This window comes from Amycolatopsis nalaikhensis (assembly GCF_030264295.1).
In the GTDB taxonomy this organism is placed as follows: domain Bacteria; phylum Actinomycetota; class Actinomycetes; order Mycobacteriales; family Pseudonocardiaceae; genus Amycolatopsis; species Amycolatopsis nalaikhensis.
Genome location: NZ_CP127173.1, coordinates 2949146 through 3396347, shown reverse-complemented (window position 1 = coordinate 3396347; position 447202 = coordinate 2949146). Strand labels below are relative to the sequence as shown.

Genomic DNA, 447202 nt, shown 5'->3' with positions numbered 1-447202 from the left:
TTCATTACGAGTGAATCGCTCTGGCCGACTGAGCTAAGGCGGCATGTCTCCGGCTCGCGCTGGCGACGATAGCAAGTGTAGCGGAGGCTGTGCGCGTCACTTTCCGGGGGGACCGTCGTTAGGGCCCTATGACGTCGGTCTCACTCCCCGGTCGACCTGTCTGGAGGCTCTGGCACATGCGGCGAAGACTGCCCCGTTCGGTGGCCCTGCCGGCGGCCGCGGCGTTGTTGCTGTTCAGCGCGACGCCCGCGAACGCCGACCCCACCTATCCGACGACGCCGATCCCGCAGCCGGCGCATCCGGGGCAGGCGCCGATCTCCGCGCCGACCGGGCCGCAGCCGCTGGGGCAGGCCGTCGGGGACGCGGGGACCGCGCTCGGCATCATCCGGCTGCTGCCCAACGCCGTGCCGACGAGCACCATCCTCCCCGGGTTCGGGCAGACGCTGCCGAAGCAGTCGGCGCTCGAGGCCGGGATGGGCTTGTCGAGCGCGTCGGCGAACTCCGACGCCTACCTGAGCTACGAGAAGGCGATCGCGCAGGCGTCGCCGTTCGGGCTGTCCGTCGGCGGGAACGCGCCGCAGACGCCCGGCAGCGTCGTGCAGACCGCGTTGCCGGACAACCCGCAGCCGATCAGCGGTGGCCTCAACGCGCCGTCGAACCCGCTGCTCAACGTGGGCCTGCTCAACGGGAGCGCGCACGCGCGGTGGAGCGAGACGCTCGGCCCGTGCGTCGACACCATCGCCGACGCCAGCACGTCGGTGGCGAGCCTGTCGCTGCTGAACGTCATCCCGTCGATGCCGAACCTCGGGCTGGACGCGCTCAAGCCGAAGCTCGACCCCGGCTCGCTCGCGAAGGGCTTCGACCTGACGAAGGGCCTGCAGAGCCTCGGCGGCCTGCTGCAGGGCGGCGGCCAGACCGCGGCGAACGGCACGGGCTCGCTGCTGAGCCTGCCGAACACGCTGTCGTCGCGCTCGCAGGTGAAGCTCGTCGACATCCCGGGCTCGAAGAACAAGGCCGTGCAGTCGACGTCGACCCTGCAGGCCGCGGACATCGAGATCCTCAAGGGCACGCCTCTGGCGCTCAGCGTCAAGGTGGTCAGCCAGCCGACGCTGAAGGTGACCTCCACCGGTGACGCGAAGACGTCCAAAGTGGACTACACGGCGCCGGTGCTGAGCATCCAGGCGGCCGGGAAGACGCTGTACACGCTGGATGCCGCGCACCCGACGAAGGACATCCCGATCGGGCTGCCGCTGGCCGGGCTGAGCGACCAGTTCGGGCAGGTCGACGACATCCCGGTGGTCGGCGGGCTGGTTTCGACGCTCACCAAGGGCGTCCAGCAGGTCGGCAACACCACCGGCACCGTGCTCGACCTCGGCGTGCTGCGGTTGAGCATCGCCGGGCTGGACCAGAAGTCGGCGAACATGACCACGCCGTTCAAGGGCTTCCAGCTGGGCGCGTCGGCGCGGATGTTCGACCTGCAGCTGCTGCCGACGACCAAGCTCAAGAGCCTGCTGCCGGACGACCAAGCGAAGAACCTGCCGTCGTCGCTGGCCCAGCTGTCGCTCGGCGAGCAGGTCGCGCGGGCTTACGCGCCGACCGGCGGCGTGGTCTGCGGGACCGCGTCGACGCCGCCCGCGGGTGGCCAGGCGCCCAAGGGCCCGACGAAGAACCTCGCCTACACCGGCGGTGCGTACGACACCGTGCCGCTGTTCTGGACGGGCACCGCGATGCTGCTGCTGGGCGTCGTGATGGTCGCCGCGATGCCGGGCACGCGACGGCGTCCGCTGGCCGTGGCCGTCGAGGAGAAGCCGTTCAAGCCCTCGCCGCGTCCGCGCGACTGACCCGAGGGGTGTGAAGGGGCCCGCCAGGTGCGCCTGGCGGGCCCTTTCGTGTTCAGCCCTGGCGAAGCGTCGTGACCATCGCTTCGACGGCGATGCGCGGCTTCACGTTCAGGTCGATCGCCTCGCGGCATTCGAGGACGGCTTCGAGACGGCGCAGCGTCGACTCCGGCGTCCACGACGACGCCGCTTCGCGGATCTGGTCGGCGTGGTCGGGGTGGTTGAGCGTCGCGCCGGAGCGGGTCGTCGTCACCAGGACGTCGCGGTAGAAGCCCGCGAGGTCGACCAGCGCGAGGTCGAGCGTGTCGCGCTGGGTGCGCGTCGCGCGGGACTTCTGCTTCTTCTCCAGCTGCTTGACCGCGGCTTCGGCGGCCCGCTTGGCGCCCGCGACGCCCTTGCCGACGCCGTCGCCGCCCATCGCCGTGCGCAGCTCGTTGCGCTCGTCTTCGTCGCGGGCCTTGCTCGCCTCGCCCGCGTCCGCCTCGGCCGCGCTGATCAGCTGGTCGGCGCAGGTGAAGACGTCGCTCATCCGGCGGAGGCCGAGCGGGATCCGCAGCACGGTCGCGCGTCGCTGCCGCGCGGCCTCGTCGGTGGCGAGGCGGCGCGCGCGGCCGACGTGGCCGCCGCACACCGAAGCGGCCCACTGCGCGCGCTCCGGGTCGACGTGGTCCCGGCGCACCAGCACGTCCGCGATCGCCTCCGGCGGCGGCGTCCGCAGCGTCACCAGGCGGCAGCGCGAGCGGATCGTCACCGAGACGTCTTCGGGGTGGTCCGACGGCGCGCAGAGCAGGAACACCGTGCGGTCCGGCGGTTCCTCGACGGCCTTCAGCAGCGCGTTCGACGCGCCTTCGGTGAGCCGGTCCGCGTCTTCGATGATCACGACCTGCCAGTTGCCGGTCGTCGGGCGGCGCGCGGCCGCCTGGACCAGCGCGCGCATCTCGGCGACCGAGATCGACAGGCCTTCCGGCACCACGAGCCGGACGTCGGCGTGCGTGCCCGCCATCGTCGTGTGGCAGCCGGGACAGGCGTCGCAGCCCGTGCCGGTGCTGCACTGCAGGGCCGCGGCGAACGTCCGCGCGGCCACCGAACGGCCGGAGCCGGGCGGGCCGGTCAGCAACCAGGCGTGCGTCATCGCGCCCGGCGGGGCGGGCTCGCCGGCGATGATCTTCGCGGCGGCCGAAGCGGCCGCGCTCAGCGTTTCGACCGCGGGCTCCTGGCCGACCAGCTGGTTCCAGACCCCGATGCGTTCGGTCGTCGTCACTTCGCCTCCACGCGAGGCTCTTCCGGGGTTTCGACGGGCAGGGTGTCCAGCGGCAGGGTGACCGGCTTCTCGGTCGTCGGCGCCAGCGCGGCCAGCCGCCCGACGAAGACGGCGCGCAGCGCGGTGCGGATGCGCTCGGCGACCTCGGCGTCGGTGCCGTCGGCGTCGATCACGACGTAGCGCTCCGGGTCGGCCTCGGCCATCTCGGTGAGCAGGTGCTGGACGCGCCACTGGTCGTTCAGCGCGGCCGACTTGTCGCGCGGGGCGCCGTTCGGGGCGGAGTCCAGCAGGACGGTCAGGTCCGGGCGCAGCCGTCCGGTCGCCCAGTCGGCGAGGCCTTCGAGCTCGTCGCTGTCGAGCCCGGCGACGGCCGACAGGTGCGCCAGCGGCGAGTCGACGAAGCGCTCCATCACCACGACCGAACCGGCGTCGAGCGCCGGCTGGACGTGCCGCTCGACGATGTCGGCCCGCACCGCGGCGGCGGCCAGCGCCTGGGCCCGCGCCCCGGTGAGCGAGGCGCCGGAGACCAGGGCGGTGAGCCGCTGGTCGTCGAGCGCCGGATCCGCGGCGAGGACGACCGGCCGGGTGCCGCCGCGCATCCAGTCGGCGAGGTTGACGGCCTGGATCGCGGTGTTGATCGCGGTGGTGCCCTCGACGGCGATGAGGTAGCCGTTGACGCGCCGCGGCGTGCGGCGCAGCGCGTTGCGCAGGTCGGACAGGATCGGCTCGGTGCGCTTGTCGTCCATCTGCCGGTACGCGAAGAGCCCGGCGACCAGCGCGATCGCGGCGCCGCCGAGCATCACCGGGCGCGTGCCGTCGATGCGGAGTTCGTTGCCCCACACCGTGACGTTGCGCTGGTGCACCAGCCCGACCAGCAGCGGCACGGTGACCGTGGTGCCGAACAGCACGAGCTTCATCATCAGCTGGTAGATCGCGTTGATCCGGCCGCGGATGGCGTCTTCGACGCGGGAGCCGATGATCGTGACGCCGGTGAGGAACGCCGTCCCGGCCCAGATACCGACGAAGAACACGCCGACCAGCGCGATCGTCAGGTGCGGCGACAAGGCCACCACCAGCAGCGAGAGCGCGGCAGCGATGATCGAGATGCCGAACAGCCGGTCGTGCGCGAGCCGCCTGGCGAGCTTCGGCGCGGTGGCCATGCCGGTCGCGAGCCCGAGGAACACGGCGAGGACCAGCAGGTTGAACGCCGAGTCACCGGCCAGCAGGCTCGAGGAGTACGGCTTGGCCGAGCCGATCACGGCACCACCGGCGGCGAACGCGCCGAACGCGCCCACCAGCAGGCCGCGCACGAGCGGCGTGCTGCGGATGAAGCGGAAGCCGTCGGCGATCATCTGGCCGACGCCGAACTTCTCTTCGTCGGCCGCCTTGACCTTCTGCTCCGGCAGCGCGTGGACGTTGCGCAGGGAGAGTTCCGGGATCCGGGTGGCGATGAGGATCGCGCTGGCCAGGTAGAGCAGGCCGGTGATCATGACGACGAGCTTCGCGATGCTGAGGCTCGCGTCGTCGTTGGGGAAGAAGTGGAACGTGGTGTTGACGCCGGTGATGATCGCGTTCGCGCCGGCCGCGGTGATGACGGCGAGGCCGTAGGTCATCACCATGCCGAGCTGGTTGGCCGTCTCGACCTGGTCGGGACGGCGGAGCAGGTTGGGGACCGCCGCCTCTTTCGAGGGGATCCACATGCTCGACGCGCAGCCGACGAGGAAGTTCCCGGCGAGCAGCCACCAGGGCGCGCTGACGATCGCGATGGACAGCAGGAAGCCGCACCGCAGCAGGTCGGCGATCACCATGACCTTGCGGCGGTCGAACCGGTCCGCGAGCAGCCCGCCGATCGGGGCGAACAACAGCCCCGGCGCGAGCCCGGTCAAGACGACGCCGACGAACGCGAAGTTCTGCGCGAAGTAGTTGTCGGTCAGCTTCGTGGCCAGGCCGGTGAGGGCGAGGATGTTCAGCCAGTCGGCCACGCTGCACAGGTACGTGACGCCCCAGAGCCGCCGGAAGGGTTTGATCGCCAGCACCCGCCGGACCCGGTTGATCGTGGACGCCTCGGCGCCCGACGACGCACCCGGGCCGGCCCCGGGTACCGATCGCACGGCCTCGCTGATACGCCCACCCCACTAGTCACGGCGATGCCGGACGCCCTCGTGAGGTCGCCCGACCGTGACGCCAGGGTAGCCCGATCGGCCCTTGCCCCGGCGTCCCGGTGGGGTGGTGAGCAGCGCGGGGACGCTAGTCGAACAGCCCGGTCACGCTGCTGACCAGGCTCGACACCATCTCGATGGCGACGAACCCGAACACGATCAGCAAAGCCACGGCGAGCAGGACACCCGCCATGCTCGACGACGGCCGGTTGAACGCCGGCATGGACATCGACGGCATCTTCGGCAGCCGCCGCCGCTTGACGGGAACGACTTCGAGGTCGTCGTCGAAGTCGTCTTCGGCGGCCGGGTCCGGCCGCGCGGCCCGCTGCAGGAGCGGCGGCCGGCTCGGCCAGGTGCGCTGCCGGCTCCGCTGCCGCGGGAGCACCCCGAGCGGCGGAGCGACTTCTTCGCCGACGGTGCTGGTCGTACCGGCCGGCGGGATGGCCGCGGGGGTCTTGGCCTCCTCCTCCCGGAGGGTTTCCTCGACCATCCGCCGCACGACCTCTTCATCGGGCTGCACCGGCCCGGCGACGGGGATGGCGTCGGGCTCGTGGCCGTTCGGGGCCGCGGTGCGTGGCTCGGGGTTCGCGGTGACCAGCCCCGAGACCGGGTCCGCGAACGTCTCGCCAGGTGCTTCGGACAGAGTGCCGTCGCGCTGAGTGAGCTCGGGGGCATTGAAGAAGGGAGCCTCACCGTTCGCGCTCATGGTGACCACCTCACTACTGAATGTCCTCGCCTTTCCAGGGTAGCGACGATGGCGGATAACGCATCCGCCCAATGGCTCTGTCTGCAGTGGAGGGTCGGTCACGCAGCGCGAGCCCGTACCCGAACCCCCTGCAGTGTCCAGCCCGCCGGTGGCCCGGTCGACCGCCGTTGGTGACGGATCGTAGTGAGTCCAGTCACAGGGCCGCCGAGCGGGCGTGGCCAGTCCGCGGCCAAGTGGCCAGTGTGGCGGGGGCCGCTCGGGGTGGCTTCGCGGATGACTGGAGGCTCTCGGCGGGCTGGCGTCGGCGGCCGCGGCTACGGGCGGTGCTGGACCGCGATGCTCGCGGGCAGCGTGCCTGGCCGAGGGCGCGGCGGATCGCGCGCCGACCACACGGCCGCCCGCGCCGAGCCTCGCCAGCGGATTCCCTCGTGCGTCTGCTCAGGGCATCTCCTCCTGTCCGAGGTCGATCATCTTCCGGCACCAGTCGCGGAGCATTCCGCGGCTGAAGGGGCTCATCACCAGCTGGCGCCGCCCGTCGCCGCGGTCCAGGGCCGCCAGTGCGAACCGGCCCAGGTCCGTGTCCACCAAGACGAAGCCGTGGTCCGGGAACTCCGCGCACAAGCCTCCGAACGCCAGCATGTCCAGCACCGCCGTTCCCGACCTCGGCCGGGCCAGCAGTTCCCTCATCGCTCCCACGTCGTCGTCCTGGCCGTCGTGGACCAGGCCGTCCTCGTCCACCGTCAGCCAGATCGCCCGGGGTGACGCTCCGAACGGGGCCTCCGGCAGCTCCGCCACCAGCATCTCCGGCAGCTCCTCGAAGTCGGCCAGGTGGATCGCCGTGCGGCCCGGCAGGGAGCCCATCATGAACGCGCGCTCGCCGTCGGCGTAGCAGCGGATGTCCGCCGTCTCCGGGCCTTCGTCGAACACGCCGCACAGTGCCGCCCGCACCGAGCCGCGCAGCATCAGCGAGACCACCTCGAAGCCGATCTCGTTCAGCTCGCCGTCTTCGCCGAACGGCGTGCCCTCGATCCAGGCCGCCCACGCCGTGTGCCGCTCGACCTCGGCGACCAGGTCCGCCGGGTCGTCGGAGACCGGGCCGTGGACCAGGATGTCGTGGTCGCTGACGTCCGGGTTGTACAGCCGGTCGACCGGCTCGCGGTCCGGCATCGCCGCGAGCACCGGCCGGGCCGCCAGCTCCAGCAGCTCCCGGGCCGCCGTGCGCTCAGGCATCGCGCCCCCTCTCGCTCGACGCCTCCTCCTCAGCACCCGGGCCGGCCGCCTGCCGCGGCTCCGGGACGCCGTTGGTCAGCTCGGCGGCTTCGAGGATCGCGTCGCGCACCGTCAGGTCTCTCGGCGCGGCCGCCACCACCCGGTCCACCCCCTCCCCCTCCGTCGTCCGCACCGGCGCGTGCTCAGGCATGGCTCTGCACCGCCTCGACGATCCACTGCTCGGCCGTGCTCCGTGACGCCGGACCCCACGTGACCGTCCAGCGCCCGGTCCGGCCGACCGCCGCGCTGAACTGGTAGCGGCCCAGGTCGTTGTCCACCAGCCCGAACGCGCCGTGCGGGTACTCGGCCAAAATCGCGTCGCGCACCGCGAGGTCGACCAGCACCGTGCCCAGCCGGGGCCGCGCCGCGCACTCCCGGATCTGCTCGACCGCCTCCTCGCACCGGCGCGGGATCAGGCCACCCTCGTCGGTCTCGATGCGCAACTGCCGGCCCGGGCCCGGCGGCCGGTCCGGCAAGCCGTCGAACACCCAGCCCGGCAGCTCGCTGAGGAAGCCCGACCGCAGCCGCGCGCGGTTGCCGAGCTTGTGCAGCACCGTGGTGTAGTCCTCGTCACCGAAGAACCGCACCTCCCACGGCTCCCGGCGCGCGGGGAAGACGCCGGTGACCACGCCGCGGATGAAGCCGCCGCGCAAGGCCCGGTACAGCCCGACGGCCTCGGCCGTGACCTCGCCGCCGGGCGCGAGGCCGATCGCGGCCATCCCGGCGACGAACCGGGTGTACTGCTCCACCTCGTCGGCGAGGCTGCGCGGTGGCTCGTCCGGCCGCGTGAACCGGGGTTCGGTGTCCGCCAGCACCGGGGGAATCTCGAACTCGGGGTCGTAGAACTCCATCACCGAGGGCCGCTCCGGCACCTCGGCCGAGAGCGGGGCGATGACCTCGTCGATAACGTCGAAGACGGCGACTGAGTTGCTCACCCTTAGATTGAACACCCTGGCACCGACAATTTCTCGCACATGTGTTCGAGTGGGTGAGGTTGTTCGGTGAACGGTCGGCGAGTGGCTCAGGCATGCTCCGGCACCCGCCCCTCGGCGAAGTCCGCGAGCCGCTCCACGGTGCCGGGCAGCCACCACAACCGGCGGTGGCCGCCCTCGCGTCTCAGCACCGCAAGGTGACGCCCGCGGTCGTCGTCGACGAACGCCGCCAGCTCCCACGGCCGCCGCCCGCCGCGGGCCAGGTCGACCTGCGTCGTGCCGACGCGGGGTCTTCGCAGCACCTCGAGCAGGTCGAGCACGAGGCACTCCTGGTCCGGCTCGAGCACGCCGCGCTCGTCGGCGTCGAGGTACAGCCCACCCGGCGCCGGCGGCCGGGGAGGCAGCCGCGTGAACGCCAGGGCCAGCAGCTCCGCCGTCGAGCCGGACGACGGCCCGGACAGGCGCAGCCCCTCCCCGGCGACGCCGAACTTCTCCCCGTCGTCGAAGAACGCCGACGTCCACGGCGACTCGAACAGCGCGAAAGCCACGCCGCAGACGACGTCCGCGCCGCGATCCAGCGTGTCGGCGAGGTCGAGCGCGTTCGGGCTGCCCGCGGCCGCCTTGCGGAGCGGGCCGAGGATCTTCCTGGTCACCGTGTGCACGGTGCGTGGTGTCGTGGTCACGCGTCCATGGAACCCGGGACCACCGACAATTTCCCGAACATCCGTTCGAGGTGTCACCCGAAAGTGTGACCGGGCAGCGCGAAGGCCCCGGGCGCACCGGGGGCCTTCGCGAGGGGCTTACTTCGTCTTCGTCGCGGTGGAGCGCTTCGTCGCGGTGGACTTCGCCGCCGTCGCCTTCTTGCTCGTGCCCGCCTTGACCGTCTTCGCCGTGGTCGACGTGGGCTTGCGCGCCGGGGCCTTCCGCTTCGGCGCCGGACCCTTCGCGCGCTTCTCGGCCAGCAGCTCGGCCGCGCGCTCGGCGGTCAGCGTCTCGATGTCGTCGCTCTTCCGCAGCGTCGCGTTGTACTCGCCGTCGGTCACGTACGGGCCGAACCGGCCGTCCTTGACCACCATCGGCTTGCCCGACACCGGGTCGTCGCCCAGCTCCTTGAGCGGCGGGCGAGCCGTCGCCGAGCGGCCGCGCTGCTTCGGCTCCGAGTAGATCTTCAGCGCTTCCTCGAGCGTGATCGAGAACAGCTGGTCCTCGGTCGTGAGCGACCGCGAGTCCGTGCCCTTCTTCAGGTACGGCCCGTAGCGCCCGTTCTGCGCGGTGATCTCGTCGCCGGACTCCGGGTCCTTGCCGACCACGCGCGGCAGCGAGAGCAGCTTCAGCGCGTCGTCCAGCGTGATGGTCTCGATGTCCATCGACTTGAACAGCGAGCCCGTGCGCGGCTTCGGCGCCTTCGCCTTGGCTGCCTTCTTCTGCGCGGCCGTGGCGTCCTCGGGGATCTCGATCTCCGGCAGCACCTCGGTCACATACGGCCCGAAGCGGCCTTCCTTCGCGACGATCTCGTGCCCGCTCACCGGGTCGGTGCCCAGCGTGCGGCCCTCCTGCGGGGTCGCGAACAGCTTCTCCGCGATCTCCTGCGTGAGCTCGTCCGGCGGCAGGTCCTCGGGCAGGTTCGCGCGCTGCGAGTTCCCGTCGACCTCCCGCTCGAGGTACGGCCCGTAACGGCCGACGCGAACCACGACCGTGTGCCCATCGGCGTCGCTGAACAGCGGGATCGAGTTGATCTCGCGCGCGTCGATGTCCTCGACGCTGCCCTCGACCAGCTTCTTCAGCCCACCCAGCCGGCCGATCGAGCCGTCGACGCCCATGTCGCCGCCGAAGTAGAACTTCGACAGCCACTGCGCGCGCTGCTCGTCACCCGCCGCGATGCGGTCGAGCTCGTCCTCCATGCCGGCGGTGAAGTCGTAGTCGACGAGCCGCTCGAAGTGCCGTTCCATCAGGCCGATCACGGCGAACGCGACCCACGACGGGACGAGCGCGGAGCCCTTCTTCCAGACGTAGCCGCGATCCTGGATGGTCTTGATGATCGACGCGTACGTCGACGGGCGGCCGATGCCCAGCTCTTCCAGCTTGCTGACCAGGCTCGGCTCCGAGTAACGCGCCGGCGGCGAGGTGGTGTGGCCGTCCGGGTTCAGCTCGGACGCGGTGAGCGCCTGGTCCTTCTCGAGCACCGGCAGGCGGCTCTGCTTGTCGTCGGCTTCGCCACCGGTCTCGGTGTCGACCGCCTCGACGTACGCCTTGAGGAAGCCCGCGAAGGTGATCGTGCGGCCCGAAGCGGCGAAGGTGCACTCCTCGCCCGAAGTCGCGTTGCCGACGATGCGCACGGACATCGTGGTGCCCTTGGCGTCCGCCATCTGCGACGCGATCGTACGCTGCCAGATCATCTCGTAGAGCCGGAACTCGTCGGTGTCCAGCTCACCCGCGACCTGCCCCGGCGTGCGGAAGACCTCGCCCGAGGGCCGGATCGCCTCGTGGGCCTCCTGCGCGTTCTTGACCTTGCGCGTGTACTGGCGCGGCGACGGCGAGACGTACTCCTTGCCGTACAGCTGCGTGGCCTGGCTGCGCGCGGCCGAGATCGCCGACTCCGACAGCGTCGTGGAGTCGGTACGCATATAAGTGATGTAGCCGTTCTCGTACAGCTTCTGCGCGATCCGCATCGTCCGCTCGGAGGTGAACCGCATCTTGCGGCCGGCCTCCTGCTGCAGCGTCGACGTCATGAAGGGCGCGTACGGCTTGCGCGTGTACGGCTTCTCTTCGACGCTCGCGACCTTGAAGTCACGCTGCTTCAGCGCCTCGGCCAGGCGTCGCGCGTCGGCCTCGGCGAGCACCCGGACCTCGTTGTTGGACGCCTTGAGCTGCCCGTCCGAACCGAAGTCGCGGCCGGTGGCCAGGCGCGCGCCGTCGACGGCGACCAGGCGCGCCGGGAAGTTCCGCGGCGACGCCTCTTCACCGGCGTCCATGGTCGCCGAGATGTCCCAGTACGACGCCGACGTGAAGCGCATCCGCTCGCGCTCCCGCTCGACGACGATCCGGGTCGCCACCGACTGCACGCGGCCCGCCGAGAGCTTCGGCATGACCTTCTTCCACAGCACCGGCGAGACCTCGTAGCCGTAGAGGCGGTCGAGGATGCGGCGGGTCTCCTGCGCGTCGACGAGGTCGGCGTCCAGCTCACGGGTCGAGTCGGCGGCCGCGCGGATGGCCTGCTCGGTGACCTCGTGGAAGACCATCCGGCGGACCGGGACCTTCGGCTTCAGCGTCTCGAGCAGGTGCCACGCGATGGCCTCGCCCTCGCGGTCGGGGTCCGTGGCGAGGTAGAGCTCGTCGACGTCCTTCAGCAGGCCCTTGAGCTCGGTGACCTTGGACTTCTTGTCCGGGGTGACCACGTAGAGGGCCTTGAAGCCGTTGTCGACGTCGACGCCGAGCCGGGCCCACGCCTCGCCCTTGTACTGGGCGGGCACGTCGGCGGCGCCACGCGGCAGGTCGCGGATGTGCCCGACGGAGGACTCGACGACGTAGCCGCCGCCCAGGTAGGGGGCGATCTTGCGGGCCTTCGTCGGCGACTCGACGATGACGAGCCGCCGGTGCCCGGCGCCGTTGTCCGCCGAAGCGCCGTTCTTCTTGGTCCGTGCTCCTGCCACGCTGTCCTGCTCTCCGCTCATCTCGTCCCGCCGCCGCGGGACTGCACCACGTCCCCACCCAGGGCCCGCGTTCTCGACCTGCCAGTGTGCACGCTCTCCCGGGCCGGACGGCGCGGAGGTGTCCCAACACGCCGCCGGTCCCGTGTCCAGCGCATCGCCGCTGACCTCGACGATGTTTCCCCAAGGTACCCGCCACGTGATTTCGGCCACGTCCCGCGCAGCCTAGCGCGTGACCGTCCGGATACCCTCCGTTCGACGGTGGTGGCCGCGGGGATGTGACCGCTTCACTGGTTTCCCCGTCCAGCCGAAAGGATCCGCCATGACCCGACGCCTCCTCGGCGCCCTGCTCACCGCCGCGACCGCCACAGTATTACTGGGGACCACCCCGGCGAGCGCGGCCGCGGCGAACTTCGCCGGCACGGTGGCCCTCTCCAACTGCTCGGGTTCGGTGGTCAAGCCGGCCGCGACGCCGGACACCGCACCCGCGCTCGTCATGTCCAACGGCCACTGCCTGGAGACCGGGTTCCCGGCGCCGGGTCAGGTCATCACCAACCGGAAGCTCCAGCCGCACCTTCACGCTGCTCAACGCGAGTGGCGGGAACGCGGGCACGCTGCGTGCGAAGAAGATCGTCTACGGGACGATGACCGACACCGACGTGTCGCTCTACCAGCTCACCACCACCTACGCGCAGATCAAGTCGACCTACGGGATCTCGCCGCTCGAGCTGTCGAACGCCCACCCGACGGCGGGTGCGGCGATCGACGTCGTCTCCGGGTACTGGAAGCGCATCTACTCCTGCAGCATCGACGGCTTCGTGTACCGGCTGAAGGAGGGCAGCTGGACCTGGAAGGACTCGATCCGCTACACCTCCGCCTGCCAGACCATCGGCGGCACGTCCGGTTCGCCGATCGTCTCCGGCGGCAAGGTCGTCGGCGTCAACAACACCGGCAACGAGGACGGCGGGCGCTGCACGGACAACAACCCGTGCGAGGTCGACCAGGCCGGCAACGTCACCGTGCGCGAGGGCATCAACTACGGCCAGGAGACCTACGGCATCCCGGCCTGCCTCACCGCGGCCAACGAAATCGCGCTCACTCAGGCCGGCTGCACGCTGCCCCGGCCCTGACGCGGCACTCGCACCCGGTCAGGCCGTGCTCGGCGCGGCCTCCGGGTGCGAGACCGGCCGCGGCTCCGCACCCGGCCACGCCGCCTCGGCGCCCGGCGGCGGCTCTCCGATCAGCTCCAGCAGCGCCTCCAACCGGCGTTTCCCGGTGACCTTGACGGCCGGGACCTCGGCCTTCGGGCCGGTCAGCTTCGCCGTGACGCCCAACGGCGTCAGCGCCTCGACCAGCCGCTCGTGCATGTTCGGCGCCAGCGGGTCGACCCCCAGCAGGTAGCCCTGCGTGCCGGGACGCCCGCCCGCGAGCGCCCACATCCGCAGCATCGCGCCGCTCAGCCGGAACCCGTCCGGCACCTCCTTGCCCGAGTCGTCCTCGGCCGGGCCCGCACAGCCCGTACGCAGCCACCGCAGCGCCAGCGGGAGCAGGTCGACCCGGAACGACGTCCGCACCTGCGGGTGGCCGCACTCGGCCTTCGCGACCTGGGCGTCCGCGCCCCGGCAGCGGAACTCGCGCGCCAGGACGTGCGCCCGCCACGGCTCGTCGACGACCACCGACAGCCGGGCGGCGGTGCGCCCGAACCCGGTGATCTGGCCGTGGCAGCACAGGAGCCCGGCCAGGTCGCCCAGGCCGGGGCCGCTGGCCTCGGCGGAGAAGAGCGAGATCGTCCGATCCACCGCGCCATGGTAGAACACAAGTTCGATTCGCGGCAGGCCTCGAGACGATCGATCAGCCGGGTGGTTGATCCAGCTGGCGGCAGGCCGGAGCTCGCTGCTCCGCCGCCGCCAGGGCCGGGATGTCCTTGACGCCCTTGAGGTAGTCGAGCGCGTCGATGCGGTCCAGCGTGGCCCTGGCCTCGCCGAGGGCCTCCTTGGTCGCCGCCGCGTCGCCGCGGGCGGCGTCGATCCGCTGGCGCGCGTTCTCCGCCTGGCTGCGGATCTCGGAGAACTGCCCGATGACGTCCTTGCGGCCGCCGTCCGCGGACGGCACCGGCGGGGCGCCGAGCGCCTCCAGCCCGGCGAGGCTCTGGTCGAGCCCGCCGACCACCGACGAAAGCAGGTCACTGGACGTCCGGGACGCCTTCTGCGGCGTGCTCGGATCGACGACGGGCAACGCCGCCAGCGCGCGGACCAGGTGCGTCACCGCGCCGCAGTAGCCGTCCGCCCATCTCGCCGCGGGATCGGCCTGCGGCACCACGGTCGTCACCGACAGACCCTGGTCCCCTGCCGGCGCCTGCGAGGCGGCTTGCTGCCCGCAGCCGGCGAGGCCGATCGTGATCGTCGTGGTTAGGGCGGCGAAGACGGTTGACCGCGGCCGCACCTGAACACCTCCTGCTCGACGACGTCCCGGAAGGCCCCGACGGTACCGACTCGGTGAAGCTTCGCAAGTCGCCGTGCCTGTATGAGATGACCCGACACGCCCCGGGCCCGGCACGCGACGCTGCGTGCCGGGCCCGGAAACGAGTGCTGCCGGTGTCAGGCCTTGACTTCGGCCGGGGTGTCGGAGATGACCGTCCCCCGCCGCTTGGACACCACGATCGCCGCCACGATCACCGCGACCGCGACCAGCGAGATGATGATGCGGACCGCGGGGTTCTCGTCGGGACCGATCGAGAACTGCACGACGGCGGGCGCGATCAGCACGGAAACCAGGTTCATCACCTTGATCAGCGGGTTGATCGCCGGGCCGGCGGTGTCCTTGAACGGGTCACCGACGGTGTCACCGATGACGGTGGCCTCGTGCGCGGGCGAGCCCTTGCCGCCGTGGTTGCCGTCCTCGACCAGCTTCTTCGCGTTGTCCCACGCGCCACCGGAGTTGGCGAGGAAGATCGCCATCAGGGTGCCGCAGGCGATCGCGCCGGCCAGGTAGCCGGCGAGCGCGCCGGTGCCGAGGCCGAAGCCGACCGCGATCGGGGCGAAGACCGCCAGCAGACCCGGCGTCGTCAGCTCACGCAGCGAGTCGCGCGTGACGATGTCGACGACCTTGCCGTACTCGGGGCGGGTGGTGCCCTCCATGATCCCCGGGATGTCGCGGAACTGGCGGCGCACCTCGAAGACGACCGCGCCGGCGGCCCGCGAAACCGCGTTCACGGCGAGACCGGAGAAGAGGAACACCACGGCCGCGCCGACGATCACGCCGACCAGCGTGTTCGGGCTGACGACCGCGTTGATGAACGACTTCGCGGCGCCCGCACCGGTCGCGATGCCGTTGCCCATGCCGGCCAGCGTCTTCTGGATCGCGTCCGAGTAGGACCCGAACAGCGCCGTGGCCGCGAGGACCGCCGTCGCGATCGCGATGCCCTTGGTGATCGCCTTGGTGGTGTTGCCGACCGCGTCGAGCTCGGTGAGGATCTGCGCGGCCTTCTCGTCGACGTCACCGGACATCTCGGCGATGCCCTGCGCGTTGTCCGAAACCGGGCCGAAGGTGTCCATCGCGACGATGACGCCGACGGTGGTCAGCAGGCCGGTGCCTGCCAGCGCCACGGCGAACAGCGCGACGCCGCCGCCCAGCAGGTAGGCGCCGAACACGGCCGCGCCGATGACGAGCGCGGTGTACACAGCGGACTCGAAACCGACCGAGATGCCGGACAGGATGACCGTCGCCGGACCGGTTTCCGAGGTGCGGCCGACGTCCTTGACCGGCTTGTACTCGGTGCCGGTGTAGTAGCCGGTCAGCTTCAGGATGATCGCCGCGAGCACGATGCCGATGATCACCGCGACGGTCGCGATGACCGCCGGGTTGCCCGAACCCTCGAAGCCCGCGCCGAAGTCGGAGAAGCTGCTCGGCAGGTAGACGAACGCCGCGATCGCCGACAGGACGGCGGAGATGACCGCGGAGATGTAGAAGGAGCGGTTGATCGTGACCAGACCGCCCTCACCAGCGCGCGCCTTGGTGATGTAGACACCGATGACGGCGGTGATGACACCGATGGCCGGGACGATCAGCGGGAAGATCAGGCCGTGCACGCCGAAGGCGGTGCTGCCCAGGATCAGGGCGGCGACCAGCATGACGGCGTAGGACTCGAAGAGGTCCGCGGCCATACCCGCGCAGTCACCGACGTTGTCGCCCACGTTGTCCGCAATCGTCGCGGCGTTGCGCGGGTCGTCCTCCGGGATGCCCTGCTCGACCTTGCCGACCAGGTCCGCGCCGACGTCGGCGGCCTTGGTGAAGATACCGCCGCCGACACGCATGAACATGGCGATCAAGGCGGCGCCGAAGCCGAAACCCTCCAGCACCTTGGGCGCCTGGCCGGTGTAGACGAGCACGACGACCGCGGCACCGAAGAGACCGAGGCCGACGGTGATCATGCCGACCACGCCACCGGTGCGGAACGCGACGCGCATCGCCTTCTCGCGGCCGCCCTCCTCACGCGACGCCGCCGCGACGCGCAGGTTCGCCTGCGTCGCCAGCCACATGCCGAGGTAGCCGATCGCGAACGAGAAACCCGCACCGACCAGGAAGAAGATCGAACGGCCGATCTTCTCGTTCCAGTCGTCGGCGGGAAGGATGAAGAGCAGGAGGAACACGATCACGCCGAAGATGGCGAGGGTGTTCCGCTGCCGCTTGAGGTACGCGGCCGCGCCTTCCTGCACCGCCTTGGCGATGTCCTGCATCTTGGCGGTGCCCTGGCCTGCGGCCAGCACCTCCTTGAGCAGGACGTAGCCGATGACGAGTGCGGCAAGCGCGACCACGGCGACTACACCGACAATCGTGTAGCCACCTCCGGAGAGCGCGATATTTCCGCCGCCCTCCGCGAGGAACTGCCGTGACATTCGTCCTCCATGAGACGTCGCCGTGCGCCAGCGTCGACGGCAAGCCGAGGGTTCGACACGGCCGACGCTGGCATGGACCCTGTACCGAGCGACACGCTAGCCGGGCAGCAATGCACGTCTCACATGACGCTCACCACAGAGGGTGTGGATTGCGGGAGTGTATTGGTATCGCAACCAGCGTCTTCACGCCGTCCCGGTCACGGCACATTCCGTTACCTTGTGAGCCTCCTCACTTGATCGATCACTCTGTCCGGGATCCGTTGGCGCAGTTGGGGATGCGGAAACTGTCGGACCCCTGTGCCAAGCTCGGCTGGTGGACGACTCACGTGGGCGGCGGCTGCTGGGGCGGGTGACCGCCGGCATCCCGGCGCGCGAGAACCCGGTCACGCACGTCGCGGACCTGCCGGGCCGCGCCGCGCGTCACGCACCGTGGCCGCCGTGGGTGGATCCGGCGGTTGTCGCTGCGCTGCGTGACTGCGGCGTCTCGGCGCCATGGGCGCACCAAGCAGAGGCGGCCACGCACGCGTACGAGGGTCGTCACGTCGTGATTTCGACCGGAACGGCCTCGGGCAAGTCGCTCGCCTACCAGCTGCCGGTGCTGTCGCGGCTGGCCGCGGGCGAGAAGGCGAACGCGCTGTACCTCTCGCCGACCAAGGCGCTCGGCGCGGACCAGCTGCGGTCGGTGTCCTCTTTGGACGTCCCGGGCGTGCGGGCGGCGTCGTTCGACGGGGACACGCCGATGGCGGAGCGCGACTGGGTCCGCGCGCACGCCAACTGGGTGTTCACGAACCCGGACATGCTGCACCGCGGGATCCTTTCGCAGCACGGCCGGTGGGCGGCGTTCTTCCGGCGGCTCAGCTGCGTGGTCGTCGACGAATGCCACAGCTACCGGGGCGTCTTCGGTTCGCACGTCGCGTTGCTGCTTCGGCGGCTTCGGCGCGTGGCTGAGCATTACGGCGCTTCGCCGGTCTTCGTGCTCGCCTCGGCGACGACGGCTTCGCCTGCTTCGTTCGCTTCGCGGCTGACCGGCGTTCCATGCGTCGCCGTGACCGAGGACGCGTCGCCGCGCGGCGCCCGGACGGTCGTGCTGTGGGAGCCGCCGCTGCTCGACGAACTCACCGGGGAGAACGGCGCGCCGGTCCGGCGTTCGGCCGGCGCGGAGACGTCGCGGATCCTCGCCGACCTCGTCGTCGAAGGGGCGCGGTCGCTGGCGTTCATCCGGTCGCGGCGGGGTGCGGAGCTGGCCGCGCTGGGAGCGCGTCGCATTTTGTCCGAAGTGGACCCCGCGCTGACGGAAACCGTTGCGGCGTATAGGTCTGGTTATCTTCCGGAAGAGCGGCGCGCGTTGGAGGCGGCGTTGTTGTCGGGACGCCTGCTGGGTGTCGCGACGACGAACGCTTTGGAACTGGGCGTCGACATCGCGGGCCTGGACGCGGTGGTGCTGGCCGGGTACCCGGGCACGCTCGCGTCGTTCTGGCAGCAGGCCGGGCGGGCGGGGCGTTCGGGTGACTCGGCGCTGGTGGTGTTCGTCGCGCGGGACGACCCGCTCGACACGTACCTGGTGCACCACCCGGCGGCGTTGCTCGACCGGCCGGTCGAGACGGCGGTGCTCGACCCGGCGAACCCGTACGTGCTGGCGCCGCAGCTCGCGTGCGCCGTCGCCGAGCTGCCGCTGACCCTCCCGGAGCTGGAAGTGTTCGGCGGCGCGGCGGCCCAGGAGGTGCTGACCGAGCTGGCGGAGCAGAAGCTGCTGCGGCGCCGGTCGAGCGGCTGGTACTGGATATCGCGGGACCGGCCGCACGCCGAGGTCGGGATCCGCGGCACCGGCGGCGAGCAGATCGCGGTGGTCGAGTCGGACTCCGGTCGGATGCTCGGGACGGTCGATCCGGGCTCGGCCTGCTTCGCCGTGCACCCGGGGGCGGTGTACCTGCACCAGGGGTCGTCGTACGTCGTCGACGAGCTGGACTTGGAGACCGGGCTGGCGCTGGTGCACGCGGAGAACCCGGACTGGACGACGACGCCGCGCGAGATCGTCGACATCTCGGTGCTGGGCACCCACGAGAAGCAGGAGTGCGGCGGGGTGAGCGTCTGCCTCGGCGAGGTGGCGGTGACGTCGCAGGTGGTCGGCTACCTGCGACGACGGCCGTCGGGTGAGGTGCTCGACCACACGCCACTCGACCTGCCGGAACAGAGCCTGCGCACGCGCGCGGTCTGGTACACGATCTCGGGCGAGCTGCTCGAGCGTGCGCCGTCCGATGGCGAGGCGGGGACCGGGGGCCATCGGGTGGGGACCGAATCTGCGGGGCCGGTGGGGACCGGGGAGGAGACCCTGGCGAGCGGTCGGGGGCCCGCTCACGAGGGTGGCAGGACACCGGGGGGTGCCGGATTGGTTCCGGCACGGGTCCCCGGTGCCCTGCATGCCGCCGAGCACGCGGCGATCGGCCTGCTACCGCTGTTCGCTACGTGCGACCGGTGGGACATCGGCGGGGTGAGTACCGCGTGGCACGAAGACACCGGGGAGGCGACGGTGTTCGTGCATGACGGCCATCCCGGGGGTGCGGGATTCGCCGAACGCGGTTATGCCGCGATTGTCCCGTGGCTGGCCGCAACGCGGGAGGCGATCGTCTCCTGCGAGTGCCCGACGGGATGCCCGTCCTGCGTTCAGTCGCCGAAGTGCGGGAACGGCAACGAACCGCTGGACAAGGCGGGGGCGGTGGCCGTTCTGGAAACCGTGCTCGGGGCGTTGCGTCAACACGGGAGCTAGAACGGCCACGTGGTGGTCGATGGAGTTGTGTCGTGCTCCGCCTCGGCCGGGCTGGGACCGGCCGGTGCGGTGGTATCAGGCGACCTCGGCCAGCTGAGCGGCTTCGGCACCGGCCAGCGCGCGGACCAGGACGTCGTGCACCTCGGCGGCGTCCGGCAGCTGCCAGCCGCAGACCTCGGGCTTCACGCGCCAGTGGACGACACCGTGCTGGAACGGCGACGGCGGCAGCGGGATGTAGCTGTCCTTGCCGTGCCACTGGATGGAGGCCTGGCCGGCCAGCTCGGCGGGCACGCGCTCGGCGACGGTGGTGAGGAAGAGCCAGCGGCCGTTCGGCAGCGCGATGATCGGGGCGGGGTGGCCGAGGGTGCGCAGCAGGCGGCAGGCGCGCTTGCCGAGCTGGTCGTCGACCTCGATGGCGTCGAGGACGGTGCCGGTGGCGACGAGCAGGCTGTGGGTGCGGTCGGAGAACCAGGTGGCGACCTCGTGGGCGTGGGTGCCGATCTGCTCGCGCCAGTGGTCACTGGCCGGGATCGGACGGCGCCAGGTGAGATCGTCGCCCTCGGTGAGCGGAGCGGGGTTGACGCCCGGGAGCACCGGCCAGCCACGCCAGGCGAGTCCGATCGCCTCCGCCCGCAGTTCGATGCGGAAGGCGCCGCGCCAGCTGTCCGGCCAATTCGCGTCCAACATTGTCTTTCCTGCCTTAGAGGTTCCGGTTCTCCGCGACCCGCTGGACCCTGCGTGGTGTCGCACATCTCACTTAACGGCAAGTTGCACATTGCCCGGAACCCCCACGCGACAACCGGTGGTTACGGGGCGATGAACGCCGGGTAGTAGGTACGGCCCGACTGATCCCCCGGGCGCGGATCAACGGCGAACGGCGACCGCACACGGACCGTTCGTCGCGCCGAAATCCCAGGACACCGGTGCCGCGGACGGCGTTCACCGAGGGCCGGAAGACGACGTTCGGCCCGGGTGAGCAGGGGATTCGACCGCTCGGCGTGCATCAGCGACCGCTGCCCGTGGTCATCGGCCGCTCGTCGCCGGGTCCGGCGGATCAGCCGGTCATCGCGGCATACCGACCGGTCGGCGTCGGGCGCGTGGCCGCTGGGCGGGCGCCGGTGAGCGGGTCACGCGGGTCCGGCTGGTTGGCGGTGGTTGAGACCAGTGGGCCGGGCCTCGCGGGCACCGGCGACCGGGGTGGCGGGTCGCCGAGGCACCAGGCGGCGGGGCGCCGGGGCTGGCGCGCTGGGCAACGCGCCGGGCGGCCGGAGCGCCGAGCCCGCCGGAGCGCCCGGCCACCGGGGCGCCGGAGCGCTGGGGCGCTGGGCGGCCTGCAGTGAGCCGCCGCCACCGGGTTCCGTACCGAAGTTGTGGGCACGCTGGCGCCGTGGGCCGTCGCGTCTCGCTACCCCTCTGGGGTGGCTGGGCCCGCGCGGGCGCGGGCGGCCGGGCCTGGGATGTTGGCGAAGCCCACGTCCGGTGCCTGGACCTCCACCAAGGCGTCGAGGTGCTGCCAGCGGCACGTCAGGAGCCGCACTCGCATCTCGTCGGCTATCCAGCGTGCCCGGTCGCACGCCTGCGCCGGGCCTTCCGCCGCGTGGGAAGCCGCCGCCAGGGCGCTCAAGTCCGCTGCCGCTTCTGCTCGGTGGCGGGCTGTCACCGTCGCTGCCAGCCAGCACGCCAGGGCTGCTACTCCCATCAACGCCGCCGTTGCCATTGCCGTCCAGATCGTCGCCGCTCCGCTGTCCCCTCTCGGGTCAACCTGGCGCATCCCGCGCCTCCGATCCCGGCTCAGCTACTGCGTAGGCCGTGGCGTCCAGGTGGATCGACGGCAGAAAGCCAGTCGGGGTGGCCGTCACCCTCGCCCTTATCTCGTCGCCCGTCTGCTGGACCTCCAGGTTCGCGCCCTTCGGGGCTATCGCGTGCACCGCCGCTGCGGCCTCGTTCGGCTGGCCTCTTGCCAACAGGCGGGCCGCTTCGCGGGCTGCGTCCGTGCAGCGGAGCTGGCTCGTCAGGACCGTGAGGCCCGCCAAGAGCAGGGCCGTCACCAACGTCAGTCCGGCCAGGCCGAGTGCTGCCTCGACCGTCACCGAACCCCCGTCTCTTCGGCTCATGACGGCACCGTCAAGGCCTTCATGACCAGGTTCGTCAGCCACGAGACGACCGAGTCCCCCGTCAGCAGCGTGTAGAGGACCGCGGCGAATGCCGCGACGGCGACCGTGACGATCGCGTACTCGACCGTCGTCGAGCCCTCGTCGTCGGACGTCGGTCGCTCGGGGAACGTGTGCATGGGATCTCCTTCGATATAGGTGTCAGAACAGGGGGCCCAGGCGTCCGGCCAGGCCGAGGACGACCGGCATCACGCCCAAGGAGAAGAACGCGGGCAGGAAACACAGCCCGACCGGCAGCGCCAGGGACACGCCTGCCCGCTCGGCTCGTTCCTCCGTCTCGGCTGCCAGCTCGTCGCGGAACCGTCCGGCCAGGTCGCCCGCCGCCGTGGCGAAGGCTGCTCCCGACCGGGATGTTCGGATCGCCGTCGCGGCCAGCTCGTCGAGGCCTGGGACGGCCGCCACCCGTGCCCAGGCCTCTCCCGGGCGGGCGCCCAGTGCGAGCAGGCCTGCCGTCGAGCGCAACGCCTCGTCTGCTTCGGCCGGGGCCGTCGTGGCTACCGCGTCGAGCGCCGTCGGGACGGGGAGGCCTGCGCGGAGGCAGGCCGCGAGGAGGTCGAGCGTTCCCGCGAGCCGCAGCCTTGCCACGATGGCCACCTTCGGGACGCGGGGGCGGCGGCTGCGGCGGATCGCCCACCACGCTGCCGCCGTCACGATCGCACCCGACGCCACTCCGGCCAGGCCGCCGATCAGCACGGCCGTCGAGGCGCCGCCGAGGATCGCCGCGATGTAGGGCACCGCGCCGGACCATCGACGCGCCGGGGTGGGCTTCGGCGTGTCCGCCAAGAAGGCGAAGCGCCGTGCCGCCGTCGCGTCGCCGGGCCAAATCGCCAGAGCGGCCGCAAGGAGCAGGAGAGCTGTCGCGGTCATCGGACCCGGACCTTCCCCATCAGGCCTCGGCACCACGCCGTTCCGGCCCAGAGCAGGGCGCTCCCCGTGATCAGCAGCAACTGGCCCGGCGTGCTCTTTGTCAGTACGGCAAGGGGGTCCGCGCCCATCGCTTGGCCGATCAGCACGCAGAGCACCGGTAATGCGGTCAGCACCGCCGCGCTGGCTCGGGGGCCGGCCAGTTTCGCGCGCATCCGGCGGGCGAACGTCAGGCCTGCTTCGGCGTCGCGGCGGGCCGCGTCGAGGACGTCGGCCATCGGCAAGCCGTAGCGCCTGGCCAACGTCCAGGCTTCCGCGAGCTTCTGGGAGGGCTGGGGCGTGCAACTCGCCGTCTAGACGGGCTGCCGTCGCCAGCGCGTGGAGGTCGTCGGCTATCGCCGGGACCACCGCCGCGGCCGCCTCCGCCGCCGTCACCGGGTGGGCGCCCGAGCGGAAGCTCGGCCACCATCGTCCGGAGGGCCGTCGCCGTGTGGGTGGTCTTGGTGAGGTCGCCGGTGGCGCGGCGGTGGGCTCGCCACTCCTGGTGCCAAGCCAGCGTGAGGACTCCGGCAGCGATCGCGCCGCCCGGCCCCGCGAGCACGGCCGCCAGTCCGGCGGGGAGCAGCCAGCGGACCCTGCTCCACACGTCGGGAAGCCGGAACGTCGTGGCTGGCTCGACCGCGGCCTGGAGGCGGTCCGGCCCGTCCGGCCAGCACGCCAAGGCCGCGCCGACGCACAGCGGGACCCACGCCGTGATCATCTTCGGCTCCGGGTCAGCATGCGATCGCTCCCGTCGTGGCGAACAGGTGGCGGTCGACCGTCCAGCGGCCCGCTCGCCACACCGGCACTACCCTGGCCCGGCCGTGTTCCGCGCGGAGGACACCGACTTCGGCGAGACGACGCTGGCCGTCGCGTTCTCGCCGCATGTGGAGGACTACGCGGATCGCGGCGACGAGCTGGCTGTGCACGGCTTCGCGGGTCAAGCCGCCGAGTGCGGCCAACGCTTCGATGCGGGCGGGCACCTCGGCCGGGGAGTTGGCGTGGACCGTGCACGCTCCGCCGTCGTGGCCCGTGTTCAACGCCGTGAGCAGCGCTCCCACCTCGGCGCCGCGGACCTCGCCGACCACCAGGCGGTCGGGACGCATGCGCAGCGCCTGGCGCACCAGCTCCGGCAGGCCGACCGCGCCCGCACCCTCCACATTGGGCGGACGGGCCACCAGGCTGACGAACTGCGGGTGCTCCGGGCGCAGCTCGCCGGCGTCCTCGACGCAGACGATCCGCTCCGCCGGGTCGACCGCGCCGAGCAGTGCGGCCAGGAGCGTCGTCTTGCCCGCGCCCGTGCCGCCGGTGACGAGGAACGCCATGCGCTTCGTGACGACCGACTGCAGCAGCTTCGCGCCGGTGGCGTCGAACGCGCCGAGTTCGCGCAACGTCGTGAGGTCGTGCGTCGCCGGGCGGAGGACGCGGAGGGACAGGCACGTGCCGCTCGCCGCGATCGGCGGGAGGACGGCGTGGAAGCGGATCCGGCCGACGGGTCCGGCTCCGGGGAGCCAGCCGTCCACATAGGGCTGGGCGTCGTCGAGGCGTCGGCCAGCCGCGAGGGCGAGCCGCTGCGCCAGGCGGCGGACGGCTTCCTCGTCGGTGAACTCGACGTCCGTGCGGGTGAGGCCTTCGGGGCCGTCCGTCCAGACTTCCTTCGGTCCGGTGACGAGGACGTCCGTTGTCGCCGGGTCGTCGAGCAGCGGGGCCAGCGGGCCTGCTCCGACGAACTCGTCGCGGGCTTGCCGGGCCGCGTCGAGGACTGCGTCGTGGCCCAGGGCTCCGCCTGCTTCGGCGCGGACCGCGGTTGCCACGGCGACCGGGTCGGCTTGGCGGCGGTCGCCCGCCAGGCGGTTGCGGACCCGGTCCACGAAGTCCGTCGTCATGACTTCACCGCCCGTCTCGACGTGGTGGCTCGGGTTACCCGGGTGCCCGCCACGGCGGGCAGGACGTTCTCGGCGCCTGACGGGATGTGGCCGGGGCGAACTAAGTCCGCCGAGACCAGGCCCGCTCGGCGACGGTCGCCCGCCCCTCTCGGCCTGGTGCCTCGGGTTACCCGGGTGCCCGCCGCGGCGGGCAGGAAGTTGGGGCCAGTGGTCGCCGGGGCGGCTGGGCGTTGCTCTTCGCTCGGGGAGGCCAGCGCTGCCAGGAAGTTCTGTGCGCTTGCCGGGCCTCGGGCCGCCAATGTCAGGACCGTGGGGAACAGCAAGTCGGACACTCTCACCGGGGCTCCTCCTCTGCGCAGCTCGTTCATCGGGCCGCCGCCTTTGCCTCGCGGCGGGCTACCGCCAGTACCTCTGCCGCCGCCGTTGCCAATGGACCTGCGGGCTTTGCCGGGAACTCGCCTCTCTCCACCGCCGCCGGGAGGCCTCTCTCCGCGGGCATCGTCGTCAGCAACGGTGGGCCCAGCAGCCCTGCTGTCTGGGTGGGGGATGCTCCTGTCAGCGATCGTCCACACGCGACTACCCCGATGCGGGCCGTCAGCTCCGACAGCGCGCGCAGCACCTGCTTCGCCGCCATGCAGGCTCGGAACTCCACCGGGACCAGGAGCACCACCAAGTCGGCCACCGTCACCGCTTCCGCGGCCGCCGGTCCCAGCGTTCGGGGGAGGTCGCACACCACCGTGCGGCCCGCTCTGCGGCCCGCCGAAACCACCGCTGACAGAGACTCGGCTGAGGGGCCTTGGCCCTCCGAGCCGCACGCCAGCACCGGCAAGCTGCCGCCCCGATGTCTTCTCCTCGGCAGCGCCGCCGCCAGGGACGGGACCGAGATGCGGCCGCTCAGCTGGACCTCCGACCAGCGGGGGCCCGGGATCTTTTCCAACCCCAGCAACAAGTCCAGGCCACCGCCGAGCGGGTCGCAGTCCACCAGCAGCGCGCCGCCCGGGTCTCGGTCGGCCGCCAACGCCAGCGTCGCCGCGAAGACCGACGCTCCCGCTCCGCCGCGGCCGCCGACCACCGCGAGCACCAGGCCCGCCTCCTCCGCCGGGGTCTCGACCACGTCGGCGAACGCGCCCGCCAGCTCCGTCTCCTCCTCCGGCAACGAGATCACGCGCTCGACGCCGCCGCGGAACGCGTGCTCCCACGTCCTCGGCCCCGGGCTGCCCTTGCAGACCAGCACGATCCCGGCGCGCCGGGGCAGCACCGGTGGCAGCCGGGCGGCTTCTTCGTCCAGGACCACCAAGGGCGCCCGGGCCCAGTGCCCTCGGGCCGCCGTCAGGTCCGGTGCCCGGTCGACCTCGCAGCCCGCCACCGCCGCCACGCGCAGTATCTCGTCGAGCACCGTCTCGTCGGCCGCGACCACGAGCGGTCGTTCTCCCGTCATGCTTCCTCCCCCGTCGCCGGTGCGGGCCTCGGGTGGCCCGGGTTCCACCGTCGCGGGCGGTGGCCGGGTGGCACAACGGGGCGGGCGGGCGGCTGTGGACAAGCGGGGTGTTGTGGACAACCGCGGTCCTGGCTGTGGCTCGCCGGTGGGTTCTGTCGGTGAGCTGTGGCAGGATCTCGCCCGCCCGCGACGCACTTGCGGCGGGAATCAGCGCGAAAGAACCGCATCCGATGAATCCGGCGCGATTCCCGGAAAGGCCGAGAAAGGCCGGGAAAGCATTCCGGGTTAACGGACGGCAAAACGAGTTGGCCGACAGGAACCCAACGGGCGCAAGGGAAATCGCGAAGGTTAGGAGGAGGTAAGAGGGCGGCCCCCGCCAGGGGGGAGGGACGGGGGCCGCCGTGGGTTCAGCCCCGGGGGGTCGGACTGAACCGGCCCGGTTGGACACCGGGCTCCCTCACTGTAACTCCGGGGTGCGCAGGTTCGCGCGCCGGGCGATGCACACAGTTCGATAACGGCATGGCGCGCCGGAAGTGCCTTGTTGTCATGGATTTTCCGCCCGCCGCGACGCGCGCGTGGTGGATCAACGGGACGCGCGTCGATCAAGCTCCTATCCTGGTCACGTGGCCGAACCGAGCAGCGCGCCGTCGCGCGTCCGGAAGCCGGGCCCGGAGCACGCGGTGGCCGCGTTCTTCGACCTGGACAAGACGATCATCGCTTCGTCGAGCGCGCTGGCGTTCAGCAAGCCCTTGCTCCGGGAGGGGCTGATCAACCGTCGCGCCGCGTTGCGAAGCGCTTACGCGCAGCTGGTGTTCTCGCTCGCCGGCGCCGACGAGAACAAGACCGAGCGGCTGCGCGCCGAGGTTTCCGCCCTGTGCGCCGGCTGGGACGTCGCCCAGGTTTCGGCGATCGTCCGCGAAACCCTGCACGACGTCGTCGACCCGCTCGTGTACGTGGAGGCGGCCGAGCTGATCACCCGCCACCGCCAGGACGGCCACGACGTCATCGTGCTCTCGGCGACCGGCGAGGAGGTCGTCGCGCCGGTCGCGGAGATGCTCGGCGCGACCCGCAGCGTCGCCACGCGGATGCAGATCGTCGACGGGCGCTACTCCGGCCAAGTCGACTTCTACTGCTACGGCGCCAACAAAGCCGTCGCCGCGAAGCAGCTCGCCGCGACCCACGGCTACGACCTCGCCGAGTGCTTCGCCTACACGGACTCGAGCACGGACATCCCGCTCCTCGAGGTCGTCGGGCACCCGCACGCGGTCAACCCGGACAAGCTCCTGCGGCGGGAGGCACTCGACCGGGGCTGGCCGATCCTCGCGTTCGACCGGCCCATGTCACTGCGCAGCCGCATCCCGACGCGCTCGGCGGGGATGGTGGCCCTCGGCGTCGGCGCGGTGGCCGCCGGCGCGACCTGGTACGGCCTCAGCCGTCGCCGTCGGTCCCGATAGCCGCGAACCCGCCACCCACACGGCCGTACGATCGCCGGTTTGCTTGGCCCAGCCCCGAATTGTCCGTCGCGCAGGGTGCCGATGTCACCCGATCCAGCCTCTGTACCGGTGCACCCATCCGCGCACTTGAAGTGACCGGGCTCACGGCGTAGAAAGTAGGTGCGGACGTTCGGTCGGCCAGGGAGCAGGTAGAAGAGAAGCCTGTTCCACCCCGGCAAACCTCCGTGCGCGGACTCCGGGTACCCACGCGCAGCGCGCCGCGGGAGGCTCGTCGTCTAGGGACTGCGTAGTGGGACGCCACACGCCGAGTCCATGTAGGTACGACCAGAGTTGCACGCTTGGTCGCCCGAGAAGTTCGCGCTTGCAGGCGGCGCCCGTTGGCCCTTCGGGGTCACGGGCGCCGCCTCGTCTATGCGGAAAGTCCGGCGATGCACAGCCCACTCGCCGACGTGGTCCGCAATCCCGCATCTTGCGAACGGCGACTTTCCTACCGATCCGGGTACGAACGGCCCGTTGGTGCGGTCGGTCGATGGACATCGCCGGATTCGGTGAGTAGCTTCCCGATACTGGCGCCTCCGAGTGGACTTCTCACGTCCGCCGGGCGCCCGCAACTTTCTGGGAGGCTGGTCGTGACGACCCGAAATCGGAGGTTCCATGCGCTCGCCCTGCCCGTCGCGGGGGTGCTCGCCCTCACCGGTGTGGGTGTCGCGACGGCGGCGAGCGCACCGGCGGTGAGCGCGGACGCGCGGGCGGAGGCCGCGGCGACGCAGGCACTGCGCGGGCTCACGCTCGAAGAAAAGGTCGGGCAGCTGTTCGTCACGTGGGTGAACGGCAAGTCGGCCGACGAGGTGAACCCGAAGAACCAGGCGGACTTCGGCGTCGACACCGCGGCCGAGGTGGTCCGGAAGTACCACCTGGGCGGCGTCATCTACTTCAACAACGCCACGCGTGACAACTTCGACGACCCCGTGCAGGTCGCGAAACTGTCGAACGGCCTGCAGAAGGCCGCGATCACCAGCGGGGCGCACATCCCGCTGCAGATCGCCGCCGACCAGGAAGGCGGCACGGTGACGCGGATGGGCGCGCCGGCCACCGAGTTCCCGAACGCCATGGCCATCTCGGCCGGCCGGGACACGAACCGCGCGACGCAGGCCGCGACGATCCTCGGCCAGGAGCTGCGGGCCGTCGGCATCAACCAGGACTTCGCGCCCGATTCGGACGTCAACTCCAACCCGGTCAACCCGGTCATCGGCGTCCGTTCGTTCTCCGGGCAGCCCGGCCTGGCCAGCGACTACGTCACCGCGGAGATCAAGGGCTTCCAGCAGTCCGTGGCCGCGACCTCGAAGCACTTCCCCGGCCACGGCGCCGCGCCGACCGACAGCCACACCGGCCTGCCGCGGATCGACAGCACCGAGGACCAGTGGCGGGCCACCGACGTGCCGCCGTTCAAGGCGGCGATCGCGGCGGGCATCGACTCGATCATGACCGCGCACATCCAGTTCCCCAGCCTCGACCCGTCGCTCGAACCCGCGACGCTGTCGAAGCCGATCGTCACCGGGAAGCTGCGCAACGAACTCGGCTACAACGGCGTGATCGTCACCGACTCCCTCGAGATGCAGGGCGTGCGCGAGATGCACAGCGACGCCGAGATCCCCGTCCTCGCCCTGAAGGCGGGCGTCGACCAGCTGCTCATGCCGGTGCACCTCGACGTCGCCATCAACTCGGTGCTCGCCGCGGTGAAGTCCGGTGAGATCCCGATGCGGCAGATCGACCAGAGCGTGCTCCGCGTCCTCAAGCTGAAGTTCAAGCGGGGCATCCTCTTCTCGCCGTTCGTGGACACGAACAAGGTCATGAAGACGGTTGGCACGCCGTCGCACCTCGCCACCGCGCAGGACATCGCCGACCGCGGCATCACGGCCATCGCGAACGACGCCGGTCTCCTGCCGCTGAAGCAGAAGCCCGCGACGACGCTCGTCACCGGCTGGGGCGTCTCGACGACGGCGACGCTCGCCGAGAAACTGACCGCCCACGGCACGCAGGCGACCGCGTACCAGACCGGGCAGGCCCCGACGGACGCCCAGATCGCCCAGGCCGTCGCCGACGCGAAGAACGTCGACCTGGTCGTCGTGCTGACCAACAACATCGGCGGCTTCCCGCTGCAGACCAAGCTCCTGGACGCCTTGCAGGCCACGGGGAAGCCGGTCGTCGCGGTCGCCGCGCAGATCCCGTACGACGCCGGGTACCCGAGCGCCGTCAAGACGTGGCTGGCGACCTACGGCTACATCGGGCCGACCCTGGAGGCGCTCGCCAAGGTCATCCTCGGCGAGACGAAGCCGGTCGGGAAGCTGCCGGTCGACATCCCGGCGGGCACCGACGTGCACACCGTGAAGTATCCGTTCGGCCACGGGCTCACGTGGTGAACCTCAACCGGCGCCACTTCCTCGGCGCGAGCGCGCTCGCGGTCCCGGCGCTGACGGGCGGCTCAGCCGTGGCCGGAGCGCAGCCGGAACAGCCGGGAGTGGCCACGCAAAGCGGGAACCGGGTCCTCACCGGCGCGGAGCAGCTGGCCGCGCAGGGCTGGCGGCCGCTCAAGGGCCGCAAGCTCGGCGTGTTGTCCAACCCGACGGGTGTGCTGCTGAACGGCGACCACATCGTCGACTCGATGGTCGCGGCCGGCGTCAAGCCGGTCGCGGCCTTCGGGCCCGAGCACGGCTTCCGCGGCAGCGCACAGGCAGGCGGTTCCGAAGGCGACTATACGGACCCGCGCACCGGCGTCCCGGTGTACGACGCGTACGGCGTCGACGCGACGAAGCTCGCTTCGCTGTTCACGAAGGCGGGCGTCGACACGGTCGTCTTCGACATCGCCGACGTCGGCGCGCGCTTCTACACCTACATCTGGTCCCTCTACACCGCGATGGTCGCGGCGGCGAAGGTCAACGCCGCGTTCGTCGTGCTCGACCGCCCGAACCCGATCGGCGGCCGCCTGGCGGGCCCGGTCCTGGACCCGAAGTTCGCCTCCGGGATCGGGCGGAAGCCGATCGCGCAGCAGCACGGCATGACCGTCGGCGAACTCGCGCGCTTCTTCGCCGCGGAGTTCCTGCTCGGTGACGGCGTCGAACTCAAGAACCTCGAAGTCGTTCAAGTACGCGGCTGGCAGCGCGACACGCTCTTCGCGCGGACCGGCCTGAACTGGGTGCTGCCCAGCCCGAACATGCCGACGCCGGACACGGCGCTCGTCTACCCGGGCACCGGCATGTTCGAGGGCACGGTGTTCTCCGAAGGCCGCGGCACGACCAGGCCGTTCGAGATCATCGGCGCGCCCGGGCTCGACTGGCGCTGGCGCGAGAAGCTCGAAGACCTGCGGCTGCCCGGCGCGAAGTTCCGCGAGATCTACTTCGTGCCGACGTTCAGCAAGTTCGTCAACCAGACCTGCGGGGGCGTGCAGGTGAGCGTCGACGACCCGCGCGCCTTCGACGCCATCCGGACCGCGGTCGCCATGCTCGTCACGGCCAAGGCCCTGCACCCGGACGTCTTCGCCTGGCGTCCCGACAACTACATCGACAAGCTCTCCGGCTCCGACCGCCTGCGGACCATGGTCGACGCCGGGGCGGGCGTCGACGAGGTCACCGGGGCCTGGCGGGCCGAGCTCGCCGAGTTCGACCGGAGACGTCGCCACTACCTGCTCTACCGCTGAGGGGGAACTCGTGCGTGCTAGGAAGGTCATCGCCGCGGCCACCGGAGTGCTGGTCGCCCTGATGTTGACTGTGTTGAATTCGGGGGCCAGCGCCATCACCGGACGCCACGACGACGCCGGTCGCTTCGACCGGCCGCAGCACGGGTTCGCCCCGGCGTGGACGACGCTGCGCGCGGGGGCTCCGCAGGAGGTGAACCTCGATCCGGCGCCGATCAAGGCGGCGGAGGACTTCCTGGCGAGCTGGACGAAGCCGGACGCCTCCGGGCACCCGCACTTCTCCGGCGCGGTCGGCCTGCTGGCGCACGACGGCGTGGTCGTCGACCGGTACGCCGTCGGCGGCGCGCTGCGGTACGCCGACGCCGCCGGCACCGAACTGCCCGCGGACCAGCAGGTCCCGATGAAGAACGACACCATCTTCGACATGGCGTCGATCTCGAAGCTGTTCACGTCGATCGCCGTGCTGCAGCTGGTCGAACGCGGGCAGCTGACCATCGACACCCCGGTCAGCCGCTTCTTCCCCGAGTTCGCGACCGGCGACAAAGCCGCCATCACGGTCAAGATGCTGCTCACGCACGTCTCCGGGTTCGACGCCGACCCGATCCCGTCGCTGTGGGCGGGCTACCCGGACATCCCGTCGCGCCGCCAGGCCGTGCTCGACAGCCCGCTGAAGAACAAGCCGGGCACGACGTACCTCTACTCCGACATCAACCTGCTCACGCTCGGCTTCATCGTCGAGAAGCTGACCGGGCAGCCGCTCGACAAGGTCGTGCACGACCGCATCACCGCGCCGCTGGGCATGGTCGACACCGGCTACAACCCGCCCGCGTCGAAGCTGGCCCGGATCGCCGCGACGGAGTTCGAGGCGAACCCGCCGCGCGGGATGGTGCGCGGCAGCGTGCACGACGAGAACGCGTGGTCGCTCGGCGGCGTCGCCGGGCACGCCGGGGTCTTCAGCACCGCGGGCGACATGGCGATCCTCGCCCAGACGATCCTCAACGGCGGCACCTACGGCGGGCACCGGATCCTCGGCGGCGACACCGTGCGCCAGATGCTGACGAACTACAACCAGCAGTTCCCGGACGACTCGCACGGTCTCGGCTTCGAGCTCGACCAGCCCTGGTACATGGGCGCGCTGGCGTCGCCGGTCACCGCCGGGCACACCGGTTACACCGGGACGACGCTGGTCATCGACCCCGAGTCGCGTTCCTTCGCGATCCTGCTCACCAACCGCGTGCACCCGACCCGGAACTGGGGTTCGATCAACACCGCGCGGCAGGTGTGGGCGACGTCGCTGGCCAGGGCGATGGCGGTGGAACCGGCAGTTGGAAAAGACGCTTGGACGAGCACGCTGGGTAATGCCGGCGTGGCCACGCTGAGTACTCGCGCATTTACTACGCAAAGTGATCAAGCGCGGGTTTCCTTTTCCGCCTTCGTGGACACCGAAGGACCGACTGATCCATTGCAGCTGCAGGCCACGACCGACGGCGTGAACTGGCAACCGATCACCTTGGCGGTTTCCGGTCCGGGTGCACCCTCCGGAGATGTGACGTCGCTCTCCGGACACGGCCACCGTGCCTGGTGGAAGGTCACCGCCACGCTGCCCCAGGGCGCGTCGGTGAGCCTGCGGTGGCGTTACAGCACCGACCCGAACTACACGGGACGCGGAGTTTCGGTCGACGGTGTGAAAGTCACCGAGCGCGGCCGATCACTCCTCGACGGTGAACGGAATCCCGATGCGTTCGTCGCAGAGGGTTGGCAATTGAGCAGCCGGTGACGAGAGTGTTGCTCACCGTCGACCATTAGCCGGAGTTAACCGTCCTCTTGCCGCTTGCACCGCGACACTAAGTTGCCAAGTCGTTAGCTTGACCTCGTTAACAAGGTCGACCCTGTTGGCGACTTTCTGGTCAACGATTAATCGCAAATCTAGATCCGCAGACACGGACGGGTTGCGATCGTACCGAAGGGTGTGGGTAGCCTTGTCGCAAATGCCAACGGTTAGTAACTTTCCGACGGTGAGTGATACCGAATCCGTAGTCGGCACGGCACCGTCCGAGCCCGTATCGGTCCAGACGGCCGTGCGCGACGCCGACGCCAGCCCGCTGGTGCGGATCCGGTCCCTGCTCCCCGGCCTGGCCCGCGCCGAGCAGCGCGTGGCGAAGGTGGTGCTGGAAGACCCGGCCGCGGTGGCCAGACGCAGCATCACCGAGGTGGCGCTGGCCGCCAACACGAGCGAGACCACCGTGACGCGGTTCTGCAAGGCCGTCGGCGTCGGCGGGTACCCGCAGCTGCGCATCGCGCTGGCCGCGGACACCGCGCGCACCGAGGCCCGCACCACGCGCAACCTCGGTGGCGAGATCGGCCCGGAGGACGACCTGGCCGCCGTCATCGGCAAGGTCAGCTTCGCCGACGCCCGCGCGGTCGAGGAGACGGCCGACCAGCTCGACGTCGCCACGCTGGAGCGCGTCATCGAGATCGTGGCGAGCGCCGGCCGCGTCGACGTCTACGGCGTGGGCGCGAGCGCGTTCGTCGCCGCCGACCTGCAGCAGAAGCTGCACCGCATCGGCCGCGTGTGCTTCGCGTGGTCGGACACGCACATCATGCTCACCTCGGCCGCGGTGCTGAGCCCCGGTGACGTCGCGATCGGCGTCTCGCACACCGGCGCGACCACCGACACCGTCGAGGCGCTGCGGGTGGCCCGCGAGCACGGCGCGATCACCGTCGCCGTGACGAACTTCCCCCGCTCCCCGATCACCGAGGTCGCCGACCACGTTTTGACGACGGCGGCGCGGGAAACCACTTTCCGTTCGGGTGCCACCGCGAGCCGCATCGCGCAGCTCACCGTCATCGACTGCCTGTTCATCGGCGTCGCGCAGCAGCACATGGACGCGTCGGTCAGCGCTCTGGACGCCACCAGGGACGCGGTCGGCTCGCACCGCTTGGGGGTCAGGCCGGACGGTCGTCGCCGTCCGCGGGAAACCGGCAAGTAATGACCGGAGAAAAAGTGAGGCGCATGATGACCGTCCCCGTGCAGGCGGTGCACGTCGATTCGCCGACCGAGACCCGCAATCCCCGCACCACGGACATCGACCTGATGTCCACCGCGGGGATCCTGGGCGCGATCAACGCCGAGGACCGGACGGTCCCCGGTGCCGTCGCCGCGGTCCTGCCGCAGGTGGCGCGCGCGGTGGACTACGCGGTGGACGCCCTGCGGTCCGGTGGCCGGGTGCACTACGTCGGCGCGGGCACGTCCGGCCGGCTGGCCACCTTGGACGCGGCCGAGCTGGTGCCGACGTTCAACGTGCCGGCGGACTGGTTCATCGCGCATCACGCCGGCGGCGAGAAGGCCTTGCGCAGTGCCGTCGAAAACGCGGAGGACGACGACGGGGCCGGCGCGGCCGAGATGGCCGCGATGGTCCAGCCGGGTGACTTCGTGCTCGGGCTGACGGCGTCGGGCAGGACGCCGTACGTCTTGGGCGCGCTCGCCGCCGCATCGCGCCAGGGCGCCCGCACCGGCCTGGTGTCGGGCAACCCGAAGGCCGCCAAGCCCGCCGGCGTCGACGTGCTCATCGCCGTCGACACCGGCCCGGAGGCGATCGCCGGCTCGACGCGGATGAAGGCGGGCACGGCGCAGAAGATGATCCTGACGTCGTTCTCCACGGCGACGATGATCAAGCTGGGCCGGACCTACTCGAACCTGATGGTCAGCATGCGGGCCACCAACGCGAAGCTGCGCGGCCGGACCATCCGGATCCTGCAGGAAGCCACCGGCATGACGATGGCGGACTGCTCGGACGCGCTCACCGAGGCCGGGGGCGACCTCAAGGTGGCGCTGGTGCACCTGCTTTCCGGAGTCGACGTCAAGACGGCGGCGAAGGCGCTGCACGCGTCGGGTGGGCACGTCCGCAAGGCACTCGACGTCGTGCGGGCGCGGGCGAGCTGACTTCCCTTCATCTGTTCACCTGCCTAACCTCTCAGATGAGAGGGAAGGCGGGTGGGCATGAAGGGCTCCAGCGCGCGGCTTTCGCGTCGCGAGTGGGTGTCGGTCGGCGGGATGGCGGGGGTCATCCTGCTGCTCAACGTCGTGGGCTGGGTGGTGCTGGCGGCCTTCGTCGCACCCCACCACTACGCGCTGGGCACGTCCGGCGTGTTCGGGATCGGCCTCGGCGTCACGGCGTTCACGCTCGGCATGCGGCACGCCTTCGACGCCGACCACATCGCGGCGATCGACAACACGACCCGCAAGCTGATGGCCGACGGCCAGCGCCCGCTCTCGGTCGGCTTCTGGTTCTCCCTCGGGCACTCGACGATCGTCTTCGCGCTGTGCCTGCTGCTGTCGCTGGGCGTCCGCGCGCTGGCCGGGCAGGTCGAGGACGACTCCTCGGCGTTGCACGACGCGACCGGCCTCATCGGGACGTCGGTGTCCGGCGTTTTCCTGTACGTGATCGGGATCCTGAACCTCGTGGTGCTCGTCGGCATCCTGCGGGTGTTCAAGCGGATGCGCCACGGCGAGTTCGACGAAGCCGCGCTGGAGCACCAGCTGGACAACCGCGGCGTGCTGAACCGGCTGCTGCGCGGCGCGACGAAGGCCGTGCGCAAGCCGTGGCACATCTACCCGGTCGGCGTGTTGTTCGGGCTGGGTTTCGACACCGCCACCGAAATCGGGCTGCTGGTGCTGGCCGCGGGCGCGGCGACGTTCGCGCTGCCCTGGTACGCGATCCTGGTGCTGCCGATCCTGTTCGCCGCCGGGATGAGCCTGTTCGACACCGTGGACGGCTGCTTCATGAACTTCGCCTACGGCTGGGCGTTCGCGAAGCCGGTGCGCAAGATCTTCTACAACATCACGGTGACCGCGCTGTCGGTCGCGGTGGCGCTGCTGATCGGGACCGTCGAGCTGGTGTCGATCCTCGCCGAGAAGCTGGACATCACGTCGGGGCCGCTCGCCGCGATCGCGTCGGTGGACCTGGACTACGTCGGGTTCGGGATCGTGGGGTTGTTCGTGCTGACGTGGGTCGTCGCGCTCGCGGTGTGGCGGTTCGGGCGGATCGAAGAGAAGTGGTCGGCGAAGCTGTCCGCTTAGGACACCGCGTCCGCCGTCAGCGAATCCGGCCGGCGGGGCGGGGATCCCGTGCTTGGCTGCCGGGGTGGAGATCCTGGTTCTGGGCGGAACGGCGTGGGTGGGGCGGGAGCTGTCCCGGCAGGCGGTCGACCGCGGTCACCGGGTGACCTGCCTCGCCCGGGGTGAGAGCGGAGAGGTCGCGGCCGGAGCGACGCTGGTCGCCGCCGACCGGCGTGATCCGTCGGCGTACGAGCCCGTGCTCGGCCGGGCGTGGGACGCGGTCGTCGAGGTGTCGTGGCAGCCGGGCTTCGTTCGTGGCGCGCTCGACGCGCTGGGCCGCAGGGCCGGGCACTGGGTGTACGTCTCGTCCGGCAACGTCTACGCCTCCCACGCCTCGCCGGGGGCGGACGAGTCCGCGGCCCTGCTCGCCCCGACCGACCGGAGCGAGGCCGGCCGCGAGCTGTACGGCGAGGCGAAGGTCGCCTGCGAGCAGGCGTCGGCGGCCGTGGCGGGCGACCGGCTCCTCATCGCGCGAGCCGGGCTCATCGGCGGCCCCGGCGATCACAGCGGGCGCTCCGGGTACTGGGTCGCCCGCGCCGCACACGATCCGCGAGGGCCGATGCTGGTCCCCGCCACGCCGGCCGCACCCACCCAGGTGATCGACGTCCGGGACCTCGCCTCCTGGCTGCTCGACGCAGCCGAGACCGGGACCACCGGCACGTACAACGCGGTCGGCCCGGTCGTCCCGTTCGGAGAGTGGATCGAGCTGTCCCGCGCCGCCGGCGGGCACACCGGCCCGGTGGTCGCCGCCGAATCGGCGTGGCTGCTCGCCCACGGCGTGGCGGAGTACATGGGGCCGGAATCGCTGCCCCTGTGGCTGGCCGAGCCGGGCTGGGAAGGGTGGTCGGCACGCGACGGTTCCGCGGCGCGCGCCGCGGGGCTGCGGCACCGGCCCCGCGCGGAACTGCTCGCCGACACACTGCGCTGGGAGCGCGAGCAGGGCCTGGACCGGGAACGGCGTGCGGGCCTCAGCGCGCGGCGTGAGCGCGAACTGCTCGCGGCCCTCGCCGCCTAGGAAGCGGCGTCCGAAATGCTCTTCGCTTCGCGCGCCCCTGCTTCGAACGCTTCGCAGCAGAAGAGCAGCCACGCCCGGACGCCCTCCGGCGTTCCGCCCGCGAAGCCTTCGGCGGCCTCGAGGTAACGAGGCACCCGGCGGAAGAACGCGACTTCGGGGACGCTCAAGGCCTTCGGGTCGAGGCCCGTCGCGACCATCGTCAGCCGCGCCGCCGCCCGCGCGACGACGCCGTCCGCGCTGCCGAACGGCTTGAGCGCCAACAGTTCCCCGTGCACCACCGCGGTCAGGACCGGGCCCGGCACCGACGTCGCGCCGGTCACCAGCTGGGCCAGCATTTCGAGCCGGCCGCCGCCGGAATGCGGGCGCCCCAAGGCATCCAGGTCGTCGACGAGGTCCGCCGCGGCCAGGACGTGCAAGCGCGCCAACGCCTGCAGCGGTGCCCGGCGCCACGTCGGCAGCAGCGACTCCAGCGTCTCCGCGACGCGCAGCGCGCCCGCGAGGACCGGGTCGGCGACCGCGCCGTCAGCGGGCAGCTCGGGGTTCGCGCCCTCGATGCCCGCCGACGCGCGCGCCGCGCGGACCGACGCCTCGGCCGCCGTCGCCGCGCCGCCGCGGAGGTTGGCCGGGAGGCGGTGCACCTTGAACACGGCGTCCTGCGCGGACTTCGCCGCCGCCGCGACGCCTTCGAGGTCGAGGAGGGGCTTCAGCGGGTCAGGCATCGAGCACCTGGCCTTCGCGGGCGACCACGGGCGGCAGCACCGACCACGGGAAGTTGATCCACTTGTCGGTGTGCCGCCAGACGTACTCGCACTTGACCGTCGAGTGCGGCTTTTCGTAGATGACCGCCGAGCGCACCTCGGCGACGTGGTCGAGGCAGAAGTCGCGGACCAGCTTGAGCGTCGCGCCGGTGTCGGCGACGTCGTCGGCGATCAGCACCTTCTTGCTCGTCAGGTCGACGACGTTGGGCACCGGCGGCAGCATCACCGGCAGGTCGAGGCGCTGGTCGACGCCGGTGTAGAACTCGACGTTCATCACGTGCAGGTTCTTCACGTCGAGCGCGTAGCCGAGCGCGCCGGCGACGAACAGGCCGCCGCGGGCGATGGACAGGACGAGGTCCGGCGCGAAGCCGTCGTCGGCGATGGTGTGAGCCAGTTCACGGCTCGCCGTGCCGAACAGCTCCCAGCTCAGCTCTTCCCGCTCTTCGGCCATCGATCTCGCCCTTCGTCGTGGTCCGACGAGCATAGGCAACGCCGAAGTGGTCTCTGGAAACGCTCGGAAATTGGCTATCAGAGGCAGCCAATACGGCGTTTACGGTGATCACGTGAGCGACTGGAACGCGAGACCGACCCTGTCCGGCGAGCAGGTCCGCCTGGAGCCCTTGACGCCCGAGCACGCCAAGGGCCTGTTCGAGGCGGGTTCCGACCCGGGCGTCTGGGCGTGGCTGAGCATCCGGCAGCCGGGGGATCTTCCCGCGGCCGAGCGGATGGTGGCCGAGGCCCTCGCGGACCCCGACCGGCGGCCGTTCGCGCAGATCGACGTCGCCTCCGGGCGGGTCGCCGGGACGACGTCGTACTACCAGGTCGTCGAGAAGCACCGGATCCTCTCCATCGGGCACACGTGGATCGGCGCGGACTGGCAGCGCACCGGGCTGAACACCGAGTCGAAGCTGCTCCTCCTCCGGCACGCGTTCGAAACCCTTGGCGCGCAACGGGTCGCGTGGGAGACCGACATCCGCAACCTCCGCTCGCAACGCGCCATCGAACGCCTTGGCGCGCTTCGCGAAGGCGTCCTGCGGGCGCACCGGATCCGCCCGGACGGCTCGTCGCGCGACACGGTCACGTACTCGATGCTGGCGCCGGAGTGGCCGGCCGCGAAGGCTCGGCTGAACGAACGCTTAGTCAGCGGATCTCGCCTGCCTCGGTGAAACGGCGGGGCAACGTGGGTGCAACCTTTTACAAGGCGGACTAACGTCGCTAGCGTGCCGCTAGCCGTCGTTTCGGCGCACTACAGGAGGCCTTGCAACCATGACCGAGCAGTCCCCAGCCCTGGACAACCTGCTCACCGAGAGCCGCACCTTCCCGCCCAGCGACGAGTTCGCTGCTCAGGCGAACGCGAAGGCCGATCTCTACGCCGAAGCGGACGCCGATCGCGAAGCGTTCTGGGCGAAGCAGGCGGAGCGGCTGACGTGGGACACGAAGTGGACCACGGTACTGGACTGGACCAATGCGCCGTTCGCGAAGTGGTTCGTCGGCGGCAAGCTGAACGTCGCGTACAACTGCGTCGACCGGCACGTCGAGTCCGGCCACGGCGACCAGGTCGCGATCCACTGGGTCGGCGAGCCGGGTGACACCCGGGACATCACCTACGCCGAGCTGAAGACCGAGGTTTCCAAGGCCGCCAACGCACTCGCCTCGCTCGGCGTCACCGCCGGCGACGTCGTGGCGATCCAGCTGCAGATGGTCCCCGAGGCCATCTTCGCGATGCTGGCGTGCGCGCGGATCGGCGCGCTGCACAGCGTCGTCTTCGGCGGCTTCTCGCCGACGGCGCTGCGGGCCCGCGTCGACGACGCCGCCGCGAAGATCGTGATCACCTCCGACGGCCAGTTCCGCCGCGGCAAGGCCGCGCCGATGAAGGCCAATGTCGACGAAGCGCTCGAAGGCGCCGAGACCGTCGAAAAGGTCATCGTCGTGAAGCGCACGGGCGACAAGCTCGAGGGCGAGGTGCCGTGGACCGACTCGCGCGACCTCTGGTGGCACGAGCTCGTCGACGGACAGTCCGAAGAGCACACTCCCGAGGCGTTCGACAGCGAGCACCCGCTGTTCATCCTCTACACGTCCGGGACGACCGGGAAGCCGAAGGGCATCCTGCACACCTCGGGCGGTTTCCTGACGCAGACCGCGTACACGCACCACAACGTCTTCGACCACAAGGCCGGCGAGGACGTCTACTGGTGCACCGCGGACATCGGCTGGATCACCGGCCACAGCTACATCGTCTACGGCCCGCTCGCCAACCGCGTCACGCAGGTCGTCTACGAAGGCACGCCGAACACCCCCCACGAGGGCCGGCACTGGGAGATCATCCAGAAGTACAAGGTCTCCATCTACTACACCGCGCCGACGCTGATCCGCACCTTCATGAAGTGGGGCGCGGAAATCCCCGAGAAGTACGACCTGTCGACGCTGCGCGTGCTGGGTTCGGTCGGCGAGCCGATCAACCCCGAGGCGTGGATCTGGTACCGCGAGAACATCGGCGCGAACAAGACCCCGATCGTCGACACGTGGTGGCAGACCGAAACCGGCGCGATCATGATCTCGCCGCTGCCGGGCGTCACCGCGGCCAAGCCGGGTTCGGCGCAGAAGGCCCTGCCGGGCATCTCCGCGAAGGTCGTCGACGACCAGGGCAACGAGGTCGGCCCGGGCGGCGGCGGGTACCTGGTGCTCGACAAGCCGTGGCCGTCGATGCTGCGCGGTGTCTGGGGCGACGAGGAGCGCTTCAAGGAGACGTACTGGTCGCGGTTCAGCGAGCAGGGCTTCTACTTCGCCGGCGACGGCGCGAAGTACGACAACGACGGTGACGTCTGGCTGCTGGGCCGCGTCGACGACGTGATGAACGTGTCCGGCCACCGCATCTCGACGACCGAGGTCGAGTCGGCCCTGGTGTCGCACCCGACGGTGGCCGAGGCCGCGGTCGTCGGCGCGACCGACCCGACGACCGGCCAGGGCATCGTCGCGTTCGTCATCCTGCGCGGCAACGCCGCCGACGGTGGCGAAGCGGCCATCCAGGAGCTGCGCAACCACGTCGCCAAGGAGATCGGGCCGATCGCGAAGCCGCGGCAGATCATGGTCGTGCCGGAGCTGCCGAAGACGCGCTCGGGCAAGATCATGCGCCGCCTGCTGCGCGACGTCGCGGAGAACCGCCAGGTCGGCGACGTCACCACGCTGGCCGACTCGTCCGTGATGGACCTGATCTCGTCGGGCCTGAAGTCGGGCAAGTCCGAGGAGTGAGCTAGCGTTCTCTTCGTCAGGGCCCTTCCGGCTGCGCGCCGGGAGGGCCTTGTCATGACACCCCGAGTGGCGCGGCTCGAACGCATGTTCTACGCTGTGCCGCGAACCACACCCCCTTCCCCGGGCAAGGAGACGACACGACGATGACCGTGGATGTCCTGACGCACGACGAGGAAACGGCTTCGGCTCCGGCTTCCGCTCCGGAGGTTCCCGCCGCCGAGGCGCCCGTCACCGAGTCCGCGTCCCCCTCTTCGGAAGGCTCGCCCGAGCCGGCCGCCGAGGAAGAGGCCCCCAAGCCGAAGCGCGGCCGCCCCAAGGGCGCGACGGCGTCGACGGCGAAGAAGACCCGCACGGTCGAGCTGATCCTCACGGTCACCGGCACCGCCGACGGCGAGTGGCAGGCCGAGCTGAAGAACGGTTCGAAGTGGGTCGCGAAGGGCCTGGAGATCCCCGCCGCCGCGGTCTCGCGCGCGGCGAAGGAGCTGCACAGCGACCTGTCCGGCCCGATCGACGAGGTGATCAACCAGGCCCGCGACGCGCAGGCCGCGAAGGTCGCCGCGCTGGAGGCCGAGCTCGAGAAGGCCAAGCAGGCCCTCGCCGAGCTGGACGTCTGAGCTTCACCGCTGGGAAACGCCCGGGTCCGCACTGGCGGGGCCGGGCGTTTCCGCTTTCCGCGCCACCCGCTCGATTTCCGCCCGCCGGTCGATCGCGGCTTGACGGGCGGACGCGGTCATCTCGACGGAGCCGTCCAGCTGTTCGCGCAGGATGTCGGCGTGCCCGGCGTGCCGGCTGGTCTCCGTGAGCACGTGAACCAGGATGTTGAACAGCATGACGTCCGGCCGCGGCCACCACGGCACGTGACCGGGCGCGTCGACGGCGAGCGCGTCGATGGTCGCGTCGGAGTGCGCCCAGGCGCGCCGGTAGCGGCCGATGATCTCCTCGCGCGTCTCGTGCTCGGTCGCCCACATGTCGGTACCGCGCAGCGAGAGGTCGTCCCACCGCGGACCCGGCTCGGGCGACGGCCTGCCGAAGACCTCACCGAAGTACCGGGCCTCCGTGACGGACAGGTGCTTGACCAGGCCGAGCAGGTTGGTCCCGGTCGCGGTCAGCGGCCGCCGGACGTCGTACTCGGACAACCCGTCGAGCTTCCCGAGCAGCGCCTCGCGGATCTCCCGGAGGTCGCTGTGGAGGTACGCCTTCGCGAATTCATCGATCACGAAGACGAGCATGCCCGAATTCGGGCGATCGGCGGGCGCGCTGAAGGGGACGTTCATCGCATCTGATGCGGTGAAGGGGACTTTCCTGCCGTGTGATGAGAGCAACGGACCCTTCAGCCTGCCCGGCCCGAGCTCAGGCGATCGGCGGGCGGCCGGGCAACGGCGACTTGAACTCGACCCACATCGAGTCCGTCAGCGCCTCCACGTGGTGCGCCACGCCCCGCGGGTGCAGCACCGAGTCCCCCGGCTCCAGGTCCGCCTCGACGCCGTCCACGGCACCGCGCAGCTTGCCCGACAGGACGTACACGATCGAGTCGTGGTCGTGCGCGTGCGTCGGCGAAGCCACCCCCGCCGGGTAGTGGATCAGGTACGCCAAGCCGCTCGACGCGGTCTCCAGCAGCCGGAACCGGCCTTCGCCGCCGCGCAGCGGGAGACCCTCCACCGTGTTCAGCGGCTGCCACACCTGCTCGTCCATACCGCCCATGATGACGCAAAACCCTTCAGTCCACACAGGACCGGCTTAGGTTAGGCATGTGTTAATTAGGCCGACCTGACCGGAATACGCGCTCTCGCCACGATTCCGCTTCCGTGTTTCACTTGTCGGGTGACCGAAACCATCGACGACGACGCCGCGGGCCACGCCCACGAACCGCACCAGGGCCTCGGCGGGAAGCTGAACTGGCTGCGCGCGGGCGTTCTCGGGGCCAACGACGGCATCGTGTCCGTCGCCGGCATCGTCGTCGGCGTCGCCGGGGCCACCACCGAAAGCACCACGATCCTCACCGCCGGAATCGCCGGGCTCGTCGCCGGTGCCTTTTCCATGGCCGGTGGGGAATACGTCTCGGTCAGCACCCAGCGCGACACCGAACAGGCCTTGCTCCGGCTGGAAAAGCAGGAGCTGAAGACCATGCCGGAGGCCGAGGAACGCGAGCTGGCCGAGATCTACGAACAAAAGGGCCTTTCGCCCGAACTGGCCGGCCGCGTCGCCCGCGAACTGACCGAAAAGGACGCCCTGCAGGCGCACGCGGAAGCCGAGCTCGGCATCGACCCGGACAACCTGACCAGCCCGTGGCAGGCGGCGTGGGCGTCGTTGGTCGCGTTCTCGATCGGCGCCCTGCTGCCGATGCTCTCCATCGCCTGGGTCGGCGTCTCCCTGCGCGTGTGGGCGTGCGCCGCCGCGGTCGTCGTCGGCCTCACGCTGACCGGGTGGATCAGCGCGAGGCTCGGCGACGCGAAGGTGGGGCGCGCGATCCTGCGCAACGTCGGGGTCGGCGCTCTCACCATGCTCGTGACCTACTTCGTCGGGGTCATCTTCGGCGTCACCGTGGGCTAGTGGACGCCCTTCATCAGCTTGCGGATGAACGGGATGCCCAGGAACAGCAGGACGCCGATGCCGATGGCGACCAGGCCGACCGTGCTGAAGTACGGCGCTTCGTCGTCCACCGAGTAGTACTCGGCGAGCTTGCCGGACATCGCGGTGCCCAGCGAGATCGACAGGAAGTTCAGCGCCACCATCTGCGTCCGGAACGCCTCGGGGGCCAGCTTCGTCGACAGCGACAGCCCGACCGGTGACAGGCACAGCTCGGCGATCGTGAAGACGAACAGGATGCCGACCATCGCGAGCAACGGGCTCGCGTTCTTGCCACTGCCCACCATCGGCAGGAACAGCAGGAAGGCGGCGCCCATCAGCACCGTGCCGAGCACGAACTTCATCGGCGTCGACGGCTGGCGCTCGCCGAGCTTCGTCCACAGCGCCGCGAGGATCGGCGCGAACACGATGATGAACACCGGGTTGATCGAGTTGACCCAGGACACCGGCATCTCCCAGCCGAACAGGTCCCGGTTCAGCCGCTGGTCGGTGTAGGCCGCGACGACGGTGAACTGCTGCTGGTAGAGCGAGAAGAACGCGGCGCTGGCGATGAACATCGGGATGAACGAGAACACCCGGCTGCGCTCGACGCCGGTGATCTTGCGGCTGGTCAGGATGACGAGGAAGTAGACCACCGAGATCACGCCGACCACCCACACGACGACGTCGGCGAGGTTGCCGGGGTTCACGACGCCGGTCAGCACCAGCGCCACGATCGCGGCGACCAGCACGACGGCGGCCGCGACGGCCAGCAGCCGCTGCGACGACGGCAGCGGGTTCGGCACCTCCTTGGCCTTCTCGCCGAGGTTCTTGCGGCCCAGCGTGTACTGGATCAGGCCGAGCGCCATGCCGATCGCGGCGAGGCCGAAGCCGAGGTGGAAGCCGACCTCGGTCTGCGCGAGCCCGGTCAGCAGCGGGCCGACGAACGCGCCGAGGTTGACGCCCATGTAGAAGATCGTGAAGCCCGCGTCGCGCCGCTCGTCGCCCTCGGCGTAGAGCGTGCCGACGATCGCCGTCGCGTTGGACTTCAGCCCGCCGCTGCCGACCGCGACGCAGACCAGGCCGACGCCGATGCCGGCCAGGCCGGGCAGGAGCGCGAGGCTGATGTGGCCGATCATGATCAGCACGGCGCTGAAGAAGAGCGTCCGTTCCGAGCCGAGCAGCCGGTCCGCGACCCACGCGCCGATGACGGCCGAGAGGTACACGAGGCCGCCGTACGCGCCGACGATGCCGAGCGCCGACTCCTGAGCCAGGCCCAGGCCGCCCTGCTCGACCTTGTAGTAGAGGTAGATCGGCAGGATGCCGAGCATCCCGTAGAAGGAGAAGCGCTCCCACATCTCGACGCCGAAGAGGTTCGCCAGTCCTCGTGGGTGCCCGAAGAACCTCGTGTCCTGCTGGACCTCGGTAGAGGTGCTCACAACTCTGTCTTCCTTTGTCTCGGGACTTCGTTGTCGCTTGGCATGCTATGAGCACATCGTGTGAACCCACCACCGGTACCCCTTGTGGCGGCCGCCATAACGGTCCGTGACAAACGGGAGCTAAAATTTTGTCAAAGGTGCGCCGGGAAGCCTGGTCGGCAACAGTGATCAGCGACCCCGAGGAGCTGCCGTGTTCTCCCGCCCCCTGTCCGAGTTCGCCCGCTACCTGCGCACCGAGACGACCGGCGGGCTCATCCTCCTCGCCGCCACCGCCGTCGCCCTGATCTGGGCGAACTCGCCGCTGAGCGAAAGCTACGACGCCCTGCGCGACTTCCGGCTCGGCCCGGAGTTCCTGCACCTGAACCTGACGATCGGCGACTGGGCGAAGGACGGCCTCCTCGCCCTCTTCTTCTTCGTCGCCGGGCTCGAGCTCAAGCGCGAGCTGGTCATCGGTGAGCTGTCGCGGTTCAAGCAGGCCGTGCTGCCGGTCGTCGCCGCGGTCGGCGGCATGGTCGTGCCCGCCGTCGTCGCGCTGGGCGTCGGCTGGGGAACGCCGGGCATCGAACGCGCGTGGGCGATCCCGGTCGCCACGGACATCGCGTTCGCGCTCGGCGTGCTGGCCCTGACCGCGTCGAACCTGCCGTCCAGCGCGCGGCTCTTCCTGCTGTCGCTGGCCGTGGTCGACGACCTCGGCGCGATCATCGTCATCGCCGTCGTCTTCATGACGGGCTTCGACCTGGTCGCGGTTGGGGTCGCCGTCGCGGCCCTCGCGCTGTACGCGTTCCTGCAGCACAAGCGGGTCCGGACGCCGTGGCTGTACGTACCGCTCGCGCTGGTCACCTGGGTGGCGGTGCACTCGGCGGGCATCCACGCGACGATCGCGGGCGTCGCGCTCGGCCTGCTCACCCGCGTCCGCCCGGACGAGGGCGAGGCCGAAGCCCCGGCGCTGCGGCTCGAGCACCGGCTCCAGCCGTGGTCGGCCGCCGTCGCCGTGCCGCTGTTCGCGTTGTTCGCGGCCGGGATCTCGGTCGGCGGCGACGCGCTCGGCGCCGTGTTCACCACCGCGTTGCCGCTGGCGGTGCTCGCCGGGTTGCTGGTCGGGAAGTTCGTCGGGATCTTCGGCGCCAGCCTGCTCGCCGTGAAGCTGCGCATCGCCGAGAAACCGCGCGGGATGGGGTGGCGCGACTTGGGCGCGTTGTCCGTGCTCGGCGGAGTCGGGTTCACGGTCAGCCTGCTGATCGCGGAGCTGGCGTTGCCGGGTGACGCGAGTGAGCTGGCGAAGGCGGCGGTGCTGATCGCGTCGGCGACGGCGTCCCTGCTGGCGGCGGCGTTGCTACTCCGCCGTAGCAAGGTGCACGCTCAAATCTCCGACACACTGTGACGCCGTCGCGCCCGGTTTCCGGACACATGGCACGATGACCCGGTGAGCAGCCCCAAACACGAACGCACCGGCCCCGACGGCGTGGGGGCCGTGCCTTACCTCCCGCTGTCCTCCGACACCGACGTCCACGGCGACCAGTCGATCGGCAGGCTCGTCGGCGACGCGACCCAGCACATCTCGACCCTGGTCAGGGCCGAGATGGAGCTCGCGAAGTCCGAGCTGGTCGGCGAGGTGAAGAAGGGCCTCAAGGGGGCCGTCTACTTCCTGATCGCGCTGACCGTCTTCCTGTACAGCACGTTCTTCCTGTTCTTCTTCGCCGCCGAGGGGCTGGCCCAGTGGCTGCGCTACCGGTGGATCGCGTTCGGCATCGTGTTCGTCCTGATGCTGCTCGTCGCGGGCGTGGCCGGGCTGCTCGGCTACCGCAAGGTGAAGAAGTTCCGGGCGCCGGAGCGCACCATCGCCAGCGTCAAGGAGACCGCCGCCGCGCTCAAGCCGCAGAAGACGGCCGACGCCGACCTGGCCACCACCCGCGACTGAGTTCGTTGCCCGCGTCCCCCGACCCGTCGACCGTCCGGCTCGACGGCCCGTGGGTCCACCGCGACGTCTCCGCGAACGGCATCCGGCTGCACGTCGCCGAGCTCGGCGAGGGGCCCGTCGTGGTGCTGCTGCACGGGTTCGCCGAGTTCTGGTGGACCTGGCACCACCAGCTGCGCGCCCTCGCCGAAGCCGGGTTCCGCGCGGTCGCCGTCGACCTGCGCGGCTACGGCGACTCGGACAAACCGCCGCGCGGCTACGACGCGTGGACGCTGGCCGGTGACGTCGGCGGGCTGATCAAGTCGCTCGGGGCCCGGCGCGCGCACCTCGCCGGGCACGCGTGGGGCGGCATGCTCGCCTGGACGGTCGCTTCGCTGCACCCCCGGCTGGTGTCCTCGGTGACGGCGATCGGCGCGGCCCACCCGCTCGCGCTGCGGTCGGGCGCGGCCCGCCCGTGGCGCGGCCAGGGCCGCGCGGCCGGGCACCTCTTCCGCTTCCAGGTGCCGATGGCGCCGGAGAAGTGGCTGGTGAAGGACGACGCCCAAGCCGTCGAAGACCTCTTCGGCGGCTGGGCGGGCGGGGCCTGGCGGTCCACTTCGGACTTCTCCGAGAGCCTCGCCGTGTTCCGCCGGGCCGTGCTCGTACCCGGCGTCGCGCACAGCGCCCTCGAGTACTACCGCTGGGCGTTCCGCGCCCAGTTCCGCGGCGAAGGCCGCCGGTTCACCGACGCCGTCGGCGGCCGGATCGCGGCGCCGACGCTGCAGCTGCACGGCGCCGAAGACACCTGCGTCCTGCCCGAGACGGCGTCGGCGTCGGTGCGCTGGGCGGGCCCGCACGCCGAGCCGGAGATCTGGCCGGGCGTCGGGCACTTCCCCCACCTGGAGGTCCCGGACCGCACGTCGGCGGCACTGGTGGACTTCCTCAATCGAGGCTGATCGCGAACTTCGCCCGCTCCAACGACTCTTCCGACGCCGGGCCGCCGGGGTTTTCGGTGGCCAGCGCCTGGTTGAGCTCGACGAAGGGCCGCATGCGCGTCTCGTAAGCCGCGAAGGCCTCTTCGTGCTCCGCGCGGCCGAGCTTCCTGAGCCAGGACGTACGCGCCCACCAACGCCAGGCTCGTCCCCTGCCCGGACAACGGCGAGGCGCAGTAACCGGCGTCGCCGACCAACGCGATCCGGCCGGTCGTCCAGCGGTCCATCCGGATCTGCGCCATGGCGTCGAAGTAGAACACCTCCGCCTCGGCCATCGCGTCGAGGAGCTTCGGCACCTCCCAGCCGACCCCGGCGAGCCGCTCGGCGACCAGCTTCTTCTGCTCCGGGACCGACAGCCGCGGCAACGGCTCCGAGCCGAAGCCGAGCGTCACGCGCAGCTCCGCGTTGTCCCGCACCGGATAAGCGACACCGCCGGTTTCCTCGTGCTGGAACCAGACCTGCCAGTCCGCGAGGCCGAGGAAGTTGGCCGTGGGGAAGATCGCGAGGTACTGGCCGAGGTGGCGGAGGTAGTCCTCCGCCGGCCCGAAGGCCAGCCGCCGGACGGCCGAGTGCAGCCCGTCCGCCCCGACGACCAGGTCGAACGTCCGGAACCCGCCGCGGGCGAACTCGACGCGCACGCCGTGCGGCTCCTCGGTCAGCGCGGTGATCGAGTCGTCGAAGACGTACTCGACGTCGGTGGCCTCGTGCAGGATCGCGACCAGGTCGTCGCGGAGTACCTCGAAGTCGGGGCTGTCGAGCCGGCCGCTGCTCAGGGCGAACTCCTCGGACCGGAACAGCTCGTGGCCGTCCCCGTCCACCATGGACATCCCGCGCATCCGGGTGCGCACCGCGCGCATCCGGTCGCCGAGGCCCATCCGGTCGACGACGTCGAGCGCGACCCCGCGCACGTCGATCGCCTGCCCGCCGCTGCGCGGGCCGGGCGCCCGGTCGACCACCGTCACGGCGAAGCCCGCGCGGGCCAGGTACCAGGCCAGGGTGCCGCCGGCGACACCGGCACCGGAGATCAGGACGTTTCGCATGGTTTCCTCCAGGGTCGTACGCTGATGTGCACCACACTGGAGTTCACACAGCTCAGACACCAACTCTGTACTAGTACAGATTGTCAGCTGTGCTAGGTCAGGGGGACAGCGTGAAGTACGTGGCCATCGCCGACGAGCTGCGCGGCCGGATCGCCCGTGGCGAGCTGCCGCCGGGCGCGCGCGTGCCCTCGACCCGGCGGCTCGCGACCGACCACGGCGTCGCCATGGCGACCGCGGCGAAGGCGCTGGCCCTGCTGAGCCAGGAAGGCCTCGTGCAGGCCGAGCCGCGGTCCGGCACGGTCGTCGCGGGCCGGGAGCGCCGCGCTTCCACCAGCCACCACGGCCTCACCCGCGAGCGGATCGTGCGCACCGCCATCGACGTCGCCGACGCGGAAGGCCTGGCCGCGTTGTCCATGCGCGGGGTCGCGGCCCGCCTCGGCGTCGCGGCCATGGCGCCCTACCGGTACGTCACCGGCAAGGACGAGCTGGTCATGCTGATGGCCGACGCGGCGTTCGGCGAACGCGGCTACCCGTCGACCCCGCGAGGCGACTGGCGGGAGCGGCTGACGCTCGGCGGCCGGACGCTCTGGTCGCTCTACAAGCGGCACCCCTGGCTCGCCCAGCTCGGCCCGCTCACCCGGCCGCTGGCCCTGCGCAACCTCGCCATGCACGGCGAGTGGGCCCTGGCGGCCCTGTCCGAACTGGACGTCGACGCGGCGACGCTGTGCGACCTGCACGTCCTGTTCTTCAGCTACGTCCAGGGCATCGCGATCCACCTCGAACGCGAGCAGAGCGCGCTGGCCTCGTCCGGGCTGTCCGAAGAGCAGTGGATCGACCGGCAGACCCCGGCGCTGGAGGCGATGACCGCGGGCCGTCCGGTGTTCGCGAAGATGCTCCGCGACCTCGGCGGCAACGGCTACGACCTCGTCCTCGACAACGTCTTCGAGTCGGGGATGCGGGCCCTGCTGGACGGCCTGGCGCTGCGGTACGGGCGTTAGGCGGCGCAGGACCCGGTGGACACGTTCGCCGACTGCGACGGTGCCGCGTCGACCTCGGCCCGCACCTGCTCGGCGGTGAGCGTGAAGCCGGTCTCCGGGTCCTCCACGGCCGCGCCGAACACGACGCCGATGACCTTGCCGTCCGGCGTCACCATCGGGCCACCCGAGTTACCGCTGCGGATCTCCGCGCGGACCGTGAAGACGTCCCGCTGCACGGTGTTCGCCTCGTAGATGTCCGGGCCGCGCAGGTTGATCCGGCCGCGCACGCGCGCCGGCGTCGCCCGGTACGGGCCGTCGAGGGGGTAGCCGAGCACGATCGCGCTGTCGCCCGCCCGCGCCGTCTCCGGCGCGAACTGCAGCGCCGGAGCCCGCAGCCGCGGCACGGCCAGCACCGCGATGTCGACCTCCGGGTCGAAGTAGACGACCCGCGCCGGGTAGTCGCCCTGCGTCGTCTCGATGCCGACGGTGTCGGTGCCTGCCACGACGTGCGCGTTCGTCATCACCCGCTGCGGCGCGATCACGAACCCGCTGCCTTCCAGCGAGCGCGAACACGAGCTGGCACTGCCGCGGATCTTGACGACGCTGCCGTGCAGTTCCTGGACGGTCGCGCTGCTCTGCAGGGCGGGGTCCGGCGGTGACGTGTCGGCCGTCGGGGCCTTCTGGAACGGGTCCATGATGGACGGGAAGCCCGAGGCGTCGAGCAGCTTGCGCAGCTGGCTCGGGAAGCCCTGGGCGGCCTCCGGCATGGCGTCGTTGACCTTGCCGAGCACCACCGAGCCGTTGATCGCCTTGGCCAGCCCCGGCACGCCGGACACGGCCGTCAGCGGCGTCGCGATCAGCCACGCGACCACGAACACGACCAGCGCCTGCACGACCGCGCCGAGCGTCTTGTCGATGCCGGAGAGCTTGTCCGGGTTGATCTTCTGCCGCAGCTTGCGGCCCACGTAGACGCCGATCGCCTCACCCAGCGCGACCAGGAACACGACGGTCGCGAAGGCGAAGGCGACCTTCCACACCGGGTCGTCGAAGAACGAGACCACGACCGGCGCCAGCTTGATGCCGGCGACCGCGCCGAGCACGACGCCGACCAGCGAAGGCAGCGCGATGATCACGCCCTGGAACGCGCCGGACACCGCGGCCAGCACAGCCAGCAGCAGCACCAGCACATCGACCCAGTTCACGTGTCACTCCTCGCTGTTCAGCCGTGCCCGGTAGGCGGCCAGCGCCTCGTCGAGGTCCCGGACGTCGTCCGAGTCCCACTCGCGCTCCCAGCCTCCCAGGCCGAGCAGAACCGACAGCAACCCGGCCGTGAACCCCCAGACGAACAGGCCGTCGACCTCGAAGGCGGGGCCCTTCCACGGCGCGCCCGCCTTCTGGACCGTGAACCGGTTCGCCGGGTCGGCGAGGTCGGCGAGCGCCACGCGCGCCACCGAAGCCGTCTCCGCGGGGTCGACCGCGTGCACCGGCGACGGGGTGTCCCAGTGCGCGAGCACCGGCGTCACGGCGAACTTCGACACCGGGACGAACAGCTCGGGCAGCACCGCGACCGGCCGGACGCCGGACGGGACGACCCCGGTCTCCTCCTCGGCCTCGCGCAGCGCGGTGCCGATCGGGCCGCCGTCGCCGTCTTCGGCCCCGCCGCCGGGGAAGGCGACCTGGCCGGCGTGCGAGCCCAGCGTGTCGGCGCGGCGCTGCAGGAGGACGTCGGGCTCGCCGTCGGACTCGCGCTCGCCGAAGAGGATCAGGACCGCGGCGGCCCGCGTGTAGGCGTCCTCGGGCGGGCTGAACCGGGTGAACGTGCGCGAATCGACCTCGGCGCTCACCTTGACCAGCGGCCGGAGCCACTCGGGCACCGACTCCGGCTCGACCAGTGGTCCGATCACGATGCTCCCTCGACTGCCGCGCGCACCTGGTCAGTGTTCCCGAAGACCCGGGGATTCGCGATGAACCGGATCTCACCCGCGGCGGTGACCAGGTAGGACGCCGGGAGCGACGAAGGCACCTTGAGCGCCGTCCGGACGGGCCCGCTCTGCCCGCCGCCGTCGTACACCGACGGCAGGTGCACGCCCAGCTGGGCGAGGAGGTTCAACCCGTCCTCCGCCGGGCTCTGCACCTGGACGCCGAGCACGCGCACGGCACCCGGCTGCTTCGCGTACTCCTGGAGCACGGGCAGCTCGGTCCGGCACGGCTCGCACCACGACGCCCACACGTTGACCAGCACCGGAGCCCCGGCGAGGGCCTTGCCGACGTCGACGCGCGCGCCGTCGCCGAGGCAGTCCGCCGTGACGCCTTCGAGCTGCTTCACCGGCGGCGCGGAGCCGGGCGCCGGACACGGCTGGAGCGCCGCCGCGGACCGGGCCGGAGCCAAGTCCTCCGACGGCTTCGCGGCCGTGTCGTCACCCCCGCGCGGGAGCAGCGCGACGATCAGCGCCACCGCCAGCACGGCGGCGGCCAGCGCCCACTTGGTGACGCTCGTCACCGGGGCGCCGCCAGCGCCAGGATGTGCTCCTTCTCCGCGCCCTTGACGAGCTTCGCGGCTTCCTCGAACCCGGTCGGGCCGGTGCCGAACGACGGGCAGTCCTTGGCCAGCGGGCAGGCGCCGCAGGCGGGCTTCTTCGCGTGGCAGACGCGCCGGCCGTGGAAGATCACCCGGTGCGAGAGCATCGTCCACTCCTTGCGGGGGATCAGCTCGCCGACCGCGAACTCGACCTTGACCGGGTCTTCTTCGGCGGTCCAGCCCCAGCGGCGGACCAGCCGCCCGAAGTGGGTGTCGACGGTGATGCCGGGGACGTCGAAGGCGTTGCCGAGCACGACGTTGGCCGTCTTGCGGCCGACACCGGGCAGGGTGACCAGGTCTTCGAGCTTGGCCGGCACCTCGCCGCCGAAGCGCTCGACCAGCGCCGCGCCCAGGCCCATGACGGAGTTCGCCTTGGCCCGGTAGAAGCCGGTGCTGCGGAGGTACTCCTCCAGCTCGGTGCGGTCGGCGCCCGCGTAGTCGGCGGCGGTCCGGTAGCGCTTGAACAGCGCGGGCGTGACGAGGTTCACCCGGACGTCGGTGGTCTGCGCGGACAGCACGACCGCGACCAGCAGTTCCAGCGGAGTGGTGAAGTCGAGCTCGCAGTGGGCGTCGGGATACACGTCGTCCAAGCAACGCTTCATCCGCCTGGCGCGTCTCACCAGAGCTAACCGGCTTTCACCAGCGCCCTCACGGGGGGCGTTCGTGGTGGCAGGTGGCACCCCGATAGCCTACGGGCGCCGTCGGACGAGCCGGTGGGTGCACCGGTGGACGTCACGACACGCCAGAGCGGACTCGGCGCAGTTCACGGCCGCCATGAGCGAGGATCTGGAGTAGATGCTTTTCATCGAGTGTTTCGGGGTCCGGTCATGACTGTCTGGTTCGTCATCCTGGTCCCCCTGGTGATCATGTTCTTCGCGCTGTTCATGGAGCGCGTCGAAAGCCGGCTCAAGCACGTCGCGGTGCAGGAGAACGAGGTCGAAGAGTTCCTCGAGCAGGCGCAACCCAACGAAGTCAGGGCGCTCTACGGGCACGGCATCGGCCGCGCGCTGGAGCTGTTCCGGCTGCGTAGGCTGGGCGGACGGGCAGCCAGGCTACGCGCGCGACGCGTGCGGAGTTAGGCTCCACGTTCGAACGAGATCGTTTCGACGGCGCGCGCGTCCGACGGGCGATCTCGGGAGTACGCCCTAGACTGACGCGCAAGTGATCGGCGTCACGCTCCTCCAGGCACGGGGGAGCGTGCACGTTTCTCGACGAGGAGGCACCCGAGGTGGACGAAACCCTGGCCCGTGCGGGCATTTTCCAGGGTGTGGAGCCGGCAGCGGCGGAGGCGCTGGCCCAGACCTTGGAATCCGTGGAGTTCCCCCGCGGCCATGTCATCTTCAACGAGGGCGAACCCGGCGACAAGCTGTACATCATCCAGTCCGGCAAGGTGAAGATCGGCCGCAAGTCCCCGGACGGCCGCGAGAACCTGCTGGGCATCTTCGGCCCGTCCGACATGTTCGGCGAGCTGTCCATCTTCGACCCCGGCCCCCGGACGTCGAGCGCGACCACGGTCACCGAGGTCCGCGCGGTCACCATGGACCGCCCGGCCCTGCGCCAGTGGATCTCGACCCGCCCGGAGATCGCCGAGCAGCTGCTGCGCGTGGTCGCGCGCCGCCTGCGCCGGACGAACAACATGGTCGCGGAACTGATCTTCACCGACGTCCCGGGCCGCGTGGCGCGGGCGCTGCTGCAGCTCGCGCAGCGCTTCGGCAGCCAGGAGGCGGGCCTGCTGCGGGTCACGCACGACCTGACGCAGGAAGAGATCGCCCAGTACGTCGGGGCGTCGCGCGAGACCGTCAACAAGGCGCTCGCCGACTTCGCCCACCGCGGCTGGCTGCGGCTCGAGGGCAAGAGCGTGCTGATCCTGGACCCGGAGCGCCTGGCCCGCCGCGCTCGCTGAGTTCTTTTACGTCGAAGGCCCCCTCACCCGGGTGAGGGGGCCTTCCGCGTTGGTGACCCAAAACAAAGAGCCGGGCGCCACCCCCGACGTGGCGCACCGGCTCTTCGTTTGTCGCGCGGACCATCCCCCGACGATCCGCGCTCCCCGCCCTCCGGACCAGGCCCCGACCCATATGCCGGAGGGAGCTGGGTTGTGTGCTGTTGTTCAACCATCACGGCCCATACCCACGAATTCAAGGCCATTCACTCTCAAGGACGCCGTGCGGGCGGTTTCGTTGCACGACTTCACGGAGAATATCGTGACTGTTACCGGATCGAGACATCGCATGATCCACTTCCCAGTCTGCCCGTGACGCACCTGACCGTCAAATAACTGGTACCGACGTACCACTCTGCGGCATACTGGTACGCGTGTCCCACTCCGAAGGTCGTACGACTCTGGCCGACTACCGCGGCGCTCTGACGACCCGCGCCGCCCGGCGGCCCGCCGTGGCGTCCGTGCTCGCCCGCCTGCCGATCGCGATGATCGGCATCTCGGCCCTGCTCTACGTCCAGCGCGAGACCGGTTCGTTCGCCGCCGCCGGGCTCGTCTCGGCGGGTTCACTCGTCGGGGTGTCGGTGGGCGCGGTGATCCAGGGCAGGCTGATCGACCGGTTCGGGCCGACACGCCCGCTGCTGGTCGTCGCCTTGCTGTCGGCGCTGTCGATGGCCGCCTTGGTCACGGCCATCGAGTCGCACGCGGCGACGGCGGTCCTGGTCGCCTTCGGCGCGGCCACCGGCCTGTCGGAACCGATGGTCGGCTCGGCGTCGCGGGCGTTGTGGACGCGGCTGCTGCCCCCGGGCGGCGCGCGGAACGCGGCGTTCTCGTACGAGGCCATCAGCATGGAGGTCTTCTTCATCCTCGGCCCCGGCGTGGCCGGGCTGCTGGTGATGGCGCCGTGGGCGGGGACCGGCCTGGTGCTGGGCGTCGCGCTGCAGTTCACCGGCGCGGTGCTGTTCGCGCTGAGCCCGGCGGTCCGGGCGTGGGGCCCGTCCACCGGCCCGCGCGGGACGCTGCTGGGCGCGCTGGCGAGCCCGGGCATGCGAACGCTGGCGCTGGCCGCGCTCGGCTTCGGCATGGTGATCGGGTTCGTCGAGGTCGCGGTGCCGGCGTCGGCGACCGCCGCGGGCGAGCCGTCGGTCGGCGGGCTGCTGCTGTCGGCGTGGTCGCTGAGCTCGGTGGCGTTCGGCGTGGCGTACAGCCTGCGGCCGTGGCCGCGTCGGCTGGGCCTGCGCCTGCCGGCGTTGCTCGGCGGGTTCGGGGCGCTGGTGGCGCTGCTGGCGTGGCCGTCTTCGCTGTGGGGGCTGGCACTGATGATGCTGCTGGCGGGCGCGTTGATCACCCCGCAGTCGACGGCCCACTCGGCGGCGATCGAGGTGGTGGCCCCTGCGGGGACGGCCGCGGAGGCGTTCGGCTGGGTGCTGACGGCGGTGACGCTGGGGCTGGCCGCGGGCCAGTCGGTCAGCGGGTACATCGTGGAGCACGCGGGCCCGGGCGCGGCGTTCCTGGCGGCGAGCGTCGCCGGGCTGGTGCTGGCGCTGGCGGTGTGGCTGCTGCGCGGAACGGTCCGCGTCCCCACGACGGCGACGGTCGAGGAGCCCGAGCTGGTCGGCGCGCGCTGATTTTTGTCGGTGGTGCCCGCTAGCTTGCGGGCATGGACGTCACCGCGCCTGCCCACCGCCTGTCGGCGGCTGTTTCGACCGCGTCACGCTTGCTACCCGCCCGCACGGGGCTGAGGCTGCGGGCGGACGCGGCGGGCTTGACGATCGCGGGCAGTGATTCGGACCTGGCGGTCCGCCTGACCTGCCCGGCGACGTCGCACACGGACGGCTCGGTCGTCGTCCCGGCGGCGCCGCTGGTCGAGACGCTCAAGGTCCTGGACGCGGAGCTGGTGCGCCTGGTGGTCGAGGGCAGCCGGTTGGCGTTGCGGCTGGACAACGCGCGGTTCGCGCTGCCACTCCTCCCGGAGACCTCCGCGGTCACGGATGCGTTGGCAAAGGTGTCCGAAGTGGACGGCGCGGCGTTCGCCTCGGCGTTGCGGATCGTCGCGGGAACGGCGGCGAAGGACGATCCGCTGCCGTTGTTCACGGGGGTCCGCGTGCAGTCCTCGGGCGCGGAACTGACGTTGACGGCCTCGGACCGCTACCGGATGGCGGTGGCCCGACTGCCGCTGCGCACCGCAGGTGACCTGGATGTGTTGGTGCCCGCGTCGTTGCTGACAGAGGCGGCGCGGGCGGCATCGGGCGTGGTGGGGTTGCACACGGGACCGGGCCGGTTCGGCGTGAGCTGGGCGGGAGGCCTGGTGGCGACGGCGGTGCTCGACGCGGGCTTCCTGTCGGAGGAGTCGATCCCGTCGGGCGCGGTGGACACGACGGTTTCCCTATCGGCGGACGCGTTGGCGGCGGCGGTCCGCCGGGTGGGCGTGTATGCGGAGGACCGCCGGGTGCTGACGCTGGAGGTCGGCGACGCACAGGTGAGGTTGGCGAGCGCGCGGCAGGACACGGGCGAGGCGGAGGAGACGCTGAAGGCCGACGTCAGTGGAGGGCGGACGTCGCCGTCGTTCCAGGCCCGGTACCTGCTCGACGCGCTGGGGGCGTTCGCCGGGGAGCGGGTGGTTTTGTCGATCCAGCCGGGCATGCGGGCGTGCGTGCTCCGGGCGGCGGAGGTTGGGGAGGTGGCGCTGACGTACTACCTGATGCCGATGCTGCCGAGGTAGCTCAGCCGATTCCGAGCAGTTCGGCGCCGAGCGGCCGAGGGCCCATTCCATGGTCGAGTTGCTCTTGCGCAGGAAGTCGATGGGCAGCTGGCCGAGGACGTAGAGTTCGGCTCGCCGATCGCCGCGTTCGAGGACGAGCCCGACCAGGTCGGCCACAAGTGGCTCGGGTCGTTCCCGAAGTGCGCTAACGATCGCGGCAGCGTGGATGAGGTCGTTGACGCGGGTGTGCCGCCGGACCAGCATTGCCCCGCGGATCAGGTCAACTGTCAGGCCCTCGGGGGCGACTCGCGCGTCGACAGATTCGCCATCGGCGCTCTCCAGGTGCGATTCCAGCCGTCCCACACGATCGTGCGGAGGGGGCTCAACGGGAAGCCGAGCCAGCGGAGCTGCCGGATAGCGGTGTGCGAGATGAACTCGGTTCGCGACACCCCAACGCGCGCTCGAGCAGCTGTCACGGCGGCCACAGCTCGTCGCCGATGGAGACCCAGTGCGATCGGCTCCGGGCCGCCTCGCGCTGCCGTGGTCAGCGTCCACTCGAGGCGGCTGAAGCGGACGCTATCCATCGTGAAGATCCACAGGTGCGTCAGCGCCGCGGCGAGCGCGAACAGTTGTGCGGGGACGTTCATCGGGGGCGCGTCAGCCGCCCGGGCGCGTCCGGGAGCAGCGCGCCGGTCTCGTCGAGTTCGGCGAGCAGGGCGGGGACGCCGGTGGTGAGCATCTTGGTCCGGACGGCGCCGAGCAGCTTGGCCATCGCGAATCCGCCGATGCCGGTGAATCCAGCGTGGTGATAGGTGAAGCGGGTTCCGTCGGCTGTGGGCTCCAGCCGGTAGCGGACGTGGCTGGGTGTCTCGCCCTCCGCGCCGATCCAGGTGTAGTGCAGCAGTTCCCGCTCGCGGACCTCCAGCACCTCGCAGTCGACGATGCCCCGCCAGCCGGGCATCGGCTTGGCGACGAACCGGAACTTGGTCCCGACCACCGGCTCGAACCCCTCGGCGCGGGCGCCTTTCCCGGTCGAGGTCCAGTACGGGATCAGGTCGGGGTCGGTCATAGCCTGCCAGACCTTCACGGGCGAGTGCGGGTAGTCGCGAACGATGTGGATCTCGGACATTGCCGGCTCCTAACTTCAGTTACTGTAAAATTACAGTAGCAGAATCTTTCTTGTGGCTGAAGTAGGATGCCGGCGTGACGACAACGGGGACCGGCCGGCCGGCCGCCGAGGGGTTGCGGGAGCGCAAGAAGCGGGCGATGCGCCGGCAGCTGTCCGACACGGCCGCGCGGATGTTCCTCGAACGCGGCTTCGACGCCGTCCGGGTAGCCGACGTCGGCGAAGCGTGTGGCGTGTCCGAGAAAACCGTCTTCAACTACTTCCCGAGCAAGGAAGCGCTGCTCCTGGACCGGCTCGAGGCCACGGCCGACGCGTTGCGCACCCAGCTGCCGAACCCGGCGCTGACCCCGGTCAGCGCGATGCTGACGATCCTGGACCACGAACTGGACGGCCTCGCCACGGCTCTCGCCGCCGACGCCGACGCCGACCGCGCGCTGGAGCGGTACCGGAAGTTCGGCGACCTGATCCGGAACACCCCGGCTCTGCGGGCATATCAGAGTGCCATCGCCGACCGGTTCGTCGACATCGCCGCCGAAGCGCTCGCCACCAGGACCGGGCTGCGCCCCGACGACCCTGAACCCCAGATCGCCGCGGCGACGCTCCTCGGCATGTGGCGGGTCCAGTTCCGCGCCCTCCGGACCCACGTGCACCCCGGCCGCCCCCTGCCGGACGCGATCGACGCCGTGAGCCGGGAGGTCCGCCGTGCCGCCCGCCTGGCCGAAGCAGGACTGGCCACATTCCCGACACACGCGAACCACGCTGACCACGACTGACCTGCCACTGGCCTCGAACGCCGCACCATATGCCGCCGTTCCCTCGGTGCGGACCGGGTCTGGAGCGCTGGCATCGCCGCTCGGCCCGTTTGTCGGATACGGCCATGCGGTGCGGAGCAGCGGCGACCAGCACCGCAGAGGCAAGGGGTTGTGTCGCTGGGCTTGCCCGGGCAGCCGAGGTCCTTCCCTCACCTGCTCACCGGTCTCGTTGCGGTATATGGCACGCCATACCGCGAATTTCGATGCGCGCTCGCTCTGCTGGGCTTCCTCCGGCTTTGCGAGTTGACGCGCCTCCGCCGCTACAGCCATACAGGTCATCGCAGATCCAGCGGGACGGTTGACCTCACCGCGGCCCGCACTCACGGCATCATCGACGCCCTGATCAGCCAAGAGAATATGACGTTCGCGGACGAGGCATCCCAAGGCGTCGGCGGCAGTATTCGGACCCGTACGAACGTCATGGCCACCGCCCGAAACTCTCCGCCTGGCAGAAGTAGGTCAACCGCGCCCATGCCCGGATCCGGGCCGTCGGCGAAAGCGCCAACGCCACCCTCAAACTTGGAGAGTCCTGACCAAGCTGCGCCGCAGCCCGCACCGAGCCACCCCGATCGTGCAAGCCATCCTCGTTCTCCATCACGTCGAGAATTCGATCCACCAAGGATGAAAGGCTCGTTGTCCGCCAGAGGAAACCGACCGAGGCGGACTCGGCGGCTCCGCCGGCGCCAACGCAGTGGCTGGCACTACGTGCTTGGTCGCCTTCGGCCAGACCGGAATCCGGCTACGCCCGTGCCGTCCGATCGCCGGAGGCGTCACGGTACTGCTTGGGCGAGGAGCCGACCACTCGCCGGAAGGCCGTGCTGAAAGCGCTCTCGGACTCGTAACCGGCGGCGACGGCGAGTTCTGAGATCGAGCAGGTGTTGCGGCGCAGTGCGTCGCGGGCCAGGGCCATACGCCACTGAATCAGGTACTCCCCAGGTGGGATGCCGACCTGTTCCTTGAAGGCGGCGGCGAACGCCGAGCGGGACATGCGGGCGATGCCGGCCAGTTCCTGCAGGCTCCAGCGGTGTGAGACGTCAGCGTGCAGGGCGCGCAGGGCCGCGCCGACGCCGTCGTCAGACAGGGCCCTCAGCCAGCCGACGGGATGGTCGGTCTGGTCGGCGTGCGCGCGCAACACGTGCACGAAGAGAATCTGCACGAGGTGGTCCAGCACCAGCACGCTGCCGACAGTGCGGTTCTTCGCCTCGGCGCTGAGCAACTGGGCTACCTGGGCGAGCTGCCCGTTGCGCCGATCGCCGGCCTTGACGTGCACGAGCCGTGGAAGCACGTCGATCAGCATCGCGGCGTTGGCCTCGTCGAACCAGAACCGCCCACCACACAGGCCGGAGTCCGCAGCCCCCTCGGCGCCGATGCGCACCTGACCCTTCGCCGCACTTTCCCACAGGACCTGCGCCGGTAGCGGTTCGACGGTGAGAGAGCTGGCCAGCCGGTACGCCGGAGAGTTGACCAGCAGAAACAGGTCACCCTCGCACAGTCGCACCGGTTCGCTGCCGTCCTCGAACACCAGCCAGCACTCACCCTGATCAACGCCTCCGATCGTCACGTACTCAAACGCCTCGAACCGAAGCGCCCACGGCCCGGCCGCCCTGAAGTCCGGATAGACCTCCGTGCGGGGACGCAGCAGGCCGAGGGCACCGGCGATCGGGTCGCTGGACCACTGCGGCACCCGACTGTTGGACGATACGTAAGAAATACTGGACTGCACGCCGGGTGCGTCCACCATCGTTCTCATGACCACGCATCAGACCGCGCTCGTCACGGGCGCCAACAAGGGCATCGGCTTCGAGACCGCCCGCCGGCTCGCCCAGCAGGGATTCACCGTCTGGCTCGGATGCCGTGACCACAGCCGAGGCGAAGCAGCGGCGAAGGAACTGGCCGACGACGGTGACGTCCGCTTCATCCGCCTCGACGTGACCGATACCGCCAGCATTCAGGCCGCCCAGGAGCACATCGCCGAGCAGAGCGGCGCCTTGGACGTCCTGATCAACAACGCCGGCATCGCCCTCGGAGATCAGGAGGGCCCGCCCAGCACCGTGGGATCCGAGACGATCAAGAAGACGCTGGACGTCAACTTCTACGGCACGCTGCACGTCACCCAGGCATTCCTGCCGCTCGTACGCAAGGCTGACGCCGGGCGCATCGTGAACCTCAGCAGCTCGATGGGCTCGCTCACCCTGCTCACCGCCCCCGAGCAGCCGCTGGCACCGTTCGGCATGGCCTACGCCTACGCCACGTCCAAGACCCTCGTAAACACCCTCACCGGCTGGTTCGCCACCGAGCTGAAAGACACACCAGTGAAGGTGAACTCGGTGTGCCCGGGGTTCAACGCCACCGACCTCAACGGCAACACGGGAACACAACACCCGGCCGAGGGCGCGAAGGTCGTCGTACACGCCGCCACGCTGCCCGCGGACGGCCCCAGCGGCAGCTTCTTCGACGCCGCCGGCCCGGTGCGCTGGTGACCTCAAGGTCGCGCGGCGCCCGCACATCCTGCCGGCGGAGTCAGCCCTGAACCTCCAAGACCCGGGAGGGTCGCGCGGTGGCGGTATCCCGTGCTGGCCGTGGACGCTGCCGGTGCAAGTCCAGCGGAGGTCAGTGCGTACCTCGCAGATCGAATCGCCGAGCGGGTAGAGGGGCAAGGGGCCGAAGCGGCCACGGCGTAGCCTGCCTGCGAGCCCGCCTCCACCGGCGGGCTCGCAGGTTCAGCACCCTCCCGCCCGTGAGGATTTCCCTGCCGCGCAAGGCTGTGAGTCGCCCGCGTGGCGTCTCGCGCTACACCCGTGCGGGCGCGTGGTTGCGGATCTCCCCAAAACGCGGAAGCTGATCGAGGAGCACGTCCCCAGGAGGCACGATGATCGTCGAAACCACCACCGGCCGCGTCCGCGGAGCAGAAGGCGCCTTCTGGGGAATCCCCTACGCCACCGCGGAACGCTTCGCCGAACCCCGGCCACCAAAGCCGTGGACCGAGGTCCGTGACGCGCTGACACCTGGCCCAGCCGCGCCGCAGCCGCCGTCACGCCTCGAACTCGCCCTCGGCCCCATGCCCCTGCCGCAGAGCGAAGACTGCCTGTCGCTCAACGTCTTCACCCCCTCGACCGACGGACGCCGTCCGGTGCTCGTGTGGGTGCACGGCGGCGGGTTCTCCAGCGGCTCCGGCGGCCAGGTCTGGTACACCGGCACGCGCCTGGCCCGCGAGGCCGACGCCGTCGTCGTCACGCTCAACTACCGCCTCGGCGTGCTCGGCTTCCTCAGCGCCGACGGCATCCCGCCCAACCTCGGCCTCGCCGACCAGCTCGCCGCCCTCGGCTGGGTGCGGGACAACGTCGCCGCCTTCGGTGGGGACCCCGATGATGTCACCCTCGGTGGGCAATCCGCCGGGGCTCAGTCGGCGCTCGCCCTCTGGTCGGCTCCGCGCGCTCGCGGCCTCGTCAAGCGGATCGCCCTGCAGAGCGCTCCACTCGGCATGCGGCCGTCCACACGGGACGCTGCCAACCGTAATGCCTTGCTGCTGCGGGAAGAACTCGGCGAGCATCTCCGCACCGCGCCCATCGCACGCCTCATCGAAGCCCAGCTCAGGGTCGCCGCCAAGACCGCGGTCCCTGGCTCGCTCGAACCGCCGTTCCAGCTCGTCGCCGACGGCGACCTCGTCGCGGCCGATCTCATCGAGGCCGCGCCGCCGGGGCCCGCCCTGATCAGCCGGACCCGCGAAGAACTACGCGCCTTCGTGCCCGACGCGCCACCGGAAGTCGTCGAGCAGGCGAACGGCTTCTTCTTCAGCGAAGAACTGACCAAGAAGCTCGACGCCTTCACCTACCGCTTCGACTGGCAGGCGCCGGGCAACCGGTTCGGCGCCTGCCACTGCATCGACATCCCGTTCCTCTTCGGCACCCACGACGTCTGGCCCGCGCCGATGCTCGAAGGCGCCCCGAAGGGCCTCGAGAACGAAACGGGACTGCGCGAGGCGTGGGCCGCCTTCCTGCACGGAGAGCCGGTCAGCCCGCCGAAGCTGCCTTGACCGCCGCTTCGACCTCCGCGAACGACGGGTTGACCATGGCCGTCGAGCCGACGATGACCGTCGGCACTGTCTCGTTGCCGTTCGCGACCTCGCGCACGCGGGCGGCGGCGGCCGGGTCCTCCCAAATGTTGATCTTGCGGATGTTGAAGCCGCTCTTCGACATCGGGCGGTCCAGCGCGGCGCAGAAGCCGCACCCCGGCCGCCAGTAGAACTCGACCTCGACGTTGCTCATCCCTGTTCCTCCGACCGCAAGTAGTCCAGCTGCGCCTGCACGCTCCACTCGGCGGGCGCCCAGAGTGCCCGGTCGACGTCGGCGTAAACCACCTCGACGACCTGGCGCGGTGTGGCGTCCGCACCGAGCTGCTTCAAGGCCGAACGCACCTGGTCGAGCCGCTGTTCCCGGTGCGAAAGGTACTCGCGGGCGGTCGCGGGGAGATCGGGCAGCTCTGGACCGTGCCCGGGCAGGCCGACCGTGCCCGCCGGCAGCTCGATCAGCTTCCGCAGCGAGCGCAGGTAGTCACCGAGGTCGTGCAGCACCGTCGTGCCGCGGCCGAGCACGGTGTCTCCCGTCAGCACCTGGCCGTCGAGCACCAGCGACACCGAGTCGTCGGTGTGCCCCGGCGTGTGCAGCACGCGGATGTTCAAGCCACCGGCGGAAATCACCTCGCCGTCCACAAAGGACGACGCGTCGACGCACAGCGCCGGGTCGAACGCCCGCACCGGTGCGCCGGCGCGCTCGGCGAACCACGGCGCGCCCTCGGCGTGGTCGGGGTGGTGGTGCGTGAGGAGGATCAGCTCGACCGAACCGACCCCGGCCAGCCGCTCGAGGTGCTCGAGGTCGCGGTAGCCCGGGTCGACGACCACCGCCGGTGCCGACGGCGTCGCCCGCAGCACCCAGCTGTTGGTGCCTTCGAGTGTCATCGTCGACGGGTTGTTCTCCAGCAGCACCGAAGCCGTCTCGGACACCTGGCGCAGCACGCCGTACGCCGGGGCGGTCATCGCTGCTCCAGCACGACGCGGACGTGGTCGTTCTCGCGGACCAGCGTCGGGGCGATCCGGACGATCTCGCGCGGCGCGTTCAGCACGTCGTCCGCGGTGGCGAACCCGGCCAGCTCGCTCAGCGTCAGCCAGGTCGGCGGCATCAGCATCCGGCGGCCTTCGCGCGCGTCGGCGATCGCGTCCTCGGGACGCTGCCAGCCGGAGCTCGACGCCTCCGACGTCGCGCCGTCGGCCTGCTGGCCTTCGGGCAGCTTCGCGACGTAGAAGCGGGTGTCGTAGCGGCGCGGCTCCTGCTCGGGCGTGATCCAGTGCGCCCACGGGCGCAGCAGGTCGGCCCGCAGCGTCAGGCCCGCGTCGGCGAGGAACGCGGCCAGCGACACCTCGCGCGTCTCCAGCGCCTGCCGGGCGGCCGCGTACGGCGCGACGTCGGTGAGCACGGCGTCCGCGCTGCCCGCGAGCAGCACCCCCGACTCCTCGAACGTCTCGCGCACCGCCGCGCACGTCAGCGCGCGGGCGAGGGCTTCGTCGCAGCCGAACCGCGAAGCCCACCAGGACGGGCTCGGCCCGGCCCACGCCACGGACGCGTCGGCGTCGCGCTGGTCGACCCCGCCACCGGGGAACACGGTCATCCCGCCCGCGAACGGCATGCCCTTGACCCGGTGCTGCAGGAAGATCTCGACGCCGTCGGCGCCGTCCCGGACCAGGATCACGGTGGCCGCGTCCTTCGGCGTCGCCGGCGGCCCGTCCGCGTTCGCGCGGGTGGCCACCCCCGCACCGACCGGGATGTCGAAGACGAACTCCTTTGGCTGCTCCACCCGGGCAACATACCTCCGGACCCCGACGTCCCGTCGCGCAGTTGTGGCATCCCAGACACAGCAAAAGCGGCACTTTCATGACGAAAGTGCCGCTTTGTGCTGCAAACCTCAGGGGGCGGTCCAGCCGCGCTGGTCGCCGCCGGAGCGGGAAGCGCCGTTGAGTCGCATCTTCGCCGCCTCGGCGCGCTCGCGCTCCGCCAGCTCGGCGTGCAGCTCGCGCAGCAGCGCCCGGTCGCGCTCGGACAGGCTCGGGTCGTCCAGGTCCAGCGCGGGCAGCTCGACGACCTCGTGCATCGACGGCTTGCCCGCGGCGATCTCGCGGCCCTTCTCCGGGTCCTCGGCCAGCGCCTGCCGCAGCTGCGCGACCTCGGCCGGGGTCAGGTCGGCGGTGCGCTCCGCCCGCGTCTCGGACCGCTCCGACCGCGACTGACGCGGCGGCTCCGGGGCGGGCGGCGACACGATCGGCACCACCGGGGCGACGGGCTCCGGCGGCGGCGCGGTCGTCGTCGTACTCGAGCGCATGCTGTGCCTGCTGCCCGACTCCGCGACCGGCTCCGGCGTCACCGGGGGCGCCGGCTTGGCGGGTTCCGGCCGGTACACCGACGTCGACGACGTCGTGCTCCCGGTCACCCAGGCCGGCGACGCGGCCGCCGAAGCGGCCTGGTGGTACTCGGAGTGCGCGACGCCGGGGCCGCTGACCTCGACGACCGAGTGGATCCCGGCCCGGCGCAGCGCCGTGTCGACGCGGAACGCGACGGCCGGCGGGTTGCCGTCCGGACCCAGCTCGACGAGCACCACGCGCTGCGGCAGCGCGCCCGGCACGCTGCCGGCCGGGGTGTTGCGCCACACCGCGTGCACCGAGCGGACGTCCGGCAGCACCTGCAGGGTCCGGTCGAGCGCCTCGGCGATGCCGAACTCCGGGGAGTTCTCGCCGCTGAACCGGTGCGTGTTGACCGGCTCGGTCTCGTCGACCAGCAGGTCGTTCGCCAGCGTCGCGTCCGACCGGCTCATCTCGAGGACCAGCGCGAGCTTCGCGCTGCTCGGCGGAGCTGACCGGGATCCGGCCCGCAATGAGCGTGCCGGTGGTCAGCTCGACCGCCTCGTCGATGTGGGCCCGGGCGATCAGCTCACGCGCCTCGGTGAGCGCGCTGTCGTCGATCCGGCCCGCCAGGGCCAGCAACAGGTTGTGCAGGCGCAGGGGCACCGAAAACCCGTCCATGGGCGGGCCGTCGTGGACCTCCACCATTGCCTTGCTCCCTCCCAGCTCGCTGGCGGGCGAGCGTTAAGCGGCTACTAGCCGGTTCCCCGCCACCGCGCCCACGCAGACCAGCTCCGAATCGGCCAGCGCGGCCCGGTGGTACCCCGGCAGGTCGAAACGCGGCGGGATGACTTCGACGCTGGGCTCTTCGTCGCCCAGAACCCGCAGCACCCGCTGCAGTTCGCCGGTCAACCTCGGCAGACCGGTCAGCGCGGTGATCAGCAGGACGCGCTTGGCCGTTCCCTGGCCGACCACACCGACGTGCCGCCAGCTCTGCCGCACTTCCCCCACATCCGGCCGTCCCCGCAACGTTGCGTGGATCAAAACGGACACGGAGTCGACCGAGTTAACCCATTCGGGCGCACTCGACGTGAATGTGTACCGGTTCTCGGTGACGTCGTCTACCCCCAGCGTCGAACTGACCTGGTGCCAGTCGGCGCCGTGCGGGATGAGACCGGCCACGAGCAGCCGGTACTCCGTCTGGTCGAGGTCGATCCTGTGCTTAAGCAAAGACCTCGGCAGGGTCCGGGCGAGGGTGCCCATCGCGCCCTCGCCGAGCCAGTCGCGGAACCGCCACAGCAGCTGGTCGGGCAGCCGCCCGGCCAGCCGGAGCAGCAGCTCGTGGGTGGACTGCTCGATGTCCGGGTCCATCACTGCACCTCCACGATCAGTTCGACCTCCACCGGCGACCCGATGGGCAGCTCCGCGACGCCGACGGCCGAGCGGGCGTGGATGCCCGCGTCGCCGAAGACCTCGCCGAACAGCTCGGACGCGCCGTTGACGACCGCGGGCTGACCGGTGAAGCCCTCCGCGGAAGCCACGAAGCCGACAACCTTGACGATCCGCGTGACGTTGTCAATGCCCACCAGCGCGTGCACGGCCGCGAGCGCGTTCAGCGCCGACGTGCGGGCGTGCCCCTTCGCCTCTTCGGGGCTGATCTCCGCGCCGACCTTGCCGGTCGCGGCGAGGACGCCGTCGACGAAGGGCAGCTGGCCGGAGGTGTAGACGTGCTTCCCGCTCTGGACCGCGGGCACGTAGGCGGCCAGCGGGGCCGCCACGCCGGGCAGCTCGATGCCGAGCTTCCTTCAGCCGTTCGCTCCAGCTCACGCGGATCAGCCCTTCGGACGCTTCAGGTACGCGACGTGCTGCTCGCCGCTCGGGTTCGGCAGCACGGTGACCAGCTCCCAGCCGTCCTCGCCCCACTGGTCGAGGATCTGCTTCGTCGCGTGGATCAGCAGAGGGACGGTGGCGTACTCCCACTTGGTGGCGCTCATGAACCGGGAGCGTAGCCAAGCGGGCAAGAGCGCCGGGGCCCGCCGCCGGGGAAAGTCCCGAGGTGGGGGTGACCCCGTTCGGGTGAACGCTTACCCACCTCCGGTCGATTGTGGTTCACTTCACACCTACTGGTGAGTAGATAGGACCCTCCCCATGCGGACAACGAAGTCCCTCGGCGCCGTCCTCCTGGCCGCGCTCCTCGCCCTGCTCGTCGCCCCGGCCGCGTCCGCGTCGGCCCTGCCGGTGCCGTGGACGCTGCTTGCCGCGCTGCCCGCGCAGGCGGCGAACCCCGGCGGGCCGCCGCCGGGTGCCGACGACTTCGGCTGCCGCCCGACCGCCGCCCACCCGGCACCGGTGGTGCTGGTGCACGGCCTGTCCGCCAACCAGACGGTGAACTGGCAGACCTACAGCCCGTTGCTGAAGAACCAGGGCTACTGTGTCTTTTCCCTCACCTACGGCGTTCCCGGCACGCCGCTGCCGGTCTACCAGCCGGGCGGGCTGTCCCCGATGGAGCAGAGCGCGCACGAGCTCGGGCTGTTCGTCGACCGGGTGCTCGCCGCGACCGGAGCGTCCAAGGTGGACATCCTCGGCCACTCCGAAGGCACGCTGATGCCCAGCTATTACGTCAAGTTCCTCGGCGGCGCGGCCAAAGTGGACAAGTACGTGAGCCTCACCCCGCTCTGGGACGGCACGACGCTCTTCGGCGTCTCGCACCTCTACGACCTCGCCAAGCTGATCGGCCTCGACCCGCTGGTGAACGGCGCCCTCGACCCGGCCTGCGGCTCGTGCCGCCAGTTCCTGCGCGGCTCGGACTTCCTGACGAAGCTGCACAGCGGCAACGGCGTCTTCCAGCCCGGCGTGAGCTACACCAACATCCTCACGCGCTACGACGAAGCCGTGACGCCGTACACGTCCGGGCTCGGCCCGGGCCCGGACGTGACGAACATCGTGCTGCAGGACAGCTGCCCGCTCGACCTCTCCGAGCACGCGGGACTGGCGGCCGACAAGAACGCGGCGGGCCACGTCCTCAACGCGCTCGACCCGGAGCACGCGCGGCCGGTGCCGTGCGTCCCGGCGACGGCACTCGGGAGCTGAATCCCGCTAGCGTGACGGGGTGGAAACCTGGCGGGTGATCGCGACGGCACTCCTGGCCGCGGCCGGGCTGCCGCTGGTGCTCGTCGTGATGGCCAAGGTGCGCGACCGGACGTCGAGCTTCCGGGCAGGTCGCGCTCGGCGGCGTGATCACGTTCACGCTGCTGGTCGTGCTGGGTGTGCTCGTGCTCACAGTGCTGCCCGGCCTCGTGAGCTGGTTGCTGGTCGCCGGCGTCGCGGCTGCGGTCAGCGTCATGCTGCTGGCCAGCTGAGCGCTGATTTAGGGTGAAGCTGTGACCACTCCCCATGCCGGCTGGACCGACGAGCTTGCCCGCGCCCGGCTGCACTTCGTCACCGGCAAGGGCGGGACCGGCAAGACGACGCTCGCCGCCGCGCTCGGGCTCGCGCTCGCCCGCGAAGGCCGTCGCGTGCTGCTCATCGAGGTCGAGGGCCGCCAGGGCATCGCCCAGCTCTTCGACACCGAGCCGCTGCCGTACGCCGAGCAGCGGATCGCCGCCGTGCCGGGTGGCGGGGAGCTGCGCGCGCTGCACGTCGACGTCGAAGCCGCGCTGCTCGAATACTTCGAGATGTTCTACAACCTGGGCTTCGCCGGCCGGACGCTGCGGCGGATGGGCGCGATCGAGTTCGCGACCACCCTCGCGCCGGGCCTGCGCGACGTCCTGCTCACCGGGAAGATCAAGGAGTGCGTCGGCCGCACCGAGTCCGACGGGCGGCACACCTACGACGCCGTCGTCGTCGACTCGCCGCCGACCGGCCGGGTCGTCAAGTTCCTCGACGTCACCAAGGCGCTCACCGACCTGGCGAAGACGGGCCCGATCCGCGGCCAGGCCGAGGGCGTCGTGCGGCTGCTGCACTCCGGCGAGACGGTGATCCACCTGGCCACGCTGCTGGAGGAGATGCCGGTCCGCGAGACCGTCGAGGCCGTGGCCGAGCTGGACGGCGCCGACCTGCGCCCGGGCGCGGTGCTGGTCAACCGGGTCCGGCCGCCGCGGCTGCCCGCCCGCTCGGTGACCGCGGCCGCGGACGGGCGCGTCGACGCCTCCCGCGTCCGGACCGGGCTCGCCTCCGCCGGGCTGAAGCTGCCGGACGACACCCTCGACGCGCTGGTCGAGGAGACCGTCGAGCACGCCGTGCGGGTCGCCGCCGAGCAGCGGGCGCGCGAGCAGCTCGCCGAGGCCGACCTGCCCACCCTGGAGCTGCCGGACCTGACCGACGGCGTCGACGTCGCGGCGCTCTACGACCTGGCCGAGGCCCTGACCGACCAGGGGGTGCGGTTGTGACCACCATCGACATCGACGCGCTGCTCGACGACCCGGAGAGCCGCGTGATCGTCTGCTGCGGCTCGGGCGGCGTCGGCAAGACGACGACCGCGGCGGCGCTGGCCCTGCGCGCGGCCGAACGCGGCCGCCAGACGGTCGTGCTCACCATCGACCCCGCTCGGCGGCTCGCCCAGGCACTGGGGCTGCGCGAGCTGGGCAACCACCCGAAGCAGGTGCAGGTCGAAGGGTTCGAGCCCAAGGGCGAGCTGTGGGCGATGATGCTCGACATGCGCCGCACGTTCGACGACATGGTGCGCGTGCACGCCGGCCCGGAACGCGCCGAGCAGCTGCTGCAGAACCCCTTCTACCAGACCATTTCCACGTCGTTCTCCGGCACGCAGGAATACATGGCGATGGAGAAGCTGGGCCAGCTGGCGGCGACCGCCGACTGGGACCTGATCATCGTCGACACCCCGCCGAGCCGGTCCGCGCTGGACTTCCTGGACGCGCCGACGCGGCTGTCGAGTGCGTTGGACGGCCGGATGATCCGCCTCCTGACGGGCCCGGCCAAGGCGGGCGGCTGGGGCCTGCGCAAGGTCGTCAACGCCGGGTTCTCGATGTTCGCGAAGGCCGTGTCGACGATCATCGGCGGCCAGCTGCTGACCGACGCGTCGGCGTTCATGCAGGCCTTCGACAGCATGTTCGGCGGCTTCCGCGAGCGCGCCCGCAAGACCGCCGAGCTGCTGCGCTCGTCGGGGACGTCGTTCCTGGTGGTGGCCGCGCCGGAGCCGGACGCGCTGCGCGAGGCGTCCTACTTCGTCGAGCGGCTCTCGGCCGAGTCGATGCCGCTGGCCGGGCTGATCGCGAACCGCACGCACCCGGTGCTCGCCAAGCTGTCGGGCGCCGAGGCGCTGGCCGCGGCCGAGTCACTGCAGAAGGGCGACACGAACGCGCCGCTGGCCGAGGCGGTGCTGCGGCTGCACGCGGACCGCGTCGACCTGGCCGCCCGCGAGGAGCGGCTGCTCGCGCGGTTCACCCGGGCCCACCCCGAGGTGGCACTGGCCCGGGTGCCCGCGCTGGCCGGCGACGTGCATGACCTGGAAGGCCTGCGCGACATCGGCGTGAAGCTCGCGGGCTGAGCTGCCCCGGCCGAGGCGGGCTGAAGGGTCCTTTCGTCGCATCTGATGCGTTGAAGGCGCCCTTCAGCTCATCAGATGCGATGAACGTCCCCTTCAGCCCGCCCGGCGGCGGCGTCCCGCAGGTGGCTGAGCGTCGTGGGCGGCGCGCCGGCAGGGCCGCGCCACCCACATCCGTTCAGCCGACCGAGACCCGCTCCTCGGCGTCGCGCTTGGCCGCCTCGAGCAGGTCCGCCCAGCTCACCACGTCGGGGCGGCGGCGCAGCAGCGCGCGCCGCTCCCGTTCGGTCATGCCTCCCCAGACGCCGAAGTTGATCCGGCCGTCGAGTGCTTCGGCGAGGCATTCGGTGCGGACCGGGCAGCCCATGCAGACCGCTTTGGCCCGGTTCTGCTCCGCACCCCGGACGAACAGGCCGTCCGGATCGGCGTCCCGGCAGGACGCGTTGATTCGCCAGCTCGACTGGTTGGTTTCCATACCCCCAGCTCCCTACCCTGGTGATCGACGCACCAGCGGGGAAAGGCACTGCGCTCCCTGCCCCCGCGAGCGTGTCTCCCTCTGCTCACGTCGGTTACCCGGGCACCTCCCCGGTGCCGGTGCCGCCGAACGGACCAGGCGAGCTCCCACCCGCGTTGATCCATCCGTCGGCTTTTCTTCGTGAGACGTTGACGGACTGTAGGGGCCCTCGGTTCCCCCCGTCGAGACCTAGAATGCCTTCCGTTACCAGATGTCACCGAAGGGGGTCGGTTTTGTCACTGAATTCACACCTTTGGAGACACGGCGTCACCGGGACCTGACCCGCCCCGGGTAGCCTGGCCCTCGTGCGAAAAGCGGATGGTTTGTTCAAGCTCATCGGCCTCTGTCTGCTCGCGGGGGTGCTCGTCGCCGGCATGCTCTTCCCGGTGGTGGGGGCCGCCGGCGTCATGTCCAACCAGGCCAGCGAGACGGTGGAGAAGACCTCGTCCGACCTCGCCGACATCCCGCCGCCGCTGGTCACCACGGTCACCGACAGCACCGGCAAGCCGATCGCGACCCTGTACGACCAGTACCGGCTCCCGATCAACGAGAACCAGATCAACGAAGCCATGAAGTGGGCGCTGGTCTCGGTCGAGGACAAGCGGTTCTACGAGCACCACGGCGTCGACTGGCAGGGCACGCTGCGCGCCGCCGTCAGCAACAGCACCGGCGCCGACACCCAGGGTGCCTCGACGCTGACCCAGCAGTACGTGAAGAACTACCTGATCAACGTCGTCTACCGGGGCGACCAGGTCGGTCAGAAGAAGGCCCAGGAGCAGTCGATCGCCCGCAAGCTCAAGGAAGCGCGGATCGCGATCCAGCTCGAGACCAAGCTGACCAAGCAGCAGATCCTCGCCGGCTACCTGAACATCGTCGAGTTCTCCCGCCAGATCTACGGGATCGGCGCCGCCGCGCACGCCTACTTCAACACCACGCCGGAGAAGCTCACCGTGCCGCAGGCCGCGCTGCTGGCCGGCCTGGTGAACAACCCGATCAACAACGACCCGTGGAAGCACGCCGACAAGGCCACCGCGCGCCGCAACCTGGTGCTCGACCGGATGGTGGAGAACAAGAAGCTGGCCAAGGCCGACGCCGAGCGCTTCAAGGGCGAGCCGCTGGGCGTCGTCCCGGACTTCCCGGCCAAGCCGCCCGCCAACTGCATCGGCGCGGGCCCGGAGGCCGGGTTCTTCTGCCAGTACGTCGAGGACTACCTGCTCAAGTCGGGGATGACCAAGGACCAGCTCTACACCGGCGGCTACACGATCAAGAGCACGCTGGACGAGCGCGCCAACCACGAGGCGAAGGTCTCGGCGGAGGCGCAGGTCAAGAAGACCCAGCCGTACGTGGCGAACACGTTGTCCCTGGTGAAACCGGGGAAGAACCGGCACGAAGTGGTCGCGCTGGCGTCGAACCGCGACTACGGCCAGGACCAGGACGCGGGCCAGACGACGTACGCGCTGCCCACGGGTGTCTACAACACCGGTGGCGCCGGGTCGACGTACAAGATCTTCACCTCGGCCGCGGCGATGGAAAAGGGCGTGGCCGGGATCTTCTCGCCGGTCCAGGTGCCGGACACCTACGTGTCGCACGTGTTCACCGGTGGCGGCAACAGCTGCCCGCCGACCGGGCCGCCGCTGCGCTCGCGCTGGTACTGCGTCGGCAACGCCGGTGACTACAGCCGGATCGCGCAGGGCGCGACCCTGCAGACCGCGCTCGCGACGTCGCCGAACACCGCGTTCGTCGAGCTCGAAGACCGGCTCGGCAGCACCGCGCCCGGCATCGACATGGCCAAGCGGCTCGGCATGCGCGACACGATGGCGAGCAACGCCGGTGGCGGCACGGTCGACCCGAAGGCCGAGTCGGAGAACAAGCGCCTGAGCCAGGCCGAGCTCTACGGCCCGCGCGGCAACAACCCCGGCTACGGCGCGTTCACCCTGGGCTTCTCCCCGCTGAGCGGCCTGGAGCTGGGCAACGTGGCGGCGACGATCCTGTCCGGCGGCGTCTGGTGCCCGCCGACGCCGATCGCCGCGGTGACCGACCGCAACGGCGCGCCGGTGCCGGTCAAGGAAGCCGCGTGCGAGCAGGCGGTGCCCGAGGCGTTGGCGAACACCCTCGCGGTCGGCATGAGCAAGGACGACCAGCCGGGCGGCACGTCGGCGGGCGCGGCGAGCGCGGTCGGCTGGAACCGGCCGATGATCGGCAAGACGGGCACGACGCAGGGCAACGTCTCGGCGACGTTCGTCGGCGGCACCCCGCAGCTCGCGGGCGCGGCGATGACGTTCAAGTTCGGCGGCGGCCAGGGCGGTATCTGCGACGCGGGCCCGGGCAACGTCCGGGTGTGCGGCAGCGGCAACATCTTCGGTGGCAAGGCACCGGCCCGCACGTGGTTCGGCGCGATGAAGAACATCATGGACGCGAGCCAGCCGGTGTTGCCGCTCCCGCAACCGGACCCGCAGTACATGGGCGGCGGTCCGCGCTGACCGTTCAGTTTCCGGGCAGATCCGAGAGGATCTCCATGTTCCACCAGTAGTACAGCTGGTCGAGCTTGTCGTTGTCGGTGACCTTCGTGGACAGCAGGACCCCGCCCACCAGCTTCTTCGCGTCCGTCCACACGAGCTGGGCCGGGTCGCCGAGGAAGCACGTCAGGTAGTCGCCGGGCACGGGCGCGGGGGTCTCGGCGCGGTAGTAGGTGCCCCAGATCTTCGGCACCTTGAGCGGGCGGCAAGCGCCTTGGGCGTCGTTGCGGGTGAGGCCCTGGCTCTTGACGATGTCCTGGAACCACTTGTCCATCGCCGCCGCGTCGGCGAAGCGCAGGAACCTCGCGCCCGTCGGGTGCGGGAACACCACGTTGCCCGCTTTCACGTCCCCGACGTTCGATTCCCCGCACTCGACCGCCGCGGCCGCCCCGGGCGGTACCTCGGCGTCCTCGCACGTGTATTGCTTGTAGACGGCGGGAAGCGCGGCGTAGAGCTTCTCGTCGTGTGCGGGCTTCGATTCCGAAGTGGACGGTGGCGCGGTCGTCTCCGGCGACGGCGACTGTGATGGCGACGGCGACGTGGTCGGCGGCGGCGTGACCGGGCCCGGCCCGGCCGACTGCGTCTTGTCCCGCGTCACCAGGTACGTGACCAGCAGCGCGACCACGACGACGCCCGCCAGCGCGGCGCACAGCGCGATCCACCGGTTCCGCTGCGACCGCGGTGGCGGCGACGCGGCGGGCGCGACCTTGCCGGACGGCCCCGTGTACGGCCGCGGCGGGCCGGCGTACGTCCCGGTCGGCGGACCGGCGTTCAGCATCGTCGGCACCGGCATCGGGCGCGGCGGCGTCATCGGCGGCGACAGCACCGGGCCCGGCAACGTCTTCTGCCACGTCGGGATCGGCGGCGCCGGCGCGGTGAGCGCCGCGCGGACGGCTTCGGCGAACGCGGCCGCCGTCAGGTAGCGGTCGGCCGGGTCCTTCGCCATCCCTCGGGCCACCACCGCGTCCAGCGCCGGTGGCAGGCCCGGCCGCACCTGCGACGGCGACGGCGGTGGCGCGGTCAGGTGCGCGCCCATCTGCGCCGCCGCTCCCTCGGCGAGGAAGGGGCGCCGCCCGGTGAGGCACTCGAAGAACACGCACGCCAGCGCGTAGACGTCGACGAGGCCGGTGATCGGGGCGTCGCCGAAGCGTTCCGGCGCCATGTAGTCGAGCGTGCCGATCACGTTGCCGGTGCCGGTGATCGACGTCCCCTCGGCGGTCATCGAGCGCGCGATGCCGAAGTCCACGAGGTACACGAAGTCGGCGCTCGTCACGAGCACGTTGGACGGCTTGACGTCCCGGTGCACCAGGCCGTCCGCGTGCGCCGCGTCGAGCGCGCCCGCCACTTGCTCGACGATCCCGGCCGCCCGCGCCGGGTCGAGGGGCCCGTCGGCCAGGAGTTCTTTCAGGTCACGGCCTTCGACGAGCCGCATGTCGAGGTACAGGCGGCCGTCGATCTCGCCGTAGGCGTGGATCGGGATCACGTGCGGCTCCCGCAGCCGCGCGACGATCTGCGACTCGCGGCGGAACCGCGCGCGGAACGCCTCGTCCGCGATGAACGGCTCGGACAACAGCTTCAGCGCGACGATCCGGTCGTGCGCGGTGTCGTAGGCGCGGTGGACCTCCCCCATGCCACCGCGGCCGAGCAGGCCTTCGATCCGGTACGGCCCGAACTGCTCCATCGTTCTCCCCAAGCCCCCCGGCTCGTTTCCCGTCAGTCGGGCCGACGCAGATGCTATGTCGCAGGTTCCCCGTAACGGCGGCGAAGTCATCCAACTGTTGAGCACGTATCCTGGACTTCGTGAGCACGCTCAGTAACACAAGCACGTCGGGGGCGACGGCGAAGCGCCTCGCCGCGGGGACGGTGGCGCTCGGCGTCGCGACCCTCGGTTACGCCGTCGGGATCGAACGCCGCCGCTGGACCCTCCGCACCGCCGAACTCCCGGTGCTGGCGCCCGGGTCGCGGCCGTTCACCATCCTGCACGTTTCGGACCTGCACATGCTGCCCGGCCACCACAGCAAGCAGCGCTGGGTCGCCGCGCTCGACGAGCTGAACCCGGACCTCGTCGTCAACACCGGCGACAACCTCTCGCACCGCACGGCCGTCCCCTCAGTGCTGCGCGCGCTGGGCCCGCTGCTCGACCGCCCCGGCGTGTTCGTCTTCGGCAGCAACGACTACTACGCGCCCAAGCCGAAGAACCCCGCGCGGTACCTGATGCCGAAGGGCAAGAAGAAGCGCATCCACGGCGTCCAGCTGCCGTGGCGCGACCTGCGCGCGGCGTTCGTCGAGCACGGCTGGACCGACCTGACGCACGTCCGGCGCACGATCGACGTCGCCGGGCAGCGGGTGTTCGCGGCCGGCGTCGACGACCCGCACCTGCGCCGCGACCGCTACCCGGACATCGCGGGCCCGGCGGACAGCGGCGCGGCGGTCCGCATCGGCGTCACGCACTCGCCGGAGCCGCGGGTCCTCGACACGTTCGCCACGGACGGTTACGACCTCGTCCTGGCGGGCCACACCCACGGCGGCCAGCTCCGGCTCCCGGGCTACGGCGCGATCGTCACCAACTGTGACCTGGATCGCAGCCGTGCCCGCGGTGCCTCGCGCTGGGGCGCCCACATGTGGCTGCACGTCTCGGCCGGATTGGGGACGTCGCCGTGGGCACCGGCTCGGTTCGCCTGCCCGCCCGAGGCGAGCCTGTTGACGCTGGTCCCGCGCGGATCGGGGTCGTCGGAGCCCCGTAAGTCGGCCCCCCGTAAAGCCCGCGACAGCGTCCGCTAGACTTCTCCACGACCCGTTAAGCAGTACCTCGGGGTGTGGCGCAGCTTGGTAGCGTGCCTCGTTCGGGTCGAGGAGGTCGTGGGTTCAAATCCCGCCACCCCGACGAGCAAGAGCCGGTGTCCTCGGACACCGGCTCTTCTGGTTTCAGCGGGTCGCCGTCACCTCGACCCAGCACTGGCTGAAGTCGCCGTCACCGCTTCTCGCCCACGTCCACGCCGAACGCGCCGCGCTCGCCAGCTGGTCGCGGTCCCGGCCCGGCTCCGCGATCGCCTCTTCCAGCCGCGTCTCCACGTACTTCGCCAGGTCGCGGTAGGTCATGTCCGAGCGGTAGCGGGCCCGCGCGACCACCTCCGTGAAGCCCGCCGCCGCGCAGAGCTCGGCCGTCTTGCCGCCCGCGAACGGGTCGCCGCCCGCGCGGCGGCGCAGCAGGTGGTGGCCTCTCAGCGCCGCGTCGACGTTCGCCGTCTTCGGGCGGAGGCGGGCCTTGCTCCAGTCCGAAGTGGACAGCGCCAGCTTGCCACCGGGTCTCAGCACCCGGCGCAGTTCGGCCAAGGCGTCCAGCGGACGGGACAAGTGCTCGAACAACGCGTGCGAAAACGCCACATCCACGCTGCCGGAGGCGAACGGCAGGTCGTACGCCGACGCCACCACGAAGTCCACTGTGGACCTTCCGGCGCGGCGGGCGGCCGCGCGCGCCTGCGCCAGCTGTCCCGCGTCGCGGTCGACGCCCGTCACCCGGGACTCCGCCGCCAGTCCCAGCGTGATCGAGCCGGGTCCGCAGCCGAGGTCGACCACCCACATCCCCGGCCCGAACAGGGACTGCGCGAACGTCGCGCGCTCCGCGGCCGTGCGCGCGGACAGCATGGAAACCACGTCTCGCCCGTAGCCCGGCGCGTAACCCTCCAGCACCCCGCACACAGTACGGCCAGAAGGTGGCAGGATCGAGGGGTGAGCACGCAGTCAGCGAACCAATATCCGCCCGCGGTGGTCCCGGACCGGCTGTTCGACGACGCCGAAGCCGAGAACCGCTGGCGCGCCCGCTTCCACGCCCCGCGCATCTCCACCCCCGAGTGGGCCCGCGACGCCCCCGACGCCAACGTCTACGTCTCGAACGCCAGCGGGGTCTGGGAGGTGTACGCCTGGAACCGCGCGACGGACGAGCACCGCCGCGTCACCGACCGGCCCAACGGCACCCTGCACGCGACGCCGTCGCCCGACGGCGAGTGGATCTGGTGGTTCGACGACACCGACGGCGACGAGTTCGGCTCGTGGGTGCGCGAGCCGTTCGCCGCGACCGAGGGCAGCAAGCCGGAGAAAGCCGTCCCGGACGTCCACGACGGCTACCCGGCCGGGCTGGAGATCGGCGCGAAGCTCGTCGCCGTCGGCATCTCGACCGACGACGGCAGCGAGCTGTTCGCCCGGATCGGCGGCGAGACGCACCGCTTCTACAGCCACCCGGACGACGCGGGCATCGCGTCGCTCTCCCGCGACGAGACCCTGATCGCGATCTCGCACTCCGAACACGGCGACTCGCGCCACCCCGCGCTGCGGGTGCTGGCGACCGACGGGTTCGGGACGGTCGCGGAGAAGTGGGACGGCGAGGGCAAGGGCCTGTCCGCGCTCGAGTTCTCCCCGCTGCCCGGCGATCAGCGCCTGCTGGTGCTGCACGAACGCCGGGGCCGCGAGGAGCTGCTCGTCTGGGACGTCCGCGCCGACACCGAAACGGAGATCGAGCTCGACCTGCCCGGCGAGGTCGTCGCGGGCTGGTACCCGGACGCGCGCGCCCTGCTCGTCGTCCACTTCCACGAAGGCCGCAGTTCGTTGTACCGCTACGACCTCGACACGGCCGAGTTGTCCTCAGTGGACACTCCGGCCGGGCGGATCGGCGGCGCGGGCGTCCGTCCGGACGGCACGGTCGAGTACTCGTGGTCCAGCGCCGCCGAGCCCGCCGCGGTCCGCGCGCGCACGGCCGACGGCGCCGACTCGGTGCTGCTCGAGCCGCCGGGTGAGCGGGCGCCGGGGTCGGAACCGGTGACCGACGCGTTCGTCGAAGGCGTCGGCGGGCGGATCCACGCGCTGGTCTCGCGGCCGTCGGGCGCGCCGGAGGGCCCGCTGCCGACGGTGTTCTCCCTGCACGGCGGCCCGCACGCCGCCGACGAGGACCGCTTCTCGGCGTACCGGGCGACCTGGCTCGACGCCGGGTTCGCGGTGGTCGAGGTCAACTACCGCGGCTCGACCGGCTACGGCTCGGCCTGGCGCGACGCGATCGAGGGCCGGCCGGGGCTGACCGAGCTGGAGGACGTCGCGTCGGTGCACGACTGGGCCGTCCAAAGTGGACTCAGTGACCCGGCGAAGTGCGTCGTGAACGGCGCGTCCTGGGGCGGCTACCTGTCCCTGCTCGCGCTCGGCACCCAGCCGACGCGCTGGGCGGCGGGCGTCGCGGGCGTGCCCGTGGCCGACTACATCGCGGCGTACGAGGACGAGATGGAGCAGCTGCGCTCGTTCGACCGCGCGCTCTTCGGCGGCTCGCCGGAGGAGGTGCCCGCGGTGTACCGCGAGTGCTCGCCGATCACGTACGTCGACGCGGTGACGGCGCCGGTGCTCGTGCTGGCCGGCGACAACGACCCGCGCTGCCCGATCCGCCAGATCGAGAACTACCTCGACCGGCTCGCCGGCCGCGACCTGCACCACGAGTTCTACCGCTACGACGCGGGCCACGGCTCGCTGGTGATCGCGGAGACGATCAAGCAGACGTCGATCGAGGTCCACTTCGCGCTGCGAGCCCTCGGCCTGCGCTGACGCACCCGCCGGGAGGCCGGACGGTCTCCCGGCGGCTCAGCGGTCGGAGTGCAGGACGCCGCCGGTGGCCCAGTGGTCGGCGCCGATCTCGACGAGCGTCACCTGGACGCCTTCGGGCTTGCCGCCGCAGGTGCGGATGAACGCGTCGGTCAGCTCCCGGACCAAAGCGCTCTTCTGGGCGGGGGTGCGCCCCGGGAACATGGCAACGCTGATCATCGGCATGCCGCGCAGCTTAGAGGCCGCGGCTCACCGACTGCAGCTTCGTGACGGCGGCGGCGTCGCCTTCGAAGTCGAGGTGGACGGCGTCGCGGCCGAAGACGAACAACAGCAGGTCCACCGGCTCCCCGACGATGGTCACCGGATCGGGCCCGGTCTTGACGGCGGCCTCCTGCCCGGTGTTCGTCCTGAGGGTGACGCCGACGGGCGCCTTGCGGAGGTTCAGCTTCGCGGCCTGCTTCGCCGACCGCCAGGCGGCGGCGTCCCGGGTGGGATCGGCGGGCCGCGGCGCCCAGCCGGGCTGCGCGCGCCGGACGTCTTCGTGGTGGACGAGGAACTCGGCGGTGTTGGTCAGCTCGTCGAGCGGGCCGATGGCGGTGGGCCAGAACTTCGCCGGGCCGTTCCGGACCTGCTGGACGAGACTCGCCCACGGCTTGGCGGCGTAGCGGTCCTGGACCTTCTGCGTGTACCCGGCGAGCGCGGGTACGAGGATCCCGGGCGCGGCGTCGGGCCGGTGTTCGCGCACGACGAGGTGCGCGGCGAGGTCCCGCGTGGTCCAGCCTTCGCAGAGAGTGGGCGCGTCGGGCCCGAGGTCTTCGAAGAGCGAGCTCAACGCCTGGCGTTCGTCAGCAGCGACACCCATGGAGCCGAGGTTACCCGCCGGTAGCGCAGGTGGCGACGGGAAGAGACGCCAAGCACGTAAGCGCCCCAATGTGGCCTTGGTTGCGTCAGACGCACCCAAGGCGGCCTTCGGTGCGTCTGACGCACCGAAGGCCACATTGGGGCGCTTGGGGCCGGGGTGGGAAGAGACGCCGGGCACGTGTCGTTGATCCAGACGTGAGCCGACTCTTCAGCCCGATCACCGTCCGCGGCCTCACCCTGCCGAACCGCGCCTGGGTGTCGCCGATGTGCCAGTACTCCGCCGTCGACGGCCTGCCCGGCGATTGGCACCTCGTGCACCTCGGCCAGTTCGCCACCGGTGGCGCCGGGCTCGTCATGACCGAAGCGACGGCCGTGACCCCCGAAGGCCGGATCAGCCCGCAGGACACCGGCATCTGGTCCGACGCCCACGCCGAGGCGTGGAAGAAGATCGTCGGCTTCGTGCACGGCCAGGGCACCGCCATCGGCATGCAGCTCGCCCACGCCGGGCGCAAAGGCTCGACGCGGCGGCCGTGGGAAGGCCCCGGCAGCGTGCCGCCCGAAGACGGCGGCTGGCAGAGCGTCGGCGCCGATGCCCAGCCCTTCGGCACCTACGCCCCGGCGCGGCCCCTCACCACCGACGAGGTCAGCGCCCTCCCCGCGGCCTTCGCGGACGCGGCGGAACGAGCGGTCGGCGTCGGCTTCGACGTCCTCGAACTGCACTTCGCGCACGGCTACCTCGTGCACCAGTTCCTCTCCCCGCTGTCGAACTCCCGCACCGACCGCTACGGCGGCGACTTCGAGGGCCGCACCCGGCTCGCGCTCGAGATCGCCGACGCGGTCCGGGCCCGCACGAACGTTCCCCTCTTCGCCCGCCTGAGCGCCACCGACTGGACCGAGGGCGGCTGGACCCTCGACGAGTCCGTCCGCCTGGCGAAGCTCCTCGCCGAGCGCGGCATCGACCTCATCGACACCTCGAGCGGCGGGAACACCCCCAACCCGGACATCCCGGTCGGCCCCGGCTACCAAGTCCCGTTCGCCGAGCGGATCCGCGCCGAAACCGGCCTCCCGACCGGCGCCGTCGGCATGATCACAGATCCGCACCAGGCCGAGGAGATCGTCGCGAACGACCAGGCCGACGTCGTGTTCCTCGCCCGCGCGCTGCTGCGGGACCCGCACTGGCCGCTGCGCGCGGCGAACGTCCTCGACGCCGACGTGCGCTGGCCCGACCAGTACGCCCGCGCCAAGTCCTGGCACTAGTGGTGGAACGCGGTCGCCTTTGCCGGGTCCTTCGGGCGGCCGCCCTCCTTCTCCAACTCCGGCAACACCCGCGCGAGGTCGGCCAGCAGCAGGTCCGCCAAGTCGTGCGTGAAGCCGTTGCGGACGACGATCCGCAGCACGGCCAGGTCCGTCCGGTTCTCCGGGAACGTGTACGCGGGCACCAGCCAGCCCCGCTCGCGCAGCCGCCGGGACACGTCGAAGACGTCGAAGCCCGCGTCCGCGCCTGTCGTGAACGCGAACACCGGCAGCTGGTCCCCGCGGGTCAGCAACGAGAAGGGCCCGAGCGCCTCGATACCGGACGAAAGGTGCGTCGCGACGTCTCGTGAAGCCTGGTGCACCGCGCGGAACCCTTCGCGGCCGAGACGCACGAACGTGTAGTACTGGGCCGCGACCTCCGCGCCCGGGCGGGAGAAGTTCAGCGCGAACGTCGGCATGTCGCCGCCCAGGTAGTTCACGTTGAACACCAGCTCGGACGGCAGCGCGGCCTGGTCTCGCCAGAGCACCCAGCCGACGCCCGGGTACACGAGCCCGTACTTGTGGCCCGACGTGTTGATCGACGCCACCCGCGGCAGCCGGAAGTCCCACTCCAGGTCCTCGTCGAGGAAGGGCGCGATCATGGCGCCCGACGCGCCGTCGACGTGCACCGGGATGTCCCAGCCGGAGCGCTCCTGCAGGGCGTCCAGCGCCGCCGCGATCTCCGCGACCGGCTCGTAGCTGCCGTCGAACGTCGAGCCGAGGATCGCGACCACGCCGATCGTGTTCTCGTCACAGCGCGCCACCGCCTCTTCGGGGCCGAGGTGGTACCGGTCGCCCTCCATCGGGACCAGCCGCGGCTCGACTTCCCAGTACTCGCAGAACTTTTCCCAGCAAACCTGGACGTTCGCGCCCATCACGAGGTTCGGCTTCCCGCTCCGGCCGAGGCGGGACCAGCGCCGCTTCAACGCCATCCCGGCGAGCATGCAGGCCTCCGACGACCCGGTCGTCGAGCAGCCCATGACGTCCGTGGGGTCCGGCGCGTGCCACAGGTCGGCGAGGATGTTCACGCAGCGGCGCTCGAGCTCAGCCGTCTGCGGGTACTCGTCCTTGTCGATCATGTTCTTGTCGACGCACTCGGCCATCAGCTCGCGCGCCTGCGGCTCCATCCACGTCGTGACGAACGTGGCGAGGTTGAGCCGCGCGTTGCCGTCGAGCATCAGCTCGTCGCGCACCAGCTGCAGGGCGGTGTCCGGCGGCAGCGGGTCGTCGCGCAGCTTGTCGTGCGGCATGACGAAGCTCGCCGCCAGCGCCGGGTTCGCCCCGGCGTACATCGGATTCGTGCCGCCGGCGCGGTCCGGGCGGTCGGCTTTCCCCTGATGCAAGACCATGCCACCGAACGTACTGAGCCCGGCAACGCGAAAGGGGCCGTCCCGTCCGGAACGACCCCTTTCGCGCGAAAAATCAAGCCTGCTGGGCCTGCCACATCCAGTGCGCCTCTTCGAGCGCGCGGGTGATCTCGATCAGCAGGTCCTGCGTCACGAGGTCGCTCTTGTCGGTCTCGTCGATGCGCTGGCGCAGCCGCTCGATGAGCGCGGCGAGGATGTCGACGATCGCGGCGACCGTGGACTCCACGGACTGCCAGTTGTCGGGGTACTCGGGCACGCCCGAGCTTCTCGACGACGGTCTTCGCCTTGCCGTTCGGCGAGATGCCGATGGCGTTGGCGCGCTCGGCGACCTCGTCGACGTACTGGCGCGCGGTGTTGACGAGCTCGTCGAGCTGCAGGTGCGCGCTGCGGAAGTTCGGGCCGACGACGTTCCAGTGCGCCTGCTTCGCGATGAGGGAGAGGTCGACCAGGTCGACCAGCGTCGCCTGCAGGGCGTTGCCGGTGATCTCCTTGTCGGCCTCGGACAGCGGGCTCTTGATCGGAGAGGTGCTCATCTCTGGTGTTCCTTTCCTCAGTGGCGGGGCGGTCAGACGGTGGCGGAGAGGGCGACCTCGATGTTGCCGCGGGTCGCGTTGGAGTACGGGCAGACCTGGTGGGCCTGCTCGACGAGCTGGTCGGCCTGGGCCTGCTCGAGGCCCGGCAGGGAGACGTTCAGCGCGACGCCGAGGCCGAACCCGACCTCCTGCTTGAGCACGCTGACCTCCGCGGTGACGGTCGAGCCGTTCAGCGGCACCTTGGCCTGGCGGGCGACCAGCTGCAGCGCGCTGTGGAAGCACGCGGAGTAGCCCGCGGCGAAGAGCTGTTCGGGGTTGGTCTTGTCCCCGCCGGGGCCGCCCATCTCCTTCGGGATGGCCAGCGACTCGTCGATGACGCCGTCGGACGAGGTCACCTCGCCGTTGCGGCCGTCACCGCGCGCCGTCGCCACCGCCGTGTAGATCGCCTGCCCCATGCTCTGCCTGCCTTCGGTTCCGGACGCTCCACAGCGAGCGTCTCACTGAGCACAACATTCCGCAGCCGCGGAACAGTGCCCCCACATGGCAGGCATCACTCCGAACGGTTACCCGGAGCGACTTCGGCGAAACTTCATGCGGTGCGCGTCACGGCGAATTCGGCCACCTGCCGCCCGATCAGGCGCAGGGTGCGAACGCTCTTCAGGTCGGACGCGCCGCCGGCGTCGTCGAACTTCGTCTCGGCGGAGTTGATCGAACCACCCAGTGGGGTGGCCCAGCCGCGCAGCGCGTGCGTGATCGTGCGGAGCTGTTCGAGCGTGGTGACCGCGGCCTGCCAGCCATAGGCGACGGCGGCGAGACCAACCGCGCGGCCGTCGAGGTAGGGACGGGGGTCGTCACGCAGGTCCTCGACGTAGTCCAGGGCGTTCTTGACCAGGCCGGACAGGGCACCGTGGTAGCCGGGCGAGACGACGATGAGCCCGTCAGCCTCCCGGACGGCTTCGACGAGCCGCTTCGCGCGTTCGTCGCGATCCGGCTCACCGGCGTCGTAGAAGGGCAGCACCAGCTCGGGCCCGGTGAGCATCCGCGTGCGGACACCGGCTTCAGCCGCGCCGGCGAGCGCGATCTGCAGCGCGCGCTCGGACTGCGAGCCCTCGCGCAGAGAGCCGCCGATCCCGAGCACGTTGACCGTCCTGGCTGAAGTCACGCCTTCCAGGCTAACCCCTCTAGTTAACTGGAGGACCAGACTCTGGGACCGAGGTCCTGGTCACAGCAGCCCTGCCCGGCGAACCGCGGCAGCTCACCTGAACGAGGCCGCGGTCTTCGTTCTCCCTGGTCCGGGTGGGAACGCTGGTAATCTGCGATTCGTCGGATACGCAGGGTGCCCGGGGTGGAGCACACTGCGAGGCTAGGGGAGAGCTGATGACGACAACGGCGGTGAGCGATGCCTGAGGGGCAGCCACCGGTGTACGACCCGGGGACACACCGGGCACCGCAACAGCCGGTGACACCGAGGACCGGGTCTGGAGTACGCCAGCGGCGGTAACGCCGAGCTGATCCGAGCCTCGGGCAACGCGTTGGCCGAAACCCTGGTGCAGCGGGCGAACTACTGCGACGCGATGGCCGACAAGTTCGTCGCCGCGCTGGGCAAGTACGCGACTGCCGATGAAACCCACGCCACCGAAGTCGGCAACACCACGAAAGGCATCCTCTAGTGCGCCGTGTCCTGCTCTTGGCCTGCGTCGGGTCTCTCGTTCTTTCGGCGTGTTCGCCGGAGACGTCGGGCACGGCTTCTCCCGTCAACACGCCCAGTTCGGCCGAGACATCCGGTACGAGCGCGGACGTACCCGGTCCGGGCGTTCCCGAGGTGGAGTCACCGATCGACACCGCACGGTTCGCCTCGGAACCGTGTTCCGCGTTGACCGATTCCCAGGTGACCGAAGTGTTCGGCGGACCTGTGACACCGAAACCGGACCTCAACGCACCTGCGGGTCCCACCTGCGGCTGGGATCCGGCCGACGGCTCGGGTGCCAGCGTCCACGTCATCTTTTCGCCGCCTGACGACAACCTCGGACTGACGGGTGTCTACCGCGCACGGGGAACGAACTACAAGCTGTTCGAGCCCCTCGCGCCGATCGACGGCTTCCCCGCCGTCGTCTACGGGACGTCGGACCTCCGTTCCCAGGGAGTCTGTTCCGTGGCCATCGGCACCAGCGATCACGCAACAGTCGACCTGACCGTGACCCAGACGCGCGCGAAGGTGGGTAAGGCAGATCCCTGCCAGGCTGCCCAAACCGTCGCAGCCAAAGTGATCAGTTCCCTCAAGGGAGGAAATTGACGGTTACCGACGGGCCCCTGGCCCACGAGCTGGACACCCTCCCCGCTGGACCTGTTACCTACTGACAAGTAACGTCCTGGGCGGCACCGACGCTCAGGAGGAACCATGGCGATCCCGCTCCCGATCCGTGTCCAGGCGGCCGCGTCCCAGCTGGCGTTCTGGCTGCCCACCCCGGTGCGGCGGCTGGCCGCGGGCCGTCCGGTGCGCATCGACGGCCAGGACCTCGCGCTCGACGCCCAGCTGCTGCTGCGGCTCCAGAAGATCGCGCGCGCCGAGCTCGTCCGCGGCTCGGTCGAACAGTCGCGCGCCCTGCTTGACCAGGGCAGGCACCTGGTCAGCGGCAAGCCGATCGAGCCCGTCTCGGTGCGGGAGATCGCCGTGCCGACACCCGATGGCGATCTCCCGGCGACGCTCTACACGCCCGTCGGGCTGCCCGAGAAGTCGCCGCTGCTGGTGTTCTTCCACGGCGGTGGCTGGGTGATCGGCACCCGCGCCAGCCACGACAACGCCGTCCGGTTCCTGGCCAAGCACGCTGGGGTGCGGGTGCTGTCCATCGAGTACCGGCTGGCGCCGGAGTTCCCGTTCCCGGCGGCCACCGAAGACGCGCTCGCGGCATTCGAGTACGCGGTCGCGAAAGCGAGCGACCTCGGCGCCGACCCGGCGCGGATCGCCGTCGGCGGGGACAGCGCGGGCGGCAACCTCGCCGCTGTGACCGCGCAGCAGGCCGTCCGGCGCGGTGGCCCGGCGCCGGCTTTCCAGCTGCTGATCTACCCGGCGACGGACTTCGCGAAGCGCTACCGCTCGCAGGACCTGTTCGCCGAAGACCTGTTCCTGACCGACGTGCACATGAAGTGGTTCGAGGGCCACTACGTGCCGGAGGGCACGGACCTCGAAGACCCGCGGCTCTCGCCGTTGCGCGCCGACGACCTGAGCGGCCTGCCGCCGGCACTGGTCGTCACGGCGGGCTTCGACCCGCTTCGCGACGAAGGCGAGGCGTACGCGCAGAAGCTCGCGGAGGCCGGGGTCGACGTGGCGCTGCGGCGGCACGACGACCTGATCCACGGGTTCATCAACTTCACCGGGGTCGGCACCCGGTTCCGCGAGGCGCTCGCCGAGATGGCGGGCGCGCTGCGGGTCGGTCTGTCCAAGAAGGACTGACAAACGAACCCGGAGCCCGGCGCGGAGAAATGTCCGCGAGCCGGGCTCCGGGCCCCCCTGTTTTCGATGGCCGGACTACGAACCTGGAACCGGCAGGGGTGGTACCGGCAGCGGCGGCACCGGCACGGCGCCGAGCAGGCCGCCCAGGATGCCGGTGACGGCGCCCAGCAGGGCCTTCAGCAGGTCGCTGACGATCTTCAGCGGGCCGGGCAGGTCCGGGATGGGCGGCAGCGGGAGCGGCGGCAGCTGCCGCGGCGTCGCCTTCGGGTCGGCCAGCAGCCGGGTCGACTCGTCGGCGCGGCCCTTGGCCAGGCCGGCGAGCTGCTGCGTGTCGGTCTGGATCGTGTAGCGCTTCCCCGCCGCGATGTCCGCGAGCACCGGGCTCAGCCGGTCCAGGTCGGCCCGCGTGGCGCCGACGTTGCCCGCGTAGGCCACCTTGGTCAGGTCGTCACGCATTTGCAGGACGTTGGCGGCGAGGGCCTGGGTGCTGGAGGAACCCTTGCCCCCGTCCGGGCTCGCCGACGCGATCCCCGCCATTCCGACCGCCAGCAGACTGCTCGCGGCTACCAGGGCGATGGATCGCCCGAACTTGCCTTTCATTCCTTACCTCCTGGCCTCGGGAGACCTGACGGGTTAAATCGATACCCGCCGTATCGGAGATAAGCCACCCGATCACCGGTTGGGGAAGTTTTCTAACCCTTACGTGCCGGATGCGGAGGCAGCGAACTTGCCCGCAATTGATTAACGTCGAAACCTTGCCCGTCCCCCTGAAGATCATCCTGACCGATCCGGATCATCACCGCAGGTAGCAGCCGTCCACTATGGAACGTCTTGGTCACTCACACAGGTGTAAACGGTGATCGTTTAGCTTCATCACTCCGTCGGACCGCGTGTCGCGACTGCTCCAGACGGGGCGTCCCCCACGCTCGCACCGCCACCCACAAGGTTCCGCCGTGGTGAACGCGGAAATGCGAAATCAATTCCGCGAAAAGCTCAGAGCGGCAGGCCGGCCTCGAGGTGCGCGACCGCCCGGTCGAGGACCACCAGGGTGTCGGCTTCGGGATCCGCCGCGGCGCCGAGGAAGGCGGCCATCACCACGCCGACCACCGCCCCGGCCCAGTTGCGGACCTCGAAGTCGTCCGCCGCCCGTCCGGTGCGCCGCGCGGCCAGGTCGGCCAGCACGTCGATGCCCTCGGCGAACTTGTCCATCACCGCGGTGCGCAGCTCCGGCTCCCGGAACACCAGCATCTGCCGCTGGCGTTCACGTTCCCACTCCTCGCCGGCGACCTGCTCGCGAATGGTGTCCACAGTGGCCCGCAGCGCGCCGATCGGGCTCAGCTCGGCGGGCTGCGCGAGCGCGGCCGCGATGAGCACCGGGTCGAACGGGTCGTAGAGGACCGTCGCCTCCTTCGTCGGGAAGTACCGGAAGAAGGTGCTGGGCGAGATCTCCGCCGCGGCCGCGATCTGGTCGACCGTCGTGGCGCTGTAGCCCTGCTCGTGGAACAGCCGCAACGCGTGCCGCTGGATCGCGGCCCGCGTCTTGGCCTTCTTCCGCTCCCGCAACCCGGCCGGCTCAGCTGGCGACGACGTCATGCGCCGATTCTCGCGGCTGCGTCCCACCGGCCGGTCGCCCGGGCAGGAACAGCAGCGCGAGCAGGGCCCCGGCCACGCCGAGCCCGGCGCAGACCAGCAGCGTCGCCGCCATGCCGTCGGTGAACGCCGTCCGCGCGGAGTCGGCGAGCGCGGGCAGGTGCAGCTTCGCCGCGACGGCGACGGCTGCCGAGGCACTGCCGCGCACCGCGTCGGCCACCGGCCCCGGCAGGTTCGCCGTGGCGACGCCGTCGCGGTAGACGCCGTTGAGCACGGTGCCCAGCACCGCGACGCCGATGGTGCCGCCGACCTGGCGCAGCACCTGGATCAACGCCGAGCCGGCGCCTGAGCGACCTTCGGTGAGCGCCCCCATGGCCATCGCCATCAGCGGCGGCAGGGTGCAGCCGGTGCCCAGGCCGATGACCGCCTCCCAGCCGATCGTGCCGCCGTAGCCGTCCGACGGCGTGGTCGTCGCGCCCCAGGCCAGCCCGGCCGCGAGCAGCACGAACCCGCCGGTGACGACCAGGCGCACGCCGATCGCGGCGACCAGCCGTTCGGCGATCTTCGCCGAGGCCAGCATCCCGCCGATCAGCGGCAGCAGCCGCACGCCGGTCTGCAGCGCGTCGGCGCCCTGCACGGCCTGGAACAGCTGCGGCAGCACGAACAACAGGCCCATCAGCGCGAAGGACGCCATCGTGGCGAGCACCGCGCCCCAGACGAACCGCGGCTCGCGGAACAACGCGAGGTCGGTCAGCGGCGCGGCCACCCGCGTCTGGGCCCAGCAGAACACCGCGAGCAGCGCGACGCCGAGCGCGATCAGGCCGTAGGTGACCGGGTCGGCCCAGCCGTGTTCGCCGGCGTTGACGAACCCGTAGGTCACCGCGACCAGCCCGGCCGCCGAGAGCGCGATGCCCGTGAAGTCGATCGCGCCGCGGCCCGAACCACGCGTCAGCGGGACCAGGAACAGCACCGCGAGCACGCCGACCGCGGTCAGCGGGACGTTGATCAGGAACACCGAACCCCACGCGAAATGGTCCAGCAGCCAGCCGCCGAGCAGCGGCCCGAGCGGAATGCCGACGAACGTCGCCATCACCCACGTCGTCAGCGCCTTCGCCCGCTCTTCCGGCGGGAACAGGACGTTGAGCAGCGAGAGCGAGAGCGGGATGAGGAACGCGGCGCCGACGCCGAGCCCGGCCCTGGCGGCGATCAGTTCGCCGGGCGATCCGGCGTAGGCGCACCACAGCGAGGCCAGCCCGAACACGGCGAGCGCGCCGAGCAGCAGCTTCTTCGGGCCGAACCGGTCGCCCAGCAGGCCCGCCGGCAGCAGGAGGGCGGCCAGCGCCAGCGTGTAGGCGTTGCCGAACCACTGCAGCTGCGTGGTCGTGGCGCCGAGGTCGACGGCGAGCGTCGGCACGGCGACGTTGAGGACGGTCAGGTCGAGACCGACGGTCAGCAGGCTCACCGCGAGCGCGCCGAGCGCCCACCACCTGCGCGGATAGAGCTGAGTCATGGCGACCCCCAATTGAGAGTGACTACCAAATGATAGTAGCTCTCAGAATTTTCCGGCGCCAGGGTGCCGGTGACGGGAAACAAGTTGCACGCGCGTACCACCTTGGGGTCTCATCGAGGACGTGCCTCTGCAGCCTTACCGCCGGGTGCTGTCCGTCCCCCGCGTCCCGTCGACGATGGCCATGATGTTCCTGGCCCGGCTGCCGATGACCATGAACGGCGTCCTCATGACGCTGTACATCGTCACCGGGCTCGGCCGCGGCTACGGGGCCGCCGGCCTGGTCGGCGCCGGTGTCACGCTCGGGATGGCCCTCGGCGCGCCCTTGCTCGGCCGCTGCTTCGACCGGTACGGGCTGCGCCCGGTCGTCGCCGTCTGCGGGATCGGCACCACGGCCTTCTGGGTCGCCTCACCGCACCTGCCCTTCGAGGCGCTCGCCGCGGTCGCCGTCCCGGCAGGGATGCTCTCGGTGCCGGCGGGCTCGCTGGCCCGGCAGGTCCTGGCCGCGCTGGTGCCGGTCGAGGAACGACGCGCGGCGTACTCGCTCGACACGATCTCGATCGAAGCGACGTTCATGATCGGCCCGGCGATCGGGATCGCGGCGATCACGACACTGTCGCCGACGTTCACGCTCACCGCGCTCGGCGTGCTGTTCGGCGGCACGGCGTTCCTGATCTGGCTGGTCGACCCGCCGATCCGCGAAGAGCGCGACCCGGCCGAGGACGTCGCCCGGCCGAAGCTGCGCACCTGGCTGACCTGGCAGCTGGTGGCCACGCTGCTGGTCGCCGGCGGCGCGTTGTTCGTGCTCGTCGGCACCGAACTGGCGACGCTGGCGGCCCTGCGCGCGAACGGCGACATCGGCGTGACCGGGCTGGTCATCGCGGTGATGTGCGCGGCGTCGATCCTCGGCGGCATCGTGCACGGCGCCGTGCGGCGGTCGCTGCCGCAGGGCGTGCTGATGCTGCTGCTCGCACTGCTGGTGGTGCCGGTCGGGCTGGCCGACCAGCCGTGGTGGCTGCTGATGCTGGTGCTGATCCCGACGAACCTGGTCTGCGCGCCGACGCTCGCGGCGACGACCGAGACAGTCAGCCGGATCGCGCCGCCGCGCGTCCGTGGCGAGGCGATGGGGCTGCAGGACGCGGCCACCCGGCTCGGGCTGGCGCTGGGCAGCCCGGTGGTCGGCTTCGCGATCGACCACTCGAGCCCGGCGTGGGGTTTCGTCGCGGCCGGGCTCGGCGGCCTGGTGATCGCGTCGGCGGGCTTGCTGCGCCGCCACGCCCCGGCACCGGCCGCGGAGCCGGTCCCGGCCATGGCCGAAAGCTGACAGGTCTGCCGCGGCCCGTCGTGAGTGTTTAGGGCGGTTAGAACCGCCCTAAACACTCACGAGCGGTCAGCCGCCGCAGGCCGCGCGCAGGGTGTCGAGCTTCTTGACGTTGCGCTGCACCCACTGGGCCACGACCCCGGCGTCCTGGATGCGTTCCTTCTGCACCTCGACGTAGGAGTCGGCCATGCCGAGCAGCGCGTTCTTCACGTCCTGGTCCTGTACGTTCCCGGCGAGCTCGCGCAGCCGCTTCTCCTTGTCCTCGGCGCGCGCCTTCAGCGTCGCCGGGTCGACCAGCGGGTTCAGGTCCGCGAGCCCGAGCGCCTCGGTGCACGCGGAGACCTTGTCCGCCGTCTTGCTGCCCTGGTCGACCGCGTTGCTCACCTGGTCGCAGCCGGCCAGCAGCAGCCCGGCCGCCGCCAGCAGCGCGGCCGTCGTTCCCCGCCTCGTCATGGCGCCAACGTACCGCCTCAGCCCTTGACGCAGACCACCTGCTTGAGGTGCGCCACGACCTCGACCAGGTCCGTCTGCGCGCGGATCACCGAATCGATGTCCTTGTACGCGGCCGGGATCTCGTCGACGACCCCCGAGTCCTTGCGGCACTCGACGCCCGCCGTCTGCGCCGCGAGGTCGTCGGCGGTGAACAGCTTCTTGGCCTTGCTGCGCGACATCCGCCGCCCGGCGCCGTGCGACGCGGACTGGAAGGAGGACGCGTTGCCGAGCCCGCGCACGATGTACGAACCGGTCCCCATGCTGCCCGGGATGATCCCGAGATCACCCGATCCGGCGCGGATCGCGCCCTTCCGGGTGACGAGCAGCTCGACGCCGTCGTAGGTCTCCTCCGCGACGTAGTTGTGGTGGCAGGAAATGGCGTCGTCGAAGGTGGTCTGCGGGACGACGTCCTTCAGCGCCTGCTTCACGAGCGCGACCATCGTGGCGCGGTTGCGCGCCGCGTAGTCCTGCGCCCAGAAGAGGTCACGCCGGTACGCCGCCATCTCGGGCGTCCCGGCGACGAAGACGGCGAGGTCCCGGTCCGGCAGGTCGGCGTTGTGCGGCAGCTTCCGCGCGACGGCCATGTGCCGCTCCGCGAGTTCCTTGCCGATGTTGCGCGAACCCGAGTGCAGCATCAGCCAGACCCGGCCGTCGGCCTGGTCGAGGCAGACCTCGATGAAGTGGTTCCCGCCGCCGAGGCTCCCGATCTGCCGCGCGGCCCGGTCGTGCAGCTCCTGGACACCGGGGTGCAGGTCGCTGAAGCCACGCCAGAAGGCGTCCCAGCCGCCGACGCCGTGCACCTTGGCGGGGTTCACGGGCGTCTTGTGCAGCCCGAAGCCCACGGGCACGGCGGATTCGATGCGCCGCCGCAGCTTCCCGAGGTCGTCGGGCAGGTCGCTCGCGGTGAGCGACGTCCGGACGGCGCTCATGCCGCACCCGATGTCGACCCCGACGGCGGCGGGCGAGACGGCGTCGCGCATCGCGATGACGCTGCCGACGGTGGCGCCCTTGCCGTAGTGGACATCGGGCATGACGGCGACGCCGTGCACCCACGGCAGGTTCGCGACGTTGTGCAGCTGCCGCATGGCCTGGTCCTCGACGGACGCGGGATCCGCCCACATCCGGATCGGAACACGGGCGCCGTCGACGGCGGTGTACATGATTTCCTCCCCTGAACTCGCTCGCGGGCTCAGGATCCCCTGGCGGGCCGGGCGCGACAACGGGTTTTCCGGGTCCGCGGGAGGGGTCCCGCGACACCTATGGTCCTCTTGACCGGTCGTCTCAGGTATCCGAAAGGCCGGTCCCGTCATGTCGTATCAGCCCATGCCCGTGTCCGGTGCGAACGCGGACCGGGAAGTCCGGCGCGGGATCCGCACCATGCGCCTGGCGATCGCCGCCCAGGCCGTGCTCTACCTGGTGATCGCGGGCCTCGTCTGGTACCTGGCCACGACAGTGGACGATCTCGGCGACATCGGCTGGCCGCTGGTGTTCGTGTCGGTGAACGCGGTGCTGATGGTGGTCCTCGTGGTGTGCGCCGTGCGGCTGGGCCGGCGCGAGCGCAAGGTCGTCTTCACGATCATGGGGCTCGAAACCGCGTTCGCGGCGATGCTGCTCATCGGGTTGATCGCGACGTTCTTCGAGGAGTCGAGCATCTCGTCGGGCGCACCCGCCGGGCTGGTCGCGTGGGGCTTGCTGATGCTGGCCGTGATGCGGCCCGTGCAGCAACCGGAGTTCCGGGCGGCGTTCGGCCTGCCACCGATGCGGACCCGGCCGAAGAAGAAGTGAAAACCGCCCCGGTCCCGCGCGTGGGGACCGGGGCGGTTTCGGCTCGGCTCAGAGCTGCTGCGCCACCAGCTCCGCGAGCTGCACGGTGTTGAGCGCGGCACCCTTGCGCAGGTTGTCGTTCGAGATGAACAGCGCCAGCCCGCGCCCGCCTTCGACGCCCTGGTCCACGCGGATGCGGCCGACGTAGCTCGGGTCGTTGCCCGCCGCCTGCAGCGGGGTCGGGACCTCCGACAGCTCGACGCCCGGCGCGTGCGTCAGCAGCTCCGTCGCGCGCTCGACCGTCAGGGCCCGCTCGAACTCCGCGTTCACCGAGATCGAGTGCCCCGAGAACACCGGCACGCGCACGCAGGTGCACGAAACGCCGAGGCCCGGGATGCTCAGGATCTTGCGGCTCTCGTTGCGGAACTTCTTCTCCTCGTCCGTCTCGAGCTCGCCGTCGTCCACAATGGACCCTGCCATCGGGAGGACGTTGAACGCGATCGGGCGGACGTACTTCTCCGGCTTGGGGAACTCGATCGCCGCGCCGTCGTGGGTCAGCAGCGACGCGTGCTCGGCGGCCGCCTTGACCTGGCCCGCCAGCTCGTCGACCCCGGCCAGCCCGCTCCCGGACACCGCCTGGTACGTCGACGCCACCAGCCGGACCAGCCCGGCCTCGTCGTGCAGCGGCTTCAGCACCGGCATCGCGGCCATGGTGGTGCAGTTGGGGTTCGCGATGATCCCCTTGCGCGCCTCCTTGATGGCCTCCGGGTTGACCTCGCTGACCACCAGCGGCACGTCCGGGTCCATCCGGAACGCCGAGGAGTTGTCGATCACCGTGACCCCGGCCGCGGCGAACCGCGGCGCCTGCGCCTTCGACGTCGAACCACCCGCCGAGAACAGCGCGATGTCCAAACCGGACGGATCCGCCGTCGCCGCGTCCTCGACCGTGATTTCGGTGTCGCGCCAAGGCAGCTTCGAGCCCGCCGAGCGCGCCGACGCGAAGTACCGCATCTCCGCGACCGGGAACTCGCGCTCCACCAGCAGCTTGCGCATCACCGCACCGACCTGGCCGGTCGCGCCGACCACCCCGATCCGCAGCCCGTCCGCCATCAGCGACCACTCCCCGCGTAGACGACGGCTTCTTCGTCGCCGCCGAGTTCGAACGCCTCGTGGATCGCGCGCACGGCGTCGTCGAGCTGCGCGTCCCGGATCAGCACCGAGATGCGGATCTCCGAGGTGTTGATGATTTCGATGTTGACGCCGGCCTGGGCCAGCGCTTCGCAGAACGTCGCCGTGACACCCGGGTGCGAGCGCATCCCGGCGCCGACCAGCGACACCTTGCCGACGTGGTCGTCGTAGAGCACCGACTCGAAGCCGATCTCCGCCTTGACCTTCTCCAGCTCCTTGACCGCCTTGGCGCCGTTGGCCTTCGACAGCGTGAACGTGATGTCCGTGCGGCCGGAGACGGTGCTGGACACGTTCTGCAGCACCATGTCGATGTCGATCTCGGCGTCGGCGATCACGCGGAAGATCCGGGCCGCGGCGCCGGCGTGGTCCGGCACCCCGGTGACCGTGATCTTGGCCTCGGAGCGGTCGTGCGCCACACCGGTGATCAGGGCTTGTTCCACGGGGATCTCCTCGATAGAACCGGTCACGGTGGTGCCCGGCTTGTCACTGTAGGAAGAGCGGACTCGGATCGGCACGCCGTAGCGGCGCGCGTACTCGACCGAACGCAGGTGCAGGATCTTCGACCCGCTCGCGGCCAGCTCCAGCATCTCCTCGTACGGGATGGTGTCGAGCTTGCGCGCGTCCGGCACGATCCGCGGGTCGGCGGAGTACACACCGTCCACATCGGAGTAGATCTCGCAGACGTCGGCGTTGAGCGCGGCGGCCAGCGCGACGGCGGTGGTGTCCGAGCCGCCGCGGCCCAGCGTGGTGATGTCCTTGGTGTCCTGCGCGACGCCCTGGAAGCCCGCCACGAGCGCGATGTAGCCCTGCTCGAGCGCCTCGGTGACGCGGCTCGGGGTGACGTCGATGATGCGCGCGTTGCCGTGCACCGACGTCGTGACGACGCCCGCCTGCGAACCGGTGAACGACCAGGCCTCGGCACCCTGGGCCGAGATCGCCATGGCGACCAGCGCGTTCGAGATGCGCTCACCGGCGGTGAGCAGCATGTCCATCTCCCGCTCCGGCGGCGCCGGGTTGACCTGCTGCGCCAGGTCGAGCAGCTCGTCGGTGGTGTCACCCATCGCCGAGCACACGACGACGACGTCGTTGCCGGCCTTCTTGGTGGCGACGATGCGTTCCGCGACGCGCTTGATCCGGTCGGCACTTTCCAGCGACGATCCGCCGTACTTCTGGACCACGAGGGCCACGCCCGAACCTCCTCGACGGGCCGGGCGGCTCCCTGGTGGGCACCGGAGAGCCCCCGCGTCCCATGTTTGTGAAGAGCCTACCGGGGCTTCAGCGGCCCGCCACCCTCTTGACGTGGGGCGGGGGTGTGCCGGGGGTCGTTCGGAAGTAAATCTTCCGTAACACCAACGAAATGCGCGAAGCCCTTCCTTCCGAGTGATGCAGCGCACGCCTGGGTATGGTCTTGATCGTGCGGAAACCAGCTGTGACGAGCGTCCCGATCGCGAACCTGATGGCCGAACGCTGGAGCCCGCGGGCGTACGACGAGTCGGCCGCGGTCACGCCGGAGCAGGTGAGAGCCCTGCTGGAGGCGGCCCGCTGGGCCCCGTCGTTCGGCAACACCCAGCCGGCGCGCTACCTGGTGGGCGTGCGCGGGACCCCGTCGTTCGACGCGATCTTGAGCGCCTTGAATTCGGGCAACCAGGCGTGGGCCCACCGGGCGAGCCTGCTGCTGATCGGCGTGATGGTGACGACGAACGAGAAGGGCGACGTGCCTTACGCGGAGTACGGGCTCGGGCTCGCTTCGGAGAACCTCGTGCTGCAGGCGGTGGAGCTGGGGCTGATCGCACACCAGATGGCAGGGTTTTCGCCGGACGCGGTGCGCTCGGCATTCTCGCTGCCGGACGACGCGGTGCCGAAGGTGGCCATCGCAGTCGGGTCGCCCGCGTCGCCGGAGGTGCTGGAGGAGGACTGGCGGATCGAGCGCGAGAAGTCGGAGCGGGTGCGGCTGCCGCTGGAGGAGTTCGCGTTCACCGGCCAGTGGGGCAAGGCGGCGCTCTAGCTCGGCAGGACCACGGCCCGGTCACGCACCCGAGCCAAGGCGGCGAAGGGCACCAACGTGCTGACGTCGTCCACGGCGGCGAGCCCACCCACGGTCGTCCGGATGTCGACGATGGCTTCGGCGGTGTCGGCGTCGAGCCCGCAAACCGACGCGATGTCGGCCGCCGGCGCGTTGTTGAGGTCGACGAGGCCGCCGTCGTCGTAGTTCCGCGGCAGGTCCGGGCGGCCGATCCGGAGATCGCGGGCGAGGAGCGGGTCGGTGGCGACGAGCTTCCGGGCTTCGGCACGGCGTTCCCGCGCGGCGAGCGCGGCGGCCAGGGCCGGGTCGGCTCCGCCGGGGCGTTCGGCCGGTGCCAGCCCGAGGACCTCGCGGCGCAGCTTGACCTGCTGGACGCAGGCGACCGCGACGACGACGAGGCCCAGGATGGTGGCGATCGAGGTCAGCACGTCTCCGGTCGTGCCGACTGCCTTGCCCGCGGCGTCCTTCGGGGCCAGCGAGAGCAGCACACCCATGACCGCCGCGGCCGCCCCGAACGCGGCGGCCCGCGCGTACAGGGACTTCCGCCCGAGGCGGACGGCGGCGTGCACGAACGGGACCCACGCGAAAAGCCCGACCGTGGCGATCGTGACGACGAAGTACCAGCGGCTTCCGACGCGGGCGACCGCGCTCGGCGTGGTCGCGGCAGGCTGTGAAACGGACATGGTCAGCACCCCTTCCGGCGTGCTGAAGTCGCCTGGCCGCGACGGTGCGTTACGCCCCCGCGCCGATCGTGCTCAGGAAGGGCCGCCCACCCGGCGGATGATCTTGGCGAGAATCCCCGACACGACGAGCCAGAAGATCGCCGCGATGCCGTAGTTCACCAGCACCCGCAGCTTCTCGTCACTGGGCGTGAACAGGTCACTGAAGCCCAGCGCCAGCGCGTCCGCCCAAGAACGGACGAACGACACGATGCCGTTGTCCGGGTTGGCCGAGCCCACCACGAAGATCACGTGGATCACCAGCAGCGCCGCGAAGACCAGTCCGACCCAGCGGACGATCGTCGCCAGCACCGAGGCCACGCGCCCCCGCGTCTGGCGCCAGTCGACGGCGGCCCGGCGGGAACGGGAGACCCGGGTCTCCGTCTCCTCCGACGACTCTGCGTGCTCAGCCATGTCCGCAGTTTCGCACGGGACTGGACCGATTGCTACCCGCTGGTAACACGATTGGCCGACCCGAAGTAACAGTTCAATCGCGGCCCGGCTTCCCTCACGCGGCGTTCCGTGGTTATGGTGGGGTCGTGGCGCGTGCTCTCCTGCTTCGCTGCCGCGACGGGGCCTGACCGGACCGGCTCCCCGTCGCGGGGCTTCGTGGTGCCGGTCGCACCCGTCGATCTGGAGACACCCCCAATCCCATGAGCAAGATCCGCAAGCCCTCTCGCCCGGCGCCCGCTGACCAGCCCGTTTGGAACACCCAGCGCGGCACGTCCATGCCGGTGCACCGCTACCGCCCGTGGTACGACCTGGTCGAGAACATCGACCTGCCCGACCGCACCTGGCCGACCAAGCGCATCGACCGCGCGCCGCTGTGGTGCGCCGTCGACCTGCGGGACGGCAACCAGGCCCTGATCGACCCGATGTCGCCCGCGCGCAAGCGGAAGTTCTTCGACCTGCTGGTCCGCATGGGCTACAAGGAGATCGAGGTCGGCTTCCCGGCGGCGTCGCAGACGGACTTCGACTTCGTCCGCGAGATCATCGACGAGGGCGCCATCCCGGACGACGTCAGCATCCAGGTGCTGACCCAGTGCCGTCCCGAGCTGATCGAGCGGACCTTCCAGGCCCTCGAAGGCGCGCCGCGCGCGATCGTCCACATCTACAACTCGACGTCGATCCTGCAGCGCCGCGTCGTCTTCCGCGAGGAGCGCGAGGGCATCAAGAAGATCGCGACGCAGGGCGCCGAAATGGTCGTCGACCTGGCCGCCAAGCAGCCCGACACGGACTTCCGGTTCCAGTACTCGCCGGAGTCCTACACCGGCACCGAGCTGTCGTACGCGCTCGAGGTCTGCAACGCCGTCACCGACATCTGGCAGCCGACGCCGGAGAAGCCGGTGATCCTGAACCTGCCGGCGACCGTCGAGATGGCGACGCCGAACGTCTACGCCGACTCGATCGAGTGGATGAGCCGCAACCTGGCCCGTCGCGACTCGGTGATCCTGTCGCTGCACCCGCACAACGACCGCGGCACCGGCATCGCCGCCGCCGAGCTGGGCTACCAGGCCGGGGCGGACCGGATCGAAGGCTGCCTGTTCGGCAACGGCGAGCGCACCGGCAACGTCGACCTGGTCGCGCTGGGCATGAACCTCTACAGCCAGGGCATCGACCCGCAGATCGACTTCTCCGACATGGACGAGATCAAGCGGACGGTCGAGTACTGCAACCAGCTGCCGGTACCCGAGCGCTCGCCGTGGGGCGGCGATCTGGTGTTCACGGCGTTCTCGGGCAGCCACCAGGACGCGATCAACAAGGGCCTCGACGCGCTGAAGGACGCCGCCGACAAGCAGGGCGTCCCGGTCGACGAGTACCCGTGGGAGGTCCCGTACCTGCCGATCGACCCGAAGGACGTCGGCCGCACGTACGAGGCCGTGATCCGGGTGAACTCGCAGTCGGGCAAGGGCGGCGTCGCCTACATCATGAAGGCCGAGCACCAGCTCGACCTGCCGCGGCGCCTGCAGATCGAGTTCTCGAAGGTCATCCAGCGCTACACCGACTCCGAGGGCGGCGAGGTCGACCCGACGACGATGTGGAACGCCTTCGCGGCCGAGTACCTGGAGCTGAAGACGCCGCTGGAGCTGGTCCGCCAGCACGTCCGCGACAACGGCGACGGCGAGTACGACATCACCGCGACGGTTCGCGTCGAAGGTGACGAGCACGAGGTCACCGGCAGCGGCAACGGCCCGATCGCGGCGTTCTTCGACGCGCTGTCGACGGTCGGGTTCGACCTGCGCCTGCTGGACTACAGCGAGCACACGCTCTCGCCGGGCGACGACGCGCGCGCGGCGTCGTACATCGAGTGCGCGATCTCGGACCGGGTGTTCTGGGGCATCGGCATCGACCCGTCGATCGTGACGGCGTCGCTGCGCGCCGTCGTCTCGGCGGTGAACCGCGCCAACCGGTGAAAGCCGAGCGGCTGGTCGCGCTGCTGTTCACGCTGCAACGGCGACGCAGCGCGACCGCCGCCGAGCTCGCGTCGGAACTGGGCGTCTCCGAGCGCACGATGCACCGCGACCTGGCGGCGCTGCGCGACGCGGGCGTTCCACTGTGGACGGAGCAGGGCCGCCACGGCGGCTTCCGCCTGGTCGACGGCTGGCGGGCGGGACTCGACGGCCTCACCGCGCGTGAGGCCGTCGCGCTGTTCGCGCTGGGGGTGCCCTCCGCGCTCGCGGGGCTCGGGTTGGACACCGCGGGCAGCGCGGCGCGGGCGAAGGTGTCCGCCGGGATGCCCGCCGAGCTGCGCGAACACGCGGCGCTGGTCGCCGGGCGGTTCCACCTCGATGCGCCGGGCTGGTTCGGCTCGGCTGACGAGCCGCCCGCGCTGGCCGCGGTCGCCCGCGCGGTGTGGGGACAGCGGCGGCTCTCGGTGACGTACCGGCGCCGGGACAAGGTGGCTTCGCGGGAGCTGGAGCCGCTGGGGCTCGTGCTCAAGGCGGGCGTTTGGTACCTGGTCGCGCGGGTGGTGCCCGACGACGCCTTACGGACGTATCGCGTGTCGCGGATCCTCTCGGTGGAGCAGCTCGACTCCGCGTTCTCGCGACCACCGGATTTCGACCTGGCGCAGTGGTGGCGGGAGTCGTCGGCGACGTTCGAGCAGGTCGCGCGGCCGCTGCGAGTGCGGGCCCGGCTCAACCGGACGGCGGTGCGCGAGCTGCGCCGCGTGTTCGGGGGCGAGCACCTGGCGGACACGGTGGTATCGCTGGGCCAGCCGGACTCCGACGGCTGGGCCGAGGCCGAACTCGCCCTGGAAGACGACGAGATCGGCCTCGGCCAGCTGGTGGCGCTCAGCCCGGGGGTGGAGGTGCTGGAGCCCCTTCGGTTGCGGGCGTCCTTGGCGCGCGTCGGCGCGGAGCTGGCCGCCCGCAATGCTCAGCGGTAGCCGGTGACGTCCGCCGGTTTGCCCGCGTCGGCCACCTCCACCATGTACCGCCACGCGTCCGGGCGACTGCCGTCCACGTCGTCGACCCCGTACTCCTTCGCCAGCTGCCCGCTGCTCACCGTCTGGCCGGACCACCGCGCCCGCTCCGGGTCCGAGGCCAGCGCCACCACCGTGCGCCCGCAGAACGTCGGCGTCTCCGAAATCGCGAAGTGCGGCACCCGCTCGCACGCGTCGCGCCAGTTGTCCTCCGTCACGCCGTAGATGTCCAGCATCATCTCCGACCGCAGGTACCCCGGCGTGAACGCCACCGCCGTGCAGGAATGCGCCGCCAGCTCGGCCGCCTCCCCGATCGCCAGCAAGTGCGCCGACGCCTTCGCGAGGTAGAACGGCAGCGAAGTCCCCTCGCGGTACTTCGCGTTGTACTCGGCCGTTCCGTCGGTCAGCTCGACCAGCAGCCCGCCCGGCCGCTTGATCAACGCCGGCAGGAGGAAGTGGCTGGTGATCAGGTGCGCGTCGATGCCGAGGCGGATCATGCGCAACCCCGCCTCCAGATCGTGCTCCCACACCGGCTTGCCCCAGCCGAGGTGCTTGTCGCCGCCCCACAGGCCGTCCACCAGGATGTCGAGCTGCCCGACCCGGGCGGCCAGCGCCGAAACCTCGGCCGGGACCAGGTGGTCGACGCGGATCGCCTCCGCCTGGCCACCCGCCTTCTCGATCAGCTCGGCCGTCTCCTCGATCGTCTCCGGACGGTCCACTTCGGACCGCCCGGCGCGCGTCGTGCGCCCGGTGACGTACACGAACGCGCCCGCTCGGCCCAGTTCGACCGCGATCGCCCGGCTCGCGCCGCGCGTGCCGCCCGCGACCAGGGCGACCTTTCCGTTGAGTGTGCTCATGGCGACCACGTTCGCGCCGAACCATGACAACTCCTGTCATGGTTCGGCGAGTCTGTGGGCCAGCTGTCGGGTTGCTGTGAGTCCCCGGTGATCGGGAGTGCGCCGGGCCCGGCGGGCGGTTAATGGAGGTGTGGACGCGACTACGGCGGGACTCCTGGTGCTGTTCGTCGTCTCGCTGGTGCCGCTGCTGCCCACCGAGGTGACGCTCCTCGGCATGGGCGTCGCGGCGGCGCAAGGCGGGACGTCGCTCGCGCCGGTGATCGCCGTGGCGAGCGCCGGCTGCCTGGCGTCCGACCAGGCGCTCTACGCCCTCGGCCGGTTCGGTGGCCGGGCGGCGCTGGACCGGCTGAGCCGGCGGAAGAAGATCGCCGCCGGCATCGGCTGGCTCGACGGGCGGCTGCAGCGCCACCCCCGGCCGGTGCTGGTGGTCGCCCGCTGGCTGCCCTCCGGCGGGACCGTCGGCGCCCTGCTCGCCGGCTCGCTCCGGTGGCCGATGGCGGAGTTCTTCACCGCCTCGGCCGTCGGCGTCACACTCTGGACGTCGTACGTGGCCTTCCTCGGCTACGCCGGCGGCCAGATCATCACCGAGCCCGGGATCAGCATGCTGCTCTCCCTCGGCGTGGCCCTGGTCCTGGGCTCGGTGATCACCTACGGCGTGAAGCGGTCCGCTAAAGCGATTTGACCGCCTCGAGGATCTGCGCAGGTTCGGTGCGGGTCGTGAAGTCCGGGTGGACGTCGACGAACCGGAGCACGCGGTCCCGGTCGACCACGACCACCGCCGGGTGGACCAGCTCCCAGGTGCCGTTGACCTGCTCGAGGTCCGTGCCGAGCGTCTGCATGGCTTCGCGCACCGGGCCGGAAACCGGGTAGCTCAGCCCGAGCCCGCGCGCGACGGTGCTGCCGGCGTCCGACAGCACCGGGAACGCCAGCCCTTCGATCGGCGAGCCGTCCGGTCGCTGCGGGCTGATCGCCGCGAGACGCGCCCCGAGCCCGGCCAGCTCGGGCAGGAGTTCCTGCTGGTAGGTGCGCAGGGTCAGGTTGCAGTACGGGCACCACTGACCGCGGTAGAACACGAGCACCGCGGGCCCGTCCGCGATCAGTTCGCCGAGGCTCACCGGCACGCCGTCGGCCCCGGGCAGCGTGAAGTCCTCGATCTTGTCGCCCGCTTCGGCGAACTTCGTCGTCGCGGCGCGACGTCGCTCCGCGTCCAGGATCTCGAAGATTTCCGGCGGCAGCGCGCCGCGGACCTGCTCGCCGACGTCGGACAGGCCTTGGTTAAGCGTCATGGATCCCCCTTGCAAGTTGTACTAATTGGTACAGTAAGACGAACTGTACTATCTGGTACATGGAGGCGCAAGCAGCGGCCACGACACCTCGTGGCAAGCGGACCCGCGACGCGATCGTCAACGCGGCCGCGGAGCTGATGTACGTCGACGGCGTCGCGGGCACGAGCCTCGACAAGGTGCTCGCCGCCAGCGGCGCCGGGAAATCGCAGATGTACCACTACTTCAAGAACAAGGACCAGCTGGTCGAAGCCGTCATCGACCGCTACCTCGAGCAGATCCTCGGCAACCAGCCCGCGATCTTCGAGCTGACCTCCTGGGCCGACTTCGAGACGTGGACCGAGCAGCTGCTGGACGTCCACCGCAAGGCGAGCGGGCCGATCGCCTGCCCGCTGGGCAACCTCGCCGGCGAAGTCGGCGACAACCCGAAGCTCGCGCCGCTGGTCGACCGCGCGTACCGGACGTGGGAGTCCCACCTGGTGCGCGGGCTGGAAACGTTGCGGGACAAGGGAGAGCTGGCCCCCGACGCCGACCCGGCGCGGCTGGCGCAGGCCGCGATGACGTCCGTCCAAGGTGGACTGCTCCTGGCCCACCTCCGCCACGACATCACGGCGCTCGAAGACGCCCTGCGCATCGCCTTGACCCACCTGCGCAGCCACCGGTCGTGAGTGTTTAGGGCGGTTCTAACCGCCCTAAACACTCACGAGGCGGCGGTGAGCTGGGCGACCTCCGCCTGCAGTTCCTCGATCACCTTCGCGACGGCGGGGCGCTGCAGCGCGCCCGTGCGGCAGACCGCCTCCACCAGCCGCGCCGCGCGGATCCCGGCGAGCGGACGGCCGACCAGCCCGCTGCCGCGGCGGGTGTCCATCGTGTAGCGCGGCAGCAGCGCGATGCCGTGCCCGGCGGCGACCAGCCGTTCGGTGATCCGGAAGTCGTTGATCCGCTGCACCACGACCGGCCGCACGCCGGTGCGGATGGTCAGCGAGCGCAGCACGTCGTCCACCGGGAAGCCGAAGTCGACGCTGATCCAGCGTTCGTCGGCCAGTTCGGCGAGCTCGACGCGGCGCCGGTTCGCGAGCCGGTGCCCGGTCGGCAGCGCGACGTCGAGCGGCTCCCGCAGCAGCGGCACGACGTCGAGCCGGTCCTGGTCGAACTCCGGCGCGTGCTCGTCGCGGTGCGCGACGACGACGTCGTAGTCCGCGACCAGCCCGGGGACCTCGGGTGGCGTCATGTCGACATCGCGGACGTCGACCTCCAGGCCGTCGTAACCGGCGACGCGGGTGAGCAGCCCCGGCAGCAGCATCAGGCCGGCGGACTGGAAGATCGCGACGCGCACCCGGCCGCGCGGCGCGCTGCGGTAGGTGTCGAGTTCGGACTCGGCGCGTTCGAGCGCGGCCAGCACCTCGTCGGCGCGGGCGACGAGCGCGCGGCCGGCGTCGGTCAGCCGCAGGCCGCGGCCGGCGGGCTCGGTGAGCGGCAGGCCGACCTCGCTCTGCAGCGCACGCAGCTGCTGCGAAACGGCGGACGGCGTGCAGTGCAGCGCCCGCGCGGCCGCGGTCACGCTCCCGCGGTCGGCGAACTCGCGCAACGTGCGCAGACGACCCAGATCCACGGCGCCAGCGTACGTGAAGCACGGCTACACAGTCCCTGCAAATATTCTCGCTGGTCCTTCACGGTCAGCGTTGTCAGAGTGGAGGCATGCCCGCTCGTGACCGTCTGCTCGCCGTGCTCGTCGCCGTCCTCTGGGGCCTGAACTTCCTCGCGATCCACGCCACGCTCGGCCAGTTCCCGCCGGTGTTCGCGGGCGCGCTGCGGTTCGCGGTGATCGCGGTGCCGACGGTGTTGTTCGTGCCGTGGCCGAAGGTGAAGGTGCGGCACCTGCTGGGCTACGGCCTCGGGTTCGGCACCGGGCAGTTCGCGTTCTTGTTCATCGCGATGGACACGGGCATGCCGACGGGGCTGGCATCGCTGGTGCTGCAGGCGTCGGCGCCGTTCACGGTGCTGCTCGGCGCGGTCTTCCTGCGCGAACGAGTCACGCCGCACCAGCTGGCGGGCATCGCGCTGGCCGTCGCCGGGATGGTGGCGATCGCGTGGCAGCAGTCCGGGCACGCGGCGCTGCTGCCGATGATCCTGACGTTGCTGGCCGCGCTGAGCTGGGCGTTCGGCAACCTGAGCTCTCGGCGGGCGGAACCGGACAACCCGCTGCACTTCACGCTGTGGATGTCGGTGGTGCCGCCGCTGCCGATGTTCGCGTTGTCGCTGGTCATGGAGGGCCCGGCGGCGCAGTGGCACTCCCTGACGACGTTGGGGACGTCGACCGGCCTGACGGCGCTGGCCGGGTTCGCGTACGTGGTGCTGATCGGCACGGTGGTGGGATCCGGGGTGTGGACGACGTTGATGCGCCGCAACCCGGCGAGCGTGGTGTCGCCGTTCTCGCTGCTGGTGCCGGTGGTCGGGCTGACGGCGTCGTTCCTGCTGCTGGGCGAGAGGCCGACGTGGCTGGAGATCACGGCGGCGGCGGTGGTGATCGGCGGAGTGCTGCTCGGCTCGCTCCGGCCCGCGCCCAAACCGGAGCTGGTCCCTGCCTAAGCCGTGGTCTCTTCCTGCTTTTCTTCGGTTTCGTGCTTCCGCCCGAGGCGCTTCTTCATGACGAAGAAGACGACAACGCCGATGACGATGGCGGCGACGAGCCCGAACTTGGAGAACCGGCCAAGCCACTCTTCGGCGACAACGCCGAGGTAGTAGACGGCGACGGTGGTGCCACCGGCCCAGACGATGCCCCCGGCGGCGTTCGCGAGCAGGAACTTCGGGTAGTGCATGCGCAGGGACCCGGCGAGCGGGCCGGCGAGGATGCGCAGGAAGGCGATGAACCGGCCGAGGAAGACGGCCCAGACACCGCGTTTGTCGAAGATCCGTTCGGCGTTGGCGAGGTGCGTCGGGCCGAAATGCTTCGGGAATTTCCGGCCGGCCCAGGCGAACAGGCGTTGCCCACCGGTCTTTCCGATCAGATAACCGATGCTGTCGCCGATGATGGCGCCGGCACTGGCGAGGACGCCGATCCAGAGCGGGTTGAGGGTGTCGTGCTGCGAGGCCAGCAAGGCGGCACTGACCAGCACGATCTCACCGGGGAGCGGGATGCCGAGGCTTTCGATCATGATGACGAGCCCGACGATCAGGTACACCGAAAGCGGCGGGATCGCCTCCAGCCATTGGTCGATGTGCACTGCCGCTACCCCCTGGTGTCCGGAATCCGCTTTCCGCAGGGTACCGGGGGCGGTACGCGCGGGGCGGCCTACTCAGGTATTGGCCCGGGTACGACTTTAGGCGGGGTCTGGGTCGGGGAATGGCATTTTCGCTCTCCGGTGCTCGGTGGGTGATCCACGCGATCGGGCGGAGGTTGTCCACGGGCGCGGGCTGGTTGTCCACAGGTTTCACCCCCATGTGGACAACTTCGGCTGCGGAGCCTGGATCAGGCAGATTCGTCGGTGCTCGGCGATAGGCTTGGCCTGGGGATGGCCCCCTTGGGAGGGCGGGCCTGGCTGGGCGGGCCTGGCTGGGCGGACCTGGCTGGGCGGACCTGGCTCGGCGAGCCCAGCTCGACAGGCCCAGCTCGGCAAGCCCCGCCCAGCAAGCCCAGCTCGGCAAGCCCCGCCCAGCAAGCCCGGCTTGGCGGAGCTGCGCACCTCGCTGTACTGAAGGGGACGTTCATCGCATCTGATGCGATGAACGTCCCCTTCAGCACACGCCAAGCGAGAGCCGCCCAGGCATGAGGTCAGAAGGCCTCCACGGGAGAAGGCAAGCCCGCAACCCCGATACGAAGCCAGAACACGGCCGACGGCGCCGGGTCAAGGCACGCTTTCCCGCCTTGACGCGGTGCCGTCGGCCGTAGTCACAATCCGGCTTCGGGGTTGCGAAGAGACTCAACCAAAATCAGACAAAGCCGCCGCGCGAGACTCCAAATACTCCCGCTCAGGAGCACTCAAAGTCCGCCGAGCAGCAGCCAGATAAGCGGCCCGAGCCCCCACCAAATCCCCTGCCAACTCGAGCAAGTGAGCCCGAACGGCATCAACCCGATGATGAGCAGCCAGAGCGGGATCCTCAGCAGCCGCATCCAACTCCGCCAACCCCACGGAAGCCCCACGAACCTGAGCAACAGCCACAACCCGGTTCAAGGTCACCATGGGCCCCGGAGCGACAACCCGCAGCAGGTCGTACAACGTAAGAATCTGAGCCCAGTCGGTCTCCGAAGCAGTAGCAGCTTCAGCATGAACAGCAGCGATAGCGGCCTGAAGCTGATAAGGCCCGACGGGATACCGAGCCAAGGCCTCAGTGATCAGCGAAACCCCCTCAGAGATCAACGAGGAGTCCCAAAGCGACCGATCCTGCAGAGCCAACGGCACCAAACCCCCAGAAGCAGAGACCCGAGCCGGGCGACGAGCCTCCGTAAGGAGCATCAAAGCCAGCAACCCCGCGACCTCGCCATCGTCAGGCCGCGAGACACGCAACTGCCGCACCAAGCGAATCGCTTCAGCCGTCAACTCGACCCGGTTCAGCGAGTCACCCGAACTGGCCGTATGCCCCTCGGTGAAGATCAAATAGAGCACCTGCAGCACAGAAGCCACCCGCGAGGGATCGGGAGGCACGAACCGCTCACCACGCAGGGACTTCTTCGCCCGGCTGATCCGCTGACCGATCGTCGACTCGGGAACGAGAAAAGCCCGGGCGATCTCCGCGGTCGTCAACCCACCGACCGCACGAAGGGTCAACGCCACCTGAGACGGCCCACTCAACGACGGATGGCAGCACAAAGCCAGCAAGGTCAGCGTGTCGTCAACACCGACCGGCACCGGATCCACCGGCTCAGCCAGCGCGACAGCCTCTTCACGACGCTGACGAGCGGTATCGCTCCGCCACTGCTCGATCCGACGACGGGAAGCGGTAGTGATCAGCCACCCCTTGGGATGAGCAGGCACCCCGGACGAGGGCCACTGCCGCGACGCCGCCAGCAGCGCCTCCTGCACCGCGTCCTCGCACGCGTCGAAGTCCCCGTAACGCCGCACGAGCGCCGCCAGGACCTGGGGCGCCAGCGCACGCAGCAGCTCCTCCGTCACAACCCCATCACCGGCCGGACCTCCACCACCCCGAACGACGCCTCCGGGATCCGGGCCGCGATCTCCACCGCGCGCTCGATGTCAGCGCACTCCAGCAGGTAGAACCCGGCCAGGAACTCCTTGGCCTCGGCGAACGGGCCATCCGTGGTCGAAACGGAATCCGACACCCGGACGCGCTTGGCCGCCTCCGGGAAAGCCAGCCGCTCCGACACGATGCGCTCGCCGGACGCGTCAAGGTCCGCGTTGAGCCGGCGGTAGTACTCCAGGCCCGCCGCTCGCTGTTCGTCGGTCATCCCCTCCCACGCGGCTCGTGATTCGGGGTTGCCGTAGATCAACACCACGTACTTCAAAAATCCTCCCCGGGGGATGTCGAAATCCGCGCGGCGGCACCTACGTCTCCGGTGAACAGGCACCCACCACCTCAGGAGGATGGCATGACCGAGCAGGACGACAAGCGGATTCGCGCACTGATTTCCGAGCGCGTCACGGCGATAACCGAACGTGACGCCGACGCGCTCGCCCGGCAATGCGTGCCGGACCTCCTCGCCTTCACCCTCGCCCCGCCGCTCGCGCACCACGGCGAAGACGTCGAGGCGCGCAAGGCCTGGTTCGCGAGCTTCGACGGCCCGATCGAGTACGAGGTCCGGGACCTCGAGGTCACCGTCGGCGGCGATGTCGCCTACAGCCACTCCCTCACCCGGCTGTCAACCACGCCGAAGGGGATGCCGCAGCCGTTCGAGCTGTGGTTCCGCTCCACCACGGGCTTCCGGAAGGTGGACGGCGAATGGCGGATCGCTCACGTGCACGACTCGACGCCGTTCTACATGGACGGCACCATGAGCGCCGCGCTGGACCTCAAGCCCTAGCGGCGTCACTTTCATAGTGAAAGTGACGGGGCGTCGCCACCCGCCACTTTCACTATGAAAGCTCCGGTCAGAGGATCTCGGCGGACGTGCCGATGTCCGGCGGGCCCAGGTCGGGGTTCAGCGCCCCGGTGAGCTCCACCAGCTCCGGCTCCACCTCGTGCGGCTGGATGCGCCCGTCGCGGATGTCCTCCGCGTAGTGGCACGCCACCCGGTGCCCGCCGCCGATTTCGCGCAGCTGCGGGCGGTCGGTGTCGCACAGGCTCGCCTGCCGCCACGGGCAGCGCGTGTGGAAGCGGCAGCCCGACGGCGGGTTCGCCGGCGAGGGCAGGTCACCGGCGAGCAGGATCTGCTCGCGGGTGTCCTCGACCTGCGGGTCCGGCACCGGGATGGCCGACAGCAGCGCCCGCGTGTACGGGTGCAGCGGCTCCCGGTACAGCGAGTCCGCGTCGGTCTCCTCGACCAGCGCACCGAGGTACATCACGCCGATGCGGTCGGAGATGTGCCGCACCACCGCGAGGTCGTGCGCGATCACCACGTACGTCAGGCCGAGCTGGTCCTGCAGGTCCTCCAGCAGGTTCACCACCTGGGCCTGCACCGAAACGTCCAATGCGGACACCGGCTCGTCGGCGACGATCAGGTCCGGCTCCACGGCCAGCGCCCGCGCGATGCCGATGCGCTGGCGCTGCCCGCCCGAGAACTCGTGCGGGTACTTCCGCAGCGCCGTCTCCGGCAGGCCGACCGCCGACAGCAGCTCGCGCAGCCGCCGCTGGGTGGCCTCCTTGTCCTTGTCGAGGCCGTGCGCGCGCATGCCCTCGAGCAGGATGGACTCCACCGACTGGCGGGGGTCCAAACTGGACAGCGGGTCCTGGAAGATCATCTGCATCCGGCGCCGGGCCTTCCGCAGCTCTTCGCCCTTGAGGTGCGCGACATCGGTGCCGTCGAACACCACGTTCCCCGACGTCGGCTCGTTGAGCCGCAGGATCGCCCGGCCCAGCGTCGACTTGCCGCAGCCGGATTCACCCACCAGGCCGTAGGTCTCGCCGCGGCGGATGGCCAGGTCGACGCCGTCGACCGCGAAGACGTGACCGATCGTCCGGTCGATCACGATGCCGCGCTTGATCGGGAAGTGCACCTTGAGGTCGGTGACCTCGAGCAGCACGTCACCAGCAGGACGGGTCATCGGGTTCCTCCTCCCGCGGCGACCGCGGGCCGCACGGGGTTGTGACAGCGCAGCAGGCCGCCCTGGTCGGGCACCAGCTGCGGCTGGACCTCGCGGCAGACCGGCAGCGCGTTCGGGCAGCGCGGCGCGAACGCGCACCCGTGGTCCCACGGGATGTTGTCGGCCACCGAACCCCGGATGGGGATCAGCTTCTCGCCGCGGCCCGCGTCCAGGCGCGGGATCGAGGCGAGCAGGCCGTGCGTGTACGGGTGCCGCGGCTCGGCGAACAGCTGGTGCCGCTGCGCCCGCTCGACGATCTTGCCGCCGTAGAGGACGTTGACCTCGTCGCACAGCCCGGCGACGACGCCGAGGTCGTGCGTGATCATGATCAGCGCGGTGCCGGTGTCCTGCACCAGTTCGCGCAGCAGCGCGAGGATCTGTGCCTGGATGGTGACGTCGAGCGCGGTCGTCGGCTCGTCGGCGATGAGCAGCCGCGGGCGGCACGCCAGCGCGATCGCGATCAGCGCGCGCTGCCGCATCCCGCCGGAAAGCTGGTGCGGGTACTCGGAAAGCCGGCGCGACGGGTCGGGGATGCCGACCTTGTCGAGCAGGTCCACCGCTTCCACCGACGCCGTCTTGCGCGACATCCCGCGGTGGCGTTCCAGCACCTCGGTGATCTGCAGCCCGATCGGGATGACCGGGTTCAGCGAGGACAGCGGGTCCTGGAACACCATGCCGAGGTCGCGGCCGCGGCGGTCGCGCATGTCCTTGTCGGACAGCTTGAGCAGGTCGGTGCCTTCGAAGCGCACCGAGCCGCTGACCTTGTTGCCGCGCCGGGCGAGCAGCCGCATGATCGCCAGCGACGTCACGGACTTGCCGCAGCCGGACTCGCCGACCAGGCCGACCGTCTGGCCCGGCTCGACGTCGAAGCTGACCCCGTCCACCGCGGTGAAGGGTTGCTCCCCCTTGCGCTGGAAGACGACCGAGAGGTCGCGGACTTCAAGGAGTGCCATGGGTTCTCACCGCCTGTTCTTCGGGTCGAGGGCTTCGCGGAGGGACTCGCCGAGCAGCGTGAACCCGAGGGCGACCACGATGATCGCGATGGCCGGGTAGTACGCGAGCTCCGGGCGGATGTCGAGGAACTGGCGCGCGGCCTTGCCGAGCATCAGCCCCCACTCCGCCCGTGACGGGTCCGGGTCGCCCAGACCGAGGAACGACAGCGCCGCGGCCTCCAGGATGGCGGTCGCCAGTGTCAGCGTCGCCTGCACGATGACCGGGCCGAGCGAGTTCGGCAGCATGTGCCGGAACACGATCGTCCCGCGCTTGACGCCCAGCGACGTCGCCGCGAGCACGTGGTCGGCGTCGCGCTGGGCCAGCATGGAACCGCGCAGCAGCCGCGCGAAGATCGGCACGCCGACCATCGACACGGCGAGGATGACCGTCCACTGGCTCGGCTTCGCGAACAGCGCCGCGATCGAGATGGCCAGCAGCAGCGACGGGAACGACAGCATGACGTCGACCAGTCGCATGAGGACGGTGTCGACCCAGCCGCCGAACGCGCCCGCGAGCCCGCCGATGAGCACGCCGATCAGCACGCCGATGAGCGTGGCGAGCACGCCGACCAGCAGCGTCTGCTGGGCCCCGACGATCAGCCGGGACAGGAAGTCGCGGCCGAAGTCGTCGACGCCGAGCGGGTAGCCGGGCATCGAGCCGGGGATGATGCCCCGGCCGAGCTGCACCTGGTCCTGCATCGAGCGGTCCAGCGGGTCCTTCGGCGCGAGCAGCGGGGCGAAGATCGCCAGGAGCAGGAACAGACCGGTGATGACGCCGCCGGTGATCGCGACCGGGCTCTTCAGCATCCGGCGGAACGCCTCGCCGCCGATGCTGCGCCCGCTCGCCGCGGCGAGCTTGTCGATCGGTTCCTTCTTCTTGTTGAGCAGAGTGTTCATCGCACACGCACCCTCGGGTCGATGATCCCGTACGAGATGTCGACCAGCATGTTCACCAGGACGTAGACCACGGCCCCGAACAGCAGCAGCGCCTGCAGCCGCGGGTAGTCACGCCGTTCGATGCCTTCGGCCAGGAGGAACCCGAGGCCGCGGAAGTTGAACACCCGCTCGGTCAGCACCGCGCCGCCGAGCAGCGCGCCGGTCTGCAGGCCGATGGTGGTGACCACCGGGAGCAGGCCGTTGCGGAGCACGTGCCGCCGCCGGACCACCGGCTGGGTGAGGCCCTTGGAGTTGGCCGTGCGGATGAAGTCCTCGTTGAGCACCTCGAGCACGGACGCGCGGGTGATCCGGGTGATCACCGCGAGCGGGATGGTGGCCAGGGCGAACGCGGGGAGGATCAGGTGCTTGACCGCGTCCCAGACGGCGTCCCACTCGCTGGTCATGATGCCGTCGAGGATGGCGAAGTTCGTGATGGCCGTGGCGTCCAGGCCGGACGACTGGCGGCCCTGCGACGGCAGCCCCAGCGGGGAGGCCAGCAGGTCCTGCATCATGTAGCCGAGGAAGAACACCGGCACCGCGACGCCGATCAGGCTGAGCACGATGACACCGTTGTCAACGGGCCCGCCGCGGTAGCGCGCCGAGAGATAGCCCGCCGGGATGCCGACGACGACCGCGATGATCATGGCCGAGAGGCCGAGCTCGATGGTCGCCGGCAGGAAGGTGACGATCTCGTGGCCGACCGGCTGGGTCGAGACGAGCGAGTTGCCGAAGTCGCCGGTGAAGGCGCGGCCGAGGAACTTGAAGTACTGCAGGATGATCGGCTGATCGAGCCCGAGTACGTGGTTGAGGTCGGCGATCTTCTCGGGCGTTGCCTTGTCACCCAGCAGCGCGGTGGCGGGACCGCCGGGCAGGGAACGCAACCATGCGAAGACCAGGATGGACAGGATGAAGAGCGTCGGGATCGCTTGTAGCAGCCGACGCACGAGAAAACGGAGCACGTGCAGTCCTTATGTGCCAGCCCGGGAACCAGGGACAGGGGGTGGATGCGGTAGCACCCACCCCCTGTCGTCTGAGCCAGATCAGTTCACGGTCACGGTGTTGAAGCGCTCGTCGGTGAGCGGGCTCGCCACCAGACCCTTGACCTTCGGGCCGACCACGATCGCCGGCGTCGGGTAAGCGATCGGGACCGCCGGGAGGAAGTCCATGATCTGCTTGTTCACTTCCTGGTACGCCTTGGCGTGCGCGTCACCGGCCGGCGACGCGTCCGCGGCGGCCAGCGCCGAGAACAGCTCGGGGTTGTTGAAGCCGAACTCCTTCTTCTCGCGGCCGAAGAACGTGCCGACGAAGTTGCCGGCGTCGTTGTAGTCACCGGTCCAGCCGAGCAGGTGCAGGTCCTGCTTGCCGAACTTCTGCACGTCGTCCTTGTAACCACCGTTCCACGGCTCGGCGTGCGGCTCGATCGTGACGCCGATCTTCTTCAGGTCCTCGGAGATCGCCGTGAACGTGTCCGCCGGGTTCGGCATGTACGGGCGGCTGACCTCGGTCGGGTAGTAGAACTTCAGCGTCAGGTTCTCCGCACCGGCGGCCTTGAGCAGCTGCTTGGCCTTCTCCGGGTCGTACGGGTACTTGGTGACGTCGTCGGTGTAGCCCGAGATGACCTTCGGGACGAACTCGGTCGCGACCTCGGAACCCTCGGCCAGCTTGCTCTTCACGAACTGCTCGCGGTTGATGCCGTAGGCCAGCGCCTTGCGGACGTTGGGGTCCTTCAGCTTCGGGTTGCCGGACTGGTTGATGCCCAGGTACAGCACGTTGAACGACGGGCGGATGAGCACCTGCTCGCCGTCGTTGCGCAGCAGGCCGTAGTCCGCCGGGTTCGGGTAGTCGTAGCCGTTGATGTCGCCGGCCTTGAGGGCCTGCTTGCGGGCGTTCTCGTCCGGGATGACCTTGAAGATCAGCTTGTCGAGCTTCGCCGGCGTCGGGCTGGTGTCGTTCTTGACCAGGGTGATCTCACCCTTGGCCTGGTCCCAGCTCTCGAACTTGAACGGACCGGTGCCGACCGGGTGCTTGTTCGCGTACTCGCTGTAGGTGAACGAGTCGCCGCTCTGGGTCACCGTGTTGCCGTTGTACTGCTTGATCGCGGCCGGGCTCTGGATCGCGAACGACGGCAGCGTGAAGGCGGCCGGGAACGCGCCCTTGGCCTTGTTCAGGTTGAGGACCGCGGTCGTCGGGTCCTTCGCCTCGCAGCTCTTGTAGACCGGCTGGCCGCCCGCGTCGCCCTCGTTCTTGGCGAAGCCTTCGAAGACGTCGCCGTAGTAGATCATCTGGCTCTGCGCCGCGGCGCCGGCCATGTTGTACCAGCGGTCGAAGTTGAAGCAGACCGCGGTGGCGTCCATCGGGGTGCCGTCGGAGAACTTGACGCCGGACTTCAGGGTGAACGTCCAGGTCTTGCCCTCGTTGCTCGACTCCCACTTGTCGGCGAGGGAGGGCTCGAGGTCGGCGGTGCCGGGCTTGTTCTGGATCAGCGTGTCGAAGATCTGCCGCGTGATCCGGAAGGTCTCGCCCTCGTCGTTGAACGCGGGGTCGAACAGCTTCGGGTTGCCGGCCGCGCCGAAGATCATCGTGCCCCCGGAACCACCCCCGGCGCCCTCGTCACGCTTGGATTCCGCACAGGCGGACAGCGAAACCGCGAGCGCGCCGGCGAGCCCGATCAGGGCCACGCGGCGTGTTCGGGTCAGCCGCAATTGCTGCATCTGGCACCCCTTGGGAGATGTTCGGGTTCTAAGTCACCGTCCGGTCGGTCAGGAACTCGACGGACGATCGGTGTGCCCGCCGACACTAGCGGGAACTCGGCCCGCACTTAAGCACGTGAGGTTACGATCGCGCTACGTGGGCGTCGATTTGACCGCAATGTGTCCGTAAATCACGACAGAATGTGACCGTTTGTGGGCTAACACTCCGCCCAGTGCCGGATCGCTAACTCAGATGGCGGTACCAACGTTAGCCCGGTCGTGGTGGGCGCGACGGATTCGCTTGATCGATCCGGAGCCACCCGGGCACACAGGGTGACCACGCGGTTCCCGACGAAAGTCGGTTCCCGGGACCTCAGCGGCCGGTGCCGGACGCGGGCGCGGCACCGGAGGAAACGACCCCCTGCTGGCCTTCGATCTCGTACACGGTCGCGCCCGGGTTGCGGAACACGACCTTGAACTCCGGGTTCGTGGACAGCGCACGGAGGCCGGGCCCGTTCTTCTGGTCCGGGGTCACCATGCCGTTGCCGACGAAGACGTACCGCACCTTGAGGTCGGTCAGCAGCTCCCGCACCCGCGGGAACCGGTCGATGTCGTCGAGGTAGACGCCGAGGTACCCGGCCGGGGTGTCCCCTTCGGCACCGTAGAAGGTCCATTCGACCGGCTGGACGCCGTCGAGCGCGTACATCCAGACCGAGCCGTCGGCCTTGCCGTTCATCACGCGCTCGCCCGGTTTGACGCGCGTAGCGAGCCAGCTGAAGGCCGCGCGCTCGGCGTCGCTCACGGTCGGCCCGCCGCCGTAGCCGTACTGCAGGCGCGCGGCGTTGCGCCCGACGTAGCCGCCGCGGCTCAGGCCGCCCACGAGCACCAGGAGCACCACGACGCCGACCGCGGTGAGCGTCGTCGCCGAGACGTTCGGCAGGCGGGCGCCCGCCTTGCGCGCGAACCAGCGGCACGCAGTGTCGGTGAACTCGCCGAACGCGACCGCGCCCGCCAGCGGGACGAGCGCGCCGATCCGGTAGTGGTCGTTGTAGAAGACGCCGGTGAGCGTGTGGATGAGCGGCGTCTCGAGCGACACGGTGGCCGCGAACAACCCGCCGAACACGACGTAGGCGGCGACCATCCACAGCATCCGCCGGTGCCGGACCAGGAAGATGACACCGATGAAGGCGGGCACGCCGATCCACCACAGCGGAAAGTCGGCCATCGGCGAGAAGGTGAGGGTCTCGCCGAGCCCGCCGCTCACCGTCGCCTCCGACGACCAGGACGCGCTCGTCACGCCCCCGGCGTTGTACAGCGAGGGCAACGCGAGCGGCAGTCCGCAGACCACCGCCAGCGCGATCGTCGCGCCGAGCGAGGGCGCCGACCGGCGCCAGTCGATCCGCTCGAACCGCACCAGCACGGCGAGCAGGATCAGCAGGAAGTAGACGACCACGACGAACGCGACGCTGGTGTGCAGCCCGATCAGGCCGGCGACGCCGACGCCGATCGCGACCGGGCCGGCGATCCCGCGCGGCTCCAGCAGCAGGCGGGCCAGCGCGAGCATCGCCGGGATCAGCGCGACCCCGGCGACGTACGGCCACAGCGGCCCGCGCCACAGCGAGTCGTACGGGAAGTTGGTGAACGAGGCCGACACCGCCGCGGCCGCGCCCACCGCGATCGGCGGCATCCGCCAGACGTGGCACATGGCGGCGACGCCGATGGGCACGCACAGGATCACCGTGAGCGCGGCCATGTTCAGTGTCGGCATCATCGCCAGGCCGGCCTTGTCGAAGACCAGGGCGAGCAGCGCGTGGTAGGTGTCCGGGTAGAAGTAGTCGGTCTGGTTCGGCAGGTTCGCGATCGTGCCGACCGTCGACGGCCGGGCGTCGCCGTGCTCGGCGATCCAGCGGACGAGGTTGCCGTGGAACGGCGCGTCCCAGCCCTGCTGGACCTGGTCGAGCCCGTGCGTGCCGCGCAGGAACGTGACGACGCCCACCAGGCTCCCGGCGAAGACGCCGGCGCCGATCAGCAGATGCGCGCGCAGGGAGCGGGCCGGCGCGGCGGCCGCGTCCGCCCAGTCCGGGTGCCGCCGGGCGGTGAACCGCCGGACGAGGAACGCGAGGCCGAAACCGGCCGCGGACAGCACGAGCGTCCACACCGCGACGTCGAGGGTGTTCCAGCGGATGCCGAGCCCGCCGAGCACCGGCACCCCGAGGCTGACGATGCCGAACGTCAGGATCGGCGCGGCCGCGGCGAGCAGCCAGCCGCGCAACCGGATCGCCGCCCCGAAGACGAGGCCGGGCAGCCAGAAGGCGAGCACGACCAGAAGAACGTTCATGGCTTCGCTGTCCAACCTCACCTGCGTACGACGCCCACCCTGCTGACGTGGGGTTACCCTACCGAGACGTCCGAGCGGACCCGACGTTGCCCGGACGGGGCCCGCCGAAGATCGACATCACACTCACGGCAGCCGGGTTCCGGCAGCTTCCGCCGTGCCGTCGACGGCGAACCAGCCCGCCTCGAACCGCTGCCAGCGGGCCAGATCCGCGCTCGCGGCCCGGCCGTCGCGGGCGATCGCCCTGGCGAGCCGTTCGGCCGCCGGACCGCCGTCGAGCCAGCAGAGGTGCGAAAGCAGCGGTCTCGCCGAAACCCGGCCGCTGGAGACGCCCTCCAGCACCAGGACGTCCGGCACGGCGACCTGGATCAGCTCGCCGGGCTGCGGAGACCCGGTGGACCAGTCCATTCGCCGGTAGCGGCCGTCGACGCCGCTCGCGAGCGGGGCCAGGACGCCGTCGACCAGCCGGGGCCACCACGCGACGGGGTCGTCCCACGTGGCGAAGGCGTCGGTGCTGACCAGCTCGGTGCGGTGCCCGCGGGCCCGCAGGCCGGCCACGACCTCGGCGGCCAGCGTGGACTTCCCCGCGCCCGACGGGCCGTCGATGGCCAGGACGCGGACACCGCCGAGCCGCGGGGGCGCGGCCAGCAAGGCGTCGTTCACCCGGTCACTTGCTGACGTGCTCGACCTCGGGAAGCCCTTTGACGTCGTCGGGCGCGGTCGTGCGCGCCTCCAGTTCGGCGATCCGGGCCGCCAGCTCGCGCTTGGCGTCCTCGAGCTCGCAGCGCAGCAGCGCCGTCTCCTCGACCGACGTGCGCACCTCTTCTTCCAGGTGCCCGACCTCGGTCGACAGGTGCAGTGAAACCAGGGCCAGCACGACGCCGGCGAGGAGGAAGACGAAGTTCGACGGCGTCTGGACACCGGTGAGCTTGGCCAGGAACTCGGCCGCCTGCGGCACCACCGCGAGGACGACGACGCCGACCGCGACGATCAGCCACACGCCCGCGTACTTCTCGCGCAGCTTCCGCCGCCGCATCATCTCGAGGACGACGAACAGCACGACACAGGCGACGACGATGCTGAGGACGCGCCAACCCTGCATTTCTGCTTCCCCTTACGCCGAGTCGGAGGAGTCGACCGCGGGCCGGCGGCGCACCAGCGCCAGCAGCAGCGCGAGCCCGGCCCGGCTCAGGTAGACGGCGGACTTGACGGGTGAATGACTGGGCGTGCCGCCCGCGCGCTCCCGCATGACGACCGGGATCTCCTTGATGGTCAGCTTGGCCCGGATGGCCATGACCAGGGACTCCACGGTGTCCCCGAGGTACTCCGCGGGGTAGTAGCCGGCGAACAGCTTGATCGCGCGCGGGCCCATCGCCTTGAAGCCCGACGTGACGTCGGTGAGCCGGGTCTTCGCCAGCCGCGAGAACACGACCGAAAGGGCGACCATGGCGTACTTGCGCGGGCCGCTCGCCTTGTAGGAGCCCTTGCCCGCGAACCGCGAGCCGATCACGATGTCGGCGTCGTCCAGGCCGCGCAGCAGCGCGTCGAGCTCGTCCGGGTCGTGCTGGCCGTCCGCGTCCACCTGCACCACGACGTCGTAGCCGCGGGCGGCGGCGTAGCGGAAGCCGGTGCGCATCGCGCCGCCGACACCCAGGTTCACCGCGAGGCGCGCGACCTCGGCGCCGGCCGCGCGGGCGAGCTTGGCGGTGTCGTCGACCGAGCCGTCGTCGACGACCAGCAGATCGCCGCTCGGCAAGGCCCGTTTCACCTGCTCGATGACCGAAGCCACGCTCGCGGACTCGTTCAGCGCGGGCATCACGATGAGCACGCGGCGGCTGGTCACGGAGGTGCTGGACACCCGATCACTCTAGCGTTTCCGGCCCCCGGCCCCCTGTCGAGGTGGTGGGTCACCCGCCGTGACCGGCCGCGGACCCCGACGGGGCGCCGCCCTCGATGAGGTAGACGGCGGCGTCGGCGTTGCGGAAGACCTGGCGGAAACCCGGCGTGTGGGCGAGACCGGCGAGGCCGAGGGAGTTGCGCAGGTTCGGCGTCGCGGTGCCGGAGCCGACGAAGACGTAACGGACGCCGAGCGCGGTGAGCGTTTCGCGGACCTTCGGGTACCGCTCGACGCCGTTGAGGAACAGGCTCAGGTACGACGCCTGCGTGCCGGGCTCGGCACCGTAGAACGTCCACTCGACCGGGCGGAGCCCCTCCAGCGCGTACATCCAGACCGAACCGTCCGCGCGGTCGTTCATCACGCGCTCGCCCGGCGCGGTGTGCTGCCCCAGCCAGTCGAGGGCGGCCCGCTCGGCGTCGCTCACCGCGGGGAAGCCGCGGTAACCGATGTTGACGCTCTTGGTGTTGCGGCCGAGGTACCCGCCACGGCTGGCCACGCCGACCACGAGCGCGAGCACGGCGAGCACCACGAGCGGGGCGACCCGCAGCTGCGGCCGCCACTTCCGCAGCCGCGCGGCGGTCCAGGTGGACGCGCTGAACGCGAACTGGCCGAACCCGACCGCGCCGATCATCGGGAGCAGCGCGGCGATCCGGTAGTAGTCGTTGTAGAAGGGCCCGCTCAGCAGGTTGACCAGGGGCGTGTCCAGCGACACGGTGGCCGCGTACAGCCCGCCGAACACGACGTAGGCGGCGACGACCCACACCATCCGCCGGTGCCGGACCAGCAGCACGACGCCGATCAGCGCGGGCACCCCGATCCACCACTGCGGGAAGCCGGTCATCGGCGAGAAGGTCACCGTCTGCCCGATGGCGCCGGTGACCGTCTCCGCGGTCGGCCACTGCGCGGACGTGACCCCGCCGGCGTTGTAGAGCGACGGCAGCACCTGCGGGAGACCGAGCAGGACGCCGAGCACCGCGGTCGCGGCGATCGACGGCCACGCGGCGCGCCAGTCGATCACCTCGAGCCGGAACGCCAGCGCGGCGAGCAGCAGCCCGAAGTAGATCAACGCCACGAAGACGACGCTGGTGTGCAGGCCGGCGAGCCCGGCGACGCCGAGGGCGATCGTCACCGGCGCGGTGATCCCGCGCGGGACCAGCAGCAGGCGGCCGAGCGCGAGCAGCGCGGGCAGCAGGGCCACGCCCGCCCCGTACGGCCACACGGGACCGTGCCACATCAGGTCGTACGGGAACGCGGTGAAGCAGGCCGCGGCCACCGCCGCGGCCGCGGTCCCGATCGCCGGCATGCCCCACGCCCGGCACAGCACGGCCACGCCGAGCGGGAACGCGAGGACCACCGCCAGCGAGGCGAGGTTCACGATCTCCACGACGTCGAGCCCGCCGTGGCCGACCAGCAGGGCGAGCAGGGCGTGGTAGGTGTCGGGGTAGAAGTAGTGGTGCTCGTCCGGCAGGTTCGCGATCGTCCCGACGGTGGCCGGGCGCGCGTCGCCGTGCTCGGCGATCCAGCGCACCAGGTTGGCGTGGAACGGCGCGTCGAAGTCCTGGTTGATGTTGCCGGGCGTGCGGATCCCGCGCAGCGTCGCGGCCGCCCCGACGGCCATGCCGGCCAGCACGCCCGCGCCGATCAGCAGGTGTTCGCCGAGGGGAGTCTTCGCGGTCGGCTCGGCGGCGGAGGCGTCCCGCCGGAACCGGCGCACCACCCGGCCGAGCCCGAAGGCGACGGCGGCGAGCGCCACGGTCCAGCCCGCGACCGACGCGACGTCCCAGCGGATACCGAGGCCGCCGAGCACCGGGATGCCGAGCGCGACGACGCCGAAGGTCAGCAGCGGCGCGGCGGCGGCGAGCGTCCAGCCGCGCAGGCCGGCGGCGACGCCGAACACCGCGCCCGGCACCCAGAACGCCAGCAACACCAGAGAGAAACCCATGCGCGGTATCCGTCCATCCCGGAGAGAGGGGTCAGCGTAGCGGTGGGCGGCGGACGTCAGTCCCGCGGAACCGCCGGCCGCCGCAACACGAACGCCAGCACGACCACCAGGCCCAGCGTGGGGCCGCCGGCCAGGCCGGCGACGGCCTTGAGGATCGGGTCACCCGGCACGATCAGCAGGGTCGCCGCCGTCGCGACGGCGACCACCGCCCAGGTGACGAGGACCTTGTTCGCTTCCTTGCGGGCCACCAGCACGGCCGTCATCAGCTGCAGGGCCGTGAGCAGCACCGCGCCCCACACCATCCAGGCCACCCACCAGCCCTTGGCGACGAAGTCCGAGCCGTAGAGCAGGGACACCAGCCAGGGCCCGATCAGCAGGCCGACCAGCGCGCCGACCACGCCGACCACCACGGTGCCGAGCGCGCCCGCCGCGAGCAGCTTCCGCAGCCGGTGCCTGCCGTCTTCGGTGCCGGACAGCCGGACCACCGTTGGCACGGCCAGCGCCTGCAGCGGGGACAGCAGCAGCAGCGGCACGCGCGACACCGTGAGCGTCGCGAACAGGACGCCGACGTCGGCCTCGGACCCGCCGGGGGCGAGCAGGCTCACCATCGCCGGGTAGCCGGTGATGACGCTGGCCGTCAGGCCCGCGCCGACCATGAGCACGAGGATCCGGGCGGTCACCGGGCCCCAGCCCTCGCCGTCGGCGTGCGGGTCGACCAGGCCGGCGACCGGCCGGACGAACAGCAGCCACGCGAACGAGCCGGTCGCGGCGGCGATCGCGAACGACGTCAGGCCGGTCAGCCCGGCCGCGGCGATGCCGAACAGCACGAGCACGCGGACCGCGGCCTCGGCGACGACCAGCCCCGAGTACGGCTTGATCCGCTGCTGCCCGACGAGCAGGCCGCGGGCGGCGAACTGGCAGGCGAACGAGACCGCGCCGCACAGCACGATGACGCCGAGCGCGGTGTGCCCGGCGTAGAGGCGGTCCGAAAGCACCGGCACGACCAGCGTCAACGCGGCGATGACGGCGACGGCCACCGCGCCGACGGTGAGCGAGCGCAGCGCGGGCTTGCCCGCCTTGCCGCCGTCGAGCGCGGCCACCGCCGACTGGCGGGACAGCTCCTGCTCCAGCGGCGACAACGCGCTGCCGAGGCCCATCAGGATGCCCCAGAACGAGAGGTAGACCTTGCTGTTCACCGGCCCGAGCCAGCGCGTCGCGACCAGCGTCAGCACGTAGCCGAGGGCGATCGCGACCAGCAGCGAGAGGCCGATCTTCCCGGCCGAGCGGCCGGTCTCCTTCGCCAGGCCGCGCCCGTCCGCCTCGGTCATCGGGGAGCTCATCGACCTCGCCTGCGGCCGGCCCGCAGCGCCATGACGAGCCCGCGGACCGCACCCGCGCCGAAGCCGGCGCCGAACACCGGGGCCAGCTTCGCGACGGCCTTCGCCTCCGCGTTCGTCGCGCCGAAGCGCGTCACGGCGGCCCCGGCCGCGGCCGACCCGGCGGCGGCGAGCAGCACGGCCGTCTTCGGGCGCTTGACCGCGACGCCCAGGCCGAGCAGGCCGACGCCGAACGCGGCGAACAAGCCGTTGCGGGCCGGACCCGGCGAACCGAGGTAGGAGTCCACGAACGTCGTCCCGCGGAAGTAGGACTGGGCGACGAACTTCTTGAAGCTGTCGCGCCCGTGGTAGGTCGCGGAAAACTCCGGCGCGAGGAAGATGCGGTGCCGTTCGGCGATCCAGCGGAGAACACCGGTGTCGTCACTGGCGAAGCGGACGTCGTCGAACAACGAAACGAAAGCGTCGGAAGCCGCTTCGAGAACGGCGCGTGGCGCGGAAAAGAATCCCGTGCCCTTCGGGAAGAGGTCGAACTCCTCGATGCCGAACGACATCAAGCGCGGGTTCGCGCAGTAGCGGCGCCACGGAATCTTCACCAGCCCGGCCATGAAACCGGCGTACGGGTTGTGCTCGGAAGCGACGTTGATGTGCCCGTTCCAGACCGTCCGCTCCGGGTGGTCGACGAGCTGGTCGCGCAGGAAGGTGAGCGAACCTCCGTCGACCTCCACGCGGCTGTCGAGCAGCAGGATCTGCTGGCCGGACGCCTTGGCGATGCCCGACCGCCGGGCCTCGAACCGGCCGCCGTTGGCCTGGCTGACGACGGTGATGCCGTGGCGTTCGCGCAGGTCGTCGAGCCGGGCGGGAGTGGCGTCGGTGCTGCCGTCGTCGACCACGACGACCTCGATCGGCCAGTTCGCCGTCTCGGCCGAGGCGAGCAGCGCGCCGACACTGCGTTCGATCCAGTCCTGCTCGTTGTAGACCGGGATCACGACGCTGAGCGAGGGGAGGAGCGGGTTCGCACTCACCGTGCCGAGGCTACCCGGCGGCCCAGGTGGCGGGTCGGCCAGTATCCTTACGCCACCGCACCCGACCAGAAATGGGCTTTCACGGTGATTTCCTTCATTCTCGGCACCACCGCGGAACTGATCAAGATCGCGCCGGTCTACCACGGGATCGCCGAGCGCGGGATGCGGCCCAAGATCTGGTTCACCGCCCAGCACGTCGACGAGGTCGCCGACGTCCTCGCCGACCTGAAGCTGCCGGAGCCCGACGTCTGGCTGGTGCCGCAGGAGAAGGCGCACAACCTCGAGTCCCCCGCGCAGGTGCCGGGCTGGGCCGCGCAGGTGCTGCGCACCGCGTGGAGCCGCCGCCACGAGCTGCGCGCCGCGCTCAACGAGGACGGCCGCCCGCCGTTGGTGCTGGTGCACGGCGACACGTTCACCACGCCGTACGGCTCGCTGATCGGGAAGCGGATCCTCAAGTCCCGCGTCGGGCACGTCGAGGCGGGCGCGCGGTCGGGCAGCATCCTGTCGCCGCTGCCCGAGGAGCTCAACCGCAAGATCGCGGCGAAGATCGTCGACATCCACTTCGCGCCGAGCGCGCGTGAGGTGAACAACCTCCGCAACGCCCGCGGCGTGGTCGTCGACACCGAGGCCAACACGGCGATCGACGCGATGCGCCTGGCCATCGGCCAGCCGCTGGACGTGCCGAACCTGCCGGAGAAGTTCGGCCTGGCCACGCTGCACCGCTTCGAGCTCGTGTCGCGCGCGGACAAGTACCGCGAGGTGCTGGAGATCCTGCGCGAGCAGAGCCGCCAGATGCCGATCCTGTACATGGCGGGCGCGCCCGAGCGCGAGAAGATCCGCTCGCTGGGCCTGGACAACCTGTTCGACGACAAGTTCATCGCGCAGCCGAAGATGCGGTACCTGAAGTTCCTGCCGCTGGTGGCGCGCGCCGAGTACGTCGTCACCGACTCGGGTGGTCTTTCGGCGGAGTGCTACTACCTCGGCCTGCCGTGCGCGGTGCACCGCGAGCGCACGGAGACGCCGCAGCACCTCGGCGAGACGGTGGTGCTGACCGAAATGCGCGGCGACAAGCTGCAGAACTTCCTCGACACGTACCAGAACCGGCGCGGTGAGTCCTGGATGGACAAGTACCACCCGTCCGAGATCGTCGTCGACACGCTGGCGCAGCTCGGCTACTGCTGAGGTTCTCGTTAGAGTGACCTTCGGGTCGCTCTTTTCCCGTGGGTCGGGCAACGTTCGGCCATGATCCACATCGGACTGGCGGCGCTGCTCGTCTTTTCACCGGTGATCGACCAGGACTCGGTCCGGTCGGCGGCGCTGGACGCGGGGTACCAAGCGGAGTACGTCGGCGCGGCGGGCCCGATCGCCCGCGCGATCCACGCGGCGTACGACATCCCGGCGTCGGTGACGGTGGCGCAGTCGATCCTGGAGTCGAACTGGGGCCGCAGCCAGCTGTCGGTGAAGGAGCTGAACTACTTCGGCTTCAAGTGCGTGACGCCGACGAGCCCGGGGCCGATCGCGGTGCGCTGCGCGCGCTACCCGACGACGGAGTGCGTCCCGTCGCCGTGCCACCCGGTGGACGCGTTCTTCCGGGTGTACGCGTCGATTCCCGACTCGTTCCGCGACTACGGGCGGCTGCTGACGACGTCGTCGAACTACGCGGCGGCGCTGCCGGTGCGCGACGACCCGGACGCGTTCATCCGGGCGGTGGCGCGGAAGTACGCCACCGACCCGGAGTACGCGAACAAGGTGATCAGGCTGATGGACCTGTACGACTTGAGGCGCTTCGACACCTAGAGCGCGCGGCGGCCCGAGAGCGCGCGGCCCAGCGTCAGCTCGTCGGCGAACTCCAGGTCACCGCCCATCGGCAGCCCCGACGCCAGCCGCGTCACGTTCAGGCCCGGGAAGTCGCGGAGCATGCGCACCAGGTACGTCGCCGTCGCTTCGCCCTCGGTGTTCGGGTCCGTCGCGATGATGATCTCGCGGATGTCGGCCTCGCCGATCCGCTTGAGCAGCTCGCGCATCCGCAGCTGCTCCGGGCCGATGCCCGACAGCGGGTCGAGCGCGCCGCCCAGCACGTGGTAGCGGCCCTTGAACTCGCGCGTGCGCTCGACCGCGAGGACGTCCTTCGGCTCCTCGACGACGCAGATGACCGTGAGGTCGCGGCGCTCGTCGCGGCAGATGCGGCACGTCGGCTGCTCGGAGACGTTGCCGCAGATCTCGCAGAACTGCACGCCTTCCTTGACCTTGCCGAGCACGTCCTGCAGCCGCGCGATGTCGGCCGGGTCGGTGGCCAGCAGGTGGAACGCGATGCGCTGGGCGCTCTTCGGCCCGACCCCGGGCAAGCGCCCGAGCTCGTCGATCAGGTCCTGGACGACACCTTCGTACAAGTTCGTCAGCCGCCGAAGCCGAGGCTGCCGAGGTCCGGCATGCCGCCACCACCGCCGAGGCCGTTGGCCAGGGGGCCGAGCTTCTGCTCGGTGAGCTTCTGCGCGTTCGCCGACGCGTCCCGCACGGCCGCGACGACCAGGTCGGACAGCGTCTCGACGTCGTCCGGGTCGACCACCTTCGGGTCGATCTTGAGGCTCTTGAGCTGGCTGTCACCGGAGACGGTCGCGGTGACCAGCCCGCCGCCGGCGGTGCCGGTGACCTCGGTGTTGGCGAGCTCTTCCTGGGCCTCGACGAGCTTCTGCTGCATCTGCTGCGCCTGCTGCATCAGCTGGGAAAGGTCGAAGCCGCCGCCGGGTTGCACCATGATCGCACTCGGTCCTCTCTGCACGCCTGTGTCATCCACCAGGGTAGTCGCGCCCCGCGCGGTGGCGGGCTGTGGCACCGTGGTCGCCGTGCGACGCGCGACTGCTCCCCTGCTCCTGGCCGGTGCCCTGCTGCTCACCGGGTGCTCCGGCGACGTCCCGGCCGCGCCGCCCCCGCCGCCGCCGTCGTCTTCGTCGTCGTCTTCCTCCTCTTCTTCCTCGGCTCCGGTGGCGACGCCGACGTCTGCGTCTTCGTCGCCTTCGCCGTCTGCTCCGCCGGTGGCGGCGAAGGTGGTGGTGCTGGATCCGGGGCACAACGGGGGCAACGCGGCGCACCCGGCGGAGATCAACCGGCTGGTGCCGTCGGGGCGCGGGCAGACGAAGCCGTGCAACACGACGGGCACCGCGACCAACGCGGGTTATCCCGAGCACGCGTTCACGTTCGACGTGGCCCGCCGGATCGGGGAAGCGTTGGCGGCCAAGGGGATCCGCGTCGTCTACACGCGACAGAACGACACGGGGGTGGGCCCGTGCGTGGACCGCCGAGCGGCGATCGGCAACGAGGCTGGCGCGAACGCGGTGGTGTCGATCCACGCGGACGGTTCGACCGCGGCGGGGGCGAACGGGTTCCACGTGGCGTACTCGTCGCCGCCGTTGAACGCGGCGCAGGGGGCGCCTTCGCTGCGGCTGGCGCAGACGCTGCGGGACACGATGCGCTCGGGTGGGTTCAGTGTTTCGAACTACATCGGCGGTGGCGGGCTTTCGGCGCGGTCGGACTTGGGCGGGTTGAACTTGTCGACCCGCCCGGCGGCGCTGGTCGAGTGCGGAAACATGAGGAATCCGGCGGAGGCGGCGCGGATGACGAGCGCGGAAGGGCGGCAGTCGTACGCATCCGCCATCGCCGCGGCCATCGAGGCTTATCTCGCTGGGTGAGTCGCTGGGCCGCCTCGGCCGACGAGGTCCGGCCGAGGTTGCCGCGGCCGATGGGATTGGCCGCGTGACTTCCCGCGGCAGTGCAGCGCTGGGCGGCCTACTCGGCCGCCGAGGGCCGGGATTGCCGCGGCCGACTAAGCCTGATTTCCCGCGGCAACGCAGAGCTGCGCGCCCAGCTGGGCCGCAGGTCGCCCGCCCCGCCGCCTCGATCGCCGGGCGCCGGTCCGAAGCGCGACCGGCCGCCCGGGCCCCTCGCGTCAGTCGAGGGGGCGGGCGCCGAGGTGGTCGGAGATCAGTTTGCGGGCCACCTCGTCCGGGTCCTGGTCCGGCGGGGGTGGGGGCGGCGGTGGGGCCGGGCTGGCGTCCTCGTTGTAGAGGTCTTCGTCGTCCTCGTCGGCCGGTTCCGGGGGCAGCGGGATGTCCGGCTCGGTCGTCGTGACCTTCGGCCGGGCCGGTGCCGGGGGCGGGGTTGCGGGCGCCTGCGCGGGCGCGGCCGCCGCCGCCGACTGGCGGGTGAACGACCTCTCCGGGGCCGGTGCCGCCTGCTGTTGGCGGGCCGCGGGTGCCGCCGCCGGGGCGTTTCCGTGGACGCAGCGGACCTGCCAGTCTCCGCCCAGGACGTCGGACAGTGCTCCCGCTATCTTGCGGGCGTTGTCCTGGTCCGACAGGCGGCGGGCCAGTGGCTCCGACTTGTGCGTCAGCGTGACCGCGTTGCCCTCGACGCTCGCGACCGCCGCCTGGGTCAGCATCGCCTCCAGGCTGCGGCCGCCCGTGAACTTGCGCAACGCCGTCATGAGCTGCGGCCAGACGTTCCGGATCGCCGCCGCGTCCATGCCGCCCGACGCCGCCGGTGCCGGAGCTTCCGGCGCCGCCGGAGCTGGAGTGCCGCCACCCGGCGTGCGCGGGGCTCCCCAACCGTCGTCGGCCGCCGCGCCAGAGCTGGCCGCCGGAGCAGGCGCACTCGCTGCCGCCGGGGCGGGTGAGCCCGGTGTCCGAGGAGTGCCCCAGCCGCTGTCACCGGACTGCGCCGGAGCACCTGCCGCCGGGGCGGGGGTGCCGCCGCCCGGCGTGCGTGGGGTTCCCCAGCCGCCGTCCGGGCCGGACTGCGCTGGAGCCGCCGCCGGGGCAGCCGCACTCGCCGCCGCCGGAGCAGCGCCCGCGCCAGCCGCCGGGGTGGGCTCCGGGCGGGCCGGGGGCTTGACCGGCTCCGGGACCGGCGCGGGACCCGCCGACCCCGCCCGCTGCGACGGCCGCGAAAACTCCTTCTCCGGTGCCGCCCGCACCGGGGGCTCCACTCCGCCCTCCGCCGGCGCGACCGGCGCCGTCGCGCGGCGCTCCAGCCTCTCGATGCGGGCCAGCAGCGCCTTCTCCGCCTCCGTCACCGATGGCAGCAACATCCGCGCGCACAACAACTCCAGCACCAGCCGCGGTGACGTCGCGCCGCGCATCTCCAGGAGTCCATTGTGGACGATGTCCGCGTAGCGCGAGAGCGTCGCCAAGCCGATCCGCTCCGCCTGCGCCACCATCCGGGCCAGCTCTTCCTCCGGCGCCGACACCAGCCCGCCCGCGGACTCCGGCACCGCGCGCAGCAGCACCAGGTCACGCAGGCGGTCGAGCAGGTCCGTCGCGAACCGGCGCGGGTCGTGGCCCGCCTCCGTCAGCTTCTCGACCGTGCCGAACACCGTTGCCGCGTCCTCCGTCGAGAGCGCGTCCACCATGTCGTCGATCAGCGCGACGTCCGTGACGCCCAGCAGCGCGACCGCCCGCGAGTACGAAACGCCCTCCGGCCCGGCGCCGGCCAGCAGCTGGTCGAGCACCGACTGCGTGTCGCGCGCCGAACCGCCGCCCGCGCGGATGACCAGCGGGTACACCGCCGGCTCGACCTCGACGCCCTCCGCCGCGACGTTGCGCTCCAGCAGGTCGCGCATCGACTTCGGCGGGATCAGGCGGAACGGGTAGTGGTGCGTGCGCGAGCGGATGGTGGTCAGCACCTTGTCCGGCTCGGTCGTGGCGAAGATGAAGATGACGTGTTCCGGCGGCTCTTCCACGATCTTCAGCAGGGCGTTGAAGCCCTGCGTGGTGACCATGTGCGCCTCGTCGATGATGAACACGCGGTAGCGCGACTCGGCCGGCGCGTAGAACGCCTTGTCGCGCAGCTCGCGGGCGTCGTCGACACCACCGTGGCTCGCCGCGTCCAGCTCCGTGACGTCGACGCTGCCGGGCCCCTCGGGCGCCAGCGCGCGGCACGAGTTGCACTTGCCGCACGGGTCGGGCGTCGGGCCTTCGGCGCAGTTCAGCGAGCGCGCCATGATGCGCGCGCTCGACGTCTTCCCGCAGCCGCGGGGGCCGGAGAAGAGGTAGGCGTGGTTGATCCGCCCCGCCGCCAACGCCGTGCGGAGGGGTTCGGTCACATGCTCCTGCCCGACGACCTCGGCGAAGGTTGCCGGACGGTACTTGCGGTACAGCGCGAGAGCCACGTCGCGAGAGTACCGGGCACCACCGACAACTAACCTTGGCCCTCGTGAGCCGAACACCGAGGCCCGGTCCTCGACCCGGCCGCTACCCGGTGCGGTTCGGGACGGCGGAGCTGCTCCGGGACGCCGACCGCGGCAACGCCTGGCTGGTGTCGGTCGACGGCGTCGCGCAGTCCTACGTCGACCTCGACGACCCCGCCAACCTGGAGTTCGACTACGTCCGGCGGTTCGGGGACGTGGTGGACCAGCTGCCGCCGGGGCCGGTGGACGCGCTGCACGTCGGCGGCGCGGCCTGCACGCTGCCGCGGTACGTGGCGGCGACACGGCCGGGGTCGCGGCAGCTCGTGTTCGACGCCGACGGCGAACTGGTGGAGTTGGTCCGCGCCCAGCTGGGGCTGCGGGTGCCGGGGCTGCGCGTCCGCGTGACGGACGGCCGGGCGGGCCTGGCGACGCGCCGCGAGGACTCGGCGGACCTGCTGGTGGTCGACGCGTTCGAGCGGGCGACGCTGGCGGGCGGCCTGGCGACGCTGGAGGCGACGCGCGCGACGGCGGGCATCCTCCGCGCGAACGGCGTCTACCTGGCGAACATCACGGACGGCTCGGGCCTCCCGTTCGCCCGCCGCTTCCTGGCGACGCTGCTGGCGGTGTTCCCGGAGGTCCTGCTGCTGGCGGACCCGGCGGTGCTGAAGGGCCGCCGCTTCGGCAACTTGGTGTTCGCGGCGTCGGCGGCCCCGCTCCCGACGGCGGAGATCGCCCGGCGCACGGCCTCGGCGGCGTTCCCGTCGAGGTGCGTGGACGGCGCGGAGCTGCGAAAACTGGCGGGCCGGGCGAAGCCGATCACCGACGAGGACGCACCACCCCCACCCCAACCCCCGAACGACGTGCTGGGCCTGTTCTAAAGCTGTCGTGAGTGTTTAGGGCGGTTCTAACCGCCCTAAACACTCACGACAGCCGCGGCAGACCTCGCAGGCCGCGCGTGAGGCACCGTGGGGGTCCGGGGGCTCGGCCCCCGGGCAAAACGACGAAGTGAAGGCCCGGCGAAGGGGCGAAGCCCCGAGAGCCGGAGCCGAAAAGAAGGGGACCCCGCGCACCCGCCAGAGCCTGCTTATCCTTGCTGCCTTCCGGCCCTGGGGAGGTTCACAGGGTGGACGCCGCGCGGGGTCCGTGGATCAGTGTACCCAAGGGCCCTCACGCCCCCGCGCCCGCCTGCGCCCGGGCCTTCTTGAACGTGTTGTGCAGCACCGCCAGCAGGGCGTCCCGCACCGAGAGCTTCTGCCGCGCGTCGAACGTGATCAGCGGGACGTCGTCGCTCACCGCCAGTGCCCAGCGCACGTCCTCCAGGTTGTGCCCCAGCGACCCGTCGAACATGTTCACCGCCACCACGAACGGCAGGCCCGCGTTCTCGAAGTAGTCCACCGCCGGGTAGCAGTCGTCCATGCGGCGCGTGTCCACGATCACCAGGGCGCCCAGTGCGCCGTGGACCAGGTCCTGCCACATGAACCCGAAGCGGTCCTGGCCGGGCGTGCCGAACAGGTACAGCTTGACCTCGTCGTCGATCGTGATGCAGCCGAAGTCGAGGGCCACCGTCGTCGTGGTCTTGGCCGGGACGTGGCCCGTGCGGTCCACCGACGCCGCCACCGACGTGATCGCCGCCTCCGTCGTCAGCGGCTTGATCTCCGAGATCGACGAGACCGCCGTCGTCTTGCCGACGCCGAAGCCGCCCGCGATGACGATCTTGACCGGGGCCAGCGGGCGGGCACCCGGTTCAGTGAATGGCTTCGAGTCCACGAATGACCCTTTCGATCATGCCGAGGTCGTGCGAGTTGTGGTTGCCGGGGCGCCGGACGACGACGTAGCCCAGCTCGGCGAGGTCGGCCACCAGCACCCGGGCGACGCCGATGTGCAGGCCGAGCATGGCGGCCACCTCGGCGACCGACATCGTGGTCCGGCACAGGGAAACGATTTCCTGGCGCTCGAACGTGAGCTGCGGGTGCGACGCCGCGCCCAGGCGGGACGTCATGACCTGCGCCTCGATCTCCAGGGTCTGGTCGACCGGCTGGGCGCGCCCCGAGGTCATCAGGTACGGCCGCAGCAGCGAAGGTTCCTCGGTCATCACGACCCCACGGTGTTCTTGAGCTCCTCGATCAGGCCGGGCGTCAGCACTTCGGTGGCGCGGTTGGCGAACATCGCCATCTCGTAGGCGATCGTGCCGAGGCTGGCCTGCTTGTTGGCGAGGACGCCGAGGGAGCAGCCGATGCTGATGGTGCAGACCAGCAGGTACCCGTGCTCCAGCTCGATGATCACCTTGTCCGGCGAGCCGAGCGGGTGGCTGTCGGAGACGCCGTGGGCGAGGCCGAGCATGGCGGAGGAGATCGCGGCGAGCCGGTCGGCGTTCGACCGCTCCAGCTCCGACGACATCGCGATCAGCAGACCGTCGGCCGAAACCGCGATGGCGGCGATCGCGCCCGCGGTGTGCTGCGCGAAGCGGCTCACCAGCCAGTTGAAGTTCTGGGCTTCGACACTGACGCCAGGTGCGGGGATGCTCATTTCCTGCTCTCTTCTCCTCGTTCCATCACACGACCGGCGACCACGCCTTGGGGCGGGCTGTCTGCCGTCACCACGTCCGCCTTGGCGAGGCCGGCGGCGAACGCGTCGAACGCCGCCCGCTCGGCCGCCGGGTCCCGCCGGGTGCGGTTCGCGGTGGCGCGGGCGGGCGGCCTGCCCGCGGACTGCTGACGCAGACCGGGGGCGAGCTGGGCACCGGGGACGCGGCGGACCAGGCCGTCCCGGGACGGCGGGGCGGCCGCGATCGGCGCGGTGGCCGGGGCGTGCGCGGTGAGGGACGGCCGGACGGCCGGCGCGGGCAGGTCCGATCCGCCGGGCACGCGCTGGGGCAGCGACGAGCCGTCGCCCGCCGGCGGCGGCACGGGTTCGGTCACGAGGGTGGGCGGCGGCTCAGCCGCCATCGCGCCGACTTCGGCGGCCTTCGCGAAGGCGCTCTGGAAGCCGTCCATCGCGTTCTTGGTCGCTTCCGGGTCGTGCCGCGGCTTGCCGTCGGCGACCGGCGCCGTGATCCCCGGGTCGGGCAGCTGGGCGCCGCGGACGCGACGGCGGAGGCCGCCGCGGGTCTCGGCCTCCGGTTCGGGGTCCGCGACCGGCGGCTTGACGTCGGGCTCGGCGTCCGGCCACACCGGTTCGAGCTGGCGGAACCAGCGGAAGCCGTTGGGGGTGCTCAGCAGCGCCGGGATCGCCGGCGCGGGCAGCTCGGCGGGCCGCAGTTCGTCCAAAGTGGACACCGAGGTGGCGGCGACGGCTTCCGCGGGCCGCGCCTGGGGCGGCACGACCGGCGGCGCGGCCTGGACCGGGATCACCGGTTCCTGCTTCGGCGGCAGCCCGGTGCGGTGGCTGAACAGCGACGGCGGGATGGTCAGCCGGGCGGTCACGCCGCCGGTGGTCGGTGTCGCGAGCAGCTCGACGCCGAGGTCGTGGCGCCGCGCGAGGCGGCCGACCACGAACAGGCCGAGCACGCTGGTCGGCGCGAGCTCCAGCCGTTCGCGCTCGACGAGCCGCTGGTTCTCCTCGGCCATCTTCTCGGCGGTCATGCCGATGCCGTGGTCGACGATGTTCACCAGGCACGAGCCGTCCGCGAGGAACATCGTGTCCACCTCGACCATCGAGCCCGGCGGCGAGAACGACGTCGCGTTCTCCAGCAGCTCGGCGAACACCAGCACCAGGTCGGCGCCGAGGGCCGAGGAGAGCAGGATGTCGCCGACGACGCCGAGCTTGACGCGCTGGTAGTCCTCGATCTCGGCCAGCGCCGACCGCAGTGCCGTGGCCAGCTCGATCGGGCCGGCGATGCGGGTTTCGTCGCGGGTGCCGGACACCACGAGCAGGTTGTCGGCGTTGCGGCGCAGGCGGGTGGAGAGGTGGTCGAGCCGGTACAGGCTGGCCAGCAGCCGGGTGTCCTGCTCGTTGCGCTCGACCTCGTCGATCAGCGCGAGCTGGCGGCCGACCAGGTTCTGCGTGCGCTTGGCGACGTTCGCGAACATCAAGCTGGTGTTGCGCCGGGTGAGCGCCTGCCGCTCGACCAGCTCGGCGGCGGTGGTCTGGACCCGGTTGAACGCCGCGGCCAGCTTGCCGAGCTCGTCGTCCGACACGACGTCGATGGTGGCCAGCCGCGGGACCTGCGCCTCGGCCTCTTCGGTGTCGGTCACGCGGACCAGCTCGGTGCCGGCCAGGTCGGCGACCGACGTCGCCGCGGTGGTCAGCCGGCGCAGCGGCCGGGCGATCGAGCGGGAGACCGCGACGGCGAGGAACGCGACCAGCAGGAACAGCAGCCCGGCGCCGACGCCGACCGTCCAGGCCAGCCGGGTGCCGGCGGCGGCCCGGTCGGAAGCCGCATCGGCGATCTCGCCGGTGACCCGCTCCTGGACCAGTTTGCGTTGCCCCGCCTGACTTTCCGACGCGGTGAGCACGTCCGCGACGTACTGGGTGGTGGCGACCGCGTCACGCGGGTTGTCGATCTGGGCCGCGAGGTCGTCGATCTTGCGGCCGGCTTCGCTCTGCTCGACGTTGACCACCAGCGCCGACTGCGCGCTGTCCGCCTGCTGGACGAACCGGTCGGTGAAGATCGGCGACTGCTGGGTCGCGTCGTCCAGGATGGACCGCCCGGCCTCCGGTGACACCGCCGTCACGATCAACGCCATGCCGCGCAACGAGTTCTCCTCGTTCGCGCGCAGCAGCGCTTCGAGCGCAGTCAGCTCCCGGGTGCCTTCGGCGTCACTGGTGAGCTGCGGGACGAGCCGCAGCGCGTCGATCACCGCGCCGATCACCGCGTGGTAGGTGCGGGCGACGCTGTCGAGCGCGACGCCGCGGCGTTCGGCGTTCTGCCGCAGCTCGGCGAGCGAACCGATCCGGGTCAGCGCCGAGGAAAGCTCGTCCGGGGCGTCGGCGCCGAGCGACGAGCGCACGCTCTCGACCGCCGAGTCGACCGTCTTCCGCTGCTGGAGCATCTGGTCGGCAGGCAGCGCCGGCGAAGCGACGTACGCGCCGGTCAGCAGCCGCTCGCGCTGCAGCTGCCAGACCAGGCCGCCGAGCTGCTGGGTGTGCCGGGCCACGGTCGCCGACTGCGACGCCGCCAGCGCGCTGCTCGCCTGGGTCAGCACGAACGGCACCGACACCAGCACCACCGCGGCCAGCGGCGGCAGGAGCAGCAGGTTCAGCTTGCCGCGGATGCCGAGCCGGGCGAGGATTCCCCCGCCCTCGGCCCGTTTCGCGGTCGCCCTGCCGTGCCTCATCCCGCCACCTTCCCGTCGTCCGTTCTCACTCGACCGCGGCAACCCGGCTCACGTGCCCGCGGTGCTGCTCCCGGACGAGGTCCTCGATCCGGGCGCGCAGCGCGAGGAACCGCGGTTCGCGCTTCACCGCCAGGTCCCGCTCGGCGGGCAGCTCCACCTCGACGTCGGCGGCGACGCGACCCGGGTCGGAAGCGAGCACCACGACCCGGCCGCCGAGGAACACCGCTTCCTCGACGTCGTGGGTGACCATCAGCACCGTGGTGCCGGTGTCGGCCCACACCTGGCGGATGAGCACCTGCATGTCCTCTTTGGTCTGGACGTCCAGCGCGCCGAAGGGTTCGTCCAGCAGCAGGACTTCCGGCTCGCACGCCAGCGCCCGCGCGATCGCGACGCGCTGCTTCTGGCCGCCGGAAAGCTGTTTCGGCAGCGACCGGCGCACGGCGTCGAGCCCGGTTTCGGCGAGGTACCAGTCGACGCGCCGGGCCCGCTCGGCCGCGTCGATCGGCAGCAGCTCGAGTCCGAACGCGACGTTCTTCTCGACGCTGCGCCACGGGTAGAGCGCGCCGGACTGGAAGACCAGCCCGCGGTCCGGGCCGGGCCCGGTGACGGGCACGCCGTCGAGCACGATCTCGCCTTCGGTCGGGCCGATCAGCCCGGCCACCAGCGACAACAGCGTCGACTTGCCGGAGCCGCTCGCGCCGACGACGCAGACGAACTCGCCGCGCAGCACCTCGAGGTCGACGCCGTCGAGCGCGCGCGTCACCTGGCCGCGCACGGTGTAGTCCTTGGCGACGTTCCGCAGTTCCAGCGTCATGCCGCCCACTTCCCGACCCGCGTGCGCAGCAGGCGCAGCAGGACGTCGATGACCAGCCCGGCGATCCCGATGACCACGAGCACGGCGAAGATCTTGTCCGTCTGCAGGAACCGCTGCGCCCGGACGATCCGGTAGCCGAGGCCGGCCGAGGAGTTGATCAGCTCGGCGACGACCACGAAGTTCCACGCGGCGGCGGCGTTGACCCGGATCGCGTCGATCATGCCGGGCAGCGAGTGCGGCAGCACGATCTTGCGCAGCACCTCGCCGCGGCGCGCGCCGAGCGTGTAGGAGACGTCGATGAGCGAGCCGGGCACGGCGCGGACGACGTCGGCGGTCATCAGCGTGTTGAAGAAGACGGTGCCGATGAAGAGGATGGCGATCTTCGACGGCTCGCCGAGGCCGAGCCAGATGATCAGCAGCGGGATGAACGCGCTCGCGGGCAGGTACCGCAGCAGGCCGATCAGCGGCTCGAAGAACGCCTGCCCCGCGGTGAACGCGCCCATCAGCACCCCGAGCGGGACCGAGACGAGCACGGCGAGGCCGAAGCCTTCGAGCACCCGCTGCGTCGTCGCCCAGAGGTCGTCGAACAGTTCACCGGTGCCCGCCATGTCGACCCCGGCCTTGAGCACGGCGGCCGGGGACGGCAGGAACGTCGAGTCGACGGCGCCGCTGAAGCTCAGCGCGACCCACGCGAGGAACGGGATCGCGAACGACAGCACCGCGAGCGTCCAGCGGGCCCCGCCGGAAATGGGCGTGCGCAAGGAAAACAGCGGCGACGCCGACGGTTTCAGCCCGGCGCGGCGCGGCAGCGGCGACCAGTCCGGCCGCCCGCCCGCGCGGCCGGACTCCTCCTGCCGCTCGGCGAGCCGCCGCTCGGCCTCGAGCTCCTCGGCGGCCCGCTCGTCGGCCGGGCTCGCCGCGGTCGCGCGCTGGGTCCGGCCGGTCACTGCGGCGCGGCCTTCACGAACTGGTCGTCGAACAGGCCGTCCAGCGACGGCCGCTGCTGGGCCAGGCCGGTGCCGACGATGAAGTCGATGATCTTGTTCGCCTGGAAGTCCAGGTGCTGCGCGGTGACACCCGGCGTGAACGCGTCGAGGTTCTGCTGGCGCGTGAAGATCGTGGTGCCGGCGTCGTAGGTCTTGTAGTCCGCGTCGGTGACGCCGCCGCGCTTGGCCATGATCTTCACGGCGGCGTCCTTGTTGTTCTTGATCCAGGTCAGCGTCTCGAACCAGGTGTTGACCAGCGCCTGGACGTCCTTCGGGTGCTCCTTGACCAGCTTCTGCGACGTGACGAGGTGGTCCGGGATCGCGCCGGGGAACTCCGCCGACGACGAGATCGCGCGGCTGCCCGGGCGCTCGAGGGCCTTGGTCGTGAACGGCGCGAACGCGCCCACCGCGTCGACCTGGCCGGCGACGAACGCGGCCGCGGCGGCGTCGGTCGGCAGGTTGACCAGTTCGATGTCCTTTTCGGTCAGCTTCGCCGCCTGCAGCGCGAGCAGCAGCAGGTAGTGGTCGACGGTGCCCTGCTCGACGGCGACCTTCTTGCCCTTGAGGTCGGCGACGGCGGTGATGCCCTCGCGGGCGATGATCTTGTCGTTGCCGGTGGAGTTGTCGTTCACCAGCACGATCGACAGCTTCGCGCCGCCGGAGGCCGAGGACAGCGTGTCGTTGAGCGTCTGGCTGTTGGCGTCGATGGCGCCGCTGGAGAGCGCGTTGATGCTGTCGGTGTAGTTGTCGAAGTACTTGAGGTCGACGTTCACGCCGTTCTTCGCGAACAAGCCCTGTTCCTGCGCCACCTGCCAGGGGAACCAGCCCGGCCACGCGCTGAACCCGAGGGTGATCTTGCCGCCGGTGCCTTCGGCGGTGCTGTCGCTGCAGCCGGAAAGCGCGGTGACGCCGGCGAGCGTCAGCAAGGTCAGGAGCACCGTCACGAGACGGGGGCGGGAACGGGAAATCACAACGAACTCCAGGATGCGGGGGAAGTGGAGTGGTGCCGTACCGAAGAGGGAATTGCGGTGCTCGGGGCTACGGGTCGTGACGAAGAGGGGGTGGATCGGGGCGAGCTGCGCCACCGCGCACGGTCATCGCTGCTCTCTTCCGGTTCCACCTGATCGGGTCATGGCAAGAGAGAACGCGGACAGGAAGTACCCACACCCAGTGAGAACCCAGCACTCAGCGCACCGGGTCGGCCACCCCTTGTCCCTCTCCCGGCGCAGAGCCTAGCGACTAGCACAAGATCACCACAACGCCCGACCAGTGCATCCGAACGAGTGACCCCTAACCGGGTCGACCAGCGCGGTCCGGGCTCTTCAAGATCAAGTTGACGATCGTTTCGTTCGGCCGACCGCCCAAGTTGATCCACAGCCCGTGCGTTCGGCCCGTGCAACTGCACGCCCGATAGTTCCTCGTCGTTACGCGGCGGCGAACCGCGCGGAGATCATCACCGGCGGCCGCGTCGCGGATCCGAACAGTCGTTCGCATTGTGCCGCTCACCGAGACGGAAATCGAACAGGTGTCCGCATCCCCGGATATCGCACCGCCCGCGAATGCGCCGAATGAATTCGCGATTGTTAACACGCTGGAAACAATTCACGCGGTTCAGGCGCATTTCGATCAATCGACAGATTTCGTCAAGTCGTAAACAGTCGTGCCCCCGACCGTGAGCGGGGCGAAGTTCTGTTCGACCCAGGTCTGGATCTCCCCCGAGGTCCCGCGGCCGCCGCCGAACCCGCCCCGGCCACCGGCGACGTAGTAGCGGACGTCGCCGTCCGCGACGTACTGCCGGAAGCGCTCCAGCGTCGGCGCCGGGTCGCTGCCGCTGAAGCCGCCGATCGCGAGCACCGGGCGTCCGCTCGCCAGCGCGAGCCCGGCCGACTCCATCGCACCGCTCTGCGCCGCGGCCCACTTCGTCGTGGTGTTCTTCAGCAGGTCGACGAGTGCCGCGTCGGTCCGGCCACCGCCGAAGCCGCCGCGCGCCCCGAAACCGCGTCCGCTCGCGGCGGCACTCGGACCGGACGACGGGGTGCCGCCGGAGTGCGCGGCCGCCGCCGTCGCCAGCGTGAACGACGTCGTCCCGAGCAGCGCGCCGCACAGGCCGACCACGGCCACGACCGGGCCGAGCCGCCGGAGCCGGTCGGCACCGAAGAGCAGACCCGCGACGGCGACGGCGCTGAGCACGAGCAGTGCGTAGCGGATCCACGGCTGCCACTCCGGAGTCCGCGCGAGGAGCACGAAGCTCCACACCGCCGTCACCGCGACCAGGACGGCCAGCACCACGCGGGCGGCGAAGTTCGCCCGGCCACGCCACAGCTCGCGCGCGGCGATCCCCAGCGTGGCGGCGGTTCCCGGCGCCAGCGCGACGGTGTAGTACGGGTGGATGATCCCGCTCATGTAGCTGAACACGAGCGCGGTGACGACCAGCCAGCCGCCCCAGAGCAGCAGCGCGGCCCGCGTCCGGTCGGTGCGCGGCGCGCGCCGGGTGAACCACAGCCCGGCGGCCAGTCCGATGATCGCGGCGGGCAGCAGCCACGACGCCTCGCCGCCGAACTCGGCGCTGAACAACCGCGTCAAGCCGGCCTCGCCGCCGAACCCGCCGCCGCGCGGCGCCTGCATCCCCGACGGCGGGGCGAACGTCGCGCCACCACCGCCCCCGCGGCCCTCGCCGAAGATCCGGCCGAGGCCGTTGTAGCCGAAAGCCAGTTCCAGCACGGTGTTGTCGGTCGAGCCGCTGATGTAGGGCCGATCGGCGGCCGGCCACAGCGCGACGACGACGATCCACCAACCGGCGGAGACGACCACCGCGCCCGCCGCGGCGAAGAGCTGCCCGATCCGGCGCCCGAGCGACGTCGGGGCCGCGACGGCGTACGCGAGCACGAAGGCGGGCAGCACGAGGAACGCCTGCAGCATCTTGTCGAGAAAGCCGAACCCGATGGCGACCCCGGCGAGCAGCAGCCACTTCGTGCTCGCGTGCTCCAGCGCACGCACGACGCAGTAGGCGCCCGCGACGAGCAGCAGCACGAGGAAGGCGTCGGGGTTGTCGTAGCGGAACATCAGCGCGGCGACCGGGGTGAGCGCGAGCCCGGCCCCGGCGAGCAGCCCGGCGCCCGGGCCGGAAAGCCGTCGCACGGCCAGGTAGAGCAGGCCCACGGAGGCGACGCCGGCGAGCGCGTTCGGCACGAGCAGGCTCCAGCTGGAGAAGCCGAAGATCCGCCCGGACAACCCCATGACCCACAGCGAGAACGGCGGCTTGTCGACGGTGACGACGTTGCCGGGATCGAGCGAACCGAAGAACAGCGCCTTCCAGCTCCAGGTGCCCGCCTGCGCGGCCATCGCGTAGAAGTCGTTGGCCCAGCCGGTTTTCGCCAGGTCCCACAGGTAGAGCAGCCCGGTCCCGAGCAGAAGCCCCGCGACGGACGGCTTGACCCAGCTCGGTTTCCGGGAAGCCTGGGGCGCGGGCTGGGCGTGTTCGGGCGCCGACAGGGTGGTCGTCATGGTGCCCACCGTGTCGGCACCGTTTGTGGTGAACTTGTGCCGAAGCTGTGCGTGCGCTGTGCATCAACCCCGGACGGGTGACGCCGCACTACCCGGTCGTGAGTGTTTAGGGCGGTTCTAACCGCCCTAAACACTCACGAGGGAGACGGGGCCTCGGGGAACGCGATCTCGAACTCCGTGCGGCCCGGGCGGCTCTGCACCCCGACGCGGCCGCCGTGCGCGCCCGCCACCGCGGCCACGATCGCCAGCCCGAGCCCGGTGCTCCCCGCCGCGCGGGAACGCGAGTTGTCCCCCCGCGCGAAGCGCTCGAAGATGTTCGGGAGGATCTCCGGCGGGATGCCCGGTCCGTCGTCGGCCACCCGCAGCCGGACCACTCCGTCCGATGTGGACAGTGTGGTCGTCACCGTGGTGCCCGACGGCGTGTGCGTGCGCGCGTTGGCCAGCACGTTGATCACCACCTGGTGCAACTGGCCCGCGTCGCCGAGGACGCCGATCGGCTCGCCCGGCACGTCCATCAGCCACTTGTGGTCCGGGCCCGCGACGTGCGCGTCCGCGACGGCGTCGGCCACCAGGCGGCACAGGTCCACCCACTCGTGCACCACCGGGCGCCCGGAATCGAGGCGCGCGAGCAGCAGCAGGTCCTCGACCAGCGTCGTCATCCGGCGCGACTCGGACTCGACGCGGCCCATCGCGAACGCGACGTCCGGTGGCACCTGCTCGCCGCTGCGCCGGGTCAGCTCGGCGTACCCGCGGATCGCGGCCAGCGGTGTCCGCAGCTCGTGGCTCGCGTCCGCGACGAACTGGCGGACGCGATTCTCGCTCGCGTGCCGCGCGGTGAGCGCGTTCGCGACGTGCTGCAGCATCCGGTTGAGCGCCGAACCGACCTTGCCGACCTCGGTGTTCGGGTCGGTGTCCGCCTCGGGAACCCGTTCGGACAGCGCGACTTCGCCGCGGTCCAGCGGCAGCTCGGAGACGCGCGTCGCGGTCGCGGCCAGCCGGTCGAGCGGCTGCATCGTGCGGCGGATCGTCGCCGCGCCGACCGCGCCCGCCACCAGGATCCCGGCGATCGCCACGCCACCGAGGATGAAGCCGAGCCGCCAGAGCGTCTCGTTGACGTCCTTCAGCGGCAGCCCGATGACCGTCTTCTCGCCGTTGGCCGACATCGTCGAGACGACGCGGTACTCGCCGAGCGTGCCGCCGAGGTCGATGCTGCGCTGCTTCCCGTCGGACGGCAGCGCCAGCAGGGCCAGCACCTGCTCCTTCGGGACGCCCTTGAACGGCGGCTTGCGCTTCGACGGCGCACCCACGCTGGAGTCGAGCACGCCGGCCGTGGCGGTCGAGCCGGACTGGACGACGGCGAGCGTGCCGTCGCCTTGGCCGAGCACGCGCAGCGCGTCCGGCGGCGGGGGCGTCTCGCCGTAGGTCCACGGTGGCGGCCGTTCCCCGCTGTGGGACGCGCGGGCGGCGGCCGCGGCGAGCCGGTCGTCCTGCTGGCGGATCAGGAACTCGCTGAGCGCGAACTCCGTCACCACGCCGACGACCACGCACACCAGCGCGAGCAGCGCGGCGAGCTGGACGATCAGCCGCCGCCGCAGCGACCACGGCCGCCGCGTCCGGGACCGCGCCGGGTCAGCCGGCCGGCTTGAGGACATACCCCGCGCCCCGCATGGTGTGGATCATCGGCTCGCGGTCGGCGTCGATCTTCTTGCGCAGGTAGGAGATGTAGAGGCTCGACGATGTTGGCCTGGCCGCCGAAGTCGTAGCTCCACACGCGGTCCAGGATCTGGGCCTTCGACAGCACGCGCTTGGGGTTGCGCATGAGGTAGCGCAGCAGCTCGAACTCGGTCGCGGTGAGCGGCACCAGGTCGCCGCCGCGGTGCACCTCGCGGCTGTCCTCGTCGAGGGTGAGGTCGCCGACCACCAGCGTCGAGCCGCTCGCGCCGCTCACCCCGCCCGCCCGGCGCAGCAGCGCGCGCAGGCGCAGCGCCACCTCTTCGAGGCTGAAGGGCTTGGTGACGTAGTCGTCGCCGCCCGCGGTGAGCCCGGCGATGCGGTCCTCGACCGCGTCCTTCGCCGTCAGGAACAGCACCGGCAGGTTCGGCGCCTCCGACCGCATCCGCCGCAGCACCTCGAGGCCGCTGAAGTCGGGGAGCATGACGTCGAGCACGACGGCGTCCGGGCGGAAGTCGCGCGCGATCCGGACGGCCTCCGTGCCGTCGCCGGCGCTGCGCACCTCCCAGCCCTCCATCCGCAGGGCCATCGACACGAGCTCGGCCAGCGTCGCCTCGTCGTCGACGACGAGGACCCGCACGGGGCTCCCGTCGGCGCGGCGCAGGTCGGCCTTGCCAGGGCCCGATGACGTGGCGTTCATGGCGGTCATAGTGCCATCTTCTCGGCGGCTCTTCAGTGCTCACTGTGACCTCGCTGTGCGTTTCCTGTGAAGGTCCTTCGCCCGGGTAAGGGAGCCACAGCGCGTGCTGACGCCCCGCACAGCTCAAACACAGCCACGGCCGCGAACCTGGCGGGGACCAGTGCGGGTACCACCGGAGGACACGATGACGACCGAGCCGACGCCGACCACGCCGCCCCAGGGCGACCCGGCCCCCGCCAACTGGGGTGACCCCGCCCCGGCGGCGCCGAAGAGGGGCTGGTCCGGCAAGAAGACGGCGATCGCGGCGGGCATCGCCGTGGTGATCGCGGCGGGCGGCGGCGCGGCGATCTGGGCGGGCACCAGCAGCGCCGACAACTCGGCGCAGGGCCCGGGCGGCTTCGGCGGCCCGGGCGGCGGCCAGTTCCGCGGCCAGGGCATGCCGGGCGGCGGGTTCGGCGGCGGAATGGCGGCGTTGCGCGAGGCCCTGCACGGCGACTTCGTCGTGGCCGACGGAAGCGGAAAGTACACGACCGAGCGTCTCCAGACGGGTGACGTGACCGAGCTGAGCGCGACGTCGGTGACGCTGACCAGCAAGGACGGCTACAAGCAGACGTACGCGATCACGTCGTCGACCCAGAAGACGGGCGACGTGAAGCAGGGCGACACGAACGTGACGGTGGTGGCAACGGTCGAGGGCCAGACGGCAACGGCGACGACGCTGGGCCAGGGCCTGGGGGCCGGGCAACGCCAGCCGGGCCAGCGCCGCAACGGCGACTACTCGGCCCGCCCCACGAACTGACGCCCGGCTCGGCTCGGCCCGGCCCAAGCGCCCCAATGTGGCGTTGGGTGCGTCCAGCGCACCGAACGCCACATTGGGCGCGTCCAACGCACCCAACGCCACATTGGGGCGCTCTGGACCGGGGAGGGCTGCTCGAACTCGGGGCGTCCCGATGCGCGTCCCCCTCCGCCGCATCGGGGCGTTCCCGTCCTCATCCTCCGCTCGTTAGGGCACAGTTGCGGTGTGCAGGACATCAGCGGGTCACTGAGGCGGCAGTCGCTGCTCGTCGCGCTCGTCTGCGTGGCCTGTGACGCCTCCCTCTTCGCCCTCCGCGGCCCGCTCGGTGAGGCGGGCTGGCGGGCCTGGGCCGTGCTGCTCGGCGGGATCGCCGTCAACGCCGCCCTCGCCGGCCCGGCCCGGTACTCCGGCTGGGTCGCCCTCGCCCACGCCGCGCTCTTCGCCGGCGCGCCGCTGCTGCTGTGCACCTGCCAGGGGTACGTCACCGGCAACAACGCCGGGATCCTCATCGCCGGGTACCGCGCTGGCGCCTGGCTGCGGCCGAAACCCGCCGTGCTCGCGCTCCTCGCCCTCCTCGCGGGAGTCACCGCGGGCTGCATCGAAGGCGGCGGGCGCACCGCGGCCGACTGGCGGCTCGTCGCCATCAACGTCGGCGTCTCCGCGCTCCTGCCGTGGCTCGTCGGCCGGTACACGACGGCCCGCCGCGCCTACATCGCCGACCTCGAGCGCGCCGCGGACGAACGCCGCCAGCACGAGGAAGAAGCCGTCCGGCGGGCCGTCACCGAGGAGCGCACGACGATCGCGCGCGACCTGCACGACGTCATCTCCCACCACGTCAGCGCGATCGGCGTGCACGCCGGTGCGGCCCGACTCGGCCTGCCCGACGGCGATTCGCCGGTGCGGAAGTCCCTCGGCGCGGTGGAGTCGGCGAGCCGCTCGGCGATGGCCGACCTGCGGCGGCTGCTCGACCTCCTGCACGCCGAGACCAACGCCGAACAGCCCGGTCTGGACAACCTCGACGAGCTCGTCGAGACCGTCCGCGCGGCCGGCCTGCCGACCCGGCTGACGCTGCACGGCGAGTCCCGCGAGCTGCCGGGCTCCCTCGACGTCGCGCTGTACCGGATCGCGCAGGAGGCCCTGACCAACGCGTTGCGCCACGGCGAAGGCCCGGTCGAGGTCGAGCTGAACCGCGGCCGCACCGAAGTCGTGCTCACCGTGACCAACGGCCTGCGCCCCGGCCACCCCCAGCGCGGCGAGCACGCGCACCGCGGCCTGGCGGGGATCCGCCAGCGCGTCACCCTGTTCGGCGGCCAGGTCTCCTACGGCGAGACCGGCGGGCACTGGCAGCTGCGCACGACCTTCCCGGTGGAGAGCACATGATCCGCGTCCTGCTGGCCGACGACCACGCGATGTTCCGCTCCGGGATGCGCGCGCTGCTGGACACCCAGCCCGACTTCACGTGCGTCGGCGAAGCGTCCGACGGCCGCGAAGCCGTCGCCGAGACCGCCCGCCTGCGCCCGGACGTCGCCGTCCTCGACGTCCGCATGCCCCGCCTCGACGGCCTCGCCGCGACCGAGGCGATCCTCGCCGCGCCGGGCAACGACACCCGCGTCATCGTGCTCACGACCTACGACGCCGACGAGTACGTCTACCGGGCCCTGCGCGCCGGCGCGAGCGGGTTCCTGCTGAAGAGCCTCGCGCCGGAGGAGCTGGTGGCGGCGATGCGGGTGGCGGCCCGCGGCGACGCGCTGATCGACCCGTCGGTGACGCGGCGGCTGGTCGCGAAGTTCGCGGCGGTGCTCGAACCGGCGGCCGCCGAACCCCCGGAGCTTCGCCCGGTTGACCTCCCGCGAACGCGAAGTCCTGCTGCTGCTCGCCAACGCCTGCAGCAACGCCGAGATCGCGCGCCAGCTGCACGTCGGCGAGGAGACCGTGAAGACGCACGTCTCGCGGGTGCTCGCGAAGCTCGGCCTGCCCGACCGCGTGCACGCCGTCGTCTACGCGTACAAGCACAAGCTCGTCCCGGACGACTGAGCTGCCTAAACTGGGCTGATGAGGCGGTGGATCACGCTCGCGGTCGGGGTCGTTCTCGTGCTCGTCGGCGCGGTGTGGGTGCTGCAGGGCATCGGCGTCATCACCGGCAGCTTCATGACGGGGCAGAAGCTGTGGTTCCTGATCGGGCTCGCCGCGTTCCTGGTCGGCGTGGTGCTGGTCGCGGCGAACGTGACGCGCCGCAAACCTACTTCGTGAAAATCTCGAAGATCGGGTAGCCCGGCGCGATCTCGCGCAGCTTCTCGTCGGACGCCTTCGCGTCGACGCCGTCGAAGAACACGCCGACCTCGAACTTCCAGCGCTTGAGGTAAGCGCGGAGGATGCCCGGCTTCTCGTCGTCGGCCAGCTCGCGGAAGGTGAACGTTTCGACGCGCTTCCCGACGCGAAGCGTGCCTTCGCCCGCGACGCGCAGGTTGCGCACCCACTGCGTCTCGCCGCGCGGGGCGACGAGGTAGCGGACGCCGTCGACGGTCAGCAGGTTGACCGGCACCGACCGCGGCTCCCCGCTCTTGCGCCCGACGACGGTCAGCACCCGGCTGCCCCAGACGCTCACGCCCAGCTTCGTCAGCTTCGCGACGATCTCGTTGAACAGGTTGGTGGCCTTCTTCGGCTCGATGTAGCGGGCGGCGGTCATGGTGTCCTCCGAAATTTGGGAGAGCAGTGCTCTCGGTTAAGAGCAGTGAACACCAGACTGCCGCTCTCTGTCAAGAGCACTGCTCTCCGTTTTGTGCACCGCTCTCGTCGTGGCACACTGATCGCCATGACCGCGACCCGGACCGCACGTGAACGAGCCCGCGCCGAACTGACCCAGGAGATCAAGGACGAGGCCCGCCGCCAGCTCGCCGAGGTCGGCGCGCACGGGCTCTCGCTGCGCGCGGTCGCGCGGGAACTGGGGATGGTGTCGTCCGCGCTGTACCGGTACTTCCCCAGCCGCGACAGCCTGCTCACCGAGCTGATCGTCGACGCTTACAACGCGATCGGCGAAGCGGCGGAGAAGGCGGACCCGGGTGAAGGCGAGCCCCGCGACCGGTGGCTGGCGATCTGGCAGGGGACGCGCGACTGGGCCCGCGCGCACCCCCACGAGTACGCGCTGATCTACGGCTCGCCCATCCCCGGGTACGCGGCCCCGCAGGACACCGTCGTGCCCGCCGCCCGCGTCGCGCTCGCCCTGGTGAAGGTCATGACGCACACCGAGCTGCGGGCGATCGACGGCGAGCTCGCCCCCGAACTGCGCGCTCAGGCCGAGTCGCTCACGAAGGTCCTCGGGGTCATGGCCGGTCCCGAGACCGTCGCGCGCCTGATCATGGCCTGGACCCAGCTGTTCGGCGCGATCAGCTTCGACCTGTTCGGCCAGTACGTCGGCAGCGTCGACCCGGCCGACGCCTTCTTCGCCCACTCGGCGAAGCGGATGGCGGAGTTCGTGGGCCTCTAGGCTGGGGCGAGAGTCCAACGGCGGAGAGGCGGCGCGACGTGACGGGGTGGGCCGGGAAGGTCGGCAGGATCCGGGTGATCGGGACCGGGGTGATGGGCCGCGGGATCGGCCAGCTCGCCGCGACCGCGGGGGTGACCGTCGAGCTGGCCGATGTGCGGCGCGAGGCCGTCACCGAGGCGATCGGGTTCGTCGGCGGCATGGTCGACAAGCTGGCCGCGAAGGGCAAGCTCGAAGACCCCCAGTCGGTCAAGGGCCGGCTCGTCGCGGTGGACGCGCCCGACGCGCCCGCGGACGGCGTCGACCTCGTCATCGAGGCCGTGCGGGAGGACCTCGAAACCAAGCGGGCGTTGTTCGCGGACCTCGAGCGCGTCTGTCCACAGGAGACGGTGTTCGCGACGAACACCAGCTCGCTGTCGGTCACCGAGATCGCCGCCGGGCTGGCCGACCCCGGCAGGCTCGTCGGGCTGCACTTCTTCAACCCCGTGCCGCTGATGCGCCTGGTCGAGGTGGTGCCGGGCGCGCGCACGCACGGCTGGCTGCCCGGCGAGGCGGTCGAGCTGGTCAAGAGCTGGGGGCACGAGCCGGTGCTGGCGAAGGACGCGCCGGGCTTCCTGGTCAACCACGCCGGGCGCGGCCTGAACACCGAGGCGCTGCAGATCCTCGCCGAGGCGCTGGCCGAGCCCGCCGACGTCGACCGCGTCGCGCGGGACGTGCTCGGGCTGAAGCTCGGCCCGTTCGAGCTGCTCGACCTGACCGGGCTCGACGTCTCCCACGCGGTGCTGGAGAGCATCTGGAGCGGCTTCCACGGCGACCCGCGGCTGCGGCCGTCGTGGCTGACGCGCCCACGCGTGGCCGCCGGGTTGTTCGGGCGCAAGAACGGCGAAGGGTTCTACCCGTACGTCGACGGGCAGAAGCAGCTCGCGGACGAGCCCGCCGCCCCGCCGAAGCCGACCAGCCCGGTGTTCACCGCGGACGAGCACCTCGCCCGCGTCCTGTCCGCGGCCGGGGTCCAGGTGGTGTCCGACGCGTACCCGGACGCGATCCTGCTCGTCCCGCTCTACGGCGAGTCCACAGTGGACGCGGCGACCCGGGCGGGGCTGCCGCTCGCGCGCGTCGCCGGCATCGATCCCCTCGGCGGCTACGAACGACGGCTGACGATGTCCGTCCACCCGGGACTCGACCCGGCGGTGGGCCGCGCGGCCTGGGGCGCGCTGGCGGCGACCGGCCACCCGGTGACGGTCGTCCGCGACGGCCCCGCCCCGATCGCCCAGCGGCTGCTGGCCTCGATCGTCAACACGGCGTGCTTCATCGCGGGCCAGCACCTGGCGACCCCGGCCGACATCGACACGGCGGTCCGCCTCGGCCTCGGCTACCCGCGCGGGCCGCTGACCTGGGGCGACCTCGTGGGCGGCGAGATCGTGCTGCGCATCCTGCGCGGTCTCGCGGCGGCCACCGGCGACCCGCGGTACCGGCCCAGCCCGTGGCTGGTCGAGCGCGTCGCCCTCGGCCTGCCCTTGGCGACGCCGGGGACGACGCCGTCGGACTTGCTGAGCTGACCACGAAAAGAAGCGGGCCGCCTCCGGAGTTCCGGAGACGGCCCGCTTTTTCAACGCGTGTTTCACCAAGGACGGTCGACAGCCCCGCCCGAGAGGGTGAACGTGATGTAGCCGCCCTGGAAGTCGCTGCGGTACACCCCGTTCGTCACGTACTCGTCCGTCGTCGGGTAGCGCAGGTACGAACGCTCCCAGCCGAGGGCCGCCCACCGCTTCCGGATCTCGCCCTTCACGGCGTGCGCACCGGTCGCCGGGGTGTAGTAGATCGAGTGGTTGAGGCTGAAGTGGTTGTAGCGGCCGACGCCGTCCGGCGTGGCGAGCTCGTCAGTGATCGGGTAGCCGAGACCACGCTCGTAGTCGAGGGCCGCCCACTTCTTGCGGATCTCGCCGAAGATCGCGTTCGCGCCGTACGCGCCCGTGTAGTAGATCGACCCGATGTTGCCGTTCTTGTTGAAGTGGTTGTATCGGCCGACGCCGTCGGGCGTGCCGAGCTCGTCGGTCGTCGGGTAGCCCAAGCCGCGCTCGTAGTCGCGCGCGGCCCACTTCTTGCGGATCTCACCGTAGATCGTGTGAGCGCCGTACGCGGCCGTGTAGTAGATCGAACCCACGTTGCCGCTGTTGTTGAAGTGGTTGTACTGCGCCAGGCCGTCCGGCGTCGCCGCCGTGTCCGACGTCGGCGGGCCGAAGCCGTTGCTGCCACCGATGGCGAGGTACTTGTCCAGCACCGGGCCGGTCACGTACTTCGTGCCGCCGACCGCGCTCCAGTACAGGCGGCCGTTCTGGTAGACGCGGTAGTGGACCGGGCCGTCGGTGACCTCGGTGCCGATCGGCGCGCCGAGCTTCGTCCGCAACGCCGGGTCGCCGTCGTAGCGCTGGTCGATCGGGGTGGCGTAGTTCGCCGTCAGCGTCATGTCGCTCGAGCCGACGGTGATGACCCACGTCGTGGCCGTCGGACCGCCCTGCCAGCCGGTGAACTTCGAGACGCCGTCGATGCCCAGCGGAGCGGCCTCGACGTCGAAGCTCGCGCCCTCGGTGACCAGCGCCGAGCTGACGCCGCCCTCGACCGGGATGCTCAGCGCCGCGGGCTGCGTGCTGAGCAGGGTGAGCCGGTGCTGGCGCGGCATCGCCGTGTACGTCTTGGACGTCGCGACGCCCGCGCTGTCGGTCACCGTCGCGGTGAACTCCATCCGGGAGTCCGGGTGCTCGGTGAACGGCTGCGCGAAGCTCGTCCCGGTGCCGCCGATGCCCGGGTGCGAGTGGCACGTGGCCTCACTCGGGCAGTGCCGGACCGCGGTGGTCCAGGTGATCGGCAGGGTGCCGTCCTCGGCGTCGGTCGCCGTGGCGCTCACCGCGACCTCCTGGTTCACCGCGAACGTCGCGGTGTCCCCCGGCGTGGTCAGGGTGAGCTGCGGGGTGTGGTTGCCGGGCGCGACCGCGATGTCGGTCGTGCCGGTGGCGCCCAGCGGGTCCCGGACCGTCAGCTTGGCGGTGAACGTCTCGGTGCCCGGCGCGTAGGCGTGGGTCACCTTCGGGCCGGCGTTGGCCGCCGTGGTGCCGTCGCCGAAGTCCCAGTCGTACTTCAGCGGGTCGTTGTCGTAGTCGACCGACGCGGAGCCGTCGAAGGAGACGGTCCGCGTGTCCGGGTCGGTCGTACTCGACGCGTTCGCCACCGGCGCGGTGTTGTTCGCCGAGTAGGTCAGGCGACGCAGGTTGCCGGTCAGGATGTCGGCGTAGACGATGTCGCCGTTGGGCGCCGCCGCGAACTTCGTCGGGCCGCCGATGTCGGTGAAGACCGGCGGGTTCTCCGGGGCCTGCGTGAGCTTGCCCTGGTCGTCGTAGCGCAGCGTCCAGATCTTGTGCGTCACGTAGTCGCCGAAGAAGTACGAGCCGCGGTAGGAAGCCGGGTAGCTCGATCCGTTGTAGACGATGCCGCCCGTGACGCTGTTGCCCTGCATGATGCCGCTGCCGTGCTGGTACTCGAAGATCGGCGGCTGGTTCTGCACGCCGCCGCAGCCGGCGAGCCCGGAGTAGCCCGGCGTCGGGTGGGTGCCTTCCCAGCAGGGCCAGCCCATGTTGCCGCCGCGCGGCACGACGCTGACCTCTTCCCAGGTGTTCCAGCCGACGTCGCCGGCGACCGGGAGGCCGAGGTTCGCGTCGACGCTGAACCGGAACGGGTTGCGGAACCCGCGCGCGAACACCTTGCTGGCGGTCGATCCCGGGTTGTTCGCGTCGTAGTAGGGGTTCCCCGGCACGCCCTTGCCGTCGGCGGTCAGGTGGAGGATCTTGCCGTACGGCTGGTTGATGTCCTGGGCGCGCAACGCGCCGGCGTCGACCTGGCGGAAGTCGGCGTTGTCGCCGATGGACATCCAGATCGTGCCGTCCGCGGCGGCGGTGATGCCGTTGATGCCGTGGACGTTGAAGAAGCCCGGCACCTCGAACAGCGACTGCTCACCGGTCAGGCCGGACGGCGCGCCCGTGGCGTCCACGGTCACCGTGAACCGCGACATCCGCATGACGAAGCCGCCGCTGGTGTTGATCGCGCGCGAGAGGTAGATGCTGTGCGACGTCGCGTAGTCCGGCGCGACGGCCAGCCCGACGAGACCGAGGTCCTCGTCGATGCGGACCGGCAGGGTCGCGATCGTCTTGCCCGTCCCGCTGACCGGCAACCAGCGGACGGCACCGCCCTTGCCGGTGGCGAGGATCGAGTTGTCCGGCAGGTACGCGAAGTCCGTGAGCTGGTACTGCCCCAGCCCGGTGCTGGTGTCCCGCAGGACGAACCCCGGCGGGAGCGCTGTCGCTGCCGTCGCCACCCCCGTGGACACGACGGGCAGCAGCGCACCGGTCAATACAGCCGCCACGAGGGCGTGGCGTAGTGCTCTGAGCTTTCCCAAGGCCATTTGGCCCCCCTTCCCAAGCGATCCCTTATCGCCTGAACAGGGGGGCCAGTTGCACTCGGCTGAGTGAATTTATCTTACTGTGACCTACGGTCCGTATTGGTTACGGCACAACCTGGACGACGTCACCGACGTGCAAAGTGTTGAAGAACTTCAGCGACGCGCCCGCCGACAGGTGGATGCAGCCGTGCGAGTACACGGACAGGCTCCCCGTGTGGAAGGCGTCGCCCGGGTAGAAGAACACCGAGTTCGGCATCTTGGCGTTGTCGAACTCCTTCGACAGGTGCATCTTCTCCTTCGACAGCACGTGGAACGTGCCGGTCGGCGTCGCGTAGCCCTTGCGGCCCGGCAGCATCGGCACCGGCCCGTAGACCACCTTGCCGCCCTGCAGCAGCCACGCCTTGTGCGCGGAGATGTCGACGCAGGCGGCGGTGCCCGAAGCCGCGGCGGCCGCCGCGCACGGGACGCCGGAGTCGGCCGGGGCGGGCTTCGGCTTGGGCTTCGGCTTGGCCGTGGTGCTGGTCGGCGCGGGCTTCGACGTCGTGGGCGTCGGCGTCGCGCTGGTCGTGGTGGGGGCGGCGGTGGTGCTCGAGGTCGTCGGCGTCCCCCCGCCGGTCCCCGCGGCGACGGCCCCGCCGCCGGCGTTCGGCCCGCTCGCGGCCCCGCCGCCGGAGCAGGCGACCAGCACGAACGCGGTGGCCAGCGCGGCCGCTCCCGCCAGAAGCCTCTTCACGATCCGATACCCCCAGTTGCTCGATCATCGCCTTTGGACACCGGTAAAGACGGTGGTCACCCGTTCGAGGTTCGTCGGCCAAGGTCACGATTTGGGCAGTTCGCCTCAACCCACGGGTTGATCCCGGGTTCCACCCGGGCCCGATCCGCGCGCCGACGAACCGGCGTCGCGATCCGCCGATGCTGGGAGCACCTTCGAAACCAAGGAGACTCCGCAATGCCCAGCGCCGCGAACGTCCTGCTCTACGTGGCCATCGCCGGCCTCGTCCTCTACCGGGTCGTCTACAAGCAGGTCCGCGGCACGCTGCTCACCCGCAAAGCGCTGGTCACGCTGCCGCTGATCCTGGTCGTCGTCGGGGTCTTCCTCGCCGCGCGAGCCGTCCCCGGCACGTCGCCGTCCGAACTCGGGCTGCTCGCGGTCGACCTGGTGGTGCTCGCCGGGCTCGGCGTCCTGCGCAGCACCACGACGACGCTGACCGAGCGCCACGGCACGACGTTCCAAAAGGGGTCGGCCGTCACGATCGGGCTGTGGGTGCTGACCGTCGCGGTCCGCGTCAGCCTGGTCGCGCTCGGTACCGTGCTCGGCATCGCGGGCCCGCTGACGTCGGCGTCGGTCGCCCTCGCCCTGGGCGTGAGCATCGCGGTGCAGAACGCGACGACGTACGTCCGGATCCAGCGCCGCGGGCTGCCGCTCGCCGAGCAGCGCCCGGCGGCGGTCAACCGCTGACGCGCCCCAGCATCCGCGCGTACATCCGGCCCGGGCTCGGCACCGACGGCGGCACCAGGAACCCCGGCAGCGGCGGCAGCGCGCCGACGAACGCGCCGAGCCGCTCGTACAACGCGGCCGCGGCGGGCGGCCGCGCTTCGGGGTCCTTCGCGAGCATTTCGGCCAGCAACGCGTTGAGCTGCTTCGGAATCCCCGGCACCGGCGGCGGCAGCTCCTTGACCTGCCGCTCGAACACCGCGTACGCCGTGGGCCCGTCGAAGAGCCGCCGCCCGGTGAGCATTTCGTGCAGCACGCACCCCAGCGCGTAGAGGTCGCTGCGGGGTTCGGCGCCGCCGCGCTGGATCTGCTCGGGCGCCATGTAGGACGGCGTCCCCAGCAGCTGCCCGGCGCGCGTGAACTGCGCGGCGTCGGCTTCGCGGAGTACGGCGAGCCCGAAGTCCATCACCTTCACGCCGCCGTCGGGGCCCAGCATCAGGTTGGACGGCTTGAGGTCGCGGTGGCACACGGCGAGCGCGTGCGCGGCGGTCAGCACCGCGCACGCCTGCGCCGCGATCGCCGCGGCCCACGGCACTGGCAACGGCCCGTGTTCGGCGAGCAGATCCGCCACGGTCACGCCGTCGACGAACTGCATGACCTGGAACAACCGGTCGTCGTGGGTGCCGTAGTCGTACAGCGTGGGGACGCCGGGGTGGTCGAGCGTCGCCAGAATCCGCGCCTCGCGGGCGAACCGGGCTTCGAGCTCTTCGTCGCGGCCCGGCAGCCTGAGCAGCTTGATCGCCACGCGGCGGCCCAGCCTGCGGTCGTGCCCGCCGTGCACCGCGCCCATCCCGCCGCGGCCGAGCGGCAGCTCGTCGAGCTCGTAGCGGTCGGCGATCAGCATCCGTTCCCCTAACGGCCCGGCCTGAGCCGTCCTTCGACAAGTCCAGCGAAGCCTAGCCTCACCAGCTCGCGGCCGGTTTCCGCCGTCTCGCGCAGGACGGCGTCGAACTCGGCCAGCTGCCGGAAGACCCGGCCGTACTCGCGCTGGACGGCGATCGGGACGCGCGGGATCCGCACGCGCCTGCCGTCGATCCGCGTCGACGCCGACGCGGCGGGCAGGTCGGCCGCGCGCAGGCAGCCGGCGAGGAAGTCCGCGTCCAGCCGCCGCGGGTCGACGCGGTAGACGCTCAGCCCGGCGCCGACCTGCTCCGGTTGTCCATTGTGGACATACGCGACGCCGGTCACCGACGCGACGACGTCGCCCTCCTCGGCGACCGGGTGCTCGGCGTCCGCGCGGGCGGCGTGCCGGACCTCGACGACCCCGGCCTTCACCAGCTCGCCGACGGTCGTGAACGCCGGTTCGGCGTCCGCGGCCGCCAACGGCGGCAGCTGCGGCGTCAATTCGGCGAAGCGGGTCAGCTCGGCTTGAAAGGCCCGGCCGAGGTCTTCGTCGCGGCCACGGTGCCGGGCCGGGGTCAGGTCGATGTCGTCGTCGAGCAGGTCGATGATCCGGACGCCGGATTCTGGGCGCTCACCGAAGTCCCGCCACATTTTGTCTACTGTGGACAGATCGTCGCCCGCCTCGCCGAGGAGCACGGTGGACGGCGGCCGCTCACCCGGCACCGGCCGGCGCAGCAGCCAGAGATCGGAACCGGGCAGCGTGACGACCGCGCGGACCGCGCCCGCGCGCAGCAGGTTGCCGCGGATGCGTTTGCCACTGCGACGTCCGGCCGCGGCGCCCGGCATCAGGATCGCCACCGTGCCACCGGGTTCGACGTGCGCGAGGCAGTGCTGCACCCAGGCGAGCTCGGGCTCGCCGCGCGGGGGCAGCCCGTACTCCCAGCGCGCGTCGCCGACCAGCTCGTCGTGGCCCCAAGCCCGTTCGTTGAACGGCGGATCGCACAACACGGCTTCGGCGGTCCGGCCCGTGAAAGCGTCTTCCCGCAGCGCGTCGACCGCGTAGACCTCCGCCTCGATGCCGCGCAACCGCAGGCGCAACGCGGCGATCGACGCCGTCATCGGGTCGCTGTCCTGGCCCAGCACCGTTTTCGCGCCGCTCGCCAGCGCGAGCGCGCCGAAGCCGCACGCGGGGTCGAGCATCGTCGTCACCGGCCCGGCGAGGCGGGCCATCAGCTCGGCGACCGGCTCCGGCGTCGTCGACAGCCGCCGCGAATGAGCCTCGAAGTACCTGCGGCACAACAGTTCGAACGATTCGACCGGCCCGGCCCGGTGCGTCATCTCGCTGAGCAGGGTGAGCAGCTCCGGGTCGTCGAGCTTGCTGTCGAAGGTGTCGAAGACACCGGCCTGGAAAGCGAAGAAGACGCCCGCGCGGCTCACGCGCTCGGCCAGATCGAGGTCGTCGCCGAGGGCGCGCAGCCGCTGCCAGGCGCGTTCACCGGCGGTCAGCTCGAACTTCTTGCCGCGGGCGCGGAACCAGCCGGCGACGGCGGAGAGTCCGAACAGCGGGCTCGACGCCGTGCCGCCGACCGGCGGCGGGAAGTCCGGGTAGCGGCGGCGCCAGTTGCTCACCGCGGCCCGGCCGACCCCGGCGAGCCGCGCGATGTCGGCCGCGCTGACCGTGGCGTCGTCGTCCATGCCCGGGACTCTATCGGACACTCGTCCATTCAGCCGAGACGCTTGTGAACTCAGTCAACCAATGCTTTCATGGGGACATGACACACGATCGGTACGTCCTGCGGTACGCCGCGGGGTCGGACGTCGGCAGGCGCCGCAAGGTCAACGAGGACTCGCTGTACGCGAGTTCCCGCCTGCTGGCCGTCGCCGACGGGATCGGCGGCCAGCCGCACGGCGAGGTCGCCAGCGCGACCGCGGTGGACGTGCTGCGCGAGCTCGACGTCGACCTGCGGCGGCTCGACCTCACGGGCGTCGACCTGGCCGCGACGCTGGCCGGCGTGGTCAAGTCGATCGACGAGCGGCTGGTGGAGGTCGCGACGCAGGAGCCGACGACGTCGGGGATGGGCACGACGCTGACGGCGTTGCTGTTCGACGGAGTCGAGTTCGCGGCGGCCCACATCGGCGACTCCCGCGGCTACCTCCTGCGCGACGGCGCGCTGCGCCGCCTGACCCGCGACCACACGTTGGTCCAGGCGTTGGTCGAAGACGGCCGCGTCGCGGCGGAGGACGCGGAGTCCCACCCGCGCCGGTCGTTGCTGATGAAAGCGTTGCAGACGGCGGGATCGGGCGACCCGGACATCTGGACGTTCACGCCGGAAGAAGGCGACCGCTACCTGCTGTGTTCGGACGGCCTGAGCGGCCCGGTCAACGAAGCCACCCTGCGCGACGTCCTGGCTGCGATCGAGGACCCGGCGGACGCGATCCCGGAGTTGATCCGCCTGGCCAACGAAGGCGGCGGCCCGGACAACATCACGTGCGTGGTGGCCGACGTCACGCGCTGACCCACCTGCACGTCTCGGCTGAGGCATCCGGTATCGTCTCCTGCGGAGGATTGGCCGAGCGGCCTAAGGCGCACGCTTGGAAAGCGTGTTGGGTTCACGCCCTCGCAGGTTCGAATCCTGTATCCTCCGCGCTTCTAGCAGGCGAAACGCCGGGCAGCCTTCACGGGCCGCCCGGCGTTTCGTCGTCTTAGTCTCAGTTCTAGTCTCATTCGCCCCTGGTTAGGCCACTTCCCCGGGCTCGTCGTCCGTGCCTGCCGCGTCGTCCGGCGGCGCCCAGAGCAGCCCGTCGACCCGACCGGCCACACCTCGGCGGATGCGGTCGGTCACGTGCTGGTACCTCGCGGCCATGGCCGTGCTGGACCACCCCATGATGGACATGACGGTCCGCTCGGGGACCTCCAGCAGCAGGAGCACCGTCGCGGCGGTGTGCCGGGCGTCGTGAAGCCGCCGCTCCCCCACTTTGGCGTCACGCAGCAGCTCCTTCCAGTGGTGGTAGTCGGTGTTCGGCACGAGCGGCTGCCCGGTTGGCTTGGTGAAGACGTAGCCGGTCTCCTCCCAGAGGTCGGCGGCCAGGGCGCGTTCGTGGGCCTGGGCCGCCTGGTGGCGCACGAGCAGGAGCGCGAGTTGCTTGGGCAGCCCGATGTACCGCTTACCGGCCCGAGACTTAGTCGGCGCGGTCTCCCGCCGTGCCGAAACGCGCTGCGGGCAGTAGCCCGCGAATTTGCGGCCGCACGGCGTCGAACAACCGTGCTTGTACTTCGGCCGGAGCCGGTTCCGTCGCACGCCGATTTCGGGCGCGTGGTGCTCGAAACACGTGGCGCAGAACCGGGACCCATGCGCCTTGCACGGCCGGTCCCAGCGGTCCCAGTTCACGTCTGCCCACTGGATTCCGAGGGCTTCCCCCTGCCGAAGACCCAGCGCCAGGGCAATAGCCCACCGCGCGCTGTTGCGTCGCCTGTTCGCCGTTTCGAGAATGCGCTGAATTTCGTCGACGTCGTACGGCTCGTACTCTTGTTCCTCGACCTTCGGGGCACGGGCCAGTTCCGCCGGGTTGTCGGTGATGATTTTGCGCTTCTTGGCTTCCTTGAGCGCGGTACGGATGGTGCGGTGAACCTGATGCACCCGCCCGGCGGCGGAGCCCTCCCGCATCATCTTGCGGTAGAGCTTTTCGAGGTGATCGGGCTCCAGCCGGTCACCGGTGTGAGACCGCTGGAGACGGTGTGCGCCGATCCCCGGAATGAGGTGAACCCGGCACGCCACCTCGTACGCGTCCCACGCATTCTCGGTGATCGTCGGCGGGGCCATGATCTCGTACAGCCAGTGAATGAGCCAGGTCTCGACGTTCCAGTTCTGCCCCGCTTTCCGAACGCGTCCTTCGTCACGTTCGTTCTCCCATTCCCGCACCTTGTTCCGGACCTTGGTTTCATCCTTGGACATGGTGTGGCGACGGTCCGGTTTCCCGTTGTCCTTACGGCCGACCGTCACGCGGCCGTGCCAGTGGCCGTCCGCTTCGCTGAAGTAGACGCTGCTCGCGCCGTTCGGGGCGCGCGTGCCCTCGGGACGCTTCTTCCTTGTCACTGACGTTCTCCCCTCAGGCGGCGGCTTCGCTGCTGTAGTCGGCGACCAGGCGGGCGGCGTAGTTGTCGACGGCGGCCACGTGGACGCGCCGGAGTCGGCCGATCCGGACGGATTCCAGCGCGCCGGACCGGACCAGGCTGTAGGCCGTCGTACGTCCGATGCGGAGCCGGTCGGCGGCTTCCTCGACCGTCAGCAGCACTCGAGGAGTTGGCTTCGGTGCTGACGCGGCGGGTTCGGTGTCACGGGTGGCGAGCCGTTCGGCGAGCTGCGCGAGACCGGCGGCGAGCTGAGCGATATCGGTGGCGGTGGTCATTGGTGGTGAGCCCTTCAGTGGCGTGCGTCAGGTGGCGTGGGCGCATGCGCATGGCGGTCTCCTCAGGTGAGCGCGGTCGATGTCGAGGGGGTAAGCCGTACCAGCCGTACCAGCCTCGTTTTGCCTGGTCAGGTGCGGTACGGCTTGGTGCGGCGGTACGGCTTGAGCCGTACCAAGGCGGTTGCGTTGGTACGGCCTGAGCCGTACCGGTCGCGGAAGCCGTACCGGCCCTGAGCTGCGGGAACGAGCCTGGTACGGCTGGTACGGCTACCCCGCCCGGCGGGTGTCAGGCCGACCGCGCCCGGCGGAGCGGGATGGCTCCCCCGGCGGCCTTTTCGCCGTCGCAATCGGCGGGCGCGTCGGAGCAGTAGCGCGCCCAGGAGTCCGTGAAGTCGGCGCGGCGGTAGCCCTTGGCCTGTCCGGCGCCCGGGAACCGCATGGTGTCCGACCGGATGCCGTACTCCTTGAGCAGGCTCCCGAGCTTCATGGCAGTGAGCCCGGTCGCGCCGTACTCGCGCCACGGCGACTCCTCCAGGGCTCGAAGGCGGTGCAGCAGCTCGGCAGTCGGCAGGGCGAGTTCGTCTCCGAAGACGGTGCGGCAGTCGGCGAGCAACCGCTGGCGGTCGGAGCCTTCGTTGTCATCGTCGGCGCTGGCGGTGAGGGCGAGCACGGCGGCGCGAGAGCGGTCACCCCAGGACCCTCCGGCGTGGTCGGCGACGACGACCAGCGGTTCCCAGGTGTCGGCGGCGCGGTCTTCCACGGGCATCTCCGGTTCGGCGGCTTCCAATGTGGACAGGTCGGCGCGGAGCCATGCGCACAGGTCGTCGGCGAGCGTCCGCAGAGCCGGACGGTCCCGGCGATGCCGGTACGGGGCCACGGTTTCGCCGGGCGCCCGACGACGCATCCGGGCGATGACGGCGCGGTCCTCGATCGTGTCGGGCATGGCACCGATTCCGGCGAGAGCGGCCATGGCGAACGTGGGGATGGACTCGACGCGCTGGTTGGTGGCGTCATAGCGCTTAGCTGGGCGATTACGCTGGTGCCCGGCGTTGAGCAGCCCGCGCAGGTCCTCGTTCCCGTCGGCCTTCGGCCCAAAGATGGTGTCCGCTTCGTCCACGAGCAGGGTGGGCGGGTCCTCGGAAACCGACCGGTACACGGCGGCCGGGCTGCTGTTGACCGTGATGAACGGGTTGTGGCACGTGGCCTCGACGATGTCGAGCAGCCGGGACTTCCCGCAGCGCTTTTCCGGCGCGCGGATCACCAGCCGGGGCGCGTGCGCCCACGCCGGTTGCGCGTGGCTGGCGGCGATCCACAACGCGATGGCGTCGGCGGTCTCCGGGTTGGGCAGGGCCACGTACCGAGTGAGCGCGCCCCTCAGTGCATCCAGGAGCGTCGCGCCGGGTCGGACGGCGTTGGGCATGGTGTCGTTGGTGCTCATGCGTTCTGGGCCTTTCTGGACGGTGGTGTCAGGCCGCGTCGGCAGTAGCGGTCCGAGCGCTGATCCAGTCCTCGACGCGCACCCACGAGCGGGCGGCCTGCGCGCGGATCTCCTGCGGGGTCAGTGCCGGGCGGGTGGCGACGGCGCGGCGGCGGGCGAGCTCGTCGTAGGTCGGCGCGGCGGCGATGGCCCGCCAGTCGGCGGCGGCCGACACCGCGCCCGAGGTCTCGCGGGCGGTGCGGCGGCGGTCCCACTCGACCCACTCGGCGAGCAAGTCCGCCACGTGCGGGCTGGTGTTGAGGTGCCGCCAGGCGGCGGCGTCGAGCACCAAGGCTCGGTACTCGGGGAACGGGATGGCGACGGCGGCGGGCGGTTCCGGGTCGGGCTGCGGGCTGGTGTGCGTGCTCAAGACGGGTCCTCACGTCGGTCACACAAGGTGACGAGTTCAGGGTGTCGTCGGCCAGGGCTAGAGCCTGCGGTTCTGGCAGCTAGCCCGAGATTCCCGACGTTTTCGCTGGTCGGAGCGAGGTGGTTCTAGTGGCCTAGAGTGCTGGTCACATAGGCCGTGGCGGTCTAGAGGAGGGGTCTAGGTCTAGGGGCGGCGGAGTCTAGGACGGCCACCGCCCCTAGCCCCGGGGTTCGGTTACGCTCCGTCGTTCTTAGCGGCGATGAGAGCGTCGCGGGCGTAGCCGTTGCGGTTGGCCCCCTTGCCCGTAGCCGGATCGGTGCTCCACACCTGCTTCGGCTTGACGCCGGTCGGCTTGAGCGCGGTGGCGAGGTTCTGCGCGGTCCAGCCGCCGTACTGGCTAGGGCGCAGGTCGGCCAGCCGGGTCACGATGGTGTCGGACCAGAGCTTGTCCTCACCGCGCTCGAACACCGACAGCGTGTCGGCCAGCGGGTCCAGGCGGGCAGCCTCGACATCGACGGACTCCCCGGCGGCGTAGCCGGTGATGTTGCCGATGGCCTCCCGGCGGGCGCGGGCTCCGGCGGCGATCTTCTTGGCGTCGGTGGCGTCCTTGTACACCGACCGCACGATCTTCGCATCGTCACCTTCGCCGACCAGGTAACCGATGCCCCGGTCGGAACGGGCGAACATCGTTGCCCGCACACCGTTCTTGTGCTGCCCGGTGCCCAACACCATGTCGTTCTCCGTGTGCCCCTGGACTTTCAGGCAGTACCGCAGGATGGCGTTGGCGGAGATGCCGGTGGGCAGGGACTTCGCGTCCGGGCGCTGCGTGGCCAGGATGAGGATGATCCCCAGGGCCGGGCCGCGCTTGGCCAGGTCCACGCAAATCTCCTCGAATTCCGCGCCGTGCTTGTCGTGCTCAAACCACACCTGGCACTCGTCCACCCCGACCACGATCGGCGCGAGCCGCAAGTCCTTGCGGGCAGCCAACTCCGGGGTGACCTTGTTGTCCGGGCAGACGGACTCCGGCAGCGCGCGGATCACCTTGGTGCGGCGACGCATCTCCTCGCGCAGCTCCCGCATCTCCACCAGCATCCGCTCGACGTCGTCCGGCTCGTCACCGACGCCGTAGGCGTGCGAGCACGGCGCGAGGGGCGAGAGGTCGCCGGTGCCCTTGAGGTCGTAGCTGTAGAGCACCGCACGCGGGTCCAGCGCGGCGATCATCATCAGCTCCCGCAGGGTGACGGTCTTGCCCATGCGGGGCACGGCACCGATGATCACGGACACGAACATCAGGGTCACGTCGACCCAACGGCCGCGCTGGTCAGTGCCGAACGGCTGGGGCTTGAAAAGGTCGACCGTCGCGCCGGGCTTGGCCAGCGGCCACGGCTTCTGCTTGGCCTTGGACATGTCGCGGTCACCGACCCACAACACTAACCGTCCTTCGTGGACTTTCGCGTCGCCTTCCGGCCACACACAGCCGATCTGGCGGCGCAGCGCCGACGACAGCTCCTGGCGCTTGGCGATGATGTCCCCAGCCGTGACACCCAACGGCAAGTCGATGTCGGCGCGCCAGCCGTCGCCGTCGCGGGCGATCGGGTTCGGGAACTCGATCCGCTTGCCCTTGGCGATGGCCTGGTTCAGCCCGCCGATCCCGAGCGAGCACAACGCGTCCTCGATCATCGCCGACGTGAGCTTGGGCGTCTTGACCGCGTCCACCGCGCGACCGGCTACCGGCTTGTCCTGCGGCGCGCCCCACCAGCCCACGGCGGTGAGCGTGGCCAGCAGCAGAGTCCAGTTCCACACCGGAGCCACGAACGTCCAGCACAGGTACACCGTCGCCAGCAGCACCACGATGGCGACCATGACCGGAGCGGAGCGGCGGCGCACGGTCTCGTTGCGTGCCTCGCGCAGCTTCATGTACGTGTCGGCGTCGTTGCGGTCGCGGGCGTTCATCCGCACTGGCTTGGACTCCGCGTCGTACATCCACCGCCCGACGCGGGCCGTCAGGCGACACAGTGCGCCCGGGGCGCGCAGCAGCGCTGTCGGCACGTACACCGGCACCCGCAGCGCGTGGAAGGCGAAGGTGTGGGCGGCGTAGCGGACCAGGAACCGCGCCCGCGAGCGGAACTCCTCCGCCGACGTGAGCCACTTGGCCACCAGCGGGCGGGCGGTCGCGTCGGAGACGGTCTCCCACCACGACGGCTTCACCGTGGCTGGGTCCACCGGCTTGAGCGGCGCGGCCTGCCCGCTGGCGTCGACGGCCTCGACGTCCGCGCTGTCCAACACGGTTCCGGCGTCGGCGAACCGGTCCTGCTCCGGGATCTCGTCGGCGGTGCGGGCGGTGTCCGGGCGGATCGGGACGACGTTCCCGGCCCGCGTGGTGGCGGTCTCGGTGGCCGCCGGGTCGGTGTTCACGGCGCCGTCGCCGGTGGCGTTCACGGGCGCGTCGGCCGGGGTGTTCTCGAACGGTTCGGGCGTGCTGTTCACGGTAGGGGGCCTTTCAGGGTCAGGTCCGTTCACGGACTCGGGGGTGTGGTCGGCAGCGGTGGACATCAGGCGGCCTCCCTCTCGTCGGTGGCGGCGGGCTGGTCGGCGGGCTCCGGCGCGACGGCCGGGCGAGCCGTGGTCTCGGCGGTCAGGTCGTCGGCGACGTTCTTGCTCGTGCCACGCGAGATCTCCGGGCAGACGGACCGGACCCAAGCCGGGGTGATCTCGGTTCCGGGAGCCCACGCGGCTCGGGCTTCGGCGAGGTAGTCCGCGCGCAGCTTCCGGGCGGGCTTGGCGGCGGCCTTGCGGGTGGCCGGGCGGCGGCGCGGCCGGGTCGGGTCCGAGGTCGCCGGCGGCTCGCCCGTGACGGGCTCGGTCGGAACGGGGGCGGCGGTGACGGGCTGGTTCCCGGCCGGGTCCGCCTGCCCGGTGAACGCGGTTCCGGCGGCGGCCATGACGGCTTCGGTGAGCTTGTCCCGCAGCACGGGCGCGGTCTCCGCCGCGAGGAACACCAGCACCGGCGGAACCGAGTGCAGCACCACCCCGGCCACGTCGAAGTGCGTCCAGGACTTCCAGGTGTTCATGACGTAGGTGGCTAAGAACGCGAACCACTTCGTCCGGTGTGCCCACCGGCCGGTGTCGACCTGGTACCGGGCGGTCACCTGTTCCGCCCGCAGCACCGCGACCAGGACCAACGAGACCATCGGGTCCAGCAGCCACCCGGCCAGCCACCCGAGCGACCAGGTAGCAGCCCCGGCGGCGGCGAAGCTCTGGACGTTGACCATCGTGAACGCCAGGCCCAGGAAGATCCCGAGCCAGATCACCGCGTCGATCTGCGTGCGGACCTTCTCCACCCGCAGCGCCACCACGTCGGGGTGGTTGGCCAGCCGCCGGACTTGCGCGGCGGTCGCGGCTTCCTGAGCGAGCTTGTCCGCGTCGGTCAGCGGCTGGTGCCGGGCGTCGGCGGGCGCGAGGTCGGTGCTGGTCATCGACGGCCTCCCCGGGTGGTGTGGACGATCTCGGTGATGGCCATCAGCCGCACGATCGTGGCGGCGGCCAGCAGCGCCGGGACGACCAGCGCGATCCACGTGGCGGTGGTGTTCTGGATCTTCACGATCACCAGCCACTGGACGAACGTGATGATCGCGGTAGCCATGACCAGGCGAATCGTGTTGCCGGTCATCCGGGTGATCTCGCGTACGCCCTTCTGGGCCTTCACGGCGGACTTGCGGCCAGAGCGCCACACGGCGAACACGCCGACCAGCGCGAGGCCACCGAGGACCATCACCACCTGCGTGTTCATCACGCCACCTCCGCAGCGTCGTCGTGAAGGGGGAACAGGTCGACTTGCCCCGGGGCCTGCCAGTCCCCGCCGTGCCACACCGCGTCGAGGGCGATGCCGTGCTCAGCGCGGATGACCGGTTCCTGCTCGGCCAGCCAGTCGCGGCGCTGCTTGGCGGTGGCCTTGCTCCAGGTCCGTCCGGTGTGGTCGGTGAACCGGCGCATCGCCAGCCGCTCAATCGCCCGCGGGGACAGCGTCTTGCCGCTCATGCCGCCTCACCCCCGGCCAGAGCGCGAAGTTCCCGCTCCCAGTCGATCCGGGATGCCTCGGTTCCGACCGGGACCATCGCGTCCGTGTCGTCCAGGAACCGTTCGAGGTCGGCGCGGGCGAACCGCAGCACCACCGACCCGGGGCCATCCGGGTTGACCAGCTCCACCAGGACCCCGGCGCCGTCGAACAGCACCGGGGAGACTCGCACGTCTCCGAGTCCGGCCCCACCGTCCAGGCCATCGGCGAGCAGGTCCCGGCTCAGCAGCCAGGACACGACCACGCCGTGGTCGGGGATGTCCAGCTGCACCGCGTACGGGTCCGACACCCGGTAGACCAGCGTCACCTGCGTGCGGCCGCCCCCGCCGGGACAGTGCGTGAGCCGGATGTCCATCGGGCGCTTGAGCACGGCCCGGGCGGTCATGCCGCACCGCCGGAGACCAGCTCGACCGACTCGCGGACCAGCGTGAGCGCGGCTTCGCGGACGTCCTGCGCGTCGTCCGTGAGGCAGGCGTCGTCCAGAGCGTCGGCCATGGCGAACAGCCATGTCACCCGGACGGCGACGTACTCCCGCTCCGAGCGGAAGTCCTTGACCGACGTAGGCCGCTGGGCCATCAGGTCGGTGATGTCCTTGTACTGTCCCGCGCCGGGCGCGGTGGTGGTGCCTACCATGGGAATCCTCTCCGAGTAGCTACCTGCGTGGTGGTGGGGAGTCCCGGCCTGGTCGGAGCGTTCTTGGCGGTTCGAGCCGCCCAGGCTGGGGTCAGAAGCAGCGGATACGGCGCGGCGGCCGTGCCCGGCGGTCATCGGCCGATGCCGTCGTGACGTTTGCTGTTGGCGTTCCAGCAGTTGTTGTTGAAGCAATTGCCGTTGGCATTGGTCGGCCACCCGCAACCCGGGCAAGGCGGGTTGCCCTTGCTGCACGGGCCGGGCGTGGTGGTCGCGGCGGGGACGGTCATCGGTTGCCTCCCTGGTCTTCGCGCTGCTTGTGCTGGATCTCTTCCTGCTGACGCTGTAGCTCGCTGTGCCACGCGCCGGAGTCGTTCTGCCCGCTCACGCCGCCTCCCCTCGGGTCACGGCAGCGATGTCCAGCCGAACCGGCAGCACCCGCAGCGCCGCGCGGTCGGCGCGTCGGCGGGTGCGGTGGGCGTGCTGCGTGTCGGTGAACGCGTGGCGGGTACGGACCTCGGCCACGGTCATCGCGCCGGTCAGCTCCTGCTCGACCTCGGCGAGCAGCGCGTCAATGGCCAACTCGTCGAGGCCGTCCGGGCTGTAGCCCTGACCAGCGGGAACGCCGTCAACGGCCGCTCGGACGACACGGTTGGTGATTCGTGCGGAGTTCATTGAAAGCCCTTCTGGTGGTCTGTCGTTGGCGACCACCAGAGACTCACATAGCTCTACTAGTTGAGTCAACCCAACTCTGCTAGCAGACCTAGATTTAGATCATGATTCACCTAGTTGGGCTAGCTGAGTACGCTATGCTCTCCGGCATGGATGAACTCGACCCGGACGACCCCCGCCCCCCGTTTCAGCAGGTCGCGGCCGTCTTGAAGGCGGCAATCCTCACTGGCGCGTACCAGCCGGGGGACCGGCTGCCCTCGTACACCGAGCTGGCGTCGCAGTACGGCGTCGCCGTCATGACCGCACAGAAGGCCGTCGGCGTTCTGCGCGATGAAGGTCTGGTGGTCTCGCGCCAGGGGAAGGGCTCGTTCGTCCGACAGCGCACCGAGCGGTCCGTAGGACTCCGGCCCCACGTCGAGGCCATCTTCGACAGCGGGGCGGTGGCCATCGACTTCGCCGGGTTCTCCGGGGAGACGCTCCATGGCGTGATCAGCGAGCCGCTGGACAAGGTCCGCTCCGGCCGCCTTCAAGCGAACAGCCTGCAGATCCGCATCTTGCTGCCCGACCTCTCCAAGCCTGTTGGCCTTCCGGCATTGGCGCCCGAGGGAGTCGATTCTCCGGACGTGCGAAAGCGTGCCGAGCGGATCGTTCAGCGGTCAACGCAAGGCATCGTGGAAACCGTTGAAGAACTAGCCGCTCTGGGCCTGGTCGAGTCAGCGACAGCGCAGGTTCGGACTTACCACTCTGCCCCCCTGTTCAAGCTATTTCTTCTAAATCAAACCGAGGCCTTTTTCGGGTTCTACCCGGTTCTCCAACACTCAGTCGCAATCGCCGGTCAACCCGTCGAGATTTTCGACCCGATGGGCAAAGACGCCATTCTTTTCCACTACGCGAAATCGGAAGACGCGGACTCCGTCGACACTCAGTACGTGGAGCAAGCACAGCGCTGGTTCGACAGCGTATGGAACTCGGTGGCAAAGGATGTGCAGTCCTAGTGCCAGAAGGAAAACTGCAGGAAATCCTGCACAGCGCCAGACTCATCCTCTTCGACTTCGACGGACCTATTTGCGACGTCTTTGCCCGGTTACCCGCAGCAGGCGTGGCCCGGCACCTTGAGCGCAATTTGGCTGACAAGGTAGGGACAGACGATCCCCTTCGAATTCTTCAAGAGGCAGTCAAGTACGGCGACGAGACCGTGCACGTCGTCGAAGACGAGTTAATCGCCGCCGAAGTAAAAGCGGTCGACCTATCCACGGCAACCCCTGGAGGCATTGAGGCGATGAGTGCCGCCATTAGCCGGGGAAAATCGGTCGGCATCCTCAGCAATAACTCAGCGGTGGCCGTGGCGCGGTTCCTAGAAAAGGTTGGAATCCTGTCGAGGGTCGCCCCGCTGATTGGCCGGGTCTACGGGCGGCCTGACCTCATGAAGCCCAACCCGCACACCTTCCGGGCGGCCTTGGATGCGGCAGGGGAGGATGCCTCCGGCACCGTCTTCGTCGGCGACTCGACGACGGACATCGAGGTTGCGCACACTGTCGGCGCACCTGTGGTGGGCTACGCGAACAAGCCGGGGAAGGTGGATGCGTTCGCCGCTGCTGGGGCGACGGTGATCGTTGAGGACATGCGCGACATCCGAGCAGCACTGACCGATCATTGGCGCTGAGGGGGCCGCTCGCCGGGCCCGGCTGCCACGTGGCCTGGGGTTGACCGGCCATAGCGCTCCGCGCGCTCTCAGGGCCGCTCACGGCTTGTGGCCTAGTCTCAGTTCTAGTCTCATTCGCCCCGGTCCGCCGGTGTACGCCGTAGGACGCGCAACGCTCTGACCTGCGGCTTACGACTGCCCGGACCCCCGCGTACGGCCGTGTGCAGACTTGGAAAGCGTGTTGGGTTCACGCCCTCGCAGGTTCGAATCCTGTATCCTCCGCGCTTCTAGCAGGCGAAACGCCGGGCCCACCGCCCGGCGTTTCGTCGTTCCGGCCGGAAAACCGGTGGCCCGACCCGAATCCCGGCCCTAACGTCCGCGGCGTGAGCTACGAGCACCCGCTGGCCTACCTGCTCGGCGTCGAAGGCCTCGCCCTCCTGCGCGCGTTCACCGGGGAGCACGACCGCGAATTCGTCGAAGCGCGGCTCGCCGAGGTCCGCCGCCTCCTCGACGACGACTCCCTCGCCCACGGCGTCGAAACCGACCGGCTGGACTCCGTGCCCGGCTACGACCTCTGGGCCGAGACCTACGACCGGCCCGGCAACGCCGCCTTCGCGCTCGATGAACCACTTCTCGAGGAGATCGTCGGCGGGCTGCCGCCGGGTGACGCGCTCGACGCCGCGTGCGGCACCGGCCGCTACGCCGGGAGCCTCGCCCGGCTCGGCCACCGGGTCGTCGGCGTCGACAGCTCGTCCGGGATGCTCGCGCGGGCCCGCGAACGGGTGCCCGGCGCCGAGTTCCGGCTCGGCGACCTGGCCCGGCTGCCGCTCGGCGACGCCGCCGTCGACCTCGTCGCCTGCGGGCTCGCCCTGACGCACGTCGCCGATCTGCGGCCGGTGTTCGCGGAGTTCGCGCGCGTCCTGCGCCCCGGCGGGCACGTCGTCGTCTGCGACGTCCACCCCGAGGCCGTCGCGCGCGGCTCGATCCCGCCGCTGCGCGGACCGGACGGGCGGCCCGGACGGCTGGTCTCGTACCGCCACCTCGTCGGCGACTACGTGCGGGCCGCGCTCGCCGCCGGGCTCACCGTGCTCCGCTGCGAAGAACCTTGCGCGCCGCCGAAGGATCCGGCGCCCGCCGCGACCGAGCCAGGGCCATGGGAGCTGTGGCCGTGGAGCCTCGCCGCCCTCGTGCCGGACGCCGCCCGGGCGGCCGCGCGGGGCGTGCCGGCGATGCTCGGCTGGCAGTTTCGCCTGGCCAAAATGTGAAATCGCTTCCATCGTGACGTTTTCCGCACATCGACAGGGAGTTACGAGCAGGGCTGAGCGCAGCCCGCTACTCCGACCGCGCTAGTCTCCACCCCAACCTCGCCCGCCCCTTCAAGAAAGGCCAGCAGTGGCACGAAAACCGCTCTGACCTGGGGTAGCGCTGGCCAGCGACGTCAGTGTGCGGTACTGGTGCCGGGACGACCCCCGCACAGACCGTGATCGGCCCGGCCCCGGACGTTCCCACGTCCGGGGCCTTGCTGATTCCGGACCCGCGATCACTCGGCAAAGTCAGATGATCACGCTGAGTCGCTGGATCTGTTTCAATGGAATCCGCAGCCGTACCACCACCTGATTTCAAGGAGTAGAGGCCCGATGGCCGGAGTCGAAGAGATCCGCGCTGGCATCGCACTCGCCAACGAAAAGGCGTCCGCAGGCATCGCCGCCCTTCAGCAAGCAGCGCAGTCTCTCGAAGAAGCTCAGCAGTCGCTCGCCCAGGCGACGCAGGGCAGCAGCCAGCACGAGGTGAGCCAGGCGCACGGCCTGCTCGCCCAGGCCCTGCACGACATCAGCGGGATGCAGAGCACCATCCAAGCCAGCATTTCCTCCGCCGACTCCTACTCGGCGCGTCTCTAGCCGGATGACGCTCTCCGAACTCCACCAGCTGCTCACCGCCGTCGTGGCCGGGCTCGCCGACGCGCGAGCCCACTCCGAGCGGGCCACAAGCCTGCTCGGGGAAGCCCGGCAAGCTCTCGTGGACGCCCAGGCCAAGGCCGATCCCTGGCTTCCTTCGCAGTACGCGCAGGCCGGCGAGGGGCTGGACCAGCTCCTCGACCGCCTGGGCACGGCCGAGGACTTGGTGAGCGGCTACCGGGCCCGCCTGTAATCCTTCCAGGGACACCTTTTTGGGGACGCCGATGGCCAACAAGTCAGCCGAGCAACGCAACCGCGTCGAAACCGCACTCGACCGGGTCCGCCATCAGATCGGGCTGGTGCTGGGCGCGGCGGCCGGGGCCCGGCAAGCCGCCGAGGCCGACCTGGCCAAACTCGAGCTGGAGCGCGACATCGTGCGCGTCGGCATGAACCACGCCAGCGCCGAGCAGCAGAACGAGTGGTCCCGCCACCCCGCCGCGCACGAGGTGTTCGGCGCGCTCGGCAGCGTCCGCAGCACGTTCTACACGGACTGGAGCCAAGGTCCGGCGACGCTGCGCGAGCTCGTCGCGCAGAACGCACCCGGCCCGGCCGGGCTGCCGCCGGGAGACTGGCTCGGCCGCGTCGGCCACAACCCCGGGATGACGTCGCCCGGGCTGTGGCGCGTCGGCACCGCCACGGCCGCCGGCAACGACCCCACCCGCACGTTCGACGTCGCGGTCCCGTTGCTCGACGAGTCGCACCTGGCGATCACGTCGGCGCCCAAGACGCGGCCGGTCATCGACGGCATCGTGCAGAACCTGCTGGTCCGCGTGCTTTCGACGTTCGAGCCGGGCGCCGTGCGCGTGCACCTGTGGGACATCGGGCAGCTGACCGCGATCCTGCCCGACCTCTACCCGCTCAGCCACACCAGCGCGCTGTCGCTGTACGACCCCGGCCGCCTCGAGGACCTCCTCGACGAGCTGGCCGGGCACATCCGCCGCATCCACGCCAGCTGCATGTCCGCCGGATACACGTCCCTGCGCGAAATGCGGGCGAAGACCGGGCAGCGGGGCGAGCCGTACCGCGTCGTCGTGCTGTACGGCAACGGGGAAACCCTCGAACCCGAACGCGCCCGCGACCTCAAGCGCGTCGCGAGCGGCGCGCTGGCCGCCGGGATCTGCCTGATCATGGTCGACGTGCCGACGGCGGTGAGCGCGCCGGTCGAGACGGTGAGCCTGCTCGACGAACGCCACGCGATCAGCAGCATGACCGGCACCGACCTGGTCGTCGACCTCGATCCGGCGATGCCGTCCGGGCAGGTGATCCGCGCCGTCGACAAGATCGCGAAGGCGCTGATCGCGAAGCAGGGCGGGCCGCGGTCGTTCGACGACCTGCTGCCGGCCGAGATCGGTCACGAAAGCTCCGCACGGGAACTGCGTGCGCCCGTCGGGTTCTTCGAGGGCGAGCCGGTCGAGGTCGTGATCGGCGACGCGAGCCCGCACGCGCTGATCGGCGGGCCGTCCGGATCGGGCAAGACGAACTTCCTGTACGCGCTGCTCGGCAGTCTGGCGGCGCGGTACACGCCGGACGAGCTGGCGCTGTACCTGCTGGACTTCAAGGAAGGCGTCTCGTTCGCCGGGCTCGCGCCGGGGCGCAAGGACGCGAGCTGGCTGCCGCACGCGCGGCTGGTCGGCGTCAACGTCAACACCGACCGCGAGTTCGGCCTGGCGCTGCTGCGGTTCCTGGCCGACGAGCTGCGCCGCCGATCCGCGGCCGCCAAGGAGCACGAGGTCACGAACCTGGCCGACCTGCGCGAAGCCGACCCCGGCGGGCACTGGCCGCGGATCGTCGCGGTGATCGACGAGTTCCAGTACCTGTTCGCGGGTCGCGACCAGGTGACGTCGACGGCGACGCAGCTGCTGGAAGACATCGCCCGACGCGGCCGGTCGCAAGGCATCCACATGGTGCTGGCCAGCCAGGACGTCGCCGGGATCGAGGCGTTCTGGGGCAAGCCGGCGGTGTTCGAGCAGTGCACGCTGCGGATCGCGATGCCGAAGGCGCGGCGCGTGCTGGCCGAGACGAACAACGCGGCGGTGTCGGCGCCGAAGTGGCACGCGGTGATCAACCACGACTCCGGCATCGCGCACGGCAACCAGCTGGCCCACATCCCGGACGCGAGCAGCAAGAACGTGTTCGTCCGGCTGCAGCACCGGCTGTGGGAGGAGTACGCGGGCCGCTTCCCGCGCCCGCGCTTGTTCGACGGTGCGCATTCGCCGATCCTGGAACAGTTCCCCGCGTTCCTCGATCTGAAGCCGAACTCGAAGCCGAGGGCGCTGCTGGGCCAGTCGATCGACGTGGACGAGGCAGCGTGCGGCGTGGACCTGTCGTGGGCCCCGGGCCGCAACATCGCGGTCCTCGGCTCGGCGACGGCCGAGGTACTGTCCATCATGGACTCCTCGGCGCGGTCCCTGGCCCGCCAGTACGACCCGGGCGAGGTCGAGTTCGTGCTGGGATGCGCGATCGAGGCGTGCGCACCGGCGGCGTTGGAGCTGGCGGACCGCCTGCGTCGCGAGGGCCACGAGGCGTCGCTGGTGGACGACCTGACGTCCACATTGGAGTCGATGACGAGCGCGATGTCCGGCGGCGCGAAGATCCTGCTGCTGTACGGGGTCGACGCGGCGCTGCCGACGTTGGAGGCGAAGGCGGTGGGCCAGCTGAAGAGCGGCTTGGACCACCTGCGCGTGGTGTTGAAGCAGGGCCCGGGCCACGGCATCCACACGATCGGCTGGTGGCGAAGCATCGCGAGGTTGAAGGACACGCTGGGCTTCGCGGGCACGGACGACATCGGCACGTGGGCGGCGCTCGACGTGCAGGGCAACGAGCTGGCGCCGTTCGCGGCGGGCCAGGTGGTGCACTGGTCGCCGCGGCCGGGCCGCGCGTTGTTCTTCGACCGGACGACCCACGGAGCACCCGAAGTGATCATCCCGTTCCAGCGTCCGGAGAACGACCGATGACCGACGACGGCGCCACCGCGGCGATGCGGTACAAGGAGATCATCGCCCTGTCCCGAGGCTCGGCGGAGAACTTGCGCGAGTGGGAGCTGGCGCGCGCCGAGGCGTTGGAGGCGGAGATCGAGGAGGCCAAGAACGCGATAGCGGCGGCGGCCGAGCGTGAAGAACGCGCGGCCGAGCGGGCAACGCGCTGGTGGAAGATGGCGCTGCACAACATCCAGGGCTTGAGCTGGCTCCCGCCGGGGGACGACCCTCGCCCGGTGCCCACCGCCCGGGCGGCTTATCTCGAGCGGTACCTCGAGGAGGTCAAGCCGAGCTACCAGGAGCTGGTCCAGGCGGTGCTGGGATTGGGCTGGCGTGCCAAGCGGGCGGCTGCGAAGCGGGAAGAGCCGCCTGCCTAAATGTCGAACACGGTGTCGTAGGGCTCTTCGTCGTCGGTGGGAGCTGGCCTGCGCTGGGGTTGTGGTTTCGGTGTTGGTTGTTGTGGGGTGAGCGGCCGCCCGGCGGACACGGCTTCACGGATCGCGGCCGTGATTGTGCGGCTGAGGGTGATGGCGTCGTATCGCATGGCTTCGGGGGCGAGGCGGACTTCGCTGACGACACCGCCTGGTCCGGCGATGACGGTGACGGACCGGTCCGGCGAGACCACCGTGGTGTGGTCGCTCCCGGCTATGCCCGCGAGGATGCGCTGGTTCTCGGCTTTGCGGTCTTCGATCTGCTTGAGCTGCCAGCGCATTTCCTCGATCAGCTGTGCGTTGTTCATGGTCTCCTCAGGTGTCGCATGAATCCATCAGTTCAGGTCGGCCACGGCCCCGGCCTACTCGCCACGTAGGCGAACTCGTACCGCAACGCCGCCGCGTTCGGGGTCATGGCGTAGCCCCGGGCGTGAGCCGTACTCGAAACCTCGGGAACGGGCAGCGGACAATCGGCGTACGGCACGTACACGATCGGGCGGCCGTCGAGCTGCCGCGCCAGTTGCTGAACGGCGTCACGCCGGTTCTTGTCGAGCCGGCGTTTGACGACGAGGACCACGGCGAGGACCACGAGGACGATCCCCCCGACGACGGCCAGTGTCCCGAAGTACTCGGCGTCAGTACCGTTGAATTTGGACCCGGCGAGGTTCAGATCGCCCATGGCACCGATCTCCCGGGCTGCTGCGGCGAGTAGACGAACTCGTAGTACTTGCCGACTTGGTGCACGACCAGGCTGTAGCCGCGGCTCTGCGCCACCTGCAGCAGATCTCGGTGATCCAGGCCGACCTCCATCATCCGGAGGTACACGCGGCTCCGGCCGTCGAGCTCCGCGACCAAGCGCGCGATCTGCTTCTCGCGCGGCTTTCTCGAACGCATCGCGCGGACGATGGTCAACGTCAGACCGCCGACGACCACCAAGCCCATCAGCACCAGGAACATCACCCGCGCCGGGTCGTCGCCCGAACCGGCAGCCACCGTGCTGATCACGACGTTTCCCCGCTGCGGAGGCTCCAAGCCACCTTCGCCGTCGCCTCGGCTACCGCGGGCCAGGCGTCCTCCGACTCCGCGACCACCGACAGGATCACCACGGACCGGCCGTCCGGCAGGGGGATCTGGTACTCCGCCTTGATCTGGGTCCGGACGTCCCGTTCGGGCAGGTGGAACTCGCCCCCGCTGATGGCGACGATCGCCGGGCCGATCGGGAGGCGGACCGGCTGCACCACGGCGCGCTTGTGGCGGCTCCGGTACTGCTCGGCCATCGCCGCCACCAGGGCGTCACGGCTGCCAGGCGCCGTCTCCGGCCACTGCACCACACCCAGCGTCAGGGTCGCGACGTCTCCCTTGCGCGTGCCCACCGCGAACTTGCCGAAGACCCGGATGCCGTTGGCCTGCATGGTCGGGACCAGGGCCATCAGGTAGCTGCCGAACTCCTCGACGGACTTCCCGGCCCCGGCGGCCAGGTTTTCGGCGATGGTCCAGGCGTGGCCGCGGTTCATCTTGTCGTCGGTGCCCACCGGCATCCCCGCGAACCCGGGCGGCAGGTCGATCTGCAGCGGCATCAGTTCCACACCTCGTCTTCCGCCCGCTCACGCCGACGCTCCGGCGCGTTGTCGGCCTGGACACCCGCCTCGGTGGCGTTGCCCAACGCGACCGCCGCCCACGGTGCTGGCCCGGTGAAGATCGAGCTGACGGCCGCCACTGCCTGACCTGGATCCTTGGGCACCCAGTAATTCAGGAAGTCGCCGATCGGCCCCTCGAATTCGGTGCCGATCATGCGGGCACCGGCGTCGGCCTGGAACTGGGCTCCGAACGCGCCGTACCCGATGCCCTTCATCGCGCCTCCGACACCTGGCGGGGCGAACGTGCCGACCAGCGAAGTCACCGCACCGACCCCGTCGAAGATCAGTGTCTCGGGAGCCACGTCGGCACCCGCCAGCGCAGCCGTGGCATGACCGGCCAACGCGCCCACTCCCATTCCGGTCGCCACAGCTCCGACCATTGCTCCCGCAGGCTCGGGAAGGAACTCCCCGATGAACCCGAGAGCATTGCCCATGTCACCCATCACGTCCGAGACCTTCGACAACAGCTCCGCGTGGTCCTGGACGAAGTTCCACGCCTGGTCGACCCCGTCGGCGATCGTGTTCGACAAGTCGACAAACGCTCCGCCGACCGCGTCCTCCAGCTTGTCCAGCAGGTCCGGCTCGTCCGGGGCCAGCTCCTTCGCCTTCCGCAGCGCTTCCGCGACCCGGCCCGCCGCCTCCCCGTGCTCCTGCTGCAGCTGCTTCGCCGCGTCCTGGATGTTCTGGCAGCCCTCGATCGCCGACTGGAGCTGCTGGCCCGCGTTGTCCAGCAGCCTCTGGGCTATCTGCAACGACTGCTGGTCCGGGAACGTCCGGTTCGCCAGCGCGAAGTCCGGGTTCGCTCGGGCCTGCTCCGCCGCCTTGGCCGCCGCTTCCGCTCGGGCTTCCAGGTCCGCTGCCCGTTTCTGCAGGTCACCCAGGTCCTGGGACCACCTCTCGAGCGCGTCCGCCGCCTGGCCCATCGACCTCGCCGCACCCTCCAGGTACTGCGGCAGCGGGCCGATGCGGCGGGCGAACGCCTCGCTCGCCTCGCCCTGCCAGATGCCCTGCTTGCGGACGATCCGGCGCAGCGAGTCGTCGGCCTCCGTGAGGTCGTTGCTCACCGCTCGGTACTTGCCCGCCAGGTCGGTGATGCCGTCGAGGTCGCCGGGCGCCGGGTCGAAGCCCAGCGCCGGGAAGTCGCGCGTGCTCATCGGTCGCGTCCGTCCAGGATGTCGGTGATGCCGCCGTCGGCTTGTTCGTTGATGCCCGGCATGCCGCCCGTGATGCCGCCACCGACCGGCCGGTCATCGCCCTCGGCCAGGTCGTTGATGCCCGGCATCCCGCCCGTGACGCCGCCGCCGACCGGCCCGTCACCCGGAGACCCACCGACCGGTCCCGGCCCGCCCGGAGGCCCATCCCCCAGCACCGCCGAGCCGAACTTCCCCAGCTCCCCACTGAACTGGGCCTCGATCCGCTCGTACTTCTGCTTCGCCTCCTTCAGCCGCTCCGTGATCCCCGAAGCCGCCTCGCCGAGACGCTTGATCCCGAACCCCCAGGCCTCCTCGAACTCGACGCCCGCCTTGCCCAGCTCGGCCGTCCCCAACGAGCCGAACGCCCCGCCTCCGCCCAGCTTCTTGTTCGCGTCCGCCATCCGGCTCGCCGCCGTGTCGAGGTCGCCGATGAGCTTGCCCAGCTCGTCGACCTTCACCGCGTATCCGTCCATCTCACCCTCCCCTGTCCAACCTAAGACGGCCGTCAACGCTCCGCGGTTTCATCGTCACCCGAAGGAGTCGGCACGAGAAAGGCCACCATCGGGTCATCCCGATGGTGGCCTCCCGAACCGCGCGAACTACCGCCCGAACACCTGCTCCAGGTAGTCGAACAGGTCGCCGAGCCCGTCCTGGATCGCGTTGCCGTAACTCGGCCGGAACCGGACCACCTGCGGGTCGTGGTCACTGGCCTGGTCGGCGAACTCCGCGTTGATGTGGACCACGTCGTAGTCCACCCCGCGCGGCGCCTGCGACGCCAGGATGTGGTCCAGCACCTGCGACTGCCCCTCGAACACGTAGCTGTACCGCTCGGCTTCCGGCACCGACGCGATCAGGTCCTTCAGCGCGCCACCCGCCGTCAGCGTCTGGACCGCCGGCGAGAACGGGTAGTCGTTCAGGTCGCCCGCCACCACGATGTTCGCGTGGCCGTCGGCCGCCAGCAGCGAGTCGACGAACCCGCGCAGCACCGTCGCCTGCTTCGCCCGCTGCACCTCCGAACTGCGCGTCGGCGGCTGGAAGCGGCCGTGCGTCGGCTGGTCGCCGCCCTTGGAGTTGAAGTGGTTGGCGATCACGAACACCGTGCGGCCCTTGAAGACGAACTCGCCGGCCAGCGGCTTGCGGCTGTCCTCCCACGCTTCGTTCTGCGGGTCCACGCGGCCGGGCGACGCCGTCAGGTGCGCCTTGCCGTGTTCGCGGACCACGTCGACCGCCGTCGTCGGCGTCCCGCCCGGACGGTCCACGAAGGACACTCGCGCCGGGTTGAACAGGAACGCCACGCGGATGTTCCCGCCCGGCTGGCCGCCGTCGGCGTCGTCGACCGGGTCGATCTCGCGCCACTCGTACCGCGGGCCGCCCTTCGCGACGATCGCGTCGGTGAACCGCTGCAACGTCTGGTCGGCCGCCACCACCGTGTCGTTGGTCGGCCCGTTGTTGTCCTGGATCTCTTCCAGGTTCACGATGTCCGGCGTCGCGAGGTGCGTGACGATCGCGTCGGCGAGGCGGTCGAACTTCGCCTGGGTGTCCACAGGGGACAGGTTCTCGACGTTGTACGTCGCCACGGCCAGCTCACCGGAACGCTGCTTGCGCGTGGACTCCGCCTGCAGCCCGTTGTCCTTTTCGGTGCCGAGCACGCTGGCGAACAGCGTGTAACCGCCGAAGTTGCTGTACTCCACCGGCCCGGACGTCGTCCCGGTCAGCACGTCACCGACGTTGAGCTTGGGGAACGGCCACTCGGCGAACGGGATCAGCGACGACACCTTCATGACACCGCTGTTGAGCTGGTCGTAGCCCAGGTAGACGCTGCCGCCGCGAACGGAGCGGTGCTGGTCCGGCTTCGACGTCACGTACAGCTCGTTGAACGAGTTCGACGGGCCGACCACGCGGGCGTCGCTGATCGAGACGATCTCGCTCTCGTGCGCCTCCCAGAAGTCGAGCGCGTACTTCGACGGCTCGAGGGCGAGCGGCTCGATGTTCCCGCCGGGCGACGGCGCGTACGTCGTCGGCACGGTGTCCGGGTTCAGCACCGTCGGCGCGGGCAGGGCGTTGCCGTGCGAGCCGACCGTCCACTGTGCACTCGCCAGCTCGGTGAGCGACTGGTAGTTCGACGTCGCGGGCGCGTCCGGGTAGAACTCGCGGACGGTGCCGGTCGCGGTGACCGCGTCCCCGACGGCGACGGCCGGGCTCGTCGAACCGGTGAAGACGAACAGGCCTTCGCTGGTGCGCGGGTCGCTGTCCGGGTTCGGGTCGGTGAGCCAGAAGCCGCGCGACGAACCGAACGTCCTGGTCGCGGTGACGACGCCGGTGACGTCGCCGACCTTCTGGTCCTTGAAGGGCGAAATGCGCGTGGTGCCCTGGATTTCGTGGATCTTCGCCGGGACGGGCGCCGGGCCCTGGTCGCCGCCGGTGCTCTCGCCCTTGCTGTTGGTCGGCGTCGGCTCGCCGGCGGTGAAGTCGGCGGCGTTGTCGTCGGTGTCGGCGAGGGCGGTGCCGCGCGCGACGGAGTTCGTGTTCGACGGCGCGGCGGTCGGGTTGCCTTCGCGCACGGTCGCCGTGCCGAAGCCGACGAGGTCCTTGATCCGCGCGTCGGCCGCGCAGTCCGCGGCGGTCTTGCAGGTCAGCGGGGAGGTGCCCGACACGAGGGCGACCGTGCCGGCGGTGGCCGACATCGCGATCGCGCCGGTCGCGTCCGGCGTCGGCAGCGCGACGGTGCCGCCCGAACCCTTGCCCTCGGCCACGAGGTAGCGCCCGCCGGGCGCGACGCTTCCGGCCAGCTGCGTCACCTGCCAGGTGCTGGACGCGCTCGGCGAGCCGGGCAGGTACTGGACGCTGAAGCCGTCGAGGCTCGTGGCCCCAGTACCGTGGTTGGCGAGCTCGACGAAGTCGTTGGTCAACGTGGCGCCGGAGTTGCCGCCACCGCCGTAGACCTCGGCGATGACCGCGTCGGCGCTCGGCGCCGCCAGCGCGGCCGGTGCGGCCACGCCACCGAGCACCAGGCCCGACGCGACGGCCGCCGTCAGCGCGGCCTTGGATCTGTGGGTCTTGGTCACCCTGAGTCCCCTTTGTGCTTGAACAGTCGTGGCATAGTCCCCCGAACAAGTGAGGAGGAGGAAGACAAAGATGCAACGATTCGTAACAACTACTTTCGTCGTCACCCAATCGGCAGAGCAGGTTTCGTGATCACGCTTGTCCTCGGCGGAGACGTCAACGTGCAAGGCCGCGCCACGCCTTCGGCCGCCTTCGCACCCCTGGAACCGCTGCTCAAGAGCGCGGACCTCCGGTTCGTGAACCTCGAAGGCGCGCTCGACGCGACCACGGCCGAAGCACTGACGTCGGCGGGCATCGACGTCGTTTCGTGCGCCAACGACCTCGTCGCGATGGCGAACCTGCCGGTCCTCGACCACGCCGGGATCGCGCACTGCGGCGCCGGCGCGAACCTCGACGCCGCGCACGCGCCCGCCGTTCTCGAACGTTCCGGGGAGAAGGTCGCTTTCCTCGCGTACACCTCACTTCGCCCGTTCGGTGGGCAGCCGGACTTCCCGGGCCTCGCGCAAGCGTTTGCGACCACGGCGTACCAGCCCGACCCGCGCGTCGCGGAGATCCCGGGCCGCCCGCCGCTGGTGCGCACGACGCCGGTGCCCGAACACCTCGACCGGCTCGTCGCCGACGTCAAGCGGGCGAAGGCGGCCCACGACCACGTCGTCGTCTCGATGCACTGGGGCCTGCCGGGCGCCGAACTCGCCGAGTACCAGGTCGCCTACGGGCGCGCCGCGATCGACGCCGGGGCCGACCTGGTCGCCGGGCACGGGCCGCACACGATCCAGGCCGTCGAGGTCTACCGCGGGCGCCCGATCCTCTACAGCCTCGGCAACCTCGTCTTCGACTGGCCGGCGATGCGCGGGCGGCACGTCGACGGGCTGCTGGCCGGGTGCATGTTCGGCGACGAACCGCGGCTCGAGCTGATCCCGGTGCGGCGGACCGCGGACAACGAGTGCGAGCCGCTCGCGGGCGACGACGCGGCCAAGGTGCTGCGGTACGTCGCCGACGTCTCGGCGCTGCGCTCGACGACGGTGTCCGTCCGGGACGGAATCGCCTCGGTGCACCTTGGTGCGTAACCGATCGCTCGCGGGTTGTGACAGTCCTCGGTGCGTTCGTCACCCGTCCGGCCCATCTGCCTTAAATGCTCCCTAAGGACCGGAACAACCCGCGTGAAGCGGCGGTACGGTCTGCGTGAGCCGCCGGAAAAGTGGCACAGACCACTCCCCGACAGCTCGCTGTCGGCACGGCACGTGGGGGAGGGAGAACGATCATGTGGGGGCTGATTGTTCTCAGCTGCGTGTTCGTGCTGGTGCTGGGGATAGCCGCGGTCGTGGACCTTCGGGACCACGACCGCGGCGAGCACCGGGTCTAGCGGACCGCCTGCCTCCCCTTGTAGCGGCCGAGGAGCGTGCGCGCGCCGGCGAGCGCGACGCGCCCGGCGCCCTTCGCGCCCGCGGCCAGGACCGTCGTCCAGTCGAAGTAGTCGCGCCAGAGGATGATCCGGCCGGCTTCGACCTCGAACGTGCCGCACACCCAGAACTCCGCTTCCCACGCGCCGCGGCGCAGCACGTCGGTGCGTTCGGTGAGCACGACGTTGCCGTCCGCGGCGATGTGGTGCGTCCGTGCCTCGAACCCGGAACCGAACCGGGCCAGCAGCCGCAGCTGCTTTTCGACCGCCGCGACGCCGCGAGCGGGCGGCAACGGCACGTTCTGGTACACGATGTCGCTCGCCGCGAACGTCAGCGCGCGGTCGATGTCGAGGTCTTCGAGGGCCTTGAGGAAACCGGTCACCACTGCTTGGGGTTCATCGGTCATGACCCCAGGCTAAGGCTCAGAACGGCCGGTCGCCCGCGATGGCGACGCGCTCCGCGATGCGCACGTGCGGGTGGTAGTCGTTGACCGCGTAGTGCTGCGTGGCGCGGTTGTCCCAGAACGCCACCGAGTTCGGCCGCCAGCTGAACCGCACCTGGAACTCCGGCGTGTGGGCCTGCAGGAACAGGTACCGCAGCAGCCGGTCGCTCTCGTCGCGGTCCATGCCGACGATGTGCGTGGTGAACGCCTGGTTGACGAACAGGGTGCGCCGCCCGGTCTCCGGGTGCGTCCGGACGACCGGGTGCTCGACCGGCGGGAACTCGTCCTGCCACCGCGCGAGCAGCCCGGGGTCGGAGAACCGGTCGAAGCCGGGGAGGTAGTCGTGCACCGCGGTGAGCCCGTCGATGCGGGCGCGGACGTCCTCGGGCAGGTTGTCGTAGGCGGCGGCCATGTCGGCCCACATGGTGTCGCCGCCGACCGGCGGCACCTCGATCAGCCGCAGCACCGAACCGAGCGCCGGGTTCGGCCGCCAGGTGACGTCGGTGTGCCAGATGTTCTCGTAGCCGGGCATGGCGGCGGTGCGCTCGAAGCGCGTGACGGCGTCGTCGTCGCCCTTCGGGATGAACGGGTTGGTCTCCAGCTCACCCCAGTTCGCGGCGAACGCGCGCTGCTGCGCCGACGTGATGTCCTGGTCGCGGAAGAAGAGCACCTTCCACTCGAGCAGGGCGCGGTTGAGGTCCGCGCGCAGCTCGGGCGTGAGCGGCTCGCCGAGGTCGACGCCGTCGATCTCGGCGCCGATCACCCGGCCCAGCGGGCGCAGGCTGAAGCGCTCGAAGTTCGCCGCCGGGTCGCGCAGGGCGCGCGGGCCTTCGACGATGCCGCCGTCGGGGGTGACGGACTCGCGCAGCCGGATCCGGGCAGGCAGGTCTACGGACATGGTTGTGCTCCAAGGGTTTTCGGGGGAATTCGGACGCCGGGCTCGCGCGTCAGGCAGGCGGCGAGCCCAGGCGGCCGCGGCGCAGCAGGAGCTCCACGGTGCCTTCCCCGATCGACCGCTTCGAGGCGCGGCCGGGCCACCGGACGATCAGGCGTTCCGAGGTGGCGGGCATGCGTTCATGGTCGCGGTCTTCCCGTCCTGCGGTCAAGACGTCCACTTGGTGGAACGTAGGCAACGCCGCTGGTCACCGCGATGCGGGCGGCGGAAGGGCATGAGGCAAGATCTTCCACGATCGGGTGAGCGCCCTTGACGACGGAGGTCCCCATGCCGGAAGGCAGAGGCTCGCGGATCGACAGCGGTACCTTGCGGACCGGGAGCTTCGCCACCCGGCACCCCGAGCGGCTGCGCGCCGCGGCCGACCTGCTCGACCAGGCCGCGGCGGCCGGCGACAAGGCGGCGGGCCGGTTCGCGGAAGCCCGCGTCGATTCGACACCGTTCGGCATCTCGCCGCAGGCGCGCGAGCTGGCGGCGCGCTGGGCCTCCGCGCTGGCGGCCCGCGAAACGGACGCGCGCGTCCTCGGCGACGCGACGTCGGACCTGGCGGGTCGCCTGCGCATGTCGGCCGGAACCCCGCGGAGCACCGGCTTCCGGGGACGGCTGGCGGTCGCGCCGTGACGACCGCCGCCGAGGTCTTCGAGCACCCGGCGCTGACGTCGGCCGCGGCCGCGCTGGTGACGTTGCGCTCGGCGGCGGGCCGCATCGGCGCCCCGGACCCGGTCGCGGCCCTGCGCCACCTCGACTGCGCACCGGCGTCGATCCGCGCGTCGGCGGCGACGGTCGACGCGGGGGCACTGGTGGTGACGGCGGCACAGGCGGAGTTCCGCGGCGGCGTCGAGCGCGCCGAAACCGGCGGCAGCGCCGAGACGTTCGGCACGTGGGCGGACACAGTGGACAGTCAGTACACGGAGGCGGCGCGCACGGCCGCCGAGACGGCCGCGCTGGGCGTCCGGATCGCCGCGCTGCTGGACGAAATGGCGATGTCGGCGGCCGCGGAGGTCACCGAGCTGGCCACCGCCGTCGAGCCGTCCGTGGCAGCGGTCCTGACCGGCGACCGCTCGGCCGAGGTGGTGAGCGCGGTCAGTTCCGCCTGCACGGCGGTGATCCGGACGGTCCAGGCGAAGATGGCGGTCTTGTCGGCGCTGGCGGCGGAACTGGAGCCGTTGACCGCACCGGCCGTCGACCTCAGCTGAAGCGCTCGCGGGCCCATTCTTCGAAGGGCCGCGCCGGATGGCCCGTGACGCGGGCGACGTCGAGCGAGACGGGTTCGGGGTCCTCGACGAGTGACGCCCAGTACGGCAGGGCCGCGGCCGCGAATTCCGCACCCAGCTGTTCCACGGCTTCACGGATCGGCTGCTCTTCCCACCGGACAGGCGTTCCCAGCGCGTGACCGATGAGTTCGGCCTGCCGCACCTGGGTGAGCGCCTCGGGTCCGGTGACGAGGTAGGTCTGCCCCGCGTGGTCTTCGGTGAAGGCCTTGACGGCCATCTCGGCGACGTCCTTCTCGTGCACGAGTGACCTCTTGGCCTGGCCGTACGGCGCCCGCACCGTGCCGGTTTCCGCCTGCTCGACCCAGCCGAGGGTGTTGGTGGCGAGACCGGTGACGCGCAGGAAGGTCCAGTCGCCGGTGACGTTCCGCACGGCCTTTTCGACGTGCCCCCAGCTGCTGCCGCCGTCCTCGGCGCCCATCGCCGAGAGGTAGACGATCTTTTTGTCCTTCATGGACTCCAGGGCGGTTTCGACACCATCGGCGGTGTAGAAGGGCCAGAGGAGGTAGACGGCGTCGACCCCTTCGGCGGCTGCGGCGGGGTCGGTGATGTCACCTTGGACGACTTCCACCCCGTGGGGTGCTTTGGCGGGGTCGCGGACGAGAACGCGCACAGCGGCGCCGGCGTCCTTCAGGCCATCGACGACGTGGCGGCCGGTGTTGCCGGTGGCTCCGGTGACGAGAACTTTCACGTGTGCTCCTTGATCGGCTGGTGCCGACCACGGTCACACTTCAAGTTCTCTTCAAGTCAAGGGCGGACCGTAGCGGCCGGAGCCGTTCGCGCGACTTCGAGGAAGTGACCGGCAAACTCCGACGGTGGCCGTCGCGCGCCAACCTGGCCCGCCTGGCTCTTGGCATCGGCCTCGCCCTGGCCAGCTGGGCCGTACGCCCGCTGTGGGGCTCGCTCTGGCGTGGGTTCGGCACCTGGTGGGCGGCCGTCTTGGGCGGGCTGTCGCTCGTCGTCGCCGCGCTGCTCTTCGCGCTCCGCGATCGCCGCGAGCCCGCCGAACACGCACCGCCGGCCGCACCGGAAACGCTGCGGACGCTCACCTCCCGATCGATCGTCCTCGGCGCGACAGCCCTGCTCGCGGTGGGTGCGATCGCGGCCACCTTGTTGCTCAGGACGTCATCGGGCCCCGGTGCCGCCGAACGGCTCGACGCGATCAAGACGGCAGCGACGCTGGTCGCCGGGGCCGGCGGCGCGGCCGCGCTGCTGCTCGCCGCACGACGGCAACGGTCGACGGAACTGACCCTGCTCCACCAGCAGTGGGTGTCCCGGCTCACCGAGCACGACGCGGCCGAACGACGGCTGACCGACCTGTACCTCAAAGCGGTCGAACAACTCGGCTCGCCCCACGCCGCCGTCCGCCACGGCGGGCTCTACGCCTTGGAACGGGTGGCTCAGGACAACCCGCACCAGCGCCAAACCGTCGTCAACGTCATCTGCGCGTACCTCCGGAGCAATCCGCACCCCTCCCAGGTGGGCGGTCTCCGGAACCGCAGCCTCGGGATCAAGGGTCCGGCCTCGGTCTACTCGATCGCTTCCGGTGACCGGCATCAGGAGCGCGAGGTCCGCTTGACCGCGCAGCGCATCATCGAAGCTCATCTCCGCGCCACTTCGGAGAAGTTCTGGCCGGACATCGACCTGGACCTCACGGGCGCCGCCTTGATCGGTTTCGACCTCGCACACTGCCGCCTCAAGACGGCTACGTTCACCAATGCCGAATTCTCCGAAGACGCGGACTTCAGCCAAGTCGTCTTCGACGGCAGGGTGTCCTTCGTCAAAGCGAAGTTCATCGGAGGGGCGAAGTTCAACCAGGCGGTTTTCTCCGATCAATCGAGGTTCGACGAGGTGCACTTTCACCAGTACGCGATGTTCACCGAAGCACGCTTCATCGGACGGACCTGGTTCATGCAGGCGACCTACCAAGCCTCGGCGTGGTTCGATGAGACGACGTTCGAGGGCGGCGCCAATTTCCGGAAGGGCCGATTCGCCGAACGCCTTTCACTGCGGGAGGCGACGTTCGCCGATGATGCGAACCTCGACGAATGCACGTTCACCGGGTCGGCATCGTTCACCGACACACGGTTCAGTGGAGCCACATTCTCGGATTCCACCTTCAAGGCGATTGCCACGTTCACCAACACATCATTCAGGAACTACGCCAGATTCGAAAACGCGAAGTTCCTGTCGTTGACCGACTTCTCGAAGATGACGTTCGCCGAGGCACCCGAGCTGGACGGAGCCGTCTTCGCGAGCCGGCGACCCTCGGAGCTGGCCGACTACCTGCCAGACGACCGGACCCCCGGCCAGCTGGGCTGACCGGGGGTCCGGACGAGAGAGCGGTGGCGGTGGGATTTGAACCCACGGACGGGATCAACCGTCACACGATTTCGAGTCGTGCTCCTTCGGCCGCTCGGACACGCCACCGCCGAGAACAATACCGGAGTGCCGTCCGGAGCCTCACCTGGGGTCGGCGGGGCGGGCCGGGCGCCGCCTGACCTGGGCATCTCGCACCAGACCGCGAGCCTTCGCGCGCAGGTCGTGCGCCACCTCGCGGACCTGTGCGCGGCGGCGCTGCGCGCGGCCCGACGCCTGGAGGCGCCGGTTGCCGGTGACCGAACCGAGCTTCTCGCGGGCGCCGCCCACCGTCTGCTGAACCTTGTCCTTCATCGTCATGGGTACCTCCCTTCGCGGGGTCGGGTACCCAGCGCGGGCGGGCCGAATCAGCGCCGCGTCGCGAAGTACGTCTCCAGCAGCGTCGCGCATTCCTTTTCCAGCACGCCGCCGTGGACTTCCGGGCGGTGGTTGAGACGGCGGTCACGCACGACGTCCCACAGCGACCCCACCGCGCCCGTCTTCGGTTCCCACGCCCCGAACACCAGTCGCGAGATCCTGGCCAGCACCAGCGCGCCCGCGCACATCGTGCACGGCTCCAGCGTCACCGCCAGCGTGCAGCCTTCGAGCCGCCAGCCGTCGCCCACGGCCCCGGCGGCCGCGCGCAGGGCCAGGATCTCCGCGTGCGCCGTCGGGTCGCCCAGCTCGACACGGGCGTTGCGCGCGGCGGCCAGTGGAGTGCCGTCGGGGCCGAACACGACCGCCCCGATCGGCACGTCCGCGCCGGGAGCCCGCGCGGCTTCCAGCGCGGCCTCCACGGCCTCGGTGTCGGACGGGCGTCTCAGAGCTCGTCCAGGAGCTTGGCGAACTCACTGCCGAACCCGCACCGCTGCGCGACCATCTGCAGCTGCTCGTCCGGGTAGAGGTCGACCTCGCCGACGATGACCTCCAGCTCCGGCCCGGGCAGCCCCAGATCGGCGAGGATCTCCAGGTCGCCCTCGGGCCAGACGGAGTCGTCCTCCTCGTCCGGCGGATCGACGCGCAGGACGTCGAGGACGTCCGCCGCGATGTCGTAGTCCAGCGCCGCCGCCGCGTCCGAAAGCAGCAACGACGGCCCCCGCGGGCTCGGCCGGACGATGACGAAGAACTCGTCGTCGACCGCCAGCAGCCCGAAGCTCGCGCCGGTGGAACGTAGTTTGCCCAGTTCAGTGATCGCCGCGTCCAGCTCGGTCAGCGCCCCCGGGTCGAGCGCACTGCACCGCCACCGACCGTCTTCCCGGACCACGGCTACCGCGAAGCCCGTGACCGGCTCATCCACCGCCATGCGCACACCGTATTCCGCTGCTCGGCCGAGCGCACGCACGGTGCGCCCGAAGCGCCGCATGAGGCACTATCGGGACCATGACCGGCCCCACTGACCTGCCCACCCTGCCCGGCACGCCGTTCGCCGGGCTCCTCGACGACGCGCGGGCGCTGCAAGGCCGCACCGTCGCGCTTCGACGTGCCGTGCACCGCCACCCGGAACAGGGCCTGCAGCTGCCGCGCACCCAGGCCGCGATCCGCGAAAGCCTCGCCGACCTGCCGCTGGAGATCACCGAAGGCAAGGCGACGACGTCGCTGACGGCCGTGCTGCGCGGCGCGCGCCCCGGCCCGGCCGTGCTGCTGCGCGGCGACATGGACGCGCTGCCGCTGACCGAGGAGACCGGGCTCGACTTCGCGTCCGAGGACCCGGAGTCGATGCACGCGTGCGGGCACGACACGCACGTCGCGATGCTGGCCTCGGCCGCGCGGCTGCTCGCGGCGCGCACCGACCAGCTGGCCGGATCGGTCGTGTTCATGTTCCAGCCGGGCGAAGAGGGCCACCACGGCGCCCGGTTCATGATCCACGAGGGCGTGCTCGAAGCCGCCGGGCCGCGCGTCGAGCGCGCGTTCGGCGTGCACATCCTGGCCAACGCGCGCAGTGGGCTGCTGCAGCTGCGGCCGGGCCCGCTGATGGCGTCGGCGGACTCGTTCCACGTGCGCGTCACCGGCAAGGGCGGCCACGGTTCCGCGCCGCAGCACACGATCGACCCGGTGCCGGCGGCCGCGGCGATGGTCGGGGCACTGCACACGATGATCACGCGCCGGGTCAGCGTGTTCGACCCCGCGGTGCTCTCGGTGACCCGCATCCAGGCCGGCACGACGTCGAACATCATCCCGGAGACCGCCGAGCTCGAGGGCACGATCCGGACGCTGTCCGAGCAGACGCGCGCGCTGGTCCGCGCCGAGCTGCCGAAGGTGTGCGAGCAGGTCGGCGCGGCCTACGGGTGCCGCGTGGTCGCCGACGTCGAGCCGGGCTACCCGGTGACGGTCAACGACGACCGGATCGCGGGCGAGGTGCTGCGCCTCGGCGCGGCCGTGCTGGGCGAGGACAACGTCGAGCTGCTCGCCGACCCGCTGATGGGCGCCGAGGACTTTTCCTACGTCCTGCAACGCGTTCCCGGCGCGTACGCGTTCCTCGGCGCGTGCCCGCCCGGCGTCGACCCCGCCGAGGCGGCGGCGAACCACTCCAACCGCGTCGTCTTCGACGAGGACGCGATGCCGACCGGCGTCGCGATGCTCGCGGCCTTCGCGCTGGACTTCCTGCGCTAAGGCCCCGTCCGCGACGGGCGGCCGTCCTCGAGGTGCCCGGTGAAGCGGCGGCGCCAGCCCGGCACCTCGAACACGACGTCGTACCAGCCGTTTTTCGTCGGCACGGGAAAGTCGCGCGCGCCGCCCGGCGGGATGGTGACGCCGTTCAGCGGGACGGGCGCCGGGCCGCGGTTGGTCACCGTGACTCGTAGCGCGTTCTCGAAGGTGACGATGGCGTCGAGCCCGGTGCCACCCGAGGCCTCGACGAGGAAGCCGTTCGGGCCGTGGATGGCGACGTCGTACGAGCCGCCGTACGGGACTTCGCCGGTCAGCTCGCTCTTCGGGCCGACGTCGAAGCGTTGCGACGTCCCGCCCGCGTGGTAGGCGTACACGGCCAGTTGCAGCGCCTGCGTGCCGTGGTTGGCGAGGTGCAGCCTCAGCACGCCCGGCTCGGCGGTCGCCCAGGCGATCGGCTGGTACGGCAGGGGTCGCGCCTTCGCCGTCCCCGGCTCCTGCACCAGCGCGCCCGGCCGCACGCCGGGCTTCGGCAGCCGCGCCTGCGTCCGGTCGGCTTCGGCGCGCAGGGCGTCGGCGTCCGGCAGGTCCGGGATCGACGTGTCGGGCGTCCGGAAGTCGAAACAGCTGGTCAGGTCGCCGCAGATCGCCCGGCGCCACGCCGAGATGTTCGGCTCGCGCACCCCGGTCCACGTCTCGAGGAAGCGCAGCACGGACGTGTGGTCGAAGACCTGCGAGTTCACCCAGCCGCCGCGGCTCCACGGCGAGACGACGGTCATCGGCACGCGCGGCCCCAGCCCGATCGGCGCCGGCGGCCCGGACGGCTCGCCCCGCTCCGGCCGGTTGCCGGGCAGGTACTCACCCGGCGTGCCGGGCGGCGGAGTCGGCGGGATGACGTGGTCGAAGAAGCCGTCGTTTTCGTCGTAGTTGATAAAGACGACGGTCGATTCCCACAGCTCCGGCTTGGCCCACAACGCTTTCAGCATCCGCTGGACGTACGCCGCGCCGTCGACGGGCCGGGCCGCGGGGTGCTCGCAGTAGCCGTACGGGGCGACGACCCACGACACCGCGGGCAGCGTCCCGGCCGCGCAGTCTTCGAGGAACTCGGCCAGCACGTGGTCGACGTCCTTGCCCTTGCCGGAATCGGGCTTGAGCCGCGTGCGCAGGTTCGCGCGCTCGGCCAGCCGTCGCGCCACCGGGTCTTTCGAGCGCAACGAGTCGTGGAACTTCCGGAACAGCCACAGTGGATTGTCGCCGTAGTCGCCGACGAAGTGCTCGGGGACGCCGCGCTCCTCGTCGTTGGCGTAGATCCGCCACGAGATCCCGGCGGCCTGCAGCCGTTCGGGGTAGGTCGTCCAGCGGAACGACGGCTCGTAGTCCGGGAAGTTCTGCGTGACGGGACCGCCGGCGAGCCCCTCGGGGTCGACGGTGCCGGTCCAGTGGAACAGCCGGTTCGGCTGCGTCGGGCCCTGCATCGAGCAGAAGTAGTGGTCGCACAGCGTGAACGCGCGCGCCAGCGCGTGCTGGAACGGGATGTCGTCGCGCGTGAAGTAGCCCATCGTCATGGGGCTCTTCGCGGCGACCCAGCCGTCGTACGCGCCGCCGTTCCACGCGCGGTGCGTGCTGTTCCAGTCGTGCGGCAGCTCGCCGAGGTCCTGACCGTCCACAACGGACGTGTCGATCCGGAACGGCAGCACGGGGCCAGCGCGGCCGCGCTGGCGGAAGACGTCCCGCAGGGCGGCTTTGTCGCCGAAGCCGCGCACGCCGGCCATGGTGCCGAAGTAGTGGTCGAAGGACCGGTTCTCCTGCATCAGCACCACGACGTGGCGGACGTCGTCGATCGTGCCCGTCCGCGGCGCCGGAGCGCACGCGGCGGGCAGCGCGCCGGCCACGGTGACCGCGGCCGCGCCGCCGAGCACCGTGCGCCGCCGGATCCGGCCCATGCCCACCTCCTCGGGTGAGCTTTCCCCACGTCGGCGGCCTCGCCAAGGTGTACCTTCGCCGCCGAGAGAGGTGGAGCCCATGCTCGGTTCAGCGGAACTGGTCGCCTTCGCACCTTCGACCGACCTGGAGCGCTCACGCGCCTTCTACACGGATGTCGCCGGGCTCGAGTTCATCGAGCAGACCCCCTTCGCGTGCGTGTTCCGGAGTGGCCGGACGATGCTGCGCGTCACCGCCGTGGCCGAGTTCACGCCGCAGCCGTTCACGGTGCTCGGCTGGGAGGTGGCCGACATCCGGGCAGCGGTGGCCGAGCTGCGTGGCCGTGGCGTGGAGTTCCTCACCTACGACACGCTGCCACAGGACACCGACAAAATCTGGGCCACGCCCGGTGCCCTGATCGCGTGGTTCCGCGACCCGGACGGCAACGTGCTCTCCCTGACCGAGTTCACTGGCAATTAAACAACAGTGTTGATTTAATGGGCGGCATGACCGAAGCCGAACGCCTCGCCCAGCTCGCCGAGCAGGAGGAACGCCTCCAGTTCACGAAGTTCGACAACGAGACGGCCCTGGCCCTCGGCCAGCAGCTGCTGGCGGCGGCCCGCGAGCGAGGACTGCCGGTGACGATCTCGGTCCGCCGCAACGGCCAGCGGCTCTTCCACGCGGCCCTGCCGGGAACGTCGCCGGACAACGACGCGTGGATCGAGCGCAAGAGCCGCGTGGTCGACCGCTACGGCCACAGTTCGTTCCTGGTGGGCACCCAGTTCCGAGCGAAGGGCGGCTCGTTCGAGGAGCATTCCCGCCTCGACCCGGACGAGTACGCCGCCCACGGCGGGGTGTTCCCGGTGATCGTCCGCGGAGTCGGCCCGATCGGCACGGTGGGCGTGTCGGGGCTGCCCCAGGCCGAGGACCACGCGTTCGTCGTCGAGCAGCTGGAGACGTTCCTCGGTTAGCCGGCGCGGAGGTTGCCGATCACGAACTCGGCTGTTTTGAGGACCCCGCCGCAGCGGTCCTTGTCCCAGTAGGTCGAGGTCGAGCCATTGCCGTGGAAGCTGAAGACGAGCATGTCGGCATCGGTCACGGCGACGGCGACGTCGCAGTTGTCCGGCCCGGGCATCTCGTGGAAGACCGCGGTGGGCAAGCCGTCGAGCGAGGTCTCGGTCCACGGGTCCAGCGCCCCGGACTCGCGTCGCGAGGTGTTCTTGAGGCCTTCGAGCGTTGTAGGTTCCGTCAGGGGCTTGAGGACGGAGACGAGCGGGGAGTTCCCGCCGTTCCACGCGCACCCCACGGAGGCCGTGGTCAAGGACTTGCGCGGCGTCACGGCATCCGGCGGATCGGCGACGACCGCGGCGACCTGATCCTTGGTGAGCAGCCCGCACGGATCGGCGTCGAACTTCGTGAGGTCGACCGGCTGCGGCACGGGCGTCAGAGGCAAGGCCGAGCCGGTCTGTGCGGGCGACGGCGGTTGGGACAGAACCCGTTTCGGTCCGGCGGCCCCGCAAGCGGTGATCGCCGACCCGCCGAGGATCGCCACGAGAAGCAACGGCAGAACACGCATTCGCATCAGTTCACTCCGGCCAAGCGGACGGATCGACCCGCCACTGTTTCTGGTTGTCGATTCCCGAACCGCCCTGGAGTTCCGGGATCTCCGGGAAGTCGGTGTCACTGCGGACGAGGGCGTTCGCCTTGCCCCAAAACTCGCCCATCTTCTTCTCCGAGTCCGCGAGCAGGTCAACGAAGTCCTTGACCAAAGTGCCGAAGGCCTCGACCACCGTGTCGATGACATCCTTGGCCGTGAAGATGTCCACGATCGGGATGACCGCGGTCAGCGCGGCGATAATGGCCTTGACGTCGATCTTGGCCAACTCGGCGGCACAGGTTCCCAGGAACTTGATCGCCGTTGCGTAAGTGTCGACCACGAGGTTTGTCATGTCGGTGAGGATCGACGACACCGCGCCGACAGCGGAGTTCTGCTTGTCGAGCGCCTCGCTCACCCTGGTCGTATACGCGCCGAATTGACTCGCGGCGCGTCCTGACCAGGTTCCGCTGACGACCTGGACGGCGTTGCCGATGTCGGCCTTGGCGTCCGCGAGGGTGCTGACCGCCGCGAACTGTTCGGCCAGCTTCTGCACGCTGAGCACGTTTCCCAGCAGTTTGGTGCGCATGTCGTCGAGCAGCCGCAGGATGTCGTCACGGTGGAAGATACCGGCGATCTGGCGGACTTTGGCATCGGCGTCCTCGGGGTAAGGAGCTGGCGCGTGCTGCGGCTGCGCCGCGGAAACGGTTGAAACCATCGTCAGTTCAATCCCTCTTCCTGCGCGCGCAGCCGCCGATAGTCCTCTTCGTCCTGTGTCTCGTAGTAGTCGGCTGCCTTGTCCAGGGCTTCGGCCAGCGCCGCCAGCCGTTCGGCGCCACGCTCGCTCTTCTCCTGCATGCTTTGGATCACCGCGTTGAAGACCTGGACGATGCCCGACCGCACCCCGAGCATGCCGACGTCTTCGTCGTGCAAGCTCATCGGCGCGAGGTCCCCCACGGCGAACTTGGTGACCTTCTCCTTCGCCGCGAAGACTTCATTCGTCGCCGCCCGGAGGGCTTGCGGGTAGACCTCGAAACCGGAGTCGCCGCCAAGGGGATTGAATCCACCGCTGGTCATCGGCTTCCCACCTCTCGCGCAGCCTCGTCGACCATGCGCTTCCGGCGGGTCGACGCTGCCGACTCGGCGTTGTTGATCGCACGCAGCACGTGTGCGGCCAGGCTGGCACCGGTCTGACCGGCGACCGCCTCGCGGGCGAGGTCCACCGAAACCAGGCCACCCGCACCATCCACGGTCACGGTGCCCAGGTCTGCTCCGATGCCCAGCACCAACGGCATCTGCCCACCTGCGGAGGCCGCCTGCTCGACGGCGGCGACCCGCGCGTCGATCTCCTTGGCCAGGTTGTAGAGCTCCTCTTCGCTGTTCACCAGCGACCTCCTCCCGATTCCGGCTCTTCGTCGGTCAGGAAATCGAACTCCTCGAAGCTCTCGTCGTCAGGCTCGGCTTGGCGCTGCACGGACTCACGCGCTTGCGGCGGCGGAGAAAGCGGCGCCGGTGGCAGTGGAGGCGCGGTCCCGGCCACCGGAGGTGGCGGTTGCAGACCGAACAGCGCGTTCAGCTCCGGCAGCGACGAGGCTCGCGCCGCGTTCCGGGCATTCCGGACGGCTTCGACGATGCCGAGGCCGAGCTTCTGCGCATTTGCCCCGTACAGGGCGCGGTCGTCGATCCGCAGGTCGACAAGCTTCCCCTGGCCGGTCACCACCGCGGTGACCAGCTGATCAGCCGACGTCGCGGTGTGCCGGGCGGCGGCCAGCCGCACGTCCAGCTCGCCGGCCTGCCGCTGCAGCTGCCGGAGATCGTGGTGCGGTGCGGTCATGACCGCCTCACGGCGTTGAGCATCGCCATTCCCCTCCTCCAAGCCCCGTCTCGATGACGGAACGTGCCCAGCCTGCACCTTACTGCGACCGGCCGACAAAACCACGGCAACCGGAAAAGAACTGGCCCGGATCACACTTCCTGCTACCGTCCGTTCAATGAAGCGCGCATTGACGACGACGCCGGAAGTTGTCCCGGCGCGCTGAACGATGTCTCCAGCCCGGGGCGGTTGCCCCGGGCTTCGTCTTGTGGTCACCCGCCTCGCCGTCCACGAGGAGTCCACAATGCACGATCACCGCAAGCTCGGCCGTGAGCTGGGCCTGTTCGACACCGATCCGCTGATCGGCGCCGGCCTGCCGTACTGGCTGCCCGACGGTGCCGCTGTCCGGCACAGCCTGGAGGAGTACGTCCGGCGCCTCGAACGGCGTTCGGGGTACCGGCACGTCAACTCGCCCGTGCTCGGCAAACGCGACCTGTACGAGATCTCCGGGCACTGGGCCCACTACCGCGACGACATGTACCCGCCCATGGACGTCGGCGGTGAGCAGCTCGTGCTGCGGCCCAGCCTGTGCCCGCACCACGCGCTGATCTACCGTTCGCGCGGCCGAAGCCACCGCGAGCTGCCGCTGCGGATCGCCGAGCTGGGCGGGATGTACCGCGCCGAGCTGTCCGGCGTGCTCGGCGGCCTGAGCCGGGTGCGCGCGATCCACCTCAACGACGCGCACATCTTCTGCACCCTCGACCAGGTCGAAGCCGAGGTGGCCGCGGCGCTGGCCATGATCCGCCAGGCGTATGACGCGCTCGGCATCAGCCCGGCGCGGTACCGCCTGTCCCTACCCGGCGACGGCGGGAAGTACGTCGCCGGGAATTGGGACCGCGCGGCGGACATCCTGCGTTCGGCGCTCGACGGGCTGCCGTACGACGCCGTCGAAGGAGAAGCCGCCTTCTACGGGCCCAAGATCGACGTCCAGATCGTCGACAGCGCGGGCCGCGAGTCGACCCTATCCACCGTCCAGGTCGACTTCCACCAGCCTGAGCAGTTCGACCTCGAGTACATCGGCCCGGACGCGGCGAAGCACCGGCCGGTCATGGTGCACCGCAGCATCATCGGCAGCGTCGAGCGGGCGGTCGCCCAGCTGGTCGAGGTCCACGGTGGCGCGTTCCCTGGCTGGCTGGCGCCGGTCCAGCTTCGGTTACTGCCCGTGTCCGAGGCGGAAGTGCCGTATGCGCGGGAGATCCTCAATCGGTGTGGAGACGTGCGTGCGGAGATCGTGGCGCAGGGCAGCCTCGGCGCTCGGATCCGGGACGGGCGTCTGGTGCCGTTCCAGGCCGTGATCGGGCGGGAGGAGGTGGCCGCGGGTCAGCTTTCCGTGCGGCTGCGCGACGGGAGCCGGGTCGATGCGCAACCGGCCGAAGACGCTCTGGCCTCGATCCGGGAGGCGGTCAGGGTTCCGTAGCCGCTGACGGCTGATCGAGGCGGGAGCTTCCTCGTGACCGCAGCGAAGCCGCAGTCCTGGCCAACCCGCGGGAGCCGGATTGTCGGCCAGGCTTGGGCCAGGCAGGCGATCAGGCCACCATGGCCGCGGTCAGAAGGCGAGAGCTGCTTCCTGGCTGCAGCCGAGTCCGGCAAGCCGCCGCAGCCCTGGCCGAGCCGCGGTCAGGCTGCCATTGCCTCGGCCAGCCAGTCGAAGGCAGGCGCCAGGCTTTCCGGGGCCGCCCAGCCGTTGATCACCCCCAATAGCTCCAGGTAGCGCTCGCGGCGCGGGTCGTTCACCACGTTGAGCCACTGCCGCAGCTCGGCGGGATCGCGGCCGAGCCCCTCGAGGATCGCCTTCGCCGCCGGGGACTTCGGGGTGATCCCGGCCGCGACGGCCGGGGTGACCGCGTCACGCACCTCCGCCGCCAGGTCGCGGCGCAACCCGGCCTCGTGGCCGTCCGCGAGGCGGCGCAGGTTCGTGCGGAACTCCGTGTCCCTCATCAGTGCCGCCAGCTCTATCCACGCCTCCTCCTGTTCGGGACTCGGGTTCTCGGGGAAGTCGGGGGTCAACGTGCGGATGATCCCCGCCAACTCGGGACGGTCACCTACGGCATCCGCAAGGAAGTCGCCGACCAGGCATTGTCGTTCCACTTCGGACAGCACCGCCCTCTTGTGCACGAGACTCCTCTCCTCGGGAGCCGGACCGCGGTTCGCCACGGCCTTCAGCACCGCGCTGCGCCGGCGCAGTACGCCGATCTGTGCCTCCACCGCCTCCGCGTGCTTCGCCGCGATCTCCGCGATCGTCGTCTCGCCGTCGATCACCCGGCGGATCGTGGCGAGGTCGATGCCGAGGTCGCGGAGGATGCGGATGACGTCGAGGCGGGCCAGCGCGGCGTCGTCGTAACGGCGCTGGCCCGCGGTGTTGCGCCCGGATGGCGGCACGAGGCCGCGATCCGAGTAGAACCGGACGGCCTTGACCGTCAACCCGGTCCGGTGGGCGAGCTCGCCGATCGAATAACGCATGAGCCCAGCGTGTCAGCTCCCCTCGGGGGAGGCGCAAGAGCTGCACATTCGCTCGATCGTGTCGATCACATGTTCGACACTTCGCGGTAAAGTCGATCACATGAGCGGACGAGCACCACCTCAGGTCTCTTCCCGGATCCGGGTCACGAGCTGGGTCGGGTTCACGAAACGCAACGCCACAAGAAGGAGCACGAGCATGGACCCCGTATAGATGGTCGCCATCGCGTCGACCGACTGGTTGGCCCGGATGCCCGCGGCGAACACCGAGTTGTAGAGCGCCACGACGAGGGTCGTCGAGTCCGGGCCCGCGGTGAGGAACGTCAGCTCGAACATGCCGACCGTGCGGACCAGCACCAGGATCGACGCGGCCAGGATCCCCGGCAGCAGCAATGGCCCCAGGATCCGGGTGAACACCGAGACCGTCCGCGCGCCGGACATGCGGGCCGCGGCCTCGATCTTCGGGTCGATCTGCTCGATGAACGGCGTCATGGTCAGCACGACGAACGGCACCGACGGCACGAGGTTCGCCAGGATGACGCCGGTGATCGTGCCGGCCAGGTGGAACTTGTAGAGCACGGTGGCCAGCGGGATGCCGTAGGTGATCGGAGGGATGAGGATCGGCAGGACGAACAGCAGCATCACCAGGCGCTTGCCGGGGAACGAACGGCGGGCCAGCGCGTAGGCGGCCGGGACGCCGACCGCCCCCGACACGGCGATCACCACCAGGGCGACGACCGCGGTCGTGAGGAGGACGTCCGAGAGGCCGAACTCGCGCCACGCGTCGGCGTACCAATGGGTGGTGAACCCGTCCGGGAGCCAGGTGCCGAACCACTGCGTGCCGAACGAGTCGACGACCACCGAGAGCACCACGCCGGCCAGGTTGACGAAGAAGAACGCGATGACGGACCAGACGACCCAACGTCCGGGACGCGCGACCCAACCGATCATCCCTTGCCTCCGGTCGCTCCGCGGTACAGCGTGCCGCGCCACGCCATGACCAGGCCGATCACGATCAGCATGACCACCGCCATGAGCATCGCGACGGCCGAGCCCATCGAGTAGTCGTACTCCTCGAACGCGGCGTGGTAGGCCGCGATCGAGATGACGCGGGTCTCGTTCGCGGGATCGCCGACGAGCTGCGCCGACGGGAACACCGAGAACGCCATGACGAACGACAGGCAGAAGGTGATCGCCAGGCCGGGCGCCAGCAGGGGCAGCGTGATGCGCCGGAAGCGCTGGACCGCGTTCGCGCCGAGCGTCGCGGCCGCCTTCTCCAGGGAGGGGTCGATGCCCGAAAGGTAGGACAACGTCAGCAGGAAGGAGAACGGGAAGCCAGTGATCACCAGGGACAACAGCACGCCCGTGTAGTTGTGGATCAGCGGGAGCGGTTGGTCGGTGACGCCGAGGACGGTGAGCACCTTGTTCAGCCAGCCCGCCGGCCCGCCGTACATGATCAGGCCCTGCGCCGTGAGCACGGTGCCGAGCGTGATCGGCACGACCAGGATCGTCGTCAGGAGGCGCTTGCCGCGCACCCGGCCGCGCATCACGTACGCGATCGGGATGCTGGCGAGGACGTTGATGAAGGTCGCGGGGAGCGCGATGGCGAGCGTCGTCCAGATGGTGTCGCGCAGGTACGGGTCGCCGAAGAACCGCGCGTAGTTCGCGAAGACGCCGCCCTTGCGCGGGGCGAACGACAACTGGAGGCCGTAGAGGAAGGGGTACAGGAACAGGCAAGCGATGACGAGCAGACCGGGCACCAGGAGCAGCAGGGTGCGGTCGATCCCGCGCTCGGCCAGGCGGTGACGCAACGCCGGACGAGCGGACGCCGCGGCGGTCATGATGCGGCCTCCGCGACGCGGGCGGCGGCGATCCACGCGGCAGCCGACACAAGCCCCGGGGCGCTCACGGCGCGAACACCAGGACCCGCTCGGCCGGGACGCCGATCTTCACGGTGTCGCCGGGGGCGAGGCGCTTGTCGGTCCGGAAGTACACCGGCACGCCACTCGCCAGCCGGGCCGAGACCGACAGCTCGCGGCCGTGGTACTCGACGATCTCGACCGTCACGTCGAGGGCGTTCTCCGCGCCGTCGCCGACCACGAAGTCCTCCGGGCGGATCGCCACCTTGGCCGAGCCCTCCGTGAGCGAGCCGCGGTTCGCTCCCGTCAGGCGGAGGCCGTCGCCTTGAACGGTGGCCGAGGAGGCCGCCGTGCCGGTGATCGTGACGTCGAGGAGGTTGCGGTAGCCCATGAACGACGCGACGTAGCTGTTCACCGGCTGGGCGTACACCTCCTCCGGGGTGCCGATCTGCTGGACCGCGCCGTCGCGCAGCACCACCAGGCGGTCGGCCAGCGAGAGGGCCTCCTCCTGGTCGTGGGTGACGTACACCGTCGTCAGGCCGAGCTTCTGGTGGAGGCGGCGGATCTCCATCCGCATCTCCAGTCGGAGCTTGGCGTCCAGGTTGGACAGCGGCTCGTCCATGAGGACCACCGACGGCTCCAGCACGACCGCGCGGGCGATCGCGACGCGCTGCTGCTGGCCGCCGGACAGCTGCGCGGGGAACTTCGCCGCGTGGTCGGTGAGCTGGACCAGGCGGAGGGCTTCGTCGACTCGTCGGCGAGCCTCGGCTCGGGCGACCTTGCGCATCCGGAGGCCGAATCCGACGTTCGCCCGGACGGACATGTGCGGGAACAGCGCGTAGTTCTGGAAGACCATCCCGAACCCGCGCTGCTCGGGCGGGCGGCCGTCGATGCGGGTGTCGTCGAGCCAGATGCTGCCGCCGGTCAGCGGGAGCAGGCCGGCCAGGCAGTTGAGCGCCGTCGACTTGCCGCAACCGGACGGGCCGAGCAGGGCCACGAACTCGCCGCGGGCGATGGCGAGGTCGAGGCCGCTCAGTGCGTTCGCGGTGCCGAAGCTGCGGGACACCGCGTCCAGGCGCAGCTGCTCGAACGTCACTTCTTGCCGACCTTCGAGCCGCCGACCAGCTGGTTCCACTTGTCGAACGCCTTCACCTGCTGCTCGGCGGGCAGGGACGTCTCCTTGGGGTACTGGGCGATCCACTGCTCGTACTCCGGGCGCCCGAACTGCTTGATCGTGTCCTGGCTCTTCTGCGGCGCCATCCGCAGGGTGACGTCCTTGACCGCCGGGCCGGGGTAGAAGTAGCCGTCGTCGTAGGCGATCGCCTGCTGGTCCGGTTTGAGCATCCACGCGACCAGCTGGAGGATCGCCGACTCCTGGTCGGGCGAGAGACCCTTCGGGATCAGGGCGTACTGGGCGTCGGTGACCCAGTGCATCGGCTGCATGATCGCCGTCTTCACCGTGTTGGGCACCGTGCCGAGCTTGCGCGGGTTGATGTCCCAGCCGGTCGTCGACATGATCATGTCCACCGACCCGGACGCGAGGTTCTTCATCGTCTCCGTGGTGCCGGAGGGGTAGTACTTCACGTACTTGCCCAGCTCCTGCAGGAACGTCCAGGTCTTGTCCCAGCCCTTGTCCGGGTCCTTCGGGTCCTTGTCGCCCAGCAGGTACGGCAGGCCCATCAGGAACGTCCGGCCTGGGCCGGAGTTGGCCGGCTGCGCATACTGGAACTTCTCCGGGTGCGCCTTGGCCCAGTCGAGCAGCTCCTGCGGGGACGCGGGCGCCGCCGGGACGGCCGCCGGGTTGAACTCCAGCAGCGGGCCGGACGGGTAGTAGACGACCTCGATGCCGTAGCCGTTCGCCAGCTCTTGCATCTTGGCCGCGGGCTCGAGGTAGTTCTGCATCAGGTTCGGGAAGCGGCTCGAGAAGTCCGGCAGGATCTTCGTGAGCGTGCCGTTCGCGATGCCCGCGGAAAGGCCGTCCGTTCCACTGAGGACCAGGTGCGTCTGGGCGACGCCGCCATCCTGCTCCGCCTTCAACTTGCCCGCCATGCTGGGGGCGGGCGCCGTCGAGTAGGTGACCTTCGCGAGCACTTCCGGGTGCGCGGCCTTGAAGTTCTCGATCATCTGCTTGGTGAGCTGCAGGTTGCCCGCGATGTCGAGGATGTTCAGCTCGACCGGCTTGCTCGGCTTGTCCGGCACGGCCTGGGGATCCGCCGCCTGACCGCCGTCGCCGCCGGGAGCGCCGGGGGCTCCACACGCGACCAAACCGGCGGCGAGGCTCGCCGCCAGCAACACTCGTCGGAATCGGAGGCCGGTGCGACGCTGCATGGCTGCTCCCTGGGTCCGTGATAATGTTGTATGTCGCATCGTATATCAGATCGGACATGCCAGTGACGTTCGAGCAGCAGCGGCGACGGCTTTCCGGTGTGGTGGCCATCCCGGTCACGCCGTTCGACGCCGAGGGTGCCGTCGACGGCCAGACGTACGCGAAGCTGGTCGACCGGCTGATCACCGGCGGCATCGAGGTCGTGACGCCGAACGGCAACACCGGCGAGTTCTACGCGCTGGACGCGGGTGAGGCGCGGCAGTGCCTCGAGGTGACCGTCGAAGCCGTAGCCGGGCGGGCCAGTGTGCTCGCCGGGATCGGGCACGACGTCGCTTCGGCGACGCGGGCCGCTGAGCACGCGCGGGACGCCGGGGCCGACATGATCATGCTCCACCAGCCCGTCCACCCGTACATCTCCGGCGACGGCTGGGTCGACTACCACGCCACGATCGCCGCCGCGGTGCCCGAACTCGGCGTCGTGCTCTACGTCCGCAACCCCGCGATCGCCGGCGAACAGCTGCGCGCGCTCGGCGACGCGGCGCCGAACGTCATCGGCGTGAAGTACGCGGTGCCGGACCCCGTGCGGTTCGGCTCGGTCGCGCGGGACGCGGGTTTCGACCGCTTCGTCTGGATCGCCGGGCTGGCGGAGCTCTCGGCGCCCGGCTACTTCGCCGTCGGGGCGACCGGCTTCACGTCCGGGCTGGTCAACGTCGACCCGGCGATCTCGCTGGAGATGTTCCGCGCACTGTCCACAGGGGACTACCCGGCGGCGATGGCCGTGTGGGAGCGGATCCGGCCGTTCGAAGAGCTCCGCGCCGCCAACGGGAACGCCAACAACGTCAGCGTGGTCAAGGACGCGCTCGGCCAGCTCGGCCTGTGCCGCCCGGACGTCCGGCCGCCGAGCCGGTTGCTGACGGCGGCCGAACGGGAGCGGCTCTTCGGGCTCCTCTCGTCGTGGGGCCTGTCCTAGAGCGTCATCGGCAGGCCGAACCTCTCGAAAACGGCCGGGACGAACGTGGTCACCTCGGCCACCCGGCCGTCGGCGATCAGCAGGGTGTTGAGGCCGAAGGCGTGGAACCGGCCGTCGTGACGCACGTACGTCGCGACGGCTGGACCGCCGTTCGCGCGCGTCGGCACCATGTGCAGCTCCATCGAGACGTCCCCGTGCAGGACCGGCGCCCAGCCTTCGAGGACCGTCGCGAGCCCGCCGTACCAGGTCGGCTCCGGGCCGGGGTGGCCGCCGGCGCCCGGCTGGTGGCTGCAGCGGACGTCTTCGCGCAGCACCGCGGCGATGGCGGTGTCGTCCGCCGCCGTGATCGCGTCGATGTAGCGCGAGACGACCGCGCGCTCTTCGCCGCTCGACTCGACGCGCCACTCCGTACGTCGCGAAGGCAACTGCTCCTTCAACTCGGTTCGCGCGCGCTGAAGCGAGCTGTTCACCGAAGCCGGGGTTGTCGACAACGCGGTCGCGGTCTCCTTCGCCGTCCAGCCGACGACGTCGCGAAGGATGAGCACCGCGCGTTGCCGCGGCGAGAGGTACTGGAGGGCCGCGAGGAACGTCAGCTCGACCGTCTCGCGGGCGATGGCCGCGTCGAGGAGGTCGTCCGGGCTGGGCTGCAGCCACGGGACGGCGGCCGCGGGGCGGGGCGCCAGGTGCGAGTCCACCGCGACCGGCAAGGCCGGCGTCGGCACAACCCGCGGCGTGCGGTCCAGGAAGTCGAGACACGCGTTGGTCGCGATCTTGTACAGCCAGGCGCGCACGCTCGCGCGGCCGGCGTACTGGTCGCGGCCGCGCCACGCGCGCAGGAACGTCTCCTGCACCAGGTCCTCGGCCTCGTCGAGGGACCCCAGGAACCGGTAGCAGTGCCCGCGCAGCTCCCGCCGGTGCCGCTCGGTCAGTTCGGCGAACTCGGTCTCGTCCATCGTGTCGGTAACCATGCCCGGTGTGACGGCGTCCGCCGCGGAAATTCAGCTCTCCGCAGGTCAACCGGGGTGTGGTCGAAGTTACTCACGCGTTAAGAACGGGTAAGCGAGCACCGCGAGGCCGTCAGGACCGCATTCACGGGGGACGCGCGGCGGGCGGGACGGCGGTGTGCTGGCCGGGTCCGATCCGCCGTGATGCCCGGAGGCACCCGTGACGCTCAGCGAGCTTCTTCCCAGCCTTGGCTGCGAAGCCGCCGATCACCTCGAGCCAGGAGTCTGGCCGCGAAGCACCCGACTCGGCGAAGACGGCGAACTGCTCTTCGCCGGCGCGCGCGTCAGCCACCTCGCCGCCCGCTTCGGGACGCCGTCGTACTTCATCGACGAGCAGCAGGTCCGCGACACCGCCCGCGAGTACCGCGAAGCGCTGCCGGACGTCGAAGTCGCGTACGCGAGCAAGGCGCTGTGTACGCGGTCTGTGCTGCGTTGGGTCGCCGAAGAGGGGTTGTCGCTCGACACGTGCTCCGCGGGCGAGATCGCCGTCGCGCGCGGAGTCGGCTTCCCTGCGGAGCGCATGTTGCTGCATGGCAACGCGAAGACGCCCGAAGACCTGAAGGCCGCGCTCGAGTACGGCGTCCGGCGGATCGTGGTCGACTCGCTCGACGAGATCGAGCAGCTCGGCGCGCTCGCCCACGGCGCGCAGCAGGTGATGATCCGCGTGACGCCGGGCGTCGCGGCCGGGGCGCACGCGGCCATCAGCACCGGCACCGAAGGCCAGAAGTTCGGCTTTTCGCTGCTCGACGGCATTCCGGACAACGTCGACGCCGCCGTGCGGGCCGTCCTCGGTCAGCCCGGGCTGCGGCTCGCAGGCCTGCACTGCCACATCGGCTCGCAGGTCTCCGGCGTGCACCGGTACGAGGCGGCCGCGCGGCGGATGGCCGAGGTGCTCGTCCGGATCCGCGACACCCACGGCGTCACGCTGCGGGAGCTCGACCTCGGCGGCGGGCACGCGGTGCCCTACGTCGGCGGCGAGCCCGCGTTCGACCTCGGCGGCTACTCGCGGCGGCTGCGGGTGGCGCTCGCCTACGAATGCTCCAGCCACGGCTTCCCGTTGCCCCGCTTGACGATCGAGCCGGGCCGGGCGATCGTCGGACCGGCCGGGATCACGGTGTACCGCGTGTGCGCGGTCAAGCGCGGCAGCCGCACGTTCGTCGCCGTCGACGGCGGCATGAGCGACAACGCGCGCCCGTCGCTCTACGGCGCGCGCTACACGACGCGCCTGGTCGGACGGCGGTCGACCGCGAAGCGCGTCCCGATGACGGTCGTCGGACGGCACTGCGAAGCCGGTGACGTCCTCGCCGACGGCCTCGGCCTGCCCGGTGACCTGCACGCCGGTGATCTGCTGGCCGTCCCGTGCACCGGCGCGTACCACCATTCGCTGGCCTCGAACTACAACCAGGTCGGGCGTCCGCCGCTGGTCGGGGTCAAGAACGGTGTCGCGACGCTGCTGGTGCGCCGAGAGACCGAGGAGGACCTCAACCGCCGCGACCTGGGCTGACGCCGTGAACCAGGGCCGGGCAAGTCCGATGTAGACGGTGTCACGAACGCCGGAGCGGGCCGGTCCGGCGCCACCGGACCACCCCGCCGGCTGGTTCAGGCCACCCGGTGCGCCGAGAGCTCCCCGAGGCGCCTCGGAATGCAGCGTGATTTTCCTCCCCCGCCACCGATTCCTCGGCAGATCGTGATCCGCACACCGGATCACGTGAAGCTGGCGCGGGGGTCTCGCTTTCTCGCCCACGCTCGATACGCTGCGCACTTGACAAATCACATGCCGAAACACAGGGAGGGACGGCATGGGTGACGAAACACGGGCGCGCGCGCTGGACAACACGGACAGAGCACTGATCGCTCTGCTCCAGCAGGACGGCCGCGCGTCGTTCACCGCGCTCGCCAAGGCGGTCGGGCTCTCGGAGGGAGCCGTCCGGCAGCGTGTCCAGCGGTTGCTGCGCGACGACCTGATGCAGATCGTCGCGGTGACCGACCCCGCCAACGTCGATCTGACGCGGCAGGCCATGGTGGGGATCAGCGTCGACGGCGCCGATCCCCGCGAGGTCGCGGACCGGCTGTCCGAACTGCCGAACGTGCACTACGTCGTGTTGTGCGCCGGGCGCTACGACCTGCTGGCCGAGCTGGTCTGCCGGGACGACGACCACATGCTCGAGGTCCTCGGCGAAGAGATCCGCAAGATCGACGGCGTCTCGGGTACGGAGCTGTTCGTGTACCTGAAGCTGGCCAAGCAGAACTACGCCTGGGCCGGCTCACGGCGTAGGGGATGACGGGCCGAGACCCCGCCCGCCACCCCCGCCCGGCTACAGGAACCGCCGATGCCCGGCCCGGACCGGCACCCCGGCCTCGGCCAGCCCGGACAGCTCCGGCGGCAGCGGTTCCCGGTGCAGCACCCCGAGCCGCTGCGTGGCGCGCGTGAGCGCGACGTACAACTCCGCCGCGCCACGCGGGCCCTCGGCCAGGATCCGCTCCGGCGCCACGACGAGCACGGCGTCGAACTCCAGGCCCTTGGCCGCCGACGGCGGGATCGCGCCCGGCACGTCCGCCGGGCCGATCACGGCGCTGGTGCCCTCGCGCCCGGCTTCGTCGCGGACGAACTCGGCGATGGCGTCTTGCAATTCGCCGTCCGCAACTCGTCTGGACCACGGCCGGACACCGCACGCGCGCACGGATTCCGGCCGCCGCGCGTCCGGCGCGAAGCGCGCGAGCAGGGCGCCGGCGACGAGCATGATCTCGGCCGGTGTCCGGTAGTTGACCGTCAGCTCCCGGTAGACCCACCGGTCGGCGACGTAGGGCGCCAGCACCGAACCCCACGACCGCGCCCCGGCCGCCGAGCGCCGCTGCGCCAGGTCGCCGACGATCGTGAACGACCGGCTGGGGCAGCGCCGCATCAGCACCCGCCAGTCCATTTCGGACAGTTCCTGCGCCTCGTCGACGACGACGTGGCCGTAGGTCCAGTCCCGGTCGGCGGCCGCGCGGTCGGCGAGGTCACGCGTGTCGCGCTCGGCGAACCGCCCGGCCAGGTCCTCGGCGTAGATGAGGTTTTCGGCCGCCAGCATGATGTCCTCGTCCATCTCCTCGCGGTCGAGCTTCATCACGTCCATGACCCCGGCCGCGTACTCGGCGTCCTCCGCCGCCCGCCGCCGCGCGGTGGCCCGTTCGGCGGAGTCGTCCCGGCCGAGCAGGCCGGCCAGCTCGTCGAGCAGCGGCACGTCGGACACGGTCCAGGCCGCGCCGTCCACGCGGAACAGCGCCGGGTCGGCGCCCGCGGCCTCCAGGCGCCTCGGCGACATGTACAGCGGCGCCAGCAGCGTTTCCGGGGTCAGCTCCGGCCACAGGCCGTCGAGCGCGGCGGCGAGCTCTTCGTGCTCGGCCAGCTCCTCGAGGACGTCGGCGCGCAGGTCGGCCCACGCACCGCGGTCCTCGGGGGTCAGCCAGCCTTCGCCGATCATCGCCACGGCGCGCTCGGCGATGATCGTCATGACGTGCTCGCGGAACACCGGGCGGGCCTCGTTGTGCGGCAACCCGCTCCGCCGCGCTTCGAGCCGGGCCTCGCCCGCGATCCCGGCGTCGAGGGCCACGGTGACGTCGGCCAGCTCGACCGGCACCGGCTCCTCCGGCACCTTCTGCCGGTCGGCGACCGCGGCCGCGAGGACGTCGAGGATCTTCAGCGACCCCTTGAGCTGCGCCACTTCGGGCGTGTCCTCGGCCGTGACGCGCAAGCCGGGCACGAGCCCGCCGGGCGTCAGGAAGACGACGTCCGACTCGCCGAGCGACGGCAGCACGCGGCCGATGTGCTCGAGGAACAGCGGGCTCGGCCCGACCACCAGCACGCCGCTGCGGGACATCCGTTCGCGCTGGGTGTAGAGCAGGTACGCGACCCGGTGCAGCGCCACGGCCGTCTTGCCGGTGCCGGGCCCGCCTTCGACCACCAGCACTCCCGCGTGGCCGAGCCGGATGATCTCGTCCTGCTCGGCCTGGATCGTCGCGACGATGTCGCGCATCCCCTCGCCGCGCGGCGCGTTGACGGCCGCGAGCAACGCCGCATCCCCGCGTTCGTCGTCGCCTGGACGGCCGAGCACCTCGTCCGTGAAATCGATGACGCGACGGCCCATCGTGTGGAACTGGCGACGGCGGCGCATGTTTTCCGGGGTCGCCGCCGTCGCCGTGTAGAACGGCCGCGCCGCCGGCGCCCGCCAATCCAGCAACAGGGGTTCGTAGTCGTCTTCGTCGTCGAAGAGACCGATCCGGCCGACGTATCCGCGTTCGCCGGAAAGGGCGTCCAGCCGGCCGAAGCAGAGCCCGTTGTCGGCCACGTTCAGCCGGACCGTTTCCCGGGCCCGGATCCGGACGTCGGCGTCGCGCTCCACCAGCGCGATGCCGGTTTCCCCGAGCGCGGCGCGATAGCGGGCCCCCGCCTGCGCGCGTTCGCGGTCGAGACGTGCGTACAGCTTCTCGATGTACGCACGCTCGGCCCGCAATTCCTCGTCGTACCCCTGGTTTGACAAGTTCCCCTCACAGCGGTTAGACTAATGGCAGGTTCGGCGAGTTCTCCTATTCATTTCGGAGCGCACGCCGATTTTTTATTGTCCACCCGCTGTCAAGCCCCTTCACCGAACGGGCGTGCGCAGCGGTACTGTTCGCGGCATGAGCGGACCGCGGGTCTTCCGGCTGATCCAGCCCGTCGACGACATCGAGACGGCGGTCGCGTTCTACGAGCACGTCCTCGGCCACCCCGGCGAACGGATCTCGGTCAACCGGCACTACTTCCCGTGCGGCGGGGTCGTGCTCGCCTGCGTCGAAGCCCCGCCCGAACACCGCGAGCCGCGACCGCGCAAGGACCCGCGGATCGTCTACCTCGCGGTCGAGGACGTCGAAGAAACGTTCCGGCGCGTGCGCGCCGCACAGCCGCGGTGGATCGACGACTCGATCGAGACGCAGTTCTGGGGCGAACGCTCCTTCTACGCCGACGACCCGTTCGGCAACCCGCTCTGCTTCGTCCAGGAGGACACGCTCTACTTGGGCGGGCCCGTCGGCTGAGTGCCGCCGTTGTTGTCCGGGTGCAGCCGGATCGGGATGAGGAACCAGAGGCTCCCGAAGATCGCCGCCGACAGCACGGCGATGACGACCATCGCGATCTCGCCGTAGACGACCTTCGCGATCAGCGCCACCGTGGACGTGATCGCGAGCGCCAGGCAGACCAGGCCGACGAGCACGATCCGGTTGCCGACGGTCAGGATCCGCTCCCGGCTGCCCGTGCGGAACAGGAGCCGGTGCCACGCCGCGGGCGCGGTCAGCAGGGCCGTCGCCGCCACGGCCAGCACCACGGCCGACAGGTGCAGCGACTTCTCGAAGCCGCTGGCGTCGTGGAAGCGGTCGGTGAACACGACCGACAGCAGGAAGCCGAAGAGGATCTGCACCCCGGCCTGCGCGACCCGCAGCTCCTGCAGCAGCTCGCCGACGTTGCGCGTCAGCTGCTCGTTGCGGGTTTCACCGGTGTGTTCGGGCACACGAAGACGGTACCCGCGCCCAGCCCTCGGGAAACCGCCGAACACTGTTCACTCGTTCGCGTGGTGGTCGTGGCGACCGCCTTCCGCGCTGGCTAGAGAAGGACCATGCGCCTTCTTCCCGCCTTCGCGCTCGCGGCCGCCTGCACCGCCTTCGCGCCCGGCATCGCCGCCGCGTCGTCCCCCGTCGACGTCGCCACCGCGCACGGCACGTTCACCGCGTATGCCCCCGGCGCACACGCGGTGACGTACCGCCCCGACCTCGTCCCGGACGGTGCCCGGGCGCGCGTGTTCAGCGTTTCGGCGCCGCACGCCGGCACGACGACGACCCTCGTCGTCACCGGCCTGCGCCCGGGACGGGCCTACGGTGCCCACGCGCACACCCAGCCGTGCGGCGCCACCGGGGACGCCGCCGGGCCGCACTTCCAGCACGCGCCGGACCCGGTGAAGCCGTCCGTCGATCCCGCGTACGCGAACCCCCGCAACGAGATCTGGCTGGACTTCACCACCGACCGGCTGGGCACCGGCGTCGGCCGGTCCACTGTGGACTGGACGTTCGGCGCGCGACGTCCCCGGTCCGTGGTGGTCCACGAAACCCACACGCACACCGATCCCGGTCACGCGGGCACGGCCGGTGCCCGGCTCGCCTGCCTGGACGTCGGGTTCTAGGTCGTCAGAACCCCCAGGAACGCTCGGGCACCACGCGGATGCGGACGGAGTACTCGGCGTCGAAACCCTCCGTCGTGAAGCCGATTCCCGGGTAGGCCGACGCGTACTTGTCGAGGTATCCGGGCGCTTCGGAGGCTTTCCCCTCTTCGACGACCGCTTTGCCGTTGACGACGAGGACGTCGCCGCCCGTTTCGTTGCTGTTGAGGTGGAAGCTGACCTCGGCGTTCGCCTCGATGTGGCGGAGCTTCGCGGTGCCGGGCTGGCTGAACACGAGGATGTCTTCGCCGTCGAGGACGAACCACACCGGCCGCGGTGCGGGCCGCCCCTTCGGCGTGACCGTGGTCAGCCAGCCGATCTTCTCGGCGGCGCGGTCGGCCAGTTTCGGTTGGGCCATCGTCGGTACCCCCTGGGTTTTCGGTCTGTGACCCAGGTAACCACAGGGGGCCGACAATTCTTCCCGCTCAGCTCGAGCGGGACGACACCCGCCGCGCGTACCGCGACCCCGCGGCCAGCAGCACCAGCCCCGCACCGAGGAACGCGCCGACCCGCGCGAGGCCGTCCAGCGCCGACAGGTCGAAGAGGACGAGCTTGAGCACGGCCGCGCCGACCAGGACCAGGCCGGTCACGCGGAGCCCGACCACCTCGATCCCGCGCAGCAGCAGCACGAGCGCCGCGATCGTCCAGGACACCGTGATCAGCGCGTGGCCGACGAGGAAACCGGTCCGGCCCGGGATGGCCAGCAGGGACCCGCTCAGCACCACGCCGGCGGCGCCGTACAGCGCGGAAACGCCGGCGAGCAGCCACACCGGCAGGTCGTCGGACGGCCCGCGGAAGACCGCCAGCCGCGCCGCCGCCCACGGCAGGGCGACCGACACCGCGAGGATCAGGGCGGCGACCGCGAGCGCGCCCACGAGTTCCGCGGTCGGCCGCGGGCGAGCGAGGATCAGCAGCGCGGGCGTGACGTCGAAGACCACGCCGAGCAACCCGCCGATGGCGGCGAACCCGAGCGCGGCGCCCAGCGCGAACCGGTTGCGGCCGGCCAGCGCGGCCACGACGAGCAGCAGCGCCTCGGCGAGCAGGACCCCGGAACGGGCGGCGCCGTCGAACTGGGTGACGGTCGCCTGCAGGATCGCCAGCAGCCCGGCGATCCCGGCCAGCTGCCCGGCGAGCCCGCGGCGCACGGCCCAGACGACGAGCAGGACGACCCCGGCCCCGGCCGCGATCGGCACGGCCTGCACCTTGGGCAGCAGGGCCGCGGCGAAGAGCGTCGGCAGGACGGCCGTCGCCAGCAGGGAGAGCGCGGCGGGGTCGGTTTCCCGGCGGCGCAGGACGATCAGGGCGAGGGCGACGCCGACGACCCCGGCACCCCCGGCCGCGGCGGTGTTCGCCCAGCTGCCCCCGGAGCCGAGCACGGCGGTGCTGACGACGGAGGCGAACAGCGGCGGGATCCCGGCGGCGAGCGACAAGGACGACCACTCGCGGCGCAGCCGGACCGGCGTCGTCGCGAGCTGGACCATCAGCAGGAAGGTGACCAGTTCCGGGGTGAACCCGCGGGTGATGATCGGCGCGCACACGACACAGCCGACGACGACGGCCGAGGCCAGCAGCGGCGAGTCCCACCGCACGGCCACCAGCAGCCCGCCGACGGCGACGGCCAGGCCCACGGCCAGCCCGGCGAGGACGGGCAGGAACTCGTAGAGCGTGGTGGCGGCGACGGCGTCGAGGTAAAGGGTGGCGATCCCGGTGGCGGCGAGGGCGAAGGCACCGGTGCGACCGGCGGGCTTGCGGTGCAGCCAGACACCGGTACCGGTCAGGGCCAGCCCGAAGGCGGCGCCGACGAGCACCCGCGGCAGCGGGCCGAGCCAGCCCCGCTGGACGGCGAGGACGAGGAGGAGGACGACGCCGAGGAGGGTCACGGCACCGCCGACCCACGCCAGGACCCGGCTGCCCGCGCCTTCCTTGCCGAGCCGCTCGCCGAGGGTCTCGCGCGGAGGTGGCGGGGCGTAGGGCTGCTGGGGCGGCTGCCAGGCGTAGTTCGGCCACGGCATGGGCTGGGGTTGCGGGTGGGGCCAGGCGTGCGGGTGGGGCGATTGCTGCGGCCCCACGTGAGGCTGCTGCTGCCCAGCGGAGTGCGGCTGGGGCCCAGGCTGGGGCGGCTGCTGCCCAGCGAGGTGCGGCCGCGGCCCAGCGGGCTGGGGCTGGGGCGGCGACTGCTGCGGTTGGGGCGCCTGCTGCTCCGGCTGCGTTGCCTGCTGCTTTGGCTGCGCCTCCGGTGCGGGTTGCGTCCGCGCTTCCGGTGCCTCTTGCGGCTTCGCTTCCGACGCCGTCGGCTGCTCAGTCCCGGCGGTCCGCAGTTCGGAGCCCACCAGGGCGAGACGACGCCCCAGGTCGTCGATCTCGCCGGCGAGCCGGAGGAGCACATCTGCTTCGGTGGTCATACCGGACAGGGTCGCCCACCCGTCCGACCTGCGGATCCGTAGCACTACTCAATCCACGGTCACGTCCTGGTCGCGGCGCGCACCTCATCCATGGTCGTCATGATCGAGACGGTCTCGTCCAGCGGCATCAGGGGGCTTTCGGTCGCGCCCTCGGCGAGCAGGCGCGCGACCTCGTCGGCCTGGTGGCGCAGGCCGCGGCCTTCGTCGACGTACTCGTGGCGGGTGCGCTCGCCGTCGCGTCGGATGAGCGTGAACGACGCCGGTGCGTAGAACGGCCCCTCGACCTCGATGCGGGCCTCCGTGCCGACGATCGCGGCCGTCGTCGGCGACACCGCGCTCAACGTGCAGCTCAGCACGGCCTGCGCCCCGCTCTTGTACCCGAACAGCATCGACATCTGGGCGTCGACACCCGTGAAGGCGGGCGTGGCCATGGCGGCGACGCGGTCGGGAGCGCCGAGGACCATCGACGCGAAGGACACGGGGTAGATCCCCAGGTCGAGCAGGGCGCCGCCGCCCAGTTCGGGGGCGAACAAGCGGAACGCGGGGTCCTCGGCGAACCACTGCCCGTGGTCGGCGCTGACCGTGACGACGTCGCCGAGGCTCGGCAGCAGCTCGCGAATGTGCCGGACGTGCGGCAGGAAGCGCGTCCACATCGCCTCCATCAGGAACAGCCCGCGGTCCCGGGCGAGTCCGACGAGGTCACGCGCTTCCGCGGCGTCCATCGTGAACGGCTTCTCGACCAGCACCGGCTTCCCCGCTTCGAGCGCGAGGCGCGCGTTGCCGTGGTGCATCGGGTGGGGCGTCGCCACGTAGACGATGTCGACGTTCGGGTCGTTCGCGAGGGCTTCGTAGCTCGAGTGGCGGGCCGGGATGCCGAGCCGTGCACCGAAGGCGTCGGCGCTCTCGGCTTTCCGCGATCCCACGGCGGTGACGACGCCGGAGCCGGTGAGCTTCAGGTCTTGCGCGAACGCGGAGGCGATGCCGCCCGTGCCCATGATTCCCCAGCGCAGGGGCGTTTCGGTCATGCGCCGAACCCTACGGCCGCCGTGTCGGCAAAAGCACGGTGGAACCGCGGCCCGCGAGCGGGCACGGTGGGACTTCCCCAGTCGATCGGAGGCTCGCCGTGCCCCGCCGCCGTGTTTCCGAACGCGCTACACCTGCCGGTGCCGGGCGGGTCTTCCTGCCGGTGATGCTGGTCGTCTTCGGCCTGGGCACGGCGGTGCTCCTCGTCGCCGGGGGCATGGTGATGGCGAGAGAGCTGAGCCACGGCGGGGAGCTGTCGCCGTGGTTCCTGCTCTCGGTGTTCGCCACGGCGATCCAGCTGGTCGCGGTCGTCGTGCTCGGCTTTCGCCGCCGCTGGGGTGCCCAGGTGCTGGCGGTGGCGTTCGTGGCGGGTGTCCTGCTGGACTTCACCGCGGAGTCCGGCGTGAGCGGCGTGGTGGTCCTCCTCAAGATCCTCGTGGCCGGGTTGCTCGCCGCCGCGGTGCTGGTCCGGTGGGACGACCTCGTCGCCTGACCCGCCCCTGGTCGACGTGATCGACACCACAAGCGACAATGGACGACGTGACCGCCACGCTGAGCAAGCCCGCCCTGAAGATCGGCCCCTACCAGGTCGATCCTCCCGTCGTGCTCGCCCCGATGGCCGGCATCACCAACGTCGCCTTCCGGCAGCTCTGCCAGGAGTACGGCGCCGGCATCTACGTGTGCGAAATGATCACCGCCCGCGCCGTCGTCGAACGGCACCCCGGGACCATGCACATGATGACCTTCGGGGCCAACGAAAAGCCGCGGTCCATGCAGCTCTACGGCGTCGACCCGAAGACCATGGCCGAAGCCGTGCGGATCATCGTCGGCGAAGGGCTCGCCGACCACGTCGACTCCAACTTCGGCTGCCCCGTCGCCAAGGTCACGCGCAAGGGCGGTGGGGCCGCGCTGCCGTTCAAGCGGAAGCTGTTCGAAGCCATCGTGCGCGAGTCCGCCAAGGCCGCGGGCGACGTACCGTTCACCGTGAAGTTCCGCGTCGGCATCGACGACGACCACCACACCTTCCTCGACGCCGGCCGCATCGCCGAGGCCGAGGGCGCCGCCGCCGTCAGCCTGCACGCCCGGACCGCCGCCCAGCGCTACTCCGGCCAGGCCGACTGGACCAAGATCGCCGCGCTCAAGGAAGCCGTCACCAGCATTCCCGTGCTCGGCAACGGCGACATCTTCACCGCCGACGACGCCCTGCGCATGGTCGCCGAGACCGGCTGCGACGGCGTCGTCGTCGGCCGCGGCTGCCTCGGGCGGCCGTGGCTCTTCGGTGAGCTCGAGGCCGCCTTCCAGGGACGCGAACTCCCGACGCCGCCCAACCTCGGCGAGGTCGCGCGCGTGCTGCGCCGCCACACCGAGCTACTCATCGAGCACGACGGCCACGACAAGGCCATGCGCGACATCCGCAAGCACATGGCCTGGTACCTGATGGGCTTCCCGGTCGGCTCCGAACTCCGCCGCGGCTTCGCCATGGTCAGCTCGATGGACCAGCTCGACGACCTCATCGCCCAGCTCGACCACGACGCCCCCTTCCCCGAGGCGGCCACCGGCCCCCGCGGTCGTCAAGGCTCGCCAGGCAAGGTCACCCTGCCGCACGGCTGGCTCGACGACCCCGACGACGACTGCGTCCCCGAGGCCGAGGACATGCACTCCGGCGGCTGAGCCGCCCAGAACTCGCGCAGCTGGAGCAGGCTGAGGCCGAACAGCAGCACCCCCAGCGGGACGTGCACGGTCTTCACGTGCGCGATGCCCAGCGCCACCTGCGCCGACGCGAGCACGAGGAAGCCCACCGCGTGGAAGATCGGCCGGGGTGAACCACCGCCCGGCCGCCACGCCAGCACCGCCGCCACGACGTGCACCAGCACCACGACGTACAGCGTGTACGCCGACGCGCTGTGCAGCGCCAGCCCGCTCGGCGTGGTCAGCAGCAGCCCGGCCGTGACCGGCGTGAGGAACACGGCCAAGGTCTGCAGGGCGATCGTGGCGCGCAGGAACGTGGTCATACCGAGTAGACGACGCAGCCGCGCGAAACGTGAGGTCGCCCGTGACACTTGTCAGGGCCGGGTCGTGGCGGATGACATCCGTGCGGGAACCGCCGGCGCGACAAGCTTTTCGCATGACGAACCCCAGTGCTTCCGTCCTCCGGACCCTCGGTGTCGAGATCGCCGTCCCGCTCGGCGTCTACTACGGACTCCACTCGCTCGGCGCGAGCGACTTCACCGCGCTCGCCCTCGCCGGCGTCTTCCCGCTCGCCCGGACCCTCTTCCAGTTCGCCAAGAACCGGACGCTGAACGGGCTCGCGCTCGTCGTCCTGGTCACGAACGTCGCCGGGATGCTGCTGACCTTCGTCTCCGGTGACGCCCGGATGATGATCGCGAAGGACTCGATCGGCAGCGGGATCACCGGCCTCGTCATCCTGATCTCGGCCTTCACCGCACAGCCGATCATGACCAAAGCCTTGCGCCCCTTCCTCACCCACGGCGACGCCGACCACGAAGCCGCTTGGGAACGACTTCGCGGCAACGCGCGCTTCGGGACCGTTATCCGGCGAAGCAGCTTCGTCTGGGGTGTCGGCTTCATGCTGGAGAGCGCCGCTCGCGTCGTGGGCGCGTTCACGCTGCCGGTCTCGACGATGGTCTGGCTGAGCACCGTCATCTTCGTCGGCTCGTTCGCGGTCATCATGCTGATCTCCGGCGCGTCGGCCAAGGAAGCGGGCGCGATGGTCGCCGCGGAAGCGCGCCGCCGGGAGCTCGTCGCCGCTTGACCTGCGGCAACACCGAGGTGTACAGGTGTGTACATGTACAGCAAGCGGCAGCAGCTCGTCGGCGACCTCACCGACCTGATCCGCTCCGGGCGCCTCGCCCACGGTGAGCGGCTCCCGGGCGAGAACCAGCTCGCCCTGCGGTACCAGGTCAGCCGCGGCACCGTCCGCAGCGCACTTTCCGAGCTCCAGCAGCTCGAACTCATCTCCACCCAGGCCGGCGTCGGCTCGTTCGTCACCTTCGACGGCGTCCAGCTCGACCAGCGGATCGGCTGGGCCCGCGCCCTCGCCGACGCCGGCGCGCCCGTCACCACCGAGCTCATCGGCATCGAGACCGTCGAAGACCGCGCCCTCGCCGAGGAGTTCGGCGACCGGACCTACGTCGCCGTGAAGCGGCTGCGGCGGGAGCACGACCGCGGGGTGTCGCTCGAAACCGCCACCGTGCCCGCCGTCGGGCCACTCGCCGACCTCCCCGAGACCGGCCTCCGCGACGGCTCCCTCACCAAGACCCTCGAAGCCGCCGGGCGGATCTCGGTAGGCGGCGACCAGTGGATCAGCACCGAACGGCTCGACGCCGGCGCCGCCGACTTCCTCGGCCGCAGCATCGGGGAGCTCTTCCTCCGCGCCGAGCGCACCTCGGTCGACGTCGAAGGACGGCTCGTCGAGCGCGTCGTCAGCCTGCTCGACCCGGATCGCTTCCAGTTCCACCTCACCTTCGGACACCGGTGACCGCGCGGGACCGGGCGCTCGGCGCGTTCACCGGGCTGGCCGTCGGCGACGCGCTCGGCATGCCGACGCAGTCGATGTCCCGCGCCGCGATCGCCGCCACCTACGGGCCGGTCACCGGCCTGCTCACCGCCGTCGCCGAGCAGCCGGTCGCGCCGTCGATGCCGGCCGGGTCGGTCACCGACGACACCGAACAAGCCGTCCTGCTGGCCCGGTTGCTCATCGACGGCCGCGGGACCGTCGACCCGCACGTCTTCGCCGACGCCCTGCTGATCTGGGAGGCGGACATGGCCCGTCGCGGCTCCGCGGACCTGCTCGGGCCGTCCACGAAACGCGCGCTTTCCCGGCTCCAGGACGGGGTCCCGGCCGAGGAAGCCGGGCGGACCGGGACCACGAACGGCGCCGCCATGCGCGTCACGCCGGTCGGCATCGCGACGCCGTCGGAGAACCTGCACCGCCTGGTCGACGCCGTCGCCGCGACCGCGCGCGTCACGCACAACACCAGCCTGGGCATCGCTTCGGCCGCCGCGGTCGCGGCCGCCGTGTCGGCCGGGGTCGACGGCGCGAGCCTCCCCGAAGCGCTCGACGCGGGCGAGCGCGCCGCCGTCGTCGGCGGGGAACGCGGGCACTGGGCCCCCGGCGGGGAGATCGCGGCGCGGATCCACTGGGCGCGCGGCTGGGTGCGGGGCATGGCGCCGGACGCCGTCGCCGACGCGGTCGCCCGGGTGATCGGCACATCGGTCGCCTCGCAGGAGTCCGTCGTGGCCGCGTTCGCGCTGGCCGAAGCCATGGGCGACGACCCGCCCGCGGCGTTGCGCGTGGCGGCCGGGCTCGGCGGCGACACCGACACGGTCGCCGCTATCTGCGGGGCGATGCTGGGCGCCGCGCACGGGGTCGGCGCCTTCCGCCCCGACGTCGTCGAGACCGTGTTGTCGGTGAACCGCCTCGAGTTCGGCCCATTGGTCGACGAGCTCCTCAAGCTGCGCCGCCGATGACCGGGCGGCTGGTGCACACCGGGCAGGTCGTCGTCGACCTGGTCCTGGCGGTACCGGCCCTGCCACCCCCGGGCGGCGACGTGCTCGCGTCGTCGACCAACCTGCTGCCCGGCGGCGGTTTCAACGTCATGGCGGCGGCCGCGCGGTCCGGCGCGCGCGTGCTCTACGCGGGCAGCCACGGCACCGGCGGCTTCGGTGACCTCGCCCGCGCCGCACTGGCCGCGGAAGGCGTCGAAGTGGCGCACGAACCGACATCCGAACTGGACACCGGCGTCGTCGTCGCGCTGGTCGACGCGACCGGCGAGCGCACCTTCGCGACCGGCACCGGCGCCGAGGGACGCCTCCGCACCCTGGACGACGTGCACCCCGCCGGTGACGACATCGTCTACGTCACCGGCTACAGCCTGCTGCACTCGGCGAACCGAGCGGCGCTTTTGACGTGGCTGCCCCGGTTGCCCGGCTCGACGGTCCTGTTCGACCCCGGCCCGCTCGTCGCCGAAATCGACGCGAACACCCTGCGCGCAATGCTGTCCACTGTGGACGTCCTGAGCTGCAACGCCCGCGAAGCCGCGGTGCTCGGCGACCTGCCGCCGGTGACCGTCGTCCGCGACGGCGCGAACGGCTGCCGGGTGCACGACCACGGCCGCGTCACCGAGGTCCCGGGCTTCCCGGTCGACGTCGTCGACACGAACGGCGCGGGCGACACGCATTGCGGCGTACTGGCCGCCGAGCTGCTGCGCGGCAGTACCCTCCTCGACGCCGCCGTGCGCGCGACCGCGGCGGCCGCGCTCTCGGTGACCCGCCGCGGGCCCGCGACCGCGCCGGTCCGGACGGAGATCGACAAGCTCGTGGAGGCCAGGAAATGAGCGCTGCCCGCAAGCTCGAAGTGGAGACCAACGGCCTCGACGTGATCGACGACGCCGAGCGCCGCGGCCGGCCGCGCCAGCTGTTCTGGCCGTGGTTCGGCGCGAACGTGTCGGTGCTGGGCCTGAGCTACGGCTCGTTCACGCTCGGTTTCGGCATTTCGTTCTGGCAGGCGCTGGTCGCCGGCGTCGTCGGCATCCTGTTCTCGTTCCTGCTCTGCGGGTTCATCGCGATCGCGGGCAAGCGCGGCTCGGCGCCGACGATGCTGCTGTCGCGCGCGGCTTTCGGCGTCCGCGGCAACCGGCTGCCGTCGGCGATTTCGTGGCTGCTGACGGTCGGCTGGGAAACGGTGCTCACCGCGCTCGCGACGCTGGCGACGTCGACGGTGTTCGAGCGCCTCGGCTGGGGCGGCGGGACGCCGACGAAGGTGGTCGCGCTGGTCGTGGTGGCCGCGCTGACCGTCGCCGCCGGGGTGCTCGGCTTCGACGCGATCATGAAGCTGCAGACGTGGATCACCTGGATCACCGGCGTGCTCACGGTCGTCTACGTGGTGCTCGTGGCCGGTGACGTGCACTGGGGCGCGGTCCGCGAGCTGCCGTCGGGCTCGGCGCAGCAGTGGGTGGGCGCGCTGGTGTTCCTGATGACGGGCTTCGGCCTGGGCTGGGTCAACGCGGCGGCGGACTACTCGCGCTACCTGCCGCGGTCGTCGTCGAGCCGGGGCGTGGTGGGCTGGACGACGTTCGGCGCGTCGGTGGCGCCGCTGGTGCTGCTGGTGTTCGGGCTGCTGCTGGCGGGCTCGTCGACGTCGCTGAACGAAGCGATCGCGAAGGACCCGATCGGCGCGTTGACGACGTTGCTGCCGCTGTGGTTCCTGGTGCCGTTCGCGGTGGTGGCGGTGCTCGGCCTGGTCGGCGGCGCGGTGCTGGACATCTATTCGTCGGGCTTGGCGCTGCTCTCGGCGGGTCTGCGGGTCCGGCGGCCGGTGGCGGCGTTGATCGACGGCGTGCTGATGATCCTGGGCACGGTGTACATCGTGTTCTTCGGCGGCGAGTTCCTCGGGCAGTTCCAGGGGTTCCTGGTGACGCTGGGCGTGCCGGTGGCGGCGTGGTGCGGGGTGATGCTCGCGGACGTCCTGCTGCGCCGCCGGAACTACGCGGAGCAGGAGCTGTTCGACCCGGCGGGCCGCTACGGCGACGTCCGGGTCGGCCCGATCGCGCTGGTCCTGGTGGCGACAGCGCTCGGCTGGGGCCTGGTGACGAACACGTCGGCGGAGTGGCTGAAGTGGCAGGGCTACCTGATGGCACCGTTTGGGTTGGGCGGCCGCGACGGCTCGTGGGCGTACGCGAACCTCGGCGTGCTGCTGGCGCTGGTGCTGGCGTTCGTGGTGACGCTCTTGACGCGGCGGCGGGTCCGCGCGCAGGAGGCGGCGTGAAGTCGATCCTGGCGGTCATCGACCTGCAGAACGTGTTCGCCGACCCGGCGAGCCCGTGGTTCACGCCGCGGTTCGCCGCGATCCTGCCGCAAGTGCGCCGATTGGTGACCGCGTTCGGCGACGACGTCGTCTTCACGCGGTTTGTGGCGCCTTCGCGGCCGGAAGGGGCTTGGCAGCGGTACTACGAGCAGTGGCCGTTCGCTCTTCAGCCGCCGGATTCGCCTCTGTACCAAGTGGTCGACGCCTTCTCGCCTTCGTCCACTGTGGACGCGACTACGTTCGGGAAGTGGACTCCTCGGATGGCGACCCGGGTTGGTGGCGCGGGGTTGGTGCTGGCCGGGGTTTCGACGGACTGCTGCGTGCTGTCGACCGCGTTGGCCGCGGCGGACGCGGGCGTCGAGGTGACGGTGGTGTCCAACGCCTGCGCTGGTGCCGCCGACGAGAGTCATGCGAAGGCGCTAGACCTCATGCGGCTGTACGGCCCGTTGGTGAAGGTGGCGACGACCGACGAGGTGCTGGGCTAACCTTGGCTCGATGAGGCTCGAAGCGTCGGCCATTGCCTTGACCACGGCAGTGGTGAAGGCGGCCGCGAAGATCTGGCTCGGCGACCGCCCGATCGCCGCCGACGCCTCGGCCAAGGCACTCGACCTGATGGAGAAGCAGCTCGCCGGCCTCAACGACCGCCGCAAACTGAAGCTGCTGTTCACCAACCTCGAGTCCCGCGTCGCTGACCGGCTGCTGCCGTTCATCGACGTGGAGTTTCGCGGGCTGCCGGAGCACGAGCGGGCGGCAGCCGTCGAGGCAGCCCATGAGACGTTCGAGCGCGCGGCCCTGACCGACGAGGACCTGTTCGCCACCGACCTCGACGCGGCCTACCTGTACCGCTACCTGCTCGGAACTGCCCCGCGAATTCCCCGAGAGTTTTTGCTGTCGACCGATGGCACCGAGTTCTACCAGCGTGTTCTCCGCGAATGCTGCGCCTACCTGGTGCAGGTCACGACGACTCTGCCTCGATTCCAGTCCGGTGCTCTGGTCGAAGTCCTCCGCCGCGAGACGGACATCCTCGAAACGGTCCGGAACGTGCTCGCCGCGCTGCCGGAACGCCGCCACCCGGACGACTTCGCGGCGGACTTCCGCCGCCAGGTCGTGACCGCGTTGGACCGGATGGCCCTGTTCGGCGCGGGCCTGACCGACGCAACCCGGCTGTACCCGCTGTCGGTCGCATACCTGAGCCTGAACGTCAGCTCCGAGGACAACTTCGCGACCGGCGACCGGATCGAGCAGGTCCTGCCGAGGACGTCGAGGATCCTGCTGCGAGGCGAGGCCGGCTCGGGAAAGACGACGCTGCTCCAATGGCTGGCGGTCCAGTGCGCGAGCCGGCAATTGAAGGACGTCGACGGGTGGACCGACCTCGAGCCGTTCTTGGTGCGGTTGCGGCGGTTCAGCCGGTCACCGCTGCCCACGCCCGAGCGATTCCTGGAAGAGGTCGGTCGGCACATCGCCGACGAGATGCCGAACGGCTGGGTACAGCAGCGCCTGCGCAGCGGCCGGGCCGTGCTGCTCGTCGACGGCCTCGATGAGCTCCCGGACGAGCGTCGCGGTGAGGTGCGCGATTGGCTGCGTGAACTTGTCGGCGCATTCCCGCAGGCTCGGTTCGTTGTCACTACACGCCCCTCGGCGGTGGTCTCCGACTGGCTGCGCAACGAGGATTTCACTGAGATCCGGCTCCAGCCGATGACACCCCGCGACGTCCGGACGTTCGTAACGCGCTGGCATGCGGCGTTGCCCGGTACGGCTCTAGAGGAGCAGCGCGACTCGTTGATCGAGGCCATCGGCGCGCGGAGGGCGTTGCGGCGACTGGCCGAGAATCCGTTGCTGTGCGCGCTGCTCTGCGCCCTGCACCACGAAGGCAGCGGGCGGCTGCCGGACAACCGCATGGAGCTGTACGAAGTCGCGCTGCGCATGCTGCTCGACAACCGCGACCTCGAACGGCGGATCGAGGCCACCGTCCGCCTTTCCCTGCCCGAGAAGCTCGTACTGCTTCGGAGCCTGGCGTACTGGCTGGTCCGCAACGACCACACGGATGTCCCGGCATCCGATGCCGAAGCCCGTGTGGCGGCCAAGCTTCGGTCGATGGGCCAGATCGACGTCACCCCGCACACGGTGTTCCGCCACTTGCTGGATCGCGGTGGCGTGCTGCGCGAACCGGTCCCCGGCCGCATCGACTTCGTGCACCGGACGTTCCAGGAGTACCTGGCGGCACAGGCAGCCGTCGAAGAGGACGACATCGGAATCCTGACGACGAACGCACACCTGGACCAGTGGCGTGAGGTGGTGGTGCTGGCCGCCGGCCATGCGCACCGCCTGCAGCGGGAACGTCTGCTGGACGGGATCCTCCAGTCGGACGCGGACGAGCACGAGCGGCTGAAGCTCGACTTGGTCGCGTTGGCCTGCTTGGAAACCTCGCCGGTGTTAAGCGAGCGGCTGCGGAACGAGATCGAAGATCGGGCGAGCGCCCTCATCCCGCCCACCACCTTCGACGAGGCGGAGGCGCTGGCCGCAAGTGGCGATTTCGTTCTGGATCTGCTGGCCGACTTCGAACCGGAGCCGCGGCAAGTGCCCCTCCTGGTCCGCACGGCGGCCTTGATCGGCGGCCCGGCCGCGCTCGACTTCCTCGCAAGGTACAGCGGGAGCCGGGACGTCAACACCACGCTGGAGCTGATCGCGGCGTGGGAACGGTTCGACCCCGCGGAGTACGTGGAACGAGTGCTCGCCGATTCCCCTCTGCTCGACGGTTTTCTGGCCGTGTACGACCCGGCGCTGCTGCCCGGCCTCGAGCACCTGCGCAGCCTCGTGCGGCTGCGCTGCGGGTTCGGCAGCGGGTACGGCCGGTTGGACTTCGTTCGCGACCTGCCCCGGCTCGAGGCGCTGGAGATCGACGATTCCGCAGGGTACGACCTACCTTCCCTCGCCGGCACCAGCCTGACTCGGCTGGTACTGGTCGGCCCGTCCAACCGGCAGTCGGTGGACCTCACTCCGCTCGCCGAGGTGCGCGGACTGACCTCGGTCGAAGCCCGGCTCGGCACCCACGGCTGGGCTGCGTTGTCCGAACTGCCGCACCTGCGGCAGCTCGAGTTGAGCTGGATCGACGATCCGTCCCGTCTGTCCGACCTCTCGCCGCTGACCGGACTGCGATCGGTGTGCCTCAACCACGTTGTCCGGTTCACCGACTTGACGCCGCTCGCCTTCCTGGACGATCCGCACACGGTGCGCCTGCACGACTGCAGAACGCTCGAAGACGTGACACTGCTCAGCCGCTGGGCAGACGGGTTGCGAAGCTTGCGACTGCTTGAATGCCCGTTCGTAGACCTCACCCCGATCGCCGGGCTGACCGGTCTGCAGACGCTCGACCTCACCGGCACCGAGCTGCCCGACCTGTCCCTGTTGAGCGGGCTGCGGCAACTGCGGGAATTGCGCGTGCGGAACCCGCAGGGCGAACCCGGTCTGTCTCCGTTGGCCGATCTTCCCCACCTCACCGCGCTGACGATCACGGGGCGGGGCCCGCTCGACCTGCGGCCGTTGGCCGACCGCTCGGGGTTGGAGATCCGGGTCGGCAAGCTCGTCCAGCTTGCCGGGGTGGAGCTGCTCGGACCAGACAGCACCGTCGTGACCATCCGGGACCGCTGACACCGGACGTTCAACCCTGCGAAGTAGATTCGGGCTCGTGATCGACCACATCAGCATCCCCACCGAGGCCGGTTCCTTCGACGCCATCGCCGCCGGGCCCGAAGACGGGCGGCCCGTGCTGCTGCTGCACGGCTTCCCCGAGGCCGCCGTCGAGTGGGAGCACCAGGTCGCCACCCTCGGGGTGCTCGGCTTCCGGGCCGTCGCGCCCGATCAGCGCGGCTACTCGCCCGATGTGCGGCCCGAACCGGCCACCGACTACTCGATCGATCACCTCGTCGGGGACGTCGCCGCGATCGCCGACCGGTTGGGGTGGCGGGAGTTCGACCTCGTCGGGCACGACTGGGGCGGCGCCGTCGCCTGGTGGACCGCCGACGCGCACCCCGAGCGGCTGCGGAGCCTCACCGTCGTCTCGACGCCGCACCCCGCCGCGCTCGCCGAGGCCATGAAGACCGACGAAGACCAGCACCTGCGCACCCGGTACATGACCGAGTGGCGGCAGACCCGCGTCACCGAGCGGCGGATGCTGGAGAACGGCGCCCGCGCGCTGCGGGACATGTTCGAGCGGCGCGTGTCGCCGTCCAAGGTCGACGACTACGTCCAGCGGCTGTCCGAGCCGGGCGCGCTCACCGCCGCCCTCAACTGGTACCGCGCCGGGCGGCCCGGCGGGAAGATCGGCAAGATCGCCGTGCCGACGCTGTACATCTGGAGCACCGAAGACGTCTCCTTCGGCTCGACCGCCGCGCTCGACACCGCGAACTGGGTCAGCGCGCCCTACCGCTTCGAAATGCTCGAAGACGTCTCGCACTGGGTGCCCGAAGAGGCGCCGGAAGCCGTCACGACGCTCCTCGTCGAGCACCTCAACGCGCGGTAACGGGCCGTCACCCCGGCGGGCGGAACGCCGGTAACCCACCCGCCTCGCGGTACGGCGCGCGACGGCTCGTCGTGTTCACTGGACTCGTGGATACCGCGACCGAACCCGAGACCGAGCAGGTCGTCTTCGTCACCGAAGACGGCGTGCCCACCGGCGAAACCGGCCCGAAGCTGGCCAGCCACCACGAGCACACCCGGTTGCACCTGGCGTTTTCCTGCTACGTCCTGCGGCGCGGCGACAACGCGCTGCTGATCACCCAGCGGGCGCTCGACAAGAAGGTCTGGCCGGGGGTCTGGACCAACAGCGTCTGCGGTCACCCCGCGCCCGGCGAGTCCCTCGAAGACGCCGTGCGCCGCCGGGCCGCCTACGAGCTCGGGCTGCCGTCGCTGTCCGGGCTGCACTGCGTGCTGCCGAAGTACCGGTACCGGACGCCGCCGTTCCAGGGGATCGTCGAGAACGAGTTCTGCCCGGTGTTCGCCGCGTGGGCCGACGCCGAGCCCGACCCCAACCCGGCCGAGGTCGGCGACTGGCGCTGGGTCCCGTGGGCCGACTACCGCCAGTTACTGGGCGACAAAACGGCTAATGTGAGTTACTGGGCCAAAGACCAGTACGCGCAGCTCAAGGACATCGAGCCGTTCTCCGGGCTCTGAGCGAACGACTCCGCAGAGTCACGTTCGTCGTCCCCTTGAGCGAAATTCGCTTTCGCGCGTACCCGACACCTCAAGCGCGGCCTCCTCTGCGACGACAACCAATGCGTGGTGGAGGTGGGCATGGTCGCCGAGGACGAAGGCGCGCTGCGCCGGAGCCCGCACCCACCGGACCTGCTCCGCCTGCACGAGGCGATCGCCGGCCTGTTCGCCACCCAAGGCGACTGGCGGCGCGCCTACCAGCACCTCCGCTCCGCGCTGGACATCGCCCGTGACGGCAGCCTGCGTGACGCGCTGACGTCGAGCTACAACCGCCGTTACCTCGACGAGCGGTTGTACGGACCGTTCACCGACGCCCCGCCGCGGGCGATCGCGCTGATCGATCTCGACCGCTTCAAGGGCGTCAACGACACATACGGTCACCTCGTCGGCGACCGCGTCCTCCGCCGGGTGGCGGACCTCCTCCAGGAGGAGCTCCCGCCGGACGCCTTCTGCGCGCGCTACGGCGGCGAAGAGTTCGTGCTGTGGCTGCCCGGCGTCGACGCGGGGCACGCGGTCCGGATCGTCGACGCGGCCCGGCGGCGGGTCGCCCGTCATCCCTGGTCAGAACTCCAGCCGGGACTGCGGGTGACGATCAGCGCCGGACTCGCCCACGAAGCGGCGGGACCGGGGACGCCGACGTCACCCGAGCGGCAGCTGCGGAGGGCGGACTCGCTGCTGTATGCGGCGAAACGGGCGGGCCGCAACAAAGTCGCCTATCGCGACCGGCAAAGCACGCGGTTAATGACCCACTCTGAGTAACGTAAACGCCGCATTACTCCGGATTGCCGAACGCGGTCTTCACCCGTTTGTCGACTCTGAGCCGCCGTTCGTCGACTCAAGGTGAAGAAAATTCCGGGAGGGTGTCGTCACGAACGGGGGGTATCCGTACGATAACGAAAACCTCCTGGGGAACGATCACCTCCTGCGGGGGAACACGGCCTAGTCGACATCGTGCGGAAGGAGACCGAGTGCCGGACGAGCACGACAGCCCGGGAACCGGTCGCCGCACCGGCAGACGCAGGTCGATGGAGGACCAGGGCGGGATCAGCGTTTCGGACGTCGTCGCCAAGACCACGGGGGTTCGCCCGGCCCCGCAGCCGCCGCACTCGCGAGCGGCGCGCCCGGAAGCCTCCGGTGACCCAGTACCCACGGATGCGACTCGTCAATCGCGCCCGCCCCGGCCGAGGCAACCGCGCCGTACGACGGCGGCCGCGCCGGTGCCGGAGGCGCCGCTGCAGCGTCGGCCGCCGGTGACGAATCCCGGGCCCCAGCAGACGTCGGCGGCGCCTCAGCCGCCGCGCCGCCCTCGGCGGGCGGCTCCCGAGGTGGAGGGGCGGCGGGCTGGGGGTCCGGCCGAGGCACCACGGCGGGGTGCGGATGCTCCTCGACGGGCTAGTGATTCGCGTCCGCAGGCTGATGCCTCTCGGCGAGCCGCGGGTGCCGAAGCCCAGCGGCCCCAAGCCGACGCCACTCGGCGAGCCGCGGGTTCCGGGCCGCAGGCTCTCGACGGGGCCGCGCCTCAGCGGCCCGTGGCTCCCGGTCGCCCTGGGCCTCGGCGTGCCGCCGAGGGAACTCCCGCGTCGCGCCGTGCCGAAGCAGCTCCCCCGCGCCAAGCACCTGATGGCCCGCCGCCGCGCCGCGCTGCCGCTGGGCCTGAAGGCGCCGCGAAGACTCCCGCTGGAGGCATCGCACCTCGCCGCGGTGGGGTTGGTGCCGAGTCGGCACCGCGTCGAGCCGACGGCGCCCCGCGTGCAACTCCGGACAGCCCCACGCCTCGCCGCGCCGCGAACGGCGCCGAAGCCGCACCTCAGCGCCCCGCCGCCGATGGCTCCGCACCCCGTCGGGCAGCCGCTCCCGAAGGCCCGACACCCAAACGTCCCGAGGCCGCCGCTGAGGCCGTGTCGCCGGATGCTCCCACCCAGCTGCGGCCCGCCGCCGGGTCCGTTCCTCCCCGGGCCGCTCTCGATCCGCTCACCATGACCGATGAAATGGAAGCGATCGACGAGGCCACCCAGTACCGGCGCAAGATCGACCACACCCTCGCCCGCTTCTCCGCCGCCCACGACGAGATGGAAGCCGAGGAAGCCAAGCGCCGCGAACGCCGTGAGCGCCTCTCGCCCGCCTCCATCCTCGAAAGCACCCGGACCGCCCTCCAGCGGGTCGTGACCCCGGCCCCCGCCGCCGAAGAGGATCCCGCGCAGGCCGCGCAGACCCGGCTCCAAGAAAAGAAGCAGCGGAAGATCGAGCGTTCGGTCCGGTTCGGGCGGATCGCCGCCGCCGTCGTCGCCGGGCTCGTTTTCCTCGGCATCGGGGGCGCCTGGGGTGCGCAGACCTACTTCGACGCCAAGTTCACGCAGGTCTCCGCCCTCGACGAGAACTCCGCCGACATCCAGGACGCCGACGCGCAGGCCAACGACGAGAACTTCCTCATGGTCGGCTCCGACACCCGCGACGGCGCGTCCGCCGAAGAAGGCGTCGGCACCGCCGACAGCACTCCCGGTGCGCGCTCCGACACCGTGATGGTCGCCCACATCCCGGCCGACCGGAAGCGGGTCGTCGTCACGTCCTTCCCGCGTGACCTCGAGATCGACCGGCCCGAGTGCCAGCGCTGGGACCCCGCGCAGAGCAAGACCACCGACGAGAAGGTCCCCGCGCAGAAGATCGCGAAGCTGAACACCGCCTACGCCGTCGGCGGACCGGCCTGCGTCACGAAGGTCATCCAGCAGATCACCGGCCTGCGGATCAACCACTTCGTCGGCATCGACTTCAACGGCTTCAAGGAGATGGTCGACGCCGTGCACGGCGTCACCATCCACAACGAGATCCCGATCGACGACTCGATCCTCGGGAAGGTCCTGCTCCAGACCGGCGACGTCACGATCTCCGGCGACCAGGCGCTGAACTTCGTGCGCGCCCGGCACGTCAAGAACGACCCGACGTCGGACTACGGCCGGATCAAGCGGCAGCAGGAGTTCATCGGCGCGCTGCTGAAGAAGGTCATGTCGTCGGACGTCGTGCTCGACCCCGGCAAGCTCAGCGACTTCATCACGGCGTTCGCGAAGGCCACCTTCGGCGACAACCTCGGCGTCAAGCAGATGATGACGCTGGCGCAGTCGATGAAGGGCCTGGACCCGTCGAAGATCACGTTCCTGACCGTGCCCACGACCGGGATGGCCAACAACCGCGGCAACGAGGTGCTCGTCCGCAGCAAGACGAAGGCCCTCTTCGACGCGCTGCGCAACAACACCCCGCTGCCCGACCCGAACGCGCCGGTGCCGGCGAGCGAGCAGGCCCCGCCGACCAGCACGTCGAAGTCGAAGACGAGCACTTCGAAGACGACCACGAGCAAGAAGAGCAGCACCACGGGCTGATCCGCGAGGATCGTTAGACCGGGTTCACGTCCGGTTCACCCGGCGATGCGGTGTTTGGTCACGGATGGCCGTAGGGTTGGACCATGCGTGAGGCTTACCATGTCGAACTCGAACAGCTCGCCGACCACCTGGCGGCGATGTCCGTCCAGGTCGCCGACGCCATGGAGCGCGCCACGCGGGCGCTGCTGGAGGTCGATCTCAGTCTCGCCGAGCAGGTGATCAGCGACGACGCGAAGGTCGACGACGCCCGCGCCCAGTGCGAGGAACAGGCGTACGCCCTGCTGGCTCTGCAGGCGCCCGTGGCGACCGACTTGCGCACCGTGCTGGCGGCGATCCATGCCGCGGAGAGCTTGGAGCGGATGGGCGACCTCGCCCTGCACGTCGCCAAGGCCGCGCGGCGCCGCCACCCGGAGCCGGTGCTGCCCGAGGCGGTGCGGCCGTACTTCGCCGAGATGGGCGAGGTCGCGGTCAAGCTGGCCCGCTCGACCGAGCAGGTCATCAAGTCGAAGGACGTCGAGGCGGCGAAGACGCTCGAATCCGACGACGACCAGGTGGACGACATCCACCGCCACCTGTTCACGGTCCTGATGGACCGCGAGTGGCCGCACGGCGTCGCCGCGGCGGTCGACGTGACGCTGCTGGGCCGGTTCTACGAGCGCTACGCCGACCACGCCGTGTCGGTGGCGAAGCGGATGATCTTCGTGGTCACCGGGAAGATGCCGGGCTACGGCTCCGACGACGACATCTGATCCACCGCAACGAAAAGGCCCCCGGTCGCGACCGGGGGCCTTTCTCGTTCATCCACATAGGACAAAAGGAGAAGGCCTTTCCCGCCGACCCCGAGCGGCGGCGGGAAAGGCCTTCTCCGGCAACGACAACTCAGCCGAAACGGCCGGAAATGTAATCCTCGGTGGCCTTCTCGTCCGGGTTGGAGAAGATCTTCTCCGTGTCGTTGAGCTCCACCAGCCGGCCCGGCTGGCCCACCCCCGCGAGGTTGAAGAACGCCGTCTGGTCCGAAACCCGCGCCGCCTGCTGCATGTTGTGCGTGACGATGACGATCGTGTAGTCCTTCTTCAGCTCCCCGATCAGGTCCTCGATCGCCAGCGTCGAAATCGGGTCCAGTGCCGAGCACGGCTCGTCCATCAGCAGCACGTCCGGCTGGACCGCGATCGCTCGCGCGATGCACAGCCGCTGCTGCTGACCGCCCGACAGGCCGCCGCCCGGCTTGTTGAGGCGGTCTTTGACCTCGTTCCACAGGTTCGCGCCGCGCAGGGCCCGCTCGGCGATTTCGTCGAGCGTCTTCTTGTTCTTCGTGCCGCCCAGTTTCAGGCCCGCCACCACGTTGTCGCGAATGGACATCGTCGGGAACGGGTTGGGGCGCTGGAACACCATGCCGATCGTGCGGCGGACCTGGACCGGGTCGACCGCCGACGCGTAGATGTCCTCGCCGTCCAGGAGCACCTGGCCGTCGACGCGGGCGCCGGGGATCACTTCGTGCATGCGGTTGAGCGTGCGCAGCACCGTCGACTTGCCACAGCCCGACGGGCCGATGAACGCGGTGACGTTGCGCGGCGGCACCGACAGGGTGACGCCGTCCACGGCGTGGAACTTGCCGTAGTAGATGTCCACGTCCTTGACGTCGATTCGCTTGGCCATCAGGAACAGCTCACTTCTTCTTCGGGGCGACGAGGCGCGCGAACACGGTGGCGAGGAGGTTGATCAGCGCGATGATGAGCACCAGGGTCAGGGCCGCGCCCCAGATCCGGTCGAAGCCGACCGAGCCCGGGTCCATCGGGTTGCTGACGCGTTCGTTGTTCATCAGCAGCGGCAGGGCCGCCTGCTCGCCGTGGAAGATGTCCCAGTTCGTGTAGGCCGAGTAGCCGACCAGGACCAGCAGCGGCGCCGTTTCGCCCATCACGCGGGCCAGCGCCATCATGACGCCGCCGACGATGCCGGACATCGCCGTCGGGAGCACGATCTTCATGATCGTCTTCCACTTCGGCACGCCCAGCGCGTACGACGCCTCGCGCAGGTCGTCCGGGACGATCCGCAGCATCTCCTCCGACGAGCGGACGACCACCGGGATCATCAGCAGCACCAGCGCCAGCGAGACGGCGAAACCGCTGCGTGGCAGGCCGAGCGTGGTGATCCACAGCGCGTAGATGAACAGGGCGGCCACGATGGACGGGACACCGGACAGGATGTCCACCATGAACGTGGTCGCCTTCGCGAGCCGGCCGTTGCGGCCGTACTCGACGAGGTAGATCGCGACGAGCATGCCGATCGGCACCGCGATGACCGCGCAGACCAGGCCCTGCAGCAGTGTGCCGACGATGGCGTGCAGCACGCCGCCGCCGACCTCGTCGGACAGGACGTCGCCGAAGTCCTGGCCCCACCAGTTGCTGTACGGGATGCGCTTGATGCCGTAGGCGACCACCGTGTAGAGCACCCACACCAGCGGGACGACGGCGATCAGGAACGACAGCCAGACGAGCGTGGTCGCGAACCCGTTCTTGACCTTGCGGGCCAGGCTGACCTGCTGGAACGCCGGGGTCGCGGCGGGGGCTTCGAGCGAGGTGGTGGACATGCTCAGTCCCCCTTCTTGCCGATGATGGACCGCGCGAAGAAGTTCACGACGAAGGTGAGCACGAACAGCACCAGGCCGGCCGCGATGTACGCGCCGGCCGAGACCTCGTTGTTGAACTCGCTGTAGTTCGCGGCGATCTTCGAGGCGAAGGTGGCGCCGCCGTCGAAGAGGCTCCAGTCGAAGTTCTTGCCCTGCGGGATCAGCAGGATGACGGCGAGCGCGATCGTCTCGCCGAGTGCGCGGCCGAGGCCGAGCATCGACGCGCCGACGTAGCCCGCCTTGCCGAACGGCAGCACCGTGGTGCGGATGACTTCCCAGCGCGTGGCGCCGAGGGCGAGCGCGCCCTCGATGTGCGGCGTCGGCGTCCGCTCGAAGACCTCGCGCGAAAGCGAGGTGATGATCGGCAGGATCATCACGGCCAGCACGATGCCGGCGGTGAAGATGGTGCCGCGCACGCTGGGTGCGACGTTGCCGGGCGCGAGGATCGGGAACCACGAGAACGTCTCGTTGATCCACTGCGCGAACGGCTCGATCGCCGGCGCGAACACGAGGATGCCCCAGAGGCCGAAGATGATCGAGGGCACCGCGGCGAGCAGGTCGATGACGTAGGCGAACGGCCGCGCCAGGCGCGACGGCGCGTACTGCGTCAGGAACAGCGCGATGCCGAGCGACACCGGCATCGCGATGACCAGCGCCACGACCGACGTCGCCACCGTGACCTCGAGCAGGTCGAGGATGCCGAACGACATGTTGGCCGGGTCGCTGGTCGACCAGCCGTGGTTGGTCAGGAAGTTGACCTTGTCGGCCTTCAGCGCCGGGATCGCCTGGATGAGCAGGAAGAGCCCGATCAGGCCGATCAGGGCGACGACGAAGATCCCGGCCCCGGTGGTCAGGTTCTGGAAGATGCGGTCACCGGGCCGCACCTTCTTCGGCTTGTCACTCGCGGGCGGCTCGCTCGCCGCCGGCGGGGCGGGTTGCTCCGAAATCGGGACCTCCGGGGGCTTCGTGGCGGACGACGAACGCCCACCGGGGTCGCCGGTGGGCGTTCGCGTCGAGGATGACTCGCTCATCAGGACTTCTGACCAGCCTCTATCACTCGGATGTCAGTCGCAACGCCGGGTCAGGAGATGGCCTTGACGGCGGTCAGGACCTTGCTCTGCAGCGACTGCGGGATCGGCACGTAGCCCTTGGACGACAGCGGCTGCTGCCCGTCGGTGGCGGCCACCGTCAGGAACGCCTTCACGGCCTTCGCGACGTCGGCGTTCGCGTACTTCGAGCAGACGATCTCGTAGGTCGTCAGCAGCAGCGGGTAGGCACCCGGGGTGTTGCTGGCGTAGATCGCGTTCAGGTCGAGCGCGAGGTCGTTCGAGCCGTCCTTGAGGAACTTGGCCGCGTCGAGGGACTTCGCCACGTTCGCCGCGTTCAGCTCGACGCCGCCGGAGCCGCTGTCGATCAGCGCCGGGGTCAGGCCGTCCTTGGCGAACGCGCCCTCGACGTAGGTGATGCCGCCGTCGGAGGCCTTCACCGCGGTCGCGACGCCGTTGGAGCCCTGCGCACCGTTGCCGACGCCGCCGTTGAACTTCTTGCCGGCACCCTTGGTCCAGTCGGCCTTCGCCGCGGCGCCCAGGTACTTCTGGAAGTTGTCGGTGGTGCCCGACTCGTCGGCGCGGGAGACGACCTGGATCGGCTTGTCCGGCAGGTTCAGGCTCTCGTTGCCCTTGACCGCCTTGATGGCCGGGTCGTTCCACTTGGTGATGCCACCGCTGAAGATCTTGGCGACGACCGACGGGGTCAGCGTCAGCTTGTCCACACCGGACAGCTTGTAGGCGACGGCCACCGGGCCGACGACCATCGGGATGTTCCAGGCGTCGCTCGCGCAGCGCTTGTTGGCGGCTTCGAGGTCCGCGCCGGTGACCGGCGAGTCCGAGCCGCCGAAGTCGATCTGGTTGGCGTTGAACTGCTTGACGCCCGCGCCCGAGCCGCTCGGGTTGTAGTTGACCTGCTGGCCCGAGCACTTCTTGCCGTACTGCTGCGTGAAGATGTCGATGGCGTTCTTCTGCGCCGACGAACCTTCCGCGGAGAGCGGGCTCTTGCCACCGCACTCCACGTCGGCGGTGCCGGTCGCAGCGGGCGCCGAAGCCGTGTTCGAGCTGCTGCTGTTGGTCGCCGCGGGGTCGGTCCCACAGGCGGCGAGCACGAGGGCGGCGCTCGCGACGATGCCCACCGCGCTCAGGGGCCGCATGATCTTCACTGCTGTTTCCTCCATCAGGAGCTTGACCGGGTCGTCACGGCTGTGCAGCCGCGCCGGATCCGGACATTAGGCAGCGACAGTGGACGGGCGGCCGTCTCCAGGTGAACGAAAAGTGAACAAGGCTCCGGATGTGAGCAGTGCTACTAGCCCGACAGGGTGCCGTGTCCGGCCTGTGACCTGCGCGTTCGCACACAGTGACGACCCGCTCGCGGGGCGTCCACCGTGGTCACCGACCGTACTGGACGTCGGTTTCGTGACGCGTGAACCCGAGCTTCGTGTAGACGGCGAGCGCGGGCGCGTTGTCGCCCTCGACGTACAGGATGATCTGCCGCAGCCCGAGGCCCGCGAGGTACCGCAGCCCGGCGAGCGTCAGCGCCCGGCCGAGCCCGCCGCCCTGCGCGGCCGGGTCGACGCCGACGACGTACACCTCGCCGACGCGCTCGCCGCCGAACCGGCCCGGCGTCGGCTCGTGCACCTTGGTCCAGTGGAAGCCGATGACCTCGCCGTTCTCCTCCGCGAGGAAGAACCCGTCGGCGTCGAACCACGCCCGCCGCTCGTCGGCGCGGACGTCGTCAGCCGTCATCGCCCCCTGCTCGGGGTGCCAGTCGAACGCGCGCGCGTTGACCCGGACGACGGCGTCCTCGTCCTGTCCGGGCACGAAGGTGCGCAGCGAGACGCCGTCGCGCAGGATCGGCTCCGGCCAGTCCGCGCCCTCGACGTCGACGTGCAGGATCAGCAGCTCGCGCTTGCGCTCCAGCCCGGCCTTGAGGGCCAGCTTGCGCGCCGCGGGGTGGTCGCCGTGGGCCCAGAGGCGGAACCCGACGGCCGCGCGCTCGTCGAGCGCCTGAAGCAGCTTCGCGCCGTAGCCGCGGTTGCGGTGGGCGGGATGCACGAACAGCTCGGCGACCTGGTGGCCGAAGGAGTCGCCGGTCGTGTCGAGGTGGGCGTAGCCGACGACCTCGCCCTCGACGCAGGCGACGAGGTGCTCACCGCCGTCGAACTCGCCCGGCAGCGGCCCGCCGGGCTCGACCTCGGGCCGCCCGTCGGCCTCGCGGACGGCCAGCAGCAGCCCGCGGACGTCCTCGAGCTGCTTCTCGTCCAGTTCCTGACGCCACTCCCCGTCTCCGCTCACCCTGCGACCGTACCCGCGCCAGGAGCAACGCGACGGTTTCCGCCGCGTCCTGGGAGGTGTGACGGCGTCAGTGCGTGAGTTCGGGAGCCTCGACCGGGCCCTCGGCCTGCGCGGGCACGCCCGGCCGGGCGCCGCCCTTCGCGGGCCGCTCGAACTTGTAGCCGACGTTGCGGACCGTGCCGATCATCTGCTCGTGCTCCGGGCCGAGCTTGGCGCGCAGCCGCCGGACGTGCACGTCGACCGTGCGGGTGCCGCCGAAGAAGTCGTAGCCCCAGACCTCCTGCAGCAGCTGGGCGCGGGTGAACACCCGGCCGGCGTGCTGCGCGAGGTACTTGAGCAGCTCGAACTCCTTGTAGGTGAGCTCGAGCGTGCGACGCCGCAGGCGCGCGGTGTAGGTCGCCTCGTCGATCACCAGCTCGCCGACCCGCAGCTCGGCGTCGACCTGCGCGGAGCCGCCGTCGCGGGTGGTGACCAGCCGCAGCCGGGCGTCGACCTCGGCCGGGCCCGCGGTGGGCAGCAGGATGTCGTCGGTGCGCCACTCGGCGCTGACCGCCACCAGGCCGCCCTCGCCGACGACCGCGATGATCGGGGTGGACGCCTCGTCTTCACCGGTGCCCTTGAGGAGCCGGCAGAGGCTCTTCGCCGAGGCCAGGTCGCTGCGGGCGTCGAGGAGGATGACGTCGCGGTGGCCCGCGTCGAGCAGGGCGGTCACTTCCGGAGCGCGGACGCGTACGGTGTGCGGCAGCAGGTCCAGCGCGGGGAGCACCGAAGTGGCGTCGGCTTCCGCAGTCAGTACCAGAAGGTCCAGGCTCATCAGCCGCACCGCCTTCACAAGTCGTCGCCTCACGGGTGGCGTTTGCCGGTGCTAAGTGAGAATAGCGGCTGAACGGCCGGGCACCTAACCCTTGCTGGATCGATCACACCTGGAGAAACCCCCGGTGTCCCCGACGAACAGGAGTACGGACGCGATGGTGAGCAGGCCCGTGACCCGGGACGACCGACCCGCACCGAGGCCGGACGCGCGGCGCCGCGGCCGCCGCGCACGGCGCTGGGTGATCGCCCTGGTGGTGCTGGTGCTGCTGCTGGTCGGCGCCGACTTCGGGGCCGCCGCGTTCGCCGAGCACATGATCTCGCAGAAGGCGCGGACGCAGCTGCAGCTGACCGACGACCCGTCGGTCACGATCCACGGCTTCCCGTTCCTCACGCAGGCGCTCGGCGGTGACTACAGTCACATCAGCGTGTCGGCCGCCGGCGTGCCGGTCGGCGACAAGCTGCAGGACGTCGCGCTGAACGCCGAGCTCGAGCACGTGACGGCGCCGCTGTCCGACCTCACCAACGGCAACACGAAGGCGATCACCATCGGCGAGCTGACCGGGTCGGTCACGATCAAGGCCGCCGACCTCGCCCGCGTCGCGCCGCTGGACAAGATCAAGGACCTGCGGATCGAGCCGTCGAGCACGGACTACGTCGAAAACGGTGACGCCGGCCAGAGCGAGCCGACGCCGACCACCACGACCACCGAGGGCCAGCCCGAGCAGGACGAGTCGAGCACGGGTGTCCGCATTTCGGGACACGTTCAGTTCGCGGGCAAGGATCTGGAAATCTTCTGCTTCGCGATGATCGAGGCCGACGCGAAGGGCGGGACGATCAACTTCGTCCCCAAGCGGCTCCAGTTCGGGAATGACCAGGAGACCACGGTCGTTCCCCAGGCAGTGCAGAACGCGCTGATGCCGAACTTCAAGGCGTCGATCAACACGAAGGACCTCCCGCTGTCGGTCACCCCGACCGGCGTGCGGGTGCAGAGCGGATCGGTGACGATCAAGGGCGAAGCGACCAATGTGTCCTTCGCGGAGCTGAGCAAGTAGGGAGCGGCCGTGACCGGGGTGTGGGTGCTCGTGGCGACATTGGTCGCGGCCGCGGCCGTCGGCCTGCTGCTGCGGGCCCGCAACGGCCGCGTGCGGGACGCGAAACCCGCCCGTGAGCTGCCCGCCCCGGTCACCGCCGCGCTCGACCCGGCGTCCGCGGTGACGCTGGTCCAGATCTCCACCACCTTCTGCGCGCCCTGCCGGCACGCGAAGGCCGTGCTCGGGCCGCTGGCCGAGCGGACCGACGGCCTGCACCACGTCGAGCTCGACGTCACGAACCAGCCGGAGGTCGCGCAGTCGCTGTCCGTGCTGCGGACGCCGACCACGATCGCGCTGACCCCGGACGGTCGCGAGCTGCTGCGCGTCGGCGGCGTCCCGAAGGGCCCGGAACTGCTCGACGCGCTCCGGCCGCATCTCACGACGCGGACCCCTTGACCAGGGCGTCGTCCCAGAAATCGGGAATCGTCCCACGGTGTGAACGTGGTTCCCACTCTCAGAGAGCACTGGGTACCCTCGCACCCGTGACCGGGCTGACCACCTTCTTGACGCAGCGACGCGCAGTCGACCTCTGCCGCGTCCGCAGCAGCCTGTGTCGCGGCCGGTCCGACCGGCGCTGAACCTTCGATCCGGTCCCCGCCAGCCCTGATGCCGCTGACGCGTGCCGTTCGCACGCACCCCCTCTGCCCAGCTGGAGGATCCATGTCCGCCGGACCGGCCGTCGACCCGCGAGGCCCGCGGTTCGCCGCCATCCTGACCACGATCGTGCTCGCGGTCGTCCTGGTCACCCAGTGGTGGCCGCTGCTGGCGGCCCAGACCGTCGTGTTCGCCATCGGCGCGTTCATCGGGCTCAAGCCGGCGCCGTACTCGATCGTCTACCGCGCGCTCGTGGCCCCGCGCCTCGGCCCGACGTCCGAGCGCGAGGACGCGGCGCCGCTGCGGTTCGCCCAGGCCGTCGGGTTCGTGTTCGCGCTGGTCGGGACGATCGGCTTCGCACTCGACGTCACCACCCTCGGCATCGTCGCGACGGCGTTCGCGTTGTTCGCGGCCTTCCTCAACGCGGCCTTCAACTTCTGCTTGGGCTGCGAAATGTACTTGCTCATCAAACGCTTCACGCCCGCCCGCGCGTCGTCCTGAAGTTCAACCCCAGAAAGAGAGTCCGTTTCCATGAGCCGTGAAGACGTCCTGGTCACCACCCAGTGGGCCGAGGAGAACCTGGACACCCCCGGCGTCGTGTTCGCCGAGGTCGACGAGGACACCACCGCCTACGACGCCGGCCACATCCGGGGCGCGGTGAAGTTCGACTGGCGCAACGACCTGCAGGACGGGGTGCGCCGCGACTTCGTCTCCAAGGAGGGCTTCGAGAAGCTCCTGTCGGAGAAGGGGATTTCGAACGACGACCTGGTGATCCTGTACGGCGGCAACAACAACTGGTTCGCCGCGTACGCGTACTGGTACTTCAAGCTGTACGGCCACGAGAAGGTCAAGCTGCTCGACGGCGGCCGCAAGAAGTGGGAGCTCGACGGCCGCGAGCTGAACTCCGACGAGGTCAAGCGCGACCGCACGGACTACAAGGCCCAGGACCAGGACCTCTCGCTGCGCGCGTTCCGCGACGAGGTCGTCCAGTCGATCGGCGCGAAGAACTTCGTCGACGTCCGCTCCCCGGACGAGTTCTCCGGCAAGCTGCTCGCCCCGGCGCACCTGCCGCAGGAGCAGTCCCAGGTTCCCGGTCACATCCCCGGCGCGCTGAACGTGCCGTGGGCGAAGGTCGCCAACGAGGACGGCACCTTCAAGACCGAGGAAGAGATCAAGGAGCTCTACAAGGACGAGGGCATCGACGAGGGCAAGGGCACCATCGCCTACTGCCGCATCGGCGAGCGCTCCTCGATCGCCTGGTTCGCGCTGCACGAGCTGCTGGGCTACGAGGACGTGAAGAACTACGACGGTTCGTGGACGGAATACGGCTCGCTCGTCGGCGTGCCGGTCGAGTTGGGAGCTAAGTGATGGCGGTTGACGACAGCTGCGGCGCACCGGTCCAGGAGGCCACGCCCGCGGACTTCGACACGCGCGGCCAGGTCGTGCTGGCGGGCAAGGTGACCGGCGCGGACGGGCCGGTCGGCGGCGCGTTCGTCCGGCTCCTGGACGGCGGCGGCGACTTCACCGGCGAGGTCGTCTCGTCGGCGGACGGCGACTTCCGCTTCTACGCGGCACCGGGCGACTGGACGGTGCGCGCGCTGCACCGCACCGGCAACGGCGAGGCGTCCGTCACCGCCGAGGGCCCGGGCCTGCACCAGCTGGCCATCTCCGTCGGCTGAGTCCCCGTTTCACCCGCGAAGGCCTTCCTGCTCCGGCAGGGAGGCCTTCGCGGCGTTCAAGACGCGCTCGGTGTGGTCCCGCAGGGACGGGCAGGTTTCGATCGGGTGGTCGCGCGGACAGCGCAGGAAGTGGTTGAGGAACGTTTCCGCGGCCACGAGCTTCCGGCGCCGCTCGGCCAGTTCGGCGATCCGGTCACGCACGGCCGCGCGCCAGTCGCCGTGCGCGGGCCCGCGCAGGACGGCGGCGATCTCGTCGAGGCTGAGCAAGCCGGTGTCCCGCAGCATCTTCGCCGCGGCCAGCCGGTGCAGCTCGTCCGGACCGTAGAGCCGCTTGCCACCCTTGCGCTCGGCGGGCCGCACGATCCCGCGCTCGTCCCAGTACCGCAACGCCGACACGGCAACACCCACGGCCGCGGCCGCCTCACCGATGGAAAGCATGCGGGCAGTTGACCTCAAGCCGGGTTGAGGTCGCAAGCTGTCGAGGTGACCCTTACTTCCTCCCGGACCCGCGCCGGCCTGCTGGCCGCGGTGTTCCTGGGCAGCTTCATGGCCCTGCTCGACGTCAGCGTGGTCAGCGTCGCCCTGCCGACCATGCAGCGGACGCTCGGCGCAAGCTTCAGCGGCCTGCAGTGGATCGTCGACGGCTACACCGTCGCGCTCACCGCCGTGATCCTCACCGGCGGGACGCTCGGCGACCGCTACGGCCGCAAGCGCGGTTACCTGACCGGGCTGACGGTCTTCACGATCGCCTCCGTCGGCTGCGCGCTGGCGCCGACGCTCGAGTGGCTGGTCGCGGCCCGGGTCGTCCAGGGCTTCGCCGCCTCGGCCGTGATCCCCGGCGCTGTGGCGCTGCTCGCGCACGCGTACCCGGAGCCCGGCGCGCGGGCGAAGGTGATGGGCCTGTGGGGGACGGTCGCGGGCTGCGCGCTGGTGCTCGGCCCGCTGCTCGGCGGCCCGCTGACCGACGCGTTCGGCTGGCCCGCGATCTTCCTGGTCAACGTCCCGATCGGGCTCGTCGCCGTGCTCACCGGCCGCCGCGGGATCACCGAGTCGCGCGACCCCGCGCACGGTGCACTGGACCTCACCGGGCAGGTGCTCGGCGCGCTGTGGATCGGCCTGCTCACCTTCGCCGTGATCGAAGCGGGCCGGACCGGGTTCGACACGCTCACCGTGACCACCGGTGTGCTCGGGTTCGCCGCGCTGGCCGCGTTCATCGTGGTCGAGCTGCGGGTGCCGCACCCGATGCTGCCGGTGCGGCTGTTCGCCGGGACCCGGTTCTCGGTCGCCATCTTCGCCGCTTGGAGCCTCGGGTTCGCCGCCTACCCAGCCGTTTTCCTGATCGGCGTCTACCTGCAACAGGCCCGCGGCGCGACGGCGACCGAGGCGGGCGTCCAGATGCTGCCGTACGTGCTGGCGAACGTCGTCGCCGCCTTCGCGGCCGGACGGCTCTCCGCGCGCTTCGGCGCGCACCGGCTGCTGCCCGTGAGCTACTTCGTCGCGTCGGTCGGCTCCTTCGCGTTCCTCGTGTTGGAGGCGGACAGCCCGTACTGGGTGGTCGCGGTGGCCTTCGCGGTCGCCGGCGCCGGAGTCGGGCTGTCCATCACGCCGTCGAACATCGTCGGCCTCGCCGGGCTGCCGGGCCACCGCAGCGGCATCGCGTCGGCCACGGTCAACGCCGCACGCCAGACCGGCACCGCGCTGGGCGTCGCCGCGCTGGGCGCCCTGCTCGCCCGCGGCTCGACGCTGCCCGCCGGGCTGCACCTGGCCATGGGCGTGGCCGGGATCGTCCTGCTGGCGGTGACCGTGCTCACCGCGGCGACCCTGGGCGGGGCCGGACGCCGGACGGCGGACTAAGCTGCCACGCGTGGAAGCCTTGTTTACGACCCTCCTGGTGCTGGCGGGCGTCGCGATCACCTGGTTCGCCGTCTACGTCGTCTACCGGCTGTACGCGGACCAGCGCTGACCCATGACCGCCAGCGGCGACGAAGCCATCGCGGCAGCGGAGAAGCGCGCCGAAAGCACGCGTGCGCGCAACCTCCCGCTGTGGGACGACCTGCCCATCCCCAACGACACCGCGAACCTGCGTGAGGGGCCGAACCTCAACGACGCCTGCCTCGCGCTGCTGCCGCTCGTCGGTGTCTGGCGCGGTGAAGGCGAGGTCGACTACCCGACCATCGACGGCCCGCGCAAGTTCGCGCAGCAGCTGACGATCTCGCACGACGGCCGGCCGTTCCTCGTCCACGAGTCGCGGTCCTGGCTGCTCGACGACGAAGGCAACGTCATCCGCCCCGCCGCCCGCGAGTCCGGGTTCTGGCGGCCGCAGGAGGACGACACGATCGAGCTGCTGCTCACGCACAACACCGGCATTGTCGAGCTGTACTACGGCAAGCCGCGCAACCAGACGTCCTGGGAAGCTCGGCACCGACGCGGTGATCCGCACGGCCACGGCGAAGGACGTCACCGCGGCCCAGCGGCTGTACGGCCTGGTCGAAGGCTCCCTCGGCTACGTCGAGGAACGCGCGATGATGGGCCAGGAAATGCAGCCGCACACCTCCGCGCTGCTGCGCCGCGTCGTCGGCTGACGCCGTGCGCTGGCGGCGCTGCGGGGAGGACGCCGCCCTGCTGGACTGCGACTCGCTCGAGCAGATGCGGGCGGCGCACGCGACCGTCCGCGCGGCCCGCCCCGCCGAGGTCATCGAACTCGTCCCCGGCGCGCGCAGCCTGCTGGTCGTCGGCGGGGTCGCGGCCGTGCGGGCCCTGCTCGACGACGCCGATCTGACCCACCCGCCCGCCGGGGAGCCGCGGGAAGTCACCCTCGACGTCCGCTACGACGGCGAGGACCTCGCCCTCATCGCCGACGACGCCGGCATGTCCACCGACGCCGTCGTCGAGCTGCACACCGAGGCCGTCTACACGGTCGCGTTCACCGGGTTCGCGCCCGGTTTCGGCTACCTGACCGGGCTTCCGTCACCGTTGCGGCAGCCGCGGCTCGAGTCCCCGCGCACCCGCGTCCCGGCCGGGTCGGTCGGTCTCGCGGGCGAGTTCACCGGCGTCTACCCGCGCGAATCCCCGGGTGGCTGGCGGCTGCTCGGGCACACTTCGGCGACGCTGTTCGACCCGCACGCCGACCCGCCCGCGCTGTTCGCGCCCGGCGACCGCGTCCGGTTCCGGAGCGTCCGGTGAGGGCGCTGGAAGTGCTGGACCCGGGCCGGTACGCGCTGGTCGAAGACCTCGGCCGCCCCGGGTACGCCCATCTCGGCGTCGCCCCTTCGGGTGCTTTGGACGCTGCTTCGCTGCGCCTGGCGAACCGCCTGGTCGGCAACGCCGAAACCTGTGCTGGCGTCGAAGCTCTGCTGGGTGGCCTTTCGGTGCGGCTCACGGCGTCGGCGACCGTCGCGGTGAGCGGCCCGGCAGTCGACGTCCGGGTTAACGACCGCGCGTACGGCTCCCACACCCCGGTGCCGGTCCGCGCCGGGCAAACGCTCACCATCGGCACCCCGGCCGCCGGATTGCGCTGCTACCTGGCCGTTTCCGGGGGGATCGCCGTCGAGCCCGTGCTCGGCAGCCGGTCGCGGGACGTCCTGTCCGGGATCGGCCCGTCGCCGCTGGAAGCCGGAACGGTGCTCCCGCTCGGCGAGCCGGGGATCCCGGCGGGCGCGGACGTCGTCGTCCCGGCCGCGGCGCCGGGTGAGCTGGTCGTGCCGGTGACGCTGGGCCCGCGCGACGACTGGTTCGACGACCCGGCTCGCGGGCTTTCGGCCTGGTGGACGGTGACCGCGGAGTCCAACCGCGTCGGCCTGCGCCTCGACGGGACGCCGCTGCGCCGGTCCACCGAAGGCGAGCTGCCGAGCGAAGGCGTCGTCACCGGCGCGATCCAGGTGCCGCCGAGTGGGCTGCCGGTGGTGTTCCTCGCCGACCACCCGACCACCGGCGGCTACCCGGTGGCGGCCGTCGTCCGGGCGAGCGCCCTGAGCGCCCTCGCCCAAGCCCGGCCGGGCACGCGGGTGCGGTTCCGCCCGTCCTGACGCGGAAGCGGCACTTTCACGTGAAAGTGCCGCCTCGGGACCGCCACGCGGGTGAGACCCAGGTCACCCGTGCACCCGTCCGGGTAGGTGCTGGAACCATGTCGCGCCGTCACCCGTCCTGATAGGCGTGGAACAGGTGACGATCAGCGGTGGCACGGGTTTCCTGGACGTGAACACGCGGGTGCGGGCGGAGCTGCCCCAGTCGCTGCGGATCGCCCTCGCCACCGGGCAGCTGCGCCGGCCGCTGGCCACCACGCTCGGGCCGGTGCTCGACCTGCTCGTCGACGGCGACTACCGGGTCAGCGGCCCGGAACGGCTGCCGGACGACCAGGAGCTCACCCCCACCGACACCTGGCCGCCCGCCGACGAAGCCCGCGTCGGCTACTACCGGACCGCCATCCGCACCGGGCACCGGCCGGTCGCCGTGGTGCTGGCCGACGGCGACCGCGAGCTGATCATCGACGGCCACCACAAGATCGCCGCCTACCGCGCGGAAGAGGTCGCGCCCGCCGTCGTCCGGATCCGGCTGGGTCAGGCGTATTCACCCTCGTAGGCCGCCAGTAGCTCGGCGTACACGGCCGACGAGTCGGTCAGCCGCTCGCCGTCGAGGGTGTGCACGCGGGTCAGCTTCCGCACGCTCGAGGCCATGAAGACGCCGTCGCCCTCGACGAGGTCGCGCACGGTCAACGGCTCGACCTTGACCGCCCAGCCCGCCTTTTCGGCGCCGCGGAACAGCGCGGCCTGGGTCGTGCCCGGCAGGATGCCGATGTTCGACGGCGGCGTGTAGAGCGTCCGGCCCTTCGCGAGCACGACGTTCGCCGTCGGCCCTTCCAAGATCGAACCGTCGGTCGCGGTGAAAATCACATCTTCGGCGCCGCGGCGGCGCGCCTCGCGGACTGCGGCCATGTTCATCGCGTACGACAACGGCTTCGCGCCGAGCAGCAGCCAGGGCGCGCGCTCGGCGAGGTCCGGCGCCAGCCCGCGTTCGAGGGTGATCGCGGCGACGCCTTCCGCGCGGGCCTTCAAGGTCGCGGGCGCGACCTCCGAGCCGAGCGCGAAGCCGGTCGGCACGGCGGCCGGGTCGCCGTCGGATCCCCTGGTGTACACCAGTTTCAGCACCATTTCGGGCCCGCCGGTCCACCGTTCGAGCACCAGCGAAACAACGTGTTCCCACGCCACGAGGTCGGGCTCGGGGAGGTCGAGCATGGCCGCCGAACGGGCCAGCCGCTCGAGGTGCGGACGCAGTTCCCGCGGCTTGCCGTCGACGACGAGGACCGTCTCGAAGACGCCGTCGCCGCGCTGCAGCCCGAGGTCGTCGACCTTGATCTGGGGGACGTCGGGGTCGGCCGGGGTTCCGTCGAGGAAGACGAGGACGCGCATATTCACACGGTACTCACCTAGGCTGGGCGGTATGCCGTACCGCTCGCCGCTGCTGGACGTGCCCGGATCCATCGCCGCGCCCGACAACCACCCCGAAGCCGGCGTCCCCTGGCACTGGGGAGATCCCTTCGCGGAGCAGCGCACGGCTTCGCGCGGGGTCGTCGTGGTCGACCGGTCGCACCGGGAGTTCCTCGCCGTCTCCGGCGAAGAGCGGCTCTCGTGGCTGCACCTGGTCATCTCCCAGCACGTGACCGAGCTGGCCGAAGGCTCCGGCACCGAAGCGCTGGTCCTCGACAGCCAGGGCCGCGTCGAAACGCACATGGTGCTGGCGCACCTCGACGGCACCGTCTACCTCGACACGGACCCGGGCACGAGCGTCACCAGCGCGCTGCCCAAGGGCGGCCCGCAGACGCTGCGCGAGTACCTCGAGGCGATGAAGTTCTGGTCCAAGGTGGACATCCGCGACGCGACCGGCGAGCTCGCGCTGCTCACCGTGCTCGGCCCGGACGCCGAGCGCGTGCTGAGCGCGGTCGGCGTCGAGGTCGGCACCGAGCCGTACGCGGTCGCGGCGCTGCCCGGCGGCGGCTTCGCACGGCGGATGCCGTGGCCGGGGCGGTTCAGCGTGGACCTGGCGGTGCCGCGCGACGCGCTCGTCGACTGGTGGAAGAAGCTCACCGACGCGGGCGCGCGGGCGGCGGGCAGCTGGGTGTTCGACGCCCTGCGCGTCGAGTCCGTGCGGCCGCGGCTGGGTGTCGACACCGACGACCGCACGATCCCGCACGAAGTGGGCTGGGTCGGCTCCGCCGCGCACGTCGCGAAGGGCTGTTACCGCGGGCAGGAGACGGTGTCGAAGGTGCACAACGTCGGCCGCCCGCCGCGCAACCTCCTCCTGCTGCACCTCGACGGCTCGCCGGAGGTCACGCCGGAGACCGGCGATCCGGTGCTGCTCGACGGCCGGACGGTCGGCCGGATCGGCACGGTGATCCAGCACCACGAGCTCGGCCCGATCGCGTTGGCGCTGGTCAAACGGTCGACGCCGGTCGGCGCGGAGCTGCTGACCGGCTCCGAGGACAACCTCGTCCAGGCGGCGATCGACCCCGACTCGGTGCCTTCGGAGCAGCCGGCACCGGGCCGTGCGGCGGCGGCGCAACTCCGTGGCTGAACGAAAGCCCCTGACAGCGAGATCACGCCCAACCGGGATAAACTGCGCTGTGATCGAAGTGCGGCCCGGCGGCAGGCGGCGGATCGACCGCGTGCTCGGCCCGGGGTACCTCAGCGGCCTGGGTGAACTGCCGCTGAAGGTGCTGCGCGAGCGGCGCGACGAAGCCGCGCAGGAAGAGACGGACCTGTCCTACCTGCGCCGGTTGCTGCACGCCCGGATCGACATCGTGCGCGCGGAGCAGGCGCGGCGCAGCTCCGGCGGCGAATCCAGCATCGTCGACCAGCTGGCGACGATCCTGGCCGACAACGCGCTGGGCCCGGCGGCGGGCTCGGGACGTCACCAGCAGCTGGAGCCGTCGCGGGCCGGCGAGCACCGGCGGCACGCCGAGGCCCTGATCGGCGACACCGACCTCACCGACGTCGAGTCCCTCTCGGACGAAAAGCTCGCCTCCGCTTTGGACACCTACGCCAGCGAAGAGCTGTCGGTGTCGTCGTTCCGGCGCGAGGTCCAGGCCGTGATGGACACGCTCAACGCGGAGATCGCGCAGCGCTACCAGCAGGGTTCGGCCACAGTGGACGAGCTGCTGGAGAACGAGGGCGGGCGCGGCGAGTGACCAACCCCGTCCTCGCCGAGGTCGTCCGCTCCGGCTTCGTCGAAAGCGTGCACCGCGGCGCGCTGGTGGTGACCGGCCCGGAAGGCGACGCGCGGCTGGCGCTGGGCGACGTCGTCTCGCCGGTGTACCCGCGGTCGTCGAACAAGCCGCTGCAGGCCGTCGGCATGCTGCGGGCGGGCCTGGACTTCGCGGGCGAGGACCTGGCGCTGGCGTGCGCATCGCACTCGGGCGAGCCGCGGCACGTCAAGCACGTCCTGGAGCTGCTGCAGGCGGCCGGGCTGCGCGAGGACGACCTGGCGTGCCCGCCGGACTTCCCGCTGCACGTGCCGAGCATGCGCGACGCGGCCGAGCCGCGCCGGGTGATGATGAACTGCTCCGGCAAGCACACGGCGATGCTGACGACGTGCGTCCGCGCGGGCTGGCCGACGTCCGGCTACGAGTCCCCGGACAACCCGCTGCAGCGGGCGCTCGCGGCCGCCGTGGCGGAGCTGACCGGCGAGCCGATCGCCCACACAGGAGTCGACGGCTGCGGGGCGCCGCTGTTCGCGTTCTCCCTGACGGGGCTGGCGCGGGCGTTCGGGCGCATCGCCCGCGGCGTCGACGCGGAGGCGGAGGCGGTGGCTTCGGCGATGCGGGCGCACCCGTGGCTGGTCGCGGGGACGGGCCGCGAGGACACGGAGCTGATGTCCGCCGTGGACGGTCTGATCGCGAAGGGCGGCGCGGAAGGCGTCCAGGCGTTCGCGCTGCCGGACGGGTTCGCGGTGGCGATCAAGATCGACGACGGCAACAAGCGGGCGTGCGCGCCGCTGGCGGTCGAGGCGCTGCGGTACCTCGGGGTGGACGTGTCCGGGCTCGACGCGCTGGCCCACGGCTCGGTGCTGGGCGGCGGGCGGCCGGTCGGCGAGGTCCGGGTGCCCGAGCTGCGCTGAAGGGTCCTTTCCTCGCATGTCGCGGGAGGAAAGGGCCCTTCAGCGCGTCACATGAGATGAACGTCCCCTTCAGCCCGCCGGGGCGGCTAGTTCGAGCGCTCGCGGGCCGCGAGGTCTCCCCAGAACTCGCGCAGGTCGGAGAACAGCTCGGCCAGCTCCTCGACGTTGCCCGAGCGCAGCGCGTCCAGGATGTCGTGGACCTCGTCGGCCGTGTTGTCGGCTTCCAGGAGCGGGTCGGTGAACAGCTGGACCAGGCCGCCGTAGTCGAGCTCGACCACCGAGTCCGCGTCGAAGTTGTCCAGCCAGCGGCGCGTCTCGAACAGCACGCGGCCCGGGCCGGAGTCGCCGAACGTCTGCTCCAGCAGCTCGCCCGCCTCGCGCGCGCGGTGCTGGGCGTCGGCCAGGGTCGTGCGCCAGGACAGCTCGCGCTTCGGGTCGTCGCGGCCCTTGCCGAGCACCAGCCGCCGCTCGTCCGGCTCGACCAGCACGAACCACGGCAGCGGGACCGTCCAGGTCGTCGACAGCGTGTGCGCCGCCGTCGTGGTCAGGTCCGCCATCGCCGACTTCGTCCTGGCGCGGATCGTCTCCTGCGTGAAGCCGCCTTCGTCGAGGACCACGTTCTTCAGCGCCGGGTGCGCGTCGCCGATGAACGTCACCAGCGCGGCGGCCGAGCGGGCCCGCAGTTCCAGCGGGCACACGAACGGCCCGTGCTCGGCCTTGCCGCCCGGCACCTCCGCCGGGTCGAGCACCAGGACGTCGGTCAGCAGGCTCGGCGCGGGACGGCCGTCGGCGAGCTCAGCGGGCAGCAGCCGCCGGGGTGCCGCGACCTGTGACTTGAGCCACATGGCCTGCTCGCGCGCGCCCGCGTCCGTCCGCCGCAGTTTGGCCGCCGCGACGGCCGCACGCAGCCGTTCGTCCGGCGGGTCGCCCAGGGCGCGCAGGGGTTCGTACACCCGCAGATAGGCCACGAAGGGACGGAGCACGAGTAGATCGTGGCACGCCTACCTGCGCCGATCGCCACCGACCGGCCGGTAACCAGCGTCCGGCGGACACTGTCACCACCAGCACACCGTGCCACGTCGCATCCAACCCCCCGGACACGGTACGGTGTGAGCAGGAAAGAATTGTCGAGACGATGCGGGGCCGCCGATTCCCCCGGCCGCCCCGCCCCTGTGCGAGGGGGTCGAGCCATGGGGCGCGGCCGGGCTAAGGCCAAGCAGACGAAGGTGGCGCGTGAGCTCAAGTACAGCTCGCACGAGACCGACTTCGATGCTTTGCAGCGCGAGCTGTCGAGTAACTCCTCGAATGATCATCACCGCGAGGAGTCCGACAGCCGGTATGAGGACCCGTACGACGACGGGTACGACGAGTACCGTCGTTGAGCACGCGTAACCGCGCGAGGGCGTAGCCGGGAACCCACCCGGCGACCGCCCTCGCGTGCTGCGTGCTGCCCAGAAGTGTGCGGGTTGGCGACGAAGGAGTGAGCCGGTGGTAAGTCGGGTTGGAGTCGTCGGAGCCGGACTCATGGGGTCCGGCATCGCCGAGGTGCACGCGCGGTCCGGGTTGGACGTCGTGGTCACCGAGGTGAACCAGCCGGCGCTCGACGCGGGCAAGGCCCGCATCGAGAAGTCCCTGCAACGCGGCGTCAAGAACGGCAAGCTTTCCGCCGAGGACGCCGACGCGGCGCTGGGCAGGCTCCGCTTCACGACGGACATCGCCGAGTTCGCCGACCGCGAACTGGTCGTCGAGGCGATCCTCGAGCAGGAGCAGGCGAAGGTCGACGTCTTCCGCCAGCTGGACAAGATCGTCGAGGCGGAGGACGCGCTGTTCGCGTCCAACACGTCGTCGATCCCGATCATGAAGCTGGGCATGGCGACGAGCCGTCCGCAGCAGGTGGTCGGCATCCACTTCTTCAACCCGGTGCCGGTGCTGCCGCTGGTGGAGCTGGTGCCCTCGCTGCTGACGAGCGAGGAGACGGCCCGCCGCGCGGAGGAGCACGCGACGACGGCGCTGGGCAAGACGGTCATCCGGTCGCAGGACCGCGCCGGATTCATCGTGAACTCGCTGCTGGTGCCGTACCTGCTGTCGGCGATCCGCATGATCGAGTCGGGCTTCGCGTCCGCGGAGGACATCGACCGCGGCATGGAGCTGGGCACGGCCCACCCGATGGGGCCGCTGCGCCTGTCCGACCTGATCGGGCTGGACACGATCAAGGCGATCGCGGACTCGATGTACGCGGAGTTCAAGGAGCCGCTGTACTCGTCGCCGCCGTTGCTGCTGCGCATGGTGGACGCGGGCCTGCTCGGCAAGAAGACCGGCCGGGGCTTCTACTCCTACAGCTGATCCACTTTTGGTGGTCCGGTCGGCAACTTTGTCGGCTGGGCTGCGGCGGGTCCCGCTTGGTTCAGTGCGGGTATGCCGAAACTCAGCCGCCGTACTGCTTTGCGAGCCGCTTCCGTCGCCGGGCTGCCCGCGCCAGGTCGCCGTCGCGTGCCGACGTTCGTCTTCGCCGCCGGGGCCAACGGCGTCTCGGCCGCGCCCGATGAGCTGATCTTGCGGGGCCACCGCGGAGTCGGCGTGGCCCAGCCGGGTCAGCAGTTCCGGCTCTCCTACCAGGCACCCCAGGACTTGGCGGCGTTCGCTTCGGAGCGGTCGGCGCTGGCCGGGGTGACGGTGGCCGACCAGGTGGCGGCGACGGTGGAGGTGGTCCGCCGCGCGGCGGCGCACGGCCCGGTGGTGCTGGTCGGGGCGAGCATCGGCGGCGCGATGATCAGCCTGGTCGCGGACGCGGTGCCGCAGTTGGTCGACTTGCTCGTGTACGACACGGCGTTCTGCTGCACGGACCTGGCGACCCCGGACGAGTACATGGCCACGCCGGAGGCGGCGACGTCGCGGATCGGGGACCTGCTGGGGTTCGTGGCGGCGGACCCGTCGGTGGTCGGCGCGGTCCGGTTCAACTGGCGCACGGCGGACCGGACGCTCCTCGCGGCGGCGAAGGCGGCGTTCCTGGCCGACGGCACGGACGCGGAGTTCTTCGCGTTCCTGAACGGCATGGCCCCGGACGAGCTGCTCGGCAAGGGAGCCACCCCGTCCCGTGGCGACCGCACCCGCTGGGGCCGGGTGCCGCGGGTGTACGTCCGGCACCTGCGGGACCGGATCGTCCCGCTCGCGCTGCAGGACCGCATGATCCGCGAGGCGGACACGGCGACGCCGGGCAACCGGTTCCGGGTGGTCGACCTCGACACGAGCCACGTCCCGGACGCGGCGAAGCTGGCCGAGCTGGTGGACATCTACGACGCGCTGGTCTGATCCCCGGCCCCGAAGGCGGCCCGCCTCGCGGCCCGCCGAAGGATGGCCAGGACGGCGGGGCCGAGCAGGACGATGGCGACGGCGTTGGTGATCGCGCGGCCGGTGTCCCAGCCGAGGGTCGAGGTCAGGACGGTGAAGACGGCGAACCGGTGGAGGTTCTCGAGCAGGGGCGCGCCGGGGACGAAGCCGAGGCCGTCGCCGGTCCCGGCGAGGAAGGGCCACGACCAGAGGCTCATGAGCAGCCCGAAGAAGTAGGCGGCGAAGACCCCGTACGCGACGAGCATGGCGATCTCCGCCTTACCGCGCGGACGTTTCGGCAGCAGCCCGGCACCGAGTCCGATGAGCGAGGAAGCCAGCATCTGGAACGGCAGCCAAGGGCCGACGCCGGCGGTGAGCAGGGCCGAGGTGAAGAGGGACGTCGAGCCGAGCACGAAGCCGAAGCCGGCGCCGAAAACGCGCCCGGCGAGCACGAGCAGGAAGAAGACGAGTTCGATGCCCCCAGTCCCGGCACCGAGTGGCCGCAGCCCGGCGTTGACGGCGGAGAGAACACCGAGCAGGGCGAGGGCTTTGGCGTCGATGCCGCCCCGGGAGAGTTCGGCGAGCACGACGAGGATGAGGACGGGCAGGGTCGCCATGAAGACGAAGGGGGCATCGGCGGTGTGCCCGGCCCCGCTGGGGGCGGGGTGAGCGAGGAGGGGCCAGCAGAACATGGCCAGGCCGAGGAGGCTGGCGAGGGTGAGGACGAGCGCGGGTTGAAGGGGGACGCGGACCGCGCGCGGCGGAGTGAGGAAGTCGGTCATGCGGCGGCCTCGGAGGTCTGCGTAGGCACTCGCCGCTGAGCGGGCGGGCGCGAGAAATCCCTCATGCCAGCGCCGCCGCTACTTCGTCGACCGTCAGCCATCTCTGGGGCGCCAGGATCTTCGCCACCTGCGGTGCGAACGCCGGGGACGCGACCACGACCTCCTTCGTCGGCCCGTCCGCCACCACCTCGCCCTCCGCCAGCACGACCACCCGATCAGCCACCGTCGCCACGAACTCGACGTCGTGCGTCGCCAGCACCACCGCGCGGCCCTCGGCCGACAACTCCCGCAAGATCGCCGCAAAGCGCCTTTTCGCGTGGTAGTCCAGTCCGCGCGTCGGCTCGTCCAGCAGCACCACCGGGGGCGCCGAGGCCAGCTGCACCGCCAGCACCAACGCCAGCCGCTGGCCCTCGGACAGGTCCCCCGGGTGCACCTCACCCGCAATCCCGGGCGCAAGCCGGTCCAGCAACGCCCGCGCGGTTCCCGGCGGCACCTCCGACTCGGCGTCGGCCTGCGCACACTCGGCGCCGACCGAATCGAGGTACAGCAGATCAGCGGGAGTCTGCGGCACCAGACCCACCCGCTGACGCGCCACCCGCGGCTTCAGCGACGCAGGATCCACCCCACCGACGTCGACCTTCCCCGCCGACCTCGGGCCGCTTCCCTGCACCGCCCACAGGAGCGACGACTTGCCCGAGCCGTTGCGTCCCATCAGCGCCACCACTTCACCCGGCCCGACGCGCAGGTCCACCCCGCGCACCGCCGGGACATCCCCGTAGCGGACCACCACCCCTCTCACGTCCAGTGCCGAACCCGTCACGGAGAAGCTACCTTCTCCCACCGACAATTCCGCGAGCCGCGACCGCAGCGGCCCCGCGACGCGGCGGGCGTCCCGGACCGACAGCGGCAGCGGTGACCAGCCCGCGAGCCGTCCCAGCTCGGCGATCGGCGGGGCGATCGACGACGTCGCGAGGATCTCGGCCGGTGGGCCGGAGCGCACCGAACCGTCGCCCGGCAGGTACAGCAGGCGGTCCGCGTACTGCGCCACCCGCTCCATGCGGTGCTCCGCCACCACCACCGTCGTCCCCAGGTCGTGCACCAGCCGGGTGATCGCCGCCAGCACGTCCTCGGCCGCCGTCGGGTCCAGGGCCGACGTCGGCTCGTCCAGGACCACCACCGACGGGTGGGCCGTCAGCACCGAGCCGATCGCCACCCGTTGCTGCTGGCCGCCCGACAGCGTCCGAAGTGGACGGTTCCGCAGTTCCGCGATGCCCAGCAGGTCCAGGGTTTCCTCGACGCGCTTGCGCATGACGTCCGGTGGTACGGCGAGCTGCTCCATCGCGTACGCGAGCTCTTCCTCGACGGTGTCCGTGACGAACCCGGCCAGCGGGTCCTGCCCGACGACGCCCACCACCGACGCCAGCTCGCGAGGCGGGAAAAGCGCCGTGTCGTGCCCCGAAACGAGCACCCGGCCGGTCAGCCGCCCGCCGGTGAAGTGCGGGACGAGCCCGTTGATCGCACCGAGCAGTGTCGACTTGCCGCTGCCGGTCGGCCCCGCCACCAGGCACAGTTCGCCTTCTTCGACAAGAAGTGAGACATCGGAGAGCACCGGGCGAAGTGCGTCCGGGTAGGTCACCGTGACCCGCGAGAACTCGATCACCGGACGACCTCCGCGGGACGGGGCGCGACGACCGCCGGCAGCACCGCGACCAGCACGGATACCACGTGCACCAACGAAACCTCCGGCCAGCGCAACGGGCTCAGCGACGGGTACAGGTTCCCCGGGTCGACCCGCGCGGACACGAACAGCAGCACGCACGCCCCGACCCCGGCCGCGACGACCAGCGTCTCCCGCCACCGCCACGGGTCCGGCCGGTACGCCGTCCGCCGAACGCGCCGGCCGCCCAGCACGAATCCCACCACGGCCACCGCCAGCCCGGCCGCCAGCAGCGGCACGCCGAGCCACGTCGACGTCCCGTCGAGCACGCCGTAGACGCCGACGCACACGCCGACCAGCCCGCCCAGCACGCACGCGGCGATCACCGCACGCAAGCCTGGGCTCAGGTACCCCCGGCGGCCGTAGCCGCGGGAGTCCATCGCGGCCGCCAGCCGCAGTGACCGGTCCATCGCGTCCTCCAGCACCGGCACCACGATGCCCTTCACCGCCCGCAACCCGCGAGTCCGCCCCGCCCGCAGCCGCCTCGCGCGCCGGACGCGCTGCACGCTCTCGACGAGCTGTGGGGCCACCGTCAACGCGACCGTCACCGCCGTGCCCACTTCATACAACGCTCCCGGGACCGCTTTGAGCAGGCGTTTCGGGTTCGCCAACGCGTTCGCCGCACCGACGCAGACCACCATCGTCGCCAGCCGAAGGCCGTCGTAGAACCCGCCGAGCAACGCCTCCGCCGACGTCGGCCCGAGCAGCGACAGCCCGGCCGTGATCGGGATTCGCGGCAGCGTGAACAGCACGTGCCCGCCGTCTTCGCCGCCGACCAGGATCCGGAACAGCACGCGCGAGGCCACGATCAACGCGCCGACGTACGCGTACAGCCGGAACGCCAGCGCCCAGGGCGCGTCACTGCGCCGGTTCGCGACGACGAACCCGGCGACCGCGATGACCAGGCCCAGCAGCAGCGGGTTCGTCGTCCGGCTGGCCGCCACGGCCAGCGCGAGCGCCCAGGCCCACCAGGCGCCGGGGTGCAGCGCCCTACTGCGCACGCCGCCGTCGCGCGACGACCAGGCCCGCGCCGCCGACGACCACGATCACGACCGCGCCGATGACCAGGCCCCACGGGAACGAGCTGCCTTCCTCGGCGGGCGCCGGGGCCGGGGTGGCCGCCTGCCGCACCGGCGCCACGCGCGGCGGCGTCGGCAGGTCGTTCGCCGACTTCGGCCGCGCGAACGCCCAGCCCTCGAACCCGCCCGGCGCGGGCTTCGCCGTCTGGGCGCCTTCCTGGCTCGACGTCCAGGTCCCGCCCGCGGTCGCGTGCCAGTAGCTCCAGTACGCCGTGGCCGACGGCATCCCCGCGCACGACTCGACGTCGGGGCCGGGCTTGCCGTTGATCCGGCAGGCGACAGCCAGGCCGTACTTCTGCGAACCGGCGACGTCGATCCCGGCCGCCTGCAGGGCCGCGATCCCGTTCGCGGGCGTCCCGGGCGCGCAGCGGACCAGCGGCTGCGGGCCCAGATCGCCGAAGTCGACGACCACCGTGACCCCGGCGCCCTCGGCGCAGGCCCCGTCAGTGCCCTGCGCCGCCGCGGGTGCGGCACCCGTGACGGACGCGGCGAACAGCAGTGCGCAGACGGCGGCGAAGCGGGACGCGATCATGCAGGAACTTTAACCAGGTCGATGCCCGCCGAAGGTGCGGTTCCGGCGCGACGAGCGACACACCTAGAGCCTGTTTTGATGTGCTGACCAGCGGAGTTTCTGGCCGGCGTTGTGGGTGCGGCGTGTCTTGGATCAAATAGACGAGGTCTCCGGTAGACCGATCAACGACCAAGCTGATCAAGAACACCGGAGACCTCGTGCCCAGCGTAGCGGCGGCGGGGCGAGCCGATCTGACTGACGCGCAGTGGGCGATCCTGGAACCGCTGCTGCCCGTCGGTAAGAAGCCCGGCCGCCCGCCACTGTGGAGTAAACGCCAGCTCCTGGACGGCATCCGCTGGCGGGTCCGTGTCGGCTCGCCGTGGCGTGACGTCCCACCCGAGTATGGCTGCTGGCAAACCGTCTATGGCTTGTTCCGGCGCTGGCAGCGCGCCGGTGTGTGGGCGCTGATCCTGGCCGGGTTGCAGACCCGGGCCGACGCCGCCGGGCTGATCACCTGGGACGTGAGCGTGGATTCCACGATCAACCGGGCGCACCAGCACGCAGCAGGTGCCCGCATCGAGTGTGACCTGCAGAAAGAACCGCCAGGCGGTATCGGCGAGCCCGAACCAGCCGACCACGCGCTGGGCCGGTCGCGGGGAGGCTGGACGACCAAGCTGCACCTGGCCACCGAGCAAGGCCAGAAACCACTGTCGTTGCTGGTGACCGCCGGTCAACGCGGTGACTCGCCGCAGTTCGAGGCGGTGCTGGCAAGGGTCCGGGTCGCCCGGATTGGTGGTGGGCGAGCCCGGACCCGGCCGGATCGTGTCCTGGCGGACAAGGCCTACAGTTCCCGCGCCAACCGGGCCTATCTGCGGCGGCGCGGGATCGCGTGCACGATTCCCCAGCCTTCTGATCAGGTCCGGCATCGCCGCAACCGCGGCCGGGCCGGTGGGCGACCACCAGCATTTGACCCAGAGATCTACAAGCAACGGCATGCGGTCGAGTGCGGCATCAACCGGCTCAAACGCAACCGGGCGGTGGCCACACGGTTCGACAAACTCGCAGTCCGCTACGAGGCAACCGTCCACATCGCGGCGATCAACGAGTGGCTACGACATTGAAACAGGCTCTAGACTGCGGGCCGTGGGACAGCTCATCGCGGACGGACAGCTGCGCGTCGGACTGGTCGGCGCCGGCCCGTGGGCGTCGACGATCCACGCGCCCGGCTTGGCGGATCACCCCGGCACCGAGCTGACCGCGGTCTGGGCCCGTCGCCCGGAAGCCGCGCAAACGCTTGCGGAGACGCACTGCGCGGCCGTCGCGGGCACCGTCGAGGAGCTGTTCGAGCAGGTCGACGCGGTCGCGTTCGCCGTTCCGCCGTCGATCCAGGCCGAACTGGGCGTGCGCGCGGCGGAAGCCGGGAAGCATCTGATCCTCGAGAAGCCGATCGCCGCCGACCTCACCGGCGCGCAGCGGCTGGCCGACGCGGTCGCGGCCGCCGACGTCGCCGCGCTCGTGGTGCTGACCTTGCGGTTCTCGGCGCAGACGCAGGAGTGGCTCGCCGGGCTGGCCCAGGCGGGCGGCTGGGCGGGCGGCGGCGCGCGCTGGCTGTCCGGCGCCCTGCTCGGCGGGCAGTACGCGGCTTCGGCGTGGCGCCAGGACGACGGCGGCGCGCTGTTCGACATCGGCCCGCACGCCCTGGACATGCTGGACGCCGCGCTCGGGCCGATCACCGAGGTCGTCGCGGCCCGGCGGAGCCCCGGCGACCTCTGGCACCTGATGCTGGCCCACGACGGTGGCGTGGTCAGCACCGCGACGCTCTCGCTGCGGCTGCCCGTGCAGCCGACCGTCGTCGAGGTCGCCGTCTGGGGCCAGCACGGCTACCGGACGCTCGGCCGCAAACCGGGCACGGCGCAGGAGTCCTACACCGCGCTGCTCGACGACTTCGCGGCGATGATCGCCAGCGGCACCACGACGCACCCCTGCGACGTCCGGCGCGGCCTGCACCTGCAGGCCCTGCTCGAACAGGCCCGCGAGCTGGCGAAGTAGTACACAGGCCCGGCTCCCGGGTTTGCGTTGTGAAGTAAGGGTTCTTCACGAAGTCCCCGAATCCATCCACAGGGTTGTCCACAACCTCCACTGTGGACAGTGCGCCCTCGCACCGAACCACGGAAAGCCCCGGCGCGCCACCGGAAAGATCACCGAATAGTGCGGCCCGCTCGGACTGCCGAGTCGATCTTGTGATGCGAAGGTGATCTTGGGAGGGCTGGACTCATCGCGCACCGAAGATCTTGAGGGGTTCGAGAAGGGAGGCGCATGGAAGCCCTGCTGCGCGCCTTCTGGGGGATGATTCCGGTTTCGGCCATCGCGCTGCCGTACGCGCTGCTCGGGTGGCCTCTGCTCGCGGCTCGCCGCCGCCGAAGACTCCCGGCTCGCTACGCGACCGCGACGGCGGGCGTCGACAGCGCCGCCCTCCTCGTCGCCTTCCTGGTGTTCTGCCTGGTCACCATGCCCGTCGGCGGCTCTTCGGAGAGCACGCTCGACCTCGTGCCCGGCGCCGACATCACCGCGGCCCTCCGCGACGACGGCTCGCTCTGGCAGGTGATCGGCAACGTCCTCCTGCTCTGCCCGCTCGGCGCCCTGCTGCCGATCCGGATGCGCCGCCTGCGCACGCTGATGCGCGTCGCGCTGGCCGCGTTGGTCGCGTCCGTGCTGGTGGAAGGTACGCAATATCTGATCCACACCGGCCGGGTGACGTCGACCGACGACGTCCTGCTGAACACGACGGGCGCGATCCTCGGCGCGGCGCTGAGCCGCCGCGGCTGGCGCTCGCTCGACGTCCCGCCGCCGGTGCCGGTGGTGATCCCGGCGCAACGCCGCACCGTCTGCGAGGCCCCGACGCTCACCCTGCGGGTCCCGAGGTCGGTGTGGGACACGCGTTACGCCGCCATCGCGCACCCCGAGCGGCAGTAATCCGGTTGCGGCTCGTGCGAAACTGACCGCGGAGAGTCCCTTCGAGCCGAGGAACGACCACCATTCAGGCTTATGTCCGCAAGACCGCGCCGCGCGGCCGGGAGACCGAGCAGATCGGCCCGTTCCTCGCCACCTACTCGCCGGACACGGCGCACCCGATGCTCAACTACGCGATCCCGGACGACGGCGCCAAGCCGACGCCGGCCGAGATCGACGCGCTGACCGAGGCGTACCGGCGGCGGGGCCTGCTCCCGCGGCTCGAGTACTTCACCGACGTCGCCCCCGACCTGGAGCAGTTGCTCGTCGAGGCCGGATACGAGCTGGAGCGGCGGGTGCCGCTGATGACCTGCGCGCCGGACGACCGCGTCGACCACGCGGTTCCCGCGGGGATCAGGCTGCGCACCCCGGAGTCCGGCGAGGACATCCGGCGCATGCGGTCGGTGCAGAACGTCGCGTTCGGCGAATCACCGGAGGTCGCCGACGAAGAGGTCGAACGCCTCCAAGCCGGTCTGCGGGCCGGGGTGCGGCACCTGCTGGCCGAGGACGTCGAGACCGGCGAGGTGGTCGGCGGCGGGCTCGCGCTCGAGGTCGTCGACGGCACCACCGAGATCGCCGGGATCGCCGTGCACGAGGCTTACCGGGGACGCGGGATCGCCGCGGCCCTCACCGCGCACCTCACCCGCGAAACCCACGAAGCGGGCGCGCACACCGCGTTCCTCACCCCCGGTGACCTGCGGATCGGCAACGTCTACGTCCGCGTCGGCTACCGGCCGGCCGGGGAGTGCGTGCACCTGTCGCTGGGCTAGCCCGGGACGAACAGGATCCGGACCGAGCCGTCGTAGGGCACGACGATCGTGCCCGAGCGGCCGTTGCGTTCGGCGGTGACGAGCAGCAGCTTCCCGCCCGCCTCGGTGAGCACGTGCAGCCCGCGGTACCGGTAGCGGAACTTGCGGTCGTCCGCGCCCGGGAGCAGCCGTTCCTGCATGCCCGGCAGGCTCAGCTGGAGCGGCTCTTCGGTGTCGACGACGACCGCCGGGCGTTCCTCGGCGATCCGCGCGCCCACGGTCTCGGCGATGCCCCGGCCGTACGCGGCCGCGAAGCTGTTCGTCGCCCAGAAGACGCCGAGGAGCGCGATAAGGACCAGGCAGGCGACCACCACCCGGCCGGGACCGCGGTCTTCCCGGCCGTGGACCGCCCGCCACAGCCACACCCCGATCGCCACCAGCGGCAGGCCGAACCCGAGCGCGATGGGCGTGACGCCGGGGAACTCGTCCTGGGACACCGCCGGCCACAGCACGCCCACGACACCGCGGGCGAACAGGAGCACCCCCAGGGGCACGAGCACGACCGCGACCGCCCGCAACGTCCGTGCCCAGTCTCCCCGGGCGAGGGCCCGCCGGAGCCCGCGGACGACGAGGTGGACGGCGAGCACGAGCACGACGAGGCCGACGAGTGGCGCGTAGAGCGCTTCGGCGCCGTGCAGCACGACGTCGGTCGTCGAGAGGTCGAGCGCGGTGAGGTCCACCCCGAAGTAGAGGTACCGCGCGTAGGTCGCGACGTAGCCGAAGTAGAACAGCAGGGCCGCGGCGACGCTGCTCGGCGCCGCGATGGACGCGAACTGGGAGAGCCGCTGCAGCCACGGCTGGTCGCTCACGACGTCGGCGTCGTCGTGGTCGCGGTGTCCGAGGTGGACTCGGGCGGGTTCGACGTCGTGACCTCGTCGAAGTTCCGGTCCCGCACGGTCACCGTCTCGTCGGCGGTCCACTGGACGGTGGCGGGGAATTCCGTCAGCGAGCCGCACGGCCGTTCCCGCGCGGACCGGCAGGTCGCCCGGAAGGTCAGGCGCAGGACGACCCGGTGCTCCGCCGCGTGGATCGGGTCGACGCGCAGCGCGAGCAGGCACCCGCGGCCCGCGAGATCCGGATCCGGTTGCAGGGTGCGGCCTGCGCAGCCGTGGTCGGCCGGCCGGTCGTCGTACCCTTGCAGCTCGCACTCGTGCCAGTTGGCGTCCAGGTGGACGAGGGTGCCGACGATCCGCGCGTCGGTGACCGTGACCGGGATGTCGGCGCCGGTGTTGTGCCGCTCGGTGCACCCGTACGACGTCGAATCCGCGTAGATGGTCGGCCACGGCGTGCGCGGGTTGCGGTTTTCGGCGTTGGGGCCGCCGATCTTGATGACCCGGCCGCCGGATGAACCACCCGTGGTCGCGCCGGTGGTCGGGCCCGTGGTTTCGGTCAGCGGTGTGGTGTAGGACGTCGGGTCGAGCGTCGGCCCGCCGTCGCCGTCATTGCCTGCGTTGTCCTGGCTCCCGCACCCGGCCGCCAGCACGACGGCCGCCAGCGCCGCGATCGCTTTTGTCCTGTTCATCGCTCCTCCCGTATGAGATGAGTCGGGGAGAAGACGCGAACGTACTCGGCTGAACGGGTGAAATCCCTGCGCTGATCAGGTCAGTCGTCGAAGCGGCCGGAGCGGCCGCGCTTGACGTCACTCCGGCGCTTCTTCGACGCGAGCCGGCGTTCCTTCGAGCCGCGGGACGGCTTCGTCGGACGTCGCTTGGCGGGTGGCGGGGCCGACGCGTCGAGCAGCAGGTTCGCCAGGCGACCCCGCGCCGCCTCGCGGTTCTGCAGCTGGGAGCGGTGTTCGCTGGCCGCGATCGTCAGGACGCCGTCGACCAGCCGGGACCCGAGCGCGGCCAGCACGCGGTCACGCAGGTGCTCCGGGATCGACGGCGACGACGCGACGTCGAACGACAGCTCCACCCGCGAGTCCGTGGTGTTGACGCCCTGGCCACCGGGGCCGGACGAGCGCGAGAAGCGTTCGCTGAGCTCGGCTTCCGGGACCACGAACCGGGAGCCGACCACCACGTCCCCGGTGGCCGCCACCGTCAGAACCGCGGGTGGTCGCCCGAGAGGAGCGCGCGCGGGCCGTCGACGTCGTCGGCGGGCTGGACGTCGCCCAGCACCCACGCCGGGACGTGCCGCGCGGTCAGCATGGCCAGCGCGCGGTCGACGTCTTCGGCGCCGACGATCGCGACCATGCCGACGCCCATGTTGAACGTCTTCTCCAGCTCGGCGCGCTCGACCTTGCCGCGCTGGCCGATCAGGGCGAACACCGCGGGCGGCGTCCAGGTGCCGCGGTCGAGCCGGGCGACCAGGCCGCGCGGCATGACACGGGCGAGGTTGGCCTCCAGGCCACCGCCGGTGATGTGCGCGAACGTCCGGACCTCGGTCTCGGCGGCGAGCGCCAGGCAGTCCTTCGCGTAGATCCGCGTCGGCTCCAGCATCTCCTCGCCGAGGGTGCGGCCGAACTCCTCGACGTGGCCGCCGAGCGGCATCCGGGCGATGTCCAGCAGCACGTGCCGGGCCAGCGAGTAGCCGTTCGAGTGCAGGCCGGACGAGCCGAGCGCCAGCACGACGTCGCCCGGGCGGACCTTCTCCGGCGAGAGCAGCTGCGACGCCTCGACGACGCCGACGCCGGTGGCCGACATGTCGTAGTCGTGCTCGCCCATCAGGCCCGGGTGCTCCGCGGTCTCGCCGCCGAGCAGCGCGCAGCCGGCCTGGACGCAGCCCTCGGCGATGCCGCCGACCAGCGCGGCGATCTTCTCCGGGTGCACCTTGCCGACGGCGATGTAGTCCTGCAGGAACAGCGGCTCGGCGCCGGTCACGACCAGGTCGTCGACGACCATCGCGACCAGGTCGATGCCGACGGTGTCGTGCTTGTCGAGGGCCTGCGCGACGGCGATCTTGGTGCCGACGCCGTCGGTCGACGACGCGAGCACCGGCTCCTTCCACTTGTCGAGCTTCAGGGAGAAGAGCCCGGCGAAGCCGCCGACGCCGCCCATGACCTCGGGGCGCGTGGCCCGCTCGGCGTGCGGCTTGAGCAGCTCGACGGCTTGGTCGCCGGCGTCGATGCTGACGCCGGCGGCGGCGTACGTGGCGCTCGTGGACTCGCTCACGGTGGACGGACTCCCTACTGGAAGGACTGCTAGGGACGCCGGACGGCGTCCTCGGCACCGTACCCGGCGGGGCTGACCGGGGTTGCCGCGCCATTGACCGCGTCGAGGCTTTCGAGCAGGTGCTTCCCGATCAGCGCGTCCTCCGGGAGCGGGATCGGGTACTCGCCGGAGAAGCACGCCGTGCACAGCCGCGACTTCGGCTGTTCCGCCGCCGCGACCAGGCCGTCCAGGGAAATGTAGCCCAGTGAGTCGGCTCCGATCGAGCGCCGGATGCCGTCGAGGTCGACGCCGTTCGCGACCAGCTCGGCCCGCGAGGCGAAGTCGATGCCGTAGAAGCACGGCCAGCGCACGGGCGGTGACGCGATCCGGACGTGCACCTCGAGCGCGCCGGCCTCCCGCAGCATCCGGACGAGCGCGCGCTGGGTGTTGCCGCGGACGATCGAGTCGTCCACGACGACCAGGCGCTTGCCGCGGATGACGTCGCGCAGCGGGTTCAGCTTGAGCCGGATGCCGAGCTGGCGGATGGTCTGGGACGGCTGGATGAAGGTGCGCCCGACGTAGGCGTTCTTCACCAGGCCGGTGCCGTAGGGGATGCCGGAGCCCTGCGCGTACCCGATCGCGGCCGGCGTACCCGACTCGGGAACGGGCATCACGAGGTCGGCCTCGACCGGCTGCTCCTTGGCCAGGCGGCGGCCGATCTCGACGCGGGTGGCGTGCACGCCGCGGCCGGCGATCGTGGTGTCGGGGCGGGCGAGGTAGACGTACTCGAAGACGCAGCCCTTGGGATCGGGGTTCGCGAACCGCGAGGAGCGCAGGCCCTCGGCGTCGATCGCGATCAGCTCGCCGGGCTCGACCTCGCGGACGAACGACGCGCCGACGATGTCGAGGCCCGCCGTCTCGCTCGAGACGACCCAGCCGCGCTCGAGCCGTCCGAGCACCAGCGGGTGGACGCCGTGCGGGTCACGCGCCGCGTACAGCGTGTTCTCGTCGGAGAACACCAGGCAGAAGGCGCCCTTCAGGGTGGGCAGCAGCTCCATGGCCGCGGCCTCGATGCCCTTGTCGGCGGCGTTCGCGGCGAGCAGGCCGCAGATCAGGTCGGAGTCGCTGGACGAGCCGGTGAGGCCCGCGTGCGGCTTGAGCCCCGCCTCGATGGTGCGTTCGCGCAGCTCGGCGGTGTTGACGAGGTTGCCGTTGTGCGCGAAGGAAAGGCCGCTACCGGTCTCCGTGGTGCGGAAGATCGGCTGGGCGTTCTCCCAGATGGTCGCGCCGGTGGTCGAGTACCGGCAGTGCCCGACGGCGATGTGGCCCTGCAGCGACTGCAGGATCTGCTCGTCGAACACCTGGCTCACCAGGCCGAGGTCCTTGAAGACCACGATCTGCGAACCGTCGGAGACGGAGATGCCGGCGGCCTCCTGGCCCCGGTGCTGCAGGGCGTAGAGCCCGTAGTAGGTCAGCTTCGCGACTTCTTCCCCGGGAGCCCAGACGCCGAAGACGCCACACTCCTCGCGGGGTTCCGGTTCGGGCTGGTCGGACACGAGCTGCGGGTCGGAAACCACCGAGGAGCTCCTGGGAAGACGTGGTCAGGCCGATTTCAGTGTAGACGGTGCGGACATGAGTCAGGCCCCGCCCGACGTGGTACTGACCACTTCGGACAGGGCCTGAAGCCTTGTTGTCTAGCAAGCATCCGGCAACGCGAGGATCTCCGTGAGCACCTGTGCGCCTTCGCCACGGCGGCGCCACAGCCACCGCTCCGGCTCGAAGATGTTCTCTTCGGTGCCGGGCATCCGGGTCGCTACCACGTCGTCCTCGGCATTGAGCCGGACCACGTCCACCACGTCGTCGTGCACCCGCACACCGACGACGGCGAGGACTTCGCCGCTTTCGTCGGCGGGGTGGACGAACTGGTAGCCGCGAGCCACCAGCTCCTGCAGTCCGGTTTCGATGTCGAAGACGGGGGCGACGGCCTCAGCCGAGGACATCGTCGAACTCACCGTCCTTCGCACCCGCCAGGAACGCCGCCATCTCCGCGCGCGTGTAGACGAGCGCCGGGCCGGTCGGGAACCGCGAGTTGCGCATCGCGATCTCGCCGGTGGACAGCGGCGCGACCTCGACGCAGTTGCCGACAGCACCGCTGTAGCTGGCCTTGCGCCACTCGGCACCGGACAGCCGATCGGCCGGGATGCCGTTCTCGAATCGCTCTGCCATGGTCCCACCTCTCGATGCGGAAAACCTTCCGGGGCAATGCAGATGCATGTGCATTTGCCCGCGTATCGGAGGCTAGCACGTGTGCCTGCAGCGGTAAATGCACGTGCAGAATTTCTTGCAAAGTTCTCGCAGGGTAAAGAACCACCAGGTCACGGTTAACCCATCGGGTGATAGTTAGATTCCCTAATGGGTGAACCGCTACGTGTGGTTACCGCTCATCGGAGCACTCCGGCAGGCAGAACACGGAGCGTGGCGACGCCCGGCCGACGCGGGCTGAAGGGTCCTTTCCTGGCATGTGATGCCAGGAAAGGACCCTTCACCGCGTCAGATGCGATGAACGTCCCCTTCAGCGCGCCCGGGCCGGGAGCGGTTCAGATCTCCTGGCGGCGCTTGGCGAGCATCGAGCGGCTGCGCTCCGGCGTCTCCGCGTCGACCGCCAGCATGTCCAGCGCGCGGCTGTACTTTTCGATCTCTTCGCGCTTCTCGATGTAGTGCGCACCCGTCAGGTACTCGACATACGCGATGTTCGGCAGTTCCGGTTCGCCGAACCGCAGGAGCGAAAAGGCGTGTTCCGCGGACAGCCCGCTGCGCGCGTACGGCAGGACCTGCACGGACACGTGCGGCAATGCGCTCATCTCGAGCAGGTATTCGATCTGCTGCTTGAGCACCTTCATCCCGCCGATCGGGCGGTGCAGGACCGACTCGTCGAGCACCATCCACACGCGGGGCGCGTCCGGCCTGCTGAACATCTTCTGGCGCCGCATCCGCAGCGCGACCAGCTGGTCGACGCGCTCGTCGGCCATCTCCGGACGGCCGTGGCTGAAGATCGCCCGCGCGTACGGCTCGATCTGCAGCAGGCCCGAGACGTACAGGGGCTCCCAGATCTGGATTCGCGCGGCGGCTTCTTCGAGGCCGACGAGGTCGGTGAACCAGTTCGGCATCGTGTCGCCGAAGCGCCGCCACCAGCCCGGCTCGTTCGACTGCTTGACCATGTCGAGGAACGTCTGGCGCTCGGTGGCGTCCTCGACGCCGTACATGGTGAGCAGGTCGGTGACGTCGCGTTCCTTGAAGCCGACCCGGCCCAGCTCCAGCCGGCTGATCTTCGACTCGGACCCGCGGATGTTGTACCCGGCCTGCTGCCGGGTGATGCCCGCCTCTTCACGGAGACGGCGCAGCTGCGAACCGAGGATCATCCGGCGCGCCGTCGGGCCGATGTTCTGTTCGCCACTGGACGCGTTCACCGCGTTCATTCCCGGACCTTCCGCGCTCACGTCACCAGGTGGTTCTAGCCCGACTACCGAAAGTACACGTTGGGCCGTCCTGCGCAAAGAGGTGACCCGGTTTACCGCGTGCGTGTGGAGTCCTACTCTACGTAGAGTACGAGACTTTCGACACAGAACTTGCGAGGTTCACCATGCCCGACGCCGCGACCCGGACCGAACGAGTTCCCGTGGGGGTCGACCCGACCCGAGCGAGCATCGCGCGCGTGTACGACGCCTTCCTGCTCGGGAAGGACAACTACGAGATCGACCGGGAGGTCCTGCACAAGGTGCAGAAGGCCGCCCCGGAGGCGCAGGACCTGGCCTTCGAGAACCGCGGCTTCCTCATCCGGGTCTGCCGCTTCCTGGCCGACCAGACGGGCATCACCCAGTTCCTCGACCTCGGCTCCGGCCTGCCGACGGCGGAGAACACCCACCAGGTCGTCCAGCGCATCAACCCGGAGACGACGGTCGTCTACGTCGACAACGACCCCGTGGTCCTCGCCCACGGCCGGGCGCTGCTGGAGGAGAACGAGCACACCCACTTCGTCGCCGAGGACATCTTCGAGCCGCAGCGGATCCTCGAGAACGAGGTCGTCCGCCAGCACATCGACTTCACGCAGCCGCTCGTCCTGCTGCAGATGGGCACGCTGCACCACTTCAACGGCCCGCACGAGCGGCCGGCCGAGATCATGAAGGAGTACGTCGACGCCCTGCCGTCCGGCTCCTTCGTCGGGATCAGCCACTTCTTCGACCCCGAGAACGAGGACTCCGCGACCGCGCGCCGGATGGAGGACTTCTTCCTGCACAGCCCGATGGGCTCGGGCACGTTCCGGACGCAGAAGGAGATCGAGGACCTCTTCCCCGGTCTCGAGCTCGTCGAGCCCGGCGTGACGCTGTGCGCCGACTGGTGGCCGGACGGCCCGCGCCTCAAGGAGCTCAACGTCGCGCAGCGCACCATCGCCGGCGGCGTCGGCCGCAAGCCGTAGGGCGCCCCGTCCGTCAGAGGCGGACGAGGGGGAGCCAGTGGGAGAGGTCGGCCCGGGTGCCCGACGCGGACACCCGGCCGTCCGCCACCGCCGTGGTCCAGTCCAGTGCGCCCGTGGCCAGTTCGAGCCACGTGCGTGGGTCGGTCTCGACCACGTTCGGCGGGGTGCCGCGGGTGTGCCGCGGTCCTTCCACGCACTGCACCGCCGCGAACGGCGGGACGCGGACCTCGACCGTCCGGCCGGGCGCGTCGGCCGCCAGCGCGCGCAGGCTGAGCCGCACGGCGGCGGCCAGCTCCGCCCGCGCGGGATCGGGCGCGTCGCCCCGCAGCCACGGGGAAATCGCCAGCACCGCCGCACGTAACTGTCCGGGGTCGACCGAACGCGAAGAGGCCATGGGCAAACAGTAGAGTGGCGCACCAAGACTTTCAGGGACACCCGAGAACGTGGGGATGAGATGGCGCAGCGGGACGAGGCAGATCGGATGGTTTCGCAGCAGCCCACCGGAAGCGGGGCCGATCGCCCCGGCAGGCACAGCAAGCACAACCGCGCCGCGCGGCGCGGTGGCCAGCAGGCCCGGCGCTCCGGCAAGCACGGCACGCCCGAGATCACCGCGGAGATGCGCGCGAACGCCCGCGCCAACCCCAACAGCTGGCTCTACGTCATCGACGAAGCCTTCGACCCGAACGGCCCGGTGCCCTCGTGGGCGGTCGTCGGCGCCTACCCGGTGAACGCGGCGGGCGACGTCGTCGCCGACTTCCACCCCAACGACCGCTACCGGCCTTCGCCCAAGGCGCTCGGCTTCCCGGAGCCGACGAACGACCTCGAGCAGCTGCTGCAGCTCGTCCGCACCGAGCACCGGCCGCCGTCGGACCTGCCGAAGGTCGTCCTCGACTCGACGCTGTTCGTCTACGCGATGTCGCCGGTGCAGCGGACCGTGATCGGCTTCCACAACACCGACGGCCGCGTCATGGTGCCCGCCTACACGCGCAAGTCCCTGGTGCCGCGCGAGTGGCCGCACGCCCGCGCCGTGCTCGGCCGCGACATCGTCGGCCTGCTCGGCGGGCACCCCGTCGCGATCAACCCGCACGACCTGATCACCGCCGTCGTGCCGGCGGAGCACCTGCTGAAGGCCCTCGCCGACGAACGTCGCTGACCTGCGGTTTTAACCCCATCGGGTGATCATCCGAGTCGCCGATCCGGCGACTCGGGTGCATCGTGAGGCTGGATAAGTCTCACGAGATCGGTGGGGAGCATGAGGGTGAAACGTCGTCTGCTGCTTCCCTGGGTCACCGCCGTCCTCCTCGTGGCCGGGCAGACGCCGGCGAAGGCCGAAGACGTCTACGCCGGCGCCGAAGACCACTACGCGGGCTCGCAGATCGCCAAGGTCGAAGGCGTCGACGCCGCGCCCGCCGTCGTCTACGGGACCGACGACCAGCAGCTCGGCCACGACGTCAGCGGCCACCAGGGCCCGGTCGACTGGCCCGGCGCCGCGCGTTCGGGCGCGAAGTTCGTCTACGTCAAGGCAACCGAGGGCACCGGCTTCGTCAACCCGCAGTTCGCGCAGCAGTACAACGGCTCCTACGACGCCGGCCTGATCCGCGGTGCCTACCACTTCGCGCGGCCGGATATCTCCGACGGCGCGGCGCAGGCGCGCTACTTCCTCGCCCACGGCGGCGGCTGGTCGGCCGACGGCAAGACGCTGCCGGGCGCCCTCGACGCGGAGTACAACCCGTACGGCGAGACCTGTTACGGCAAGGACGCGGCGGGCATGGTCGCCTGGATCCGCGACTTCTCGGAGACCTACCGCGCGGCCACCGGCCGGTTCCCGACGATCTACACGTCGACGAGCTGGTGGAAGCGGTGCACGGCGAACAACGGCGGCTTCGGGAACAACCCGCTCTGGATCGCCCGCTACAACACCTACATCGGTGAGCTGCCGGCCGGCTGGGGCGTGCACACGATCTGGCAGTTCGCCGACCGCGGCACGCTGCCCGGCGACCAGAACTGGTTCAACGGCTCGGCGGACCGGCTGCTCGCCCTCGCGCTGGGCTGAACGGCCCAACCGTTCGAGTAATAGGTGTTAACCACTCACCAATTGAAGATCAACTTCCCGGGAAAATCACCCACCCGTATACCCAATTTCACGGAACTGAGTGACAAACGCCACTTCGTCCTCAACAATCGTGCACGGGCGGCTACCTGCAGTAAGCCGTCCTCCGCGAGGGTATCTGTGAAGGGATTCAACGATGTCCACTTCCCGAAGAGGGCGGCTGTTCGCTGCCCTGGTCGTCCCGGCCACGCTGCTCCTGCTCGGCAGCACGGCCCAGGCGGCGACGTTGTCCCCCGAAGTAGACCCGGTGGCCGCGATCAACGCGGACATCGCGCAGCACAACCACGAACTGGGGTCGCAGATCCGGCGCGTCGAAGGCGACAAGTCGACACCGGAGACGCAGAAGGCCGCGCAGCAACCGCAGCCGGCCCAGGCCATCCCGAACACGGTGCTGGCCACCGTGGCCGGCATGGACGTCGCCAGCTACCAGGGCAACGTCAACTGGGCGAACTGGTGGAACCAGGGCAAGCGGTTCGTCTGGACCAAGGCCACGGAGAGCACCAGCTACACCAACCCGTACTTCGCCCAGCAGTACAACGGCTCCTACAACCAGGGCTTCATCCGCGGCGCCTACCACTTCGCCACGCCGAACACCTCGAGCGGCGCGGCGCAGGCGCGGTACTTCGTCGCCCACGGCGGCGGCTGGTCCAAGGACGGCAAGACGCTGCCCGGGGCGCTGGACATGGAGTACAACCCGTACGGCTCGACCTGCTACGGGCTGAGCAAGGCCGGGATGACGTCGTGGATCCTGGACTTCCACGACACGTACCACTCCCTCACCGGCCGGTACCCGGTGATCTACACCTCGACGAGCTGGTGGAGCAGCTGCGTGAGCGGTGACTTCTCCAGCACGGCCCCGCTGTGGGTCGCGCGGTACGCGTCGTCGGTGGGCACGCTGCCCTACAACTGGGGTTACTACACCGTCTGGCAGTACACCTCGAGCCCGCTCGACCAGGACACCTTCAACGGTGCCTACGACCGGCTCCAGGCACTCGCCAACGGCTGACCCGCACCACGCCGGCTCCCGGATCGCGACGACTCGATCCGGGAGCCGGTTTCATGCCGTACCGTCCGAGCTTGCAGAATGCTGCTCACCACGTCCTGGGGGAACCGCACGGGCCTTGCGGACGTCGGAAGCGGACGAACACCAGCGCCCGGAAGGCATGGAAAGATGACGTACCCGCCTCAGCCGGGCCAGCCCGGTCAGCCCGACCCGTACGGCCAGCAGCCGCAGTCCGGCGGCTTCCAGCAGCCGTACCCGCAGCAGGGTGGGTGGGACCCCAACCAGCAGCAACAGCCGTACCCGACGCAGCAGTACCCGCAGGGCTGGGACCCGAGTCAGCAGCAGCAGGGCTACCCGTCGGGCGGGTTCCCGGCGAGCCCGCAGCCGCAGTGGGGCGATCCGAACGCCCAGCAGCAGTCGGCCTGGGCGGACCCGAACGCGCAGCAGTACGGCCAGCAGGCGTGGGACCCGAGCCAGGGCGGCCAGATGTCGGGCTGGGACCAGCAGCCCGGTGGTTACGCGCAGGGCTTCGGCGGGCCGCCGGCGCCGCCGAAGAAGAGCAAGACCGGGATGTGGATCGCCATCGGCGCCACCGTCGTGGTCGTGCTGGCGGTGCTGGGTGTCACCGGCTTCGTCGCGCCCGGGTTCTTCCTGTCCAAGGACGACAACACGGTCGCGGCCCCGCCGTCGTCGAGCACGTCGGCCAAGCCGTCGACGCCGAAGAGCACCCCGAAGAAGACCACCACGCCGACCAGCAAGCCGCCAGCATCGGGCGGTGGTTCGGACGCCAAGCAGGTGCTGCAGGGCTTCATCGACAAGCTGAACGCGGGCGACAACGCCGGCGCGCTGGCGCTGGGCTGCTCCGACTCGAAGGACCTGCTCGACTCGTGGCTCAAGACGTTCCTCAAGCCGCCGCTGCAGCTGCAGCTGGGCGAGGTGCCGGACGACGAGTACCTCGTCGAGGGCCAGGTCACCGGGACGTCCGCGGGCAAGAACGTCAAGGGCACGCTGAGCGCGACGAACTTCGACGACAAGGGCTTCTGCGTCAGCACCATGCTCGTGTCCTGAGCCGGTGAAGCTGTGGCGATCGCCGCTGGCGTGGACGTTCCTCGCGTCGGTGGTGCTGCTGCTCGGGGTCGGCGGCTGGCTGCTGACCGACCCCGCCACCAGCCGCAGTGACGCGCTGAAGACGGGCGGCCTCGCCGGCGGCGCGATCGTGGCGCTGTACGCGCTGTGGCTGAACGACCGGCGGCGCCGGGTCGAGGAACGGCGCCAGGACATCGAGCGGCAGCGGCACGAGCTGGAGTCGCAACGCGCGGAGCAGGACCGCGAGCGGGTGGCGGACGAGCGGTTCGCGAAGGCGGTCGAGCTGCTCGGGCACGACGCGGACCAGGTGCGGGTGGGGGCGTTGCACGCGCTGGCCGGGCTGGCGCGAAGCCGTCCGGCGTACACGCAGACGGTGCTGGACGTGCTGTGCTCGTACCTGCGGCGGCCGTCCGATCCGGAGGACGAGCACGAAAAGACGGTGCGGCTCACGGCGCAGCGGCTCATCACCGAGCTGCTGCCGCCGCGCGACGCCGAGGGTCCGGCGTACGACCTGGACCTGACGGGTGCGGACCTGGAGTACTTCGACCTCTCGGGCAAGCTGGTCGGCGGCCTGCTGCTGCGGTACGCGTCGCTGAAGAGCAGCACGAACCTGAGTGGGTGCCGCTTCCGCGGCCGGGCGTACTTCACGGCGGCGGGCACCGAAGACGGACGGCTCGTGGGTTACTTCCGGTGCCGGGGCACGGTTTTCGAAGACCGCGCCTGGTTCAGCGGGACGAAGTTCTCGGAGACCGCCGACTTTTCGCAGACGACGTTCGCCGGGAAGACGACGTTCAAGGACGCGTTGTTCGCCAAGGACGCCGTGTTCCTCGACGTGGTCGCCTCGGATTCGCTCGACCTGCGGCGCACTTCCTTCGGCGGCCAGACGGATCTGCGGTTCGCATCGCTGCCGAGTGCGGTTTCGCTGTACAACACGCTGGTGCGGCTCGAGAAGGACGTGCAGCTGCCGGAGGGCTGGCGGCTGGAGGAACTCCGCGACGGCGAGGCTCGGGTGACCGCGGAGTGAAGCGCCCCCTGGTTTGGGCGTTCGTGCTGAGCGCGGCCGTGTTCGCCGGGGTGCTGGTCTGGCTGCTCGCGGACCGGGCGACCAGCCGCGGCGACGCGCTCAAGACCGCGGGCCTGGCGGGCGGCGCGGTCGCGGCGTTGTACGGGCTGTGGCTGAACGACCGCCGACGGCGCGTCGAGGAGGGCCGGCACGAGATCGAGCGCGGCCGGGTCTCCGACGAGCGGTTCGCGAAGGCCGTCGAACTGCTGGGGCACGAGGCCGATCAGGTGCGCGTCGGCGCGATGCACGCGCTGGGCGGGCTCGCGCGGTCGCGGCCGGACGTCTACGCGCAGACCGTGCTCGACGTGCTGTGCGCGTACCTGCGGCGGCCGTTCGACGACGCGGAAGGCGCCGACGCCGAGCGGGAACGGCAGGTCCGGCGCACGACCCAGAAGGTGATCCGGTCCCTGCTGCCGCCCGCGACCGCGGACGCGCCCGCCTACTCCCTCGACCTCTCCGGGGCCCACCTCGACCGCTTCGACCTGTCGGGCAAGCGCGTCGGCCTGCTGGGCGCGCAGCAGACCGAGGTCGTCAACGGCGCGTACTTCACGAACACGTGGTTCGCGGGCTCGGCGTTCTTCACGGGCGCGAACGTCCAGGGCCCGCTCGAGTTCGTGCGGACCAAGTTCGAAGCGGGGACGGGGTTCCGGGACTTCACCGCGCACGACGAGGTGCGCTTCGAGGACGTTTCCTTCGCCCTGCCGCCGGACTTCGGCCAGGCCAGCTTCCCCGCCGGAACTGAACTGCCCTGAGCAGCTGGGTCAGCGGTTGATCGCCGCAGTGACTCCGTCGAGGATCAGTTCCAGGCCGAACGTGAAGTCGTGGTCCGCCGGGTTTCCCGGTGGCGCCTCGAAAACCGCCGCCGTGAACAGCCCCGCCGCGTGCGGGAAGCGGTCCGGCTCGACCAATTCCGCCAGCGCGCGGCCGTAGTCGCGCTCCACCTCGGCCTGGTCGACCCGTCCGTACTGGCGTGCCAGCACCGCCGCGTTGCGCACGTGGCCGCTCAGCACGTTCAGCACGCCCGCCTGCGTCGCCAGGTCCAGTCCCGTGTCGCTCAGCGCGCGCAGCAGCGCGTCCACCCAGCTGATCGCGTTCGGGCCGCGCGGTGGCCCGGACAGCGGCACCTCGACCAGCCACGGGTGCTCGGCGTACCGCGCCCGCACCGCGTTCGCCCACCGCCGGACGCCGTCGCGCCAGTCCGGCTCCTCCGGCAGGTCCGGTGCGGGGCCGGTCGCGTGGTCGGCCATCAGCTCGAACAGCTCGTCCTTCGAGCCGACGTGGCGGTACAGCGCCATCTTCGTGAAGCCGAGGCTCTGCGCGACCTTCTGCAGCGTCACCCCGTCCAGCCCGCCGTGGTCGGCCAGCTCGACCGCGGCGCGTACCACCCGGTCGACGTCGAGCTCGGCCGGGCGGCCCAGGCGCGGCGACGCCGGGCGCCGCCACAACCGGCCCAAGGCGGCAGGCAGCTCCCGATCACCCATGGCGCGACTTCCTCCAGTTAGTGTACAACGGATAGTATCTAGCAGACATTAACTCTTGACCTGGGGAAACACATGGCCGAACAGCTCACCGAAGCGAGAACCCGCGTGCGCGACGTCGACGCGCTCCGCGGCTTCGCGCTCTTGGGTATCTTCATCGTCAACATCACCTTCATGGCGTCCGGCTACCCCGGCAGCCTCGTCACCGACCCGGCGTTCTCCTCGCCGTTCGACGACGTCGTCCGCGCGCTGTCGTCGGTGTTCGTCGACATGAAGTTCTACCTCCTGTTCTCGTTCCTGTTCGGCTACAGCTTCACCCTGCAGGTCGAGGCGGCCGCCCGCGCGGGCGCGGCCTTCGCGCCGCGGCGGTTGCAGTGGATCGGGTTCCCGGTCGGGATCGCGGGCGGCGTGACCTACGCGCTCGGCGGCGGCAACGGCAACACCCTCGCCGTCGCGGCCAGCATCGCCACCGCGCCGCTGCTCACCTCGGCGTACGTCGCGACGTTGCTTCGCGTCATGCACCACCCGCGCACGGCGTTCGTCCGCGACGCGCTCGCCCCGGCCGGGCGCATCGCGCTCACCAACTACCTCGCCCAGGCGCTTTTCGGCCTGCTGGTGTTCACCGGCGTCGGGCTTGGTCTCGCCGGGACCTTCTCGCCGCTCGCCACGACCGGGCTGGCGGTGTTCTTCTACGCCGTCCAGCTCGCGGGGAGCGCGTGGTGGCTGCGGCGGTTCCGGTACGGGCCCGCCGAATGGCTCCTGCGCTGGATCACCAACGCGCGGCGCCCGGCCTGGCGCGTGGCGTGACTCCCGGTGGGGCCTCCGGTGCGAAGGCCCCACCGGAACGCTCAGTCGAACAGGGCCGGGAGCGTGCGCTCCCAGGCTTCGTGCAGCTCGTCGAGCGTGAACTCCGTGATGCCCTGCAGCTCCAGCGTCCCCGACTCCGGGTCCACGACGCCGGTCTTGCGCCACGGGAGGCCGCGCGCGGTGCACATCTCGGTGAACCGCAGCTCTTCCGTGCGCGGGACCGCCACCAGCACGCGGCCCGCCGACTCGGAGAACAGCTGGACGAACGGGTCCTGGTCGGCGTCGAGGAACACCCGGGCGCCGCACTGTCCGATGAGGACGGTCTCGACCAGCGTCTGGATCAGGCCGCCGTCGGACAGGTCGTGCGCCGCCGAGATCATGCCGTCGCGGGAGCCCGCGACCAGGATCTCCGCCAGCAGCTTCTCGCGCGCGAGGTCGACCTTCGGCGGGACTCCGCCGAGGTGGCCGTGCAGCTCGCGGGCCCACGCCGAGCCGTCCAGCTCGTCGTGCGTCTCGCCGAGCAGCAGCAGCGTTTCGCCCGCCTCCGCGCCGATCCCGGTCGGGATGCGGCGGGTGACGTCGTCGATCACGCCGAGCACGCCGATCACCGGCGTCGGCAGGATCGCCGTGTCGCCGGTCTGGTTGAAGAAGCTGACGTTGCCGCCGGTGACCGGGATGCCGAGCTCGACGCAGCCGTCGGCGAGGCCGTGCACCGCCTGCTCGAACTGCCACATCACGCCCGGGTCCGTCGGCGCGCCGAAGTTGAGGCAGTCCGACACCGCGACCGGCGTCGCGCCGCCCGTGGCGACGTTGCGGTACGCCTCCGCCAGCGCCAGCTGCGCGCCGCGGTACGGGTCGAGGTAGACGAACTTGCTGTTGCAGTCGGTCGCCACCGAGACGCCGCGGCCGGTCGACTCGTCGATCCGGATCATGCCCGAGTCCGACGGCTGCGCCAGGACGCTGTTGCCGCGCACGTACCGGTCGTACTGCGACGTCACCCATTCCTTCGACGCCTGGTTGGGCGAGGAGATGAGCTTGAGGACGTCGGCGCGCAGTTCGTCCGGAGTGGACGGACGCGGCAGCTTCGCCGAGGTGTCCGCGATCAAGGCGTCCTGAGTGGACGGACGCTCGATCGGCCGGTCGTACACCGGGCCCTGGTGGGCGACCGTGTGCGCCGGGACGTCGACGACGACCTCGTCGTGCCAGGTGATGACGAGGTGCTCGCCGTCGGTGACCTCGCCGATGTCGGTGGCGATGACGTCCCACTTGCGGCAGACGGCCATGAACGCCTCGACGTTCTCCGGCGCGACGACCGCGCACATGCGCTCCTGCGACTCGCTGGAGAGCACCTCGGCGGGCGTCATGCCGGTGGCGCGCAGCGGGACGCGGTCGAGGTAGATGTGCATGCCGCCGTCACCGGCCGCGGCCAGCTCCGACGTCGCGCAGGACAGCCCGGCGCCGCCGAGGTCCTGGATGCCGACGACCAGCTTCTGCGCGAACAGCTCGAGGCAGCACTCGATGAGCACCTTCTCGGTGAACGGGTCGCCGACCTGGACGCTCGGCAGCTTCTTGCGGCCCGACGCCGACTCGTCACCCGAAAAGGTGTCACTCGCGAGGACGGAAACGCCGCCGATGCCGTCGAGACCGGTGCGGGCGCCGAACAGGATGATCTTGTTGCCGGTGCCGGAGGCGAACGCGAGGTGCAGGTCCTCGACGCGCATCGCGCCGACGCACAGGGCGTTGACCAGCGGGTTGCCGGAGTAGGACGGGTCGAAGACGAGCTCGCCGCCGATGTTCGGCAGGCCGAGGCAGTTGCCGTAGCCGCCGACGCCGGCGACGACACCGGGCAGCACGCGCTTGGTGTCGGGGGCGTCGGCCGGGCCGAAGCGCAGCGCGTCGGAGACGGCGAGGGGCCGCGCGCCCATGGCCATGATGTCGCGGACGATGCCGCCGACGCCGGTCGCGGCGCCCTGGTACGGCTCCACATAGGACGGGTGGTTGTGGCTCTCCACCTTGAAGGTGACCGCCCAGCCCTCGCCGATGTCGACGACGCCCGCGTTCTCCCCGATGCCGGCCAGCATCTTGGCCTTCATCTCGTCGGTGGCGGTCTCCCCGAAGTAGCGCAGGTGCTTCTTGGAGGACTTGTAGGAGCAGTGCTCGCTCCACATGACCGAGTACATGGCCAGCTCGGCGTCGGTGGGCCGGCGGCCGAGGATTTCCCGGATGCGGGCGTACTCGTCGTCGGCGAGGCCCAGTTCGCGGTAGGGCTGGCTGTGGTCCGGGGTCGCCCCGGCGCGCTCGGTGGTGTCAACGGTGCTGGTCACGGTATCCGTGTCAGGGTTCGCCACGGCCGCCAGGATACGTGCCGCTCCCGGGTGCCCCGGACGGTGGGCCCGCCGCGATCGGGCGAGCGCGGGCAGGTGTGAGCGGCGCGACATCGCGGGTGGCCCAAGCGGGCGGGTGGGCCGCCGAAAAGCGGTCGCCTTCCGCTGGTCGTCGGCTTACCGTCGGGAATCGTGCTTTCCGCCACATATCCCTTTCCGCCGCTGCGGCTGCCCGCGCGGCCGAGCGCGAGCCGCTTCCTGCTCGCCGTGTTCCGGGCCCGGCTCGGCATGGTTCTCGGGGCCGCCGCGATCGGTGTCGTGTGGGCGCTGCCCGGTGCCCTGCTGCCGCTGGTCGTCGGCCAGGGCATCGGGGCCATCGGCGCGCACGACGGCGCCGCCGTCTGGCGCTGGGCGCTCGCCGCCGCCGCGCTGGGGCTGGTCCAGACGCTGTCCGGGACCTGGCTGCACTTCCTCAACTACGGCCTGTGGCTGCACGGCGCGGGCTCGACGCAGCGGGTCGTGTCGGCGCACACCACGCGCGTCGGCGCCGGGCTGCGCGAGCAGACGACCACCGGCAACCTCGTCGCGATCAGCACCACCGACATCAACCACATCGGCAACACCGTCGAGATGACCGGCCGCGCGTTCGGCTCGCTGCTGGCGTTCGTCGTGGTGGCCGTGTGGCTGATCTCGACGTCGCCGCTGCTCGGCATGGTCGCCCTCGTCGGCGTGCCGGTCGCGGTGCTGGGCATCGGACCGCTGCTGGCGCCGCTGCAGAAGCGCAAGGCGAAGCAGCGCGAGAAGCGCGGCGACGTCAACGCGCTCGGCGCGGACATCGTGTCCGGCCTGCGGATCCTGCGCGGCATCGGCGGCGAGCGGCGGTTCTTCGGCCGCTTCCGCGAGACGAGCCAACGGGTGCGCCAGGCGGGCATCGAGGTCGGCAAGGCCGAGGCGTGGCTGGCCGCGGCCGAGATCGCGCTGCCCGGTCTGGTCACCGTGGTGATCACCTGGCTCGGGGCGCGGCTGGCGGTGGCCGGCTCGATCGACGTCGGCCAGCTCGTCGCCTTCTACGGCGTCTCGGCGTTCCTGATCTGGCCGGTCTCCGCGGCGACGGAGGCGGTCGGCTCGATCACGTCCGGCCTGGTCGCGTCGCGGAAGGTGGTCGCGCTGCTGGCGATCCGCCCCAAGCTGGCGGACCCGGCGACACCGGTGCCGCTGCCCGCGGGGCCGCTGGAGCTGGTGGACACCGAGTCCGGCGTCCGCGTCGCGGCCGGGCGGCTGACGGTCGTCGACTTCGGCGCCGACGGCGAGGCGGTGGCCGACCGGCTGGCCCGGTTCGCCGACCCGGCCGAGGGCGAAGAGGTGCTGGTCGGCGGGGTCCGGGCGGACCACGTCGCGCTCGCGGAGCTGCGGCGGCGGGTCGTCTACGCGCACAACCAGGACATCTGGTTCTCGGGCGTGCTGCGCGAGCAGCTGACCCCCGCGCGGCCGAGCGGCGTGAGCATCACCGAAGCGCTGTACGCGGCCGACGCCGACGACATCGTCGAGGCGCTGCCGGGCGGCGTCGACGAGGTGATCGGCGAGCGCGGCCGCGAGGTGTCCGGCGGCCAGCGGCAGCGGCTGAACCTGGCCCGCGCGCTGGCGACCGACGCCGACGTCCTGGTGCTCGACGAGCCGACGTCGGCGGTCGACGCGCACACGGAGGCACGCATCACCGAGCGCGTCGCGGCCCTGCGCCGCGGCAAGACGACGGTGGTGTTCAGCCAGAGTCCTTTGTGGACACATGTGGCCGACGAGGTTTTCACGGCGAAGGTAGTGACGGTATGAAGCGGCTCCCCACGGCGTCCCAGCGGGACGTCCGGCGCTGGGCGCTGAAGACGGCGGCGATCCACAAACGCGAGTTCGGGCTGCTGCTCGGCGCGCTGTGCGTGGCGACGCTGATCGGGCTGGCCGGGCCGCAGCTGCTCGGCGCGCTGGTCGACGACGTCGCGGGCGGCACGACGACGGGCCACGTCGATGTGCTGGCGGCGGCGTTCGTCGGGATCCTGGTGCTGCAGGCGGTGGCGCGGAAGGTCGCGCGGATGCGCGGCGCGGTGTTCGGCGAGCTGGTGCTGGCCGAGACGCGCGAGGAGTTCGTCGGGACGGCGTTGCAGCTGCCGCTCGGCACGGTCGAGGCGGCGGGCACGGGTGACCTGCTCAGCCGCGCCACCACCGACCTCGGCCGGATCGACCACGCGGCGCGGTTCGCGGCGCCGGAGATCCTGATCGCGGCGGTGACTGTGGTGTTCACGGTCGTCGCGATGGTGCTGACGTCGCCGCTGCTGTCGCTGGGCCTGCTGGTCGCGGTGCCGCTGCTGGTCAGCGTGAACGTCTGGTACCAGCGGCGGATCCCGTCGATGATGCAGTGGATGCTCGACCGCTGGGCGGACCTGACGACGAGCGTCCACGAGACGGCGGAGGGCGCGCGCACGGTTGAGGCGCTCGGGCTGACCGACCGGCGGGTCGGCGCGGCGTACGACGCGCTGGACCAGAGCATCCTCGGCGAGCGCCGGATGCGGGCGCTGCAGCTGCGGTGGCTGCCGTCGCTGGAGATCAGCTACGTGCTGCCGCTGGCGGTGATGCTGCCGCTCGGGCTGGTCGCCTACCTGAACGGGTGGGCCGGGCTGGGCGAGATCACCACGATGCTGCTGTACGTCCAGGCGATGTCGACGCCACTGAACGAGGCGCTGTTCTGGCTGGAGGACCTGCAGGTCGCGGCGGCCGCGGCGCGCCGGATCCTGGGCGTCCGCTCGGTGGCGGCCGAGGAGTCGCCGAAGGTGACGGAGGTGCCGCGCGGGCGCGACATCGACGTCCGCGACGTCCGGTTCGCGTACACGGCCGACCGCGAGGTGCTGCACGGAATCGACCTGCGGGTGCCGCGCGGCGAGCGGCTGGCGATCGTCGGGCCGTCGGGGGCGGGCAAGTCGACGCTCGGGCGGCTGCTGGCGGGCATCGCGGCGCCGTCGTCGGGCTCGGTCCGGATCGGCGGCCAGGACGTGTCGTCACTGGCGGACGACGTCCTGCGCGGCGAGGTCCTGCTGCTGACCCAGGAGCACCACGTGTTCTCGGGGACGCTGCGGCAGAACCTCGCGCTCCCGGCGCGCCGCGCAGGCGGCGACTGGACCGACGAGGAGCTGCTGGCGGCCCTGGACTCGGCGGGCGCGTCGGAGTGGGTGGCGACGCTGCCTTCCGGGCTCGACACGAAGCTGGGCTCGGGCGAGCACCCGGTGCCGGCGGCGATCGCGCAGCAGCTGGCGCTGGCCCGCGTGGTGCTGGCGGACCCGCACACGCTGGTGCTGGACGAGGCGACGTCGCTGCTGGACACGGGCTCGGCGCGCGACTTGGAGAGGTCGTTGAACAGCGTGCTGGCGGGCCGGACGGTGATCGCGATCGCCCACCGCCTGCACACGGCAGCGGCGGCGGACCGGGTGGCGGTGGTCGAGGGCGGCCGCATCACGGAGCTGGGCGCGCACGAGGAGCTGCTGTCCGCGGGCGGCTCGTACGCACGCCTCGTGGCGGCGGCTTCGTAGTCCGGAATGTCCGGAGTGCCCCGGCTGTTGCTCCCCAGGTAGCCGATCGTCTACCTGGGGAGTGACATGTCGTCGTTCGTGATGACCGCATCGGAGCGCGAAGAGTTCCTGAGCGGGGTCCACGTGGGGGTGCTGGCGGTGGAGCGCGCCGGCCGGGCGCCGCTGGCGGTCCCGGTTTGGTACGACTACACGCCGGGCGGCGAGGTGCTGATCTGGATGGAGCGCGACACGGCCAAGGACCGCGCGATCCGCGCGGCGGGGCGGCTGAGCCTGGTGGCCCAGGACGAGAACCCGCCGTACAAGTACGTGACGGTCGAGGGCCCGGTGGTGGCGAACGACGAGCCGCCGACGCGCGAGCAGGCGCTGCGGATCGCGGGGCGGTACTGGCCCGCCGACCAGGCGACGGCTTACGTCGACTCGGCGCTCGGTGAGAAGTCGATCCTCGTGCGGGTACGGCCGGAGAAGTGGCTCTCGAACGACCAGAGCAAGGGCTGAAATCGGCTGCGTTCGGAGCACAACGGCGGGCAGCATGGCCGAATGCCGGACGTGACCGTGGCCAACGCCTCGATCGAGGACTGGCAGACCGCGGGCAGCCCCCTCCGCCGCGGAAGTGTTGCCGCGTCCGGCCGACGCGCACCCGACCGAACTGAGGGTTTGGCCGGTTCCCGGAGTCCTCGCGATCTTCCGGCTGGCCAAGCCCGTCGTCATGACCGCCGAAGGCGATCGCGGATACCCGGTGCTCGGGTTCGATCCCGCCGCGAACCGCGTCGTGCTGCTGGCGGAACCGCGAGACCGCTGACCGCGGCGGCCGGAATCTCCCCGGCCGCCGCGGGAACTCAGGCCTTCACCAGCGCGTCGACCGCGCTGTAGAACATGCCCAGCCCGTCATCCGACGGCCCGGTCAGCGCGTCGATCGCGTGCTCCGGGTGCGGCATGAGCCCGACGACCCGGCCGTTCTCGCTGCGGATGCCCGCGATGTCGTTGCGCGACCCGTTCGGGTTGCCGCCGACGTACCGGAACACCACGCGGCCCTCACCCTCCAGCATGTCCAATGTGGACTGCTCGGCCATGTAGCAGCCGTCGATGTTCTTCATCGGGATGAGGATCTCGGCGCCTTCGTCGTAGCGCGTGGTCCACGCGGTGGACGTGTTCTCCACCCGCAGCCACTGGTCGCGGCAGATGAAGTGCAGGCCCTGGTTGCGGATCATCGCGCCCGGGAGCAGGCCCGCCTCGCACAGGATCTGGAAGCCGTTGCAGATGCCGAGCACCGGCATGCCGCCGCGCGCCGCCTCGATCACCGGCGTCATCACCGGGGCGAACCGGGCGATCACGCCCGCGCGCAGGTAGTCGCCGTACGAGAAGCCGCCCGGGACGACCACCGCGTCGACGTCGTGGAGGTTCTCGTCCGCGTGCCACAGCGGCACCGCCTCGCCGCCGGCGTAGCGGACCGCGCGGGCCGCGTCGCCGTCGTCGAGCGTGCCCGGGAACGTGATGACGCCGATGCGCGCGCTCACGCGTCCACCCGCTTGATCGTCCACTGCTCGATGACCGGGTTCGCGAGGAAGCCCTCGGCGATCTTCTCGAGCGTCGCGTCGTCGACCGTGTCGTCGACCTCGATCTCGAAGTGCTTGCCCTGGCGGATCTCCTTGATCCCGGTGAAGCCGAGGCGACCGGCGGCGCCGAGCGCGGCCTGCCCCTGCGGGTCGAGGATTTCGGGCTTCGGCATGACGTCGACGACGACTCGGGCCACGGCTGGCTGCTCCTTATTCACGCAGGTCGTGGGTACCCTCCGAGCATAGTTCACCCAGTTCGGCACCCTGCGGGGGCCGCCGGGAAACCTAGACTGGCCGACGGCGCCGCGCTGCGCCATGATGAGTCGTTGACATCGCGCCAACAGCTGTGGAGGCACCGTGGACTCCTACGACTACGTGATCGTCGGCGCCGGGAGCGCCGGGTGCGTGCTCGCGAACCGGCTCACCGAAGACCCGGCCGCCAGCGTCCTGCTCCTCGAAGCGGGCGGCGAGGACACCGCGGACGAAATCCACATCCCCGCCGCCTTCCCGTCGCTGTTCAAGACCAAGTGGGACTGGAACTACGAGACCGTCGAGCAGAAGCACACCGGCAAGACGTTCTACTGGCCGCGCGGCAAGATGCTCGGCGGCTGCTCGTCGATCAACGCGATGATCTACATCCGCGGCAACCGCGCCGACTACGACGGTTGGCGCGATCAGCACGGCGCCGAAGGCTGGGGCTGGGACGACGTCCTGCCGTACTTCAAGCGCGCCGAAGGCAACCAGCGGCTCGACGGGCCGCTGCACGGCACCGACGGCCCGCTGCACGTCGAGGACCGCCGGTTCACCCACGAGCTGTCGCACGCCTGGGTCGACTCGGCCGTCGACTGGGGCCTCAAGCGCACCGACGACTTCAACGGCGAGAGCCAGGAAGGCGCCGGCGTCTACCAGGTGACCTGCAAGAGGGGCCGCCGCTGGTCGACGGCGGACGCCTACCTGCGGCCCGCCATGGAACGCCCGAACCTCACGGTGAAGACCGGCGCGCCCGCGACCAGGATCGTCTTCGAGGGCACCCGCGCGGTCGGTGTGTCCTATTTGGACAACGGCGTGGAGAACACCGCCCGCGCGTCGGCCGAGGTGATCTTGAGCGGCGGCGCGATCAACTCGCCGCAGCTGCTGATGGTCTCCGGCGTCGGCCCGGCCGAGCACCTGCGCGAGCACGGCATCGACGTCGTCGCCGCGCTGCCGGAGGTCGGCGAAAACCTGCACGACCACCCGGCCTGCGGGATCATCTGGACCACGCGCGGCACCACCGACCTCGTCGACGCCGCCACGCCGCTCGGCCTGGTGCGCTACCAGCTGACCCGCCGCGGGCCGCTGACGTCGAACATCGGCGAGGCGGGCGCGTTCTTCTCCACAGTGGACGGTCTGGCCGGGCCCGACATGCAGATCCACGTCGTGCCGTCGCTGTTCTACGAGAACGGCCTGCGCGAGCCGACCGTGGCCGGGTTCACCGCCGCGGCCACGGTCGTGGACGTCGCGAGCCGGGGGCGGTTGCGGCTGAAGTCGGCGAATCCGTTGTGGAAGCCGGAAATCGACCCGGCTTACTACGCGGATTCGAAGGACATGGACGTCATGATCGCCGGGCTGCGGGCGCTCGTCGAGATCGGGCGGACCGGGCCGGTCAAGCGGTTCCTCGACAAGCCTTTCCTGCCCGAGCGGCACGATTTGAGCGATGCCGAGCTGGCCGAGCACGTCCGGGAGAACTCGCAGACGCTCTACCACCCGGTCGGGACGTGTGCGATCGGGACCGTGGTCGATCCGCAGCTGCGGGTGAACGGCGTCGAGGGCTTGCGGGTGGTGGATGCTTCGGTGATGCCTGTGGTGCCGCGGGGGAACACCAACGCGCCGACGATCATGGTCGCGGAGAAGGCCGCGGATCTGATTCGCGGGAGCTGAGGGCGGGCCGCGCCCCCCGGTTTCCAGTTTACCGAGGGGCACCGACAGTTCCGGGGGTTGCGGACCTCAGTTGTCCACAACCCCGGTGCGGCTCAACGCTTGCCGTGGAGGATGGTCACCAGCTTGGTGACCAGCGCGTCCGTCGACGGCTTGCGACTGAACGACGTCAGCGTCAGCGGCGCCGTGAAGCGCTGGCGGGCGATCGCCTTCGTGCGGGCGAACTCGCGCAGCCCCTCCGGGCCGTGGATGCGGCCGAAGCCGGAGTCGCCGACGCCGCCGAACGGCAGCGACGCGATGCCCGCGAACGACAGCGGCGCGTTGATCGCCGTCATGCCCGTGCGCAGCTTCTCCGCCAGCTCGACGCCGCGGGACTTCGAGAACACCGTCGAGCCCAGGCCGTACTTCGTGTTGTTCGCCTTCTCGACCGCTTCGTCCATGTCGCGGACCTTCGCGATCGTCACCGTCGGGCCGAACGTCTCCTCGGTGACCGCTTCGGAGTCCTCCGGGACGTCGACCAGGACCGTCGGCTGCGCGTAGCGGTCGCCGACCGACTCCTCGCCGCCGACGACGGCCTTGCCGCCGCGGGCCAGCGCGTCCTGGATGTGCCGCTTGATCACCGAAAGCTGCGACGGCATCGTCACCGGGCCGTACTGGGCGGCCTCGTCCGAGCCCGCGCGCACGTCCTTCGTCTTCTCGACGACCTTCGCGACGAACTCGTCGTGCACCTTCTCGTGGACGTACACCCGCTCGACGCCGATGCAGGTCTGGCCGGAGTTGGAGAACGCGCCCCACACGGTCGCGTCGGCGGCGGCGTCGAGGTCGGCGTCCGCGTCGACCAGCACCGGGTCCTTGCCGCCCGCCTCGATGACCACCGGGGTGAGCGTCTCGGCGGCCGCGGCCATGATGCGCTTGCCCGTCGCCGTCGAGCCGGTGAACGCGATCTTGTCGACACCCGCGCCGACCAGCGCCGCGCCCGTCTCGCCGAAGCCGGTGATCAGCTGCAGCACCGGCTGCTCCGGGACGATCTCCGCGAAGGCGTCGACCAGCCACTTCCCGACACCCGGCGTGTACTCGCTGGGCTTGAACACGACGGCGTTGCCCGCGGCGAGCGCGTACGCGATCGAGCCGAGCGGGGTGAACACCGGGTAGTTCCACGGGCCGATCACGCCGACCACGCCCAGCGGCTGGTACTCCACCGTCGCGGCCTGGTTCGACATGAGCAGGCCCGCCGAGCGCTTCTGCTTGCCGAGGATCTTCTTCGCGTGCTTGCCCGCCCACGCGATGTGTTCGATGGCCAGGACGCTCTCGAGCTGCGCGTCGGCGATCGGCTTGCCGGTCTCGTCGCGGACGACCTGGCACAGCTGCGGCAGCCGCCGCGTCAGCACGCCCTTCCAGGCGCGAAGCCGCTCCGCGCGTCCGGCGAAGCCGAGGTCCTCCCACCAGCGCGCCGCGACACGGGCCCGCGCCACCGCCGCTTTGACGTCCTCGGCCGTGTGGATCGGGTAGGTTCCGACCACCTCGTCGGTCGCCGGGCTCAGCGAGTCGAAGGTCTCGCCGAGGGACGTCGGCTTCGGCTGGACGGCAGTCATCGGCGTCTCCCTGGAGGTCGCGGGTCAGCCCAGGTTACGACGTTACTGACATCGTGCCAATAGCTCGTGCGGGCTTCGCCACCAGCATTCCACCGGCGATCGCCGCGGCAAAGACACCGAACAGCGGGGCGAGCCACAGCGGCAGCACGCCGACGGCCAGCGAGCCCAGCCCGAAGCCGCACGCCTGGACCGTGAAGCTCAGCGAGAACCCCGCTGACCTGCGGTTCTTCGGCAGCAGGCGCTGCAGGTTGACCGAGGTCGTCGCCACCAGCGGACCCGTGCAAGCGCCGATCACGGCCACCGACGCGAGCAGCCCGGCCCAGCCGAGGTCGGCGGCGAGCGCGAGCCCGCCCACGACGAACCCGCCGAGGAACCACCGCGCGTCGCCGGTCTTCCCGCGCCACGCGTAGAGCGCGCTGCCCGCGATGCTCGCCCCGCTCAGCACGGCGATGACGATCGGCGCGGCGGTCTCGGGCGCGCCGAGGCGCTGCACCAGCGGCAGCGGCGCCACCTCGATCGTCGACAGCAGCAGCCCGACCGTGAAGGCGCAGCCCAGCCACGGCAGGTAGGTGACGAGCCGCGCGGGCAGGACGTCGTCGCCGGATTCCACCCGATCGTGCGCACCCGCGCGGCGCGGAACGAGCACCGCGGCGGCGACGCAGGCGAGCGCCATGGCGGCGAGCGGGACGAACGTGCCCGCGAGGTCGAGCAGCGCGACCAGCGCCGGGCCGCCGATGAGCACGCCTTCGAGGAGCATCGCGTCGACGGAGATGGCGCGCGGCAGCAGGTCGTCGTCGACGGTGTCGGCGAGCAGCGTCCGGAAGCCGCCGGACAACGCGCCCGCGGCCGCGCCGGGCAGCAGGACGAGCGCGACCAGGACGGGTGCGGGCGCGTCGGCGGCCAGCGCCAGGACGGCGAACCCGGCGCCGGTCAGGAGCAGCAGCACGGGCAGGCCGCGGGCCGGGCCGACGCGGTCGAGGAGCCGCCCGACCGGCACGGCACCGGCCATCTCGGCGACGACGTAGACCGACATCAGCACGCCGCCGAGCCGGTAGGAGCCGGTCGTGGCCGTGGTCAGCAGGGTGAACGCGAGCGGGGCCATGGTCGCGGGGAGCCGCGCGAACTGGACGCCGGCCGACCAGCGCCAGTAGGCGCGATGGGTGAACAAGGACATGTTCACACGCTCTCCTGGCGCGGTTCTGCGGCACACTGATTCGGGTGAGAGCGAATCCGCGATGATCGAGCTCGTCCTGACGGCGGCCGGGAGCCAGCGCGTCCGGTTCGCGATCTCGCCGCTGGAGGAGGTGCTGGGCGCGGTCCAGACACTGCTCGGCGTCCGCACACCCCCGGCGCGGCTGCCGTGGCTGTCCGGAGTTCCGGACGTGCCCGAGCTGACGGCGGTGCTGAGCGCGCGGCACTACATCACCGAGTTCCTGAGCCCGCCGCCCGAGGGCCCGGAGACAACGGCTTCGGCGCAACTGCGAGCGGTCCGGGCGACGCCGCCGTCGCAGGTGGCGCTGGAACTGTCGATGGTCGACGCTGACTTGTCGCAGCTGCCGTCCGACCCGGCGACCGCGCGCGACGTGCTCGCGGACCAGCTGGAGACGGTGTGGAACGCGGTGCTGGCACCACAGTGGCCCCGGCTGCGCGAACTGCTGGCGGCGGACATCGCGCATCGGACGAGGCGGCTGGGCTCCGGCGGGCTCGCGGCGATGTTGTCGGAGCTGCACCCGCGCGTCCGCCTTTCGGGAACATCGGTCCTGGTGGACGTCCGCGCCCGCGAGCGGCTGGAGATCGACGCGCGCGGGCTGCTGCTGATCCCGGCGGTGTTCGCGTGGCCGAACGTCGGAGTGGTGACGGTGCCGCCGTGGCAGGTGTCGCTGCTGTACCCGGCTCGGGGCGTGGCCGCGCTGTGGACGTCTTCGTCGGCGCCTCCGGAAGCGTTGGCGGAGGTGCTTGGGCGGACGCGGGCGTTGTTGCTGGCCACGCTCGACCGCCCGGCGGCGACTACGGAGTTGGCGCGTCGCCATGGGTTGGCTCCCGCGACGGTTTCGGCGCACCTGACGGCGTTGCGCGGGGCTGGGCTGCTGGCCTCGGAACGACGGGGGCATCGGGTGCTTTACCGGCGGACCGAGCTGGGTGACGCGTTGCTCACCGGGAAGATTTGAGCAACATTTGTCGACTCCTCCAGGAATCACCCTTCAGGGGGCCGAGTATGCCAAGTTCGGATTAGCGGCGTTGTCGTCGACGCGCTAGAGTCGCGTGTCTTCAGCCGAGTCATGCGGTTGAAGCTTCCGTGCTGTCGAGTCGAGGATGAGAATGATTCACCAAGGTGGCGAAGGCGGAGACACGTAGTTCCGCCTGCAGAAGCAGCGAACAACCCCGTCGAGCGGCGGGTTACCTCACCTTCTTGAGGTCGAGGCGCATCCCGACGCGCAGACGTGGCGGGATGCCCCTCGCCACCAGGCACACCTCGGTCGGCCCGGCCCCGTTGCGTTTCACCGCCAGCGAAAAGTCGTGCTGCCCCTTCACCAGCCCGACCGGATCACAGGCCACCTCGGCGCCCTCGGGCAAGTGGATCGCGTATTCCAGGTAGCCGATCGCACAGGCGAACTTGAGCGCGAATTCGTCCGGCCGCCGCTCCCGCATCAGCGGTGCGCATTTGCCGGGCCATTCTTTCTCGATCACCATCACGATCTCGTCGCCACGGCTCGCCGGACTGCCGAAATGGGCGAGAACTTCCAGCCTGCCGTCGTCCAGCCAGGTCGACGTCACGTCACGGCGAGTGCCCCCGATTCCGTCCACCTCGAGCGACTTGACGTTGACCTTCACCTTGCGGCGAACCCGTTCGGACTGGTGCCAGCCGGCGCCCGTGCGAATGGCGAAGAAATCGAGCACGTCGCATTCGACGATCGCGGTCACCGTGATCACTTCGGTGGCGTCGCCGTTGGGCCGCACGACGGCGGACTCAAGCCAGCTGACGATCCGCCACGAGTGGCCGTGCCGCTCCTTGAGCACACTGCAGTAGTGCTGCAGCAGCCGCCGATCGAGTTCCGTTCGTGACCGCCATTCCACCCGGTTCGCGATCAGCAGGATGTACAACCCGATGACGCCGAGCAGCACGGCCACGATCGCACCCGCTTTTATCGCGGAATTGCCGAGCAATGCGCTGAGCAGCCCGCCGAACGCGAGAATGCCCAGCACACCTTCCGCCAGTCCCACAATTCCGGTGTAGATGACGTAGTCCCGGAGCCAGCCGAGGAAGCTCTTGAGCATCAGGCGTCCACCCCCTCGCCGCGGCCGGGTGCCAGACGCTTCAGAATAAGCCATTACTCGACAGCGTGGCGAAATTGCTCCATCCGAGTGGACAAATTCCTGACATTTCCCGAAATCGAGAACGGAGCGTCACTTCGAGCGGCGGACCGGGCCCGGGCGCCGGAGGCGGCACCGACCGCGGTGACCCAGCGTGTTGGCAGGCGGCCGACAAGACGCCTAGGCTGGAAACGTCCACGCGTAAAGGAGAACATCGATGCGTATCGTCCATTTCGGACACGCCTGCCTGCTGCTGGAGACCGGCTCCGAGCGGATCCTGATCGACCCCGGCGCGTTCTCCACCGGGTTCGAGGGCGAGCGGGAGCTGGCCGCCGTGCTCATCACGCACCAGCACTTCGACCACCTCGATGTCGAACGGCTGCCGAAGATCCTCGAGGCCAATCCCGGTGCCAAGCTCATCGTCGACCCCGGGTCGGCTCCCGAGGTCGAGAAGCTGGGGCTGGAGTTCGACGTCGCCAACGTCGGCGATTCCTTCGCCGTCGGAGACACCTCGCTCCGGGCCGTCGGCGGGCAGCACGCCGTCATCCACTCCGACATCCCCGTCATCCCCAACATCGGTTACCTCGTCGACGACGGTGCCTTCTACCACCCTGGTGACTCGTTCTTCGTGCCCGACACGAAGGTCGACGTCCTCGGGCTGCCCACCGGCGCCCCTTGGCTCAAGGCCGGGGAGGCCGTCGACTACCTGCGGGCCGTCGCGCCTCGGGTGGCCGTGCCCATCCACGAAGCCGTGCTCGCCAACCCCGCCCTGCACTACGGCCTCTTCGGGAACCTCGCTCCCGAAGGCACCGAGGTCAAGGTGCTCGACCGGGCCGAACCGGCGAAGGTCTAGGCCGCGACCGCGCGGAGCGAACCGTAGGTCGCGCCGAACGCGCGGTTCTCCAGGGCCACGTCCACCGCGTCGAGCAGGGCTTGGCGGAGGCCGGGGCGGGTGAGGTCGGCGGCGTCGACGCCGAGCCGGACCAGCCCGCCCCGGCGGGCCGCCCTCGCCGCCGCCAGCACCAACGCGAAGCAGCGCACCGTCTCCGTGCGGTGCGACTGGCTGGTGAACTCCTGGACCCGCGCGCGCCGCACCTCACCCGTGACGAGGTCGCGCACCGCGCCGAGGTCCGCGCACAACCGGAACCCGTGCTCGGCCAGGGCCTGCAGCGTGCCCTGGGACGCGATCCAGCGCGGCGGTGCGAAGCCGTCGACCTCGATGCCCGCCGCGTCCAGCAACCCCTTCGCCGCGATCAGCCGCAGCCGGGCCTCGTGCGCGGGCAACGTCGCGAACTCGGCTTTTTTGCCCAGGTACACGGTGCGGTGCGTCGGCGTGACCGTGTGGTCGTAGCCGTGCAGCAGCACCGAATCGCCGCCTCGGGCGCGGGTGCGCACCCACTCCGTCACCGGGCCTTCGCCGGTGCGGGCGGCGTGCAGCACCGACAGCGGGACCTTGCGGCGGTCGAGCTCGGCCGCCAGATCGGCGCACCGGTGCAGCGTGCGCGGGGTGATTCCCGACAGCGAAACCAGCAAGCGAGCGTCCACGCTCCCCATTGGGACGCACCCGTCTGACGTCGCCGTGAACCGCGCGGAACGGGCGGGCGTCCGTTGCCGGAAGGGTCAGACGCCCTCGCGCAACCGCTTCACCGCGACGGCGATCCGGCCGCGCAGGTCAGGATCGGTCACCCGACCGTCGGCGACTACCGCGCGCGACACCGGGATCCGCGCGCACGCCTCCTCGACGATCTTCGCGCCCGCGTACGTCAGGACCTTGCGCAGCGAGTCGTGCGCGTCGCGGCCACCCGTCGGCGCCGCGACCGACGACGCGTTGATCCACGCCACCGGCTTGCCGTAGATCTCGCCGCCGCCGACGGTCCAGTCCAGCAGGTTCTTGAACGACCCCGGCAGCCCGCCCGCGTACTCCGGCGTGCAGATCAGGACCGCGTCCGCCTCCTTGACCGCCGCCCGCAGCTCGGCGACGGCCGGGTGCAGCGGGTCGCGGTCGTCATCGGGGTTGAAGTGCGGCAGTTCGGCGAGACCGGGGTACGTCGTGGTCTCGGTGAGGGTGGCGGCGGTCCCCAGCACCGCCGCGTTGGCCGAGCCCGCCCGCAGGCTGCCGCAGATCAGCAGGATCACACGGCCAGTCTGCCAGCGAAAGCCCGGTGATGCGGTGGTACGCCGCGAGGTACCGCTCGCGCGTGGCCTGCACCACCTCCGGCGGCAACGGCGGCAGCGCGGACACGCAGTCCCAGCCCGACGTCGGCCCGACGAGCCAGTCGCGCACGTGCTGCTTGTCGAACGACGGCCGCGGGCGGCCCGTCCGGTGACCGTCGGCGAGCCAGTAGCGCGCCGAATCCGGCGTCAACAGCTCGTCCGCGAGCACCAGCCCGTTGCGCCCGATGCCGAACTCGAACTTCGTGTCCGCCAGCAGGAGCCCCTGCTCCGCGGCCCGCGCGGCGCCGCGGCGGTAGAGCTTCCAGCGACGCCTCCCTGACCTCCTCGGCGAGCTTGCGGCCGAGCACCGCCGCGAAGGTGTCGAAGTCGATGTTCTCGTCCGGTTCCCCCGGCCGGGCCTTGGTGGACGGCGTGAAGATCGGCTCGGGCAGCCGGGCCGACTCGGCCAGCCCTGCCGGCAGCTCGACGCCGCACACGGCGCCGCACCGGCGGTAGTCGGCGTACCCGCGGCCGGTGAGGTGGCCGCGGACGACGGCCTCCACCGGCAGCATGTCGAGCCGCTCGACGAGCAGCGCGCGGCCGCGGAACGCCTCCGGGATCGCCGGGCCGTCCCAGGCGACCAGGTGGTTCGGGAGGACGTCGGCGAGCTCGCGGAACCAGAAGACGCTCATCGCGGTGAGCACCCGGCCCTTGTCCGGGACGGGGGTGGGGAACACGTGCTCGAAGGCGGAAATGCGGTCGGAGGCGACGACCAGGAGGTGGTCGTCGCCCACGGCGTAGAGGTCGCGGACCTTGCCGGTGGCGAGGGTGGGGAGGGGTGTCACGCGCTGAACCCTAACGGGCACCCTCCGCCACCATGGATGATGCTGGCATGGCGTACGACTGGATCTCGGTGACCACCGACTACGGCCTGCGCGACGGCTTCGTGGCGGCCTGCCACGGCGTGATCGCGCGGCTCGCGCCCGCCGTGCGGGTGATCGACGTGACGCACGAGGTGCCGCCCCAGGAGATCCGGCACGGGGCGATGGCGCTGGCCCAGACGGTGCCGTTCCTGCCGGAGGCGGTGCACGTCGCCGTCGTCGACCCGGGGGTCGGCACGGCCCGGCTCGGCGTGGTCGTCGTGGCTGAGAGCGGGCTGCTGGTCGGGCCGGACAACGGCCTCCTGCTGCCGGCGGCGCAGGCGCTGGGCGGGGTCCGGGCGGCGTACGAGCTGGCCGAGCCGTCGCTGCGGCTGCCGGTGACGTCGGCGACGTTCCACGGCCGGGACGTCTTCGCGCCGGCGGCGGCGCACCTGGCGCTCGGGGTCGCGCCGTCGGACTTCGGCCCGCCGGTGGACGACCTCGTGGAGCTGCCGGAGCCGTTCGTGGCGGCGTTCCCCGGGAAGTTGGTGTCGGAGGTGCTGACGGTCGACCACTTCGGCAACGTCCAGCTCGCTGCGACCCCGGCGGACCTGGGCCTGTCGGGGCTGTCGGGCGCGGTGACGGTGCACAGCGAGCGCGTGGCGGTGAGCACGGTGATCGGGCGGACGTTCGCGGACGTCCCGGCCGGCGCGAGCGTGCTCTACACGGACTCGGCGGGACGGCTCGCGGTCGCGGTCAACGGCGGCTCGGCGGCGGCCGTGCTCGGGCTCGGGCCCGCCCAGGAGTGCACGATCACCGCGTCGCCGACGGCGACCTGACCTGTTTCGAGGACGGCGGCCTTCATGCCGAAGGTGACACCGCCGTCCGGGTGACGCCGGTAGGTGGCGAGGGTGCGGATCGGCTCGGGGCCGGCCTTGTCGCCGGTTTCCTGGTCGACCATCGGGACGGTGCAGCGGACGCACGGCTTGGCGTAGCCGAACCGCGCGGTGCCCGCGGCCATTTCGCGGACTTCGTCCTCGCGGTGGGGTTCGGCCCAGCCGGAGATGACCACGTTGGGGCGGAAGCGGTTCATCGGGACGGGCTCGCCGCCCCTGCTCGCGATCCGCTCGTTCAGTCCGTCCAAAGAGGACTCGGAAGCGATGAGCAGGGCGTGTCCGTCGGCGAACGCGGCCGTGCCTGGGGTTTCGCCGCTTGTGATGCGCTCGTGGTCCGGGGCTACGCCGATCAGGACCGAGTCGATCTTCAGCAGGTCTGAGAACCACGCGGCCGCCTCCGGGCCTTGGTGGATGCCGTCGCCCTGCCAGGAGAACGTCGAGCCCGGGTGGCGGTCGCCTTCGCGGCGGATCTCGAGTTCTAGGTCTTCTTGGTTGGGGGCGGAGAGTGTGAGGCGGTCCTTTTCGATGTGTGGCCGCACCGAGGCCAGGATCGGGTAGCGGCGCTGGCTGCGGAAGTCTCCGTCCGGGGCCACGGCCTGGAAGACGCGGTCGTTCGCCAATCCGGCCTGGGTGACTTCCGCGGCCTGCACGTCGGTGCCTGCGCAGCCTTTGACCGGGTAGTACGTCAGCCATGCGATCCTCACCATTCCCGCAGGTTATCCACAACGGTCCGAGCTATCCACAGATTTGCCCGGCGCCGGATTTTCGGCCATCCGGCGGATAGACTGGACTCGGGGACGCCCCCGTTACCTTTTTCGTGGCTCCCGACCAGGGAGTTGTGGTCACCAGGCCCGGCATGACTAACGCCCCCAGTCGCACGCATGATCCGGGGGGTGGTGTCACCGGGCCTGGTGGCATCGAGGGACCGCTGATAGGGACACGGCCACCACCAGGTAGGTCTCGTCGTAACGTGGGTGCCGGCCATCGATGCCCAACCCGGTGACCACGACGCGACGAACGAACGGCTGGTGGATGAGCAGCAGCTTCGGGGTGTTCCTCGGCTTGGACGTCGGCAAGGAAGCCCATCACGCGGTCGGCCTGGACCTCGACGGCAACCGGCTGCACGATGGCCCGCTGCCCAACACCGAACCCAAACTGAAGGCCCTGTTCGACAAGCTCGCCGCGCACGGACCGCTGCTGGTCGTGGTTGACCAGCCCGCCACGATCGGGGCGTTGCCGGTCGCGGTCGCCCGCGCCGCAGGACACCAGGTGGCGTATTTGCCTGGTCTGGCGATGCGCCGCATCGCCGACCTCTACCCGGGCCGCGCGAAGACCGATGCCCGGGACGCGTTCGTCATCGCCGATGCCGCCCGCTGCCTGCCGCACACCCTGCGCCCGGTCGACGTCGATGACGAGGCGTTGGCGGAGCTGGAGGTGCTGGTCGGGTTCGACGACGACCTGGCCGGCGAAGCCACCCGGATCAGCAACCGGATCCGTGGGCTGCTCACCGGCATCCACCCCGCTCTCGAACACGCCATCGGCCCGCGGATCAGCCACCCAGCGGTGCTGGAGATCCTCTCCCGCTGCGGCGGCCCGGCCGGCATCGCCAAGGCCGGCCGCCGCAAACTCACCGCCATCGCCAAAGTCCACGCGCCCCGCCTCGGCGACAAGCTGGTCGAGGCGATCATGACCGCGCTGGGCGAGCAGACCGTCACCGTCCCGGGCACCGCCGCCGCGGACACGGTCCTGCCGCGGCTGTCCGACAGCCTCAAAACGGTTCTCCTGCAACGGAAACAGGTCGCTGAGCAGGTTGAGGGGATACTTGATGCGCACCCTCTTGCCGGGGTCCTGACTTCGATGCCCGGCGTCGGGGTCAGGACCGCAGCCCGCATCCTGCTCGAGGTCGGCGACGCCTCGAACTTTGCCAGCTCGGGGCATCTGGCGGCCTACGCGGGCATCGCCCCGGTCACCCGCAGCTCCGGCACCAGCATCAAGGGCGAACATCCCGCTCGGACGGGCAACCGCCAGCTCAAACGCGCGTTCTTCCTCGCCGCCTTCGCCGCGTTGTCTGACCCGACCAGCAGGGCCTACTACGACCGGAAGCGGGCCGAGGGCAAGAAACACAACGCTGCGCTGATCTGCCTGGCCCGCCGCCGCTGCGACGTCCTCTACGCCATGCTGCGCAACGGCACCCACTACCGACACCCCGAACCCGCTCCGGCCCCCGCCGCGGCTTGACAACCACATAGGGACACCCCCCGGGACGGGTGGGGGCTGCTCTAGAGGACCTGGGACAGGAACCGCTGCAACCTCGGGCTTTTCGGGTCATCGAAGACCTGCGCGGGCGGCCCCTGCTCGACAATGCGACCAGCGTCCATGAACGCCACCTCGTCGGCGACACTCCGCGCGAAGCCCATCTCGTGCGTGACGACGATCAGCGTCAACCCGCGCGAAGCCAGCCCGGCCATGAGGTTCAGCACCCCCTTGACCAGCTCCGGGTCCAGCGCGCTGGTGGCCTCGTCGAAGAGCATCACCTCGGGGTCCATCGCCAGCGCCCGCGCGATCGCCACCCGCTGCTGCTGTCCGCCCGACAACGCGCTCGGCCGGTACGGTGCCTTGTCCGCCAGCCCCACCTCCGCCAGGCGCGCGCGGGCGATCTCCGCCGCCTCCTCCTTGCCCAGCTTCTTCACGCTGCGCAGCGGCAAGACGATGTTGTCCAGCACACTCCGGTGGCCGAACAGGTTGAAGTGCTGGAACACCATCCCGACGCGCTGGCGGAGCGCGTCCGGGTCGGCCTTGATCACGGACTCGCCGTCGAGCAGCAAGTCGCCGGAATCCGGCTCCTGCAGGCGGTTCACGCACCTCAGCAGCGTCGACTTGCCCGAACCCGACGGGCCGATCACGCACGTCGTCTTGCCGCTGGCCACGTGGAGGTCCACGCCGCGCAGGACCTCCAGTGTGCCGAAGCGGACGTGGATGTCCCTCAGCTCCACACTGGACGAACGCACCGCCGTCGTCACGAGACGACCTTTCCGCTGGCCACCAGGTCCAGCTCGTCTTCGCCCGGGTCGTCGGCGCGCACCTTGCGGCCCGTCCGGAGCTTCTTGTCGATGTAGTTCACCAGGTGCGTCAGCGGCACCGTGATCACCAGGTACACGAACCCGGCCGCGACCAGCGGGGACAGGTTGCCCGTGTTGGCCGCCAGGTCCTGGCCGATGCGGAACAGCTCGCGCTGCTCGGACAGCAGCCCGAGGAAGTACACGAGGCTGGAGTCCTTGATCAGCGCGATGAACTGGTTCACCAGCGCCGGCAGCACCCGGCGGACGCCCTGCGGGATGATCACGAGCAGCATCGCCTTGCTGTAGCTCATCCCGAGCGCACGGGCGGCCTCCAGCTGTCCTTTGTCGACGCTCTGGATGCCCGACCGGAAGATCTCGCCGATGTAGGCGGCCGCGATCAGGCTCAGCGCCAGGATGCCCAGCGGGTACGGGTTCGTGCCGACGACGTCCCGCGCGAGCGTGCCGAGACCCTGGCCGATCACCAGGATCGTCAGGATCGCCGGCAGCCCGCGGAAGATGTCGGTGTACACCCTGGCCGGCCAGCGCAGCCAGATCTTGGTCGACAGGCCCATCACCGCCAGCACCATGCCGAGCACGGTGCCGATCAGCGCCGACGTCACCGCCAGGATCAGCGTGTTGAGCAGGCCGGTCTTCAGCAGGTCCGGGAAGACCTGCCAGATGTACTCCCAGTTGAGGAAGGTGTCGAAAAACTGATCCATTGCAGAGTTACTGCCCCGGCTTGAACTCGGCCGGGACCGGCGCGGTGGGCTCGAACTGGTCGTGCACCTTGACCCAGGTGCCGTCCGCGACGACCTTCTTGATGCCGTCGTTGATCTTGTCGATCAGCTCCGTGTTGCCCTTCCGGAACGCGAAGCCGTGCGGGATCGTCGTGGTGATCGCCTTGGTCACCTTGAGCTTCGCGTCCGGGTTGTTCTTCGCGTAGTCCTCGGCGGTCGCCTGGTCGAACACCGCGCCGTCGACCGCGCCGGTCTTCAGCGCGCTCAACGTCGCCGCGTCGTTGGGGAACCGGACAGCTTGCGCCGTCGGTGCGTTCGACGCCAGCCAGGAGTCCGAAACCGTGCCCTGGACGACGCCGATCCGCTTGCCCGCCAACGAGTTCTCGTCGGTGATGCCCGCGGTCTCCTTGGCTTCGATGCCGAGGGCCTGGTAGTTGTACGGCGCCGAGAAGTCGACGGTCTTCTTGCGGGCGTCGGTCTGCGCGATCGCCGAGCTGCCGATGTCGAAGGTGCCGTTCGCGACCTGGCCGAGCAGGGCCGAGAAGTCGGTCGCGACGAACTCGACCTTCAGGCCCTCCTTCTGCGCGATGGCCTTGAGCAGCTCGTTGTCGAAGCCGGTGAAGACGCCGTTCTCCTGGTACGCGTTGGGCTTCGAGTCGCTCAGCGTGCCGACGCGCAACGTCTTCTCGCCGACGTCCCCGCCACCGCCGCACGCGGTGAGGGTCGCGACGAGCAGGGCGATGAGACCGGTGACAGGTAGCTTCTTCACGTCAGGCATCCAGATTCTTCACGGGCAGGCCCGGCCCGCCCTGCCGGAGTTCCTTCGACAGCGGGGTGTTCTTGTAGAACTGCCCGTAGATCCGCGCCACGGTGCCGTCAGCGATCGCCTTGGCCAGCCCGTCGTTGAGCTTCTTCAGCAGCTCCGGGTTGGACTTGGCGACCGCGAAAGCCGACGGTGTGTCCTTGTCCTCGGCAGTGTAACCGAGCTCCAGCGGCACCGCCGGGTTCTGGTCGAGGTACTTCTGGCCGATGTCCTGCGGCACGACCCAGCCGTCGAGCGTGCCGTTCTTCAGCTGCGCGAAGCCCGCGTTGTAGTCGGGGAAGCGGACGACCTGGGCACCCGGGACCTTGCCCGCGAACTCGTCCTGCACCGAGCCCTGGACCACCCCGAGGCGCTTGCCGCCGAGCGCGGCGACGTCCTTGAGGCTCGCGCCCTTCGCCGTCACGACCGTGGTGAAGCCGGTGTTGTAGCCGTTGGAGAAGGCGACGGTCTTCTTGCGCGCCTCGGTGCTGGAGATCGTCGAGCTGCCGATGTCGAACTTGCCGTTCGCGACGCCGGCCAGCAGCCCGGCGAACTCGGTGCCGACGAACTCGACCTCGAAGCCTTCCCGCTTCGCGATGTCACGCAGCAGTTCGTTGTCGTAGCCGGTGAACCGCCCGTTCTCGAGGTAGATCGACGGCGGGGCGTCGCTCAGCGTGCCGACGCGCAGGGTCTTGCCCGCGGCGTCGGAGCCGCCGCACGCGGCCAGGGTCAGCGTCAGGACACCGGTGGCGACGACGGCGGCGATCTTCGACAGCGTGGATCTCATCGCTTCTTCCATGGTTTGAGCGCGCGGGTTGGTGCGCGCGAAGAGCACGGGGTTCAGCGATCGAGATTAGGGATTTCGCCCGTTCGAGTGGATTCGTTCCAGTCCGTGGACGGGTGCGTCAGCTCACAGGATGGGCTGCGGCGCGTAGCCCGCGGCTTCGGGGAACCGCTCGAGCACCCGCTCGACGCGCGCGGCCACCTGCTCGACCTGGCGCCCGGCCGTCCCGGTGAACGAGATCCGGTCGGCCAGCAGCTTGTCCAGGTCACCGCGGTCGAGCGGGATGCGCTCGTCGGCCGCGAGCCGGTCGACGAGGTCGTTCTCCGCGAGCCCTTCGCGCATTTCCAGCGCGACGGCGACGGCGTGCTCCTTGATCGCTTCGTGGGCCGTCTCACGGCCGACGCCGCCGCGGACCGACGCCATCAGCACCTTCGTCGTGGTCAGGAACGGCAGGTAGCGATCCAGCTCACGCTCGATCACCGCGGGGAAGGCACCGAATTCCGAGAGGACCGTGAGGAACGTCTCCAGCAGGCCGTCGAGCGCGAAGAACGCGTCCGGCAGCGCGACGCGGCGGACGACCGAGTCGGAGACGTCGCCCTCGTTCCACTGGTCGCCCGCCAGCTCGCCGATCATCGAAAGGTAGCCGCGCAGCACGACGGCGAGGCCGTTCACGCGCTCGCACGAGCGGGTGTTCATCTTGTGCGGCATGGCCGACGAGCCGACCTGGCCGGGCTTGAAGCCCTCGGTGACGAGCTCGTGGCCCGCCATCAGCCGGATCGTCTTGGCCAGGCTGGACGGCGCCGCGGCGAGCTGGACCACCGTGGACAGCACGTCGAAGTCGAGCGAACGCGGGTACACCTGGCCGACGCTGACGAACCGCCGGTTGAAGCCGAGGTGCTGCATGACGCGGTCCTCGAGCAGGTCCAAAGTGGACTCGTCGCCGAGCAGGTCGAGCATGTCCTGCGCGGTGCCGACCGGGCCCTTGATGCCGCGCAGCGGGTACCGTTCGATGAGGTTGTCGAGCCGCTCGAAGGCGACGAGCAGCTCGTCGGCCGCGGTGGCGAACCGCTTGCCCAGCGTGGTGGCCTGCGCGGCGACGTTGTGCGAGCGCCCGGTCATGACGGTGTCGGCGTGCTCGACGGCGAGGGCCGCCAGCCGCGCGAGCACGGCGGCGACGCGGGTGCGGACCAGCTCGAGGGACCGGAGCAGCTGCAGCTGCTCGACGTTCTCGGTGAGGTCACGCGAGGTCATGCCCTTGTGGATGTGCTCCTGGCCGGCGAGGTCGCTGAACTCCTCGATCCGCGCCTTGACGTCGTGACGCGTGACACGCTCGCGGGCGGCGATGGACTCCAGCCGCACGTCGTCCAGCACGCGCTCGTAGGCCTCGACGACGCCATCGGGCACCTCGACGCCGAGGTCCTTCTGCGCCTTGAGGACGGCGATCCAGAGCTGGCGCTCCAGGACGACCTTCTGCTCCGGCGACCAGAGGGAGACCAGCTCCGCCGAGGCGTAGCGGGCGGCGAGCACGTTCGGAATGCGGGGCTTGTCCGTCACGGCCCCACGATACCCGCGCAGGTCAGCCCGCCTCCGCCCCCGGGGTCGTGAGTGTTTAGGGCGGTTAGAACCGCCCTGAACACTCACGACCGGGCGCGCGGGAGAGTTGCGCGGATCGTCAGGTTCGTCGTGGCGCCCGGTTCGAGGCTGGTCAGCGGGCCGAGGACCTCCAGCTCGACGATCCGCGCCGGCGGGTCCAGGTCCCCGAGCGACGCCAGCGGCTCCGGCAGCGGGTGCTCCAGCCAGATCTCCAGCGGCGAGCCTCCGTCGGGGTACTCGCCCGCCGGGTCGACGTCGAATGACAGCGTCAGCGGCCCGTATGTCACCCAGCCAGCCGTGCCCGGTACCCCGAGCTTGCCGACGACGTCCTGCGCGGGCACGACCAGCCGGTCACCGTCCACTGTGTACTCCGGTGTCCCGGTCCCGGCCACCAGCGCGACGACGTCGGGGCGCCGGAGGCCCGCCGTGACCAGGCCGCCGCCGGGCAGCTGGGTCACGTTCCACAAAGCCCACCGCACCGGGCGCGGCGAAACGTTCATGGCCTGCAGCCGCAGTTCGTAGCCGTCGTCGAGGATCGTGATCGCGCGCGTGAACCGCAGGCCGGTGCGCGGGTCCGGCGCGCTGGTCATCGTCACCGTGTCGCCGTCGACGTCCGCGGTGTACGGGCCGGAGTCGAGGACCGGGTCCGGCGGGCCGGGCCACTGGTCCGGGCCGTCCCAGCCCTGGGGTGCGGGCCACGTCTTGTCCCCGCCGTAGTTGACCCAGTCGCCCATCCGCCCCGAGTTCGGCGCGTACTCGCCGCGCAGGTCGTCGTCGAGCAGCTCGGCGTTGCGCCACAGCAGCTCGGTGCCGCGGTAGCGCACCGACAGCAGCCGCCCGCCCAGCTCCGGCACCAAGCCCAGCCGCAGGTCGCCGCGCTCGAGCCAGGTCACCATTCGGCGAGCCCGCCGTCCTCGTGCCGCCACACCGGCGAGCGCCAGGTGTGCCCGACCTCGGCCGCGCGCCGGACGGCCGCTTCGTCGACCTCGATGCCCAGGCCGGGCCCGAGCGGACGGGCCGCGTAGCCGTCGCGGAACGCGAAGATCGACGCGTCCGCGAGGTACTGGTGCTCCTGGCCTTCGTGGTAGTGCATGCCGACGCTCTGCTCCTGGATCAGGAAGTTCGGCGTCGCGAACGCGACCTGCAGCGACGCGGCCAGCGAGATCGGCCCGAGCGGGCAGTGCGGCGCGAGCGAAGCGCCGTACACCTCGGCGAGCGCGCCGATCCGGCGCAGCTCGGAAATGCCGCCCGCGTGCGACGGGTCCGGCTGGACCACCGCGACCCCGGCGTCGAGCACCGGCTTGAACTCCCACCGCGAGTAGAGCCGCTCGCCGAGCGCGATCGGCACGGTCGATGCCTCGACGATCGAGCGCAGCGCGTCGCCCTGGGTCTCGGGCAGGATCGGCTCCTCGACGAACATCGGCTGGACGTCTTCGAGGAGCTTGACCAGCCGCCGGGCCATCGCGGGCGAGACGCGGCCGTGGAAGTCGATCGCGAGGTCGCGGTGCGGGCCGAGCACCTCCCGCGCCTCCCATGCGCGTGCCACGGCCGCGTCGGCTTCGGCGGGGGACGCGATCGCGGTCAGCGGGCCGGCGACGTTCATCTTCACCGCCGTGAACCCCGCCTCGACCTGCGCGGACACGGCTTCGCGGATGCCGGACGGCCGGTCGCCGCCGACCCAGCTGTAGACCCGGACGCGGTCGCGGACCGGGCCGCCGAGCAGCTCGTGCACCGGGGCGTCGCGGACCTTGCCGGCGATGTCCCACAGCGCGTGGTCGAACCCGGCGAGCGCGCTGGAGAGCACCGGGCCGCCGCGGTAGAACCCGCCGCGGCGCAGTACCTGCCAGTGGTCTTCGATGCGCAGCGGGTCCTGGCCGATGAGCAGCTCGGACAGCTCGTGGACGGCCGCGCGCACGGTCTCCGCGCGGCCCTCGACCACGGGCTCCCCCCAGCCGCTGACCCCTTCGTCGGTGCTGACCTTGAGGAACAGCCAGCGCGGCGCGACCAGAAACGTTTCAACCCCGGTGATCTTCACCCGTGTCCCCCATCTACGCGGAATCCTTGGCGGCGGACCAGCCGCCGTCGACGGTCAGCTCGGCCCCGGTGACGAACGACGCCGCGTCCGAGAGCAGGAAGGCGATCACGTTCGCCACTTCGGCCGGGTCGCCGAGGCGGCCGGCCGGGGTCGCCCGGGCACTGCGCTCGCGGTCCTCCGGCGAGATGCGGTTCCAGGCTTCGGTGAGCACCGGCCCCGGCAGCACGGAGTTGACGCGCACGTCGGGCGCGTACTCGACGGCCAGCTGCCGGGCCAGCGCGACGAGCGCGCCCTTGCTCGCCGCGTACGCGGGGTGGCCCGGCAGCCCGAAGTGCGCGTGCACCGACGAGACCAGCACGACCGCGCCGCGCCGGGCCCGCAGCGACGGCAGGCACGCCTTCACGGCGAGGTACGTGCCGGTCAGGTTGACGTTGAGCTGCCGCTGCCACTCGGCGCGGTCGATCTCGTGCAGCGGCCCGGTGCTCGGCACGTAGGCGTTGCTGACCAGGGCGTCGACTTCGCCGATGTCGGCCCAGGTCGCTTCGTCGGCCACCGAGCCCCGGATCGGCACGACGCCGTCGGGGAGTTCGGCGATGTCCACGCCCAGCACGCGGTAGCCGTCGTCGAGGAGCTTCCGGGCCGTCGCCTTCCCGATCCCGGACGCCGCTCCGGTCACCACCGCGGTACGCGCAGACATCGCCTCTCCCTGTGTCAGAACTTCGCTACGTGGACATGGTCGTCCGGCCCGCGGGCGGCGAACCACAGCGACGCGCCGTCCGAAGCCGCGCCCAGGGTGCCCACGATGCTCCCGCTCGGGTACTGCGGCCGTTTGAACCAGCCCGCCCAGGAACCGGACCAGTCGTTGGCCCACAGGGTGTAGTCGCTCGCGGACGCGGTGAGCGCGACCTTCGCGCCGACCGCGACCAGCGTCGGGCTGCTGCTGATCGTGCCGCCGATGGACGTCCAGTCCGACCACGCGCCGCCGGTCTTCGTGCGCACCCAGACGCTGTCGTCGGCGGTGCGGACTGCCACGACCGTGCCGCCGGTCGACGTCGCCGCGCCGGGACGGCCGTAGATCGGCTGGCCGCCGGGCGCGCCCAGACCGGACCACTGGCCGTCCGCGGTCCGCTGCCAGACCTGGCCGTCGGAGCCGCGCGCGAAGAGCGTGCCGTCGGTGGTCACGGACGGCGAATCGGTGAGCGTCCCGCCGAGCCGCTGCCACTCACCCCAGCTCCCGTAGCGGTAGGTGCGCTGGTAGGCGGCGTTGTCGAGGCCGCGGACGTAGACGTCGACCCGGCCGTCGGTGGCGACGGCGGCGGGCTGGCCGAGGAACTTGCCGCCGACCTGGCGCGAGCCGCCGAGGCCGTCCTGCACGAGGTTCCCCGCCGGGTCGCGGAAGAACGTCACGGTCCGGCCGCCGGTACGGACCACCGCGGGGCTGGCCGAGGCCGGGCCGCCGACGTCGGTGCCCGGGACGAGGTCGGTGCCGTGCAGGCGGAGGAACGCGGTGCCGTGTGCGGGCACGGTGACCGTGTAGGAACCGGTCGCGGTGCCACGGTCGGCGCGGGCGCGGAGGTCGCGCACGGCCACCGGGCCGCTGAGCCCGGCGTCGGCGAAGTTCAGCGTCATCTGCGTCGGCGCCTCACCGCGGTTGAGCAGCACGACGGCGCGGTCACCCCGCTGGGACAGGACCTTGCTGTAGGTGTCCGTGGTGCCGGTCGTCGCGACGCGGACGCCCTGGATGCCGAGGCGGTCCTGGTTGACCCCGACGATTTCCGGGTTCTTCAACGTCTTCAGCATCGACGCGGGCAGCGTGCGCGGGTCCGAGCCGAGGATCAGCGGGGAGGCCATCTCCGCCCACATGACGAACTGGGTGGTCGACTCCTCCTCGTTCAGCTCGTAGGTGCCCTGCTCGGTCTTGCGCATCGGGATGAGGTAGTCGGGGTCGTTGTAGTGGCCCGGCCCGTTCGCCTCGGGGTGCGCGGCGTTGGCGTCCATGTTGCGCAGGACGTCTTTCCAGATGCCTTCGTACGGCGTGCCGAACGCGATGTCGGTGCTGGTGCGCCAGGAGTCGGCGACGAGCGGGCCGTAGGTGTAGGCGATGCCGGCGACCTGGTCGGGGCCGTGCGGGACGCCCCACTCGTCGGTGACCGGGTTGCAGATGTTGAGCACCATCGGGCGCCCGGCCTTGGCGAGCGCCTGGCTGAACTGCGTGAACGCCTCGGCGGGCTTGAGGTTCTGGGCGATGCCGCAGAGGAAGTCGACCTTGACGGCGTCGAACTTCCAGCTCGCGAAGCGCTTGGTGTCCTGCTCGTAGTAGCCGCCGGAGCCGGCCGCGCAGTTCTTGCCGTCGGAGGCGCCCGCGTCGGTGTAGATCCCGGCCTTCAGGCCGCGGTCGTGCAGGTAAGTGACCAAAGTGGACAGTCCACTCGGGAACTTCGCCGGGTCTTCGTGGAGGTTGCCCTGCGCGTCGCGCGGGTCCGGGGCGGTCCAGCCGCCGTCGATCCAGACGTAGCGGTAGCCGGCGTCGCGCAGGCCGCTGGAGACGAGGAAGTCGGCGACGGACTTCACCGACGCCTCGCTGGGCGCGCCGAGACCGTAGTAGGTGTTCCAGCCCATGTACGGGGTCTTCGCGACTCCGCTGTCGTAGTAGTCGGGGGCACCTTGGTCCACCGCCGGTGCCGCTTGCGCGGGAGCCACCGTGACCGCCGCGGCCAGCGCGGCGACCACCGCCAGAGATCTCTTCAGAAGCATGTTGCCGGACACCCTTCTCCAGTGAAACAGCGTCGAGCGAGCCGCGAGCAGCATGCCGGGGCGTCTCGGCATGCGTCAAGAATAAATCCTAAATTAAGATTTCACCCGCTATGCTGTCCGCGATGAAGGGGACGTTCGTCTCATCTGATGCGCTGAAGGGGACTTTCCTCGCATCACATGCCAGGAAAGTCCCCTTCAGCCCACTGATCGGCACGGAGGTGGACCGATGACCTACCGCTGGGAGATCACGGCGGACGCACTGCGCCAAGGCGTCGTCGGGATCGTGCGCACGCACGACGCCGAGTCGGCCGTTTCGGCCGCCCGCGCCGCGCTCGAAGCCGGGCTGCGCTCGATCGAGCTGCCGCTGACGAACCCGGGCGCGCTCGACGCGATCTCGGGCCTCGCCGCGGCCTACCCGGACGCGACGATCGGCGCGGGCACCGTCCTCGACGAGGCTTCGGCGGCGCTGGCCATCCGGGCGGGCGCGCGGTTCCTCGTGTCGCCGTCGGTCGACGCGGCGGTGATCCGCACCGCGCACCGGTACGGCGCGGCCGCTTTCCCGGGCGCCGGTTCGGTGACGGAAATCGTGCGGGCGCTGGAAGAAGGGGCCGACGCGGTCAAGGTGTTCCCGGCGTCGGCCTTGTCGCCGTCGTGGGTGAAGGACGTGCGGGCTGCGCTGCCGCAGGCGCCGTTGGTGCCCACCGGCGGCATCGGACCCGAGGACGTGCCAGGCTGGCTGGCAGCGGGCGCGGTGGCGTGCGGGATCGGCTCGGCGCTGACCCGCGGCACCACCGCGGAGATCGCCGCCCGGGTCGAGACGCTGTTGAGGAGCGCGCATGGCTGAACTGGTCTTCGTCGGCTGCTACACCGGGGAAGCGGGGAACGGCACGGGGATCACGACGTTCTCCCGGTCCGCGACGGGCGAGCTGCACGAGGTCGCGTCGCTGGCCTTGGAGTCGCCGTCGTGGCTGACCCGGCACCCGTCGCTGCCCGTGCTGTACGCCGTGAACGAGACCGCCGCCGGCGGAGTCACCGCGCTGTCCATCGGCGACTCCGGCGAGCTTTCGGTGCTCGGCACGGCCGAGACCGGCGGCGCGCACCCGTGCCACCTGGCGGTGACGCCCGACGGCCGGTTCCTGCTGTGCGCCAACTACACCGGCGGCAGCCTCGCGGTGTTCTCGCTCTCGCCGACGGGCGAGCTGGAGTCGCGGACCGCGCTGGTCCAGCACGAGGGCAGCGGCCCGCGCACCGACCGGCAGGAGGCGGCGCACGTCCACATGGCGGTCCCCGGGCCGTCGATGGTGAGCGCGGTCGATCTGGGCACGGACGAAATCCGCAGCTACACGCTGACGCCGTCGGGCGCGGTCGAGCTGCTCGCCGTGTCGGAACTGCCCCCGGGCACGGGCCCGCGTCAGCTGGTCCGGCGGCCGGGGACGGACCTCGCGTACGTGGTCGGCGAGCTGGCCGGAACCGTCGTGACCGTCCGGGAAACCTCGCCCGGGGCGTTCTCCGTGGTGTCGGTCACGCCGTCGACGTTGAAAGAGCCTTCAGTGGCGAACCTGGTGGCCCACCTGGAACTGGCCGACTCGCGCATGTACGTGTCCAACCGCGGGCCGGACTGCGTGACGGAGTTCGCGCTCGACGAAGCGGCCGCCGTGGCGGACCAGCCGTGCGGGGCCAACCCGCGGCACTTCGCGCTGGTCGACGGGACGTGTTACGTGGCAGCGCAGTCGGAGGACGCGATCACGGCGTTCACCCTGACGGCCTCGGGCGACGCGGAGCTGCGGTACTACCCGACGGGATCGCCGACCTTCGTCTTGCCGGTTTCGCTGCCCTGAGAACGTCCAAAGGGGACACGGGCTTTCCGTCGTACCCAAGGTATAGCGCACCCCCGGGCTTGCGGCAAGACCCCGTGCGTCCCGCAGAATCAGCGCACTGAGCCACGACCTGGGGGTTTGCGTGATGCGAGTGCTGCTGTCCACCTACGGTTCGCGCGGTGACGTCGAGCCGCTGGCGGCGTTCGCGGTGCGACTGAAGGAGCTGGGAGCCGAGGTTCGGGTGTGCGCGCCGCCGGACGAAGACTTCGCGCGGCTGCTCGACGCGTTCGGCGTGCCGCTGGTGCCGGTCGGGCCGTCGGCGCGCGAGCTGACGAAGGCCGCGCCGCCGGCGGGCGGGCTGCCGGAGCGGGCCGCCCGGCTGATCGCCGACCACTTCGCCGCGCTGCCGCCGGTCGCCGAGGACTGCGACGTGCTGGTGGCCACCGGGCTGATCTCGGCCGCGGCCGGGGCTCTGTCGGTCGCCGAGCTGGTCGGCATCCGGTCGCAGTACGTCGCGTTCCAGAAGCTGTCGCTGCCGTCGGCGCACCACGCGCCGCTCGCCTACCCGGGACGGACGCACCCGCCGGGTGTCACCGACAACCGGGCGCTGTGGGAGCTCGACCGCGAGAGCCTGAACGTGCTGTTCGGGCCGGGCCTGAACGCGAGCCGGGCCGCGCACGGCCTGCCCGCGGTGGACGACGTCCGCGAGTACGTCGTCGGCAAGCGGCCGTGGCTGGCGACCGACCGGGTGCTGGACCCGTGGGTGCCGGACAACGGCCTCGACGTCGTCCAGACCGGCGCCTGGCTCCTGCCGGACGAACGGCCGCTCGCGGATGACTTGGCCGCGTTCCTGGCCGACGGCGAGCCGCCGGTGTACGTCGGGTTCGGCAGCATGCCGATGCACGCGGCGGCCGACGTCGCCGAAGTGGCCGTGGCCGCGGTGCGGGCGCACGGCCGCCGCCTGGTGCTCAAGGGCGGCTGGGCGGGCCTGACCGTGACCGGCGACGACGTCTGCCTCGTCGACGAGGTCAACCACCAGGCGTTGTTCCCGCGCACGGCGGCGGTCGTGCACCACGGCGGCGCGGGCACCACGACGACGGCCACCCGCGCGGGCGTGCCGCAGGTGGTCGTCCCGCAGGCCACCGACCAGCCGTACTGGGCGGGCCGGGTCGCGGCGCTCGGCACCGGCGTCGCGCACGACGGCCCGGCGCCGACCGTCGAGTCGCTGACGACGGCGCTCGGGGCGGCCCTGGCCATGCGGGACCGCGCCGCCGAAGTGGCGGCGCTCGTCGGCACCGACGGCACCGAGACGGCCGCGAAGCTGCTACTCGGCCCGGCGTAGCACGACCACATCCGCGTCGTGGGCCGCGGTCCAGTCGAAGGGGAGTCCCGCGTACTTCAGGTGGACCCCTGAGTACCGGGCTCCGCTCGTGTCCACATAGGACGAATCCGGGCGCACGTCGAGGCGCACGCGCGACGAGCGTCCCGGCACGAGCGGTGCGCCGGTCAGCTCCCCGGTGTTCCACGCCAGCACCACCACGGTGTCGCCGTCTTCCGAGGTGTACTGGGTCGCGCCCGGCTGGACCCTGGCGACGCCGTGGTGGACGACGTCGCGGATCGACTTGTACACGGCCACCAGGGAAGCCGCCTCGGCGTGCTGCTCCGGCGTCCACTTCGACAGGTCCGCGCCGATGCCGAGCACCCCGGCCATCGCCGTCACGAAGCGGAACCGCAGCGAGCGCGGCCGCGGGTCGAACACTCCTGGCGAGTCCGTCACCCACGAGCTCATCAGGTGTGGGGCGTGCATCAGGAGGAAGCCGTCCTGGATCGCGAGGCGATCCAGCGGGCCGGTGTTGTCGCTCGGCCAGACGACGTCGGTGCGCGCGACCGTCGCCAGGTCCGTGCGGCCGCCGCCGCCCGCGCACGCCTCGATCGTCACGTGCGGGTGCGTCGCGCGCAGGTGGTCCAGCACCGCCAGGTAACCCGCGACGTGCTCGGCGTCGAGGTCCGCGTCCGGCGCGCCCGGGCGGCCGCGTTCGGTCGGCGGGCGGTTCATGTCCCACTTCAGGTACGAGATCGGGTACTCCGTCAGCAACGAGTCCAGAGTGGACTTGACGAAGGCGACGACCTCGGGGCGTCCCAGGTCCAGCAGGAGCTGGTTGCGGATCAGCATCGCCGGGCGGCCCTCGATCCGGTAGACCCAGTCCGGGTGCTCGGCGTACAGCCGCGACTTCGGGCTGACGGCTTCCGGCTCGACCCACAGGCCGAACTCCAGGCCCAGCTCGCGCACCGACTCGACGAACTCGCCGAACGAGGCTTCGGCCGGGGCCCAGTCGCCGAGGCCGCCGGTGTCGTCGTCGCGGCCGGTGAACCAGCCGTCGTCGACCACGAACAGCTCGACACCGAGGTCGGCCGCGCGTTTGGCCAACTCCAGCTGGTGCGCGCTCCGGACGTCGAAACCCGTGGCCTCCCAGGAGTTGTAGAGCACCGGACGCGGTCGCCGCCAACGGGAACCCGCCAGCAGCCGGTCGTAGTCGTGCCACACCGCGGCCAGCCCAGCCAGACCGTCCACACTGGACGCCAGCGCGACGGCGGGCGTCGTCAAGGAAGCGCCGGGCTCGAGCCGCACCGGACCCGGCGACGGCAGCCGACCGGCCCGGACGCGCGTCAGCCCGGACGGCTCGACGTCCGCCTCGATGGACCAAGAACCCGGCCATTCCAGGGAAACGCCGAACGCGGGACCGCCGGACGCGTCCTGCACCGCCAGCCACGGCACGTGCGCGTGGCCGGGGACGCCGAAGCGGCTCTCCATCCGGAATCCGCCCGCGGGCAGGTCCACCGTGCGGCGCGTGAACTCCTGCGACCACTGGCCGGTCAGGTACGTCAGGCGAGCGCCCGAGACCGTGGGGACGCACACGCCCGCCGAGCCGAGCCGGTCGAACTCGAGCGCCGCCGAGCCCGTGTTGGTGAACTCGACCCAGCGGGTGAGCACGTCCGTCTCGGGGACCGGCCGGTAGCAGAGCACCGCGCGCAGCCCGGTCAGCTCGTCCACGAAGGCCAGCCGCAGGTCGTCGCCGGAGACGTCACCCTCGAAGCGCCACCACGAGCCGCCGCGCACGGCGACGTCCGCGCCGGAGAACGGGCGCAGGCCCAGCGGCGCGTACTCGACCGGGGCCGCGTCCGCCTCGGTGATGAAGTGTACCGACCCCGCGTTCGCGAACACCGACGGTCCGGCTTCGATCCCGGACGGTCCCCACGCCACCAGCTCGAGCCAGCGCTCGGTGGGGTCCAGCGCCACGGTGTACGAAGTGGACTTCATGGCCACGGTCCACGTCACTTGATCGCCCCGATCGCCAGCCCGGAAATGAAGTGCTTCTGGAACCGCAGGAACACGGCCACGGTCGGGACGGCCGCGATGACCGACCCCGCCGCGATCACGTTCCAGTTGGACACGTACTGGCCCTGCAGGCCCAGCAGCGCCGGCGTCACCGGCATCACCGAGCCGGTGCGCAGCACGGTGATCGACCACAGCAGGTCGTTGAACGTCCAGGTGAAGGCCAGCGCGCCGAGCGCGGCCAGCGCCGGGCGGGTCATCGGCAGGATGATCCGCCAGAAGATCTGCCCGACCCCGGCGCCGTCGATCAGCGCGGCCTGCTGGATCTCGCCGGGGATCGACCGCATGAACCCCTGCAGCACGAACGTGTAGAAGCCGAGCCCGAACCCGACCTGCACGACGACGAGCGCGGTCAGCGTGTCGTAGATGCCGAGCAGTTCGGCCAGCTTCGCCACCGGCACCAGCAGGATCTGCGGCGGCAGCAGGTTGCCCGACAGCATCACGAGGATGATCGTGCGGCGCAACGGGATCTGGTATCGGCTGAGCGCGAACGCGGCGGCCGAGCTGAGCAGCAGCGCGAGCAGCACGGTCGGGATCGTCACCAGCAGGCTGTTCAGCATCGCGTGCCCGCCACCGCCCTCCCCCCACGCCTGCCCGAACGCGTCGAGGGTGAACGAACCCGGGAACGCGCCGAGGCCGTTCGAGGCGATGTCCGAAAAGGACCGGACACTCGTGGTCAGCACGAGCAGGATCGGCAGCAGCCACAGCACCGCGACCCCGCCCGCGAGCAGGTGGAACCCGAAGGTCCTCGTCCTCACTGGTCGTCCTCCCGGAAGGCGCGCACGAGGTAGGTGACGATCACGCCGAACGCCAGCACGAAGATCACCACGGCCAGCGCGGACGCGTAGCCCAGGCGCAGCGACTGGAACGCCGTCGCGTACATGTACGTGCTGAGCAGCTCGGACGAGTGGTACGGCCCGCCCTTCGTCATCGACCACACGACGTCGAAGGAGCGCAGCGAGTCGATGATGATCACCGACAGGACCACGGAGTTGACGCTGCGCAGCTGCGGCCAGGTGACGTTGCGGAACTGCTGCCACGCGGTGGCACCGTCCAATTTGGCCGCTTCGTAGAGCGCCGGGTCGATCCCCTTGAGCCCGGCCAGGTAGAGCACCATCACGTACCCGACCTGGCGCCACAACGCCGGGACGAGCACCGCGTACAGCGCGGTCTTCGGGTCGGCCAGCCACGAGTGCTGCCAGCTCTCCAGCCCGACCGCGCCGAGCAGCTTGTTCACGACGCCGTCGGGCTGGTAGATCACCTGCCAGATCAACGACGTAGCGACCAGCGAGAACACCACGGGCGTGAACAGCGCGGCCCGGTAGAAGCCGACGCCACGCCGTTCGCGTTGCAGCAACGTGGCGAGCGCGAGCCCGCCGACCGCCGAGAGCCCGCCGAAGAGCACCAGCCAGATCACCGTGTCGAGCGCGGCGGTCTTGAAGATGTCGTCGGAGAACATCTCGGCGAAGTTCCCGAAGCCGACGAACGTCGGCGCCGAGACGCCGTCCCAGTTCGTCAGCGCCAGGTAGAAGCCCTGCAGCGCGGGCCAGAACACCCAGAACCCCTCGACGAGCAGGGGTACCAGGACGAAGGCCAGCAGCACCGGCGAGATCCGGCGACGGCGTTTCACGGCCCGTGCCGCGGCCTTCGGCTTTTCCGCGGTGAGCACCGCCATGTCAGGACTGCCAGACCTTCTGCGCGGCGGTCTGCCAGTCGCTCAGGATCGAATCGAGCTCGTTCGGCTTCTGGATGAACCGGATCAACGCGGCGTCGGCGGTCGGCTGCAGCGCGTCGGAGGAGTCGCGGTTGAAGAACTGCGTGATCTCCTTGGCGTCCGCGAGCATCTTCCGTCCCTTTTGGACCAGCGGGGTGCCGGAGTCCTTGGCGGACGGGTTGGTCGGCAGCACGGTGCCGGAGGAGTTCTTGATGTAGAGCTCCTGCGCCTCGGCCGTCGCGACGTACTTGAACCACTCCTTGACCTCGGCGACGTGCGGGGTGCGCGCGCTGGCGAAGAAGCCGTCGGTCGGGCCCTCCTCGGCCACCGGGACCGCCGGGTCGAGGATCGGGAACTGGAAGAAGTCGAGGTCGTCGAGCGCGTCCTTCGGGGCGGCGTCGGCGAAGAACGTGCCGGTCAGCACCATGCCGGTGCGGCCCTGCAGCAGCACGGTCGTGGCGTCCTGGAACGCGATCGCGGTGCCGTTCGGGTCGAAGTAGGGCAGCGCCTGGCGCCACGGGTCGAAGATCTTCTTCACGCGCGGGTCGTCGAAGCGTTGCTTGCCCGCGAGCAGCTCGCGGTGGAACGGCGCGCCGTTGATCCGGATGTTGAGGTAGTCGAACCAGGCCGACGCGGTCCACGGCGTGTTGCCGCCGGCGCCGAGGCCGATGGGCGCGATTCCCTTGCCCTTCAACGTTTCGCACAGCGCGAGGAACTCGCTCCAGTTCGTCGGCGGCTGGACGCCCCACTTCGCGAAGTTGGACTTCCGGTAGAAGAAGCCCCACCAGTAGTAGGACGTCGGGATGAAGACCTGGTGTCCGGCGCCGTCGCCGGAGAGGTTCCGGAAGGCGGCGCTGTAGTCGCCCATCGTCTGCCAGACGTCGCCGACGTCGAGGAGCAGGCCCTTGCGCGCGTAGCCGGACAGCAGCGAGCCCGGGTACCAGGTGAACGTGTCGGGCGGGTTGGCCGCGGTGAGGTAGCTGGGCAGCTGCGTGCGGAAGGTCTCCGACGCCACGGTGTTCACCGTCGCCGTCGCGCCGCCCTTGGCGCCGAACGCCTTGGCCAGCGCCTCGATCGCCTTCTTCGCCTCGGGCGAGGACAGGTTCGACTGGACGGTGACCGCGCCGGCGGCCTGCTTGACCGGGCCGTTGGACGCGGACGTGGCGCAGGCGGCGAGGAAGCTGCTCGAACCGATGGCGCCCAGCCCGGCCAGGCTGGCGTTGCGCAGGAAACGACGGCGGGACAGGCCGGCACTCGTCATCTCGTGACCCCTTTGTCTAGGTGCCCGCACGGGCGTGACTGCTGCCAAAGAGTGCAACCGGGCGACGCCGGTGTCAAGATGTATTCATAATTTATGACGACTTCGGGGGCAGCGTAGGATGACCTTCCGCCAGTCCGCCAGCTGAGAGGGCCCCTCCATTGACCGAACACCGGCCACGCGGGTTGCACGGCCAGACCGTGGAGGCACTGGCCAGCCGGATCCTCTCCGACGAGTGGGGCGAGGGCACCGTGCTCGACCTGCCCGCGCTGCGCGAAGAGCTCGACATCAGCCTCACCGCGCTGCGCGAAGCCCTGAAGGTGCTGGCCGCGAAGGGGATGATCGACGCGCGGCAGAAGCGCGGCACGTTCGTCCAGCCGCGCGAGAAGTGGAACATGCTCGACGCCGACGTCATGCGCTGGCAGACCGCGGCCGCCGACGACCCGGGCCTGCTCGACGAACTCACCGAGGTCCGCGCGGTCGTCGAGCCCGCCGCGGCCCGGATCGCCGCCGGGCGCGCGTCGGAGGAAGACGTCGAGGGACTGCGGGAAGCGCTGGCCGACATGGCCGCGGCGGGCGACGACCCCGAGGCGAGCGTCCAGGCCGACCTGGCCTTCCACCGGCGGCTGATGGCCGCCACCCACAACAACTTCCTGATGCGGATGGAACGCGTCATCGCGATCGGGCTGGCCGAGCGCGACAAGCTCGTGCACGGCGCCTCGCCCGCCGAAGACCCGGTGCCGAGCCACCGGAAGGTGTTCGACGCGATCGTCGCGGGCGACCCGACGGCGGCGGAGCAGGCGATGCTGGCCCTGGTCACCAAGTCCCGCGACGACCTCGCGAAAGCCCAGCGCCGGTCGTGAGTGAATAACAGTGTTAGAACACTGTTATTCACTCACGAGGCGGAGGCGGCTGGTTCGAGGGCTGCTTGGAGCATGCGGGCGGCGGCCGCGCGGGGCTCCGGGTCGATTTCGATCAGCGCGTTGACCACCGCGCCGTCGATCAGCGCGATCAGGCGCTTCAGCTCGGCGCCCGCGACCGGGGTGCCCGAGCGGGCGAAGATCTCCGTCAGCAGCTCGTCGAGCTGGGCCGACAGCGTCCGCATCAACGGCCGCAGGTACGGGCGGCGGCCGGTCGCGACCAGCCGTTCGTACCGCAGCAGCACGGCTTCGGCGTCCGCCTCCGGGTCACCGCTCTCCGGGCCCAGGAGCATCTCCAGCACCAAGTCGACGGTCGCCTGCACGCCGCGGTTGCGCGTCGCGAGCTCCTCCAGCCGACGGCGGCCGGTCGCCAGCTCGGCGTTCGAGTGGTGCTCGACCGCGGCCGTGACCAGGTCTTCCAGCGAGTCGAAGTAGTACGTCGTCGACGCGAGCGGCAGCCCGGCGCGTTCGGCGACGGCCCGGTGCCGGACGGCGTCGAACCCGCCCTCGACGAGCAGCTTCGCGGCGGCTTCGACGAGGGCGGCACGCCGTCGCTCCCCCTTGGGGGTGGTCGCACCGGTCATGGCCGGTCATTCTGCCAACCGGGCGGACCCGCGCTCAGAAGCGGGGCGCGAGATCGCGCGCGAAGCCGTCCACCTGACCCGCGTACGGCGCCGTCGCCCCCGCCGCGGGCACGCTGACCAGCACCAAGACGCCACCGGACGCCGTCGGGACCTGCGCCGTGACCGTGCCGGCGGGCTGGGACTTGAAGACCACCGGGATGCCCTTCGGGTACACCGCCGCGGCCACCTCGCCGCCCGGGACCGGGAACCCGGCGGAGCGCGCCGCCGTCGAACAGGCGCCGCCCGGGACAGCCGGGGTACCGGCGACGTGGCCGGGGAGCTCGCCAGCGAGGGCAATGGCGAGCTCCCCCGTCCACCTGTTCGCACCCGGAGGCGCCTTCGGCCAGCTGGCCGGTCTTCCCGCCCGGGTCACCCCCCTGCCGGGGTGGCTGGGACGAGAAGTTCGGTGACTCCCCACCGATCTGAGGACGTGCCGGGCCGATGCCGGGTTGCTCCCCACCCGGCCCGGATTGCGACGACACCACGCTGTCGCCCGCCGACGTCATCGAAGCGGGGGTACCCCCGGACAGCACGCCGTATGCGCCGAACCCGGCGAGGAGCACCACGGCGCCCGCCGCGGCCGTGATCCGGTTGCGGCGCCGGACGGTCTGGCGGCGGGACTCGCGGACGACGTCGTCCTGGGTGAACGTCGGCGACGGCGCGTCGCCGGGCGCGGCGGAGAACAACGAGCGCAGCTCCCGCTCATCCATTGGTCTCCACCTCCCGTTCCAGCACCTGCTTGAGGTTCGCCAGCCCGCGTGCGGTCTGGCTCTTCACGTTGCCTTCGCTGCAGCCCAGCTCCTTCGCCGCGCTGGTCACGTCGAGTCCTTCGAAAAACCGCAGGACCAGCACGGCCCGTTGCCGGGGCGGCACTTCCTTCAGCGCCGCGAGCAGGTCTTCCCTGGTCGCGACGAGCTCGTCGAGGCCCGGCGTGTCGTCGGCGGGCTCCGGCAGCGTCTCGGTCTGCCACTCGCGCCGCCACGGACGCCGTGATTCGTCGATCGACGCCCGGACGAGCGTCTTGCGGACGTACGCGTCGGTCGCCGCGCGATCCCTGATCTTCTTCCACCTCCGGTGCAGTGCGACGAACGCCGTCTGCGCGAGGTCGTCCGCCCGGTGCCAGTCACCGCAGAGCATGTACGCGGTCCGGCGCACGGCGTCCCGCCTGGCGGCGAAGTACTCCGCGAACTCCTCCTCGTCGCGCTGGTCCACGCGCAGTCGTGCTCCGCTCTGTTTGTCGTTCGGCCGGTAGACGGAATCAGGGGCGTCCACGGTTGCACGGACGGAGTGGGTTCGACCACCCGAGGGCTGATTGATCCCCGCGAGGTGGGTGTGATGTGATCGGTCCGTGACCTTCGCGCCCGCGCCACTCGATTTCCGCTCCGACACCGTCACCCGTCCGGATGAAACGATGCGGGCGGCGATGGCGTCCGCGGAAGTCGCGGACAACGTCCTCGAGCACGACCCGACGGTCGCGGCGCTGGAGGAGCGGGCTGCCCACGTCCTGGGCATGCCGGCCGCGCTGTGGGTGCCGAGCGGGACCATGGCCAACCTCATCGCGCTCAGCCTCCACCTGCGGCGGGGCGACCGGTTCCTGGCCACGCGGGGCGCGCACGTGCTGGTCAACGAGCTGGGCTCGGCCTCGTGGCTGGCCGGCGGGATGCCGGACATCCTCGAGCACGACGGCGGCCCGGGCCGCCCATCGCCCGACGCCCTCGCGGCCGCGATCGGACAACCCGGGCCGTACTTCACATTACGGACATCGCTGCTCTGTCTGGAGAACACGCACAACGCGGCCGGTGGCGCGGTGACGCCGCCCGACGAGCACGCGCAGCTGCTGTCCGTCGCCAAGGAAGCCGGGCTCACCGTGCACCTCGACGGCGCCCGGCTCTGGCAGGCCGCGGTCGCGCTCGAGGTGCCGCCCGCCGCGCTGACCGTCGGCGTCGACACCGTGTCGGCCTGCTTCAGCAAGGGCCTCGGCGCACCGGTCGGCTCGGTCATCGCCGGCAGCGCGGCGTTCGTCGAGCAGGCCCGCCGGATGCGGCAGATGCTCGGCGGCGGCGTCCGGCAGGGCGGCGTCCTGGCCGCGGCCTGCCTGGTCGCACTGGACCGCGTCCCCGAGCTGGCCGAGTCGCACGAGAACGCCCGGCGCCTCGCCGAAGGCCTGCGCGAGCACGGCTGGCCGACGAACGAGCCGGACACCAACATCGTGCTCGCCGAGGTCCCCGACGTGCCCACCGCGCTGGCCTGGCTCGACTCACTCGGCATCCGGACCGGGCCGATGGCGGGCAAGGTCCGTTTCGTCACCCACCGCGACCTGTCCGCCACCGACATCGAAGAAGCCTTGCGCCGGCTCAAGACCGGCGTCTGAGCAGGGGGAATCCGTGAACTGGATCGTGTTCGACTACGGCGACGTGCTCAGCGAGCCGAGCGCCGCCCGGCCGGACCTGGCCGCCGTGATGGGCGCGCCGCTGCCGGAGTTCGAGCAGGCGTACTGGGAGTACCGGCTGGCCTACGACGCCGGCAGCACGCCGCTCGAGTACTGGCAGACGGTCGGGAAGGCCGTCGGCGTGTCCGTCGACGAGGCGATGTCGGCCGAGCTGACCCGCATCGACGTCGAGGGCTGGGGCCACCTGGAGCCGTCGTCGAAGGCGTTGCTCGAAGCGCTCTCCGAAGCCGGGGCGTCGCTGGCGTTGCTGTCCAACGCGCCTTCGGTGTTCGGCGAGTGGGTCCGCGCCCAGGAGTGGGTGCGCCACTTCCGCGTCACGCTGTTCTCGGGCGACGTCCGGTGCGTCAAGCCGGACGCGAAGATCTTCCGCCTGCTGCTCGACGAGCTGGGCGCCGAGCCCGCGGACTGCCTGTTCTTCGACGACCGTCAGTCCAATGTGGACGGCGCGCGGGCGGTCGGGCTCAAGGCCCAGCTGTGGAACGGCGCCGACGCGGCACAGGCCTGGCTGGACTGAACTCACCCGCTCCGCACGTCCGCCTACCCGCGGTGATCTCCATGCCCTAGGCTGACCGCGTCCCCCGCCGACTTCCCCGGTAGGTAACCATGGCGACGAGCGAACGACCGTCGGCCGGTGTCGACTTCGACCGGCCGAGCATCGCCCGCGTCTTCGACGCGCTGATGGGCGGGCAGGACAACTACGCGGCCGACCGCGCGGTCCTGCGGCAGATCCTGGAGATCGCGCCGGAATCGCAGACGGTGGCGCAGGAAGTGCGGCAGTGGCTCGTCCGCGCCGTCCGCTACCTGACCGAACGGCTCGGCGTCGACCAGTTCCTCGACCTCGGCTCCGGTTTCCCGACGGTGGAGAACACGCACCAGGTGGCGCAGCGGTACAACCCGGAGGCGCACGTCGTCTACGTCGACAACGACCCGGTGGTGCAGGCGCACAGCCGGGCCGTGCTGCTCGACAACGACTTCACGCACATCTCGGGCGCCGACCTGCTGCGCGTGGAAGAGACGCTGTCGGACGTCGAGCGGTACCTCGACTTCGACCGGCCGGTCGGGCTGGTGATGTGCTCGATCATCCACCACATCACGGATCTCCAGCAGGCGCAGCAGGTGGTGAAGTCCTACGTCGGCGCGATGGCGCCGGGTTCGTACCTCGTCCTGCTGCACCAGCACAACCCGGACGACGGCTCCGAGGCGGCCGCCGTGGCGACGTCGCTTCAGGACCGCTTCAGCCGCACCGGGCTCGACACGGCCTACCGCACGCGCGCGGAGATCGCGTCGTTCTTCGACGGCGTCGACCTGCTCGAACCCGGCTTGACGGCACCGCACCAGTGGTGGCCGGACGGGCCGCGCCTGGCGCCGCTGACGCCGGCCAACTGGACGTCGCTGTGCGGCGTGGCGCGGATCCCCTGACTCAGTACCGGTTGATGCGCTTGACGTCCTTCTTGCCGCTGATCGCGCGGTAGCCCGCGGCGCCGAGGATCGCGATACCCCCGATGACGGCGATCCACAGGATGGCCTTGAACACGAAGCCGATCACGGTGCCCAGCACCATGAACGCCACCCAGGCGACCGCGATGCCGAGGACGATCTTCCAGAACATGGCTCCTCCGATGCACTCCCGTGGCCCCACCGGCCCGGTGCTTCCACTGTGGCAGCTCCGGCGGTGGAACTCCCCTCGTCAGCGCAACGTTCGGGGTTAAATCAGGGTTCCCCCCGGCTCAGCCAGGCCCCGAGGCGCCGGACGCCCTCGTCGATGTCCTCGGCGCTGCCGGCGAAGGAGAACCGGACGTACTTGCCGCCGTCGACCGGGTCGAAGTCGACGCCGGGGGTGATGGCGAGGCCGGTGTCGGCGAGCAGCCGCTGGCACCAGCTGAGGCTGTCTTCGGTGTACTCGCTGACGTCGGCGTAGGCGTAGAAGGCGCCGTCGGCGGGCGCGAGCTTGTCGAGGCCGATGCGCTTCAGGCCTTCGAAGAGCCGGTCGCGGTTGGCGCGGTACCGCTCGACGTGCGCGTCGGCTTCGGCGTACGACTCGGGCGTGAAGGCGGCGAGCCCCGCGTACTGCGCGACGGCGGGCGGGCAGATGGTGAAATTGCCGGTCAGGACGTCGACAGCGCGGTGCAGGCGCTGCGGCACGAGCATCCAGCCGAGCCGCCACCCGGTCATCGCGAAGTACTTCGAGAAGCTCCCGAGCACGAGCGGCTCACGGCCGTACTGCCACGCGCAGTCGAGCTCGGCGCCGTAGGAGATGCCGTGGTAGATCTCGTCGCTGATCAGCTGCACGCCGTGCGACGAGCACCAGCCGCTGATGGCGGCGAGTTCACCGGGCGGCAGCACGGTGCCGGTCGGGTTGCTCGGGCTGGCGACGATGAGGCCGTCGATCGGGCCGAGCTTGTCGAGCAGCTCGACGGTCGGCTGGAAGTTCGTCTCGGCGGTGGTGGCGAACTCGACGACCTCGCAGCCGAGGACGGAGAGCAGGTTCCGGTAGGCCGGGTAGCCGGGCCGCGCCATGGCGACCTTGGCCCCGGGGTCGAAGGCGCTGAGGAAGGCGAGCAGGAAGCCCCCGGAGGACCCGGTGGTCATGACGACGTCGTGGGCTTGGACTTCGACGTCGTAGCGCTTCCGGTAGTGCCCGGCGACGGCCTCGCGCAGCTCAGGGATGCCGAGCTGTTCGGTGTAGCCGAGGGTGCTGCTCTCCAGCGCCTGTTTCGCGGCCTCGAGCACGGGTTTCGGCGCGGGAGCGGAGGGCTGCCCGGCGGCGAGCGACACGAGATCACCGTGGCTGCGCTGCCGGGCCCCGGCCGCGGACAGCACGTCCATGACGTGGAAGGGCGGCACACCGGCCCGCAGCGCGGGCCCCGCGAAGGCTCCGAGGTCGACCATGCGGCCAGGCTAGTTCTAGTAGCCGCGGTAGGCACCACCGTGGGCCATGGCCTTGATGCCGGGCACGTTGTCGAGGCTGCCGTACCGGTCGAAGGAGTACCGGACCCCGGCGATGATGTTGTCGACGGGGTTGTAGATGTTGTCGTGCCCGGGCAGCTTGTGCGCGTTGAAGGTCGAGTCGATGCACTGCATGAGCCCCTTGGACGGGTGCCCCGCGGCGGCGTTCGAGTCCCAGTTGTTGATGGCGTTCGGGTTCCCGCCGGACTCGTGCTGGATGATCGCCCAGATCTTCGGGATGTCGGCGTCGGTCACCGGGATGCCCGCGGCCTGCAGGGCCTTCATGGCTTCCTGGATCCACTGCTGGACGTTGCCGGGGGGCGGGGAAGACGGGGGGCCGCCGCTCGGGCCCAGGCCGCCGCCTCCACCACCACCGCCGCCGCCGCCACCACCGCCGACGTGGTGGGACGAGCCGTTGCTGTGGATGCCACCGGTGCTCTTGGGCGCGGCGGCGGAGCTGCTCGGCAGCGGGACCTGGTCGTAGCCGCCCTCGATCTGCTGCGACATCAGCTTCTGCGACGCCTTGATCGCGGTGTCGGCCTGGGCCTGCAACGCGCTCACGTCGCTGTCGAAGCCCGCGGTGATGGTGTGGATGTCCTTCTTGGCCTGGTCGAGGAGCTCCGCGGCGGACGGCTTCGGCGGCGGCTCGCCTTCGTGCACCGCCGCCTTCGCGGCGTTCATCGCGGCCTTGATCTCGCTCTCCGCCCTCGTGTTGCGGTCGTTGACCGCCTTCTCCGCGGAGTTCTGCTTGTCCTCGACCTTGCGCTTGATCTCCGCGAGGCTGGCCTGCAGGTCGTCGAGGTCCTTGGCGACGTCTTCCAAGTGCGTCTGCACCTTGGTACCGGCGTCCCGCACCTGGCGGACGTAGGTGAAGAACTGGTCCGCCGCCGGCCCGGCCCACACCCCGCCGTTGAGCGCTTCGGTCGACGATTTCAGCGACGCATTGTGGTCACCCGCGTTCTTGCCCGCCTCGCGGAACTGCGTGGCCGCGTCGGTGATTTTCTGCAGATTGACCTTTTCGACCTGATTGACCTTCTGCATGAAGGCGTCCCAGTTGTCCGGCGTTCCGGCGCCGACCCCGTTCAAGCCCACTCTCGTGCCCCCTGCTCAGTTCACTTGTCGACGTGGAGGGTGAGGTCGCTCGCCCCGACCTGATCGGTTTCGGCGACCAGGCCGGCGGCCTTGCGCATGGCGAACCCCAGCGCCTCCATGTGCTTGCCCGCGGCGTCGAACTGGCTGTGCACGCCGTCCTTGAACTTGCCGACCGCGCCGTGCGCGTCGCCCTTGTCGTCCATCCCGCCGAAGGGGCTTTCCTTCTCGCCGTCCAGGCCGGTGACCTTCTGCTTGGACTTTTCGAACTCGTCCTTCAGCTTCTCCACCTGGCGGGCCGCGATGGCCATCGAGTCCGGGTCGTAGACAGGCACGGTTCGTCATCCCCTTCGGAAACTTGTCTCCGCCCGATCAGACGTCACCACGACCAGGACGGTTCCCGCGCTTACTTTATGACTTCCGGCCGGGCGCGCGTACGGATCGGGCCAAGTTCCACCCCAGCGAGCACCGGACACGCTTTGTAGCATGTCCGGCGGGGAGGGGACCGATCATGAAACCGCTGAATCCGGACGAACCGCGCCAGGTCGGGCGGTACCGGCTGGTGGCCGCGCTCGGTGAGGGTGGCATGGGCCGGGTGCTGCTGGGCGTGTCGCCCGACGGCAGGCTCGTCGCCGTCAAGCAGGTGCACCCGGGCTTCGCGCACGACTACGGGTTCCGGTCGCGGTTCCGCCGCGAAGTGCAGGCCTCGCGAATGGTCTCCGGCGCGTACACCGCGGCCGTGATGGACGCGGACCCGACGCGGAAACCCCGTGGCTGGCGTCGGTGTTCGTCGCCGGCCCGTCGCTCAAGGAGGCGATCGACGCCGCGGGGCCGCTGCCACCGCGGTCGGTGCGCACCCTCGCGGTGGGCCTCGCCTCCGCGCTCGGCGAGATCCACCGGGTCGGACTGGTCCACCGGGATCTCAAGCCGAGCAACGTCCTGCTGACCGACGACGGTCCGCGCGTTATCGACTTCGGGATCGCCCGCGCGGCCGAGGGCGCCGCCGACATCACCCACACGGGCGCGATCATCGGGTCGCCCGGGTTCATGTCGCCCGAGCAGGCGAACGGCCTCCCGGTCACGCCCGCGAGCGACGTCTTCTCACTCGGATCGCTGCTGGCCATGGCCGCGACCGGGCACGCGCCCTTCGGTGGCACCTCGACGCCGCAGGTGCTCTACAACGTCGTCCACGGCAGCCCGGACCTCACCTCGCTCGACCCGGACTCGCGCCGGCTGATCGAGCCCTGCCTCGCCAAGGACCCGCGGCAGCGGCCCACGCCGGCGCAGATCTTGGACTTCCTCGGCGTGGTGTCCCCGGGCGCGATGCCGTGGCCACCGTCCGTGCACGCGCTGATCGCGCGACAGAAGGCCGCAGTCGACCAGGCTCTCGCGGTCCCGGTACCGCCGACCGGAAAGCGGCGCGGCCGGAAGATCGCGGTGGCGGCCGCGACCGCAGTGGTCGCCGCGGGCGCGGTGACCACGGTCGTGCTCGTGAACCGGGACTCACCGGCGAGGCCGATCGCGCAGCAGCCTTCGGCCACCGCACCGCCCGGGGACCCGTTCAGCCTGGCCGCTCTGCGGACGGTGGACCCGTGCCGCCTGCTGAGCACGGATTCGCTGCCGCGGAGCGGGCCGATCCTCCAGCCGAACCCGGACGCCAGCGAGCTCAGCGACTGCGGGTACTACTTCGCGGAGAACGGCACCGGGTCGAGCGGGAGCCTGTCCATCCGGCTCGCGCAGCCCGTGCGCGGAGGCATCGGGACAGCCACGAAGATCGGCCGGTTCGACGCCGCGGAGAACCCGGACGGCAACTCGTGCACGGAGGCCGGCGAGAACCCGTCGGCCAGCCGATTCGCCCTCGAGTTCACGGCGATCAGGACCGCGGCCACCGCCTGCGCGGTCGCCCGGGAAGCCGCCGAAGTCGTGCTCGGCGCAGTGCAAGGCAACCCACCCCGGTTCGACGCGACGCAACGGACGCTGACCGGGCAGGACTGGTGTTCGGCCTCGGTGAAGCAGCAGCTGGCGAGCAGCACCGGCGGCGACTTCCGCCCGGAAACCCAGAGTCTGCACCGCTGCTACTGGGGGGCCGACAAGAACGCCTACTCCGTCGGGGTGTTCGCGTCGAGCAAGGCGACCCGGGTCCGCGCCGACGCCCGTGAGATCGAGATCGACGGCGTGAAGATGTTCGAAAAGGCCACCGACGAAGACTGCGAGATCAGCTGGGACTACGTGATCCGGCCGGACGCGGACGCCCGTGGAGAGCAGCTCACCGTGGCTCGGCGAGGTGGCACGGCGGGGCCCGGCTTCTGCGATCAGGCTCGCGAAGTCATGAAGGCCGTCAAGAACGGGCTCCCGCCGACGAAGTAGTCAGGCCTCCGCCATCAGCTCGCGGATCCTCGTCGCCAGCAGCGCGTTGTCCGCCGGGGTCACCGTCGCCCACTCGCGGCCCTCGCGGTCCGACACCACCTGGAACAAATACCGTCCCGCGTCCGTGTCGAAGAACGCCACCACCCGCCCTGCCCGGTGGACCATCCCGTCCCGGGACGTCCGCTCCGCGCCGAACTGACCCCTGGCCTCCTGGCCCAGCAACATCCCCGACAGCTCCTGGGCCTGGAACAACACCACGCCACGGTCCTCCAGCGCCGTCACCAGCGCCTTCGGGTCACCCTTCGCCGCCGCGTCCGCTTCGCGCAGGACCGAATACGGGATGCTCACCGTCTGGCCTATTCCCGGGCCCAGGTCGCCCGCCACCGAGACCGCCGCCTCCGGGAGGGCGTCCTCCGTGGCCGGGATCAGCCACACCTCTCCGTTGTCCACCACCGCCAGCACCGCCTGGCTGCGGACGCTCACCGCGCGGCCCCTGATCTCGCGCTCCGCCCACACCCACACGTCGATGCCGAACTGGGGGCGGGCCAGCAGGTGCAGCATGTCCGCCACTTCGCCCGACAGCCGCCGGTTGCGGGCCAGGCGCCGCTCCGTCAGCGAGGCCCACGCCGACTCCACCAGCTCCGCCCGCTCCGTGCGGGTCGTTCCCTCGCTCGGCACGTCCAGCGCGACGTGCCGGCGCGGCAGTTCCAGCGACTCCCAGAGCACCTCGAACTCGAGAGCCGACAACACCAGCGACACGGTCAGCGCACATCCCCGCCGTGGTCGCCGATCACGTCGGGGGACACCATCCGCTGGTCGGCGAACAAGTCCTGGTCGTCGACGCCGTAGCGGCGGATGTGCTCGGCGTCCTCCTCCTGCGGGGCCGCCTCCGACAGGAACTTCGTCTCGCCGCGCTGCTGCTTCGGGCTGATCTGCTCCGACTTCCGCAACGCCGCCTCCTCCTCGGGCAGCTCGCCCACCGGCAGCGGCCGCACCGGGCCCTTCGGCTGGCCCTTCTCGCGCCGCTGGCGGTCCTTGTCGCCGCTCAGCGCGCCGCCCGCCGCGCCCGCGCCGACCGCCGCCGCGCCCGCGCCCACTTCGCCCGGCGTCACGCCCGGCTTCGCCGCGAACCCGCGCTCGCCCGAGAACTGCCCCGGCGGGAGGGGAGCCTGCGGCATCGCGCCGACCGTGCGGCCCTTCGCCAGCAACCCGTCCGGACCGCGGCTCGCGCCACCCGGCGTGCCGTCGATGCCCGTCGCGCCGCCGGACGTGCTGCCACCGCCGAGCGACTTGATCGGCGCCGTCGCCGGGGACGATCCCGGCGGCAACGCGCCGGGCGCACCCGGCGGGATGAACTGCTCGCCGCCACCGGTGACAGGGACGCCCGGGGTGAACCGGCCCGGCTCGGACGTGCCGGGGCGCGGTGTGTTGACCCAGCCCGGCGCGGGCGTCGACGTCGGCGGCCGCACGCTCGACGGCGTCGTCGACGAGCTCGGCGTCGTGTGCTGCTGGGGCGCCACCGCACCGGACCCGGTCTGCCGGACCGGCTGGGCCTGCTGCTGCGCCGCCACGCCGTACACGGGGGTCGGCGGGTCGGCGTGGACCGTGTGCGACACCGGCTGCACGACTGGCGGGTCGACGTGCACCGACCGGACCTTGTCCGACGCGGGCCGCACGCTGCCGTCCGGCGTCACCGCGACCGACGCGGCCGCGACGTCCAGCACACCCGGCGTGACGCCGGGGGCGGCCAGCTTCAGCGACTCCGGGTCGGACAGCGACTGCGTCGAGAGCAGGTTCGTGCCGCTCTCCTGCGCGTACTCGTTCAGCGCCTGCTGCGCCTGCGCCTTGGCGTTGTTCGCGGCTTCGACCTGCCGCGCGTGGTCGGTCTCGAAGCCGATCAGGCTGAGCAGCAGCCCGTCGGTGAGGGTGTAGCCGCCCGCGCCCTTCCGGACCGTCTCGGCGTCGGGGAGCTTGTACTTGGTCCGGTTGAACGCCTCGCCCTGCTCGAACACCAGCTCGGCGGCGTGCGCGACCTTCGTGGTGGCGTCCTGGGAGAACCCGGCCTGCTCGGTGAGCACCTGGCTGGCCGCGCCCCCGGCCTGGCTCTGCCACTCGACGCCGAGCTTGAGCAGCTGCGCGCGCAACGTCTGGTCGGTGTGGGCGAGCGCGGTCGCGACGGCCTTCAGCGCGTCGACGGCCGTGCCGATGCTGCCGGTGCCGTCGCCGTTGATCATCCGGGTGATCTGGTCGGCGATCGCGGTGTTGGTCCAGCCGTCGAACCGGTGGTTCTGGATGCCGGCCGCGAGCTCGGAGAATTCCACGCGCCCTCCCTAGTTGCGTGCTTTCAAGGTCTGCAACGCCAGGTCGGCGGCATGCACCGACATGTCGCACAGCTGCGGCTGGGTGAGCTTGCCGCGGGTGATGGCGAACGTCTGGACGGCCAGGGTCTGGCCGCGGGCGACGCCGACGAGCGTCTCGCAGTCGGCGGGGTCGCCCGCCGCGCGGTGGTTCGTCAGCGCCGGGTAACCGCCGATGGTCTTCGGCTCGGTGGTCATGCTGTTCTTCCGGCGGGCGCCGGTGATCCACTCTTGCAGGTCCGCCGGGACGGCCCGCACGTGGTAGGCGTGCACGGGCTCGGCGCCGTCGGCGTCGAACACGCACGTCGGCCCGTCCTCCGACGGGCCCTGGCGCGGCGCGCTGGTGATCTTCAGCGCGTCGAGCTGCACCTGCGGGAAGACCTCGCACAGGTTGACACCCTCGAGCGAGATGTCGGCGGGACGCTGCGGCAGCTGGGCAGCCTTGGCGCTCTGCGACGCCGCTGTCGCCGCCGTCTCGACCGGGTACGGCGTGCCTTCGGTGCCCGCCGAGCAGCCGGCGAGCGCCGCCGTCGCGAGCACACCCCCGGTGACGATCCGCACCTTCCGGTTACGCACCGTGCTTGCCGCGGTCACCGAACACCGCCGCCTTCTCCTCGTCGCTGACCTGGTAGTCCTTGGCGGCGTCGCGCAGCTGCGAGACCAGGCGCTTGAGGCCCGCGACGTACTCGCGGACCTGGCCGGCGTAGGAGCGGTCGCCGTCGGCGATCAGGGAGTTCCAGGCCTGCATCGACTGGGTGCTGATCACGTCGGCGGACGGCGCGTCGATCCGCAGCTCGCCCAGCCGGGTCAGCAGCTGGTCTTCGAGGGCGTTGGCCTGCTCCTCGACGATCCGGGCGACGTCGAGCAGCTTGTCCGGGTGGACCAGGACGTCCGCGGCCGCCGGCACCACCGGGACGGCCGAGCTGAGGTCGTACGAGGGTCCTGACATGCTCTCCCCTGACGTCATACGGACAGTGACCGGCCGACTCCCGTCGAGGCTACCAACCAGTGTGTAGCCGCAGCCTGAAATTGGACGAAGATTGCCCCCGGCCGGTTCCCCGGGCCGCGAAATCAGGCGCGCTGGCTCGCGACCGGGGCGCTGACCTCGCCGTTCGCCGCCTTCAGCGCGATGTCGGTGCGGTGGTGCGAGCCCGCGAGGTGCACCTTCGCCACCGTCTCGTACGCGTGCTTGCGCGCCGACTTCAGCGTCTTGCCGGTGCCGACCACCGACAGCACGCGGCCGCCGGAGGAGACCACGGCGCCGTCGTCGCGGCGGCGCGTGCCGGCGTGCAGGACGCCTTCGAGCTCGGCCCCGCCGATGACGTCGCCGGTGCGGGGCTTGCCCGGGTAACCGTCGGCGGCGATCACGACGGTGACCGCCGCGCCGCCCGCCCACTCCAGCGGCGGGTGCTCGGCGAGCTTGCCGGTGGCGGTGGCGTGCATCAGCCCGGCGATCGGGGTGCGCAGCAGCGCGAGCACGACCTGCGTCTCCGGGTCGCCGAAGCGGCAGTTGAACTCGATGACCTGCGGGCCTTCCGAGGTCAGCGCGAGCCCGGCGTAGAGCAGGCCGGAGAACGGCGCCCCGCGGTTCACCAGCTCGTCGGCGACCGGCTGGACGACCTTCTCGACCAGCTCGTCGACGAGGTTCTCGGGCGCCCACGGCAGCGGGGCGTACGCACCCATGCCGCCGGTGTTCGGGCCCGCGTCGCCGTCGCCGACGCGCTTGAAGTCCTGCGCGGGCAGCAGCGGCACGACGGTGTGGCCGTCGACGAAGCAGAACAGCGACGCCTCCGGTCCGTCCAAAAAGGACTCCAGGAGGACCGGGTGGCCGCCGTCGAGCAGCATGATGGCGTGCTTGCGGGCGACGTCGATGTCCGGCGTGACGACGACGCCCTTGCCGGCGGCGAGACCGTCGTCCTTGACCACCCAGGTGGGGCCGAAGCGGGCGAGCGCGGCGTCGAGGCGGGCCGGGTTGTCGACCACCTCGCTGCGCGCGGTCGGCACGTTCGCCGCGGCCATGACGTCCTTCGCGAACGCCTTGGAGCCTTCGATGCGGGCGGCGGCCGCCGAGGGTCCGAAGCAGGCGATGCCCGCCTTGCGGACGGCGTCGGCGACGCCGGCGACGAGCGGGACCTCCGGCCCGATCACCACCAGGTCGGCCTGCCAGCTCTTCGCGAGCGCCGCGACCGCTTCCGGGTCGGCCGCTTCGACGCCGAGCTGCTCGGCCACCGCGGCCGTCCCGGCGTTGCCGGGCGCGCAGGCCAGAGCGGTGACCGCGGGGTCGCCGGACGCCGCGAGGACGAGGGCATGCTCACGGGCGCCGGAGCCGATTACCAGTACGCGCACGCCGCACAGCGTATCCGGCCGGGTTCGCGCCGGACATTTCGCCGTCGGTCCGCACCCGCCGTGAGCGCGGGCCCACGCGGCGTCCACCCGCTCCGAGTCGGCTCCCGGCGGTGTCTTGAATGAGTCATTCAGGACCTCGCAGGACTTGAATGAGTCATTCAAGACGGCGGCTCGGGCAGCGCTGAAGGGAGCGGCAGCAGCGGCGCGTCCCGCCGCGGTGAGCAGGAGTCCACGCGCCGTTTACCGCCTCTTTCGCCCGGATACGCACTTCTGACGCTTGCGACCGTGAGGGTGGCGCGGGTAGTCAGGGTCAACCCTGTGTGAAAAGAGGTCACCAGATGAAGCGCAACCGTGTCGGGGTACTGGCACTCGCCGGACTGGCGTTGCTGAGCGTCACCGGACTGGCCGTCGGGTCGGCGAGCGCGGCCGAGAGCGGGGGGTCCGCCGATGCGGCCGCGCACGGGCGGGGCCACGATGACCCCGTGATCGTCGGACACCGCGGTGCCCCCGGCTACCGGCCGGAGCACACCCTCGCCTCCTACGAGCTCGCCTACCGGATGGGCGTGGACTGGGTCGACGTCGACCTCGTGCCGACCAAGGACGGCCAGCTCGTCGCCCGGCACGAGCCGGAGATCGGCGGCACCACCGACGTCGCGAAGCACCCGGAGTTCGCGAACCGCAAGAAGACCGTCGTGCTCGACGGCGTCTCGACGACCGGCTGGTTCACCCAGGACTTCACCCTGGCCGAGCTGAAGACGCTGCGCGCGACCGAGCGGATCCCGCAGAACCGGCCGCACAACACGCTGTACAACGGGCGCTACCAGATCGCCACCTACCAGGAGGTGCTCGATCTGACCAAGCGGCTCGGCAAGGAGCTGCACCGGACGCTCGGCACCTACCCCGAGGTCAAGCACTCGACGTTCTTCCAGTCCATCGGCAACCCGACCGAGCCGAAGCTGGTGTCGATCCTCAAGCGCAACGGCCTCGACCGGCCGGACGCGCCCGCGATCATCCAGTCGTTCGAGGTGTCGAACCTCGTCGCGCTGCACAAGCAGGTCCGGACGCCGCTGCTGCAGCTGACGTCGGCGACCGGCGCTCCGGCGGACTTCGTCGCTAAGGGCGACCCGCGGACGTACAAAGACCTCGTCACGCCGCAGGGGCTGCGGGAGATCGCGAAGTACGCGAAGTACCTCGGGCCGGACAAGGGCCAGATCATCCCGCTCGACGCGGCCGGGAACCTGACCCAGCCGACCGCCCTCGTCGCGGACGCGCACCAGGCGGGTCTGAAGGTGCAGCCGTACACGTTCCGGAACGAAAACCCGTTCCTGCCCGCGAACCTGCGCTCGTCGGCCGAGCCGGACGCCTACGGCGACGTCTTCACCGAGGAGGCGGCGTTCTTCAAGGCGGGTGTCGACGGCTTCTTCGCCGACCAGCCGGACACCGCGCTCGAGTCGCTGCACGCGTTCCTGGGCCGGTAGGTCTGCCCTTAAGTGATTGGCCCTGAAGGGGGCTTCCGTGGACGCTGTGTCCATGGAAGCCCCCTTTTCCGGTGTGGTGCTGGTCAGCCGCGGTGACGAGACGCTGCTCGCCGAGGCGGCCGGGTACGCGCACCGCGCTCACCGCGTCGCGAACACGATCGGCACGCGGTTCGCGATCGCCAGCGGTACCAAGGGGTTCACCGCGCTCGTCGTCGTCGGGCTCGTCGCCGAGGGACGCCTGAAGCTGGACACCACCGCCCGCGAAGTCCTCGGCGACGACCTGCCGCTGATCGACGACCGCGTGACCGTCGAGCACCTGCTGACGCACACGTCCGGCATCGGCGATTACTGCGACGAAGAGGCGGACCCGCCGCCGAACCCGCTGCTGGCCACTTCGGCCGACTACCTCGCCGCCCTGGACGGGTTCCCGCAGCGGTCCGCGCCGGGCACGGAATTCCGCTACAACAACGGCGCGTTCGTCGTCCTCGCCTTGGTCGCCGAACGGATCGCGGGCATACCTTTCGCCGAGCTCGTCCGGACCCGCGTGACCGAGGCCGCGGGGATGGCGGACACGGCGTTCCTCCGCTCGGACGCACTCCCCGAGCGGACCGCCACCGGATACCTGGAAGACGGGCGCAGCAACGTGTTCAGCCTGCCCGTCGTGGGCCACGGCGACGGCGGGATCTACAGCTCCGCCCCGGACTTCCGGAAGTTCTGGCCCGCGCTGCTGGACGGCCGGATCGTGCCGCGCGCGTGGGTGGACCGGATGCTCACCCCGCACGCGGAGGGTTACGGGCTCGGGTTCTGGCTGCCCCGCCCCGGCGTCGTGCGGCTCGAAGGCGGCGACCACGGCGTCTCGTTCCGCAGCACGCACCAGCCGTCGTCGGGCGTCACGGCCACCCTGATCGCCAACGACCACCGCGGAGGCGGACCGCGGCTGCGGCAGCTGGACGAGTTCTTGACGAAGGCTTGACACCCCCGGGCACCAAGGCTACTTTCGGCGAATTCAATGGTCTGGCCGCATACCTTTCAAGAGGTGCCCGATGGATGTTTCCGACCAGCAGACCACTCCCGACGACGACGCCGCCCGCCTGCACCAGCTGGGGTACGCGCAAGAGCTGAAACGGACGATGTCGGCGTTCTCCAACTTCGCCGTCTCGTTCACCATCATCTCGATCCTCTCCGGCTGCCTGACGCTCTACGGCTTCGGTATGAAGACCGGCGGGCCCGCCGCGATGATCTGGGGCTGGCCACTGGTCGGGGTGTTCGTGATCCTGGTCGGGCTCGGCATGGCCGAAGTCTGCTCCAGCTACCCGACCGCGGGCGGCCTCTACTACTGGGCCGCGAAGCTCGCGCCCGGCAAGTCCGGACCCGCGTGGTCGTGGTTCACCGGCTGGTTCAACCTCATCGGGCAGATCGCCGTCACGGCGGGCATCGACTTCGGCGCGGCGTTGTTCCTCAACGCGTTCCTCGACCTGCAGTGGGGTTTCGAAGCGACGCCGGGACACACGATCCTGCTGCTCGCGATCATCCTCGTGGTGCACGGCCTGCTGAACACCTTCGGCGTCCGGATCGTCGCGATCCTCAACAACGTCAGCGTGTGGTGGCACCTCATCGGCGTGCTGGTGATCGTCGGCGTGCTGATCTTCGTGCCCGCCAAGCACCAGGACGCGTCGTTCGTCTTCGGCAGCTTCGTGAACCAGACCGGCTGGGGTTCGGCGTTCTACGTCTTCGCGTTGGGGCTGCTGGTCGCGCAGTACACGCTGACCGGCTACGACGCGTCGGCGCACATGACCGAAGAGACGAAGAGCGCTGCGAAGGCGGGGCCGCGCGGAATCGTCATGTCGATCGTCGTCTCGCTCGTCGCGGGCTGGATCCTGCTGATCGGCCTGACGTTCGCGATCCAGGACTACGACGGCGCGGTCGGCTCGGCCACCGGCGTCCCGCCCGCGCAGATCTTCATCGACGCGACCGGCGCGGTCACCGGCAAGTTCCTGCTGCTGATCTGCATCGGCGCGCAGCTGTTCTGCGGCATGGCGTCGGTGACGGCGAACTCGCGGATGATCTACGCGTTCGCCCGCGACGGCGCGATCCCCGGGTCGAACTTCTGGCACCGGATCAACAAGCGCACGCAGACGCCGACCAACGCGGTGTGGCTCGCCGCGGGCGGCGCGCTGGTGCTGGCCCTGCCGTACCTGTGGAGCGCGACGGCTTACGCGGCGGTGACGTCGATCGCCGTGGTCGGGCTCTACGTGGCGTACGTGATCCCGGTGTTCCTGCGCGTCCGCCGCGGTGATTCGTTCGAACCGGGGCCGTGGACGCTCGGCAAGTGGGGCAAGCCGGTCGGCATCGTCGCGACGATCTGGGTGGTGCTGATCTTCTTCCTCTTCATGCTGCCGCAGGTGTCGCCGGTGACGGTCGACTCCTTCAACTACACGCCGATCGCGTTCCTCGTGGTGCTCGGCGGCGCGGCGCTCTGGTGGGCGGTCTCGGCGCGGAAGTGGTTCAAGGGCCCCAAGGTCCAGGGCTCCGAAGCCGAACTGGCCGCGGTGGAACAGGAACTGAAGGAACTCGGCTGACGCTGTCGTGAGTGTTTAGGGCGGTTCTAACCGCCCTAAACACTCACGACAAGCCGCGGCAGACTCAGGAAGGCGCGTGGCTTTGCTTCGCCGGGGTGGCGTCTTGCGCCGGGCTGTGGTGGCCCGGGCGGACCACCGCGACCGCCAACGCGCCCAGGGCGCCGACCCCGGCGAACGCGTAGAAGCCCCACGGGTACGCGATTCCCGCCGTCAGCAGGGCGCCGCCGAGGATGGGCCCCGAGATCGCGCCGAGCCGTCCGACGCCCGCCGACCAGCCGAGGCCCGTCGCGCGGATCGCGCCCGGGTAGATGCGGCCGACGTAGGCGTACACCAGCACCTGCGCGCTGAACACGAAGCAACCGGTCAGGAACACCGCCGCGTACAGCCCGACCGCGGGCAGCTTCACGCTCAGCAGCGCGAGGAACAGCGCACCCGCGCAGAACCAGACGATGGCCGACGGGCGGATGCCGACGCGGTCGGCGACCCGGCCCGCGACGAGCAGGCCGACGATGCCACCGACGTTCAGCGTCAGCAACAGGCTCAGCGCGGCGCCGAGCGGGTACCCGGCCTGCCGCATGATCTCCGGCAGCCACGTGTTCAGGCCGTACACCAGCAGCAGGCCCATGAACGAGGTAACCCAGAACGCGATCGTCGCGCGCAGCAGACCGCCGCGGAACAGCCCGGCGACGGCGTGCCCGGCGGAGCGCTCGGTCTCGCGGACCCGTTGGAACGTCTCGGATTCCGGCAGGAACTTCAGCATCAGCGGCACCAGCACGACGGCCGGGAGCGCACCGGCGACGAACATCGCGCGCCAGCCGAGCGGCCCGATCAGCACGATGCCGAGCAACGCCGTCAGCACCGCGCCGACGTGGTAGCCGGTCATCACCGTGGTCGTCGCGCTGCCGGACTTGCCGCTGCGCGCATACTCCGTGACCAGCGTGATCGCCGTCGGCAGGCAGCCGCCGAGGCCGAGGCCGGCGACGAACCGCAGCAGGCCGAAGACGAACGTCGACGGCGCGAAGGCGCACAACAGCGTGCACAGCGAGAACAGCGTCACCGACAGGATGAGCGACTTCCGGCGGCCGAGGAGGTCGGTGACGGTGCCGATCGCCACCGCGCCCAGCGTCATCCCGGCCAGCCCGACCGTCGAGACGACCGACGCCGTGGCGGGCGTCAGGCCCCAGACGTGGTCGCGGAGCAGCACGGGCAGCACGGAGCCGAGGACGACCAGGTCGAACCCGTCGAGCAGGACGGCGGTCCAGGCCAGGGGCACGACCCAGGAGCGAGCGCCAGGGGACATGGGGGAACCTCCGGTGGGGGTGCGTCGTTGCACGTGATCCGTACAGGTGTTCGGATTGCGCACGAGTATGCACAGCGACCGCGGGGTAAGCCAGGTCACTTCCACTGACCGGAAGCCGAGCACAACGCTCTCACCTGCGCAAAGATCACCCGCGTGGAGATCCTGACGCTGATGGGCGTGCTCGCGGGTTCGCTGGCCCTGACCGCGCTCGCCCGCCGCTACAACCTGTCCGCGCCGCTGCTGGTCGTGGTCGTCGCGCTCGGGGTCGCGCTGATCCCCGGCGTGCCGCGGCTGGAGCTGGAGCCGGAGCTGATCCTCACCGTCGTGCTGCCGCCGCTGCTGTATTCGACGTCGCTCGAGAGCTCGCTGACGCACTTCAAGACGAGCCTGCGGCCGATCGTCGCGCTCGGCGTCGTGCTGGTGGCGGTGACCGCGGTGGTCGTCGCCTTCGTCGTGCACCTGCTGCTGCCGGACGTGCCGTTCGCGTCGGCGCTGGTGCTCGGCGCGGTGGTGGCGCCGCCGGACGCGGTGACGGCGGTGGCGATCGGGCGCAAGCTCGGCCTGCCGCGGCGGGTGATGACCGTGCTGACCGGCGAAAGCCTGGTGAACGACGCCGCCGCGTTGACGCTCTACAAGGTCGCGCTCGCCGCGGTCGCGGGCACCGCGGGGTCGGCCGGGCACGGGTTCGCGGTGTTCGGGGTGGCGACCGTGCTGGGCATCGCGGTCGGCCTGGCGATCGGCGCGGTCGTGGTGCTGATCCGGCGGCTGCTCGACGACCCGCTGCTGGAGTCGGCGTTCGGGATCATCGTGCCGTTCGGCGCGTACGTCACGGCGGAGCACCTGCACCCGTTCGGCGCGGAGTTCAGCGGCTCGGGCGTGCTCGCGGTCGTCGCCGCGGGGCTGTACCTCGGGCACCACTCGCTGTACGCGTCACCGGCGACGCGCATGCAGGACAGATCGGTGTGGGCGTCGATCGACGTCCTGCTCGAGGCGCTGGTGTTCGCGCTGATGGGGCTGCAGCTGCCGTTCGTGCTCGACGGCGCCCAGCACGCGGCCCGCGACAACGGCACGCTCGCGCTGGTGGCCGTGGTGGTGCTGCTGGTGACGATGGCCGTCCGGATCCCGGCGGTGTTCTCGTTCGCGTACCTCCCGAGGGCGATGCGGCTGTTCGGCCGCGGGCGCGCGGCCCCGTCGTGGCGGACGTTGACCGTGCTGTCGTGGACGGGCATGCGCGGCGTGGTGACGCTGGCGGCGGCCGCCGGTGTCCCGGCCGGCACGCCGGGCCGCGAGGAGATCCAGCTGTTCGCGTTCGCCGTGGCGATCGGGACCGTGCTGATCCAGGGGTCGACGCTGCCGCCGCTGATCCGCGCGTTGAAGGTGCAGGACCCTTCGGAAGCCGCGCGCGACGAGGCGGAAGAGCTGGCCGCGCGGGAGGTCGCGCAGAAGGCCGCGCACGAACGGCTGCGCGAGATCAGCCGCGACCGGCTGGCTTCGCTGGACCTGCCACCGGAGAAGGTGGACCGGCTGAAGCAGCGGCTGGAACGGCTGGTCGACACGCGCCACCGGTTCGCCAAGGCGGCGATCACACTGTCCGGCGAGGAACGTTCGGGCAGCCCGCAGGCGCAGTTCGCGAAGGCCCGGCGCGAACTGCTGATCACGCAACGCAAGGCGATGCTGGAAGAGAACCGCGCGGGGCGGCTCGACGACGAGATCCTGCGGAAGGTCCTGCGCGAGCTGGATTTGGAGGAGCTGTCGGTGTCGACGACGCTCACGAACCGAGCGAGCTGACCACCTCCCACGTCCGGCGGCGCTCTTCGGCCGAACGGATGCCGGCCTGCGTGACGACGACGTCGGTGGCACCGGCGTCGTAGTAGCGCCGGAGGCCTTCGAGGACGGCCTTCTCGTCGCCGACGAGCGCCAGGTCCGCCGCGTGCTCGACGCCTTCGACGTCGAGGATCTTCCGGTAGGACGGGATCTGGCCGTAAAAAGCCATTTGTTCGACGGCTTTGGCCCGGACTTCGTCGGGTTCGCCGGTGACGACGGCCGGGACGGCGGTGATGATCCGCTTGCCGCCGGGCAACGCCGGGACGATCTGTTCGGAAAGCGCTCTCGGCCCGGCGAGGTAGGGCAGGGTGCCGTCGGCGAGCTCACCGGTGACGCGCAGCGCCTGCGGCCCCATGGCGGCGACGACCACCGGAACGTCACCGCCCACAGTGGACGGACCGGGTGCTTTCGCGGTCACGGTCTCGCCCTCGAAGTCGACGGCTTCCCCGGCGAAGACCTGCTTCAGAACGGTCAGGTACTCGCGCAGGTGCCGGATGGGCGGCGGGTAGTCGACGCCGTAGACGGGACCGAGGAAGCCTTTCGAGCCGAGGCCGATGCCGAGGGTGAACCGCCCACCAGTGGCGGCTCGGGCGGTCTGCGCGGCGCTCGCGACGAGGAACGGGTGCCGGGGATAGGTGGGCACGACGGAGGTGCCGACCTCGATCCCCGGCACCTCCCGCCCGGCGAGCGCGGCGACGGTGATGGCGTCCTGGCTCAGCGGGAGCTGCGAGAACCAGACGGATTTCAGCCCGGCCTCGGCGGCTTCCCGGGTTTGGGCGATGAGCTCGTCGACGAGGTTCGGTGTGGTGGCGGTGTCGCCGGCCGGCAGGGAGACTCCGATGGTCATGACTTCAAGCTAGCGAGGGGGGCGACCGTTTTCCGGCTTCCCAGGGCTTGGGAGCGGGAGTTGTCCACAACCGCTTCGGCTATCCACAGATTTCCCGCGCGGCCGGTTTCGCTCCCTGGTTCCCGATACGCTGGAGGCGGGACCGGCCCCCCAGGGAAGGGCGGGGATGCGTTCCGGGCCGCGGATGGGCGGTTGGGCCCGCAGTCGGTTTCGCGACCGCGGCCCGGTGCGCTGAGTGTGGGCGCGCGGTTCCTTCGGAGCAGCTAGCCGCGCGGCTGGGTGGCGGACACCGGGAGGGTCGCCGATCGCCCGCCGCGAGATCACGGACCTGACGATCCAGCTGGCAAACCGCGACGACTCCACCGGAGGCGCCGCGCCTTTCGCGTTCCGGCAATCATCCCCGCCCCGCCGGGCCGCGTCCCGTTGCCAGCTCTGCTTTCACCCCCGGAAGCCGCCCGAGGCGGCCGCGTTGCGAGCCCACACCGGGCGGTCCGGCGCGCGATCATGGTCCCGTTTCGCCCGTCCGTGCAAGCGCTTCCGCATCCCGGACACCGCCGCTCCCAGCGCGTGAGAACCCGAGCGCATGCCACGGGATTCCCCCACCCTGTGGCACATCCCTCTCACGATCTTCGAGGAGCGCTCATGTCCCTGACCGATGTCATCGAAGGCACCCGCCGGGCCGTCGACGCCGATCCGCACAACGCCGCCGTCTCCTTCAGCGTCGGCCACACCCTCAAGCCCGGTACCCGGACCGAAGTCGAGGTCAAGGTGCGCGACCACGCCTTCACCGTCGACGAGCCGCCCGCGCTCGGCGGCACCGACCAGGCCGCGAACCCCGTCGAGCTCGCGCTCGCCGCCCTCGGCTCCTGCCAGGTCATCACCTACCAGTTCTGGGCGGCGAAGCGCGGCATCCCGCTCGACTCGATCAAGGTCACCGTCGACGGCGACCTCGACCTGCACGGCTTCTTCGGCTTCTCCTTCAACACGCGCCCCGGTTTCGGGGACGTGCGCGTGTCCGTCGAACTCGACGGTCCGGCGAGCCGGGAGCGCTACGAAGACCTCAAGCGCGAGGTCGACGAGCACTGCCCGGTGCTCGACCTCTTCCGCAACGAGACGCCGGTCAGCACGAAGCTGACTTAGACGAACTGGTGCCGGACGATCGTCTGGTCGCGGCCCGGGCCCACGCCGATCGCCGAGATCCGGGCGCCCGACAGCTCTTCCAGGCGCTCGACGTACGCGCGCGCGTTCGCCGGGAAGCTCCTCGAACGTTCGGCAGCCCGAGATGTCCTCGAACCAGCCCGGGTGCTCTTCGTAGATCGGGATCGCGTGGTGCACGTCGGTCTGCGTCATCGGCATGTCCTGCGTGCGGAAGCCGTCGACTTCGTAGCCGACGCACACCGGGACCTTCTCCAGGCCGGACAGCACGTCCAGCTTCGTGAGGAAGTAGTCGGTGATGCCGTTGACGCGGACCGCGTACCGCGCGATCACCGCGTCGAACCAACCCGTGCGCCGCGACCGGCCGGTCGTCACGCCGAACTCGCCGCCCTGCTTGCGCAGGTACTCGCCGGATTCGTCGTGCAGCTCCGTCGGGAACGGGCCCGAGCCGACGCGCGTGGTGTAGGCCTTGAGGATGCCGAGCACGGTCGTGATGCGGCCCGGGCCGATGCCCGAGCCCGCGCTCGCGCCACCGGACGTCGGGTTCGACGACGTCACGAACGGGTACGTGCCGTGGTCGACGTCGAGCAGGGTGCCCTGCGACCCCTCCAGCAGCACGGTTTCGCCGCGTTCGAGGGCCTGGTTGAGCTGCAGCCGCGTGTCCGCGATGCGGTGCGCGAACTTCTCGCCCGCGGCCAGCACCTCGTCGGCGACCTCGTTCGCGTCGAGCGCCTTGCGGTTGTAGACCTTCACCAGCACCTGGTTCTTGAACTCCAGCGCCGCCTCGACCTTCTGGCGGAAGATCTTCTCGTCGAGCAGGTCCTGCACGCGGACGCCGACGCGGGCGATCTTGTCCTGGTAGCACGGGCCGATGCCGCGGCCGGTGGTGCCGATCTTGCGGCTGCCGAGGTAGCGCTCGGTGACCTTGTCGATGGCCACGTGGTACGGCATGATCAAGTGCGCGTCGGCGGAGATCAGCAGCTTGGACGTGTCGACGTCCCGCGCTTCGAGGCCGGAGAGCTCGTCGAGCAGCACACCCGGGTCGACCACCACGCCGTTGCCGATGACGTTCGTCACGCCCGGCGTCAGGATGCCCGAGGGGATGAGGTGCAGGGCGAAGTTCTCGCCGTTCGGCAGGACGACCGTGTGACCGGCGTTGTTGCCGCCCTGGTAGCGGACGACCCACTGGACGCGGTCACCCATCAGGTCGGTGGCCTTGCCCTTGCCTTCGTCTCCCCATTGGGCACCGATGAGCACGATGGCCGGCATGTGACACTCCAGGTGTTCGACGACTGAGGTTAAGTGTCCCGGACGGACACCGGTGGCGCTGACGAAATGCCGGTGCATGACTGTAACGGAGGACCCGCGGGTGCGCGGAATCGTGGTGGCCTGTGGCGCGGACGCGGCGGGCTTCGAAGAAGTCGACGACGTCGAATCCGTCCGCGTGCCGAGCCTGCCCGGCAAGGCGGAAATCGACCCCTTGCTGGGCGAACACGACCACCTGGTCGTGTCGGGCACGGACGCGGACCTCGCCGCGGTGGTGCAGCGGCTGCTCCGGAAGGACGCGCTCCCCGGCGTGTCGGTCGGGTTCGTGCCGTCGTCGCCGGACTCCTCCGTCGCCGCGCTGTGGGGGCTGCCGAAGACGCCGTTGCAGGCGCTCGCGCTGGCCCTGCGCGGCGAGGTCGACCCGGTGCCGCTGATCCGCGACGACGTCGGCGGCGTGCTCGTCGGGCGCGGGCTGCTGCGGATGGTCCGCGGGGTGGCCTACTGCGACGAGCAGGTCGCGCTGCGGGGGCCTGCCGCGTCGATCGAGGTGACGCCGGACCCGGGCGGGCCGGGGCTGGCCGTGCGCGTCGTGAAGGGGACGATCTTCAAGCGGCAGACGACGCTGTACGCCCGCGCGTTCCAGATCGGCTGCATCCCGACCCGGCCGGTGCGCGACGACGTCGTCTTCGACCGTGCCGTGAACAAGTGGACCTGGTACCGGCACACCCAGGATCTGCGTATGGTTCGCGGAGCTGCCTGACCAGTGCTTTTCACGCTCGGGTGAGCTCGCGGTAACGCCGTGTTCAGGAACGGGCAGCAACATGTCACCTATACGTGTTGCACACGCCACTCCCGTGTATCAGGGTTAGCTGTCCCCACACCTGACACGGAGGCAGCAAAATGCCAACCAGGCGTGCTGTTCGTCATTCGTTCACTGTGCTCGCGGCCACCGCGGTGCTGTCCGGAACCCTGGTCGGCGTCGCGAACGCGACCCCGCCGGGCATCCCGACGGCGACCACCGCGAAGTCCGAGCTAGCGACCCTGACCGTCAAGGCCGACGGCACGCTCGACGGCTACAGCCGCGACAAGTTCCCGCACTGGATCGACCAGGGCGGCAGCTGCAACACGCGCGAAGTGGTGCTGAAGCGCGACGGGACGAACGTCGTGACCGACTCCAGCTGCGCGGCGACGTCGGGCAAGTGGTTCAGCCCGTACGACGGCGCGACCTGGACCGCGGCGTCCGATGTGGACATCGACCACGTGGTCCCGCTCGCCGACGCGTGGCGCACGGGTGCGGCGTCGTGGACGACCGCGCAGCGCCAGGCGTACGCGAACGACCTCACCGACCCGCAGCTGATCGCCGTGACGGACAACGTCAACCAGGAGAAGGGCGACAAGTCGCCGGACGCCTGGAAGCCGCCGCTCACCAGCTACTGGTGCACCTACGCGAAGATGTGGGTCGCGGTGAAGTACAAGTTCAAGCTGACGATCAACAGCGCGGAGAAGACCGCGTTGACGGACATGCTCAACCGCTGCTGACCGGTACGCTCGGGCGGTGCGGATCCTCTTCACGTGCCGCCCGGCGTACGGCCACCTCTTCCCGCTGCTTCCGCTCGCGAACGCGGCCGCGCGCGCCGGGCACGAAGTCGTCTTCGGCACCGGGGACGCCTTCCTCGGCAAAGTGCGCGATCTCGGCTTCGCGGCCCACCGCGTCGGCATCGCCATCGGGGATGCGGAAGCCGAAGCCAAACGGCGGCACGGCGATGACGCCGGGTTCCTCGACGTCGGCATCACGATGTTCGCCGAGCTCCTCCCGAACGCCTCGCTCGACGACCTGACTCCGCTGCTGCCGGAGCTGCGGCCTGACCTCGTCGTCTACGAACAGAGCGACGTCGACACCGGCGTGGCCGCGCAGCGGGCGGGCATCCCGGCCGTCTCCGTGGTCATCGGGCGGTCGATGCCGCCCGCGGTCTTGGCCGTCGCCACTGAACGGCTCGCGCCGCTCTGGGGCACCCTGCCCGCCGACGCCATGTTCGGCGACGCCTGCGTCGACGTCTGGCCCGACAGCGTCCGCGACCCGGGCACGGCCGCCGTGCCGACGGTGTTCCGGATGCGTCCGACGCCGGTCGACCCCGACGTTCCGCTGCCGCCGCTCCCGCCCGACGGCTTCGTCTACCTGACGCTCGGCACGGTCGTCTTCGGTGCGACGCACGTGCTTCGTGCGGCGATCCGTGCGCTCGGCCGCCTCGACGTCGACGTGCTCGTGGCCCTCGGTCCCGGTGATGCCGCGGCTCTCGGCGAACTGCCGGAGCGGGTGCGGGTGGCGGGATTCGTGCCGCAGGCCGAAGTCCTGAAGCACGCGGGAGTGGTGGCGCACCACGGCGGCACGGGCACGGTGCTCGCCACGCTCGCGGCCGGGCTGCCGCAACTCGTGCTGCCCCAGGGCGCCGACCAGTTCGCCAACGCCGACGCGCTCGCCACCCTGGGCGCGGCGAAAGCCCTGGTCGGCAACGCCATCACGGCCGACGCGATCGAGACGGCGGTTCGGGAACTGCTCGAAGACCCGAAGCCCCGCGAGATCGCGCGCCGTGTCGCCGCCGAGATCGCCGGGATGCCCGCGCCCGAGCAAGTGCTCGCCGAGGTGGTCGCCTGGGCGTCGTGAGTGGCGATTCGGGTTAGAACCCTAATCGCCACTCACGAGGGCCAGGATCTCCCGCGCCACCGCGTCGTTCTGGCGGAACGACAACGCGTTCGTCCGCGGCCGGGTGAACGCCGCCGCCGAACGGGCGCTCGTGTGGGGGCCCACCGCGAACCGGTGCGGGTGCGGGCGGCCCGTTCCGTCGAGCAGGCGGGAGTCCGACACCCGCGTGTGGATCCGGCCCGACGGCAGCCGGGCGCCCGTCACCGGGTCCGCGACCGTCTCTTCGGCCAGGTCGCCCGCGTCGCGCAGCTGCCGCAGCAAGCCGTCCGCGGCTCGCGTCACGCTCGGGCCCGGCAACCGCGCCTCGACCAACGTTCGTGCCGCCACCGTGCCCGGGTAGCTCGCGCCGGACGCGACGAACACCCCGCGCTCCGCCGTCACGCGCATTTCCGCGCCCGCGAAGGAAACCAGCCCCGCCTCGTGCAACGCGAGCAGCTCCTCCAGCCGTCGCGGCGGCGGACCACTGGCGTAGTACGAGAAGAACCCGTGGAACCAGCCGTCCATATCGGACACTTGAGACGACGCTTCCAAGCGTCCTTTTTGGACCAGCACTGGCAGCTGGCTGTACACCGACAGCAACGCCGTGAACGCGCCGAGGTCGGCGCTGAACTCCGGGTCGGCCCGCCGCGCGAGGTCGGCCTCGATGTACTCCCGCAGCTCCTTCTCGAACTCCTCCGCCGTGCCGAACTCGCGGCCGTGCAGGGGCCGGTCCAGCCGGTCGAGATCGAGGCGGTCGGCCTCGCCGGGCACCGCCCGCTCGATCAGGTCGCGCATCCCCGGCGAATCCCAGGCCAAGTCGGCGAAGGCGTCGGCGAACACCGCGAAGTCCAGGCGCACGCGGTCCGGGTGCCCGGTGAACAGCTCCGTGTAGTAGCCCCAGGCCAGCTCCTTCGCGATGAGCGGCCAAACGTCCGCGCGGAAGTCGAGCGCTTCGCCCGCCAGCCCGTCCATGGCGTAGGCGTCGAAGAACCGGGGCAGCCGCGCCGGTTTCCCGCGCAGGCGGTAGCCGATCTTCGCGTGGTAGGGCACCCCGCGCCGCGAGCCGACGTGCAGCACCGGCTCGGCGCCGCTCGGGTGATAGCGCAGGCCGCCGCCGGGAAGGTCCGCGAACCGCCCGCCGCGGCCCTCGGTCAGCAGCAGCATCAGGTCGACGAACGCCAGCCCGAACCCGCGCACCAGCACGGTTTCGCCCGGTTCGATGCCGGAGTAGTCGACGTCGGCGGTGTAGCCGGCCGGGTAGTAGGCCAGCCCGTGCGCCGCGGCGAACGCCACCAGCTCGCGCTCCCGCTCGTCCGGCTCGGCGTCGAGGTGCCCGACCGTGAACACGACGGCGTCCGCGCACACCGTGGTCCCGTCGGACAGGCTGACCGCGCGGCCGTCGACCCCGGTCGCCCGTGCCGCGTGCTCGACGACGTCGATGCCCTCGGGCAGGTCGGCGACTACCTTCCGGTACACCCAGGTCAGGTAGGCGCTCTGCAGCCGCCGGGTCGGGAAGTCGAAGCTCGCCAGCGCGGTCAGCTCGGCGACGACGTCGGGCGGCACTTCGGCGTCGAGCGCGCCGTCGCGCACCAGCCGCGCCCACTCCAGCAGCGACGGCCCCGGCCGCACCGGGCCCGCCATCTTCACCGAGTCGTCGGTGAACATCGTGACGTCCTCGGGCATGGAGTTCATCCGCAGCAGCGGGGACTGGTCGTAACGCCAGACGCGGCCGGGGCCGGGCGGGAACGGGTCGATCAGGTGCACTTCGAGCCGACGGCCGCGCAGGTCCGCGGCGTTCGCGCCGAGCCGTTCGAGGACGCCGACCCCGCGGGGCCCGGCGCCCACGACGGCGAGGCTGAACGGCGGAAGATCGGCCACGAAACCGAAGCTACGCCGGGGTTCCGGCACCGGACGGGCGTCCCACAGAGCGGAATTTCCGGGCCGCGACCAAGCACCGGCGCCGGCGGCTCCGAATGCCCCGCGCACAGCGGTGAAAGGAGCGGCTCTTGTCCGTTGTCCACCGAGGCGCCCGGGCCTCCGCAGCGACGCTTCGACTGCGAAGACGTGGCCGATGAGATCGGCGCGCCGCACCGCGTCCACACCGCGCAGGACGTGGTCGGCACCCTGCTCAGGGGGAACTGGGCGATCTTCGCGCACGAGTGGGCCGACCCGGACGGGATCGACCCGGAGCACTGGCGCGACGTCGTGGAGGCCGCCGCCGAGGCGGCCGGGGTCGACGTCGAGTTCGTGGTCATCCCGCGCCGGTCCCTGACCGTCGTGTTCAACCGGGCCGCCCCGCCCACCTTCGACCAGGTCCGCGCCTCGATCGAGGTGATCGAACGGTTCCGATCCTGAGCGAGGTGGCTACTTTTGCCTCTGGTCCTCCGGCCATCGGGTGCGGAATGATCCATTGGTGACTCCTGGGCGACCGGTCAGACACTGCGGGCTATCGTCTGACCCGTTCGGGAAAGCTCCGTGACACCTTGGATACCGGCGAAAGAACCTAGGAATTTACCAACAGTCACGGGACACTGGCTGAGGTAACTCACGTACCGTGACTGCCTCATGACCGACTGGTGGTCTCGTCACCGGAGGTCATGGGGAGGGCACGGTCTGCAAGAGGTCGGGAGAAGACGCATGGCAGCACCGCCGGACCGGGTCACGTTCCGCGAGGTGTTCGGGATCGCCGAGTTCCGGGCGCTGTGGTTCGGGGAACTGCTGTCGATCGCCGGTGACCAGCTGGCCAGGGTCGCGCTCTCCATCCTCGTGTTCACCGGGACCAACTCCGCGACGCTGACCGGCCTGACCTACGCCCTGACCTACGCCCCGTCGCTGCTCGGCGGCATCTTCCTCACCGGCTTCGCCGACCGCTTCCCGCGCCGCACCGTGATGGTGCTCGTCGACCTGCTGCGCGCCGCGCTGATCCTGCTCGTCGCCATCCCCGGGATGCCGTTCTGGCTGATGTGCGTGCTGGTCGGCGGGGTCTCGCTGGTCAACCCGCCGTTCAAGGCGTCCCAGCTGGCGCTGCTGCCGCAGGTGCTCGAAGGCGACCGGTTCGTCGTCGGCATGGGCATCCGGAGCATGACCGTGCAGAGCGCGCAGCTGCTCGGGTTCGCCGGCGGCGGCGCGCTGCTGATCGCGCTCGACCCGCACGTCGCGCTGGCCATCGACGCCGCCACCTTCGTGCTCTCGGCCCTGTTCATCCGCTTCGGCGTCCGCGCCCGGCCCGCCGCCGCGACCGGCGAACAGCGGAAGTCGTTCTTCGCGACGCTCGGGGGCGGCGGCCGGACGGCGTTCGCGAGCTCGCCGCTGCGCACGCTGGTGCTCTTCACCTGGCTGATGGGCCTGCTGCCGGTCTACGAGGGCATCGCCGCGCCGTACGTGGCGGCGGCCGGCGGCGGTCCCGAGGCGATCGGCCTGCTGCTCGCGGCCGACCCCATCGGCAGCGTCATCGCGACGTTCATCTACACGCGCTGGGTGCCCGCGCGGCTGCGGCCGAAGCTGATCGGCCCGCTCGCCGCGCTGTGCGCCATCCCGCTGGTGCTGTGCTTCCTGACGCCCGGACCGGTGTCGTCGATCGTCCTGTTCATCGTGTCCGGCGGCTTCGGCACGGTCTGCCTGCTGCAGGCGACGGCGTCACTGACCCTGGCCGTGCCCGACGAGCAGCGGGCGCAGGTGATGGGCCTGTCCAACACGGGCCTGACCACGATGATGGGCATCAGCCCGCTGATCGGCGGCGTCCTCGCGGATCAGCTCAGCCCGCACGGCACCGTGGGGATCTTCGGCGTCGCCGGGATCGTCCTCACGCTGCCGCTGGCGGTCCTGTGGACGCGGGCTATGGCCGGCGAACCCGGCCGATGGGTCGACAAAGAAGCCGCACGCGCCGAGCATGCCTGACATGCCCCGCGCGTGGGCTCGACCTGCGCGACCTTGCGGTGCGCTGTGCGGTCACTGTTCTTTGCCGCGCATCGCTGGCCACCTCTCGTTCCGGTGTCACAGAAAAAGTACACACCGAAAGCCCTTGTGGACAGCAGGCAAACGGTCTGAAACTGTCCGTGAGTACTTTGTCACCGAACATCCGCGCAAGGGGCTGGGGGAAAAATGGTCACATCGGGGGAACAGAGCGGCCAAGACTTGATTTCTCGCGTGCGGGGCTGGGCACTGTGGACCCGCCCCCGCGACTGGATCATCGCGACGCTGACCGCCATCGCGGTCATGCTCACGTGGACGGCCGTTTCGTTGCTGACCGTGCCGGTCACGCTCGCCCAGGTGGGGACGTTTGCCCTGCTCACAGCCCTGGCGGTGGCGCAGACGGAGGTCAGCAGGCGGCTGGAGCGGCAGCGCCGGATCCTCAGCAACGGCCCCTACATCTCGATGACTTCGGTGTGGCTGCTGCCCGCCGGGCTGCTGTTGCCGGCTCAGCTGGTGGCCACGCTCGGTTGCGTGCTGTACGTGTACTTGGCGTTCCGCAGCTGGTCTGGCACCCGTCCGGGTGAATTTCACCGAGTGGCAGCGAACGCGACCACGATGATCTTGTCGGCCTTCACCGCGGGTGTCGTGGGTCACATGACCCTGGGGAGCGGCGTCGCGACGGTGACCCTGGCCGCACTGGCCTTCTTCACGGTCAACACCGCGCTCACCGGCCTCGGCCTCTACCTGGCCGACCCGAAGAACGCGACACCGGTGTCGTGCCTGGGCACCATGGACGACAACCTCCTGGAGCTGTCCACCCTGTGCGTCGGCGCGCTGCTGGTGATGGTGCTGAACGAAGAGCCGCTGCTGTCCGGCCTGGTCATCCTGCCGCTGTACGTGCTGCAGCGGTCCGTGCTGATCAAGCGGCTCGAGGAGCTCGCCACCACCGACCAGAAGACGCAGCTGCTCAACGCCACCACCTGGCAGGACGGCGCCCAGCGGGAGATCTCGCGCGCGGAGCGGGAGAACGGCAGCTTCGGCGCGATGATGATCGACCTCGACCACTTCAAGCGGATCAACGACACCTACGGGCACCTCGCGGGGGACGACGTGCTCAAGGCGGTCGCCGCGGTCGTCAAGCAGGAGACGCGGGCGCACGACCTGGTCGGCCGGTTCGGCGGCGAGGAGTTCGTCGCGCTGCTGCCCGCGACGTCCAAGGAGGACGCGATCGTCACGGCGGAACGCATCCGCCAGCGGGTCAGCGAGCTGGTCATCAGCACCACGACCAACGAGGGCGAGGCCGTCGACATCGTGCGGCAGACGGCGTCCATCGGCGTCGCCGCCTACCCGCTCGACGGCGCGTCCATCGAGGAGGTGATGGCGTCCGCCGACGCGGCCGTGTACGCGGCCAAGCATGGCGGGCGCAACCGGGTGGTCGGCTCGGTCGCCATCCCCGCGATGGCCGCGGCTTAGCTGCCTACCGCAGCCGCTCGATGACGTCGCTCGCCTTCGTCTGGAGGCGGGCGACGCCGCCGACGGTGAACTCGGTGAGCAGGTCGATCAGGGCCTCCTGGTCCGGCGGCTCACCCTCCCAGGTGGCCTGGACCAGTGACTCGGTCATCGCGAAGAAGAGCGTGACGAGCGCGCGGTCGGCGCGGCCCGAGTCGATGCCGTGCGCGGCCCACCGCTTGCGGCTGGCGTCGGCGTAGACGACCGCCAAGCGCTCCCTCAACCGGGTGAGAGCGGGGTCGCCCGCGCGCTCGGCCGCGCGGAGCACGCCGTAGCCCTCGGGGTGGTCGGCGACGAAGGTGACCATGTTGGCGTAGTTGGCCCGCGCCCAGGCCCGCAGGCCGGGCTGCGGGTCGGTCACCGACGGGCCCGCGATCGCGGCGAAGGCCTGCTCCTCGGTGGCGGCCACGACCTCGGCGAACAGCGTCGCGCGGTCGCCGAACTGCTCGTAGACGGCCTGGCGCGAGACGCCGGCTTCCCGCGCGATCTGCTCGATCGTCGCGCCCTGCATCCCGTGCTGCGCGACGACCTTCGCCGTCGCGTGCAGCACGCGGGCGCGCTGCTCCCCGACCGGGAGCTTGCGCGGCCGGCCACGCGGAGCGGGGCTTGACATGGTGGTCCACCTCACGTGATTCTTTTTCCGACACCTCTGTCTGAAAAGGTGTTCCCCGCGCACTCGTCCTGCTCAACGAGGAGCAAGCATGCGTATCTTCCCCCGCCGCGCCCTGGCCGCGGCCGTCGCCACGGTTTCCGTGCTGGCGCTTTCCGCCCTCGGCCCGCCGTCGGCCGCCGCCGCGTCCTTCTACGACCCGCCTTCGCCACTCCCGGCGGGCAGCGACGGCGACGTCATCCGCCACGAGGCGTCGACCTTCTACATTGACCCGGTCCAGCTGATCAAGGCCGACGCGAGCGTGCAGCGGATCATGTACCGCAGCCGGGACACGCACGGCTCGCCGATCGCGGTCACCGGCACCGTGCTGACGCCGCGCTCGGCCTGGCACGGCAGCGGGGTGCGCCCGATCGTCTCCTACGCCGTCGGCACGCAAGGCGAAGGCGACGACTGCGCGCCATCGAAAGCGCTCGCCGCCGGGTTCGAGTACGAAGGGCCGTTCATCGCCGGGCTGCTGGCGCGCGGCTACGGCGTCGTCGTCACCGACTACGAAGGACTCGGCACACCGGGCGACCACACGTACGTCAACCGCGAGGCGGAGGCGCACGCGGTGCTCGACGCGATCCGCGCGGCGCAGCGGCTGCCGGAGGCGGGCCTCCCGGACGACGGCCCGGTCGCGATCGCGGGCTACTCACAGGGCGGCGGCGCGTCGGCCGCGGCGGCCGAACTGCAGCCGAGCTACGCGCCCGAGTTGAAGCTGAAGGGCGCGTACGCGGGCGCGGTGCCCGCGGACCTGGCCGCGGTGGCCAAGAACCTCGACGGGCACTACGCGGTCGGGTTCCTCGGGTTCGCGCTGGTCAGCATGAACTACGCGTACCCGGAGCTGAACATCCCGGCGCTGCTCAACGCGCGCGGCAAGCAGCTGTTCGAGCAGGTCCGCACCGAGTGCACGGTGGAGGCGGTCGCCGCGCACGCGTTCACGCAGTCCTCGACGCTGACCAGCGACGGCCGCTCACTGACCGCGTACCTCGGCGAAGAGCCCTACGCGTCGCGGGTGGCGGAGCAGAAGATCGGGACGCTGAAGCCGTCGGTGCCGGTGCTGATCGTCCACAGCGCACTCGACGACATCGTGCCGTACGAGCAGGACCGGACGCTCGGCCGGACGTGGTGCGGCAAGGGCGTGAAGGTGCAGTTCAGCACGTCGCTGGTGCCGACGCACGTACTCGGCGCCGTGCGCGCGTACCCGGAGGCGTTCGCCTGGCTGGAGGGCCGCTTCGCCGGTCTCCCGCCGATCTCCAACTGCGGCCTGTTCTGACGTCGTGAGTGTTCAGGGCGGTTCTAACCGCCCTGAACACTCACGACCGGGGCGTCACTTGAGGCCGGTGGCTTCCGCTGCGGCCGGGTCGGAGTCGGCGAGGAAGGTCTTGCAGCGCTCGTACTCCTCGGTCTCGCCGATCTTGCCGGCGGCCTTGCCCAGGACGGCGAGGGCGCGCAGGAAGCCCTGGTTGGGGCGGTGCGACCAGGGCACCGGGCCGAAGCCCTTCCAGCCCGCGCGGCGCAGCTGGTCGAGACCCCGGTGGTAGCCGGTGCGGGCGTAGGCGTACGCGGCGACCGTCTCGCCGGCGTCCAGGGCCTTCTCGGCCAGCGAAGCCCAGGCCTCGCTGTAGTCGGGGTGTTCGGCGGCGACGGCGGCCGGGTCGTTCCCGGCGTCGAGCGCGGCCTGGGCGGCGGTGTGCTCGGGCAGCAGCGTCGGCTCGGGGCCGAGCAGGTTGTGCGTCATGGGGGCCATTCTGCCCTCAGAAGAAGAGGCTCCCGAGAACCCCGCCACCGGCCAGCACCAGCGCGGCGATGAGCACGCCCGCGACAACTCGTTTCGGCATCATGGCGGCACACCCTGCCAACCGGCGCGCGCCGAACGCAAGTCGTCCACCCTTAGGGGTGAATCCGGGTTTTTCGCGGTCTTAGCCCGCTCGTGACCATGACCGGCCATGATGTCCGGCATGGCCAAGGCAGTCGACGTCCCGGTGGACGTGATCCCGCGCAGCCCGATCGGCAAGACGCGGCTGTTCTTCACGCGGCACTGGCACCGCGGCGCCCCCGGTCAGCCGACACCGGACTGGGTGCTCCGGTTCTGCTACGGGATGTGGCTGACGGCGTTCGCGTTCAAGCTGGTCGGCTCGTCGTGGGACATGTCGTGGCACTTCAAGTGGCTGCGCGACGACCTGGCGCCCCCGCACCTGATCAACACGGTCGGCACGGTGATCATCGTCGTGCTGGTGGCGATCCACAGCTACACGGGGCTGGGCTGCGACAAGCGTTCGCTGCGGCTGATGCAGATCGGGCTGCTGACGTTCCTCGTGGCGGCACCGCTGGACGTGATCAACCACCGCGTGAACGGGCTCGACCTCACAGCGTGGAGTCCGTCACACATGATGCTGTACCTGGGAACGGGCATCATGCAGGCGGGCGTGCTCCTGGCCTGGCTGCGGTTCGCGCCGCCCGGGCGGTTCCGGACGGGCGTGCTGCTCGGGCTGTGGGCGTTCTTCCTCGAGAACACGTTCTTCCCGAACGGGCAGCAGGAGTACGGCATCCTCGGGCTGCGGGCCTGGGAGCGCGGGGCGCCCGAGGCCGAGCAGTCGTTGATGGACTTCGCGGCCAACCAGATCGGGCATCCGGTCGACCGGACCGCCATCCTGCACTTCACCATGCCGATTCCCGAGTGGGTTTATCCGCTCTGGGGGATCGGGGTGACGGCTTTGATCCTGGCCCTGGCGCGGGCGACGCTGGGCCGGCGGTGGTCGGCTTCTTTCGTGGCGCTGGCTTACGTGGCTTATCGGTGCGTGATGTGGCCGCTGCTGCTCGGGCTCGGGTTCCCGGTGTCGACGGTGCCGTTCTACCTGCTCATTGTTGGGCTCGCGGTCGACTTGGCTTTCGCTATTGGACGCGGGCACGGGTTGCTCACCGCGGGCGCTGGGGCGTTGCTCGTGACCGCGTTCGGGTATGGGGCGCTGTGGGTTCAGGCGCAGTTCCGGCCCTGGGTGCTCGGGGACGCGCACACGGAGTCGGCCCCGCCAGTCGCTTACTGGACGGCTTTGGTGGTGCTCGGCGGGGTGTTCGTGCTGTGGGCCGCGGCGGGACCGGCGAGCCGGAAGTGGACTTCACGAACGGCGTAGCACCGCGTGCTACACCGGGCTACACTTGAGTCGTGAAGGTGATCAGCCAGCGGGAGTTCCGCAACAACTCCGCCGCGGTCATGGACGCCGTCGAGGCGGGCGAGACGTACCACGTCACGCGCAACGGCGTGGAAATCGCCGAAGTGCGACCCGTGCCGAACAGGAAGCGGTTCACCGCGGAAGAGCTGGTCGAGCGGCACAAGCGGCTGCCGAGGGTGGACGCGGCCGCGCTGCGCCGGGAGGCTGACGAACTCTTCGGCGAGGACCGCCTCGGCGAAGACGACAACCCGTGGGAGCGCCGACGTGGCTGAGCGTCGAGCCGCGGGCGTGCTCGACACCTGCACCTTCATCGACCTCGGCACGCTGGACCCGAAGGTGCTTCCGGAACTCCCGGAGATCACGGCGGTGACCATGGCCGAACTCCACCAGGGCGTCGTCATGACGGCGGACCCGGCCGAACGAGCGGTGCGCAACGAGCAGCTGGGCGCGGCCATCGTCGAGTTCACACCCCTGCCGTTCGATGGCGAAGCCGCAGCGCGGTACGGCACGCTCGTCGCGTTGACGCTTGCCGCGGGGCGGTCGCCGCGACCACGCAGGATGGACCTCATGATCGCGGCGATCGCGTCCTCACGGAACTTGCCGCTCTACACCCGCAACCCGGACGACTTCAAAGGGCTCGAGAGCCTGCTCGAAGTCGTCGCGGTTTGACCGGTCACCAGCCTCGGGCTCGCCACTCCGGCAGGCTCGGCCGCTCGGCTCCCAACGTCGTGTCCTTCCCGTGCCCCGGGTAAACCCAAGTCTCATCCGGCAGCTCGGCGAAGATCTTCTTCTCGACGTCGTCAATGAGCGAAGCGAACCGAGAAGCGTCGTTCTCCGTATTCCCCACCCCACCAGGGAACAAAGAATCCCCGGTGAACAGGTGCGGAATCCCCGAAGGATCCCGGTACAGCAGAGCGATACTCCCCGGCGAGTGCCCCTTCAGGTGACGAGCGGTCAAGGAAACCGCCCCGACCTGGATCGTGTCCCCGTCATCAACGGGAACGTCGATCCGAGCATCGATCCCCTCGACGTCGTCCCGGCCCGCATACGTGCGAGCCCCCGTCGCCGCGGCCACCTCGGCCAAAGCCGTCCAGTGGTCCCAGTGCCGGTGCGTGGTCACGATCGAAGCCAACCCGGCATCCCCAGCCAGAGAAAGCAACGTCGAAGCCTCCGCCGCCGCGTCGATCAGCAGCTGCTCGCCCGTTTCGCGGCACCGCAACAAGTACGCGTTGTTGTCGATGGTGCCGACCGACACCTTCGTGATCGTCAGCCCGGAGGTCTCCCGCACGTCTCCCGGACCGCCGGTGGTGACCACACCGGTGTAAGCCATCGCAAACCCCTTCTCCGAATCCGCCGACTTCCTCAGGATGCCAGCCTCGCGTACCGCCCCGAGTGGAAGATCAACGGCTCTCCCTCGTTCGGGAGCGACCAGTCCAGCGCCCGCGCCACCACCATCTCGTGGTCGCCCGCCGTGACCAGCTGCTCGATGCGGCAGTCCAGCCAGCCCAGGCCGTCCGGCAACGTCGGGTGGCCTGACGGCGTGCGCACCCAGTCGCGGCCGCTGAACCGGTCCGCTCCGCGCGTCGCGAACACGCGGCACACCTCCTCGTGGACGTCGCGCAGGATCGTCACCGCGAACCCGTCCGCCGCGCGGATCGACGGCCACGTCGTCGACGTGTGGGCCGCGCACAGCGCCACCAGCGGCGGGTCCAGGGACACCGACGTGAACGAGTTCGCCGCCACGCCGACCGGACCCTCCGGCGTCTGCGCCGTCACCAGTACCACGCCCGTGCTGAACCGGCCCAGCACGGCCCGGAACGACTGCTCCGTCAGGACGCGCTCAGGCATGGGTCACGAACTCCCCGAAACTCGGGCCCTTCAGCCGCAGCTGGGCGTGCACGTCGCCGCCCAGGCCGAAGTGGCCGATCGCGCCTCCGTAGTTGCGCTGGTAGCTCATCCACAGCAGCACGATGTTCATGATCCGGTCGCCGGGTGCGTTCTCCGGGAACGGGTTCGGGATGCGGGCCGCATAACTGCCGTTGCCCTTGTGGTCGGCGACCAGCACGTTCGGGATGCCGAGCGGACCCGGCCGCGTCGGGCCCGCCGGGTCCAGGTCGCGGCGGCGCACCGACATCACCGTGTACACGCTGTTCGGCACCAGACCCGTGAACTCGCACTGGAAGTCCGCCGCGCGGCCGCCGTCGGCCAGGCTCACCGTCAGCTGCCCCGCCGCCTCCACCCACTGGCCCAGCGTAATCGGCTCGGTCAGCTTCGGGCCGTCCTCCGCCCGCGAGTCCGGGATCGGCACCTCGTGGAACGCGTAACTCGGCCGCACCACCTCGAGCGCGCCCGGCAGCTGGTCCGGCGCGAACACCTCGGGGTAGTTGTTGCACGGCAACGGCAGCGGCAGCGTGTACAGCACCATCTCACGGTCCGAAGTGGACAGTTGCGACAAGTCCGAAGGCAGCTCACGCACGATGTCGTACGGCGCGTTCCCGCCCAGCTCGGGCACCGGGCTCCCGGCCGACACCAGCGCATTGCCCCATTCCGTGACGACACTCCCGTCGGGACCCGCGCGGTTCACCCGGCCGATCACGACGAAGTCGCCGTCGGCGTTCATCACCTCGCTCGGCGGGTAGGCCGGGCCCTGCGTGGTGACGCTCAGCTCGTACGTGGCCGACGTCGTCACCGCGGCACCCGCTTGTAGACCCGCGTGTACAGCCCCGACTCGGTGACGAACTTCGAGTGCGCGTACTTCGCGATTTCGGCGTACCGCTCGGACTGGAACGGCTTCGCGTACTCCGCCGGGTCGACGGAGAAGCCCGAGACGAACATGATGCCCGGCTCGGTGCTCAGCAGCGAGTGGTAGGCGAGGAAACCTTCGACGTTCGGCGACGTGCGGACGATGTCGAAGATCGTGTCTTCGCGCCAGGTCAGGTACTCCTCCAGCACCGGCAGCTTGACCTCGACGTGGCGCAGCTGCACGTACGGCGTGTCCGGCAGCAGGCCCTCGACCGGCCGCGGCGCGTCGACGAACCGCAGCACCTGGCGGCGGACGTCGCCGTCGGCCAGCGGGCTCAGTGCCTTCGTCAGGGTCTCCCAGCCCGCCGTGGCCGCGTCGAGCTCGGACAGCGAGTCCAGCGGCGTCAGCTCCAGCACGGTCGAGGCCTCGGCGCCTTCGTACAGCGCGGCTTCCGGGGCGTGCGCCCGCCAGGTGCGGACGGCTTCGGGCAGGTTCTCGCCGGTCACCGGGACCTCGGTGACGAGCAGCAGGGGTGCGGGCATGGCGGCTTTCCTTTCGTGGTGGCTATTCGGCGGCGGCGAGCTGCGGCAGGCGGCGGAGCAGGTAACGGGTGGCGCGCTCGGCGCCGCGGTGCTCCTTGTGCGCCAGCACCGCGCTCCGGAACGCGGAGCAGCGCATCCGCACGCTCGCGACCGGCAGCCCGGCCTGTTCGAAGTCGATCCGGACGTCGAAGTCCAGCTGCTCGGGGTCGCTCACGTCGGCGGTGAGCACCTCGCAGGTGATCTCGGTGTCCAGCGGGTACAGGAAGGCCTGGAAGCTGCTTTCCATGGCCCCCAGCGTGTACGCGTAGTGCGTGCCGGCGGCCGCGTAGTAGCGCTCGCCGACGGCGAGGAACATCTGGCGCGCCGCCTCGAGCACGACCATGCCCTGGACGTGGCTCGCCTGGTGGTCGAGCAGCAGCTCCTGGTCGCCGTGCAGGCGCAACGCGGCGCGGTAGCGCGTGTCGCCGAGGCGTTCGAGGCCCGCGATGAGGACGTTGTGCTCGCGGTGCTTGTGCGTCTCGGCCTGGCCGCAGAGCGGGCCGCGGTTGCTTTCGACGATGCGCGTCGACTCCGCGAGCCCGGCGCGGTCCAGCTCGAACCGCACGCGGTCCCACTGGAACGCCGTGAGGCCTTGGCCTTCGGCGAGGACGAGGTGCTCGCCCGGCTGGTGGACGCCGCCGCGCACGTCGGCGACGAACTGCGACACCGTCCGGACCGACGGCAGCGTGGCGAACGGCGCGAACCGGTCGCCCACCAGGAAGAGCGTCGTGACGTCGGCCATGGTCACGCCCACTGCCACGCGTCGAGCTCGATGGTGGCCGCGTGCGCGCGGCGTGAGCTGGTCAGCACGGCCACGGTCGCGTCGGCGACGTCCTCGGCCGACAGCATCCGGTCGAGCTGCTCCGGGGTGAAGTCGCCGACGTGCGGGATCATGTTGGTGCGGAACGCCGTGTCGACCTTGTCGAGCACCAGGGAAGAAACCCGGACGCCCCAAGGGCGCGCTTCGGCGGCGAGCGACTTCGTCAGTCCCTCGACGCCCCACTTCGACACCGAGTAGGCGAGCATCGCGCCGGGCGCCGCCGCGCGCTTGCCCCAGATCGACGACATGTTGACCACGAACCCGTCGCCCGCTTCCTTCATGTGCGGCAGCACGGCGTGCGCGGTCAGGAAGTAGCCGGTCAGGTTGATGTCCAACGTCTTGCGCCACATCTCGACGTCGGTGGTCAGGATCCCGCCGAAGTACGCGACACCCGCGACGTTGAGCAGGTAGTCGATCCGGCCGAACCGCTCGACGGCCGCGGCCACCGCCGCGTCGACCGCCTCGGCGTCGGTGACGTCGTGCGCCGACGTCAGCACCTGGTCGGCGGGCCAGCCGTGGTCGGCGACCAGCTTCGCCAGCCCGTCGGCGTTGTTCGAGTGCAGGACCAGCCGGGCGCCGCCGGCCCCCAGCCGAGCGGCCAGCGCCGCGCCGATCCCGCCGTCCGCGCCGGTGATCAGCGCGACCTTGTCCGCGAAACTCATGGTCTTCCCCTTCCCCCGCCGGCTTGCGAAAGCACCGGCCAGCCGTGTTCGCGCGCGTGGGCGGTGAGGACCGGGTCCTCGCCGATCACCACCGGGTGCCCGACCGCGCGCAGCAGTCCGAGATCACTGGCGTGATCCCCGTATCCCCAGCAGTCCGCAATGGACACGCCGAGCTCGGCGGCGGTCTTCGCCACCGCCTCGGCCTTCGCCGCGCCGATCATCGGCTCGGTGACCGTGCCGGTGAACCGGCCGTCCGCGCCGACGTCGACGGTCGTGCACAGCACCCGGTCCGCGCCCAGGTCCCCGGCGACCGGGTCGAGCGCGGGCGGGAACGAGCCCGACACGAGCACCACGACGTCGCCCGCGGCCCGGTGCGCGGCCAGCGCCTCGACCCCGGCCGTGACGAAGGCGCCCGGCCGGGCCCGGTACCGCGCGTACCAGTCCCGGCCCGCCGCCCGCACCTCGGCGGCGTCGGCACCGGCGAACCGGGAGTAGAACGCGCGGTTGACGTCTTCCCGCGGCATCCCCCGCGCCGAAAGCTCCCGCACGGCGGCGGCTTCCCGCTCGTAGGCCGTCCCGTCGTCCCCGCACCGGGCGAGCCAGAAGCGGAGGAACTCGAACATGCTCTTGCCGGTCAGCAGGGTCTCGTCGACGTCGAAGAACGCCGCCCGCATCAGGCCACCGCCACCTTCGCGGCGCGGCTGCGCAGCGCCACGATCACCAGCAGCGAGCCCACCGCGGCCACGGTGATCACCAGCCCGATGACGTGCAGGCTGGTCACCGTGCCGAGCACCGCGACGCCGAGCGCGACGCCCGCCTGCCGGGACGCGCTCTGCGCACCCTGGCCGGTCGCCGCCAGTTCGGGTGGCGCGGCGGCGGCCATGTCCGCGGTCGCCGCGGGCACCACCATCGTGCCGCCGATGGTCAGCAGGATTTCGAACACCACCAGCAGCGGGTACGCCGGGTCGTCGCCGAGCGCGACCAGCCCGATGCCGGCGACGAGGCTGGCACCGAGTCCGGCGAGGATCACCTTGGGCGCGCCGAACTTCGCCACCGAGCGGCCCGCGATGAGCGGCAGGACGCACGACGGCAGCGTCATCGGCAGGAACGCCACCCCGGCCTCCAGCGGCGTGAACCCGCGGTCGCGGATCATCCACAGGGTCAGCCCGAACAGCGCGCCGTAGAAGATGAAGCTCGCCATGGCCCCGGCCACCAGGTCGGCCTTCACGCGGCTGAGCGCGAGCAGTTTCGGTGGCAGCACCGGGGCTTCCGCCCGCCGCTCCACGAAGGCCAGCGCCACGAACGCGGCGAGGCCCAGCGCGATCGCGCCCAGCGGCAGCGCCCGGCCCCAGCCCTCGCTGCCCGCGTCGATCAGGCCGAACGTCAGCGCGGCCAGCCCGACGATCGACAGGACCAGCCCGGCCCAGTCGATCTTCTTGTACGACTTCGGCCGGTGGCCGGACAGCCCGCGCGTCGGCAGCAACGCCAGCAGCACGATCAGCGGGTTGACCAGGAACACCAGCCGCCAGCCGCCGAGGTCGACCAGCGCGCCGCCGATCACCGGGCCGGCGACGAAACCGATGCTGCTCAACGCGGCCCACGTGCCGACCGCCTTCGAGCGCTTCGCCGGCTCCGGGTAGAGCGCGGCCAGCAGCGCCAGTGACGCCGGGACGAGCCCCGCCGCCGACGCGCCGAGCAGCGCCCGGCCGGCGATCAGGCCGGTCGCGTTCGGCGCGACCGCGCACACCACCGACAGCAGCGCGAACAGCACCATCGACGTCCGGTAGACCCGGCGCGGGCCGAGCCGGTCGGCGATCGAGCCCGACGCGAGCAGCAGCCCGGCGAAGACGACCGTGTACGAGTCGACGGTCCACGGGAGTTCGGCCGTGGTGGCGGACAAGTCGCTGCGGACGTCGGGCAGGGCGACGTTGAGGATGGAAACGTCCAGGATGACCAGGAAGTTGCCCACCACGAGGCTGGCGAACAGCAGAGCGGTCCGCCAGCGGGGTGCGGGCGGCGCGCCGGCCACCGCGGCGGCCTGCTTGTCCCCGGCGACTGTCATGTCATGACTCCGATTCGATTCGTTGTGTCCGGACGGGACGGGTGGGGACCGGGGTAGTCCGGACGCGCGGCTCAGGCGCGGCTGGCGACGGCCCAGTCGATGGACTCCTGCGGCCGGTCGGCACTGCCGGTGAGGTACGGCGCGACGTACCGGGCGAGCAGCTCCATGCTGCGGTTGGTCTTCTCCCAGGTCGTCCAGTCGGGCAGGTAGACGAGCAGGGTGCCGAAGCCGCCGGTCTTCTCCTGCAGCCGCTTGATGCCGGCGATGACGTCCTCGGGCGAGCCGACGAGCGCGCCACCGGCGTCGATCCGCGCGTCCAGCTCCTTCTCCCGCGGGATGCCCGGCGTGGAGACGTCGCGGCCGGCGGCCTTGCCGAAGTAGTCGAAGAGCCAGCGGTCGAAGCCGTCGCGGACGTCGGCGAAGGCCTGCTTCGTCGTCTCGGCGACGTGCACGGGCAGCGCGACGCGCCACTTGTCGCGGCGCATGGTGTTGCCGTGCTCGGCGGCGGACTCCTCGGCGGCGGCCCACTGGTCGTACAGCCCGATGCTGTGCGGCGCGCCCGGCTGGGTCAGCGCGAAGGACACCATGTTGAGGCCGTACTGGCCGGCCAGCTTCGGCGCGGTCAGCGACGTCCCGCCGCTGGCGATCGCGACCTCGATGCCGTCCTGCTGGAACCGGGCGAGGTGCAGCTTGGCGTTGTTCAGCCCGTACCAGTCGGTCTTCTCGCTGATCCGCTCTTCGCCGTTGACCAGCTCCAGCACGGCCGGCAGCGCCTCCTGCAGGCGGGTGCGCTGGTCGGCGGGCTCGAGGCCGAGCATCTTCGCGTCCGTCGGCACGCCGGGGCCGACACCGAGGATGTAGCGGCCGCGCGAAAGGTGGTCGAGGTGCACCGCGCGGGTGGCGACGTGGAACGGGTGGTGCCAGGACAGCGGCACGACGCCGTTGGCGAGCTTGATCTGCTGCGTGCGCTGGGAAGCGGCGGCGATCATCGTCTCCGGCGCGCCGACCAGGCCCCAGCCCAGCGAGTGGTGCTCGCCGAACCAGGCCTCGTCGAAGTTCAGGTCGTCGACGAGCTCGACGAGGTCGAGGTTGCGGCGGATGGCCAGATGCGGGTCCTGCCCGGTCTCGTGGACCGGGGACAGGAACACGCCGAGGCGGCTGTACACAGTTTCCTCCTGGAGGGAGTTTCCGGGTGAGTGGAAGACTTCAGACGGCGGCGAGGCGGTCGCGCAGCTTCGCGACGACGGCCGCGACGCTGCCGGATTCGAGCAGCTCTTCTTCGGAGAACCGGATCTTGTAGCGGCGTTCGAGGACGACGGCGAGCTCGAGCATCATCAGCGAGTCGAGGCCCGCCTCGGCGAACGGCGTCTCCGCGGTGAACTCCTGCTCGAACTCGAGGTTTTCGGCGAGCAGCTCGACGATGCTCGTGGCCACTTCGCCGGTGTCCAACAGCTTCTCCATCCGTGGTGCCTTCTTTCGCGAGATCGAGATCAGATGTCCAGCACGGCGAGCTCCGGCCAGCGGACCGCCGCCGACGCCCAGCTCAAGCCGCCGCCGAACGCGGTCATCAGCACGCGGTCGCCCGCCTTCAGCCGTCCGTCCAGTGCCGCGTCGGTCAGCGCCAGCGGGATGGACGCCGCCGAGGTGTTGCCCACCCGGTCGAGGTGGACGAGCATCCGCGCGCGGTCCACTTCGAGCACGTCGGCGACGGTGTGCAGGATCCGGACGTTGGCCTGGTGCGCGGCGCACCAGTCGACGTCGGCGGCGGTCCAGCCGATCTTCCCGAGCAGTTGCTCGGACGAACCGGCCATCCGGTTGACGGCGTGGGTGAACATGTCCTTGCCCTGCATCACCATGTAGCGGTCCTCGGGACGCCGAGGGTCCCCTGTGGACAGTTCGCGGCTGCCGTCACCCGGCACCCGCGCCAGCTCCCGGTGCGCGCCGTCACTGCCGAGGTCGAAGCCGAGCAGCGCGCCCGGCTCGTCCGCGTCGCCCGCCCGGACCACCGCGGCCCCGGCGCCGTCACCGAAGATCACCGACACCGCACGGTCTTCCGGGTTGAGCCGGGTCGACCACAGGTCGGCGCCGATGGCCAGCACGCGGTCGGCGACCCCCGCCGCGATCGCCCCGGCCGCCACGGAAAGCGCGTACAGGAATCCCGCGCAGGCGGCGGAGATGTCGTACGCGGCCACCGTGCCGAGACCGAGCGCCTCGGCCACTTCCGGTGCCGTGGCGGGCATCGGCTGGTTCGGCGTACTGGTGGCCAGCACGACCAGGTCGACCGAATCGACGCCCGCCGACTTCAACGCCCGCTGCCCGGCGACGGCCGCCAGGTCACCGGTCGTCGTGCCGGTGTCGGCCCAGTGCCGCTCGCGGATCCCGGTCCTGGTCCGGATCCAGCTGTCGCTGGTGACCATCGTGGCCGCCAGGTCGTCGTTGGTGACCGTGCGCGGAGGCACGTACGCCCCCAGGCCGGCCAGTACCGCCGCACGACTCATGGTCCAGCTACCTCCGTATTGCTTGCCCGTCCGGCCTCGCGGCCGTTCCGCCCCCAGCGGCGAATAGCGAAAGTTCAGCGAACGAAAAGTTTCGAGATCCGGCGACGGTGCCGGGAAGAAAAGTGCGCCACCCGTGGCGACGTCGGTAATTCTATCGGCACCGGGCCGCCTCGTGAAGTTTGCACAGTGGCCGTGTGCAAACCGGCCTCAAGCGGGATCGACCCAGCTCATGAGCTTGCGAAGCCGGGTACCCGTGGTCGCCAGCAGGCCGTCGGCGTCGGCCGCGCGAAACTGTTCGTACCGCTTCTTCCCACTTTCGTACTCGGCCATCCAGGTGGCCGCGAAGGAACCGTCCTTGATTTCGGCGAGCACCTTGCGCATCTCGGCCTTGGTTTCGTCGGTGACCAGCCGCGGGCCGGTGACGTAGTCGCCCCATTCCGCGGTCTCGGAAATCGACCAGCGCATCTTTTCGAGGCCGCCTTCGTACATCAGGTCGACGATCAGCTTCAGCTCGTTGAGCACCTCGAAGTACGCGATCTCCGGCTGGTACCCGGCTTCCACGAGCGTCTCGAAACCGGCCTTCACCAAGGCAGAAGTCCCGCCGCACAGCACGGCCTGCTCGCCGAAGAGGTCGGTTTCGGTCTCCTCGGCGAAGGTCGTCCGGATGACGCCCGCCCGCGTGCCGCCGATCGCCTTCGCGTAGGACAGCGCGAGGTCGAACGCCTTGCCCGTGGCGTCCTGCTCGACCGCGGCGATGCACGGGACGCCCTTCCCGGCGGTGAACTGCCGCCGCACCAGGTGGCCGGGTCCCTTCGGGGCGACCAGGCAGACGTCGACGTCGGCGGGCGGTTCGACGTAACCGAACCGGACGCTGAAGCCGTGCCCGAAGAACAGCGCGTCGCCGGGTTCGAGGTGCTCGCGCACGGATTCCGCGTAGACGCGGCCCTGCACGGGGTCGGGCACCAGCACCATGATCAGGTCGGCTTCGGCAGCGGCCTCGGCCGGGGTGACGACCCGCAGGCCCTCCTCCTCGGCCTTGGCGCGGGACGCCGACTCGGCGGGCAGGCCCACCCGGACGTCGACGCCGGAGTCGCGCAGGCAGAGCGCGTGCGCGTGGCCCTGGCTGCCGTAGCCGAGCACGGCGACCCGGCGCCCTTGGATCGTCGCCAGCTCGGCGTCGGTTTCGTAGAACAGTTCAGCCATCGGTTCGCTCCTCGGGGATTCAGACGGCGGCGAGCTCGGCCGCCGGTTCGGTGACGACGCGCTGGACACCGACCAAGCGGTCCAGCTGCAGGGCCAGGCGGCCGACGGGACGCGGCCCTTCGCCGACGACGACGGTCAGCCGGGCGACGGCGGGGTGGTCCGTGGCGCCGAAGGTCAGTTCTTCGATCGGGTAACCGCGGCCGCGGCACAGTTGCACAACCCGGGCCAGCACGTCCGGGGTGTGGTCGACGATGAAGGAAAGCCGGTCCGGCATGGGTTCCTCCGGTTCAGTCGGTGAGGTCGCCGAAGTCGGGGCGCACGCCCCGGGCGGCCTGGATGTCGTCGTTGCCCGCGCCGGCCGCGACCATCGGCCAGACCATCGCGTCCTGGTGCACGACGAAGTCCACGACGACGGGCCGGTCGTCGCAGGACATGGCTTTGTCGAGCACACTGTCGAGGTCTTCGGGCCGCTCGCAACGCAGCGCGTAGCAGCCCATCGCCTCGGCCAGGCGGACGAAGTCGGGGCAGCGGGTGCCTTCGACGTCGTCGCCGAGGCGCGTGTTCGAGTAGCGCTCGTCGTAGAAGAGCGTCTGCCACTGCCGGACCATGCCGAGCGCGCCGTTGTTGATCACGGCGACCTTGATCGGCAGACCTTCGAGCGCGCAGGTGACGAGTTCCTGGCAGGTCATCTGAAAGCAGCCGTCGCCGTCGACGGCCCAGGCGACCGCGTCCGGCCGAGCGGCCTTCGCGCCCATCGCGGCCGGGACCGCGTAACCCATCGTGCCGAGCCCGCCCGAGTTCAGCCAGGTCCGCGGCTTTTCGTGCGGCAGGAACTGCGCGGCCCACATCTGGTGCTGGCCGACGCCGGCGGCGTAGACGGCGTCCGGCCCGGCGACCTGCCCGAGTCGTTCGATCACCTGCTGCGGGCTGAGCAGGCCGTCCGGCGCCGGGTCGTAGCCGAGCGGGTACGTCCGCCGCCAGTGCTCGAGCGTCGCCCACCACTCGCGCCGGTCGGCCGAGCCGAGCTGCGCGACGACGGCGGTCAGCTCGCGCAGCACTTCGGCGGCGTCGCCGACGATCGGGACGTCGACCGCGCGGTTCTTGCCGATCTCCGCCGGGTCGACGTCGACGTGCACCACCTTGGCGCCACGCGCGAACGTCTCCGGCCGCCCGGTGACGCGGTCGTCGAACCGGGCCCCGATCGCGACGACGAGATCGGCCCGCTGCAACGCGGTCACGGCCGCCACCGAGCCGTGCATCCCCGGCATGCCGAGGTGCTGCGGGTGGCTGCCCGGGAACGCGCCGAGCGCCATCAACGTCGTCACGACCGGAGCGCCGGTGAACTCGGCGAAAGCCCACAGTTCAGCCTCGGCCGACGCCTTGACGACGCCGCCGCCGACGTACAGCACCGGGCGCTTGGCCTCGGCGAGCAGCCGCGCGGCCGCCCTGACCTGGCCCGGGTGCGGTGCGGGCACCGGCCGCGCGCCCGGCAGGTCCAGCCGGACCGGCCAGTCGAACGTCGTCGCCGCCTGCAGCGCATCCTTCGTGATGTCGACCAGGACCGGGCCCGGCCGCCCGCTCGCCGCCAGGTGGAAGGCCTGCGCGAGCACGCGCGGGATGTCGGCGGCGTCGCGCACCTGGTAGCCGTGCTTGGTCACCGGCATGGTCATGCCGAGGATGTCGGCTTCCTGGAAGGCGTCCGAGCCGATCAGCGCGCCCGGCACCTGCCCGGTGATCGCGACGACCGGCACCGAGTCGAGGAAGGCGTCGGCGAGCGGGGTGACCAAGTTCGTCGCGCCCGGCCCGGACGTCGCCAGGCAGACGCCGACTTTGCCGCTCGCCTGCGCGTACCCGGTGGCGGCGTGCCCGGCGCCCTGCTCGTGGCGGACCAGGACGTGCCGGACCTTCGCCGAGTCCAGCAGCGGGTCGTACGCCGGGAGGATCGCGCCGCCGGGGATGCCGAAGACGGTGTCGACGCCGAGCGCTTCGAGCGTCGCCACGAGCGCGCCCGCGCCGGTCGTTCTCTGGGGTTCGGTCACGGTCAGCTCCAGGTGAGCAGGCGCTTCGGCCGTTCCAGCACCGCGCCGGTGTCCGCGAGCACGCGGGACCCGAGCTCGCCGTCGACCAGCCGGTGGTCGAACGACAGCGCGAGCGTGCACACGTGCCGCGGCCGCACCTCGTCCCCGACCACCCACGGCTGCCGCTTGATCGCGCCCGCCGCGAGGATCACCGCTTCGCCGGGGTTGAGGATCGGGGTGCCGGAGTCCACGCCGAAGACGCCGATGTTGGTGATGGTCAGGGTGCCGCCGGCCAGGTCGGCCGGGGTCGTCCGGCCGGCGCGGGCGGTGGCGGTCAGCTCGCCGAGCGCGGCGGCCAGGCGGGGCAGGGTCAGCGTGTGCGCGTCCTTGACGTTCGGCACGAGCAGGCCGCGCGGGGTGGCCGCGGCGATGCCCAGGTTGACCCGGTCCTTGACGACGATCTCCTGGTGGGCGGCGTCGAAGGTGGCGTTGATCTCGGGGTGGCGCCGGACCGCGGTCAGGAACGCCTTCGCGACCATCAGCAGCGGCGTCACCCGGAGCCCGGCGAAGTCCGGGTCGGCCTTCAGCTCCTCGAGGAACCGCATGGTGCGCGTGACGTCCACGGTGAGGAACTCGGTGACGTGCGGGGCGGTGAACGCGCTGGCCACCATGGCTTCCGCGGTCGCCCGGCGGACGCCCTTGACCGGGATCCGGCGTTCGTCCATTGTGGACTCCCCGGGGACGGCGTTGCGGACGTCGTCGCGGGTGATCAGCCCGCCCGGCCCGGTCGCGGGGACGCGGTCGAGCTCGATGCCGAGGTCCCTGGCCAGCCGTCGCACGGGCGGCTTCGCCAGCGTCCGGCGGTCCACCGGCGGCGGGGGCGACGGACGGCGTCGCGGCCGCCGTTCGCGTGCCCCGGTGGTCACGCCGTAGCCGACGAGGACCGCCTGCTTCGGCTCGTCCTCTTCGGCGAGGATCCGCTCGGCCTCCTGCGTGACGCCTTCGTCGGCCACCGTGATGACGACCGTCCCGATGTCCACTGTGGACGACTCGGGGTAGCGGATCTCGTGCACCACCCCGTCGAACGGGATGGGCAGTTCGACGACCGCCTTGGCCGTCTCGACTTCGCAGACGGTCATGCCGTCGGTGACGCGGTCGCCGGGGCCGACGAACCAGCGCAGGATCGTCGCCTCGGTGAGCCCCTCGCCGACGTCGGGCATCTCGAACTCGCGCAGCTGCATGGTCGGGCTTCCCATTTCAGTAGGCCACCGCGCGCTCGGCGGCGTCGAGGACGCGGTCGAGGTCGGGCAGGTAGTCGTGTTCGAGCCGCGACGGCGGGTACGGCAGGTGGTAGCCGCCCGCGCGCAGCACCGGCGCCTCCAGGACGTGGAAGCACCGTTCGGTGATCCGGGCGGCGATCTCGGCGCCGAGCCCGAGGAACGTCGGCGCCTCGTGCACGACGACCAGCCGTCCGGTGCGGCGAACGCTCGCCTCGATCGTGTCGAAGTCGACCGGCGACACGGACCGCAGGTCCAGGACCTCCAGGCTCAGCCCTTCGCGCTCGGCGACCGCGGCCGCGTCGAGGCAAGTGCGGACGGTCGGGCCGTACGCGGCGAGCGTGACGTGCTCGCCGGGCCGCGCGATCCTGGCCCGGTGCAACGGTTCCGGCACCGCGGCGGTGTCCACTGTGTCCTTGTCGTAGTACCGCCGCTTGGGTTCGAGGAAGAGCACCGGGTCGTCGGCTTCGATCGCCTGACGCAGCATCCAGTAGGCGTCGCCGGACGTCGCCGGTGAGACGATCTTCAACCCGGCCACGTGCGCGAAGAGCGCCTCGGGCGACTCGCTGTGGTGCTCGACGGCACCGATCCCGCCGCCGAACGGGATGCGGAGCACCACCGGCAGCCCGAACCGGCCGCCCGAGCGGGCTCGCATCTTCGCCAGCTGCGTGACGATCTGGTCGTAGGCGGGGAAGACGAAGCCGTCGAACTGGATCTCGACGACCGGCCGGTACCCGCGCAGCGCCAGGCCGATCGCGGTGCCGACGATGCCGGACTCGGCCAGCGGCGTGTCCATCACGCGGTCCTCGCCGAACTCGCGCTGCAGCCCGTCGGTCACCCGGAACACCCCGCCGAGCCGGCCGATGTCCTCGCCCATCAACACGACCTTCGGGTCGGCGGCGAGCGCGTCGCGCAGGGCCTGGTTGATCGCCTTGCCGAGCGGCAGCGTGCGGGCCGGGGCGGCGGTTTCCGGCAGGTCGAGCACGGTCATGTCAGCTCCCCTTCGCGTCGACGAACGAGTCCGCGTACTCGCGGTGGAAGGCGGATTCCTCGGCCATCAGCGGGTGTTCGCCGTCGTAGACCTGGCCGAACAGCTCGGAGAAGTCCGGGTCCGGCATGGCGCGCACGGTCGCGCGGACCTCGCGGGCCAGCCGCTCGCCTTCGGCGTCGACCTCGGCGAAGAACGCCTCGTCGGCCTGGCCGGTCTTCTCGAGGTGGGCCCGCAACCGGGCGATCGGGTCTTTCGCGGCCCACGCGGCCACTTCTTCGTCGTCCCGGTAGCGCGTCGGGTCGTCGGACGTCGTGTGCGCGCCCATCCGGTAGGTGAAGGCCTCGATCAGCGTGGGCCCTTCGCCGCGACGGGCGCGGGCGACGGCGTCGCGGGTCACGGCGACGCAGGCGAGGACGTCGTTGCCGTCGACGCGGACGCCGGGCAGGCCGAACCCGGCCGCGCGCCGATACAGCGGCACGCGGCTCTGCCGTTCGGTGCGCTCGGAGATCGCCCACTGGTTGTTCTGGCAGAAGAACACCACGGGCGCCTGGTAGACGGCGGCGAAGTTCAACGCCTCGTTGACGTCGCCCTGGCTCGTGGCGCCGTCACCGAAATAGACGATGACGACCGAATCCGCGCCATCTTTCGCAACACCCATTGCATATCCGGTCGCGTGCAAAGTCTGCGAACCGATGACGAGCGTGTAGAGGTGGAAATCCCGTTCAGCGGGAGCCCAGCCACCGTGGGTCGCCCCGCGGAACATCCGGAAAATGTGCAGCGGATCGACGCCACGCGAAATCGCGACGCCGTGGTCCCGATAACTGGGAAAGACGTGGTCGCCGGGCGCCAATCCGTTCGCGGACCCGATCTGCGCGGCTTCCTGGCCGAGCGAAGACGGCCACAGCGCCAGTTCGCCCTGCCGCTGCAGGGTGACGCCCTCGGCGTCGACGCAGCGGGTCACGACCATTTCGCGGTACCAGGAACGCAGCTGGTCCGGCGTGGTTTCGAGCCGGTGGGCAGGGTGCTCGACCCGGTCGCCGTCCGGCGTGAGCAGCCGGACCGGCTCGTCATCGGCGTGTGGTGCGGACAAGACATCCCCCGTTTCCGGTCAGCACGGATCCCCCTCGGCGAACGGCGGCGAGAGAGGAAGGAAGCGGCGCCGGAAATCACCCCAGTGGCGGCCGCGCCCGCCGACACTGGCGGGACTTCGAAAGCGATTATGCCCGGCCGCGCCGATGCGGCCAAGGAAGTGTGCAACCGGGGCTCCCCAGTTGCACACCTCAGTTCCCGAGAATGGTCCGGAGCCGTTCGAAGAAGACGGATTTCGACTCGCGCGGGAAGAAATGGCCGCCGGGAATCGGGTGAAACCGGGCGTCGACGCCGGAGTACGAGGACCACGCCCGCGCGTCGGCGAGCGGGACGAGCGGATCGGCGGTCCCGGCGAAGACGTCGATCGGCACCGGCAGTGGCGATCGCGGGTCTTCCCGGTGGGTGGCGCACAGGCGCAGGTCTTCGCGGAGCTTCCCGAGCATGGCGGCCCGGCGGCCATCCCCGCCGAGGAGGGCGGCGGGAACGTCCGAAACGGACAGCAGCCAGGCTTCGAGCTCGTCGTCGGTCAGGTTCCGCGCGCGGCTGATCGGGTGCGCGAGGTGCGGGGCGGCGAACGCGCCGAGCAGGAGCCGGTCGGGGAGGCGTTGCCCGCGGGCTTCGCGCAGGCGCGCCAGCCGGTACGCGACGAGCGCGCCCATGCTGTGGCCGTAGCAGACGTACGGTTCCTCCAGCCGGGGCGCGAGGTCGTCGGCGAGCCGTTCGACGAGCGCGGCGAAGTCCGGGTGCGCCCCGGCGGGCAAGGCGACGGGCACGACTTCGACGGCCCCGCCGAGCGCGTACTGCCACCCGGCGAAGGCCGTCGGACCGCCGCCCGCGTGGTGGAAACCGAAGAGCCGCAGGGTGGTCGACGCGGTGGCGGTCACGTCAGCTTGCGTTCCAGGTCTTCGGCGACGCGCAGCCAGGCTTTGGCGTATTCGCGCGCGACTTCGCCGACCATGGGGACGCAGTGGGCGGGAACGACCTCGGTCAGCTCGACGCGGTGCCGCACGGCGCGCGCGTTGGCGGAGAGGAGGCGCAGCAGGAACCGGCCCTGCTCGGTGAACTTGAGCGAGGGATCGTTCATGAGCGCCTCGAGCGCGGCCGCGGGCGAGTCTTCGCGCCGGGCGGCGGGCACCTCGGGCACGGAGGCGACGGCGGGCAGCGATCGCACGGCGCGGCTTTCGGGGTTCGCGACCGGCTCGGCGACGACATCAGCTCGGACCGAGTCTTCGATCTGCTCGGCCTCGGGTTCCCGAGGCGCCGCCACCCGCAACCCGCCCGGCACCGGGTCTTCCCCCCGCAGCATGCGGTTGCGCACGTCCCGGACCGTGCCCGGCGAAATCCCCGCCAGCTCGGCGATCGACCGCAGCGACGCCCCCGGCATCTCCTCCAGCAACCGGCGCGCGTGGGCCCGGCCCGCCGCCGTGCTCAGGGGCCGCATCTTGCCGTCGCGGCCGAGGCGGGCCGCGGGCTGGCCCGCTCCCGACACCGCGCGCCGCAACCCCGCGACCGTCTTCGCCGACAGTCCCGCGATCTCCGCGATCGCCCGGTCCGACCACGCCGGGTGGGTGCGGAGGATCCGGTCGGCGGCCGCCGCGCGGTCGCGGCTCGACAGCGGCAGTCCGTGCGTCGTGTTTTCGCGGACGGACAAGATGAACGCGTCGCGCTCGTCGCCGTCGAAGTAGCGGACGCGGATCACGTCATCGCCGCGGACGACCGCCGCGGCCAGGCGGTGGCGGCCGTCGATCACCCGGCGCGTCGCGCGGTGGACCGTGATCGGCGGCAACACCGAGTCGGCGTTCGCGAGCAGCTTCGCGTGCTCGGCGTTCTCGCCGGCCGCGCGGGGCGATTCGCCCGGCAGCAGCGAGTCGAGCGGTACGAGTTCGACGGCCGAAAGCCGCGGGTGCCAGTCGGCCGCGGTGGCCGCCCGGTCCGCGGCCGCGGACGGCAGCGTGTCGGTGTTCATGCATCCCCCAAGCACCCGGCACGGCAGGAGTTGCCGCGCTCGTGACACCGCCAGCATAGCAAGTTTCATACCTGCGAGAAGGTTTTTTCCGCCGATTTGCGTGATGTTAACGTGACTTTGCGCCCTCAGTCGTCACTCGAAATCCTGGACATCTGCCCAGCTCGCGCCCGATTTGCGCGGTCCGTTCCGACATCGTCGCAGGACGTGAGCACGCCGCCACGGCTAGCTCACGACCGGATAGTAAGCTACGATAAACATTCGTCGAGGTATGGAAGTGCTCGGCGCATATCGACCGAGAAGGTGCCACGATGACGAAGACCGGCCCCGCACCGCAGCGGCACGGCCTCAAGCAGGAACGAGCGGTCCGCACGTACGCGCAGATCCTGCACGCGGCGGCGGAGATCTTCGCCGCCCGCGGGTTCGCCGAAGTCACCCTGGTCGACATCGCCGAGCACGCCGGCGTGACGAAGGGCGCGGTCTACTTCCACTTCGCGAACAAGGAAGCCATCGCGGTCGCCGTCTCCGAGGAGTACTACGCGCGGCTGCCGACGCTCGCCGCCGGCGTCAAGGCCCTCGACCTGCCGCCGCTCGACGCCACCGTGGAGCTGCTGACGCGGATCGCCCTCGCCCTGCGGGACGACCATGTCTTCCAGGCGGCCGTCCGCCTGCACATCGAGCACTTCCTCATCGAAGGCGGCCTGCCGACGCCGTTCGTCAGCTACACCGAGCTGGTGCGCCAACTGCTGGAGCAGGCCGACGAGCTGGGCCAGCTCCAGCCGGGCACCAGCCCGGCCGCGCTGGCCAGGGTCCTGGTCGCCGCGTTCTTCGGCGCGCAGCACATCTCGTGGGTGCTGCACGGCCGCAAGGACATCATGGAACGCGTCCAGGAGGTCATCGCCGCGATCGTGCCCACCCGGCCGGGCGGGCTCGTCGGCAGCCACGTCTCCCGCGCCGGTCAGCGCTCGCGCGTCCCCGAAACGCACTGAAGGCCGCTTCGACGCGACTGGGGGTCGTGTCGAAGCGGCCTTCAGTTGTGCGTCTTACTTGAGCTTGGTGCCCGCGGAGCCGAGGGCCTGGCAGGCCTCGACGACGCGCTGCGCCATGCCGGCCTCGGCGGCCTTCAGGTACGACCGCGGGTCGTAGACCTTCTTGTTGCCGACCTCGCCGTCGATCTTCAGGACACCGTCGTAGTTCTTGAAGAAGTGGTCCACGATCGGGCGCGTGAACGCGTACTGCGTGTCGGTGTCGACGTTCATCTTCACCACGCCGTAGGACACCGCTTCGCGGATCTCCTCCGGCAGCGAGCCCGAGCCGCCGTGGAAGACCAGCTCGAACGGCTTCGCGCCGGAGTCGAGGCCGAGCTTCTTCGCCGCCGCCTCCTGGCCGCCCTTCAGCACGTCCGGGCGCAGCTTGACGTTGCCCGGCTTGTACACGCCGTGCACGTTGCCGAACGTCGCCGCCAGCAGGTAGCGGCCCTTCTCACCGGCGCCGAGCGCGTCGATCGTCTTCAGGAAGTCGCCCTCGGCGGTGTACAGCTTCTCGTTGATCTCCGCTTCGACACCGTCCTCCTCGCCGCCGACGACGCCGATCTCGACCTCGAGGATGATGTTCGCGGCCGCCGTCTTGGCCAGCAGCTCCTGCGCGATCTGCAGGTTCTCGTCGAGGTCGATCGCCGAGCCGTCCCACATGTGGGACTGGAACAGCGGGTTCTGGCCGTTCTTGACGCGCTCGGCCGAGATCTCGATCAGCGGGCGGACGAAGCCGTCCAGCTTGTCCTTCGGGCAGTGGTCGGTGTGCAGCGCGACGTTGACGTCGTACTTCGCCGCGACCACTTGGGCGAACTCGGCCAGCGCGGTCGCGCCGGTGACCATGTCCTTGACCTTCTGGCCGGACGCGAACTCGGCACCGCCGGTGGAGAACTGGATGATGCCGTCGCTCTCCGCCTCGGCGAAGCCGCGGATGGCGGCGTTCACGGTCTCGGACGAGGTCACGTTGATGGCCGGGTAGGCGAACTCGTTCGCCTTGGCCCGGTCGAGCATCTCCGCGTAGACCTCGGGGGTGGCGATGGGCATCGTTACTCCTCCTTGGCACAGGGTGGTCCCGACCGCATCGTACGAGGTGGACCGCCGCCGCACACCGGTCCCCGCGCAGAAACTTTCACGCACGTGGAATCGGTTCAGATCGGGCTCCGTCCGGCCGCCGGAGCCGGGGCGGCCGGACGGAGATCACACCCTCAGCGCAGCGCCTCCGCCAAGGCGCGGTAGGCGGGCCACGGGTCCTCGTTGAGCACCTGGACGGTGACGTGGTCGGCACCCGCCTCGAAGTGCTCGTTCAGGCCGCGGGCGATCGTCTCGACGTCGCCGTGCAGGGCGAGCGCGTCGACGAAGCGGTCGCTGCCCTCGCCCGAGAGGTCCTCGTCGGTGAAGCCGTACTTCCGCAGGTTGCTGGTGTAGTTCGAGAGGCCGAGGTAGTACTGCAGGCCGCGCCGGGCGATCTCCCGCGCCTTCGCCGGGTCGGTCTCCAGCACGACCTTGTGCTCGGGAGCGAGCAGCTTGCCGTCGCCGAGCAGCGCGCGGGTCGCCCGGGTGTGGTCGGGGGTGGTGAGGTACGGGTGCGCGCCCGCGGTCCGGGCGCCGGACAGCTCGACGACCTTCGGGCCGAGCGCGGCGAGCAGGCGGCCCTCGACCGGCACGCCGGCCGCGTCGAGCCCGTCCAGGTACTCGACCAACGCCGTGTACGGCTTCTTGTACTCCTTCGTCGCCTCGCGGTGGCCGGCGCCGACGCCGAGCAGGAAGCGGTCCGGGTACTTCGCGACGATGCGGTCGTACGCCCGCGCGATCGACGCCGGCTCGTCCTGCCAGATGTTGACGATGCCGGTCACCACGACCAGCCGCTCGGTCGCGCCCAGCAGCTCGTCGACGAGCGCCAGGTCCCCGCCGGGCGAGCCGCCCAGCCAGAGCGCGCCGTAGCCGAGCTCTTCCACCCCCGCCGCGAACGCCGGGTCCACCGCGGTGAACATCCGCCAGATGCCGGTCCTGCCCAGTTCGATAGCCATGGAACACCCCAACACGTGAGACGGCGATTTTCGTCCCGGGTCCGCCGAACTAACGTCGAAGGCATGACCAAGCTGGGCAACACCGATCTCGACGTGTACGGGCTCAACCTCGGCGGCAACGTCTTCGGCTGGACGGCGGACGAGGAAACGTCCTTCGCCGTGCTGGACGCCTACGCGGCGGCGGGCGGCAACTTCGTGGACACGGCCGACGTCTACGGCGGGGGCGGCGGCTCCGAGGAGATCCTCGGCCGCTGGGTCGCCGCGCGCGGCAACCGCGACAACGTCGTCATCGCGACGAAGGTCGGCGCGTGGGACGCCCGGCCGGGCCTGTCGGCGAAGAACATCCAGGCCGCGGCCGAGGACTCGCTGCGGCGCCTGAACACCGACCACATCGACCTCTACTACGCCCACCGCGATGATCGGGACACTCCGCTCGAAGAGACCCTCGAAGCGTTCGACGCGCTGGTCCGCGCGGGCAAGGTCCGCTACCTCGGCGCGTCCAACTACACCGCCGACCGGCTCGCCGAGGCACTGTCCATTTCGGACAAGAACGGTCTCGCCCGGTACGCCGTCCTGCAGCCGCACTACAACCTCGTCGAGCGCGACTACGAGCGCGACCTCGCCCCGCTCGTCGACCGCGAAGGCCTGGCCACGCTGCCCTACTTCGCCCTCGCGAAGGGGTTCCTGACCGGCAAGTACCGCTCGAAGGACGAGACCGGCGACAGCCCGCGCGCCGCCCGCGCCGTGTCCTATTTGGACGGCGGCGGCGAGCGCGTCCTGGCGGCCCTCGACGAGGTCGCGGCGGCACACGGCGTCTCGGTCGCGACGGTGGCCTTGGCCTGGCTGCGCGTCCAGCCGACGGTCGCCGCACCGATCGCGAGCGCCCGCACCCCCGAGCAGCTGACAGACCTGATCGCCTCGGTCTCCCTGTCGCTGACTCCAGACGAAGAAGCGTCACTTTCATAGGGAAAGTGACGCTACTGTTGGGTAGCTTACTGCGGGTAAGTTGGGGTACGGTGCCTCTGAACTGACGTTTAGGAGGCACCGTGGCCAACCCGTTTTCGCTGCTGAGCGGCACCAAGAAGGTCGACGGCAAGGTCGTGCTGATCACCGGCGCCGCCCGCGGCATCGGGGCCGGGCTGGCCGAACGGCTCGCCGCGCGCGGTGCGAAGGTCGCCCTCGTCGGACTCGAAGCCGAGGAGCAGCAGAAGGTCGCGGACCGGATCGGCGCGAACGCGCACTCCTGGGAAGCCGACGTCACCAGCTGGGACGCGCTCGAGCAGGCTACGAAGGGCGTCGTCGAGCACTTCGGCGGCATCGACATCGTCATCGCCAACGCCGGCATCGCGACCGCGGGCTTCGTCCGCTCGGTCGACCGGGCCGCGTTCGAGAAGGTCATCGAGGTCGACCTGCTCGGCGTCTGGCGAACGTTCCGCGTCACGCTGCCGCACGTCATCGAGCGCAAGGGCTACCTGCTGGCCATCTCCAGCCTCGCCGCGATCACGCACGCGCCGGGCATGGCGAACTACGCCGCCGCCAAGGCCGGGGTCGAGGCGTTCTCCAACAGCCTCCGCGCCGAGGTCGCGCACCTGGGCGTCAAGGTCGGCGTCGCGCACCCGACGTGGATCCGCACCGACCTGGTCGAGAGCGCCGACGCGCACCCGGTGTTCGGCAAGCTCCGCGCGTCGATGCCGGGCCTGATCGGCAAGACCTACCCGCTCGACGTCGCCCTCGACGACCTCGAGGCCGGCATCCTCAAGCGCGCCCGGACCATCCACGTGCCGCGCTGGGTCGGCGGGCTCAAGCTGCTGCGCGCGTTCCTGCCGCCGATCATCGAAATCGGCTCCCGCAGCCGGGTACCTTCGGCGGACAAGGCCGCGCTGGCCGACATCGAGGCCCGCGGCGCGTTCGAGTCGGCGGTCACCGGCCACGGCGGCCGGGCCGCCACCAAGGGGTGAAGATGTCCCGTCGCGACCAGATCCGGATGACCGACGACGAAGTGCGCGCGTACTTCGACGAGCAGAAGGTCATCAACGTCGCCACCATCGGCCCGAGCGGCCGCCCGCACCTCGCGCCGCTCTGGTACTACCCGCACGAGGACGGCGGCGTCGCGACCTGGACGTACGGCACGTCCCAGAAGGCGAAGAACCTCCGGCGCCTGCCGGAGGCGACCGTGCTCATCGAGGACGGCGAGAGCTACGAGAAGCTCCGCGGCGTCTCGCTCGAAGCCGACGTCGAGATCGTCGAGGACACCGAAGAAGTCACCCGGATGGGGATCACGCTCATGCAGCGGTACGCGGGCGCCAAGCCCGGCGACCCCGTCCCCGACGAACTTCGCGCCTTCATCGCAGGTCAGGCCCCGAAACGCATCGGGCTGGTCTTCCGCCCGACGAAGGTCGTCAGCTGGGACCACACGAAGCTCGGCGGGACGTACTAACCAGTAGGGAGTACTTCCAAGTAACTGTTACTTGAGGTAACGTCATCTGGGCAGCATCCTCGAAGCAGCGGAGGCCGACAGATGACCGAGCGGTTCAAGGTCGTGATCGTGGGCACCGGGTTCTCCGGGCTCGGCCAGGCGATCCAGCTCGAAAAGGCCGGCATCCGGGACTACGTGATCCTGGAGAAGGCCGACGAAGTGGGCGGGACCTGGCGCGACAACTCGTACCCCGGGTGCGCGTGCGACGTGCAGTCGCACATGTACTCGTTCTCGTACGAGCAGAACCCGGGCTGGTCGCGGTCGTTCTCGCCGCAGCCGGAGATCTTCGACTACCTCAAGGGCGTCGCGGACAAGTACCGGCTGCGCGAGAAGATCCGCTTCGGCGTCGAGCTCACCGGCGCCCACTGGGACGAGGGCGAGCGCCGCTGGACGGCGACGACCAAGGACGGCCGCGAGTTCGTCGCCCAGTTCCTGGTCTCCGGCGTCGGCGGCCTGCACATCCCGCAGGTCCCCGAGCTGCCCGGGATCAAGAAGTTCAAGGGCCAGACCTGGCACTCGGCGCGGTGGAACCACGAGTACGACCTGCGCGGCAAGAAGGTCGCCGTGGTCGGCACCGGCGCCAGCGCCATCCAGTTCGTGCCGCGGATCGCGCCGGACGTCGCCGAGCTGACGCTCTTCCAGCGCACGCCGCCGTGGATCATGCCCAAGCCGGACCACGCGATGCCGTCGTGGGCGCAGCAGCTGTTCAAGCGCGTGCCCGGCACCCAGCGGCTCTACCGCAACGCGCTGTACTGGCTGCTCGAAGCGCGCGCCATCGGCTTCAACGGCCACCCGGCGATCATGAAGGCGGGCGAGCTGATCGCGAAGCGCCACATCGCCAAGGGCGTCAAGGACCCCGCGCTGCGCAAGAAGGTCACCCCGGACTACACGATGGGGTGCAAGCGCGTCCTGATCTCCAACGACTACTACCCGGCGCTGAACCGGCCGAACGTCGACGTCGTCACGGCCGGGATCAAGGAGGTCAAGGCGCACTCGATCGTCGACTCCGCCGGGGTCGAGCACGAGGTCGACGCGATCATCTACGGCACCGGGTTCAAGGTCACCGACGCGCTCGAGTACCTCGACATCACCGGCGTCGACGGCCGCAGCCTCGCCAAGGAGTGGGCGGCCGAAGGGATGCGGACGCACAAGGGCATCACCGTCTCGGGCTTCCCGAACCTGTTCTTCCTGCTCGGCCCGAACACCGCGCTGGGCCACAACTCCGTGGTGTTCATGATCGAGTCGCAGTCGCGGTACGTCGTCGACGCGATCAAGCTGGCCGACTCCCGCGACGCCGCCGCGCTCGACGTGCGGCCGGGTGTGCAGGAGAAGTTCCAGCAGGAGATCCAGGACAAGCTGGTCAAGGGTGTCTGGACGCAGGGCGGCTGCAAGAGCTGGTACCTCGACGCGAAGGGCGTCAACCGGACGATCTGGCCCGGCTTCACCTGGCGTTACTGGCTGGAGACGCGGAAGGTGGACCCGGCCGACTTCGAGCTCAGCGGACGCTCGTCGTGACGTCCCCGGACGAACAGCTCGTCCTGCACGCGCGGGACGTGAAGTTCGACTGGGCGGCGCTGCCGATGCACTGGATCCCCGGCGAGCCGCAGGCCACGCACACCATCAACGTGCTGCACCTGGCGCTGCCGGAGGGCGAACGCTGGTTCGTCGAGGTGTTCAAGCAGGCCGTGCCGCTGATCCGCGACGAGCGGCTCAAGCAGGACGTGCTCGGCTTCATCGGCCAGGAGGCGATGCACGCCGAGGCGCACGACGGCGCGGCGGCGCACCTGGAAGCCGCTGGTGTGCGCGTGCGGCCGTTCATCGCGCAGATGGAGTGGCTGTTCCGGAAGCTGCTCGGCGACCGCGACCTGACCGGCCGCGCGGCCGAAGAGTGGCTGGTGGAACGGCTCGGGATCATCGCCGCGATCGAGCACTACACGGCGTTCCTCGGCCAGTGGGTGCTCGACGCGCCGCTGGAGGACGCAGGCGCCGACCCGGTGATGCTGGACCTGCTGCGCTGGCACGGCGCGGAGGAGGTCGAGCACCGCTCGGTGGCGTTCGACCTGTTCATGCACCTCGACGGGCGGTACACGCGCCGCGTCCGCAGCATGGCGGCGGTGACGCCGGTGCTGGCGTGGGTGTTCGCGCGCGGCACCCGCTACCTGATGCGCAACGACCCGACGTCGCCCGGTCGCGCCTCCCTGCGCGGCTACCGCCGGGCGGCGAAGCGCGGGTTGCTGCCGACCGGACGTCAGCTGCTGCGGGAAATCGCGCCGTACTTCCGGAAGTCCTACCACCCGACGGAGACCGGCAGCACCGAGCAGGCCGTGGCGTACCTGGCGAGTTCCCCGGCCGCGCGGGCGGCGGAGTGACCCTCGGGCGGCCCGCCAGGCTGGACGGCAGCGGCCGGACCGACCATCTGATGTCCACTTTGGTCGGTGTCGTGGGCGTTTACCGCCGGTTGTCGCAATTCAGTGGCCGCCGACGGCCGCCCGTGCGCGCGGTCGACCGGAACATGCCCCTGGTGGTCGAAGACGTGCGACCCGAAGCCGAGGACGTCGTCAGCCTGCGGCTCGGGAACGGCACGCCGTTGCCGGGCTGGCGGCCGGGCGCCCACGTCGATCTCGTGCTGCCGTCCGGGCTGGTGCGGCAGTACTCCCTGTGCGGCGATCCGTCCGAAAAGGATCATTACCGCATCGCCGTGCGGAAGATCGGCGTCGCGTCGGCCGAGGTCCACGCGCTGCGGCCGGGCGCGGAGGTCGTCGTCCGGGGCCCGCGGACGGCGTTCCCGTTCGTCGGCGAGGGGCCGTTCCTCTTCGTCGCGGGCGGCATCGGGATCACGCCGATCCTGCCGATGGTCGGCGCCTGCGTGGAATCTGGCGCCGACTGGCGGCTGGTCTACACCGGCCGCAGCCGTGCGTCGATGCCGTTCCTCGACGAGCTGAGCGCGTACGGCGACCGCGTCTCGATCCGCCCGGACACCGAGTACGGCGTTCCAGCCTCGGGCGCCGAACTGCTCGACGGCATGCCGGACGGCGCGTCGGTGTACTGCTGCGGGCCGGTGCCGATGATCACCGGCGTGCGCGTCGACCTGGCGCTGACCACGGCCAAAGCCGTGCACTTCGAGCGGTTCGCGCCGCCGCCGATCGTCGCCGGGGAGCCGTTCCGGCTGACTTTGCGCAGGTCAGGCACGGTGCTCGACGTCCCGGCCGACCGCAGCGCGTTGAACGTCCTCCTCGACGCCCGCCCCGGCACGCCGTACTCGTGCCGCCAGGGTTTCTGCGGGACCTGCGCGGTGCCGACGGCCGACGGCGGGTCGATGCGCGTGTGCGTCGACCGCGGCACCACCGTGCTCGACCTATGACGGCAGCCAGGCGCCGATCACCGGCTGGAACTCGCGGACCGTCCGCTCGGCGATGACGCCCTCCAGCGCGTACGGGTCCTTGTCGATCGTCTCGAGCAGGTGCGCCTCGTCGTCGGCCTGGTAGAGCGTGAGGCCGCCGGAGCCGTCGCCGAGCGGCCCGGCGACCGCGACCCGGCCCTCCTCGGCGAGCTTCGCGAGGAACTCGCGGTGCCGGGGCCGGACCTCCGGCATCTTCTCCTGGACGTAGGTGATTTCGACGAGGAACCAGGCCATGGGGCACTCCGGGGTCGGGCGGGAGGTACGCGCCCGACGCTACCCGTGTCACAACTGTGTCCCAGCATCCGACCTGTGGCGACGGGAGGCCAACCCGATAGGCTGGGCGTGCGTCAGTACCTGTGTGAGCGCTGTGAATACCGTGAACCTGCTGACGCGGCACACCGTGCAAACCGGGGTCGAGGACAGGCAGGGGTTCATGCTCGAGGGCAATGCGGAACGCAGTGTCGAGGCGACCCTCGGCCACCTGCGGGTGATGGACGGTCCGGCCCCGGCGCAGACGGCCGCGCCGCTGACCCTCGAAGACCTCTACCGGCAGCACCGGATGCGGCTGGTCCGGCTGGCGATCCTGCTGGTCGACGAGCCCGCGACCGCGGAAGACGTCGTCCAGGAGGCCTTCACCGGCCTGCACCGCAACTGGGGGCGCCTGCGTGACGCCGCGGCCGCCGTCGGCTACCTGCGCACCGCCGTGGTCAACGGGTCGCGCAGTGTGCTGCGCCGCCGCAAGACCGCCCGCGAGTACGTGCCGCCGCACGCGGTGAACGCCCGGTCCGCCGAGAGCCTCGCGATGCTCTCCAGCGAGCACCAGGCCGTGGTCAGCGCGCTGTCCAAGCTGCCGCCCCGCCAGCGCGAAGTGCTGGTGCTGCGTTACTACGGTGGGCTGAGCGAGGCCGAGATCTCTGAGGCCGCAGGCATTTCCAAGGGTACCGTTAAATCGACCGCCAGCCGGGCGCTCGAGGCGCTCCAGAAGGCCATGCAGGCCCCACAGTGACCCGGGTGGACCATTCCGATCACTGAGTCGTATCACCATGCTTGGTCCAGACCAATATATGCTGGGGTGCGTGAGAGGCGCCGGAGATTTCGTGATCATGGGCGGCCGGGTCGCCGCCCCGGACCGTGTACTCGACGACGGCTGGATAGCCGTCTCCGACGGGCGGATCGCCGGCGTGGGTTCCGGGAACCCGCCGTCGGGCGAACACGTGGACGTCGGAGGGGCGCTGGTCGTCCCCGGGTTCATCGACACCCACTGCCACGGCGGGGGAGGTGCTTCGTTCACCTCCCTCGATCCCGAGGAGCTCTTGACGGCGGTGCGGGCGCACCGCCGTCACGGCACCACGACCATGCTCGCCAGCCTGGTGTCCGACCCGGTGGACATCCTGCGTGAGCAGGTCGCGGCGCTGCGTGAGCTCGTCCAGGACGGCGAGGTCGCGGGCATCCACCTGGAGGGGCCGTTCATCTCGAAGGCCCGCTGCGGCGCGCACGACCCGGAGACGCTGCTCGAGCCGGACACCGGCACGGTCGACAAGCTCCTGCGCGCCGGCCAGGGCGCGATCCGGATGGTCACCATCGCCCCCGAGCTGCACGGCGGCGTCAAGGCCGTCCGGCAGCTGGCCGAGTCGGGCGTCATCGCCGCCATCGGGCACACCGACGGCGTCGAGGAGCAGCTGCTGCCGGCCATCGACGCGGGCGCGACGGTCGCGACCCACCTGTTCAACGGCATGCGCCCGCTGCACCACCGCGAACCCGGCCCGGTCGGGGCCCTGCTGGACGACGAGCGCATCACGATCGAGCTCATCTGCGACCTGGTGCACCTGCACCCGACGGTCGTGCGGCTGGCCGCGAAGCACGCGGGCCGCAACCGGACGGTGCTGATCACCGACGCGATGTCGGCCACCGACGCCGCCGACGGCCGCTACACGCTGGGCCGCCTCGAGGTCGACGTGCACGACGGCGTCGCCACCCTCGCCGACAACGGCTCCCTGGCGGGCAGCACCCTGACGATGGACACCGCCTTCCGCAATCTGGTCCGGGGTGCGAAACTCGGCATCCTCGACGCGGTGCACGCGACGTCGCAACGGCCCGCCGAGCTGCTCGGCATCGCCGACCGCACCGGCATGCTGTGCCAGGGATACGCGGCCGACCTCGTGGTCCTCGACCAGGACCTGCGGCCCGCCAAGGTGCTGCGCCGGGGTGAATGGGTCGCCGAGGTGGGTACGGCTACCTTGAGCACCTAGGGATTTCGAGGAGACGGGCGGAGATGAGCGAGCCGAAGGACCCCGAGCAGCTGCTGGCGGACGCCCTTCGCGCGCAGGCGGTCTTCGCCCCTTCGGCGTCCCGCGAGTCCGGGACGGACGCCGTCCCCACGGACGAGCTGCCGTCGGCGTACGGGCTTCTTTCGGGCGCCGGCGCGGACTCGTTGGAGCGCGAGCGGGCGGCGCTGGACGCGGCGTCCGAGGCGCCCACGGCGTACTCGCCGCCACCCCCACCGCTGTCGCGGCCGTCGGCGCAGCTGCCCGCGTACTGGATCTTGCTGCTGGCCGTGCTGCTGGGCCTCGCCGCGGGGTCGGTCGTGGGCCTGCTGACCCTGGTCTGACCGGGTCTCAGTAACGACTCAGGGTGACCCTGTACCGTTTTTGGGGTGATTCTCGCCCAGAGCACGGTCAACACGATGTCGCTGCTGCCGTCATGGCTGGACCCGCAGCACCTGCTGAGCGGCCTGACGACGCCGGTCATCGCGGTCCTGTGCCTGATCATCTTCATCGAGAGCAGCATCTTCCCGGTGCTGCCCGGTGACTCCCTGCTGTTCACGGCGGGCCTGTTCATCGCGAACGGCACGCTCGACGCGCCGTTGTGGCTGGTCTGCGTGCTGGTGACGGTCGCGGCGCTGCTCGGCAACGTCGTCGGCTACTACATCGGCTACTTCGTCGGGCCCAAGCTGTTCAACCGCCCGGACTCGAAGTTCTTCAAGAAGGAGTACGTCGACAAGACGCACGAGTTCCTGGAGAAGCACGGCCCGAAGGCGGTCGTCCTGGCCCGGTTCGTCCCGTTCGTCCGGACGTTCATCACGTGGATCGCGGGCATCGGCCGCATGGACCCGAAGCGCTACTTCACGTACACGGTCCTCGGCGGCATCCTGTGGGCCGCGGGCATCACGGTGCTCGGCTCGCTGCTGGGCAACATCGGCTTCATCCGGGACAACGTCGACGCGATCTTCGTGCTGATCGTCCTGGTGTCGGTGGTGCCGATCGGGCTGGAGTACCTCAAGTCGCGGCGCGAGAAGAAGGCACTGGCCGAGGCGGACCCGGAGGTCACGCAGCGGATCCCGCGAGTGCGGGACTGAGGTTTTGGAAGGGCCCCACCGGTCGGCGGTGGGGCCCTTTTTGCGTCCCGGGCCGCGGCGGCCGCGCGGCTCGGCCAGACGTCGCGAATGACTCATTCGGGACCTCCAACGTCCCGAATGAGTCATTCGCGACGCTCGGCAACCCGGCTCGGCGGCTCAGGTCATCGAGAACATCGAGCCCGGGTTGAACAAGTTCTCCGGGTCGAGGGCCTGCTTGATCTGCCGGTGCACCCGCATCCCGATCGGCCCGATCTCGCGCTCCAGCCACTCGCGCTTGATCTTGCCGACGCCGTGCTCGCCGGTCACCGTGCCGCCCAGGGACAGCCCGACCTCGAGGATCTCGTCGAACGCCCGGCGCGCACGAGCGAACTCGTCCGGATTGTCGGGCTGGTACACGATCGTCGGGTGCATGTTGCCGTCGCCCGCGTGGCCGACGACCGCGATCCGCAGCCCGACCTCTTCGCTGATCTTCTCGCAGCCGTGGATCAGCTCGGCGATGCGCGTCCGCGGCACGCACACGTCGTCCGTCAGCCAGACGCCGTACGTCTCCAGGGCCGTCAGCACCACCCGGCGAGCCTGCAGGAGCATGCGGCCCTCTTCGACGTCGTCGGTCGTGTACGCCAGGTCCGCGCCGCAGTCCACGCAGATCTGCTCCAGTGCCGCCAGCTCGCGGCGGGCCACCTCGCCGCCCGCGTCCGACTGGCCCAGCAGCAGCGCCCGGCAGTCCGAGCCCGCACCCAGGTCCGTCTTGAGGTACGCCTCGGACGCCTTGATCGACGACGCGTCCATGATCTCCAGCAGCGACGGCACGAGCCCTTCCCGCACGACCCGCGCCACCGCCTCGCCCGCGGCTTCGGTCGTATTGAAGCCCGCCACCAACGTCGCCGGCGCCTGGGGCAGCGGCTTGAGCTGGACCGTCGCCTGCGTGATGACGCCGAGCGTTCCTTCGCTGCCGACGAACAGGCGGGCCAGGTCGTACCCGGCGACGCCCTTGACCGTGCGGCGGCCCGTCTTCAGCAGGGACCCGTCGGCCAGGACCACCTCGAGGCCGAGCACCGAGTCCGTCGTGACGCCGTACTTCACGCAGCAGAGGCCGCCCGCGTTGGTCGAGAGGTTGCCGCCGATCGTGCACCAGTCGTAGCTCGACGGGTCCGGCGGGTAGAACAGCCCGTGCTTCTCCACGGCGTTGCGGAAGTCCAGGTTGACGACGCCGGGCTGGACCACGGCCAGCCGGTTGCCCGGGTCGATCTCGACGATCTCGTTCAGCTTGGTCAGCGACAGCGTCACGCACCCGTCGATCGCGTTCGCGGCACCGGACAGGCCGCTGCCCGCGCCGCGCGGCACGATCGGCACCCCCGCCTCGGCGCACGCCTTGACGACGGCCTGCACCTGCTCGACGTTCGCGGGCAGCACCACCGCGAGCGGCTTCCCGGACGGCGCCAGCGGCATCATGTCGCGCGCGTAGGACGCCGTGACGTCGGAGTCGGTGAGCACGGCCTGCCTGCCGAGCAGGTCGCGCAGCCGGGTGACCAAAGCTTCGTTGCCCATGGCCTCATGGTAAGCCCGGATAGTCCGCACTGCGGAAAACAAGTTTCGAATCCAGCCGCGCGGACCAGCCGAGCAAGCGCCCCAAGGCGGCCTTGGTTGCGTCTGACGCACCCAAGGCCGCCTTCGGTGCGCCTGACGCACCGAAGGCCACATTGGGGCGCTTGGGCCGGGGGTCAGCGGACGATGCCGACGACCTTGTCGATCCGCACCTTCAGCAGCACTCGCTGATCGGCGACCATCGCCGCGCGGTACTCGGCCCAGTCCGGGTGTTCGCCCGCGGCGCGCCGGTAGTAGTCGACCAGCGCCTCCACCGTCGCGTCGTCCGGGGCCGCCGCCGGGGGCGTCAGCTCGGCGCGGCCCTCGGCGACCGCGTAGCTCCAGCCGTCCTCGGTGCCCACGTGGTAGGTGACCCGCGGGTCGCGGCGCATGTTCTTCGTCTTCGCCCTCGACTCGGTGATCGACGCGATGATCGTGTCCGTCGCCGCGTCGTAGAGGTGCGTGATCGTGGAGAGCTGGGGGCGGCCGTCGCGGCGGATGGTGGCCAGGACGCCGTGGCGGCGCGACGCGAGAAGGTCCTTCAAAGCTGTGTCGTCGGTCATAGTCGTCACAACTCCTCGATCGCGGAGTTGTTCCGCGAACCCCGCTCGAAATCTGCTTGCATACGGCAACTAAAGTGTGTTCGACCACATCCATTGCCCCACCACTTGCACAACAAGTGGTGAAGGCACATCCTTGCCTGAGGCAACTAGTTGCAGCCGCCAACCAACGCCTTGAAGGATCACCCATGGCACCGAACACCACCCGGCCCACGGCCGAACTGGACCTCGCCGACCAGCTCGGCCACGAGCTCGTGCGCCTGGTCCGGCTGATCAACAAGGCGAAGTCCCAGGTCGCCAAGCAGGGACCGGACGGGATCGAGCGGGCGGCGTACGCGATCCTCTTCACCCTCATCCACGAGGGCCCGCAGCGCACCAGCCGGCTCGCCGAGTCGCTCCACTCCGAGATCTCCACGATCAGCAGGCAGTCGAGCTCCCTCGTCCAGCACGGACTGGTCGAGCGCCAGGCCGATCCCGAAGACGGCCGCGCCTGCCTCCTCGCGCCTACCGCCGAGGGAATGCGGGTATTCGAGGAGAACCGCAAGCAGCGCAACCAGTGGCTGGCCGAAGTCCTCGGGGACTGGACCGACGGGGAGATCCAGACCCTGAACCGGCTGTTCGGCCGGCTCAACACAGGTATCGAGAACCACTCTCCACAGCTGGCCGACGCCCACGCGTCCGCCGGTGCACCGGCCAAGGGGGCCAACGCATGAGCACCACCACCGTCGACCAACCGACCGTGGCGAAGGAACCGCCACGGCTGAGCCACCGCCAGATCGTCACGATCCTGAGCGGCCTGATGTGCGGCATGTTCCTCGCCGCGCTCGACCAGACGATCGTGGGTACCTCGATCGTCAAGATCGCGAACGACCTGCACGGCTTCGACCTGCAGGCCTGGGCGACCACGGCGTACCTGATCACCTCGACGATCGTCACGCCGATCTACGGCAAGCTGTCGGACATCTACGGCCGCAAGCCGTTCTACCTGGCCGCGATCGGCATCTTCGTCGCCGGTTCGCTGGCCTCGACGTTCGCGCAGTCGATGTACCAGCTGGCCGCGTTCCGCGCGGTGCAGGGTCTCGGCGCCGGCGGTCTGATGTCGCTGGCCATGACCATCCTCGGCGACATCGTGCCGCCGCGTGAGCGGGCCAAGTACCAGGGTTACATCCTGGCCGTGTTCGGCCTGTCGACCGTGCTCGGCCCGGTGCTCGGCGGCTTCTTCGCCGGCATCGACAGCCTCGCCGGCCTGCACGGCTGGCGCTGGGTCTTCCTGATCAACGTCCCGATCGGCGTCATCGCCCTGTTCGTCGTGGCCAAGGTCCTGAACGTGCCGCACCAGCGCCACGACCACAAGATCGACTGGTGGGGCGCGCTGACGCTGGTCGTCGCGGTCGTGCCGTTCCTGATCGTCGCCGAGCAGGGCCAGAAGTGGGGCTGGGGCGACCAGAAGGCCATCCTCTGCTACGTCGTCGGCGGCGTCGGCGTCATCGCGTTCATCGTGGTCGAGAAGCTGATGAAGGACGCCGCGCTGATCCCGCTGCGGCTGTTCAAGAACTCGACCTTCACCGTGGCGATCATCGGCGGTGTCATCGTCGGTGTCGCGATGTTCGGCGCGATCACCATGATCCCGCAGTTCATGCAGGTCGTGCAGGGCTACACGCCGACCGAGTCGGGGCTGCTGATGCTGCCGCTGATGGCGGGCATCATGCTCAGCTCGATCGTCTCCGGCCGGCTCACCGGGAAGACCGGGCGCTACAAGATCTTCCCGATCATCGGCACCATCCTGATCGCCGGTGGCGCGTTCTTCTTCGCGCAGGTCAAGTACGACTCGCCGCTGTGGCACCCGCTCGTCGCGGCCGCCATCATCGGCCTCGGCCTCGGCCAGTGCATGCAGACGCTGATCATCGCGGTGCAGAACGCGGGCCCGCGCAGCGACATGGGCGTCTCGACCGCGTCGGCGACGTTCTTCCGCCAGATCGGTGGTACCGCGGGTGTCGCGATCTTCCTGACAGTCCTGTTCAACACCCTGCTGCCGAACATCACCAAGGCGTTCGGCGGTCAGCTCCCGGCCGGCGCCGGGGCGGGCATCGGCAACCTGTCGGAGAACACCAGCGGCATCCAGAACCTGCCGGAGGCGATCCGGACCCCGGTGCTGATCGGCTTCACCGACTCGATCACCACGGTGTTCTACATCGCGGGCGCGGTGGCCCTGCTGGCCACGCTGGTGCTGCTGTTCATGAAGGAGATCCCGCTGACCAACGCGGCCCCGGCCGCGGCGGCCATGGAGGGTGGCGAGGCGCTGCTCGAGGCGGACGCCCTCGCCGACGAGCCGACCGAGATCGTCGAGCCGGTCAAGCCGGTCCAGCCGGTCGACCGCGAGCCGGCGCTCGTCGGCGGCGGGAAGCACGCGCTGAGCACGAACGGGCACGGTGACTACCAGGCCGTCTCGGGGGCGCTGCCGATCACGAACTCGGTCGCGGACTCGGAGCTGGACACCCCGGTCGGCGCGGGTGGCGTGCCGGTGACCGGGCACGTCCGGCGCCAGGACGGCAGCCACGTGCCGGGTGCGGCGCTGACCCTGATCGACCAGCGCGGCCGCCAGGTCGCGCGGGCCACCGGCGCGGCGGACGGCAGCTACTCGGTGCCCAGCCAGGGCCCGGGCGCCTACGTGCTCATCGTGTCCGCGCACGGCCACCAGCCGCAGGCCTCCAGCGTCGTGATCAGCAACGGGCCGGCGACGGTCGACGTCACGCTCACCGGGTCCGGCGAGCTGACCGGCACCGTGCGGGCGGCTGCGACCGGCACCCCGCTGGCCAACGTGACGGTGACGCTCACCGACGGCCGGGGCGAGGTGAACGGCGCGTTCATCACGACCGCGGACGGCACGTACGCGTTCGTCGGGGTCGGCGCCGGGGCGTACACCCTGGTCGCGAGCGGCCCGGGCTACCGGCCCGTCGCGACGACGCTGACCGTGCCCGACAGCGGCGTGCTGCGCCACGACCTCGAGCTGGCCAGCTCGGTGCTGCTGACCGGCACCGCGCGCACCGAGGGCGACCGGATCGTGCCGGACGCGCGGATCACCGTGCTCGACGCCGAAGGCAACGTCGCGGCGGTCGCGCGGACCGACGGCGAAGGCCGGTACCTGGTGAGCGACCTGCCCGCGGGCGCGTACACCGTGGTCGCGAGCGGCTACCCGCCGGCGACCAGCCAGGTGGAGCTGACCGGCGGCGAAGCGGACCACGACGTCCGGCTGAGCTACGACCAGGCCCTCGACGAGCTGGTCGACCGGTCATGAGCGGCTTGCGCGCGACCTTCCGCACGGCCGAGGGGTGGGCGGTGGAGCACGCGGTGCTCACCGTGACCGACCCGGCCGGGCGGCAGGTCGCCCGGCAGGCGGCCGACGTCCGCGGGGAGGTCGTCACCGACGCTCTCCCGGCGGGCACGTACACCGCCGTCGTCACGGCGGCCGGGTACACCCCGGTCGCCCGGATGGTGCAGATCGCCTCGGACGGCTCCGGCTCGCTCGGCGACGTCGTGCTGGCCCCGGTCGCCGAGGCGGTCGAGCTGCCGCCCGCCGGGCCGTGGGTGATCGACCCGATGCACTCGTCGGTCGTCGCGACCGCGCGGCACCTGGGCATCGCGAGCATCAAGGCGCGGTTCCCGGACGTGTCCGGCCGGATCGAGATCGGCCGCCCGGCCGAGCGGTCGTCGGTGCACGCCGAGATCAAGGCGGCGACCATCGACACCGGCATCCGGATGCGCGACGACCACCTGCGCTCGGCGGACTTCCTCGACGTCGACGTCCACCCGGTCATCACGTTCACCAGCACCGGGCTGCGCCAGCGCGGCACGGACTCGTGGACGCTGCTGGGTGAGCTGACGCTGCACGGCGAGCGCCGCGAGATCGAGCTCGAGCTGACCTACGGCGGCTGGGGCCCGGACCCGTGGGGCGGCGTGCGCGCGGCGTTCCACGCGGAGACGACGCTGCACCGCAACGACTTCGCGATCAACTACAGCGCGATGGTCCGCGCGGGTGTCGCGGCGGTGGGCACGACGGTCAAGGTCGAGCTGGACATCGAAGCGGTGCAAGGGGAATCCCTGCCGCAGTTCTGAGGTCTTGGTTCGGAAGGCCCTCTCACCGCTGGTGAGGGGGCCTTCACCGTTCGTGCGGGCTGAAACTTCGAGAGGGCTCGATTCGACCGTTAGCCGTGGGCCGTTCACCCGGGCCACGTAGGCTCCGGGTGTGAACGTCGTGAGCATCGAGGCCGCGGGCGTCGGCGTGAGCTGGCTGGACACCGCCGGCCCGCTGCTCGTCTGGGTGATCGTGCTGAGCTTCGTGCTGATCGAATGCGCGTTGATCATCGGGCTGTTCCTGCCCGGTGACTCGCTGCTGTTCGGGGCCGGTGTGGTGCTGGCGCAGCACGGTTCGGACGCGAACGCGTGGTTCCTCTCCGGAGCCGCGCTGATCGTCGCCGTGCTCGGCAACCAGATCGGCTACTACATCGGCCGCACCAGCGGCACCAAGCTCATCGCGCGCCGCGACGGGAAGGTGCTGAACCGGCAGGCCCTGGACCGCGCGCAGCGGTTCCTGGACCGCAAGGGCTTCTTCGCGATCGTGGCGGCCCGGTGGATCCCGTGGATCCGCACGCTCGCCCCGCTGATCGCCGGCGCCGCCCGGATGGACCCGCGCCGGTTCATGGCGGCGACCGCGCTCGGCGGGCTGCTCTGGGTGCCGACGCTCGTGCTGCTCGGCTACTACGGCGCCGGCCTGCTGGACGCGCTGCCGTGGCTGAAGACGGCAGCGTTGTGGATCAGCATCGCGTTCTTCGTGGTCGGGACCGGCTACGGCGTGCTGCGCTACCGCCAGGAGATGCGCCGCCCGGTCGACGAGCCGGACGACGCCCGCACCTGAGGCTCAGGGTTCCGGGTCGGCCCAGATTTCGAGCTGGATGCCGTCCGGATCGCGGAACACGACGACGCTGGAGCCCTCGAAGGTGCGAGACGGCGCGGTCGGCAGGTAGGAGACGCCGAACTCGGCGAGCCGGTCTTCCCATTCGGCCAGCTCGGCGACCGAGCCGACCTTGAAGGCGACGTGTTCGAGCCCGGCACGGCGTTCGTCGAACCCGCGTCTGCCGGTGTCGGCGTGCTGCACCAGCACCACGGAGAACTCGTCGCCCGCGGACCGCAGGACGACCTTCCGCAGCCCCGTGTCCGGCTCTTCGCGCCGGGTGACCTCCTCGAGGTCGAGGACCCGGGCGTACCACGGCACGCTGCGGTCCACGTCGGTCACGGTGAGCGCGAGGTGGTGCACGGACATGAGTTTGGCCATGGCTTTCGAAGCCGTCCTTTCGCGTGGCGGCTTCCCAGAGTTGCACAGCGTTCGCCTGCCGAAACCGAGGTGACCAATTCCCCGGTCAATCGTGATCTCGCCGTCTCCGCGCGTCCCAGCAGGCGGACGCCGGTGACCGAAGGTCATTCGTAATTATCAGAGCGTACTCGAACGGTCACCGGCCGCCACCGACTTCGAGGATCGCGCCCGTCGTGAACGACGACGCGGCCGACAGCAGGAACAGCACCGCTTCCGCGATCTCCTCCGGCTGGCCCGCTCTCCCCAGCGGAATCTGCGGTGCGTACTTCGCCATCCGGTCCGGCAGCCCCGCGGCCGCATGCAGGCCGGTGTGGACCATCCCCGGCCGCACCGCGTTGACCCGGACGCCTTCGCCGCCGACCTCCTGGGCCAGCCCGAACGTCAGCGTGTCGACGGCGGCCTTCGACGCGGCGTAGTGCACCCACTCACCCGCCGAGCCGGTGCGGGCCGCCGTCGACGAGATGTTGACGATCGCGCCGCCGTCGCCGCCGTGGCGGGTCGACATCCGGCGGACCGCCTCGCGGCAGCACAGGAACACCCCCGTCACGTTCACGTCGAGGGTGCGCCGGACGACGTCGACCTCGTACTCGTCGAGCCGCCCCGGCGTGTTCCCGACGATCGCCGCGTTGTTGACCAGCGCGGTCACCGGGCCCAGCGACGCGGCCGCGTCGAACAGCGCGCGGACGTCGTCCTCGACGGAGACGTCCGCGCGGAACGCCAGCGCCTGACGGCCGTGGGCCCGCACCCGGTCGGCCACCTCGCGAGCGGGCGCGGGATCACCCGAGTAGTTCACGACGACGTCGTAGCCGCGGGAAGCCGCCAGCGTGCAGATGGCGGCCCCGATCCCGCGGCTGCCGCCCGTGACGATGAGGGTCAAATCGCGAAGTTGGCCAGCGGGAGGTTCTCCAGCACCAGGTCCGCGCGGTCCCGCGTCTGCGAGATGAGGTCGGCGTTGCGCTGGTCGGAGCCGAGCGCGCGCTGCCGCGCTTCGACCAGCGACCGGCCGTAGCGGCGGTGGCGCGAGACCAGGCGTTCGATGCGCTCGGGCTCGTCCGGGGCGAGGAACCAGGCCTCGGTGAGCAGCGGCCGGATCCCGCTCCACGGGTCGTCCGGCAGCAGCAGGTAGTTGCCCTCGGTGATGACGAGCTGGACCTCCGGCGCCACCGGCACCGCGCCGGCGATCGGCTCCTCGATCTCGCGGCGGAACTCCGGCGCGTACACGGTCTCGCGGCCCTCGGCGAGCCGCCGGATCATGTGGCAGTAGCCGGCGGCGTCGAACGTGTCCGGCGCGCCCTTGCGCTCGGTGCGGCCCAGCCGGCGCAGCTCGACCTGCGCGAGGTGGAAGCCGTCCATGCCGACCACGGCGGCGCGCGAACCGAGCGCGCTGGCCAGCGCCCACGCGAGCGTGGTCTTGCCGGACGCGGGCGCGCCCACGATCCCGAGCACGTTGCGCTGCCCGCGCACGGTCAGGCCCTCGGCCCGGGCCAGCAGGTCGTCGAACGCCGTCATGTCCTGTTCCTTCCTGCGATCGCGGTCGTCCACGACCGCGGTCCCACCTGCCGCACCCGTTCGGCGGCCACCTCGTTGGCGAAGCGGATCCGGTCCGTCACCGTGCGTTCGCGCGTCACGGCCACGGCGAGCGCGCCGTGCCAGACGTCGCCCGCACCTAGTGTGTCCCGCGCTTCCACGCTCGCGACAGGCACCTCACCCGAGCCGCCGTCCGCAGTGGACCAGCGCACCGGGCCGGGGCCCGCGGTCGTGATGACGGTGCCGACGCCGCGCTCGTGCAGCCCCGGCGCCGGAGCGCGGAAGTGCGCGCTGCAGGCAGCGATGTCGACCAGCGGCAACAGCTCGTCGAACACGGGCTTCCAGCTCCCGGCGTCCAACACGACCGGCGCCTCCGCGCCCCTGGCGACCCCCAACGCCAGCTCCGGATAATGCCCATCAAGCAAAACGACATCGGCTGCCAAAAGCGGCACTTTCCCTATGAAAGTGGCGCCTGCGGCGTTGCGGGAGACGACCGTGCGCTCGCCGTCGCGGTCGCGGACCGTGGCCGCGCTCACCGGGGGCGGGTCGGGCAGGTCGGGGGCCAGGTCGATCAGGTGGACGCCGTGGGACTCCAGGTCCGCGCGGGCGAGCGCGGCCAGCGGGTGTGCGCCGAGGACGGTAAGCAGGGTCGCCTCGGCACCGAGCGCGGCGGCCGTCACCGCGGCGTTCGTCGCGGGCCCCCCGGCCGCGACGTCCACCCGCAGCGACTGCACCTTCTCGCCCGGTGCCGGAAGCTCCTCGACCCGCTGGACGACGTCCACGGTGCACAGTCCCGCCAGCAGCACCCTCACTGCAGGCCGGCCACGTGCGTCGCGGCGGCGGCTTCTTCCACTTCACCGTTTTCGTTGAGCCGCAACGCGCCCGTGAGCAGGCCGACGACCTGGTTCATCGTGTGCGTCTTCGGCGAGACGACCGCGACGCGCCGGCCCAGCCGGTGCACGTGGATGCGGTCGGCGATGTCGAACACGTGCGGCATGTTGTGGCTGATCAGCACCACCGGCAGGCCGCGGTCGCGGATCCGGCCGATCAGGTCGAGCACCTTGCCGGACTCGGCGACGCCGAGCGCGGCCGTCGGCTCGTCCATGATCACGGCCTTGGTGCCGAACGCGGCGGCACGCGCGACGGCGACCCCTTGCCGCTGACCACCGGACAGCGTCTCGACGGGCTGGGAGATCGACTTGATGTTGATGCCCAGCTCGTCGAGGATCCGCTGCGCCTCTTTCCGCATGGTCGCGGTGTCGAGCTTGCGGAACAGCCCGAACGGGCCCTTGAGCCGCTTTTCCCGGCCCAGGAACATGTTCGACGCGATGTCGAGCGCGGGCGCGACGGCGAGGTCCTGGTACACCGTCTCGATGCCGTAGTGCCGAGCGTCCAAAGGGGACTTGAAGTGGACGGTCTTGCCGTCCACTTTGATCTCTCCCTCGTCCGGGATCACCGCGCCGGACAACGCTTTGATGAGTGACGACTTCCCGGCGCCGTTGTCGCCGACCACGGCGAGCACTTCGCCGGGCAACAGGTCGAAGTCGGCGCCGTCGATGGCGGTCACGCGGCCGTAGCGCTTCACCAGCCCGCGGGCCTGGAGGATCGGTTCGGTCATGACTGCTGCTGCCTCCTCGCGATCCGGTCCACCACGACGGCGGCGATGAGCAGGGCCCCGGTGGCGAGGTCCTGGTAGTTGCCGTCGACGTTCATCTGCGTCAGCCCGGACCGCAGCACCGCGACGACCAGCGCGCCCATCAGCGTTCCCAGCACCGAGCCGCGGCCACCGAAGAGGCTCGTCCCGCCGAGCACGACGGCGGTGATCGAGTCGAGGTTGCCCAGCTGGAACTGGTTCGGGTCGGCATTCGGCGTCCGGCCGAGCGCCTGCCACGCGGCGATGCCGAAGGTCAGCCCGGCCACGATGTACACCGACAGCACCGTGCGGTTGACCTTGATCCCGGACAGCCGCGCGGACTCCGGCGCGTTGCCGACGGCGTAGACGTGCTTGCCCCACGCGGTTTTCGTCAGCGCGTACCAGACGCCGAGGTACATCAGCAGCGCCAGCGTCATGCCGTAGGTGATCGGGATGCCGCCGAAGAGGTAGCGCTTGGTGCCGAGCCACTGCAGCAGCCCGTCGGTCACCGGCACGGCCTGGCCACCCGCGATCAGCTTCGACACCGCCGTCAGCATCGTGAACGTGCCGAGCGTGATGATGAACGCCGGCAGCTTGATCCGCGTCGCGAGCCCGCCGATGAAGATGCCGACGATGATCGTCAGCACGACCCCGGCGAGCAGCGCGACGAAACCGTTCGTCCCGGCCGCGGCGAGTTTCGCCATGATCAGCGTCGCGACGACCATCGAGGACGCGTTGGAGAGGTCGATGCCCGCGATGAGGATGACGAGCGTCTGGCCCAGCGCGAGCGTCCCGACGACCAGCGACTGCTGGACCACCGTGGACAGGTTGTCGAGGTCGAAGAACGTGTCCGTGGCCAGTGAGAACACCACGATCGCGACGACCAGCGCGAGCGCCGGGCCGACCGCGGGGGCGCGGAGGAGGAACTCGCCGAGGGATTCACGTTCCTTCGTGGACACTGCGGTGGCGGTTGTCATTTCTGGCCTCCCCAGCAGTTCTGCAGGCCCCAGGCGGAGTCGTGGCTCTCGATGCCGGGCAGCGGCTTGTCGGTGATCACGGCGGACCCGGTGTTCACGAACCCGGACGGCTTCTTGCCGGTCTTGGCGTATTCGACGGCGGCGAGCACGCCCTGCTCGGCCATCTTCTTCGGGAACTGCATGACGGTGGCGGCGAACTGGCCGTCCTTGACGTTCTGGACGCCTTCGCAGCCGCCGTCGATCGAGCCCATCACGATCTGCCCGGTGAGCCCGCGGGCCTTGAGCGCCGCGTACGCGCCGCGGCCCATCGGCTCGTTCATCGAGTAGACGGCGTTGATGTCGGTGCTGCGCTGGAGCAGGTTCTCCATGCCCTGCTGGGCGAGGCTCTGGTCGCCGTTGGCCGCGGTGTGGCCCTTGATCTCCGGCGAGCCGTCGGTCAGCCCGATGCCCTTGAGGAAACCGCCGTGGCGCTGGGTGTCGACCGAGCTGCCCGCGGTCCCGTCGACCATCAGCAGCTTGGGCGGGACGCCCTTCAGCGCGGCCTTGACGTAGGCGCCCTGCTGCTCGCCCGCCGCGAAGTTGTCGGTGGCGAAGGTGGCGTCGACGGCGTCGGCCGGTTCGGTGGCGGTGTCCAGGGCGATGACCAGGATCCCGGCGTCGCGGGCGTCCTTGATCGCCTTGAGCACGCCGGTCGACGAGCTCGGCGTGATGAGGATGGTGTTCGCGCCCTGCTGCATGAGGTTCTCGATGGCGCGGACCTGGCCGTCGTTGTCGCCGTCGAACTGGCCGGCGAGCGCGCTGAAGTCGGCGCCGTTGGCCTGCGCGGCCGCTCTCGCGGCGTTGCGGAGTTCGACGAAGTAGGGGTTGGTGTCGGTCTTGGTGACCAGGCCGACCTTGGCCTTGCCGCTCCCGCCGGTGTTCGTGCCGCCACCCCAGTGCCGCTCGACCGTGCACCCGGTCGTCGCGGCGAGGACGACGGCCAGCGTGAGCGCGGTGAGACTTCGCTGTCTCATGGTTTCCCACCCTTTGTTCCGGGTCCGAGGCTTGCCGATGGACGGGAAGGTAGACAGACTGCACCGTGCACGCAAGCGTTTGCGCAAACGCTTGCCGGAAAGGATTGGTATGCCCCAGCCTCGATCGTCGCGGCCGACCCAGCGGGACATCGCCGAGCTCGCGGGCGTCTCCATCACGACCGTCTCGCACGTCGTGAACGGGACGCGCGCGGTCGCCGAGGACACGAAGGCCGCGGTGCTGCGGGCGATCGAGGCGACCGGCTACACGGGGGACGCTATCGCGCGCTCGCTGGTCACCGGCGGCACCCGGTCGATCGGCATGGCGATCTCCCTGGTGGCCAACCCGTACTTCGCGACGTTGATGCAGGCCATCGAGCGGGAGGCGTCGGCGCACGGCTACACCGTGCTGCTGGCCGACACGCACGACACCGTCGACACGGAGCGTGACACCGTGCGGGCGCTGCGCTCCCGTCGCGTCGACGGCCTCCTCATCACCCCGGCCCCCGGCGACGGCCCGGTGATCGGCGAGCTGGTGTCGCTCGACGTGCCGACGGTGCTGATCGACCGGCTGACCACCCGCGCCGACGTCGACCAGGTGGGCACCGAGAACATTCAGGCGACGTCGGCGCTGACCGCGCACCTGGCGACGCTCGGGCACCGGCGGATCGGCATGATCAGCGGCGCACCCGGGCTGTCGACGAGCGAGGAGCGCGTGCTCGGCTACCGGCTGGGACTCGGCCGGTCCGGGCTGACGTGGTCGTCCGAGCTCGTGGCCTGCGGAAACTCGTCGCACGAGGGCGGCTCGCTGGCGTTGAGCACGCTGCTGGCGCTGCCCGATCCGCCGACGGCGCTGGTCGTCGGCAACGACAGCATGATGGTCGGGGTGCTGCACGAGGCCCGGCGGCGGGGGCTGCGCATCGGGCGCGACCTGCCGGTGGTGGTCTACGACGACGTCGAGTGGGCGGACCTGGTCGACCCGCCGCTGACGACGATGGCCCAGCCGATCGAGGAGATCGGGCGCCAGGCGGTGCGGCTGCTGCTGGCCCGGATCAACGACCCCGCGCGCAAGGCCGAGACCGTCCGGCTGGCACCCACTCTGCGTCATCGTGAGTCGTGCGGCTGCCCGCCGATTCACTCACATCAGTGATTCTGGGGTTTCGCGGTCATCTCGCGGCCGTTCAGCGGATACCTTTCGGCTGAGCGTCTGCGAGGGCTTTATGACCGCACTTTCGCCGGAGCTCCGGTTGTGGGACCCCCCGGTCACCTACCGGATCGGCGTCGCGATGGGTGTGCACGCGAACCCCTACTCGGGTGAGCTGCTGCGCGCGATCAGGGCGGCCGCGGCGCAGGCGGGGTGCGACGTCATGCTGGCCGACACCGGCGACACCGTGAGCGAAGAGGCCGCGGTGGTGCGCGCGCTGCGGGCGGACCTGGTGGACGGCGTGCTGCTGGTGCCGTCGGCCGGCGACGAAGCGGTGATCAACGGGCTGGTCCGGATGGGCGTGCCGACGGTGCTGGTCGACCGGATCGCCGCCCGCAACGACATCGACCAGGTGGGCACGGAGAACGTGCACGCGGTGGCGTCGCTGGTCCGCCACCTGACGTCCCGCCGCCACCGCAAGATCGGCTTGATCTCGGGCGACGAGGGCCTGGAGGTCAGCCGCGAACGCGTCCGCGGCTACCGGCTGGGGCTGGAGCAGGCGGGTCTGCGGTTCAACCGCGAGCTGGTGGAGTGCGGGCTGTCGACGTCGGGCGGCGCGGCCCGCGCGACGGCGAAGCTCCTCGACGGCTGGCCGTCCCCGACGGCGCTGGTGGTGGCGGACGAGTCGATGCTGGTGGGCGTCCAGTACGAGGCCCACCGCCGCGGCATCCACATCGGCTCGGAGCTGGCGGTGGTGGGGTATGGCGACATGGACTGGGCACGCCGGGTGAGCCCGGCGGTGACGACGCTGGCCCAGCCGGTCGCCGACCTCGGGCGGCGGGCGGTGCAGCTGCTGTTGTCCCGGATGGCGGACCCGGACCGACCTCCGGAGTCGGTCCACTTGACCCCGAAGTTCCTGCACGGCGCCTCCTGCGGCTGCTGACGCTCGTGAGTGAATAACAGTGTTAGAACACTGTTATTCACTCACGACAGCGTTGCCGCCGCCTCCAGGAGCATCCAGCCGCCCACTTGGACCGACATGTCCCGTTCCGGGGCGTCCTCCGGTAACGGCCACGGGGCCGGGCGGTCCCAGAACGCGCTGAACACCGGCCCCTCCGGCGTGGCGGCCGCGCCGGACCAGCAGGCGTCCGCGGAGCGGAGGACCAGCGATCGGGCGACGTCTGCCTCGGGGCCGGGGAGAGACCGCGCCGCCAGCGCCAGGTACCGCGCCAGGATCGCCGCGAACAACCCGCCGTCGCCACCACCCTGGCCGCGGATGACGCCGCCCGGTGCGCAATGGGAAGCCACCGCGCGCACCGTCCGGGCCGCGTTGTCCACTTCGGACAGTTCCAGGCATGCGCCGAGGTACACCCCTTGGCAATACGTGTAAATGTGCTTCACCAGCTCGCCGGTGTCCGCCCGGATCCCGTCCCACACCAGTCCGGTCTCCGGATCGACCAAAGTGGACGTCAGCCACGCGGTCATCTCCCGCGCGCGCTGGAGGTTTCCCGACCGGGCGTGGAAGATCGCCGCCGGGCCGTTGGCCGGGACGTTCTTGAAGTCGTCGCCGCGGCGCCACCAGATTCCGCCGCCCGCCGCGGCCGTCCAGCCCGACAGCAGCTGCGTGTCGATCGCCGCCACCGCCGGGCCGACGTCGATGCCCAGCGGCGAAACCCGTTGCAGCGCAAGGCCCAGCCACGCGATGTCGTCGTAGTAGTCGTTGGTCCAGCGGCCGAAGTTGCGCAACCGCACCGACCGCACGAACGACCGGATCAAGGCCAGCCGGGAAGGAGAAGGCGCGCGCAACTGCGCGTCGACGAGCGTGTCCAGCAGGTGCGCCTGCCACCAGTAGTTCCAGTGCCAGTGCAGCCGCTGGCCGGGCGACGCGGGCCAGCCACTGCGGCCCAGTACCGTGCCGGGCAGCGCCCACACCCGGCGCAGGTGCCGCGAGGTCACCGCGCGTTCGGCGGCCGAAACGTCCATGTCGCAATCGTGCCTTGCCCTTCGACATACCGCTCGGTATGTTCGGTTGCCATGACGACGGCCCACGTGACCTGCCCGCTGTGCGAGGCGACCTGCGGCCTCGAGGTCACCCTCGACGAGAACCAGCAGGTCACGCGCGTCAAAGGCGACGAGAAGGACGTCTTCTCGAAGGGGTACATCTGCCCGAAGGGCGCGTCGCTCGGCGCCCTGCACCACGACCCCGACCGGCTGGCCGCGCCGCTGCTCAAGCGCGACGGCGAGTTCGTCGAGGTCAGCTGGCAGGAGGCCTACGACGAGATCGACCGGCGCCTCCCGCCGATCCTCGAGCAGCACGGCCGCGACGCCGTCGCCGTGTACGCGGGCAACCCCGGCGTGCACAACATCGCGCTGACGCTCTACGGCCGCGTGCTCTACAAAGCGTTGGGCACCAAGAACTTCTACAGCGCCACGTCGGTCGACCAGATGCCGAAGCACTTCTCCGCCGGCGCCATGTTCGGCGACCCGCTCGCCATCCCGGTGCCCGACCTCGACCGCACGAAACACCTGCTGATCCTCGGCGCCAACCCGCTCGTCTCGAACGGCAGCCTGATGACCGCGCCGGACATCCGCGGCCGCCTGCGCGGGATCCGGAACCGCGGCGGCAAGATCGTCGTCGTCGACCCGCGGCGCACCCGCACCGCCGCGTTCGCCGACGAGCACCACGCCATCCGGCCCGGCACCGACGCCCTGCTGCTGTTCGCCCTGCTCAACGTCCTGTTCGCGGAGAACCTCGTCCAGCCGGGACGCCTGGAAGCGCACCTCAACGGCCTCGACGACGTCCGCGAGCTGGCCCGGCCGTTCACCCCGGAAGCCGTCGCCCCGCGCACCGGGATCGACGCGGCCGCGATCCGCCGGATGGCCCGCGAGCTGACCGCGGACAACGCCGTGGTCTACGGCCGGATCGGCACGACGACGCAGGCGTTCGGCACCGTCGCGAGCTGGCTCGTCGACGTCCTCAACGTGCTCACCGGAAACCTCGACGAGCCGGGCGGCGCGATGTTCCCGCTGGCCGCGTGCCAGCCGACCGGGAACCGGCGGCCGTTCGCCGTCGGGCGGTGGCGCAGCCGCGTGCGCGGCTACCCCGAGGTCGTCGGCGAACTGCCGGTCGCGACGCTCGCCGACGAGATCGAAACCCCGGGCGACGGCCAGGTCCGCGCGCTCATCACGGTCAGCGGCAACCCGTGCCTGAGCACGCCCAACGCCGGACGGCTGGCCGCGGCGCTCGAGCGCCTCGACTTCATGATCTCGGTCGACGTCTACCTCAACGAGACGTCGCGCCAGGCCGACGTCATCCTGCCCGGCCCGTCGCCGCTCGAACGCCCGCACTTCGACCTGGCCTTCTACCAGCTCTCGGTGCGCAACGTCGCCAACTGGACGCCGGCGACGCTGCCGACCGAGCTGCCGCAGGAGTGGGAGACGATGCTGCGGCTCACCGGCATCGTCACCGGTCAGGGCCCCGAGGCGGACGTCGCCGCGCTCGACGACTTCGTCGCCGCCGAGACCGCGCGGCGCAACGGGCTGGCGGTCACCGGGGACCGGACCGGGCCCGCCCGGCTCGTCGACCTGCTGCTGCGCGCCGGGCCGTACGACGTCACGCTCGCCGACCTCGAAGCCGCGCCGCACGGGATGGACTTCGGGCCGCTCAAGCCGCGAATTCCCGAGGTGCTGTGCACGGCGTCCGGCCGCATCGAGCTGGCCCCCGAGCCGATCGTCGCCGACGTCCCGAGGCTGTGCGCCGAGCTGGAGCGCCCGCTCGACGACGGCCTCGTGCTGATCGGACGGCGGCACCTCAGCTCGAACAACTCGTGGATGCACAACCTCGAGCCGCTGATCCGCGGCGGCAACCGGTGCACGGTTTTGGTGCACCCCGAAGACGCGTCGCGGCTCGGCCTGACCGACGGCGCGCTCGCGTCGGTGACTTCCCGCGCGGGCAAGCTGGAGGTCCCGGTCGAGGTGACCGACGAGGTCCGGCCGGGCGTGGTGAGCATCCCGCACGGCTGGGGCCACGACGTCGACGGCTCGCGGACGCGGGTCGCGCGCGCGAACCCCGGCGTCAACTCGAACCTGGTCGCCGACGAAACCCTGCTGGACGTGCCGTCCGGGACGTCGGTGCTGAACGGCATCCCGGTCGAGGTCGCCCCGGTGTGAGCTACCAGGCCTGGGTCAGGTCGGCGTGCTGCCGGATCCAGGCGTGCATGACGATCCCCGCCGCGACGCCCGCGTTGATCGACCGGGTCGTGCCGAACTGAGCGATCGACACCACCAGCGACGCCGCTTCCTGCGCCTGCGCCGACAACCCCGGCCCTTCCTGGCCGAACAGCAGCACGCAGTCGCGCGGGATGTCGGCCGTCTCGACCGGCTGGGAGCCGGGCGTGTTGTCGACGGCGACGACCCGCAGGCCCCGCTCGGCCGCGAACGCCACCAGGCCGGAGACGTCGTCGTGGTGGCGAAGGTGCTGGTAGCGGTCGGTCACCATGGCCCCGCGCCGGTTCCAGCGGCGGCGGCCGACGATGTGGACCTCGGCCGCGGCGAAGGCGTTCGCCGTGCGGACCACGGTGCCGATGTTGTGGTCGTGCTGGAAGTTCTCGATGGCGACGTGGAACGGGTGCCGCCGGGCGTCCACATCGGACACGATGGCCTCGCGGCGCCAGTACCGGTAGGCGTCGACGACGTTGCGGCGGTCGCCGTCCCGCAGCAGCTCCGGGTCGTACCGCTCGTCGGTCGGCCAGTCACCCGGCCACGGCCCGACGCCGACCTCTTCGCGGCTCACCCACTCGGTGGGTCCGACGTCGTGCGATGCGCTCACCCGTCGATTGTCGCCTAGCCGAGGTGGGCGGCGTGCGCGTGGGCGTCGCCGCTGTGGTCGCGGTGGCGCCAGCGCTGGTACGCGCCGACGTACGAGAGCACCAGCAGGGCCAGCGCGAAGACCGCGATCACCGGCAGGAACGAGCGCGGGAAGAGCGTGTCGTAGAAGTAGTAGGCGTTGAAGCCGCCGGGCAGGTCACCGAGGCCCTGCTGGTGGCGGAAGTAGTTCTCGAGGGCGGTCAGCGGGCACGGGATCGGCGTGATGTTGACGAGCACGCCCCAGATCGCGAAGAAGATGTGGACGAAGACGACCTTCGGCCAGCGCCACGCCAGGAACCCGCCGAGCCCGATGAAGAGCAGGGCGAGAATGTGCAGCATCACCGTCACGTCGGCCAGGAACTTCGCCATCACCCGCCCCCTTCACCGTCCCCCTACCAGCGACTTTACTCCGCGGAACGGATCAGGCCGCCTCCTCGGATGCCCAGCGGTGTGATGTTTAACCCACCGGAGCAGCGCGTTCACCTGGGCGGTGACGGGGGCGTCACGCCGGGTGGGAATTCCGGCGGGCGCTTGGCGGGGTACCGGGTGGGTGCCTCGCGTGGGTATTCGTTCGGTTTCTCCCGGTCGGGCTTCGTCCAGTCCGGGTCCGGTTCCGGCGGCTCGTCCATGGTTCAGACGGTACGCCGACCCCCGGTCTTCGTGGTCAGCCGAAGTTCCAGCCGGACGGGCAGGTCGTCGACCTCGAGGGCCTGCTTGAGCCGCGGCAGCGCGTGCTCGGCGATCCGCGGCCGGACGTCCCGGTCGGCGGTGACGACGAGGGACAGCTCGGGCGCCTCCCGCGGCCCGCTGAGCCAGGCTTTCGCGGCCCGGACGCCGTCGTAGCCCTCGATGTCGGCGGCGATGGGAGCGGCGACGGCGGCCGAGTCGAGCACGAGGGAGCCGTCGGCGTGGTCCGTGCGCCAGGCGACGGTCTTCGGCCGCCGGAACGCCTGCGCGGCCAGCCACCGGAGGCAGAGCAGCCCGAGAACCACGGAGGCGGCGATCGCCACCCAGAACACCCAGGTGGGCGGGGGTGCGGCGCCGGGAACGAGCGGCGCGGCCGGGTCGAGCAGGCGGAGCTTGCCGAAGTGAGTGGCGAGCGCGAACCCGCCCGCGGCGAGCAGGAGGAAGCCGATGAGGGCGAGGAGGGTCCGGTTGAGGGCGGCGGGCCGGTTCATCGCGCACCGCCCAGCCCCGCCGGTCCCAAGCGCCCCAACGTGGCCTTCGGTGCGTCTGACGCACCGAAGGCCACCTTGGGTGCGTCAGACGCAACCAAGGCCACATTGGGGCGCTTTGGGCCGTTCATCGCGCTCCTCCTCGTACCCGGACCCGCACCGCGGGCACCTTCGCCAGTCCCACCTGCTCCAGCTTCCACGAAACCGCCGTCCCCACCGCCTCGGCGAGGCCGTCCGTGTTCGTCCGGTTCGTCCGCACCTTCACCCTCACCTTCCGCCGCCGGAGCTTCACCGCCGTCGCCGCGACCCCGTCCACCCCCGCCGCTTCTGAGCGCAGCGAGGTCCGCAACCCGTGGCGGGTCGTGCCCGCCTCGACGCCCGGTACCGGCGACAGCGCCAGCACCACCGGCCGCCCCCGTGACACCGCCGCCGCCAGGAGCGCGAGACCCGTCAGAACCGCTGCCCCGCCCCCGACGAGCACGGGCAGTTCGTTCCACGTCGTCTCGTGCACCCGGCTCGCGACCGCCTCGAACGACAGCACCGGACGCTCGCCCAGCAGCCGCTGGACCAGCGCCGTCGCCACCAGCGCGCACGCCGCCAGCACCACCAGCGCCGTCAGCACCGCCGGGACGCTCCGCCGCGGCCGCCTCACCGGACTCGCCGCCTCGGCTCCGCCGGCCGGGACAGCGCGATCGTGATGTCCACGCGCCTCGTCGTCAGCCCCGTCAGCTCGGCCGTCCGGCCGAGCAGGTGCGCCCGGACCCGCTCGGCCGTCGCCTCGATCGGGGCCGGGTACGCCACCGGCAGCCGAACGTCCACAGTGGTCGCTTCACCGTCCACAGTGGCCTCGGCGGTGACGTCCCCGGCCACGCCGTCGACCTCGCGGGCGGCGCGCGCGGCGATCCGCCGCACCGCCCGCGGGGCCACCGTCGTCACTCCGCGTTCCACGGCTACCTCCGCTCGCGCGCGGCGCCCACGAGGGCCGACAGGTCGAGCTTGCCGTCGAGCCAGCGCCCGGCCAGCAGGCCGAGCCCGCCCAGCACGAGCACCGCCACGAAGACACCGAACCCGCCGAACCCCGCCGCGAACCCCAGTGCCAGTCCGTACAGCAGGCCGAGAAGGGTCGCGTTCACGTCACTGCACCCGGTCCGAGACCGCGGACTCGTCGTCGTCACCCGGGATGTGGACGTCGGTGACGTTGATGTTCACCTCGACGACCTCCAGCCCGGTCATCTGCTCGATCGCGGTGATCACGTTGCGGCGCACCGCCCGCGCGAGGTCCGCGATCGCGACGCCGTACTCGACGAGCAGCTGCAGGTCGACCGCCGCCTGCTTCTCGCCGACCTCGACCGACACGCCCTGGCCGACGCTGGCGGACGCGCCCGGGATGCGGTCGCGGATCGCGCTCAGCGCGCGGGCCGCGCCGCCGCCGAGGTCGTGCACGCCGGTCACTTCGCGGGCGGCCAGCCCGGCGATCTTCTGGACCACCGTGTCGGCGATGGTGGTCGTGCCCTGCTTGGTGACGAGGGCGGTCTCGGTGGTGGCCACCGTGTTCTTCTCGGCCGTCGCGGTCATCGCGTTCCTCCCTGGATGTCCTGTGCCTCAAGGCTTTTCGCCTTGTTCGTAGGTAAGGACCCGGGAGGAGGGAGATCGTCACTTACCCGTTCGTGTGACGTGGGTCTCCGGCGAACGCCGCGCCGTCGAGGTCGGTGACGACCAGCCGCAGCCGGGCTTCCGCCCACTCCGTGCCCGCCAGCACCGGGCGCACGGCCTCGGCCGCCCGGTCCAGCAGCGGCGGGATCGGCAGCCGCGTCGCGATCAGGCGGACCTGGACGACCTCCGCCGAGAGGTCGACGGCCATGCCGTCCCAGTCCACCGGCAGCCACGTCGTTTCGGGCGACACCGGCGTCGCCGGGCGGAGGCCGTCGATCTCCTTGAGGGCGCCGACGATCCGCTCGACGGCTTCGGCCGCGGTCACCGGGGCGCCGGCTCGATGTCCATGATGGACACCGAGACCTCGTCGACGACCAGGCCGGTCTGCTCGCTGACGAACCGCGTCACCGAGCGCTGGACCGCGCGGCCCACCGCCGCCGCCTGGTCGGCCGCGGCCGTCACCAGGTCGACGTGCACCGTCACCCGGCCGTCCGCGGTGCGCACCCGGACGCCGTCCGCCGGCGCCGGGTCGAGGCCCTTCCAGCGCTGGCGGGCCGCGCGCGTCCACGCCGTCACCAGGCCGCGCAGGCCCGGTTCGAGGCGCACCACACCCGGCGTGGCGATCGCCGCCCGCGCCGCCACGCTGGCGATCACCGGATCGGCGACGACGTAATCAACGCTCATTCCCCTGGCTCCCCATACACGTCGTCCACGAGCAGATCGAGCTTCGCCAGCGTCAGGCCCACCCGAGCCGCGGCCGCCGCGGTCACCCGCTCCCGCACCTTCGCCAACGCTTCACCGCCGTCGACGTTCCGCAGGCTCACCGCGAGGGTGAGTTCGACTTCGACGACGCCTTCGCCGTCCGCGCGGAGCCGGCAGCGCCGGGCCCGGACGCCGTCCACGGTGTCCGCCGCGTACCGCAGGACCGCCGCCACCGCCTGCTCGCTGATCTCGACGAGCCCGGGTTCCGGGGTCGGCAGCGGCACCATCGAGCCGCGCCGCACCTCGGCCCGCACCGCCGACATGATCCGGCCGAACAGGTCCGGCGACGGCGCGTCGTCCTCGGCCACCAGTTCCGCGGTGACCTCGCGCAGGGCCAGCAGGCTCTCGCGCGCGGCGCGGCAGTGCGGGCAGGTCAGCTCGTGCTCGTCGGCCAGCCCGGCGCCGACCGCGTCGAGCCGCTCCCACACCTGCTCGACACCGCGTTCGCAGGGCAGCTCGTAGTCCGTCATCGCCATGGCTTCATCACCTCCGCCAGCTGTGCCCTGGCACGCGCGATCCGGCCGCGGACCGCGGTCGCGTTCGCGCCGACCACTTCGCCGATCTCTTCGTAGGACCGGCCGTGCACCTCGCGCAACAGCCAGCACGCTCTCTGCTCGGGCGTGAGCTCCGCCAGCGCCGCGTTCAACGCCGCGAGCTGCCCGCTGACCTGCGCGGCCCGCTCCGGCTGCAGATCGGCCCGCGGCGACTCGGCCGCGTCGAGGTCGACGTCGGCCTGGGGCCGCCGCGCGCGGATCGCGTTGAGGCAGCGGTTCGTGGTGGCCCGGTAGAGCCAGCCGACGAACGCCGCGTCCTCGCCGAGCTGGTCCAGCTTGCGCCAGGCGTTGAGGAACACCTCCTGCACGACGTCTTCGGCGTCGCCGCGGTGGGCGAGCATCTTCACCGCGAGCCGGAACATCGGGCCCTGGTAGCGCAGCACGAGCTGCTCGTAGGCCCGGACGTCGCCGTCCCGCGCGCGCCCGACGAGGGTCGCGTCGTCGAGCGGCGTACCGGGCTCCGCGCTGGTCGTCGTCACGGCACCTCCTCAGGGGGAGGACACGGGAGCGCGGAAAACGTCACGGGGTGATTGTCGGTGACCTGGGTCACCGGGGCGAATCAGTCCAGGCCGAGGTCGTCCTTGCCGAGGATGTAGCGGTACTCGAGGCCTTCCTTCTCGATGGCCTCGCGCGCGCCGGTGTCGCGGTCGACCACCGTCACGACGCCGACGACGTTCGCGCCCGCTTCGCGCAGGGCCTCGACCGCCGTCAGGACGCTGCCGCCCGTCGTGGACGTGTCCTCGACCGCCAGCACTCGCTGGCCGCGGACCTCCATGCCCTCGATGCGGCGCTGCATGCCGTGTTCCTTCACGGCCTTCCGGACGACGAACGCGTCCAGCACCACGCCGTCGGACGCCGCCGAGTGCAGCATCGCCAGCGCCACCGGGTCGGCGCCGAGCGTGAGGCCGCCCGCCGCCACGTAGTCCCAGTCCGCCGTCAGCTGGCGCAGGAGCTTGCCGATCAGCGGCGCGGCCGCGTGGTGCAGCGTCGCCCGCCGGAGGTCGATGTAGTAGTCGGCTTCCTTGCCGGAGGCCAGGGTCACTTTTCCGTGCACCACGGAAAGATCGGTGACCAGCCTGGCCAGTTCGAGTTTCGCCGCTTGATCCAACCCGGGGTTCGCCACGGCCGTGAGTCTTACACACGGCCGTCCTCACTCCCCGATCGATGTGGCGTCCACCGCACGGCCCCGGGTCGCCGCCCAGGCCGGGACGAGGATCGCGCCCAGCGAGAGCACCACGGCCAGCGCGAGCACCACCAGGTAGACCGCCAGTGGCCCGGACGGGAGCAGCGATCCGGTCACCACGAGGCAGAACGGCACGATCGCGCCCGCCGCGACGACCGTCCCGAGCAGCACCGCGATCGCCGCGATCAGGCCGCCCTCGATGCCCGCCATCCGCAGCACCTGGCCGCGGGTGAACCCGCTCAGGCGCTGCAGCCCGAACTCGCGCCGCCGCCGGGCGGTCGCCATCACCAGCGTGTTCACCACCGAAATCACCGTGTACGCGATGATCATGCCGACGAGCAGGTAGTTGACCCACGCGCCGATCTCGTTGCCCTTCGCGTGCGCCGCGATCAGCGTGTCGCGATCCCCGACCGACACCGGCGACCCGGCCGTCGCCTCGCGGAGGCGGGCGGTCAACGTCGCCGTGTCGACGCCTTCGGCCGCACGCACCAGCAGCTGCGGTGCCAGCCCGAGCGTCGTGTGCGGGGCCAGCAGCCCGGCGGGCAGCACGAGCCGTTCGAACCCGGGGCGCTGGTGCTCGACGGCGGTCACCCGCACGTCCACCGGCGTCCCGTCGCCCAGCCGCAGGGACAGCGTGTCGCCGACGCGGCGGTCCAGGGTGTCCGGCACGACGACGGCGGTCCCGGACAGCTCGCTGACCCCGAGCGCGGGCCAGCCGTCGTCCGCCTGCCCCGAGTCGAACGGCTTCTCGATGAACACCGTGCTCGTGACGTACTCCGAAGCGCCGGCGACACCCGGGACCGCGCTGACCCGCGCCAGCACCGACGGGTCCAGCCCGCCCAGCCCGGCGACGACCGCGTCCGCGCGCAGGTCCTCGGTGAACGCCTGGTTCGAGACGGCTTCCTGGGTCGTCTGCAGGTAGATGTTGGCGGTCGCGATGCCGACCGCGAGCATGATCGGGGTGACCGCGCCCGCCGTCCGGACCGCGCCGACGCGGGTGTTGCGCAGCGCGATCCGGCCGTTGACGCCGGTGATCGCCTGCACCGGCCAGCGCAGCAGCATCGCCGTCACCTTGGTCACGCCGGGGCTGATCGCCGCGACCCCGAACGCCCACAGCATCACCGCCGGACCCGCCGTGCTGGCCGCGACCGGGCCGGTCATCACGGCGACCGTGACGATCCCCAGCGCGGTGCCGCCCGCGAAGCACAGGATCGCGGTGACCAGCCGGATCGGCGTCAGCCAGCGCCGCTCGACGGCGGCTTCTGCGAGCGCCTCGGTCGGGCGGACCCTGGAAGCCCGTCGTCCGGCGACGAAGGACGCGGCCACGACGGCGAGCAGCGACGCGCCCGCGGCGACCGTCGCGGGAAGCCAGCCCTGCTCGAACCGCAGCACGTCGGGGACGACGTGGTTCGCCGCGAGCTGGCCGAACAGCCAGTTCCCGAGCACCGGGCCGAGCGCGACCGCCGCGCCGACGGCCAGCAGCCCGACGACGAGCGCCTCGCCGAGGACCATCCGCCGCAGCTGGCGCGGGGTCGTGCCGATCGCCCGCAGCAAGGCGAGTTCACGCTGGCGCTGCTGGGTCGACAGGGTGAGCGTGCCCGCGACGACGAACACCATGACCATCGCCGACAGCCCGCCGGACACCGCGGCCAGCACGACCAGGTCCTCGCCGCTCTTGCCGACCTCGGGGAACTCGAAGACACCACGCTCGACGCCGGTCGCCACGACCCCGGCGTCCCCGACGGCCGCCGTCACCGCGGCGACGTCCCCGCCGAAAACGCCGATGGTGTCGAACTTCCCGGGGTGACCGGACAACCGCGAAGCGTCCGAAGCCGCGAAGAACAGCGCGGAGTCCCGCATGGCCTGCGGTGCCTCGGCGACTCCCGAGACGCGGTACTCGCCGATCACGCCGTGCGCCGCGACGGGCACGGTCGCCCCGATCCCGATCCCCAGCCCGGCGTCCACGACGACTTCGCCCGGCTTCGGCGGCTGCCCGCTGAGCGCATACGGCGTCAGCACGGCGGAATCCCACGCGTGCCCGAAGGCGCTCGCCGCACCGACCTGAGCCGGGAAGCTGACCTCGCCGACGACGTCCGTGACGCCGGGGACCGCGCGCAGGCGATCGGCCAGCGCCGCGTCGAGCCGGACGCGCTCGGGCAGCGTCGCGTGCTCGAACTTCTGCTTCTCGTCCGGGTCGCGGGTCGCCGGGTCCTCCTCCGGCAGGGCGAGCGCCTGCTGCCCGCCGACGACGATCGGCGCCGCGGCCAGCCGCTGCACCGGCGTCTCCGACCGGATGCCCGTCTCCATCAGGCCACCGCACGCCGAGACGATCAACGCGCCGAAGAACACGGCGACGAACGTCGCCAGGAAGCCGCCCTTGCGCAGGCGGAGGGTCCGGAGCGCGAGCTTGAACATCAGGCCGCCACCCGGCCCCACGCACCCAGGTGGGTCATCCGCTCGGCGACGGCTTCCGCGGTCGGGTGGACCAGGCGTCCGGCGATCCGGCCGTCGGCCAGGAACACGACCTGGTCGGCGTAGGACGCGGCGACCGGGTCGTGCGTCACCATGATCACCGTCTGGCCGGACACCCGGACGGAATCGCGCAGCAGGCCGAGCACGTCGGCGGCGGTGCGGGTGTCGAGGGCGCCGGTCGGCTCGTCGGCGAACAGCACGGCGGGGTCGGTGACCAGCGCCCGAGCGATCGCGACGCGCTGCTGCTGCCCGCCGGAGAGCTGGCCGGGCAGGTGCTTGCGGCGCCCGTCGAGCCCGACGTGCGCGAGGATCCGCGCCACGAGCCGCTTGTCCGGGCGCTTGCCCGCCAGCTGCAGCGGCAGCACGACGTTCTGCTCGACCGTCAACGCCGGGAGCAGGTTGAACGCCTGGAAGACGAAGCCGACGCGGTCGCGCCGCAGCTTCGTCAGGTAGGTCTCGTTCTTGCCGTCGAGGTCCTGGCCGTCGAGCACGACGCGGCCCGACGTAGGCCGGTCGAGGCCCGCCGCGCAGTGCAGGAACGTGCTCTTGCCCGACCCGGACGGGCCCATCACCGCCGTGAACCCGCCACGCGGGAAGGAGATCGAAACCCCGTCCAGCGCGACCACGCCGCCGTACTCCTTGCGCACGGCCTCGAGCCGCACCGCCTCAGTCGTCATGGGGAAAACGCTAGGGAGACGGCGCCCCGATCACCCTGGTGCGCGCGTGCGTCTTCGGGGTGGGGACAGCCCTACTGCGTCACTTTCGTAGGGAAAGTTGCGCTTTCAGGTGCGGCCCTTGCCGCCGAAGCCGCCGCTGATCCGGCGCAGCACGGCGCGGGGCAGCAGCCCGCCGATCGCGACGACGGCCTTGTACTGGAAGCTCGGCACGGAGATCACCTTGCCGCGGCGGAGGTCCGCGAGCGCTTCGTCAACCACCTGTTCGACACCCAGCCAGGCGATTTTCGGGCCGGGTTTGCCGATGCCCGCCCGTTCGTGGAACTCGGTCGCGGTGAACCCGGGGCACAGCGCCATCATCCGGACGCCCTTGGGCAGCGACGCGGCGATGCCTTCGGTGAACGACGTGACCCAGTTCTTGCTGGCCGTGTACGTCGAACCGCGGCCGCTGAAGAAGCCCGCGACGCTGCTGACCTGGATGATTTCGCCGTGACCGCGCTCGATCATGCCCGGCAGGACGGCGCGCGTCAGCCGCAGCACGGCGGTCACGTTGACGTCGAGCTGGCGCTGCAGGGCGTCCGGCGGGATGGTCCAGAAGTCGCCGTTCAGCCCGAACCCGGCGTTGTTCACCAGCAGGTCGACCGGTCCGGCGGCGAGCCGCTCCTCGACCGCCCTCCGTCCGTCCACTTCGGACAGATCGGCGGGCAGCACCTCGACCGCGACACCGTGCTTTTCCCGCAGCTCAGCGGCATACGCCTCGAGCCTGGCGGCGTCCCTGGCCACGAGCACCAGGTCGTACTTCTCGGCGGCGAGCTTGCGCGCGAACTGCGCGCCGATGCCCGCGGTGGCTCCGGTGATCACAGCGGTGGTGGTCATGTGAGTGAACCATACCCGCTGGTCAGGACCTCCGGGTGCAGCCGAACCGCCCCCGGGCTATCGTCCGCGCATGGGTAAGCACAGCAGGCGCAAAAGCGGCTACCTGCCCAAGGTCGCCGCCGGCGCGGCGCCCGTCGCCCTCCTCTTCGCGGCCCCCGCGACGGCGCTCGCGACCCCGTCCGAAATCACCCTGCCGCTCGACCACCGGCACGACGGCACGCTCCAGCGCGACCTCACGACGGCGGGCCAGGACGGGACCACCGTCGTGCGCGAGACCCTGACCGCGACCCGCCACGACTTCCTCGCCAAGGAGGTCGCCGGGGCCGTCGTCGTCAACGACGTCTCGGAGTCCGCGACCACCCGGCGCGAGACGTGGCAGACCCCGGCCTCCGCGGCCGAGCAGGAGACCGAGGCGGTGGCCAGGGGGAGCCGGCACAGCCTGCGCCTCGGCGACGTCGCCGCGACGACGGCCAACAACCAGCGGCTCGCCCACGGTGCCGCGCGGGACCTCACGCTGTCACCCGGCGTGGCCGGGTCGGTCGAGCGCCGGGTCGGACTCGGTGAGGGCACCAGCCACGGTGTGTGGCTGGCGGACGACGTCGACGTGCTGAGCCAGAACGCCGAGCAAGTCGACACCGGCCTGCGCGGCACGTTCACCGGCGACCTCGACGGCGCGCTGTCGGTCCGCCGGTCGTCCGGGCAGGCCGTCGACCTCGGGCCGGTCGGTGGCCTCGGGACGACGTCCGAGCAGCACGCGAGCGGCCAGTTCGCCGGCGTCCTCGACGTCGGGCAGAAGCACGAAGTGGGTGGTCAGCTGGGCCCGGCCTCGGGGTGGGCGACGACGACCGAGTCGCTCGGCCCGGCCGGACCGGCGGGCTCGATCCGCGGCGACCTCGGCGTCGACCACGTGGTCCACGCCGAAGCCGGCACGACGTCGGTGCGCGGCACCCTCGACCGGTCGGCCTCGCTGAGCGTGCTCGACCAGCGGCTGCTCGGCCTCTAGCTCGGCGAACCCGGCGGGTCCGCCGGCGGCTGCTGGACCGGCGTCCCGGCGGCCGGGGTGGGCGGGTTGCCGCCCGGGATCGGCGCGCTCGCCTGGTGGCGGCCCGCGTCGTAGTCCTCGTCGAACGGGTCGACGATGTCCGCGATCTCGCCCAGGTCCCGCAGCAGCCGCTCGAGCCGCGACGGCCCGGCGGTCGGGACGACGCTGGCGAGCACCCATTCGTTCTCGAGCCAGGCCACGCCGACGTCGCCGCCGAGCTGGTCCGCGGCGTCCACGAGCTCCTGGGTGATGACGACCCGGGCGCCGTCCGCGTCGTCGGCGAAGGCGTAGCGCGAGCCGATCGGGCCGAGCATCTCGGGCATGTCGGCGCGCTGGAACGGCACGCTGGACAGCCACATCTCGATCGGGATCCGGTGCTTCTTGTTGCAGCGCACGGCGACGACGACCGCGGGGATCTGGCCCTCGGACTCGATGTCGAAGATGAACACCGGGCGGCGGCCGTCGGAGGTGAAGGTCGAGCCCGCGACGACGTTCACGGCGGCGTCCGCGCCGAAGTAGCCGATCGCCCCGCCGGACCACTGCTGCGGCAGCCGTTCGTCCTCCTCGACGAACTGCCAGCCGCGCAACTGCGCCCAGCGCATCCGTTCGCGGTTGCGCGAGCCCTCCTTGGCCCGGTCGGCCGCGAGCAAGCCGAGCCCCGCGACCAGCGCGACGGCGGCGATGACGAACCAGATCCACGCCGGAATACCCACGACCGCCAGGGTATCGCCTGCTACGCCGAAGAGATGATCGCCGGTCCCCGTGTCGCCGCGCCCGTTCGGACCATTTCCGCGAGCAAGTCGACAAATCTCCACTATGGACGCGCCCGCTCGTGAGTGTTTAGGGCGGTTCTAACCGCCCTAAACACTCACGACGGGTCAGGCGCGGGTGACCGTCAGCGAGTCGCCGGCCTCCAGCGCCGGGATGTCGACGCGCACCGTGTCGCCGTCGCGGATCTCGCCGGACAGCAGCTCCTTCGCCAGCTTGTCGCCGATCGCCGACTGGACCAGCCGCCGCAGCGGGCGGGCGCCGTAGATCGGGTCGAAGCCGTTGAGGGCGAGCCACTCGCGGGCGCCGTCGGTGACGTCCAGGTGGAGCCGCCGCTGCGCCAGCCGCTTGGCCAGCCGCGCGACCTGGATGTCCACAATGGACGTCAGCTGCTCGGTGCCGAGCGAGTGGAACACGACGATGTCGTCGAGCCGGTTCAGGAACTCCGGCTTGAACTGCCGCTGCACCACCTGCAGCACCGCGTCCCGGCGCTGCCGCTCGTCGAGCGACGGGTCGGCGATGGCCTGCGAGCCGAGGTTCGACGTCAGGATCAGGATGGTGTTGCGGAAGTCCACCGTCCGGCCCTGGCCGTCGGTCAGCCGCCCGTCGTCGAGGACCTGCAGCAGCACGTCGAAGACGTCCGGGTGGGCCTTCTCGACCTCGTCGAGCAGCACCACCGAGTACGGGCGCCGCCGGACGGCCTCGGTGAGCTGGCCGCCCTGGTCGTAGCCGACGTAGCCCGGCGGGGCACCGACCAGGCGGGCCACCGAGTGCTTCTCGGCGTACTCGCTCATGTCGATGCGCTGCATCGCGCGCTCGTCGTCGAACAGGAACTCCGCCAGCGCCTTGGCCAGCTCGGTCTTGCCGACGCCGGTCGGGCCGAGGAACAGGAACGAGCCGGTCGGGCGGTCGGGGTCGGCGACGCCGGCCCGGCTGCGGCGCACCGCGTCCGAGACGACCTGCACGGCCTCCTGCTGCCCGATGACGCGCCGGGTCAGCTCGTCCTCCATCCGGAGCAGCTTGCCCGTCTCGCCCTCCAGCAGGCGACCGGCCGGGATGCCGGTCCACGCGCTCACGACGTCGGCGACGTCGTCCGCGCCGACCTCCTCCTTGAGCATGACGTTCTGCTGGCTGGCCTCGTTCGCCGCGGTGGCCGCCTCGAACTCCTTCTCCAGCGCGGGGATCCGGCCGTAACGCAGCTCGGCGGCCTTGCCGAGGTCGCCGTCGCGCTCGGCGCGCTCCGACTCGCCGCGCAGCTGCTCGAGCTGCTCCTTGAGCTCGCGGACGCGCTCGATGGAACCCTTCTCGTTCTGCCAGCGCGCGGTCAACGCGGTCAGCGTCTCGCGCTTCTCGGCCAGCTCGGCACGCAGGGCGGCGAGGCGCTCCTTCGACGCGGAGTCCTCCTCCTTCTCGAGCGCCATCTCCTCGATTTCCATGCGGCGCACGGCGCGCTCGACTTCGTCGATCTCCACCGGCCGCGAGTCGATCTCCATGCGCAGCTTGGACGCGGCCTCGTCGACCAGGTCGATGGCCTTGTCCGGCAGGAAGCGCGCGGTGATGTAGCGGTCGGACAGCGTCGCGGCCGCCACCAGCGCGGCGTCCGTGATCCGGACACCGTGGTGGACCTCGTAGCGCTCCTTCAGCCCGCGCAGGATCGCGATGGTGTCCTCCGGCGACGGCTCGCCGACGAGCACCTGCTGGAAGCGCCGCTCCAGGGCGGCGTCCTTCTCGATGTGCTGGCGGTACTCGTCGAGCGTGGTCGCGCCGACCATCCGCAGCTCGCCGCGGGCGAGCATCGGCTTGATCATGTTGCCCGCGTCCATCGCGCCCTCACCGGTCGCGCCGGCGCCGACGATCGTGTGCAGCTCGTCGATGAAGGTGATGACCTCGCCCGCGGAGTCGGTGATCTCCTTGAGCACGGCCTTCAGCCGCTCCTCGAACTCACCGCGGAACTTCGCGCCGGCCACCATCGACCCGAGGTCGAGGGCGACGACGCGCTTGCCGCGCAGCGACTCGGGCACGTCACCGGCCACGATGCGCTGGGCGAGGCCTTCGACGATGGCCGTCTTGCCGACGCCCGGCTCGCCGATCAGGACCGGGTTGTTCTTCGTGCGCCGCGACAGCACCTGCACGACGCGGCGGATCTCGGTGTCGCGGCCGATGACCGGGTCGAGCTCACCGGCGCGGGCGCGCTGGGTCAGGTCGACGCCGTACTTCTCGAGCGCCTTGAACGTGCTCTCCGGGTCCGGGCTGGTGATCCGGGCCGAGCCGCGGACCTTGGCGAACGCCTCCTGCAGCGCGTCCGGCGTCGCGCCGTGGCGCTTGAGCAGGTCAGCGACCTGCCCGCCCTCCGTGGCGAGCCCGACGAGCAGGTGCTCGGTCGAGACGTACTCGTCGCCCAGCTCGGTGGCGAGCTTCTGGGCGCGGGTCAGCGACTTGACGGCGAAGGTGTCGAACTGCGGGCTCGACACGGTCGCGCCGGTCGCCGACGGCAGGGCCGCGATGAGCGGCTCCAGCTCCTTGTGCACCACCTCCGGGTCGGCCCCGACCGCGGTCAGCAGCGGCGCGGTCAGCCCCTCACCCTGCGCCAGCAGGGCGCCCAGCAGGTGGGCCGCCGACACGTGCGGGTTGCCGGCCATCGTGGCCGCCTGCGCCGCCGACGAGATCGCCTGCTGGGTCTTCGTGGTCGGGTTGAAAGCGTCCATCCCTCACCTCATGCTCGGTACTTCAAAAGTCCAGGTGACAGGCCTGACAATGGCCCGTCACTATCCCTAACGCACGAAAACTTGAGTCTGTTCCGCTCAACTCTGACCGGGGGCGACAGCGCTCGCCGGCAGCCGCGGTCCCAGTGTGCCGAGCCCGGCCACGGCGAGGGCCGCGCAGGCCCCGACCAGCACCCAGGGTAACCAGTCCGCCACCGAGAACAACGCGACCACCGCGGGCGCGATCACCTGCGCCACGGTGAACGCGTACTGGTACGCGGCGAGATAACGGCCGCGGGCCACCGGAGGTGCCGCGGCTTCGGCGAGCGCCCCCGAACGCGGGCCGAAGACCAGGTCGCCCGCGGCGAACACGAGCGTCGACACCAGCAGGTAGACCGCCTGCCAGCCGTCCGGCACGAGCAGCACGCCCAGGCTGACCAGGCACCACCCGGCGAACAACGCCGAGCCCGCCCGCATCGCGGCGATCCGGGTCAGCCGGGCGGTGAGCCGCAACGCCAGCGTGCCGCCGACGCTGGTCAGCACGGTCAGCAGGGCGAGGATCGCACCCGGCAGCCAGGCCGGGCCGTGCAGCCGGTCGAGCACGAACACCGGCGTCCCGATCAGGAAGAAGTCGAGCGAGAGCCCGAAGAGCCCGCTGAACAGGATCAACGCGAGGTAGGGCCGGTCGCGCAGCACCTTGACCGACCGTTCGCTCTGGTGCCGGTGCGGCCGCGCGAGCTGCACGAACAGCGCGAGGATCAGGGCCGCCACGAAGAACGTCGCGACGTCGGCGACGAGCGCGATCCGGTACCCGCCCGCACCGAGCCAGGTCAGCAGCGCGCCCGCCACGAGCGCACCGAGGCCGAAGCAGCCGGCCCGCACCATCCCCACCTCGGCGAACGGCCGATCCTTCGGGACGTCGCCCGCGACGTCGGCGATCAGGACGAACAGGGAGCTGTAGAACAGCTGCTGCCCGGTGGCGAGCAGGACCGCGGCGACGACCACCGGGCCCGCGCTGTCCGCGAGCAGGTACGCGCCCGCGCCGGCGGCCTGCAGGAGCTGGGCGCCGATCACGACGGCCCGCGGCCCGACGCGGTCCACAAGCCGCCCGGCCAGCGGCGGCACGACGAGGCCGCCGACGGTGCCGAGCGTGACGGCGGTGCCCGCCACGGCCAGCGGCACCCCGACCACCTGGGTCACGTAGACCAGTGCCAACGGGAGGAAGAGACCTGAGCCGAAGTTGTCGATCCCCAGCGCGCACAGCAGTGCGACCCGGCTACGCGTCACGTTCCGACGTTAACGCCGCCGAACACCGCGAAGTCAGGACCGAACGGAGATTTTCCGCGCCCCGAATGCCACTTCGAGTGGTCCCGGTGTCACTTGGTCGTGTCGGCGAGGCAGGCGGCGCTGCCCAGTGCGCGGCGGAGGTCGGTGTTCATCTCCGCGAGCCGCGCGGTGAGGTCGGTGACGCGCTCGTCGTCCCAGTCGCCGAGCGCCTGCTCCATGAACTCGAGGTAGTTGGCACGCCAGCGGGCGAGCTCGGCCCGCCCCTTCTCGGACACGCTGACCAGCGACGCCCGGCCGTCTTCGGGCGCGGGACGGCGGTCGACCAGCCCGGCGGCGGAGAGCTGCGAGATCTGCCTGCTGACCACCGACAGGTCGACGTACCGGCGTTTCGCCAGCTCGGACGGCCGCGCTTCGCCGTTCTTCGCGAGGTCCGACAGCAGCATCGCGGCCGCGGGGTGCAGCGCGGGCTGCTCCTGCCAGGCCTGCATGATCCAGGCGTGCTGGAGCTGCGAGGCCGTCTTCAGCTCGCGCATGAGCTCGACCCGGACGTCGTCGTCGGTGTCGTCGAAGCCCATCGGGACCTCCTGCCAGGGCCATTACTTGTGTAATACAAGTTTATTGGGGAACGCTTGCGCGGGCAAGGATCGGACCGGTGAGGTCGCCCACGCCGACGGCCGGGGTGATACACCCGGTCGGAGCAACAATGCGGGCAAAAGGCCGCCCGGCGGCTAACCTGCGGACGGGCCGCGCGCACGGCCCGTTCGAGTGACGTTGAGTGACGAGGTGGCAGCAGTGGCGAAGGACCCCGGAGGCGGTCCCCGACCCGTGAACAACCCGTCATGACCGCCGATTCCGTCAGCCCGCTCCCCAGGTCCTCGGCCCCGCGTGAAGCCCCCGCGGCGGTCACCGCGATGGTCCGGCTCATCCGGGACAGCTGGGCCAAGTCCGAGCCCTACATCGCGGAGATCTCGCAGTTCTTCTACGGGATGCTGTTCACCCTCGCGCCGACCACGCGCGACTTCTTCCCGATCAACATGGAGATCCAGCGCGGCAGGCTGGTGCGCGCGCTGGTGCACATCGTGCAGATGGTGGACCGGCCCGACGACCTCGCGCCGTTCCTGCAGCAGCTCGGCCGCGACCACCGCAAGTTCGGCGTCGTCCCGCGGCACTACGAAGCCGTCGGCACGGCGCTGCTCGCGTCGCTGAAGAACCACCTCGGCCGGGAGTGGACGCCCGAGGTCGAGCGGGCCTGGGCCGAGGCGTTCACCATCGCCGCGCGGGCCATGCAGGACGCCGCCGCGGCCGACCAGAACCCGCCGTCGTGGCAGGCCACCGTCGTCGAGCACCGGCGGCTGACCTGGGACCTCGCCCTGGTCCGGCTGCTGCCCGACCAGCCGGTGCCCTACCACCCCGGCCAGTACGTCAGCGTCGAAGTCCCGCAGCGGCCACGGCTGTGGCGCTACCTCTCGCCGGCCAACGCGCCGCGCGAGGACGGCGGCATCGAGTTCCACGTCCGCGCGATCGACGGCGGCTGGGTCTCGCGCGCCATCGTCAGCCACACCCAGCCCGGCGACGTCTGGCGGCTCGGCCCGCCACTCGGCCGGATGACGGTCGACCGCGAACGGTCACGAGGCGTCCTGATGGTCGCCGGCGGCACCGGCGTGGCGCCGCTGCGCTCGATCCTCGACCACCTCGCGCTGTGGGGCGAAAACCCGAAGACGCGCCTGTTCTACGGCGGGCCGAGCCGGGAAGACCTCTACGACCTCGAAGAACTGCGCGCGCTCGCGGCCATCAACCCCTGGCTGACCATCACGCCGGTGGTGGAGCGCGGCGGCGACGTCCCCGGGTTCGAGCAGGGCACGCTGGCCGAGGCGGTGACGCGGTACGGCGCCTGGCCGGAGCACGACATCCTGGTGTCCGGCTCGCCCGCGATGATCCGCGCGACGGTGTCGCGCATGCTCGTGGCGGGCAGCGCGCTCGACCAGATCCAGTACGACCCGTTCACGATCGACTAAACGGGGAAATCCGTTTCTTCGCAATTTCGCGAAGATCCTTTGTACGCTGCGCCAGATCGACTTGACCGCACGTGGTGGAAATTGCTCCGTTCGAGCGGAACGTGCGGGATCACGCGCATCTGCACGGGAATGCGCCTACAGTCGGGAACCCTCGGGGGCGGCACGTGACGGCGAAGCCGCATGCACGGTGTGAAAATCCTTTGCACGACTGGAGATTACCGTTCCCGATGAGTGCCGAATCCGTGAAGATCTCCGCGCTGCCCAAGACCGTTCCCGTTTCGGCAGTGGAAGGTCGCGAGCTGGCCCGGTTGATCCGTGAAAGTTTTGCCGCGGTCGAGCCGAAAGCCGACGAACTGGCGCAGTACTTCTACGGCGCGTTGTTCGTGGTCGCGCCCGATTGCCGGGACTTGTTCCCGGCCACCATGGCGAACCAGCGGAGCCGGTTGTTGCGCGCGCTCGTGTACGTGGTGCAGATGGTCGACCGGCCCGACGAGCTCGCGACGTTCCTCGGGCAGCTCGGCCGCGACCACCGCAAGTTCGCCGTCGTCTCCCGCCACTATGACGCGGTCGGCGTCGCGCTGCTGGCGGCGTTGAAACGGTTCCTCAAGGAGAAGTGGACCCCCGAGGTCGAGGCCGCGTGGACCACGGCGTACGGGCTCATCGCCAAGACCATGCGCGAGGCGGCCCAGACCGAGACGGGTCCGGCGTCGTGGGCGGCGACGGTGCTGGAGCACCGCAAGCTCTCCCGCGACGTCGCCCTGGTCAGGGTGCGCACCGACGGGCTGCTGCCGTACCGGGCCGGCGGCTACGTCAGCGTCGAGGTGCCCCAGCGGCCCCGGCTGTGGCGGTACCTTTCGCCGGCCAACGCGCCCCGCGGCGACGGGCAGCTGGTGTTCCACGTGCGCGCGGTGCCCGGCGGCTGGGTGAGCGGCAGCATCGTCAACCACACCCGGCCGGGCGACGTCTGGCGCCTCGGCCCGTCGATGGGCGTGCTCAACGTCCGGCCGACGACCACGAAGCGGCGGCTGCTGATGATCGGCGGCGGCACCGGGATCACGCCGTTGCTGGCCATCCTCGACGACCTGGCGCGCTGGAAGCGGAATCCGCCGGTGCACCTGTTCTTCGGCGGCCGAAGACCGGAGGACCTGTACGCGCTGGACGACCTGCGGCGGCTCGCGGCGACGTCGAAGTGGCTGACGGTCACCCCGGTCACCGAGGAGGGCGCGCTGGCCGGCGGCGACCGCGGCACGCTCGCGCACGCGGTGACCCAGCGCGGCACCTGGGACGACCACGACGTCCTCGTATCCGGGTCGCCACCGATGATCCAGGCGACCATCGCGAAGCTGCTCGCCGCCGGGTTCGAGCTGGACCGCATCGCCTACGACCCGTTCACGCTGGACTGAGGAACTCTCAGCGCACCGGACGCACCGGCCGGAATCTCGCTATCTTCACCGATATGGAGATGACTATTCCGGTTTCGGACGGCACGATCGGCGGCTACCTGGCGGAGCCCGCCGGCGACGGACCGCACCCCGGCGTGGTGCTCATCCACGACGCGTTCGGGCTCAGCCAGGACACGAAGACCATCACCGACCGCTTCGCCGCCGAGGGCTACCTCGCGCTGAGCCCGGACCTGTATTCGCGCGGCGGCATGCGGCGGTGCCTGCGTCAGGTGTTCTCGGACATGTTCGCCCACCGCGGCCGCGCGTTCGACGACATCGAGGCGTCGCGCGCGTTGCTGGCCGACCGCCCGGACTGCACGGGCCGGATCGGCATCGCCGGGTTCTGCATGGGCGGCGGCTTCGCGCTCGTGGCGGCGTCGCGCGGGTTCGACGCGTCCGCGCCGTACTACGGGCAGCTGCCGAAGAACCTGTCCGTGCTCGACGACGCGTGCCCGGTGGTCGCGAGCTTCGGCAAGAAGGACTTCTCGTTGCGCGGCGCCGCGGCGAAGCTCGAGACGGCGCTCACCGAGCGCGACATCCCGCACGACGTCAAGGAGTACCCGGGCGCCAGCCACGGGTTCGCCAACAAGATCGAGGTCGCGGCGCCGGTGAACCTGCTGCTCAAGGTCGTCGGGTTCACCTACCACCACGAGGCGTCGGAGGACGCGTGGCGCCGGGTGACGTCGTTCTTCGGCGAACACCTGCAGCAACCGGCCCGACCTTCGCACTGAGCCGAGTGGGGCAGCGTTTTCGCCGAACGGCTGTACTTCGTTGACCGTTGTGCCCGATTCGCCTTATGGTCTAGACCACATCTTCCCCGGATGTGCTCGTTCGCCCTCCCTCCGGAACAACGCTGTTCCCCCTCGAGGAGCCGAAATGACCTGGAAAAGAACGCTCTTCGCGGCCGCTGCCGGTGCGCTGTTGGCGCCGGTGCTGGTCGTCGTCCTCCCCGCCACCACCGCGAGCGCCCACGGTTACATCTCGGACCCGCCCAGCCGCCAGGCCAACTGCGCGGCCGGGAAAGTCCCGAACTGCGGCGACATCGTGTACGAACCCCAGAGCGTCGAAGGGCCCAAGGGCCTGCGCAGCTGCGACGGCGGGAATTCCCGTTTCTCGCAGCTGTCCGACGAGTCGAAGCCGTGGCCCGCCAAGTCCGTCGGCACCACGGTGACGTTCAACTGGGTGTTCACCGCCCGGCACGCGACGTCGAACTACGAGTACTACATCGGCGGCACGCGCGTCGCGAACATCCCGGGCAACAACCAGCAGCCCCCGTCGACGGTGTCGCACCAGGTGAACCTGGCCGGCTATTCGGGCCGGGTGAAGGTGCTCGCGATCTGGAACATCTCCGACACGGCCAACGCGTTCTACAGCTGCGTGGACCTCCAGATCGGCGGCGGCACCCCACCGCCGACGACGACCACCCCGCCCCCAACCACAACGCGGCCGCCCACGACGACCCCGCCGCCGACGACCCAGCCGCCATCGGGCGGAACGTGGTCGGCGGGCACGGCGTACAAGGCGGGCGACATCGTGACGTACGGCGGCGCGACGTACCGCTGCCTCCAGCCGCACACCGCGATCGCGGGCTGGGAGCCGCCGAACACCCCGGCGCTGTGGCAGCGTCAGTGAAGGTGCTCTTGGCCGTCGTCGCGCTGCTGCTGACGGGTTGCAGCGCGACGGCGGCCCCACCCACCCACAACGCGGCCGACGTGATGTTCCTGCAGATGCTGATCCCCCAGAACCAGCAGGGCATCGACATCGTCCGCTTGGCGGCGGGCCGCCCGCTGCCCGCGCCGCTCAAGGAGCTGGCGGCGGCGATCGAGGTGACGCAGCGGACCGAGATCGAAGACATGAAGAACTGGCTCCGGGCGTGGAACGAGCCCGAAACGATGAGCACGGACCCCCACGCGCACGCGGGCCACGGCGGAATGAGGACGACGGCCCCGGACGTGGTGGGCGCACTCCGCACGGTCCCGGACGGCTCGTTCACACGCCAGTTCCTGGACGTGCTGACGGGCCAGCAGCAAGGAGCGGTGGAGCTGGCCCAGACGGAGAACGGCCCGGGCGGCGGAATCAACGCCCAGGCCCGCGACCTGGCCCGAAGGGTGATCGACTCCCGCTCGGCCGAGGTGAAGGAGTTGTTGAACACCAAGGCATGACGTCCCCCGCGGCGCGGGCCGCGGACAGCCAGGAGGGGCTGCCCGCGGCTTGGCGTCGGGCGGAGTTGGCCGGGCCCGCTAGCGATTCTCGCCGCCCAGCGCGGGCGCCCTGCAAGCCCGGCTCCCACCGCCCGGTCGGACCTCGCAGGCCTTGGTCATCGTGACCAGTGAGCGATTCCCGCCGTCCCAGCGGCCCTCGCCGCCGCGGCCTGCCCCCTCTGATGCGCGAAGGCCTCCCCGGGTGCCCGGGGAGGCCTTCGTCGTCGGCGTGGTCAGCGGCGCTTGGGGCGCCAGACCACCATCGCCGTCTGCTGGTTGAGCGGCACCAGGTCGCGGCGGTAGGACGCGTGCGCCGCCGCCGCGGCGTGTTCCGCCGCCGCGTACGCCGCGGCCAGTTCCTCCGTCAGCTCCGTTATCCGGGACCGCAGCGCGTCGACCTGGTTCTCCAGCTCGATGATGCGCTTGATGCCCGCCAGGTTGACACCGTCCTCTTGGGACAGTCGCTGGACCTCGCGCAGCAGCGCGATGTCCCGCATCGAGTAGCGCCGTCCGCCGCCGGCCGTGCGGCCCGGCGACACCAGACCCTGCCGGTCGTACGTGCGCAACGTCTGCGCGTGCATCCCCGCGAGCTGGGCCGCCACCGAGATGACGAACACCGGGGTCTCTTCGTCGCCCCCCTGGGGCATCCCGCCGAACATCCCACTCACCTACCTTGGAGCAGCTCGGTGATCTCCGGCCGGGGGTCGTGCCCGGCCATCGCCTCGGCGTACGCCTGCAGTGCCTCGCGCGCCTTGTCGTCCAGTTTGGCGGGAATCGCCGCCTGGAGGGTGACGAGCAGGTCACCTTGCGAACCGTCGCGCTTGGCGATGCCCTTGCCGCGCACGCGCAGCACCCGCCCGCTCGCGGTGCCCGGCGGCACCTTGAGCGAGACCTTGCCCTCGAGCGTCGGCACCGTGATCGTGGTGCCGAGCGCCAGCTCGGTGAAGTCCACCGGCACGGTGATCGTCAGGTCGAGCCCCTTGCGGCCGAACAGCGCGTGCGGCGCCACGTGCACCCGCACGTAGAGGTCGCCCGCCTGCGCGCCGCCCCGGCCCGGCTCGCCCTGGCCGGCCAGCCGGATGCGCTGGTCGTCGTCGACGCCCGGCGGGATCCGGACGGTCAGCGTGCGCGTCCGCGTGCTGACGCCTTCGCCGCCGCACTCCGGGCACGGGTCGTCGATGATCGTCCCGCGGCCGCGGCAGTCGCGGCACGGCTCGGAGAACGCGAACGCGCCTTGGCTGCGGCTGACCAGGCCCGACCCGGAACAGGTCGGGCAGGTCCGCGGCGACGTGCCGGGACGGGCGCCGTTGCCGCCGCACGTCCCACAGGTCGCCGGGCTCGACAACCGCAGCGGCAGGGTCGCGCCCTTGACCGCCTCGGTGAAGTCGATCCGGACGTCGGTCTCGACGTCGGCTCCGCGCTGCGGCCGGTTGGCCGTCGCGCCCGCCGACGCTCGGCCGCGGCCGAAGATGCCGCCCAGGATGTCGCCCAGCCCGCCGAAGCCGCCCTGCTGACCGGCGCCGGCCTGGCCGAAGATGTCGCCCATGTCGAAGCCGCCGGTGCCGCCGCCGCCGGGGAAGTTGAACCCACCCCCGCCGCCGAACAGCCGCCGCGCCTCGTCGTACTCCTTGCGCTTGCTCGCGTCGGAGAGCACGCCGTAGGCCTCGGAGACCGCCTTGAACTTCTGCTCCGCCTGCGCGTTGCCGGCGTTCGCGTCCGGGTGGTTCTCCTTGGCCAGCTTCCGGTAGGCCTTCTTGATTTCGTCCGCCGTGGCGTCGGAGGAGACGCCCAGTTCACGGTAGAAGTCCTTACCGATCCATTCCCGTGCACTCATCGGGCGTCTCCTCCTCCCACTTGAACCGCCTTATTGCTGTTGTTCATCGACTCCGCCGTCGAGTGGCAGCTCGCCACCGACGGACGGGTCCACCGGGGCCGCACCGGGCTCGTGGTCGGTCACGCCGACCAGCGCCGCCCGCAGTACGCGGTCCCCGAAGCGGTAGCCGCGGCGCATGACCACGGTGACCGTCGGGCCCGCCACGTCCGGCGAGGTGTTGTGCTGCACGGCTTCGTGCACGCTCGGGTCGAAGGGCTCGCCCTCGGCGCCGAACGACTCGAGGCCGGCCCGCTGGAGACCGCTGATCAGCTTGTCACCGACCGCCTTGAACGCCCCGGTGAGGTCACCGTGCTGCTCGGCCCGCTCGAGGTCGTCGAGCAGCGGCAGCAGGTCGTTCACCACCGTCGCCTTCGCACCGAGGACGACGGCCTCCCGGTCACGCTCGACGCGCTTGCGGTAGTTGGCGTACTCCGCCTGCAGGCGCTGGAGGTCGGCGGTGCGCTCGGCCAGCTCCTTCTCCACGTCGGAGACCACGGTCACCGACTCGTCCACAATGGACTCGCCGAGCGAGGGGCCCGCGTGTTCCACGGGCACCTCGTCGGGCTCCGGGGCGGCGTGGGCCGGACCGGGCGGGCGGACCTGCCCGGTCTGGGGGTCCACCCGCCGCCGATCCCGCACGACCACCGGCTCCTCGGGGCCGCGGCCCTGGTTCTCGGATGCGTCGTAGCTATGGGTCACTTCTTCTCGTCCTCTTCGACGATCTCGGCGTCCACCACGTCATCGGCCTTGGCCTGGCCGCCGGCCGCACCGGCGTCACCGGCCGCACCAGCGCCCGGGGCACCCTCGGCGCCCGCCGCACCGGCGTTCGCGTTGGCGTACAGCGCGCTGCCCAGCTCCTGCGAAGCGGTGTTCAGCTTCTCGATCGACTCGCGGATCTTGGTCGAGTCGGTGCCCTTCAGCGCCTCGTTGGCCTCGTCGATCGCGGTCTTGACCTTGCCCTTGAGGTCCTCGGGCAGCTTGTCGTCGTTGTCCTTGACGAACTTCTCGGTCTGGTAGACCAGCGTCTCGGCCTGGTTGCGGGTCTCCGCCTCCTCGCGGCGCTTCTTGTCCTCCTCGGCGTGCGCCTCGGCGTCCTTGACCATGCGCTCGATGTCGTCCTTCGGCAGCGCGGAGCCACCGGTGATCGTCATCGACTGCTCCTTGTTCGTGCCCAGGTCCTTCGCGGTCACGTGCACGATGCCGTTGGCGTCGATGTCGAAGGTGACCTCGATCTGCGGCACGCCACGCGGGGCGGGCGGGAGACCGGTCAGCTCGAACATGCCGAGCTTCTTGTTGTGCGCGGCGATCTCGCGCTCACCCTGGAACACCTGGATCTGCACCGACGGCTGGTTGTCGTCCGCGGTGGAGAAGATCTCCGAGCGCTTGGTCGGGATCGTGGTGTTGCGCTCGATGAGCTTGGTGAAGACGCCACCCTTGGTCTCGATGCCCAGCGACAGCGGGGTCACGTCGAGCAGCAGGACGTCCTTGACCTCGCCCTTCAGCACACCGGCCTGCAGCGCGGCGCCGACGGCGACGACCTCGTCCGGATTCACGCCCTTGTTCGGCTCGCGGCCACCGGTCAGCTCCTTGACCAGCTCGGCGACGGCCGGCATGCGGGTGGAACCACCGACGAGCACGACGTGGTCGATGTCGCCGACGGAGATGTTCGCGTCCCGGATGACGTTGTTGAACGGCGCCTTGGTCCGGTCGAGCAGGTCCGAGGTGATCTTCTGGAACTCGGCGCGCGAGAGCGTCTCGTCGAGGAACAGCGGGTTCTTGTCCGCGTCCACGGTGATGTACGGCAGGTTGATGCTGGCCGAGTTCGAGCTGGACAGCTCGATCTTCGCCTTCTCCGCCGCCTCGCGGATGCGCTGCAGCGCCATCTTGTCCTTGGTCAGGTCGATGCCGTTCGTCGCCTTGAACTTGTCGACCAGCCACTTGACGATGCGCTCGTCCCAGTCGTCACCACCGAGGTGGTTGTCACCGGAGGTCGCGCGGACCTCGACGACGCCCTCGCCGATCTCCAGCAGCGAGACGTCGAAGGTGCCACCACCGAGGTCGAAGACCAGGATGGTCTGCTCCTTCTCGCCCTTGTCCAGGCCGTACGCCAGCGCGGCGGCGGTCGGCTCGTTGACGATGCGGAGCACGTTCAGGCCGGCGATCTGCCCGGCCTCCTTGGTGGCCTGCCGCTGCGCGTCCTCGAAGTACGCCGGGACGGTGATCACCGCGTCGGTGATGGTCTCGCCCAGGTACGCCTCGGCGTCGCGCTTGAGCTTCATCAGCACCCGGGCGCTGATCTCCTGCGACGTGTAGTTCTTGCCGTCGATCTCGGTCTTCCAGTCGGTGCCGATGTGCCGCTTCACGGACCGGATGGTCCGGTCGACGTTCGTCACGGCCTGGTTCTTCGCCGGCTGACCGGTCAGCACTTCACCGTTCTTGGCGAAAGCGACGATCGACGGGGTGGTCCGGGAGCCTTCCGAGTTGGCGATGACCGTCGGCTCGCCGCCCTCAAGGACGGCGACGACCGAGTTGGTCGTGCCGAGGTCGATGCCGACCGCTCGCGCCATGGTGCTTTCCTCCTGTGTAAGCCTGCTATGTTCGTGACCTGCACGTTCGTTCCCGCCTTGAGCGGGCCCGTGGCAAGTTTAGTCCGGCCTTCGCGCGCCTCGTCAAGCCGGACTTGAGTCGACTGCGCTCAACCTTCGTACCCAGCCTAACGAGCGGATTCGGGTTCTTGTTCCCGGGCCTGGAGTGGGTGGGCGATCGGGTTGGTGTGACGCCGCTCACCCGGCCGGTGACCTCGGTGGATGGGGTCGGTGGCCGGGCTTGGCGAGGCCGGGTGCCGGGGGTTGGACCCGGCTCGGGCCTGTGTTGGCGGTGCCGCTGCGGCTTGGCTGGGCCGGGCTTCCGCGGCCGAGCCGCCGAGCTCGGGGCCGCCGCCCGGCCAGGGGCCCGGGCGCCGGGGGTGGACCCGGCTCGGGCCGACCCCGCGGCTTCGCCGCGCGGGGTGCGACCTAGCCACCGGTCCTCCCGCGGCCGGACCCAGCCGCCGTTCTCCCGTGGCCGCCGGGCGGGTCACCAGCGTCAAGGCCACCGGGCGCGCTCGTTGGCTCTGCCAGGTCGCGGCTCCGCAGGCCCTCACCGGCACACCGCCCCGCGTCCCGGCGGCACCCCGCTCACCAAGTACTCCACCTCCGCCGCACGGGCGCATGCCGAGTTGAACAGCCCCGTGTGGCCGTCGTCCGTTCGAATCAGCAGTGCCGCTCCCTCGATGCTCGACGCCAGCCCGCGCGCCCAGGCCAGCGGCGTTGCCGGGTCGTGTGCGCCGCCCACCACCAGGATCGGCGGGGCTCCCTTCACCGGGTGCTGCTGGGGTGGGTTCTTCGGCGGGATCGGCCAGCCCGTGCAGCCGCTCGTGAAGTCCCAGTACTCCGAATACCGCCAGCTGTGTGGCGCCACCACGCGCAGCAGCCCGGCCATCGCGCCCATGTCCGCCGGTCCGGTGAACGGTGACGGGAAGTCGTGGCAGCCGATCGCCCGGTATGCCCCGTAGATCGGGGACTGGAACTGGTTCCGACCCGTCAGCTTCGCCGCGTCCGGGAACTCGCCGCCCGCCGCGGCCAGTGCCTTGCCCAGCGTTGGCCACTCCTCGCGGATGTACAAGTGGTTGTAGACGCCCGCCGAGATCTCGTCGGCCGTCGCGGGGCGCTTGAGGTCGCTCGACCACACCGCTCCGTGGGCCGCTCGGGACACCACGTCGTCGTAGAACGCCAGGACGTCCTCGCCGCGCAACGCGCAGTCGGCCGACCCGCGGCACCAGTCCGCGAACCGGACCAGTGCGTCTTCCGTCGCCGCCGCCTCTTCGAGGATCGCCTGGCGCAACGGGCGGGCGTGGTCGACCGCGCCGTCCAGGACCATCGTGCGCACCCGGTCCGGGTGCTTCGACGCGTAGACCGCCCCCAGCTCCGTGCCGTACGACAGGCCCAGCCACGAGATCTTCGGCTCGCCCAGCGCCGCGCGGATCGTCTCGATGTCCTCGGCCGCGCTCTGCGTGTCCGCGTTCTCCAGCAGCGGTCCCGTGCGGGCCAGGCACTCCTCGCCCACCTTCCGGTTGTGCGCCACCAGCGCGTCGTACTCCGTCCGGGTCGCCGGGAACCGGTTCAGCGCCGGGTCCCACAACCCCTCGCCGCACGTGATGCGCGGGGTGCTGAACCAGTCGCCGCGCGGGTCGAAGCCCACGATGTCGAACCGCTGCCGCAGCCGCGCGAGGTCCGGGGACGCCAGCCCGCCGAACTGGACGAACCCGACGCCGGAGCCGCCCGGACCGCCCGGGTTCACCAGCAGCGAGCCGATCCGGTGCGCCGGGTCGAGCGCGGGCAGCCGCGCCAGCGCCAACTGCGCCGACCCCAGCTCCGGCCGGGCGCGGTCGATCGGGACCTCGACCGTCGAACACTCCGCCGTCGGCTCCTGTGTTGTGGCGCATGGCCGCCACGAGAGCGAAGAAGCCTCCGCGACGGCCGGTACCGCCGCCGCGACCACGACCGCCGCCACGAGCGCGACGATCCCGCGTATCCCCATGATGTGGTTCCTCCCCCTGCACGCCGTCCTTCGGCGTGCTTCCTTCCTAACAGCGACCACCGACAACTCAGGAGCGGCGAGTAGTCCAGGAAGTGAAGAAGAAATCCGAATCCCCTTGCGACACAACGACTTCCGCCGGAGTGCTCGTCCAGGAGATCACTCGATAGTGGGAATCCGCGGCGACCGGCACCCCCTGAGCCGGCGCCGCGGGTTCCTCCCCCCGCGTGAAGCCCACGACGCCGAACATCGCGACGGCTCCCAGCAACGCGGCGGCGAGCACCCGCCGTTCGATCTTGCCCATCGGAAAAATGCCCCCGTAGTAAGGAAAAGGTCAGGCCGCGCGGACCGTGACGCTGCCGCTTTCGGTGGTGAGGTCGAGCGTGTGCGGCGCGGAGCCGTCGGTCGGGACGTCGATGTCGCGGTGCCCGCTGTCGCTGTCGCCGATCACGCGGTACGGCCCGCCCGGCACGGCCACCTCGACGCTGCCGCTGTCCGCCTTGATCTTCACGTTGTTCGCCTGCGTCAAGGAAAAGTCGACGCTCCCGCTCGACGACGTCACGTCGACCGGGCCGCGGACGTCGTTGCCCTTGATGCTGCCCGAGTCGGCGTGCAGCTGGACCTCGCCGACGTCACGCAGGTCGATGCCGCCGCTCTCCAGCCGCAGCTTCACCAGGCCGGGCACGTCTTCGACGCGGGCGTGGCCGGAGTCCGCGCGGACGTCCACGCTGGCCACGCCGGCGATGTCCAGCCCGCCGGAGTCGACCTGGCCGGTGACCGGCACCCCCGCCGGCACGACGACGTCGAAGTCGACCGAGCAGTTGTTCCCGCAGTCGCCGAGCACCAGCTGGTCGCCCTCGACGCGGTAGAAGGTGTCACCGGGCTTGCTGCGCCAGTGGTAGTCGACCTTCTGGTGCACCGACGACGGCCCCGAGCCGGTGCGGATCTTCACCGACCCCGAGTCACCCTCCAGCTTCACGCTGCGGATGGTTTCCGAAAGGGTGTTCGTGTTCTCGAAGTCCGATCCCCAGCCCCAGCCGAACGCGGTCGCCAGGCCGACGCCGATCAGGACGATGCCACCCAGAGCCAGAAGCGGGCGCGCCATGGTCGTTGGTCCCCTCAGTGTTGTTTCCTCTGCGTGAAGAACGTTATGACCGAGTGGGAACCCAGTACATGGGGGTAACCCCCCGAAGAACCCTGAGATCCGTCCCTGACACGCGCGGCCGGACCAGGGGGCCTAACCTGGCGCAAGACTCCAGTTCCATGATCAGGAGGATCCATGCCGCAAGCACCCGGCCCGTACGAATCCCTGCCCGACGTGCCGTCGTTCACCGTGCGCAGCGACGACGTCGCCGACGGCGAAACCCTGGCCACGCCCCACCTCTCCGGCATCTTCGGCGCCGGCGGCGAGGACCGTTCGCCGCACCTCGCGTGGGAGGGCTTCCCGGCGGAGACGAAGAGCTTCGCGGTCACCTGCTACGACCCGGACGCCCCGACCGGCAGCGGGTTCTGGCACTGGGCCGTGTTCAACATCCCGGCGTCGGTGACGGAGCTGGCGTCCGGCGCGGGCGACGGCTCCGGCCTGCCCGAGGGCGCGGTGACGCTGAAGGGCGACGGCGGGGTCAAGCAGTTCCTCGGCGCCGCGCCCCCGCCCGGGCACGGCCCGCACCGGTACTACTTCGCGGTGCACGCCCTGGACCTCGACAAGCTCGAGGTCGACGAGGACGCGACCCCGGCGTTCCTCGGCTTCAACATGTTCGGCCACACGCTGGCCCGCGCCGTGATCACACCGGTGTACGAGAACAAGGGCTGACCGCTTCAACGGCCCGGCACCGGTGCGAACCGGTGCCGGGCCTTTTGTCACCGTGACCCATTCGTAGTCGATTGCCCTGTTCAGCCGGGTTACAGTCCTGCTCCGAGGCTTGCGGCGCCGAAGCCTCTTGGGGGAAGGATTCGACGTCGATGAGCGGGTTCATCGCCGCGGCCACGGGTTTTCCGGCCGTGCTCTTCAGCTTCCTGCTGGTCGTCGTGATCGGCTACTGGCTGCTGGCCCTGCTCGGCGCCGTCGACCTGGACCACCACGGCGGGCTCGGTGACGGACTGTTCGCCGGCTTCGGCGGCGTTCCCCTGGCCATCCCGCTCTCGCTGCTCACCGCGTTCAGCTGGTTCCTCAGCCTCGCCGGAACGGTGGTTCTCCAGGCCGTCCACCCGGCCACGCCGGTGCGGGTGCTCCTCGGCGTCGCCGTCCTGCTGGTCGCCCTGGTCCTCGGCGCGCTCGCCACCCGGGTGCTCGTGGTGCCGTTGCGCCGGCTCTTCTCCGTGACCGAGCCGACGCGGGCGGACTTCGTGGGCCGGGCCTGCGTCATCCGCACGTCGACCGTGACGCACGACTTCGGCCAGGCCGAGGTCACCGCCGCCGACGGCTCGTCGGCGATCGTCCAAGTCCGGATGGCCGGCGAAGGCAACCTCCACGCGGGCAGCCGCGTGGTCATCCACGACTACGACTCCGAGGGCGAGTTCTTCTGGGTCAGCCCGCTGGAACTCGAAGCAGAAAAGGACTGAGCTGGAATGGATGCCATCGGCGTGGGGGCCGGCGTCGTGATCGCCGTCGTCGTCCTGATCGTTCTCGTGCTGCTGTTCGTCGTGAGCCGGCTGTTCCGCAAGGTGCCGCAGGGCAAGGCTCTGATCATCTCCAAGGTGCGCCGGGTCGACGTCACCTTCACCGGTGCCATCGTGCTGCCCGTGCTGCACAAGGCCGAGGTCATGGACATCTCGGTGAAGACGATCGACATCGCCCGCACCGGTCAGGAAGGCCTGATCTGCCGCGACAACATCCGCGCCGACATCCGGATCTCGTTCTTCGTGCGCGTCAACAAGACCGCCGAGGACGTCGTGAAGGTCGCGCAGGCGATCGGCACCGAACGCGCGAGCGACCAGGGAACCCTGCAGGAGCTGTTCAACGCCAAGTTCTCCGAGGCGCTGAAGACCGTGGGCAAGCAGCTCGACTTCGTCGACCTCTACACCCAGCGCAACGAGTTCCGCGACCAGATCATCCGCGTCATCGGCACCGACCTGAACGGCTACAGCCTCGAAGACGCCGCGATCGACTACCTCGAGCAGACCCCGATGGCGTCGCTCGACGCGGCGAACATCCTGGACGCGCAGGGCATCCGCAAGATCACCGAGCTGACGGCGATCGAGCACGTGCGCACCAACGAGTTCCGCCGCAACGAGGAGAAGGAGATCACCCGCCAGGACGTCGACGCCCGCGAGGCGATCCTCGAACTGGAGCGGCGGCAGACCGACGCGGAGATCAAGCAGCGCCGCGAGGTCGAGACCATGCGGGCGCGCGAAGAGGCCGAGATCGCCAAGGTGCAGGCCGAAGAGCGGCTCAAGGCGCAGGCCGCGCAGTTGCGCACGGACGAGCAGCTCGGCATCCAGCAGCAGAACCAGCAGCGCGAGATCGAGGTCGCGGGCAAGAACCGCGAGCGCGTCATCGCCATCGAGTCCGAGCGGATCGAGAAGGACCGCCTGCTCGAGGTGATCGGCCGCGAGCGCGAGACCGAGCTGTCCCGGATCGCGAAGGACAAGGAGCTCGAAGCCGAGAAGCGGTCGATCGCCGAGGTGGTCCGCGAGCGGATCGCCGTCGAGAAGACCGTGGCCGAGCAGGAGGAGAACATCAAGAAGCTGCGCGTGCTCGAAGAGGCGCAGCGCACGCGTGAGGCGCTCGTCATCCGGGCCGAGGCCGAGGCGCAGGAGAACCTGGTCAAGGACATCAAGGCCGCCGAGGCCGCGGAACAGGCCGCCAAGCACAAGGCCCGCGAAGAGCTGGTCCTCGCCGAGGCGCGCCAGCAGGCCGCCGAGCTGGACACGCGGGCCAAGATCCGGCTGGCGGAGGGGATCCAGGCCGAGGAGGCCGCCGCGGGGCTGGCCGCCGCCCAGGTCAAGGAACGCGACGCCGTCGCGCTGGAGAAGGTCGGCCGCGCCGAGGCGATCGTCGAGCGCGAGAAGGCGACCGTGGTCGCCGATGCCCTGCGCGACAAGCTGAAGGGTGAAGCCGAGGGCCTCACCGAGAAGGCCGCCGCGATGGCCGCGCTGGACAACGCGAGCCGGGAGCACGAGGAGTACCGGCTGCGGCTGGACGCCGAGAAGGAGATCCGGCTGGCCGCGCTCGACGTGCAGCGGGACGTCGCCGAGGCACAGGCGGTCGTGCTCAGTGCCGGGCTGGAGAAGGCGGACATCGACATCGTCGGCGGGGAGACGGCGTTCTTCGACCGGATCGTCGGCTCGATCGGCCTCGGCAAGAGCGTGGACGGCTTCGTGCAGCACTCCGACGTCGTCCAGTCGCTCGCGCGGCCCTACCTCGACGGCTCGGCCAGCTTCACCGACGACCTCACCAAGATCCTCGGCGCGGTCAGCACCGAGGACGTGAAGAACCTGACGCTGTCGGCCTTCCTGGCGCAGCAGCTGCAGACGGGCGGCCCGGACAGCGACAAGCTGCGTGAGCTGATGCTCACCGCGCAGCGGCTCGGCCTCGCCGAGACGTCGGTGGCCACCCTCGTGCCCGCGAAGCAGTGACCGCGGCCGGACCCGAGCTGGACGCGGGCACCTACGAGGTGCTCCGCGCCCGGCTGGCCGCGCAGGCGGCGGAGCTGGCGAAGCGCGCGGACGAGCTGAACGCGCGGCGGCTGGAGGTCTTCGGCGGCGCGCAGCTCGCGCTGGTCGGCACCGAGCGCATCCGCACCGCGAACAACTGCGTGCCGCGGGACATCGTCGCGGTCGGCGGGCGGATGTTGTTCGGCTACAACGTCTTCATCGGGCTCAAGCCCGAGACGGCGGTCGACGACGTCTTCTCCCTGCAGCGCTTCAGCCACGACGAAGACGCGTTCCGGTTCGACGACGTGAGCGCCGACGAGCTGCCCGAGCTGCTGCGGGACGAGCAGTTCGAGCGGGACTTCGGCGAGCTGTACCGGTACTACCGGCAGGCCCGGCTGCTGCAGCTGCGACGGCTGGACGGCAAGCTGCTCGCGGTGTTCCAGACCGGCCCGCGCACCGAGGACATCCGGGTGCTGCGGTGGACCGTCGCGGCCGACGGCGCGGTGTCCTACCTGGACAACCGCGGCGAGCGCGACCACGTCTTCCCACCCTCGCACGATTTCGAGTGGGTCGAGACCACCCGCGAGGACCACGTCCTCGGCCGGCACCCGCACATCTCGATCGAGAACGAGGTGTTCGTCGAGACCGTCGGCGGCACGCTGACGATCAAGGTCGAAAACAACACCGAGACCGGGGAGGGCGTCTACGCCGAGCCCGTCGACGAGCCGTTGCAGAGCCTCGCGGACGCCGAAGTCTCGTACGCGCGGATCGGCCCGCTGATCCTGCTGCGCATGCTGCCGTACAAGGAGACCGACTACCGCTACCTGGTCTTCAACACGCGCACGCGGGACGTCGCGCGGCTCGACGGCATCGGGCAGGCGTGCCAGCGGCTGCCGGAGGACCACGGCATCATCTTCCCCGGCGGCTACTACCTCGACACCGGCGTCGGCAAGACGTTCGACACGACGGTGGACGACCTCGAGTTCGAGCGCGTGATCCGCTCGCCCAACGGCGAGGACGTGCTGTACGTCTTCCACGCGCGGGCCGAGGGACGCACGCTCCTGCTGCCGTACAACGTGATCCGCAAGGAGGTCGCGACCCCGATCCCGTGCCACGGCTATTCGCTGTTCGACGACGGCACGATGATCCTGTTCCGCGCGTTGTCCGGCGAACCGAGCCGGGTGCACCCGATGCAGGTGTGGCGGACGCCGTTCCAGTCGGACACCTACGCGGCGGCCCAGCCGGCCGGCACCGGGCCGCTGGAGCGGATCGGGAACGCCGACCTCGTCCGCGGGATCTCCGACTGCCTGTCGATCACCCGGATGGCCGGCGAGATGGCGCCGTCGGCGGCGGTGTTCGAAGCGCTGATCGCCGCGTGTGCCCGGGTCTTCGACCACTACCACTGGCTCGGTGAGCCCGAGCTGGGTGACCTGCGCGGACCGCTGACCGACGTCCGGGTGACCGCCGAGCAGGTGCTGGACGAGTTCGAGACGGTCACCTCGCTCACCGCGCAGGCGGCCGAAGCCGTCGACACCGCGGCGGCCGACACCGCGTCGCTCGTGCGGCGGGTGCGGGGCGAGGCGCTGAACGCGGCGGACGCGTGGGTGCGCCGCCTCGCCGAGCTGCACCGGGCCCGCGGGCACCTGGTGACCGTGCGCGAGCTGCGCTACGCCGACACCGCCCGGGTGGACGCGCTGGTCGGCGAGCTGGACACGACGTTCTCCGAGACCGCCCAGCGGGCGGTGCGGTTCCTGCAGGGCGAGGACGCGTTCACCGGCTACCACGCCGAAGTGACCGCGTTGATCACCGCGGCGGGCGCGATCACGACGGTCGCCGAGGCGGCGCCGGTCACCGAGCGGCTCGACGAGCAGTCCGCCGGCCTCGCGGTCCTCACCGAAGTCGTCGGCGGGCTCGACATCGCCGACGCCGTGGTGCGCACCAAGATCCTCGAGCGCGTCGGCGAGGTGACCGGCGCGGTCAACCGCGCCAGGGCCACGCTCGACGCGCGCCGCCGGGAGCTGCTCGAAGCCGAGGGCCGGGCCGAGTTCGCCGCCGAGTTCGCGCTGCTCGCCCAGGCCGTGACGGGCGGGCTCGCGGTCGCGGACACCCCGGAGCGCTGTGACGAGCAGCTGGGCCGGCTGCTGCTGCAGCTGGAGAACCTCGAGTCGCGGTTCGGGGAGTTCGACGACTTCCTGACCGCGCTCGGGGAGAAGCGCACCGACGTCTACGAGGCCTTCTCCTCCCGCAAGCAGGCGTTGCTCGACGAGCGGGCGCGCCGGGCGGACCGGCTGGCGGGCTCGGCCGAGCGGATCCTCGGCAGCGTGACGCGCCGGGTCGGCTCGCTCGCGTCCGTCGACGAGATCAACACCTACTTCGCGGCCGATCCGATGGTCGCGAAGCTGCGCAATGTCGTCGAGGAGCTGCGGGAACTGGGCGACCAGGTCCGCGCCGAAGAGCTCGAAGGCCGGGTGAAGGCCGCTCGCCAGGAGGCCGGCCGGGCCCTGCGCGACCGGCTGGACCTCTACGGCGAAGGCGGCGAGACGATCCGCCTCGGCCGCCACACCTTCGCCGTCAACACGCAGGACATCGACCTGACGCTCGTACCGCACGACGGCTCGATGCAGTTCGCGATCACCGGCACCGACTACCGGGCGCCGGTGCGCGACGAGGCGTTCGAGGCGACGCGGCCGTACTGGGACCAGCTGCTCGTGTCGGAGTCGCCGGAGGTGTACCGGGCCGAGTACCTGGCGACGTCGATCCTCGCCGAACGGCCGGCCGCGGAGCTGGTCGAAGCCGACCTGCTCGACGTCGTGCGCGAGACCGCCGCGGGCCGGTACGACGAGGGGTATGCGCGCGGCGTGCACGACCACGACGCGGCCGCGATCCTGGCGGCCCTGCTGCGCCTGCGGTCCGCGGCCGGGCTGCTGCGGTTCCCGTCCGCGGCGCGGGCGGCCGCCCAGGTGTTCTGGGCCTACGGCGCCGGCGAGCGGGAGAAGGCCGTCTGGACGACGCGGGCCGCGTCGCTCGCGCGGGTCCGGGACGCGTTCGGTCCCCCGCCGGCGATGGCCGAGCTGGCGCGTGAGCTGACGGACGCCATGCGGGCGTTCTTCGACACCGCTGGGCTGGCGCTCGAAACCGAGTTCGCCGGGGAGTACCTGGTCGAAGAGCTGGCTGTGGCCCCGGCCGGCTTCGTCGCGAGTGCCGGCGCGCGGGCCGTGCTCGACAAGTTCCGGCTCGACCGGCGCAGCTTCACCGAGGACCTGGGTGCCCTCGACGACCTCGCGGACCGCCACCAGCTCGTGGAGGCCTGGCTGCGGTCGTTCGCCGAGGCAAGCGGCCTGCCCGCCGACGACCTCCCGGAAGCCGTCGCGATCGAGCTGTGCGATCTCCCGCGCCACGACTCGTCGGCGACGCTGGTGGCCACGGTGGACGGCCTGCTCGGCGCGCACCCGCGGATCACCGGCCGGGCGCTGACGCTGCGGCTCGACGAGACGCTGGCCCGGACCCACCGCTTCCGCCGGGACCGCGTGCCGGGGTTCCGCGCCTACCAGCGGCAGCGCAACGCGCTCGTGGCCGCCGAACGTGAACGGCTGCGGCTGGCGGAGTACCGGCCGAAGGTGATGAGCGCGTTCGTGCGCAACCGCCTGCTGGACGAGGTGTACCTGCCGCTGATCGGCGACAACCTGGCCAAGCAGCTCGGCGCGACCGGGGACGCCAAGCGCACCGACCAGTCCGGCCTGCTGCTGCTCATCTCGCCGCCGGGCTACGGCAAGACGACGCTCATGGAGTACGTCGCCAGCCGCCTCGGGCTGGTCTTCGTGAAGGTCAACGGGCCGGCGCTCGGTCACGGCGTCACGTCGGTGGACCCGGCCGACGCACCGGACGCGACCGCGCGCCAGGAGGTCGAGAAGATCTCGTTCGCGCTGGAGCAGGGCAACAACGTGCTGCTGTACCTCGACGACATCCAGCACACGTCGCCGGAGCTGCTGCAGAAGTTCATCTCGCTGTGCGACGCGCAGCGGCGGATGGAAGGCGTGTGGGAGGGCCGGACGCGGACCTACGACCTGCGCGGCAAGCGGTTCGCGGTGTGCATGGCCGGGAACCCGTACACCGAGCAGGGCAAGCGGTTCCGCATCCCGGACATGCTCGCCAACCGCGCGGACGTGTGGAACCTCGGGGACGTGCTGTCCGGCAAGGAAGAGCTGTTCGCACTGAGCTACATCGAGAACGCGCTGACCGCGAACCCCGTGCTGGCACCGCTCGCCGCGCGCGAGCGGTCCGATGTGGACGCGCTGGTCCGGATGGCGGGCGGGGACGGTTCGGTGCGCGCCGACCAGCTGGGGCACGCCTATTCGGCGATCGAGCTGGAGCAGGTCCTGTCCGTGCTCCGGAAGCTCCTGCGGCTGCAGCGGATCGTGCTGGCCAACAACCAGGCGTACATCGCTTCGGCGGCGCAGGCGGACGCTTCCCGCACCGAACCGCCGTTCCAGCTGCAGGGTTCGTACCGGAACATGACCAAGCTCGCCGAGCGGATCGTGCCCGCGATGAACGACGCGGAGCTCGAAGCCCTGGTCGACGACCACTACGCCGGTGAGGCGCAGACGCTGACCTCGGGCGCGGAAGCGAACCTGCTGAAGCTGGCCGAGCTGCGGGGACGGCTGTCGCCGGAGCAGGCGCGGCGGTGGTCCGAGGTGAAAGCCGCGTTCCTGCGAGCCCAGGCCCTCGGCGGGGACGACGAGGACCCGATGAGCCGTGCGGTCGGTGCCGTGGGGCTGCTGGCCGACCGGGTGGGAGCGGTCGAGTCGGCCATCGAGCGGGCGGCGGGACGGCTGGCGTCTGGAATACCAGACTGAATCGCGATCACGGGTCTAGGCCACGGCGTCGAAGACGCGGTTAATACCTCCAACGCACGATTTCTGGAGGTCCCGTGGCGGCAGCCCTCGAACGCAGGTCCATCGACCCGGTCCCGGAAGCCGAACGGCACGGCCACCCGCGCAGCCTCTTCACGCTCTGGTTCGCGGCGAACATGCAGATCACGTCGGCGGTCACCGGCGCGCTGACCGTGCTCGTCGGCGTCCACCCGCTGTGGGCGCTGGTCGCGGTGCTGGGCGGGAACGTCCTCGGCGGGGTCCCGATGGCGCTGCACGCCGCGCAGGGGCCGAAGCTCGGCATCCCGCAGATGATCCAGTCGCGCGCGCAGTTCGGCGTCTACGGCGCGATCCTGCCGCTCGTCCTCGTCGTCGTGATGTACCTCGGGTACTTCGCCAGCGGCAACGTCCTGGGCGGACAGGCCGTCGCGGAGATCACCGGGCTGCCGACCGACGCCGCGATCTGCGTGTACGCCGCCCTTTCCGCGCTGATCGCCATCGTCGGCTACCGGCTGATCCACCGGTTCGGGTGGATCGCGTCGGCGCTCAGCGTGGTCGTCTTCGTCTACCTGACGGTCCGCCTGGTCGGCGGGCACGACCTCGGGGCAGTGCTCCAGGCGCCGTCGCTCGACTTCCCGAAGTTCCTCCTGGCCCTCTCGCTGACGGCGTCGTGGCAGCTCACCTTCGGCCCGTACGTCGCCGACACCTCGCGCTACCTGCCCTCGACGACGTCGGTGCGGGCGACGTTCTGGTGGACCTACGGCGGCACGGTCCTCGGCGCGACCTGGGCGATGTCGTTCGGCGCGCTCGCGTACGCCGTCGCCGGGAAGGCGTTCAAGGGCCACGAAGTCGCGTACGTCGTCGGGCTCGGCGGCGAGGCACTGCTCATCCCGCTGCTGTTCGCCATCGCGCTCGGCAAGTTCACCGTGAACGTGCTGAACATCTACGGCGGCTACATGACGGTCGCGACCGCACTCACCGCGTTCAGCCGCAAAGCCGCGCTCTCGCAGGGCGCGCGCGTCGGGTACATCGCCGTCGTCGGCGTGCTCGGCGGGGTGATCGCGGTGCTCGGGCGCGGGGAGTTCCTCGGGAACTTCATCCTGTTCCTGGACTTCCTGCTGTACTTCCTGACGCCGTGGAGCTCGATCAACCTCGTCGACTTCTACCTGGTGCGCAAGGAGTCTTACGACCTCGAAGCGATGTACGACCCGAACGGCCGCTACGGGCGCTGGGCCGCGCCGGCGCTCATCGCGTACTTCGTCGGGATCGCCGTGCAGATCCCGTTTTCGAACGTCGAAGGCATCTTCGTCGGCCCGATGGCGCCGCTACTGGGCGGCGCCGACGTCTCGTGGCTGATCGGCCTCGCCGTGCCGGGCGCGATCTACTACAAGCTGACTCAGCGCAAGGACTCCTTGTTGACGCCTTCGCGCTCGAGGTAGCGGCCCTTGGTGTGCTCGCCGAAGCCGAACTGCCGGTAGAGCCCGTGCGCGTCGGCGGTGTGCAGCATCCAGCGGAAGCCCGCGCCGGGCCCGTTGTCGATCATCTCCCGCACGAGCTCCTTGCCGAGGCCGGTGCCGCGGGCGGAGTCGACGACGAAGACGTCGGCCAGGTACGCGGACCCGACGCCGTCCGAGAAGGCCCGCGCGAAGCCGACCTGCTCGCCGCCGCGGTAGGCGCCGACGACCCGCCACGAGCCGTCGACCGCGGCTTCGACCTGCTCGCGCGTGCGCCAGCGGCCCCAGTAGGCCTCGGTGGAGAGGAACTTCCACACCACGTCGAGGTCCAGCCGCGTCCGGTCGTCGTCCAGCTCGTACTCACCGAAAGTCCGCATGATCCGAAACTAAGCCCGGCGTCAACGCGGTTTCAGCAGGTAGTCCACGACGGGACGCAGCTCTTCCGCCGACGGCGGCTCGTCGTCGATCAGGCCCTGGATGAGCAGCCCGTCGATGCCCGCGAGGAAGACCCGGAACGCCACTTCGTCGTCGTGGCGGACCATCGACGTCAGGACGTCGAGCCAGCGCCGCGCGGCCGGGCGCAGCTCGGGCTTGCGCGCCGCCAGGAGGTACAGCTCGTACTCGGCCATCGTGCGGCCGCGACGCGGCCCGAGCGCCTCGGCGAGCAGGGCCGCGACCTCTTCGGCGCCGCGTGAGCCGCGCGAACGGGCCCGGTCGATCATCCAGTAGACCTCGGTGGCCATGTCGCGGGCGCACGAGATGAGCGTCGCGACCAGCAGGTCGTCCAGTGACGAGAAGTGATAGGTCGTGGACGTCGTCGGAACGCCCGCCTCGGCCGCGACGGTCCGGTGCGTCACACCCGCGACGCCGTCGCGCTCGATGATCCGCAGCGTGGCCTCGATGAGTTCGGTGCGCCGCTTCTCGCCGCGCGCCTTCCGGCCGTCGACTTGGAGCTTCACCATAGGGTGAAAACTACCTGAACGATCGTCCCGAAACAAAGAGCGACGTACACCACATCGGTGGGACTTAAGGCCACTCAACGGGTTACTCATCAGTAAGAAGCATTAGTCTGCCGGCTACCACCACGAATCATCCGGACGAAAGGCACCCGAACGATGGGCGCTCTACAACTGACGCTGGGCGGCATCGCCGTCGTCCTCGGCGTCGTCGCCTGGGGGATGTTCGCCGCGACGATCGCGCGTTTCGTGCGCGTCATCCGTCTCGGGCAGCCCGACTCGACGCGCAACGGCCCGTTCATGCCCCGCATGAAGACGCTGATCAAGGAGTTCGCCGCGCACACGCGGATGAACCGCAAGCGCAGCGTCGGGCCCGCGCACTGGCTGGTGATGTGGGGCTTCCTGCTCGGCTCGCTCGCCCTGTTCGAGGCCTACGGCGAGGTCTTCGTCCCGACGTGGGGCTGGCCGATCCTCGACGACTTCCCGCCGTTCCAGCTGCTCATGGAGCTGCTCGGGCTCGGCACGATCGTCGGCATCCTGGTGCTGATGGCGATCCGCCAGCGCAACCACCCGCGTCGCGCCGACCGCCAGAGCCGCTTCCAGGGCTCGAACTTCAAGTGGGCGTACTTCATCGAGGCCGTCGTGCTCATCGAGGGCATCGGCATCATCGGCGTCCGCGCCGCGAAGGCCGCGCTCGGCGCGCACGAGACGCCGACCTGGGCCGCCTTCGTCTCCAACCCGCTCGGCGAACTGCTCCCGGCCAGCCCGAACCTGGTGACGGTGTTCGCGTTCGTCAAGCTGATGAGCGCCACGGTGTGGCTGATCGTCGTCGCCCGCACGATGACCATGGGCATTGCGTGGCACCGGTTCAGCGCGTTCTTCAACATCTACTTCAAGCGCGAGGCCGACGGCGGCGTCGCCCTCGGCGCACTCAAGCCGATGATGAGCGGCGGCAAGGTCCTCGACCTCGAAGAAGCCGACCCGGACGAGGACACCTTCGGCGTCGGCAAGATCGAGGACTTCAGCTGGAAGGGCTGGCTGGACTTCTCGACGTGCACCGAGTGCGGCCGCTGCCAGGAGCAGTGCCCCGCGTGGAACACGGGCAAGCCGCTGTCGCCGAAGCTGGTCATCACGCAGCTGCGTGACCACGCCTACGCGAAGGCGCCGTACCTGCTGGCGGGCGGCAAGCGCGACATGGCGGGCGACGAGGTCGGTTTGTCCGGGGACAACATGTACGCCGGGATCGATGTCCTCGCGATCGCCGAGTCCCAGAAGGCCCTGGTCGGCGACGACGGCGGCGTCATCGATCCCGACGTCCTGTGGTCCTGCACCAGCTGCGGCGCCTGCGTCGAGCAGTGCCCGGTCGACATCGAGCACGTCGACCACATCGTCGACATGCGCCGCTACCAGGTGATGATCGAGTCGTCGTTCCCCAGCGAGCTGAACGGCATGTTCAAGAACCTGGAGAACAAGGGCAACCCGTGGGGCCAGAACGCCAAGGACCGGCTGGCCTGGACCGAGGACCTGGACTTCGAGGTCCCGGTGTTCGACGGGGACCTCGGCGACGCCGAGTACCTGTTCTGGGTCGGCTGCGCCGGCGCGTTCGAGGACCGCGCGAAGAAGACGACGCGCGCGGTCGCCGAGCTGCTGCACATGGCGGGCGTCAAGTACACCGTGCTGGGCTCGGAGGAGTCCTGCACCGGTGACCCGGCTCGCCGCGCGGGCAACGAGTTCCTGTTCCAGATGCTGGCCCAGCAGAACGTCGAGGTGCTGAACTCGGTGTTCGAGGGACGTGAGCGCAAGGCCCGCAAGGTCGTCGTGACCTGCGCGCACTGCTTCAACACCCTCGCCAACGAGTACCCGGAGCTGGGCGGCCAGTTCGACGTCGTGCACCACACGCAGCTGCTGAACCGCCTGGTGCGCGAGAAGCAGCTGGTGCCGGTGGCGCCGGTCGCGGAGGACGTCACCTACCACGACCCGTGCTACCTCGGCCGCCACAACAAGGTGTACGAGGCGCCGCGCGAGCTGGTCGGCGCGACCGGCGCGCAGCTGCGCGAGATGCCGCGGCACGGCGACAAGTCGATGTGCTGCGGCGCCGGCGGCGCGCGGATGTGGATGGAAGAGAAGATCGGCAAGCGGATCAACGTCGAGCGCGTCGACGAGGCGCTCGGCACCGCGCCGTCGAAGATCGCGACCGGCTGCCCGTTCTGCAAGGTGATGCTGAACGACGGCCTGACCGCGCGCCAGAGCGACGGCACCGCGAGCGAGAAGGTCGAGATCGTCGACGTCGCGCAGATGCTGCTCGAGTCGGTCAAGCGGAAGCCGGAGCCGAAGCCGGTGCCCCTCGGGGCGCCGTCGCTCTCGGAGGAGTAAGGCACTTCGCGAATGGGCCCGGCCGGGACTTCCCGGCCGGGCCCATTCTTATTCGGTAACCGATTCACTACCAGTCGTCACAGGTCCACTAGCTGGGATTTTGTCACGGTAATCGTTTTCCCGAAGATTGTTCATGATAGTCACCGAAATGGCCCATCAAGCCAATCACAAACATGCTCCTGAACTCTGGACAACGGGCGTATCCTGACGTTTCCTCGCCGCCGCCGATGCCAGCGAGGGCACCTTTGACGATCACGGAAACGGGGGCGGCACGGATGGGCGACGACCGGCTGACGACGACCGGGCGGCACGCTCTCCGCACCATCCCGGACGACATCGAAGACCGGCTCGCCGAGCCCGCGCCCGTCAACCGCGACCCCGTGCCCGCCCAGCGGACGCTCGTGCGCCCGTACGTCCTCACCCGCGGCCGCACGCAGTCGCGGCGCCACCTGGCGATCGAGGCGCTGGTCTCGACGCGGGCCGGCGCGCACTGGAACGGCGCCCGGCTCACCGGCGAGTTCCGCTCGGTGCGCACGCTCTGCCACCAGCCGCGTTCGGTAGCCGAGGTCGCGGCCACGCTCAGCGTCCCGCTCGGCGTCGTCCGGGTGCTCCTCGACGACATGGCCGAGCAGGGCCTGGTCACCATCCACGACACCCGCGTGAGCACCGAGGGCCGTCCGGCGCTCGCGCTCATGGAGCGCGTGCTGCACGGCCTGCGCCGCCTCTGACCATTACGCTCACCAAGGTGAGCGAGGAAAACTCCGGTGGCGAAAGCACCCTGACCGTCCTGCTCGCCGGCGGGGTGAACCTGGCGATCGCGGTGATGAAGCTGATCGCCGGCATCATCAGCGGCTCGGGGGCGATGCTGTCCGAAGCCGCGCACTCGGTGGCCGACACGATCACCGAAGTCCTGCTGCTCACGGCGCTGAAGCGCTCGTCGCGGCCCGCCGACCGCATGCACCCCTTCGGCTACGGCAAGGAACGGTACTTCTGGTCCTTGCTCGCCGCCGTCTCGATCTTCGCGTCGGGCTCGATGTTCGCGCTCTACGAAGGCGTCTCGACGGTGCTCGGCCACGGCGAAGCGCAGAGCACGTCGCTGCTCAGCTACATCGTGCTGGCCGTGGCGTTCCTGCTCGAAGGCACCTCGTGGCTGCAGGCCGTGCGCCAGGTCGTCCGCGAGTCGAAGGCCGAGAACCGGTCGATGTGGACCTACCTGCGGCTCATCGACGACCCGACGCCGAAGACCGTGCTGTTCGAGGACTCCGCGGCGCTGCTGGGCCTGCTGCTCGCGTTCGGCGGCATCGGGCTGCACCAGCTCACCGGCTCGGAGGTCTGGGACGGCGTCGCGTCGATCGCCATCGGCCTGCTGCTCGCCTGCGTCGCGTACCTGCTCGGCCGGACCAACCGCGGCCTGCTCATCGGGCGCCAGGCCGACCCGCAGCTCGTCCGCGGCGTCCGCGACCACCTGTCCGGCGCGCCGGAGATCGAGGCCGTCGTCGACCTGCAGACCATGCTGATGGGCACTGATCAGGTACTGGTCTGCGCCCGCGTGGACTTCGACGACTCACTGGGCGCGGGCGACGTCGAACACGCCTGCGTCCGGCTCGCGGCCGAGCTGACGGAGTCGTTCCACGACGTCACCGAGGTGTTCATCGAGCCCGTGCCGCGGACCGATCCCGAGCTGCGGGCGACCGTGCTGGCGCGCTACGGCGACATCGCCGAGCGGTGGAACAGCCAAGCTCAGTAGCCGAAATCTTGAACCCAGTACCAGCCCTTGGTGGTGACGCCGACGCCGATCTTGGTCAGCGAGCAATTCAGGATGTTGGCGCGGTGACCGGCTGAGTTCATCCACGCGTCCATGACCTGCGCCGCGGACGTCTGCCCCTTCGCGATGTTCTCCGCGCCCGGCTTCGAGTAACCGGCGTTCTTGATGCGCTGGTCGAACGTGGTGCCGTCGGGGCTGGTGTGGGAGAAGAAGTTCTCGGCCGACATCTGTTCGCTGTAGTCCTGCGCGGCCGTCGTGAGGTGCGATTCCTCGGTCAGCGGCTTGCAGCCGACGTTCGCGCGTTCCTCGTTGACGAGGGTGATGACCTGGGCGGCGGTCGAAGGGGCGACCCGGGTGGTGGCCTTGGTGCTCGGCGGCGGCGCGGCTGCCGACGTGGTCGGCTGGGGCGTCGCGGACGTCTCGGTCGGGGTCGGCGCCGCGCTCGAGGTCGTCGGGGGCGCTTCGGTCGGGCTCTGCGGTGCGCTCGTGGTCGGAACCCGGCCACCGGCCAGGTCGGTGCCGCTGCCGCCGCCGGAGCCCGCGGGTGCGTCGGGGAGGACCAGCGCCGCGGCGCCGAGCTCGGCGGTGTTTCCTTCCGCGGTGGCCATCCAGGTGCCGGCCGCGGCGGAAAAGACGCCGAGCAGCACACTGAGTGACACCATCACCACGCGAGCACGTTCACCAATGGGGGACACGGCGCGAGAACGTATCACGGAACGATTACAGCGAGAACCCTACGAACGCACTGGTCACATTTACCTCGGCGCGGTTTCGGTGACAGGTACGAATTCCGCGGCAATCGGACGCTAGCGCGTTACTCCATTCAGCCGCTTCGGACGACGAAGGTGGCTTCGCCGGACGCGGTCACGGGGCGGCCGGTCGGATCCTGCGCGGTGACGGTCGCCTTGCTGGTGAAGCCTTCCTTGCCCGCGACCGTCGTGCAGGTGTAGGTGATTTCGGCGTCCGCGGCCAGGTTCGCGGCGGTGTGCGCGCACGACGGCGTGTGATCGTCCACGACGGACACCGCGGTGAGCGGAGCGTCCCCGGTGTTCTTGACCAGCAGGGAAAAGGTGACGGTGTCGCCCGGCCGGACTTCGTACGGCGCCGCGTCCTTCATCACGGCGATTTCGGGGTGGACGACGTCGACTTTCGCATCGCCGGTCGCTTGCACGGGGCGACCGGTCGGGTCGATTCCCGTTACGTCGGCGGGGTCGGTGAAATCGTCGTCGGGGGCCTTGCGGGTGCAGGTGTAGGTCTGCGTGGCCTGCGGGGCGAGGCTGCCGAACTTCTTCGCGCAGGCGTCTTCGTCCACAATGGATAGTTCGGTCAGCGGGACGTCACCCGTGTTGGTGACGGTGATGGTGAACGTGACGTCGTCACCGATGCGGACGGTCGCGGGTTTCGGGTCCTTCGTCAGCTTGACGGCCGGGTGGATGACGTCGACCGTCGCGGAGGTTTCGGCGGTGACCGGCGGGCCGATCGGGGGCGTGGCGGTGGCTTTCGCGGTGCTGACGACGTCGTCCGCGGGGGCGGTGGTGGCACAGTCGTACTTCTGGGCGGCGCCGGGTTCGAGCTTGTCGAACTTCTTGGCGCAGGCGGGTTCGCCGGTGACGGCGATCGCAGTGAGCGGGACGTCACCGGTGTTGGTGACGGTGATCGTGAAGGGCACGGTGTCGCCCTGGCGGAAGGGGCCGTGGGTGGACGCGGTGATCGCCAGCGCGGGGTGCTGGACGGTGTATGAAGCGTCGTCGGTGGCGCTGACCTGGCGTTTTGTCGGGTCGGTTCCGGTCGCGGTGGTCGAGGTCGCGAAATTGTCGGTGCCCGCGGTTACCGTGCAGGAGTGGCGCTGGAGGGCGCCGGGAGGGAGGGTGCCGATGGTCTGAGCGCACGCCGGAGTGCGACTGTCCGCAATGGACACATCGGTCAGCGGAACATCACCGGCGTTGGTGACGGCGATGGTGAACGTCACGGTGTCGCCTGCCCGGACCTGCGCGGGAGTGGCGTCGTTCGTGACGGTGAGCGCGGGGTGGATGACATCGACGGGGGCTTCGGCCTTGGCGGTCACGGGACGGTTCGTGGCGTCAACGGCGGTGATTGTGGCAACGGCGGCGAAGTCGGTGTCACCGGCGACTTGGGTGCAGCGGTAGGTCTGCGTGGCCTGCGGCTCGAGCGGGCCCAGCGACTTGGCGCAGGCCGGTGCGCCTTGATCGGCTACGGAGGCGTCCTGTAGCCGGGTGTCGCCGGTGTTGGTGACGGTGATCGTCGAGGTGACGGTGTCCCCGGCGCGAACGGTGGCGGGCTCGACGGTCCGGCTGATCGCGACGGCCGGATGGATGACATCGACGTGCGCGGTGGCTTCGCCGGAGACGGCGGGGCCAACGGGTGGAGTGCCGGTGACCTTGACGGCGACGGTGGTGTCGTCGGCGGGCGCGGTGGTGGTGCAGCCGAAGTCTTTGGTGGCGCCGGGTTCGAGGGGGCCGTCGAGCGTTTGGGTGCAGCCGGTGGCTCGCGCCTGCGGGCCGGACCGCGCTCGTGGAGTGCTGCCCTGCGCGCCCGCGGGTTCGCGGCCGGTCGGCTGCGCGGCCGGAGACTGCGTGTCCGTGACCCGCAAGCCGGTCAGCGGCACGTCGCCGGTGTTGCGGATCGTGATCCGCACCGGCACCGCGTCGCCCTCGCGGAACGGGCCTCCCTTGACCTCCGCCGTCACCGCGACCGCCGGGTGCTGCACCGCGAACGTTGCCTCCGCGGCCGCCGTCACCGGGCGGTTCGTCGGGTCCGTGCCCGTCGCCGATGGCCGGTTCGTGAGGCCCGCCGGGCCCGCGATCGTCGTGCACGTCCGGGTCTGCGTCGCCCGCGGCTCGAGCGTGCCGAGCGGCTTCGCGCATCCCGGCACCTGCTCGTCGGCGAGCTGGACGGCTGTGAGCGGCACGTCGCCCGTGTTGGTCACGGTGACCGTCCAGGTCACCGTGTCGCCTTCGCGGACCTGGGCCGGTTCCGCGCGCGCCGCGATCGCCAGTGCCGGGTGGATCACGTCGACCACCGCGTCGTCGGTCACCTTCACCGTGCGGCCGAGCTGGTCCTTGCCCTCGGCGGCCGCTGTGTTGGTGAAGTCGTCCGGTGGGGCCGGTGCCGTGCACGTGTACGTCTGCCTGCCCCGCGGCGGCAGCGCGCCGATCGCCTTGGCGCACGCCGGGGTGCGGTCGTCGGTCACCGCGACTTCCGTCAACGGTGCGTCGCCCGCGTTGGTGACCGTGATCGTGTACGTGATCGGGTCGCCCGCGCGCACGACACCCGGTGCGGCGTCCTTCGCCAAGGTCAGCGCCGGGGTGATCACTGTGACGGTCGCGGACGCCGTGGCCGTCACCGGCTGCCCGGCCAGGTCGGTGCCGGTGGCTGTCACGTGCGACGTCGTCGTCGTGGACGGGTTCGCCGTGCACGTGTACGTCTGCGTCGCGCCCGCGGCCAGGCTGTCGAACGCGCGCGAGCATGACGTCGTCGTGTCGTCGGTGACCTTGACCGGCGCGAGCGAGCTGTCGCCGCTGTTGCGCACCGCGACCGTCCACGTGACGGCGTCGCCCGCGTGGATCACCGGCGGCTCGGCGGTCTTCGTGACCTCGATGGCGGGCGCGATCGTCGGCGCGGGAGCGTCCGCGGTGGCCGTGACCTGCTTGCCGAGCTCGTCGGTCGCGGTGGCGTTCGCGGTGTTGACGCCGTCGGCGATCGGCGCCTTCGCCGTACACGTCGCCGTCCGGCTTTCGCCGGGGGCCAGTGCTCCCGCGAGCGCGCACGACGGCGTCTTCGGGTCGGTCACCCGCAGGTCGCGGAGCCCGGTGTCGCCGGTGTTCGTGACCTTGATCGTGAACGTCGCGGTCTCACCGGCGCGGTAGGCGGGCCGGTCGGCCGACTTCGTCATGCCCAGCGCCGGGTGCAGGACGTCGACGCGGGCGGACGCCTCGCCGTCGACCGGGTCGCCGAGCGACGTCGTGCCGGTCGCCTTCGCGGTGTTCGTGAAGTCGTCCGCCGGGGCGGGGCCGGTGCAGGTGAACGTCACCGTCTGGCCCGGCGCGAGCGTGCCGAGCGGCCGGGCGCACGCCGGGATGACGTCGTCGGTGACCTGCACGCCGGACACCGGGACGCTGCCCGGGTTGGCGACCGCGGCGGCGAACGTGACCGGCTCACCGGCGTGGGTCTTCGGCTGCGTCGCCCGCAGCGCGACGTGGAGTTCCGGCACCGGCACCGAGAAAGTGAGGTTCTGCGCGAGAAAGGCGTCGCCGCTGGTGACGAAGGTGAGCTTCGCGCTCGTCGCGCCCGCGGGAACGTTGTCGACGTTGAACGACTTCGCATCCACGCTGAAGTTGTTCTTCACGCCCGGCGCCGCGGCGTTGTCCGCGTTCGCGACGAAGAAGTTCGACGTCCCGCCGGTCGCGGGCTCGGCGGCCGGGGTGCCGTCGACGAGGAACTGGTCGCCGGAGTCGCCCCAGTCACCGTCGTACGCGGTGACGCCGATGTGCGCGTCCGCCGCCGCGGCGCGGAAACCCGCGATCGTCGTTTCCGTCGGCGGGGCACCGGTGTCCTGCCGGACGTGCCCGTCGTCCACGACGATCTTGCGCTTGTTCGGCGCGAAGTCGGGGTTGCGCTCCGGATAGGCGTAGACCAGCGCGATCGACCAGCCGCCGGCGCAGTCGAAACCCTTGGGCGCCCACACGTTCCCGACCGTCAGCTCGAGCGGCGCCCCGGTCGGCGCGCCGGCGAACTGGCTGGTCACGTCCGCGTGCGCCGAGTAGTAGGGGCCGTCTTCGGCGAACGCCGTCGGCGCGACGTCGACGGATTTCGCGCTGCCGACCGAAAGCCGGACGTGCTGGCCGGCGGGCGTGCCGGGCGGAGGAACCGAGGGAACGCCTTCGCGAGGGCCGCACGTCCGGGCAGCGGTGTTGCCCGCCCAGTTCAGCCGGGCGAAGACGATCTTCGCGCCCGGCGGAACGGTCACCGACGCGCTCGCCGAGTCGAACGTGCCCGGGTCGGCGTCGACGTCGGCCCACTGCATGAAGAAGTCGTCGTTGGCCAGGGTGTCCTTGCGGTCCGCGGTGTTCGCGCACGCCGCGGGCGTGGCCACCGCACCGCCGGACGGCGCGTGGTCGGCCGCGACCGGGCAGCGCAGGACGCCGTTACCCGCGTACAGGAAGTCTCCGTAGACGACGTCGTCGTAGCCGACCGCGAACGGCGGCGCGGCGGCCGCGCCCGCCGACGGCACCAGCGCCGAGGCCAGGAAGACCAGTGCCAGCACGAGAACCAGGCGAAGCGGTCTTTCGGGCAACGGCACTCCTCGCCACCTCCGGGGCCGAGACGACCTTGGGAGCGTGGCACGAGAGCGGCCTTCGCGCGCCTAAACTCACCCGTCCGTGGCGCCGGTCAGCTTCACCGTCGACTCGTGGGTCAGCGCCGTGGCCGCCTCGACGAAGCCGATCACCGTGCGGAGCTCGTCGTCGGTGTAGCGGTCGCACAGCTCGTGCATGCCCCGGACGAGGTGGTCCCACAGGTGCAGGCCGCTTTCGATGGCCTTCATCTGGAGTGTGACGAGGACCCGGCGCCGGTCATCGGGGTGCGGCTCGCGGTGGACGATGCCCTTCCGCTCGAGCCGGTCGACCATCGCGGTCACGGACGCGGGCGTGAGGCCGGACAGCCGTGCGAGCTCCTTCGGCGTCTGCGAACCGAAGCGCGCCAGGTAGTCCAGCACCTTGCTCTCGACCGCGGACAGCCCCCGCGTCTCCGAGATCGCCGTGTGGAACATGACCGTCTCCGTCGACAGCTCCCGCGACCTGAGCAGGACTTTCTCGACCAGTTGCGCTCGCTCGCTTGACACGTCGACCAGCCTAGCCCACTCTTTAGTTCGACAGAACGAATTAGTTTCTAAGAGATTCGAGAGGATGAACGACATGACACGGGCACTGATCATCGGGGCCGGCATCGCGGGCACGATCACAGCCATCGCGCTGCACGAAGCCGGGCACGAGCCCCTGCTGTTCGAGGCGTACGACCGCGGCGCCGAAGGCGTCGGCGCATTCCTGACGCTGGCGGTGAACGGCCTCGACGCGCTGCTCCCGCTCGGCCTGAAAGACGTGGTCAAGAGCGCGGGCTTCGACTCGCCGAGGATGTCGATCGGCCTCGGCGACGGCACCCGGTTGGCCGAGTTCCCGTTGGGCGGCGCGCTCGCGGACGGCACGGTGAGCCAGACCGTCCTGCGCTCCGACCTGTACGTCGCCCTTCGCGACGAAGCGGCCCGGCGCGGCATCCACGCCGAGTACGGCAAACGCCTGATCGGCGCGAGCCAGACGTCATCGCAAGTCAGAGCCGAATTCTCGGACGGCTCCCACGAAATCGGCGACCTCCTGATCGGTGCCGACGGCCTGCGTTCGCGCGTCCGCACGATCCTGGACCCGGACGCGCCGTCGCCGCGGTACGTGCCGCTGCTCAACACGGGCGGGTTCGCCGAAGGGCTGTCGCTCGAAGACGAGCCCGGCGTGCTGAACATGGTGTTCGGCAAGCGGGTGTTCTTCTGCCACGTCGTCAGCCCGGACGGCCGCGTCTGGTGGTTCGCGAACCCGGCCCGCAAGACCGAGCCGACGGCGTCCGAGCTGGCGACACTCGCCGGGGAGAAGCTGCGCGCCGAGCTCTTGCACCTCGTGGCCCGCGACCGGACGCCCGCCGCGGAGATCATCCGAGCCACCCGCGAGCTCTATCCGGCGTGGCCGACGTACGACTTCCCGACGGTCCCGGTCTGGCACCGCGGCCGCATGGTGATCATCGGCGACGCGGCGCACGCGACGTCACCGGCGGCGGGCCAGGGCGCGTCGATGGCCATCGAAGACGCCGTCACGCTGGGCAAATGCCTTCGTGACGTGCCGGACGTCGAGCGCGCACTGGCCGTCTACGAGGGGCTGCGGCGCGAGCGCGTCGAAGCCGTCGTCGCGGCGGGCAAGCGCAACGGCGACGACAAGGTGATCGGCCCGGTCGGGCGCGTGGTCCGCGACTTCTTCATCAAGCGGGCGTTCGCGAAGCCGTTCGACGAGGACCCGAACGCCTTCATGTGGAACCACCACATCGACTGGGCCGAGAAGGTCGCCGCCTAGCGCCAGGTGTCGACCCGGTGGAAGTTCTTGTACGCCCGGCTCGGGGTCGGGCCGCGTTGCCCCTGGTAGCGGGACCCGGCCTCGCTCGAGCCGTACGGGTGCTCGGCCGCGCTCGACAGGCGGAAGATGCACAGCTGGCCGATCTTCATGCCCGGCCAGAGCGTGATCGGCAGGTTGGCGACGTTCGACAGCTCCAGGGTGATGTGCCCGGAGAAGCCGGGGTCGATGAACCCGGCGGTCGAGTGGGTGAGCAGTCCGAGGCGCCCGAGGGAGGACTTGCCCTCGAGGCGGCCGGCGAGGTCGTCGGCCAGGGTGACCAGCTCGAACGTCGAGCCGAGGACGAACTCGCCGGGGTGCAGCACGAAGGGCTCGTCGCCCTCCTTCTCGACCAGCGAGGTCAGCTCGTCCTGCTGCAGCTGCGGGTCGATGTGGGTGTACTTGCTGTTGTCGAAGACGCGGAAGAACCGGTCGAGCCGGACGTCGATGCTGGACGGCTGGACCATGCCGGCATCGAAGGGGTCGATGCCGAGCCGGGCGGCGTCGAGTCTTTGCGGAGGTCACGGTCACTGAGCAGCACGGCCCGAAGCCTAACGGGTGGGTTCAGGCGACCCGCATGTGCTGCGCGTACGACGTGTCAGGGGCGAAGACCTTCTCGAGCCGCTTCACGTACCCGCGGCGCCCGGCGCGTCCGAGCCGTTCCTGCAGCGCGGTGGCCCCGGGGATGAACCGCCGCACGGTCTCGGCGGCGAAGTTGACCCCCGCGACGGCGACGATCGCGGCCTGCGCGACCGGGTCGTTCGGCAGGCCGAGGAAGTCGGCGTTGGTCTTCCCGAGTACGAGCCTGCTGATCGAGGAGTGCACGGCGACGGAGACGTGCGAGAGCACCTTCCCGACGGCGCCGCGCCCTTCGCCGACGGCGGCGTTGGCCTCGACCAGGGCCTTGGCGAGCCGCTTCGAGTCGTCGTCCGGGATGAACTCGGTGGCGGCGAGCAGCCAGAGCAGGCGCCAGGCGTCCTCCTCACCGGCGGGGAGCAGCTCGTCGTCGACGCCCATGAGCCAGCCGATGTACCGCCAGAGGTGCAGGATGTCGCCGCGCTCGCGGGCGGAGTAGCGGAGGCCGAGCAGCTGCGTCCCGAAGACGTAGACGAGGGAGAAGAGCAGCAGGGTCCCGGCGGTCTGCACCTGGTTGACGGGCCGGTCCCAGGCGGCGTAGTCC

The 447202-nt window shown here is 70.9% G+C and carries 438 protein-coding genes, 4 tRNA genes, 1 other RNA gene and 14 pseudogenes (2 of these 457 cut by a window edge); 188 read left to right on the top strand and 269 right to left on the bottom strand.

What is annotated here, in order from left to right; all coding sequences use genetic code 11:
* Nucleotides 1-43: transfer RNA gene (locus QP939_RS16860), tRNA-Thr, on the bottom strand; it reaches 31 nt to the left of the window's first position.
* Between the two features lie 133 nt (nucleotides 44-176).
* On the opposite strand from QP939_RS16860, the gene QP939_RS16855 reads away from it, so the two are divergent.
* On the top strand, nucleotides 177-1841 hold the full coding sequence (locus QP939_RS16855; RefSeq protein WP_285457722.1) for a hypothetical protein: 1665 nt from the start codon (nucleotides 177-179) through the stop codon (nucleotides 1839-1841).
* A gap of 52 nt (nucleotides 1842-1893) precedes the next feature.
* Here the strand turns inward: QP939_RS16855 and QP939_RS16850 are convergent, their stop codons facing one another.
* The 8 genes from QP939_RS16850 to topA form a co-directional block, all read right to left on the bottom strand.
* Nucleotides 1894-3099, bottom strand: coding sequence for a DNA polymerase III subunit delta' (locus tag QP939_RS16850; protein WP_285457720.1), 1206 nt, complete (start codon nucleotides 3097-3099; stop codon nucleotides 1894-1896).
* On the bottom strand, nucleotides 3096-5210 hold the full coding sequence (locus QP939_RS16845; RefSeq protein ID WP_285457719.1) for a bifunctional MFS transporter/dTMP kinase: 2115 nt from the start codon (nucleotides 5208-5210) through the stop codon (nucleotides 3096-3098). Before QP939_RS16845 ends, QP939_RS16850 begins: the two co-directional genes overlap by 4 nt.
* A 136-nt stretch (nucleotides 5211-5346) precedes the next feature.
* Entirely contained in the window at nucleotides 5347-5964 is a 618-nt protein-coding gene (locus QP939_RS16840; RefSeq protein ID WP_285457718.1) for a hypothetical protein, read from the bottom strand.
* Between the two features lie 438 nt (nucleotides 5965-6402).
* Nucleotides 6403-7194 (bottom strand): hypothetical protein, encoded by a 792-nt coding sequence (locus QP939_RS16835; RefSeq protein ID WP_285457717.1) that lies wholly within the window; start codon nucleotides 7192-7194, stop codon nucleotides 6403-6405.
* Entirely contained in the window at nucleotides 7187-7384 is a 198-nt protein-coding gene (locus tag QP939_RS16830; RefSeq protein ID WP_285457716.1) for a hypothetical protein, read from the bottom strand. The genes QP939_RS16835 and QP939_RS16830 overlap by 8 nt, the downstream gene beginning before the upstream one ends.
* Complete coding sequence (locus QP939_RS16825) at nucleotides 7377-8168, bottom strand: ESX secretion-associated protein EspG (RefSeq protein WP_285457715.1); 792 nt, start codon at nucleotides 8166-8168, stop codon at nucleotides 7377-7379. Before QP939_RS16825 ends, QP939_RS16830 begins: the two co-directional genes overlap by 8 nt.
* Nucleotides 8169-8254: 86 nt before the next feature.
* On the bottom strand, nucleotides 8255-8848 hold the full coding sequence (locus QP939_RS16820) for a hypothetical protein (RefSeq protein WP_285457713.1): 594 nt from the start codon (nucleotides 8846-8848) through the stop codon (nucleotides 8255-8257).
* Between the two features lie 117 nt (nucleotides 8849-8965).
* Complete coding sequence (gene topA, locus QP939_RS16815; protein WP_285457712.1) at nucleotides 8966-11836, bottom strand: type I DNA topoisomerase; 2871 nt, start codon at nucleotides 11834-11836, stop codon at nucleotides 8966-8968.
* A gap of 298 nt (nucleotides 11837-12134) precedes the next feature.
* Here topA and QP939_RS16810 point away from each other — a divergent pair.
* Nucleotides 12135-12942: pseudogene (locus QP939_RS16810) on the top strand (S1 family peptidase).
* An 18-nt stretch (nucleotides 12943-12960) separates the two neighbouring features.
* Here the strand turns inward: QP939_RS16810 and QP939_RS16805 are convergent.
* The 3 genes from QP939_RS16805 to QP939_RS16795 form a co-directional block, all read right to left on the bottom strand.
* On the bottom strand, nucleotides 12961-13611 hold the full coding sequence (locus QP939_RS16805; protein WP_285457711.1) for a hypothetical protein: 651 nt from the start codon (nucleotides 13609-13611) through the stop codon (nucleotides 12961-12963).
* Between the two features lie 52 nt (nucleotides 13612-13663).
* The gene (locus QP939_RS16800) at nucleotides 13664-14254 is read right to left on the bottom strand and encodes a hypothetical protein (RefSeq protein WP_285457710.1); all 591 of its coding nucleotides are present in this window, start codon (nucleotides 14252-14254) and stop codon (nucleotides 13664-13666) included.
* A 155-nt stretch (nucleotides 14255-14409) separates the two neighbouring features.
* Nucleotides 14410-16707 (bottom strand): sodium-translocating pyrophosphatase, encoded by a 2298-nt coding sequence (locus tag QP939_RS16795; RefSeq protein ID WP_285457709.1) that lies wholly within the window; start codon nucleotides 16705-16707, stop codon nucleotides 14410-14412.
* 349 nt (nucleotides 16708-17056) lie between these two features.
* Between QP939_RS16795 and QP939_RS16790 the strand changes: the two genes are divergently transcribed.
* Entirely contained in the window at nucleotides 17057-19471 is a 2415-nt protein-coding gene (locus QP939_RS16790) for a DEAD/DEAH box helicase (RefSeq protein WP_285459767.1), read from the top strand.
* A gap of 75 nt (nucleotides 19472-19546) precedes the next feature.
* On the opposite strand, the gene QP939_RS16785 is transcribed toward QP939_RS16790, so the two are convergent.
* The 8 genes from QP939_RS16785 to ssd form a co-directional block, all read right to left on the bottom strand.
* Nucleotides 19547-20158 carry a bifunctional DNA primase/polymerase gene (locus tag QP939_RS16785; protein WP_285457708.1) on the bottom strand — a complete coding sequence of 204 codons (612 nt, stop codon included), beginning with the start codon at nucleotides 20156-20158 and terminating at the stop codon, nucleotides 19547-19549.
* Nucleotides 20159-20876: 718 nt separating this feature from the next.
* Entirely contained in the window at nucleotides 20877-21242 is a 366-nt protein-coding gene (locus tag QP939_RS16780) for an Rv3654c family TadE-like protein (RefSeq protein ID WP_285457707.1), read from the bottom strand.
* Nucleotides 21229-21561 carry a TadE family type IV pilus minor pilin gene (locus tag QP939_RS16775; protein WP_285457706.1) on the bottom strand — a complete coding sequence of 111 codons (333 nt, stop codon included), beginning with the start codon at nucleotides 21559-21561 and terminating at the stop codon, nucleotides 21229-21231. The genes QP939_RS16780 and QP939_RS16775 overlap by 14 nt, the downstream gene beginning before the upstream one ends.
* 20 nt (nucleotides 21562-21581) lie before the next feature.
* Nucleotides 21582-21761: a DUF4244 domain-containing protein gene (locus tag QP939_RS16770; RefSeq protein WP_285457705.1), complete on the bottom strand. Its 180-nt coding sequence runs from the start codon at nucleotides 21759-21761 to the stop codon at nucleotides 21582-21584.
* 22 nt (nucleotides 21762-21783) lie between these two features.
* Entirely contained in the window at nucleotides 21784-22509 is a 726-nt protein-coding gene (locus QP939_RS16765) for a type II secretion system F family protein (RefSeq protein ID WP_285457704.1), read from the bottom strand.
* Nucleotides 22506-22784: a type II secretion system F family protein gene (locus QP939_RS16760; protein ID WP_285457703.1), complete on the bottom strand. Its 279-nt coding sequence runs from the start codon at nucleotides 22782-22784 to the stop codon at nucleotides 22506-22508. Before QP939_RS16760 ends, QP939_RS16765 begins: the two co-directional genes overlap by 4 nt.
* Before the next feature lie 495 nt (nucleotides 22785-23279).
* Nucleotides 23280-24431, bottom strand: coding sequence for a TadA family conjugal transfer-associated ATPase (locus tag QP939_RS16755; protein ID WP_285457702.1), 1152 nt, complete (start codon nucleotides 24429-24431; stop codon nucleotides 23280-23282).
* Between the two features lie 364 nt (nucleotides 24432-24795).
* Complete coding sequence (gene ssd / locus QP939_RS16750) at nucleotides 24796-25869, bottom strand: septum site-determining protein Ssd (RefSeq protein ID WP_285457701.1); 1074 nt, start codon at nucleotides 25867-25869, stop codon at nucleotides 24796-24798.
* Nucleotides 25870-26492: 623 nt separating this feature from the next.
* Here ssd and QP939_RS16745 point away from each other — a divergent pair.
* The 8 genes from QP939_RS16745 (at nucleotide 26493) to QP939_RS16710 (ending at nucleotide 37148) form a co-directional block, all read left to right on the top strand.
* Nucleotides 26493-27323 (top strand): HAD family hydrolase, encoded by an 831-nt coding sequence (locus QP939_RS16745; RefSeq protein WP_285457700.1) that lies wholly within the window; start codon nucleotides 26493-26495, stop codon nucleotides 27321-27323.
* Between the two features lie 680 nt (nucleotides 27324-28003).
* Nucleotides 28004-29743: a glycoside hydrolase family 3 protein gene (locus QP939_RS16740; protein ID WP_285459766.1), complete on the top strand. Its 1740-nt coding sequence runs from the start codon at nucleotides 28004-28006 to the stop codon at nucleotides 29741-29743.
* Nucleotides 29740-31017, top strand: a complete 1278-nt coding sequence (locus tag QP939_RS16735; RefSeq protein ID WP_285457699.1) for an exo-beta-N-acetylmuramidase NamZ family protein — start codon at nucleotides 29740-29742, stop codon at nucleotides 31015-31017. Before QP939_RS16740 ends, QP939_RS16735 begins: the two co-directional genes overlap by 4 nt.
* 46 nt (nucleotides 31018-31063) lie before the next feature.
* Nucleotides 31064-32791: a serine hydrolase domain-containing protein gene (locus tag QP939_RS16730; protein ID WP_285459765.1), complete on the top strand. Its 1728-nt coding sequence runs from the start codon at nucleotides 31064-31066 to the stop codon at nucleotides 32789-32791.
* Nucleotides 32792-33029: 238 nt separating this feature from the next.
* Nucleotides 33030-34004, top strand: a complete 975-nt coding sequence (locus tag QP939_RS16725; protein WP_434219650.1) for a MurR/RpiR family transcriptional regulator — start codon at nucleotides 33030-33032, stop codon at nucleotides 34002-34004.
* Between the two features lie 23 nt (nucleotides 34005-34027).
* Nucleotides 34028-34957, top strand: a complete 930-nt coding sequence (locus QP939_RS16720) for an N-acetylmuramic acid 6-phosphate etherase (protein WP_285457697.1) — start codon at nucleotides 34028-34030, stop codon at nucleotides 34955-34957.
* A gap of 57 nt (nucleotides 34958-35014) precedes the next feature.
* Nucleotides 35015-36094 (top strand): Nickel transporter NicT, encoded by a 1080-nt coding sequence (gene nicT / locus QP939_RS16715; protein WP_285457696.1) that lies wholly within the window; start codon nucleotides 35015-35017, stop codon nucleotides 36092-36094.
* Nucleotides 36095-36158: 64 nt separating this feature from the next.
* A complete protein-coding gene (locus QP939_RS16710; RefSeq protein WP_285457695.1) occupies nucleotides 36159-37148 on the top strand; it encodes an NAD-dependent epimerase/dehydratase family protein in 990 nt (329 codons plus the stop codon).
* Here QP939_RS16710 and QP939_RS16705 read toward each other — a convergent pair.
* Nucleotides 37145-37867 carry a Fic family protein gene (locus QP939_RS16705; RefSeq protein ID WP_285457694.1) on the bottom strand — a complete coding sequence of 241 codons (723 nt, stop codon included), beginning with the start codon at nucleotides 37865-37867 and terminating at the stop codon, nucleotides 37145-37147. The two genes, QP939_RS16710 and QP939_RS16705, sit on opposite strands and share 4 nt — an antisense overlap.
* On the bottom strand, nucleotides 37860-38357 hold the full coding sequence (locus QP939_RS16700; protein WP_285457693.1) for a phosphoribosyltransferase: 498 nt from the start codon (nucleotides 38355-38357) through the stop codon (nucleotides 37860-37862). The genes QP939_RS16705 and QP939_RS16700 overlap by 8 nt, the downstream gene beginning before the upstream one ends.
* Nucleotides 38358-38469: 112 nt before the next feature.
* On the opposite strand from QP939_RS16700, the gene QP939_RS16695 reads away from it, so the two are divergent.
* The 3 genes from QP939_RS16695 to QP939_RS16685 all read left to right on the top strand — a co-directional run bounded on the left by QP939_RS16695 (nucleotide 38470) and on the right by QP939_RS16685 (nucleotide 41769).
* Entirely contained in the window at nucleotides 38470-39072 is a 603-nt protein-coding gene (locus QP939_RS16695) for a GNAT family N-acetyltransferase (RefSeq protein ID WP_285457692.1), read from the top strand.
* Nucleotides 39073-39172: 100 nt separating this feature from the next.
* The gene (gene acs, locus QP939_RS16690) at nucleotides 39173-41155 is read left to right on the top strand and encodes an acetate--CoA ligase (protein ID WP_285457691.1); all 1983 of its coding nucleotides are present in this window, start codon (nucleotides 39173-39175) and stop codon (nucleotides 41153-41155) included.
* A 143-nt stretch (nucleotides 41156-41298) separates the two neighbouring features.
* Complete coding sequence (locus QP939_RS16685; RefSeq protein WP_285457690.1) at nucleotides 41299-41769, top strand: DUF6319 family protein; 471 nt, start codon at nucleotides 41299-41301, stop codon at nucleotides 41767-41769.
* Nucleotides 41770-41772: 3 nt separating this feature from the next.
* On the opposite strand, the gene QP939_RS16680 is transcribed toward QP939_RS16685, so the two are convergent.
* Nucleotides 41773-42384, bottom strand: coding sequence for a DinB family protein (locus QP939_RS16680; protein WP_285457689.1), 612 nt, complete (start codon nucleotides 42382-42384; stop codon nucleotides 41773-41775).
* A 121-nt stretch (nucleotides 42385-42505) separates the two neighbouring features.
* Nucleotides 42506-42847 carry a cupin domain-containing protein gene (locus QP939_RS16675; protein WP_285457688.1) on the bottom strand — a complete coding sequence of 114 codons (342 nt, stop codon included), beginning with the start codon at nucleotides 42845-42847 and terminating at the stop codon, nucleotides 42506-42508.
* Between the two features lie 129 nt (nucleotides 42848-42976).
* On the opposite strand from QP939_RS16675, the gene QP939_RS16670 reads away from it, so the two are divergent.
* On the top strand, nucleotides 42977-43705 hold the full coding sequence (locus tag QP939_RS16670; RefSeq protein WP_285457687.1) for a VIT1/CCC1 transporter family protein: 729 nt from the start codon (nucleotides 42977-42979) through the stop codon (nucleotides 43703-43705).
* Here QP939_RS16670 and QP939_RS16665 read toward each other — a convergent pair.
* Nucleotides 43702-45159, bottom strand: a complete 1458-nt coding sequence (locus QP939_RS16665; RefSeq protein ID WP_285457686.1) for a peptide MFS transporter — start codon at nucleotides 45157-45159, stop codon at nucleotides 43702-43704. The genes QP939_RS16670 and QP939_RS16665 overlap by 4 nt on opposite strands.
* A 190-nt stretch (nucleotides 45160-45349) precedes the next feature.
* Between QP939_RS16665 and nhaA the strand changes: the two genes are divergently transcribed.
* From nhaA to QP939_RS16650, 3 genes are read left to right on the top strand one after another with little or no spacing between them, the layout of a single operon-like run.
* On the top strand, nucleotides 45350-46540 hold the full coding sequence (nhaA, locus tag QP939_RS16660; protein ID WP_285457685.1) for a Na+/H+ antiporter NhaA: 1191 nt from the start codon (nucleotides 45350-45352) through the stop codon (nucleotides 46538-46540).
* 42 nt (nucleotides 46541-46582) lie between these two features.
* On the top strand, nucleotides 46583-47077 hold the full coding sequence (locus QP939_RS16655) for a phage holin family protein (RefSeq protein WP_285457684.1): 495 nt from the start codon (nucleotides 46583-46585) through the stop codon (nucleotides 47075-47077).
* A gap of 5 nt (nucleotides 47078-47082) precedes the next feature.
* Complete coding sequence (locus QP939_RS16650) at nucleotides 47083-48009, top strand: alpha/beta fold hydrolase (protein ID WP_285457683.1); 927 nt, start codon at nucleotides 47083-47085, stop codon at nucleotides 48007-48009.
* 209 nt (nucleotides 48010-48218) lie between these two features.
* On the opposite strand, the pseudogene QP939_RS16645 reads toward QP939_RS16650, so the two are convergent.
* Nucleotides 48219-49085 (bottom strand): annotated as a pseudogene (locus tag QP939_RS16645) (FAD-dependent monooxygenase); the annotation flags it as partial.
* A gap of 110 nt (nucleotides 49086-49195) precedes the next feature.
* Between QP939_RS16645 and QP939_RS16640 the strand changes: the two are divergent.
* Nucleotides 49196-50083, top strand: a complete 888-nt coding sequence (locus tag QP939_RS16640) for a TetR/AcrR family transcriptional regulator (protein ID WP_285457682.1) — start codon at nucleotides 49196-49198, stop codon at nucleotides 50081-50083.
* Here QP939_RS16640 and QP939_RS16635 read toward each other — a convergent pair.
* From QP939_RS16635 to nth, 4 genes are read right to left on the bottom strand one after another with little or no spacing between them, the layout of a single operon-like run.
* On the bottom strand, nucleotides 50080-51264 hold the full coding sequence (locus tag QP939_RS16635) for a MarP family serine protease (protein ID WP_285457681.1): 1185 nt from the start codon (nucleotides 51262-51264) through the stop codon (nucleotides 50080-50082). The genes QP939_RS16640 and QP939_RS16635 overlap by 4 nt on opposite strands.
* 3 nt (nucleotides 51265-51267) lie before the next feature.
* Nucleotides 51268-51966: an NUDIX hydrolase gene (locus QP939_RS16630; protein WP_285457680.1), complete on the bottom strand. Its 699-nt coding sequence runs from the start codon at nucleotides 51964-51966 to the stop codon at nucleotides 51268-51270.
* Complete coding sequence (locus QP939_RS16625) at nucleotides 51963-52562, bottom strand: TlpA family protein disulfide reductase (RefSeq protein WP_285457679.1); 600 nt, start codon at nucleotides 52560-52562, stop codon at nucleotides 51963-51965. The genes QP939_RS16630 and QP939_RS16625 overlap by 4 nt, the downstream gene beginning before the upstream one ends.
* A complete protein-coding gene (nth, locus tag QP939_RS16620; RefSeq protein WP_285457678.1) occupies nucleotides 52559-53242 on the bottom strand; it encodes an endonuclease III in 684 nt (227 codons plus the stop codon). Before nth ends, QP939_RS16625 begins: the two co-directional genes overlap by 4 nt.
* A gap of 225 nt (nucleotides 53243-53467) precedes the next feature.
* Between nth and QP939_RS16615 the strand changes: the two genes are divergently transcribed.
* The 4 genes from QP939_RS16615 to dnaN all read left to right on the top strand — a co-directional run bounded on the left by QP939_RS16615 (nucleotide 53468) and on the right by dnaN (nucleotide 57298).
* Nucleotides 53468-53719 carry a hypothetical protein gene (locus tag QP939_RS16615; RefSeq protein WP_013230551.1) on the top strand — a complete coding sequence of 84 codons (252 nt, stop codon included), beginning with the start codon at nucleotides 53468-53470 and terminating at the stop codon, nucleotides 53717-53719.
* 149 nt (nucleotides 53720-53868) lie between these two features.
* A complete protein-coding gene (locus QP939_RS16610; RefSeq protein WP_003081747.1) occupies nucleotides 53869-54543 on the top strand; it encodes a Crp/Fnr family transcriptional regulator in 675 nt (224 codons plus the stop codon).
* 410 nt (nucleotides 54544-54953) lie between these two features.
* The gene (locus QP939_RS16605; protein WP_414641641.1) at nucleotides 54954-56204 is read left to right on the top strand and encodes an MFS transporter; all 1251 of its coding nucleotides are present in this window, start codon (nucleotides 54954-54956) and stop codon (nucleotides 56202-56204) included.
* Between the two features lie 32 nt (nucleotides 56205-56236).
* A complete protein-coding gene (dnaN, locus tag QP939_RS16600; RefSeq protein WP_285457677.1) occupies nucleotides 56237-57298 on the top strand; it encodes a DNA polymerase III subunit beta in 1062 nt (353 codons plus the stop codon).
* Between the two features lie 266 nt (nucleotides 57299-57564).
* Here dnaN and QP939_RS16595 read toward each other — a convergent pair whose 3' ends face one another.
* Nucleotides 57565-57924, bottom strand: coding sequence for a hypothetical protein (locus tag QP939_RS16595; RefSeq protein ID WP_285457676.1), 360 nt, complete (start codon nucleotides 57922-57924; stop codon nucleotides 57565-57567).
* Nucleotides 57921-58406: an SRPBCC family protein gene (locus QP939_RS16590; protein WP_285457675.1), complete on the bottom strand. Its 486-nt coding sequence runs from the start codon at nucleotides 58404-58406 to the stop codon at nucleotides 57921-57923. Before QP939_RS16590 ends, QP939_RS16595 begins: the two co-directional genes overlap by 4 nt.
* A gap of 74 nt (nucleotides 58407-58480) precedes the next feature.
* Between QP939_RS16590 and QP939_RS16585 the strand changes: the two genes are divergently transcribed.
* Nucleotides 58481-59176, top strand: coding sequence for a TetR family transcriptional regulator (locus QP939_RS16585; protein WP_285457674.1), 696 nt, complete (start codon nucleotides 58481-58483; stop codon nucleotides 59174-59176).
* A 339-nt stretch (nucleotides 59177-59515) separates the two neighbouring features.
* Nucleotides 59516-59840: pseudogene (locus QP939_RS16580) on the top strand (transposase family protein); the annotation flags it as partial.
* 114 nt (nucleotides 59841-59954) lie between these two features.
* On the opposite strand, the gene QP939_RS16575 reads toward QP939_RS16580, so the two are convergent.
* Nucleotides 59955-60965 (bottom strand): AraC family transcriptional regulator, encoded by a 1011-nt coding sequence (locus QP939_RS16575; RefSeq protein ID WP_285457673.1) that lies wholly within the window; start codon nucleotides 60963-60965, stop codon nucleotides 59955-59957.
* Between QP939_RS16575 and QP939_RS16570 the strand changes: the two genes are divergently transcribed.
* Nucleotides 60964-61695, top strand: a complete 732-nt coding sequence (locus QP939_RS16570; RefSeq protein WP_285457672.1) for an SDR family oxidoreductase — start codon at nucleotides 60964-60966, stop codon at nucleotides 61693-61695. The genes QP939_RS16575 and QP939_RS16570 overlap by 2 nt on opposite strands.
* A gap of 389 nt (nucleotides 61696-62084) precedes the next feature.
* A complete protein-coding gene (locus tag QP939_RS16565) occupies nucleotides 62085-63248 on the top strand; it encodes a carboxylesterase family protein (protein ID WP_285457671.1) in 1164 nt (387 codons plus the stop codon).
* Here the strand turns inward: QP939_RS16565 and QP939_RS16560 are convergent.
* The 7 genes and pseudogenes from QP939_RS16560 to sp36 all read right to left on the bottom strand — a co-directional run bounded on the left by QP939_RS16560 (nucleotide 63226) and on the right by sp36 (nucleotide 67594).
* The gene (locus QP939_RS16560; protein WP_086859583.1) at nucleotides 63226-63480 is read right to left on the bottom strand and encodes a glutaredoxin domain-containing protein; all 255 of its coding nucleotides are present in this window, start codon (nucleotides 63478-63480) and stop codon (nucleotides 63226-63228) included. The genes QP939_RS16565 and QP939_RS16560 overlap by 23 nt on opposite strands.
* Complete coding sequence (locus tag QP939_RS16555) at nucleotides 63477-64247, bottom strand: MBL fold metallo-hydrolase (protein WP_285457670.1); 771 nt, start codon at nucleotides 64245-64247, stop codon at nucleotides 63477-63479. The genes QP939_RS16560 and QP939_RS16555 overlap by 4 nt, the downstream gene beginning before the upstream one ends.
* Complete coding sequence (locus QP939_RS16550; RefSeq protein ID WP_285457669.1) at nucleotides 64244-65062, bottom strand: NUDIX hydrolase; 819 nt, start codon at nucleotides 65060-65062, stop codon at nucleotides 64244-64246. The genes QP939_RS16555 and QP939_RS16550 overlap by 4 nt, the downstream gene beginning before the upstream one ends.
* Nucleotides 65063-65170: 108 nt before the next feature.
* Nucleotides 65171-66308: pseudogene (locus QP939_RS16545) on the bottom strand (hypothetical protein).
* 36 nt (nucleotides 66309-66344) lie between these two features.
* Entirely contained in the window at nucleotides 66345-66971 is a 627-nt protein-coding gene (locus QP939_RS16540) for a hypothetical protein (protein ID WP_285457668.1), read from the bottom strand.
* Nucleotides 66971-67427, bottom strand: a pseudogene (locus QP939_RS16535) (RidA family protein). Before QP939_RS16535 ends, QP939_RS16540 begins: the two are co-directional and overlap by 1 nt.
* Before the next feature lie 5 nt (nucleotides 67428-67432).
* Nucleotides 67433-67594, bottom strand: coding sequence for a Sp36 family protein (sp36, locus tag QP939_RS16530; protein WP_003068074.1), 162 nt, complete (start codon nucleotides 67592-67594; stop codon nucleotides 67433-67435).
* Nucleotides 67595-67748: 154 nt separating this feature from the next.
* Here sp36 and QP939_RS16525 point away from each other — a divergent pair, with 154 nt between their 5' ends.
* From QP939_RS16525 to bagB, 4 genes and pseudogenes are all read left to right on the top strand, one after another.
* Complete coding sequence (locus tag QP939_RS16525) at nucleotides 67749-68690, top strand: esterase/lipase family protein (RefSeq protein WP_285457666.1); 942 nt, start codon at nucleotides 67749-67751, stop codon at nucleotides 68688-68690.
* Between the two features lie 19 nt (nucleotides 68691-68709).
* Nucleotides 68710-68959: pseudogene (locus tag QP939_RS16520) on the top strand (hypothetical protein).
* A gap of 21 nt (nucleotides 68960-68980) precedes the next feature.
* Nucleotides 68981-69988: an ATPase BagA gene (gene bagA, locus QP939_RS16515; protein WP_285457665.1), complete on the top strand. Its 1008-nt coding sequence runs from the start codon at nucleotides 68981-68983 to the stop codon at nucleotides 69986-69988.
* The gene (bagB, locus tag QP939_RS16510; protein WP_285457664.1) at nucleotides 69985-71106 is read left to right on the top strand and encodes an ATPase BagB; all 1122 of its coding nucleotides are present in this window, start codon (nucleotides 69985-69987) and stop codon (nucleotides 71104-71106) included. Before bagA ends, bagB begins: the two co-directional genes overlap by 4 nt.
* 175 nt (nucleotides 71107-71281) lie before the next feature.
* Here the strand turns inward: bagB and QP939_RS16505 are convergent, their stop codons facing one another.
* Entirely contained in the window at nucleotides 71282-71578 is a 297-nt protein-coding gene (locus tag QP939_RS16505) for a WhiB family transcriptional regulator (protein WP_285457662.1), read from the bottom strand.
* A gap of 344 nt (nucleotides 71579-71922) precedes the next feature.
* Between QP939_RS16505 and QP939_RS16500 the strand changes: the two genes are divergently transcribed.
* The gene (locus QP939_RS16500; RefSeq protein WP_285457661.1) at nucleotides 71923-74097 is read left to right on the top strand and encodes a transglycosylase domain-containing protein; all 2175 of its coding nucleotides are present in this window, start codon (nucleotides 71923-71925) and stop codon (nucleotides 74095-74097) included.
* A 4-nt stretch (nucleotides 74098-74101) separates the two neighbouring features.
* Here the strand turns inward: QP939_RS16500 and QP939_RS16495 are convergent, their stop codons facing one another.
* A complete protein-coding gene (locus QP939_RS16495; RefSeq protein WP_285457660.1) occupies nucleotides 74102-75814 on the bottom strand; it encodes a serine/threonine-protein kinase in 1713 nt (570 codons plus the stop codon).
* A 119-nt stretch (nucleotides 75815-75933) separates the two neighbouring features.
* On the opposite strand from QP939_RS16495, the gene QP939_RS16490 reads away from it, so the two are divergent.
* Both QP939_RS16490 and QP939_RS16485 read left to right on the top strand, forming a co-directional pair.
* A complete protein-coding gene (locus tag QP939_RS16490) occupies nucleotides 75934-76914 on the top strand; it encodes a metallophosphoesterase (protein ID WP_285457658.1) in 981 nt (326 codons plus the stop codon).
* A 29-nt stretch (nucleotides 76915-76943) separates the two neighbouring features.
* A tRNA-Pro gene (locus QP939_RS16485) sits at nucleotides 76944-77017 on the top strand.
* Between the two features lie 41 nt (nucleotides 77018-77058).
* On the opposite strand, the gene QP939_RS16480 is transcribed toward QP939_RS16485, so the two are convergent.
* Nucleotides 77059-77823 (bottom strand): class I SAM-dependent methyltransferase, encoded by a 765-nt coding sequence (locus QP939_RS16480; RefSeq protein ID WP_285457657.1) that lies wholly within the window; start codon nucleotides 77821-77823, stop codon nucleotides 77059-77061.
* Nucleotides 77824-77862: 39 nt separating this feature from the next.
* On the opposite strand from QP939_RS16480, the gene QP939_RS16475 reads away from it, so the two are divergent.
* The gene (locus QP939_RS16475) at nucleotides 77863-79713 is read left to right on the top strand and encodes a prolyl oligopeptidase family serine peptidase (RefSeq protein WP_285457656.1); all 1851 of its coding nucleotides are present in this window, start codon (nucleotides 77863-77865) and stop codon (nucleotides 79711-79713) included.
* Nucleotides 79714-79749: 36 nt separating this feature from the next.
* Here QP939_RS16475 and QP939_RS16470 read toward each other — a convergent pair whose 3' ends face one another.
* Complete coding sequence (locus QP939_RS16470) at nucleotides 79750-79935, bottom strand: tautomerase family protein (RefSeq protein ID WP_086679218.1); 186 nt, start codon at nucleotides 79933-79935, stop codon at nucleotides 79750-79752.
* A gap of 10 nt (nucleotides 79936-79945) precedes the next feature.
* Complete coding sequence (locus QP939_RS16465) at nucleotides 79946-80572, bottom strand: TIGR03085 family metal-binding protein (RefSeq protein ID WP_285457655.1); 627 nt, start codon at nucleotides 80570-80572, stop codon at nucleotides 79946-79948.
* Between the two features lie 194 nt (nucleotides 80573-80766).
* On the opposite strand from QP939_RS16465, the gene QP939_RS16460 reads away from it, so the two are divergent.
* Entirely contained in the window at nucleotides 80767-81828 is a 1062-nt protein-coding gene (locus QP939_RS16460; RefSeq protein WP_285457653.1) for an NADH:flavin oxidoreductase/NADH oxidase, read from the top strand.
* Here QP939_RS16460 and gad read toward each other — a convergent pair.
* The 4 genes and pseudogenes from gad to QP939_RS16440 form a co-directional block, all read right to left on the bottom strand.
* Entirely contained in the window at nucleotides 81825-83213 is a 1389-nt protein-coding gene (gene gad, locus QP939_RS16455) for a glutamate decarboxylase (protein WP_285457652.1), read from the bottom strand. The genes QP939_RS16460 and gad overlap by 4 nt on opposite strands.
* Before the next feature lie 73 nt (nucleotides 83214-83286).
* A pseudogene (locus QP939_RS16450) lies at nucleotides 83287-83764 on the bottom strand (Dps family protein).
* Nucleotides 83765-83796: 32 nt separating this feature from the next.
* A complete protein-coding gene (locus QP939_RS16445) occupies nucleotides 83797-84219 on the bottom strand; it encodes an organic hydroperoxide resistance protein (RefSeq protein WP_285457651.1) in 423 nt (140 codons plus the stop codon).
* A gap of 134 nt (nucleotides 84220-84353) precedes the next feature.
* Entirely contained in the window at nucleotides 84354-84926 is a 573-nt protein-coding gene (locus QP939_RS16440; protein ID WP_285457650.1) for an NADPH-dependent FMN reductase, read from the bottom strand.
* Nucleotides 84927-85296: 370 nt separating this feature from the next.
* Here QP939_RS16440 and QP939_RS16435 point away from each other — a divergent pair, with 370 nt between their 5' ends.
* From QP939_RS16435 to QP939_RS16425, 3 genes are all read left to right on the top strand, one after another.
* Nucleotides 85297-85434, top strand: a complete 138-nt coding sequence (locus QP939_RS16435) for a hypothetical protein (protein WP_285457649.1) — start codon at nucleotides 85297-85299, stop codon at nucleotides 85432-85434.
* Nucleotides 85434-86057 carry a DUF3558 domain-containing protein gene (locus tag QP939_RS16430; protein WP_285457648.1) on the top strand — a complete coding sequence of 208 codons (624 nt, stop codon included), beginning with the start codon at nucleotides 85434-85436 and terminating at the stop codon, nucleotides 86055-86057. The genes QP939_RS16435 and QP939_RS16430 overlap by 1 nt, the downstream gene beginning before the upstream one ends.
* A gap of 105 nt (nucleotides 86058-86162) precedes the next feature.
* Nucleotides 86163-87215 (top strand): alpha/beta hydrolase, encoded by a 1053-nt coding sequence (locus tag QP939_RS16425; protein WP_285457647.1) that lies wholly within the window; start codon nucleotides 86163-86165, stop codon nucleotides 87213-87215.
* 75 nt (nucleotides 87216-87290) lie between these two features.
* On the opposite strand, the gene QP939_RS16420 is transcribed toward QP939_RS16425, so the two are convergent.
* From QP939_RS16420 to QP939_RS16410, 3 genes are all read right to left on the bottom strand, one after another.
* A complete protein-coding gene (locus QP939_RS16420) occupies nucleotides 87291-87815 on the bottom strand; it encodes a hypothetical protein (protein WP_285457646.1) in 525 nt (174 codons plus the stop codon).
* Nucleotides 87816-88208: 393 nt separating this feature from the next.
* A complete protein-coding gene (locus tag QP939_RS16415) occupies nucleotides 88209-88808 on the bottom strand; it encodes an acyl-CoA-like ligand-binding transcription factor (protein ID WP_285457645.1) in 600 nt (199 codons plus the stop codon).
* Nucleotides 88789-90315: a DHA2 family efflux MFS transporter permease subunit gene (locus QP939_RS16410; protein WP_285457644.1), complete on the bottom strand. Its 1527-nt coding sequence runs from the start codon at nucleotides 90313-90315 to the stop codon at nucleotides 88789-88791. Before QP939_RS16410 ends, QP939_RS16415 begins: the two co-directional genes overlap by 20 nt.
* Nucleotides 90316-90499: 184 nt before the next feature.
* Here QP939_RS16410 and QP939_RS16405 point away from each other — a divergent pair, with 184 nt between their 5' ends.
* Nucleotides 90500-91636 carry an MFS transporter gene (locus QP939_RS16405; RefSeq protein ID WP_285459763.1) on the top strand — a complete coding sequence of 379 codons (1137 nt, stop codon included), beginning with the start codon at nucleotides 90500-90502 and terminating at the stop codon, nucleotides 91634-91636.
* Nucleotides 91637-91702: 66 nt separating this feature from the next.
* Here the strand turns inward: QP939_RS16405 and QP939_RS16400 are convergent, their stop codons facing one another.
* Together QP939_RS16400 and QP939_RS16395 are read right to left on the bottom strand one after the other, a co-directional pair.
* Complete coding sequence (locus tag QP939_RS16400; RefSeq protein WP_285457643.1) at nucleotides 91703-92086, bottom strand: DUF8711 family protein; 384 nt, start codon at nucleotides 92084-92086, stop codon at nucleotides 91703-91705.
* A gap of 17 nt (nucleotides 92087-92103) precedes the next feature.
* Complete coding sequence (locus tag QP939_RS16395; protein ID WP_285457642.1) at nucleotides 92104-93285, bottom strand: RtcB family protein; 1182 nt, start codon at nucleotides 93283-93285, stop codon at nucleotides 92104-92106.
* A 163-nt stretch (nucleotides 93286-93448) separates the two neighbouring features.
* On the opposite strand from QP939_RS16395, the gene QP939_RS16390 reads away from it, so the two are divergent.
* The gene (locus QP939_RS16390; protein WP_285457641.1) at nucleotides 93449-93910 is read left to right on the top strand and encodes a hypothetical protein; all 462 of its coding nucleotides are present in this window, start codon (nucleotides 93449-93451) and stop codon (nucleotides 93908-93910) included.
* Nucleotides 93911-93958: 48 nt separating this feature from the next.
* On the opposite strand, the gene QP939_RS16385 is transcribed toward QP939_RS16390, so the two are convergent.
* Nucleotides 93959-94999: an aspartate-semialdehyde dehydrogenase gene (locus tag QP939_RS16385; RefSeq protein ID WP_285457640.1), complete on the bottom strand. Its 1041-nt coding sequence runs from the start codon at nucleotides 94997-94999 to the stop codon at nucleotides 93959-93961.
* Nucleotides 94999-96264 carry an aspartate kinase gene (locus QP939_RS16380; protein WP_285457639.1) on the bottom strand — a complete coding sequence of 422 codons (1266 nt, stop codon included), beginning with the start codon at nucleotides 96262-96264 and terminating at the stop codon, nucleotides 94999-95001. Before QP939_RS16380 ends, QP939_RS16385 begins: the two co-directional genes overlap by 1 nt.
* 227 nt (nucleotides 96265-96491) lie before the next feature.
* On the opposite strand from QP939_RS16380, the gene QP939_RS16375 reads away from it, so the two are divergent.
* On the top strand, nucleotides 96492-97082 hold the full coding sequence (locus QP939_RS16375) for a nitroreductase family protein (protein WP_285457638.1): 591 nt from the start codon (nucleotides 96492-96494) through the stop codon (nucleotides 97080-97082).
* Here the strand turns inward: QP939_RS16375 and QP939_RS16370 are convergent.
* Both QP939_RS16370 and QP939_RS16365 read right to left on the bottom strand, forming a co-directional pair.
* A complete protein-coding gene (locus QP939_RS16370; protein ID WP_285457637.1) occupies nucleotides 97079-97783 on the bottom strand; it encodes a ComEA family DNA-binding protein in 705 nt (234 codons plus the stop codon). The genes QP939_RS16375 and QP939_RS16370 overlap by 4 nt on opposite strands.
* A 72-nt stretch (nucleotides 97784-97855) precedes the next feature.
* Nucleotides 97856-98233: a hypothetical protein gene (locus tag QP939_RS16365; RefSeq protein ID WP_285457636.1), complete on the bottom strand. Its 378-nt coding sequence runs from the start codon at nucleotides 98231-98233 to the stop codon at nucleotides 97856-97858.
* A 239-nt stretch (nucleotides 98234-98472) separates the two neighbouring features.
* On the opposite strand from QP939_RS16365, the gene leuA reads away from it, so the two are divergent.
* Nucleotides 98473-100233: a 2-isopropylmalate synthase gene (gene leuA / locus QP939_RS16360; protein WP_285457635.1), complete on the top strand. Its 1761-nt coding sequence runs from the start codon at nucleotides 98473-98475 to the stop codon at nucleotides 100231-100233.
* The gene (locus QP939_RS16355; protein WP_285457634.1) at nucleotides 100230-101207 is read left to right on the top strand and encodes a helix-turn-helix transcriptional regulator; all 978 of its coding nucleotides are present in this window, start codon (nucleotides 100230-100232) and stop codon (nucleotides 101205-101207) included. The genes leuA and QP939_RS16355 overlap by 4 nt, the downstream gene beginning before the upstream one ends.
* Here QP939_RS16355 and QP939_RS16350 read toward each other — a convergent pair.
* Entirely contained in the window at nucleotides 101198-102100 is a 903-nt protein-coding gene (locus QP939_RS16350) for an SDR family oxidoreductase (RefSeq protein ID WP_285457633.1), read from the bottom strand. The two genes, QP939_RS16355 and QP939_RS16350, sit on opposite strands and share 10 nt — an antisense overlap.
* A gap of 130 nt (nucleotides 102101-102230) precedes the next feature.
* Between QP939_RS16350 and QP939_RS16345 the strand changes: the two genes are divergently transcribed.
* Nucleotides 102231-102782: a DedA family protein gene (locus QP939_RS16345; RefSeq protein WP_285457632.1), complete on the top strand. Its 552-nt coding sequence runs from the start codon at nucleotides 102231-102233 to the stop codon at nucleotides 102780-102782.
* On the opposite strand, the gene QP939_RS16340 is transcribed toward QP939_RS16345, so the two are convergent.
* Nucleotides 102769-103386, bottom strand: a complete 618-nt coding sequence (locus tag QP939_RS16340) for a peroxiredoxin-like family protein (RefSeq protein WP_285457631.1) — start codon at nucleotides 103384-103386, stop codon at nucleotides 102769-102771. The genes QP939_RS16345 and QP939_RS16340 overlap by 14 nt on opposite strands.
* Nucleotides 103387-103445: 59 nt before the next feature.
* On the opposite strand from QP939_RS16340, the gene QP939_RS16335 reads away from it, so the two are divergent.
* A complete protein-coding gene (locus tag QP939_RS16335) occupies nucleotides 103446-104051 on the top strand; it encodes a TetR/AcrR family transcriptional regulator (protein ID WP_285457630.1) in 606 nt (201 codons plus the stop codon).
* Nucleotides 104052-104083: 32 nt separating this feature from the next.
* Here the strand turns inward: QP939_RS16335 and QP939_RS16330 are convergent, their stop codons facing one another.
* Complete coding sequence (locus QP939_RS16330; RefSeq protein WP_285457629.1) at nucleotides 104084-104995, bottom strand: LysR family transcriptional regulator; 912 nt, start codon at nucleotides 104993-104995, stop codon at nucleotides 104084-104086.
* A gap of 86 nt (nucleotides 104996-105081) precedes the next feature.
* On the opposite strand from QP939_RS16330, the gene QP939_RS16325 reads away from it, so the two are divergent.
* On the top strand, nucleotides 105082-105972 hold the full coding sequence (locus QP939_RS16325) for an EamA family transporter (RefSeq protein ID WP_285457628.1): 891 nt from the start codon (nucleotides 105082-105084) through the stop codon (nucleotides 105970-105972).
* Here the strand turns inward: QP939_RS16325 and QP939_RS16320 are convergent.
* The 3 genes from QP939_RS16320 to QP939_RS16310 all read right to left on the bottom strand — a co-directional run bounded on the left by QP939_RS16320 (nucleotide 105969) and on the right by QP939_RS16310 (nucleotide 108844).
* Entirely contained in the window at nucleotides 105969-106607 is a 639-nt protein-coding gene (locus QP939_RS16320) for a DedA family protein (RefSeq protein WP_285457627.1), read from the bottom strand. The genes QP939_RS16325 and QP939_RS16320 overlap by 4 nt on opposite strands.
* A 696-nt stretch (nucleotides 106608-107303) precedes the next feature.
* A complete protein-coding gene (locus tag QP939_RS16315) occupies nucleotides 107304-108494 on the bottom strand; it encodes an RNA polymerase sigma factor (protein WP_285457626.1) in 1191 nt (396 codons plus the stop codon).
* Nucleotides 108491-108844 (bottom strand): YciI family protein, encoded by a 354-nt coding sequence (locus tag QP939_RS16310; protein WP_285457625.1) that lies wholly within the window; start codon nucleotides 108842-108844, stop codon nucleotides 108491-108493. The genes QP939_RS16315 and QP939_RS16310 overlap by 4 nt, the downstream gene beginning before the upstream one ends.
* Before the next feature lie 84 nt (nucleotides 108845-108928).
* On the opposite strand from QP939_RS16310, the gene QP939_RS16305 reads away from it, so the two are divergent.
* Nucleotides 108929-109360 carry a YybH family protein gene (locus tag QP939_RS16305; protein WP_285457624.1) on the top strand — a complete coding sequence of 144 codons (432 nt, stop codon included), beginning with the start codon at nucleotides 108929-108931 and terminating at the stop codon, nucleotides 109358-109360.
* Between the two features lie 67 nt (nucleotides 109361-109427).
* On the opposite strand, the gene QP939_RS16300 is transcribed toward QP939_RS16305, so the two are convergent.
* The 12 genes from QP939_RS16300 to QP939_RS16245 form a co-directional block, all read right to left on the bottom strand.
* The gene (locus QP939_RS16300; protein WP_285457623.1) at nucleotides 109428-110540 is read right to left on the bottom strand and encodes an ABC transporter ATP-binding protein; all 1113 of its coding nucleotides are present in this window, start codon (nucleotides 110538-110540) and stop codon (nucleotides 109428-109430) included.
* On the bottom strand, nucleotides 110537-111532 hold the full coding sequence (locus tag QP939_RS16295) for an ABC transporter ATP-binding protein (RefSeq protein WP_285457622.1): 996 nt from the start codon (nucleotides 111530-111532) through the stop codon (nucleotides 110537-110539). Before QP939_RS16295 ends, QP939_RS16300 begins: the two co-directional genes overlap by 4 nt.
* Nucleotides 111533-111538: 6 nt before the next feature.
* Nucleotides 111539-112468: an ABC transporter permease gene (locus tag QP939_RS16290; protein ID WP_285457621.1), complete on the bottom strand. Its 930-nt coding sequence runs from the start codon at nucleotides 112466-112468 to the stop codon at nucleotides 111539-111541.
* Nucleotides 112465-113466 carry an ABC transporter permease gene (locus QP939_RS16285; RefSeq protein ID WP_285457620.1) on the bottom strand — a complete coding sequence of 334 codons (1002 nt, stop codon included), beginning with the start codon at nucleotides 113464-113466 and terminating at the stop codon, nucleotides 112465-112467. Before QP939_RS16285 ends, QP939_RS16290 begins: the two co-directional genes overlap by 4 nt.
* An 81-nt stretch (nucleotides 113467-113547) precedes the next feature.
* The gene (locus QP939_RS16280; RefSeq protein WP_285457619.1) at nucleotides 113548-115218 is read right to left on the bottom strand and encodes an ABC transporter substrate-binding protein; all 1671 of its coding nucleotides are present in this window, start codon (nucleotides 115216-115218) and stop codon (nucleotides 113548-113550) included.
* 352 nt (nucleotides 115219-115570) lie between these two features.
* A complete protein-coding gene (locus QP939_RS16275) occupies nucleotides 115571-117535 on the bottom strand; it encodes a DUF6541 family protein (RefSeq protein ID WP_285457618.1) in 1965 nt (654 codons plus the stop codon).
* A 123-nt stretch (nucleotides 117536-117658) separates the two neighbouring features.
* Nucleotides 117659-118195, bottom strand: coding sequence for a uridine kinase family protein (locus tag QP939_RS16270; protein ID WP_285457617.1), 537 nt, complete (start codon nucleotides 118193-118195; stop codon nucleotides 117659-117661).
* A gap of 4 nt (nucleotides 118196-118199) precedes the next feature.
* Entirely contained in the window at nucleotides 118200-118634 is a 435-nt protein-coding gene (locus tag QP939_RS16265; protein ID WP_285457616.1) for a DUF2304 domain-containing protein, read from the bottom strand.
* A 12-nt stretch (nucleotides 118635-118646) separates the two neighbouring features.
* Entirely contained in the window at nucleotides 118647-119348 is a 702-nt protein-coding gene (locus QP939_RS16260) for a glycosyltransferase family 2 protein (protein WP_414641867.1), read from the bottom strand.
* A 91-nt stretch (nucleotides 119349-119439) separates the two neighbouring features.
* Entirely contained in the window at nucleotides 119440-121371 is a 1932-nt protein-coding gene (locus tag QP939_RS16255; protein ID WP_285457614.1) for a DUF6541 family protein, read from the bottom strand.
* Nucleotides 121372-121427: 56 nt separating this feature from the next.
* A complete protein-coding gene (locus QP939_RS16250; RefSeq protein WP_285457613.1) occupies nucleotides 121428-122711 on the bottom strand; it encodes a polysaccharide biosynthesis protein in 1284 nt (427 codons plus the stop codon).
* A complete protein-coding gene (locus QP939_RS16245; RefSeq protein WP_285457612.1) occupies nucleotides 122708-123730 on the bottom strand; it encodes a glycosyltransferase family 2 protein in 1023 nt (340 codons plus the stop codon). Before QP939_RS16245 ends, QP939_RS16250 begins: the two co-directional genes overlap by 4 nt.
* An 84-nt stretch (nucleotides 123731-123814) precedes the next feature.
* Between QP939_RS16245 and QP939_RS16240 the strand changes: the two genes are divergently transcribed.
* Entirely contained in the window at nucleotides 123815-124912 is a 1098-nt protein-coding gene (locus QP939_RS16240; protein WP_285457611.1) for a UDP-N-acetyl glucosamine 2-epimerase, read from the top strand.
* A 60-nt stretch (nucleotides 124913-124972) separates the two neighbouring features.
* Nucleotides 124973-125527 carry a glucosaminidase domain-containing protein gene (locus QP939_RS16235; protein WP_285457610.1) on the top strand — a complete coding sequence of 185 codons (555 nt, stop codon included), beginning with the start codon at nucleotides 124973-124975 and terminating at the stop codon, nucleotides 125525-125527.
* On the opposite strand, the gene recR is transcribed toward QP939_RS16235, so the two are convergent.
* Nucleotides 125524-126120: a recombination mediator RecR gene (gene recR / locus QP939_RS16230; RefSeq protein ID WP_285457609.1), complete on the bottom strand. Its 597-nt coding sequence runs from the start codon at nucleotides 126118-126120 to the stop codon at nucleotides 125524-125526. The genes QP939_RS16235 and recR overlap by 4 nt on opposite strands.
* A 5-nt stretch (nucleotides 126121-126125) precedes the next feature.
* Nucleotides 126126-126485 carry a YbaB/EbfC family nucleoid-associated protein gene (locus QP939_RS16225; RefSeq protein WP_072475711.1) on the bottom strand — a complete coding sequence of 120 codons (360 nt, stop codon included), beginning with the start codon at nucleotides 126483-126485 and terminating at the stop codon, nucleotides 126126-126128.
* 79 nt (nucleotides 126486-126564) lie between these two features.
* On the opposite strand from QP939_RS16225, the gene QP939_RS16220 reads away from it, so the two are divergent.
* Nucleotides 126565-127416, top strand: coding sequence for an N-acetylmuramoyl-L-alanine amidase (locus QP939_RS16220; RefSeq protein ID WP_285457608.1), 852 nt, complete (start codon nucleotides 126565-126567; stop codon nucleotides 127414-127416).
* A 257-nt stretch (nucleotides 127417-127673) separates the two neighbouring features.
* On the opposite strand, the gene QP939_RS16215 is transcribed toward QP939_RS16220, so the two are convergent.
* Nucleotides 127674-129893: a DNA polymerase III subunit gamma and tau gene (locus QP939_RS16215; protein ID WP_285457607.1), complete on the bottom strand. Its 2220-nt coding sequence runs from the start codon at nucleotides 129891-129893 to the stop codon at nucleotides 127674-127676.
* Between the two features lie 44 nt (nucleotides 129894-129937).
* Here QP939_RS16215 and QP939_RS16210 point away from each other — a divergent pair, with 44 nt between their 5' ends.
* Nucleotides 129938-130789: a spermidine synthase gene (locus QP939_RS16210; RefSeq protein WP_285457606.1), complete on the top strand. Its 852-nt coding sequence runs from the start codon at nucleotides 129938-129940 to the stop codon at nucleotides 130787-130789.
* A gap of 173 nt (nucleotides 130790-130962) precedes the next feature.
* On the opposite strand, the gene ffs is transcribed toward QP939_RS16210, so the two are convergent.
* The 11 genes and pseudogenes from ffs to QP939_RS16155 all read right to left on the bottom strand — a co-directional run bounded on the left by ffs (nucleotide 130963) and on the right by QP939_RS16155 (nucleotide 142871).
* Nucleotides 130963-131057: signal recognition particle sRNA small type (gene ffs, locus QP939_RS16205), an RNA gene on the bottom strand.
* Nucleotides 131058-131078: 21 nt separating this feature from the next.
* Nucleotides 131079-131678, bottom strand: a complete 600-nt coding sequence (locus QP939_RS16200) for a GTP-binding protein (protein WP_285457605.1) — start codon at nucleotides 131676-131678, stop codon at nucleotides 131079-131081.
* On the bottom strand, nucleotides 131656-132003 hold the full coding sequence (locus QP939_RS16195) for a DUF742 domain-containing protein (protein ID WP_285457604.1): 348 nt from the start codon (nucleotides 132001-132003) through the stop codon (nucleotides 131656-131658). The genes QP939_RS16200 and QP939_RS16195 overlap by 23 nt, the downstream gene beginning before the upstream one ends.
* Entirely contained in the window at nucleotides 132003-132437 is a 435-nt protein-coding gene (locus QP939_RS16190) for a roadblock/LC7 domain-containing protein (protein ID WP_285457603.1), read from the bottom strand. The genes QP939_RS16195 and QP939_RS16190 overlap by 1 nt, the downstream gene beginning before the upstream one ends.
* On the bottom strand, nucleotides 132434-135187 hold the full coding sequence (locus QP939_RS16185) for a sensor histidine kinase (protein ID WP_285457602.1): 2754 nt from the start codon (nucleotides 135185-135187) through the stop codon (nucleotides 132434-132436). The genes QP939_RS16190 and QP939_RS16185 overlap by 4 nt, the downstream gene beginning before the upstream one ends.
* A gap of 25 nt (nucleotides 135188-135212) precedes the next feature.
* Nucleotides 135213-136001, bottom strand: coding sequence for an ABC transporter ATP-binding protein (locus tag QP939_RS16180; protein ID WP_285457601.1), 789 nt, complete (start codon nucleotides 135999-136001; stop codon nucleotides 135213-135215).
* Nucleotides 135998-136948 carry an ABC transporter permease gene (locus tag QP939_RS16175; RefSeq protein ID WP_285457600.1) on the bottom strand — a complete coding sequence of 317 codons (951 nt, stop codon included), beginning with the start codon at nucleotides 136946-136948 and terminating at the stop codon, nucleotides 135998-136000. Before QP939_RS16175 ends, QP939_RS16180 begins: the two co-directional genes overlap by 4 nt.
* Nucleotides 136945-137958, bottom strand: coding sequence for an ABC transporter substrate-binding protein (locus QP939_RS16170; protein WP_331658654.1), 1014 nt, complete (start codon nucleotides 137956-137958; stop codon nucleotides 136945-136947). Before QP939_RS16170 ends, QP939_RS16175 begins: the two co-directional genes overlap by 4 nt.
* Before the next feature lie 655 nt (nucleotides 137959-138613).
* Nucleotides 138614-140491 (bottom strand): glycosyltransferase family 39 protein, encoded by a 1878-nt coding sequence (locus QP939_RS16165; RefSeq protein ID WP_285457598.1) that lies wholly within the window; start codon nucleotides 140489-140491, stop codon nucleotides 138614-138616.
* Nucleotides 140492-140625: 134 nt separating this feature from the next.
* Nucleotides 140626-142143 carry a sensor histidine kinase gene (locus tag QP939_RS16160; RefSeq protein ID WP_285457597.1) on the bottom strand — a complete coding sequence of 506 codons (1518 nt, stop codon included), beginning with the start codon at nucleotides 142141-142143 and terminating at the stop codon, nucleotides 140626-140628.
* Nucleotides 142121-142871: pseudogene (locus tag QP939_RS16155) on the bottom strand (response regulator transcription factor). Before QP939_RS16155 ends, QP939_RS16160 begins: the two are co-directional and overlap by 23 nt.
* Nucleotides 142872-143046: 175 nt before the next feature.
* On the opposite strand from QP939_RS16155, the gene QP939_RS16150 reads away from it, so the two are divergent.
* From QP939_RS16150 to QP939_RS16135, 4 genes and pseudogenes are all read left to right on the top strand, one after another.
* A complete protein-coding gene (locus QP939_RS16150) occupies nucleotides 143047-143661 on the top strand; it encodes a hypothetical protein (RefSeq protein ID WP_285457596.1) in 615 nt (204 codons plus the stop codon).
* 222 nt (nucleotides 143662-143883) lie between these two features.
* Nucleotides 143884-145038 carry a sensor histidine kinase gene (locus tag QP939_RS16145; RefSeq protein WP_285457595.1) on the top strand — a complete coding sequence of 385 codons (1155 nt, stop codon included), beginning with the start codon at nucleotides 143884-143886 and terminating at the stop codon, nucleotides 145036-145038.
* Nucleotides 145035-145692: pseudogene (locus tag QP939_RS16140) on the top strand (response regulator). Before QP939_RS16145 ends, QP939_RS16140 begins: the two are co-directional and overlap by 4 nt.
* Before the next feature lie 18 nt (nucleotides 145693-145710).
* Entirely contained in the window at nucleotides 145711-145908 is a 198-nt protein-coding gene (locus QP939_RS16135; protein ID WP_285457594.1) for a hypothetical protein, read from the top strand.
* Here the strand turns inward: QP939_RS16135 and QP939_RS16130 are convergent.
* The gene (locus tag QP939_RS16130) at nucleotides 145898-146344 is read right to left on the bottom strand and encodes a nitroreductase family deazaflavin-dependent oxidoreductase (RefSeq protein WP_285457593.1); all 447 of its coding nucleotides are present in this window, start codon (nucleotides 146342-146344) and stop codon (nucleotides 145898-145900) included. The two genes, QP939_RS16135 and QP939_RS16130, sit on opposite strands and share 11 nt — an antisense overlap.
* Before the next feature lie 126 nt (nucleotides 146345-146470).
* Here QP939_RS16130 and QP939_RS16125 point away from each other — a divergent pair, with 126 nt between their 5' ends.
* Together QP939_RS16125 and QP939_RS16120 are read left to right on the top strand one after the other, a co-directional pair.
* Nucleotides 146471-147142 (top strand): TetR/AcrR family transcriptional regulator, encoded by a 672-nt coding sequence (locus tag QP939_RS16125; RefSeq protein ID WP_285457592.1) that lies wholly within the window; start codon nucleotides 146471-146473, stop codon nucleotides 147140-147142.
* A gap of 38 nt (nucleotides 147143-147180) precedes the next feature.
* Nucleotides 147181-148698 (top strand): 3-hydroxyacyl-CoA dehydrogenase, encoded by a 1518-nt coding sequence (locus QP939_RS16120; RefSeq protein ID WP_285457591.1) that lies wholly within the window; start codon nucleotides 147181-147183, stop codon nucleotides 148696-148698.
* A 62-nt stretch (nucleotides 148699-148760) separates the two neighbouring features.
* Here the strand turns inward: QP939_RS16120 and QP939_RS16115 are convergent, their stop codons facing one another.
* Nucleotides 148761-151592: a PQQ-dependent sugar dehydrogenase gene (locus tag QP939_RS16115; RefSeq protein ID WP_285457590.1), complete on the bottom strand. Its 2832-nt coding sequence runs from the start codon at nucleotides 151590-151592 to the stop codon at nucleotides 148761-148763.
* A 100-nt stretch (nucleotides 151593-151692) separates the two neighbouring features.
* Nucleotides 151693-152322, bottom strand: a complete 630-nt coding sequence (locus QP939_RS16110) for a L,D-transpeptidase (protein WP_285457589.1) — start codon at nucleotides 152320-152322, stop codon at nucleotides 151693-151695.
* A 216-nt stretch (nucleotides 152323-152538) separates the two neighbouring features.
* Here QP939_RS16110 and QP939_RS16105 point away from each other — a divergent pair, with 216 nt between their 5' ends.
* On the top strand, nucleotides 152539-153048 hold the full coding sequence (locus tag QP939_RS16105) for a hypothetical protein (protein ID WP_285457588.1): 510 nt from the start codon (nucleotides 152539-152541) through the stop codon (nucleotides 153046-153048).
* On the opposite strand, the gene QP939_RS16100 is transcribed toward QP939_RS16105, so the two are convergent.
* Together QP939_RS16100 and QP939_RS16095 are read right to left on the bottom strand one after the other, a co-directional pair.
* Nucleotides 153038-153928 (bottom strand): serine/threonine-protein kinase, encoded by an 891-nt coding sequence (locus QP939_RS16100; protein WP_285457587.1) that lies wholly within the window; start codon nucleotides 153926-153928, stop codon nucleotides 153038-153040. The genes QP939_RS16105 and QP939_RS16100 overlap by 11 nt on opposite strands.
* 8 nt (nucleotides 153929-153936) lie before the next feature.
* Nucleotides 153937-155622 (bottom strand): HsdM family class I SAM-dependent methyltransferase, encoded by a 1686-nt coding sequence (locus tag QP939_RS16095; RefSeq protein WP_285457586.1) that lies wholly within the window; start codon nucleotides 155620-155622, stop codon nucleotides 153937-153939.
* Between the two features lie 77 nt (nucleotides 155623-155699).
* Between QP939_RS16095 and QP939_RS16090 the strand changes: the two genes are divergently transcribed.
* Both QP939_RS16090 and QP939_RS16085 read left to right on the top strand, forming a co-directional pair.
* Nucleotides 155700-156443, top strand: coding sequence for a PP2C family protein-serine/threonine phosphatase (locus QP939_RS16090; RefSeq protein ID WP_285457585.1), 744 nt, complete (start codon nucleotides 155700-155702; stop codon nucleotides 156441-156443).
* Nucleotides 156444-156487: 44 nt separating this feature from the next.
* Nucleotides 156488-156572 (top strand) — tRNA-Ser (locus QP939_RS16085).
* Between the two features lie 90 nt (nucleotides 156573-156662).
* Here QP939_RS16085 and QP939_RS16080 read toward each other — a convergent pair.
* From QP939_RS16080 to QP939_RS16025, 12 genes are all read right to left on the bottom strand, one after another.
* Nucleotides 156663-158021, bottom strand: a complete 1359-nt coding sequence (locus tag QP939_RS16080; protein WP_285457584.1) for a tyrosine-type recombinase/integrase — start codon at nucleotides 158019-158021, stop codon at nucleotides 156663-156665.
* A gap of 13 nt (nucleotides 158022-158034) precedes the next feature.
* On the bottom strand, nucleotides 158035-158334 hold the full coding sequence (locus QP939_RS16075; RefSeq protein WP_285457583.1) for a helix-turn-helix domain-containing protein: 300 nt from the start codon (nucleotides 158332-158334) through the stop codon (nucleotides 158035-158037).
* A 286-nt stretch (nucleotides 158335-158620) separates the two neighbouring features.
* Nucleotides 158621-159772 carry a DUF3631 domain-containing protein gene (locus QP939_RS16070; RefSeq protein ID WP_285457582.1) on the bottom strand — a complete coding sequence of 384 codons (1152 nt, stop codon included), beginning with the start codon at nucleotides 159770-159772 and terminating at the stop codon, nucleotides 158621-158623.
* 28 nt (nucleotides 159773-159800) lie between these two features.
* Nucleotides 159801-160181: a hypothetical protein gene (locus QP939_RS16065; RefSeq protein WP_285457581.1), complete on the bottom strand. Its 381-nt coding sequence runs from the start codon at nucleotides 160179-160181 to the stop codon at nucleotides 159801-159803.
* Nucleotides 160182-160415: 234 nt separating this feature from the next.
* The gene (locus QP939_RS16060) at nucleotides 160416-162668 is read right to left on the bottom strand and encodes an FtsK/SpoIIIE domain-containing protein (RefSeq protein ID WP_285457580.1); all 2253 of its coding nucleotides are present in this window, start codon (nucleotides 162666-162668) and stop codon (nucleotides 160416-160418) included.
* A 65-nt stretch (nucleotides 162669-162733) separates the two neighbouring features.
* Nucleotides 162734-163657, bottom strand: coding sequence for a hypothetical protein (locus QP939_RS16055; RefSeq protein WP_285457579.1), 924 nt, complete (start codon nucleotides 163655-163657; stop codon nucleotides 162734-162736).
* The gene (locus tag QP939_RS16050; protein WP_285457578.1) at nucleotides 163654-163971 is read right to left on the bottom strand and encodes a hypothetical protein; all 318 of its coding nucleotides are present in this window, start codon (nucleotides 163969-163971) and stop codon (nucleotides 163654-163656) included. The genes QP939_RS16055 and QP939_RS16050 overlap by 4 nt, the downstream gene beginning before the upstream one ends.
* A complete protein-coding gene (locus tag QP939_RS16045; RefSeq protein WP_285457577.1) occupies nucleotides 163971-164219 on the bottom strand; it encodes a hypothetical protein in 249 nt (82 codons plus the stop codon). Before QP939_RS16045 ends, QP939_RS16050 begins: the two co-directional genes overlap by 1 nt.
* Entirely contained in the window at nucleotides 164216-164641 is a 426-nt protein-coding gene (locus tag QP939_RS16040) for an SsgA family sporulation/cell division regulator (protein ID WP_285457576.1), read from the bottom strand. Before QP939_RS16040 ends, QP939_RS16045 begins: the two co-directional genes overlap by 4 nt.
* On the bottom strand, nucleotides 164638-164889 hold the full coding sequence (locus QP939_RS16035; protein WP_285457575.1) for a hypothetical protein: 252 nt from the start codon (nucleotides 164887-164889) through the stop codon (nucleotides 164638-164640). Before QP939_RS16035 ends, QP939_RS16040 begins: the two co-directional genes overlap by 4 nt.
* Nucleotides 164890-165020: 131 nt before the next feature.
* Nucleotides 165021-165176, bottom strand: a complete 156-nt coding sequence (locus QP939_RS16030; protein WP_285457574.1) for a hypothetical protein — start codon at nucleotides 165174-165176, stop codon at nucleotides 165021-165023.
* A gap of 94 nt (nucleotides 165177-165270) precedes the next feature.
* Nucleotides 165271-165561: a hypothetical protein gene (locus tag QP939_RS16025; protein WP_285457573.1), complete on the bottom strand. Its 291-nt coding sequence runs from the start codon at nucleotides 165559-165561 to the stop codon at nucleotides 165271-165273.
* 146 nt (nucleotides 165562-165707) lie between these two features.
* Here QP939_RS16025 and QP939_RS16020 point away from each other — a divergent pair, with 146 nt between their 5' ends.
* The 7 genes from QP939_RS16020 to QP939_RS15990 all read left to right on the top strand — a co-directional run bounded on the left by QP939_RS16020 (nucleotide 165708) and on the right by QP939_RS15990 (nucleotide 172507).
* Entirely contained in the window at nucleotides 165708-166553 is an 846-nt protein-coding gene (locus tag QP939_RS16020; RefSeq protein WP_285457572.1) for a GntR family transcriptional regulator, read from the top strand.
* The gene (locus QP939_RS16015; protein ID WP_285457571.1) at nucleotides 166553-167221 is read left to right on the top strand and encodes an HAD family hydrolase; all 669 of its coding nucleotides are present in this window, start codon (nucleotides 166553-166555) and stop codon (nucleotides 167219-167221) included. Before QP939_RS16020 ends, QP939_RS16015 begins: the two co-directional genes overlap by 1 nt.
* Before the next feature lie 362 nt (nucleotides 167222-167583).
* Nucleotides 167584-168465 (top strand): class I SAM-dependent methyltransferase, encoded by an 882-nt coding sequence (locus tag QP939_RS16010; protein ID WP_285457570.1) that lies wholly within the window; start codon nucleotides 167584-167586, stop codon nucleotides 168463-168465.
* Nucleotides 168466-168837: 372 nt separating this feature from the next.
* Nucleotides 168838-169098 (top strand): hypothetical protein, encoded by a 261-nt coding sequence (locus tag QP939_RS16005; protein WP_285457569.1) that lies wholly within the window; start codon nucleotides 168838-168840, stop codon nucleotides 169096-169098.
* A gap of 4 nt (nucleotides 169099-169102) precedes the next feature.
* Nucleotides 169103-169348: a hypothetical protein gene (locus tag QP939_RS16000; RefSeq protein ID WP_285457568.1), complete on the top strand. Its 246-nt coding sequence runs from the start codon at nucleotides 169103-169105 to the stop codon at nucleotides 169346-169348.
* Nucleotides 169349-169379: 31 nt separating this feature from the next.
* Nucleotides 169380-172109 (top strand): FtsK/SpoIIIE domain-containing protein, encoded by a 2730-nt coding sequence (locus QP939_RS15995; RefSeq protein ID WP_285457567.1) that lies wholly within the window; start codon nucleotides 169380-169382, stop codon nucleotides 172107-172109.
* Nucleotides 172106-172507, top strand: a complete 402-nt coding sequence (locus tag QP939_RS15990; RefSeq protein ID WP_285457566.1) for a hypothetical protein — start codon at nucleotides 172106-172108, stop codon at nucleotides 172505-172507. The genes QP939_RS15995 and QP939_RS15990 overlap by 4 nt, the downstream gene beginning before the upstream one ends.
* Here the strand turns inward: QP939_RS15990 and QP939_RS15985 are convergent.
* The 7 genes from QP939_RS15985 to QP939_RS15955 all read right to left on the bottom strand — a co-directional run bounded on the left by QP939_RS15985 (nucleotide 172504) and on the right by QP939_RS15955 (nucleotide 178456).
* Nucleotides 172504-172869: a YbaB/EbfC family nucleoid-associated protein gene (locus QP939_RS15985; RefSeq protein ID WP_285457565.1), complete on the bottom strand. Its 366-nt coding sequence runs from the start codon at nucleotides 172867-172869 to the stop codon at nucleotides 172504-172506. The two genes, QP939_RS15990 and QP939_RS15985, sit on opposite strands and share 4 nt — an antisense overlap.
* Before the next feature lie 32 nt (nucleotides 172870-172901).
* Nucleotides 172902-173240, bottom strand: a complete 339-nt coding sequence (locus QP939_RS15980; protein ID WP_285457564.1) for a hypothetical protein — start codon at nucleotides 173238-173240, stop codon at nucleotides 172902-172904.
* Nucleotides 173228-173566 (bottom strand): hypothetical protein, encoded by a 339-nt coding sequence (locus tag QP939_RS15975; protein ID WP_285457563.1) that lies wholly within the window; start codon nucleotides 173564-173566, stop codon nucleotides 173228-173230. The genes QP939_RS15980 and QP939_RS15975 overlap by 13 nt, the downstream gene beginning before the upstream one ends.
* Nucleotides 173563-174138 carry a hypothetical protein gene (locus tag QP939_RS15970; RefSeq protein ID WP_285457562.1) on the bottom strand — a complete coding sequence of 192 codons (576 nt, stop codon included), beginning with the start codon at nucleotides 174136-174138 and terminating at the stop codon, nucleotides 173563-173565. The genes QP939_RS15975 and QP939_RS15970 overlap by 4 nt, the downstream gene beginning before the upstream one ends.
* Nucleotides 174138-175352, bottom strand: a complete 1215-nt coding sequence (locus QP939_RS15965) for a WXG100 family type VII secretion target (RefSeq protein WP_285457561.1) — start codon at nucleotides 175350-175352, stop codon at nucleotides 174138-174140. The genes QP939_RS15970 and QP939_RS15965 overlap by 1 nt, the downstream gene beginning before the upstream one ends.
* On the bottom strand, nucleotides 175349-175864 hold the full coding sequence (locus tag QP939_RS15960) for a hypothetical protein (protein ID WP_285457560.1): 516 nt from the start codon (nucleotides 175862-175864) through the stop codon (nucleotides 175349-175351). Before QP939_RS15960 ends, QP939_RS15965 begins: the two co-directional genes overlap by 4 nt.
* 126 nt (nucleotides 175865-175990) lie before the next feature.
* Entirely contained in the window at nucleotides 175991-178456 is a 2466-nt protein-coding gene (locus tag QP939_RS15955) for a DUF8508 domain-containing protein (RefSeq protein WP_285457559.1), read from the bottom strand.
* A 126-nt stretch (nucleotides 178457-178582) separates the two neighbouring features.
* Between QP939_RS15955 and QP939_RS15950 the strand changes: the two genes are divergently transcribed.
* Entirely contained in the window at nucleotides 178583-179521 is a 939-nt protein-coding gene (locus QP939_RS15950; RefSeq protein ID WP_285457558.1) for a CapA family protein, read from the top strand.
* Nucleotides 179522-179813: 292 nt separating this feature from the next.
* Here the strand turns inward: QP939_RS15950 and QP939_RS15945 are convergent, their stop codons facing one another.
* The 3 genes from QP939_RS15945 to QP939_RS15935 are packed head-to-tail and all read right to left on the bottom strand — an operon-like array spanning nucleotide 179814 to nucleotide 181366.
* Nucleotides 179814-180260, bottom strand: a complete 447-nt coding sequence (locus QP939_RS15945; protein ID WP_285457557.1) for a limonene-1,2-epoxide hydrolase family protein — start codon at nucleotides 180258-180260, stop codon at nucleotides 179814-179816.
* 16 nt (nucleotides 180261-180276) lie between these two features.
* Nucleotides 180277-181194, bottom strand: coding sequence for a TauD/TfdA dioxygenase family protein (locus tag QP939_RS15940; protein WP_285457556.1), 918 nt, complete (start codon nucleotides 181192-181194; stop codon nucleotides 180277-180279).
* Between the two features lie 49 nt (nucleotides 181195-181243).
* Nucleotides 181244-181366: a hypothetical protein gene (locus QP939_RS15935; protein WP_285457555.1), complete on the bottom strand. Its 123-nt coding sequence runs from the start codon at nucleotides 181364-181366 to the stop codon at nucleotides 181244-181246.
* 152 nt (nucleotides 181367-181518) lie between these two features.
* On the opposite strand from QP939_RS15935, the gene QP939_RS15930 reads away from it, so the two are divergent.
* Both QP939_RS15930 and QP939_RS15925 read left to right on the top strand, forming a co-directional pair.
* Entirely contained in the window at nucleotides 181519-181869 is a 351-nt protein-coding gene (locus QP939_RS15930; protein WP_285457554.1) for a hypothetical protein, read from the top strand.
* Nucleotides 181866-182444, top strand: coding sequence for a hypothetical protein (locus QP939_RS15925; RefSeq protein ID WP_285457553.1), 579 nt, complete (start codon nucleotides 181866-181868; stop codon nucleotides 182442-182444). The genes QP939_RS15930 and QP939_RS15925 overlap by 4 nt, the downstream gene beginning before the upstream one ends.
* On the opposite strand, the gene QP939_RS15920 is transcribed toward QP939_RS15925, so the two are convergent.
* Complete coding sequence (locus QP939_RS15920; RefSeq protein WP_285457552.1) at nucleotides 182437-183210, bottom strand: SDR family oxidoreductase; 774 nt, start codon at nucleotides 183208-183210, stop codon at nucleotides 182437-182439. The two genes, QP939_RS15925 and QP939_RS15920, sit on opposite strands and share 8 nt — an antisense overlap.
* Before the next feature lie 20 nt (nucleotides 183211-183230).
* On the opposite strand from QP939_RS15920, the gene QP939_RS15915 reads away from it, so the two are divergent.
* Nucleotides 183231-184841 (top strand): pentapeptide repeat-containing protein, encoded by a 1611-nt coding sequence (locus QP939_RS15915; RefSeq protein WP_285457551.1) that lies wholly within the window; start codon nucleotides 183231-183233, stop codon nucleotides 184839-184841.
* A 21-nt stretch (nucleotides 184842-184862) separates the two neighbouring features.
* On the opposite strand, the gene QP939_RS15910 is transcribed toward QP939_RS15915, so the two are convergent.
* From QP939_RS15910 to QP939_RS15895, 4 genes are all read right to left on the bottom strand, one after another.
* Nucleotides 184863-184949 (bottom strand) — tRNA-Ser (locus QP939_RS15910).
* Between the two features lie 33 nt (nucleotides 184950-184982).
* Entirely contained in the window at nucleotides 184983-185198 is a 216-nt protein-coding gene (locus QP939_RS15905) for a CsbD family protein (protein WP_285457550.1), read from the bottom strand.
* Between the two features lie 47 nt (nucleotides 185199-185245).
* Nucleotides 185246-185674: a nucleoside deaminase gene (locus QP939_RS15900; RefSeq protein WP_285457549.1), complete on the bottom strand. Its 429-nt coding sequence runs from the start codon at nucleotides 185672-185674 to the stop codon at nucleotides 185246-185248.
* Between the two features lie 23 nt (nucleotides 185675-185697).
* Nucleotides 185698-186180, bottom strand: a complete 483-nt coding sequence (locus QP939_RS15895; protein ID WP_206789346.1) for a tRNA adenosine deaminase-associated protein — start codon at nucleotides 186178-186180, stop codon at nucleotides 185698-185700.
* 77 nt (nucleotides 186181-186257) lie between these two features.
* Here QP939_RS15895 and QP939_RS15890 point away from each other — a divergent pair, with 77 nt between their 5' ends.
* Complete coding sequence (locus QP939_RS15890; protein WP_285457548.1) at nucleotides 186258-187487, top strand: M20 metallopeptidase family protein; 1230 nt, start codon at nucleotides 186258-186260, stop codon at nucleotides 187485-187487.
* Here the strand turns inward: QP939_RS15890 and QP939_RS15885 are convergent.
* The gene (locus QP939_RS15885; protein ID WP_285457547.1) at nucleotides 187484-189424 is read right to left on the bottom strand and encodes a phosphocholine-specific phospholipase C; all 1941 of its coding nucleotides are present in this window, start codon (nucleotides 189422-189424) and stop codon (nucleotides 187484-187486) included. The two genes, QP939_RS15890 and QP939_RS15885, sit on opposite strands and share 4 nt — an antisense overlap.
* A gap of 79 nt (nucleotides 189425-189503) precedes the next feature.
* Between QP939_RS15885 and QP939_RS15880 the strand changes: the two genes are divergently transcribed.
* Both QP939_RS15880 and QP939_RS15875 read left to right on the top strand, forming a co-directional pair.
* The gene (locus tag QP939_RS15880) at nucleotides 189504-189881 is read left to right on the top strand and encodes a VOC family protein (protein WP_285457546.1); all 378 of its coding nucleotides are present in this window, start codon (nucleotides 189504-189506) and stop codon (nucleotides 189879-189881) included.
* Between the two features lie 26 nt (nucleotides 189882-189907).
* The gene (locus QP939_RS15875) at nucleotides 189908-190372 is read left to right on the top strand and encodes a heme-degrading domain-containing protein (protein WP_285457545.1); all 465 of its coding nucleotides are present in this window, start codon (nucleotides 189908-189910) and stop codon (nucleotides 190370-190372) included.
* Here the strand turns inward: QP939_RS15875 and QP939_RS15870 are convergent.
* From QP939_RS15870 to QP939_RS15850, 5 genes are read right to left on the bottom strand one after another with little or no spacing between them, the layout of a single operon-like run.
* The gene (locus tag QP939_RS15870; RefSeq protein ID WP_285459762.1) at nucleotides 190369-190977 is read right to left on the bottom strand and encodes a DUF3558 domain-containing protein; all 609 of its coding nucleotides are present in this window, start codon (nucleotides 190975-190977) and stop codon (nucleotides 190369-190371) included. The genes QP939_RS15875 and QP939_RS15870 overlap by 4 nt on opposite strands.
* Nucleotides 190978-190987: 10 nt before the next feature.
* Complete coding sequence (locus QP939_RS15865; RefSeq protein ID WP_285457544.1) at nucleotides 190988-191713, bottom strand: hypothetical protein; 726 nt, start codon at nucleotides 191711-191713, stop codon at nucleotides 190988-190990.
* A 2-nt stretch (nucleotides 191714-191715) separates the two neighbouring features.
* Nucleotides 191716-192072, bottom strand: coding sequence for a hypothetical protein (locus tag QP939_RS15860; protein ID WP_285457543.1), 357 nt, complete (start codon nucleotides 192070-192072; stop codon nucleotides 191716-191718).
* Entirely contained in the window at nucleotides 192069-192380 is a 312-nt protein-coding gene (locus QP939_RS15855; RefSeq protein WP_285457542.1) for a hypothetical protein, read from the bottom strand. Before QP939_RS15855 ends, QP939_RS15860 begins: the two co-directional genes overlap by 4 nt.
* Nucleotides 192377-192829 carry a YbaB/EbfC family nucleoid-associated protein gene (locus QP939_RS15850; protein WP_285457541.1) on the bottom strand — a complete coding sequence of 151 codons (453 nt, stop codon included), beginning with the start codon at nucleotides 192827-192829 and terminating at the stop codon, nucleotides 192377-192379. Before QP939_RS15850 ends, QP939_RS15855 begins: the two co-directional genes overlap by 4 nt.
* 208 nt (nucleotides 192830-193037) lie before the next feature.
* Here QP939_RS15850 and thrS point away from each other — a divergent pair, with 208 nt between their 5' ends.
* Nucleotides 193038-194285: a threonine--tRNA ligase gene (gene thrS, locus QP939_RS15845; RefSeq protein ID WP_285457540.1), complete on the top strand. Its 1248-nt coding sequence runs from the start codon at nucleotides 193038-193040 to the stop codon at nucleotides 194283-194285.
* 200 nt (nucleotides 194286-194485) lie between these two features.
* On the opposite strand, the gene QP939_RS15840 is transcribed toward thrS, so the two are convergent.
* The 5 genes from QP939_RS15840 to QP939_RS15820 form a co-directional block, all read right to left on the bottom strand.
* The gene (locus tag QP939_RS15840; protein WP_285457539.1) at nucleotides 194486-195328 is read right to left on the bottom strand and encodes a MerR family transcriptional regulator; all 843 of its coding nucleotides are present in this window, start codon (nucleotides 195326-195328) and stop codon (nucleotides 194486-194488) included.
* Nucleotides 195329-195448: 120 nt separating this feature from the next.
* Nucleotides 195449-196276 (bottom strand): ABC transporter permease, encoded by an 828-nt coding sequence (locus QP939_RS15835; RefSeq protein WP_285457538.1) that lies wholly within the window; start codon nucleotides 196274-196276, stop codon nucleotides 195449-195451.
* The gene (locus QP939_RS15830; RefSeq protein WP_285457537.1) at nucleotides 196273-197166 is read right to left on the bottom strand and encodes an ABC transporter permease; all 894 of its coding nucleotides are present in this window, start codon (nucleotides 197164-197166) and stop codon (nucleotides 196273-196275) included. Before QP939_RS15830 ends, QP939_RS15835 begins: the two co-directional genes overlap by 4 nt.
* 64 nt (nucleotides 197167-197230) lie before the next feature.
* Nucleotides 197231-198280 (bottom strand): ABC transporter ATP-binding protein, encoded by a 1050-nt coding sequence (locus QP939_RS15825; protein WP_285457536.1) that lies wholly within the window; start codon nucleotides 198278-198280, stop codon nucleotides 197231-197233.
* Entirely contained in the window at nucleotides 198277-199512 is a 1236-nt protein-coding gene (locus QP939_RS15820) for an extracellular solute-binding protein (RefSeq protein ID WP_285457535.1), read from the bottom strand. The genes QP939_RS15825 and QP939_RS15820 overlap by 4 nt, the downstream gene beginning before the upstream one ends.
* A 62-nt stretch (nucleotides 199513-199574) precedes the next feature.
* On the opposite strand from QP939_RS15820, the gene QP939_RS15815 reads away from it, so the two are divergent.
* Nucleotides 199575-200480, top strand: a complete 906-nt coding sequence (locus tag QP939_RS15815) for a dihydrodipicolinate synthase family protein (protein ID WP_285459761.1) — start codon at nucleotides 199575-199577, stop codon at nucleotides 200478-200480.
* Here the strand turns inward: QP939_RS15815 and QP939_RS15810 are convergent.
* Nucleotides 200477-201448 carry an RNA polymerase subunit sigma-70 gene (locus QP939_RS15810; protein WP_285457534.1) on the bottom strand — a complete coding sequence of 324 codons (972 nt, stop codon included), beginning with the start codon at nucleotides 201446-201448 and terminating at the stop codon, nucleotides 200477-200479. The two genes, QP939_RS15815 and QP939_RS15810, sit on opposite strands and share 4 nt — an antisense overlap.
* 196 nt (nucleotides 201449-201644) lie before the next feature.
* Between QP939_RS15810 and lysA the strand changes: the two genes are divergently transcribed.
* Together lysA and QP939_RS15800 are read left to right on the top strand one after the other, a co-directional pair.
* A complete protein-coding gene (gene lysA, locus QP939_RS15805; RefSeq protein WP_285457533.1) occupies nucleotides 201645-202988 on the top strand; it encodes a diaminopimelate decarboxylase in 1344 nt (447 codons plus the stop codon).
* Between the two features lie 295 nt (nucleotides 202989-203283).
* On the top strand, nucleotides 203284-203766 hold the full coding sequence (locus QP939_RS15800) for an Lrp/AsnC family transcriptional regulator (protein ID WP_285457532.1): 483 nt from the start codon (nucleotides 203284-203286) through the stop codon (nucleotides 203764-203766).
* A 33-nt stretch (nucleotides 203767-203799) separates the two neighbouring features.
* On the opposite strand, the gene helR is transcribed toward QP939_RS15800, so the two are convergent.
* Nucleotides 203800-206004: an RNA polymerase recycling motor ATPase HelR gene (gene helR, locus QP939_RS15795; protein ID WP_285457531.1), complete on the bottom strand. Its 2205-nt coding sequence runs from the start codon at nucleotides 206002-206004 to the stop codon at nucleotides 203800-203802.
* 139 nt (nucleotides 206005-206143) lie between these two features.
* Between helR and QP939_RS15790 the strand changes: the two genes are divergently transcribed.
* Complete coding sequence (locus QP939_RS15790; protein WP_285457530.1) at nucleotides 206144-206536, top strand: VOC family protein; 393 nt, start codon at nucleotides 206144-206146, stop codon at nucleotides 206534-206536.
* On the opposite strand, the gene QP939_RS15785 is transcribed toward QP939_RS15790, so the two are convergent.
* Nucleotides 206512-207006 carry a DUF6328 family protein gene (locus QP939_RS15785; RefSeq protein WP_285457529.1) on the bottom strand — a complete coding sequence of 165 codons (495 nt, stop codon included), beginning with the start codon at nucleotides 207004-207006 and terminating at the stop codon, nucleotides 206512-206514. The genes QP939_RS15790 and QP939_RS15785 overlap by 25 nt on opposite strands.
* A gap of 105 nt (nucleotides 207007-207111) precedes the next feature.
* Here QP939_RS15785 and QP939_RS15780 point away from each other — a divergent pair, with 105 nt between their 5' ends.
* Nucleotides 207112-207672 carry a superoxide dismutase gene (locus QP939_RS15780; RefSeq protein WP_285457528.1) on the top strand — a complete coding sequence of 187 codons (561 nt, stop codon included), beginning with the start codon at nucleotides 207112-207114 and terminating at the stop codon, nucleotides 207670-207672.
* 4 nt (nucleotides 207673-207676) lie between these two features.
* On the opposite strand, the gene QP939_RS15775 is transcribed toward QP939_RS15780, so the two are convergent.
* The 3 genes from QP939_RS15775 to QP939_RS15765 form a co-directional block, all read right to left on the bottom strand.
* Complete coding sequence (locus tag QP939_RS15775; protein WP_285457527.1) at nucleotides 207677-208066, bottom strand: TIGR03667 family PPOX class F420-dependent oxidoreductase; 390 nt, start codon at nucleotides 208064-208066, stop codon at nucleotides 207677-207679.
* A gap of 67 nt (nucleotides 208067-208133) precedes the next feature.
* A complete protein-coding gene (locus QP939_RS15770) occupies nucleotides 208134-210110 on the bottom strand; it encodes a DUF2339 domain-containing protein (protein ID WP_285457526.1) in 1977 nt (658 codons plus the stop codon).
* Nucleotides 210111-210169: 59 nt separating this feature from the next.
* Complete coding sequence (locus tag QP939_RS15765) at nucleotides 210170-211135, bottom strand: Gfo/Idh/MocA family protein (RefSeq protein WP_285457525.1); 966 nt, start codon at nucleotides 211133-211135, stop codon at nucleotides 210170-210172.
* 98 nt (nucleotides 211136-211233) lie between these two features.
* Between QP939_RS15765 and QP939_RS15760 the strand changes: the two genes are divergently transcribed.
* Both QP939_RS15760 and dusB read left to right on the top strand, forming a co-directional pair.
* The gene (locus QP939_RS15760) at nucleotides 211234-211626 is read left to right on the top strand and encodes a hypothetical protein (RefSeq protein WP_285457524.1); all 393 of its coding nucleotides are present in this window, start codon (nucleotides 211234-211236) and stop codon (nucleotides 211624-211626) included.
* 38 nt (nucleotides 211627-211664) lie between these two features.
* The gene (gene dusB / locus QP939_RS15755) at nucleotides 211665-212804 is read left to right on the top strand and encodes a tRNA dihydrouridine synthase DusB (RefSeq protein WP_285457523.1); all 1140 of its coding nucleotides are present in this window, start codon (nucleotides 211665-211667) and stop codon (nucleotides 212802-212804) included.
* Here dusB and QP939_RS15750 read toward each other — a convergent pair.
* The gene (locus QP939_RS15750) at nucleotides 212705-213145 is read right to left on the bottom strand and encodes a hypothetical protein (RefSeq protein WP_285457522.1); all 441 of its coding nucleotides are present in this window, start codon (nucleotides 213143-213145) and stop codon (nucleotides 212705-212707) included. The two genes, dusB and QP939_RS15750, sit on opposite strands and share 100 nt — an antisense overlap.
* A 113-nt stretch (nucleotides 213146-213258) precedes the next feature.
* Between QP939_RS15750 and QP939_RS15745 the strand changes: the two genes are divergently transcribed.
* From QP939_RS15745 to phoU, 12 genes are all read left to right on the top strand, one after another.
* Entirely contained in the window at nucleotides 213259-213906 is a 648-nt protein-coding gene (locus QP939_RS15745; protein ID WP_285457521.1) for a VC0807 family protein, read from the top strand.
* 33 nt (nucleotides 213907-213939) lie between these two features.
* Nucleotides 213940-214632, top strand: coding sequence for a GntR family transcriptional regulator (locus QP939_RS15740; RefSeq protein ID WP_285457520.1), 693 nt, complete (start codon nucleotides 213940-213942; stop codon nucleotides 214630-214632).
* Nucleotides 214629-215624: an ADP-ribosylglycohydrolase family protein gene (locus QP939_RS15735; protein WP_285457519.1), complete on the top strand. Its 996-nt coding sequence runs from the start codon at nucleotides 214629-214631 to the stop codon at nucleotides 215622-215624. The genes QP939_RS15740 and QP939_RS15735 overlap by 4 nt, the downstream gene beginning before the upstream one ends.
* Nucleotides 215621-216490: a PfkB family carbohydrate kinase gene (locus tag QP939_RS15730; RefSeq protein ID WP_285457518.1), complete on the top strand. Its 870-nt coding sequence runs from the start codon at nucleotides 215621-215623 to the stop codon at nucleotides 216488-216490. The genes QP939_RS15735 and QP939_RS15730 overlap by 4 nt, the downstream gene beginning before the upstream one ends.
* Nucleotides 216487-217920, top strand: a complete 1434-nt coding sequence (locus tag QP939_RS15725) for a purine-cytosine permease family protein (protein ID WP_285457517.1) — start codon at nucleotides 216487-216489, stop codon at nucleotides 217918-217920. The genes QP939_RS15730 and QP939_RS15725 overlap by 4 nt, the downstream gene beginning before the upstream one ends.
* A complete protein-coding gene (locus tag QP939_RS15720; RefSeq protein WP_285457516.1) occupies nucleotides 217917-218444 on the top strand; it encodes a cysteine hydrolase family protein in 528 nt (175 codons plus the stop codon). The genes QP939_RS15725 and QP939_RS15720 overlap by 4 nt, the downstream gene beginning before the upstream one ends.
* A 10-nt stretch (nucleotides 218445-218454) precedes the next feature.
* Complete coding sequence (locus QP939_RS15715) at nucleotides 218455-221607, top strand: NACHT domain-containing protein (RefSeq protein ID WP_434219649.1); 3153 nt, start codon at nucleotides 218455-218457, stop codon at nucleotides 221605-221607.
* Nucleotides 221608-221644: 37 nt separating this feature from the next.
* Entirely contained in the window at nucleotides 221645-222478 is an 834-nt protein-coding gene (locus QP939_RS15710) for an alpha/beta fold hydrolase (protein WP_285457514.1), read from the top strand.
* An 86-nt stretch (nucleotides 222479-222564) separates the two neighbouring features.
* Nucleotides 222565-223128, top strand: coding sequence for an isopentenyl-diphosphate Delta-isomerase (idi, locus tag QP939_RS15705; protein ID WP_285457513.1), 564 nt, complete (start codon nucleotides 222565-222567; stop codon nucleotides 223126-223128).
* Nucleotides 223129-223248: 120 nt separating this feature from the next.
* Nucleotides 223249-223926: a GGDEF domain-containing protein gene (locus QP939_RS15700; protein ID WP_285457512.1), complete on the top strand. Its 678-nt coding sequence runs from the start codon at nucleotides 223249-223251 to the stop codon at nucleotides 223924-223926.
* 1217 nt (nucleotides 223927-225143) lie between these two features.
* Nucleotides 225144-226538 (top strand): LCP family protein, encoded by a 1395-nt coding sequence (locus tag QP939_RS15695; protein WP_285457511.1) that lies wholly within the window; start codon nucleotides 225144-225146, stop codon nucleotides 226536-226538.
* Nucleotides 226539-226621: 83 nt separating this feature from the next.
* Nucleotides 226622-227287, top strand: coding sequence for a phosphate signaling complex protein PhoU (gene phoU / locus QP939_RS15690; RefSeq protein WP_285457510.1), 666 nt, complete (start codon nucleotides 226622-226624; stop codon nucleotides 227285-227287).
* A gap of 130 nt (nucleotides 227288-227417) precedes the next feature.
* On the opposite strand, the gene pstB is transcribed toward phoU, so the two are convergent.
* From pstB to QP939_RS15660, 6 genes are all read right to left on the bottom strand, one after another.
* Complete coding sequence (pstB, locus tag QP939_RS15685; protein WP_285457509.1) at nucleotides 227418-228194, bottom strand: phosphate ABC transporter ATP-binding protein PstB; 777 nt, start codon at nucleotides 228192-228194, stop codon at nucleotides 227418-227420.
* A gap of 10 nt (nucleotides 228195-228204) precedes the next feature.
* Nucleotides 228205-229125, bottom strand: coding sequence for a phosphate ABC transporter permease PstA (gene pstA / locus QP939_RS15680; RefSeq protein WP_285457508.1), 921 nt, complete (start codon nucleotides 229123-229125; stop codon nucleotides 228205-228207).
* 2 nt (nucleotides 229126-229127) lie between these two features.
* Nucleotides 229128-230048 (bottom strand): phosphate ABC transporter permease subunit PstC, encoded by a 921-nt coding sequence (gene pstC, locus QP939_RS15675; protein WP_285459760.1) that lies wholly within the window; start codon nucleotides 230046-230048, stop codon nucleotides 229128-229130.
* A gap of 197 nt (nucleotides 230049-230245) precedes the next feature.
* A complete protein-coding gene (pstS, locus tag QP939_RS15670) occupies nucleotides 230246-231376 on the bottom strand; it encodes a phosphate ABC transporter substrate-binding protein PstS (RefSeq protein WP_285459759.1) in 1131 nt (376 codons plus the stop codon).
* A gap of 226 nt (nucleotides 231377-231602) precedes the next feature.
* The gene (gene mshD, locus QP939_RS15665; protein ID WP_285457507.1) at nucleotides 231603-232508 is read right to left on the bottom strand and encodes a mycothiol synthase; all 906 of its coding nucleotides are present in this window, start codon (nucleotides 232506-232508) and stop codon (nucleotides 231603-231605) included.
* Between the two features lie 67 nt (nucleotides 232509-232575).
* Nucleotides 232576-233322 carry a winged helix-turn-helix transcriptional regulator gene (locus QP939_RS15660; RefSeq protein WP_285457506.1) on the bottom strand — a complete coding sequence of 249 codons (747 nt, stop codon included), beginning with the start codon at nucleotides 233320-233322 and terminating at the stop codon, nucleotides 232576-232578.
* Between the two features lie 154 nt (nucleotides 233323-233476).
* Here QP939_RS15660 and QP939_RS15655 point away from each other — a divergent pair, with 154 nt between their 5' ends.
* The 5 genes from QP939_RS15655 (at nucleotide 233477) to QP939_RS15635 (ending at nucleotide 236685) form a co-directional block, all read left to right on the top strand.
* Nucleotides 233477-234373, top strand: a complete 897-nt coding sequence (locus QP939_RS15655) for an LmeA family phospholipid-binding protein (protein ID WP_285457505.1) — start codon at nucleotides 233477-233479, stop codon at nucleotides 234371-234373.
* A 9-nt stretch (nucleotides 234374-234382) separates the two neighbouring features.
* Nucleotides 234383-234808 carry a TlpA family protein disulfide reductase gene (locus QP939_RS15650; protein WP_285457504.1) on the top strand — a complete coding sequence of 142 codons (426 nt, stop codon included), beginning with the start codon at nucleotides 234383-234385 and terminating at the stop codon, nucleotides 234806-234808.
* A 264-nt stretch (nucleotides 234809-235072) separates the two neighbouring features.
* On the top strand, nucleotides 235073-235507 hold the full coding sequence (locus QP939_RS15645; RefSeq protein ID WP_285457503.1) for a DUF4395 domain-containing protein: 435 nt from the start codon (nucleotides 235073-235075) through the stop codon (nucleotides 235505-235507).
* Nucleotides 235508-235537: 30 nt separating this feature from the next.
* Entirely contained in the window at nucleotides 235538-236374 is an 837-nt protein-coding gene (locus tag QP939_RS15640) for a sulfurtransferase (RefSeq protein WP_285457502.1), read from the top strand.
* Nucleotides 236374-236685 (top strand): DUF1416 domain-containing protein, encoded by a 312-nt coding sequence (locus QP939_RS15635; protein ID WP_285457501.1) that lies wholly within the window; start codon nucleotides 236374-236376, stop codon nucleotides 236683-236685. The genes QP939_RS15640 and QP939_RS15635 overlap by 1 nt, the downstream gene beginning before the upstream one ends.
* A gap of 9 nt (nucleotides 236686-236694) precedes the next feature.
* On the opposite strand, the gene QP939_RS15630 is transcribed toward QP939_RS15635, so the two are convergent.
* Complete coding sequence (locus QP939_RS15630) at nucleotides 236695-237123, bottom strand: MerR family transcriptional regulator (RefSeq protein WP_285457500.1); 429 nt, start codon at nucleotides 237121-237123, stop codon at nucleotides 236695-236697.
* A gap of 45 nt (nucleotides 237124-237168) precedes the next feature.
* Here QP939_RS15630 and QP939_RS15625 point away from each other — a divergent pair, with 45 nt between their 5' ends.
* From QP939_RS15625 to QP939_RS15605, 5 genes and pseudogenes are all read left to right on the top strand, one after another.
* Nucleotides 237169-238539 (top strand): DHA2 family efflux MFS transporter permease subunit, encoded by a 1371-nt coding sequence (locus tag QP939_RS15625; protein WP_285457499.1) that lies wholly within the window; start codon nucleotides 237169-237171, stop codon nucleotides 238537-238539.
* A gap of 112 nt (nucleotides 238540-238651) precedes the next feature.
* Nucleotides 238652-239267 (top strand): annotated as a pseudogene (locus tag QP939_RS15620) (heme-binding beta-barrel domain-containing protein).
* 4 nt (nucleotides 239268-239271) lie between these two features.
* Nucleotides 239272-239868, top strand: coding sequence for a 5-oxoprolinase subunit B family protein (locus QP939_RS15615; protein WP_285457498.1), 597 nt, complete (start codon nucleotides 239272-239274; stop codon nucleotides 239866-239868).
* Nucleotides 239865-240710: a 5-oxoprolinase subunit C family protein gene (locus QP939_RS15610; RefSeq protein ID WP_285457497.1), complete on the top strand. Its 846-nt coding sequence runs from the start codon at nucleotides 239865-239867 to the stop codon at nucleotides 240708-240710. Before QP939_RS15615 ends, QP939_RS15610 begins: the two co-directional genes overlap by 4 nt.
* Nucleotides 240711-240837: 127 nt before the next feature.
* Complete coding sequence (locus tag QP939_RS15605) at nucleotides 240838-241263, top strand: hypothetical protein (RefSeq protein WP_285457496.1); 426 nt, start codon at nucleotides 240838-240840, stop codon at nucleotides 241261-241263.
* Here the strand turns inward: QP939_RS15605 and QP939_RS15600 are convergent.
* Entirely contained in the window at nucleotides 241242-242090 is an 849-nt protein-coding gene (locus QP939_RS15600) for an aminodeoxychorismate lyase (RefSeq protein ID WP_285457494.1), read from the bottom strand. The genes QP939_RS15605 and QP939_RS15600 overlap by 22 nt on opposite strands.
* Before the next feature lie 31 nt (nucleotides 242091-242121).
* Here QP939_RS15600 and ygfZ point away from each other — a divergent pair, with 31 nt between their 5' ends.
* Genes ygfZ through QP939_RS15585 form a run of 3 tightly spaced genes read left to right on the top strand, consistent with a single transcriptional unit; the run spans nucleotide 242122 to nucleotide 244794 of the window.
* A complete protein-coding gene (ygfZ, locus tag QP939_RS15595) occupies nucleotides 242122-243252 on the top strand; it encodes a CAF17-like 4Fe-4S cluster assembly/insertion protein YgfZ (protein WP_285457493.1) in 1131 nt (376 codons plus the stop codon).
* A gap of 49 nt (nucleotides 243253-243301) precedes the next feature.
* Nucleotides 243302-243865, top strand: a complete 564-nt coding sequence (locus tag QP939_RS15590) for an RsiG family protein (RefSeq protein WP_285457492.1) — start codon at nucleotides 243302-243304, stop codon at nucleotides 243863-243865.
* Nucleotides 243862-244794, top strand: coding sequence for an asparaginase (locus QP939_RS15585; RefSeq protein WP_285457491.1), 933 nt, complete (start codon nucleotides 243862-243864; stop codon nucleotides 244792-244794). The genes QP939_RS15590 and QP939_RS15585 overlap by 4 nt, the downstream gene beginning before the upstream one ends.
* An 86-nt stretch (nucleotides 244795-244880) precedes the next feature.
* Here QP939_RS15585 and QP939_RS15580 read toward each other — a convergent pair whose 3' ends face one another.
* A complete protein-coding gene (locus QP939_RS15580) occupies nucleotides 244881-245777 on the bottom strand; it encodes a DUF8083 family protein (protein ID WP_285457490.1) in 897 nt (298 codons plus the stop codon).
* A 207-nt stretch (nucleotides 245778-245984) separates the two neighbouring features.
* Here QP939_RS15580 and QP939_RS15575 point away from each other — a divergent pair, with 207 nt between their 5' ends.
* From QP939_RS15575 to QP939_RS15565, 3 genes are all read left to right on the top strand, one after another.
* On the top strand, nucleotides 245985-246176 hold the full coding sequence (locus QP939_RS15575) for a DUF3073 domain-containing protein (protein ID WP_285457489.1): 192 nt from the start codon (nucleotides 245985-245987) through the stop codon (nucleotides 246174-246176).
* 106 nt (nucleotides 246177-246282) lie between these two features.
* On the top strand, nucleotides 246283-247137 hold the full coding sequence (locus tag QP939_RS15570) for a 3-hydroxybutyryl-CoA dehydrogenase (RefSeq protein ID WP_285457488.1): 855 nt from the start codon (nucleotides 246283-246285) through the stop codon (nucleotides 247135-247137).
* A gap of 72 nt (nucleotides 247138-247209) precedes the next feature.
* On the top strand, nucleotides 247210-248103 hold the full coding sequence (locus tag QP939_RS15565; RefSeq protein WP_285457487.1) for an alpha/beta fold hydrolase: 894 nt from the start codon (nucleotides 247210-247212) through the stop codon (nucleotides 248101-248103).
* Here QP939_RS15565 and QP939_RS15560 read toward each other — a convergent pair.
* The 4 genes from QP939_RS15560 to QP939_RS15545 all read right to left on the bottom strand — a co-directional run bounded on the left by QP939_RS15560 (nucleotide 248085) and on the right by QP939_RS15545 (nucleotide 252231).
* Nucleotides 248085-248903, bottom strand: coding sequence for an ECF transporter S component family protein (locus tag QP939_RS15560; RefSeq protein WP_285457486.1), 819 nt, complete (start codon nucleotides 248901-248903; stop codon nucleotides 248085-248087). The genes QP939_RS15565 and QP939_RS15560 overlap by 19 nt on opposite strands.
* 61 nt (nucleotides 248904-248964) lie before the next feature.
* On the bottom strand, nucleotides 248965-250563 hold the full coding sequence (locus QP939_RS15555) for an ABC transporter ATP-binding protein (RefSeq protein ID WP_285457484.1): 1599 nt from the start codon (nucleotides 250561-250563) through the stop codon (nucleotides 248965-248967).
* A complete protein-coding gene (locus tag QP939_RS15550; protein WP_285457482.1) occupies nucleotides 250560-251621 on the bottom strand; it encodes a CbiQ family ECF transporter T component in 1062 nt (353 codons plus the stop codon). Before QP939_RS15550 ends, QP939_RS15555 begins: the two co-directional genes overlap by 4 nt.
* On the bottom strand, nucleotides 251611-252231 hold the full coding sequence (locus QP939_RS15545; RefSeq protein ID WP_285457481.1) for an SCO2322-related protein: 621 nt from the start codon (nucleotides 252229-252231) through the stop codon (nucleotides 251611-251613). The genes QP939_RS15550 and QP939_RS15545 overlap by 11 nt, the downstream gene beginning before the upstream one ends.
* Before the next feature lie 197 nt (nucleotides 252232-252428).
* Between QP939_RS15545 and QP939_RS15540 the strand changes: the two genes are divergently transcribed.
* The 4 genes from QP939_RS15540 (at nucleotide 252429) to QP939_RS15525 (ending at nucleotide 255989) form a co-directional block, all read left to right on the top strand.
* The gene (locus QP939_RS15540; RefSeq protein WP_285449251.1) at nucleotides 252429-253331 is read left to right on the top strand and encodes an IS5 family transposase; all 903 of its coding nucleotides are present in this window, start codon (nucleotides 252429-252431) and stop codon (nucleotides 253329-253331) included.
* A gap of 22 nt (nucleotides 253332-253353) precedes the next feature.
* The gene (locus QP939_RS15535; protein ID WP_285457480.1) at nucleotides 253354-254259 is read left to right on the top strand and encodes a Gfo/Idh/MocA family protein; all 906 of its coding nucleotides are present in this window, start codon (nucleotides 253354-253356) and stop codon (nucleotides 254257-254259) included.
* A 267-nt stretch (nucleotides 254260-254526) separates the two neighbouring features.
* Nucleotides 254527-255183, top strand: a complete 657-nt coding sequence (locus QP939_RS15530) for a VanZ family protein (protein WP_285457479.1) — start codon at nucleotides 254527-254529, stop codon at nucleotides 255181-255183.
* A 158-nt stretch (nucleotides 255184-255341) separates the two neighbouring features.
* Complete coding sequence (locus QP939_RS15525; RefSeq protein ID WP_285457478.1) at nucleotides 255342-255989, top strand: GNAT family N-acetyltransferase; 648 nt, start codon at nucleotides 255342-255344, stop codon at nucleotides 255987-255989.
* Here QP939_RS15525 and QP939_RS15520 read toward each other — a convergent pair.
* From QP939_RS15520 to QP939_RS15485, 8 genes are all read right to left on the bottom strand, one after another.
* A complete protein-coding gene (locus tag QP939_RS15520) occupies nucleotides 255986-256837 on the bottom strand; it encodes a hypothetical protein (RefSeq protein ID WP_285457477.1) in 852 nt (283 codons plus the stop codon). The two genes, QP939_RS15525 and QP939_RS15520, sit on opposite strands and share 4 nt — an antisense overlap.
* Nucleotides 256834-257550: a hypothetical protein gene (locus tag QP939_RS15515; RefSeq protein WP_285457476.1), complete on the bottom strand. Its 717-nt coding sequence runs from the start codon at nucleotides 257548-257550 to the stop codon at nucleotides 256834-256836. Before QP939_RS15515 ends, QP939_RS15520 begins: the two co-directional genes overlap by 4 nt.
* Before the next feature lie 80 nt (nucleotides 257551-257630).
* Entirely contained in the window at nucleotides 257631-258047 is a 417-nt protein-coding gene (gene arfB / locus QP939_RS15510) for an alternative ribosome rescue aminoacyl-tRNA hydrolase ArfB (protein WP_285459758.1), read from the bottom strand.
* 20 nt (nucleotides 258048-258067) lie between these two features.
* A complete protein-coding gene (gene purM / locus QP939_RS15505) occupies nucleotides 258068-259138 on the bottom strand; it encodes a phosphoribosylformylglycinamidine cyclo-ligase (protein WP_285457475.1) in 1071 nt (356 codons plus the stop codon).
* A 29-nt stretch (nucleotides 259139-259167) separates the two neighbouring features.
* Nucleotides 259168-260694 (bottom strand): amidophosphoribosyltransferase, encoded by a 1527-nt coding sequence (purF, locus tag QP939_RS15500; protein WP_285457474.1) that lies wholly within the window; start codon nucleotides 260692-260694, stop codon nucleotides 259168-259170.
* 117 nt (nucleotides 260695-260811) lie between these two features.
* Entirely contained in the window at nucleotides 260812-261117 is a 306-nt protein-coding gene (locus QP939_RS15495; RefSeq protein WP_285457472.1) for a hypothetical protein, read from the bottom strand.
* Nucleotides 261104-261343 (bottom strand): DUF397 domain-containing protein, encoded by a 240-nt coding sequence (locus tag QP939_RS15490; protein WP_285457471.1) that lies wholly within the window; start codon nucleotides 261341-261343, stop codon nucleotides 261104-261106. Before QP939_RS15490 ends, QP939_RS15495 begins: the two co-directional genes overlap by 14 nt.
* 371 nt (nucleotides 261344-261714) lie before the next feature.
* Nucleotides 261715-262593 carry a Sco1979 family transcriptional regulator gene (locus tag QP939_RS15485; RefSeq protein ID WP_285457470.1) on the bottom strand — a complete coding sequence of 293 codons (879 nt, stop codon included), beginning with the start codon at nucleotides 262591-262593 and terminating at the stop codon, nucleotides 261715-261717.
* Between the two features lie 200 nt (nucleotides 262594-262793).
* On the opposite strand from QP939_RS15485, the gene QP939_RS15480 reads away from it, so the two are divergent.
* Nucleotides 262794-263591, top strand: a complete 798-nt coding sequence (locus tag QP939_RS15480; RefSeq protein WP_285459757.1) for an SAM-dependent methyltransferase — start codon at nucleotides 262794-262796, stop codon at nucleotides 263589-263591.
* A gap of 13 nt (nucleotides 263592-263604) precedes the next feature.
* On the opposite strand, the gene QP939_RS15475 is transcribed toward QP939_RS15480, so the two are convergent.
* Nucleotides 263605-263985 carry a sterol carrier family protein gene (locus QP939_RS15475; protein WP_285457469.1) on the bottom strand — a complete coding sequence of 127 codons (381 nt, stop codon included), beginning with the start codon at nucleotides 263983-263985 and terminating at the stop codon, nucleotides 263605-263607.
* 60 nt (nucleotides 263986-264045) lie between these two features.
* On the opposite strand from QP939_RS15475, the gene QP939_RS15470 reads away from it, so the two are divergent.
* The 6 genes from QP939_RS15470 (at nucleotide 264046) to QP939_RS15445 (ending at nucleotide 269605) form a co-directional block, all read left to right on the top strand.
* The gene (locus QP939_RS15470; protein WP_285457468.1) at nucleotides 264046-264744 is read left to right on the top strand and encodes a type VII secretion system-associated protein; all 699 of its coding nucleotides are present in this window, start codon (nucleotides 264046-264048) and stop codon (nucleotides 264742-264744) included.
* A gap of 99 nt (nucleotides 264745-264843) precedes the next feature.
* A complete protein-coding gene (locus QP939_RS15465) occupies nucleotides 264844-265644 on the top strand; it encodes a lysozyme (RefSeq protein WP_285457467.1) in 801 nt (266 codons plus the stop codon).
* A 193-nt stretch (nucleotides 265645-265837) separates the two neighbouring features.
* The gene (locus QP939_RS15460; RefSeq protein WP_285457466.1) at nucleotides 265838-266707 is read left to right on the top strand and encodes a lysozyme; all 870 of its coding nucleotides are present in this window, start codon (nucleotides 265838-265840) and stop codon (nucleotides 266705-266707) included.
* Nucleotides 266708-266872: 165 nt separating this feature from the next.
* The gene (locus QP939_RS15455; protein ID WP_285457465.1) at nucleotides 266873-267772 is read left to right on the top strand and encodes a hypothetical protein; all 900 of its coding nucleotides are present in this window, start codon (nucleotides 266873-266875) and stop codon (nucleotides 267770-267772) included.
* A gap of 4 nt (nucleotides 267773-267776) precedes the next feature.
* On the top strand, nucleotides 267777-268814 hold the full coding sequence (locus tag QP939_RS15450) for a pentapeptide repeat-containing protein (protein ID WP_285457464.1): 1038 nt from the start codon (nucleotides 267777-267779) through the stop codon (nucleotides 268812-268814).
* Nucleotides 268811-269605, top strand: coding sequence for a hypothetical protein (locus QP939_RS15445; protein WP_285457463.1), 795 nt, complete (start codon nucleotides 268811-268813; stop codon nucleotides 269603-269605). The genes QP939_RS15450 and QP939_RS15445 overlap by 4 nt, the downstream gene beginning before the upstream one ends.
* A gap of 9 nt (nucleotides 269606-269614) precedes the next feature.
* Here QP939_RS15445 and QP939_RS15440 read toward each other — a convergent pair whose 3' ends face one another.
* Nucleotides 269615-270334: a TetR/AcrR family transcriptional regulator gene (locus QP939_RS15440; protein ID WP_285457462.1), complete on the bottom strand. Its 720-nt coding sequence runs from the start codon at nucleotides 270332-270334 to the stop codon at nucleotides 269615-269617.
* 72 nt (nucleotides 270335-270406) lie between these two features.
* Between QP939_RS15440 and QP939_RS15435 the strand changes: the two genes are divergently transcribed.
* Complete coding sequence (locus QP939_RS15435; RefSeq protein ID WP_285457461.1) at nucleotides 270407-271138, top strand: DUF418 domain-containing protein; 732 nt, start codon at nucleotides 270407-270409, stop codon at nucleotides 271136-271138.
* A 41-nt stretch (nucleotides 271139-271179) separates the two neighbouring features.
* Here QP939_RS15435 and purL read toward each other — a convergent pair whose 3' ends face one another.
* Nucleotides 271180-273462: a phosphoribosylformylglycinamidine synthase subunit PurL gene (gene purL, locus QP939_RS15430; protein WP_285457460.1), complete on the bottom strand. Its 2283-nt coding sequence runs from the start codon at nucleotides 273460-273462 to the stop codon at nucleotides 271180-271182.
* Between the two features lie 192 nt (nucleotides 273463-273654).
* Between purL and QP939_RS15425 the strand changes: the two genes are divergently transcribed.
* The 4 genes from QP939_RS15425 (at nucleotide 273655) to QP939_RS15410 (ending at nucleotide 277830) form a co-directional block, all read left to right on the top strand.
* Nucleotides 273655-275289: an ABC transporter ATP-binding protein gene (locus tag QP939_RS15425; RefSeq protein ID WP_285457459.1), complete on the top strand. Its 1635-nt coding sequence runs from the start codon at nucleotides 273655-273657 to the stop codon at nucleotides 275287-275289.
* Nucleotides 275286-277031: an ABC transporter ATP-binding protein gene (locus tag QP939_RS15420; RefSeq protein WP_285457458.1), complete on the top strand. Its 1746-nt coding sequence runs from the start codon at nucleotides 275286-275288 to the stop codon at nucleotides 277029-277031. The genes QP939_RS15425 and QP939_RS15420 overlap by 4 nt, the downstream gene beginning before the upstream one ends.
* A 66-nt stretch (nucleotides 277032-277097) precedes the next feature.
* Nucleotides 277098-277526, top strand: coding sequence for a pyridoxamine 5'-phosphate oxidase family protein (locus QP939_RS15415; protein WP_285457457.1), 429 nt, complete (start codon nucleotides 277098-277100; stop codon nucleotides 277524-277526).
* A gap of 115 nt (nucleotides 277527-277641) precedes the next feature.
* Nucleotides 277642-277830, top strand: coding sequence for a hypothetical protein (locus QP939_RS15410; RefSeq protein ID WP_285457456.1), 189 nt, complete (start codon nucleotides 277642-277644; stop codon nucleotides 277828-277830).
* A gap of 37 nt (nucleotides 277831-277867) precedes the next feature.
* On the opposite strand, the gene purQ is transcribed toward QP939_RS15410, so the two are convergent.
* The gene (gene purQ / locus QP939_RS15405; protein WP_285457455.1) at nucleotides 277868-278545 is read right to left on the bottom strand and encodes a phosphoribosylformylglycinamidine synthase subunit PurQ; all 678 of its coding nucleotides are present in this window, start codon (nucleotides 278543-278545) and stop codon (nucleotides 277868-277870) included.
* Nucleotides 278542-278781 (bottom strand): phosphoribosylformylglycinamidine synthase subunit PurS, encoded by a 240-nt coding sequence (purS, locus tag QP939_RS15400; RefSeq protein ID WP_125308766.1) that lies wholly within the window; start codon nucleotides 278779-278781, stop codon nucleotides 278542-278544. The genes purQ and purS overlap by 4 nt, the downstream gene beginning before the upstream one ends.
* A gap of 160 nt (nucleotides 278782-278941) precedes the next feature.
* On the opposite strand from purS, the gene QP939_RS15395 reads away from it, so the two are divergent.
* Complete coding sequence (locus tag QP939_RS15395) at nucleotides 278942-280501, top strand: GMC family oxidoreductase (protein WP_285457454.1); 1560 nt, start codon at nucleotides 278942-278944, stop codon at nucleotides 280499-280501.
* Nucleotides 280502-280593: 92 nt separating this feature from the next.
* On the opposite strand, the gene QP939_RS15390 is transcribed toward QP939_RS15395, so the two are convergent.
* Both QP939_RS15390 and QP939_RS15385 read right to left on the bottom strand, forming a co-directional pair.
* Nucleotides 280594-282090 (bottom strand): aldehyde dehydrogenase family protein, encoded by a 1497-nt coding sequence (locus QP939_RS15390; RefSeq protein ID WP_285457453.1) that lies wholly within the window; start codon nucleotides 282088-282090, stop codon nucleotides 280594-280596.
* A gap of 34 nt (nucleotides 282091-282124) precedes the next feature.
* Complete coding sequence (locus QP939_RS15385) at nucleotides 282125-283264, bottom strand: MFS transporter (protein ID WP_285457452.1); 1140 nt, start codon at nucleotides 283262-283264, stop codon at nucleotides 282125-282127.
* Between the two features lie 61 nt (nucleotides 283265-283325).
* Between QP939_RS15385 and QP939_RS15380 the strand changes: the two genes are divergently transcribed.
* Nucleotides 283326-284258, top strand: coding sequence for an ArsR/SmtB family transcription factor (locus QP939_RS15380; RefSeq protein ID WP_285457451.1), 933 nt, complete (start codon nucleotides 283326-283328; stop codon nucleotides 284256-284258).
* A 229-nt stretch (nucleotides 284259-284487) separates the two neighbouring features.
* Here QP939_RS15380 and QP939_RS15375 read toward each other — a convergent pair whose 3' ends face one another.
* On the bottom strand, nucleotides 284488-285366 hold the full coding sequence (locus QP939_RS15375) for a hypothetical protein (RefSeq protein WP_285457450.1): 879 nt from the start codon (nucleotides 285364-285366) through the stop codon (nucleotides 284488-284490).
* 253 nt (nucleotides 285367-285619) lie between these two features.
* Here QP939_RS15375 and QP939_RS15370 point away from each other — a divergent pair, with 253 nt between their 5' ends.
* Nucleotides 285620-286255: an MBL fold metallo-hydrolase gene (locus QP939_RS15370; protein ID WP_285457449.1), complete on the top strand. Its 636-nt coding sequence runs from the start codon at nucleotides 285620-285622 to the stop codon at nucleotides 286253-286255.
* Here QP939_RS15370 and QP939_RS15365 read toward each other — a convergent pair.
* The 3 genes and pseudogenes from QP939_RS15365 to QP939_RS15355 form a co-directional block, all read right to left on the bottom strand.
* The gene (locus QP939_RS15365) at nucleotides 286252-286956 is read right to left on the bottom strand and encodes a DUF2334 domain-containing protein (protein ID WP_285457448.1); all 705 of its coding nucleotides are present in this window, start codon (nucleotides 286954-286956) and stop codon (nucleotides 286252-286254) included. The two genes, QP939_RS15370 and QP939_RS15365, sit on opposite strands and share 4 nt — an antisense overlap.
* A 66-nt stretch (nucleotides 286957-287022) precedes the next feature.
* On the bottom strand, nucleotides 287023-287487 hold the full coding sequence (locus QP939_RS15360; RefSeq protein WP_285459756.1) for an NADPH-dependent FMN reductase: 465 nt from the start codon (nucleotides 287485-287487) through the stop codon (nucleotides 287023-287025).
* A pseudogene (locus tag QP939_RS15355) lies at nucleotides 287408-288401 on the bottom strand (phosphoribosylaminoimidazolesuccinocarboxamide synthase). The gene QP939_RS15360 and the pseudogene QP939_RS15355 overlap by 80 nt, the downstream one beginning before the upstream one ends.
* Before the next feature lie 47 nt (nucleotides 288402-288448).
* On the opposite strand from QP939_RS15355, the gene QP939_RS15350 reads away from it, so the two are divergent.
* Nucleotides 288449-289255, top strand: coding sequence for an SAM hydrolase/SAM-dependent halogenase family protein (locus QP939_RS15350; protein ID WP_285457447.1), 807 nt, complete (start codon nucleotides 288449-288451; stop codon nucleotides 289253-289255).
* Here QP939_RS15350 and QP939_RS15345 read toward each other — a convergent pair.
* Nucleotides 289138-290019, bottom strand: a complete 882-nt coding sequence (locus QP939_RS15345) for an MOSC domain-containing protein (RefSeq protein ID WP_285457446.1) — start codon at nucleotides 290017-290019, stop codon at nucleotides 289138-289140. The two genes, QP939_RS15350 and QP939_RS15345, sit on opposite strands and share 118 nt — an antisense overlap.
* 325 nt (nucleotides 290020-290344) lie before the next feature.
* On the opposite strand from QP939_RS15345, the gene QP939_RS15340 reads away from it, so the two are divergent.
* The gene (locus QP939_RS15340; RefSeq protein WP_285457445.1) at nucleotides 290345-291550 is read left to right on the top strand and encodes an IS110 family RNA-guided transposase; all 1206 of its coding nucleotides are present in this window, start codon (nucleotides 290345-290347) and stop codon (nucleotides 291548-291550) included.
* A 41-nt stretch (nucleotides 291551-291591) separates the two neighbouring features.
* Here QP939_RS15340 and QP939_RS15335 read toward each other — a convergent pair whose 3' ends face one another.
* The 9 genes from QP939_RS15335 to QP939_RS15295 all read right to left on the bottom strand — a co-directional run bounded on the left by QP939_RS15335 (nucleotide 291592) and on the right by QP939_RS15295 (nucleotide 301148).
* Nucleotides 291592-292332, bottom strand: a complete 741-nt coding sequence (locus tag QP939_RS15335) for an amino acid ABC transporter ATP-binding protein (RefSeq protein WP_285457444.1) — start codon at nucleotides 292330-292332, stop codon at nucleotides 291592-291594.
* Nucleotides 292329-293090 (bottom strand): amino acid ABC transporter permease, encoded by a 762-nt coding sequence (locus QP939_RS15330; RefSeq protein WP_285457443.1) that lies wholly within the window; start codon nucleotides 293088-293090, stop codon nucleotides 292329-292331. The genes QP939_RS15335 and QP939_RS15330 overlap by 4 nt, the downstream gene beginning before the upstream one ends.
* Before the next feature lie 7 nt (nucleotides 293091-293097).
* Entirely contained in the window at nucleotides 293098-293886 is a 789-nt protein-coding gene (locus QP939_RS15325) for an ABC transporter substrate-binding protein (RefSeq protein ID WP_414641883.1), read from the bottom strand.
* Nucleotides 293879-294697: a substrate-binding periplasmic protein gene (locus tag QP939_RS15320; RefSeq protein WP_285457441.1), complete on the bottom strand. Its 819-nt coding sequence runs from the start codon at nucleotides 294695-294697 to the stop codon at nucleotides 293879-293881. The genes QP939_RS15325 and QP939_RS15320 overlap by 8 nt, the downstream gene beginning before the upstream one ends.
* 123 nt (nucleotides 294698-294820) lie before the next feature.
* On the bottom strand, nucleotides 294821-296248 hold the full coding sequence (gene purB / locus QP939_RS15315; protein WP_285457440.1) for an adenylosuccinate lyase: 1428 nt from the start codon (nucleotides 296246-296248) through the stop codon (nucleotides 294821-294823).
* 83 nt (nucleotides 296249-296331) lie between these two features.
* Complete coding sequence (locus QP939_RS15310) at nucleotides 296332-297183, bottom strand: DUF4380 domain-containing protein (RefSeq protein ID WP_285457439.1); 852 nt, start codon at nucleotides 297181-297183, stop codon at nucleotides 296332-296334.
* Nucleotides 297177-298322 carry a galactonate dehydratase gene (gene dgoD / locus QP939_RS15305; protein WP_285457438.1) on the bottom strand — a complete coding sequence of 382 codons (1146 nt, stop codon included), beginning with the start codon at nucleotides 298320-298322 and terminating at the stop codon, nucleotides 297177-297179. Before dgoD ends, QP939_RS15310 begins: the two co-directional genes overlap by 7 nt.
* A 13-nt stretch (nucleotides 298323-298335) precedes the next feature.
* Nucleotides 298336-299019 (bottom strand): SDR family NAD(P)-dependent oxidoreductase, encoded by a 684-nt coding sequence (locus QP939_RS15300; protein WP_285457437.1) that lies wholly within the window; start codon nucleotides 299017-299019, stop codon nucleotides 298336-298338.
* 14 nt (nucleotides 299020-299033) lie between these two features.
* Nucleotides 299034-301148: a DUF8189 domain-containing protein gene (locus QP939_RS15295; RefSeq protein WP_285457435.1), complete on the bottom strand. Its 2115-nt coding sequence runs from the start codon at nucleotides 301146-301148 to the stop codon at nucleotides 299034-299036.
* Nucleotides 301149-301302: 154 nt separating this feature from the next.
* On the opposite strand from QP939_RS15295, the gene QP939_RS15290 reads away from it, so the two are divergent.
* From QP939_RS15290 to QP939_RS15280, 3 genes are all read left to right on the top strand, one after another.
* Nucleotides 301303-301920: a bifunctional 4-hydroxy-2-oxoglutarate aldolase/2-dehydro-3-deoxy-phosphogluconate aldolase gene (locus QP939_RS15290; RefSeq protein ID WP_285457434.1), complete on the top strand. Its 618-nt coding sequence runs from the start codon at nucleotides 301303-301305 to the stop codon at nucleotides 301918-301920.
* Nucleotides 301913-302914: a lactonase family protein gene (locus tag QP939_RS15285; RefSeq protein WP_285457433.1), complete on the top strand. Its 1002-nt coding sequence runs from the start codon at nucleotides 301913-301915 to the stop codon at nucleotides 302912-302914. The genes QP939_RS15290 and QP939_RS15285 overlap by 8 nt, the downstream gene beginning before the upstream one ends.
* Nucleotides 302915-303038: 124 nt before the next feature.
* Entirely contained in the window at nucleotides 303039-304235 is a 1197-nt protein-coding gene (locus tag QP939_RS15280) for a glycosyltransferase (RefSeq protein ID WP_285457431.1), read from the top strand.
* Here the strand turns inward: QP939_RS15280 and QP939_RS15275 are convergent.
* Genes QP939_RS15275 through QP939_RS15260 form a run of 4 tightly spaced genes read right to left on the bottom strand, consistent with a single transcriptional unit; the run spans nucleotide 304218 to nucleotide 309262 of the window.
* Nucleotides 304218-306212, bottom strand: a complete 1995-nt coding sequence (locus QP939_RS15275) for an alpha-galactosidase (protein WP_285457430.1) — start codon at nucleotides 306210-306212, stop codon at nucleotides 304218-304220. The genes QP939_RS15280 and QP939_RS15275 overlap by 18 nt on opposite strands.
* 14 nt (nucleotides 306213-306226) lie before the next feature.
* Nucleotides 306227-307045, bottom strand: a complete 819-nt coding sequence (locus tag QP939_RS15270; RefSeq protein WP_285457429.1) for a carbohydrate ABC transporter permease — start codon at nucleotides 307043-307045, stop codon at nucleotides 306227-306229.
* Nucleotides 307042-307962, bottom strand: a complete 921-nt coding sequence (locus QP939_RS15265) for a carbohydrate ABC transporter permease (protein ID WP_285457428.1) — start codon at nucleotides 307960-307962, stop codon at nucleotides 307042-307044. The genes QP939_RS15270 and QP939_RS15265 overlap by 4 nt, the downstream gene beginning before the upstream one ends.
* A 1-nt stretch (nucleotide 307963) precedes the next feature.
* On the bottom strand, nucleotides 307964-309262 hold the full coding sequence (locus tag QP939_RS15260) for an ABC transporter substrate-binding protein (RefSeq protein WP_285457427.1): 1299 nt from the start codon (nucleotides 309260-309262) through the stop codon (nucleotides 307964-307966).
* A 158-nt stretch (nucleotides 309263-309420) separates the two neighbouring features.
* Here QP939_RS15260 and QP939_RS15255 point away from each other — a divergent pair, with 158 nt between their 5' ends.
* A complete protein-coding gene (locus tag QP939_RS15255) occupies nucleotides 309421-310122 on the top strand; it encodes a FadR/GntR family transcriptional regulator (RefSeq protein ID WP_285457426.1) in 702 nt (233 codons plus the stop codon).
* A 32-nt stretch (nucleotides 310123-310154) separates the two neighbouring features.
* Here QP939_RS15255 and QP939_RS15250 read toward each other — a convergent pair whose 3' ends face one another.
* From QP939_RS15250 to QP939_RS15240, 3 genes are all read right to left on the bottom strand, one after another.
* Nucleotides 310155-310763 (bottom strand): TetR/AcrR family transcriptional regulator, encoded by a 609-nt coding sequence (locus QP939_RS15250; protein ID WP_285457425.1) that lies wholly within the window; start codon nucleotides 310761-310763, stop codon nucleotides 310155-310157.
* Nucleotides 310764-310797: 34 nt separating this feature from the next.
* Nucleotides 310798-310989 carry a hypothetical protein gene (locus QP939_RS15245; protein ID WP_285457424.1) on the bottom strand — a complete coding sequence of 64 codons (192 nt, stop codon included), beginning with the start codon at nucleotides 310987-310989 and terminating at the stop codon, nucleotides 310798-310800.
* Nucleotides 310990-311504: 515 nt separating this feature from the next.
* Nucleotides 311505-312014: a SigE family RNA polymerase sigma factor gene (locus QP939_RS15240; protein WP_285457423.1), complete on the bottom strand. Its 510-nt coding sequence runs from the start codon at nucleotides 312012-312014 to the stop codon at nucleotides 311505-311507.
* 136 nt (nucleotides 312015-312150) lie between these two features.
* Here QP939_RS15240 and QP939_RS15235 point away from each other — a divergent pair, with 136 nt between their 5' ends.
* From QP939_RS15235 to QP939_RS15225, 3 genes are all read left to right on the top strand, one after another.
* Entirely contained in the window at nucleotides 312151-313173 is a 1023-nt protein-coding gene (locus QP939_RS15235) for a threonine aldolase family protein (protein WP_285457422.1), read from the top strand.
* Between the two features lie 13 nt (nucleotides 313174-313186).
* Complete coding sequence (locus tag QP939_RS15230; RefSeq protein ID WP_285457421.1) at nucleotides 313187-313765, top strand: HAD family hydrolase; 579 nt, start codon at nucleotides 313187-313189, stop codon at nucleotides 313763-313765.
* 89 nt (nucleotides 313766-313854) lie between these two features.
* A complete protein-coding gene (locus tag QP939_RS15225; protein ID WP_285457420.1) occupies nucleotides 313855-314670 on the top strand; it encodes an SAM-dependent methyltransferase in 816 nt (271 codons plus the stop codon).
* 1 nt (nucleotide 314671) lies between these two features.
* On the opposite strand, the gene QP939_RS15220 is transcribed toward QP939_RS15225, so the two are convergent.
* The 4 genes from QP939_RS15220 to QP939_RS15205 all read right to left on the bottom strand — a co-directional run bounded on the left by QP939_RS15220 (nucleotide 314672) and on the right by QP939_RS15205 (nucleotide 317621).
* Nucleotides 314672-314860: a hypothetical protein gene (locus tag QP939_RS15220; RefSeq protein WP_285457419.1), complete on the bottom strand. Its 189-nt coding sequence runs from the start codon at nucleotides 314858-314860 to the stop codon at nucleotides 314672-314674.
* A 101-nt stretch (nucleotides 314861-314961) separates the two neighbouring features.
* Complete coding sequence (locus QP939_RS15215) at nucleotides 314962-316140, bottom strand: pyridoxal phosphate-dependent aminotransferase (protein ID WP_285457418.1); 1179 nt, start codon at nucleotides 316138-316140, stop codon at nucleotides 314962-314964.
* Between the two features lie 15 nt (nucleotides 316141-316155).
* Nucleotides 316156-317289: a transglycosylase SLT domain-containing protein gene (locus tag QP939_RS15210; protein ID WP_285457417.1), complete on the bottom strand. Its 1134-nt coding sequence runs from the start codon at nucleotides 317287-317289 to the stop codon at nucleotides 316156-316158.
* A 20-nt stretch (nucleotides 317290-317309) separates the two neighbouring features.
* A complete protein-coding gene (locus QP939_RS15205) occupies nucleotides 317310-317621 on the bottom strand; it encodes a hypothetical protein (RefSeq protein WP_285457416.1) in 312 nt (103 codons plus the stop codon).
* 176 nt (nucleotides 317622-317797) lie between these two features.
* On the opposite strand from QP939_RS15205, the pseudogene QP939_RS52195 reads away from it, so the two are divergent.
* Nucleotides 317798-318924: pseudogene (locus tag QP939_RS52195) on the top strand (serine/threonine-protein kinase); the annotation flags it as partial.
* A 729-nt stretch (nucleotides 318925-319653) separates the two neighbouring features.
* Here the strand turns inward: QP939_RS52195 and QP939_RS15195 are convergent.
* The 5 genes from QP939_RS15195 to purD all read right to left on the bottom strand — a co-directional run bounded on the left by QP939_RS15195 (nucleotide 319654) and on the right by purD (nucleotide 324356).
* Nucleotides 319654-320412 (bottom strand): ESX secretion-associated protein EspG, encoded by a 759-nt coding sequence (locus tag QP939_RS15195; protein WP_285457414.1) that lies wholly within the window; start codon nucleotides 320410-320412, stop codon nucleotides 319654-319656.
* Between the two features lie 2 nt (nucleotides 320413-320414).
* Complete coding sequence (locus QP939_RS15190; RefSeq protein WP_285457413.1) at nucleotides 320415-321974, bottom strand: hypothetical protein; 1560 nt, start codon at nucleotides 321972-321974, stop codon at nucleotides 320415-320417.
* 9 nt (nucleotides 321975-321983) lie between these two features.
* Nucleotides 321984-322550 (bottom strand): DUF3558 domain-containing protein, encoded by a 567-nt coding sequence (locus QP939_RS15185; protein WP_285459755.1) that lies wholly within the window; start codon nucleotides 322548-322550, stop codon nucleotides 321984-321986.
* Nucleotides 322551-322578: 28 nt separating this feature from the next.
* Nucleotides 322579-322959 (bottom strand): hypothetical protein, encoded by a 381-nt coding sequence (locus QP939_RS15180; protein ID WP_285457412.1) that lies wholly within the window; start codon nucleotides 322957-322959, stop codon nucleotides 322579-322581.
* A gap of 122 nt (nucleotides 322960-323081) precedes the next feature.
* On the bottom strand, nucleotides 323082-324356 hold the full coding sequence (gene purD / locus QP939_RS15175) for a phosphoribosylamine--glycine ligase (protein ID WP_285457411.1): 1275 nt from the start codon (nucleotides 324354-324356) through the stop codon (nucleotides 323082-323084).
* Between the two features lie 338 nt (nucleotides 324357-324694).
* Here purD and QP939_RS15170 point away from each other — a divergent pair, with 338 nt between their 5' ends.
* The 3 genes from QP939_RS15170 (at nucleotide 324695) to QP939_RS15160 (ending at nucleotide 328413) form a co-directional block, all read left to right on the top strand.
* The gene (locus QP939_RS15170; protein WP_285457410.1) at nucleotides 324695-325834 is read left to right on the top strand and encodes a glycerophosphodiester phosphodiesterase; all 1140 of its coding nucleotides are present in this window, start codon (nucleotides 324695-324697) and stop codon (nucleotides 325832-325834) included.
* A gap of 52 nt (nucleotides 325835-325886) precedes the next feature.
* The gene (locus QP939_RS15165) at nucleotides 325887-326807 is read left to right on the top strand and encodes a serine hydrolase domain-containing protein (protein WP_285457409.1); all 921 of its coding nucleotides are present in this window, start codon (nucleotides 325887-325889) and stop codon (nucleotides 326805-326807) included.
* 70 nt (nucleotides 326808-326877) lie between these two features.
* The gene (locus tag QP939_RS15160; protein WP_285457408.1) at nucleotides 326878-328413 is read left to right on the top strand and encodes an amino acid permease; all 1536 of its coding nucleotides are present in this window, start codon (nucleotides 326878-326880) and stop codon (nucleotides 328411-328413) included.
* A 64-nt stretch (nucleotides 328414-328477) separates the two neighbouring features.
* Here QP939_RS15160 and QP939_RS15155 read toward each other — a convergent pair whose 3' ends face one another.
* Entirely contained in the window at nucleotides 328478-329713 is a 1236-nt protein-coding gene (locus tag QP939_RS15155; protein ID WP_285457407.1) for an MFS transporter, read from the bottom strand.
* Between the two features lie 153 nt (nucleotides 329714-329866).
* On the opposite strand from QP939_RS15155, the gene QP939_RS15150 reads away from it, so the two are divergent.
* Nucleotides 329867-331501, top strand: a complete 1635-nt coding sequence (locus QP939_RS15150; protein WP_285457406.1) for a Na+/H+ antiporter — start codon at nucleotides 329867-329869, stop codon at nucleotides 331499-331501.
* On the opposite strand, the gene QP939_RS15145 is transcribed toward QP939_RS15150, so the two are convergent.
* The gene (locus QP939_RS15145; RefSeq protein ID WP_285457405.1) at nucleotides 331482-332384 is read right to left on the bottom strand and encodes a TIGR03564 family F420-dependent LLM class oxidoreductase; all 903 of its coding nucleotides are present in this window, start codon (nucleotides 332382-332384) and stop codon (nucleotides 331482-331484) included. The two genes, QP939_RS15150 and QP939_RS15145, sit on opposite strands and share 20 nt — an antisense overlap.
* A gap of 642 nt (nucleotides 332385-333026) precedes the next feature.
* Between QP939_RS15145 and QP939_RS15140 the strand changes: the two genes are divergently transcribed.
* Nucleotides 333027-333524 carry an OsmC family protein gene (locus QP939_RS15140; protein ID WP_285457404.1) on the top strand — a complete coding sequence of 166 codons (498 nt, stop codon included), beginning with the start codon at nucleotides 333027-333029 and terminating at the stop codon, nucleotides 333522-333524.
* On the opposite strand, the pseudogene QP939_RS15135 reads toward QP939_RS15140, so the two are convergent.
* Nucleotides 333521-334808: pseudogene (locus tag QP939_RS15135) on the bottom strand (adenylosuccinate synthase). The gene QP939_RS15140 and the pseudogene QP939_RS15135 overlap by 4 nt on opposite strands.
* 112 nt (nucleotides 334809-334920) lie before the next feature.
* On the opposite strand from QP939_RS15135, the gene QP939_RS15130 reads away from it, so the two are divergent.
* From QP939_RS15130 to QP939_RS15120, 3 genes are all read left to right on the top strand, one after another.
* Entirely contained in the window at nucleotides 334921-335565 is a 645-nt protein-coding gene (locus tag QP939_RS15130; RefSeq protein ID WP_285459754.1) for a hypothetical protein, read from the top strand.
* Nucleotides 335566-335705: 140 nt separating this feature from the next.
* Nucleotides 335706-336344 (top strand): HNH endonuclease family protein, encoded by a 639-nt coding sequence (locus QP939_RS15125; RefSeq protein WP_285457403.1) that lies wholly within the window; start codon nucleotides 335706-335708, stop codon nucleotides 336342-336344.
* Between the two features lie 16 nt (nucleotides 336345-336360).
* A complete protein-coding gene (locus tag QP939_RS15120) occupies nucleotides 336361-337467 on the top strand; it encodes a glycosyltransferase (protein WP_285457401.1) in 1107 nt (368 codons plus the stop codon).
* A gap of 21 nt (nucleotides 337468-337488) precedes the next feature.
* Here the strand turns inward: QP939_RS15120 and QP939_RS15115 are convergent, their stop codons facing one another.
* Entirely contained in the window at nucleotides 337489-339363 is a 1875-nt protein-coding gene (locus QP939_RS15115; protein ID WP_285457399.1) for an FAD/NAD(P)-binding protein, read from the bottom strand.
* 135 nt (nucleotides 339364-339498) lie between these two features.
* Here QP939_RS15115 and QP939_RS15110 point away from each other — a divergent pair, with 135 nt between their 5' ends.
* The 3 genes from QP939_RS15110 (at nucleotide 339499) to QP939_RS15100 (ending at nucleotide 342870) form a co-directional block, all read left to right on the top strand.
* Nucleotides 339499-339840, top strand: coding sequence for a hypothetical protein (locus tag QP939_RS15110; protein ID WP_285457398.1), 342 nt, complete (start codon nucleotides 339499-339501; stop codon nucleotides 339838-339840).
* A gap of 282 nt (nucleotides 339841-340122) precedes the next feature.
* On the top strand, nucleotides 340123-341382 hold the full coding sequence (locus QP939_RS15105; protein WP_285457397.1) for an MFS transporter: 1260 nt from the start codon (nucleotides 340123-340125) through the stop codon (nucleotides 341380-341382).
* Between the two features lie 318 nt (nucleotides 341383-341700).
* Nucleotides 341701-342870 (top strand): GGDEF domain-containing protein, encoded by a 1170-nt coding sequence (locus tag QP939_RS15100; RefSeq protein ID WP_285459753.1) that lies wholly within the window; start codon nucleotides 341701-341703, stop codon nucleotides 342868-342870.
* Between the two features lie 4 nt (nucleotides 342871-342874).
* Here the strand turns inward: QP939_RS15100 and QP939_RS15095 are convergent, their stop codons facing one another.
* Nucleotides 342875-343519 carry a TetR/AcrR family transcriptional regulator gene (locus QP939_RS15095; protein ID WP_285457396.1) on the bottom strand — a complete coding sequence of 215 codons (645 nt, stop codon included), beginning with the start codon at nucleotides 343517-343519 and terminating at the stop codon, nucleotides 342875-342877.
* 88 nt (nucleotides 343520-343607) lie between these two features.
* Between QP939_RS15095 and QP939_RS15090 the strand changes: the two genes are divergently transcribed.
* Nucleotides 343608-344831 carry an alpha/beta fold hydrolase gene (locus QP939_RS15090; RefSeq protein ID WP_285457395.1) on the top strand — a complete coding sequence of 408 codons (1224 nt, stop codon included), beginning with the start codon at nucleotides 343608-343610 and terminating at the stop codon, nucleotides 344829-344831.
* Between the two features lie 54 nt (nucleotides 344832-344885).
* On the opposite strand, the gene QP939_RS15085 is transcribed toward QP939_RS15090, so the two are convergent.
* Nucleotides 344886-345296 (bottom strand): DUF3151 domain-containing protein, encoded by a 411-nt coding sequence (locus QP939_RS15085; RefSeq protein ID WP_285457394.1) that lies wholly within the window; start codon nucleotides 345294-345296, stop codon nucleotides 344886-344888.
* A 220-nt stretch (nucleotides 345297-345516) separates the two neighbouring features.
* On the opposite strand from QP939_RS15085, the gene QP939_RS15080 reads away from it, so the two are divergent.
* Genes QP939_RS15080 through QP939_RS15070 form a run of 3 tightly spaced genes read left to right on the top strand, consistent with a single transcriptional unit; the run spans nucleotide 345517 to nucleotide 347397 of the window.
* Nucleotides 345517-346689, top strand: coding sequence for a hypothetical protein (locus QP939_RS15080; RefSeq protein WP_285457392.1), 1173 nt, complete (start codon nucleotides 345517-345519; stop codon nucleotides 346687-346689).
* A gap of 32 nt (nucleotides 346690-346721) precedes the next feature.
* Entirely contained in the window at nucleotides 346722-347000 is a 279-nt protein-coding gene (locus QP939_RS15075; protein WP_285457390.1) for a type II toxin-antitoxin system Phd/YefM family antitoxin, read from the top strand.
* Complete coding sequence (locus tag QP939_RS15070; protein WP_285457389.1) at nucleotides 346993-347397, top strand: type II toxin-antitoxin system VapC family toxin; 405 nt, start codon at nucleotides 346993-346995, stop codon at nucleotides 347395-347397. Before QP939_RS15075 ends, QP939_RS15070 begins: the two co-directional genes overlap by 8 nt.
* A gap of 4 nt (nucleotides 347398-347401) precedes the next feature.
* On the opposite strand, the gene QP939_RS15065 is transcribed toward QP939_RS15070, so the two are convergent.
* From QP939_RS15065 to QP939_RS14975, 19 genes are all read right to left on the bottom strand, one after another.
* On the bottom strand, nucleotides 347402-348058 hold the full coding sequence (locus QP939_RS15065) for an MBL fold metallo-hydrolase (protein ID WP_285457388.1): 657 nt from the start codon (nucleotides 348056-348058) through the stop codon (nucleotides 347402-347404).
* Nucleotides 348059-348090: 32 nt separating this feature from the next.
* Nucleotides 348091-348576, bottom strand: coding sequence for a flavin reductase family protein (locus QP939_RS15060; RefSeq protein WP_285457387.1), 486 nt, complete (start codon nucleotides 348574-348576; stop codon nucleotides 348091-348093).
* Nucleotides 348569-349417: a hypothetical protein gene (locus QP939_RS15055; protein WP_285457386.1), complete on the bottom strand. Its 849-nt coding sequence runs from the start codon at nucleotides 349415-349417 to the stop codon at nucleotides 348569-348571. Before QP939_RS15055 ends, QP939_RS15060 begins: the two co-directional genes overlap by 8 nt.
* Nucleotides 349414-350013: a hypothetical protein gene (locus QP939_RS15050; RefSeq protein ID WP_285457385.1), complete on the bottom strand. Its 600-nt coding sequence runs from the start codon at nucleotides 350011-350013 to the stop codon at nucleotides 349414-349416. Before QP939_RS15050 ends, QP939_RS15055 begins: the two co-directional genes overlap by 4 nt.
* Before the next feature lie 22 nt (nucleotides 350014-350035).
* Complete coding sequence (locus QP939_RS15045) at nucleotides 350036-350812, bottom strand: AfsA-related hotdog domain-containing protein (protein ID WP_285457384.1); 777 nt, start codon at nucleotides 350810-350812, stop codon at nucleotides 350036-350038.
* Complete coding sequence (locus QP939_RS15040; protein ID WP_285457383.1) at nucleotides 350797-351534, bottom strand: SDR family oxidoreductase; 738 nt, start codon at nucleotides 351532-351534, stop codon at nucleotides 350797-350799. The genes QP939_RS15045 and QP939_RS15040 overlap by 16 nt, the downstream gene beginning before the upstream one ends.
* Nucleotides 351531-352208, bottom strand: a complete 678-nt coding sequence (locus QP939_RS15035) for an HAD family hydrolase (RefSeq protein WP_285457382.1) — start codon at nucleotides 352206-352208, stop codon at nucleotides 351531-351533. Before QP939_RS15035 ends, QP939_RS15040 begins: the two co-directional genes overlap by 4 nt.
* On the bottom strand, nucleotides 352208-353596 hold the full coding sequence (locus QP939_RS15030; RefSeq protein ID WP_285457381.1) for an MFS transporter: 1389 nt from the start codon (nucleotides 353594-353596) through the stop codon (nucleotides 352208-352210). Before QP939_RS15030 ends, QP939_RS15035 begins: the two co-directional genes overlap by 1 nt.
* 71 nt (nucleotides 353597-353667) lie before the next feature.
* Nucleotides 353668-354762, bottom strand: coding sequence for an LLM class flavin-dependent oxidoreductase (locus tag QP939_RS15025; protein ID WP_285457380.1), 1095 nt, complete (start codon nucleotides 354760-354762; stop codon nucleotides 353668-353670).
* 40 nt (nucleotides 354763-354802) lie between these two features.
* On the bottom strand, nucleotides 354803-355057 hold the full coding sequence (locus QP939_RS15020; protein WP_285457379.1) for an acyl carrier protein: 255 nt from the start codon (nucleotides 355055-355057) through the stop codon (nucleotides 354803-354805).
* A gap of 29 nt (nucleotides 355058-355086) precedes the next feature.
* The gene (locus QP939_RS15015) at nucleotides 355087-356094 is read right to left on the bottom strand and encodes a beta-ketoacyl-ACP synthase III (protein WP_285457378.1); all 1008 of its coding nucleotides are present in this window, start codon (nucleotides 356092-356094) and stop codon (nucleotides 355087-355089) included.
* Nucleotides 356095-356301: 207 nt separating this feature from the next.
* Nucleotides 356302-357297 (bottom strand): ketol-acid reductoisomerase, encoded by a 996-nt coding sequence (gene ilvC / locus QP939_RS15010; protein ID WP_285457377.1) that lies wholly within the window; start codon nucleotides 357295-357297, stop codon nucleotides 356302-356304.
* A gap of 19 nt (nucleotides 357298-357316) precedes the next feature.
* Nucleotides 357317-357571: an ACT domain-containing protein gene (locus tag QP939_RS15005; RefSeq protein ID WP_285457376.1), complete on the bottom strand. Its 255-nt coding sequence runs from the start codon at nucleotides 357569-357571 to the stop codon at nucleotides 357317-357319.
* Nucleotides 357572-357584: 13 nt separating this feature from the next.
* On the bottom strand, nucleotides 357585-359336 hold the full coding sequence (locus QP939_RS15000) for an acetolactate synthase large subunit (protein WP_285457375.1): 1752 nt from the start codon (nucleotides 359334-359336) through the stop codon (nucleotides 357585-357587).
* A gap of 2 nt (nucleotides 359337-359338) precedes the next feature.
* Entirely contained in the window at nucleotides 359339-360571 is a 1233-nt protein-coding gene (locus QP939_RS14995; RefSeq protein ID WP_285457374.1) for a dihydrolipoamide acetyltransferase family protein, read from the bottom strand.
* Nucleotide 360572: 1 nt separating this feature from the next.
* Nucleotides 360573-361583, bottom strand: a complete 1011-nt coding sequence (locus QP939_RS14990) for an alpha-ketoacid dehydrogenase subunit beta (RefSeq protein ID WP_285457373.1) — start codon at nucleotides 361581-361583, stop codon at nucleotides 360573-360575.
* A 1-nt stretch (nucleotide 361584) separates the two neighbouring features.
* On the bottom strand, nucleotides 361585-362673 hold the full coding sequence (pdhA, locus tag QP939_RS14985; protein ID WP_285457372.1) for a pyruvate dehydrogenase (acetyl-transferring) E1 component subunit alpha: 1089 nt from the start codon (nucleotides 362671-362673) through the stop codon (nucleotides 361585-361587).
* A gap of 190 nt (nucleotides 362674-362863) precedes the next feature.
* The gene (locus QP939_RS14980; protein WP_285457371.1) at nucleotides 362864-363556 is read right to left on the bottom strand and encodes a thioesterase II family protein; all 693 of its coding nucleotides are present in this window, start codon (nucleotides 363554-363556) and stop codon (nucleotides 362864-362866) included.
* Nucleotides 363553-364638, bottom strand: coding sequence for a hypothetical protein (locus QP939_RS14975; RefSeq protein ID WP_285457370.1), 1086 nt, complete (start codon nucleotides 364636-364638; stop codon nucleotides 363553-363555). Before QP939_RS14975 ends, QP939_RS14980 begins: the two co-directional genes overlap by 4 nt.
* 308 nt (nucleotides 364639-364946) lie before the next feature.
* Here QP939_RS14975 and QP939_RS14970 point away from each other — a divergent pair, with 308 nt between their 5' ends.
* The gene (locus tag QP939_RS14970; protein ID WP_285457369.1) at nucleotides 364947-365624 is read left to right on the top strand and encodes a ScbR family autoregulator-binding transcription factor; all 678 of its coding nucleotides are present in this window, start codon (nucleotides 364947-364949) and stop codon (nucleotides 365622-365624) included.
* Nucleotides 365625-365678: 54 nt separating this feature from the next.
* On the opposite strand, the gene fbaA is transcribed toward QP939_RS14970, so the two are convergent.
* Together fbaA and QP939_RS14960 are read right to left on the bottom strand one after the other, a co-directional pair.
* Complete coding sequence (gene fbaA, locus QP939_RS14965; RefSeq protein WP_285457368.1) at nucleotides 365679-366710, bottom strand: class II fructose-bisphosphate aldolase; 1032 nt, start codon at nucleotides 366708-366710, stop codon at nucleotides 365679-365681.
* Between the two features lie 161 nt (nucleotides 366711-366871).
* Nucleotides 366872-367693, bottom strand: coding sequence for an LLM class F420-dependent oxidoreductase (locus QP939_RS14960; protein WP_285457367.1), 822 nt, complete (start codon nucleotides 367691-367693; stop codon nucleotides 366872-366874).
* A 63-nt stretch (nucleotides 367694-367756) separates the two neighbouring features.
* Between QP939_RS14960 and QP939_RS14955 the strand changes: the two genes are divergently transcribed.
* The 6 genes from QP939_RS14955 (at nucleotide 367757) to QP939_RS14930 (ending at nucleotide 373530) form a co-directional block, all read left to right on the top strand.
* Nucleotides 367757-368659: an aldo/keto reductase gene (locus QP939_RS14955; RefSeq protein ID WP_285457366.1), complete on the top strand. Its 903-nt coding sequence runs from the start codon at nucleotides 367757-367759 to the stop codon at nucleotides 368657-368659.
* 80 nt (nucleotides 368660-368739) lie between these two features.
* Entirely contained in the window at nucleotides 368740-369651 is a 912-nt protein-coding gene (locus QP939_RS14950) for an SDR family oxidoreductase (RefSeq protein ID WP_285457365.1), read from the top strand.
* A 2-nt stretch (nucleotides 369652-369653) separates the two neighbouring features.
* Nucleotides 369654-370130, top strand: a complete 477-nt coding sequence (locus tag QP939_RS14945; RefSeq protein WP_285457364.1) for a pyridoxamine 5'-phosphate oxidase family protein — start codon at nucleotides 369654-369656, stop codon at nucleotides 370128-370130.
* An 81-nt stretch (nucleotides 370131-370211) separates the two neighbouring features.
* Entirely contained in the window at nucleotides 370212-371684 is a 1473-nt protein-coding gene (locus QP939_RS14940; protein ID WP_285457363.1) for a flavin-containing monooxygenase, read from the top strand.
* Complete coding sequence (locus QP939_RS14935; RefSeq protein WP_285457362.1) at nucleotides 371681-372538, top strand: metal-dependent hydrolase; 858 nt, start codon at nucleotides 371681-371683, stop codon at nucleotides 372536-372538. The genes QP939_RS14940 and QP939_RS14935 overlap by 4 nt, the downstream gene beginning before the upstream one ends.
* Nucleotides 372539-372588: 50 nt before the next feature.
* The gene (locus tag QP939_RS14930; RefSeq protein ID WP_434219648.1) at nucleotides 372589-373530 is read left to right on the top strand and encodes a PDR/VanB family oxidoreductase; all 942 of its coding nucleotides are present in this window, start codon (nucleotides 372589-372591) and stop codon (nucleotides 373528-373530) included.
* Here QP939_RS14930 and QP939_RS14925 read toward each other — a convergent pair.
* Nucleotides 373525-373803 carry a YciI family protein gene (locus QP939_RS14925; protein WP_285457359.1) on the bottom strand — a complete coding sequence of 93 codons (279 nt, stop codon included), beginning with the start codon at nucleotides 373801-373803 and terminating at the stop codon, nucleotides 373525-373527. The genes QP939_RS14930 and QP939_RS14925 overlap by 6 nt on opposite strands.
* Before the next feature lie 199 nt (nucleotides 373804-374002).
* Here QP939_RS14925 and QP939_RS14920 point away from each other — a divergent pair, with 199 nt between their 5' ends.
* The 4 genes from QP939_RS14920 (at nucleotide 374003) to QP939_RS14905 (ending at nucleotide 376924) form a co-directional block, all read left to right on the top strand.
* A complete protein-coding gene (locus QP939_RS14920) occupies nucleotides 374003-374575 on the top strand; it encodes an RNA polymerase sigma factor (protein WP_163046624.1) in 573 nt (190 codons plus the stop codon).
* A gap of 91 nt (nucleotides 374576-374666) precedes the next feature.
* Nucleotides 374667-375818 (top strand): N-acetylglucosamine-6-phosphate deacetylase, encoded by a 1152-nt coding sequence (nagA, locus tag QP939_RS14915; RefSeq protein ID WP_285459752.1) that lies wholly within the window; start codon nucleotides 374667-374669, stop codon nucleotides 375816-375818.
* A gap of 23 nt (nucleotides 375819-375841) precedes the next feature.
* Nucleotides 375842-376177 carry a hypothetical protein gene (locus QP939_RS14910; RefSeq protein WP_285457358.1) on the top strand — a complete coding sequence of 112 codons (336 nt, stop codon included), beginning with the start codon at nucleotides 375842-375844 and terminating at the stop codon, nucleotides 376175-376177.
* A 45-nt stretch (nucleotides 376178-376222) separates the two neighbouring features.
* Nucleotides 376223-376924, top strand: a complete 702-nt coding sequence (locus QP939_RS14905) for a DedA family protein (RefSeq protein WP_285457356.1) — start codon at nucleotides 376223-376225, stop codon at nucleotides 376922-376924.
* A gap of 156 nt (nucleotides 376925-377080) precedes the next feature.
* Here QP939_RS14905 and QP939_RS14900 read toward each other — a convergent pair whose 3' ends face one another.
* Nucleotides 377081-378472 carry an FAD-binding oxidoreductase gene (locus QP939_RS14900; RefSeq protein ID WP_285457355.1) on the bottom strand — a complete coding sequence of 464 codons (1392 nt, stop codon included), beginning with the start codon at nucleotides 378470-378472 and terminating at the stop codon, nucleotides 377081-377083.
* A gap of 173 nt (nucleotides 378473-378645) precedes the next feature.
* Complete coding sequence (locus tag QP939_RS14895; RefSeq protein ID WP_285457354.1) at nucleotides 378646-379071, bottom strand: PPOX class F420-dependent oxidoreductase; 426 nt, start codon at nucleotides 379069-379071, stop codon at nucleotides 378646-378648.
* A gap of 185 nt (nucleotides 379072-379256) precedes the next feature.
* Here QP939_RS14895 and QP939_RS14890 point away from each other — a divergent pair, with 185 nt between their 5' ends.
* The 4 genes from QP939_RS14890 to QP939_RS14875 all read left to right on the top strand — a co-directional run bounded on the left by QP939_RS14890 (nucleotide 379257) and on the right by QP939_RS14875 (nucleotide 383980).
* Entirely contained in the window at nucleotides 379257-379781 is a 525-nt protein-coding gene (locus QP939_RS14890; protein WP_285457353.1) for a MarR family winged helix-turn-helix transcriptional regulator, read from the top strand.
* Entirely contained in the window at nucleotides 379778-382363 is a 2586-nt protein-coding gene (locus tag QP939_RS14885) for an MFS transporter (protein ID WP_285457352.1), read from the top strand. The genes QP939_RS14890 and QP939_RS14885 overlap by 4 nt, the downstream gene beginning before the upstream one ends.
* Nucleotides 382360-383181 (top strand): YceI family protein, encoded by an 822-nt coding sequence (locus tag QP939_RS14880; RefSeq protein ID WP_285457351.1) that lies wholly within the window; start codon nucleotides 382360-382362, stop codon nucleotides 383179-383181. The genes QP939_RS14885 and QP939_RS14880 overlap by 4 nt, the downstream gene beginning before the upstream one ends.
* 130 nt (nucleotides 383182-383311) lie before the next feature.
* Nucleotides 383312-383980: a DedA family protein gene (locus QP939_RS14875; RefSeq protein WP_285457350.1), complete on the top strand. Its 669-nt coding sequence runs from the start codon at nucleotides 383312-383314 to the stop codon at nucleotides 383978-383980.
* Between the two features lie 3 nt (nucleotides 383981-383983).
* Here the strand turns inward: QP939_RS14875 and QP939_RS14870 are convergent, their stop codons facing one another.
* From QP939_RS14870 to QP939_RS14840, 7 genes are all read right to left on the bottom strand, one after another.
* Complete coding sequence (locus QP939_RS14870) at nucleotides 383984-384397, bottom strand: VOC family protein (protein WP_285457349.1); 414 nt, start codon at nucleotides 384395-384397, stop codon at nucleotides 383984-383986.
* A 175-nt stretch (nucleotides 384398-384572) separates the two neighbouring features.
* A complete protein-coding gene (locus QP939_RS14865) occupies nucleotides 384573-385313 on the bottom strand; it encodes an SDR family oxidoreductase (RefSeq protein WP_285457348.1) in 741 nt (246 codons plus the stop codon).
* Nucleotides 385310-385945, bottom strand: a complete 636-nt coding sequence (locus QP939_RS14860; RefSeq protein WP_285457347.1) for a nucleoside/nucleotide kinase family protein — start codon at nucleotides 385943-385945, stop codon at nucleotides 385310-385312. Before QP939_RS14860 ends, QP939_RS14865 begins: the two co-directional genes overlap by 4 nt.
* Complete coding sequence (locus tag QP939_RS14855; protein WP_285459751.1) at nucleotides 385942-386769, bottom strand: PfkB family carbohydrate kinase; 828 nt, start codon at nucleotides 386767-386769, stop codon at nucleotides 385942-385944. The genes QP939_RS14860 and QP939_RS14855 overlap by 4 nt, the downstream gene beginning before the upstream one ends.
* A 2-nt stretch (nucleotides 386770-386771) precedes the next feature.
* Nucleotides 386772-387581, bottom strand: a complete 810-nt coding sequence (locus QP939_RS14850; protein WP_285457346.1) for an ATP-binding cassette domain-containing protein — start codon at nucleotides 387579-387581, stop codon at nucleotides 386772-386774.
* Nucleotides 387578-388573, bottom strand: a complete 996-nt coding sequence (locus QP939_RS14845) for an ABC transporter permease (protein ID WP_285457345.1) — start codon at nucleotides 388571-388573, stop codon at nucleotides 387578-387580. Before QP939_RS14845 ends, QP939_RS14850 begins: the two co-directional genes overlap by 4 nt.
* Nucleotides 388570-389586: a substrate-binding domain-containing protein gene (locus tag QP939_RS14840; protein WP_285457344.1), complete on the bottom strand. Its 1017-nt coding sequence runs from the start codon at nucleotides 389584-389586 to the stop codon at nucleotides 388570-388572. Before QP939_RS14840 ends, QP939_RS14845 begins: the two co-directional genes overlap by 4 nt.
* A 109-nt stretch (nucleotides 389587-389695) precedes the next feature.
* Between QP939_RS14840 and QP939_RS14835 the strand changes: the two genes are divergently transcribed.
* Nucleotides 389696-390733 (top strand): LacI family DNA-binding transcriptional regulator, encoded by a 1038-nt coding sequence (locus QP939_RS14835; RefSeq protein WP_285457343.1) that lies wholly within the window; start codon nucleotides 389696-389698, stop codon nucleotides 390731-390733.
* A gap of 70 nt (nucleotides 390734-390803) precedes the next feature.
* Nucleotides 390804-391670, top strand: a complete 867-nt coding sequence (locus QP939_RS14830; protein WP_285457342.1) for a LacI family DNA-binding transcriptional regulator — start codon at nucleotides 390804-390806, stop codon at nucleotides 391668-391670.
* Between the two features lie 41 nt (nucleotides 391671-391711).
* Here QP939_RS14830 and QP939_RS14825 read toward each other — a convergent pair whose 3' ends face one another.
* Nucleotides 391712-392710: a glycoside hydrolase family 76 protein gene (locus QP939_RS14825; RefSeq protein ID WP_285457341.1), complete on the bottom strand. Its 999-nt coding sequence runs from the start codon at nucleotides 392708-392710 to the stop codon at nucleotides 391712-391714.
* Between the two features lie 51 nt (nucleotides 392711-392761).
* Between QP939_RS14825 and QP939_RS14820 the strand changes: the two genes are divergently transcribed.
* Nucleotides 392762-394897, top strand: coding sequence for a molybdopterin-dependent oxidoreductase (locus tag QP939_RS14820; protein ID WP_285457340.1), 2136 nt, complete (start codon nucleotides 392762-392764; stop codon nucleotides 394895-394897).
* 1 nt (nucleotide 394898) lies between these two features.
* Here QP939_RS14820 and QP939_RS14815 read toward each other — a convergent pair whose 3' ends face one another.
* From QP939_RS14815 to QP939_RS14745, 15 genes are all read right to left on the bottom strand, one after another.
* Entirely contained in the window at nucleotides 394899-395555 is a 657-nt protein-coding gene (locus QP939_RS14815) for a TrmH family RNA methyltransferase (RefSeq protein ID WP_285457338.1), read from the bottom strand.
* A 14-nt stretch (nucleotides 395556-395569) separates the two neighbouring features.
* Nucleotides 395570-395962: a DUF2784 domain-containing protein gene (locus tag QP939_RS14810; RefSeq protein WP_285457337.1), complete on the bottom strand. Its 393-nt coding sequence runs from the start codon at nucleotides 395960-395962 to the stop codon at nucleotides 395570-395572.
* Between the two features lie 263 nt (nucleotides 395963-396225).
* Nucleotides 396226-396771 carry an alkaline shock response membrane anchor protein AmaP gene (locus tag QP939_RS14805; RefSeq protein ID WP_285457335.1) on the bottom strand — a complete coding sequence of 182 codons (546 nt, stop codon included), beginning with the start codon at nucleotides 396769-396771 and terminating at the stop codon, nucleotides 396226-396228.
* A gap of 124 nt (nucleotides 396772-396895) precedes the next feature.
* Nucleotides 396896-397390 (bottom strand): DUF6286 domain-containing protein, encoded by a 495-nt coding sequence (locus tag QP939_RS14800; protein ID WP_285457333.1) that lies wholly within the window; start codon nucleotides 397388-397390, stop codon nucleotides 396896-396898.
* A gap of 26 nt (nucleotides 397391-397416) precedes the next feature.
* Nucleotides 397417-397716 (bottom strand): Asp23/Gls24 family envelope stress response protein, encoded by a 300-nt coding sequence (locus QP939_RS14795; RefSeq protein WP_285457332.1) that lies wholly within the window; start codon nucleotides 397714-397716, stop codon nucleotides 397417-397419.
* 2 nt (nucleotides 397717-397718) lie between these two features.
* Nucleotides 397719-397901 carry a hypothetical protein gene (locus QP939_RS14790; RefSeq protein ID WP_285457331.1) on the bottom strand — a complete coding sequence of 61 codons (183 nt, stop codon included), beginning with the start codon at nucleotides 397899-397901 and terminating at the stop codon, nucleotides 397719-397721.
* A 1-nt stretch (nucleotide 397902) separates the two neighbouring features.
* Complete coding sequence (locus QP939_RS14785) at nucleotides 397903-398343, bottom strand: Asp23/Gls24 family envelope stress response protein (protein WP_285457329.1); 441 nt, start codon at nucleotides 398341-398343, stop codon at nucleotides 397903-397905.
* 82 nt (nucleotides 398344-398425) lie between these two features.
* On the bottom strand, nucleotides 398426-398746 hold the full coding sequence (locus QP939_RS14780; protein ID WP_285457328.1) for a hypothetical protein: 321 nt from the start codon (nucleotides 398744-398746) through the stop codon (nucleotides 398426-398428).
* Complete coding sequence (locus QP939_RS14775) at nucleotides 398743-399105, bottom strand: Asp23/Gls24 family envelope stress response protein (RefSeq protein WP_285457327.1); 363 nt, start codon at nucleotides 399103-399105, stop codon at nucleotides 398743-398745. Before QP939_RS14775 ends, QP939_RS14780 begins: the two co-directional genes overlap by 4 nt.
* Nucleotides 399102-399659, bottom strand: coding sequence for an Asp23/Gls24 family envelope stress response protein (locus QP939_RS14770; RefSeq protein WP_285457326.1), 558 nt, complete (start codon nucleotides 399657-399659; stop codon nucleotides 399102-399104). Before QP939_RS14770 ends, QP939_RS14775 begins: the two co-directional genes overlap by 4 nt.
* Entirely contained in the window at nucleotides 399650-400216 is a 567-nt protein-coding gene (locus tag QP939_RS14765; RefSeq protein ID WP_285457325.1) for an RNA polymerase sigma factor, read from the bottom strand. The genes QP939_RS14770 and QP939_RS14765 overlap by 10 nt, the downstream gene beginning before the upstream one ends.
* An 80-nt stretch (nucleotides 400217-400296) precedes the next feature.
* A complete protein-coding gene (gene pyrE / locus QP939_RS14760) occupies nucleotides 400297-400860 on the bottom strand; it encodes an orotate phosphoribosyltransferase (RefSeq protein WP_285457324.1) in 564 nt (187 codons plus the stop codon).
* A gap of 27 nt (nucleotides 400861-400887) precedes the next feature.
* Entirely contained in the window at nucleotides 400888-403335 is a 2448-nt protein-coding gene (locus QP939_RS14755; RefSeq protein ID WP_285457323.1) for an FtsX-like permease family protein, read from the bottom strand.
* The gene (locus tag QP939_RS14750) at nucleotides 403335-404069 is read right to left on the bottom strand and encodes an ABC transporter ATP-binding protein (protein WP_285457322.1); all 735 of its coding nucleotides are present in this window, start codon (nucleotides 404067-404069) and stop codon (nucleotides 403335-403337) included. Before QP939_RS14750 ends, QP939_RS14755 begins: the two co-directional genes overlap by 1 nt.
* A 105-nt stretch (nucleotides 404070-404174) precedes the next feature.
* On the bottom strand, nucleotides 404175-404942 hold the full coding sequence (locus QP939_RS14745) for an SDR family NAD(P)-dependent oxidoreductase (protein ID WP_285457321.1): 768 nt from the start codon (nucleotides 404940-404942) through the stop codon (nucleotides 404175-404177).
* Nucleotides 404943-405012: 70 nt separating this feature from the next.
* On the opposite strand from QP939_RS14745, the gene QP939_RS14740 reads away from it, so the two are divergent.
* On the top strand, nucleotides 405013-405945 hold the full coding sequence (locus QP939_RS14740) for a hypothetical protein (RefSeq protein ID WP_285457320.1): 933 nt from the start codon (nucleotides 405013-405015) through the stop codon (nucleotides 405943-405945).
* On the opposite strand, the gene QP939_RS14735 is transcribed toward QP939_RS14740, so the two are convergent.
* The 4 genes from QP939_RS14735 to QP939_RS14720 form a co-directional block, all read right to left on the bottom strand.
* Nucleotides 405942-406697: a type III secretion system chaperone family protein gene (locus QP939_RS14735; RefSeq protein WP_285457319.1), complete on the bottom strand. Its 756-nt coding sequence runs from the start codon at nucleotides 406695-406697 to the stop codon at nucleotides 405942-405944. The two genes, QP939_RS14740 and QP939_RS14735, sit on opposite strands and share 4 nt — an antisense overlap.
* Before the next feature lie 165 nt (nucleotides 406698-406862).
* Complete coding sequence (gene clpB / locus QP939_RS14730; protein WP_285457317.1) at nucleotides 406863-409457, bottom strand: ATP-dependent chaperone ClpB; 2595 nt, start codon at nucleotides 409455-409457, stop codon at nucleotides 406863-406865.
* 96 nt (nucleotides 409458-409553) lie between these two features.
* Nucleotides 409554-410741 (bottom strand): MFS transporter, encoded by a 1188-nt coding sequence (locus tag QP939_RS14725; protein ID WP_285457316.1) that lies wholly within the window; start codon nucleotides 410739-410741, stop codon nucleotides 409554-409556.
* 89 nt (nucleotides 410742-410830) lie between these two features.
* Nucleotides 410831-411316 (bottom strand): MarR family winged helix-turn-helix transcriptional regulator, encoded by a 486-nt coding sequence (locus tag QP939_RS14720; protein WP_285457315.1) that lies wholly within the window; start codon nucleotides 411314-411316, stop codon nucleotides 410831-410833.
* Nucleotides 411317-411580: 264 nt separating this feature from the next.
* Between QP939_RS14720 and QP939_RS14715 the strand changes: the two genes are divergently transcribed.
* The 5 genes from QP939_RS14715 (at nucleotide 411581) to QP939_RS14695 (ending at nucleotide 416360) form a co-directional block, all read left to right on the top strand.
* Nucleotides 411581-412756 carry a globin domain-containing protein gene (locus tag QP939_RS14715; protein WP_285457314.1) on the top strand — a complete coding sequence of 392 codons (1176 nt, stop codon included), beginning with the start codon at nucleotides 411581-411583 and terminating at the stop codon, nucleotides 412754-412756.
* 299 nt (nucleotides 412757-413055) lie between these two features.
* Complete coding sequence (locus QP939_RS14710) at nucleotides 413056-414159, top strand: globin domain-containing protein (RefSeq protein WP_285459750.1); 1104 nt, start codon at nucleotides 413056-413058, stop codon at nucleotides 414157-414159.
* Nucleotides 414160-414212: 53 nt separating this feature from the next.
* The gene (locus QP939_RS14705; RefSeq protein ID WP_285457313.1) at nucleotides 414213-414929 is read left to right on the top strand and encodes a dienelactone hydrolase family protein; all 717 of its coding nucleotides are present in this window, start codon (nucleotides 414213-414215) and stop codon (nucleotides 414927-414929) included.
* A gap of 145 nt (nucleotides 414930-415074) precedes the next feature.
* Nucleotides 415075-415830, top strand: a complete 756-nt coding sequence (locus QP939_RS14700; protein WP_285457312.1) for a lytic polysaccharide monooxygenase — start codon at nucleotides 415075-415077, stop codon at nucleotides 415828-415830.
* Entirely contained in the window at nucleotides 415815-416360 is a 546-nt protein-coding gene (locus QP939_RS14695; protein WP_285457311.1) for a DUF305 domain-containing protein, read from the top strand. Before QP939_RS14700 ends, QP939_RS14695 begins: the two co-directional genes overlap by 16 nt.
* A gap of 272 nt (nucleotides 416361-416632) precedes the next feature.
* On the opposite strand, the gene QP939_RS14690 is transcribed toward QP939_RS14695, so the two are convergent.
* The 7 genes from QP939_RS14690 to QP939_RS14660 form a co-directional block, all read right to left on the bottom strand.
* Nucleotides 416633-417058, bottom strand: a complete 426-nt coding sequence (locus QP939_RS14690) for a heat shock protein transcriptional repressor HspR (RefSeq protein ID WP_285457310.1) — start codon at nucleotides 417056-417058, stop codon at nucleotides 416633-416635.
* Nucleotides 417059-417063: 5 nt separating this feature from the next.
* Nucleotides 417064-418233, bottom strand: coding sequence for a molecular chaperone DnaJ (gene dnaJ, locus QP939_RS14685; protein ID WP_285457309.1), 1170 nt, complete (start codon nucleotides 418231-418233; stop codon nucleotides 417064-417066).
* Between the two features lie 30 nt (nucleotides 418234-418263).
* On the bottom strand, nucleotides 418264-418971 hold the full coding sequence (gene grpE, locus QP939_RS14680; RefSeq protein WP_285457308.1) for a nucleotide exchange factor GrpE: 708 nt from the start codon (nucleotides 418969-418971) through the stop codon (nucleotides 418264-418266).
* A complete protein-coding gene (gene dnaK, locus QP939_RS14675) occupies nucleotides 418968-420839 on the bottom strand; it encodes a molecular chaperone DnaK (protein WP_285457307.1) in 1872 nt (623 codons plus the stop codon). Before dnaK ends, grpE begins: the two co-directional genes overlap by 4 nt.
* 571 nt (nucleotides 420840-421410) lie before the next feature.
* Entirely contained in the window at nucleotides 421411-422850 is a 1440-nt protein-coding gene (locus QP939_RS14670) for an alpha/beta hydrolase (protein ID WP_285457306.1), read from the bottom strand.
* 67 nt (nucleotides 422851-422917) lie between these two features.
* On the bottom strand, nucleotides 422918-423151 hold the full coding sequence (locus QP939_RS14665; RefSeq protein WP_285457305.1) for a hypothetical protein: 234 nt from the start codon (nucleotides 423149-423151) through the stop codon (nucleotides 422918-422920).
* 30 nt (nucleotides 423152-423181) lie between these two features.
* Nucleotides 423182-423952 carry a DUF4097 family beta strand repeat-containing protein gene (locus QP939_RS14660; protein ID WP_285457304.1) on the bottom strand — a complete coding sequence of 257 codons (771 nt, stop codon included), beginning with the start codon at nucleotides 423950-423952 and terminating at the stop codon, nucleotides 423182-423184.
* Nucleotides 423953-424126: 174 nt separating this feature from the next.
* On the opposite strand from QP939_RS14660, the gene QP939_RS14655 reads away from it, so the two are divergent.
* From QP939_RS14655 to QP939_RS14635, 5 genes are all read left to right on the top strand, one after another.
* Nucleotides 424127-424660 (top strand): YbhB/YbcL family Raf kinase inhibitor-like protein, encoded by a 534-nt coding sequence (locus tag QP939_RS14655; RefSeq protein ID WP_285457303.1) that lies wholly within the window; start codon nucleotides 424127-424129, stop codon nucleotides 424658-424660.
* 149 nt (nucleotides 424661-424809) lie between these two features.
* Nucleotides 424810-425409: a hypothetical protein gene (locus QP939_RS14650; RefSeq protein ID WP_285457302.1), complete on the top strand. Its 600-nt coding sequence runs from the start codon at nucleotides 424810-424812 to the stop codon at nucleotides 425407-425409.
* 6 nt (nucleotides 425410-425415) lie between these two features.
* A complete protein-coding gene (locus tag QP939_RS14645) occupies nucleotides 425416-427425 on the top strand; it encodes a flotillin family protein (RefSeq protein ID WP_285457301.1) in 2010 nt (669 codons plus the stop codon).
* Nucleotides 427422-432296: a DNA repair ATPase gene (locus QP939_RS14640; protein ID WP_285457300.1), complete on the top strand. Its 4875-nt coding sequence runs from the start codon at nucleotides 427422-427424 to the stop codon at nucleotides 432294-432296. The genes QP939_RS14645 and QP939_RS14640 overlap by 4 nt, the downstream gene beginning before the upstream one ends.
* A gap of 74 nt (nucleotides 432297-432370) precedes the next feature.
* Nucleotides 432371-433750 (top strand): purine-cytosine permease family protein, encoded by a 1380-nt coding sequence (locus tag QP939_RS14635; RefSeq protein ID WP_285457299.1) that lies wholly within the window; start codon nucleotides 432371-432373, stop codon nucleotides 433748-433750.
* On the opposite strand, the gene QP939_RS14630 is transcribed toward QP939_RS14635, so the two are convergent.
* Together QP939_RS14630 and QP939_RS14625 are read right to left on the bottom strand one after the other, a co-directional pair.
* Nucleotides 433708-434142 (bottom strand): GNAT family N-acetyltransferase, encoded by a 435-nt coding sequence (locus QP939_RS14630; RefSeq protein WP_285457298.1) that lies wholly within the window; start codon nucleotides 434140-434142, stop codon nucleotides 433708-433710. The genes QP939_RS14635 and QP939_RS14630 overlap by 43 nt on opposite strands.
* A gap of 21 nt (nucleotides 434143-434163) precedes the next feature.
* Nucleotides 434164-434724 carry a TetR/AcrR family transcriptional regulator gene (locus QP939_RS14625; protein ID WP_167384557.1) on the bottom strand — a complete coding sequence of 187 codons (561 nt, stop codon included), beginning with the start codon at nucleotides 434722-434724 and terminating at the stop codon, nucleotides 434164-434166.
* A gap of 156 nt (nucleotides 434725-434880) precedes the next feature.
* On the opposite strand from QP939_RS14625, the gene QP939_RS14620 reads away from it, so the two are divergent.
* The 3 genes from QP939_RS14620 (at nucleotide 434881) to QP939_RS14610 (ending at nucleotide 438841) form a co-directional block, all read left to right on the top strand.
* Entirely contained in the window at nucleotides 434881-437094 is a 2214-nt protein-coding gene (locus QP939_RS14620; protein WP_285457297.1) for a (Fe-S)-binding protein, read from the top strand.
* A 245-nt stretch (nucleotides 437095-437339) separates the two neighbouring features.
* A complete protein-coding gene (locus QP939_RS14615; protein WP_285457296.1) occupies nucleotides 437340-437822 on the top strand; it encodes a DUF742 domain-containing protein in 483 nt (160 codons plus the stop codon).
* A 17-nt stretch (nucleotides 437823-437839) separates the two neighbouring features.
* Entirely contained in the window at nucleotides 437840-438841 is a 1002-nt protein-coding gene (locus QP939_RS14610; RefSeq protein ID WP_285457295.1) for a cation diffusion facilitator family transporter, read from the top strand.
* Here the strand turns inward: QP939_RS14610 and QP939_RS14605 are convergent.
* The 3 genes from QP939_RS14605 to QP939_RS14595 form a co-directional block, all read right to left on the bottom strand.
* Nucleotides 438835-439527, bottom strand: coding sequence for a CAP domain-containing protein (locus QP939_RS14605; protein ID WP_285457294.1), 693 nt, complete (start codon nucleotides 439525-439527; stop codon nucleotides 438835-438837). The two genes, QP939_RS14610 and QP939_RS14605, sit on opposite strands and share 7 nt — an antisense overlap.
* Before the next feature lie 155 nt (nucleotides 439528-439682).
* Nucleotides 439683-444179 (bottom strand): DUF7507 domain-containing protein, encoded by a 4497-nt coding sequence (locus QP939_RS14600; protein WP_285457293.1) that lies wholly within the window; start codon nucleotides 444177-444179, stop codon nucleotides 439683-439685.
* A gap of 69 nt (nucleotides 444180-444248) precedes the next feature.
* Nucleotides 444249-444719, bottom strand: a complete 471-nt coding sequence (locus QP939_RS14595; RefSeq protein ID WP_285457292.1) for a MarR family transcriptional regulator — start codon at nucleotides 444717-444719, stop codon at nucleotides 444249-444251.
* A gap of 73 nt (nucleotides 444720-444792) precedes the next feature.
* On the opposite strand from QP939_RS14595, the gene QP939_RS14590 reads away from it, so the two are divergent.
* The gene (locus QP939_RS14590) at nucleotides 444793-445986 is read left to right on the top strand and encodes an FAD-dependent oxidoreductase (protein ID WP_285457291.1); all 1194 of its coding nucleotides are present in this window, start codon (nucleotides 444793-444795) and stop codon (nucleotides 445984-445986) included.
* On the opposite strand, the pseudogene dcd reads toward QP939_RS14590, so the two are convergent.
* A pseudogene (dcd, locus tag QP939_RS14585) lies at nucleotides 445983-446563 on the bottom strand (dCTP deaminase). The gene QP939_RS14590 and the pseudogene dcd sit on opposite strands and share 4 nt — an antisense overlap.
* Nucleotides 446564-446586: 23 nt before the next feature.
* Nucleotides 446587-447202, bottom strand: the 3' portion of a protein-coding gene (locus QP939_RS14580; protein WP_285457290.1) for an oxygenase MpaB family protein. The gene runs 578 nt beyond the window's last position; only the last 616 of its 1194 coding nucleotides appear in the window; its start codon lies off the right edge, out of view; the stop codon is at nucleotides 446587-446589.

Excerpts from the sequence above, each read along its gene's own strand:
- QP939_RS16855 (WP_285457722.1), top strand. The coding sequence starts at position 177 with ATGCGGCGAAGACTGCCCCGTTCGGTGGCCCTGCCGGCGGCCGCGGCG.
- QP939_RS16840 (WP_285457718.1), bottom strand. The coding sequence starts at position 5,964 with ATGAGCGCGAACGGTGAGGCTCCCTTCTTCAATGCCCCCGAGCTCACT.
- QP939_RS16835 (WP_285457717.1), bottom strand. The coding sequence starts at position 7,194 with ATGCCTGAGCGCACGGCGGCCCGGGAGCTGCTGGAGCTGGCGGCCCGG.
- QP939_RS16830 (WP_285457716.1), bottom strand. The coding sequence starts at position 7,384 with ATGCCTGAGCACGCGCCGGTGCGGACGACGGAGGGGGAGGGGGTGGAC.
- topA (WP_285457712.1), bottom strand. The coding sequence starts at position 11,836 with ATGAGCGGAGAGCAGGACAGCGTGGCAGGAGCACGGACCAAGAAGAAC.
- QP939_RS16795 (WP_285457709.1), bottom strand. The coding sequence starts at position 16,707 with ATGTCACGGCAGTTCCTCGCGGAGGGCGGCGGAAATATCGCGCTCTCC.
- QP939_RS16785 (WP_285457708.1), bottom strand. The coding sequence starts at position 20,158 with ATGTTGGACGCGAATTGGCCGGACAGCTGGCGCGGCGCCTTCCGCATC.
- QP939_RS16780 (WP_285457707.1), bottom strand. The coding sequence starts at position 21,242 with ATGCGCCAGGTTGACCCGAGAGGGGACAGCGGAGCGGCGACGATCTGG.
- QP939_RS16770 (WP_285457705.1), bottom strand. The coding sequence starts at position 21,761 with ATGCACACGTTCCCCGAGCGACCGACGTCCGACGACGAGGGCTCGACG.
- QP939_RS16765 (WP_285457704.1), bottom strand. The coding sequence starts at position 22,509 with ATGACCGCGACAGCTCTCCTGCTCCTTGCGGCCGCTCTGGCGATTTGG.
- QP939_RS16760 (WP_285457703.1), bottom strand. The coding sequence starts at position 22,784 with ATGGCCGACGTCCTCGACGCGGCCCGCCGCGACGCCGAAGCAGGCCTG.
- QP939_RS16755 (WP_285457702.1), bottom strand. The coding sequence starts at position 24,431 with ATGACGACGGACTTCGTGGACCGGGTCCGCAACCGCCTGGCGGGCGAC.
- ssd (WP_285457701.1), bottom strand. The coding sequence starts at position 25,869 with ATGACGGGAGAACGACCGCTCGTGGTCGCGGCCGACGAGACGGTGCTC.
- QP939_RS16720 (WP_285457697.1), top strand. The coding sequence starts at position 34,028 with ATGATGACCGTCCCCGTGCAGGCGGTGCACGTCGATTCGCCGACCGAG.
- nicT (WP_285457696.1), top strand. The coding sequence starts at position 35,015 with ATGAAGGGCTCCAGCGCGCGGCTTTCGCGTCGCGAGTGGGTGTCGGTC.
- QP939_RS16705 (WP_285457694.1), bottom strand. The coding sequence starts at position 37,867 with ATGCCTGACCCGCTGAAGCCCCTCCTCGACCTCGAAGGCGTCGCGGCG.
- QP939_RS16700 (WP_285457693.1), bottom strand. The coding sequence starts at position 38,357 with ATGGCCGAAGAGCGGGAAGAGCTGAGCTGGGAGCTGTTCGGCACGGCG.
- acs (WP_285457691.1), top strand. The coding sequence starts at position 39,173 with ATGACCGAGCAGTCCCCAGCCCTGGACAACCTGCTCACCGAGAGCCGC.
- QP939_RS16685 (WP_285457690.1), top strand. The coding sequence starts at position 41,299 with ATGACCGTGGATGTCCTGACGCACGACGAGGAAACGGCTTCGGCTCCG.
- QP939_RS16680 (WP_285457689.1), bottom strand. The coding sequence starts at position 42,384 with ATGCTCGTCTTCGTGATCGATGAATTCGCGAAGGCGTACCTCCACAGC.
- QP939_RS16675 (WP_285457688.1), bottom strand. The coding sequence starts at position 42,847 with ATGGACGAGCAGGTGTGGCAGCCGCTGAACACGGTGGAGGGTCTCCCG.
- nth (WP_285457678.1), bottom strand. The coding sequence starts at position 53,242 with ATGAAGCGTTGCTTGGACGACGTGTATCCCGACGCCCACTGCGAGCTC.
- QP939_RS16615 (WP_013230551.1), top strand. The coding sequence starts at position 53,468 with ATGACTGTCTGGTTCGTCATCCTGGTCCCCCTGGTGATCATGTTCTTC.
- dnaN (WP_285457677.1), top strand. The coding sequence starts at position 56,237 with ATGGACGTCACCGCGCCTGCCCACCGCCTGTCGGCGGCTGTTTCGACC.
- QP939_RS16595 (WP_285457676.1), bottom strand. The coding sequence starts at position 57,924 with ATGAACGTCCCCGCACAACTGTTCGCGCTCGCCGCGGCGCTGACGCAC.
- QP939_RS16590 (WP_285457675.1), bottom strand. The coding sequence starts at position 58,406 with ATGTCCGAGATCCACATCGTTCGCGACTACCCGCACTCGCCCGTGAAG.
- QP939_RS16570 (WP_285457672.1), top strand. The coding sequence starts at position 60,964 with ATGACCACGCATCAGACCGCGCTCGTCACGGGCGCCAACAAGGGCATC.
- QP939_RS16575 (WP_285457673.1), bottom strand. The coding sequence starts at position 60,965 with ATGAGAACGATGGTGGACGCACCCGGCGTGCAGTCCAGTATTTCTTAC.
- QP939_RS16565 (WP_285457671.1), top strand. The coding sequence starts at position 62,085 with ATGATCGTCGAAACCACCACCGGCCGCGTCCGCGGAGCAGAAGGCGCC.
- QP939_RS16560 (WP_086859583.1), bottom strand. The coding sequence starts at position 63,480 with ATGAGCAACGTCGAGGTCGAGTTCTACTGGCGGCCGGGGTGCGGCTTC.
- QP939_RS16555 (WP_285457670.1), bottom strand. The coding sequence starts at position 64,247 with ATGACCGCCCCGGCGTACGGCGTGCTGCGCCAGGTGTCCGAGACGGCT.
- QP939_RS16540 (WP_285457668.1), bottom strand. The coding sequence starts at position 66,971 with ATGGACCCGGACATCGAGCAGTCCACCCACGAGCTGCTGCTCCGGCTG.
- sp36 (WP_003068074.1), bottom strand. The coding sequence starts at position 67,594 with ATGAGCGCCACCAAGTGGGAGTACGCCACCGTCCCTCTGCTGATCCAC.
- QP939_RS16525 (WP_285457666.1), top strand. The coding sequence starts at position 67,749 with ATGCGGACAACGAAGTCCCTCGGCGCCGTCCTCCTGGCCGCGCTCCTC.
- QP939_RS16505 (WP_285457662.1), bottom strand. The coding sequence starts at position 71,578 with ATGGAAACCAACCAGTCGAGCTGGCGAATCAACGCGTCCTGCCGGGAC.
- QP939_RS16495 (WP_285457660.1), bottom strand. The coding sequence starts at position 75,814 with ATGGAGCAGTTCGGGCCGTACCGGATCGAAGGCCTGCTCGGCCGCGGT.
- QP939_RS16470 (WP_086679218.1), bottom strand. The coding sequence starts at position 79,935 with ATGCCGATGATCAGCGTTGCCATGTTCCCGGGGCGCACCCCCGCCCAG.
- QP939_RS16465 (WP_285457655.1), bottom strand. The coding sequence starts at position 80,572 with ATGGGTGTCGCTGCTGACGAACGCCAGGCGTTGAGCTCGCTCTTCGAA.
- gad (WP_285457652.1), bottom strand. The coding sequence starts at position 83,213 with ATGGTCTTGCATCAGGGGAAAGCCGACCGCCCGGACCGCGCCGGCGGC.
- QP939_RS16445 (WP_285457651.1), bottom strand. The coding sequence starts at position 84,219 with ATGGGGCAGGCGATCTACACGGCGGTGGCGACGGCGCGCGGTGACGGC.
- QP939_RS16425 (WP_285457647.1), top strand. The coding sequence starts at position 86,163 with ATGGCGATCCCGCTCCCGATCCGTGTCCAGGCGGCCGCGTCCCAGCTG.
- QP939_RS16420 (WP_285457646.1), bottom strand. The coding sequence starts at position 87,815 with ATGAAAGGCAAGTTCGGGCGATCCATCGCCCTGGTAGCCGCGAGCAGT.
- QP939_RS16415 (WP_285457645.1), bottom strand. The coding sequence starts at position 88,808 with ATGACGTCGTCGCCAGCTGAGCCGGCCGGGTTGCGGGAGCGGAAGAAG.
- QP939_RS16410 (WP_285457644.1), bottom strand. The coding sequence starts at position 90,315 with ATGACTCAGCTCTATCCGCGCAGGTGGTGGGCGCTCGGCGCGCTCGCG.
- QP939_RS16405 (WP_285459763.1), top strand. The coding sequence starts at position 90,500 with ATGTTCCTGGCCCGGCTGCCGATGACCATGAACGGCGTCCTCATGACG.
- QP939_RS16400 (WP_285457643.1), bottom strand. The coding sequence starts at position 92,086 with ATGACGAGGCGGGGAACGACGGCCGCGCTGCTGGCGGCGGCCGGGCTG.
- QP939_RS16395 (WP_285457642.1), bottom strand. The coding sequence starts at position 93,285 with ATGTACACCGCCGTCGACGGCGCCCGTGTTCCGATCCGGATGTGGGCG.
- QP939_RS16390 (WP_285457641.1), top strand. The coding sequence starts at position 93,449 with ATGCCCGTGTCCGGTGCGAACGCGGACCGGGAAGTCCGGCGCGGGATC.
- QP939_RS16385 (WP_285457640.1), bottom strand. The coding sequence starts at position 94,999 with ATGGCGGACGGGCTGCGGATCGGGGTGGTCGGCGCGACCGGCCAGGTC.
- QP939_RS16370 (WP_285457637.1), bottom strand. The coding sequence starts at position 97,783 with ATGTCCGTTTCACAGCCTGCCGCGACCACGCCGAGCGCGGTCGCCCGC.
- QP939_RS16365 (WP_285457636.1), bottom strand. The coding sequence starts at position 98,233 with ATGGCTGAGCACGCAGAGTCGTCGGAGGAGACGGAGACCCGGGTCTCC.
- leuA (WP_285457635.1), top strand. The coding sequence starts at position 98,473 with ATGAGCAAGATCCGCAAGCCCTCTCGCCCGGCGCCCGCTGACCAGCCC.
- QP939_RS16350 (WP_285457633.1), bottom strand. The coding sequence starts at position 102,100 with ATGAGCACACTCAACGGAAAGGTCGCCCTGGTCGCGGGCGGCACGCGC.
- QP939_RS16340 (WP_285457631.1), bottom strand. The coding sequence starts at position 103,386 with ATGACGCTTAACCAAGGCCTGTCCGACGTCGGCGAGCAGGTCCGCGGC.
- QP939_RS16335 (WP_285457630.1), top strand. The coding sequence starts at position 103,446 with ATGGAGGCGCAAGCAGCGGCCACGACACCTCGTGGCAAGCGGACCCGC.
- QP939_RS16325 (WP_285457628.1), top strand. The coding sequence starts at position 105,082 with ATGCCCGCTCGTGACCGTCTGCTCGCCGTGCTCGTCGCCGTCCTCTGG.
- QP939_RS16305 (WP_285457624.1), top strand. The coding sequence starts at position 108,929 with ATGACCGAGCAGGACGACAAGCGGATTCGCGCACTGATTTCCGAGCGC.
- QP939_RS16300 (WP_285457623.1), bottom strand. The coding sequence starts at position 110,540 with ATGACCCGTCCTGCTGGTGACGTGCTGCTCGAGGTCACCGACCTCAAG.
- QP939_RS16295 (WP_285457622.1), bottom strand. The coding sequence starts at position 111,532 with ATGGCACTCCTTGAAGTCCGCGACCTCTCGGTCGTCTTCCAGCGCAAG.
- QP939_RS16290 (WP_285457621.1), bottom strand. The coding sequence starts at position 112,468 with ATGAACACTCTGCTCAACAAGAAGAAGGAACCGATCGACAAGCTCGCC.
- QP939_RS16280 (WP_285457619.1), bottom strand. The coding sequence starts at position 115,218 with ATGCAGCAATTGCGGCTGACCCGAACACGCCGCGTGGCCCTGATCGGG.
- QP939_RS16275 (WP_285457618.1), bottom strand. The coding sequence starts at position 117,535 with ATGAACGTTCTTCTGGTCGTGCTCGCCTTCTGGCTGCCCGGCCTCGTC.
- QP939_RS16265 (WP_285457616.1), bottom strand. The coding sequence starts at position 118,634 with ATGCAGGGTTGGCGCGTCCTCAGCATCGTCGTCGCCTGTGTCGTGCTG.
- QP939_RS16260 (WP_414641867.1), bottom strand. The coding sequence starts at position 119,348 with ATGCCCGCGCTGAACGAGTCCGCGAGCGTGGCTTCGGTCATCGAGCAG.
- QP939_RS16255 (WP_285457614.1), bottom strand. The coding sequence starts at position 121,371 with ATGGGTTTCTCTCTGGTGTTGCTGGCGTTCTGGGTGCCGGGCGCGGTG.
- QP939_RS16250 (WP_285457613.1), bottom strand. The coding sequence starts at position 122,711 with ATGAGCTCCCCGATGACCGAGGCGGACGGGCGCGGCCTGGCGAAGGAG.
- QP939_RS16235 (WP_285457610.1), top strand. The coding sequence starts at position 124,973 with ATGATCCACATCGGACTGGCGGCGCTGCTCGTCTTTTCACCGGTGATC.
- QP939_RS16225 (WP_072475711.1), bottom strand. The coding sequence starts at position 126,485 with ATGGTGCAACCCGGCGGCGGCTTCGACCTTTCCCAGCTGATGCAGCAG.
- QP939_RS16195 (WP_285457604.1), bottom strand. The coding sequence starts at position 132,003 with ATGACCGAGGAACCTTCGCTGCTGCGGCCGTACCTGATGACCTCGGGG.
- QP939_RS16190 (WP_285457603.1), bottom strand. The coding sequence starts at position 132,437 with ATGAGCATCCCCGCACCTGGCGTCAGTGTCGAAGCCCAGAACTTCAAC.
- QP939_RS16185 (WP_285457602.1), bottom strand. The coding sequence starts at position 135,187 with ATGAGGCACGGCAGGGCGACCGCGAAACGGGCCGAGGGCGGGGGAATC.
- QP939_RS16180 (WP_285457601.1), bottom strand. The coding sequence starts at position 136,001 with ATGACGCTGGAACTGCGGAACGTCGCCAAGGACTACACCGTGCGCGGC.
- QP939_RS16165 (WP_285457598.1), bottom strand. The coding sequence starts at position 140,491 with ATGACGACCACCCTGTCGGCGCCCGAACACGCCCAGCCCGCGCCCCAG.
- QP939_RS16160 (WP_285457597.1), bottom strand. The coding sequence starts at position 142,143 with ATGTCCTCAAGCCGGCCGGCTGACCCGGCGCGGTCCCGGACGCGGCGG.
- QP939_RS16150 (WP_285457596.1), top strand. The coding sequence starts at position 143,047 with ATGACGACCGAGCCGACGCCGACCACGCCGCCCCAGGGCGACCCGGCC.
- QP939_RS16135 (WP_285457594.1), top strand. The coding sequence starts at position 145,711 with ATGAGGCGGTGGATCACGCTCGCGGTCGGGGTCGTTCTCGTGCTCGTC.
- QP939_RS16130 (WP_285457593.1), bottom strand. The coding sequence starts at position 146,344 with ATGACCGCCGCCCGCTACATCGAGCCGAAGAAGGCCACCAACCTGTTC.
- QP939_RS16125 (WP_285457592.1), top strand. The coding sequence starts at position 146,471 with ATGACCGCGACCCGGACCGCACGTGAACGAGCCCGCGCCGAACTGACC.
- QP939_RS16115 (WP_285457590.1), bottom strand. The coding sequence starts at position 151,592 with ATGGCCTTGGGAAAGCTCAGAGCACTACGCCACGCCCTCGTGGCGGCT.
- QP939_RS16105 (WP_285457588.1), top strand. The coding sequence starts at position 152,539 with ATGCCCAGCGCCGCGAACGTCCTGCTCTACGTGGCCATCGCCGGCCTC.
- QP939_RS16100 (WP_285457587.1), bottom strand. The coding sequence starts at position 153,928 with ATGCTGATCGCCGACCGCTACGAGCTCGACGAGCTGCCGCTCGGCCGC.
- QP939_RS16095 (WP_285457586.1), bottom strand. The coding sequence starts at position 155,622 with ATGGACGACGACGCCACGGTCAGCGCGGCCGACATCGCGCGGCTCGCC.
- QP939_RS16090 (WP_285457585.1), top strand. The coding sequence starts at position 155,700 with ATGACACACGATCGGTACGTCCTGCGGTACGCCGCGGGGTCGGACGTC.
- QP939_RS16075 (WP_285457583.1), bottom strand. The coding sequence starts at position 158,334 with ATGACCACCGCCACCGATATCGCTCAGCTCGCCGCCGGTCTCGCGCAG.
- QP939_RS16070 (WP_285457582.1), bottom strand. The coding sequence starts at position 159,772 with ATGAGCACCAACGACACCATGCCCAACGCCGTCCGACCCGGCGCGACG.
- QP939_RS16055 (WP_285457579.1), bottom strand. The coding sequence starts at position 163,657 with ATGACCAGCACCGACCTCGCGCCCGCCGACGCCCGGCACCAGCCGCTG.
- QP939_RS16050 (WP_285457578.1), bottom strand. The coding sequence starts at position 163,971 with ATGAACACGCAGGTGGTGATGGTCCTCGGTGGCCTCGCGCTGGTCGGC.
- QP939_RS16045 (WP_285457577.1), bottom strand. The coding sequence starts at position 164,219 with ATGAGCGGCAAGACGCTGTCCCCGCGGGCGATTGAGCGGCTGGCGATG.
- QP939_RS16040 (WP_285457576.1), bottom strand. The coding sequence starts at position 164,641 with ATGACCGCCCGGGCCGTGCTCAAGCGCCCGATGGACATCCGGCTCACG.
- QP939_RS16035 (WP_285457575.1), bottom strand. The coding sequence starts at position 164,889 with ATGGTAGGCACCACCACCGCGCCCGGCGCGGGACAGTACAAGGACATC.
- QP939_RS16030 (WP_285457574.1), bottom strand. The coding sequence starts at position 165,176 with ATGACCGTCCCCGCCGCGACCACCACGCCCGGCCCGTGCAGCAAGGGC.
- QP939_RS16025 (WP_285457573.1), bottom strand. The coding sequence starts at position 165,561 with ATGAACTCCGCACGAATCACCAACCGTGTCGTCCGAGCGGCCGTTGAC.
- QP939_RS16020 (WP_285457572.1), top strand. The coding sequence starts at position 165,708 with ATGGATGAACTCGACCCGGACGACCCCCGCCCCCCGTTTCAGCAGGTC.
- QP939_RS16005 (WP_285457569.1), top strand. The coding sequence starts at position 168,838 with ATGGCCGGAGTCGAAGAGATCCGCGCTGGCATCGCACTCGCCAACGAA.
- QP939_RS16000 (WP_285457568.1), top strand. The coding sequence starts at position 169,103 with ATGACGCTCTCCGAACTCCACCAGCTGCTCACCGCCGTCGTGGCCGGG.
- QP939_RS15995 (WP_285457567.1), top strand. The coding sequence starts at position 169,380 with ATGGCCAACAAGTCAGCCGAGCAACGCAACCGCGTCGAAACCGCACTC.
- QP939_RS15990 (WP_285457566.1), top strand. The coding sequence starts at position 172,106 with ATGACCGACGACGGCGCCACCGCGGCGATGCGGTACAAGGAGATCATC.
- QP939_RS15985 (WP_285457565.1), bottom strand. The coding sequence starts at position 172,869 with ATGAACAACGCACAGCTGATCGAGGAAATGCGCTGGCAGCTCAAGCAG.
- QP939_RS15980 (WP_285457564.1), bottom strand. The coding sequence starts at position 173,240 with ATGGGCGATCTGAACCTCGCCGGGTCCAAATTCAACGGTACTGACGCC.
- QP939_RS15970 (WP_285457562.1), bottom strand. The coding sequence starts at position 174,138 with ATGCCGCTGCAGATCGACCTGCCGCCCGGGTTCGCGGGGATGCCGGTG.
- QP939_RS15965 (WP_285457561.1), bottom strand. The coding sequence starts at position 175,352 with ATGAGCACGCGCGACTTCCCGGCGCTGGGCTTCGACCCGGCGCCCGGC.
- QP939_RS15960 (WP_285457560.1), bottom strand. The coding sequence starts at position 175,864 with ATGGACGGATACGCGGTGAAGGTCGACGAGCTGGGCAAGCTCATCGGC.
- QP939_RS15945 (WP_285457557.1), bottom strand. The coding sequence starts at position 180,260 with ATGACCGATGAACCCCAAGCAGTGGTGACCGGTTTCCTCAAGGCCCTC.
- QP939_RS15940 (WP_285457556.1), bottom strand. The coding sequence starts at position 181,194 with ATGTCCGTAGACCTGCCTGCCCGGATCCGGCTGCGCGAGTCCGTCACC.
- QP939_RS15935 (WP_285457555.1), bottom strand. The coding sequence starts at position 181,366 with ATGCCCGCCACCTCGGAACGCCTGATCGTCCGGTGGCCCGGCCGCGCC.
- QP939_RS15930 (WP_285457554.1), top strand. The coding sequence starts at position 181,519 with ATGCCGGAAGGCAGAGGCTCGCGGATCGACAGCGGTACCTTGCGGACC.
- QP939_RS15905 (WP_285457550.1), bottom strand. The coding sequence starts at position 185,198 with ATGACGATGAAGGACAAGGTTCAGCAGACGGTGGGCGGCGCCCGCGAG.
- QP939_RS15895 (WP_206789346.1), bottom strand. The coding sequence starts at position 186,180 with ATGGCGGTGGATGAGCCGGTCACGGGCTTCGCGGTAGCCGTGGTCCGG.
- QP939_RS15890 (WP_285457548.1), top strand. The coding sequence starts at position 186,258 with ATGACCGGCCCCACTGACCTGCCCACCCTGCCCGGCACGCCGTTCGCC.
- QP939_RS15885 (WP_285457547.1), bottom strand. The coding sequence starts at position 189,424 with ATGGGCCGGATCCGGCGGCGCACGGTGCTCGGCGGCGCGGCCGCGGTC.
- QP939_RS15880 (WP_285457546.1), top strand. The coding sequence starts at position 189,504 with ATGCTCGGTTCAGCGGAACTGGTCGCCTTCGCACCTTCGACCGACCTG.
- QP939_RS15875 (WP_285457545.1), top strand. The coding sequence starts at position 189,908 with ATGACCGAAGCCGAACGCCTCGCCCAGCTCGCCGAGCAGGAGGAACGC.
- QP939_RS15870 (WP_285459762.1), bottom strand. The coding sequence starts at position 190,977 with ATGCGTGTTCTGCCGTTGCTTCTCGTGGCGATCCTCGGCGGGTCGGCG.
- QP939_RS15865 (WP_285457544.1), bottom strand. The coding sequence starts at position 191,713 with ATGGTTTCAACCGTTTCCGCGGCGCAGCCGCAGCACGCGCCAGCTCCT.
- QP939_RS15860 (WP_285457543.1), bottom strand. The coding sequence starts at position 192,072 with ATGACCAGCGGTGGATTCAATCCCCTTGGCGGCGACTCCGGTTTCGAG.
- QP939_RS15850 (WP_285457541.1), bottom strand. The coding sequence starts at position 192,829 with ATGACCGCACCGCACCACGATCTCCGGCAGCTGCAGCGGCAGGCCGGC.
- thrS (WP_285457540.1), top strand. The coding sequence starts at position 193,038 with ATGTCTCCAGCCCGGGGCGGTTGCCCCGGGCTTCGTCTTGTGGTCACC.
- QP939_RS15840 (WP_285457539.1), bottom strand. The coding sequence starts at position 195,328 with ATGCGTTATTCGATCGGCGAGCTCGCCCACCGGACCGGGTTGACGGTC.
- QP939_RS15835 (WP_285457538.1), bottom strand. The coding sequence starts at position 196,276 with ATGATCGGTTGGGTCGCGCGTCCCGGACGTTGGGTCGTCTGGTCCGTC.
- QP939_RS15830 (WP_285457537.1), bottom strand. The coding sequence starts at position 197,166 with ATGACCGCCGCGGCGTCCGCTCGTCCGGCGTTGCGTCACCGCCTGGCC.
- QP939_RS15820 (WP_285457535.1), bottom strand. The coding sequence starts at position 199,512 with ATGCAGCGTCGCACCGGCCTCCGATTCCGACGAGTGTTGCTGGCGGCG.
- QP939_RS15810 (WP_285457534.1), bottom strand. The coding sequence starts at position 201,448 with ATGGTTACCGACACGATGGACGAGACCGAGTTCGCCGAACTGACCGAG.
- QP939_RS15800 (WP_285457532.1), top strand. The coding sequence starts at position 203,284 with ATGGGTGACGAAACACGGGCGCGCGCGCTGGACAACACGGACAGAGCA.
- QP939_RS15790 (WP_285457530.1), top strand. The coding sequence starts at position 206,144 with ATGAGCGGACCGCGGGTCTTCCGGCTGATCCAGCCCGTCGACGACATC.
- QP939_RS15780 (WP_285457528.1), top strand. The coding sequence starts at position 207,112 with ATGCGCCTTCTTCCCGCCTTCGCGCTCGCGGCCGCCTGCACCGCCTTC.
- QP939_RS15775 (WP_285457527.1), bottom strand. The coding sequence starts at position 208,066 with ATGGCCCAACCGAAACTGGCCGACCGCGCCGCCGAGAAGATCGGCTGG.
- QP939_RS15770 (WP_285457526.1), bottom strand. The coding sequence starts at position 210,110 with ATGACCACCGAAGCAGATGTGCTCCTCCGGCTCGCCGGCGAGATCGAC.
- QP939_RS15765 (WP_285457525.1), bottom strand. The coding sequence starts at position 211,135 with ATGACCGAAACGCCCCTGCGCTGGGGAATCATGGGCACGGGCGGCATC.
- dusB (WP_285457523.1), top strand. The coding sequence starts at position 211,665 with ATGGACGACGTGACCGCCACGCTGAGCAAGCCCGCCCTGAAGATCGGC.
- QP939_RS15750 (WP_285457522.1), bottom strand. The coding sequence starts at position 213,145 with ATGACCACGTTCCTGCGCGCCACGATCGCCCTGCAGACCTTGGCCGTG.
- QP939_RS15745 (WP_285457521.1), top strand. The coding sequence starts at position 213,259 with ATGACGAACCCCAGTGCTTCCGTCCTCCGGACCCTCGGTGTCGAGATC.
- QP939_RS15740 (WP_285457520.1), top strand. The coding sequence starts at position 213,940 with ATGTACAGCAAGCGGCAGCAGCTCGTCGGCGACCTCACCGACCTGATC.
- QP939_RS15730 (WP_285457518.1), top strand. The coding sequence starts at position 215,621 with ATGACCGGGCGGCTGGTGCACACCGGGCAGGTCGTCGTCGACCTGGTC.
- QP939_RS15725 (WP_285457517.1), top strand. The coding sequence starts at position 216,487 with ATGAGCGCTGCCCGCAAGCTCGAAGTGGAGACCAACGGCCTCGACGTG.
- QP939_RS15715 (WP_434219649.1), top strand. The coding sequence starts at position 218,455 with ATGAGGCTCGAAGCGTCGGCCATTGCCTTGACCACGGCAGTGGTGAAG.
- QP939_RS15700 (WP_285457512.1), top strand. The coding sequence starts at position 223,249 with ATGGTCGCCGAGGACGAAGGCGCGCTGCGCCGGAGCCCGCACCCACCG.
- QP939_RS15695 (WP_285457511.1), top strand. The coding sequence starts at position 225,144 with ATGACCGATGAAATGGAAGCGATCGACGAGGCCACCCAGTACCGGCGC.
- phoU (WP_285457510.1), top strand. The coding sequence starts at position 226,622 with ATGCGTGAGGCTTACCATGTCGAACTCGAACAGCTCGCCGACCACCTG.
- pstB (WP_285457509.1), bottom strand. The coding sequence starts at position 228,194 with ATGGCCAAGCGAATCGACGTCAAGGACGTGGACATCTACTACGGCAAG.
- pstA (WP_285457508.1), bottom strand. The coding sequence starts at position 229,125 with ATGTCCACCACCTCGCTCGAAGCCCCCGCCGCGACCCCGGCGTTCCAG.
- QP939_RS15660 (WP_285457506.1), bottom strand. The coding sequence starts at position 233,322 with ATGAGCCTGGACCTTCTGGTACTGACTGCGGAAGCCGACGCCACTTCG.
- QP939_RS15655 (WP_285457505.1), top strand. The coding sequence starts at position 233,477 with ATGGTGAGCAGGCCCGTGACCCGGGACGACCGACCCGCACCGAGGCCG.
- QP939_RS15645 (WP_285457503.1), top strand. The coding sequence starts at position 235,073 with ATGTCCGCCGGACCGGCCGTCGACCCGCGAGGCCCGCGGTTCGCCGCC.
- QP939_RS15640 (WP_285457502.1), top strand. The coding sequence starts at position 235,538 with ATGAGCCGTGAAGACGTCCTGGTCACCACCCAGTGGGCCGAGGAGAAC.
- QP939_RS15635 (WP_285457501.1), top strand. The coding sequence starts at position 236,374 with ATGGCGGTTGACGACAGCTGCGGCGCACCGGTCCAGGAGGCCACGCCC.
- QP939_RS15630 (WP_285457500.1), bottom strand. The coding sequence starts at position 237,123 with ATGCTTTCCATCGGTGAGGCGGCCGCGGCCGTGGGTGTTGCCGTGTCG.
- QP939_RS15600 (WP_285457494.1), bottom strand. The coding sequence starts at position 242,090 with ATGCGCGTCCTCGTCTTCCTCGACGGAACCCCGGCCGACCCCGACGTC.
- ygfZ (WP_285457493.1), top strand. The coding sequence starts at position 242,122 with ATGCCGTACCGCTCGCCGCTGCTGGACGTGCCCGGATCCATCGCCGCG.
- QP939_RS15575 (WP_285457489.1), top strand. The coding sequence starts at position 245,985 with ATGGGGCGCGGCCGGGCTAAGGCCAAGCAGACGAAGGTGGCGCGTGAG.
- QP939_RS15565 (WP_285457487.1), top strand. The coding sequence starts at position 247,210 with ATGCCGAAACTCAGCCGCCGTACTGCTTTGCGAGCCGCTTCCGTCGCC.
- QP939_RS15560 (WP_285457486.1), bottom strand. The coding sequence starts at position 248,903 with ATGACCGACTTCCTCACTCCGCCGCGCGCGGTCCGCGTCCCCCTTCAA.
- QP939_RS15545 (WP_285457481.1), bottom strand. The coding sequence starts at position 252,231 with ATGATCGCGTCCCGCTTCGCCGCCGTCTGCGCACTGCTGTTCGCCGCG.
- QP939_RS15530 (WP_285457479.1), top strand. The coding sequence starts at position 254,527 with ATGGAAGCCCTGCTGCGCGCCTTCTGGGGGATGATTCCGGTTTCGGCC.
- QP939_RS15525 (WP_285457478.1), top strand. The coding sequence starts at position 255,342 with ATGCTCAACTACGCGATCCCGGACGACGGCGCCAAGCCGACGCCGGCC.
- QP939_RS15515 (WP_285457476.1), bottom strand. The coding sequence starts at position 257,550 with ATGAACAGGACAAAAGCGATCGCGGCGCTGGCGGCCGTCGTGCTGGCG.
- QP939_RS15495 (WP_285457472.1), bottom strand. The coding sequence starts at position 261,117 with ATGTCCTCGGCTGAGGCCGTCGCCCCCGTCTTCGACATCGAAACCGGA.
- QP939_RS15490 (WP_285457471.1), bottom strand. The coding sequence starts at position 261,343 with ATGGCAGAGCGATTCGAGAACGGCATCCCGGCCGATCGGCTGTCCGGT.
- QP939_RS15485 (WP_285457470.1), bottom strand. The coding sequence starts at position 262,593 with ATGAACGCGGTGAACGCGTCCAGTGGCGAACAGAACATCGGCCCGACG.
- QP939_RS15475 (WP_285457469.1), bottom strand. The coding sequence starts at position 263,985 with ATGGCCTCTTCGCGTTCGGTCGACCCCGGACAGTTACGTGCGGCGGTG.
- QP939_RS15470 (WP_285457468.1), top strand. The coding sequence starts at position 264,046 with ATGGCGCAGCGGGACGAGGCAGATCGGATGGTTTCGCAGCAGCCCACC.
- QP939_RS15465 (WP_285457467.1), top strand. The coding sequence starts at position 264,844 with ATGAGGGTGAAACGTCGTCTGCTGCTTCCCTGGGTCACCGCCGTCCTC.
- QP939_RS15460 (WP_285457466.1), top strand. The coding sequence starts at position 265,838 with ATGTCCACTTCCCGAAGAGGGCGGCTGTTCGCTGCCCTGGTCGTCCCG.
- QP939_RS15455 (WP_285457465.1), top strand. The coding sequence starts at position 266,873 with ATGACGTACCCGCCTCAGCCGGGCCAGCCCGGTCAGCCCGACCCGTAC.
- QP939_RS15440 (WP_285457462.1), bottom strand. The coding sequence starts at position 270,334 with ATGGGTGATCGGGAGCTGCCTGCCGCCTTGGGCCGGTTGTGGCGGCGC.
- QP939_RS15435 (WP_285457461.1), top strand. The coding sequence starts at position 270,407 with ATGGCCGAACAGCTCACCGAAGCGAGAACCCGCGTGCGCGACGTCGAC.
- QP939_RS15420 (WP_285457458.1), top strand. The coding sequence starts at position 275,286 with ATGAAGCGGCTCCCCACGGCGTCCCAGCGGGACGTCCGGCGCTGGGCG.
- QP939_RS15415 (WP_285457457.1), top strand. The coding sequence starts at position 277,098 with ATGTCGTCGTTCGTGATGACCGCATCGGAGCGCGAAGAGTTCCTGAGC.
- QP939_RS15390 (WP_285457453.1), bottom strand. The coding sequence starts at position 282,090 with ATGACTGCCGTCCAGCCGAAGCCGACGTCCCTCGGCGAGACCTTCGAC.
- QP939_RS15385 (WP_285457452.1), bottom strand. The coding sequence starts at position 283,264 with ATGTCCTTGTTCACCCATCGCGCCTACTGGCGCTGGTCGGCCGGCGTC.
- QP939_RS15380 (WP_285457451.1), top strand. The coding sequence starts at position 283,326 with ATGATCGAGCTCGTCCTGACGGCGGCCGGGAGCCAGCGCGTCCGGTTC.
- QP939_RS15375 (WP_285457450.1), bottom strand. The coding sequence starts at position 285,366 with ATGCTCAAGAGCTTCCTCGGCTGGCTCCGGGACTACGTCATCTACACC.
- QP939_RS15370 (WP_285457449.1), top strand. The coding sequence starts at position 285,620 with ATGCGTATCGTCCATTTCGGACACGCCTGCCTGCTGCTGGAGACCGGC.
- QP939_RS15365 (WP_285457448.1), bottom strand. The coding sequence starts at position 286,956 with ATGGGGAGCGTGGACGCTCGCTTGCTGGTTTCGCTGTCGGGAATCACC.
- QP939_RS15350 (WP_285457447.1), top strand. The coding sequence starts at position 288,449 with ATGGCGTACGACTGGATCTCGGTGACCACCGACTACGGCCTGCGCGAC.
- QP939_RS15345 (WP_285457446.1), bottom strand. The coding sequence starts at position 290,019 with ATGGTGAGGATCGCATGGCTGACGTACTACCCGGTCAAAGGCTGCGCA.
- QP939_RS15340 (WP_285457445.1), top strand. The coding sequence starts at position 290,345 with ATGAGCAGCAGCTTCGGGGTGTTCCTCGGCTTGGACGTCGGCAAGGAA.
- QP939_RS15330 (WP_285457443.1), bottom strand. The coding sequence starts at position 293,090 with ATGGATCAGTTTTTCGACACCTTCCTCAACTGGGAGTACATCTGGCAG.
- QP939_RS15325 (WP_414641883.1), bottom strand. The coding sequence starts at position 293,886 with ATGCCTGACGTGAAGAAGCTACCTGTCACCGGTCTCATCGCCCTGCTC.
- QP939_RS15320 (WP_285457441.1), bottom strand. The coding sequence starts at position 294,697 with ATGAGATCCACGCTGTCGAAGATCGCCGCCGTCGTCGCCACCGGTGTC.
- QP939_RS15310 (WP_285457439.1), bottom strand. The coding sequence starts at position 297,183 with ATGGTGACCTGGCTCGAGCGCGGCGACCTGCGGCTGGGCTTGGTGCCG.
- QP939_RS15300 (WP_285457437.1), bottom strand. The coding sequence starts at position 299,019 with ATGTCTGCGCGTACCGCGGTGGTGACCGGAGCGGCGTCCGGGATCGGG.
- QP939_RS15295 (WP_285457435.1), bottom strand. The coding sequence starts at position 301,148 with ATGCCGAGACGCCCCGGCATGCTGCTCGCGGCTCGCTCGACGCTGTTT.
- QP939_RS15290 (WP_285457434.1), top strand. The coding sequence starts at position 301,303 with ATGACCTACCGCTGGGAGATCACGGCGGACGCACTGCGCCAAGGCGTC.
- QP939_RS15285 (WP_285457433.1), top strand. The coding sequence starts at position 301,913 with ATGGCTGAACTGGTCTTCGTCGGCTGCTACACCGGGGAAGCGGGGAAC.
- QP939_RS15280 (WP_285457431.1), top strand. The coding sequence starts at position 303,039 with ATGCGAGTGCTGCTGTCCACCTACGGTTCGCGCGGTGACGTCGAGCCG.
- QP939_RS15275 (WP_285457430.1), bottom strand. The coding sequence starts at position 306,212 with ATGAAGTCCACTTCGTACACCGTGGCGCTGGACCCCACCGAGCGCTGG.
- QP939_RS15265 (WP_285457428.1), bottom strand. The coding sequence starts at position 307,962 with ATGGCGGTGCTCACCGCGGAAAAGCCGAAGGCCGCGGCACGGGCCGTG.
- QP939_RS15260 (WP_285457427.1), bottom strand. The coding sequence starts at position 309,262 with ATGACGAGTGCCGGCCTGTCCCGCCGTCGTTTCCTGCGCAACGCCAGC.
- QP939_RS15250 (WP_285457425.1), bottom strand. The coding sequence starts at position 310,763 with ATGACCGGTGCGACCACCCCCAAGGGGGAGCGACGGCGTGCCGCCCTC.
- QP939_RS15225 (WP_285457420.1), top strand. The coding sequence starts at position 313,855 with ATGGCGACGAGCGAACGACCGTCGGCCGGTGTCGACTTCGACCGGCCG.
- QP939_RS15220 (WP_285457419.1), bottom strand. The coding sequence starts at position 314,860 with ATGTTCTGGAAGATCGTCCTCGGCATCGCGGTCGCCTGGGTGGCGTTC.
- QP939_RS15215 (WP_285457418.1), bottom strand. The coding sequence starts at position 316,140 with ATGGTCGACCTCGGAGCCTTCGCGGGGCCCGCGCTGCGGGCCGGTGTG.
- QP939_RS15180 (WP_285457412.1), bottom strand. The coding sequence starts at position 322,959 with ATGTCAGGACCCTCGTACGACCTCAGCTCGGCCGTCCCGGTGGTGCCG.
- QP939_RS15170 (WP_285457410.1), top strand. The coding sequence starts at position 324,695 with ATGAAGCGCAACCGTGTCGGGGTACTGGCACTCGCCGGACTGGCGTTG.
- QP939_RS15165 (WP_285457409.1), top strand. The coding sequence starts at position 325,887 with ATGGAAGCCCCCTTTTCCGGTGTGGTGCTGGTCAGCCGCGGTGACGAG.
- QP939_RS15160 (WP_285457408.1), top strand. The coding sequence starts at position 326,878 with ATGGATGTTTCCGACCAGCAGACCACTCCCGACGACGACGCCGCCCGC.
- QP939_RS15155 (WP_285457407.1), bottom strand. The coding sequence starts at position 329,713 with ATGTCCCCTGGCGCTCGCTCCTGGGTCGTGCCCCTGGCCTGGACCGCC.
- QP939_RS15145 (WP_285457405.1), bottom strand. The coding sequence starts at position 332,384 with ATGACCATCGGAGTCTCCCTGCCGGCCGGCGACACCGCCACCACACCG.
- QP939_RS15140 (WP_285457404.1), top strand. The coding sequence starts at position 333,027 with ATGTCCCTGACCGATGTCATCGAAGGCACCCGCCGGGCCGTCGACGCC.
- QP939_RS15125 (WP_285457403.1), top strand. The coding sequence starts at position 335,706 with ATGCCAACCAGGCGTGCTGTTCGTCATTCGTTCACTGTGCTCGCGGCC.
- QP939_RS15105 (WP_285457397.1), top strand. The coding sequence starts at position 340,123 with ATGGCAGCACCGCCGGACCGGGTCACGTTCCGCGAGGTGTTCGGGATC.
- QP939_RS15100 (WP_285459753.1), top strand. The coding sequence starts at position 341,701 with ATGCTCACGTGGACGGCCGTTTCGTTGCTGACCGTGCCGGTCACGCTC.
- QP939_RS15095 (WP_285457396.1), bottom strand. The coding sequence starts at position 343,519 with ATGTCAAGCCCCGCTCCGCGTGGCCGGCCGCGCAAGCTCCCGGTCGGG.
- QP939_RS15090 (WP_285457395.1), top strand. The coding sequence starts at position 343,608 with ATGCGTATCTTCCCCCGCCGCGCCCTGGCCGCGGCCGTCGCCACGGTT.
- QP939_RS15085 (WP_285457394.1), bottom strand. The coding sequence starts at position 345,296 with ATGACGCACAACCTGCTCGGCCCCGAGCCGACGCTGCTGCCCGAGCAC.
- QP939_RS15080 (WP_285457392.1), top strand. The coding sequence starts at position 345,517 with ATGGCCAAGGCAGTCGACGTCCCGGTGGACGTGATCCCGCGCAGCCCG.
- QP939_RS15065 (WP_285457388.1), bottom strand. The coding sequence starts at position 348,058 with ATGGCTTACACCGGTGTGGTCACCACCGGCGGTCCGGGAGACGTGCGG.
- QP939_RS15060 (WP_285457387.1), bottom strand. The coding sequence starts at position 348,576 with ATGCCTGAGCGCGTCCTGACGGAGCAGTCGTTCCGGGCCGTGCTGGGC.
- QP939_RS15050 (WP_285457385.1), bottom strand. The coding sequence starts at position 350,013 with ATGCCCGCACCCCTGCTGCTCGTCACCGAGGTCCCGGTGACCGGCGAG.
- QP939_RS15040 (WP_285457383.1), bottom strand. The coding sequence starts at position 351,534 with ATGAGTTTCGCGGACAAGGTCGCGCTGATCACCGGCGCGGACGGCGGG.
- QP939_RS15035 (WP_285457382.1), bottom strand. The coding sequence starts at position 352,208 with ATGCGGGCGGCGTTCTTCGACGTCGACGAGACCCTGCTGACCGGCAAG.
- QP939_RS15030 (WP_285457381.1), bottom strand. The coding sequence starts at position 353,596 with ATGACAGTCGCCGGGGACAAGCAGGCCGCCGCGGTGGCCGGCGCGCCG.
- QP939_RS15020 (WP_285457379.1), bottom strand. The coding sequence starts at position 355,057 with ATGGAGAAGCTGTTGGACACCGGCGAAGTGGCCACGAGCATCGTCGAG.
- QP939_RS15015 (WP_285457378.1), bottom strand. The coding sequence starts at position 356,094 with ATGAGTCGTGCGGCGGTACTGGCCGGCCTGGGGGCGTACGTGCCTCCG.
- ilvC (WP_285457377.1), bottom strand. The coding sequence starts at position 357,297 with ATGGCTGAACTGTTCTACGAAACCGACGCCGAGCTGGCGACGATCCAA.
- QP939_RS15005 (WP_285457376.1), bottom strand. The coding sequence starts at position 357,571 with ATGCCGGACCGGCTTTCCTTCATCGTCGACCACACCCCGGACGTGCTG.
- QP939_RS14995 (WP_285457374.1), bottom strand. The coding sequence starts at position 360,571 with ATGGGAAGCCCGACCATGCAGCTGCGCGAGTTCGAGATGCCCGACGTC.
- QP939_RS14990 (WP_285457373.1), bottom strand. The coding sequence starts at position 361,583 with ATGACCGTGCTCGACCTGCCGGAAACCGCCGCCCCGGCCCGCACGCTG.
- QP939_RS14975 (WP_285457370.1), bottom strand. The coding sequence starts at position 364,638 with ATGAACACCGACACGCTGCCGTCCGCGGCCGCGGACCGGGCGGCCACC.
- QP939_RS14970 (WP_285457369.1), top strand. The coding sequence starts at position 364,947 with ATGACGAAGACCGGCCCCGCACCGCAGCGGCACGGCCTCAAGCAGGAA.
- fbaA (WP_285457368.1), bottom strand. The coding sequence starts at position 366,710 with ATGCCCATCGCCACCCCCGAGGTCTACGCGGAGATGCTCGACCGGGCC.
- QP939_RS14960 (WP_285457367.1), bottom strand. The coding sequence starts at position 367,693 with ATGGCTATCGAACTGGGCAGGACCGGCATCTGGCGGATGTTCACCGCG.
- QP939_RS14955 (WP_285457366.1), top strand. The coding sequence starts at position 367,757 with ATGACCAAGCTGGGCAACACCGATCTCGACGTGTACGGGCTCAACCTC.
- QP939_RS14945 (WP_285457364.1), top strand. The coding sequence starts at position 369,654 with ATGTCCCGTCGCGACCAGATCCGGATGACCGACGACGAAGTGCGCGCG.
- QP939_RS14940 (WP_285457363.1), top strand. The coding sequence starts at position 370,212 with ATGACCGAGCGGTTCAAGGTCGTGATCGTGGGCACCGGGTTCTCCGGG.
- QP939_RS14930 (WP_434219648.1), top strand. The coding sequence starts at position 372,589 with ATGTCCACTTTGGTCGGTGTCGTGGGCGTTTACCGCCGGTTGTCGCAA.
- QP939_RS14925 (WP_285457359.1), bottom strand. The coding sequence starts at position 373,803 with ATGGCCTGGTTCCTCGTCGAAATCACCTACGTCCAGGAGAAGATGCCG.
- QP939_RS14920 (WP_163046624.1), top strand. The coding sequence starts at position 374,003 with ATGCTCGAGGGCAATGCGGAACGCAGTGTCGAGGCGACCCTCGGCCAC.
- QP939_RS14910 (WP_285457358.1), top strand. The coding sequence starts at position 375,842 with ATGAGCGAGCCGAAGGACCCCGAGCAGCTGCTGGCGGACGCCCTTCGC.
- QP939_RS14900 (WP_285457355.1), bottom strand. The coding sequence starts at position 378,472 with ATGGGCAACGAAGCTTTGGTCACCCGGCTGCGCGACCTGCTCGGCAGG.
- QP939_RS14895 (WP_285457354.1), bottom strand. The coding sequence starts at position 379,071 with ATGACCGACGACACAGCTTTGAAGGACCTTCTCGCGTCGCGCCGCCAC.
- QP939_RS14890 (WP_285457353.1), top strand. The coding sequence starts at position 379,257 with ATGGCACCGAACACCACCCGGCCCACGGCCGAACTGGACCTCGCCGAC.
- QP939_RS14885 (WP_285457352.1), top strand. The coding sequence starts at position 379,778 with ATGAGCACCACCACCGTCGACCAACCGACCGTGGCGAAGGAACCGCCA.
- QP939_RS14880 (WP_285457351.1), top strand. The coding sequence starts at position 382,360 with ATGAGCGGCTTGCGCGCGACCTTCCGCACGGCCGAGGGGTGGGCGGTG.
- QP939_RS14870 (WP_285457349.1), bottom strand. The coding sequence starts at position 384,397 with ATGGCCAAACTCATGTCCGTGCACCACCTCGCGCTCACCGTGACCGAC.
- QP939_RS14860 (WP_285457347.1), bottom strand. The coding sequence starts at position 385,945 with ATGACGGCGTTCGACGACCTGCTGGCCCGGGCCGAGGGCCTGACCGTG.
- QP939_RS14850 (WP_285457346.1), bottom strand. The coding sequence starts at position 387,581 with ATGACCGAACCGATCCTCCAGGCCCGCGGGCTGGTGAAGCGCTACGGC.
- QP939_RS14845 (WP_285457345.1), bottom strand. The coding sequence starts at position 388,573 with ATGACAACCGCCACCGCAGTGTCCACGAAGGAACGTGAATCCCTCGGC.
- QP939_RS14840 (WP_285457344.1), bottom strand. The coding sequence starts at position 389,586 with ATGAGACAGCGAAGTCTCACCGCGCTCACGCTGGCCGTCGTCCTCGCC.
- QP939_RS14835 (WP_285457343.1), top strand. The coding sequence starts at position 389,696 with ATGCCCCAGCCTCGATCGTCGCGGCCGACCCAGCGGGACATCGCCGAG.
- QP939_RS14830 (WP_285457342.1), top strand. The coding sequence starts at position 390,804 with ATGACCGCACTTTCGCCGGAGCTCCGGTTGTGGGACCCCCCGGTCACC.
- QP939_RS14825 (WP_285457341.1), bottom strand. The coding sequence starts at position 392,710 with ATGGACGTTTCGGCCGCCGAACGCGCGGTGACCTCGCGGCACCTGCGC.
- QP939_RS14820 (WP_285457340.1), top strand. The coding sequence starts at position 392,762 with ATGACGACGGCCCACGTGACCTGCCCGCTGTGCGAGGCGACCTGCGGC.
- QP939_RS14810 (WP_285457337.1), bottom strand. The coding sequence starts at position 395,962 with ATGGCGAAGTTCCTGGCCGACGTGACGGTGATGCTGCACATTCTCGCC.
- QP939_RS14805 (WP_285457335.1), bottom strand. The coding sequence starts at position 396,771 with ATGAACCGGCCCGCCGCCCTCAACCGGACCCTCCTCGCCCTCATCGGC.
- QP939_RS14785 (WP_285457329.1), bottom strand. The coding sequence starts at position 398,343 with ATGACCGCGACGGCCGAGAAGAACACGGTGGCCACCACCGAGACCGCC.
- QP939_RS14775 (WP_285457327.1), bottom strand. The coding sequence starts at position 399,105 with ATGAGCGTTGATTACGTCGTCGCCGATCCGGTGATCGCCAGCGTGGCG.
- QP939_RS14770 (WP_285457326.1), bottom strand. The coding sequence starts at position 399,659 with ATGGCGATGACGGACTACGAGCTGCCCTGCGAACGCGGTGTCGAGCAG.
- QP939_RS14755 (WP_285457323.1), bottom strand. The coding sequence starts at position 403,335 with ATGTTCAAGCTCGCGCTCCGGACCCTCCGCCTGCGCAAGGGCGGCTTC.
- QP939_RS14750 (WP_285457322.1), bottom strand. The coding sequence starts at position 404,069 with ATGACGACTGAGGCGGTGCGGCTCGAGGCCGTGCGCAAGGAGTACGGC.
- QP939_RS14745 (WP_285457321.1), bottom strand. The coding sequence starts at position 404,942 with ATGACCACCACCGCTGTGATCACCGGAGCCACCGCGGGCATCGGCGCG.
- QP939_RS14740 (WP_285457320.1), top strand. The coding sequence starts at position 405,013 with ATGGGTAAGCACAGCAGGCGCAAAAGCGGCTACCTGCCCAAGGTCGCC.
- clpB (WP_285457317.1), bottom strand. The coding sequence starts at position 409,457 with ATGGACGCTTTCAACCCGACCACGAAGACCCAGCAGGCGATCTCGTCG.
- QP939_RS14720 (WP_285457315.1), bottom strand. The coding sequence starts at position 411,316 with ATGGGCTTCGACGACACCGACGACGACGTCCGGGTCGAGCTCATGCGC.
- QP939_RS14715 (WP_285457314.1), top strand. The coding sequence starts at position 411,581 with ATGACCGCCGATTCCGTCAGCCCGCTCCCCAGGTCCTCGGCCCCGCGT.
- QP939_RS14705 (WP_285457313.1), top strand. The coding sequence starts at position 414,213 with ATGGAGATGACTATTCCGGTTTCGGACGGCACGATCGGCGGCTACCTG.
- QP939_RS14700 (WP_285457312.1), top strand. The coding sequence starts at position 415,075 with ATGACCTGGAAAAGAACGCTCTTCGCGGCCGCTGCCGGTGCGCTGTTG.
- QP939_RS14690 (WP_285457310.1), bottom strand. The coding sequence starts at position 417,058 with ATGTTCGGCGGGATGCCCCAGGGGGGCGACGAAGAGACCCCGGTGTTC.
- dnaJ (WP_285457309.1), bottom strand. The coding sequence starts at position 418,233 with ATGAGTGCACGGGAATGGATCGGTAAGGACTTCTACCGTGAACTGGGC.
- dnaK (WP_285457307.1), bottom strand. The coding sequence starts at position 420,839 with ATGGCGCGAGCGGTCGGCATCGACCTCGGCACGACCAACTCGGTCGTC.
- QP939_RS14670 (WP_285457306.1), bottom strand. The coding sequence starts at position 422,850 with ATGGGGATACGCGGGATCGTCGCGCTCGTGGCGGCGGTCGTGGTCGCG.
- QP939_RS14665 (WP_285457305.1), bottom strand. The coding sequence starts at position 423,151 with ATGGGCAAGATCGAACGGCGGGTGCTCGCCGCCGCGTTGCTGGGAGCC.
- QP939_RS14660 (WP_285457304.1), bottom strand. The coding sequence starts at position 423,952 with ATGGCGCGCCCGCTTCTGGCTCTGGGTGGCATCGTCCTGATCGGCGTC.
- QP939_RS14655 (WP_285457303.1), top strand. The coding sequence starts at position 424,127 with ATGCCGCAAGCACCCGGCCCGTACGAATCCCTGCCCGACGTGCCGTCG.
- QP939_RS14650 (WP_285457302.1), top strand. The coding sequence starts at position 424,810 with ATGAGCGGGTTCATCGCCGCGGCCACGGGTTTTCCGGCCGTGCTCTTC.
- QP939_RS14645 (WP_285457301.1), top strand. The coding sequence starts at position 425,416 with ATGGATGCCATCGGCGTGGGGGCCGGCGTCGTGATCGCCGTCGTCGTC.
- QP939_RS14630 (WP_285457298.1), bottom strand. The coding sequence starts at position 434,142 with ATGCGGACTTTCGGTGAGTACGAGCTGGACGACGACCGGACGCGGCTG.
- QP939_RS14620 (WP_285457297.1), top strand. The coding sequence starts at position 434,881 with ATGGGCGCTCTACAACTGACGCTGGGCGGCATCGCCGTCGTCCTCGGC.
- QP939_RS14590 (WP_285457291.1), top strand. The coding sequence starts at position 444,793 with ATGACACGGGCACTGATCATCGGGGCCGGCATCGCGGGCACGATCACA.